Origin of the sequence: Streptosporangium sp. NBC_01755 (assembly GCF_035917995.1) — a bacterium.
Taxonomy (GTDB): Bacteria; Actinomycetota; Actinomycetes; order Streptosporangiales; family Streptosporangiaceae; genus Streptosporangium.
Genome location: NZ_CP109131.1, coordinates 2,509,989 through 2,971,361, shown reverse-complemented (window position 1 = coordinate 2,971,361; position 461,373 = coordinate 2,509,989). Strand labels below are relative to the sequence as shown.

General features: G+C 68.4%; 421 protein-coding genes, 3 tRNA genes, 3 rRNA genes, 6 pseudogenes and 2 riboswitches (2 of these 435 running past the window's edge). Of the genes and pseudogenes, 227 read left to right on the top strand and 206 right to left on the bottom strand.

Annotation, left to right across the window (positions count from 1 at the left end; translation table 11 throughout):
• The 4 genes from OG884_RS13600 to OG884_RS13585 all read left to right on the top strand — a co-directional run.
• Positions 1–1,345, top strand: the 3' portion of a protein-coding gene (locus OG884_RS13600; protein ID WP_326645593.1) for a dihydrolipoamide acetyltransferase family protein. The gene continues 74 nt to the left of window position 1, outside the view; only the last 1,345 of its 1,419 coding nucleotides appear in the window; its start codon lies beyond the left edge, outside the window; the stop codon is at positions 1,343–1,345.
• A gap of 700 nt (positions 1,346–2,045) precedes the next feature.
• The gene (locus tag OG884_RS13595; protein ID WP_326645591.1) at positions 2,046–3,788 is read left to right on the top strand and encodes an ABC transporter ATP-binding protein; all 1,743 of its coding nucleotides are present in this window, start codon (positions 2,046–2,048) and stop codon (positions 3,786–3,788) included.
• 155 nt (positions 3,789–3,943) lie between these two features.
• Complete coding sequence (locus OG884_RS13590) at positions 3,944–4,237, top strand: Dabb family protein (RefSeq protein ID WP_326645589.1); 294 nt, start codon at positions 3,944–3,946, stop codon at positions 4,235–4,237.
• A 62-nt stretch (positions 4,238–4,299) separates the two neighbouring features.
• Positions 4,300–5,871 carry an IS1182 family transposase gene (locus OG884_RS13585; RefSeq protein ID WP_326639485.1) on the top strand — a complete coding sequence of 524 codons (1,572 nt, stop codon included), beginning with the start codon at positions 4,300–4,302 and terminating at the stop codon, positions 5,869–5,871.
• 195 nt (positions 5,872–6,066) lie between these two features.
• Here OG884_RS13585 and OG884_RS13580 read toward each other — a convergent pair whose 3' ends face one another.
• The 6 genes from OG884_RS13580 to OG884_RS13555 form a co-directional block, all read right to left on the bottom strand.
• Positions 6,067–6,291 carry a DUF6458 family protein gene (locus OG884_RS13580; protein WP_326645588.1) on the bottom strand — a complete coding sequence of 75 codons (225 nt, stop codon included), beginning with the start codon at positions 6,289–6,291 and terminating at the stop codon, positions 6,067–6,069.
• A 52-nt stretch (positions 6,292–6,343) separates the two neighbouring features.
• Positions 6,344–7,558 (bottom strand): adenylosuccinate synthetase, encoded by a 1,215-nt coding sequence (locus OG884_RS13575; protein ID WP_326645586.1) that lies wholly within the window; start codon positions 7,556–7,558, stop codon positions 6,344–6,346.
• Positions 7,559–7,680: 122 nt separating this feature from the next.
• The gene (locus OG884_RS13570) at positions 7,681–8,637 is read right to left on the bottom strand and encodes a hypothetical protein (RefSeq protein WP_326645584.1); all 957 of its coding nucleotides are present in this window, start codon (positions 8,635–8,637) and stop codon (positions 7,681–7,683) included.
• A gap of 33 nt (positions 8,638–8,670) precedes the next feature.
• The gene (locus OG884_RS13565) at positions 8,671–9,651 is read right to left on the bottom strand and encodes a lipopolysaccharide kinase InaA family protein (protein WP_326645583.1); all 981 of its coding nucleotides are present in this window, start codon (positions 9,649–9,651) and stop codon (positions 8,671–8,673) included.
• Complete coding sequence (locus OG884_RS13560; protein ID WP_326645582.1) at positions 9,648–10,391, bottom strand: NUDIX hydrolase; 744 nt, start codon at positions 10,389–10,391, stop codon at positions 9,648–9,650. The genes OG884_RS13565 and OG884_RS13560 overlap by 4 nt, the downstream gene beginning before the upstream one ends.
• Positions 10,392–10,577: 186 nt before the next feature.
• Positions 10,578–12,410 (bottom strand): acyl-CoA dehydrogenase, encoded by a 1,833-nt coding sequence (locus tag OG884_RS13555; RefSeq protein WP_326645581.1) that lies wholly within the window; start codon positions 12,408–12,410, stop codon positions 10,578–10,580.
• A 183-nt stretch (positions 12,411–12,593) separates the two neighbouring features.
• Between OG884_RS13555 and OG884_RS13550 the strand changes: the two genes are divergently transcribed.
• The 3 genes from OG884_RS13550 to OG884_RS13540 all read left to right on the top strand — a co-directional run bounded on the left by OG884_RS13550 (position 12,594) and on the right by OG884_RS13540 (position 14,315).
• Entirely contained in the window at positions 12,594–13,379 is a 786-nt protein-coding gene (locus OG884_RS13550) for a class I SAM-dependent methyltransferase (protein ID WP_326645579.1), read from the top strand.
• 21 nt (positions 13,380–13,400) lie between these two features.
• Positions 13,401–13,466: riboswitch (guanidine-III (ykkC-III) riboswitch) on the top strand.
• A 20-nt stretch (positions 13,467–13,486) separates the two neighbouring features.
• Entirely contained in the window at positions 13,487–13,810 is a 324-nt protein-coding gene (locus tag OG884_RS13545) for a DMT family transporter (protein WP_326645578.1), read from the top strand.
• 124 nt (positions 13,811–13,934) lie between these two features.
• Complete coding sequence (locus tag OG884_RS13540; protein ID WP_326645576.1) at positions 13,935–14,315, top strand: VOC family protein; 381 nt, start codon at positions 13,935–13,937, stop codon at positions 14,313–14,315.
• Between the two features lie 161 nt (positions 14,316–14,476).
• Here OG884_RS13540 and OG884_RS13535 read toward each other — a convergent pair whose 3' ends face one another.
• The 3 genes from OG884_RS13535 to OG884_RS13525 form a co-directional block, all read right to left on the bottom strand.
• Positions 14,477–14,941: a hypothetical protein gene (locus OG884_RS13535; protein WP_326645575.1), complete on the bottom strand. Its 465-nt coding sequence runs from the start codon at positions 14,939–14,941 to the stop codon at positions 14,477–14,479.
• A 189-nt stretch (positions 14,942–15,130) separates the two neighbouring features.
• A complete protein-coding gene (locus tag OG884_RS13530; RefSeq protein ID WP_326645574.1) occupies positions 15,131–17,146 on the bottom strand; it encodes a molybdopterin-containing oxidoreductase family protein in 2,016 nt (671 codons plus the stop codon).
• Between the two features lie 36 nt (positions 17,147–17,182).
• Positions 17,183–18,868, bottom strand: a complete 1,686-nt coding sequence (locus tag OG884_RS13525; protein ID WP_326645572.1) for a M28 family metallopeptidase — start codon at positions 18,866–18,868, stop codon at positions 17,183–17,185.
• Between the two features lie 642 nt (positions 18,869–19,510).
• On the opposite strand from OG884_RS13525, the gene OG884_RS13520 reads away from it, so the two are divergent.
• The gene (locus OG884_RS13520; RefSeq protein WP_326645570.1) at positions 19,511–21,937 is read left to right on the top strand and encodes a lysylphosphatidylglycerol synthase transmembrane domain-containing protein; all 2,427 of its coding nucleotides are present in this window, start codon (positions 19,511–19,513) and stop codon (positions 21,935–21,937) included.
• Positions 21,938–22,003: 66 nt separating this feature from the next.
• On the opposite strand, the gene mgrA is transcribed toward OG884_RS13520, so the two are convergent.
• Together mgrA and OG884_RS13510 are read right to left on the bottom strand one after the other, a co-directional pair.
• On the bottom strand, positions 22,004–23,032 hold the full coding sequence (gene mgrA, locus OG884_RS13515; RefSeq protein WP_326645567.1) for an L-glyceraldehyde 3-phosphate reductase: 1,029 nt from the start codon (positions 23,030–23,032) through the stop codon (positions 22,004–22,006).
• On the bottom strand, positions 23,029–25,089 hold the full coding sequence (locus tag OG884_RS13510; RefSeq protein WP_326645565.1) for a S9 family peptidase: 2,061 nt from the start codon (positions 25,087–25,089) through the stop codon (positions 23,029–23,031). Before OG884_RS13510 ends, mgrA begins: the two co-directional genes overlap by 4 nt.
• Before the next feature lie 682 nt (positions 25,090–25,771).
• Here OG884_RS13510 and OG884_RS13505 point away from each other — a divergent pair.
• The 3 genes from OG884_RS13505 (at position 25,772) to rrf (ending at position 31,002) form a co-directional block, all read left to right on the top strand.
• Positions 25,772–27,295, top strand: a 16S ribosomal RNA gene (locus tag OG884_RS13505).
• A 393-nt stretch (positions 27,296–27,688) separates the two neighbouring features.
• Positions 27,689–30,814, top strand: a 23S ribosomal RNA gene (locus OG884_RS13500).
• Positions 30,815–30,885: 71 nt separating this feature from the next.
• Positions 30,886–31,002 (top strand): 5S ribosomal RNA (rrf, locus tag OG884_RS13495).
• Together the 16S, 23S and 5S rRNA genes form the textbook arrangement of a ribosomal RNA operon.
• Before the next feature lie 180 nt (positions 31,003–31,182).
• Here rrf and OG884_RS13490 read toward each other — a convergent pair.
• Entirely contained in the window at positions 31,183–32,004 is an 822-nt protein-coding gene (locus OG884_RS13490) for a PhzF family phenazine biosynthesis protein (protein WP_326645563.1), read from the bottom strand.
• A gap of 224 nt (positions 32,005–32,228) precedes the next feature.
• Here OG884_RS13490 and OG884_RS13485 point away from each other — a divergent pair, with 224 nt between their 5' ends.
• A complete protein-coding gene (locus OG884_RS13485; RefSeq protein WP_326645561.1) occupies positions 32,229–32,597 on the top strand; it encodes a cell division protein SepF in 369 nt (122 codons plus the stop codon).
• Between the two features lie 130 nt (positions 32,598–32,727).
• Here OG884_RS13485 and OG884_RS13480 read toward each other — a convergent pair whose 3' ends face one another.
• From OG884_RS13480 to OG884_RS13445, 8 genes are all read right to left on the bottom strand, one after another.
• Positions 32,728–34,104, bottom strand: a complete 1,377-nt coding sequence (locus OG884_RS13480; protein ID WP_326645559.1) for a hypothetical protein — start codon at positions 34,102–34,104, stop codon at positions 32,728–32,730.
• Positions 34,105–34,247: 143 nt separating this feature from the next.
• On the bottom strand, positions 34,248–35,990 hold the full coding sequence (gene argS, locus OG884_RS13475) for an arginine--tRNA ligase (RefSeq protein WP_326645558.1): 1,743 nt from the start codon (positions 35,988–35,990) through the stop codon (positions 34,248–34,250).
• 214 nt (positions 35,991–36,204) lie between these two features.
• Positions 36,205–37,212 carry a phosphate acyltransferase PlsX gene (gene plsX, locus OG884_RS13470; RefSeq protein ID WP_326646917.1) on the bottom strand — a complete coding sequence of 336 codons (1,008 nt, stop codon included), beginning with the start codon at positions 37,210–37,212 and terminating at the stop codon, positions 36,205–36,207.
• A 99-nt stretch (positions 37,213–37,311) separates the two neighbouring features.
• Positions 37,312–37,536: a DUF1707 SHOCT-like domain-containing protein gene (locus OG884_RS13465; protein ID WP_326645556.1), complete on the bottom strand. Its 225-nt coding sequence runs from the start codon at positions 37,534–37,536 to the stop codon at positions 37,312–37,314.
• 87 nt (positions 37,537–37,623) lie between these two features.
• A complete protein-coding gene (locus OG884_RS13460) occupies positions 37,624–37,827 on the bottom strand; it encodes a hypothetical protein (RefSeq protein ID WP_326645554.1) in 204 nt (67 codons plus the stop codon).
• A gap of 67 nt (positions 37,828–37,894) precedes the next feature.
• A complete protein-coding gene (locus tag OG884_RS13455; RefSeq protein ID WP_326645553.1) occupies positions 37,895–38,416 on the bottom strand; it encodes a YbhB/YbcL family Raf kinase inhibitor-like protein in 522 nt (173 codons plus the stop codon).
• Between the two features lie 53 nt (positions 38,417–38,469).
• Positions 38,470–39,324 (bottom strand): ABC transporter ATP-binding protein, encoded by an 855-nt coding sequence (locus OG884_RS13450; protein WP_326645551.1) that lies wholly within the window; start codon positions 39,322–39,324, stop codon positions 38,470–38,472.
• The gene (locus OG884_RS13445; protein WP_326645549.1) at positions 39,317–40,246 is read right to left on the bottom strand and encodes an ABC transporter permease; all 930 of its coding nucleotides are present in this window, start codon (positions 40,244–40,246) and stop codon (positions 39,317–39,319) included. Before OG884_RS13445 ends, OG884_RS13450 begins: the two co-directional genes overlap by 8 nt.
• A gap of 502 nt (positions 40,247–40,748) precedes the next feature.
• On the opposite strand from OG884_RS13445, the gene OG884_RS13440 reads away from it, so the two are divergent.
• The 5 genes from OG884_RS13440 to OG884_RS13420 all read left to right on the top strand — a co-directional run bounded on the left by OG884_RS13440 (position 40,749) and on the right by OG884_RS13420 (position 45,320).
• Positions 40,749–42,380: a peptide ABC transporter substrate-binding protein gene (locus OG884_RS13440; protein ID WP_326645548.1), complete on the top strand. Its 1,632-nt coding sequence runs from the start codon at positions 40,749–40,751 to the stop codon at positions 42,378–42,380.
• A gap of 115 nt (positions 42,381–42,495) precedes the next feature.
• Positions 42,496–43,434, top strand: a complete 939-nt coding sequence (locus OG884_RS13435) for an ABC transporter permease (RefSeq protein WP_326645546.1) — start codon at positions 42,496–42,498, stop codon at positions 43,432–43,434.
• The gene (locus OG884_RS13430; RefSeq protein ID WP_326645544.1) at positions 43,427–44,359 is read left to right on the top strand and encodes an ABC transporter permease; all 933 of its coding nucleotides are present in this window, start codon (positions 43,427–43,429) and stop codon (positions 44,357–44,359) included. The genes OG884_RS13435 and OG884_RS13430 overlap by 8 nt, the downstream gene beginning before the upstream one ends.
• 8 nt (positions 44,360–44,367) lie before the next feature.
• Entirely contained in the window at positions 44,368–44,964 is a 597-nt protein-coding gene (locus tag OG884_RS13425) for an ABC transporter ATP-binding protein (RefSeq protein ID WP_326645542.1), read from the top strand.
• Positions 44,931–45,320 carry an ABC transporter ATP-binding protein gene (locus OG884_RS13420; protein ID WP_326645540.1) on the top strand — a complete coding sequence of 130 codons (390 nt, stop codon included), beginning with the start codon at positions 44,931–44,933 and terminating at the stop codon, positions 45,318–45,320. Before OG884_RS13425 ends, OG884_RS13420 begins: the two co-directional genes overlap by 34 nt.
• Before the next feature lie 159 nt (positions 45,321–45,479).
• Here the strand turns inward: OG884_RS13420 and OG884_RS13415 are convergent, their stop codons facing one another.
• Both OG884_RS13415 and OG884_RS13410 read right to left on the bottom strand, forming a co-directional pair.
• On the bottom strand, positions 45,480–46,019 hold the full coding sequence (locus OG884_RS13415; protein ID WP_326645538.1) for a hypothetical protein: 540 nt from the start codon (positions 46,017–46,019) through the stop codon (positions 45,480–45,482).
• Between the two features lie 361 nt (positions 46,020–46,380).
• Positions 46,381–47,181 carry an SAM hydrolase/SAM-dependent halogenase family protein gene (locus tag OG884_RS13410; protein ID WP_326645537.1) on the bottom strand — a complete coding sequence of 267 codons (801 nt, stop codon included), beginning with the start codon at positions 47,179–47,181 and terminating at the stop codon, positions 46,381–46,383.
• A 117-nt stretch (positions 47,182–47,298) separates the two neighbouring features.
• Here OG884_RS13410 and OG884_RS13405 point away from each other — a divergent pair, with 117 nt between their 5' ends.
• Both OG884_RS13405 and otsB read left to right on the top strand, forming a co-directional pair.
• Complete coding sequence (locus OG884_RS13405) at positions 47,299–47,613, top strand: DUF3263 domain-containing protein (protein WP_326645535.1); 315 nt, start codon at positions 47,299–47,301, stop codon at positions 47,611–47,613.
• A 101-nt stretch (positions 47,614–47,714) separates the two neighbouring features.
• A complete protein-coding gene (gene otsB, locus OG884_RS13400; protein WP_442811676.1) occupies positions 47,715–48,533 on the top strand; it encodes a trehalose-phosphatase in 819 nt (272 codons plus the stop codon).
• A gap of 169 nt (positions 48,534–48,702) precedes the next feature.
• On the opposite strand, the gene OG884_RS13395 is transcribed toward otsB, so the two are convergent.
• Positions 48,703–50,127 (bottom strand): alpha,alpha-trehalose-phosphate synthase (UDP-forming), encoded by a 1,425-nt coding sequence (locus tag OG884_RS13395; protein WP_326645533.1) that lies wholly within the window; start codon positions 50,125–50,127, stop codon positions 48,703–48,705.
• Positions 50,128–50,584: 457 nt separating this feature from the next.
• Between OG884_RS13395 and OG884_RS13390 the strand changes: the two genes are divergently transcribed.
• From OG884_RS13390 to groL, 8 genes are all read left to right on the top strand, one after another.
• Positions 50,585–52,081 carry a S1 family peptidase gene (locus OG884_RS13390; RefSeq protein WP_326645532.1) on the top strand — a complete coding sequence of 499 codons (1,497 nt, stop codon included), beginning with the start codon at positions 50,585–50,587 and terminating at the stop codon, positions 52,079–52,081.
• A 169-nt stretch (positions 52,082–52,250) separates the two neighbouring features.
• Complete coding sequence (locus OG884_RS13385) at positions 52,251–52,808, top strand: RNA polymerase sigma factor (RefSeq protein ID WP_326645530.1); 558 nt, start codon at positions 52,251–52,253, stop codon at positions 52,806–52,808.
• Positions 52,809–53,051: 243 nt separating this feature from the next.
• A complete protein-coding gene (locus OG884_RS13380) occupies positions 53,052–54,578 on the top strand; it encodes a S1 family peptidase (RefSeq protein ID WP_326645529.1) in 1,527 nt (508 codons plus the stop codon).
• A gap of 268 nt (positions 54,579–54,846) precedes the next feature.
• Positions 54,847–56,358: a S1 family peptidase gene (locus tag OG884_RS13375; protein ID WP_326645527.1), complete on the top strand. Its 1,512-nt coding sequence runs from the start codon at positions 54,847–54,849 to the stop codon at positions 56,356–56,358.
• A gap of 269 nt (positions 56,359–56,627) precedes the next feature.
• Positions 56,628–56,769: riboswitch (SAM riboswitch) on the top strand.
• A 14-nt stretch (positions 56,770–56,783) separates the two neighbouring features.
• A complete protein-coding gene (gene thrC, locus OG884_RS13370) occupies positions 56,784–58,076 on the top strand; it encodes a threonine synthase (RefSeq protein ID WP_326645525.1) in 1,293 nt (430 codons plus the stop codon).
• Positions 58,077–58,098: 22 nt separating this feature from the next.
• Positions 58,099–58,374 (top strand): MoaD/ThiS family protein, encoded by a 276-nt coding sequence (locus tag OG884_RS13365; protein WP_326645524.1) that lies wholly within the window; start codon positions 58,099–58,101, stop codon positions 58,372–58,374.
• 354 nt (positions 58,375–58,728) lie between these two features.
• The gene (locus tag OG884_RS13360) at positions 58,729–58,929 is read left to right on the top strand and encodes a cold-shock protein (RefSeq protein ID WP_012895270.1); all 201 of its coding nucleotides are present in this window, start codon (positions 58,729–58,731) and stop codon (positions 58,927–58,929) included.
• Positions 58,930–59,315: 386 nt separating this feature from the next.
• On the top strand, positions 59,316–60,941 hold the full coding sequence (gene groL / locus OG884_RS13355; protein WP_326645517.1) for a chaperonin GroEL: 1,626 nt from the start codon (positions 59,316–59,318) through the stop codon (positions 60,939–60,941).
• A 203-nt stretch (positions 60,942–61,144) separates the two neighbouring features.
• Here groL and OG884_RS13350 read toward each other — a convergent pair whose 3' ends face one another.
• On the bottom strand, positions 61,145–63,169 hold the full coding sequence (locus OG884_RS13350) for a HelD family protein (protein ID WP_326645515.1): 2,025 nt from the start codon (positions 63,167–63,169) through the stop codon (positions 61,145–61,147).
• Positions 63,170–63,306: 137 nt separating this feature from the next.
• On the opposite strand from OG884_RS13350, the gene OG884_RS13345 reads away from it, so the two are divergent.
• A complete protein-coding gene (locus OG884_RS13345) occupies positions 63,307–63,615 on the top strand; it encodes a hypothetical protein (protein ID WP_326645513.1) in 309 nt (102 codons plus the stop codon).
• Between the two features lie 188 nt (positions 63,616–63,803).
• On the opposite strand, the gene OG884_RS13340 is transcribed toward OG884_RS13345, so the two are convergent.
• The 3 genes from OG884_RS13340 to OG884_RS13330 form a co-directional block, all read right to left on the bottom strand.
• Positions 63,804–65,450 (bottom strand): DNA repair helicase XPB, encoded by a 1,647-nt coding sequence (locus OG884_RS13340; RefSeq protein WP_326645512.1) that lies wholly within the window; start codon positions 65,448–65,450, stop codon positions 63,804–63,806.
• Positions 65,451–65,748: 298 nt separating this feature from the next.
• Positions 65,749–66,345 carry an MgtC/SapB family protein gene (locus OG884_RS13335; RefSeq protein WP_326645509.1) on the bottom strand — a complete coding sequence of 199 codons (597 nt, stop codon included), beginning with the start codon at positions 66,343–66,345 and terminating at the stop codon, positions 65,749–65,751.
• Between the two features lie 273 nt (positions 66,346–66,618).
• Positions 66,619–69,030 (bottom strand): helicase C-terminal domain-containing protein, encoded by a 2,412-nt coding sequence (locus OG884_RS13330; RefSeq protein WP_326645508.1) that lies wholly within the window; start codon positions 69,028–69,030, stop codon positions 66,619–66,621.
• 145 nt (positions 69,031–69,175) lie between these two features.
• Here OG884_RS13330 and OG884_RS13325 point away from each other — a divergent pair, with 145 nt between their 5' ends.
• On the top strand, positions 69,176–70,507 hold the full coding sequence (locus OG884_RS13325; protein WP_326645507.1) for a hypothetical protein: 1,332 nt from the start codon (positions 69,176–69,178) through the stop codon (positions 70,505–70,507).
• An 84-nt stretch (positions 70,508–70,591) separates the two neighbouring features.
• On the opposite strand, the gene OG884_RS13320 is transcribed toward OG884_RS13325, so the two are convergent.
• Positions 70,592–71,215: a TetR/AcrR family transcriptional regulator gene (locus OG884_RS13320; RefSeq protein WP_326645505.1), complete on the bottom strand. Its 624-nt coding sequence runs from the start codon at positions 71,213–71,215 to the stop codon at positions 70,592–70,594.
• A gap of 304 nt (positions 71,216–71,519) precedes the next feature.
• On the opposite strand from OG884_RS13320, the gene OG884_RS13315 reads away from it, so the two are divergent.
• Positions 71,520–72,149 carry an HAD family hydrolase gene (locus tag OG884_RS13315; RefSeq protein WP_326645503.1) on the top strand — a complete coding sequence of 210 codons (630 nt, stop codon included), beginning with the start codon at positions 71,520–71,522 and terminating at the stop codon, positions 72,147–72,149.
• Between the two features lie 90 nt (positions 72,150–72,239).
• On the top strand, positions 72,240–72,638 hold the full coding sequence (locus tag OG884_RS13310; RefSeq protein ID WP_326645501.1) for a cold-shock protein: 399 nt from the start codon (positions 72,240–72,242) through the stop codon (positions 72,636–72,638).
• 31 nt (positions 72,639–72,669) lie between these two features.
• Here OG884_RS13310 and OG884_RS13305 read toward each other — a convergent pair whose 3' ends face one another.
• The gene (locus OG884_RS13305; protein WP_326645499.1) at positions 72,670–74,301 is read right to left on the bottom strand and encodes an MFS transporter; all 1,632 of its coding nucleotides are present in this window, start codon (positions 74,299–74,301) and stop codon (positions 72,670–72,672) included.
• 180 nt (positions 74,302–74,481) lie between these two features.
• Between OG884_RS13305 and OG884_RS13300 the strand changes: the two genes are divergently transcribed.
• Positions 74,482–75,297 carry a DUF3027 domain-containing protein gene (locus OG884_RS13300; protein ID WP_326645498.1) on the top strand — a complete coding sequence of 272 codons (816 nt, stop codon included), beginning with the start codon at positions 74,482–74,484 and terminating at the stop codon, positions 75,295–75,297.
• A 147-nt stretch (positions 75,298–75,444) separates the two neighbouring features.
• Complete coding sequence (locus OG884_RS13295) at positions 75,445–78,636, top strand: sacsin N-terminal ATP-binding-like domain-containing protein (RefSeq protein WP_326645496.1); 3,192 nt, start codon at positions 75,445–75,447, stop codon at positions 78,634–78,636.
• A 191-nt stretch (positions 78,637–78,827) separates the two neighbouring features.
• Here the strand turns inward: OG884_RS13295 and OG884_RS13290 are convergent, their stop codons facing one another.
• Complete coding sequence (locus tag OG884_RS13290) at positions 78,828–79,088, bottom strand: DUF2530 domain-containing protein (RefSeq protein ID WP_326645495.1); 261 nt, start codon at positions 79,086–79,088, stop codon at positions 78,828–78,830.
• Between the two features lie 48 nt (positions 79,089–79,136).
• Here OG884_RS13290 and OG884_RS13285 point away from each other — a divergent pair, with 48 nt between their 5' ends.
• From OG884_RS13285 to thpR, 4 genes are all read left to right on the top strand, one after another.
• On the top strand, positions 79,137–79,958 hold the full coding sequence (locus OG884_RS13285; RefSeq protein WP_326645494.1) for a solute carrier family 23 protein: 822 nt from the start codon (positions 79,137–79,139) through the stop codon (positions 79,956–79,958).
• A 218-nt stretch (positions 79,959–80,176) separates the two neighbouring features.
• Positions 80,177–80,638 (top strand): MarR family winged helix-turn-helix transcriptional regulator, encoded by a 462-nt coding sequence (locus OG884_RS13280; protein WP_326645493.1) that lies wholly within the window; start codon positions 80,177–80,179, stop codon positions 80,636–80,638.
• A 101-nt stretch (positions 80,639–80,739) separates the two neighbouring features.
• The gene (locus OG884_RS13275) at positions 80,740–82,077 is read left to right on the top strand and encodes an MFS transporter (RefSeq protein WP_326645491.1); all 1,338 of its coding nucleotides are present in this window, start codon (positions 80,740–80,742) and stop codon (positions 82,075–82,077) included.
• Entirely contained in the window at positions 82,031–82,603 is a 573-nt protein-coding gene (gene thpR / locus OG884_RS13270) for an RNA 2',3'-cyclic phosphodiesterase (RefSeq protein WP_326645490.1), read from the top strand. The genes OG884_RS13275 and thpR overlap by 47 nt, the downstream gene beginning before the upstream one ends.
• Positions 82,604–82,824: 221 nt before the next feature.
• Here the strand turns inward: thpR and OG884_RS13265 are convergent, their stop codons facing one another.
• Entirely contained in the window at positions 82,825–83,793 is a 969-nt protein-coding gene (locus OG884_RS13265; protein ID WP_326645489.1) for an aldo/keto reductase, read from the bottom strand.
• A 119-nt stretch (positions 83,794–83,912) separates the two neighbouring features.
• Between OG884_RS13265 and OG884_RS13260 the strand changes: the two genes are divergently transcribed.
• The gene (locus tag OG884_RS13260) at positions 83,913–85,064 is read left to right on the top strand and encodes a hypothetical protein (protein WP_326645487.1); all 1,152 of its coding nucleotides are present in this window, start codon (positions 83,913–83,915) and stop codon (positions 85,062–85,064) included.
• A gap of 70 nt (positions 85,065–85,134) precedes the next feature.
• Here OG884_RS13260 and OG884_RS13255 read toward each other — a convergent pair whose 3' ends face one another.
• Complete coding sequence (locus OG884_RS13255) at positions 85,135–85,512, bottom strand: STAS domain-containing protein (protein ID WP_326645485.1); 378 nt, start codon at positions 85,510–85,512, stop codon at positions 85,135–85,137.
• Between the two features lie 328 nt (positions 85,513–85,840).
• Here OG884_RS13255 and OG884_RS13250 point away from each other — a divergent pair, with 328 nt between their 5' ends.
• From OG884_RS13250 to OG884_RS13235, 4 genes are all read left to right on the top strand, one after another.
• The gene (locus OG884_RS13250; protein WP_326645483.1) at positions 85,841–86,866 is read left to right on the top strand and encodes an NAD-dependent epimerase/dehydratase family protein; all 1,026 of its coding nucleotides are present in this window, start codon (positions 85,841–85,843) and stop codon (positions 86,864–86,866) included.
• A gap of 61 nt (positions 86,867–86,927) precedes the next feature.
• Positions 86,928–88,118: an L-2-hydroxyglutarate oxidase gene (gene lhgO / locus OG884_RS13245; protein WP_326645481.1), complete on the top strand. Its 1,191-nt coding sequence runs from the start codon at positions 86,928–86,930 to the stop codon at positions 88,116–88,118.
• Positions 88,119–88,152: 34 nt separating this feature from the next.
• A complete protein-coding gene (locus OG884_RS13240; protein WP_326645479.1) occupies positions 88,153–88,860 on the top strand; it encodes a response regulator transcription factor in 708 nt (235 codons plus the stop codon).
• A 23-nt stretch (positions 88,861–88,883) separates the two neighbouring features.
• Positions 88,884–90,242 carry a HAMP domain-containing sensor histidine kinase gene (locus OG884_RS13235; RefSeq protein WP_326645477.1) on the top strand — a complete coding sequence of 453 codons (1,359 nt, stop codon included), beginning with the start codon at positions 88,884–88,886 and terminating at the stop codon, positions 90,240–90,242.
• 217 nt (positions 90,243–90,459) lie between these two features.
• Here the strand turns inward: OG884_RS13235 and OG884_RS13230 are convergent, their stop codons facing one another.
• Positions 90,460–92,430, bottom strand: a complete 1,971-nt coding sequence (locus OG884_RS13230) for an efflux RND transporter periplasmic adaptor subunit (RefSeq protein WP_326645475.1) — start codon at positions 92,428–92,430, stop codon at positions 90,460–90,462.
• A gap of 148 nt (positions 92,431–92,578) precedes the next feature.
• Here OG884_RS13230 and OG884_RS13225 point away from each other — a divergent pair, with 148 nt between their 5' ends.
• The 7 genes from OG884_RS13225 (at position 92,579) to OG884_RS13195 (ending at position 101,400) form a co-directional block, all read left to right on the top strand.
• On the top strand, positions 92,579–93,748 hold the full coding sequence (locus OG884_RS13225; RefSeq protein ID WP_326645473.1) for an efflux RND transporter periplasmic adaptor subunit: 1,170 nt from the start codon (positions 92,579–92,581) through the stop codon (positions 93,746–93,748).
• Positions 93,745–94,476 (top strand): ABC transporter ATP-binding protein, encoded by a 732-nt coding sequence (locus tag OG884_RS13220; RefSeq protein WP_326645472.1) that lies wholly within the window; start codon positions 93,745–93,747, stop codon positions 94,474–94,476. Before OG884_RS13225 ends, OG884_RS13220 begins: the two co-directional genes overlap by 4 nt.
• Positions 94,473–95,738, top strand: a complete 1,266-nt coding sequence (locus OG884_RS13215; RefSeq protein ID WP_326645470.1) for an ABC transporter permease — start codon at positions 94,473–94,475, stop codon at positions 95,736–95,738. The genes OG884_RS13220 and OG884_RS13215 overlap by 4 nt, the downstream gene beginning before the upstream one ends.
• 28 nt (positions 95,739–95,766) lie before the next feature.
• Entirely contained in the window at positions 95,767–96,420 is a 654-nt protein-coding gene (locus tag OG884_RS13210) for a hypothetical protein (protein ID WP_326645468.1), read from the top strand.
• Positions 96,421–96,469: 49 nt separating this feature from the next.
• The gene (locus OG884_RS13205) at positions 96,470–97,186 is read left to right on the top strand and encodes a response regulator transcription factor (protein WP_326645466.1); all 717 of its coding nucleotides are present in this window, start codon (positions 96,470–96,472) and stop codon (positions 97,184–97,186) included.
• A 360-nt stretch (positions 97,187–97,546) separates the two neighbouring features.
• The gene (locus OG884_RS13200; protein WP_326645464.1) at positions 97,547–99,550 is read left to right on the top strand and encodes an ABC transporter; all 2,004 of its coding nucleotides are present in this window, start codon (positions 97,547–97,549) and stop codon (positions 99,548–99,550) included.
• The gene (locus OG884_RS13195) at positions 99,547–101,400 is read left to right on the top strand and encodes a GTPase (protein WP_326645461.1); all 1,854 of its coding nucleotides are present in this window, start codon (positions 99,547–99,549) and stop codon (positions 101,398–101,400) included. Before OG884_RS13200 ends, OG884_RS13195 begins: the two co-directional genes overlap by 4 nt.
• A gap of 89 nt (positions 101,401–101,489) precedes the next feature.
• Here the strand turns inward: OG884_RS13195 and OG884_RS13190 are convergent, their stop codons facing one another.
• The 12 genes from OG884_RS13190 to OG884_RS13135 all read right to left on the bottom strand — a co-directional run bounded on the left by OG884_RS13190 (position 101,490) and on the right by OG884_RS13135 (position 110,641).
• A complete protein-coding gene (locus OG884_RS13190; RefSeq protein ID WP_326645459.1) occupies positions 101,490–101,969 on the bottom strand; it encodes a nucleoside deaminase in 480 nt (159 codons plus the stop codon).
• Positions 101,959–103,002 (bottom strand): acetamidase/formamidase family protein, encoded by a 1,044-nt coding sequence (locus OG884_RS13185; RefSeq protein WP_326645456.1) that lies wholly within the window; start codon positions 103,000–103,002, stop codon positions 101,959–101,961. Before OG884_RS13185 ends, OG884_RS13190 begins: the two co-directional genes overlap by 11 nt.
• Positions 102,999–103,394: an allophanate hydrolase-related protein gene (locus OG884_RS13180; protein ID WP_326645454.1), complete on the bottom strand. Its 396-nt coding sequence runs from the start codon at positions 103,392–103,394 to the stop codon at positions 102,999–103,001. The genes OG884_RS13185 and OG884_RS13180 overlap by 4 nt, the downstream gene beginning before the upstream one ends.
• A gap of 11 nt (positions 103,395–103,405) precedes the next feature.
• Positions 103,406–104,020, bottom strand: a complete 615-nt coding sequence (locus tag OG884_RS13175; protein WP_326645452.1) for a GntR family transcriptional regulator — start codon at positions 104,018–104,020, stop codon at positions 103,406–103,408.
• Positions 104,017–104,856 carry a hypothetical protein gene (locus tag OG884_RS13170; protein ID WP_326645450.1) on the bottom strand — a complete coding sequence of 280 codons (840 nt, stop codon included), beginning with the start codon at positions 104,854–104,856 and terminating at the stop codon, positions 104,017–104,019. The genes OG884_RS13175 and OG884_RS13170 overlap by 4 nt, the downstream gene beginning before the upstream one ends.
• Positions 104,849–106,183 carry an allantoinase AllB gene (gene allB / locus OG884_RS13165; RefSeq protein WP_326645448.1) on the bottom strand — a complete coding sequence of 445 codons (1,335 nt, stop codon included), beginning with the start codon at positions 106,181–106,183 and terminating at the stop codon, positions 104,849–104,851. The genes OG884_RS13170 and allB overlap by 8 nt, the downstream gene beginning before the upstream one ends.
• Positions 106,184–106,197: 14 nt before the next feature.
• The gene (locus OG884_RS13160) at positions 106,198–107,235 is read right to left on the bottom strand and encodes an ABC transporter substrate-binding protein (RefSeq protein WP_326645446.1); all 1,038 of its coding nucleotides are present in this window, start codon (positions 107,233–107,235) and stop codon (positions 106,198–106,200) included.
• A complete protein-coding gene (locus OG884_RS13155) occupies positions 107,232–108,008 on the bottom strand; it encodes an ABC transporter permease (RefSeq protein WP_326645444.1) in 777 nt (258 codons plus the stop codon). Before OG884_RS13155 ends, OG884_RS13160 begins: the two co-directional genes overlap by 4 nt.
• Positions 108,005–108,739 carry an ABC transporter permease gene (locus OG884_RS13150; RefSeq protein WP_326645442.1) on the bottom strand — a complete coding sequence of 245 codons (735 nt, stop codon included), beginning with the start codon at positions 108,737–108,739 and terminating at the stop codon, positions 108,005–108,007. The genes OG884_RS13155 and OG884_RS13150 overlap by 4 nt, the downstream gene beginning before the upstream one ends.
• Positions 108,736–109,530 carry an ABC transporter ATP-binding protein gene (locus OG884_RS13145; RefSeq protein ID WP_326645440.1) on the bottom strand — a complete coding sequence of 265 codons (795 nt, stop codon included), beginning with the start codon at positions 109,528–109,530 and terminating at the stop codon, positions 108,736–108,738. The genes OG884_RS13150 and OG884_RS13145 overlap by 4 nt, the downstream gene beginning before the upstream one ends.
• Positions 109,531–110,084: 554 nt before the next feature.
• Positions 110,085–110,429 (bottom strand): DUF1036 domain-containing protein, encoded by a 345-nt coding sequence (locus tag OG884_RS13140; RefSeq protein ID WP_326645438.1) that lies wholly within the window; start codon positions 110,427–110,429, stop codon positions 110,085–110,087.
• 2 nt (positions 110,430–110,431) lie between these two features.
• A complete protein-coding gene (locus OG884_RS13135) occupies positions 110,432–110,641 on the bottom strand; it encodes a hypothetical protein (protein WP_326645437.1) in 210 nt (69 codons plus the stop codon).
• A gap of 100 nt (positions 110,642–110,741) precedes the next feature.
• Here OG884_RS13135 and OG884_RS13130 point away from each other — a divergent pair, with 100 nt between their 5' ends.
• A complete protein-coding gene (locus OG884_RS13130) occupies positions 110,742–110,924 on the top strand; it encodes a hypothetical protein (RefSeq protein WP_326645435.1) in 183 nt (60 codons plus the stop codon).
• An 8-nt stretch (positions 110,925–110,932) separates the two neighbouring features.
• On the opposite strand, the gene OG884_RS13125 is transcribed toward OG884_RS13130, so the two are convergent.
• The 5 genes from OG884_RS13125 to OG884_RS13105 all read right to left on the bottom strand — a co-directional run bounded on the left by OG884_RS13125 (position 110,933) and on the right by OG884_RS13105 (position 115,481).
• Complete coding sequence (locus OG884_RS13125; protein WP_326645434.1) at positions 110,933–111,217, bottom strand: hypothetical protein; 285 nt, start codon at positions 111,215–111,217, stop codon at positions 110,933–110,935.
• Between the two features lie 31 nt (positions 111,218–111,248).
• Complete coding sequence (locus tag OG884_RS13120) at positions 111,249–111,794, bottom strand: hypothetical protein (protein ID WP_326645432.1); 546 nt, start codon at positions 111,792–111,794, stop codon at positions 111,249–111,251.
• Positions 111,791–112,858, bottom strand: coding sequence for a helix-turn-helix domain-containing protein (locus tag OG884_RS13115; protein WP_326645430.1), 1,068 nt, complete (start codon positions 112,856–112,858; stop codon positions 111,791–111,793). The genes OG884_RS13120 and OG884_RS13115 overlap by 4 nt, the downstream gene beginning before the upstream one ends.
• 323 nt (positions 112,859–113,181) lie before the next feature.
• Positions 113,182–114,651, bottom strand: a complete 1,470-nt coding sequence (locus OG884_RS13110) for an AAA family ATPase (RefSeq protein WP_326645428.1) — start codon at positions 114,649–114,651, stop codon at positions 113,182–113,184.
• Positions 114,652–114,830: 179 nt separating this feature from the next.
• Entirely contained in the window at positions 114,831–115,481 is a 651-nt protein-coding gene (locus OG884_RS13105) for a maleylpyruvate isomerase N-terminal domain-containing protein (RefSeq protein WP_326645426.1), read from the bottom strand.
• A gap of 223 nt (positions 115,482–115,704) precedes the next feature.
• Here OG884_RS13105 and OG884_RS13100 point away from each other — a divergent pair, with 223 nt between their 5' ends.
• The 3 genes from OG884_RS13100 (at position 115,705) to OG884_RS13090 (ending at position 118,543) form a co-directional block, all read left to right on the top strand.
• A complete protein-coding gene (locus tag OG884_RS13100; RefSeq protein ID WP_326645425.1) occupies positions 115,705–116,235 on the top strand; it encodes a pyridoxamine 5'-phosphate oxidase family protein in 531 nt (176 codons plus the stop codon).
• A gap of 213 nt (positions 116,236–116,448) precedes the next feature.
• Positions 116,449–117,813, top strand: a complete 1,365-nt coding sequence (locus OG884_RS13095) for an AAA family ATPase (RefSeq protein WP_326645422.1) — start codon at positions 116,449–116,451, stop codon at positions 117,811–117,813.
• A gap of 4 nt (positions 117,814–117,817) precedes the next feature.
• Positions 117,818–118,543 carry an HNH endonuclease gene (locus OG884_RS13090; protein WP_326645420.1) on the top strand — a complete coding sequence of 242 codons (726 nt, stop codon included), beginning with the start codon at positions 117,818–117,820 and terminating at the stop codon, positions 118,541–118,543.
• Between the two features lie 86 nt (positions 118,544–118,629).
• Here the strand turns inward: OG884_RS13090 and OG884_RS13085 are convergent, their stop codons facing one another.
• The 3 genes from OG884_RS13085 to OG884_RS13075 all read right to left on the bottom strand — a co-directional run bounded on the left by OG884_RS13085 (position 118,630) and on the right by OG884_RS13075 (position 120,690).
• On the bottom strand, positions 118,630–119,388 hold the full coding sequence (locus OG884_RS13085) for a hypothetical protein (RefSeq protein WP_326645418.1): 759 nt from the start codon (positions 119,386–119,388) through the stop codon (positions 118,630–118,632).
• Positions 119,389–119,530: 142 nt separating this feature from the next.
• The gene (locus OG884_RS13080; protein ID WP_326641797.1) at positions 119,531–120,355 is read right to left on the bottom strand and encodes an IS3 family transposase; all 825 of its coding nucleotides are present in this window, start codon (positions 120,353–120,355) and stop codon (positions 119,531–119,533) included.
• A 47-nt stretch (positions 120,356–120,402) separates the two neighbouring features.
• Entirely contained in the window at positions 120,403–120,690 is a 288-nt protein-coding gene (locus tag OG884_RS13075) for a transposase (RefSeq protein WP_326637890.1), read from the bottom strand.
• Between the two features lie 422 nt (positions 120,691–121,112).
• On the opposite strand from OG884_RS13075, the gene OG884_RS13070 reads away from it, so the two are divergent.
• The 3 genes from OG884_RS13070 (at position 121,113) to OG884_RS13060 (ending at position 122,906) form a co-directional block, all read left to right on the top strand.
• A complete protein-coding gene (locus OG884_RS13070) occupies positions 121,113–121,520 on the top strand; it encodes an RNHCP domain-containing protein (protein ID WP_326645416.1) in 408 nt (135 codons plus the stop codon).
• Positions 121,521–122,169: 649 nt separating this feature from the next.
• Positions 122,170–122,424: a hypothetical protein gene (locus OG884_RS13065; RefSeq protein WP_326645414.1), complete on the top strand. Its 255-nt coding sequence runs from the start codon at positions 122,170–122,172 to the stop codon at positions 122,422–122,424.
• Positions 122,421–122,906: a hypothetical protein gene (locus tag OG884_RS13060; RefSeq protein WP_326645412.1), complete on the top strand. Its 486-nt coding sequence runs from the start codon at positions 122,421–122,423 to the stop codon at positions 122,904–122,906. The genes OG884_RS13065 and OG884_RS13060 overlap by 4 nt, the downstream gene beginning before the upstream one ends.
• A gap of 112 nt (positions 122,907–123,018) precedes the next feature.
• Here the strand turns inward: OG884_RS13060 and OG884_RS13055 are convergent, their stop codons facing one another.
• Complete coding sequence (locus tag OG884_RS13055) at positions 123,019–123,231, bottom strand: DUF397 domain-containing protein (RefSeq protein ID WP_326645410.1); 213 nt, start codon at positions 123,229–123,231, stop codon at positions 123,019–123,021.
• Positions 123,219–124,139, bottom strand: coding sequence for a helix-turn-helix domain-containing protein (locus tag OG884_RS13050; RefSeq protein WP_326645408.1), 921 nt, complete (start codon positions 124,137–124,139; stop codon positions 123,219–123,221). Before OG884_RS13050 ends, OG884_RS13055 begins: the two co-directional genes overlap by 13 nt.
• Before the next feature lie 254 nt (positions 124,140–124,393).
• On the opposite strand from OG884_RS13050, the gene OG884_RS13045 reads away from it, so the two are divergent.
• Positions 124,394–124,975: an ATP-binding protein gene (locus tag OG884_RS13045; protein WP_326645405.1), complete on the top strand. Its 582-nt coding sequence runs from the start codon at positions 124,394–124,396 to the stop codon at positions 124,973–124,975.
• Positions 124,976–125,220: 245 nt separating this feature from the next.
• On the opposite strand, the gene OG884_RS13040 is transcribed toward OG884_RS13045, so the two are convergent.
• From OG884_RS13040 to OG884_RS12965, 16 genes are all read right to left on the bottom strand, one after another.
• Positions 125,221–126,039, bottom strand: a complete 819-nt coding sequence (locus OG884_RS13040; protein ID WP_326645403.1) for a carbon-nitrogen hydrolase family protein — start codon at positions 126,037–126,039, stop codon at positions 125,221–125,223.
• 104 nt (positions 126,040–126,143) lie between these two features.
• The gene (locus OG884_RS13035) at positions 126,144–127,151 is read right to left on the bottom strand and encodes an LLM class flavin-dependent oxidoreductase (protein WP_326645401.1); all 1,008 of its coding nucleotides are present in this window, start codon (positions 127,149–127,151) and stop codon (positions 126,144–126,146) included.
• Positions 127,152–127,178: 27 nt separating this feature from the next.
• Positions 127,179–128,594, bottom strand: coding sequence for a dihydropyrimidinase (hydA, locus tag OG884_RS13030; protein WP_326645399.1), 1,416 nt, complete (start codon positions 128,592–128,594; stop codon positions 127,179–127,181).
• 49 nt (positions 128,595–128,643) lie between these two features.
• Positions 128,644–129,999, bottom strand: coding sequence for an aminotransferase class III-fold pyridoxal phosphate-dependent enzyme (locus OG884_RS13025; RefSeq protein WP_326645397.1), 1,356 nt, complete (start codon positions 129,997–129,999; stop codon positions 128,644–128,646).
• 28 nt (positions 130,000–130,027) lie between these two features.
• The gene (locus OG884_RS13020) at positions 130,028–130,591 is read right to left on the bottom strand and encodes an amino acid synthesis family protein (protein WP_326645395.1); all 564 of its coding nucleotides are present in this window, start codon (positions 130,589–130,591) and stop codon (positions 130,028–130,030) included.
• A gap of 110 nt (positions 130,592–130,701) precedes the next feature.
• The gene (locus tag OG884_RS13015) at positions 130,702–131,565 is read right to left on the bottom strand and encodes a nitrilase family protein (RefSeq protein ID WP_326645393.1); all 864 of its coding nucleotides are present in this window, start codon (positions 131,563–131,565) and stop codon (positions 130,702–130,704) included.
• Positions 131,562–133,046, bottom strand: coding sequence for an NAD-dependent succinate-semialdehyde dehydrogenase (locus OG884_RS13010; protein WP_326645392.1), 1,485 nt, complete (start codon positions 133,044–133,046; stop codon positions 131,562–131,564). Before OG884_RS13010 ends, OG884_RS13015 begins: the two co-directional genes overlap by 4 nt.
• A gap of 46 nt (positions 133,047–133,092) precedes the next feature.
• Complete coding sequence (locus tag OG884_RS13005) at positions 133,093–133,884, bottom strand: IclR family transcriptional regulator (RefSeq protein WP_326645390.1); 792 nt, start codon at positions 133,882–133,884, stop codon at positions 133,093–133,095.
• A 116-nt stretch (positions 133,885–134,000) separates the two neighbouring features.
• Positions 134,001–135,170 carry an ABC transporter substrate-binding protein gene (locus OG884_RS13000; RefSeq protein ID WP_326645388.1) on the bottom strand — a complete coding sequence of 390 codons (1,170 nt, stop codon included), beginning with the start codon at positions 135,168–135,170 and terminating at the stop codon, positions 134,001–134,003.
• Positions 135,171–135,215: 45 nt separating this feature from the next.
• Positions 135,216–136,043 (bottom strand): ABC transporter permease, encoded by an 828-nt coding sequence (locus tag OG884_RS12995; protein ID WP_326645386.1) that lies wholly within the window; start codon positions 136,041–136,043, stop codon positions 135,216–135,218.
• On the bottom strand, positions 136,040–136,834 hold the full coding sequence (locus tag OG884_RS12990; RefSeq protein ID WP_326645385.1) for an ABC transporter ATP-binding protein: 795 nt from the start codon (positions 136,832–136,834) through the stop codon (positions 136,040–136,042). Before OG884_RS12990 ends, OG884_RS12995 begins: the two co-directional genes overlap by 4 nt.
• A gap of 35 nt (positions 136,835–136,869) precedes the next feature.
• Positions 136,870–137,715 carry an ABC transporter permease gene (locus OG884_RS12985; RefSeq protein ID WP_326645382.1) on the bottom strand — a complete coding sequence of 282 codons (846 nt, stop codon included), beginning with the start codon at positions 137,713–137,715 and terminating at the stop codon, positions 136,870–136,872.
• A 673-nt stretch (positions 137,716–138,388) separates the two neighbouring features.
• Positions 138,389–138,763, bottom strand: a complete 375-nt coding sequence (locus tag OG884_RS12980; RefSeq protein WP_326645380.1) for a nuclear transport factor 2 family protein — start codon at positions 138,761–138,763, stop codon at positions 138,389–138,391.
• A 112-nt stretch (positions 138,764–138,875) separates the two neighbouring features.
• Entirely contained in the window at positions 138,876–139,331 is a 456-nt protein-coding gene (locus tag OG884_RS12975) for a hypothetical protein (RefSeq protein ID WP_326645378.1), read from the bottom strand.
• A gap of 17 nt (positions 139,332–139,348) precedes the next feature.
• Positions 139,349–139,936 carry a hypothetical protein gene (locus tag OG884_RS12970; RefSeq protein WP_326645376.1) on the bottom strand — a complete coding sequence of 196 codons (588 nt, stop codon included), beginning with the start codon at positions 139,934–139,936 and terminating at the stop codon, positions 139,349–139,351.
• A gap of 593 nt (positions 139,937–140,529) precedes the next feature.
• Positions 140,530–141,444: a LysR family transcriptional regulator gene (locus tag OG884_RS12965; protein WP_326645374.1), complete on the bottom strand. Its 915-nt coding sequence runs from the start codon at positions 141,442–141,444 to the stop codon at positions 140,530–140,532.
• Positions 141,445–141,758: 314 nt separating this feature from the next.
• Between OG884_RS12965 and OG884_RS12960 the strand changes: the two genes are divergently transcribed.
• A complete protein-coding gene (locus tag OG884_RS12960) occupies positions 141,759–142,154 on the top strand; it encodes a VOC family protein (RefSeq protein WP_326645372.1) in 396 nt (131 codons plus the stop codon).
• A gap of 48 nt (positions 142,155–142,202) precedes the next feature.
• On the opposite strand, the gene OG884_RS12955 is transcribed toward OG884_RS12960, so the two are convergent.
• The 9 genes from OG884_RS12955 to OG884_RS12915 form a co-directional block, all read right to left on the bottom strand.
• Positions 142,203–143,375 carry a glycine C-acetyltransferase gene (locus OG884_RS12955; RefSeq protein WP_326645370.1) on the bottom strand — a complete coding sequence of 391 codons (1,173 nt, stop codon included), beginning with the start codon at positions 143,373–143,375 and terminating at the stop codon, positions 142,203–142,205.
• Between the two features lie 153 nt (positions 143,376–143,528).
• A complete protein-coding gene (tdh, locus tag OG884_RS12950; protein ID WP_326645368.1) occupies positions 143,529–144,557 on the bottom strand; it encodes an L-threonine 3-dehydrogenase in 1,029 nt (342 codons plus the stop codon).
• A 306-nt stretch (positions 144,558–144,863) separates the two neighbouring features.
• Complete coding sequence (locus OG884_RS12945; RefSeq protein ID WP_326645366.1) at positions 144,864–145,940, bottom strand: SPFH domain-containing protein; 1,077 nt, start codon at positions 145,938–145,940, stop codon at positions 144,864–144,866.
• 68 nt (positions 145,941–146,008) lie between these two features.
• On the bottom strand, positions 146,009–146,446 hold the full coding sequence (locus OG884_RS12940; RefSeq protein WP_326645364.1) for an NfeD family protein: 438 nt from the start codon (positions 146,444–146,446) through the stop codon (positions 146,009–146,011).
• A 102-nt stretch (positions 146,447–146,548) separates the two neighbouring features.
• The gene (fahA, locus tag OG884_RS12935; protein ID WP_326645362.1) at positions 146,549–147,685 is read right to left on the bottom strand and encodes a fumarylacetoacetase; all 1,137 of its coding nucleotides are present in this window, start codon (positions 147,683–147,685) and stop codon (positions 146,549–146,551) included.
• Positions 147,685–148,524 (bottom strand): hypothetical protein, encoded by an 840-nt coding sequence (locus OG884_RS12930; protein ID WP_326645360.1) that lies wholly within the window; start codon positions 148,522–148,524, stop codon positions 147,685–147,687. The genes fahA and OG884_RS12930 overlap by 1 nt, the downstream gene beginning before the upstream one ends.
• A 142-nt stretch (positions 148,525–148,666) precedes the next feature.
• Entirely contained in the window at positions 148,667–149,836 is a 1,170-nt protein-coding gene (locus tag OG884_RS12925; protein ID WP_326645359.1) for a homogentisate 1,2-dioxygenase, read from the bottom strand.
• Positions 149,837–150,298: 462 nt separating this feature from the next.
• Complete coding sequence (locus OG884_RS12920) at positions 150,299–151,126, bottom strand: SAM-dependent methyltransferase (RefSeq protein ID WP_326645356.1); 828 nt, start codon at positions 151,124–151,126, stop codon at positions 150,299–150,301.
• 178 nt (positions 151,127–151,304) lie between these two features.
• Entirely contained in the window at positions 151,305–151,937 is a 633-nt protein-coding gene (locus OG884_RS12915) for an IclR family transcriptional regulator (RefSeq protein WP_326645355.1), read from the bottom strand.
• A gap of 160 nt (positions 151,938–152,097) precedes the next feature.
• Between OG884_RS12915 and OG884_RS12910 the strand changes: the two genes are divergently transcribed.
• Complete coding sequence (locus OG884_RS12910; RefSeq protein ID WP_326645353.1) at positions 152,098–152,490, top strand: response regulator transcription factor; 393 nt, start codon at positions 152,098–152,100, stop codon at positions 152,488–152,490.
• 59 nt (positions 152,491–152,549) lie between these two features.
• Here OG884_RS12910 and OG884_RS12905 read toward each other — a convergent pair whose 3' ends face one another.
• Positions 152,550–153,215: a response regulator transcription factor gene (locus tag OG884_RS12905; protein WP_326645352.1), complete on the bottom strand. Its 666-nt coding sequence runs from the start codon at positions 153,213–153,215 to the stop codon at positions 152,550–152,552.
• Between the two features lie 121 nt (positions 153,216–153,336).
• Here OG884_RS12905 and OG884_RS12900 point away from each other — a divergent pair, with 121 nt between their 5' ends.
• A complete protein-coding gene (locus OG884_RS12900; protein WP_326646914.1) occupies positions 153,337–155,229 on the top strand; it encodes a sensor histidine kinase in 1,893 nt (630 codons plus the stop codon).
• A 171-nt stretch (positions 155,230–155,400) separates the two neighbouring features.
• Here the strand turns inward: OG884_RS12900 and OG884_RS12895 are convergent, their stop codons facing one another.
• A complete protein-coding gene (locus tag OG884_RS12895; protein WP_326645350.1) occupies positions 155,401–156,243 on the bottom strand; it encodes a sensor histidine kinase in 843 nt (280 codons plus the stop codon).
• A 360-nt stretch (positions 156,244–156,603) separates the two neighbouring features.
• Between OG884_RS12895 and OG884_RS12890 the strand changes: the two genes are divergently transcribed.
• Positions 156,604–157,920 (top strand): hypothetical protein, encoded by a 1,317-nt coding sequence (locus OG884_RS12890; protein ID WP_326645348.1) that lies wholly within the window; start codon positions 156,604–156,606, stop codon positions 157,918–157,920.
• A gap of 189 nt (positions 157,921–158,109) precedes the next feature.
• On the opposite strand, the gene OG884_RS12885 is transcribed toward OG884_RS12890, so the two are convergent.
• The 6 genes from OG884_RS12885 to OG884_RS12860 all read right to left on the bottom strand — a co-directional run bounded on the left by OG884_RS12885 (position 158,110) and on the right by OG884_RS12860 (position 164,980).
• Positions 158,110–159,759, bottom strand: a complete 1,650-nt coding sequence (locus OG884_RS12885; protein ID WP_326645346.1) for a tRNA ligase subunit PheS family protein — start codon at positions 159,757–159,759, stop codon at positions 158,110–158,112.
• A 576-nt stretch (positions 159,760–160,335) separates the two neighbouring features.
• On the bottom strand, positions 160,336–160,548 hold the full coding sequence (locus OG884_RS12880; protein WP_326645344.1) for an EF-hand domain-containing protein: 213 nt from the start codon (positions 160,546–160,548) through the stop codon (positions 160,336–160,338).
• Between the two features lie 329 nt (positions 160,549–160,877).
• A complete protein-coding gene (locus tag OG884_RS12875) occupies positions 160,878–161,234 on the bottom strand; it encodes a four-helix bundle copper-binding protein (protein WP_326645342.1) in 357 nt (118 codons plus the stop codon).
• Between the two features lie 359 nt (positions 161,235–161,593).
• On the bottom strand, positions 161,594–163,870 hold the full coding sequence (gene secD / locus OG884_RS12870) for a protein translocase subunit SecD (protein ID WP_326645340.1): 2,277 nt from the start codon (positions 163,868–163,870) through the stop codon (positions 161,594–161,596).
• 231 nt (positions 163,871–164,101) lie between these two features.
• The gene (locus OG884_RS12865; protein ID WP_326645339.1) at positions 164,102–164,485 is read right to left on the bottom strand and encodes a hypothetical protein; all 384 of its coding nucleotides are present in this window, start codon (positions 164,483–164,485) and stop codon (positions 164,102–164,104) included.
• A 138-nt stretch (positions 164,486–164,623) separates the two neighbouring features.
• Positions 164,624–164,980, bottom strand: coding sequence for a hypothetical protein (locus OG884_RS12860; RefSeq protein ID WP_326645337.1), 357 nt, complete (start codon positions 164,978–164,980; stop codon positions 164,624–164,626).
• A 200-nt stretch (positions 164,981–165,180) separates the two neighbouring features.
• Between OG884_RS12860 and OG884_RS12855 the strand changes: the two genes are divergently transcribed.
• Both OG884_RS12855 and OG884_RS12850 read left to right on the top strand, forming a co-directional pair.
• Positions 165,181–165,987: a GntR family transcriptional regulator gene (locus OG884_RS12855; RefSeq protein ID WP_326645335.1), complete on the top strand. Its 807-nt coding sequence runs from the start codon at positions 165,181–165,183 to the stop codon at positions 165,985–165,987.
• Between the two features lie 427 nt (positions 165,988–166,414).
• Entirely contained in the window at positions 166,415–166,546 is a 132-nt protein-coding gene (locus OG884_RS12850; protein ID WP_326645333.1) for a hypothetical protein, read from the top strand.
• Here the strand turns inward: OG884_RS12850 and OG884_RS12845 are convergent.
• A complete protein-coding gene (locus OG884_RS12845) occupies positions 166,536–167,282 on the bottom strand; it encodes a cytochrome d ubiquinol oxidase subunit II (protein WP_326645331.1) in 747 nt (248 codons plus the stop codon). The genes OG884_RS12850 and OG884_RS12845 overlap by 11 nt on opposite strands.
• A gap of 167 nt (positions 167,283–167,449) precedes the next feature.
• On the opposite strand from OG884_RS12845, the gene OG884_RS12840 reads away from it, so the two are divergent.
• Complete coding sequence (locus tag OG884_RS12840) at positions 167,450–168,646, top strand: RNA-guided endonuclease InsQ/TnpB family protein (protein ID WP_326645328.1); 1,197 nt, start codon at positions 167,450–167,452, stop codon at positions 168,644–168,646.
• A 106-nt stretch (positions 168,647–168,752) separates the two neighbouring features.
• Here OG884_RS12840 and OG884_RS12835 read toward each other — a convergent pair whose 3' ends face one another.
• Together OG884_RS12835 and OG884_RS12830 are read right to left on the bottom strand one after the other, a co-directional pair.
• On the bottom strand, positions 168,753–170,000 hold the full coding sequence (locus tag OG884_RS12835) for a cytochrome ubiquinol oxidase subunit I (protein ID WP_326645326.1): 1,248 nt from the start codon (positions 169,998–170,000) through the stop codon (positions 168,753–168,755).
• A gap of 357 nt (positions 170,001–170,357) precedes the next feature.
• On the bottom strand, positions 170,358–170,897 hold the full coding sequence (locus OG884_RS12830; RefSeq protein WP_326645324.1) for a DUF4262 domain-containing protein: 540 nt from the start codon (positions 170,895–170,897) through the stop codon (positions 170,358–170,360).
• 19 nt (positions 170,898–170,916) lie between these two features.
• Here OG884_RS12830 and OG884_RS12825 point away from each other — a divergent pair, with 19 nt between their 5' ends.
• The 3 genes from OG884_RS12825 to OG884_RS12815 all read left to right on the top strand — a co-directional run bounded on the left by OG884_RS12825 (position 170,917) and on the right by OG884_RS12815 (position 172,471).
• On the top strand, positions 170,917–171,120 hold the full coding sequence (locus OG884_RS12825; RefSeq protein ID WP_326645322.1) for a hypothetical protein: 204 nt from the start codon (positions 170,917–170,919) through the stop codon (positions 171,118–171,120).
• 217 nt (positions 171,121–171,337) lie between these two features.
• Positions 171,338–171,856 (top strand): FBP domain-containing protein, encoded by a 519-nt coding sequence (locus OG884_RS12820; RefSeq protein WP_326645320.1) that lies wholly within the window; start codon positions 171,338–171,340, stop codon positions 171,854–171,856.
• Between the two features lie 63 nt (positions 171,857–171,919).
• Positions 171,920–172,471, top strand: coding sequence for a hypothetical protein (locus OG884_RS12815; protein WP_326645318.1), 552 nt, complete (start codon positions 171,920–171,922; stop codon positions 172,469–172,471).
• 177 nt (positions 172,472–172,648) lie between these two features.
• Here OG884_RS12815 and OG884_RS12810 read toward each other — a convergent pair whose 3' ends face one another.
• The 3 genes from OG884_RS12810 to OG884_RS12800 all read right to left on the bottom strand — a co-directional run bounded on the left by OG884_RS12810 (position 172,649) and on the right by OG884_RS12800 (position 175,449).
• Entirely contained in the window at positions 172,649–173,506 is an 858-nt protein-coding gene (locus tag OG884_RS12810; RefSeq protein ID WP_326645316.1) for an ABC transporter permease, read from the bottom strand.
• A gap of 10 nt (positions 173,507–173,516) precedes the next feature.
• Positions 173,517–174,350: an ABC transporter ATP-binding protein gene (locus OG884_RS12805; protein ID WP_326645314.1), complete on the bottom strand. Its 834-nt coding sequence runs from the start codon at positions 174,348–174,350 to the stop codon at positions 173,517–173,519.
• Between the two features lie 67 nt (positions 174,351–174,417).
• A complete protein-coding gene (locus tag OG884_RS12800) occupies positions 174,418–175,449 on the bottom strand; it encodes an ABC transporter substrate-binding protein (RefSeq protein WP_326645313.1) in 1,032 nt (343 codons plus the stop codon).
• A gap of 487 nt (positions 175,450–175,936) precedes the next feature.
• Here OG884_RS12800 and OG884_RS12795 point away from each other — a divergent pair, with 487 nt between their 5' ends.
• The 3 genes from OG884_RS12795 to OG884_RS12785 all read left to right on the top strand — a co-directional run bounded on the left by OG884_RS12795 (position 175,937) and on the right by OG884_RS12785 (position 178,553).
• Entirely contained in the window at positions 175,937–177,265 is a 1,329-nt protein-coding gene (locus OG884_RS12795; RefSeq protein WP_326645312.1) for a UDP-glucose dehydrogenase family protein, read from the top strand.
• A 261-nt stretch (positions 177,266–177,526) separates the two neighbouring features.
• Positions 177,527–178,195, top strand: coding sequence for a restriction endonuclease (locus tag OG884_RS12790; RefSeq protein ID WP_326645310.1), 669 nt, complete (start codon positions 177,527–177,529; stop codon positions 178,193–178,195).
• A 97-nt stretch (positions 178,196–178,292) separates the two neighbouring features.
• Positions 178,293–178,553 carry a hypothetical protein gene (locus tag OG884_RS12785; RefSeq protein WP_326645308.1) on the top strand — a complete coding sequence of 87 codons (261 nt, stop codon included), beginning with the start codon at positions 178,293–178,295 and terminating at the stop codon, positions 178,551–178,553.
• On the opposite strand, the gene OG884_RS12780 is transcribed toward OG884_RS12785, so the two are convergent.
• Positions 178,540–179,196 carry a TetR/AcrR family transcriptional regulator gene (locus OG884_RS12780; RefSeq protein ID WP_326645306.1) on the bottom strand — a complete coding sequence of 219 codons (657 nt, stop codon included), beginning with the start codon at positions 179,194–179,196 and terminating at the stop codon, positions 178,540–178,542. The two genes, OG884_RS12785 and OG884_RS12780, sit on opposite strands and share 14 nt — an antisense overlap.
• Positions 179,197–179,306: 110 nt before the next feature.
• Between OG884_RS12780 and OG884_RS12775 the strand changes: the two genes are divergently transcribed.
• The 3 genes from OG884_RS12775 (at position 179,307) to OG884_RS12765 (ending at position 181,614) form a co-directional block, all read left to right on the top strand.
• Positions 179,307–180,350, top strand: a complete 1,044-nt coding sequence (locus OG884_RS12775) for a medium chain dehydrogenase/reductase family protein (RefSeq protein ID WP_326645304.1) — start codon at positions 179,307–179,309, stop codon at positions 180,348–180,350.
• Between the two features lie 79 nt (positions 180,351–180,429).
• Positions 180,430–180,975 carry a TetR/AcrR family transcriptional regulator gene (locus OG884_RS12770; protein ID WP_326646913.1) on the top strand — a complete coding sequence of 182 codons (546 nt, stop codon included), beginning with the start codon at positions 180,430–180,432 and terminating at the stop codon, positions 180,973–180,975.
• A gap of 27 nt (positions 180,976–181,002) precedes the next feature.
• Entirely contained in the window at positions 181,003–181,614 is a 612-nt protein-coding gene (locus tag OG884_RS12765) for an ABC transporter permease (protein WP_326645302.1), read from the top strand.
• A 276-nt stretch (positions 181,615–181,890) separates the two neighbouring features.
• On the opposite strand, the gene OG884_RS12760 is transcribed toward OG884_RS12765, so the two are convergent.
• Positions 181,891–182,190 carry a hypothetical protein gene (locus tag OG884_RS12760; protein ID WP_326647134.1) on the bottom strand — a complete coding sequence of 100 codons (300 nt, stop codon included), beginning with the start codon at positions 182,188–182,190 and terminating at the stop codon, positions 181,891–181,893.
• On the opposite strand from OG884_RS12760, the gene OG884_RS12755 reads away from it, so the two are divergent.
• Entirely contained in the window at positions 182,084–182,542 is a 459-nt protein-coding gene (locus OG884_RS12755; RefSeq protein WP_326646912.1) for a polymorphic toxin-type HINT domain-containing protein, read from the top strand. The two genes, OG884_RS12760 and OG884_RS12755, sit on opposite strands and share 107 nt — an antisense overlap.
• Here the strand turns inward: OG884_RS12755 and OG884_RS12750 are convergent.
• Positions 182,517–182,909, bottom strand: a complete 393-nt coding sequence (locus tag OG884_RS12750) for a VOC family protein (RefSeq protein ID WP_326645300.1) — start codon at positions 182,907–182,909, stop codon at positions 182,517–182,519. The genes OG884_RS12755 and OG884_RS12750 overlap by 26 nt on opposite strands.
• Positions 182,910–183,207: 298 nt before the next feature.
• Here OG884_RS12750 and OG884_RS12745 point away from each other — a divergent pair, with 298 nt between their 5' ends.
• Positions 183,208–183,963, top strand: a complete 756-nt coding sequence (locus tag OG884_RS12745) for an SDR family oxidoreductase (protein ID WP_326645299.1) — start codon at positions 183,208–183,210, stop codon at positions 183,961–183,963.
• An 83-nt stretch (positions 183,964–184,046) separates the two neighbouring features.
• On the top strand, positions 184,047–184,349 hold the full coding sequence (locus tag OG884_RS37490) for a hypothetical protein (protein ID WP_442811674.1): 303 nt from the start codon (positions 184,047–184,049) through the stop codon (positions 184,347–184,349).
• Between the two features lie 24 nt (positions 184,350–184,373).
• Here the strand turns inward: OG884_RS37490 and OG884_RS12735 are convergent, their stop codons facing one another.
• Together OG884_RS12735 and OG884_RS12730 are read right to left on the bottom strand one after the other, a co-directional pair.
• On the bottom strand, positions 184,374–184,838 hold the full coding sequence (locus tag OG884_RS12735) for a helix-turn-helix transcriptional regulator (RefSeq protein WP_326645297.1): 465 nt from the start codon (positions 184,836–184,838) through the stop codon (positions 184,374–184,376).
• Between the two features lie 83 nt (positions 184,839–184,921).
• Positions 184,922–185,332 carry a VOC family protein gene (locus OG884_RS12730; RefSeq protein WP_326645295.1) on the bottom strand — a complete coding sequence of 137 codons (411 nt, stop codon included), beginning with the start codon at positions 185,330–185,332 and terminating at the stop codon, positions 184,922–184,924.
• Between the two features lie 198 nt (positions 185,333–185,530).
• On the opposite strand from OG884_RS12730, the gene OG884_RS12725 reads away from it, so the two are divergent.
• The 5 genes from OG884_RS12725 (at position 185,531) to OG884_RS12705 (ending at position 190,226) form a co-directional block, all read left to right on the top strand.
• A complete protein-coding gene (locus OG884_RS12725; RefSeq protein ID WP_326645293.1) occupies positions 185,531–186,718 on the top strand; it encodes a sensor histidine kinase in 1,188 nt (395 codons plus the stop codon).
• A gap of 51 nt (positions 186,719–186,769) precedes the next feature.
• Positions 186,770–187,432 (top strand): response regulator transcription factor, encoded by a 663-nt coding sequence (locus tag OG884_RS12720; protein WP_326645291.1) that lies wholly within the window; start codon positions 186,770–186,772, stop codon positions 187,430–187,432.
• Between the two features lie 78 nt (positions 187,433–187,510).
• A complete protein-coding gene (locus tag OG884_RS12715; RefSeq protein ID WP_326645290.1) occupies positions 187,511–189,043 on the top strand; it encodes a serine hydrolase domain-containing protein in 1,533 nt (510 codons plus the stop codon).
• A 57-nt stretch (positions 189,044–189,100) separates the two neighbouring features.
• Positions 189,101–189,346, top strand: a complete 246-nt coding sequence (locus OG884_RS12710) for a hypothetical protein (RefSeq protein ID WP_326645289.1) — start codon at positions 189,101–189,103, stop codon at positions 189,344–189,346.
• A 124-nt stretch (positions 189,347–189,470) separates the two neighbouring features.
• On the top strand, positions 189,471–190,226 hold the full coding sequence (locus OG884_RS12705) for an FkbM family methyltransferase (RefSeq protein ID WP_326645288.1): 756 nt from the start codon (positions 189,471–189,473) through the stop codon (positions 190,224–190,226).
• Here OG884_RS12705 and OG884_RS12700 read toward each other — a convergent pair whose 3' ends face one another.
• The 3 genes from OG884_RS12700 to OG884_RS12690 all read right to left on the bottom strand — a co-directional run bounded on the left by OG884_RS12700 (position 190,227) and on the right by OG884_RS12690 (position 191,827).
• Positions 190,227–191,117: a phosphotransferase enzyme family protein gene (locus tag OG884_RS12700; RefSeq protein WP_326645286.1), complete on the bottom strand. Its 891-nt coding sequence runs from the start codon at positions 191,115–191,117 to the stop codon at positions 190,227–190,229.
• A complete protein-coding gene (locus OG884_RS12695; protein WP_326645284.1) occupies positions 191,114–191,578 on the bottom strand; it encodes a hypothetical protein in 465 nt (154 codons plus the stop codon). Before OG884_RS12695 ends, OG884_RS12700 begins: the two co-directional genes overlap by 4 nt.
• A 75-nt stretch (positions 191,579–191,653) precedes the next feature.
• Entirely contained in the window at positions 191,654–191,827 is a 174-nt protein-coding gene (locus OG884_RS12690; protein WP_326645282.1) for a hypothetical protein, read from the bottom strand.
• Between the two features lie 858 nt (positions 191,828–192,685).
• On the opposite strand from OG884_RS12690, the gene OG884_RS12685 reads away from it, so the two are divergent.
• Entirely contained in the window at positions 192,686–193,135 is a 450-nt protein-coding gene (locus OG884_RS12685; RefSeq protein WP_326645279.1) for a hypothetical protein, read from the top strand.
• On the opposite strand, the gene OG884_RS12680 is transcribed toward OG884_RS12685, so the two are convergent.
• Positions 193,120–194,297, bottom strand: a protein-coding gene (locus OG884_RS12680; protein WP_442811673.1) for an IS3 family transposase whose coding sequence is annotated in 2 segments (ribosomal slippage) — positions 193,120–194,039 and positions 194,039–194,297 — 1,179 coding nt in all. Because the reading frame shifts where the segments join, the coding sequence is not laid out codon by codon here. The genes OG884_RS12685 and OG884_RS12680 overlap by 16 nt on opposite strands.
• A gap of 54 nt (positions 194,298–194,351) precedes the next feature.
• On the opposite strand from OG884_RS12680, the gene OG884_RS12675 reads away from it, so the two are divergent.
• The 6 genes and pseudogenes from OG884_RS12675 (at position 194,352) to OG884_RS12655 (ending at position 197,709) form a co-directional block, all read left to right on the top strand.
• On the top strand, positions 194,352–194,621 hold the full coding sequence (locus OG884_RS12675) for a Scr1 family TA system antitoxin-like transcriptional regulator (RefSeq protein WP_326646911.1): 270 nt from the start codon (positions 194,352–194,354) through the stop codon (positions 194,619–194,621).
• Positions 194,622–194,745: 124 nt separating this feature from the next.
• Positions 194,746–195,084 carry a hypothetical protein gene (locus OG884_RS12670; protein WP_326645276.1) on the top strand — a complete coding sequence of 113 codons (339 nt, stop codon included), beginning with the start codon at positions 194,746–194,748 and terminating at the stop codon, positions 195,082–195,084.
• Positions 195,085–195,321: 237 nt separating this feature from the next.
• Positions 195,322–196,176 (top strand): hypothetical protein, encoded by an 855-nt coding sequence (locus OG884_RS12665; protein ID WP_326645274.1) that lies wholly within the window; start codon positions 195,322–195,324, stop codon positions 196,174–196,176.
• Positions 196,173–197,306 carry an ATP-grasp peptide maturase system methyltransferase gene (tgmC, locus tag OG884_RS12660; RefSeq protein ID WP_326645273.1) on the top strand — a complete coding sequence of 378 codons (1,134 nt, stop codon included), beginning with the start codon at positions 196,173–196,175 and terminating at the stop codon, positions 197,304–197,306. The genes OG884_RS12665 and tgmC overlap by 4 nt, the downstream gene beginning before the upstream one ends.
• Positions 197,307–197,444: 138 nt before the next feature.
• Positions 197,445–197,594 (top strand): annotated as a pseudogene (locus OG884_RS37485) (transposase); the annotation flags it as partial.
• On the top strand, positions 197,587–197,709 hold the full coding sequence (locus OG884_RS12655; protein ID WP_326645271.1) for a hypothetical protein: 123 nt from the start codon (positions 197,587–197,589) through the stop codon (positions 197,707–197,709). The pseudogene OG884_RS37485 and the gene OG884_RS12655, both read left to right, overlap by 8 nt.
• Positions 197,710–197,813: 104 nt before the next feature.
• On the opposite strand, the gene OG884_RS12650 is transcribed toward OG884_RS12655, so the two are convergent.
• Both OG884_RS12650 and OG884_RS12645 read right to left on the bottom strand, forming a co-directional pair.
• Positions 197,814–198,428: an ATP-binding protein gene (locus OG884_RS12650; protein ID WP_326645270.1), complete on the bottom strand. Its 615-nt coding sequence runs from the start codon at positions 198,426–198,428 to the stop codon at positions 197,814–197,816.
• Positions 198,385–198,789: a hypothetical protein gene (locus OG884_RS12645; protein WP_326645268.1), complete on the bottom strand. Its 405-nt coding sequence runs from the start codon at positions 198,787–198,789 to the stop codon at positions 198,385–198,387. The genes OG884_RS12650 and OG884_RS12645 overlap by 44 nt, the downstream gene beginning before the upstream one ends.
• 724 nt (positions 198,790–199,513) lie before the next feature.
• Between OG884_RS12645 and OG884_RS12640 the strand changes: the two genes are divergently transcribed.
• Together OG884_RS12640 and OG884_RS37480 are read left to right on the top strand one after the other, a co-directional pair.
• Positions 199,514–200,371: a helix-turn-helix domain-containing protein gene (locus OG884_RS12640; protein WP_326645266.1), complete on the top strand. Its 858-nt coding sequence runs from the start codon at positions 199,514–199,516 to the stop codon at positions 200,369–200,371.
• Between the two features lie 77 nt (positions 200,372–200,448).
• Entirely contained in the window at positions 200,449–200,580 is a 132-nt protein-coding gene (locus tag OG884_RS37480) for a DUF397 domain-containing protein (protein WP_442811723.1), read from the top strand.
• 201 nt (positions 200,581–200,781) lie between these two features.
• On the opposite strand, the gene OG884_RS12630 is transcribed toward OG884_RS37480, so the two are convergent.
• From OG884_RS12630 to OG884_RS12615, 4 genes are all read right to left on the bottom strand, one after another.
• Positions 200,782–203,868, bottom strand: a complete 3,087-nt coding sequence (locus OG884_RS12630; RefSeq protein WP_326645261.1) for a DUF3427 domain-containing protein — start codon at positions 203,866–203,868, stop codon at positions 200,782–200,784.
• 274 nt (positions 203,869–204,142) lie between these two features.
• The gene (locus OG884_RS12625; RefSeq protein WP_326645260.1) at positions 204,143–204,988 is read right to left on the bottom strand and encodes a hypothetical protein; all 846 of its coding nucleotides are present in this window, start codon (positions 204,986–204,988) and stop codon (positions 204,143–204,145) included.
• 185 nt (positions 204,989–205,173) lie between these two features.
• A complete protein-coding gene (locus tag OG884_RS12620) occupies positions 205,174–206,580 on the bottom strand; it encodes an IS1380 family transposase (RefSeq protein WP_326645258.1) in 1,407 nt (468 codons plus the stop codon).
• Positions 206,581–207,099: 519 nt separating this feature from the next.
• Positions 207,100–207,969: a DUF1932 domain-containing protein gene (locus OG884_RS12615; protein ID WP_326645256.1), complete on the bottom strand. Its 870-nt coding sequence runs from the start codon at positions 207,967–207,969 to the stop codon at positions 207,100–207,102.
• A gap of 439 nt (positions 207,970–208,408) precedes the next feature.
• On the opposite strand from OG884_RS12615, the gene OG884_RS12610 reads away from it, so the two are divergent.
• Positions 208,409–210,013: a 3'-5' exonuclease gene (locus tag OG884_RS12610; RefSeq protein ID WP_326645254.1), complete on the top strand. Its 1,605-nt coding sequence runs from the start codon at positions 208,409–208,411 to the stop codon at positions 210,011–210,013.
• A gap of 168 nt (positions 210,014–210,181) precedes the next feature.
• Here OG884_RS12610 and OG884_RS12605 read toward each other — a convergent pair whose 3' ends face one another.
• From OG884_RS12605 to OG884_RS12585, 5 genes are all read right to left on the bottom strand, one after another.
• A complete protein-coding gene (locus tag OG884_RS12605) occupies positions 210,182–211,279 on the bottom strand; it encodes a hypothetical protein (RefSeq protein WP_326645252.1) in 1,098 nt (365 codons plus the stop codon).
• 4 nt (positions 211,280–211,283) lie between these two features.
• Complete coding sequence (gene fxlM, locus OG884_RS12600; protein WP_326645250.1) at positions 211,284–213,329, bottom strand: methyltransferase, FxLD system; 2,046 nt, start codon at positions 213,327–213,329, stop codon at positions 211,284–211,286.
• A gap of 17 nt (positions 213,330–213,346) precedes the next feature.
• Positions 213,347–214,417, bottom strand: coding sequence for a lanthionine synthetase C family protein (locus OG884_RS12595; protein ID WP_326645248.1), 1,071 nt, complete (start codon positions 214,415–214,417; stop codon positions 213,347–213,349).
• Complete coding sequence (locus OG884_RS12590) at positions 214,414–216,444, bottom strand: lantibiotic dehydratase family protein (RefSeq protein ID WP_326645246.1); 2,031 nt, start codon at positions 216,442–216,444, stop codon at positions 214,414–214,416. The genes OG884_RS12595 and OG884_RS12590 overlap by 4 nt, the downstream gene beginning before the upstream one ends.
• An 84-nt stretch (positions 216,445–216,528) precedes the next feature.
• A complete protein-coding gene (locus tag OG884_RS12585) occupies positions 216,529–216,711 on the bottom strand; it encodes an FxLD family lanthipeptide (RefSeq protein ID WP_326645245.1) in 183 nt (60 codons plus the stop codon).
• Between the two features lie 271 nt (positions 216,712–216,982).
• On the opposite strand from OG884_RS12585, the gene OG884_RS12580 reads away from it, so the two are divergent.
• The 6 genes from OG884_RS12580 to OG884_RS12555 all read left to right on the top strand — a co-directional run bounded on the left by OG884_RS12580 (position 216,983) and on the right by OG884_RS12555 (position 221,729).
• On the top strand, positions 216,983–218,443 hold the full coding sequence (locus OG884_RS12580; RefSeq protein WP_326645244.1) for a helix-turn-helix transcriptional regulator: 1,461 nt from the start codon (positions 216,983–216,985) through the stop codon (positions 218,441–218,443).
• 10 nt (positions 218,444–218,453) lie between these two features.
• Positions 218,454–219,020: a GNAT family N-acetyltransferase gene (locus OG884_RS12575; RefSeq protein ID WP_326645243.1), complete on the top strand. Its 567-nt coding sequence runs from the start codon at positions 218,454–218,456 to the stop codon at positions 219,018–219,020.
• A gap of 254 nt (positions 219,021–219,274) precedes the next feature.
• Positions 219,275–219,775, top strand: a complete 501-nt coding sequence (locus OG884_RS12570) for a DUF6879 family protein (RefSeq protein ID WP_326646910.1) — start codon at positions 219,275–219,277, stop codon at positions 219,773–219,775.
• A gap of 15 nt (positions 219,776–219,790) precedes the next feature.
• On the top strand, positions 219,791–220,519 hold the full coding sequence (locus tag OG884_RS12565; protein WP_326645242.1) for a Scr1 family TA system antitoxin-like transcriptional regulator: 729 nt from the start codon (positions 219,791–219,793) through the stop codon (positions 220,517–220,519).
• A gap of 95 nt (positions 220,520–220,614) precedes the next feature.
• On the top strand, positions 220,615–221,085 hold the full coding sequence (locus OG884_RS12560) for a glycine-rich domain-containing protein (protein ID WP_326645241.1): 471 nt from the start codon (positions 220,615–220,617) through the stop codon (positions 221,083–221,085).
• A gap of 2 nt (positions 221,086–221,087) precedes the next feature.
• Positions 221,088–221,729: a hypothetical protein gene (locus OG884_RS12555; protein ID WP_326645239.1), complete on the top strand. Its 642-nt coding sequence runs from the start codon at positions 221,088–221,090 to the stop codon at positions 221,727–221,729.
• A 194-nt stretch (positions 221,730–221,923) separates the two neighbouring features.
• Here OG884_RS12555 and OG884_RS12550 read toward each other — a convergent pair whose 3' ends face one another.
• Positions 221,924–223,048 (bottom strand): thioester reductase domain-containing protein, encoded by a 1,125-nt coding sequence (locus tag OG884_RS12550; RefSeq protein ID WP_326645237.1) that lies wholly within the window; start codon positions 223,046–223,048, stop codon positions 221,924–221,926.
• Positions 223,045–230,559: an SDR family NAD(P)-dependent oxidoreductase gene (locus OG884_RS12545; protein WP_326645235.1), complete on the bottom strand. Its 7,515-nt coding sequence runs from the start codon at positions 230,557–230,559 to the stop codon at positions 223,045–223,047. The genes OG884_RS12550 and OG884_RS12545 overlap by 4 nt, the downstream gene beginning before the upstream one ends.
• Before the next feature lie 102 nt (positions 230,560–230,661).
• Here OG884_RS12545 and OG884_RS12540 point away from each other — a divergent pair, with 102 nt between their 5' ends.
• The 3 genes from OG884_RS12540 to OG884_RS12530 all read left to right on the top strand — a co-directional run bounded on the left by OG884_RS12540 (position 230,662) and on the right by OG884_RS12530 (position 233,258).
• The gene (locus OG884_RS12540) at positions 230,662–231,219 is read left to right on the top strand and encodes a transposase (protein WP_326645234.1); all 558 of its coding nucleotides are present in this window, start codon (positions 230,662–230,664) and stop codon (positions 231,217–231,219) included.
• Between the two features lie 415 nt (positions 231,220–231,634).
• Entirely contained in the window at positions 231,635–232,033 is a 399-nt protein-coding gene (locus OG884_RS12535; protein WP_326645232.1) for a YciI family protein, read from the top strand.
• A complete protein-coding gene (locus OG884_RS12530) occupies positions 232,020–233,258 on the top strand; it encodes an RNA polymerase sigma factor (protein WP_326645230.1) in 1,239 nt (412 codons plus the stop codon). Before OG884_RS12535 ends, OG884_RS12530 begins: the two co-directional genes overlap by 14 nt.
• Before the next feature lie 104 nt (positions 233,259–233,362).
• Here OG884_RS12530 and OG884_RS12525 read toward each other — a convergent pair whose 3' ends face one another.
• The 4 genes and pseudogenes from OG884_RS12525 to OG884_RS12505 form a co-directional block, all read right to left on the bottom strand.
• A complete protein-coding gene (locus tag OG884_RS12525) occupies positions 233,363–233,929 on the bottom strand; it encodes a dihydrofolate reductase family protein (protein ID WP_326645229.1) in 567 nt (188 codons plus the stop codon).
• A 278-nt stretch (positions 233,930–234,207) separates the two neighbouring features.
• A pseudogene (locus OG884_RS12515) lies at positions 234,208–234,426 on the bottom strand (cytochrome P450); the annotation flags it as partial.
• A gap of 58 nt (positions 234,427–234,484) precedes the next feature.
• Positions 234,485–235,906, bottom strand: a pseudogene (locus OG884_RS12510) (oligopeptide/dipeptide ABC transporter ATP-binding protein); the annotation flags it as partial.
• Positions 235,907–236,105: 199 nt separating this feature from the next.
• Complete coding sequence (locus OG884_RS12505; RefSeq protein WP_326645227.1) at positions 236,106–236,483, bottom strand: hypothetical protein; 378 nt, start codon at positions 236,481–236,483, stop codon at positions 236,106–236,108.
• A 763-nt stretch (positions 236,484–237,246) separates the two neighbouring features.
• On the opposite strand from OG884_RS12505, the gene ltrA reads away from it, so the two are divergent.
• Positions 237,247–238,626, top strand: coding sequence for a group II intron reverse transcriptase/maturase (gene ltrA, locus OG884_RS12500; RefSeq protein ID WP_326636118.1), 1,380 nt, complete (start codon positions 237,247–237,249; stop codon positions 238,624–238,626).
• 269 nt (positions 238,627–238,895) lie between these two features.
• Here ltrA and OG884_RS12495 read toward each other — a convergent pair whose 3' ends face one another.
• Both OG884_RS12495 and OG884_RS12490 read right to left on the bottom strand, forming a co-directional pair.
• Positions 238,896–239,138 carry a hypothetical protein gene (locus tag OG884_RS12495; protein ID WP_326645226.1) on the bottom strand — a complete coding sequence of 81 codons (243 nt, stop codon included), beginning with the start codon at positions 239,136–239,138 and terminating at the stop codon, positions 238,896–238,898.
• 1,316 nt (positions 239,139–240,454) lie between these two features.
• On the bottom strand, positions 240,455–240,646 hold the full coding sequence (locus OG884_RS12490) for a hypothetical protein (RefSeq protein WP_326645224.1): 192 nt from the start codon (positions 240,644–240,646) through the stop codon (positions 240,455–240,457).
• A 30-nt stretch (positions 240,647–240,676) separates the two neighbouring features.
• On the opposite strand from OG884_RS12490, the gene OG884_RS12485 reads away from it, so the two are divergent.
• Positions 240,677–241,273 (top strand): hypothetical protein, encoded by a 597-nt coding sequence (locus OG884_RS12485; protein ID WP_326645222.1) that lies wholly within the window; start codon positions 240,677–240,679, stop codon positions 241,271–241,273.
• Positions 241,274–241,346: 73 nt separating this feature from the next.
• Here the strand turns inward: OG884_RS12485 and OG884_RS12480 are convergent, their stop codons facing one another.
• Positions 241,347–242,126 carry a CAP domain-containing protein gene (locus tag OG884_RS12480; RefSeq protein ID WP_326645220.1) on the bottom strand — a complete coding sequence of 260 codons (780 nt, stop codon included), beginning with the start codon at positions 242,124–242,126 and terminating at the stop codon, positions 241,347–241,349.
• A 257-nt stretch (positions 242,127–242,383) separates the two neighbouring features.
• On the opposite strand from OG884_RS12480, the gene OG884_RS12475 reads away from it, so the two are divergent.
• The 5 genes from OG884_RS12475 to OG884_RS12455 all read left to right on the top strand — a co-directional run bounded on the left by OG884_RS12475 (position 242,384) and on the right by OG884_RS12455 (position 246,241).
• The gene (locus OG884_RS12475) at positions 242,384–243,010 is read left to right on the top strand and encodes a transcriptional regulator (RefSeq protein WP_326645218.1); all 627 of its coding nucleotides are present in this window, start codon (positions 242,384–242,386) and stop codon (positions 243,008–243,010) included.
• 341 nt (positions 243,011–243,351) lie between these two features.
• Positions 243,352–243,840 (top strand): GNAT family N-acetyltransferase, encoded by a 489-nt coding sequence (locus OG884_RS12470; protein ID WP_326645216.1) that lies wholly within the window; start codon positions 243,352–243,354, stop codon positions 243,838–243,840.
• 442 nt (positions 243,841–244,282) lie between these two features.
• Positions 244,283–244,870 carry an ArsR/SmtB family transcription factor gene (locus tag OG884_RS12465; RefSeq protein ID WP_326645213.1) on the top strand — a complete coding sequence of 196 codons (588 nt, stop codon included), beginning with the start codon at positions 244,283–244,285 and terminating at the stop codon, positions 244,868–244,870.
• Positions 244,867–245,619: an SRPBCC family protein gene (locus OG884_RS12460; RefSeq protein ID WP_326645211.1), complete on the top strand. Its 753-nt coding sequence runs from the start codon at positions 244,867–244,869 to the stop codon at positions 245,617–245,619. The genes OG884_RS12465 and OG884_RS12460 overlap by 4 nt, the downstream gene beginning before the upstream one ends.
• Before the next feature lie 25 nt (positions 245,620–245,644).
• Positions 245,645–246,241 (top strand): dihydrofolate reductase family protein, encoded by a 597-nt coding sequence (locus OG884_RS12455; RefSeq protein WP_326645210.1) that lies wholly within the window; start codon positions 245,645–245,647, stop codon positions 246,239–246,241.
• A 141-nt stretch (positions 246,242–246,382) separates the two neighbouring features.
• Here OG884_RS12455 and OG884_RS12450 read toward each other — a convergent pair whose 3' ends face one another.
• Positions 246,383–246,886, bottom strand: a complete 504-nt coding sequence (locus OG884_RS12450; protein ID WP_326645208.1) for an Lrp/AsnC family transcriptional regulator — start codon at positions 246,884–246,886, stop codon at positions 246,383–246,385.
• Positions 246,887–247,021: 135 nt separating this feature from the next.
• Here OG884_RS12450 and OG884_RS12445 point away from each other — a divergent pair, with 135 nt between their 5' ends.
• The gene (locus OG884_RS12445) at positions 247,022–250,510 is read left to right on the top strand and encodes an indolepyruvate ferredoxin oxidoreductase family protein (RefSeq protein ID WP_326645206.1); all 3,489 of its coding nucleotides are present in this window, start codon (positions 247,022–247,024) and stop codon (positions 250,508–250,510) included.
• A 201-nt stretch (positions 250,511–250,711) separates the two neighbouring features.
• Here the strand turns inward: OG884_RS12445 and OG884_RS12440 are convergent, their stop codons facing one another.
• Positions 250,712–251,731, bottom strand: a complete 1,020-nt coding sequence (locus OG884_RS12440) for a peptidase (protein ID WP_326645204.1) — start codon at positions 251,729–251,731, stop codon at positions 250,712–250,714.
• 18 nt (positions 251,732–251,749) lie between these two features.
• Positions 251,750–252,277: a hypothetical protein gene (locus OG884_RS12435; RefSeq protein WP_326645201.1), complete on the bottom strand. Its 528-nt coding sequence runs from the start codon at positions 252,275–252,277 to the stop codon at positions 251,750–251,752.
• A gap of 377 nt (positions 252,278–252,654) precedes the next feature.
• Between OG884_RS12435 and OG884_RS12430 the strand changes: the two genes are divergently transcribed.
• Positions 252,655–253,338, top strand: a complete 684-nt coding sequence (locus OG884_RS12430; protein WP_326645199.1) for an HAD family hydrolase — start codon at positions 252,655–252,657, stop codon at positions 253,336–253,338.
• A 46-nt stretch (positions 253,339–253,384) separates the two neighbouring features.
• Here OG884_RS12430 and OG884_RS12425 read toward each other — a convergent pair whose 3' ends face one another.
• The 4 genes from OG884_RS12425 to OG884_RS12410 all read right to left on the bottom strand — a co-directional run bounded on the left by OG884_RS12425 (position 253,385) and on the right by OG884_RS12410 (position 258,655).
• Positions 253,385–254,236, bottom strand: a complete 852-nt coding sequence (locus OG884_RS12425; protein ID WP_326645197.1) for an NAD-dependent protein deacetylase — start codon at positions 254,234–254,236, stop codon at positions 253,385–253,387.
• Complete coding sequence (locus tag OG884_RS12420) at positions 254,233–254,568, bottom strand: SDR family oxidoreductase (RefSeq protein ID WP_326645195.1); 336 nt, start codon at positions 254,566–254,568, stop codon at positions 254,233–254,235. The genes OG884_RS12425 and OG884_RS12420 overlap by 4 nt, the downstream gene beginning before the upstream one ends.
• Before the next feature lie 344 nt (positions 254,569–254,912).
• Positions 254,913–256,925, bottom strand: a complete 2,013-nt coding sequence (locus OG884_RS12415) for an ABC transporter ATP-binding protein (RefSeq protein WP_326645193.1) — start codon at positions 256,923–256,925, stop codon at positions 254,913–254,915.
• Positions 256,922–258,655 carry an ABC transporter ATP-binding protein gene (locus tag OG884_RS12410; RefSeq protein WP_326645192.1) on the bottom strand — a complete coding sequence of 578 codons (1,734 nt, stop codon included), beginning with the start codon at positions 258,653–258,655 and terminating at the stop codon, positions 256,922–256,924. The genes OG884_RS12415 and OG884_RS12410 overlap by 4 nt, the downstream gene beginning before the upstream one ends.
• A 670-nt stretch (positions 258,656–259,325) precedes the next feature.
• Here OG884_RS12410 and glyA point away from each other — a divergent pair.
• Positions 259,326–260,663 carry a serine hydroxymethyltransferase gene (gene glyA, locus OG884_RS12405; protein ID WP_326645190.1) on the top strand — a complete coding sequence of 446 codons (1,338 nt, stop codon included), beginning with the start codon at positions 259,326–259,328 and terminating at the stop codon, positions 260,661–260,663.
• A 286-nt stretch (positions 260,664–260,949) separates the two neighbouring features.
• Positions 260,950–261,303, top strand: coding sequence for a DUF3140 domain-containing protein (locus OG884_RS12400; RefSeq protein ID WP_326645188.1), 354 nt, complete (start codon positions 260,950–260,952; stop codon positions 261,301–261,303).
• A 16-nt stretch (positions 261,304–261,319) separates the two neighbouring features.
• Here the strand turns inward: OG884_RS12400 and OG884_RS12395 are convergent, their stop codons facing one another.
• Both OG884_RS12395 and OG884_RS12390 read right to left on the bottom strand, forming a co-directional pair.
• Entirely contained in the window at positions 261,320–261,790 is a 471-nt protein-coding gene (locus OG884_RS12395) for a MarR family winged helix-turn-helix transcriptional regulator (RefSeq protein ID WP_326645187.1), read from the bottom strand.
• Between the two features lie 111 nt (positions 261,791–261,901).
• Positions 261,902–262,357 carry a hypothetical protein gene (locus OG884_RS12390; RefSeq protein WP_326645185.1) on the bottom strand — a complete coding sequence of 152 codons (456 nt, stop codon included), beginning with the start codon at positions 262,355–262,357 and terminating at the stop codon, positions 261,902–261,904.
• A 283-nt stretch (positions 262,358–262,640) separates the two neighbouring features.
• Between OG884_RS12390 and OG884_RS12385 the strand changes: the two genes are divergently transcribed.
• Entirely contained in the window at positions 262,641–263,867 is a 1,227-nt protein-coding gene (locus tag OG884_RS12385) for an iron-containing redox enzyme family protein (protein ID WP_326645183.1), read from the top strand.
• Between the two features lie 176 nt (positions 263,868–264,043).
• On the opposite strand, the gene OG884_RS12380 is transcribed toward OG884_RS12385, so the two are convergent.
• From OG884_RS12380 to OG884_RS12370, 3 genes are all read right to left on the bottom strand, one after another.
• Positions 264,044–264,478, bottom strand: a complete 435-nt coding sequence (locus OG884_RS12380) for a hypothetical protein (protein ID WP_326645181.1) — start codon at positions 264,476–264,478, stop codon at positions 264,044–264,046.
• Positions 264,475–265,050 carry an RNA polymerase sigma factor gene (locus OG884_RS12375; RefSeq protein ID WP_326645179.1) on the bottom strand — a complete coding sequence of 192 codons (576 nt, stop codon included), beginning with the start codon at positions 265,048–265,050 and terminating at the stop codon, positions 264,475–264,477. Before OG884_RS12375 ends, OG884_RS12380 begins: the two co-directional genes overlap by 4 nt.
• Positions 265,051–265,116: 66 nt before the next feature.
• Positions 265,117–266,577 (bottom strand): S8/S53 family peptidase, encoded by a 1,461-nt coding sequence (locus OG884_RS12370; RefSeq protein ID WP_326645177.1) that lies wholly within the window; start codon positions 266,575–266,577, stop codon positions 265,117–265,119.
• Positions 266,578–266,816: 239 nt separating this feature from the next.
• Here OG884_RS12370 and OG884_RS12365 point away from each other — a divergent pair, with 239 nt between their 5' ends.
• Positions 266,817–269,411, top strand: a complete 2,595-nt coding sequence (locus OG884_RS12365; RefSeq protein ID WP_326645175.1) for a CHAT domain-containing protein — start codon at positions 266,817–266,819, stop codon at positions 269,409–269,411.
• 178 nt (positions 269,412–269,589) lie between these two features.
• Here the strand turns inward: OG884_RS12365 and OG884_RS12360 are convergent, their stop codons facing one another.
• The 4 genes from OG884_RS12360 to OG884_RS12345 form a co-directional block, all read right to left on the bottom strand.
• Entirely contained in the window at positions 269,590–271,488 is a 1,899-nt protein-coding gene (locus OG884_RS12360; protein ID WP_326645173.1) for a helix-turn-helix transcriptional regulator, read from the bottom strand.
• 192 nt (positions 271,489–271,680) lie between these two features.
• A complete protein-coding gene (locus OG884_RS12355; RefSeq protein WP_326645171.1) occupies positions 271,681–272,562 on the bottom strand; it encodes an SRPBCC family protein in 882 nt (293 codons plus the stop codon).
• Entirely contained in the window at positions 272,555–273,112 is a 558-nt protein-coding gene (locus OG884_RS12350) for a helix-turn-helix domain-containing protein (RefSeq protein ID WP_326645170.1), read from the bottom strand. Before OG884_RS12350 ends, OG884_RS12355 begins: the two co-directional genes overlap by 8 nt.
• 295 nt (positions 273,113–273,407) lie before the next feature.
• Positions 273,408–273,659: a hypothetical protein gene (locus OG884_RS12345; protein WP_326645169.1), complete on the bottom strand. Its 252-nt coding sequence runs from the start codon at positions 273,657–273,659 to the stop codon at positions 273,408–273,410.
• A 328-nt stretch (positions 273,660–273,987) separates the two neighbouring features.
• On the opposite strand from OG884_RS12345, the gene OG884_RS12340 reads away from it, so the two are divergent.
• The 8 genes from OG884_RS12340 to OG884_RS12305 all read left to right on the top strand — a co-directional run bounded on the left by OG884_RS12340 (position 273,988) and on the right by OG884_RS12305 (position 281,823).
• Entirely contained in the window at positions 273,988–275,181 is a 1,194-nt protein-coding gene (locus OG884_RS12340; RefSeq protein WP_326645168.1) for an esterase-like activity of phytase family protein, read from the top strand.
• Between the two features lie 258 nt (positions 275,182–275,439).
• The gene (locus OG884_RS12335; protein ID WP_326645166.1) at positions 275,440–276,213 is read left to right on the top strand and encodes a MerR family transcriptional regulator; all 774 of its coding nucleotides are present in this window, start codon (positions 275,440–275,442) and stop codon (positions 276,211–276,213) included.
• Positions 276,210–276,773 carry a GyrI-like domain-containing protein gene (locus tag OG884_RS12330; RefSeq protein ID WP_326645164.1) on the top strand — a complete coding sequence of 188 codons (564 nt, stop codon included), beginning with the start codon at positions 276,210–276,212 and terminating at the stop codon, positions 276,771–276,773. Before OG884_RS12335 ends, OG884_RS12330 begins: the two co-directional genes overlap by 4 nt.
• Before the next feature lie 453 nt (positions 276,774–277,226).
• Complete coding sequence (locus tag OG884_RS12325) at positions 277,227–277,832, top strand: GOLPH3/VPS74 family protein (RefSeq protein ID WP_326645162.1); 606 nt, start codon at positions 277,227–277,229, stop codon at positions 277,830–277,832.
• Positions 277,833–277,860: 28 nt separating this feature from the next.
• Positions 277,861–279,333, top strand: a complete 1,473-nt coding sequence (locus OG884_RS12320; protein ID WP_326645160.1) for an APC family permease — start codon at positions 277,861–277,863, stop codon at positions 279,331–279,333.
• Entirely contained in the window at positions 279,330–279,923 is a 594-nt protein-coding gene (locus tag OG884_RS12315; protein ID WP_326645158.1) for a GNAT family N-acetyltransferase, read from the top strand. Before OG884_RS12320 ends, OG884_RS12315 begins: the two co-directional genes overlap by 4 nt.
• 595 nt (positions 279,924–280,518) lie before the next feature.
• Positions 280,519–281,574 (top strand): TRM11 family SAM-dependent methyltransferase, encoded by a 1,056-nt coding sequence (locus OG884_RS12310; RefSeq protein ID WP_326645157.1) that lies wholly within the window; start codon positions 280,519–280,521, stop codon positions 281,572–281,574.
• A gap of 51 nt (positions 281,575–281,625) precedes the next feature.
• Positions 281,626–281,823 carry a multicopper oxidase domain-containing protein gene (locus OG884_RS12305; RefSeq protein WP_326646909.1) on the top strand — a complete coding sequence of 66 codons (198 nt, stop codon included), beginning with the start codon at positions 281,626–281,628 and terminating at the stop codon, positions 281,821–281,823.
• A 91-nt stretch (positions 281,824–281,914) separates the two neighbouring features.
• On the opposite strand, the gene OG884_RS12300 is transcribed toward OG884_RS12305, so the two are convergent.
• On the bottom strand, positions 281,915–282,157 hold the full coding sequence (locus tag OG884_RS12300) for an FCD domain-containing protein (protein ID WP_326645156.1): 243 nt from the start codon (positions 282,155–282,157) through the stop codon (positions 281,915–281,917).
• A 5-nt stretch (positions 282,158–282,162) separates the two neighbouring features.
• On the opposite strand from OG884_RS12300, the pseudogene OG884_RS12295 reads away from it, so the two are divergent.
• From OG884_RS12295 to OG884_RS12275, 5 genes and pseudogenes are all read left to right on the top strand, one after another.
• Positions 282,163–283,176, top strand: a pseudogene (locus OG884_RS12295) (FAD-dependent oxidoreductase); the annotation flags it as partial.
• A gap of 92 nt (positions 283,177–283,268) precedes the next feature.
• Positions 283,269–283,550, top strand: a complete 282-nt coding sequence (locus tag OG884_RS12290) for a sarcosine oxidase subunit delta (protein ID WP_326645154.1) — start codon at positions 283,269–283,271, stop codon at positions 283,548–283,550.
• Positions 283,547–284,005 (top strand): 2Fe-2S iron-sulfur cluster-binding protein, encoded by a 459-nt coding sequence (locus OG884_RS12285; RefSeq protein ID WP_326645152.1) that lies wholly within the window; start codon positions 283,547–283,549, stop codon positions 284,003–284,005. Before OG884_RS12290 ends, OG884_RS12285 begins: the two co-directional genes overlap by 4 nt.
• Positions 284,006–284,047: 42 nt before the next feature.
• Positions 284,048–286,429 carry a glycine cleavage T C-terminal barrel domain-containing protein gene (locus OG884_RS12280; protein WP_326645150.1) on the top strand — a complete coding sequence of 794 codons (2,382 nt, stop codon included), beginning with the start codon at positions 284,048–284,050 and terminating at the stop codon, positions 286,427–286,429.
• On the top strand, positions 286,422–287,060 hold the full coding sequence (locus OG884_RS12275) for a sarcosine oxidase subunit gamma (RefSeq protein WP_326645148.1): 639 nt from the start codon (positions 286,422–286,424) through the stop codon (positions 287,058–287,060). The genes OG884_RS12280 and OG884_RS12275 overlap by 8 nt, the downstream gene beginning before the upstream one ends.
• A 156-nt stretch (positions 287,061–287,216) precedes the next feature.
• Here the strand turns inward: OG884_RS12275 and OG884_RS12270 are convergent, their stop codons facing one another.
• The gene (locus tag OG884_RS12270) at positions 287,217–287,723 is read right to left on the bottom strand and encodes a hypothetical protein (RefSeq protein ID WP_326645146.1); all 507 of its coding nucleotides are present in this window, start codon (positions 287,721–287,723) and stop codon (positions 287,217–287,219) included.
• A gap of 177 nt (positions 287,724–287,900) precedes the next feature.
• On the opposite strand from OG884_RS12270, the gene OG884_RS12265 reads away from it, so the two are divergent.
• Positions 287,901–289,094: a hypothetical protein gene (locus OG884_RS12265; protein WP_326645145.1), complete on the top strand. Its 1,194-nt coding sequence runs from the start codon at positions 287,901–287,903 to the stop codon at positions 289,092–289,094.
• Positions 289,095–289,117: 23 nt separating this feature from the next.
• Here OG884_RS12265 and OG884_RS12260 read toward each other — a convergent pair whose 3' ends face one another.
• Genes OG884_RS12260 through OG884_RS12250 form a run of 3 tightly spaced genes read right to left on the bottom strand, consistent with a single transcriptional unit; the run spans position 289,118 to position 298,628 of the window.
• Positions 289,118–291,589: an ATP-binding protein gene (locus OG884_RS12260; protein WP_326645143.1), complete on the bottom strand. Its 2,472-nt coding sequence runs from the start codon at positions 291,587–291,589 to the stop codon at positions 289,118–289,120.
• The gene (locus tag OG884_RS12255; RefSeq protein ID WP_326645142.1) at positions 291,586–294,942 is read right to left on the bottom strand and encodes a phospholipase D-like domain-containing protein; all 3,357 of its coding nucleotides are present in this window, start codon (positions 294,940–294,942) and stop codon (positions 291,586–291,588) included. The genes OG884_RS12260 and OG884_RS12255 overlap by 4 nt, the downstream gene beginning before the upstream one ends.
• Complete coding sequence (locus tag OG884_RS12250; protein WP_326645140.1) at positions 294,939–298,628, bottom strand: AAA domain-containing protein; 3,690 nt, start codon at positions 298,626–298,628, stop codon at positions 294,939–294,941. Before OG884_RS12250 ends, OG884_RS12255 begins: the two co-directional genes overlap by 4 nt.
• 233 nt (positions 298,629–298,861) lie before the next feature.
• Between OG884_RS12250 and OG884_RS12245 the strand changes: the two genes are divergently transcribed.
• The 3 genes from OG884_RS12245 (at position 298,862) to OG884_RS12235 (ending at position 302,689) form a co-directional block, all read left to right on the top strand.
• Positions 298,862–299,656 carry a hypothetical protein gene (locus OG884_RS12245; protein ID WP_326645138.1) on the top strand — a complete coding sequence of 265 codons (795 nt, stop codon included), beginning with the start codon at positions 298,862–298,864 and terminating at the stop codon, positions 299,654–299,656.
• A gap of 16 nt (positions 299,657–299,672) precedes the next feature.
• Complete coding sequence (locus tag OG884_RS12240) at positions 299,673–301,703, top strand: tetratricopeptide repeat protein (protein ID WP_326645137.1); 2,031 nt, start codon at positions 299,673–299,675, stop codon at positions 301,701–301,703.
• A 503-nt stretch (positions 301,704–302,206) separates the two neighbouring features.
• Positions 302,207–302,689, top strand: coding sequence for a hypothetical protein (locus tag OG884_RS12235; protein ID WP_442811671.1), 483 nt, complete (start codon positions 302,207–302,209; stop codon positions 302,687–302,689).
• Here the strand turns inward: OG884_RS12235 and OG884_RS37475 are convergent.
• The 3 genes from OG884_RS37475 to OG884_RS12225 all read right to left on the bottom strand — a co-directional run bounded on the left by OG884_RS37475 (position 302,611) and on the right by OG884_RS12225 (position 305,544).
• Complete coding sequence (locus OG884_RS37475; protein ID WP_442811722.1) at positions 302,611–303,150, bottom strand: RloB family protein; 540 nt, start codon at positions 303,148–303,150, stop codon at positions 302,611–302,613. The genes OG884_RS12235 and OG884_RS37475 overlap by 79 nt on opposite strands.
• Positions 303,151–303,227: 77 nt before the next feature.
• Positions 303,228–304,517 carry an AAA family ATPase gene (locus OG884_RS12230; RefSeq protein WP_326645133.1) on the bottom strand — a complete coding sequence of 430 codons (1,290 nt, stop codon included), beginning with the start codon at positions 304,515–304,517 and terminating at the stop codon, positions 303,228–303,230.
• Between the two features lie 754 nt (positions 304,518–305,271).
• Positions 305,272–305,544 carry a winged helix-turn-helix domain-containing protein gene (locus OG884_RS12225; RefSeq protein WP_326645131.1) on the bottom strand — a complete coding sequence of 91 codons (273 nt, stop codon included), beginning with the start codon at positions 305,542–305,544 and terminating at the stop codon, positions 305,272–305,274.
• 107 nt (positions 305,545–305,651) lie between these two features.
• Between OG884_RS12225 and OG884_RS12220 the strand changes: the two genes are divergently transcribed.
• The 7 genes from OG884_RS12220 (at position 305,652) to OG884_RS12190 (ending at position 311,204) form a co-directional block, all read left to right on the top strand.
• A complete protein-coding gene (locus OG884_RS12220) occupies positions 305,652–306,029 on the top strand; it encodes a hypothetical protein (RefSeq protein ID WP_326645129.1) in 378 nt (125 codons plus the stop codon).
• 62 nt (positions 306,030–306,091) lie between these two features.
• Positions 306,092–306,382, top strand: a complete 291-nt coding sequence (locus OG884_RS12215) for a hypothetical protein (protein ID WP_326645127.1) — start codon at positions 306,092–306,094, stop codon at positions 306,380–306,382.
• 86 nt (positions 306,383–306,468) lie between these two features.
• The gene (locus tag OG884_RS12210; protein WP_326645125.1) at positions 306,469–306,981 is read left to right on the top strand and encodes a hypothetical protein; all 513 of its coding nucleotides are present in this window, start codon (positions 306,469–306,471) and stop codon (positions 306,979–306,981) included.
• A 474-nt stretch (positions 306,982–307,455) separates the two neighbouring features.
• On the top strand, positions 307,456–308,265 hold the full coding sequence (locus OG884_RS12205; protein ID WP_326645123.1) for a hypothetical protein: 810 nt from the start codon (positions 307,456–307,458) through the stop codon (positions 308,263–308,265).
• A gap of 544 nt (positions 308,266–308,809) precedes the next feature.
• Entirely contained in the window at positions 308,810–309,076 is a 267-nt protein-coding gene (locus OG884_RS12200) for a hypothetical protein (RefSeq protein WP_326645121.1), read from the top strand.
• Entirely contained in the window at positions 309,073–309,774 is a 702-nt protein-coding gene (locus OG884_RS12195; RefSeq protein WP_326645119.1) for a hypothetical protein, read from the top strand. The genes OG884_RS12200 and OG884_RS12195 overlap by 4 nt, the downstream gene beginning before the upstream one ends.
• Positions 309,775–309,776: 2 nt before the next feature.
• Complete coding sequence (locus OG884_RS12190) at positions 309,777–311,204, top strand: AMP-binding protein (RefSeq protein WP_326645117.1); 1,428 nt, start codon at positions 309,777–309,779, stop codon at positions 311,202–311,204.
• 43 nt (positions 311,205–311,247) lie between these two features.
• Here the strand turns inward: OG884_RS12190 and OG884_RS12185 are convergent, their stop codons facing one another.
• On the bottom strand, positions 311,248–312,024 hold the full coding sequence (locus OG884_RS12185; protein ID WP_326645114.1) for a lytic transglycosylase domain-containing protein: 777 nt from the start codon (positions 312,022–312,024) through the stop codon (positions 311,248–311,250).
• Positions 312,025–312,366: 342 nt separating this feature from the next.
• Positions 312,367–312,537 (bottom strand): hypothetical protein, encoded by a 171-nt coding sequence (locus OG884_RS12180; RefSeq protein ID WP_326645113.1) that lies wholly within the window; start codon positions 312,535–312,537, stop codon positions 312,367–312,369.
• A 232-nt stretch (positions 312,538–312,769) separates the two neighbouring features.
• On the opposite strand from OG884_RS12180, the gene OG884_RS12175 reads away from it, so the two are divergent.
• On the top strand, positions 312,770–313,117 hold the full coding sequence (locus OG884_RS12175; RefSeq protein ID WP_326645111.1) for a hypothetical protein: 348 nt from the start codon (positions 312,770–312,772) through the stop codon (positions 313,115–313,117).
• A gap of 113 nt (positions 313,118–313,230) precedes the next feature.
• Here the strand turns inward: OG884_RS12175 and OG884_RS12170 are convergent, their stop codons facing one another.
• On the bottom strand, positions 313,231–313,518 hold the full coding sequence (locus OG884_RS12170; protein ID WP_326645109.1) for a hypothetical protein: 288 nt from the start codon (positions 313,516–313,518) through the stop codon (positions 313,231–313,233).
• 56 nt (positions 313,519–313,574) lie between these two features.
• Here OG884_RS12170 and OG884_RS12165 point away from each other — a divergent pair, with 56 nt between their 5' ends.
• The 5 genes from OG884_RS12165 to OG884_RS12145 all read left to right on the top strand — a co-directional run bounded on the left by OG884_RS12165 (position 313,575) and on the right by OG884_RS12145 (position 317,611).
• Complete coding sequence (locus OG884_RS12165) at positions 313,575–314,309, top strand: MerR family transcriptional regulator (protein WP_326645107.1); 735 nt, start codon at positions 313,575–313,577, stop codon at positions 314,307–314,309.
• A 257-nt stretch (positions 314,310–314,566) separates the two neighbouring features.
• On the top strand, positions 314,567–315,040 hold the full coding sequence (locus OG884_RS12160; protein WP_326645105.1) for a hypothetical protein: 474 nt from the start codon (positions 314,567–314,569) through the stop codon (positions 315,038–315,040).
• Positions 315,041–315,426: 386 nt separating this feature from the next.
• A complete protein-coding gene (locus OG884_RS12155; protein ID WP_326645103.1) occupies positions 315,427–316,212 on the top strand; it encodes a neutral zinc metallopeptidase in 786 nt (261 codons plus the stop codon).
• A 69-nt stretch (positions 316,213–316,281) separates the two neighbouring features.
• Positions 316,282–316,518, top strand: a complete 237-nt coding sequence (locus OG884_RS12150; protein WP_326645102.1) for a winged helix-turn-helix domain-containing protein — start codon at positions 316,282–316,284, stop codon at positions 316,516–316,518.
• Positions 316,519–316,585: 67 nt separating this feature from the next.
• Entirely contained in the window at positions 316,586–317,611 is a 1,026-nt protein-coding gene (locus OG884_RS12145) for an HD domain-containing protein (RefSeq protein WP_326645100.1), read from the top strand.
• Positions 317,612–317,693: 82 nt separating this feature from the next.
• Here the strand turns inward: OG884_RS12145 and OG884_RS12140 are convergent, their stop codons facing one another.
• Positions 317,694–318,170, bottom strand: a complete 477-nt coding sequence (locus OG884_RS12140; protein ID WP_326645098.1) for an NUDIX hydrolase — start codon at positions 318,168–318,170, stop codon at positions 317,694–317,696.
• Between the two features lie 3 nt (positions 318,171–318,173).
• Positions 318,174–318,914, bottom strand: a complete 741-nt coding sequence (locus tag OG884_RS12135; RefSeq protein ID WP_326645097.1) for an XRE family transcriptional regulator — start codon at positions 318,912–318,914, stop codon at positions 318,174–318,176.
• 1,406 nt (positions 318,915–320,320) lie between these two features.
• Here OG884_RS12135 and OG884_RS12130 point away from each other — a divergent pair.
• The 3 genes from OG884_RS12130 (at position 320,321) to OG884_RS12120 (ending at position 324,162) form a co-directional block, all read left to right on the top strand.
• On the top strand, positions 320,321–323,227 hold the full coding sequence (locus OG884_RS12130) for an N-6 DNA methylase (protein WP_326645096.1): 2,907 nt from the start codon (positions 320,321–320,323) through the stop codon (positions 323,225–323,227).
• Between the two features lie 119 nt (positions 323,228–323,346).
• Positions 323,347–323,616: a transposase gene (locus tag OG884_RS12125; protein WP_326645094.1), complete on the top strand. Its 270-nt coding sequence runs from the start codon at positions 323,347–323,349 to the stop codon at positions 323,614–323,616.
• A 39-nt stretch (positions 323,617–323,655) separates the two neighbouring features.
• Entirely contained in the window at positions 323,656–324,162 is a 507-nt protein-coding gene (locus OG884_RS12120) for an IS5 family transposase (RefSeq protein ID WP_326645093.1), read from the top strand.
• 828 nt (positions 324,163–324,990) lie between these two features.
• Here OG884_RS12120 and OG884_RS12115 read toward each other — a convergent pair.
• A complete protein-coding gene (locus OG884_RS12115) occupies positions 324,991–326,790 on the bottom strand; it encodes a serine/threonine-protein kinase (RefSeq protein WP_326645091.1) in 1,800 nt (599 codons plus the stop codon).
• A gap of 483 nt (positions 326,791–327,273) precedes the next feature.
• Positions 327,274–327,408 (bottom strand): hypothetical protein, encoded by a 135-nt coding sequence (locus OG884_RS12110; protein WP_326645089.1) that lies wholly within the window; start codon positions 327,406–327,408, stop codon positions 327,274–327,276.
• Between the two features lie 380 nt (positions 327,409–327,788).
• Here OG884_RS12110 and OG884_RS12105 point away from each other — a divergent pair, with 380 nt between their 5' ends.
• Positions 327,789–328,082 carry a hypothetical protein gene (locus tag OG884_RS12105; RefSeq protein WP_326645087.1) on the top strand — a complete coding sequence of 98 codons (294 nt, stop codon included), beginning with the start codon at positions 327,789–327,791 and terminating at the stop codon, positions 328,080–328,082.
• Positions 328,083–328,168: 86 nt separating this feature from the next.
• Here the strand turns inward: OG884_RS12105 and OG884_RS12100 are convergent, their stop codons facing one another.
• Positions 328,169–328,369 (bottom strand): hypothetical protein, encoded by a 201-nt coding sequence (locus OG884_RS12100; protein WP_326645085.1) that lies wholly within the window; start codon positions 328,367–328,369, stop codon positions 328,169–328,171.
• Between the two features lie 1,066 nt (positions 328,370–329,435).
• Here OG884_RS12100 and OG884_RS12095 point away from each other — a divergent pair.
• The 3 genes from OG884_RS12095 to OG884_RS12085 are packed head-to-tail and all read left to right on the top strand — an operon-like array spanning position 329,436 to position 335,565.
• A complete protein-coding gene (locus OG884_RS12095; RefSeq protein ID WP_326645083.1) occupies positions 329,436–331,181 on the top strand; it encodes a type I restriction-modification system subunit M in 1,746 nt (581 codons plus the stop codon).
• Positions 331,178–332,425, top strand: a complete 1,248-nt coding sequence (locus OG884_RS12090; RefSeq protein WP_326645080.1) for a restriction endonuclease subunit S — start codon at positions 331,178–331,180, stop codon at positions 332,423–332,425. The genes OG884_RS12095 and OG884_RS12090 overlap by 4 nt, the downstream gene beginning before the upstream one ends.
• The gene (locus OG884_RS12085) at positions 332,425–335,565 is read left to right on the top strand and encodes a type I restriction endonuclease subunit R (RefSeq protein WP_326645078.1); all 3,141 of its coding nucleotides are present in this window, start codon (positions 332,425–332,427) and stop codon (positions 335,563–335,565) included. Before OG884_RS12090 ends, OG884_RS12085 begins: the two co-directional genes overlap by 1 nt.
• 293 nt (positions 335,566–335,858) lie before the next feature.
• On the opposite strand, the gene OG884_RS12080 is transcribed toward OG884_RS12085, so the two are convergent.
• The 3 genes from OG884_RS12080 to OG884_RS12070 all read right to left on the bottom strand — a co-directional run bounded on the left by OG884_RS12080 (position 335,859) and on the right by OG884_RS12070 (position 337,752).
• Positions 335,859–336,509, bottom strand: a complete 651-nt coding sequence (locus OG884_RS12080; RefSeq protein ID WP_326645076.1) for an HAD family hydrolase — start codon at positions 336,507–336,509, stop codon at positions 335,859–335,861.
• 82 nt (positions 336,510–336,591) lie between these two features.
• The gene (locus OG884_RS12075; RefSeq protein ID WP_326645074.1) at positions 336,592–337,383 is read right to left on the bottom strand and encodes a phage antirepressor N-terminal domain-containing protein; all 792 of its coding nucleotides are present in this window, start codon (positions 337,381–337,383) and stop codon (positions 336,592–336,594) included.
• Between the two features lie 9 nt (positions 337,384–337,392).
• Complete coding sequence (locus tag OG884_RS12070) at positions 337,393–337,752, bottom strand: helix-turn-helix domain-containing protein (RefSeq protein ID WP_326645071.1); 360 nt, start codon at positions 337,750–337,752, stop codon at positions 337,393–337,395.
• A gap of 610 nt (positions 337,753–338,362) precedes the next feature.
• On the opposite strand from OG884_RS12070, the gene OG884_RS12065 reads away from it, so the two are divergent.
• A complete protein-coding gene (locus OG884_RS12065; protein WP_326645069.1) occupies positions 338,363–339,181 on the top strand; it encodes a helix-turn-helix domain-containing protein in 819 nt (272 codons plus the stop codon).
• A 462-nt stretch (positions 339,182–339,643) separates the two neighbouring features.
• Here OG884_RS12065 and OG884_RS12060 read toward each other — a convergent pair whose 3' ends face one another.
• Together OG884_RS12060 and OG884_RS12055 are read right to left on the bottom strand one after the other, a co-directional pair.
• Positions 339,644–339,919 (bottom strand): hypothetical protein, encoded by a 276-nt coding sequence (locus OG884_RS12060; RefSeq protein ID WP_326645067.1) that lies wholly within the window; start codon positions 339,917–339,919, stop codon positions 339,644–339,646.
• 648 nt (positions 339,920–340,567) lie between these two features.
• Positions 340,568–340,834: a winged helix-turn-helix domain-containing protein gene (locus OG884_RS12055; protein WP_326645065.1), complete on the bottom strand. Its 267-nt coding sequence runs from the start codon at positions 340,832–340,834 to the stop codon at positions 340,568–340,570.
• Positions 340,835–341,095: 261 nt separating this feature from the next.
• Here OG884_RS12055 and OG884_RS12050 point away from each other — a divergent pair, with 261 nt between their 5' ends.
• The 3 genes from OG884_RS12050 (at position 341,096) to OG884_RS12040 (ending at position 342,430) form a co-directional block, all read left to right on the top strand.
• A complete protein-coding gene (locus OG884_RS12050) occupies positions 341,096–341,422 on the top strand; it encodes a hypothetical protein (RefSeq protein ID WP_326645064.1) in 327 nt (108 codons plus the stop codon).
• Positions 341,419–341,796, top strand: a complete 378-nt coding sequence (locus tag OG884_RS12045; RefSeq protein WP_326645062.1) for a hypothetical protein — start codon at positions 341,419–341,421, stop codon at positions 341,794–341,796. Before OG884_RS12050 ends, OG884_RS12045 begins: the two co-directional genes overlap by 4 nt.
• Before the next feature lie 79 nt (positions 341,797–341,875).
• Positions 341,876–342,430, top strand: a complete 555-nt coding sequence (locus OG884_RS12040; protein ID WP_326645060.1) for a hypothetical protein — start codon at positions 341,876–341,878, stop codon at positions 342,428–342,430.
• On the opposite strand, the gene OG884_RS12035 is transcribed toward OG884_RS12040, so the two are convergent.
• From OG884_RS12035 to OG884_RS12025, 3 genes are all read right to left on the bottom strand, one after another.
• Positions 342,366–342,959 (bottom strand): guanylate kinase, encoded by a 594-nt coding sequence (locus tag OG884_RS12035; RefSeq protein WP_326645058.1) that lies wholly within the window; start codon positions 342,957–342,959, stop codon positions 342,366–342,368. The two genes, OG884_RS12040 and OG884_RS12035, sit on opposite strands and share 65 nt — an antisense overlap.
• Positions 342,956–343,708: an AAA family ATPase gene (locus tag OG884_RS12030; protein ID WP_326645056.1), complete on the bottom strand. Its 753-nt coding sequence runs from the start codon at positions 343,706–343,708 to the stop codon at positions 342,956–342,958. Before OG884_RS12030 ends, OG884_RS12035 begins: the two co-directional genes overlap by 4 nt.
• A gap of 565 nt (positions 343,709–344,273) precedes the next feature.
• Positions 344,274–344,657: a winged helix-turn-helix domain-containing protein gene (locus OG884_RS12025; RefSeq protein ID WP_326645055.1), complete on the bottom strand. Its 384-nt coding sequence runs from the start codon at positions 344,655–344,657 to the stop codon at positions 344,274–344,276.
• Between the two features lie 137 nt (positions 344,658–344,794).
• Here OG884_RS12025 and OG884_RS12020 point away from each other — a divergent pair, with 137 nt between their 5' ends.
• The 9 genes from OG884_RS12020 (at position 344,795) to OG884_RS11980 (ending at position 350,973) form a co-directional block, all read left to right on the top strand.
• Positions 344,795–345,142: an SCO3933 family regulatory protein gene (locus OG884_RS12020; RefSeq protein ID WP_326645053.1), complete on the top strand. Its 348-nt coding sequence runs from the start codon at positions 344,795–344,797 to the stop codon at positions 345,140–345,142.
• Entirely contained in the window at positions 345,139–346,515 is a 1,377-nt protein-coding gene (locus OG884_RS12015; protein WP_326645051.1) for an FtsK/SpoIIIE domain-containing protein, read from the top strand. Before OG884_RS12020 ends, OG884_RS12015 begins: the two co-directional genes overlap by 4 nt.
• Before the next feature lie 34 nt (positions 346,516–346,549).
• Positions 346,550–347,251 carry a DUF2637 domain-containing protein gene (locus tag OG884_RS12010; protein ID WP_326645049.1) on the top strand — a complete coding sequence of 234 codons (702 nt, stop codon included), beginning with the start codon at positions 346,550–346,552 and terminating at the stop codon, positions 347,249–347,251.
• 17 nt (positions 347,252–347,268) lie between these two features.
• Positions 347,269–347,619: a hypothetical protein gene (locus tag OG884_RS12005; RefSeq protein ID WP_326645047.1), complete on the top strand. Its 351-nt coding sequence runs from the start codon at positions 347,269–347,271 to the stop codon at positions 347,617–347,619.
• 17 nt (positions 347,620–347,636) lie between these two features.
• Positions 347,637–347,813: a hypothetical protein gene (locus OG884_RS12000; protein ID WP_326645045.1), complete on the top strand. Its 177-nt coding sequence runs from the start codon at positions 347,637–347,639 to the stop codon at positions 347,811–347,813.
• The gene (locus tag OG884_RS11995) at positions 347,810–347,938 is read left to right on the top strand and encodes a hypothetical protein (protein WP_326645043.1); all 129 of its coding nucleotides are present in this window, start codon (positions 347,810–347,812) and stop codon (positions 347,936–347,938) included. The genes OG884_RS12000 and OG884_RS11995 overlap by 4 nt, the downstream gene beginning before the upstream one ends.
• A gap of 101 nt (positions 347,939–348,039) precedes the next feature.
• Entirely contained in the window at positions 348,040–349,428 is a 1,389-nt protein-coding gene (locus OG884_RS11990) for a replication initiator (protein WP_326645041.1), read from the top strand.
• Positions 349,415–349,609: a helix-turn-helix transcriptional regulator gene (locus OG884_RS11985; protein ID WP_326645039.1), complete on the top strand. Its 195-nt coding sequence runs from the start codon at positions 349,415–349,417 to the stop codon at positions 349,607–349,609. The genes OG884_RS11990 and OG884_RS11985 overlap by 14 nt, the downstream gene beginning before the upstream one ends.
• On the top strand, positions 349,606–350,973 hold the full coding sequence (locus OG884_RS11980; protein WP_326645037.1) for a tyrosine-type recombinase/integrase: 1,368 nt from the start codon (positions 349,606–349,608) through the stop codon (positions 350,971–350,973). The genes OG884_RS11985 and OG884_RS11980 overlap by 4 nt, the downstream gene beginning before the upstream one ends.
• A gap of 44 nt (positions 350,974–351,017) precedes the next feature.
• Here OG884_RS11980 and OG884_RS11975 read toward each other — a convergent pair whose 3' ends face one another.
• From OG884_RS11975 to OG884_RS11950, 6 genes are all read right to left on the bottom strand, one after another.
• A complete protein-coding gene (locus OG884_RS11975; RefSeq protein WP_326645035.1) occupies positions 351,018–351,494 on the bottom strand; it encodes an NUDIX hydrolase in 477 nt (158 codons plus the stop codon).
• A 71-nt stretch (positions 351,495–351,565) separates the two neighbouring features.
• Positions 351,566–351,997 (bottom strand): hypothetical protein, encoded by a 432-nt coding sequence (locus OG884_RS11970; RefSeq protein ID WP_326645033.1) that lies wholly within the window; start codon positions 351,995–351,997, stop codon positions 351,566–351,568.
• A 289-nt stretch (positions 351,998–352,286) separates the two neighbouring features.
• Positions 352,287–353,693: an IS1380 family transposase gene (locus tag OG884_RS11965; protein ID WP_326635019.1), complete on the bottom strand. Its 1,407-nt coding sequence runs from the start codon at positions 353,691–353,693 to the stop codon at positions 352,287–352,289.
• 95 nt (positions 353,694–353,788) lie between these two features.
• A complete protein-coding gene (locus tag OG884_RS11960; protein ID WP_326645031.1) occupies positions 353,789–354,610 on the bottom strand; it encodes a hypothetical protein in 822 nt (273 codons plus the stop codon).
• A gap of 209 nt (positions 354,611–354,819) precedes the next feature.
• Positions 354,820–355,473 (bottom strand): HAD family hydrolase, encoded by a 654-nt coding sequence (locus OG884_RS11955; protein WP_326645029.1) that lies wholly within the window; start codon positions 355,471–355,473, stop codon positions 354,820–354,822.
• Between the two features lie 247 nt (positions 355,474–355,720).
• Positions 355,721–355,796: transfer RNA gene (locus OG884_RS11950), tRNA-Arg, on the bottom strand.
• Positions 355,797–356,801: 1,005 nt separating this feature from the next.
• On the opposite strand from OG884_RS11950, the gene OG884_RS11945 reads away from it, so the two are divergent.
• From OG884_RS11945 to OG884_RS11935, 3 genes are all read left to right on the top strand, one after another.
• On the top strand, positions 356,802–356,942 hold the full coding sequence (locus OG884_RS11945; RefSeq protein ID WP_326645027.1) for a hypothetical protein: 141 nt from the start codon (positions 356,802–356,804) through the stop codon (positions 356,940–356,942).
• Between the two features lie 127 nt (positions 356,943–357,069).
• Positions 357,070–358,149 (top strand): D-alanyl-D-alanine carboxypeptidase family protein, encoded by a 1,080-nt coding sequence (locus OG884_RS11940; protein ID WP_326645026.1) that lies wholly within the window; start codon positions 357,070–357,072, stop codon positions 358,147–358,149.
• 133 nt (positions 358,150–358,282) lie between these two features.
• Complete coding sequence (locus OG884_RS11935) at positions 358,283–358,441, top strand: hypothetical protein (RefSeq protein ID WP_326645024.1); 159 nt, start codon at positions 358,283–358,285, stop codon at positions 358,439–358,441.
• Between the two features lie 253 nt (positions 358,442–358,694).
• Here the strand turns inward: OG884_RS11935 and OG884_RS11930 are convergent, their stop codons facing one another.
• Together OG884_RS11930 and OG884_RS11925 are read right to left on the bottom strand one after the other, a co-directional pair.
• The gene (locus tag OG884_RS11930) at positions 358,695–359,303 is read right to left on the bottom strand and encodes an RcpC/CpaB family pilus assembly protein (RefSeq protein WP_326645022.1); all 609 of its coding nucleotides are present in this window, start codon (positions 359,301–359,303) and stop codon (positions 358,695–358,697) included.
• 271 nt (positions 359,304–359,574) lie between these two features.
• Complete coding sequence (locus tag OG884_RS11925) at positions 359,575–360,384, bottom strand: S-methyl-5'-thioadenosine phosphorylase (protein WP_326645020.1); 810 nt, start codon at positions 360,382–360,384, stop codon at positions 359,575–359,577.
• A gap of 210 nt (positions 360,385–360,594) precedes the next feature.
• On the opposite strand from OG884_RS11925, the gene OG884_RS37470 reads away from it, so the two are divergent.
• Positions 360,595–360,822 carry a hypothetical protein gene (locus tag OG884_RS37470; RefSeq protein ID WP_442811756.1) on the top strand — a complete coding sequence of 76 codons (228 nt, stop codon included), beginning with the start codon at positions 360,595–360,597 and terminating at the stop codon, positions 360,820–360,822.
• Between the two features lie 62 nt (positions 360,823–360,884).
• On the opposite strand, the pseudogene OG884_RS37465 reads toward OG884_RS37470, so the two are convergent.
• The 3 genes and pseudogenes from OG884_RS37465 to OG884_RS11910 all read right to left on the bottom strand — a co-directional run.
• Positions 360,885–360,977 (bottom strand): annotated as a pseudogene (locus OG884_RS37465) (FmdB family zinc ribbon protein); the annotation flags it as partial.
• A gap of 158 nt (positions 360,978–361,135) precedes the next feature.
• On the bottom strand, positions 361,136–362,641 hold the full coding sequence (locus OG884_RS11915; protein ID WP_326645016.1) for a potassium/proton antiporter: 1,506 nt from the start codon (positions 362,639–362,641) through the stop codon (positions 361,136–361,138).
• A gap of 340 nt (positions 362,642–362,981) precedes the next feature.
• Positions 362,982–363,563: a 5-formyltetrahydrofolate cyclo-ligase gene (locus tag OG884_RS11910; RefSeq protein WP_326645015.1), complete on the bottom strand. Its 582-nt coding sequence runs from the start codon at positions 363,561–363,563 to the stop codon at positions 362,982–362,984.
• A 25-nt stretch (positions 363,564–363,588) separates the two neighbouring features.
• Here OG884_RS11910 and galU point away from each other — a divergent pair, with 25 nt between their 5' ends.
• The 7 genes from galU (at position 363,589) to OG884_RS11875 (ending at position 368,515) form a co-directional block, all read left to right on the top strand.
• Positions 363,589–364,488, top strand: a complete 900-nt coding sequence (galU, locus tag OG884_RS11905; protein WP_326645013.1) for a UTP--glucose-1-phosphate uridylyltransferase GalU — start codon at positions 363,589–363,591, stop codon at positions 364,486–364,488.
• Between the two features lie 5 nt (positions 364,489–364,493).
• Positions 364,494–365,681: a molybdotransferase-like divisome protein Glp gene (gene glp / locus OG884_RS11900; RefSeq protein ID WP_326646907.1), complete on the top strand. Its 1,188-nt coding sequence runs from the start codon at positions 364,494–364,496 to the stop codon at positions 365,679–365,681.
• Positions 365,678–366,154, top strand: coding sequence for a cyclic pyranopterin monophosphate synthase MoaC (gene moaC / locus OG884_RS11895; RefSeq protein WP_326645011.1), 477 nt, complete (start codon positions 365,678–365,680; stop codon positions 366,152–366,154). The genes glp and moaC overlap by 4 nt, the downstream gene beginning before the upstream one ends.
• The gene (locus tag OG884_RS11890) at positions 366,151–366,624 is read left to right on the top strand and encodes a MogA/MoaB family molybdenum cofactor biosynthesis protein (RefSeq protein ID WP_326645008.1); all 474 of its coding nucleotides are present in this window, start codon (positions 366,151–366,153) and stop codon (positions 366,622–366,624) included. The genes moaC and OG884_RS11890 overlap by 4 nt, the downstream gene beginning before the upstream one ends.
• A gap of 247 nt (positions 366,625–366,871) precedes the next feature.
• Positions 366,872–367,525: a GNAT family N-acetyltransferase gene (locus OG884_RS11885; protein WP_326646906.1), complete on the top strand. Its 654-nt coding sequence runs from the start codon at positions 366,872–366,874 to the stop codon at positions 367,523–367,525.
• 124 nt (positions 367,526–367,649) lie between these two features.
• Positions 367,650–368,384: a divisome protein SepX/GlpR gene (gene sepX / locus OG884_RS11880; protein WP_326645007.1), complete on the top strand. Its 735-nt coding sequence runs from the start codon at positions 367,650–367,652 to the stop codon at positions 368,382–368,384.
• Positions 368,385–368,441: 57 nt separating this feature from the next.
• Positions 368,442–368,515, top strand: a tRNA-Ala gene (locus OG884_RS11875).
• 202 nt (positions 368,516–368,717) lie between these two features.
• On the opposite strand, the gene OG884_RS11870 is transcribed toward OG884_RS11875, so the two are convergent.
• Both OG884_RS11870 and OG884_RS11865 read right to left on the bottom strand, forming a co-directional pair.
• A complete protein-coding gene (locus tag OG884_RS11870; protein ID WP_326645005.1) occupies positions 368,718–368,939 on the bottom strand; it encodes a helix-turn-helix domain-containing protein in 222 nt (73 codons plus the stop codon).
• Entirely contained in the window at positions 368,939–369,430 is a 492-nt protein-coding gene (locus OG884_RS11865; RefSeq protein WP_326645003.1) for a DUF2975 domain-containing protein, read from the bottom strand. The genes OG884_RS11870 and OG884_RS11865 overlap by 1 nt, the downstream gene beginning before the upstream one ends.
• A 49-nt stretch (positions 369,431–369,479) precedes the next feature.
• On the opposite strand from OG884_RS11865, the gene OG884_RS11860 reads away from it, so the two are divergent.
• The 4 genes from OG884_RS11860 (at position 369,480) to OG884_RS11845 (ending at position 373,824) form a co-directional block, all read left to right on the top strand.
• Positions 369,480–369,812, top strand: coding sequence for an NAD(P)-binding domain-containing protein (locus tag OG884_RS11860; RefSeq protein ID WP_326645001.1), 333 nt, complete (start codon positions 369,480–369,482; stop codon positions 369,810–369,812).
• Between the two features lie 265 nt (positions 369,813–370,077).
• Entirely contained in the window at positions 370,078–370,926 is an 849-nt protein-coding gene (locus tag OG884_RS11855; RefSeq protein WP_326644999.1) for a hypothetical protein, read from the top strand.
• The gene (locus OG884_RS11850; RefSeq protein ID WP_326644997.1) at positions 370,920–373,562 is read left to right on the top strand and encodes an outer membrane protein assembly factor BamB family protein; all 2,643 of its coding nucleotides are present in this window, start codon (positions 370,920–370,922) and stop codon (positions 373,560–373,562) included. Before OG884_RS11855 ends, OG884_RS11850 begins: the two co-directional genes overlap by 7 nt.
• A gap of 49 nt (positions 373,563–373,611) precedes the next feature.
• Complete coding sequence (locus OG884_RS11845; protein WP_326644995.1) at positions 373,612–373,824, top strand: hypothetical protein; 213 nt, start codon at positions 373,612–373,614, stop codon at positions 373,822–373,824.
• Between the two features lie 28 nt (positions 373,825–373,852).
• Here the strand turns inward: OG884_RS11845 and OG884_RS11840 are convergent, their stop codons facing one another.
• Positions 373,853–374,020, bottom strand: a complete 168-nt coding sequence (locus tag OG884_RS11840; protein WP_326644993.1) for a hypothetical protein — start codon at positions 374,018–374,020, stop codon at positions 373,853–373,855.
• The gene (locus OG884_RS11835; protein ID WP_326644991.1) at positions 373,981–374,328 is read right to left on the bottom strand and encodes an alpha/beta hydrolase; all 348 of its coding nucleotides are present in this window, start codon (positions 374,326–374,328) and stop codon (positions 373,981–373,983) included. The genes OG884_RS11840 and OG884_RS11835 overlap by 40 nt, the downstream gene beginning before the upstream one ends.
• 129 nt (positions 374,329–374,457) lie before the next feature.
• On the opposite strand from OG884_RS11835, the gene OG884_RS11830 reads away from it, so the two are divergent.
• The 10 genes from OG884_RS11830 (at position 374,458) to OG884_RS11785 (ending at position 384,534) form a co-directional block, all read left to right on the top strand.
• Positions 374,458–375,537, top strand: a complete 1,080-nt coding sequence (locus tag OG884_RS11830) for a hypothetical protein (protein WP_326644989.1) — start codon at positions 374,458–374,460, stop codon at positions 375,535–375,537.
• The gene (locus tag OG884_RS11825; RefSeq protein WP_326644988.1) at positions 375,534–376,652 is read left to right on the top strand and encodes a DUF5624 domain-containing protein; all 1,119 of its coding nucleotides are present in this window, start codon (positions 375,534–375,536) and stop codon (positions 376,650–376,652) included. The genes OG884_RS11830 and OG884_RS11825 overlap by 4 nt, the downstream gene beginning before the upstream one ends.
• A gap of 9 nt (positions 376,653–376,661) precedes the next feature.
• Positions 376,662–377,876 carry an amino acid ABC transporter substrate-binding protein gene (locus OG884_RS11820; RefSeq protein ID WP_326644986.1) on the top strand — a complete coding sequence of 405 codons (1,215 nt, stop codon included), beginning with the start codon at positions 376,662–376,664 and terminating at the stop codon, positions 377,874–377,876.
• Entirely contained in the window at positions 377,876–378,748 is an 873-nt protein-coding gene (locus tag OG884_RS11815) for a branched-chain amino acid ABC transporter permease (protein ID WP_326644984.1), read from the top strand. Before OG884_RS11820 ends, OG884_RS11815 begins: the two co-directional genes overlap by 1 nt.
• Positions 378,745–380,469, top strand: coding sequence for a branched-chain amino acid ABC transporter ATP-binding protein/permease (locus OG884_RS11810; protein WP_326644982.1), 1,725 nt, complete (start codon positions 378,745–378,747; stop codon positions 380,467–380,469). The genes OG884_RS11815 and OG884_RS11810 overlap by 4 nt, the downstream gene beginning before the upstream one ends.
• Positions 380,466–381,179, top strand: coding sequence for an ABC transporter ATP-binding protein (locus OG884_RS11805; RefSeq protein ID WP_326644980.1), 714 nt, complete (start codon positions 380,466–380,468; stop codon positions 381,177–381,179). The genes OG884_RS11810 and OG884_RS11805 overlap by 4 nt, the downstream gene beginning before the upstream one ends.
• A 22-nt stretch (positions 381,180–381,201) precedes the next feature.
• The gene (locus OG884_RS11800) at positions 381,202–381,948 is read left to right on the top strand and encodes an HpcH/HpaI aldolase family protein (RefSeq protein ID WP_326644978.1); all 747 of its coding nucleotides are present in this window, start codon (positions 381,202–381,204) and stop codon (positions 381,946–381,948) included.
• Positions 381,945–382,787 carry an amidohydrolase family protein gene (locus tag OG884_RS11795; RefSeq protein WP_326644976.1) on the top strand — a complete coding sequence of 281 codons (843 nt, stop codon included), beginning with the start codon at positions 381,945–381,947 and terminating at the stop codon, positions 382,785–382,787. The genes OG884_RS11800 and OG884_RS11795 overlap by 4 nt, the downstream gene beginning before the upstream one ends.
• A 23-nt stretch (positions 382,788–382,810) precedes the next feature.
• Complete coding sequence (locus OG884_RS11790; RefSeq protein ID WP_326644974.1) at positions 382,811–383,389, top strand: TetR/AcrR family transcriptional regulator; 579 nt, start codon at positions 382,811–382,813, stop codon at positions 383,387–383,389.
• 686 nt (positions 383,390–384,075) lie between these two features.
• Positions 384,076–384,534: a hypothetical protein gene (locus OG884_RS11785; protein ID WP_326644972.1), complete on the top strand. Its 459-nt coding sequence runs from the start codon at positions 384,076–384,078 to the stop codon at positions 384,532–384,534.
• A gap of 708 nt (positions 384,535–385,242) precedes the next feature.
• On the opposite strand, the gene OG884_RS11780 is transcribed toward OG884_RS11785, so the two are convergent.
• From OG884_RS11780 to OG884_RS11770, 3 genes are all read right to left on the bottom strand, one after another.
• Positions 385,243–385,761: a GNAT family N-acetyltransferase gene (locus tag OG884_RS11780; RefSeq protein WP_326644970.1), complete on the bottom strand. Its 519-nt coding sequence runs from the start codon at positions 385,759–385,761 to the stop codon at positions 385,243–385,245.
• A 548-nt stretch (positions 385,762–386,309) separates the two neighbouring features.
• Positions 386,310–387,884: an ABC transporter permease gene (locus OG884_RS11775; RefSeq protein ID WP_326644968.1), complete on the bottom strand. Its 1,575-nt coding sequence runs from the start codon at positions 387,882–387,884 to the stop codon at positions 386,310–386,312.
• A complete protein-coding gene (locus OG884_RS11770; RefSeq protein WP_442811721.1) occupies positions 387,884–388,747 on the bottom strand; it encodes an ABC transporter ATP-binding protein in 864 nt (287 codons plus the stop codon). Before OG884_RS11770 ends, OG884_RS11775 begins: the two co-directional genes overlap by 1 nt.
• A 106-nt stretch (positions 388,748–388,853) precedes the next feature.
• On the opposite strand from OG884_RS11770, the gene OG884_RS11765 reads away from it, so the two are divergent.
• Entirely contained in the window at positions 388,854–389,312 is a 459-nt protein-coding gene (locus OG884_RS11765) for a GbsR/MarR family transcriptional regulator (RefSeq protein WP_326644964.1), read from the top strand.
• A gap of 104 nt (positions 389,313–389,416) precedes the next feature.
• Here the strand turns inward: OG884_RS11765 and OG884_RS11760 are convergent, their stop codons facing one another.
• Positions 389,417–389,647 (bottom strand): winged helix-turn-helix transcriptional regulator, encoded by a 231-nt coding sequence (locus OG884_RS11760; RefSeq protein WP_326644962.1) that lies wholly within the window; start codon positions 389,645–389,647, stop codon positions 389,417–389,419.
• Positions 389,648–389,667: 20 nt separating this feature from the next.
• On the opposite strand from OG884_RS11760, the gene OG884_RS11755 reads away from it, so the two are divergent.
• From OG884_RS11755 to OG884_RS11745, 3 genes are all read left to right on the top strand, one after another.
• Positions 389,668–390,045 (top strand): RidA family protein, encoded by a 378-nt coding sequence (locus tag OG884_RS11755; RefSeq protein ID WP_326644960.1) that lies wholly within the window; start codon positions 389,668–389,670, stop codon positions 390,043–390,045.
• A gap of 158 nt (positions 390,046–390,203) precedes the next feature.
• Complete coding sequence (locus OG884_RS11750) at positions 390,204–391,280, top strand: NAD(P)/FAD-dependent oxidoreductase (RefSeq protein ID WP_326644958.1); 1,077 nt, start codon at positions 390,204–390,206, stop codon at positions 391,278–391,280.
• A 177-nt stretch (positions 391,281–391,457) separates the two neighbouring features.
• Complete coding sequence (locus OG884_RS11745) at positions 391,458–392,132, top strand: ankyrin repeat domain-containing protein (protein ID WP_326644956.1); 675 nt, start codon at positions 391,458–391,460, stop codon at positions 392,130–392,132.
• Positions 392,133–392,161: 29 nt separating this feature from the next.
• On the opposite strand, the gene pgsA is transcribed toward OG884_RS11745, so the two are convergent.
• Together pgsA and OG884_RS11735 are read right to left on the bottom strand one after the other, a co-directional pair.
• Entirely contained in the window at positions 392,162–392,770 is a 609-nt protein-coding gene (pgsA, locus tag OG884_RS11740; RefSeq protein ID WP_326644954.1) for a phosphatidylinositol phosphate synthase, read from the bottom strand.
• A complete protein-coding gene (locus tag OG884_RS11735; protein WP_326644952.1) occupies positions 392,767–394,590 on the bottom strand; it encodes a PEP-utilizing enzyme in 1,824 nt (607 codons plus the stop codon). Before OG884_RS11735 ends, pgsA begins: the two co-directional genes overlap by 4 nt.
• Positions 394,591–394,676: 86 nt before the next feature.
• Between OG884_RS11735 and OG884_RS11730 the strand changes: the two are divergent.
• A pseudogene (locus OG884_RS11730) lies at positions 394,677–394,937 on the top strand (3-oxoacyl-[acyl-carrier-protein] synthase III C-terminal domain-containing protein); the annotation flags it as partial.
• A gap of 171 nt (positions 394,938–395,108) precedes the next feature.
• Entirely contained in the window at positions 395,109–395,588 is a 480-nt protein-coding gene (locus OG884_RS11725) for a CDP-archaeol synthase (RefSeq protein ID WP_326644950.1), read from the top strand.
• 152 nt (positions 395,589–395,740) lie between these two features.
• On the opposite strand, the gene OG884_RS11720 is transcribed toward OG884_RS11725, so the two are convergent.
• The 3 genes from OG884_RS11720 to OG884_RS11710 all read right to left on the bottom strand — a co-directional run bounded on the left by OG884_RS11720 (position 395,741) and on the right by OG884_RS11710 (position 399,798).
• On the bottom strand, positions 395,741–396,310 hold the full coding sequence (locus OG884_RS11720; protein WP_326644948.1) for a TetR/AcrR family transcriptional regulator: 570 nt from the start codon (positions 396,308–396,310) through the stop codon (positions 395,741–395,743).
• 546 nt (positions 396,311–396,856) lie between these two features.
• On the bottom strand, positions 396,857–398,071 hold the full coding sequence (locus OG884_RS11715) for a hypothetical protein (protein WP_326644946.1): 1,215 nt from the start codon (positions 398,069–398,071) through the stop codon (positions 396,857–396,859).
• 110 nt (positions 398,072–398,181) lie between these two features.
• Positions 398,182–399,798 (bottom strand): dolichyl-phosphate-mannose--protein mannosyltransferase, encoded by a 1,617-nt coding sequence (locus tag OG884_RS11710; RefSeq protein WP_442811670.1) that lies wholly within the window; start codon positions 399,796–399,798, stop codon positions 398,182–398,184.
• A gap of 97 nt (positions 399,799–399,895) precedes the next feature.
• Here OG884_RS11710 and rsmI point away from each other — a divergent pair, with 97 nt between their 5' ends.
• A complete protein-coding gene (gene rsmI / locus OG884_RS11705; RefSeq protein ID WP_326644944.1) occupies positions 399,896–400,750 on the top strand; it encodes a 16S rRNA (cytidine(1402)-2'-O)-methyltransferase in 855 nt (284 codons plus the stop codon).
• A 54-nt stretch (positions 400,751–400,804) separates the two neighbouring features.
• Entirely contained in the window at positions 400,805–402,334 is a 1,530-nt protein-coding gene (locus OG884_RS11700; RefSeq protein WP_326644943.1) for a dolichyl-phosphate-mannose--protein mannosyltransferase, read from the top strand.
• Here the strand turns inward: OG884_RS11700 and OG884_RS11695 are convergent.
• Entirely contained in the window at positions 402,282–403,946 is a 1,665-nt protein-coding gene (locus OG884_RS11695; protein ID WP_326644941.1) for a hypothetical protein, read from the bottom strand. The two genes, OG884_RS11700 and OG884_RS11695, sit on opposite strands and share 53 nt — an antisense overlap.
• 101 nt (positions 403,947–404,047) lie before the next feature.
• On the opposite strand from OG884_RS11695, the gene OG884_RS11690 reads away from it, so the two are divergent.
• The 3 genes from OG884_RS11690 (at position 404,048) to OG884_RS11680 (ending at position 408,066) form a co-directional block, all read left to right on the top strand.
• A complete protein-coding gene (locus OG884_RS11690; RefSeq protein ID WP_326644938.1) occupies positions 404,048–405,328 on the top strand; it encodes a glycosyltransferase in 1,281 nt (426 codons plus the stop codon).
• 10 nt (positions 405,329–405,338) lie between these two features.
• The gene (gene metG / locus OG884_RS11685; RefSeq protein WP_326644936.1) at positions 405,339–407,120 is read left to right on the top strand and encodes a methionine--tRNA ligase; all 1,782 of its coding nucleotides are present in this window, start codon (positions 405,339–405,341) and stop codon (positions 407,118–407,120) included.
• Between the two features lie 85 nt (positions 407,121–407,205).
• Entirely contained in the window at positions 407,206–408,066 is an 861-nt protein-coding gene (locus OG884_RS11680; RefSeq protein ID WP_326644934.1) for a TatD family hydrolase, read from the top strand.
• Between the two features lie 78 nt (positions 408,067–408,144).
• On the opposite strand, the gene OG884_RS11675 is transcribed toward OG884_RS11680, so the two are convergent.
• On the bottom strand, positions 408,145–409,530 hold the full coding sequence (locus tag OG884_RS11675; protein WP_326644932.1) for an FG-GAP-like repeat-containing protein: 1,386 nt from the start codon (positions 409,528–409,530) through the stop codon (positions 408,145–408,147).
• Complete coding sequence (locus OG884_RS11670; RefSeq protein WP_326644930.1) at positions 409,527–411,419, bottom strand: serine/threonine-protein kinase; 1,893 nt, start codon at positions 411,417–411,419, stop codon at positions 409,527–409,529. Before OG884_RS11670 ends, OG884_RS11675 begins: the two co-directional genes overlap by 4 nt.
• 225 nt (positions 411,420–411,644) lie before the next feature.
• Between OG884_RS11670 and rsmA the strand changes: the two genes are divergently transcribed.
• From rsmA to OG884_RS11655, 3 genes are all read left to right on the top strand, one after another.
• On the top strand, positions 411,645–412,505 hold the full coding sequence (gene rsmA / locus OG884_RS11665; RefSeq protein ID WP_326644928.1) for a 16S rRNA (adenine(1518)-N(6)/adenine(1519)-N(6))-dimethyltransferase RsmA: 861 nt from the start codon (positions 411,645–411,647) through the stop codon (positions 412,503–412,505).
• Positions 412,506–412,595: 90 nt separating this feature from the next.
• Positions 412,596–413,498 carry a 4-(cytidine 5'-diphospho)-2-C-methyl-D-erythritol kinase gene (locus OG884_RS11660; RefSeq protein WP_326644926.1) on the top strand — a complete coding sequence of 301 codons (903 nt, stop codon included), beginning with the start codon at positions 412,596–412,598 and terminating at the stop codon, positions 413,496–413,498.
• A 153-nt stretch (positions 413,499–413,651) separates the two neighbouring features.
• Positions 413,652–415,463, top strand: coding sequence for an ABC-F family ATP-binding cassette domain-containing protein (locus OG884_RS11655; protein ID WP_326644924.1), 1,812 nt, complete (start codon positions 413,652–413,654; stop codon positions 415,461–415,463).
• Positions 415,464–415,569: 106 nt separating this feature from the next.
• Here the strand turns inward: OG884_RS11655 and OG884_RS11650 are convergent, their stop codons facing one another.
• Positions 415,570–416,121, bottom strand: coding sequence for a MarR family winged helix-turn-helix transcriptional regulator (locus OG884_RS11650; protein ID WP_326644921.1), 552 nt, complete (start codon positions 416,119–416,121; stop codon positions 415,570–415,572).
• 56 nt (positions 416,122–416,177) lie between these two features.
• On the opposite strand from OG884_RS11650, the gene OG884_RS11645 reads away from it, so the two are divergent.
• The gene (locus OG884_RS11645) at positions 416,178–416,942 is read left to right on the top strand and encodes a trans-aconitate 2-methyltransferase (RefSeq protein WP_326644919.1); all 765 of its coding nucleotides are present in this window, start codon (positions 416,178–416,180) and stop codon (positions 416,940–416,942) included.
• Between the two features lie 48 nt (positions 416,943–416,990).
• Here the strand turns inward: OG884_RS11645 and OG884_RS11640 are convergent, their stop codons facing one another.
• The gene (locus OG884_RS11640) at positions 416,991–417,560 is read right to left on the bottom strand and encodes a GNAT family N-acetyltransferase (RefSeq protein WP_326644917.1); all 570 of its coding nucleotides are present in this window, start codon (positions 417,558–417,560) and stop codon (positions 416,991–416,993) included.
• A gap of 21 nt (positions 417,561–417,581) precedes the next feature.
• On the bottom strand, positions 417,582–418,742 hold the full coding sequence (locus OG884_RS11635; protein WP_326644915.1) for a hypothetical protein: 1,161 nt from the start codon (positions 418,740–418,742) through the stop codon (positions 417,582–417,584).
• A 659-nt stretch (positions 418,743–419,401) separates the two neighbouring features.
• Here OG884_RS11635 and OG884_RS11630 point away from each other — a divergent pair.
• The 10 genes from OG884_RS11630 (at position 419,402) to OG884_RS11585 (ending at position 430,952) form a co-directional block, all read left to right on the top strand.
• A complete protein-coding gene (locus OG884_RS11630) occupies positions 419,402–419,818 on the top strand; it encodes an ATP-binding protein (RefSeq protein WP_326644913.1) in 417 nt (138 codons plus the stop codon).
• 50 nt (positions 419,819–419,868) lie between these two features.
• Positions 419,869–420,954: a hypothetical protein gene (locus OG884_RS11625; protein ID WP_326644911.1), complete on the top strand. Its 1,086-nt coding sequence runs from the start codon at positions 419,869–419,871 to the stop codon at positions 420,952–420,954.
• Positions 420,951–421,727: a hypothetical protein gene (locus OG884_RS11620; RefSeq protein ID WP_326644910.1), complete on the top strand. Its 777-nt coding sequence runs from the start codon at positions 420,951–420,953 to the stop codon at positions 421,725–421,727. The genes OG884_RS11625 and OG884_RS11620 overlap by 4 nt, the downstream gene beginning before the upstream one ends.
• A 344-nt stretch (positions 421,728–422,071) precedes the next feature.
• Positions 422,072–422,536, top strand: a complete 465-nt coding sequence (locus OG884_RS11615) for an HAD family hydrolase (RefSeq protein ID WP_326644907.1) — start codon at positions 422,072–422,074, stop codon at positions 422,534–422,536.
• On the top strand, positions 422,526–423,431 hold the full coding sequence (locus OG884_RS11610; protein ID WP_326644905.1) for a hypothetical protein: 906 nt from the start codon (positions 422,526–422,528) through the stop codon (positions 423,429–423,431). Before OG884_RS11615 ends, OG884_RS11610 begins: the two co-directional genes overlap by 11 nt.
• Positions 423,432–423,436: 5 nt before the next feature.
• Complete coding sequence (locus OG884_RS11605) at positions 423,437–424,234, top strand: sugar phosphate isomerase/epimerase family protein (RefSeq protein ID WP_326644903.1); 798 nt, start codon at positions 423,437–423,439, stop codon at positions 424,232–424,234.
• Positions 424,231–425,427, top strand: a complete 1,197-nt coding sequence (locus OG884_RS11600; protein ID WP_326644901.1) for a glycosyltransferase — start codon at positions 424,231–424,233, stop codon at positions 425,425–425,427. Before OG884_RS11605 ends, OG884_RS11600 begins: the two co-directional genes overlap by 4 nt.
• Positions 425,420–426,481 carry a phosphotransferase enzyme family protein gene (locus OG884_RS11595; RefSeq protein WP_326644899.1) on the top strand — a complete coding sequence of 354 codons (1,062 nt, stop codon included), beginning with the start codon at positions 425,420–425,422 and terminating at the stop codon, positions 426,479–426,481. The genes OG884_RS11600 and OG884_RS11595 overlap by 8 nt, the downstream gene beginning before the upstream one ends.
• Before the next feature lie 70 nt (positions 426,482–426,551).
• Complete coding sequence (locus OG884_RS11590) at positions 426,552–429,269, top strand: hypothetical protein (RefSeq protein ID WP_326646904.1); 2,718 nt, start codon at positions 426,552–426,554, stop codon at positions 429,267–429,269.
• A gap of 186 nt (positions 429,270–429,455) precedes the next feature.
• Positions 429,456–430,952 (top strand): CYTH and CHAD domain-containing protein, encoded by a 1,497-nt coding sequence (locus OG884_RS11585; RefSeq protein WP_326644897.1) that lies wholly within the window; start codon positions 429,456–429,458, stop codon positions 430,950–430,952.
• Positions 430,953–431,003: 51 nt separating this feature from the next.
• On the opposite strand, the gene OG884_RS11580 is transcribed toward OG884_RS11585, so the two are convergent.
• The 4 genes from OG884_RS11580 to OG884_RS11565 all read right to left on the bottom strand — a co-directional run bounded on the left by OG884_RS11580 (position 431,004) and on the right by OG884_RS11565 (position 436,068).
• The gene (locus OG884_RS11580; RefSeq protein WP_326644895.1) at positions 431,004–431,882 is read right to left on the bottom strand and encodes an NUDIX hydrolase; all 879 of its coding nucleotides are present in this window, start codon (positions 431,880–431,882) and stop codon (positions 431,004–431,006) included.
• A complete protein-coding gene (locus OG884_RS11575; RefSeq protein ID WP_326644893.1) occupies positions 431,875–433,938 on the bottom strand; it encodes an RNA degradosome polyphosphate kinase in 2,064 nt (687 codons plus the stop codon). The genes OG884_RS11580 and OG884_RS11575 overlap by 8 nt, the downstream gene beginning before the upstream one ends.
• Before the next feature lie 62 nt (positions 433,939–434,000).
• The gene (locus OG884_RS37460) at positions 434,001–435,011 is read right to left on the bottom strand and encodes a TetR family transcriptional regulator (protein ID WP_442811668.1); all 1,011 of its coding nucleotides are present in this window, start codon (positions 435,009–435,011) and stop codon (positions 434,001–434,003) included.
• 115 nt (positions 435,012–435,126) lie between these two features.
• Entirely contained in the window at positions 435,127–436,068 is a 942-nt protein-coding gene (locus tag OG884_RS11565; RefSeq protein WP_326644891.1) for an acyl-CoA desaturase, read from the bottom strand.
• Between the two features lie 313 nt (positions 436,069–436,381).
• Between OG884_RS11565 and OG884_RS11560 the strand changes: the two genes are divergently transcribed.
• The 5 genes from OG884_RS11560 to pth all read left to right on the top strand — a co-directional run bounded on the left by OG884_RS11560 (position 436,382) and on the right by pth (position 440,546).
• Positions 436,382–436,453, top strand: a tRNA-Gln gene (locus OG884_RS11560).
• A gap of 166 nt (positions 436,454–436,619) precedes the next feature.
• Positions 436,620–438,071, top strand: a complete 1,452-nt coding sequence (gene glmU / locus OG884_RS11555; protein ID WP_326644888.1) for a bifunctional UDP-N-acetylglucosamine diphosphorylase/glucosamine-1-phosphate N-acetyltransferase GlmU — start codon at positions 436,620–436,622, stop codon at positions 438,069–438,071.
• 76 nt (positions 438,072–438,147) lie between these two features.
• Positions 438,148–439,125, top strand: coding sequence for a ribose-phosphate diphosphokinase (locus OG884_RS11550; RefSeq protein ID WP_326644887.1), 978 nt, complete (start codon positions 438,148–438,150; stop codon positions 439,123–439,125).
• Positions 439,126–439,276: 151 nt separating this feature from the next.
• Positions 439,277–439,876 carry a 50S ribosomal protein L25/general stress protein Ctc gene (locus tag OG884_RS11545; RefSeq protein ID WP_326644885.1) on the top strand — a complete coding sequence of 200 codons (600 nt, stop codon included), beginning with the start codon at positions 439,277–439,279 and terminating at the stop codon, positions 439,874–439,876.
• Positions 439,877–439,940: 64 nt separating this feature from the next.
• Complete coding sequence (gene pth, locus OG884_RS11540) at positions 439,941–440,546, top strand: aminoacyl-tRNA hydrolase (RefSeq protein ID WP_326644883.1); 606 nt, start codon at positions 439,941–439,943, stop codon at positions 440,544–440,546.
• Between the two features lie 124 nt (positions 440,547–440,670).
• Here the strand turns inward: pth and OG884_RS11535 are convergent, their stop codons facing one another.
• Positions 440,671–441,306: a 3'-5' exonuclease gene (locus tag OG884_RS11535; RefSeq protein ID WP_326644882.1), complete on the bottom strand. Its 636-nt coding sequence runs from the start codon at positions 441,304–441,306 to the stop codon at positions 440,671–440,673.
• A 102-nt stretch (positions 441,307–441,408) separates the two neighbouring features.
• Between OG884_RS11535 and OG884_RS11530 the strand changes: the two genes are divergently transcribed.
• From OG884_RS11530 to OG884_RS11500, 7 genes are all read left to right on the top strand, one after another.
• Positions 441,409–442,794: a sugar transferase gene (locus tag OG884_RS11530; RefSeq protein ID WP_326646903.1), complete on the top strand. Its 1,386-nt coding sequence runs from the start codon at positions 441,409–441,411 to the stop codon at positions 442,792–442,794.
• Complete coding sequence (locus tag OG884_RS11525; protein WP_326644880.1) at positions 442,794–443,561, top strand: 3'(2'),5'-bisphosphate nucleotidase CysQ; 768 nt, start codon at positions 442,794–442,796, stop codon at positions 443,559–443,561. The genes OG884_RS11530 and OG884_RS11525 overlap by 1 nt, the downstream gene beginning before the upstream one ends.
• A gap of 19 nt (positions 443,562–443,580) precedes the next feature.
• Complete coding sequence (gene cysD, locus OG884_RS11520; protein ID WP_326644878.1) at positions 443,581–444,495, top strand: sulfate adenylyltransferase subunit CysD; 915 nt, start codon at positions 443,581–443,583, stop codon at positions 444,493–444,495.
• 79 nt (positions 444,496–444,574) lie between these two features.
• On the top strand, positions 444,575–445,837 hold the full coding sequence (cysN, locus tag OG884_RS11515; protein WP_326644877.1) for a sulfate adenylyltransferase subunit CysN: 1,263 nt from the start codon (positions 444,575–444,577) through the stop codon (positions 445,835–445,837).
• Between the two features lie 396 nt (positions 445,838–446,233).
• Positions 446,234–447,193, top strand: a complete 960-nt coding sequence (locus OG884_RS11510) for a sulfotransferase (RefSeq protein WP_326644875.1) — start codon at positions 446,234–446,236, stop codon at positions 447,191–447,193.
• Positions 447,190–448,131 carry a glycosyltransferase family 2 protein gene (locus OG884_RS11505; protein WP_326644873.1) on the top strand — a complete coding sequence of 314 codons (942 nt, stop codon included), beginning with the start codon at positions 447,190–447,192 and terminating at the stop codon, positions 448,129–448,131. Before OG884_RS11510 ends, OG884_RS11505 begins: the two co-directional genes overlap by 4 nt.
• Positions 448,132–448,157: 26 nt before the next feature.
• A complete protein-coding gene (locus OG884_RS11500; protein WP_326644871.1) occupies positions 448,158–449,444 on the top strand; it encodes a WecB/TagA/CpsF family glycosyltransferase in 1,287 nt (428 codons plus the stop codon).
• Between the two features lie 14 nt (positions 449,445–449,458).
• Here the strand turns inward: OG884_RS11500 and OG884_RS11495 are convergent, their stop codons facing one another.
• The 6 genes from OG884_RS11495 to OG884_RS11470 form a co-directional block, all read right to left on the bottom strand.
• A complete protein-coding gene (locus tag OG884_RS11495; protein ID WP_326644870.1) occupies positions 449,459–450,391 on the bottom strand; it encodes a sulfotransferase in 933 nt (310 codons plus the stop codon).
• Positions 450,391–451,689 carry a lipopolysaccharide biosynthesis protein gene (locus OG884_RS11490; RefSeq protein ID WP_326644869.1) on the bottom strand — a complete coding sequence of 433 codons (1,299 nt, stop codon included), beginning with the start codon at positions 451,687–451,689 and terminating at the stop codon, positions 450,391–450,393. Before OG884_RS11490 ends, OG884_RS11495 begins: the two co-directional genes overlap by 1 nt.
• On the bottom strand, positions 451,677–452,534 hold the full coding sequence (locus OG884_RS11485) for a sulfotransferase family protein (RefSeq protein ID WP_326644867.1): 858 nt from the start codon (positions 452,532–452,534) through the stop codon (positions 451,677–451,679). Before OG884_RS11485 ends, OG884_RS11490 begins: the two co-directional genes overlap by 13 nt.
• Positions 452,535–452,616: 82 nt before the next feature.
• Positions 452,617–453,657 carry a hypothetical protein gene (locus OG884_RS11480; RefSeq protein WP_326644865.1) on the bottom strand — a complete coding sequence of 347 codons (1,041 nt, stop codon included), beginning with the start codon at positions 453,655–453,657 and terminating at the stop codon, positions 452,617–452,619.
• Positions 453,654–454,946: an O-antigen ligase family protein gene (locus tag OG884_RS11475; RefSeq protein ID WP_326644863.1), complete on the bottom strand. Its 1,293-nt coding sequence runs from the start codon at positions 454,944–454,946 to the stop codon at positions 453,654–453,656. The genes OG884_RS11480 and OG884_RS11475 overlap by 4 nt, the downstream gene beginning before the upstream one ends.
• Positions 454,943–456,172 (bottom strand): YveK family protein, encoded by a 1,230-nt coding sequence (locus OG884_RS11470; RefSeq protein ID WP_326644861.1) that lies wholly within the window; start codon positions 456,170–456,172, stop codon positions 454,943–454,945. The genes OG884_RS11475 and OG884_RS11470 overlap by 4 nt, the downstream gene beginning before the upstream one ends.
• Before the next feature lie 311 nt (positions 456,173–456,483).
• Here OG884_RS11470 and OG884_RS11465 point away from each other — a divergent pair, with 311 nt between their 5' ends.
• Complete coding sequence (locus tag OG884_RS11465; protein WP_326644859.1) at positions 456,484–457,647, top strand: glycoside hydrolase family 26 protein; 1,164 nt, start codon at positions 456,484–456,486, stop codon at positions 457,645–457,647.
• A 162-nt stretch (positions 457,648–457,809) separates the two neighbouring features.
• On the opposite strand, the gene cysC is transcribed toward OG884_RS11465, so the two are convergent.
• Positions 457,810–459,039, bottom strand: coding sequence for an adenylyl-sulfate kinase (gene cysC, locus OG884_RS11460; protein WP_326644858.1), 1,230 nt, complete (start codon positions 459,037–459,039; stop codon positions 457,810–457,812).
• A 101-nt stretch (positions 459,040–459,140) separates the two neighbouring features.
• Positions 459,141–459,869, bottom strand: a complete 729-nt coding sequence (locus OG884_RS11455) for a class I SAM-dependent methyltransferase (protein WP_326644857.1) — start codon at positions 459,867–459,869, stop codon at positions 459,141–459,143.
• Positions 459,870–460,022: 153 nt separating this feature from the next.
• Between OG884_RS11455 and mfd the strand changes: the two genes are divergently transcribed.
• A protein-coding gene (mfd, locus tag OG884_RS11450) for a transcription-repair coupling factor (RefSeq protein ID WP_326644856.1) crosses the window boundary here: on the top strand, positions 460,023–461,373 show its start. It continues 2,207 nt past the right edge of the window; the window shows 1,351 of its 3,558 coding nt (coding positions 1–1,351); the start codon lies at positions 460,023–460,025; its stop codon lies off the right edge, out of view.

Genomic DNA, 461,373 nt, shown 5'->3' with positions numbered 1-461,373 from the left:
CGGAGACCCGGTCAAGGTCAATCAGACCATCGTGGAGATCGAGACCGCCAAGGCGGTCGTCGAGTTGCCCTGCCCGTTCGAGGGCGTCGTGGCGGCCCTGATGGCGGACGAGGGCGAGACCGTGGACGTCGGCAGGCCGATCATCTCGGTGGACGACGGCACCGGTCCCGGGGCTCCCGAGGCCCCCGTTCCCGTCGTGGAACGGGCCGAGGTACCGGCCGACGACATGGTGCCCGCACCACCGGCCGAGACGCGACAGCCGGTGCTGGTGGGCTACGGCGTCAAGCCGGGCGCGGCCAAGCGCCGCCCCCGCAAGCCGTCGTCGTCCGGCGCCTCTCCCGTCGGCGGCTCCTCCGGTACGCTTCCCGCGGGCGCTTCCTTCACCGGTACGCCTGCCGGGGCGCGGTCGCCCGAGGTGGTGCCGTCCGGCCTGAAGGGGGCCGGCACCGGCCCGGTCTCACCACCGGAGAGTGTCGCGGTCCTGGCGAAGCCTCCGGTGCGGAAGCTCGCCAGGGACCTGGGCGTCGACCTGACCGCCCTCACCGGGACCGGCCCGCACGGCTCGATCACCAGGGACGACGTCCAGACCGCACTCGGTGCCGCGCCGGCCGGGGCGCAGGCGCCGGCCGTGACGCGGGAGGGGGAGGACGAGGAGCGGATCCCGGTCAGGGGGGTGCGCAAGGCGACCGCGCAGGCCATGGTGGCCTCCGCGTTCACGGCGCCGCACGTGACGGAGTTCCTCCAGGTGGACATGACGGCGACCATGGACGCGGTCCGGCGCCTCCGGGACCTGCCCGACTTCGCCGAGGTCAAGGTCTCGCCGCTGCTCCTGGTCGCCAAGGCCGTGCTCGTCGCCGCCCGCCGTCATCCGATGATCAATTCTGCCTGGGACGAGGCCCGTCAGGAGATCGTGGTCAAGCACCGCGTCAATCTGGGCATCGCCGCGGCCACCCCGCGCGGCCTGCTCGTGCCCAACGTCAAGGACGCACACCTCCTGCCGCTACCCGGCCTGGCCGGCGCCCTCGGTGCCCTCGCCGAGACCGCCAGAGCGGGCCGCACCCAGCCCGCGGACATGGCCGGGGGCACGATCACGATCACCAACGTGGGTGTCTTCGGGGTGGACGCGGGCACCCCGATCCTCAACCCCGGCGAGTCGGCGATCCTGGCCTTCGGCCAGGTCAGGGATATGCCGTGGGTGGTGGACGGGCAGGTCGTGCCGCGTAAGGTCTGCACGCTCGCGATCTCGTTCGACCACCGGGTCGTGGACGGGGAGGTCGGCTCGCTGTTCCTGCGTGACGTCGGCGCCATGCTTGAGGACCCTCTCCGCATGCTCGCCTGGGGGTGACCCGGTGATTCCTCCGCCTCCCGAGGGGACTTTCCCCGGGAGGCGGAGACAGGCGACGGCCAAGCCCGGACCGTTCGAATACAGGCCCCCAACGGGGAGGCGATTCACCTGCCGGGCAAACCCGGCAGTCCCCTCACCAAACATGACGGCCGAGCCGGTCAATTGGTGTGGACGGGAAAAGGGCGAGGGGTCCGGGGGCTTCCTCCCGGCCGCCGGGACGCCGTGCCGGGCCGCCATCCCGGCGATAATCGGAAACCTCTTTTTGTCCCTTGTGGACCAGGGTTTATGGTGCGTATCCCCAGCTCGGGCGGGAGGGCGGGGCGCCGCGTGGAACTTTTGTCAGGCTTTACTCTCGATACGTTTTATGGCTTTTCTGAATGGCTTGTTAAAACATCTTTAATGTGCATCGATATGGGCGGTTTGTCTGGGTATAAGTGCTAGTGTCGCGGTTGGTAAGTGCGACAAGCTCAGCACGAAGGGGGAAGCCATGACTTTCAAGCAGCTCTTCCCGTCTAGCCGGTACGTGACCTGGGGTGGATGCTGCTGTCGGCGCCGCCGCCGCTGCGGATGCGGGTGTGGTGGCGGCGGCGGGTGGTGGTGGTAGCCAGATCCGGTGCTAGCGAAAACAAATGAGAGCCGGCGGGTGACCCGCCGGCTCTCATTCTCAGAGTCGCTCTCGCCCAACGGGGCGAGAGCCGCGGTGCGTCGCCCTCCCCCGGCGCCGACGGTCTCCATCCGCAGGACCTTCCGGGAGTTCTGGCCGTACACCCGCGGTATTCGCAGGCTGCTCGTGGCCGGTGGCGTGCTCGCCATCGTCGCGGCCGTCTGCGAGGTCGCCGCGATCGGCCTGTTCGGCTTCATCACGGACGAGGTGCTCAGCAAGCAGAACCTGGGGGCCTTCTGGCTTCCCGCGGCCGCCTGGCTTGGTCTCGCGGCCGTCGCGGGGCTGGTCTCCTTCGCGGGGTCCTACCTCACGGCCCTGGGCGGTGAGCGCTTCCTGCTGCGGTTGCGAGACAGGGTGTTCGACCACATCCAGACGCTCACGCCCGACTTCTTCGACAACCGCCGGCTGGGTGACCTGATGGCCAGGCTCACCGACGACATCGAGGCCATCGAGGAACTCGTCGGTTCGGGCCTGGTCAAGCTCTTCACCACACTCGCCAGCGTCGTCTTCTTCGCCGGTGCCGCCCTCTACATCCGGTGGGACCTGGCGTTGCTGACGTTCCTGCTGGCCCCGGCGTTCCTGCTGGTCTCCAAGGTCTTCGCGGGCAGGTTCAGGACCGTGTCGGCGCGTGAGCGGCTCAGCAACGGGATCATGAACAGCGTCATCGAGGAGAGCCTGTCCAACCAGTCGCTCGTCCAGTCCTACAACCGCCAGGGCACCGAGGCGGAGCGACTGCACACGGAGGGGAGCACCTGGCTGCGGGCCAATGTGGCTCAGGCGTGGCTCTCCTCCCTGTACGGGCCCGTCGTGCAGGTGATCGAGACCATCTGCCTGATCGCCATCCTCGGATTCGGCGCCTGGGAGATCTCCTCAGGACGTCTCACCATCGGCGGACTGCTCGCCTTCGCCGCCTACCTCGCCTACCTCTACCCGGCGGTGCAGAGTCTGGGGCAGATCGCCCTCACCGTCTCCGAGGCGGCGGCGGGCTCCGATCGGGTCATCGAGATCCTGCGGGCCCGGCCGACCGTCACCGACCGCGACGCCCCCGTCCACCTGGGACGCGGCCATGGCCGCATCGAGTTCCAGGAGGTCGGCTTCACCTATCCGAACAGGAGGAGGCCGACGTTGCGGGACCTGTCCTTCGTCGTCGAGCCGGGGGAGCTGGTCGTGTGCACCGGACCGAGCGGCGTGGGCAAGTCCACGCTCGCGAAGCTCCTGCTCCGCTTCTACGACCCCACCACCGGGCGCATCCTGCTCGACGGAACCGACATCCGGGACCTGTCGCGCGAGTCGCTCCGTGACAACATCACCATCCTGCAGCAGGAGAACCTGCTCTTCTCCGGGACCGTGCGCGACAACATCGCCTACGGTCGCCCCGGTGCGGACCTGGACGACATCATCCGAGCCGCCGTCATGGCGGACGTCCACGACTTCGTCAACACGCTTCCCCACCGGTACGACACGCCGATCGGGCAGCGTGGGCGGCTGATGTCGGGCGGGCAACGCCAGCGGATCGCCATCGCCAGGGCCATCCTGCGCGACGCCCCGGTGCTCGTCCTCGACGAGCCGATGACGGGGCTTGACACGCTCACCGCGGAACGGATCATGGAACCGCTCAAGCGGCTCATGGCCGGCCGCACGACCATCCTGATCACCCACGACCTCCGTTTCATCCCCGAGGCGGCCCAGAAGATCGTGATCGAAGCCGTGCCGCGGCGCTCCGGCCAGATAAGGATCAAATTCGCCGGGTGCCGCCGCTCCGTACCGCGCCCGGTGTGAGAGCGGATCACTCCTTGACGGCGATCACGCCCCGGACGGGCCGCGACACCCGCCCGGGCTCGCCGTCACCCGTCTCCGCCCCGTCCGCGGGGTCGTTGCCGGTTCCTGTGGCGCCTGGCCGTACGCTGGCCGGGAACCCAAACGAAGGGAAGATCATGTTCCGGCATGTCGTGCTGTTCACCTGGGCACAAGAGGCCACCGACGAGCAGAGGGCCAGGGTCGCGACGGAGCTCGGCAAGCTGCCCGGAGCCATCACGGAGATCCGCTCCTACACTCTTGGCGCGGACGCGGGCGTGAACGCCGGCAACCACCACTTCGCGGTCGTCGCGGACTTCGACAGCGTCGACGACTACCTGGTCTATCGTGACCACCCGCTGCACCAGGCCGTGATCACCGAGCACATCAAGCCGATCGTGGCCTCGCGGGCGGCGATCCAGTTCGAGGTCTAGAAGTGCACTGAAAATCTTGCGTTCTGGTCCCGCCTCGGATGATTCGGGGCCAGACTCGTTGCGTGCAGGGTGAATGGGCTGGAGAACCGGTAGGGCCGGATGTGTGGCAGACCTGCCGGGAGCTGATCCCAGCCGGGAGCGTTTTCGCGTTCCTGGCCGAACATCGGCAGACGCTGTTCCCAGCAGACATGTTCACGGACATGTATCCCTCGGCGAACGGGCGGCCGAGCATGCCGCCGCAGGTGCTCGCCACAGTGATCGTCCTGCAGAGCCTGCACGGGCTGTCGGACTTCGAGACGGTTCAGGAACTGCGTTGTGACCTGAGGTGGAAGGCCGCCTGCGGCCTGGGTCTGTACGACACCGCGTTCGACCCGTCGCTGTTGACCTACTTCCGACGGCGCCTGCAGCGCTCGGCCGATCCGAACCGGCTGTTCACCAAGGTCAGGGAAGTCGTCGCGGCCACCGGCGTCCTCAAAGGCAGGCAGCGCCGGGCGTTGGACTCCACCGTGCTGGACGACGCGGTCGCCACCCAGGACACCGTCACCCAGCTCATCGCCGCGATCCGCCGGGTCATCCGCGACGTCCCCGGCGCCGAGCCGGTCGCCGCCCAGTGGTGCACCGCCCACGACTACACCGACCCCGGCAAGCCGAAGATCGCCTGGAACGACCAGCAGGCGCGGGACACACTGGTCGACGCCCTGGTCACCGACGCCCTTAATCTCATCGCTCACGTGCCCGGCCAACCGCTCGGCGAGACGGCGGCAGGCGCCCTCGGACTGCTGGCACTGGTCGCAGGACAAGACGTCGAGCCCGCCGACGGCTCCGACGGCCGATGGCGGATCGCCCGGCGCACCGCCCACGACCGCATCGTGTCCACGGTCGACCCCGAGGCCCGCCACATCCACAAGAACCGCACCCGCCACCAGGACGGCTTTCGCGCACATGCCGCGTTCGAGCCCGAGGCGGGGCTGTTCACCGAGGTCGCCCTCACCGCGGGCAGCGGCGCGGACAACCACGAGGCCGCCGTCGCCCGAAGCCTCCTCGCCGGCGACGACGATGCCCTGACGGTACTGGGCGACACCGCCTACGGCACCGGCGACCTGCGACAGACCCTCCAAGCCGACGGCCACACCCTGGTGATCAAGCCGCCGCCGCTACGCCAAGCCGTCCCCGGCGGCTTCACCACCGACGATTTCCAGGTCGACACCCAAACCGGCCGCGTCACCTGCCCGGCAGGCCACACCAAAACCCTCGGCCGCCCGCTGGCAGGTGGTAACCGCCAGGCCCAGTTCAAGATCCTGTGCCGCACCTGCCCACTGCGCGAACGCTGCACCACGTCCAAGACCGGACGCACCTTCAACGTCCACCCCCACTATGACCTCCTCAAAACCGCCCGGCAGCAGGCCGCCACCAGTCAGCGATGGCAGCAGGAGTACCGCCGCTGGCGACCACCCGTCGAACGCGCCATCGCCTGGCTGGTCGCCAAAGGCAACCGTCGCGTTCCCTACCGCGGCGTCCTCAAGAACAACATCTGGCTCCACAACCGCGCTGCCGCACTCAACCTCCGCCGCCTCATCAACCTCGGACTCACCCACACAGGCGGCGCCTGGGCACTGAACCCCGCCACTGCATAAGCCGCCGGGGCGCCTGCTCCGCGCCGATATCCACTCAAACCAAGATCTTCAGTGCACTTCTAGGCCCTGTGCCCGCTGAATCCTCCGCCCACCGCGGCCAGGGGGTGCCTCGCCGCGCTGTCGCCGGTCACAGTGGCGTGCCGCGGCGGCACCGGCTGACCGATCCTCGCCACGGCAAGATCCGCAAGGTGGCGCCTAGCTCTCCGGCGGGTGGTTCTCGCGGTGCATCAGGCGGTCCTCGGACGTGTTCCCGCGCCTGGGGGCCAGCACAATGCTCAGCACGACTCCGACGGCACCGACGATCATGAAGATCAGGCCGATCACGTCGATGTGCACGGCCTCGCCGAGGACGGTGGGGTCGATGGCGAAGCGGAGGATGGCGCCAAGCGTGAGAAAGAAGATGCTGACCCCGACACCCATGAGTTCCTCCGGGTAAGGCTGTCCACCAGGTAAAGGGAGAGTACGAGAAGGGTCATACCCTTTCGGGTGCGGTCACACCACGGAGAAGGACCTTGTCGGTGGCGGTGGGCCCGTGGGACCCCAGCCACACCGGGACCCCCAGGGCCTCGGCCACCGCCGCGGGCCAGTCGTCGATCCCGTCGGCGTAACGCGGCCGGGCAGCCGACAGCCGCCCGGTAAGCCTGGCCTGCCCTTCGAGGTCGCCTGCCGCGCCCACCGGCAGCTCGCCGATGTCGTACGACACGCACATCCGCGAGACCGGCGCGTCCAGGTGGGTGAGCGCGAGGGCGTCGGCCCCGCCCGTGACCGCCAGCGCGTAGCGGTGGGCCACCGCGTCGAAGTGACCGGCGCGGAAGGGCCCCTGCCAGGGACCGTTCCCGTTGTGAGCCTCGGGCAGCGTCAGCGCCGCGTCCTCGGTGACCAGCGGTCCCGGGCCGTGCCTGGGGGTATAGGTCCGCAGCACGCCCAGCCGTACGGCCGGCACCCCGTCGAGCAACTCCAGCGCGTTGGCGAAGGTCGTCGTGCTCCAGGTGGTGTACGGGTGAAAGCCGTGCCACTCGTCGAGCAGTACGCCCTGCGCCCCCTCGAAGATCACGGGCCGCCTGCGCAGCAGCGCGGTCGTGAAGGAGGAGCCGACCAGGATCACCCGTTCGGCGAACGCCCGGTAGGCGGCGACGCAGTCCTCCACGGGCGGCCCGGTCACCCCCAGTGCCTCTCGGAGCGCGTACAGCTTGCGGGTGAGCCGGGCCGGTTCCTCGCAGTCGCCCACGGTCGGCGCGAGCTCCGGGTGCTCCAGGGCGTAGGCCATGGTCTCGCCGACGCCCATCCCGCACGACCCGTGCCGGTCATCGCCGCGTGCCAGTTCCCTGGCCTGCCCCGCCGCCACGTGGTACGGCGTGGCGAGCAGGGCGTCCCGATCCACGGTGAGCAGGCGGAACGGGTCGGGAACGCCCAGCTCGCTCAGGTGGGCGGCCTCCCGGGCCAGCGAGAGCGGATCTGTGACCATGAACCTGGACAGGTGGGTGGGCACGCCTCTCAGCGTGCCCGACCCGAACTGCGCGAACGTGTGGTGCCGTCCATCGGGCAGCACGACGTTGTGGGCCGCCTGTCCGCCTCCGTTGAATCTGACCACCGCCCCGATGGGCTCGCGGGCGCAGAGCCAGTCGATGATCGTGCCTTTGCCCGCGTCGCCGTAGCCGAGGTCTGTCACGATCATGTGTTCGCGCATGTGGTTTCCTGTTCGTCGTGGCCGCCTGCCCGGCGTGTTCCTATCGCCGGGCAGGGGCCGTCTCCCTTCGTGGTGGCACTCCCCGCCGCTTTCGCGGTGGCCGCCGCACGGCGGGGAGGTCTTCAGAGCCGTGTCACGCCGCTGTCGCCGCCCAGGTCGAGACCGTCGGCGACCACGAGCGTGCCGCGGTCGAGTTTGGCGAGGGCCCTGCCCACGGCGGTCCCGGCGGTCGAACCGAGCTCGTCGAGGTCGTCCAGCCCTTCCCGCAGGTCGATGGCGTCCTCGCCGAGGCCGACGGTGAGCGCGATGGTCTCGCAGACGGCGTCGAGGTCGTCCAGCTCCAGCACGTTCTGACCGAGCAGCTCGCGCCAGGCGGCCAGCACCCGGCCGTCCCCGGCGTAGCTCGCTCCGGCCGGAAGGATGTAGTAGACGTCGTAGACCCTGGTCAGCTCGGCGACGATCTCCCTGGTCGGGATGTCCCGCCGGAGCCGATCGCCGACGACCTTCTCGACCTCGCGCCGTTTGACCTGCGGGTAGGGCAGCTCGTCGCCGATGATGAACAGGTAGCCCCTGCGGCCCCGCTTCTCGAAGCAGTCGATCGAGGTGTGCCTGGCCATGAAGTACATCGCCAGCTCGTACGACTCGCTCATCTGGCCGCCGCCCCCGCCTTCCAGCAGGACCTTGCCCAGGTGCTCGTCCATCCGGTTGTCGGATTCGAACTGGCCGACCTGCAGCGGGGCCCGGTCGCAGGTGGCGTCGCCGATCGCGCCGAAGAGGATCTGCGGGTCGGCGGCGTACCCCTTGCGGAGCATCAGCCCGAGCAGATCGGGCAGCTTGGCCTGGAGGGTGCGGGGCACCCCGCCCATCGAGCCGGTCACGTCGAACAGGACGGCCACGGCGAGGGAGTCGGGGTGTTCGGCGGAGTCGCGGCTCTCGCGGAGCGTCACCCCGCGCGGGTCGAGATCGGGGTGCGCGGAGCGGGCGCCGCCGTCGCTGTAGGCGAAGGCGCTTGAGCCCTTGGCCGCACGGTAGCTCGCGGCGGCGGAGTAGACGTCGGTGGACCAGATTCCGCTTCCCACGGGGGATCTCCTCAGATAAGGGGTGGAACGTTCTCAAAGGTGCAGCGGCCGGTACTTCCTCGGCCCGTACAGGTCGTCGAGCAGGTCGTCGAGTTCCCCCAGGAGCCGCCACGCGTCGCCCGGCGGGCTCATCAGGCTTCCCCGGACGAAGCGTCTGATCGGAGTGGGGGCGTGGCCGCCCATGAGGGCGGCCACGGAGCGGGTGGCGAGGTGGATGTCGGTGGCGGGGGTGGCGGGTTTCCTGGCCGGTACCTCCGGCGGATAGTCGTCGCGGTGCCTGGTCACCAGGGCGGTGATCGGGGTGCCGAGCGGTACCGACTGGCTCCAGTCGACGAGCACCAGGCCGTGGTCGACCGGGTGGACGAGAACGTGGTGCCCGAACACCGCGCCGTGCACGACCCCTGCCCTGTGGGCCGCGCCGACGGCCACCAGCAGCCGCCGCCAGATCCACGCCACGTCTCTCGCGTCGAGCACCGGCCGCCGCCGCCTGACCTCGTCCAGGCTGACGAACCCGCCGGGCGCCCGGCTGATCACGTTGGCCCGCCGCTCGACCCCGGCGCAGCGGTGGCGGAACGAATCCACCAGACGCGGCACGTACGGCAGGAGCAGCGGGTCGCCGTCTCGCGCGATCGTCTCCAGGGCGTCCGCCTCGCGGCGCATGAGGTCGTTGTCCGCGTGGCTGCGCGGGAGCTTGAGCAGCGTGTCCGGGCCACTCTCGTAGAGCACGGCCGAGGCGCCTCGCCGGAAGACGCTCCCGATCCGGTAGGTCCCCCGCCCGGTGGTGATCACCGTCTCCGTGGCCCGCCCCGTGGCCCGCCCCGAGGCCGCGCCGCGGGCCGCCCAGAGCTCGGCCAGCCTGGCGAACGCCTCGGCGGCCTCGGCTCCCGGCGAGAGGTCGGGGTGGAGCAGCCTCGCCAGCCTCCGGTACGCCCGGTGCGGAAGGTCCCCGCCGAACAGGTCGTCGGGAGTGCGGGCGGCGGTCACCAGCGCGATCGCCTCGGCCGTGGTGGTCATCTGATCTGCTCCTCCCCGGCGGGCCGTAGCAGGGCGGGGTGCAGGAGCCGGGCGTCGCCGGCCCGGTAGAGCTTGGCCCGGGGACCGCCCCTGGCCCCGCCGCTCTCGGTGGTCTCGCCGGTGCTCTCCACGAAACCGGGCACCGACAGGATCTTGCGGTGGAAGTTGCCCGCGTGCAGCGGCACGCCCCAGACCGTCTCGTAGACACCGCGCAGCTCGGAGATCGTGAACTTCTCGCCGGCGAACGCGGTGGCCAGCGGGGTGTACTCCAACTTGCCGCGTGCCCGCTCCAGCCCGTGCGCCAGGATGCGATCGTGGTCGAACGCGAGCTCCGGCAGCTTGTCGACCGGCTGCCAGGCGGCGTCCGCCGCGTCCGTGCCCGCCCGAGGGTCGGGCAGGTCGGGGGCGAACGCCAGGTAGGAGATCGACACGACCCTCATCCGCGGATCACGGTCGGGCGTCCCGTAGCTGGCGAGCTGCTCGATGTGGACTCGGTCCCCGAGGCCCGAGAGCCCCGTCTCCTCCGCCAGCTCCCGCGCCGCGGCCTGTGGAAGATCCTCGTCTGGCCGGATGAACCCCCCCGGCAGCGCCCACCGCCCCGCATGGGGTTGCTCGCCCCGCCTGATGAGCAGAACGCGCAACCCGCCCCCGCGAATGGTGAGCGCCACCACGTCGACGGTCACCGCCACCGCCGGGTACACCCGTGGGTCGTAACCCGCCAGAAACTCGGATTCATCCATCACATGTCCTTCTCATGTTGAGACAGTCTCAGTATGAGAATAACAAAGGCCGGTGTCAACCCGCTCGCAGACGTCACGTCCCCGGCGGCGCGGCGTGCCGCCGGGGACGGGTCCCGGGAAACGCGAAGGGCGGTCCCGTTTCGGCGGGACCGCCCTTCATGCCTGCCGCGGGAGCAGGGGGCTTGCTCAGAAGGCCTCTTCGGGCAGCTCCATCAGGTCCTGGCCGGTGGCCTCCAGCGTGCGGCGCTCGGCGGCGAGGCGGGGCAGGACGGTCTGGGCGAAGAACGAGGCCGCGGCGACCTTGCCGGTGTAGAAGGCCTGGTCGCCCTGCCCGGTCTCGGCGGAGCCCAGCGCGGCCAGAGCCACCTCGGCCTGGCGCAGCAGCAGCCAGCCGATCACCACGTCGCCCAGGGCGAGCAGGAACCGGGTGGTGTTGAGGCCGACCTTGTAGACCTCCTTCGGCGTCTCCATCGAGTTGATGGCCCAGCCGGCCATGGTGTCGGCCATGGACTTGACATCGTCGGCGGCCTCGGCGAGAAGCTTGCGCTCCTCCTTCAGGCGCCCGTTGCCGGCTTCGGAGGCGGCGAAGGCCTTCAGGTCGCCGTAGAGCGAGCCGAGGGCCGCGCCCTGGTTGCGCAGGACCTTGCGGAAGAACAGGTCCTGCCCCTGGATCGCGGTGGTGCCCTCGTAGAGGGAATCGATCTTGGCATCCCTGATGTACTGCTCGATCGGGTATTCCTGCAGGTAGCCCGAGCCGCCCAGGGTCTGCAGGGAGCGGGCGAGCAGCTCGTAGGAACGCTCCGAGCCGACGCCCTTGACCAGCGGGAGCAGCAGGTCGTTCATCGCCTCGGCGTGGCTGTCCCTGCGGCCCTCGTGCTCGGCGATCAGCACGTCGTCCTGGTAGGTGGCGGTGAGCAGGACCAGCGCCCGCATGCCCTCGGCGTACGACTTCTGGAGCATCAGCTCCCGGCGCACGTCCGGGTGGTGGGTGATGGTCACCCGCGGGGCCGACTTGTCGGCCATCCGGGTCAGGTCGGCGCCCTGTACCCGGGCCTTGGCGTACTCCAGGGCGTTCAGGTAGCCGGTGGAGAGCGTGGCGATCGCCTTGGTGCCGACCATCATCCGGGCGTGCTCGATGATCATGAACATCTGCTTGATGCCCTCGTGGACCTCGCCGATCAGCGTGCCCACGGCCGGGTGCTTGGCGCCGAAGGTGAGCTCGCAGGTCGTGGAGACCTTCAGGCCCATCTTCTTCTCGACGTTGGTGACGTAGACGCCGTTGCGCTCGCCGAGCTCGCCGGTCTCCAGATCCACGTGGTACTTCGAGACCAGGAACATCGACAGGCCCTTGGTGCCGGGGCCGTGCCCCTCGGGGCGGGCCAGCACCAGGTGGAAGATGTTGTCGCTCAGGTCGTGCTCGGCGCTGGTGATGAAGCGCTTGACGCCCTCGATGTGCCAGGTGCCGTCGTCCTGCCGTACGGCCTTTGTGCGGCCCGCGCCCACGTCGGAGCCGGCGTCCGGCTCGGTGAGCACCATGGTGGCGCCCCACTGGTTCTCGATGGCCAGCTCGGCGTAGCGCTTCTGGGCCTCGGTGCCGATCACGTGGAGCACGTGGGCGAAGGCCGGGCCGCTGGAGTACATCCAGATGGCCGGGTTCGAGCCGAGGACCATCTCGGCCAGCGCCCAGCTCACGCTGCTGGGCAGGCCGGGGCCACCCAGCTCGGCGGGGAGGCTGAGGTTGGTCCAGCCGGCGTCGCGGTAGGCGGCGAAGGACTTCTTGAAACCCTCCGGCATCGTCACCGAGCCGGTGGCGGGGTCGAAGAGCGGCGGCTTGCGGTCGCCCTCCTCGAAGGAGTCGGCGAGCACGCCGGTGGCCAGGCGGTTGACCTCGTCGAGGAGGCTCCGCACCACGTCCTCGTCCAGTTCGGCGTAGCGGCCGGTGCCCAGGATGTCCCGGCGCCCGAACACCTCGAAGAGGTTGAACTCCAGGTCACGGACATTGCTCTTGTAGTGGCCCATGGGGTCTGCTCCTTGAAACCGGGGGAACCGGAACTTTCCATACTCGCCAGTAACCTTACCGGCAATGCTACCCACCAGTAACCCCCAGAAAACCGCATCGACTGGGACGTTCGTCACGACACTCGGAGATGCCCCGCACGCGGGCCGATCGACCGGCCCCCGAAGCTCTTCTAGGCTCGCCACATGGACGAACAGTGGCGGGCCGACCTCGGGCTGTGGGCCATCCCCGAGGAGATCACGGCCAGGGCGCCGGCCGACCCCTGGGGGCACTCGCCGGCGCGGTTCGCCGAGCGCACCGACCTCGCACTCGCGACCCCCGGGGGCCCGACGTCGGCGCGGACGGCCGAGGCGCTCCCGCCGGGCGGGAGCCTGCTGGACGTCGGTGCGGGAACGGGGGCGGCCTCACTGCCGCTCGCTGCCGGCCTGAGAGAGCTGATCGCGGTCGACGTCTCCGACGCCATGCTCGCCGAGCTGGCCTCCCGGGCTCACGCCCTGGGCGTCCCCGCCCGGATTCTGCGGGGCCGCTGGCCCGACATCGCGGCCGAAACGCCGATCGCGGACGTCGCGGTCGCCGCCCACGTCGTCTACAACGTGCCGCGACTGGCCGCTTTCCTCACCGAGCTCACCGGCCATGCCCGAGGCCGGGTCGTCCTGGAGCTCACCGGGCAACACCCGATGAGCTGGCTCAATCCCCTCTGGCAGCACTTCCACGGCATCACCCGCCCGCGCAGGCCCACGGCCCACGACGTGATCGCCATCGCCGAAGGGCTCGGCTACGAGGTGCACCACGAGTGGCGCGTGGCCCCGCTGCCCCGCTTCACCCGGCTCGAAGACCTCGCCGAGAGCGCCTGCCGGAGGCTCTGCCTCGGTCGGGAGCGGGCCGACGAGGTCATCGCGGCCGTGGTCGAGCTGGACATGTGGCCGGTCCCCCGGGACCGGTGGTTCACGCTCTGGTGGGAATCAAAGTGAGATCCTGCCGCGTTCCATCAACCGAACCCTCAAAAGGAGCGTTCCCGGACGAGACGCGCCGTACCCGGTAGGCAAAGACGACGCTCCTGCATTGAAGGGGAGCCGTCATGGTCTGGGTTGTCATTCTCATCGCCGGTCTGTTCGAGGTCGCGATGGCGTACTCGCTCAAGCTGAGCAACGGATTCTCCGTGCTGCTGCCGAGCATCGGTTTCCTCGTCTTCGGCGCGATCAGCTTCGGCCTGCTCGCGTTGGGTCTGAAGACCCTGGAGGTCGGTACGGCCTACGCCGTCTGGACGGGCGTCGGAGCCGTCGGCACCGCCGTGCTGGGCATCGTCGCCCTCGGTGAGAACGCGTCGGCCCTCAAGATCGCCTCGATCCTGCTCATCGTCGCGGGCGTCGTCGGACTCAACATCGCCGGCGGCGGCCACTGACCGTACGCGTTCTTGAGCATGCCGTACGACGTGCTCGGGAGGGGCGGATACGGGTGGCCCGGCTCCGAAGGGAGTCGCCTGAAACCGGCTTGACGGTTTTGCTGGTGTCGGGTTGGCTGGGCGCATGATTGTTGTTCACTGCGTGACCTTCGACTGCGCCCAGCCGTACGAACTGGCGACCTTCTGGCGTGACGCCACCGGCGGGGAGCTCCACCCGGAGACGGAGAAGGAGGACGACGAGATCCTCCTCCAGGGTGGCGGGGTGGATCTGCTGTTCATCAAGGTTCCCGAGGGCAAGACCGTCAAGAACCGCCTTCACCTGGACCTCACCGGCTCGGCGGGGACCACCCGCGACGAGGAGGTCGAGCGCCTGCTCGGGCTCGGTGCCACGGTCTTCGAGGACAGGCGCAACCCCGACGGCACCGGCTGGGTGACGATGCTCGACCCCGAGGGCAACGAGTTCTGCGTCTGCCGCGCCGAATACGAGCGCGTCCAGCGGCCCTGAGCGGCCTGGGGCCCGGTCACTCCAGAAAGGCCCGGCCGGGTCGCGAGCCTCGGCGACCGAAGGCGACCGGCGGCTGCCGACACGAGAACCGGCCGCCCGCGGGACTCGGCGATCCCCACGAGGACGGGTGATCACCGGAAGATCGGCGATCACCCGAGGGTTCAGCGACCGCCGGGAAGCGAGGCCTGGCCGCGACCCTTGAGGGTCAGCGCCAGGACAGCCGTGATCAGATAGACCACCACCCCACCCTGCAGGGCGTCCAGCGCCGCGCTGAACACGCCCTCGCCATCGACGATGAGCTGCACCGGATACATGAGCATCGCGGCGCCGAGCGAGGGGTAGAGGGCGAACCTCCAGGGGTGGCGCAGCGCCCAGAGCCGGGCCTGCCGGGTCACCCGGTCCCCGCTGTTGGGCTTGCTGATCGAGCCGATGGCCGCGATAAGCGAGAACAGGCTGATGCCGAGCACCATCGCCCAGGTCAGATCCCCGCCACCGGTGAGTGCGCCCAGCCCGAAGCCGGTGGCGGCCACCGCGCCGCCGGTCACCGCGGCGGCCTTCCAGGGAGCGCCGTGCAGCGCCGCTCCGGCGAGGGACATCTCGTCACGTCGAGTCAGTTCGTCGTTCATGCCGTCAGCCTGCCTCCCCAGCCCCCTTGCTCACATCGGGGAGCAACCCTGATTCCTCCCCTACCCGTCAGCTCCCTCCGGTGACAGGCGGAGGCTCCCTTGGGAGGTCTCCGCGAGGGGCACGCGGGGTGCCGGGGATACGGGCGGGGCCGCTCCGGGCACCTCATGGGCTCCCGCCCCGCCGGTTGGTCACCCGGCGGCGCACGGGCCGATCTCGACCAGGTTGTCGTGATAGACGGCGCCGCGGCCCATGTCGGCGTCGCGGGCCTCCACCACGGCGTTCACGGTCGCACCCCCCGAGCTCAGCTTGCGCCAGTGCCCCTTGGTGGACGCGATCACGCCCGGCCGGACCCTCTCGCTGATCTCGACCACGGCCTCGAACTCGCCGCCGGCGTTGAACACCCGGGCCCGCTGCCCGTCGCTCAGCTCCCTCGGTACGGCGTCGGCGGGGTTGACCAGGACCCGCGGGCCCTTCGAGCGCCGCAGCAACTCGGGGTTGTTGCCGAAGATGGTGTTGAGGAAGGTGTGGGAGGCGGGGGTGATGAGCGCCAGCGGGTACGGTCCCGGCGCGGCCGAGGCGGTGCGCGGCGGGACGTAGGCAGGTCCCGCGCCGAACTCCATCCGGCCCGAGGGCGTCGGGAAGCCCTCGGTGAACGGCACGAACGGCCGCGGTACGTTGAGGCGGACCCAGCCCTCCTCGCGCAGCCGGTCGAGCGTGACGCCCTCCAGCGACGGATGGCCCGAGGAGAGCAGTTGCTCGGCCAGCTCCAGGTCGGAGTCGTACAGGGACGGCTCGGTGAGCCCCATGTGCCGAGCCAGGCGGCGGAACGTCTCGGTGGTGGACAGGCACTCGCCCGGCGGCTCGACCGCGGGTGAGTTCCACATCAGGTACATGTGCCCGTAGCCCGCGTGCAGGTCGGCGTGCTCGATCTGCATGGTGGCGGGGAGCACGATGTCGGCGTAGTCGACGGTGTCGGTCGGGAACTGCTCCATCACGACGGTGAACAGGTCATCGCGCGTCAGTTTCTCGCGGATTCGGTTCTGGTCGGAGGTGGAGCTCATCGGGTTGGCCGCGTACACCCACAGGCATTTCACCGACTCGTCCAGCTGGTCGGCCAGCCGGGTCATGGTGAGCGTGCGGACCGGCCGGGCGAGCAGGTCGTCACGGGTGTCGATGTTCAGGTGGATGTGCCCGCTGGTGGAGTACGCGATCCCGCCGCCGGGGTGGCGCCAGTCGCCGGTCACGCCGGGGATGGCGGCGATCGTGCGCATCGCGGTGCCGCCGCCTGCGTGCCGCTGCACGCCCATGGTGGCCCGGATACCGGTGGGCCGGGTGTGCGCCAGCCGCGCCCCCAGGGCCCGGATGTCGCTCTCGGGCAGCCCGGTGATCTCCGCCACGCGTGCCGGGGGGTGGCGCAGGATCTCCTCGCGGAGGTTCTCCCAGCCGCTCGTGTGGTTCTCCAGGTAGTCGCGGTCCTCGGCGCCCTCGGCGAGCACGACGTTCATCAGCCCCAGGGCGAGGGCCGCGTCGGTGCCCGGCCTGATCGGCAGGTGCTCGTCGGCCTGCTCGGCGGTGCGGGTCCGGATCGGGTCGATCGCCACCACGTGCGCCCCCGCCGCGCGGGCGTCCTGGATGAACTTCCACAGGTGGTGCCCGCTGGTCAGCGTGTTCGTGCCCCACAGCAGGATGAGCCGGGACAGGGCGAACGTCTCCGGATCCATCCCGCCCGGCGTGCCGTAGACCTGCCGCAGCCCGGAGTTGCCGGCCGACGAGCAGATGTTCGGAAAGTGCCTCGACGCGCCGAGGACGTTCCAGAACCGCCGCCCCGCCACCCCCTCGGCCCCCTGGACGTACCCCAGCGTGCCGGTGCCCATATAGGGCCAGATCGCCTCGCCGCCGTGCTCGTCGACGATGCCGCGCAGCCGTACGGAGATCTCCTCCAGGGCCTCTTCCCAGCTGATCCGCTCGAATCTGCCGGACCCCTTGGGGGCGGTCCGCCGCATCGGGTGCAGGATGCGGTCGGCCGCCCGGGTGTGCTCCAGGTAGCGGTTGACCTTCACGCAGAGTGCGCCACGGGTGTAGGGATGGTCAGGGTTGCCGCGCATCTTGACGGCCTCGCCGTCCTGGACGGTCACCACCCAGGAGCACGTGTCGGGGCAGTCAAGCGGGCACGCCCCCAGCACTCGAAGTTCGCCTGACGACATGCCCTCGACTGTAGCCGCGCCCGGAGAGCGCGGGGGTCACCGGAGAAGCCCGGGGGGCTCGTGGTGGTGGTCGTGTCCCAGCCCGCCCCCACCGGTTCCGGGTCCTCCGACCTCCGGTCCTCCTGTGGAGCCGGGGGCGACGGGATCACCGGGGAGATCGCGAGCGTACGCGTAGACGTACGCCGCCGCGGCGATCGCGGAGGCGTTCACCTCCAGCGCCCCGTCGTCGATGTTGGCGAGGGTGTCGCACGCCTGGTGGTAGCACCTGTCGTAGGGGGCCCAGGCTTTGCCGCCGAACTTCTCGGCCTCCTCGGCGCTCTTGAGGCCCTCGGCGCCGGTGAACAGCCCGCCCGCGGCGATGCCCACCTTGATGAAGGGGCCGTAGTCGGAGCGGCCGGTGAAGTCGGCCTCCTGGTGCGGCTTGCCCACGGCGTCGAAGTACGACTGGAAGAGCTTCTCGATCCGGTCGGAACCGGCAGGTGGACGTGTGTCCAGGCCCGTGTCGGAGTTGTCGCCGTCGTAGATCCCCAGGACGTAGTTCGGCGAGGCGATCATGTCGAAGTTCAGGTACAGCTTGATCTTCGCCCTCTCCGCCGCCGAGAGATGGGCCACGTAGTGGGTGGAACCGAGCAGGCCCAGCTCCTCCGCACCCCAGAAGGCGAAGCGCAGCCTGTTCCTCGTCCGCAGGTCCTTCGCCGCCAGCGCCGTCTCCAGGACGCCCGCGGTCCCGGAGCCGTTGTCGTTGATGCCGGGTCCCGCCATGACACTGTCCAGGTGGGCGCCGAGCATGACCACCCGGTCCGGGTCGCCCTGGCGGCTCTCGGCGATGACGTTGCGAGTCCTGCGGCCGGGGTCGCTCTCGGCGTCCACCGTGAGCGTCGCGGTCGTTCCCGGCGCCGACAGCTCCTTGCCTGCCGCGAAGGTGGCTCCGACGATCGGAATCTTGATGCCGGAGGTGTTGACCGAGCCTCTCAGTAGAATCCTGCGGTCGGCGAGAGCCTCACCCGGCTGCCCCTCATTGAAGACGACCACCCCGGACGCGCCGGCCGCCTGGGCCCGCTCCGCCTTGACCTGGAAGCTGCAGGAGCCACGCTGGATCAGGGCGATGTTCCCCCGGACGAACCCGTTGAAGTCACTCGCCTCGCATCCGGAGGAGGAGGTCGCGTTCGGGGCCGGCGGCAGCACCAGGTCCACTCCCTGCACCGGAGCCGTGACCTTCCCCGAGCCGGAGTACGTCATCGTCTGGAAGTCGGTGCCGGGCGCGTACGCCCTGGCCGCGGGTGACACTCGCGCCAGCACGGGAACCGCACGCTCGTGGAAGAAGGGGATCCCGAACTCCTGCAGGGTGACCTGGTACCCGGCGGCGCGAAGTCTGTCCGCGACGTAGGAGACCGAGGCCTCGTGGCCAGGGGTGGCCGCGGCCCGGTTGCCGCCGTTGGCCGTGGCGATCTCCTGGAACCTTTCCAGGTGCCGCTTGACGGACGCGAGCTTGATCGACCGCCCGAACGCCTCCGCGCCCGGCGGCAGGGGGCTCTCCGGAGGCGGTTCCGAGGGCAGGCCGGACGGGCCGTGGATACCGGCGTCCACCGGTTCCGGTGCGGAGGTGGCGGGCCGCACCGTTCCGGGCGGGGTCGTGGCCCAGGCCGTGTTGACGACGGGCGGGATCGTGACCGAGGCGATGGTGACGGCGGCCAGCACTCTCCCGAAGGCACGTGCACTCAAGTCAGGCTCCTCTGACATCGGGGACGGCGTTACTTGAAAACAGTGGAATGGCCGCCCTCCCATGAAGGCGGTGAGAGGTGACCGCGACGGGGCGTTCTCGCTCCCCGCCCGCGGTCCTGCGGGCTGCGGGCGGGGAGCGAGAACATGACGGCCAGCCTTCCAGTCCGGCACCCGCTGAATCCAGTATTCCCGCAGGTAGGAGGGTCAATTCTCCATCTCGGACAGGTACGCTGTGTTCGCTCTGTCCCTCTTGTTGAGACCGGGATAGGTGTGCACCAGGAGTCTGTGATCTCTTCGAGCGGCAGGGCGGAGGCCGATCGTCGGTATGTTGCCCCGCCCCGCCCGCCCCGCCCGCCCCGCCCGCCCCGCCCGCCCCGCCCGCCCCGCCCGCCCGGACACCGGGAACCTTGTTCGCGGCGATCGACGCGGTCCAGCGGTCCGCGATCGCCTGATCCGCCCGTTCGCCGATCAGGGCGCATGCGATGTCACCATGTGGCCCGGTTTTCTGATTTCAGGCGCCAAGATGTAAGTCAGAGTGTCAAGACTGTTGGAGGCTGCCGAGACGCGCATGGCTCTGATCGCGGATACCGGGGAGAAGGTTGGTGACGCAGCTGTAATGCGGAACATGCAGAATCACTGGCGGTGACGGAAATCAAGGAGCTGGACGGAACGGCGTCCGACGACGGCACACGACCGGCGACGGACGGCGATCTAGCCGTGCGCGTCATCGAGCCGCTGCTTCCCCAGCGGATCCGCCGCCCCTCGGACCTGCTGCGGTTCCTGGCGACCCTGCTCGGGCTCGTGGCCGTGATCCTGCTCGCCCTCGTCGCCAAGAAGACCCTGAACGGCCTGGAGGGCGATGTCGCCGACGGCACCAGCCGGGCGCCGTTCCTGCTCAGCGGCGTGGCCGGGGTGTTGAGCGCCTCGGCCATGCTCGGCGTGCCCATCGCCTTCGCCATCGAACGGGTGCTGCACCGCGACGGCCTCCGGGTAGCCGAGGGGCTCTTCGCGGCCATCGCCGCGATGGTGCTCTCCTTCGTACTCGGCGAGTGGATCGTCAACGCGGGACCCGAGGACCTGAGGCTCCTGCTGACCGGTGGCAGAGCCGGGGTCGAGCCGGTCAACACGTTGCTCACCCCGATCATCGCCTACGTCACCGCGGTGCGCATATCCCGCCGCCCCACCTGGCGGGCGGCACTGTGGAGCGCGGTCGCGCTCAACGCCGTCGCCCTGTTCGCCGGGCTCGCCGCCACCATCCTCGGCATCGTCGTCTCCATCCTGGTCGGGCTGGCCGTCGGCTACGCCACCCTGTACGGCGTGGGCAGCCCCAACACCCGCCCCCCGGGCAGTGCGGTCGTCAGCGTGCTCCGCAAGCTGGGCTTCGTCCCCGTCAGGGCCCGCAGGCTTGACGACGACCACCAGAGCAGTCGCCGCTACGCCGTGGAACTCAAGAACGGCAACCGCCTCGACGTCACGGTCCTCGACCGGGACCGACAGGTCGCCGGGGTGCTCTACCGCCTCTGGCGGCGCATCCTCCTCAACTCCGAGACCCGACGCAAGGCCATCCGCTCGCTCCGCGCCGAACTGGAACGCGAAGCCCTCATGGCGTACGCCGCGCAGGCGGCGGGAGTGAGCACCCCCCGGCTCGTCGGCACCGGCGAGATCGGCACGGAGGCCGCGCTGCTCGCCTACGAGCACATCCCCACCCGCGCGCTCGACGACATCCCCGACGAGGAGATCGACGACAACCTGCTCGCCCAGATCTGGGAGCAGGTCCTGCTCCTGCAGGTCCAGCGGCTCGCCCACCGGCGGCTGACCGGCGACAGCATCCATGTCGACCGCGATGGCCGGGTCGTCCTCACAGACGCCCGGAGCGGTGAGATCGCCGCCGGTGACCTGCTGCTCCGCCTGGACATCGCCCAGCTGCTCACCTACCTCAGCCTGCGCGTCGGCGCCCAGCGGGCGGTCAACGCCGCCGCTGCCGGGGCCGGTCCGGGCCTGCTCGCCGACGCGCTCCCACTGCTTCAGCGGATCGCGCTGATCCGCGAGACCAGGGCCGCACTCAACAAGAACAAGGGACTGCTCACCGAGATCCGCGAGCGGATCGTCGAGCTCACGCCCAGGGCCGAGGCCGAGGAGGTGCGCCTGGAGCGCTTCCGCCCCAGGACCCTGATCACCATCATCGGCACCGCGTTCGCCGCGTACTTCCTGGTCTACTACCTGACCCAGATCAACCTCAACATGATCACATCGGCCAAGTGGAGCTGGACCGGCGTGGCACTGGTCGCCGCGATGATGAGCTACGTCGCCGCAGCCCTCATGCTGATGGGCTTCGTGCCGGAGAAACTGCCTCTCCGCCGTACCGTGCTCGTCCAGTTCGCCGGGTCGTTCGTCAAGCTCGTCGCGCCCGCCGCGGTGAGCGGGGTCGCGATCAACACCCGCTACCTGCAGAAACGCGGCATCCCTCTGGGGCAGGCGGTGGCCAGCGTTGGTGCCTCCCAGCTCATCGGGCTGGCATTCCACATCGCGCTGCTCCTGCTGTTCGCCTACATCACCGGTTCCGGCACCGCCTCGTCGTTCACCCCGTCGCGCACGCTCGTGCTGACGCTGCTGGCCGTGGCCGTGGTGGTGCTGGTCATCGTGGGCGTGCCGCGCCTGCGTCGCATGATCACCACGAGGCTCCGCTCGCTGTTCTCCGGCGTCATCCCGCGCCTGCTCGACGTCCTCCAGTCGCCCCGGAAGATCATTGAGGGCTTCAGCGGCACCCTGATGCTCACCCTGTTCTTCGTGCTCTGCCTGGACGCCTGCGTCCGCGCCTTCGGCGGCTCCCTCAACTTCGCCACCGTCGCCATCGTCTTTCTCGCGGGCAACGCCATCGGCTCGGCAGCCCCCACCCCCGGCGGCCTCGGCGCCGTCGAACTGTCCCTGTCGGTCGGCCTGACCCTCTCCGGCCTGCCCGGTGAGGTGGCGACCTCAGCCGTGCTGCTGTTCCGGCTGCTGACCTTCTGGCTGCCGGTCCTGCCCGGCTGGGCCTCGTTCGCGTACCTTCAGCGGCACCAAGCGCTCTAGGCCCTGTCCCGTGAGGTGCTCTCGTCCGGGGACCGCCGACACCGGCGGTCCCCGGAGGGACGGGGGTCAGGCCTCGCTCGACCTGGCCCAGAGGTTGATGCCCGCGTCGACCGCGTCCCTGTCGATCGCCTCAAGCTCCGCGGCGTCGAACGACGTGTTCTCCACGGCCGCGAGACTGTCCTCCAACTGCTCCACACTGCTCGCGCCGATCAGCACCGACGTGACGCGCCTGTCGCGCAGCGCCCATGCCAGTGCCATCTGCGCCAGCGACTGGCCACGCCTGCCCGCGATCTCGTTCAGGGTGCGGATGTGCCGCATCGTCTCCTCGGTGAGCATCCCCGGGGTGAGGAAGCGTCCCAGCGAGGCCCGCGACCCCTCGGGGATCCCGTTCAGGTAGCGGTTGGTCAGCATGCCCTGCGCCAGCGGGGAGAACGCGATACAGCCCACGCCCTCCTCCTCCAGGACGTCGAGCAGCCCACCCTCGATCCACCGGTTCAGCATCGAGTACGAGGGCTGATGGATCAGCAGCGGCGTGCCCATCTCCCGCAGGAGCCGCGCGGCCTCCGCGGTGCGCTCGGGCGAGTAGGACGAGATGCCCGCGTACAGCGCCCTGCCCGACCGGACCGCGTGGTCCAGCGCGCCCATCGTCTCCTCCAGCGGAGTGTCCGGGTCGAAGCGGTGGCTGTAGAAGATGTCGACGTAGTCGAGCCCCATCCGCTCCAGCGACCTGTCCAGGCTGGACAGCAGGTATTTGCGCGACCCCCACTCGCCGTAGGGGCCGGGCCACATGTCGTAGCCCGCCTTGGTGGAGATGACCAGCTCGTCCCGGTACGGTGTGAAGTCCTCGCGGAAGTGCCGGCCGAAGTTGGTCTCCGCGGACCCGGGCGGCGGACCGTAGTTGTTGGCCAGGTCGAAGTGGGTCATCCCCAGGTCGAAGGCCCTGCGCAGGATGGCCCGCTGGGTCTCGAAGGGCTTGTCGTCACCGAAGTTGTGCCAGAGCCCCAGCGAGACGGCGGGCAGCTTGAGCCCGCTCTTACCGACCCTGTTGTACGGCCGGCGTCCGTGGTATCTGTCATCTGCCGCGATGTATGTCACTGTGTCACCTTGGCTGTGTCGAGAATCCAGGAGAGGGTGAAGGCCTCCTCACGCCAGGAGTCGTACCGGCCGCTGCGGCCGCCGTGTCCGGCACCCATCTCCGTCTTGAGCAGGAACGGCCCGCCGTCCGCGACGTCGCGGAGCTTCGCGACCCACTTGGCGGGCTCGTGGTAGAAGACCCGGGTGTCGTTGAGGCTGGTGATCGCCAGAATCGGCGGGTAGACCCGGCCGTCCACGTTCTCGTACGGCGTGTACGACTTCATGTACGCGTACACCTCGGGGTTGTGCAGCGGGTCGCCCCACTCGTCCCACTCGATCACGGTCAGCGGCAGCGAGGGATCGAGGATCGTGTTCAGCGCGTCCACGAACGGCACCTCCGCCACCACGCCCGCGAAGGTCCCGGGCGCGAGGTTGGCGACCGCGCCCATCAGCAGCCCGCCCGCCGATCCGCCCCTGGCGACGATCGCGCTCGACCAGCCGGCGGCCGAGAGGTGCTCTGCGGCGGCGACGAAGTCGGTGAAGGTGTTCTTCTTCTTCTGGAACTTGCCGTCCTCGTACCAGTGGCGGCCCATCTCACCGCCGCCTCTGACGTGCGCCATGGCGAAGACGAAGCCCCGGTCGAGCAGGCTGAGCCTCGCGATGGAGAACGAGGGGTCGATCGAGATCTCGTAGCTGCCGTAGCCGTACAGCACCGCGGGGGCCGGCCGCTCCGTGCCCTTTCTCATCACGATCGAGATCGGGACGCGGGTGCCGTCGGAGGCGGTCGCCCACTCGCGGAACTGCTCGTAGTCGGCGGGGTCGTAGCCGCCGAGCACGACCTTCTGCTTCAGCAGGACCAGCTCGCGCGCCGCCAGGTCGTAGTCGTAGACCGAAGGCGGGGTGACCATGCTGGTGTAGCCGAGCCGCAGCCGCCCCGTGACGAACTCCGGGTTGCCCGACGGGGCCACGTCGTAGATCGGCTCGGGGAAGGAGATCTCGTACGCCTCCCCGGCACGGGGCAGGATGCGGATGCCGGTGAGCCCGTCTCGGCGGAAGTGCACGACGGTGTGGCCCTCGAAGGCGTCGACGTCGAGCAGCCGGGTGTCGGCGCGGTGCTCGATCAGCGGCGTCCAGTCGCCGGGGGCGTCGAGTGGCGCGATGGCCAGCTCGAAGTTCTCCGCGTTCCGGTTGTGCAGAACCAGGAAGTGGTCGCCCGCGTGGTCGACCCCGTACTCGACGCCGGTCTCCCGGGGCCGGACGACGCGGAACTCGCCGGTGGGGTCGTCGGCCTCAAGGACGCGCACCTCGCTGGTGATCTTGCTTCCGGCGGAGAGGACCAGGTAGCGCTCACTGCGGCTGAGCCCGATGCCGACCCAGAACCGCTCGTCGGCCTCCTCATGGACGAGCGTGTCGTCCTTGGCGGGGCTGCCGATCGTGTGCCGGTGCACCTGGTTGGGCCGCCAGGCCTCGTCGACGGTCGTGTAGAAGAACGTCGTGCCGTCGGCCGACCAGGCGCCGCCGTAGAAGATGCCGGGGATCTCGTCGGGGAGGGTCTCGCCGGTGGCGAGGTTCTTCACCTTCAGGGTGAAGCGCTCGTCGCCGGTGAAGTTGGTGGAGTAGGCCAGCAGGGTGCCGTCGGAACTGACCGAGCTGGTACCGATCGAGAAGAAGCCGGAGTCTCCGGCGAGCTCGTTGCCGTCGAGCAGGACCTCCTCACCGGGAAGCGACTCGCCGGCTTTCAACTCGGGCGGGGTCTCGCCGTCCGCCGCCACCCGGCACTGGATGCCGTACTGCTTGCCCTCCTCGGTCCGCGAGTAGTACCACCAGCCGCCCTTGCGGGTGGGGACCGAGAGGTCGGTCTCAAGGGTGCGCCCCTTGATCTCCTGGAAGAGCGTCTCCTGCAGGGGCTTGAGGTGGGCGGTCGCCTCCTGCGTGTAGGCGTTCTCCGCCTCCAGGTAGGCGACTACCTCCGGGTCGTCCTTGACCGTCAGCCACGCGTAGTCATCGACCACGGTGTCCCCGTGGTGCACGCGCTCGCTGGGAACCTTCTTCGCCGTCGGCGGCGTCTGGCTGCTCACCCAGTCGAGTCTATGTTTCCGCCGGTCCCCGTTCGGATCGCTCGCCCGGTCGGGCGAGTGGTCTCGATCCACCTCTGCCTGCTGCGGCTTGCCTCGGGCTGCTCGCGAGCCGGACTCGTCTCCTCCGGCCGGCCCGAGGGTTCCCTGTACGGGGTTCACCGTTACGTTCCGAGCGGTCTTGGAAGACTGCTAATCTTTTGAAGTCGGCAGGGTCCGGCGCAAACCACTCTAATCACTCCGGTGACTTCCGTATGGCTTGTGTCGTGTCCGCCGACAATCCCTTTGAAACCCAACGGTTCCAGAGTCCGGTTCGCAGAGCCGCTCAGGTGCTGGTAAGTTTGAGGGGTTGCCCCGGAAACGGGGTCGTCGAATTCCAGCAAGACCTGCAAGATCAAGTCAATCGCTTCAAAACGAGCCGGTTTGACACGGAAAAGCGGGCCTGAAAGAATAACGGCACAACGAAAGAACAGAATAAAACGAACCGCCCCTGGTTCTCCGATCGAGTCCGGTCGGGACGACGGTGTACGCGTCCGTTTCTTGAGAACTCAACAGTGTGTTAAAAGCCAGTGCATGAAGCACAACCCTGTCCGACCTGCCCTTTGGGGTGGGAGGACGGATTCCTTTGGTTGAACATCCATCATGTGAGATGGGTGCTTTCAGCCGGGAGCAACTGTTCAGACATTGTTTGGAGAGTTTGATCCTGGCTCAGGACGAACGCTGGCGGCGTGCTTAACACATGCAAGTCGAGCGGAAAGGCCCTTCGGGGTACTCGAGCGGCGAACGGGTGAGTAACACGTGAGTAACCTGCCCCTGACTCTGGGATAAGCCCGGGAAACTGGGTCTAATACCGGATACGACACCTCCCGGCATCGGGTGGGTGTGGAAAGTTTTTCGGTTGGGGATGGACTCGCGGCCTATCAGCTTGTTGGTGGGGTAACGGCCTACCAAGGCGACGACGGGTAGCCGGCCTGAGAGGGCGACCGGCCACACTGGGACTGAGACACGGCCCAGACTCCTACGGGAGGCAGCAGTGGGGAATATTGCGCAATGGGCGAAAGCCTGACGCAGCGACGCCGCGTGGGGGATGACGGCCTTCGGGTTGTAAACCTCTTTCAGCAGGGACGAAGTTGACGTGTACCTGCAGAAGAAGCGCCGGCTAACTACGTGCCAGCAGCCGCGGTAATACGTAGGGCGCAAGCGTTGTCCGGAATTATTGGGCGTAAAGAGCTCGTAGGTGGCTTGTCACGTCGGGTGTGAAAGCTTGGGGCTTAACTCCAGGTCTGCATTCGATACGGGCTGGCTAGAGGTAGGTAGGGGAGAACGGAATTCCTGGTGTAGCGGTGAAATGCGCAGATATCAGGAGGAACACCGGTGGCGAAGGCGGTTCTCTGGGCCTTACCTGACGCTGAGGAGCGAAAGCGTGGGGAGCGAACAGGATTAGATACCCTGGTAGTCCACGCTGTAAACGTTGGGCGCTAGGTGTGGGGACCTTCCACGGTTTCCGCGCCGTAGCTAACGCATTAAGCGCCCCGCCTGGGGAGTACGGCCGCAAGGCTAAAACTCAAAGGAATTGACGGGGGCCCGCACAAGCGGCGGAGCATGTTGCTTAATTCGACGCAACGCGAAGAACCTTACCAAGGCTTGACATCGCCCGGAAACACTCAGAGATGGGTGCCTCTTCGGACTGGGTGACAGGTGGTGCATGGCTGTCGTCAGCTCGTGTCGTGAGATGTTGGGTTAAGTCCCGCAACGAGCGCAACCCTTGTTCAATGTTGCCAGCACGCTCCTTCGGGGGTGGTGGGGACTCATTGGAGACTGCCGGGGTCAACTCGGAGGAAGGTGGGGATGACGTCAAGTCATCATGCCCCTTATGTCTTGGGCTGCAAACATGCTACAATGGCCGGTACAGAGGGTTGCGATACCGTGAGGTGGAGCGAATCCCTAAAAGCCGGTCTCAGTTCGGATTGGGGTCTGCAACTCGACCCCATGAAGTCGGAGTCGCTAGTAATCGCAGATCAGCAACGCTGCGGTGAATACGTTCCCGGGCCTTGTACACACCGCCCGTCACGTCACGAAAGTCGGCAACACCCGAAGCCCGTGGCCCAACCAGCTTGTCTGGGGGGAGCGGTCGAAGGTGGGGCTGGCGATTGGGACGAAGTCGTAACAAGGTAGCCGTACCGGAAGGTGCGGCTGGATCACCTCCTTTCTAAGGAGCATCGGCTGCGGTCGTCTTCGGGTGGTCGTGGTTCAGGTCGTGTCTGCAGGCGTACGTTCTGCACACGGCGCGCTCATTAGTGGAGCACTGGCTATTCGGTTCGGCGGGATCGCTGATCGGTTAGTACCGCCTTGGTTCTTCGGAGCCGGGGAGTGGGAACGGCGGTTGCGGGGTTTCGCTGGGGTGAACACACTGTTGGGTCCTGAGGAAACGGACTTTGAGGTGGGCCCGCTTGCGGCGGGCTTGCTGTCTGTTTGGGCCTCATGCGGGACCGATCATCTGTCATACCGGCTCGGCCTGTAGAGGGTTTGGGTGTTGGTGGCGGGTCTGGTCTGGTCGCTGTTTGTTGTTTGAGATTTGCATAGTGGACGCGAGCATCTTTGTGGCCAAGTTTTTTAGGGCACACGGTGGATGCCTTGGCATCAGGAGCCGATGAAGGACGTGGGAGGCTGCGTTAAGCCCCGGGGAGTCGCCAACCAGACTTTGATCCGGGGATGTCCGAATGGGGAAACCTAGCACCAGTCATGTGGTGTTGCCTCCGCCTGAATGTATAGGGCGGTTGGTGGTAACGCGGGAAGTGAAACATCTCAGTACCCGTAGGAAGAGAAAACAAATAGTGATTCCGTGAGTAGTGGTGAGCGAAAGCGGATCAGGCTAAACCGTAGGCGTGTGATAGCCGGCAGGCGTTGCGTTTACGGGGTTGTGGGACCCTCTGGGAGGGGCTGCCGTTCCTCCGGACAGTAAGAAATCCTTTCGATAGCCGAAGCTTCTGGGAAGTGGCGCCGTAGACCGTGAGAGTCGGGTAGGCGAAATCGGTTGGACTGTTGGAGGGGATCCCAAGTAGCACGGGGCCCGAGAAATCCTGTGTGAATCTGCCAGGACCACCTGGTAAGCCTAAATACTCCCTGATGACCGATAGTGAACAAGTACCGTGAGGGAAAGGTGAAAAGCGCCCCGGTGAGGGGTCGTGAAATAGTACCTGAAACCGTGTGCCTACAAGCCGTAGGAGCGTAAACATTCTTCGGAGTGTTTGTGATGTGACTGCGTGCCTTTTGAAGAATGAGCCTGCGAGTTATGGTGTGTGGCGAGGTTAACCCGTGTGGGGGAGCCGTAGCGAAAGCGAGTCTGAATAGGGCGTTTGAGTCGCATGCTGTAGACCCGAAGCGGAGTGATCTAGGCATGGGCAGGTTGAAGCGCGGGTAAGACCGCGTGGAGGACCGAACCCACCAGGGTTGAAAACCTGGGGGATGACCTGTGTTTAGGGGTGAAAGGCCAATCAAACTCCGTGATAGCTGGTTCTCCCCGAAATGCATTTAGGTGCAGCGTTGCGTGTTTCTTGCCGGAGGTAGAGCACTGGATGGCTAATGGGCCCGACAAGGTTACTGACGTCAGCCAAACTCCGAATGCCGGTAAGTGAGAGCGCAGCAGTGAGACTGCGGGGGATAAGCTCCGTAGTCGAGAGGGAAACAGCCCAGACCACCGACTAAGGCCCCTAAGCGTGTGCTAAGTGGGAAAGGATGTGGAGTCGCAGTGACAACCAGGAGGTTGGCTTAGAAGCAGCCATCCTTGAAAGAGTGCGTAATAGCTCACTGGTCAAGTGATTCTGCGCCGACAATGTAGCGGGGCTCAAGTACACCGCCGAAGTCGTGGCATTCACACATGTATCCGAGCCTTTGTGGTTTAGGTGTGTGGATGGGTAGGGGAGCGTCGTGCGGCCGGTGAAGCAGCGGAGTGATCCAGCTGTGGAGGCTGTGCGAGTGAGAATGCAGGCATGAGTAGCGAATCAGAAGTGAGAAACTTCTGCGCCGGATGACCAAGGGTTCCTGGGGCAGGCTAATCCGCCCAGGGTAAGTCGGGACCTAAGGCGAGGCCGACAGGCGTAGTCGATGGACAACGGGTTGATATTCCCGTACCCGCTACGATGCGCCAATACTGAATCCAGTGATACTAAGGGTCCTTAACCCCTCCGAGCCTTCGGGCTTGGGGTGAGGGTGAACGCCTGGCCTGAATTGGTAGTAGGTAAGCGATGGGGTGACGCAGGAAGGTAGCCCAGCCCAGGCGATGGTAGTCCTGGGGTAAGCATGTAGGACGTGTTGTAGGCAAATCCGCAGCACATTAAGTCTGAGATGTGATGCCGAGCCGATTGTGGCGAAGTGGGTGATCCTATGCTGCCGAGAAAAGCCTCTAGTGAGTGTCGTGGCGGCCCGTACCCTAAACCGACTCAGGTGGTCAGGTAGAGAATACTAAGGCGATCGGGTGAACTGTGGTTAAGGAACTCGGCAAATTGCCCCCGTAACTTCGGGAGAAGGGGGGCCTTCGCTGGTGATGAGTTTTGCACTCTGAGCTGGTGGGGGTCGCAGAGGCCAGGGGGAAGCGACTGTTTACTAAAAACACAGGTCCGTGCGAAGTCGTAAGACGATGTATACGGACTGACGCCTGCCCGGTGCTGGAACGTTAAGGGGACCGGTTAGTCGCACGTGTGTGGCGAAGCTGAGAACTTAAGCGCCAGTAAACGGCGGTGGTAACTATAACCATCCTAAGGTAGCGAAATTCCTTGTCGGGTAAGTTCCGACCTGCACGAATGGCGTAACGACTTCCCCGCTGTCTCAACCGCAGACCCGGCGAAATTGCACTACGAGTAAAGATGCTCGTTACGCGCAGCAGGACGGAAAGACCCCGGGACCTTCACTATAGCTTGACATTGGCGTTTGGAACGTCTTGTGTAGGATAGGTGGGAGACGGTGAAGCTATCACGCTAGTGGTGGTGGAGTCATTGGTGAAATACCACTCTGGTCGTTTTGAACGTCTAACTTCGGTCCGTGATCCGGATCAGGGACAGTGTCTGGTGGGTAGTTTAACTGGGGCGGTTGCCTCCTAAAGAGTAACGGAGGCGCCCAAAGGTTCCCTCAGCCTGGTTGGCAATCAGGTGTCGAGTGTAAGTGCACAAGGGAGCTTGACTGTGAGACCGACGGGTCGAGCAGGAGCGAAAGCTGGGACTAGTGATCCGGCGGTGGCATGTGGAAGCGCCGTCGCTCAACGGCTAAAAGGTACCCCGGGGATAACAGGCTGATCTTCCCCAAGAGTCCATATCGACGGGATGGTTTGGCACCTCGATGTCGGCTCGTCGCATCCTGGGGCTGGAGTAGGTCCCAAGGGTTGGGCTGTTCGCCCATTAAAGCGGCACGCGAGCTGGGTTTAGAACGTCGCGAGACAGTTCGGTCCCTATCCGCTGCGCGCGCAGGAGACTTGAAAGGAGCTGTCCCTAGTACGAGAGGACCGGGACGGACGAACCTCTGGTGTGCCAGTTGTTCCGCCAGGAGCACGGCTGGTTGGCTACGTTCGGAAGGGATAACCGCTGAAAGCATCTAAGCGGGAAGCTCGCCTTGAGATGAGGTCTCCCACCCTGTGAGGGGGTAAGGCTCCCGGTAGACGACCGGGTTGATAGGCTGGAAGTGGAAGCGCAGTAATGTGTGGAGCTGACCAGTACTAATAGGCCGAGGACTTGACCTCAAAGCATTTTTTGCTCGCGTCCACTAGGCAATTCTGAGACAGCAAACGGTGGTTTGTGTGTTTCATAGTGTTACGGCGGTTATGGCGAAGGGGAAACACCCGGTTACATTCCGAACCCGGAAGTTAAGCTCTTCAGCGCCGATGGTACTGCACCGGGGACGGTGTGGGAGAGTAGGTCGCCGCCGGACAATTTTTCATGTGAGGGCCCTCACCATTCGTGGTGGGGGCCTTCGTGTTTTCTGCCTGGAATCTGCACCGCGGGTTGGTGGGATTCTCATGTTTTCCAGGGGAGTCCCGAAACGGGGCTTACCGGGGCTCCCGCCAGTCGGTGGGAGCCTTTCTGTTTTGAGGACTTCGCGGACCGGGAGTCACGGGCCGGCCGGAGGCCACGGAACCCCGGGCTCTGTATGGAGCTCGCCGGATAGCACGGTCACCGCGTGCCCCGCCAGTTCGACCCGGTCGCCCCGCACGGTCGTGCGGACCACGCCCCCGCGCTGCGACAGCTGGGCGCCCACCAGGCTGTCGGAGCCGAGCCTGGCGGACCAGTAGGGAGCGAGCGCGCAGTGGGCGGAGCCCGTCACCGGGTCTTCGGGGACTCCGACTCGGGGGGCGAAGAAGCGGGAGACGTAGTCGGCGCCCTGTCTGGATGCCCGAGCCGTCACGATGACTCCCCGCGCCTCGACGGCCTCCAGGGCGCGGAAGTCAGGGGCCGCGGCGAGCACGGCCTCCTCGGACTCGACCTCCACGAGATAATCCCAAACATTTTTTCCTCCCCAAACAGGTTTAACTCCGAGCGCATCGATCAGCCCGCTGGGAAGGATCGTCTCTTGGAGTACTTTTGCCGGGAAATCCATGCTGATTAAACCTGATTTATCCCTGGTCACGGACAGGATTCCACTCTTCGTTGAGAATTCGAGGGTTTCTGGGGCCGTGCCCGTGGAATACAGCACATGCGCCGTGGCCAGGGTCGCATGCCCGCAGAGGGCCACTTCGGTCACCGGCGTGAACCAACGGAGCGAGTACGGACCGCCGTCCTCCGCTCCGAGCAGGAAGGCTGTCTCGGAGTGCCTCATCTCCGCCGCTACGGACTGCATCCAGGTGTCAGGGACGGGATTGCCGAGTACGCAGACCCCGGCAGGGTTACCCTTGAAAAATTCACTGGTAAACGAATCGACCGTGTAGACGAGCATGATGCGATGCTAGCGGTGCCGGAGATATCGGTTGAAGTCGAGTCAGGGGATCGGGCAAAGTCAGGGATCGGGCAAACCAGTGCGGTAGCCGTACAAAGTGGAAATAAGCGCTGGGCGTGTCGCATGGCGAACTTCAGGTCGTCGGTTACCGTCCAAGATGTAGGGACAGGCCGGGTACGGCGTGGTCCTGGCGAAAGGACGAGCCGATGGGGGCAGTGCGCAAGGTGGCAAGCTACCTTGGTCTGAGCGGGGCCGAGCATTATGACGAGTCCTACGACTACGAGGATGAGGTCGAGGGCGAGGACTGGCAGTCTGCCTCGGAGCGCGCGGCCAAGCGCTGGCACGCGATGAACGAGCCCTCACGAATCGTGATGCTGACGCCGATGAAGTACAACGACGCACCGGTCATCGGACAGCACTTCCGCGACGGTCAGACGGTCATCATGGACGTCAGCGGGATGAGCACCGCCGAGGCCACGAGGATGGTCGACTTCGTCGCCGGGTTGGCGTACGGCTGCGAGGGGCGTATCGAGCGGATCGCGGAGAAGGTCTTCCTGCTGGCTCCTGCCGAGGTGGAGATCACCAACGGGTGATTCCGCAGTGGCCTGGCCATGCGGGGCCGGAGAGATCGGCTCCGTCACAGGCTTGAGGAGGCGCGGTGCGCATGCCAGGAGCGTTCAGTCGGCCCTGGGTTCGGTGAAAACGCCTGGGGAACGGACCCGGTCAGCCCGCCCGGGGACCCCGGCGGAGCAGACGGGTGAGTTCGGCCAGGTCGGAGGCCGCTGTCTTGATCCGGCCTTCCGACTCGCGAGCGTGGTCATGCAGGGCCCACACCGCGCCCTGGGCGAGCTCTCTGAGCTCGGAGAGCTGCGTGACGACGTATTCGGCGTCCGCCCGCTCACGCCTGCGCCTGCGCCACAGCAGGTAGCCTCCCCCCGCGGCCGGTAGCAGGGCGAGCAGCGCGAGCGGGAGAACGGGAAGGACGAGCGCGACCCCCAGGATCACCGGTGCGAGGGCGAGCAGCAGGTAGGCGGCCCAGGGGCGGCCGCGGACCGGCGTTCCCTCGGCGATGATGCGCTCCTCGGCGGCGCCGAGCGATTCGGGATCCGGGCCCTCGGGGCGGAGTGTCACGCGGTGGCCGAGGATCGGCATGGTGACCGACTCAGGGGCCTCGGCCCTGGTGGCCTCGGCGAGGTTCTCGGCCGCGGCCCGCACGATGGGGGCGGCGACATGCAGCGCGATCGCGGCCAGGTGGGGATGGGAGCCCGGGCGCAGATCGCTGAGAAGGTGGTCGGTGAGCGGTCTCACCGGTCGCTCCGGGGTGCCGGAGCCCATCAGCTGGCGGAGCACGGTCAGGGGCTCGTCCTCGCTCCACACGACCGTCGTCTCGCCGGAACGGTCCGCCCGCGCGGCGTCGAGGAACGAGAGGTCACCCAGGTCGGTCCCAGCCTCGCCGCTCGCGCCGGGCGTGCTCTCGCGGACCGAGGTGATCTCGGCGCAGCGGTCGCGCAGGTGGGCCAGCCTGGCGGCGGCCTGTACGGGGACGGCGAGTTCCGGGATCTCGGCGAGCTCCGCGAAACCGGCCAGAGCCGGCGACACGACGGTCGACGGCTCGTCGGGGATCAGAGCACGCAACCACAGGTTGGGCTCGGATGCCGGGGACGCGGCCACCGCGTCGAGCCTGCGGAGAACAAAGATCTTTCCTGCCGGGCCGTACGCACCGCGGGCGGCGGCGAGCCAGAGAGCCCGCTGGCCGTGGCTCACCGGGCGGTCCAGGGACAGGTCCCCAAAGGCGCTGCCGAGCCAGGAGGCGTGGATGCGGTCGCCCTGGCCGGCGACGGCCAGGGCGAGGCAGAGGAAGAGCGCGGTCCGTCGCTCGTCGCGCTGGGCGGCGCGGGCCAGGGGTTCGAGTGCCTCTTCACCGCGCATGAGCAGCACGAGGGCCTCGATGGCCGGAGCCAGCCAGTGGTCGGACGTGTCCGCGAAACCGGCCGGCATCCCGGCGGGGACGGTGCCGATGGCCAGGTCGGTGAGGAGCGCATCGGCACAGCGGTGCAACTCTGTCCCGGCCTGCGGATTCGCGGTCAGGTCCGTGCTCAAGGCAGAGAACTCCCCGAAGTTGTGACCGATGACCGCGCCAGCGTATTGCGCTTCGGACATCCCCACGGGGAGGCGCGCCGAACATGACTTTGCCAGACGATCGCCTTGATTTTCCCAATAAAGACGATCATCTGGTGGACAGGTTACATGCGCTCGGGCACGGGGACGCCGAGAAGGCCCAGGCCGGTCTCCATGATCTTCAGGGTGAGCGCGCACAGGGCGAGCCGCGAGGCGCGGGTGGCGGCGTCGACGTCGTCCTTCAGCACCGGGCAGTTCTCGAAGAACGTGGTGAAGGCGCTCGCGGTGTCGAAGAGGTAGGAGGCCAGCTTGTGCGGTGTCGAGTTCTCCGCCGTCTCCTCGACCACCGAGCCGAACCCGAGGAGCTGGAGCGCCAGTGCGCGCTCGGCCGGGTGACCCAGCACGATGGGGCCGCCTGTCTCGGCCGGGGTCACCCCGCCCCTGCGGAAGATGGAGCGGATGCGGGCCTGGGCGTACTGCAGGTAGGGGCCGGTGTTGCCGGTCAGGGCGAGCATCCGGTCGAAGTCGAAGACGTACTCGCTGTCGTGGCTGACCGACAGGTCGGCGTACTTGACCGCGCCCATGCCGACGGCGTGTGCGATCTCCCTGCGCTCCGCCTCGTCGTACTCGCGGTCCTGGATCACCCCGGCGGCCCTGGTCTCGGCCTCGTCGAGCAGTTCCAGGAGCTTGACCGACTTCCCGCTCCTGGTCTTGAACATCTTGCCGTCGGAGCCCAGCACGCTGCCGATCTGGACGTGTTCGGCCCTGACGTGGTCGGGCAGCCAGCCCGCCAGCCTGGCCGAGTCGAACAGCATCGACATGTGCAGCGACTGGGTCGCGCCGATCACGTAGATGATCCGGTCGGCCTTGAGGTCGTCGACCCGGTAGCGGATCGTGGCCATGTCTGTGGTGGCGTAGCCGTATCCGCCGTCGCTCTTACGGATCATGAAGGGGAGCGGCTGTCCCTCGCGGCCGGTGTAGCCCGGAGGGAAGACGCAGAGCGCGCCGTCGCTGAGAACGGCGATGCCGCGCTCCTGCAGCTCGTCGCAGACCTGGGCGAGGACATGGTTGTACATGCTCTCACCGGCGATGTCATCGTTGGTCAGCGTCACGCCGAGCGTGACGTAGACCTTGTTGAAGTAGCGGAGCGTGGCGTCCATGAAGATGTGCCACAGGCGCATCGTCTCGGGCTCCTCGGCCTGCAGGGTGACGACCCGGGCGCGGGCGCGGGCGTTGAACTCGGGGTCGGTGTCGAACTTCACCCGGGCCGCCTGGTAGTAGGCGTTGCCCTCGCCGGCCTCCAGCTGGGCGACGGCGGCCTCTTCGCCGATATCCAGCAGGTGCTCGATGAGCATGCCGAACGGCGTGCCCCAGTCGCCCAGGTGGTTCTGGCGGATGACCCTGTTGCCCAGGTGTTCGTGGACCCGGGCGAGCGCGTCACCCACGATCGTCGTGCGCAGATGGCCGACGTGCATCTCCTTGGCCGCGTTGGGCGCGGAGTAGTCGATCACGATGGTCTGCGGGGAGGCGGACACACCGGCTCCGGCGCGCGGGTCGGCGAGGATCTCCGAGACCTGTGCCGAGATCCAGGCGTCGGAGAGGGTCAGGTTGAGGAAACCGGGGCCGCTGACCTCGACGGTGCCGGGGAACGGGGCGTCGGCCCGCCCGGTGAGGTGCTCGGCGATCTCCTGGGCGACCTCCCGCGGGGCCCGTCGCAGTCGCTTGCTCAGACTCATCGCCACGTTCGCCTGGTAGTCGGCGAACTGCGAGGGGCGGATCAGCGGGTCTGCGTCGGAGTATTCGGCACCAAAGGCGTCGGCCAGCGCCTGCTGGACGCGCTCGGTGAGTGCGAATTGCGGGTCGGTCATGTTCCAAGGGTAGCGGTTGACCAATCCTGAACCGATTGGACATCACCCTGGCCGATCCCGTACGGCGGGATCGCATAACCGCGAAGACGCCGGTCAGCACGGCCCCCGCGGCGCCGCCGAGCCCGGTCGCGACTCCACCGGCGGCACGTTCGCGGCATGTCGCCGGAGGTGGTGTGGGCGGGGGTGGTGAGGCGCTCGCCGGTTTCGCGACACGTCACCAGAGGCGGTGTGGGCGGGGGATGGTGGCGAGGCGCTCGCCGATACGGTGCACCACGCCCTCATGGGCCAGCTTGGCCGCGAGCACGCAGGCGGCGCTCACCCCTTTGGCGTGTGAGGCGCCGTGCGCGATGACCACGGTGCCGTTCAGCCCGAGCAGCACGGCCCCGCCGTGGACCTCGGGGTCGAGCCGCCGGTAGAGCTCCCTGATGCGCCTCTTCTGCAGCAGGCCGCCCACCCTGGCCGTCCGGCTCTCCTTGATCGTCTCACGGAGTTCGGCGAAGGCGTAGCGGACGCTGCCCTCCATGGTCTTGAGTGCCACGTTGCCGGTGAATCCGTCGGTGACGATGACATCCACGGTACGGGTGAGCAGGTCGTGGCCCTCGACGTTGCCCGAGAAGTCGAGGCCGGGGGCGGCCGACAGTAGTTCGTGGGCACGTTTGACGAGCTTGTTGCCCTTCTCCGGCTCGCTGCCGATGGTCAGCAGGCCGATCCGGGGATTCTCGATGCCCATGGCCGTCTCGGCGTAGGCGGCGCCGAGGTGTGCGAACTGCACCAGCATCTCGGCTTTGACCTCGGCGTTCGCCCCGGCGTCCAGCAGGACGGTCGGGGTGGGTCTGGTCGGCAGGGCGACGGCGATGGCGGGCCTGAGCACGCCGGGCTGGCCGCGGAGCCGGAGTTTTCCGGTGGCCACGATCCCGGCGGTGGAACCGGCGGAGACCACGGCGCAGGCGTCACCCCGCCGGACGAGGTGGCAGGCGACGGCGATGCTGGAGCGCGGGCGGCGCAGGCTGGCGAGGGCACCCTCGTCCATGGCCAGAGCCTCCTCGGCCCTGACGATCGGGATCTCGGTGGTCGCGTCATGCCGGGAGAGCGCCTCATACAGGGGGCGGGGGGCGCCGACGAGCACGATGGAGATCCCGTGCTCTCGCACCGCCCGTACGGCTCCCGCCACGATCTCGTCGGGGGCGTGGTCGCCGCCCATCGCGTCAAGGGCGATAGGCATGGCGCCGGGAGCGTCGGTCTCAGGCAAGCGGTCACCTCGTGCGGGATGGTTTGTCCGCATCGTAGGCGGGCCTGGGACCGGCATGTTCCGTTGGGGTGTTCAGGGAGTTCCGGGGAGATTCCAGTCGGTGCTCTCCCGGGAAACGATGATCTTTCCGAAGGTGGCCCGGCCGACGACCCGGATGACGGGAGAGCCCTCGCCGCCCCGACGGTCGGCGTGCTCGACGCTGGTCAGGCGGCCGGTGGCGAGCGCCTCACCCAGCACCGCGGCCACGTGGTCGCGGTCGGCGTCGGAGGCGCGCAGGACGGGGTCATGAGACGTCATGACGCGAGTGTACGACTACTCAAGATATATCGCGAGACTCGTCCATTGCCTGTGGCGGCGGGGAAACCGGCTGGTCTCCCCGCCGTCTCAGCGGCCCGGGCGTCGCACGGAGGTGCGGCGGGCGATCTCAGCTTGGAGTCTGGCCATCTGCCAGTGCAGCTCGATGAGCTGCTCGGTGAGCTGGAGACGCGGAATCTCTGATGGGTCCTCGACGGACAGGTGGTCGATCGCGGTGGACAGCTCTCGCATCGCGCGCCCCCACTCCATGACGGCTTCCTTGGATCGAAACAACGTTCGAATCATACCGGAACACCGAACACGCTGTCAGTCCATTGCCTCCTGTGTCACGCCTCCTTGGCTAGTTCTCGTACTCGGGGATGATGTATCCGCGGGCCAAGGTGTGGACGGTGATGTTGAAACCCAGCACGGCAGCCGAGGTGCCGGCGTCGAGGCCGAGTTTCTCCACGTCGAGGGCGTGCACCGCGAAGATGTAGCGGTGCGGGTACCCGGGGGGCGGTGCGGCGCCGCCGTAGGCGTTGATGCCGTAGTCGTTTCGGCCGTGCACGCCCACGCCGCCGTCACCGGCCCCCGCGCCGGCGGGCAGCTCGGTCACGTCCGCGGGGATGTCGAACAGCAGCCAGTGCCAGAACCCGCTGCCGGTGGGCGCATCGGGGTCGAAGCACGTCACGGCGTAGCCGAGGGTGCCCTCAGGCGCGCCGGACCAGCGCAGGTGAGGCGAGACGTTCTGGCCGTTGAATCCCCAGTCGTTGAACACCTGGGCCTTGGCCAGGCGCTCGCCGTCGCGCACGTCGTCGCTTTCGACGGTCAGAGTGGGAACCTGGGGCAGGAAGTCGTACGGAATCGGTGGCCGGGTGGACACGATTCACCTCCGATGGGAGCGTCTTGTCGGTCGCTCCTCATCTTGCCCGGCGATCAGCCCTTGTTGTATGCGGCGAGGACCGTCTGCGGGTCGCCGTCCATCTTGATTTTGCCCTTGTGCAGCCAGATGACCCGGTTGCAGGTCTCCTCGATCACGTCGAGGTTGTGGGCGACCAGGAAGACGGTGCCGGCCTCGTCGCGCATCTTCTTGATCCGGTCCTGACTCTTGCGCCGGAACTCGCGGTCGCCGGTGGCCAGTGCCTCGTCGATGAGCAGCACGTCGTGGGACCTGGCCGAGGCGATGGCGAAGCGGAGCCTGGCGCCCATGCCCGAGGAGTAGGTGGACATGGGGAACTGCACGAACTCCCCGATGCCGGAGAAGTCGACGATGTCGTCGTACTTCTCCTTGACCTGCGCGGGGTTCATGCCCATCGCGTAGCAGCCGAGCACGATGTTGCGCTCGCCGGTGAGCTCGCGCATCAGCGCGGCGTTGACACCGAGCAGGGAGGGCTGGCCGTTGGTGTAGACGGCGCCGGAATGCGGGGGCAGGAGCCCGGCGATGGCGCGCAGCATGGTGGACTTGCCGGAGCCGTTGCGGCCGACGATGCCGATGGCGTCGCCGTGACGGGCCACGAAGGACACGCCGCGCACGGCGTGGACCTCTTTCATCTGCGGCCGTCCCTGGCGCTTGACGAGGCGCATCAGGGCGTTGACGGCGTTGCCCTTCTCCACGTCGCTGGCCGCGCCGTAGACCCGGTAGATGATGTGCAGGTCGTCCACGATGACCGTGGGGGTGCCCTCCCGGGCGTCCTTGACGGGTTCGGGGTTGGGATGCACCCTGACGTCCGTGCCGGGCACGGCGGGCTCCTCGGCCTTCACTCCGGACAGCTCCTCGGTCAACTCAGCCACGGCCGTACTTCTCCTCGGCTCGCCAGAAGTACCAGAAGCCGCCGAGCAGAGCGAACACTGCCCAGAATACGCAGACCGCCCAGATGTAGGGCCGGGCCGGGTGGGTCTGCATGAGCAGGTCCCGCATGAGCTCGATGTACGCGGCGGCCGGGTTGAAGTACATGATGTCGGCGACCCACTGGGGGAGACCGGCGCCGTCGGGGCCCACCACCCTGTCCTCGATGGAGAAGAAGACGCCGGAGGCGTAGAGCCAGGTGCGCATGATGAAGGGCAGCAGCTGGTTCAGGTCGCGGGCGGTGGAGCCGAACCGGGCCAGCACCAGGCTGGCGCCGATGTTGAACATGGTCTGCAGCGCCAGGGCGACCGGGATCAGCAGCCACAGGAGGGTGACGGGCTCCTGGGTGAGCAGCACCAGACCGAGCAGCACGCCCATGGAGATCAGGAGCTGCTGGAACTCCTGGATCGTGTAGGCCAGCGGGAGCGCGGCGCGCGGGAAGTGCAGGGCCCGGATCAGTGACAGGTTGCCGGAGATCGCTTTGGCGCCGCCGCTCACCGAGCGCTGCGTGTAGGTGAAGACGAACATCCCGGTGATGAGGAAGGCCGGGTAGTTCTCGATGTCCTTGCTCGCGCCCAGGATCACGCCGAACATCAGGAAGTAGATCGCGGCGTTCAGCAGTGGGGTGAGGACCTGCCAGAGCTGGCCCAGGGCTGAGTTGCTGTACTTCGAGACGTTGCGCGAGGTCGCGTACGTCATGACGAAATGCCGTCGTTCCCACAGCTGGCGTAGGTAGACGGGCAGACTCGGGCGTGCGATGGCACGCCGAAGTCCGTAACGCGCGGCGAGCTTGGCCAGCGGCTCTGGGGTGCCGTTACTCGGGCCGCCCGCCTGGGCGTCCGCGATCGCGGATTCCGGCTGGCTCATGGCAAGGACTCTATTGGATGTGGGTGGATGAAGCGCCTGCGGCGGTGTCCCGCCGCACACATTGGACGGGATCTCCGGGAAAGAGGTTCCAGGGCAATTGTGTGTTTTGCCGGTGAGCGACCTGCTCTTTCGCGCCCCGGCCAGAGTGGGCCCAGCTCAGGGGCGTGAAAAGGCAATGGATGCGAGCACTCCCGGCGTGGGGGTAGTTTGACGTGACCGTTCATGTCCCACATATCCCTACATGTCACCTTTAGGAGCATTCGGGATCTTGGCCTCGTCGAGTTGGTAGACGTATAACGCCGAACCGGTTCATGCGTGACCGAACTGCAACATCACCGATGTGAATCGATGTGGAGCGGTAAGGAGCAGCCGCGACCGATCGGTGTGGCGTCAGCACCCGGACCGGAGTGGCGGGAGGCGGGAACCACAAGATCCTCCTTCGTGCTGCTCGGGTTACGGATCTCAGTGTCGACGCGGGCCTGAAGAAGGAGGATCCACCTCAATGCGCGTTACCAAGGGTGCGCGGCTCGCCGCCGGCACCGCGCTACTCGCCCTCGCGCCGGCCGCGTGCGGCGGTTCGACGTCCTCGGGCAGCGGGACGGCCTCGGCCGACCTGCCGGTGCGGATGGAACTCGGCGAGCCGCAGAAGCTCTTCTACCCCGGTGACACCGTCGAGTCCGAGGGCGCTGAGGTCATGGCCGCGGTCTTCGCGCCGCTGGTCGGCTACGACGAGAACAAGCAGGTCGTGGACGAGGTCGCCGAGTCGATCGAGTCGAAGGACAACAGGGTATGGACGATCAAGCTCAAGCCCGGCTACACCTGGCACAACGGTGAGAAGCTGATCGCGCAGAACTACGTCGACGCGTGGAACTACGCCGCCGACCAGGACAACGCGCAGGGCGCCAACGGCTTCTTCAGCCGGATCGACGGCTGGGCCGACCTGAACCCGGGTGAGGGCCGGACCGTCTCCACGAAGGAGATGAAGGGCCTGAAGGTCGTCGACGAGAGCACCTTCACCGTCACCCTCGCCAAGCCGTTCTCGCAGTTCAAGACGATGCTGGGCTACACGGCGTTCTACCCGCTGCCCACGGTGGCCTTCGGCGGCGACGGAAAGATCACCGAGGCGTACGCCAAGAAGCCGATCGGCCAGGGCTACTTCCAGTTCGACAAGCCGTTCAACAAGGGCACCGACCAGTCGATCGACCTCACCCGATACGACAAGTTCCCCGGGACGAAGCCGAAGTTCACCAAGCTCCGGTTCAAGCTCTACACGAGCTCGGAGACCGCGTTCAACGACCTGGCCGCGGGCAACCTCGACATCCACGACTCGCTGCCCCCGTCCGCGATCGCCAGGGCCAAGTCGGAGTTCGGCGAGCGCTACCTGGACGAGGCGGACGCCGGTGTCGCCTACATCGGCTTCCCCATGCAGTACAACAAGACGTACGCGAACGTGAAGGTCCGCGAGGCCATCTCCATGGCCATCGACCGCGAGACCATCGCCGACAAGGTCTTCTCCGGCACGCGTGCCCCGGCGGACGACTTCATCAACCCGCTGCTCGACGGATACCGCCCCGGCGCCTGCGCGGTCTGCGTCTACGACCCGGCCAAGGCCCAGGAGCAGTACACCGCGGGCAACGGCCCCAAGACCCTGGAGCTGGGTTACAACTCCGACGGTCCGCACAAGGAGTGGATCGAGGCCGTCGCCAACAGCCTCCGCGCCAACCTGGACGTCGAGGTGACGGTCAAGCCGTTCGAGAAGTTCGCCGCGATTCTCGACGAGCTCGACCAGAAGACCTACGGTGGCATGTTCCGCATGGGCTGGGCGATCGACTACCCCTCGGCGGAGAACTACCTGACCCCGCTCTTCTCCACCGTCGAGATCAAGACCGGTTCCAACTACGCCGGCTGGTCGAACAAGGAGTTCGACGAGCTCCTCGCCAAGGGCGACTCCGCCGCGACGCGGGAGGAGGGCCTGAAGTTCTACCAGCAGGCCGACGACATCCTGATCAGGGAAATGCCCTACATCCCGGTGTACTTCTACCGGACCAACGCCGCGTTCTCCCAGAACGTCAAGGGCGTCAAGATCGACCTGCTCAACCAGATCAAGTGGACCGAGGTCGAGAAGGCCGGCTGACGACCGGCTGAGGGTCGGGCGGGAGCCCGGCCCCACCGGCGACCCGGGAACGATCTCACCGCAAAGGAAGCGATTCCCCTGCCGGGTGAACCCGGCAGTCCTCTCGCCAGAGCTTATGAACCGTTACATTCTCAGACGCCTGATCCAGGCGATACCAGTCCTGCTGGGCGCCACCCTGCTCATCTACGCCATCGTCTTCGCGCTGCCCGGTGACCCCATCGCGGCGTCGGCGGGCGAGAAGCGGATGGACCCCAACATCGTCGACGTCCTGCGCGAGCAGTACCACCTGAACGATCCGTTCCTGGTGCAGTACTGGTACTACATCGTCGGCCTGCTGGGCGGCGACTTCGGCACCACCTTCGCCGGTGTCGGGGTCGGCGACATCATGGCGGGAAAGTTCCAGGTGACCATCAACCTGGCGGTGACCGCCCTGGTGATGGAGGCGGTCATCGGCGTGGGCCTCGGCCTGTACGCGGCGCTGCGCCACGGCAGGGCCGGTGACTCGCTGATCCTCGCTGCCACGCTGGTGCTGATCTCGGTGCCCGTCCTGGTCACCGGCTTCGTGCTCCAGTTGCTGCTGGGCGTGAAGCTCAAGCAGGCCGGGATCGATCTCTTCCCCGTCGCGGGCGTGTCCGAGGGCTGGCGCGGCTACCTGCTGCCCGGCTTCGTGCTCGCCGGGACGTCGATCGCCTATCTCACCCGGCTCACCAGGAACAGCCTGGTGGAGATCCTGCGCGCCGACTACATTCGCACCGCGGTGGCCAAGGGCCTGCCCAGAAGCCGGGTCGTCGGCCGGCACGCGCTGCGCAACGCGCTGATCCCGCTGATCACCTACCTCGGCGCCGACCTCGGCGCGTTGATGGGCGGTGCGGTGATCACTGAGACGATCTTCAACCTGCCGGGAATCGGCCAGCAGCTGTTCAGCTCGGTCTACCTGCGCGAGCAGCCGGTGGTCGTCGGCATCGTGACGGTGCTGGTGCTGATCTACATCCTGGCCAACCTGGTCGTCGACCTGCTCTACGCCGTGCTCGACCCGAGGATCCGCTATGAGTGACACCCTTGCCCCGGCGGACAGGCCCAGGGACGGTGGAGCGGAACGGGGCGCGAGAGCGTCCAGGCCGCCCAAGGGCGCGAGCCTGTGGACCGATGCCTGGTACGACCTGCGACGCCGGCCGCTCTTCATCGGTTCGGCGATCCTCATCGGCGTCCTGGTCGCCATGGCCGTCTTCCCCTCGCTGTTCACCTCGGTGAACCCGTTCGACGCCGCGACCTGCGATCTGGCCCAGGCCAGGCAGGGCATGAGCGCCGTTCACTGGTTCGGCACCGACAACCTCGGCTGCGACGTCTACTCCCGAGCCGTCTACGGTGCCCGCAACTCGATGGTGGTCGGCCTGAGCACCACGGTCGTCACCGCGCTGGTGGGCGGTCTGCTCGGCCTCCTCGCCGGGTTCAGGGGCGGTGCGCTGGACACGCTGCTCTCCCGGATCACGGAGATCTTCTTCGCGATCCCGTCGATCCTCGGCGCCCTGCTCATCCTGGCGATCTTCCGTACCGGCAACGTGTGGACGGTCATGCTCGCGCTGGCGGTGCTGGCCTGGCCGATGACGTACCGGATCATGCGGGCGGCGGTGATCACCGCCAAGGGGCAGGACTACGTGCTCGCGGCGCGGGCGCTCGGCGCCTCCGAACCGAGGATCATGTTCCGGCACATCCTGCCGAACGCGGTCGCCTCGGTGATCGTGGTCGCCACGATCAACCTGGGCACTTTCATCGCCGCCGAGGCAGGCCTGTCGTTCCTCGGGGTGGGCCTGCGCTCACCCGACATCTCGTGGGGGCTCATGATCTCCGACGCCAGGGAGCGTTTCCTGGAGGCCCCGTGGCCGCTGCTGTTCCCGGCGCTGTTCCTGAGCCTGACGGTGCTGGCCTTCATCATGCTGGGCGACGCCGTCCGCGACGCCCTCGACCCGAAGCTGCGGTAGGGGGACCTGTGAAGAAGACCTCGACGCCGGTGGTGCCGTCCGGGGAGGCTCCCGGCGGTGAGCCGCTGCTCGCCGTCGACGACCTGCACGTGGAGTTCGTGACCAGGCAGGGTGTGGTCAGGGCGGTCAACGGGGTCAGCTACTCGCTGAATCCCGGGGAGACGCTCGCCGTGCTCGGCGAGTCGGGCTCGGGCAAGTCGGTGACCGCGCAGGCCGTCATGGGCATCCTCGACACGCCGCCGGCCCGTGTTTCCAGGGGCGCGATCCGCTTCCGGGGCACTGACCTGCTCGGGCTGCCCGAGCGGGCCCGCTCCCAGATCCGTGGCCGGCGGATCGCGATGATCTTCCAGGACGCGCTCTCCGCGCTGAACCCGGTGTTCACCGTCGGTTTCCAGATCGGCGAGATGTTCCGGGTGCACCGGGGCGTCTCCAGGCGCGACGCCGAGAAGAGGGCGATCGAGCTGATGGACCGGGTCCGCATCCCCGGGGCCAGGCAGCGGGTGCACGACTACCCGCACCAGTTCTCCGGGGGGATGCGCCAGCGCATCATGATCGCGATCACGACCTGTCGGTGGTCCGGCACATCTCCGACCGGGTCGGAGTGATGTACCTGGGCAGGATGGTCGAGCTCGGCAAGGACACCGAGATCTACGACCGGCCCGTCCACCCCTACACCCAGGCGCTGCTGTCGGCCGTTCCGGTGCCCGACCCGGAGGGACGGGAGCGGCGAGAGCGGATCGTCCTCCAGGGTGACCCGCCGTCCCCGGCCAACCCGCCGTCGGGCTGCCGGTTCCGTACGCGGTGCTGGAAGGCGGCGGAGATCTGCGCCGTCGAGGAGCCGCCGCTGCGGATCCGGCCGGGCACCGGGCACGCGAGCGCCTGCCACTTCGCCGAGATCCACGACGTGACATACGCGCGGGGAGGCGCGGAGCACAGGCCACCGGAGGTCTGGAGGCGGTGATCCGGAAGGCGGGCAGGGAAAAGGGAGGCGCGGAGCACAGGCCACCGGAGGTCTGGAGGCGGTGATCCGGAAGGCGGGCAGGGAAAGCGGAGGGCGCGACCCCCACATGGAGATGTGGAGGTCGCGCCCTTTCTGTCTTACCGCGGGTTGTCAGCCCTACTAGAGGATGTCGACGCCGACGCCGCCGATGCCGACGAGGCCGCCGATGCCGACGCCGTGGCCGACTCCGCTACCGCTGCTGATCACGTTGCCGCCGCCGACGATGTTGTTGCCCCGGCCGATGCCGCCGCCGAGGATGCCGCCGCCGATGCCGCCCCCGTAGACGCCGCCGCCGTAGACACCGCCACCGTAGACGCCCCCGCCGTAGACACCGCCACCGTAGACGCCGCCGCCGTAGATCCCGCCGCCGTAGACGCCGCCGCAGCCGGCCCCGTAGACGCCGCCGCCGTAGATGCCGCCCCCGTACACGGGAGCCGCGACCACGGTGGGAGCCGCGACCACGGTCGGGCAGGCGACGGCGAGCGGCGCGCTGACGACGCCGACGCCGCAGCAGTCGGCCTTGGCGGACTTGACGGCCTTGGCCTTGGCCACGGCCTTGGTGGTGGAGGTGGTGGAGGACGTGGACGCGGAAGCGGCCACGGCCGGTGCGAGGACGGCGATGCCGACGCACGCGGAAGTGATGAGAAGACGACGAATCATGTGTGGTTCCCCCTGGAAGGAAATCGCGGCAGTGTCTGGGGCCTCTGGAACGGACCGTCTGCGCGCGGCTACTCAAAGTAACGGGAGTGAGACTATCCAGCGACATGCTTTGGGGAGGGTCAAGAATGGTCAGCTTGTGGCAATGATCGAAGAGCCGCGGCCGAACAGGCCTTGGTTGATCGCCGGCCCGATCCGGGCGCCTTCCACCTGCCGCACTCCCGCCATGCCTCTCAACTGTCAGGTCGGCTCGCAGACCTGGGCGATGGCCTGGGCCGATATGACACAAGCGCTTGCTAGGTGACATCCCTCCTGCGGGGAGCGGGCCCGGCGGAAATCCGCGGGCCGGCCGCCGACCCACATGTCATGGCGCGGGTGAGAGGCGCACGCGGGCTCCCGGCGGCAGGCCCAGTCGTTGGGAGGCGTCGCTGGAGTTGATCGCCAGCGTGACCAGTCCGACCGAGTCGATGAAGGCCACGACCTCCCCGGGAGGGACCGCGGTGAAGGACTCCCTGAACGGCACCGCGAGCCGCCACCCGCCCAGCCAGACCACCAGTGTGTCTCCCGGTGAGACACCCATCGTCATCAGGTCGGCGGCGCCGATCGACAGTTGGACGTTGCCGTGCCGGTTGACCGACAGCACCTCCCCCTCGGCATAGTCGTCCCGGATCGTCGAGGTGGGCGCGGGCAGCGAGATCAATCGGTTTATCGGGATCTCCGGCCCCAGTTCGGCCGGATGCCGCCCGATCGCCAGATGCGCCGCGACGGGTGCGAAGAGGTCGCGCCCGTGGAAGGTCGGCGAGAGAGGAGGCAGGAAGAACTCCTCGTTGGACAGTTCGTAGGCGGCCCGCGCGCCTCCGCTGGCGTGGATCGCCCACGACAGCAGTCCGTTGTCCGGGCCCAGGAACACGTGGTCGCCGGCCTCGACCGCCACGGCCCTGCGCGAGCCGCTGGGATCCACCGCGGCGATGTGCACGCCGGGAGGCAGGTAGGTGATCGTCTGGGCCAGGATCGCCGCACCGCGCCGCACGTCTCCCAGGGGCACCAGATGGCAAACGTCAATGATCCGCGACTCCGGAGAGATCCTGACGATCACGCCGTGACAGGCGGCGATATAGCCGTCTTCCAGTCCGTAGTCGGTGAGAAGGCTGATGACAGAGGTCACACTTGGTGACTGTACGGCTCCGCATCCGTCATGAACAGCGCGAAATTCCGGACTATTCTGACTTCGGGCCGCGTGTGCGCGGTGTCATCGCCATGTGCCCCGACCGAGGAGGAAGCCATGGACACCGAGCCGATCTCCGGTGACAGTGCCGGCGGCGGGGCTGCCCGAGAGCCCGCGTCGCCTGCTCTCACCGACAGGGAGCGGGAGTTGCTCGCCTTCGAGCGCCGGTGGTGGCGCCACGCGGGCGCCAAGGAACAGGCGGTCCGCGAGGCCTTCGACATCTCCGCGACGCGTTACTACCAGTTGCTCAGCGAGCTCATCGATCTACCGGCGGCACTTGCCCACGATCCGATGCTGGTCAAGCGCCTGCGCCGGCTCCGTGAGACGCGCCGGAGCGATCGCGCCACCCGGAAGATGGGCTTACGCCCCTGATGTTGGGGTACGACCGGTCGGGCAGCCGATCGCGAGGGCGAGACGGCGGAGACGGAGAGGGGCCGGGCGGGTATGACGGAGACGCGGAGAGGCCAGGCACGATGGCGGGGCCAGGCACGATGGCGGGGCTGGGCATGACGGCGAACCCGCCCGACGGGCTGAAGGCGATCGTCGCCGACCCCGGGGGAGCGGTGATCGGGCTCGACTTCGACGGCACGCTGTCCCCGATCGTCTCCGACCCCGCGCAGGCCAGGATCCACCCCGGCGGACCCGAGGTACTGACCAGACTCGGCGGCCTGGTCGGCGCCGTGGTGATCGTGACCGGCCGCCCGGCCGCCACGGCCGTCGAGTACGGCTCACTGGCCGGGGTGCCAGGCCTGGTGGTGCTCGGACACTACGGCCTCGAACGCTGGGAGGCGGGCACGCTGGCCGCGCCCCCCATCCACCCGGGCCTCGACCTGGTCAGGGCAGGACTCCCCCCGCTGGTCGCGGGGCGGGGCGGGGTCAGGGTGGAGGACAAGGAGCGGGCGATGGCCGTGCACACCCGGCAGGCCGCCGACCCGTGGGCGATGCTTGAGGCATTGCGCGAGCCGGTGGCCACGCTGGCCGCCGAGGCCGGGCTGGTGGTGGAGCCGGGCAAGTTCGTGCTGGAGTTACGCCCGCCCGGGATGGACAAGGGGATGGCGCTGAGCGCCTTCCTGCGCGAGCGGTCCGCCAGATCCGTGCTGTTCGCCGGGGACGACCTGGGAGATCTCGCGGCGTTCGCGGCGGTGCGAGCCTCCGGGCTGCCGGGGGTGACGGTGTTCAGCGGGTCGCCCGAGATCGAGGTGGAGGCCGACATCGTGGTGGACGGGCCCCCGGGGGTCCTGGGGCTCCTCAGTTCGATCGCCGACGCCATCGAGGGAGAGTCGTCCCGGTGAGCGGATGATCGCGCCCCGGGACCGAGGCCCGGATCAGCGCGAGGTGCCTCGCCGAGCGGGCGATTCTTTCAGTCTGACGGGGGCGATCGCGGTCAATTCAGACTCCCCGTCCGTAAGAAAGTGAAATAGCCGCGAAAACCATCTCATGAGGGGCTAAAACTTCCTGTCCTCACCCGAGGGCGTCCAGCTGCTCGGCGAACCACCGGTGCGGCGGGAGCCTGGTCGCCGCCGCGGCCAGCAGGGCGCCCCTCCTGGTCCGCTCGGCCTCGGGCATCGTCAGACCCTCGTGCAGCGCGGCGGCCGTGGCTGAGACGTCGTAGGGGTTGACCGTCACCGCGTGCTCGCCCAGTTCGGCGGCGGCGCCCGCCTCTCGCGACAGCACCAGCGCGCTGCCCGGCGACAGGATCGGCCCCTCCTTGGCCACCAGGTTCATGCCGTCGCGGATCGGGTTGACCAGCAGCACGTCGGCCAGCCGGTAGGCGGCGAGCGAGCGTGGGTAGTCGTCGTCGACGTTGAGGATCAGCGGATCCCAGTCCTCGGTGGCGTACTCGTCCTCGATCTCCTTGGCACAGCGTTGCACCGCCGCGGTGTACTCGCGGTATTCGGGCAGGTCGTGCCGGGACGGGTAGGCGAAGGCGAGGTGGGTGACCCGGCCGTGCCACTCCGGGTGGGCCGAGAGGAACTCCCGGTAGGCGACCAGGCCTCTGACGATGTTCTTCGACAGCTCCGTCCTGTCGATCCGCACGATCAGTCTGCGATCGCCCACCTGGGCGCGGAGCGCGGCCAGGTGCGACTCCACGTCGGGCTCGGACGCCCGCGCCCAGAGTGCCTTGCCGTCCACGCCCAGGCTGTGCGTGCCGACCCGGGTGGTCCTGCCCTCGTGCGTGACCGTGCGGCTGGCGCGTTCGACCCGGGTGCCGAGCACCGTCTCGCAGCAGTCCATGAACGCCCCACCCCAGCGGGCGGTCAGGAAACCCGCGTGGTCGGCGCCCAGAATGCCCTCCAGGACCTCGGCCGCGACGTCGTCGGGGAGCAGGCTGAAGTATTCGGGCGGGGCCCACGGCGTGTGCGAGAAGTGGGCCACCCGCAGGTCGGGCCGCTCCCCCCTGAGCATGGCCGGGACCAGGCTCAGGTGGTAGTCCTGCACCATCACCCGAGCCCCGTGCGGGGCCTCCTCGGCCAGTGCCATCGCGAACGCCTCGTTGTATGCCTGGTACGACTCCCACTCCCTGCGGAACCTGGCGTCGAAGTGCGGTCTGTTGGGGGTGTCGTACAGCAGATGGTGGATGAACCAGAGCGTGGAGTTGGCGATCGCGTTGTACGCGCGGTGGAAGGTCGCGGGGGGAATGTCGAGCATGCGCAGTGCCCCGGTGTCGTAGCCCGCCTGATCGAGACGGCCGCCGGGCGCCAGCCGCACGGCTCCGCGATCGCCGTCGGACAGTGCCGCGCAGACCCAGAGGACACCAAGGTCCTTCGCGACCTCCGACAGGCCGGACACCAGGCCGCCGCCTCCCCTGCGCATGGACAGCGAGCCGTCCTCGGAGAGAGTGAAGGAGACGGGGCCGCGGTTGGAGGCCACCAGGATCGCGTTCATTCAGATCCCTTCACGCGGGGCTCAAAGCGCGTTACCGCGCCTCAAGTCCCCTCCTTCAGGAGGGGGTCGTTGACCGGCTAGGGACACGCTTGTCCAGAAGATTAACCGGCGTCCGGCCGGGACGCCCTGCTCTTCGGGCCAAGGAAGAATGGCGTTCCTTTAAGTGTGTCAGCTCTTGTCAGCAGCTCGGTTGGTGCGTCCCGGTTTCATGACTTTCCAGCGACGGAGCGGAAGATCGGCGACCGTGACCTCCGTCTCCGGAGAGTTCCGGTGGCGCTGAACGGGCTGACGGGGAACCCGGTCTGGGCGTTCCGGGGGGTGTCCGCGTGGCGTGTCGCGTTTTGGGGTTTGGGGGCAACGGCTGGATTAGGGTGGCGTTGCCCGTATCGCATGATCGGTCTGTGCTGCGGGGTGCTCTCCCCCTCCTGCTGTGAAAGCCGAGGTCGAGGAGGGATCGATGTCCCGCAGACATTTCGTCGCCATGGGCTGCGTCCTGGCGGTCACCGGGCTCACCCTGACGGGCGTGCCGGCTGCCGCCGGACCGCGAGCAAAGGGTGTTCCGGTCACCGCGCCAGCCTGGAAGCCGCCGTCGGGCATGCTGGAGGCGCTCCAGCGCGACCTGGGACTGACCAGGGAACAGGCCCAGGCACGCCTGCTCAACGAGGCCCGCATGATTCCGATCGAGGCGCAGCTCCGTAGGAGGCTTGGTGACCGTTTTGGTGGCTCGTGGCTGACGGGAGCCATTTCGCAGACCCTCGTGGTGGCCACCACCGACGAGGCCGACATCCCCCGTATCCTCACGGCGGGTGCCCGGGCCGATGTCGTCGGCCGGTCGATGGCGGAGCTTCTCCTGATCAAGGAGAAGGTGGACGAGGTACTGCCCGCCAAGCCGCGCGTGGCGGGCGTGCGCTACATCGATGCGGAGAACAACAGAGTGGTCATCCTGTCCGCACAACCCCCGGTGACCGAGGACCTCATCAAGAACATCGGCGTGGACGCGGGTGCGGTGAGCGTGGCGCCGTCCACCGAGCAACCCCAGCCCCTCCATGACGTGCAGGGCGGTGACGCCTACTACATCGGCAGTTCGAATCGCTGCTCCGTCGGTTTCTCGGTGACCCACGAAACCCAGGCGGGTTTCGTCAGTGCCGGCCACTGCGGCAAGGCGGGTGATGCCACCACCGGTTTCAACCGGATACCCCAGGGTGTCTTCAAGGCGTCGAACTTTCCCGGCGATGACTACGCCTGGGTCGCGGTGAACCGCAACTGGACGGCCAGGCCGGCGGTCAACAACGGTGCCGGCGGCGCCGTTCCCGTCGTCGGCTCCAAGGTGGCCGTCGAGGGTGCCTCGGTCTGCCGGTCCGGCTCCACCACCGACTGGCAGTGCGGGATCATCCTGCAGCGCGACACCAGCATCACCTACCCCCAGGGCGTGGTCTCCGGGCTGACCCGCACGAACGCCTGCGCCGAGCCGGGCGACTCGGGTGGTTCGTTCATCTCGGTGGACCAGGCCCAGGGGGTCGCCTCCGGTGGCTCCGGCGACTGCACCTCGGGTGGGGTCACCTACTTCCAGCCGGTCAACGAGATCCTCGCCGCCTACGACCTGGCCCTGGTGACCAACGCGATCACCTCGCCGAGCACGGGCACCTGCACCGGCTATCCGAAGATCTACGTCGGTAATCTGGAAAACGGTAAGGTCGTCTACCGGCCGGGCAGCAGCTACTACCGGACGACCGTCGCCGGCCAGCACCATGGCTGCCTGGACGCGGACGACGGCGTCGACCTCGACCTCTACCTCGAGAAGTGGAGGGGGACCAGTTGGGGCACCGTCGCCGCCTCCGACAGCCCGGGACCCGACGAGCAGATCAGCTACATCGGCACACCCGGCTTCTACCGCTACCGCGTGGTCTCCGTGAGCGGCTCCAGCCCCTACACGCTGGGGTTCACGACACCTTGACGACCGGTCCCCATCGTCCGCGCTCCTAGCAGACCGCTCAGGGGAGCGCGGATAGGCCAAAAATCAGCATATTTCGGGTTCATGCCTTTTGTGGCGAGGCCGGAGGTCGGAAATAGGGATCTCCGACCGTAGGATGTCCAGCGACCGTGACCGCTGATAGGGGCTCGTGATGGCGTTGGACGAGACGACCGAGGAGCTGGCCCAGGCAGCAGCCCAAGGTGACCACCGCGCGCTCGGTGAGCTGCTGAAACGTATCGAGCCCGCGGTGCTCCGGCACTGCGGCCGCATCCTTCCCTTCCGGCAGGACGCGGAAGAGGCCTGCCAGGACACCCTGCTGGCGGTGGCCCGCAACATCGGTCGCTTCGAGGGGCGCGCCAAGTTCAGCACCTGGCTGCACATCGTGACCGCCAACTGCGCCAGGACCACCTACCGTTCGCTGAAGCGCCGCGCCGCGGAGCAGAGCTCGGACGAGTTGCCGCTACAGAAGCCTGACGTCGCCAGGGTGAGCGTGATCGCCGGGTCCCGGCTGGACCTGCTCGACGTGATGGAGGCCCTGGAGGCGGAGAAGCCCGACCTTGCCCAGGCACTGGTGCTGCGCGACATCTGCCAGCTCGACTACAGCGAGGTGGCCGAGCAACTTCGCATCCCGCTGGGCACCGCCAAGTCCCGCATTCACCAGGCGCGCAAGTACGTCCAGGGCGCTCTGGGCGATGCCTACGGCTTCTGACCTCGACGGATCCGTAGGGAACTTCGGAGCGGCCGAGCCGGTCCGGGGTTTCGCCCCTCACAAGAATGGCGGCGCGCCGGCGAGGCGAGACCCGATCGAAATCGTCTGCCGCGTGGCGTGTGGCGTTTTGGGGGTTGGGGGCAACGGCTGGATTAGGGTGGCGTTGCCCGTATCGCATGATCGGTCTGTGCTGCGGGGTGCTCTCCCCCTCTTGCTGTGAAAGCCGAGGTCGAGGAGGGATCGATGTCCCGCAGACATGTCGTCGCCATGGGCTGCGTCCTGGCGGTCACCGGGCTCACCCTGACGGGCGTGCCGGCTGCCGCCGGACCGCGGGCAAAGGGTGTTCCGGTCACCGTGCCCGCCTGGAAGCCGCCGTCGGGCATGCTGGAGGCGCTCCAGCGCGACCTGGAACTGACCAGGGAACAGGCCCAGGCACGCCTGCTCAACGAGGCCCGTCTGACAGGAGTGGCGGCGGAGCTCCGTACCAGACTCGGCAACCGTTTCGGCGGCTCGTGGCTGATGGGAACCATCGCGCAGACCCTCGTGGTGGCCACCACCGACGAGGTCGACATCCCTCATATCATCGCGGCGGGTGCCAGGGCCGAGGTCGTCAAACGGTCGCTGGCGGAACTCGACAAACACATAGACAGTCTCGACCAGACAGTCCCCGGCCCCAAGAACGAGGGGAGTGTCCGCTACGTCGACGCCAGGAACAACAGGGTCGTCGTCCTGTCCTCGGAGCCGCTGGCCGCGGAGGACCTCATCGAGTCCGCCGGTGTCGACACGAGTGTGGTGAAGGTGGTGCCGTCCACCGAGCGGCCCCGGCTTCTCAGTGACGTGCAGGGCGGTGACGCCTACTACGTCGGTGTCGCGAGTCGCTGCTCCGTCGGTTTCTCGGTGACCCACGAAGCCCAGGTGGGTTTCGTCAGTGCCGGCCACTGCGGTAAGGCGGGTGATGCCACCACCGGTTTCAACCGGATACCCCAGGGTGTCTTCAAGGCGTCGGCCTTTCCCGGCCGTGACTACGCCTGGGTCGAGGTGAACGCCGGTTGGACGCCCAAGCCGGTGGTGAGCAACGGCAGTGGCGGCGCCGTGCCCGTCACCGGTTCCAGGGCGGCTCTGGAGGGTGCCTCGGTCTGCCGGTCCGGCTCCACCACCGACTGGCACTGCGGGATCATCCGGCAACTCAATGCCAGCGTCACCTATCCCCAGGGCACCATCCACGGGCTGGGCCGTACCAGTGTCTGCGCCGAGCCGGGCGACTCGGGTGGCTCGTTCATCTCGGTGGACCAGGCCCAGGGGGTCACCTCCGGTGGCTCCGGCGACTGCACCACCAGCGGTGTCACCTACTTCCAGCCGGTCAACGAGATCCTTGCCGCCTACGGCCTGACCCTGCTGACCGCCAGCACCGCCCCCTCGTCGGGTGACGTTTCCCCGGGCACCATCCCATCGGGCAAGCAGGACTGCGCCGGCTATCCGAAGACCTACACCGGCACGCTGAACGACGGTCAGTCCGTCTCGCAGCCGAGCCGCTACTACCGGGCCGCCGTCACCGGCACGCACTCCGCCTGCCTGGACGGTGGTGAAGGCGTCGACTTCGACCTCTACCTCCAAAGGTGGCAACGGTCGGTCTGGGTCACCGTCGCCACCTCCGAGGGCGCGGGTCCCGACGAGCAGATCAGCTACATCGGCCTGCCCGGCTTCTACCGCTACCGCCTGGTCTCCGCGAGCGGCTCCGGCCCCTACACACTGAAAACGAAGTCCCCCTGACCCGCCTCGCGCGGCCCTTTCGCGGTCCTCGCGCGCTCCTTTCGCGCTCCTTTCGCGCTCCTTTCGCGCTCCTCTCGCGGTCCTTCGCGGTCCAGGCCGACATGCCGCCGAGCGGCCCGGTTCAAATCGTCTGCCGCGTGGCGTGTGGCGTTTTGGAGGTTGGGGGCAACGGCTGGATTAGGGTGGCGTTGCCCGTATCGCATGATCGGTCTGTGCTGCGGGGTGCTCTCCCCCTCTTGCTGTGAAAGCCGAGGTCGAGGAGGGATCGATGTCCCGCAGACATGTCGTCGCCATGGGCTGCGTGCTGGCGGTCACCGCGCTCACCCTGACGGGCGTGCCGGCCGTCGCCAGACCTCGGACGAAGGGTGTTCCGGTCGCCGCGTCCGCCTGGAAACCGCCGTCGGGCATGTTGGAGGCGCTCCAACGCGACCTGGGACTGACCAAGGAACAGGTGCAGGAACGTCTGGCCAACGAGATCCGTATGTCGAGGATCGAGGTAGACCTCCGCGAGGCGCTCGGTGACCGTTTCGGCGGCTCGTGGCTGATGGGAACCATCGCGCAGACCCTCGTGGTGGCCACCACCGACCCCGCCGACCTTTCCACGATCGTCGCGGCGGGTGCCAGAGCCGAACTCGTCAAACGGTCGCTGGCGGAACTCGCCGGGCTGATCAGCGACCTTAACGTGGACCTGCCGGGACGTGGCGAAGGGGGAGACGTGCGCTTCGTCGACGCCAGGAACAACAGGATCGTCATCCTGTCGAAGAGCCCCCTGGCAACCGAGGATCTCGTGGAGGCCGCAGGGGCCGACTCGAGTGTGGTGAAGGTGGTGCCGTCCACCGAGCGGCCCCGGCTCCTCAGTGACGTGCAGGGCGGTGACGCCTACTACATCGGCAGTTCGAATCGCTGCTCCGTCGGTTTCTCGGTGATGCGTGGGACCCAGGCGGGTTTCGTCAGTGCCGGCCACTGCGGTAAGGCGGGTGATGCCACCACCGGTTTCAACCGGATACCCCAGGGTGTCTTCAAGGCGTCGGCCTTTCCCGGCCGTGACTACGCCTGGGTCGAGGTGAACGCCGGTTGGACGCCCAAGCCGGTGGTGAGCAACGGCAGTGGCGGCGCCGTGCCCGTCGCCGGTTCCAGGGCGGCTCTGGAGGGTGCCTCGGTCTGCCGGTCCGGCTCCACCACCGACTGGCACTGCGGCCTCATCCGGCAACTCAGTGCCAGCGTCACCTACCCCCAGGGCACCATCCACGGGCTGACCCGTACCAGTGTCTGCGCCGAGCCGGGCGACTCGGGTGGCTCGTTCATCTCGGTGGACCAGGCCCAGGGGGTCACCTCCGGTGGCTCCGGCAACTGCACCACCAGCGGTATCACCTACTTCCAGCCGGTCAACGAGATCCTCGCCGCCTACGACCTGACCCTGCTGACCAACGACATGGCCCACCCACCAGGTGTCGTCGCGCCTGATCCGAAGACCTGCGCCGGCTATCCGAAGACCTACACCGGCACGCTGAACGACGGTCAGTCCGTCTCGCAGCCGAGCCGCTACTACCGGGCCGCCGTCACCGGCACGCACTCCGCCTGCCTGGACGGTGGTGAAGGCGTCGACTTCGACCTCTACCTCCAAAGGTGGCAACGGTCGGTCTGGGTCACCGTCGCCACCTCCGAGGGCGCGGGTCCCGACGAGCAGATCAGCTACATCGGCCTGCCCGGCTTCTACCGCTACCGCCTGGTCTCCGCGAGCGGCTCCGGCCCCTACACGCTGAAAGCGAAGTCCCCCTGACCCGCCTCTCGCGGTCCTTCACGGTCCGCGCGCGCTCCTTTCGCGGTCCTTTCCTGGTCCTTTCGCGGTCCGGGCAGGGCGCGGGAGGTTCCACGGGACGTCCGCCGTGAGCGGTGTCTTCCGGCAACGAGGGGACGCGTCCTGTGGTCCAGGGCGGTATGTCCGGCAGGTAACACGCCATGTCTCGTACAGTGAGACAAGTGGTCGGGGTCGCGCCACGTCGGGGTAGAGTGCTTAAGGCCTGCATGTCAGGTTTCCAACTGAATATTTGCTCATCCAGAGGGGTGGAGGGATCGGCCCTGCGAAGCCCCGGCAACCATCCCGGTCAAGACTCGTGATCTGAACGAGGTCAACCGGGACAGGTGCCAATTCCGGTCTGTGACCAGGGTGGTCCGCAGACGAAGATGAGGGAAAGGCCTCGCTTCATGGCGCTCGCAAGCACTGAGAATCCCACCGTCTCGCCCGGTCATGCCGAAGACGCGCAAAACCAGCGCTTCGGTCCCGCCGTGGCACTGTCCTGTCGCGAGTGCGGTGCCCGCTACGACCTCGGCCCGAGCTTCGCCTGTGCCGAGTGTTTCGGACCCCTTGAGATCGCCTACGACTTCGGGCGGGTGACCCGGGAGCAGATCGCCGAGGGGCCGGCCAACATCTGGCGTTACCGCTCGCTGCTGCCCGTCCCCGCCGACGTGGCCTCCAAGCCCAACATGGAGCCCGGCTGGACCAGGCTCGTCAACGCGGGCAACCTCGCTCGCGAGCTGGGCATGCGCTCGCTGCACGTGAAGGACGACTCCGGCAACCCCACGCACTCTTTCAAGGACCGTGTGGTGGCCATCGCCGTCGAGGCGGCCCGCAACTTCGGCTTCCACACGCTCTCCTGCTCCTCCACCGGCAACCTGGCCGGCGCCGCCGCCGCCGCCGCCGCGCGGGCCGGGCTGGACGCCTGCGTGTTCATCCCCGCCGACCTGGAGCACGCCAAGGTCGTCATGGCCTCCGTGTACGGGGGCAGGCTCATCGGTATCGAGGGCACCTACGATGATGTGAACCGCTTCTGCTCGGAGCTCATCGGCGATGAGCTGGGCGAGAAGTGGGGCTTCGTCAACGTCAACCTCCGGCCGTACTACGCGGAGGGCTCCAAGACCTTGGCGTACGAGATCGCCGAGCAGCTCGGCTGGCGCGTTCCCGACCAGATCGTCGTGCCGGTCGCATCGGGCTCACAGCTCACGAAGATCGATAAGGGTTTCAAGGAGCTGATCGAGCTCGGCCTCGTCGAGGACAGGCCGTACAAGATCTTCGCGGCCCAGGCCGAGGGGTGCTCCCCGGTCTCCGCCGCCTACAAGGCGGGCCACGACGTGATCCGCCCGGTGAAGCCGGACACGATCGCCAAGTCGTTGGCGATCGGCAACCCTGCCGACGGCCCGTACGTGCTGGATATCGCCCGCCGCACCGGCGGCGCGGTCGAGGACGTCACCGACCCCGAGATCGTCGACGCGATCCGGCTGCTGGCCAGGACCGAGGGCATCTTCGCCGAGACCGCCGGAGGCGTCACCGTCGGGGTGCTCCGCAAGCTGGTCGCGGAGGGAAGGCTCGACCCGGAAGCGGAGACCGTGGTTCTCAACACCGGAGACGGTCTCAAGACCCTCGACGCGGTGGCCGCCGAGGCGCGCCCCACCGCTGTGATTCGCCCCTCTCTTGACGCATTTCGTGCGGCAATCGCCTAGAAATCGTGAAAGGTACTGAATTATGAGCGTTTCTGTGCGGATTCCGACGATTCTCCGGACTTACACTGGCGGTGCTGCCGAGGTGAGCGGAGAAGGTGAGACCCTGCGCGACGTCCTTCAGAAGCTTGACGCGGACTTCCCGGGGATCGGCGCCCGAATTTTTGATGAAACGGGTAAGATCCGCCGTTTTGTCAACGTCTATGTGGGAGATGAGGACGTCCGTTTCGTCGACAACCTCGACACGGCAACGCCCTCCGGTGTCCAGGTCTCCATCATCCCGGCGGTCGCCGGGGGCTGAGCCCGCTGCCCGACTCGCCCCGGTCGCACCCGGCTTCCCTCCCGGGGCGCCCGCGACGCCTCTCCACGACACCCGCCCGGCTCCGGCCGCGTGCGGGTGTCGTGCTTTGTGGCGCGGGCCGGTATTCGCCAGGGGGAAAGATAATGTAATCTTTAACTAACTAATAGTGATAGTCAAACTATGTTCTCGCGCTAAATGCTCTTGTAAAGAACTAGTTTGGTGCTTGACTCTGTTGCCCTACCGGTTCCCACAGGTATGGTCGAGGGCGATCGATGTGGCGAAGTCCGCCCCGGAGATTGAGGACTTCGCGAGAGGAATGGGCGTCGTCCTTAAGTCCAGTAAGAGGAGTCGCAAGTGGCGCAGGGCACCGTCAAATGGTTCAACGCGGACAAGGGCTACGGCTTCATCGCGGTAGACGGTGGTAAGGATGTGTTCGTCCATTACTCCGCGATCATGATGGATGGCTACCGTGCACTCGAGCAGGGCCAGCGGGTCGAGTTCGAGATCACCCAAGGGCAGAAGGGCCCCCAGGCGGAGTCCGTCCGGGCGGTCTGACGCGGCCGTCCCGTGAACTCGCCGGGAGGAGCCGGTGGATCCCGCGACAGTGCGGTCCGCTGGATCCTCACCCCCTAGGTCCGGCTCGCCTCCCCGATCGGCGGGCCGGGCCTTCGCTTTGCGCGGAACGCACACCGACATGACGCGGAGCATGCGCTGACGTGGCCCGGAGCGGATGTCCGCTTCGGGCGCGGCGCAGGTCAAGGGATCGTGGCTTGCACTCGACAGGGTAGAGTGCTAAACACATTGTTGGCACTCGCACATAGAGAGTGCCAACCCTGGATCGAGGCGATGGGGCCCACCGAACGGAGTCGTGGGCCCACATGCCGTCGCGGGCGTCGGCTCGGTCCGGTGCAAGCCACCCTGTCTCTGGGAGGTCTAGCCGTATGGCAGCCAAGATGATCGCGTTTAACGAGGACGCCAGGCGCGGTCTCGAGCGTGGCATGAACCAGCTCGCGGACGCCGTCAAGGTGACCCTCGGCCCCAAGGGCCGAAATGTCGTTCTGGAGAAGAAGTGGGGCGCCCCCACCATCACCAACGATGGTGTCTCCATTGCGAAGGAGATCGAGCTCGAAGACCCGTGGGAGAAGATCGGGGCCGAGCTCGTCAAGGAGGTCGCCAAGAAGACCGATGACGTCGCGGGTGACGGCACCACCACCGCCACCGTGCTCGCTCAGGCTCTCGTACGCGAGGGTCTCCGCAACGTCGCCGCCGGCGCCAACCCGATGTCCCTGAAGAAGGGCATCGAGGCCGCCGTCGAGCGCGTGTCGGAGGAGCTGTCCAAGCTGGCCAAGGACGTGGAGACGAAGGCGCAGATCGCCTCCACCGCATCCATCTCCGCGGGCGACCCGCAGATCGGCGAGATGATCGCCGAGGCGATGGACAAGGTCGGCAAGGAAGGCGTCATCACCGTCGAGGAGAGCAACACCTTCGGCCTTGAGCTTGAGCTCACCGAGGGTATGCGCTTCGACAAGGGCCTCACCTCGATGTACTTCGTGACCGACCCGGAGCGTATGGAGGCCGTCCTTGACGACCCGTACATCCTGGTCGTCAACTCCAAGGTGTCCGCCAACAAGGACCTGCTCCCGGTTCTCGACAAGGTCGTGCAGGCCGGCAAGCCGCTGCTGATCATCGCCGAGGATGTCGAGGGCGAGGCCCTGGCCACCCTGGTCGTCAACAAGATCCGCGGTCTGTTCCGCTCGGTCGCCGTCAAGGCGCCCGGCTTCGGTGACCGTCGCAAGGCCATGCTGGGCGACATCGGCATCCTCACCGGTGCCCAGGTCATCAGCGAGGACCTCGGCCTCAAGCTGGAGTCCACCACCCTGGACCAGCTCGGCCGTGCCCGTCAGGTCATCGTCACCAAGGACGAGACCACCATCGTCGACGGTGCCGGCGACGCCGAGCAGATCGCCGGCCGGGTCAACCAGATCCGCGCCGAGATCGACAACACCGACTCCGACTACGACCGCGAGAAGCTCCAGGAGCGTCTCGCCAAGCTGGCCGGCGGCGTGGCCGTCATCAAGGCCGGCGCGGCGACCGAGGTCGAGCTCAAGGAGCGCAAGCACCGCATCGAGGACGCCGTTCGCAACGCGAAGGCGGCCGTCGAGGAGGGCATCGTTCCCGGCGGTGGCGTGGCTCTGCTGCAGGCCGGCGCCAAGGCGTTCGACAAGCTGGAGCTCTTCGGTGACGAGGCCACCGGCGCCGCGATCGTCAGGAAGGCCCTTGAGGAGCCGCTGAAGCAGATCGCCGTCAACGCCGGCCTTGAGGGCGGCGTCGTCGTGGAGAAGGTGCGTAACCTTCCCCCGGGTGAGGGCCTCAACGCCGCCACCGGCGAGTACGTCAACCTGTTCGAGACGGGCATCATCGACCCGGCCAAGGTGACGCGTTCCGCCCTGCAGAACGCGGCGTCCATCGCGGCGCTGTTCCTCACCACCGAGGCCGTCATCGCCGAGAAGCCCGAGAAGGCCGGAGCCGCCCCCGCCATGCCCGGCGGCGGCGACATGGACTTCTAAGTCCAACCGCTTTCACATAAAAGAGGCGACCCCGAGCTCTCGGGGTCGCCTCTTTTATGTGTTTTCCCGAGACGTCGTCCGTCGCTTGTCGTCGCATGTCCCCGCAGGGGGTGTTCTGACGGCCGTCGCCGGAGAGACCGTGAGCTGCGGCATTCGATCAGGCAGCCGCCGCGCGGAGTCGCGGGCTTTCGCCGATCAGACGGTCATCCAGCGAGCTGGGCGGGAAGCTCCCGGGCGTGCAGGACGGTCAGTGAGGTGACGGCCCGGGTCAGGACCACATACAGGCGGGCCAGGCCGCGGGGTTCGGCGTCGACGATGTCGGCGGGCTCGGCCACGATCACGTGGTCGTACTCCAGGCCCTTGGCCAAAGTCGCCGGGATGACCAGGAGACGGTGGTCCTCGACCGTGTCGGGGCTCAGCACCCGATGATCCAGGTGGGACAGGGCCTCGGACGCGGCACCCACCGAGGCGTCCGGGACGATGACGCCGATCGACCCCTCGCGGGCGAGCGCCTCCCGCGCGGCATGGGCCAGCGACGCGGCCAGGTCGGGCGTCGGCCGCACCGACAGGGAGCCCGCGCCGGGGCGCAGTGAACGGGGGGCGGCCAGATCCGGGGCGATGGAGGGCAGCAGCCTGGCCGCGTAGTCGAGGACCTCGCGGGGCACCCGGAAGCCGAGGGTCAGCTCGGTGACGGCGCCGTCCTCGAAGCCCAGATGTCGCAGGACGTCCGTCCAGGACCGGGCGGACCAGGGAGTGGTGCCCTGGGCGAGGTCGCCCAAGACCGTGGCGGAGCCGGTGCGGCAGCGCCGCCCGAGGGCCCGCAGCTGCATCGCCGACAGGTCCTGGGCCTCGTCCACGACCAGGTGGCCAAGCGGGACGGTCCGCTCGATCATGTCGCCCAGCTCGTCCATCAGCGCGCCGTCGGCCGCCGACCACTTCGCCGAGCGGAAGGATTTGGCAGGCTTGGGCCAGAGCAGCAGAGACCGCTCGGCGGCCGTGAGGTCGTCCTTGGCGGCGGCGGCGAGGAAGTCGGGGTCGCTGAACAGCCGGTGGAGCACCTGCTGCGGGGTCAGCTTGGGCCAGACCGCGTCCACGAGCTGCCGGACCGGCTTGGACCTGGCGACCGCGTCCTGCACCCGGTCGTCGGGAGACTCGCCGCGCTGCTCCATTCGGACGAGCACCAGGTGGGCGAGACGCTGGGCGAGCGTCGCGCGCCCCGGACCGTAGCGGGTGGTGCCGCGGAGCGAGGCGACGATCTCGCGAACCTCGTGGTCCGCCACCCGGTAGCGGTTGATCCCCTTGGTGAACAGCACGCCCTCGGTGGGCTTGACGACATGCGCCCACAGGGCACGCCGCAGTACGCCGACGATCCGCGCGTCGCCCTTGAGCGCGCCGACCGCGGGGTCCTCGGGCGCGGAGTGGTCGCCGAGGAGCCCGGCGACCGTGGTCTGGTCGACCTTGACCTCGCCCAGTGCGGGGAGGACCGAGGAGATGTAGGAGAGGAACGCCCGGTTCGGGCCGACGATCATCACGCCCGACCTGGCGAGCCGCTCGCGGTGCGTGAAGAGCAGGTAGGCGGCCCGGTGCAGGCCGACGGCGGTCTTCCCGGTGCCGGGGGCGCCTTGGACGCACACCGTCCGGCCCAGTTCGGAGCGGACGATCTCGTCCTGGTCGGGCTGGATCGTCGCGACGATGTCGCGCATCGGTCCCGAGCGGGGGCGCTCGATCTCCTCGGTGAGGATCCTGCTCTGGGCCAGGGCGGTGCCGCCCTGGTCGAGGCGCTCGTCCTCGTAGGCGGTCAGATCGCCGCGCTGGTAGCCGAACCGGCGGCGCAGCACGACACGCATCGGATCGGACGGGCTGGCCTGGTAGAAGGCCCGTGAGACAGGGGCGCGCCAGTCGATCACCAGGGGGCGGCTGCGGTCGTCGTGGACGTGCCTGCGCCCGACGTAGACCGTGCCGGGAAGATCGTCGCCCGCCTGGCGGTCGAGACGGCCGAAGAACAGGGGCGTGCCCGAGTGGTCGGCGAGCGCCGCGACCCGCTGATCCAGCAGCGCCTGCAGGATCTGCTGGGAGACCCAGTCTCCGGCGGCGTCGGAGGAGAGGGACCGGGCGTGCTCGCGCATCGCGCGCAGCGCCGTTCTGGAGGTGGCCAGGTGCTCACGCTCGGCGGCGAGGATCCGGGGGGGATCGTCGGCTATGTCAGGGGCCAATTGATGTGTGGGCACGCTGAAGCGCCTCCCATTCGATAAACGGAGGTGGTGGTCGTCGGGCAGCGAATGGACCAGCTTAGCGGCGCCCCTCGTGTGTCTCAAAAGGATTAACACCGGACTGACGCGCGGCGGTCGCGGGTATCCCGACGGTCGTGCGGATCTCCCCGGTCATACCGACGGTCGCCAATCTTCTACTGGCCGTGCTCTGGGGGTTTTCGGTGTTCGCGGGCTGGGGGCCGGAGGCATTCTGCTCGGACCCGGGATGCGCGGCCCGGCTGGATGGGGTGGCCAGGGCATCGGCCCTGTTCGCGGTGATCGCGGCCTGCTGTACGGCGGGTGCCTGGCTGGTACTCCGGATTCGCGGCGACGAAAATCGTTTTACCGCTCTGATGACCACCGCGGTGATCACATGGGTGATCGCGGAAAGCGTTTTCTTTGCCGGCGGGCCGATCGTTCGGTAATCACCCTAACACCCTCCGTCATTCTCCTGTGAAATGGCGAAAAAGCCAGGCGAACATGGTGACTCCCGAAGATCATGGGGGTATGTCGCCAGTGGCCGCAAGGCCTAGCGAGGGGGTGGTTTGTTTGTCGAAGGCCCGCGGGATTTCGTGGACCTGACACCAATTGACGACGTGTTCGCCATGTGAGGCTATTCTCCGGCGAGCACGTCGTCTGCGTCGATGATCTGATATGCGTACCCCTGCTCGGCCAGGAACCGCTGCCGGTGGGCGGCGAAATCCTGATCGACCGTGTCCCGGCTGACCACCGAGTAGAACCGGGCCCCGCCTCCGTCGGCCTTCGGCCGGAGCACCCGGCCGAGCCGCTGCGCCTCCTCCTGCCGCGACCCGAAGGTGCCCGAGACCTGGATGGCCACCGCCGCCTCCGGCAGGTCGATCGAGAAATTGGCGACCTTGGAGACGACCAGGACCTGGATCTCCCTGTCGCGGAACGCCTGGAAGAGCCGCTCCCGCTCCTTGATCCTCGTCTCCCCCTTGATCACCGGCGCGTTCAGGTGCTCGCCCAGCTCGTCGAGCTGGTCGATGTACTGCCCGATGACCAGCACCTGCTCGCCCGGGTGCTGCCGGACCAGCGCCTCGGTCACCCGCGTCTTGGACGGTGTGGTCGCGCAGAACCGGTAGCGCTCCTCGGACTCGGCCATCGCGTAGGCCAGCCGCTCGCCGTCGGTCAGGGTCACCCGCACCTCGACGCAGTCGGCCGGGGCGATCCAGCCCTGGTTCTCCATCTCCCTCCACGGCGCGTCGTACCGTTTGGGGCCGATCAGGGAGAACACGTCGCCTTCGCGGCCGTCCTCGCGCACGAGCGTCGCGGTCAGGCCCACCCGCCGCCTGGCCTGCAGGTCGGCGGTCATCCGGAAGATCGGCGCGGGCAGCAGGTGCACCTCGTCGTAGACGACCAGGCCCCAGTCGCGGGCGTCGAACAGCTCCAGGTGCCGGTAGACACCCTGCCTGCGGGTCGTCATCACCTGGTACGTGGCGATGGTGACGGGCCGGATCTCCTTCTTCGTGCCGGTGTACTCGCCGATCTCGTCCTCGGTCAGCGAGGTCCGCTTGAGCAGCTCCTGCTTCCACTGGTGCGCCGAGACCGTGTTGGTCACCAGGATCAGCGTCGTCGCCTTGGCCTGTGCCATCGCCGCCGCACCCACGATCGTCTTGCCCGCGCCGCAGGGGAGCACGACCACGCCGGAGCCGCCGTGCCAGAACGCCTCGGCGGCCTCCCGCTGGTAGGTGCGCAGCTCCCAGCCGTCCTCGGTGAGCGCGATCGGGTGGTGCTCACCGTCGACGTACCCGGCCATGTCCTCGGCGGGCCAGCCCAGCTTGAGCAGGTGCTGCTTGATGTTGCCGCGCTCGCTCGGGTGCACCGCCACGCCGTCGCCGGTCAGCCGCTCGCCCAGCAGTGGCTGGATCTTCTTGGAGCGCAGTACCTCCTCCAGCACCGCCCTGTCGGTGCTGGTCAGGATCAGCCCGTGGACGGGGTGCTTCTCCAGGCGGAGCCTGCCGTACCGCGACATCGTCTCGGCGACGTCGACCAGCAGCGCGTGCGGCACGGGGTAGCGGCTGTAGGCGATCAGCGCGTCGATCACCTGCTCGGCGTCGTGCCCGGCGGCCCGCGCGTTCCACAGTGCCAGGGGGGTGACGCGGTAGGTGTGCACGTGCTCGGGCGCGCGCTCCAGTTCCGCGAACGGGGCGATCGCCTTGCGGCACTCCCCGGCCTTCTCGTGATCGACCTCAAGGAGCAGGGTCTTGTCCGATTGGACGATCAGTGGTCCGTCAGTCACAGACTTCTCCCTATGGTCACTGTGGGTTACGGCGGATCAGGTCATGGTCGCACTCGCGGGTGCGCCCCGCTCCACGTCTCCTGTGTCAACGGGCGGAAACGCCCAGGCAGTCCCGCGCCCCGTCCGGCGTGATCGATCTCACCGCCCGGCCGTCGCGCGTACGGCCGCCCGAGGTCACCCTTCTTCGCCCGCCCGGTCGGCCACGATACCCGTGCGCGATCGCAAGCCGTGATCACAAGCCGTGATCACAAGCCGTGACCCGGTCCCGCCGGCACGGTGGCGGCGATCCCGGGAGCGTTCAGTCGAAGGCGCCGTTGATGCCGGCGATGATGAAGGCGGCCACGCCCAGGATGATCAGCCCGACGTTGATGCCGATGCTGATCCAGGTCCACTTGAGCAGGTTCCTGGCGCCTCGGGGGTCGGTGTCGACCTTACCCAGGGCGATGCCCGACAGGATGGCGCCGGCCAGGCCGCCGAGGCTCACGTAGCAGCTCAGCGCGAGCACGATGCTGATGACCAGGGCGACGATCGCGTGGGTCCTGACACCCTCGGTGTTGCGATACGGGGGTGCGCCGTAGCCCTGACCGTAGCCGGGCTGTCCGTAGCCCTGACCGTAGCCGGGCTCGCCGTAACCCTGCCCGTAGGGCTGCTCGACGTAGCCTGGTTGCCCGTAGCCGGGTTCGCCGTAGCCTGGTTGCCCGTAGCCGGGAGCCTGGTAGCCGGGCACCTGGCCGTAGCCGGACGGCTGGGAGTGGTCGGGCCGGTGCCCCTGCTGCGGCTGCTCGTGGCCGTGAGGTTGCTGTCCATAGCCGGGGGCCTGACCGGGGCCCGTGCTGTAAGGGCTCTTCCAGTCGTCCGGGTTGGTGCTGGGGCCTTCGGAGTGACCGCTGCTCACTGTGGATCTCTCGCTTCTGTGGAGCTCGGAACATCAACAGATATCACGATATGGGTCGTGAGCCGTGCGCCATTGGCGACTGGACTCGGTCGCATTCCGGCAGCTAGGGCCAGGATGAGACTGCAGGGGCCCTCGCGCCCCGGCGAGCGACGCGGCCCCGCCGGACAGATGACCGATCTCGCGGCGGTCCCATCCCGAGATCGAGAATACCCCGTGGCCTTCCCCGGCACACCGGGGCCGTTCCCGATCCCGGCCGGACCCGCCAAGGACATCTCAGGCGATGTCGGCGATGCCGGTGATGCGGTGCAGGGCGAAGCGGTGCACCGCCGCCCGCGTCTCGTCGTAGGCGGTGAGATAGCCGCCCTCCATCCGGGCCGGTTCGAGGATCCGGCTGGTGGCGTTGCCCTGGGAGTCGAGGTAACCGATCCAGACCTGCGACCCCTGCCGGATGGCCTCGCGCAGGGCGACGATCGTGGAGGTGGCGGGGGAGCGCGGCACCTGGCCGCCGGGGGCGGCCACCGGGGCCCTGCGGGCCTGGTGGGCGGCGTCACCCGCGCGTACGGCGCGGACGGCGGCCGCCACCATGTCGGCCTCGGGGCCGCCGAACGTGACCGGGGCGCGGACCGCCAGGGTGCTCTCGGTCCTGCGGACGTCGAGCTGGGTGATGATCACGTCGCCGTCGAGGGACTCCGCGGCCGGGGCGTAACCCATCGCGCGCAGCGAGTCGACCAGCGTCGGCCGGGAAGACTTGGAAGCGATCACCGTGGGGGCGAGCCGCCGCAGCCGTAGCGGGATCGCCCGCCTGTCGGCCATCACCTCGTCCAGCAGCGAGGAGTCGTCGCATCGCACGTACGCGCTCGCCGTGCCGACGCGCATCCGGCCGTGGCGCCGGGCCACATCGGTGACCAGGTAGCTGAGCGGTTGCGGCACCGGCGTGGTCGAGTGGCGCTCCAGCATGGCCAGCATCTCCTCGGCGCCCTGCCCGGAGTCCAGCGCCCGCCGGATCGACCGCTCGTCGAAGCGGTAGACCGTCGCACCGCCGGTCGACTCCACCTCGGCCGCCAGCGCCAGCCACCGTCTCAGGTCACCGGTGAGCGGACCGGGGGCGACGGCGGTCAGGTCGGCCTGCAGGAGCACGTGATCAAGCGGCTCGGGCAGCAGCGGGAGCAGCAGGCGGGCGGCCGAGGCGGCACGGCCCCCGCCGGGGATGCCGGGGTCACCGGAGACGTCGGGGCCGTCGAGGGCCTCGGGAAGCAGGGCTCGACCGTGGCCGGAGAGCAGTCCGAGGCCGGTGACGCCGATCTGCTCGGCCTCGCGCAGCGTGAACTCCACCAACTGGTCGCGCTGGCCGCCGCGACGGCGGGGCTGTTCCCAGGCCAGACGCATCCGTACCGCGTCGAGAGTGGGGGCCACCCCCGGCGTCGAGGCGAGCATGGCCAGGGTGGTGGCGCGCACCTCGGCGGCGGCGGCGCGGCGTAGGTCGGGATGGAGGGCGTTGAGCAGCCGGTCACGCTCGTCACGCTCGCCGATGACCCCCGGCACCCGGTCCATGGTGAGCCAGGCGGTGGCCAGTACGGCCCAGCGGTCCTCGGTGGCCTTCACCCGCCAGCCGTCGTAGCCGGGGGTGGGCATCCACTCCCCGTCGACCGCGCCGCTCGCCGCGACCAGCCCCGCCGCGTAGCACACCTCGATGATCAGCCCCGCCACCCATTCGGGCTGGTCGAGCAGGGTCGCGACCCGTTTGAGATCGCGCACGGCCAGGCCGCCGCTACGGAGCACGCCGGGCGGGTCGATGCTCCAGCGTTCGCACAGCTCCTCCACCGTGCGGGTGAAGGTGAAGGCCTGCCCGGCCGCCGTGCGGTCGGCGAGCCTCTGGTCGGGCTCGGTGCCCCCGGTCGCGGGCGGGAGGGGGGACAGGTCCCGGTGGATCCGGCCGTCGCGCAGGAACAGCGCGACCTCGCGGGGCAGCACCACGGTCTCCTCGCCGGTGGCGGCCAGCAGCGCGCGGGAGAGGAGCTGCTCGATCGGCGACTTCGCGGTGGCGGCCCGAACCTCGCGGCGGGCGTTGGGCACCCGGCCACTGGCCGGACCCCAGGCCAGCTCGTTGAGCGCCGACCGGGCCTGCGGCGAGACCTCCTCGACCAGCCGTCCGACGATCTCCGGATCGCCGAGCAGTGCGGCGAGGGCCTCCCTGGTGTCGCCGTCCTCGCCCCCGGCGTCCTGGACCAGCTCGGCCAGCCGCTCGGCGGAATGGTGCCGGAACGCCTCCTCGGCGGGCGGGCCGAGCCCGGCGGGACCGTCCAGCACCTCCCGCACACCGGGGGCCGGGGTCAGAGCCCGGTCGGGTCCGTAGACCAGCGCCATGGTGCGCAGCCGCTCGACGGCCTCCTTGAGCGCGCTCTGAAACGCCTGCCCGGCCGTCCCCGGCAGGGCGCGGGCCATCTGGGTGCGTAGCGACCTGTAGGGGACAGGGCCGGGAAGCACGACCAGCGTCTCCATGACCGCGAGCGTGAACCGATCGAGCCGGTCGAGCGCCCTGCCCACCGCCGACGGGCTGCCGGCCCGCCCGGCCAGCCCCTCCAGATGCGCGGGCACGGGGGTGATGAGCTCGGGGCGTACGGAGACGAGAGCCCGCAACCGATCGTCGCTCTGGCTGCGCAGCCACTCGGTGAACTCCGTGCTCATTCCGTCAATGGTAAGAGGCTTGACCGACATCGTGCCGCCTGAGTGAATTCCGTGATCACACGAAGGGCCTGAATCGATCATGTGATGGGGGGTGAATGGGGGAAGAAGCTCACGAGCGAGGCGATGTCGAGAGAGGATGGCCAGCGTGATCGAGCGTGCCGACCAGCTCGTCCTGGACTACGTCAGCAAGGCGGCCGACGCCGCCCACGGCGTGCTGCAGCCGAGACAGCGGATCAACTTCGTCGCGGTGCTGCGCAGGCGGATCGACGCCGAGCGGGCGGGGACGGACGACCCGGTCGTCGTGGAGAGGGTGCTGGCCCGGTTCGGTGACCCCGCCGTGCTGGTCCGCCGCGAGCTGCGCCGCCTGGGCGTCCAGCCGCCCTTCCGGGCCGGGGGCGTCGTCACTCCCGTCGTGCCCCTCGCCGCGCCCACACCGGACGATTCCGCCCCCGATTCCGATCCGGCGGGTCCCGCCGGGCGCGCGCCTGGCGATCTCGGCGTCCCCGCTCCTCGCAGAGCCGTGCGGGGGCATCCGTACGCCTCGACGGGGGGTTCCCCGGATGCCGCCCCGCCCCCTCGCGAGGCGGGGCAGGAGGATCACGGCCTCTCACCGTCGTCCTCGGCCACCACCGGAGACGACGAGGACGGGCCGGCAGTGCCCGGCGACGGTTCAGACGAGTGGGAGGACGAGGTGGAGAGCGATCCGCCGACCGAGGAGATACCGCTCATACGGGATCCCTCGCCGCCGGAAGCAGAGGGGCGGGGGCGTCAGGAGGCCGCACCGGCGGCACCCGAGGCATCGGGAGCGGCTCGACCGGAGTCGGCGGAAGAGACGTCGTCGTCGGAAGCACCGGGTGAAGGGCCGGAGGGCGCGGTGGCACGGCCCGGGTTGCCGCCCGGCGTGGCCAGGGGCATACGGAAGGCAGAGGAGCGGCTGGCCAGGCGGCGGTTACGTGGTCAGCGGGGTTGGCCGGGTCGGCGGAGCCTGGGGCGGTCGGGAGAGGGGCGGTGGAGCCCGGGTCGGTCGGGAGAGGGGCGGTGGAGCCTGGGGCGGTCGGGAGAGGAGGTCACCCTCGCCGCGCGGGACCCCCGGACGATCCTGCTGAGCCACCGGCGCGAGACGGTCGGCCTGGGCCTGCTCGCCCTGGCCGGGCTGCTGATCCTCCTCCCGCTCGCCCCGATCGCGATCTTCCGGATCCCGGTGCTGGTCTGGGCCGTCGCGGTGCTCGTGGTGACCACCTGTCAGAGCTGGCACACCTCTGACAAGGCTCTCGCGATGGCCGCTCCGATCGTGAGCTACACCCTCGGTGGTGGCCTGGTCGCCCTCGTCCGGGCCAGGAACGACCTCGGCACCGTGGTGGAGGAGTTCTTCGCCATCAGCGGGTTCATGTTCCTGCTGGGCGCGGCATGGGGTGTCTTCTGGCTGGCCTACCGCCTGCTCGATCCCGAGGTCACCACGGGGAGGGGAGGCAGGTGACCCCTCTCGGCCGGGCTACGAGGGAAGACCGCGTTCCGCGGCCCGCGCCGGGTCTCTCAGCCGATGGCCTGGATGCCGGGTCTCTCAGCCGATGGCCTGGATCGCCGAGCGGGGCAGCAGGCCGAGCGCGAGGCGCACCCAGGAGGCGACGAAACGGTCGCGCTCCGCGCGGCCGGGGGGTTCGCCCACGGTCTCCTCGAACAGCCGGTAATGGATCACCGCCCCGCCGAGCACGGCACCGATGGCGGGCCAGTCGACATCGGCCCCGGCGTATTCGGGCTGGGCGCGGAACCAGGTGGTGATCGCGTCGAACATGGGCTGTAGGAGGCCTTCGCGTACGGTCGCGACCAGCTCGGGGAACTGGCTCAGGTCGCGGAAGAAGACGCGGGTGAGGTCTCTCTCCTCGCGGACCTTGGCCAGCCCGGCCCTGCACAGGTGGGCCAGCCGCTCCTCGACCTCGGCCGAGGTGTCGACGACGCTGAGTTCGGCCAGGGTCTCGGCGATCTGCGCCCGTGTTCTGGCCGCGTGCTCGTTCACCGCCGCGGCCAGCACCTCGTACTTGGACTTGAAGTGCCGGTAGAGACCCCCGGCGCCCGGTGACAGCCCGGAGGCGGCCTCGATCTCGGCCACCGAGGTTGCCGAGTAGCCTCGTTCGGCGAACAGCCGCAGGGATTCGTCGATGATCCGTTCGCGCGTTGATCTGGTCATTTCTCTGCCGATACCTCCATCATGACCCTATCCAGTGCCGACCACGCCGGGTCGCACCGCACCGGTCCAGGCTCGTTGCGAGGGCACGCCGACCGGCTCGCCGAGGGGGGTGTGCAGGCCGTCGGGCGCTCAGCGGAACCGTCCGGGGAGGGACCGTTTGTCGGCGGATAAGTAAATCCTTCCGGTGAAGGGTTCTACAGTGGGCGGCGTCATGTACAACACCTGGGATTGGCCATATTTAGGGGGATTTGGCATTCTTTGAGGGCTTCTCGGAGAATCCTCTTCGAGTAGCCGACAAGGAGCGGTGAGTGACCCGATGAACTCGGTGGGATTTGACCTCGATCTGACGCTTGCCGACACGCGCGCGGGCATCGCCGCCGTTTACGACGAGGTGGCGCTGCGTACCGGCTTCTTCATCGACAGCGTCGCCGTGCTGGCCAGGCTGGGGCCACCGCTGGAATGGGAACTGGCCAATTGGATGCCCGCCGCCGAGGTCCCCGCGGCAGCCGACGTCTACCGGCGGCTGTACCCGTCGATTGCGGTTCCCGTCACCACTCTCATGCCCGGCGCGCGCGAGGCGGTCGACGCCGTACGGCGGGCCGGGGGCAGGGTCACCGTGGTGACGGGGAAGAACGCCCGTGACGCGGCGCACACCGTCGAGTTCCTCGGCCTGGAGGTGGACGAGCTCGTCGGATCGGTCTTCGGGGCGGCGAAGGGGCCCGCGCTCGCGACTTTCGGCGCCGCCGCCTATGTTGGAGATCACGTCGCGGACATCGAGGCGGCGCGAGCGGGAGGAGCCGTCAGCGTGGCGGTGGCAACGGGCGTCTACCCGGCGGGGGAACTGCGTGATCACGGAGCGGATGTGATCCTGGGTGATCTGACCGAGTTCACCGAATGGTTCGACAGCTGGCGAACTCCCACGGCTCTTGTGTAATTCGGGCCCCAATACACGGTCGCTCTCGGCGTCCGCTGGGCATAACCTACATCCATTCCTTTTCACGACAGTCTGAACGAGGTCACCCCTGTGCCGAGTGGCAAGGTCAAGTGGTACGACGCCGACAAGGGTTTCGGTTTCCTCACCCGCGACGACGGCGGTGAGGTCTTCGTGCATTCTTCCGCGCTGCCCTCCGGCGTGGAATCCCTCAAGCCGGGCCAGAAGGTCGAGTTCGGTGTGGCCGAGGGGCGCCGCGGCCAGCAGGCGCTCTCGGTTCGAGTGATCGACCAGCCCCCCACGCTCGCCAAGACCGCCAAGCCCAAGGGCAAGCGTAAGAAGCCCGACGAGATGGTCGTCATCGTGGAAGACCTGATCAAGCTGCTGGACACGGTCTCCACGTCGTACCAGAAGGGCAAGCACCCCGAGGCCACGCACGCGAAGAAGATCGCCGCCGTGCTCCGGGCGGTGGCCGACGACCTGGACGACTGACAGCCCGCCGACCGCCTGCCCGCTTCGCGGCTCAGCCGTGGGGGGAGGTCAGCGGTCTGGTCCGCTTCTCCGTGGGGGCGTCCTCATGCCGCACGACCGTTGTGGCCGTCCCCGCGGACCGCGGCCTGACCCACTCCGCGGAGACCCCGTCCCGGGAGAACCGCTCCCCGCCTCCGGCGGGGCGGGGCCCCGAGGGGGAGGAGGCCGGGCCTCTTGCGGCCTCGACCCTGGCGTCCACCTCCCTGACCCGCCTGCGGCGACGGACCAGCAGCCAGCCGAGCGAGCCCGCCAGCACCACGGTCATCAGGGCCAGCCCGGCCGATCCGCCGGCGAACAGCGACAGCAGCAGTCCGACCAGGCCGCCCAGCACCCACGAGATCTGCAGGAAGGCCTCCACCACCCCGAACGTGGACGAGCGCACCTCCTCGCCGATCTCGCGCTGCACGATCGCGTCCAGCGCGAGCTTGCCCAGGCCCTGGGCGAACGCGGCCACCAGCGCGACCGCCACCGCGCTCCACAGCTGGAAGACGACGGCGGCCAGCACCGTGACCGTGCTCGTCACCGCGAGCGTGGCCAGCACGATGACCTGTGGGGAGTGGTTACGCACCCAGGAGGCCACGGCCGTGCCCGCCAGCCCGCCGACACCGGCGGCCACGGCCAGCACGCCGATGGCGACCGCCGGCGGAAGGCCCGGCAGGTTCCTGTCCTGCACGAGGAAGAGCAGGTAGAACAGGAGGAACCCGGAGTAGAGGCGGATGGCCACGTTGGCCCACATCGCCTCGGCCACCACCGGGCCCACGTTCAGCATCGTGCGCCAGCGGTGCGGCCGCTCCTCGTCGCCCTCGGCCAGTTCCTCCAGATCGGGGGAGTCGACGTGGCGCGGAAGCCGTATGGCCAGCACGCCCTGGAGCAGGAAGAGCACGGTCGCCCCGCGCAGCACCCATTCGGCGCCGAGCCAGGCGCTGACGCCCGCGCCGACCGGCACCGCGATGCCTGCCGTGACCAGCGCGAACAGGGCGACCCTCGCGTTGGCCGTGACCAGCGCGATGTCCGCGGGCAGCACGCTCGGCATGATCGCCGCACGGGAGACGCTGTAGGCCTTCGACAGCACCAGCACGGCCAGCGCCGCCGGGAAGATGGTGAACACGTCGGAGGGGACGATCGCCGCCGCCATCGCGAAGCAGAGCAGCCCGCGGCCGAAGAAGGTGCCGGCCATCACGAAGCGCCGTCCCGAGCGGAACCGGTCGAGGACCGGGCCGACGAACGGCGCGACCACCACGAACGGGATCATCGTGATCAGCAGGTAGAGGGCGACCTGGCCGCGGGCCTCGTTCACCGGGAGCTTGAAGAGCGTCCCGGCCAGGGCCGCGGTGACCAGGGCATCACCCGCGCTGTGCGCGGCGGTCAGTTCGATCAGCTGGCCCAGCCCGGTGCGGCCCGCGCCCTGGGCATGGGTCAGCCGTCGCGCGGCCCTGCCCACCCGCTGGGTGCCGCTGACCGCGCCCAGGGCCGCCCGCGTCGTCGCCCGGCCCGTGCCCCGGCCCGCGCGCGCGCCTGCCCGGCCGGCGCGCGCGCCGACCCGGCCCGCGGCGGCGGCCGACCTGCCGACCTGCCGCGAGGCGTCACGCACCGTCTGTCGAACCCGCTCCCACCTAGCTGCCACGTATCAGTCATACCCGAAGGGCGGGTGAGTTGTCCGGTGCGCCAGGTCACTCCCCGGGTGAACGGGAGTCCACGGTGCCGTTCGCTCCGGTCATGGGTGAGAATGAACTGTGAGCGCAGTGAGCGAGCTAGCCAGTAGGGACAGCGGCCGACGTGCTGCGAGGCTGACGGGAGACGACTCATGAGTCGGACTCGATCCCGCGCCGTGGTCCTTGACCAGGCGTGCGTCGCGGCCGTCAACCTGGCCCGCGCCGCTGTCGAGGAGAACGTCAGGCCGGGCGACGTGGGCGATCACCTCGGGGTCGAGGGCGAGGGCGACCGTGTCGTCACCCACTACTTCGCCTGCCTCGACCGCGCCTACCGCGGCTGGCGCTGGGCCGTCACCGTCGCCCGCGCCTCGCGGGCGCGCAACGTGACGGTCAGCGAGGTCGTGCTCCTGCCTGGGACGGGTGCGCTGATGCCGCCGCAGTGGGTGCCCTGGAGCGATCGGCTCCGCCCGGGTGACCTCGGAGTGGGCGACCTGCTGCCCACCTCGGAGGACGATGACCGGCTCGCGCCGGGCTTCACCGAGACCGATGACGACTCCGACCATCAGATGATCTTCGAGTACGGCCTCGGCCGGGCCCGGGTGCTCTCCCCGATCGGCCGCGACCGAGCCGTGCGGCGCTGGCACTCCGGCGAGTCGGGGCCGCACACCCCGCTCGCGCATGCCGCTCCCGCCCAGTGCTCCACCTGCGGTTTCTACTGGCCGCTCGCGGGCGCGCTGCGCACCGGCTTCGGCGTCTGCGCGAACGAGTACGCCCCCGACGACGGGCGGGTGGTCGCCGCCGACCACGGCTGTGGCGCGCACTCCGAGGCCGCGGTGCTGCCGCACCAGGTCGAGCCGACCTCGCCGATCCTTGACGACCTCTCGTACGACACCGCCGAGCACATCTCGGAACCCGACCTGACCGGATCGGTGGACGATACGGCCTCCGAGCCGCTCGGTCACTCCTGACCCGGCGCCGCCGGGCCCGTTCCGCCCCGCAGCCGTCCCCGCCGCCCTCCCAGCGGCTCGCCCGGCCGTCGCCGGCCGGGCGCCGCTCCCGTGGTGTCTCGGCCAGGACGGCCGGCCGCGCGGGGCCCCGACCTTTGGAAGATCGCCTTGACTGACATCTTCGGCACCGAACGACTGCGCTCCGCCGTCCTGGCCGCCTGGACGGCATCGCCCGCGCGTTTCCGCGAGGACGCCAACGCGGAGGAGGACTTCGCGCTCGGCGGCTACCGCGACCGGCTGATCGTCGAGCTCGCGCAGAACGCCGCGGACGCCGCGCTCCGCGCCGGGGTGCCAGGAAGGCTCCGCCTCTCGCTGCGTGAGGGCGTGCTGTCGGCGGCCAACATCGGCGCTCCCATCGACGCCGGCGGGGTCGAGGGCCTGTCCACGCTGCGCGTCTCCGCCAAGCGCGCCGACGCCCACGCGGCCGGCCGGTTCGGCGTCGGGTTCGCGGCCGTGGTGTCGGTCTGCGATGAACCGGTGATCGGCTCACTCGGCTCAGGGGTCGTCCGCTGGTCCCGCGACCAGACCGCCGCCCTGGTGGCCGCCGAGCCCGAGCTGGCCAAGGAGCTCGCCGAGCGCGGAGGACACGTCCCGCTGCTGCGCCTGCCCTTCCCCGCGGGCCCGGTCGAGATCCCCGCCGGGTTCGACACGCTCGTGCGGCTGCCGCTCCGTGACGGGGCGGTCGAGGACGCCGTCAGAGCGATGTTGAGGGAGACCAGCCCGGCCCTGCTGCTGGGCCTGCCCGCTCTGGAGTCGATCGAGGTCGACCTGGACGGAGAGACGAGGATCGTCACCTCGGAGGGCTGGAAGGTCGTCTCGGCCTCGGGGAGGTTCACCCCCGAGCAGGTGGCCGAGCTCTTCGCCGACCGCCCGACCGAGGAGCGTTCCCGGCCGCACTGGCGGGTCCGCTGGGCCGTACCCGTGAGCGAGGCCACCGGGGAGCCCCGGCCGCTGCCCGCGCTGGTGCCGCCCGTGGTGCACGCGCCCACGCCGAGCGACGAGCCGCTTGACCTGCCCGTGCTGCTGATCGCCTCGTTCCCGCTGGCCACCGACCGGCGGCACGTCGCGCCGGGTCCGCTGGCCGACTTCCTGGTCGAGCGTGCCGCGGACACCTACCTGGAACTGCTCACCGGCCTGCCGCGAACGCCCCGGCTCCTCGACCTCGTCCCCGGCATGATGGGCAAGGGTGAGCTCGACGCGAGCATCCGCCGGGCGATCCTGCGCAGGCTCCCCGACGCCCCGCTGCTCCCCGCGCTCTCCCTGCCCGCCGATCTGCCCGCCGATCTGCCCGCAGATCTGTCCGCCGATCTGTCCGCCGATCTGTCCGTCGGTCCGGACTCCAAGGCCGGGCCGGGCGAGGCCGGAGCATCGCTCCTGCTATCCGACGATCTTCCGGAAGGTTCCGGCACGGCCTGGACCCCGCCCGCGGTCGGTGCGGAACTGGTCGTCTCGGGGCGGCAGGCGTCCGTGGTCGCGGCCACGGCCGCGCTGCTGGAGATGGTCGCTCCCATGATCGGTGGGCTGCTGCCCGCGGGATGGCCGTCACGGCACCCGGCGATCACCGCGCTCGGCGTCAGGCGGGTGCAGCTCTCCGACATCGTGGACATGCTCTCCGGCGACGCCGTCAAGGACAGGGACCCGGCCTGGTGGCGGTCGCTGTACGAGGTGCTGCCCGCCGACGACCCGGAGGCCCTCGGCGCGCTGCCGGTGCCGCTCGCGGACGGCCGCCTGGTCAGGGGGCCGCGCGGCACGTTGCTGCTGACCGACGGCTCCGCACTGGATCCGGCGGTCCTCGCCCCGCTCGGGCTGCGCGTGGTGCACCCGGACGCGGCCCACCCGCTCCTGCTCAGGCTCGGCGCGGGCGAGGCGACGCCCCGCACGGTCCTGGAGGATCCGCTGACCCGCTCGGCCGTCTCGGAGTCGCTGGACAGCCCCGACTCCGAACCGGTGGCCCAGGCGGTGCTCGCGCTGGTCGACGCCGCGGGGCTGACCGCGGGCGACGCACCCTGGCTGGCCGAGCTGGCGTTGCGCGGCGCAGACGGTGAGCTGTACTCGGCGGGCGAGCTGCTCCTCGCCGACGGGGCGCTGGCCGGGCTGCTCGACACGGAGACGCACTTCGGCACCGCCGCACCCGAACTGGTCGAGCGGTACGGCCCCCGGGTACTCGCCGCGGTCGGGGTGCTCGACGGCTTCGCCGTGGTCAACGACCACGATGTCATGATCGACCCGGACGAGTGCGACCACGACCTCGACCGCGAGGACGAGTGGCTGGAGACGGTCCTCGACCTGCTGCCCGAGATGAACGTGCCGCCGGTCGCCCGGGAGTTCTCCGCGGTCCGGGACCTGGAGTACGTCGCCGACTGGCCCGCCGCCCTCGCCCTGCTGTCACGCCCGCCGCTCCGCTCGGTACTGCATCCGCTGCGGGTCCTGGTGGCGGGAGAGGTCGTCGAGGTGCTGTCCTACACCGCGTGGTGGCTCTCCACGCATCCGGTGCTCGGCGGCAGGCGCCCCACGCAGCTGCGGCTCCCGGCGGGTGACCCGCTGCTGTTCGGCCTGTACGGGGACGCCCCGGCCGGTGTCGACGAGGCCGCGCTGGCGATGATCGGCGTCCGGAGCACGCTGGCCGACCTGCTCGCCTCGCACGGAGGCCCGGACGAGCTGCTCGATCTGCTGGGCGACCCCTCCATGGAGGTCGACCGGGCGCAGCTCCGCTCCCTGTGGGTGGCCCTCGCCGCCGTCGACCCCGCCCGCGTCGCGCCCCCGCGCGCCGTCCGCGCGGTTCTGGGTGACGAGATCGTCGTCGTCGACGCCGCTGACGGCCGACCGGTGTCCGCCGACGCCGGTTCTGGGAACGAGGGCGCGGGCGAGCCGGTCGTGGTCGAGGCCCCCGACCTGCTGCCGCTCGTCGCGGGACGGCCGTTGGTCCTGGCCCCGTTCGACCTGGCGGAGGCGCTGTCGGAGCTGCTCGACCTGCCGCTGGCCGGGGAGGAGGCGGCCGGGGAGGTGACGTCCTCGGGCGAGGTCCGCGACGTTCCGCCGGCCGTACGATCGCTGCTGCCGACCGCGCCCGCGAGCTACCTGGCGCATGAGCGGCTGCTGGTGGACGGTGTCCCCGCGGCCTGGCGGTTCTCCGAGGGCACGGTGCACGCCTCGGACATGGAGGGGCTGGCGCGTGGGCTCGCCTGGGCGTCCGGCCAGTGGGGCGACCGGCTCGCGGTGGCGGCGCTGCTGCGCGATCCCGCGGCGGTGCCGTTGCTGCTCGCCGAGGCCGACCTGGACAGCTGGACCGCTTCGACCTAGTGGCCCCACACCGAACGTTGACCGGGAAACCCGCAGCGGGGAACAGACGTTCCGGCCCGGAAAAGCCCGGTCAAGGTTCGGAGACGCCCCACTAGAAGATCGGCTCGGGTGAGCGTCTCCTCGTACGCCGAGTGGGAGTCAGCCGGGTGATACGCCTGCCTCTCACTCCTGCCGACCTGCGCGCCGGCCGGTCAGAAGATCGCCGTGGTCGGCTCGACCTGCTCCTCGGACGGGGGCGGGGGGCGGCGGTCACGGCGGCGTACATACCAGAGGCCGAAAAGGCCGCCGCAGATGCCCGACACGCACATCCAGATCCACCAGCGGTGCTCGGAGTCCGGCTGCACGACCAGGAGGACGACCAGGGCGACGGCCCACAGACCCGTACCCGTGAGGATCGTGAGCGTGTCGTTGGTCTGCAACGGCTTCAGATCCGGACGGCGTGGCTGGTTCACGTGCTCCAGACTAGGCGACGGTGTCTCACTATTCGCAAAACGGATTACGTGAAGGCGCGAATCCATCTCGAAATCCTGATGGGGGTCATCGGCAAGGTCCCCTTCGCGATGGCCGCGGGCCTCGGCCTGAACGCCTTCGTCACCTTCGGCATCGCCTCGCAGATGTCCTGGGAGTCGGCGATGGGCCTGGTGTTCCTGGAGGGCGTGATCATCGCGCTCCTGGTGCTGACCGGGTTCCGCACCGCCGTGTTCAACGCCATTCCAGCCCAGCTCAAGACCGCGATCAGCGTCGGCATCGGCCTGTTCATCGCCCTGATCGGCTTCGTGGACGCAGGCTTCGTCCGCCGGGTGGCCGCGGGACCGCCCCTGGAGCTCGGCATCGCGGGCTCGCTGGCCAGCTGGCCGATCTTCGTCTTCGTGGTCGGCCTGCTGCTGATGGTGGTGCTGGTGGCGCGTAAGACGAAGGGCGCCATCCTGATCGGCATCGTCGCCACGACGATCATCGCGATCATCGTCCAGGCCGTCACCAAGGTCGGCGCCGCGACGGTGCCGGGCCAGGACCCCAACCCGACGGGCTGGCAGCTCGTCGTTCCGGAAATGCCCAAGGAGATCTTCGGGTTCCACAACCCGCTGGTGCTGTTCGCGGAGTTCGACCCGATCGGCGCCTTCGGCTCGGTCTCGGTCATCGTGGCCCTGCTGCTCATCTTCACCCTGCTGATCACCGACTTCTTCGACACCATGGGCACGATCGTGGGCGTCGGCGGACAGGCCGGCTTGGTCAAGGAGGACGGCACCCTGCCCAGGACCAAGGAGATCCTCCCCGTCTACTTCGCCCTCGGCCCGATCAAGACCCTGCTCAACCTGGGCTGAGAAGTGGTGCGGAAGCCGTCACGGTGCTTGATTCTCGTCGGGCATCATGGCGGCTTTCGCGTGTCAAGGGCGACTGCTTCACGCCAAGATTGGCGAGCCCTGGTTGTCTGGCGCACCGTCTGGCGCACCGTCTGGCGCACCGTACGGCCCGCGTCGAGGAGTAAACCCCCTGGAGGGAATCGCGTGCAGTCGTATATAGTTAGCAAAGGTAATGACTTATGCTAACGAATCACCCCAGGAAGGACCACGTCGCGATCCTGCGAGGCGACGCCGGTCTGGCTTCGGCTCTACGCGTGTCACTGGCACGACTGAACAGGCGCCTGCGCAGGCAGGCCGCGGTGCACTCGCTGACGCCCACCCAGCTCGCGACGCTTGTCGCGGTGGAACGGCATTCCGGGATAACCCCCGGAGAATTGGCCGATCTAGAGAAGGTGCAACCGCCCTCGATGACTCGCGTGATCGCCGTGCTGGTCGAGCGGGGGCTGGTGTCGCGTACACCGCACCCGACCGACCGGCGCCAGGTGACCGTGAGCGTGACCGATCAGGGGTCGGCGCTGCTGAAGGAGGAGCGCCGTCTCAAGGAGGCGTGGCTGACGCGGCAACTGAAGGAGCTGACACCCGAGGAGAAGGCGACGCTCAGGCAGGCGGCCCCGATACTGGAGAAGCTCAGCCGGATCTAGCCGACCCCGAGGAACCCGGGGCCCCGGCGATCTCGTATGACGCCGGGGCGTCCGCCACATCAGGCGGAAAGTCCAGGAGAAGGCTCGGGCTGAGGGCGCGGGTGCGGCGGCGGGCCGCGAGGGCCGCCACTGTCAACGAGCTCCAGGCCGTCGAGAGTGGATCGGCCCAGGCCGTCCCCGAGACGCGGGGCGGGATGTTCCGGTCGCTGCGTATCTACAACTACCGGCTGTTCGCGGCCGGCGGCGTGGTCTCCAACGTCGGCACGTGGATGCAGCGCACCGCGCAGGACCTGCTGGTGCTCGACCTGACGAAGGGTAGCGCCACCGCGCTGGGCCTGACCGTCGCGCTGCAGTTCCTGCCGTTGCTGCTGTTCGGCCTCTGGGGCGGCATGCTCGCCGACCGCTATCCCAAGCGGTTGCTGCTGATCGGCGCCCAGTCGCTCATGGGCCTGCTCGCGCTCACCATGGGCGTGCTCACCGTGACCGGCTCGGTTCAGGTCTGGCACGTGTACGTGATGGCCTTCACGCTCGGCCTCATCGCCTGCGTCGAGGTGCCGACTCGGCAGTCGTTCGTCGTCGAGATGGTCGGCCACCAGGACCTGTCCAACGCGATCGCGCTGAACGCGTCGATCTTCAACCTGGCCCGCGTGGTCGGCCCGGCCCTCGCCGGTGTCCTGATCTACGCGCTCGGCGGCACCGGCCCGATCTTTCTGATCAACGCGGTGTCGTTCGCCGCGGTGCTCAGCGGGCTGCTGCTGATGCGCACCTCCCAGCTGACCACCCCCGAACCGCTACCGAAGGCAAAGGGGCAGCTCCGCGAGGGCCTGCACTACGTGATGGCGCGGCCAGAACTGCTCATGCCGATACTGCTGGTCGCCTTCGTCTCGATGTTCACCCAGTCGTTCTCGATGTCGATAGCGCTGATGGCGCGCCAGGTCTTCGGGGCCGGAGCCTCCTCGTTCGGGCTCGCCTCCAGCATGTTCGCGGTCGGCGCGCTGGCGGGCGCCCTCATGGCGGCGCGGCGGGTGAAGCCGAGCAGGCGACTACTGCTCGGCGGTGCTGTCGCGTTCGGCCTGTTCCAGATCGCCAGCGGCCTGGCGCCCTGGTACCCCCTCTATCTGACCCTGCTCGTGCCCACCGGCCTCGCCCTGATCTCGATAAACACCGCGGCCAACGCGAGCGTGCAGCTGGCCACCTCGCCGGAGATGCGCGGCCGGGTAATGGGGATCTACGTGCTCGTGTTCACCGGGGGAGCCCCCCTCGGCGCGCTGCTGCTCGGCTGGATCTCCGATCTGGGCGGTCCCCGTACGGGGGTCGTGGTGGGCGGGGTGCTCACCCTGATCGGCGTCGGTGCGGCGAGAATGCTGACAAAGGTAATCAGCAGGAGGTCGCATGCGGCTGTTCGTGGGACTGCTGCCGCCGCCGTCGGCGCGCGATGAGCTGGACCGCGCCCTAGAACCCCACCGGGCACGATGGCCGGGGCTCCGCTGGCTGGACGCGGAGAACTGGCACGTGACGCTGTCGTTCCTGGGGGAGGTGCCCGACCGGGTGTTGCCCGAGCTGCGGACGCGACTCGCCAGGGCGGCCGCGCGGCACGCCCCGATGACACTGTCCTTCACCGGTGCCGGCGCGTTTCCCTCGGCGGGCAGGGCGCGGGTCTTCTGGACCGGGCTGCGCGGTGACCACCTCCGGCTGGGCCGCCTGGCCGATTCCGCGGCGGCCGGGGCGCGCCGAGCCGGAGCCGGGCAGGCGGAACACCGGAGGTTCAGGCCGCATCTGAGCCTGGCCAGGTGCCGCCCCGAGACGGACATAGGTCCTCTGGTCGAGGCGTTCGGGCCGTTCTCCGGCGCCGAGTGGGAGCTGGGGACGGTGCACCTGATACGGAGCGACCTCGGGGCCAAGGTCCGCTATGAAACGGTTGAGAAATGGGGCCTGACGGCGCGGGCATCCCGTGAGCAGAGCTAGGCTCCAGGGCGTGGATCGTCCCCGTCGCTGGCTGCTGCCCACGGTGCTCGTGCTTCTCGTGCTCCTCGTGGTGATCGGCGCACTGGTGTCCTAGGTTCCGTTCCCCGACTCTTTCCCCCACCGCGGCCGCCCGGACGGCATGGCAGGATCCTTGGGACGGGACCTGGACGCCCATCGGCGGCTTTCCCGACGACCTCGCGGGGGCGCCACCTGAGCACCGGCTACCAGGCGTACTCCTCCGGTGCCGTCCTGAACCCGGGGAAGATCTCGTCCAGGCGGGTCAGGGCCTTCTCGTCCAGAGTGATCTCCAGCGCCTTGGTGGTGCCGTCGAGCTGGTCGAGCGTGCGCGGCCCGATGATCGGTGCGGTGACGACCTTCTGGTGGAGCAGCCAGGCCAGCGCGAGGTTGGCCGGGGCCACACCGAGCTCGTCCGCGAACGCCTCGTAGCGCTCGATCTTGTCGCGGTGCTTCTCCAGCTCGGCGGTGATCTGCTCCGAGGCCGACCGCCCCTTGTCGATCTTCTTGAGGATGCCGCCGAGCAGGCCGCCCGCGAGCGGGCTCCACGGGATCAGACCCAGGCCGTAGTCCTCGGCCGCCGGGATGACCTCAAGCTCGGGGGCGCGGACGATCAGGTTGTAGTGGGACTGCTCGGAGACCAGGCCGAGGGTGTTGCGGCGCCGCGCGCTCTCCTGGGCCTTGGCGATGTGCCAGCCCGCGAAGTTGGACGACCCCACGTACAGGATCTTGCCCTGCTGCTTGAGGATGTCCATGGCCTCCCAGAACTCCTCGAACGGGGTGCTCCGGTCGATGTGGTGTGCCTGGTAGAGATCGATGTAGTCGGTCTGCATCCGCTTCAGCGACGCGTCGGCGGCGCGCCGGATGTTGAGCGCGGACAGACGGCCCTCGTTGGGCCAGTCGCCCATGTCACCGTAGAGCTTCGTGGCGATCACCGTCTTCTCGCGGCGCTCGCCTCCCTTGGCGAACCATCGACCGATGATCTTCTCGGTGATGCCCTCGCCTTTCTTCCAGCCGTACACGTTGGCCGTGTCGAAGAAGTTGATTCCCAGCTCGTGGGCGTGGTCCATGATCTCAAAGGAGTCTTCCTCCGAGGTCACGGGGCCGAAGTTCATCGTGCCCAGGCAGAGGCGGCTGACCTTCAGGCCGGTACGGCCAAGCTGCGTGTAATCCATACGCCCACCCTAAATACCTGGAGTGCACTCCAGGCGAGAGGCTTCGCGGGGGAAATCCATGTCGGCCGGACCCGTCGCGTCTGTGACGCCCGCCGGTGTCGCCGGGGCATGATGACTGGATGCTGAGTAAGCCGGGGGAAGTCTTGGTTCGCGCGTTCGCGGTGGCCGGCCTGACCGCGGCCGCGGTCTTCGCGGGGCAGAGCGCATCGGTGAGCGGCGGGCGGGCGGCATGGGCCGACGCGGGGCAGGAGGCTGGGCAGGGGCCGAGGGCCGACGCGGGGCAGGAGGCGAGGGCGGACGACGAGGAGCGGATCCTCTTTCGTTTCAAGGACAGCCGGATCGCCGAGTCGAGCGGGCTGGCGGTCTCGCCGACCCGCGAGGGCGTCTACTACACGCACAACGACAGCAGCGCCGGACCGGTCTTCTACGCGGTCGGCCCCAACGGTCAGACCCGCGCGAGCTTCACCCTGCGAGAAGCGGAGGCCCGCGACTGGGAGGGCATGGCCGCCTCCGTCGATCAGAAGACAGGCCAGGGGGTGCTCTGGTTCGCGGACATCGGCGATAACTTCGACGGGGCCTGGCCTGATATTTCGGTATACAGGGTTGCGGAGCCCACGGTGCTGAGTGACGCCGTCGTCCCCGCGGTGCGTTACCGCTTCCGCTACGAGGACGGCGGACACAACGCCGAAGGCATCATGGTGAACCCTCGCACCGGGCGCCTCTACATCGTGACCAAGCAGTTCGCCGGCGCCGTCTACCAGGCACCGAAACGGCTGCGCACCGACAGGGTCAACGTGCTCCGCAAGGTCGGCTCCGCGCCCATCATGGCCACCGACGCCGCCTACGCCCCCGACGGGTCGAGCTTCGTGATCCGAACCTACTTCTCCGCCACGGTCTACCGTGCTCCCGGCGAGCAGATCGCCCGGGTGACGATGCCGCAGCTGGAGCAGGCCGAGTCGATCGCCTACACGCGGGACGGCAGGCACCTGCTGACCGGTAGCGAGGGGAAGCGCAGCCCGGTCTACCAGGTGCCACTGCCCGAGGAGGTTCTCCGTGAGGCGGCTCCGGAACCCACGTCCGCCCTGCGGCGGGCGGCTCCCACACCTCCCACGCCTCCTGCCCCAGCCCGCACGCCGGTCGCCGGGGCGAAGACCGAACAGGACGACACCGGCGCGGACGCGGGGGTGCCGACCTCGGCCGTGCTTCTCTGGCTGGCGGTCGCCGCCGGCGCCACGGGCACCATCACCCTGATCGCCCGCCACACCCGCTGAGGGACGATCGACGCCCGCTGAGGGACGATCGGGGCGGCCCGGCCGGTTCAGTCCGGCAGCCCCGGCCGGTTCAGTCGGGAAGTCGCGGGTCGCGGTGGGTGGTGTGGGCCAGGGAGGCCGCCACGTCGGCATCGATGAGGAACCAGGCGTACAGGCCGGTCATCTGCAGGAGGCGTTTGAGGACGTCCGACACCTCGGCCAGGCGTAACCACCCGCCCGCCTCCGAGGTCATGCGCGCGCCGCTGAGAAGCGCCCGCAGCCCGGTGGAGTCGCAGAAGGTGATGTCCCGGGCATCGATGACGATCCGCGAACGGTAGTCGGAGACCAGCCGCTCGATGGTCCCCCTGAGCAGTTCGCTGGAGTTACGGTCGATGTCACCCGCGACGATGATCACGGTGCAGCCGGCACGCTCGTGGTGATCGACGCCGATGGAGAGTTCTCTGCTCATCGCCTCGCATTTCCACCCGGTGAAGCCGCCGGTTCCGGCTGTCGTCCGGCCTGATCAAGGTATACCCCGCCGTGCCATCGGGGTGGGCGGCAGGCGGGAGACAGGTGCGTAACGGCTACGAGGGGCAACGGCCGTCTCCCGTGCCGCCGGCCGGCCGGGAACGTGATCTCATGCCGAAAAATGAATGACCGCATACAGATTTATTGCCCCGACATATTCGGGTATTCCTCAACCGTCCCGGACGGATTTCCGGCAATAGGCAGTGATGATTAAGAACCAGAGGGGTTATCCCTTCTCTTCCGGTGAGGATTGCCGCTAACTTTCGAAGATGCGCGTTCTGGTAACCGGGGCATCAGGTTTCGTCGGCTCGCATGCGGTCGCCGCGCTCCTCGCCGACGGGCACGAGCCGCTTCTTCTCATACGCAATCCAGAGAAAACGCGCGAAGTGCTGGCCGGGGTCGGGGTGACGGAGCCGATTCCCCTGCACCGGACCGATATCCGCGACGCGGCGGCCGTGCGGGACGGGCTCGAACAGTGTGACGCGGTCATTCACGCCGCCGCGGAAATCGGGGTCATCGGCCGTGTCAGCGACCCGGCCGGCACGAATGTGAGTGGGGCGAAGAACGTCCTCGGGCAGGCCGTCGAGCTTGGTCTCGACCCGATCGTGCACATCTCCAGCATCGGCGTCTTCGTGCCCCCGGCCGGCCCGGTGATCACGACCGAGAGTCCGCTCTCCGCCCCGAGGAACGAGTACGGCAGGAGCAAGATCTCCGCCGAGTACTACGCCAGGCGGCTCCAGGAGCAGGGGATGCCGGTCACGATCGTCTACCCGGCGGCGGTCGCCGGACCCTGCCAGCCCTCGCTGGACGCGCTGATGGACGGGCTGCGCGCAGGACTGGAACAGGGGTGGCCGATCACCGCCGGCGGCGTCGGCGTCGTCGACGTAAGGGATCTGGCCCTCGTGCTCGCCCGCTGCCTCGAACCGGGCAGAGGGCCTCGCCGGTTCATGCTGGGCGGGCACTATCTCACCTGGGCGCAGCTCGCCGACGTCTGCGACGAGGTGACCGGGAACCGCTGCCGGAGGTTCAGGGTCCACCGCTCGGTGCTGCGTGGCGCGGCGGCCGTGGTCGACGCGATGAAACTGATCAAGGAGATCGACTACCCGCTGACCAGGGACGCCGTCGAGATGATGGTCACGATGGTCCGCGCGTACGACACCCCGACCCTGGAGGCGCTCGGCGTGGGGTTGCGACCGGTCCAGGAGACCGTCGCCGACTCGCTGCGCTGGCTGGCACAGGAAGGGCACCTCGCCGCCGACAAGGTCGGCAGGCTGGCGGGTAGTGTCACGCGGTAACGCGATCCCTACCGCATGGCAGGGGCGGCGGCGGTGCCCACCTCACAGTCAGGAGTCGGCGATGAAGGTCGGGGTGGTCGGTGCGGGGATCGTCGGGTTGGCCGTCGCGAGGGAGGCGGCACTGACCCGCGGCGCCAGGGTGACGGTCCTGGAGAAGGAGGATCACGTCGGAGCCCACCAGACCGGGCACAACAGCGGCGTCGTTCACGCCGGAATCTACTACCGGCCTGGCTCGCTCAAGGCCACACTCTGCAGGGAGGGCGCGGCACTGCTGCGGCAGTACTGCGCCGAGCACCGCATCCCCTACGACGAGGTCGGCAAGCTCGTCGTCGCCTCCACCCCGGCCGAACGGCCCGAACTGCGGCGGATCGCCGAACGGGCCCGCGCGAACGGGGTTCCCGGCATCGCCGAACTGGACGCGCGGGCCCTGCGGGAGATCGAGCCGCACACCGTCGGCACGGGTGCCGTGCACTCCCCGCGTACCGCGATCGCCGATTTCCCCGCCGTCGCCAGGCGTCTGGCCGCGGACGTGGAGGAGAGCGGCGGATCGGTGCTGCTCTCACATCCGGTACGCGCGGTACGGGAGACCGCGAGCGGGGTGAAGGTCCTGGCAGGGGAGCGGACGCTGAGCTTCGACCGGCTGATCGTCTGTGCCGGGCTCGGTACCGACACCGTCGCGAGGATGGTCAAGGCCACCGGAGACGTGCGGATCGTCCCTTTCCGCGGTGAGTACTACGCGCTGACCGGCACGGCGAAGGACCTGGTCCGAGGGCTCGTCTACCCGGTTCCCGACCCCCGCTACCCGTTCCTCGGCGTGCATCTGACCCGCAGGATCGACGGTGAGGTACTGGTCGGCCCCAACGCGGTCATGGCGCTGGCGCTGGAGGGCTACTCATGGCGGGACGTCGACCTGGCGGAGCTGGGCCGGATCCTGGCCTGGCGTGGCACCCGGCGGCTGGCCGCCAGGCACTGGCGGACCGGGATCAGGGAGGTGACCGGTTCGATGGGCAGGAGGTCGTTTCTGAGCGCCGCGCGCCGCTACGTCCCCGCCCTGACCGCCGCAGACCTCGTCAGGACCACCGGAGGCGTGCGCGCACAGGCGGTGGACGCCTCCGGCGGCATGCTGGACGACTTCGCGATCGACGTGCACGGCCGCGTCGCCCTCGTGCGCAACGCCCCCTCCCCGGCGGCGACCTCCAGCCTGGCCATTGCCAGGCATATTGTGGGGTTAGCCTCTGTGTTGACCAGTTAACTGCTTTCTCATGTGGGCCGGTGAAAATAGACCAGTGACCGACTCACCTGAGGCACGCCTGCTGATCGTCGAGGACGAGCCGAACATCCTTGAGCTCCTGGCCGCGAGCCTGAGGTTCGCCGGCTTCGGCGTCAACACGGCGAAAAACGGCACGGACGCCGTCGCCGCCGTCCAGCGGCACCGGCCCGATCTCATCGTGCTCGACGTGATGCTCCCGGACATGGACGGCTTCGACGTCGTACGGCGCCTGCGCGGCGGCGGCAGCGACACCCCCGTGGTCTTCCTCACCGCGCGCGACGCCACCGAGGACAAGATCCGGGGGCTGACCATAGGCGGGGACGACTACGTGACCAAGCCGTTCAGCCTGGAGGAGGTCGTGGCCCGGATCCGGGCGGTGCTGCGCCGAACCGGCTCCGGTGACCTCGTCCCCCGCCTGCCGCGGCTCAGCTTCGCCGACATCGAGCTCGACGAGGAGAGCCACGAGGTGTGGCGCAAGGGCAAGGCGGTGGCACTGTCACCAACGGAGTTCAAACTGCTCCGCTACTTCATGGCGAACGCGGGGCGGGTGCTGTCCAAGGCCCAGATTCTCGACCACGTGTGGGACTACGACTTCCGGGGTGATGTCGGGATCGTCGAGTCCTACGTCTCCGTGCTCCGTCGCAAGATCGACAACATGGACCCACGACTGATCCACACGCTGCGCGGCGTCGGATACGTGTTGCGCCTGCCGCCGGCGCCGTGATGTTCAAAGGGACCCCGCTACGGGTGAAGCTGATCGCCGTCATCCTGGCCCTCCTGACGATCGCGCTCACCCTCATCGGGATCGGCAGTGTCTCGATCATGCGCGGCTACCTGATCGACCGCGTCGACACCCAGATCAACATAACGGTCGACACCGCGCTGCGCCGGATGAACCGGGGGGTCATACCCATCGGCAGGCCGCTGTCGCCCGACGCGAGGTTGGAGCTCCGCGACTCCAGCGGCAGGACCTTCGACGTCTACAGCGGTACCGATGTGGAGGGCAAGCCGGGGCCGCAGGTGCCCCCGGGCCAGGACATCCGGCCGTTCGACAGCGGCGGCTGGAGGGTCCGCACGACACCCCTGAACGGCGGTGGAAATCTCGTCGTGGCCGTTGACATGGCCGAGGTCCGGCAGATCGTCGGCCAGCTCGCGCTGGTGGAACTGCTCGGCGGTGGCGGCCTGATGCTGATGCTCGCCGGGGCAGGGGTATTGATCATCCGTAGGAGCCTGCGACCGCTGGAGGAGATCGAGCGTACCGCCCAGGCCATCGCCGCCGGAGACCTGAGCCGCCGCATCCCCGATGCCGACCCGCGCACCGAGGTGGGCCGCCTCGGCCGTTCGCTCAACGGCATGCTCGCCCAGATCGAGACCGCCTTTCAGGCCCGTTCGGAGTCGGAGTCCTCGGCCCGCAGGTCGGAGGAGCGCATGCGAAGGTTCGTGGCGGACGCCTCGCACGAGCTCCGCACGCCGCTGACCTCGATCCGGGGGTTCGCCGAGTTCTATCGGCAGGGGCCGGGAATCGACGCCGCACCGCTGATGCGCCGGGTCGAGTCCGAGGCGGTCAGGATGGGCCTGCTCGTCGACGACCTGCTGATGCTCGCCCGGATGGACCAGCAACGGCCGCTGGTCATGCGCCCGGTCGACCTGCTCGCCATCGCCGCCGACGCCGTCCACGACGCCCGCATCCTCGCTCCCGAGCGTGAGGTCACGCTCTCGGTGGACGGCTCCGCGCTCATCGTCTCCGGCGACGAGGTACGGCTCCGCCAGGTCGTGGGAAACCTCATGACCAACGCGCTCACCCACACTCCCGAGCGCACCCCGGTGCGGGTGGTGCTCTCCGGCGATGACGGCATGGCCGTCATCGAGGTCGTGGACGAGGGTCCTGGCCTCACCTCCGAGCAGCGCGAACGCGTCTTCGAGCGGTTCTACCGCGTCGACTCCGCCCGGGGCCGTCGCGCCCCCGAGGACGGCGGGAGCGGACTCGGCCTGGCCATCGTGGCCGTGATGGTCGAGGCTCACGGCGGCGGCGTCGCCGTGGACTCGGAGTCCGGCAAGGGGGCGACGTTCCGGGTGCTCCTCCCCCTCGCCTCCGAATCCGGCTGATCTCCGTCCGACTCGACGGAGCCGTCTGTTCGGGGTCGTGTCCCGGGCTGGTCGTGCGAGGTGTGGTGGTCGGTGTTCCGGCTCCGGTTCTCGTGTGGCGAGTGATCGTCTGTTCGAGGTCGTCTTCCTGGCCGGTCGTGCGGGGTGGGGGCGGGGTGTGGCGGCCCACAACCCCGGCCCGGTTCCGGCTCTGGCGTCAGGGACGGTCGTCCGGGGCTCAGGGGGCGCCGGCGCCGGTCTCCGGCCAACTGCTGTCGGGGAACTCCCCGTCGGCCGCGCCGCCGGGCATCACCACCCGGTCGTTCTCGGCCAGTCCTGAGGTGATCTCGACGTACTGGTCGCCACGGACGCCCGTCTCCACGACCCGCTCGGTGCCGCCCTGCACGGTGACCCGGGAGATCCCCTCGCTGGTTTTCACCGCCTGAGCCGGGACATAGAGCGTCTCCGCGGACTTGGCGACGGTCACGGTGACCGAGGCGGTCTGACCCACCATGAGGTCCGCCGGGGGCTTGTCGAACGCGATCGTGACGCCGTACCTCACCAGGCGGTCCGTGGTGGTCGCGGTGGGGGCGATGCCGGTCACGGTGCCCGTGTACCGCTCCCCCTGCCGTGTGGCCAGGGTGATCGTCGCCTGTTGGCCCAGCTCCAGGCTGCCGATGTCCGACTCGGTGAACAGCGCCTCCACCTGGAGCTCGTCCAGGTCTCCCAGGGTGAGGAACGTCCCGGTACCCGTGCTGTCGCCGACCGCGCCGGCCACGGACATGACGGTGCCGTCGGCGGGAGCGACGATCCGCACGCCCGCCAGTTCCTCCGTGGCGTCGGTCAGCTCCGCCTGAGCCTGCTTCACGCGGGCCTCGGCCTGCTCCACGCTGAGCGTTCCCTGCCCGGCCCCGCCGGTGGAGGCGTCAGCGCCGCCACCCTGCCCGGTTTTCGGGGCGGTGTCCTGCTTTGCGGCCTGCCCGGAGTTCTGGCCCGCGTTCGCACCCGCACCGGCGCCCGCGCCCGCGTTCGCACCGGCGCCCGCACCGGCGCCCGCGTTCGCACCCGTGCCCGTGCCGGTGTTCGCGCCCGGTTTCGGGGTGGAGCATCCGGTGGACCCGGGAGCCGGCGTCCTGCCGGTGGTGGGCCTGGCGGTTGCCGTCGGCTTGGCGGTCGTGGGGGCGGCAGTCGGCCCGGGGTGGGTCGCCGGTCCTGAGGGACCACCCGGGTTGGTCGCCGGTCCTGAGGGCCGGGTCGTAGGCGCCGGTTCCGAGGTCGCGGGTGGCCCGCCACCGTCCGGTCTCGCGGTCACGGTGACCGTCGCGGTGGCCGTCACCGTCACCGTCGGAGCGGCCGTTACGGTGACGGTGACCGTCGGCGCCGGCTGGGGAGAGTCGTCCCCCGGCCCTCCCGCCGCTGTCGGTGTCGGTGTCGGGGTGGCCGCGGGCGTCGCGGGCGAGGTCCGCGCGAGCGCGGCGGCCGGAGCGAAGGAGCGCGCCGTCGCGGACGCGGGGGCCGAGTCGCGTACGGGGGTGGGCGTGACCGGTGGCGTCGTGAGGCGGTATCCGGCGGGTACGATCCCGCCGGCCGGGACGACCCGTATCTCTCGCTCGGCTCCGGCCGGCTCGGGCACCGGGGCAGGAGCGTCCGTCCCGGTCGGGGCAGGGGGGGCGCCCGCCCCCGGTGGCCGCGTCGCGGTGGGCTCACATCCGGTCTGCCCGGCGGGATCGGACCGGTCGGCTCCCGTCTGGCCCTGTGTCCCCTGCTGCTGTGTCCCCTGCCGGGTCTGCTGGGGAACTCCGCCTGTCGTATTCCCCGATGTGCTTTCCGCCGTGCTTCCGGCCTCCTCCAGCGCCTCCTCGGCCGCCGCGAGTTGCGCTTTCGCGGCGGTGTAGCGCTCGCGTGCGGGCGCGGAGCCGATCCTGGCGAGCACATCTCCCCTGCCGACCTTGTCCCCGGCCTTGACGTAGACCTTCGTGACCGTTCCCGATCCACCGAAGGCCAGGTCGCGGGTGCCGTCGTCCACGGTGTTGCCCGCGGCCGACACCGCGGCGGTCACCGTCCCGCGTCTGGCGAAGGCCGGCTCCCCCCGGGGGGCCTGGTCGGAGCCGCCGTCGAGTGCGACGATCGCGCCCGCGCCCACCAGGACGAGGGCGGCCAGGGCGAGTCCTCCCGTGCGCAGGTTCTTCGGGAGATGGGTCGGTCTCATGGCGGACAATCCTGGACTGTCTGATTCACAGCATGCTCACAGGCCCCTGAAGGTTTGCTGTGCATCCTGAACGGTACGACGCGGTCTACAGGAAATCTTCAGCCTTCGCCGGGGTAGGCCCAAGCCTGGTACGCCAGGGTCGAGCGCTGTGAAGCTGTCGACCAAGCGCGGAGCGCTGATCGTGAACGGGGCCCTCGGGGTCCTGTTGCTGGGCGGAGCGGTGATCGCCTACTCCTCCCTCGGCGGCGAGGCATCATCCGCCGACGCCGCGGTGCGGACCGTGCAGGTGACCCGGGCCACGGTCACCGCCTCCGTCTCCGCCTCGGGGGCCGTGGCCAGCGCCCGCGCACGGGCGCTCGATTTCGCATCGAGCGGCACCGTCGAGAAGATCTACGTCAAGGCGGGGGACAAGGTCACCAAGGGCCAGATCCTCGCCAGGCTGGACGACGACTCGGCGCAGGAAAGCCTGGACGCGGCCGCCGCCGCCCTCGACACCGCGGACGACGACACCTCGACCGCCGCGGCCTACGCCCAGTACGTCACGGCCAGGAACACCTACCGGGCCGCGCGGCGCGCGGTGGAGGGCACGGTCATCAAGGCGCCGTTCTCCGCTACCGTCACCGCGGTCAACGGCACGGTCGGGGGCTCCTCGGGTGCGTCCGCCAAGGCCACCGGTAACGAGGGCAGCACGGGCAGTGCGGGCAACTCGGGCGGCTCCGGTGCCTCCGGCGGTACGTCGAGCGGCTCGGATGGCACGGGCGGTTTCATAGACATCGCCGACACCGGCGAACTCCAGCTCGTCGGCACCTTCACCGAGTCCGACGTCACCCGGCTCAAGGTCGGCCAGGCGGCGTCCATCGGGTTCGACGCGCTCAGCGGCGTCACCGCGGCCGGGAAGGTCATCCAGATCCAGCCGACTGCCACCACCAGCAACAACGTGGTCCAATACCCGGTGACGATCTCCTTCACCGAGGTGCCGGACGAGGTCAGGCTTGGCCAGACGGCCACGGTCGGGGTCGTCGTCGAGAGTGTGGAGGACGTTCTCGCGGTCTCCTCCACGGTGATCTCCACGACGGGCTCCCGCAGTACCGTGACAGTCCTGCGGGACGGGCGGCAGGTGCCCGTCCAGGTGGAGCTCGGGGTCAAGGGCGACATGCTCACCGAGATCAAATCCGGGCTGAACGAGGGCGACCAGGTGGTCCGCCCGGCTGCCACGGGGACCACCACCCAGCAGGGCGGAGGTTTCCCCGGCCTCGGCGGCGGGGGTGGTCGCGGCGGCGGCGGCGGTCTCGGCGGCGGGGGAGGAGCGGGCAGATGACCGTCCCCGTCCTCTCCCTGAAGGACATCACCAAGGTGTACGGCCGAGGAGACGCCGAGGTCCGGGCGCTGCGGGGCGTCTCGCTCAGCGTCGAGCGGGGCGACTACGTCGCCATCATGGGCGCCTCCGGATCAGGCAAGTCCACGCTCATGAACATCCTGGGCTGCCTGGACGTGCCCACCTCCGGCGACTACCACATCGACGGCACCGACGTCGGCTCACTGGACGAGCGCCGGCTCGCCGTGCTCCGCAACCGGAAGATCGGGTTCGTCTTCCAGTCGTTCAACCTCATCCCCCGGATGAGCGCGCTCGCCAACGTCGAGCTGCCCATGGCGTACGGCGGGGTCGGCGCCGCGGATCGGCGGGCCCGCGCCCTGGCGGCACTGGAGCAGGTCGGCCTGTCCGACCGGGTCCGCCACGAGCCGAACGAGCTCTCCGGTGGCCAGCAGCAGCGGGTGGCCGTGGCCAGGGCGCTGGTCACCGCGCCCGCACTCCTCCTCGCCGACGAGCCGACCGGCAACCTCGACACCGCCTCCACCGAGGACGTGCTGGGCATCCTCGACAGGCTCAGCGTCTCGGGCAGGACGATCATGATCATCACCCATGAGGACGATGTGGCCGCCCACGCCAAGCGGGTCATCCGCCTGGTGGACGGCCGGATCATCGAGGATCGCCGCCAGGCCTCCGCCGACGGTCTCCCGCCCCGAATGTCGGAGGTCACCAGGTGAGCCGGCTGGAGATCCTGCGGTTCGCGCTGCGCGGGCTGGCCGCGAACAAGCTGCGCAGCTTCCTGACCACGCTCGGCATCCTGATCGGGGTGGCGGCCGTGATCCTGCTGGTCGCCTTCGGCGAGGGAGCCTCGCAGAGCATCCAGCAGTCCATCCAGCGGCTCGGTGCCAACACCCTCACCATCTCGGCGTCCTTCGCCGGGGGTGGTGGTGGCGGTTTCGGCGGGGCCGGAGCGGGCCTGGCGGGAGGGGGCCAGAACAGCGGCCCGCGTACCCAGGCCAGGCCGCTCACCCTGGAGGACGCCAGGGCACTGACCGACCGCGAGCAGGTGCCCTCGGTACGGAGCGTGTCGCCGGTGGTGACCATGAACTCGGCCGCCGCGGTCCACGAGGGCGCCGGTCATACGATCGCGCAGCTCGTGGGCACCTACCCCAGCTACTTCGAGGCGACGAACAAGCCCGTCGAGAGCGGCACCTATTTCGTCAACGACGACGTGCTGGCCGCCAGGAAGGTCATGGTGATCGGGCGGACCGTGGCCGAGGGGTTGTTCGGCACCGCCGATCCGGTCGGCAGGCCGGTCAGCGTCTCCGGGGTGCCGTTCACCGTGATCGGGGTGCTCAAGGAGTCGGGCTCCACGGGCATGCAGGACGCGGACGACGTGGCAGTCGTGCCGCTGCCCGCCGTGCAGCAGAGCCTGACCGGGTTCGGCGCGCTCGGCTCCATCGTCGTGCAGGCGACCGGCGCGGACACCACCGACTCGGCGCAGGCCGAGGTGACCGCCGTACTCAACCAGCGGCACGGCATCACCCCGACGGGCACCGCGGACTACCGGATCCTGAACCAGGCCACCCTGCAGGAGACGGTCAGCTCGACCATCGGGATCTTCACCGCCCTGCTCGGCGCGGTCGCCGCCATCTCCCTGCTGGTCGGCGGCATCGGCATCACCAACATCATGCTGGTCACCGTCACCGAGCGGACCAGGGAGATCGGCATCAGGAAGGCCATCGGCGCGCCCAGGAGCGCCATCCTCGGTCAGTTTCTGCTGGAGGCGACGGTGCTGAGCCTGGTCGGCGGCCTGTCGGGTGTCGCGATCGCGTTCGCCGGTACCCGCTTCACGATCGCCGGGATCTCGCCGGTGCTCGTACCGTCCTCGATCGCGCTGGCCCTCGGCGTCTCCGTGGGCATCGGGCTGTTCTTCGGCGGCTACCCGGCCAACCGGGCGGCCAGGCTCCGGCCCATCGAGGCCCTGCGCCACGAGTGACCCGTACGGCTTAGGCAAGGAGAGAGACATGGGCGGCAACGCCGACGAGACGGTCCCGGCGGGGAGACCTCTGGAGAGCTCCCCGTTCCCGGGAGACCTGGACAGCGAGCTGGCGGCCCGGCCGCCACGCCGCCTGGCCACGCTCACCCTCGTGCTGGGCGCCGGGGTGATGCTCGTGGCAGGGGTGATCGTGGGTATCCAGGTGCAGAAGGCGGTGGGCGGTACATCCGGTCCGTCCGGTCCGGCCGGCGCCCCGGGAGCCGCGATGCGGCAGGGCACGGGGCCCGGCGGCTTCGGCGGCGGTCAGCAGGGCGGGCAGGGGGCGGGCCAGGGCGGGCAGGTTGCAGGGCCCGGTGGCTTCGGCGGCGGTCAGCAGAGCGGTCAGGGCGCGGGTCAGGGTGGTCAGGGCGCGGGTCAGGGTGGGAACGGTCCGGGCGGCGGTGGCCGGGGCGGCATGACCGTGGGCACCGTGCAGCGGGTGGACGGCGGGAAGGTCTACCTCCAGACAGCCGACGGATCCGTGGTGACCGTGAACACCACAGGCGAGACGTCCGTACGCCTCACGAAGGAGGGCAGGGTCGCAGACCTCAAGCCCGGCGGCACCGTGGTCGTACAGGGAGCCAGGGCCGAGGACGGCTCGGTCGCCGCGACCGCGATCAACGAGGGGGGCGGCCGACGGTGAGCAGGTTCCCAGGAAACGTTCAGCCTCGGCTGAGCTTCGTTCCAGAGAGGTGAGCGAGCCTCGGGGGGTGCTGGACAGTGTGGAAGCCCGATTGCTGGTCGTGGACGACGAACCGAATATCAGGGAGTTACTCTCGGCCAGCCTGCGACTCTCCGGATTCGAGGTGGTGACCGCGGCGGACGGACGGGAGGCCATGCAGTTCGCCGAGCGCATCCGTCCCGACCTTGTCGTGCTGGACGTGATGCTGCCCGACATGGATGGCTTCGCCGTGGCCGGGCGGCTGCGGGAGATGAGCGAGCAGATGCCCGTGCTCTTCCTCACCGCGCGGGACGGCACCGACGACAAGGTCGCCGGGCTGCGCGTGGCCGACGACTACGTGACCAAGCCGTTCAGCCTGGAGGAGGTCCTCGCCCGAATCCGGGCCGTGCTCCGGCGTACCAGGGGAGACCTCGACCTGCCCGTCCGCCTGCAGGTCGGCGACCTGGAGTTGGACGAGGAGGCGCACCAGGTCTGGCGGTCCGGCGTCCCGGTGCGGTTGTCGCCCACCGAGTTCAAGCTTCTGCACTACTTCATGGTCAACAGCGGCAGGGTGCTGTCCAAGGCGCAGATCCTCGACCACGTCTGGAACTATGACTTCGGCGGCGACGCCGGGGTGGTCGAGTCCTACGTCTCCTACCTGCGCCGGAAGGTCGACACGGCCGAGCCACGGCTCATCCACACCCTCCGCGGGGTGGGATACGTTCTGCGCCCCCCGCGCAATGATTGAATTTTCAGCCGATATTCAGCTCTACCTGACCTGATTCTGAGTTTTGTGTGTTCCAATAGACCCTGCATGACCCCCGATCGCCTCGGAACCATCCGATGGACTCGGGCTCGCCTCCAGCTGCGGGGGAGACGAGTCCGGCACGGTCCACGGCTGAGATCCGAGGGCTGCGCCCCACCGCTTTACCGAGTTCGCCCCCGTAACCCGGTCAGGCGGTGGGGCCAATTTCGTTTTGAGGGGTCCCGTAGGGCAGGGGCCGCGGTCCTGCGGCAGACGCCTTGGTCGTGACCTCACCTCCGGAACCGCGCAGAGCGGCGGGGCGATACGCGTCTAGAGGACATCCCATCGGGCAGGATCGACCGTATGGGCGACAACGACGGTCTGCTGGAGACGCTGCGAGAGTTGCGGCGACATCTCGACCGTGACCTGTTCCCCCTCACGATCGGTGACGTGGCGGCCGATCGCCGGGCACTGCGCGAGCTGACCGGCCAGCTCGACGACTATCTCATCCCCCGGCTGAGCGCCATCGACGCCCCGCTGCTCGCCGTCGTCGGCGGCTCCACCGGGGCAGGCAAGTCCACGCTGGTGAACTCCCTGGTCGGTGCGGACGTCTCCGAGCCAGGCGTGCTGCGGCCCACGACGATGGCCCCCACCTTGGTCACCAGTCCCGCCGACCGTGACTGGTTCACCGCCCAGAACATCCTGCCCGGCCTGCCCCGCGTCACCGGTAACGGCAGAGGAGAGCCCGGCACGCTCCGGGTCGTCACCGCCGGGGCACTCCCGCCGGGACTGGCCCTGCTGGACGCCCCCGACATCGACTCGGTCGTCACCGCCAACCGCGAGCTGGCCGCCCAGCTGCTCGCCGCCGCCGACCTGTGGCTGTTCACCACCACCGCCGCCCGGTACGCCGACGAGGTCCCCTGGAGCTTCCTGCGCTCGGCCAGGGAGCGGAGCACGGCCCTGGCCGTCATCCTCTCCCGGGTGCCGCCGGAGGCACTGAGTGTGGTGCGCAAGGACCTGGCCCGGCTGCTGGAGGCCAATGGCCTGGGCGGGACTCGGCTTTTCGAGGTGCCCGAGCTGGTGTTGCCCGAGGAGAACGCCCGGCTGCCGCGCCAGGCGGTCCAGCCGATCGCCGACTGGCTCACCACCATCGCCGCCGACTCCCGTTCTCGCGCCGACGTGGTGCGCCACACCCTGTCCGGCGCGCTGGAGAGCCTCTCCACCCGCGTTCCCGCGCTCGCCGGAGCGGTCGAGCGCCAGCACGCCGGGGCCGCCGAACTGCGCTCGATGGCTGATGCCGCCTACGCCGTGGGCCTCGCCTCCTTCGACGAGGGCATGCGGGACGGGTCGCTGCTACGGGGGGAGGTCCTGGCCCGATGGCAGGACTTCATCGGGACCGGCGACCTGATGCGCTCCCTGGAAAGCCGGGTCGGCCGGGTCAGGGACCGCCTCGTGGCGTTCGTCACCGGGCGGCCCGCGCCGGAGAGCGAGCTGCGGGTCGCGCTGGAGAGCGGGGTGGAGGCACTGATCAGGGCCTCGGCCGACGGTGCCGCCGAGCGCCTGATGGAGTCGTGGTCATCGCACCCGGCGGGACGCGCCCTGCTGGAGCGTGAAGGGGTCGCCACCGCGGGGCGTCTCGGCCGGGCCTCCGCCGACCTGCCCGCCAGGGCGCAGGAGGCGGTCAGGGGCTGGCAGTCGTACGTGCTCGACCTGGTCAGAAAGGAGGGGGCGGACAAGCGGACCACCGCCCGCATCACCTCGTTCGGACTCAACGGCGCCGGGCTGCTGCTGATGCTCGCGGTGTTCGCCTCGACCGGCGGCCTGACCGGCATCGAGGTCGGCATCGCCGGAGGCACCAGCGTGCTCAGCCAGAAGGTCCTGGAGGCAGTCTTCGGCGACCAGGCCGTCCGTACCCTCACCGTCAAGGCCCGTTCCGACCTGCGCGCCCGGGTGGCGATCCTCCTCGGTGAGGACGCCGACCGCTTCATCACCCTCCTGGACGCCGTCCAGCCCCCCGAGGGCACCGCCCCCGCCCTCCGTACCACCGCGGACGCGGTACGCGAGCACCTGCGCGAACTGCCCGTCGTGGACCGCCGGGCCGCTCTTTCGCCGGGCTCCGCCCCCGAAGGCGCGGGTTCCGCCGCGGTCGTACCTGATTCCCGGCAGCGGTCCGGTGTCCAGCGCCCGCCCGGCGGTGTCCAGCGCCCGCCCGGTGGCGTCCAGCGCCCGCCCGGTGGCGTCCAGCGCCCGCCCGGTGGGCACGGTCCGCATCCGCCCGACGGGTCCGACGACGTTCCACGTGTGAGTGGCGGGACCGATGACGGGGGGCCGCGCGCCACCGGCGCCGGAGAGGTGGGCGAGGCGTGAAGCTGCTGCGAAGGGAGAAGGCGGTCTCGCTGGACGACCGGCTGGCGGCGCTGGCACGGGCCGCCGACCTGGCCGACGGGCGGCTGGACGCCGAGGCGGTCGCCGTGGCGCGTTCGGTGGTCTCCCGCGCCGGGGTACGGGCAAGCCTGTCGGTCGACCACACCGCGGTCGCGCTGGCCGGAGCCACCGGCAGTGGTAAGTCCTCGTTGTTCAACCTGCTGTCCGGCACCTCGCTCGCCACGGTCGGGGTCACCCGGCCGACCACCTCGACCGCCCAGGCCGCCCTTTGGGAGGGCGGCGGGGCAGGACCGCTACTCGACTGGCTGGGTGTCCCCCGCCGTCACGAGCTCCTGGACACCTCAGGCTCGGCCGGTGTCACCCCCGAGAGGGATCGCGAGATCCGCTCCGCTGACGTCGCCCAGGAGGAGTTCGCCTCCGGGGAGCACGAGCTTCTCGACGTTCCCGGCTCCGGCGTCTCCGAGGGTGGTCGCGAGATCCGTTCCGCCGGTCCCGTCCCCGATGCTCCGGTGCCCGTCGGTCAGCCGTCCGGGATGGACGGGGAGGCCGCGGGGCTGATCCTGCTCGACCTGCCCGACCACGACTCGATCGAGCCCTCGCACCGGCTGGAGGTCGACCGGCTCGTCGAGCTGGTCGACCTGCTGGTCTGGGTGCTCGATCCGCAGAAGTACGCCGACGCGGCGGTCCACGACCGCTACCTCAGGCCGCTGGCCCGGCACCGGGAGGTCACGGTCGTCGTCCTCAACCAGATCGACCGGCTCTCCCCGGCCGCCGCCGAGCGGTGCCTGAAGGACCTCCGGCGGCTCCTCGACACCGACGGGCCGGCCGGGGTGCCGGTGATCGGGGTCTCCGCCCGCACCGGCGCGGGCATCCCCGAGTTGCGCTCCCTGCTCGCCTCCCGGGTCGCCAACCGGCGGTCCTGGGCCGCACGCCTCGCCGCCGACACCGGTATGGCCGCCGACGCGCTTGGAGAGGCGTCCAGCGCCACCACTCCAGGAGAGAACCTCTCGATGGACAATCTGGTGAAGCCGCTGAGGGACGCGCTGTCGGAGGCCGCCGGGGTGCCGGCCGTCGTCGAGGCCGTGGCCAGGTCCTACCGGCACCGCTCGATCGCCGCCACCGGATGGCCGCCCACCCGGTGGATCCGCCGCCTGCGGCCCGACCCGCTCCGCCGCCTCCGCCTGGACGCCACCAGCCGTGCCTCGGGGGAGTCGGGGGAGCAGGGAAACATTGAGGGGAACATCGTCGGGAGGACCTCGATCCCCGTCGCGACGGTCGTCCAGCGCTCCCGGATGGACAACGCGATCAGAGAGGCCGCGAGAAGCGCCTCGGCCGGGCTGCCCGCGCCGTGGACGGCGGCCGTGCGGCAGGCGGCGAGGTCACACGGGGACGAACTGGAGGACGGCCTGGACCGAGCGGTCGCCACCACCTCTCTCGGCGCCGCCCGGCGGCCCCTGTGGTGGCGGCTGGCCGGGCTGGCGCAGTGGCCGGCGCTGGCGACGGTGCTCGCCGGAGGGGCCTGGCTGCTCGCCCTGGTCGCCATCGACTACCTACGACTTCCGCAGCTCTACCTGCCGACGGCGGGAGAGCTGCCCTGGCCCACCACGCTGCTGATCGGGGGTGTCCTGCTCGGCCTGCTGATCGCGCTGCTCTCCCGGGTGGCCTCCTGGGCCGGCGGCCGGCGCCGCGCCCGCAGGGCGGCGAGGGCACTGCGGGAAAGCGTCGACCGGGTCGCCCGCGAGCTGGTGCTCGACCCGGTGGAGGAGGAGCTGTCCCGATACCACCGCTTCACCGAGGCGGTCACGCTGGCCAGGAACGGCACTCGCAGGTGAGGTGACTCCCAGAGGGCGTTGCGCGAGTTGATGTCCTTTTCGTCTTGTGGATTGGGGAAGGCGGGCCGGTCGGGGCGTTACCGGCGGGGTCAGCCGTGGGTCATCAGGCGTCGGTGGAGGGCACGTACCTCGTCGACGTACTGCTCCACCGGTCCCTCCGCCCGAACGTCGGGCGCCACCGCCTGGATGGGAAGCGGACTGACCGGGCTGGGTGGGGCGCCGCATTCCGTTCGCCACTGGCTGAGCTGCTTTCTGGAGGTGGCGTAGACGATGCGGCCGAGGCCGACCAGCGCATGCGCGGCCGCGCACATCGGGCAGTGCTCGCCCGAGGTGTACACCGTCACCGCGGCGCGCTCCTCGGGGGACAGGTTCGCCGCCGCCCACCGGACGATCGCGAGCTCCGGGTGGCGGGTGCGGTCGACGGCGTTCACCCGGTTGCGCTCCTCGAGCAGCACCTCACCCGTGGGGTCGGCGAGCACCGAACCGAACGGCTCGTCTCCGGCATCGAGCGCCTCGGCCGCAAGGTCCACGCAACGGCGCAGATGCCGCAGGTCAGTCTCAGTGATCATAAACAGGAGCCCTTTCTGGAAACCTGCCGACGCAGGGATCAGCGATCAGCGCCTTGGAGATGCGGCAGTGGACGCCCTGGGTGATGTCGACGACCTGTGTGAGGGCGAAGTCGCCTGCCCCGCTGAGATAGAGGTAAGCCTCGTCCGCGCTCATCCCGGTCACCTCGCGCAGCAGATGAACGGCCTGGCGTACGCACTGGCGCATGGCCTCGCCGAGATCCTCGTCCAGGCCGACCGTGATCCACGCGTCCGGCGTCTCCGCGAGCGGCCACGTCGTGGCCCCTGGGCCTGCGTCCGCGACCGACAGGCGTACGGTGGCGCGCAGCGAGCCTTCCAGAGCGGTGAGCGCGACCTCGCCGTTGCCTTGGGCGAAGTGCGGATCGCCCACGTAGAACCCGGCTCCCTCGGTCTGCACGGGCAGGTGGAGCGTGCTGCCCGCAGTCAGCTCGCGCAGGTCGAGGTTCCCGCCGTACGGCCCGGGCGGGATGGTGCCGAGCGCCTCCGGGCCGGCCGGGGTGACGCCGCACAGGCCGAGAAACGGCCGGACCTCGATCAGCGCCTCCCCGCCCCTGTGCGGGAAGACCGCGTAGCGTCCGTCGGGTGTCAGCGCGCAGAACCGGCTGACCAGCGGCTTGCTCGGCAGCTCACCGGGTAGGGCGCCGCGGCCGTGCCGGCTGGAGATCACCCCGTACGGCACGCGGGGATCGAAGTCCAGGAACTCCCCCCGTAGCCAGTCCCCTGGCCGCGCCTGCCGTACGCGCACCGGGCCCAGCACGAGATGCGGGCCCAGTGTCGGGCCGAGCCCGGAGGCGGCGATCTCGGCCGCTTCGGCCAGCACTCCGTCGGCGGGCACGCCGAACGCGCCGAAATAGGAGACCGGGTCGCGCCCCTGGTCGGGCATCAGCCCCTCCTGCGACACCGTGTCGAAGACGACCACGTCGCCGCTGTCGACTTCCAGGACCGGCGGGGTCCGCTCGGTGGGAAGCGCGCCCCAGGAGACTGTGCCGGGTGCGCAGCCCAGGTGGTGCCTCATCGCTCGGCCCGCTTGGCCAGGTACTCCCGCCAGCCGCCCGGCTCGGTGATCTCGGTGACGCCTGGTAGGCCCGCCGGGTCCGACCGGCAGACCATGCTGAGCGAGCTCCGGCCGTCCTCCAGTTCGATGACGGTGAGCTCCAGCTCGGCGGGTTCCCTCGGCAGGAGCCGTTCGCGCAGGTCGGCGTAGGAGATCTCGTAGATCTCCCCGGGCACCCCCCAGCCGCCGGGGCCGGCCGGCAGCAGGCCGGGGAAGGTGTCGTGGAAGGAGAAGAACCGGTAGCGAGGTGCAGTGCGCACCTTCCCGCTGAAGCGGGCCATGGCCAGGGCGTCGTTCAGCTCTCCGCCGCTCATCGCCTGGCCGTTGACGAACATGGTGACGTGATGGTCCATGAAGGACGCTCCTATAGCGTGGAGTTGCCGTGCCCGCGCAGCGCGTGTACGCGTACGGCGGTGACGGCGCGTTCGGCGTTGCCGCTGGACAGGTCGTCGAGCAGGGCCCGGTGCTGGGACACCGGCTCGTGCCCCGACTGCTGGACGTAGTCGTCGGAGGGGTACAGGAACGCCTGACGTTCCAGGAAGCCCGAGGTGATCGTGGAGAAGGCCGCCCGGTTGATCGCCATGTGCAGGTCGAGATGGGCCATGGAGAATTGCGGGCCGGCGATGCCGTGCTCCTCCAGCGCCTGCCCCAGCGGATCGAGCAGGGCGTACAGCGGCGCCCAGTCCACCAGGTCCGCCTTCTCCGCCAGGAGGCCGGCGGCCACCTGGTCGAACGCCACGCGCAGCAGGTGCATCTCTCCTCTGGCCGCGGCGTCCAACTCGACCACGGTGAGGTGGCCGCGGCGCACCCGCTGGACGAGACCGTCGCTGGCGAGCCGCTGCAACGCCTCGCGGATGGGGGTGCGGCTGACACCCAGTTCCTCGGCGATCTGTTCCTCGACCAGGCGGGTGCCGCCGGTGTACTCACCGGTGGTGATGCGCTGGCGCAGGTAGCGGTAGACCCGTTCGCGTGCGGTCACCGTGCCTGTGCCTCCGCCCGTGCTTTGACCAGGGCCGCGCGGCAGGCGTTGGTCACCCGCTGCATGTACGTGCCGGACATGACACTCATCCCGGCGCGCAGGGCCATGCCCTGAAGTGCGGAGGTGCGGTTGTTCAGGTCGAACAGGCGCCCGCCCGGCGCGGCGATCGCCTCGAACGGGAAGGCGAACGGGGTCCGCTCGGAGTCCTCGGTCTCTCCCCAGGTCGTGGTGTTGACGATCAGGTCGGCCGGCCGGTCCAGGTCCGCGGGGGCGACGGCCTCGGCCCCGTACCTCTCCGCCCAGGCCGCCAGGGCGGCGGCGTCGCGCGCGCTGCCCACCAGTCGCGCCCGCGGCCAAGCCCGCCGTACGGCGTGCGCGACGGATCCCGCCGAGCCGCCCGAGCCGAGCACCAGCACGCCGGCCGGGTCGTGACCGGCGAGCAGGGTGTCCATCGCGGCCCAGGCGGCCCAGCCGTTGGTGTTGACGCCGGTCAGGTAGCCGCCGTTCCTGACGATCGTGTCGATGACACCGGTGGCCGATGCGGTGGGGGTGATCTCGGTGACCAGCTCGGACACCGCCTTCTTCCAGGGGCTCAGCACGAGGGCGAGGTCCCAGTCGCCGGCGGCGACCAGGTCGTCCGGCGAGGGGTACGCCAGGGCGGAGGTGACCTTGATCTCCAGCCGCTCCATGGCGTCGTGCAGCAGGCCGCCGGACACGGCGTGTGGGGCGGTCGTGCCGATGCCGGCGAGCGAGGCGGCCAGCGGGCCGGGGGCGCCGTGGGTCAGGCCGGACTCCGTGAGACAGCGGTCGACGGCGCGGCTCAGGTTGTCACGCACGGGGCCGCACCTGCCGTCCCACCGGGCCGCCGACGATCTCGCCGCGGTCGAAGACACGGTGGCCGCGCACATACGTGCCGACGACGGCACCGGTGACCTTCCTGCCTTCGTACGGCGTGACTCCGTGCGCGGACTTCAGCTCAGCACCCGTGATCACGGTTTCCGCGTGGGGGTCGACCAGCACCAGGTCGGCGTCGTATCCGGGGGCCACCTTGCCCTTCCCCGGCATCGACCAGCGCCGGGCCGGTGCGTAGGAGGTGACCCGGACGACGTCCTCGACGCTCATCCTGCCCTCGGCGGCGGCGGTCAGCAGCAGCGGCAGCATGGTCTCCACTCCGACGAATCCTCCGTGCGCCTTCCACACGTCCGGCTCCGCCTGCTCGGCGGCGGTGTGAGGGGCGTGGTCGGTGGCGATGACGTCCACGTCTCCCTTGGCCACCCCGTCCCACAGCGCGGCCATGTCCGCGGCCGGCCGGATCGGCGGGTTGAGCTTGATGAGGTTGCGATGCGTGTCATAGGCCGAATCGTCGAAATGCAGGTGGGCGACCAGCACTTCGACGCTGACCCGGTGCCCCTGGGCGCGCAGGTCGCGGACCCGCTGCAGGCCCGCCCCGGTCGACAGGTGGTGGATGTGCGCCTTGGCGCCGGCCGCGCTCGCCAGCGTGACGAACCGGGTGACCGCCTCGACCTCGACGAACTCCGGCCGGCTCTCCAGATGGGCGCGTGGGTCGGTACGGCCGGCGGCCTTCAGCCGCTCGATGAACAGGCGCAGCAGGTGGTCGTTCTCGGCGTGCGCGCCCACCACCAGGCCCGCCGCCGCGGCGGCCTCGAGCCCTTTGAAGATGGAGGCGTCGTCGGGGCAGCGGTTGTCGCCGGTGGTCTGGCCCATGAACAGCTTGAAGCCCATGGCGCCGAGCTCGGCCATCTTGGTCATCTCCGCCGCGTTGTCCTGGCCGAGCATGCCGTACAGGCCGAAGTCCACGTATGCCTTGCCGGAGACCAGGTCCAGCTTCTCCTGGAAGCCGGCCGCGGTCGCCACGGGCGGCACGGTGTTGGGCATGTCCACGACAGTGGTGACGCCGCCCGCGGCGGCGGCCCTGGTGCCGCTGGCGAAGTCCTCCTTCTCGGTCATGCCCGGCTCGCGGAAGTGGACGTGCACGTCCACCAGGCCAGGCAGGACCAGCAGGCCGGTGGCGTCGACGGCGGGCACGCCGGAAGCCGCCAGCCGCTCGCCGACCGCGACGATCTGTCCACCTGCGACCGCGACGTCGTGGTGGTGGCGGCCGTCGTGGGAGACGACGGTCCCGCCGGTGATGACGAAATCCATGTTCTGCTTGCCTCTCAGTTCTTGACGGTCGCGGCCAGGGCGGGGTCGGCTTGGTAGATCTCGCGGATAGGGCCGAGGTCGAACAGCCGGTCCACGGTGAGCTTCAAGCCACCGGCGTTGATCGCTTCGACGTTGCTCTCCGCCTGCTCGTCGGTGAGCGAGATGAGCTGCTGGGCGGGCTCCCCGCTGCGGATGAGGTCGTTGCCCGCCTTGCAGCAGTCCAGGGTGGCCGCGGGGTTGAGTTTGAGGTCCTTGCCGTACTCGTTGACGGTCAGGTCGGTCGCGTACTGCGGATCGGCGAGCACCTCACGCCAGCCCTTGATCTCGGCGCGCAGGAACGCCTTGACCTTGTCCCTGTTGCTGTCGAGGTTCTCCTGCGTGGTGACGTACGTCTGGCCCACCAGTGGGAAGCCCACGTCGGCCAGGAGCATCGTGGTGATGTCGTGCCCCAGGTGTCTCAGGTCGATGACCTGGCTGTTGATGAACCCGAGGTACCCATCGATCTCCCCCTTCGTTATGCCGATGGGGTTGCCCTGGACCGGCACGGTCTTGATGCGGGACTGGTCGAGCCCCCGCGCCGCCAGGAACGTCCGCCACACCGGCTCGCTGGAGGAGGCGCAGCCGATGGTCTTGCCGTACAGGTCCTCTGGGGTCTTGATCGGGTTGTCGGTCATCGACATCACGCAACCGGCGTAGCGGGTGTAGACCGCACCGATGATCTTCAAGGGCGCGCCCTTGGCGACCGCCGCGCCGACGATCGGCACCTGAGAGACCCCGGCGAAGGTACGGCTGAGCACGTCGGACTCGATCGGCGGCGCCGTGGGCCCGCCCGCGACCAGTTCGCTGCCGCCGAACCCCTCCGCCCGGTAGTAACCCTTCTTGTCGGCCACGTAGCTGCCGGCGAACTGGGTGTTCTTGATCCAGGCGAGCCGCTGGGTCGCGATCCCGTACCTGGCCGCGCCGGCGGCGGGCTCCCGCCCGCTTCCGCAGCCCGCCAGCAGTAGTGGGGACGCGGCGGTGGCCATGAGGAACCGGCGCCGGGCAAGGGTCATGACGAACTCCTAAGACGGGATTGGACCAGGGTCTCGACAAGGGCGAGCAGTTGGTAGACGGCGATGCAGACCACGGTGAGCACGACGACGGACGCCCACAGGCGGTCGAACTGGAACTCGTTGGCGTCGCGCATCATCTGCCCGCCCAGCCCGGCGCCTGAGGCCAGCCACTGGGCGAGCAGCGCGCCGACGATCGCGGTGGTGACGGAGATGCGCGCGGCGGTGAACCAGGTTGGCACGGCGTGCGGCAGTGCGACCTTGGTGAACGCGGTCCAGGCCGTGCCGCCGTACGCGCGGCACAGGTCGAGTCCGGCCACCGGTGCGGAACGGATACCGTGCAGCATGGTCAGCAGCGCGGGGACGAGGACGATCGCGGCGCCGATGACCGCGGTGCCTGCTTCCTCCCGCCCGAAGACCAGCACAATGATCGGGGCGACCGTCACCATCGGAATGGCCCGCATTGAGGCCAGGGCCGGCAGGAACATCCTCTCTGCGACGCCGGAGAAGTAGAACAGCAACGCGATCGCCGTGGACAGGCCGAGCCCGGCGGCGAACCCCAAGGCGGCGTCTGCCAGCGTGCGCCCGAGCAGCGGCCACATCGCAGCCCGGTTGGCCGGGCTCGTCAGATACGTCCACACGTCCAGCGGCGTCTTGGCCACGAACGGGCTGACGTCCACCACGGCGAGGAACGCGGTCCACACCACGACGACTGCGATGACGGTGCCTGCCAGGACGAGCAGCCCACCCGCCGCTCTCTTCACCACAGGGCTCATCGGGACGCCTCCGTCCACGGGGTGGCCAGGCGCTCGACGGCGGCGAGGGCGAGGAAGGCCATGATGGTCAGCAGGCTCGAGACCAGCGTGATCCCCCAGGTGCGGACGACGTCCGCGGCCTGCTGGGCGACCATCAGGGCGGCGCCCAGACCGCGTTCCTGGCCCATGAACTCGCCGATGATCGTGCCGAGCACGGCGGCCGGCACCGCGATCTTCAACGCGGTGAGCACACTCGGCAGCGCCGACAGCAACTGCACCTTGCGCAGTACGGCGAACCGCCCGCCGCCGTAGGCGCGCACCAGGTCTTCGCTGGTTCGGTCGGACAGGCGCAGCCCGTTCACCGTACTGACCAAGGTGGTGAAGAAGACCGACACCCCCGCCATGACCACGCACGCCGTCGGGCCGTTGAAGACCGCGGCCAGGATCGGCGCGATCGCCACCAGCGGGATGCAGGCGGAGGCGATCCCGATCTGCAGGATGAGCTTCTCCAGCCAGGGCAGCACGATCACCAGGGCGGCGCATCCGATGGCGGCCAGGTTGCCCCACAGGTAGCCGAGCAGGGCCGAGCCGAGCGTGGCCGGCACGTGCAAGGTGTAGAAGGCGACGCCGTCGGCGATCACCCCGGCGACGATCTCGGTGGGCGGCGCGATTCCCGGGCCGAGCAGCCCTAGCCCGCCCAGCACCTGCCAGGCGACCACGATGATCGCGGCCCCGGTGAAACGCACGATCATCCCGGGTCTCCCGCGTAGACCGCCTGGCCGAACAGGATCGCCGACAGGTGGTCCACGTAGGCGTGGAACTCCGGCGTGCGCGACAGCTCCGGCGGGCGTGGCCTGGGCAGATCGATGGGCACGACCTCCCTGACCCGGCCCGGCCTGGCGCTCATCACCACGACCCTGTCCGAGAGGAACACCGCCTCGGCGATGCTGTGCGTCACCATGAGCGTCGTCGCCGGCCGCTCCGTCCAGATGCGCAGCAGCTCGCCGTTCAGGTTCTGCCTGGTCATGTCGTCCAGCGCGCCGAACGGTTCGTCCAGCAGCAGCACCCGCGGCTTGACGACCAGGGCGCGGGCGATCGCCACCCGCTGGCGCATGCCGCCGGAGAGCTGGTGGGGCCGGGCGTTCTCGAATCCCGACAGACCGACCAGGTCGATGAGCTCCTGAACGAAACCCTCCTCCGCCGTGCCTCTGCCGATCTCCAGCGGCAGGCGGATGTTCGTCCGCACCGACCGCCATGGCAGCAGCGCGCTGTCCTGGAAGGCGATGCCCAGGTGGTGGCGACCGCGCATCTCGGCCGGGGTCTCACCGTGCACCAGCACCCCACCGGAGGTCGGCTCCTCCAGCCCCGCCAGAATCCGCAGGATCGTGCTCTTCCCGCACCCGGACGGCCCCAGCAGGGAGACGAACTCCCCCTCTCCGGAGCGGATGTCGACCCCGTCGAGCGCCACCACCTCCCGGGGGCGCGTTGTGAAGGATTTGGTGAGTTTCTCGATGTGGATGCCGGGCGCTGTCGATGCGTCCATGCGTGCTCCTCGATCTCCTGGATCCGAACTTGGATCCAAAGGCGTGAGACCGAACGTAGGAGCGAGGTGTTACGCCTGTGGAACGGTCAGGGCGCCCCGTGCGTTACTGCTTCCGCACTCCGCCGATCGCCGGTCGTCAGGCATCGCACCCGGCCACTGCGCCGCCTGTGCGGCTCTGGAACAGGCCCGTCATGCGTGACTCGATCGCGGGGGGATGATCCAGCCGGTGCTGGATCGGGCAGCCGATGAGCACACCCGGCACCGTCGCAGCGTGGAGGCCCCGTCGTTCACGGTGGGGAGGAAACGGCTCTCGTCCGAGGCCGGAGGGGGCGACACCCTTCGCCTGCCCGGCATGGGTCTCGATGCGTGGGGGCAGGGAGCGGTCCGGCGGCGTGCGTTTCCCGGTGGATGTTCTGGGGGCGAGCGCCTCCCGGTAGAAGGGGACGGACCCGGAGAAGGGGATCGGTGTCCGTCACGCAGGAGGCGCTCAGTTGGGTCCTCACCGCGAGGCCGGACCGGTCGGTGCCGGTCGGGACGTCAGGTGAGGGGACGGATCAGGCGACGAGGTTGACGTAGTACGTGGAGTAGCCGTTCATGTCGATCAGACGGGTGCCGACGCGCCTGGCAGCGGTGCTGCCGATGTTGATGCAGGAGTCGAAGGCGTTCTGATAGACGTACATCGGGCCGTAGGGGCCGGTCCAGACGGCCCCGTTGGCGGCCTCGGCGTAGTAGGCGGCGTAGCGGTTGTTGGTGTTGAGGACGAACGCCTCACCGCCCGGATCGATGGCCCACCAGCCCCGGGTGCCCCACTGGCCGTAGTCGCGGCAGCCGTCGGGGCTGTAGAACATGATCGCGACCCACACCTTGGAGGTGTAGCGGTTACGGAAACGCAGCTGCATGTCTACTCCTCCGCTTCCGTGAATCGCAGGGCGAGGGGCCTGTCGTCAAGCGCCTCGCCGGCCACCGGGGGAAGGTGGTCGTCGCTCTTCGCGACGACCGCGACGCGGTCGGCCGCTCCCGGCCGCTCGTTCGACTCTCCCGTGCTGGCCGCCGTGGCGTCCGCGAACGCCACCCGGGGGTCCGGGGGATGTTCGGTGCCGTTGTCCGGCATGGTTGCTCACCTACATTCGTTTGAGTGCGTAGGGTGATCTAGCGACAACATACAGTCACAGTCAAGGTCGTGTAAAGAATAGTTTTCAATTCCACGGTGGGTGCGCCGCTGGACCGGGCTCGACAAGACGGCGGATCTCGGAGCGGGCCGGAGCGGGCATGCCTACGACATCCCGGTCCTGGAACTGGACGATGAGTCCTCGGACGCACGGAAGGTGGTGGCGGCCCGCTGCGCCGAGGCTCTGGACCGGGACGGATGCGACCTCCGCGGCTTCTCCGTCTGATGTGCCCGCTATGACCGGGGCGCGCCGTACCAGCGCCAGGTGGTGAGGCGCGGGCGCCCGGGAAGTTCGGCGCGGCTGGTGGCCCACAGCAGAGTCGGCCAGGGGTCCGTGCTCTGCGGGGCGTCCGGGAAGAGCCGGACGAGCACCCGCGAGCACAGGTCGGCGGGCGGGGTCCAGGTGAGCCCCAGCCCCTCGGTCAGATCGTGGGTGTGCACCAGGGTCTCCACGATCCCCATCGCGGCGAAGCCCTCCGGGTCCGACGTCCCGTGCACGTGGTGGGCATCGGTCGTCAAGGCGTGAAAGTGCTGCTTTGCTCGCCAAAGATCAATAGAGCCCATGACGGCGGGCGTAAGGGCCGAACGTCGCACCTGAGCATGGTAGCCGCATGCCCGTTGCCTTGAGCGTATCGACGATGTTGCCCGCTCCCACCTCGCTGAGCTTGCCGTCCCGGCAGGCGATTGCGAGCAGCCACACGGTTCCGTGAACCTTCAGGCCGAAGTTCCTGCCCACCGCCACAGCCTCTCGATCGTCGGTGATCGCGATTCCACCGCAGAGTTCGGCCGCCGAGAACACGCTGGCTTCGCCGAGGTTCCGTTCTGAGGAGCCAATCCGCTGCGACCATTTCGCGAAACATCTGATCTCCTGCAGTGAGTCCAGGCGTGCGACACCAAGCCAGTCCGAATCCAGCACGTTCAGCAGGGCAGGATGTTCGGTAACCCCCGCACGCAACTCCTCCCGTACGACATGGGTTGTCAGGCAGTTTCTACCGATGAGGAGATCACGTAGAACGTCCAGGCGTTCGGCGCGTGCGAAGTGGTTGAGGCACATCGCGTCGAACACCAGGGCGAGATCCGGTTCGGGAGGGATCAAGGTTCGAGGTCCGGTTCCTCGCGGGTGGGGAGGTCTGACTCCACGATCTGGCCACGCATGAGTTCCACGGCACGGGATGTGGTTATCCGGCTCTTCTTCCATGCCTGCAGCACGGCGTGAGCGTACCCCGGCGGCACGCGCACCGCTTGGAGATCAGGCTGTGGCGTCCAGCCCACGGCCTCCATGAGTTCGGCGCGCGTTGGATTCTTCCGTCGCAGATCCCTGGCGTCCCTGCCCAGGACTCCGGCTGCGACCGCTTGGCGGATGGCCAATGACCAGGATATTCGGTATTTGGCGGCGAGGACTACGAGGGGATCTCGTAAGGAACCCTCGTTTCCCGAATAGCCGTTCAGCACAGATTCGATGGGAAGAAGAAGTTCTGCGGCGAAAGCGTCGATCACCAGTTCTCTTTCGGCGCGAGAGGTGTGGACGCCCAGATCCGCCGAGTACTCATCGCCGATGATCATGTGACCCAGTTCGTGAGCGGCGGTCGCTCGACGTCTTCCGGGATCCCCCTGGCTGCTGACGACCGCCACGGCGATTCCGTCCTCGATCAGAGAGGCTCCGTCTCCCGGCGTGTCGACCACCGCCACCAGTTGGCCGAGCCCTTCGCAGACGCTCATCAGCGAACTGATCGGATCAATTCCAAGGCCAAGTTTCTGCCTGGCCCACCTGGCCGCTTGGCGGGCGATCTCGACGTTCTCCACGGCACCGTGGAATTTCTCGGGCGTAGGAGGAGCAAACTCTTGTAGCTCGACAAGTTGCCGGACATCGTCAAGCCACGTCGCCAGAGCTGCTTCAAGCTGGTAAGACTGGCGGGCGGCGTCCGTTGCCGGGTCGTCGATGAGTTCGGTACGACGCGATACGACTGCCGGAGGCCGGCGCAGGAAATGCGTCAGAGGAACGCCGAGAACCGACGACAGCCTTGCCAGTTCAAGGGCGTCCACCCGTCGGGTACCCGCTTCGATCTTGGCGACCATCGTACGGTCCAGGTTCATGGCCGATGCGAGCTGCTCCTGGGACATGTCAGCCGCAACGCGGCATTCGCGGACGCGATCGCCCACGTCTGCCCACTCTCCGACCTCTCTCATAGTGCGATAATCGCACGTGGGCTGGTCAGGGACGAGGTGGCCCGGCATTGCCGCAGCCAATCGTTACCTGCGGTGATCTTTTTTGGTGGTTTTGCGAGTCTGTACGGGGCAAAGACAGACGGAGTCATTCCGCGAGGCGCGCTCACGCTCCGGACGACGAACCTGAGGTTGTTCCGCCTGGGCCAGATCGGGTGATTGAAACCGGGGGAGGCGTGGAGCCACCGCGTTGAACCCAGAAGCGCCTCTCGGTGAACCTGTCCTTCAATACGGAAGTGAAGGACAGAGCATCGAGAAACTCAGGCACCCTCGTAGAGACGAGTCAGATCAATGAGTTGTACGTCCGTGCGGCTCTGCGCGGTTTCCCGCAGTTGGGGCATGAAGCCGGCGGCGCTGAACAGCAGAAGCCGGGTGCCGGGGGTGGCGCGGTCGTCGCGACGGATGAGCAGTTCACGGAGGCGCTCAAGGCGTTCAAGGTGAGCGCGGCCGATGACGTCGCCGTACTTCGCCTCACCGATCGCGAGGATGACCTCTTTACCCTCGCTGTCACGTCCGAAGACCACCACGTCGATTTCGTGGCTGCTCCTGGCCGCAGGGTCGGGCAGGATCCCGGAGGCGACACGGGTGCGCAGACCGCCGAGAGTTTCGGAGTGGGCATACCAGAGTGTCCAGGTGCGGGCGAGGTGTTCGAAGTGCGGACCGAGGACCTTGCTGCGGAACGCCGTCTGCGAACGGTCCCAGACCTGCTCGGCATAACCGGGACGCTCCAGGTCGGTCCACTCCGGCCGCATGATCGCGTGGTAGAAGCTGAGGATGGGTTCGGTGATGCGGTAGGTGGAACGCTTGCCATGGAAGGCATCCGGATCCCGGGCGATCATCCCGACGTCTTCCAGGAGCGTCAGGGAATGGCTCAGATCAGTGGATTTGCGACCGAGGTATCCGGCAATGCCGCCGCGGGTGTGGTTGCCGTTCGCGATCGCCGACAGAACACCGTGGTACAGGGCGACGTCCCGTAGCTCCGGCTCTTCGGCGAGGAGGAACCTGGCTTCACGGAACAGGGGCCGGCCCGGGTTGAGCACGTTGCGAACAACCCACGGTCCGAAGTCCTCGATTCCGCTGGGGACGTCGCCAAGGGTGAACTCGCGCCGGTAGGCGGGAGTGCCGCCGACGACCGCGTTGACGAGCAACGCGAGGGCGGGGTCGACGATGTCCCAGAAATCCCGGGCCAGCCGGTAGTCAAGGGTGGAGACCACCAGCTCCAGACTCGCCCGGCCGCGGAGCGGCGCGGTTCCCGCGAGCAGTGATCCCATGAAGGAGAGCACCGACCCGCAGAGCAGGAGCCGTACCGCACTGCCCTGACGCTGTCCCTGAGGGCCGAGAGCCCGTTGGATCAGGGAGGGAAGCCGCGGAGAGGCTCTGACCAGATAGGGAAACTCGTCAATGACCACCGGGGTCGGCCCGGTGGCGGCGATGGTCATGAGGAACTCGACGGCTTCATCCCAGTGCGTGAACCTGCGAGGGACCGGTTCACCGAGATGGCGGGCGAGTGCCGTGCCGAACTGCTGGAGAGACTCGGCCTCGGTCGCTTCGGTCGCGGCGAAGTAGAACCCTCCCGTCGCCCGGCAGACCGCGTCTAACAGGAAGGTCTTACCTTGACGACGCCGCCCGGACACCACGCCCAGCGTCGCCTCCGGCCCCGGGTAGCGGACGAATCGCGACAGCTCCGACCACTCGTAGTCACGGTCGAACATCTCTACGGGCTTGTCCATGATCATCTCTATCAATGAGGAGGATGTTTATTATAAGTCAACTCATCATCGGCTCTCAGGGATGGGACAGGGATGAGAGAGCGAGTGGGGCGCCGGGCAGGGGAGGCCTCGCCGCCGCGCACGCCATCGGTGTCGAAGGCCCTGCCGAGAGCCGTCACCTTCGGCGGGCCCTCGGAGATCTACACTCGGGGTGCCCCGTACCAGCGCCAGGTGGTCAGACGCGGGCGCCCGGGTAGTTCGGCGCGGCCGGTGGCCCACAGCAGGGTGGGCCAGGGGGCCGTGCTCGTCGGGGCGTCCGGGAAGAGCCGGGCGAGCACCCGCGAGCACAGGTCGGCGGGTGGGGTCCAGGCGAGCCCCAGCCCCTCGGCCAGATCGTGGGTGTGCACCAGGGTCTCCACGATTCCCATCGCGGCGAAGCCCTCCGGGTCCGACGTCCCGTGCACGTGGTAGGCGCGGACCTCCGGCGATGCCGTACGCACCATGGCGACCAGCAGCGCGCCGCTCGCCTCCAGCACCTGCAACAGCCCGGCCGGTCCCGCCGCGCGGTCCGCGTGGATGGTGTTCGAAGGGCCTTGGGGCCTTCTGCGCTCCCGCACGAAGGGCACTCTGCTCTCCACAGGTGGTGTCCTGAGGCCCAGTCGGGAGGCGTACGAGAAGAGGTCGTCGCTGAGGTGCTCGACGGTCTCCCAGCAGTCCCACTCCAGTGAGCCGGCCTTGCCGTCCCAGGCCACCGGAGGCGCCTCCCGAAGGACGCCGACGGCACGTTGAACGGCCAGGTCAAGGTCGTCCGCTGTCACGGGGGAGGATCCGGCTTCGGTTGATCGGTGCATGACGGGAACGATATCGCCGGCTCGGAGCGTGCTCGGTCCGCTCGCCGTCCTCCCGGCGCGCTTGTCGTCGCAGGGTGTGGCGTCCGGCCAGGCGGCCCGCCGTGGTCCGCGAGGCGGGTGAAAAAATACGACACAAGGTGTCGGGTTTTGGGTCGAGCATGGTTTCGCCGGTCGGCGTCGATGGTGGGCGTGGACCGGGCCCTACGGATAGATAAGGATTCCAATGCGCGAAACGCCGGAAGAGCTCAACGAGCTCCAGGCCCTCCTCGATGCCTCCCTCTCCCGCTCCACCTCGCACCTCCGCTCGATCATCAACAGCGAGCGCACTCTGACCGCAGAGCAGCTCACCCAGGTTCTCACCGGCATGTGCACCCTCGCCCTGTCCACCGTGACGGCGAAGGGCGAGCCGCGGATCAGCGGTGTGGACGGGCACTTCCTGCACGGAAAGTGGCACTTCGGCACGGCACGCAACGCCGCCAAGGCCCGCCACCTCGCCGCACGCCCCACCGCCAGCGCCGCGCACATGCGCGGTGAGGAGCTGGGCGTGTTCACGCACGGCACGGTGGAGATCCTCAACCCCCAGGACGGCGAGTCGGCCGCGGACTGGCCGGACCTGCTCGCGTACTTCAAGGACTTCTACGGCGACGACTCCTTCGACTGGGACAACGACGTGGTCTACTACCGACTGCATCCGCACTGGATGACCGTCTACGCCTCCGATGTCGCGAGGCTCACCGCGGCGCCCCGGTCCTGATCCGCGGCACATGTACGCACCATGGCGACCAGCAGCGTGCCGCTCGCCTCCAGCACCTGCAACAGCCCGGCCGGCCCCGCTGCCCGTCCGTGTGGATGGCGTTCGCCGGGCACTGTCGGAAACTCCCTGTTGATCCGCGACTCCATCGCGAATGAGTGCAGCCATCGTTCAGAGAAGATGACGGTACGATCACGGTCGGGGAGGTGCGACGGCATGTATATCGCCGATCTCAAAGTCTCTGGTGTCCGCGGCTTCTCCGGCTCCCGGAGCGCGGATCTTCGGCTGACCCGTCCAGATGGCAGTCACGCCGGGTGGACGGTTCTGGCGGGACGGAACGGCTCGGGCAAGACGACCTTGTTGCGCGCGCTCGCGCTGGCCATGGCGGGGCCTTCCGCGGCGCGCAGTCTCGTTCCCACCTTCGACGGCTGGATCTCCAACGACCTCCTCGACGCGACGGTCGAGGCGAAGATCGTGTTCGATGACCTCCTGGACGGGTTCGGCCGTAGGCGGCGCCCTCGGCACCCGTTTCCCGCCCGTTTGACCTGGTCCCGTGCGCTCATCGGTGACTCCGGCCGGTACGGCCCGCAGCCGAACATGCAGGGCCATGGAACGACTGCTCCACGCGGGCCGTGGGCGGACAACCCACAGGGCTGGTTCTTCGCCGGCTACGGTCCCTTCCGGCGGCTGACGGGTGGCTCAGCTGACACACGGCAGCTCATGCAGAGCACAGGGCCTGTGGCGCGCCTGGCAAGTTTGTTCCATGAGGATGCCTCACTGGCCGAAAGCGTCAGCTGGCTGATCGACCTGCACCTTCGGAGCCTGGAAGGACGATATGGAGCCGCAGACCTGCTGGCGTTCGTCACCGAACTGCTCAACGACGGTCTTCTGCCTGACGGGTTTCGTATCGAACGGGTCAACAGCGACGGCCTGTGGGCAAGGCGGGACGGCGAACTCATCTCGCTTCGGGAGATGAGCGACGGATATCGGACCGTCACCGCGCTGGTCCTCGATCTCGTCCGTCAGATGAACCAGGCGCTTCCTGGTTACATGGAGGGGTACCTCACCGGTCGGCTGGCAGATCTTCCCGGCCTACCACCGCTCCCGCCCGGGCCGCCTGTTCTCCGCTTTCCGGGTGTCGTGCTGATCGACGAGATCGACGTTCATCTCCATGTGAGCTGGCAGAAGAAGATCGGTGAGTGGCTAAAGCGCCACTTCCCCGCCACCCAGTTCATCGTGACCTCACACAGCCCGTACATCTGTCAGAGCGCCGATCCGGGAGGGTTGATCCGGCTCCCCGGCGTCGACGAGGACGTTCCACCACGTGTTGTCGACGAGGAGCTGTACGAGCGCATCGTCTACGGTAGCGGCGACGACGCCCTCCTTACCGACCTCTTCGGGATGGACTCCCCTTACTCCAGCCACGCCGAAGACCTGCGGCGCAGGCTCACCGTGCTGGAGCGTGCGGTTCTTCGTGGGAAGGCGACTCCCGAGGAAACGCGCGAGTACGAGCAGCTTCGGGAGACGCTCACCAGCTCCCTGACAGCCCGTGTGGACGAGGTCTCCGCGAGGATCGCCTGACTCCATGATCCGTATTCACCGTGTGGTGCTCCCCTCCCACCTGGCCGACCAACTCCGCGATCGAGCCGGCAAGCTGCGTGAGAGCCAGGCCGATTGCCCGGCGGCCCGTGCCGCGTGGAAGTCCGCAGCCACCACCCGAACGCGGCTGACCGAGCAACTGACCACGATGGCCACCGGAATCCGCCGTTGCATGTACTGCGGAGACGGCCTCGGCACCGATATCGACCACTTCGAACCTCTGGCGGAGGCGCCGCTGCGCGCCTTCGACTGGCCGAATCACCTCCTGGCTTGCTCGTACTGCAACAGCCACCAGAAACGGGAGCTCTTTCCACGGGACGGGGACGGCAGGCCCCTGCTTGTCGATCCGTCGGCGGAGGATCCTTACGAGCATCTCGAACTCGTTCTGAGTACGGGAACCTATGAGGCGCTGACCGCCCGAGGGGACGCCACGATCAAGGTCTTCGGTCTGAACCGGGGCGATCTGGAGCGTGGCAGGGCCGCCGCTTTCATCCGGACGGTATCAATGCTCCGAGACCACGCCTGTCTGCGGCGATTCGACGACGCCGAGGCAGAGGCCACCGAAGTCGCCCTGTCACTCCTCGACCAGCCCTTCGCCGACGTCCTCTACGCCATGCTCCGCTATCGCGACCTTCCCGGCGCCGAGCACGTTTTGAGAGGCCCGGATGTCGTAACCGCGCTCGCCGACCCAGCACTGCACTTCTGGCCTTGATCTACTTCACGACCTGGCAGGCATGTCCGCTGCTTTCCCCCTGGTGAACTCGGAGCGTGCGGGGATGAATGCCGGCGCGGTGCCTCCTACTGTCTCTGGTCGGCAGGAGGCGGGTTGAGGGAGTCGCCGTCCCAGGCGAGCCGGTGGTCGGCGCCGACCTTCATGGCCTCCAGTTCCTCGTCGGCGACCAGTGTTGCGACGCACTCGTCGGTGCCGCCGACATAGGTGGTCATCAGATCGACGTCGGTGGCGACACACCACGTGCGGTCCTGCGGCCACCACAGGCCGGCCCGCTGGTCGAGCCACGATGTCGCGCTGAACGAGGTGGTCGCGGCGGACAGCGGTCCCGACAGCAGCAGCATCGGCCGGGCGGGCATCTCCACCCTCGGGATCTCCTCATCCTCCACGGGAAGGCCGAGGCCACCGAAGCCCTCCCAGACGGCGAACCAGCACTGCTCGGGGGTAGCGGTGTACGCGGTGAGGATCCGGGCCAGTCGTGCCGCCTGCCGTACCGGGAGAGATCCCTCCTGTGGAGGATTGTCCCAGAGTCCCGGCTGGTCATCGGAGGAGACGAACCGCCATGAGCCGGTGATGGAGGGCCACTGCATCGCCGGATGTGCCAGGCGCCCGTTGGCCTCGGCCACCTCCGCCCACGACACCTCCTTGGCCTGCTCGCCGTTCTCCCGGCGCGCCGGATGGAACACCCGCGCGTAGGCCGCGAAGACCGGTGGGACCAGGCATCCCACGACGTTGTCGTTGAAGTTTCGCGCCGCTTCCACCGCCCAGTCGGCGGGGCGCGCATCGGTCCGCAGGGTCAGGCCGCCGATGGTGAAGGATTCGTCCACCTCGCGATTATGTCGGCCTCGCCGTGGCCTGACCATGCCACCGCTGTGAGGGGTTCGGCTGATGCCTGCGTTGAGGCGGCCCCGCCCCATTCCCCGTCCGCGCTGAGGTTCCCCCCGTACGACAGCCACCGATGGTGTGGGATCACGAGGTTGCGTCTGAGGGCTTGTAGAGCTCTTCGAACGCGATTGGACTGTTCATGTCGATGCTGGAATGACGCCTATACGGGTTATACCAGCACTCGATCCATTCAAACATCGCGCTGGCCAACTCGGCTCTTGTTGACCATTTATTAACGTCGAGCAGTTCGAGCTGCATCGTTCCCCAGAACGATTCCATCATGGCATTGTCGTAGCAATCTCCGACGGTTCCCATCGAGCCGAGGAGTTCAGCATCGCGGAGCCGTTTCCCATACGAGAACGATGTGTACTGTGTTCCGTGGTCAGAATGCAGGACCGTCTTCTTGCTGGGCGGGTTACGGCGGGCGACGGCCATGACCATCGCGTCGACGACCAGAGCGCTAGTCTGGCTTATGTCGATAGAATGGCCGATGATGCGACGAGAATAGGCGTCCATGACAGCGGCGCAATACAGTTTCCCTTCGTCAGTGGGGTGCTCGGTGATGTCGCTGACCCACAGCCGGTCCGGCGCTTCCACGGTGAAGGCCCGGCGGACCAGATCCTCCTCGGTGGCGGCGTTGACGAGGTTGCGGCGGCCCTTGCGCCGGTAGATGCCCTGGATGCCGGCCTCGCGCATGAGCCGTTCGACGTGCTTGCGGTTGATCTCCAGGTCCAGGCCGAGCGTCAGCTCCGCGTGGACCCGCGGTGAGCCGTAGCTGTAACGTGACGTCTTATGGATGTCACGGATCAGCTTCAATAGTTCGGTGTTTCTTTGGTCGCGTGGAGACTGCGGCCGGCCAACCCAGTCTTTGTAACCCGATCTGGAAATGTTCAACACCCGGCAGGCCACCGCGACAGGAAAGTCATCATCGGCGAGTTCACGGACCAGCGCGTACCCTATTTTGGGAGCACGTTCTCCCGGGCGAAATACGCAGCAGCCCGCTTGAGGATCTCATTCTCCAGCTCAAGCTGCCGGGTTCGACGCCGCAGATCGGAGAGTTCCTTCTTCTCCGCGCTGGTCAGCTTCGCGCCGCCGTTGTCATCGGTGTCGGCCTGGCGCATCCAACTCCGCAGACAGGAATCGCTGATACCCAGGTCTTTAGCAAGGACAGAGACCGGTTTATCACCCTTACGGGCAAGCTCGACGGCACGCTGACGGAACTCGATCGGGTGAGGTGCAGGCACGAAGCACTTCCTTCCCAGCCGACACAGGGTCAACTCAGGTGAGGTGGCCGTGCTACGGGGGGAAGCTCACGCTAGGTTCGGGACATCCGAGGCGGCCGAACTGTCCGTCCGAGGAGTGCCCGCCCTGGAGGCGGCCCCGCCTGTTCCGAGTCAACGGGGCCAGGACGGCCGCGGCCGGAACGGGAGGGAGGCACTCCTAGCGAGCGTGGTTTCGGGGCAGAACGCGGCTTCGGGGCGATTCGAGGTAGGTGGAAAACCTGTTGATATCTCCCCCATCTTCCGATTCACTCGCATCATCGAGACAAGTTGTTGAAGGGGGATTTTGATGCCTGCGGGCACCGAAGCAGCCGTCGCACGCCCACGATGTGGCGTGACGAGGGCGCCGGTGACCTGTGCCCATCATCATCCCTGAGGAAGTCTCCTTGTCCCGCAACTCATCCCGCGACCGTGACCGCTGCCGTGACCGCTGCCGTGACCGCGATCGTGACCGCGCTCGCATCCGTTCCTTCCGCTGCGTCCACTGCGGCCTCGATGTCCCCGCTGACGCACCTGGTACGGCGCACCGTAACCACTGCCCGACCTGCCTGTGGAGCAGGCACCTGGACAACACTCCAGGTGACAGGGCGGCGGACTGCGGGTCGTCGATGGCCCCGATAGCCGTCCACGTCCGCCACCAGGGCGAGTGGGCCCTCGTCCACCACTGCGCGGGCTGCGGAGTACTCGACACCAACCGCATCGCGGGTGACGACAACCCGCTCGCTCTCATGCGGATCGCGGTGGCGCCCCTGGCCCGGCCGCCGTTCCCGCTTGACTGGTTTGCCCGGCTCTGAACTCAGCCGGCGCGGCATCGCGGCCGGGAACGTGCCGGTGGAGTGACATCACCGCGCCGGACCGGCCGCCGGCCCTGCGCGATGATGAGCTCGGTATACCGGCTCGCTGACAACCTCGCCCTACAGCGGGCCGGTGAAGTGGATCGTGTTCGACAACTGGACCGAGGCCACTGACACCCTCGTCAGCGGTCGAGAACTACCCGCGAGACCGGGAGCGGGGTGGTACGCGAGCCCTCGCTGGAAAAAAGCTTGCCCCGGGTCGCATGCAGAGCAGTGGCGATACCCGGGGCGTACGTGAGCCAGCGTAACTCACTCCCGGTCACAGCGGGAGGTACACGATTAATCGTGATGAGACCAAGCGGATCGCGGACCTGGTTTCCCCGGCGCGCCTGGCGCCTTATCTCGCCGCTTCAGGCGGGGATCTGGAGGTCGTGCTCCGGCTCTACGCGTGGAGCCTGGAGGCGAGCTGTGCCTTCGCGGGGGCGCTGCAGTTCCTTGGAGTTCCCGGGTCAGGTCGTCCATCGCTGGATCGCCTTCTTGATCGTGTCGATCGGCTTCTCCGAATACGAAGGGTGTTGCCGATGTTCTGTACTGTGAAGCTCTCAATTGATTCCCTGCCTGTGCAAGGCGCCTGCACTACGCTCGGGACATGAGCAACGAACTTCCCGCTGATCTGCTCGCCGAGGCCAGGCAGTGGATTGCCGAGACCGGTCAGGACATCACGCCTGCCGAGTACATCGCTCAGGCTGTTCACCGGCAGATGCAGCGGGATTACCGGGCTGCCAAGGAGCGAGAGGCGCGTCGCATCGAGGCGATCCGTACCTCCAACCCCGAGGGGTTCGCCGCCGGTGAGCGTCGAGCCGAGGAACTGATCGCCAAGTACGCCGGCCGGGCCACGGCGTGAGTGCCAAGTTCATCCTCGACACCTCGCTCATCACCGCTTACGCCCAAGGGCACGACCAGGCAGTCGGCGTGGTCCATGGGATCAAACGTCGTGTCCCTGACGGCCTTCTCCTGCCTGCCATATCGGTGATCACCGCACGAGCACACCTCACCGTGGACCAGCGAGAATATCTGGACGCGGAACTCCTGGCGCGTAATCCCCGACCGGCCCTCGATGAGGTTGTCGTGAAACTCGGCGTTGGATACGACCCTGTTAAAATCGATCTTGACGGGGATGCCCAGCGAGGGATCTCCGGCACCTGGGCGGACCTTGGGGTCGATACGGTGCCGATCGACGTGGCAGAGGCCGCCTACTGGGGCAACCGGACTGACCGCACTGTGCTGACGCTCGCAGGAAAGCAGGTATGGGGGCGGTTGCTCAACGACCTGCCGGGAGTGAGCGTCGAAGACCTACAGGACGGTCCGCCCGAGAACTGGAGCTGACTGTGACGGGCGCCGACGATCCAATCGGTCATAGTGACTGAGTTCTTCCGCTACACAGAGAAACCCCCCGAGGATGTGACCGGGGGGTTTCTTGGTGAAGGTGCATGTGAAATCAGTCGCAGTCGCCGTTCTTGATGGTAGTGATGAAGGTGGTCCACTGGTAGGGGGTGAGGATGAGGGCGGGGGCGGTGGGGTTTTTGCTGTCGCGGATGGCTCGGTGGTTGGTGGAGAGGTTGGCGATTTCGACGCAGTTGCTTCCGTCTCCACCTGAGAGAGTGGATTTACGCCAGTGGGCGCTGTGGAGTTCCTGGATCAGGTCGTCCATCTCGGGATCGCCTCCTTGATCATTTTGAGTGATTCGCGCCGGGACAGGGCGTCGGCTCGGATCTCGTTGTGCCTGAATGCTAGCTCTTTCACCTCTGCGGCCCGCTCGGTTACTCGATCTCCCATGCTCTGGGAATCGATGTAGGCAACGGAAGGCTGCCCTTCGGGCATGTCCGCGATGACGAAGCTTCCAAGTAGGCCCACGGTGCTGTAAGCCGTGTAAGGAAGCAGGTGAAGTGAGGTATGAGAACTTTCCCCGAGTTCCAGGAGATGCTGAAGCTGGCACTTCATCACTTCCGGACTGCCTACGGGTCTGTGCAGGATACTTTCGTCCAAGACCGCCCAGATCTTAGGAGGCTTGGGCCGCCTAAGGATTTCCTGTCGCTCCAGACGAGCCGCTACACGTTTGTCCGTCTGTTCTGGCGTGATGTCTGGTTCGTTGCCGATCAGGGCTCGCGCGTATCCCTCCACCTGCATGAGCCCGGGAATCATCGATAGTTCCCACATGTGAAGCGCCTCTGCTCCGGGCTCGAACTCCAGCCAGGAGCGGAACCAGCGGGGGACCTGTGTGGCCATGCGGTCCAGGCGGTCCAGCAGGTCGACGAGCGTTGTGCCCAGGTCGAGTGCCTCGTCCAACTGGTGGGCCAGTTTCCTGGTGGGCGCCCGGTGACCGTTCTCCAGCATGCTCAGATGGCTCACGGCGAGGGGGACCGCGATGCAGAGCCGTCTCTGGGTAAATCCGGACAAAATCCGGTATTTCCGTAGCTCTCTGCCGAATTGAACGCGCGTGGATTCATGTGAATCCGTATCGAACTCCGGCTCTGACTCTGTCTCCGGCTCTGTCTCCGGCCCTGTCTCCGGCCCTGGATCTGCCTCCGGCTCTGGATCCGGCTCCGGGATGATGCGCATTTTGGTCTCCTCTCGCTGTCTCTTTGGGATTCTCCTTCATTTTCATTGCCGAGGGAATGGATACGAAATTTTCATGGGTTCACAGTGTTGTGAACTTACTTCGCGAACTGTGAACCCCTGGTAATCGCGGTTCGGCTTCCGCTGTGCCTCGGTGTTTGGGACCGTGTGCCTGTCGAGCTATAGCTGTCACGGGATGTCAGTCAATGGCTCCGGTGAAAGCAGGTCGGCTTAATTCGGTCGGAAGGGGCAATTCCATGGAACCGGAGACGTTTAGCGAAATACTTCTGTCCAGTAATGTCGAAGCCGCTTCGCGGGCGCGGGAGGAGGTCCGTAAATGGCTGGGGGAGAGTCATCCGGCCTATGAGAACGCGCGACTGGCCGTGTCCGAGTTGGTGACCAACGCGGTCCAGCATGCCCGGCACGGGATCGCCGGGCAGGCCGAGATCTCCGGTGCCGGGGCTTCCAATGTCAGAGCTTCCAATGTCAGAGCCGCCAACAGCGGGGCCGCCGACAACGATCCGCTGGTCCTGCGGCTGCTGGCGTACGGCGGGCTGCTGCGCGTCGAGGTCGCGGACACGGGCCTGAGCACCGAGGAACCGCACGCTCGGGCGGACCCGGCATGCCTCCTGATAGAGAACGGCCGAGGACTGGCCATCGTCGGCATGCTCTCCGGCGGAAACTGGGGTTACCGCTCCCACGGCCGAAACCCCGGCCGGACCGTCTGGTGCGAGCTTCCCGCAGAGCCGTCCGCTGACGAGGGTCTCACCGAGACGTCAGCCCCGCCGCCTCCGGATGATCTCCTCCCCGGAACGCCGGCCTTCGTTCAGCCGAGGTGACGCGCCGCTCCCGGCACCCGTTGGGAGCTCCGAACCACCCCCGGCGGGTAGCGGCACGCGGGTCGTCCCCCATGAAGAACCTGCGTCATGTGCCGTTCCAGCTCCGCTTCCCCCGTTGGAGCACCCCGCCGGGGGCCTCATCCCAATGCCGGAACCTGGCTCACGGGCGCCGCCACGTGGGAGCGATGGGCACCACTGCGCTCGGGTCTGTACTTGCCTGAGTCGGATCGAGCCCGTCGTCGCTGTCACATCGCCGTCAACCGGTCGTACAGTTCCGGGCGCCGGTCACGGAGGAACGGGCGGCGCCGGCGCGAGGTCGCGATCAGGTTGAGGTCGACTTCGGCAACCGCGACGTCGTCGGTGTTGTCATTCGCCTGAGCGAGGACGTCGCCGTTGGGGCCGTAGACGGCGCTCATCCCGAAGTAGTCCTTGACGCCTTCCCTGCCCACCCGGTTAGCACAGATCACGAAGAGCCCGTTGAACACGGCGTGTGCCTTCAGTTCGAGCTGGAAGACCTCACGCATGGGCGCGCTCGCGGACGCGACCGGCACGCATAGCACCGAACCGCCCCGAAGAGCGACGATCCTGCTCAACTCCGGGAAGTGCCTCTCGTAACAGATGATCGTGCCAACCCCGGTCTCACCCGTGTGCACGACTTCAGGCTCGGTGCCCCCCGGCCGGAAATAGAACTTCTCCGGGAATCCATTGGAGAACGGCAGGTGGGACTTTCGATAGACCGACTTCAGCTCGCCCGCGACGTACGTGCAGGCGGTGTTGAAATACACGCCGGGCACGTCACCGGCTTCGAATACCGAAGAGACCACCGTGATCCCGTGCCGACGGGATCGGTCAGCCGCCATCGTGTTCGACGGGCCGTCGAGACGCTCCGCCAGCTCGAAGTAATCCGGATCCGGGTCGGGCTGCACGAACGGGACAGCGAACAGCTCAGGAAGAAGAACGATGCCGGCGCCCTGGCCGGCGGCGGCATCCACGAGATCGCCGGCCCTGCCGATGGTTTCGGTCCGGTCGTCCGTGGCACGGAGCTGAACTGCGGCGAGCTTCATGCGATCACCTTTTCGGGAGTAGGCTGCGGCATTCCGGTCAGCGCGACGCCAGACCGCGGACGCACGATGGCGATGGTCGTTCGGGGAAAGTGGTGATCCATCGTTCAGTCCTTCCCGGCCAGGGCAAGGCGGGTGAGCGTCTGCTCCTTGTCACCGAGCGTGGAGATGATCGGGCATCTGACACCGGCCTCGTGGTAGGCCATGAGCTTGTCGAAGGCCTGTGATGTGGACCCACACGCGGTGACGTTCTGCACCAGCGAGTTCGGAACGAGAGGCATCGCACGCTTGATGTCCTCGGGAGTCGCGGGCCATCCCGCCACCTCCTGCAGCCGGTCGACCAGTTCGCGATCCACGCCACAGTGCTCGGCGATGTGCGGCTGCTGCATGAGGTAGAGGGTCAGGAACGCCTTGCACGCGTCGATGGCCTCCTGCGGGTCGTCGTCGTTGACGCTGCATGCCACGATCTGGGTCAGGTCGATCCCAGTGCGACCGTCGGTGCGCTTGGCAACGCCCCGGCCGATCGCCTCTTTGGCGCCGGTCAGATAGGACGGCGGCAGGAGGAAGTCCATGTGGACGCCATCGCTGATCTCTCCGGCGAGCTCAAGCATCTTCGGCCCGACCGCCCCTATGTAGATCGGGATGTCGACCGGCTTGTTCTCGCGGTACATGCTGTCGAATCGCACGTCGCGCATCTGCACGAACTCCCCTTCGAAGGAGACGAGTTCATTGCGGAAGAACGCTTGGCAGACGGTGATGTACTCGCGCATCGAGGCGATCGGCTTCACGAGCGGCTGACCGACCTTCGTGGCGAGCGGCTCCCACCAGGCGCCGATGCCGAGGATCGCGCGACCCGGAGCCACCTCGTCCAGGGTCTTGAAGGTCACCGCCATCAGTGCCGCGTTGCGGCTCTTGTTGTTGACGACGCCCGTGCCGATCTTCAGGTTGGAGGTCTTGCTCGCGATGATGGCCGCGGGCACGATTCCGTCCCTGGCCAAGCGACCCTCGGCCACCCAGACCGACTCGAATCCGTTCCGATCCGCGAACTCTGCCTGCCAGTAGGTCTGCTCAAGGCTCAGCCTCTCGCCAACGTGGATGCCGAGGGGAAGTTTCATAGCCGGAGAACTCCGATCAGTCGGGGGTCAGAAGAGGTGGGGCTTGCCCCGGGTAAGGAAGGATCCGCGACCGGGCTTCCCGTCGAAGGCTCCGTCGTTGACGAGGTGATGGCCGCGGGAGAACACGTGGACCGGTCGTCCGGTCACCCGCATGCCGTCATAGAGGTTGTAGTCCGTGCGCATGTGCGAACCCGCCGTGGTGATGACGTGGTCCGCCGCGGGATCCCACACGAGGAGGTCGGCGTCCGCACCCACGGCTACCAGACCCTTGTGTGGGAAGAGTCCGAACAACTTGGCCGGACGCGTCGCCACAAGGTCGACGAACCTGCACATGTCAATCCGGCCCGTCTTGACTCCTGTCTCCCAGAGAACCATGAGCCGGTCCTCGACTCCCGGAACCCCGTTGGGAACCTTCGGGAAGTACCCGGGGCTTCGCAGTTTCTGCGGGGGGAGATCGTCGGGTTGCTCCAGGCAGAAACCCGCGTGGTCGGTGGCCACCGTCGACAGCGCCCCCACGGTGAGCGCCTGCCACAGGCCCTCCTGGTTGCCGCGCTCCCGGATCGGCGGCGAGCAGAGGTAAGCGGCGGCTTTCTCGCCAAGCTCGGCGTAGTCCTCGTACGCGACCGCGAGATACTGCGGGCACGTCTCCCCCCACACCAGTGAGCCCCGCCCCCTCGCCTGGCCGATCTCCGCCGCGGCCGTCGCGCTGGAGACATGCACCACGTAGAGGGGACTGCCGACGGAGTCCGCCAGGACGATCGCCCGATGCACCGCTTCGGCTTCGGAGTCGTGGCCGTGCGCCGTGGCGTGGTAATTCTCCGCGGTACGTCCGCTCTCGATCAGCAGGCGGGTCTCTCGGGCCACCATGTGGCCGTTCTCGGCATGCACCATCGGCAGCACGCCGTACTCGACCGCGAGTTCGAAGCCTTCGAGCAGTTGGCCGTCGTCGACCATCTGCGTGCCGGGGTAGGCCATGAAGAACTTCCAGCTCGACGCGCCCTCTCCTGCCAGGCGGCGCAAGTCGTCCAGCACGTTCTCCTGCTGGTCACGTGGCGGCACTATGGCGTGCAACCCGAAGTCGACGACGGCCTTCTCAGCGGCCACGTCCCGGCGACGCATATATGAGTCGAGGAGGGACTTGTCGGGCTCCTTCTTCACGAAATCGATGACCGTCGTCGTCCCGCCGTGTGCGGCCGCGATCGTGCCGCTGTGGAAGTCGTCCGCCGTTCGGGTCGTGAAGCCGTCGATCGGGTATTCCAGATGCGTGTGCACATCGATCCCGCCGGGGAGGATGAGTTTCCCGGTCGCGTCGATGACCTCGTCGGCCGACCAGCCGTCGCCGAACCCGAGCGCGACAACGAGACCGTCGCGCACCAGAACATCGGCCCGGACGGCGGCGTCGGCGTTGACGACGGTACCGCCTTTGATGAGCGTCGATCCCATCGTTCTCCTTCTTGAACGGCCGGTCACACCAGCTAGGTGGTCAGTCTGATCAGCCGGTGTAGTGCTCGTCGGCCAGCGTGAGCACCTCGTCCAGCACGTCGAGAGCCAGGTCGATCTCCGACTCGCGGATGATCAGGGGCGGGGTCAGGCGCAGCACGTTGAAGTTCGCCGTGAGGTACAGGCCACGCTCCATCGCCGCCTTGAGCATGCGACTCACCGGTGCGGCCGCGGGGCCCTTGGCGTTGAACGGCACGAGCGGTTCGCGCGTCGCCCGGTCCTTGACGAGCTCGACTCCGTAGAAGAGGCCACGGCCACGAATGTCACCGATGCTCGGATGCCTGTCCGCCAGGGACGCCAGCCCTTCGCCAAGCCGCCGGCCCATGAGCCGGGCGTTCTCGACGACACCCTCGTCCTGCATGATGCGCAGAGAGGCGACACCGGAGGCACAGGCGAGCGGGTGTCCCGCGTAGGTGAGACCGCCCCAGAACATGTTGTCACGCAACCAGTCGGAGATCTTCTCTGACACGGTCATCGCACCCAGCGGGATGTAACCGGAGTTGAGCCCCTTCGCGGTGGTGAGGATGTCCGGGGCGACGGCCCAGTGGTCGCAGGCGAACCATTCGCCCGTCCGGCCGAATCCCGACATGACCTCGTCGAAGATGAGCAGGATGCCGTACCGGTCGCAGACCTCCCGAAGGGAGCGGAGGTATCCGTCAGGCGGGTACAGAAGTCCGTTCGTTCCGGTCACCGGCTCGACGATCACGGCGGCCACGGTGTTGGGGTTCTCGTACTGGAGGATCTCCTCCAGGTGCGGTCCCCCCGAGCAGACAGGGCACGGGTCGGGGTGGCCCGCGGGACAGCGGTACGTGTACGGATCGAGCATCCGCACCACGCCGGTCATGCCCGGCTCCGCCGCCCAGCGACGCGGGTCCCCGGTCAGCGCGATGGCCCCCGCGGTCGCCCCGTGATAGGAGCGGTAGCGAGCCACGATCTTCTGGCGGCCGGTCACGTGCCGGGCGAGGCGCACGGCGTTCTCGTTGGCTGCCGCACCACCGGTGGTGAAGAAGCTCATCTTCAGGTCACCGGGCGTCAGCCCGGCCAGCATCTCGGCCAGCTCCGCCCGGGACCGCTCGGCGAAACCGGGGCCGATGTAGCACAGCTGTTCAGCCTGGCTGCGAATGGCCTCGACCAGCCTCGGGTGCTGGTGTCCGAGGTTGAGATTGACCAGTTGCGATTGGAAGTCGAGGTACTTGCGGCCTTCGTAGTCCCAGAACCAGGAGCCCGAGCCTCCGGCAACCGGAATGGGGTCGAGCGCGCCCTGGACCGACCAGGAGTGAATGACGTACTCCTTGTCGGCCTCCTTCACACGCCGGCCGGTCCACGTCTGCGCGTCGATGACGGTCATCGGATCGCCTTCTCTCATCCCGTAGGTGTCACTGGGTCTTCGTCTCGGCGCCGAACACGGCCAGGCGGGCCAGGGGACGACCGGCGTTGGCGGCCGCGCAGATCACGAGGATCTCGCGGGGGCGAGGGACGTCGGACACCTGGAAGGTCACCGTCTGATGGTGCGATCGGGTCTTCGAGTCGAGCTTGTGCTTGAGCGGGATGTCGATGGGGCTGCCTGGGAGACCGACCTTCTCGGCGGCGGGCAGAAGTTCGGTGCCGCCGGCCGCCTTGCGGAAGACGTTGCCGAACCGGAGGTTGTGGATCAGGGCCGAGCCGTGCTCGACCTCACCGTCGATGCCGACGAGCGCCGCCTTGCCGAACGCCTCCACCTCGTCACCGAGCAGGTCCACGCAGGCCGGGCCGACAAGTTGCCCGATCTCCTCGCCCAGCTCGTCAGCGAGCGTCACCAGGTCCTCGACGTACTCGCTCGGGTATGGGTTGGCGATCACCGCACCGACGAATGCGACCCGATGCGGGCGTTCGACCGGGCGCCCGTTCTCAAGCATGGTCTCTTCGAGATGCTTGATGATCTTGCGGACCTGGATGCTCACTTTGCCTCCTCGGATGGTTCATCTGGTGAACCATTGGTTCAAATTTTGCTGACGGGCGGGGATTGTGTCAAGGGACTTCGAGGATGGAAAGCAATCCCGCGGTGGCGGGATCAGTCCCGTCGACCGTCCTGGGCACACCGCGCGTCGCGGGTCACGTAGAGATCAGGGCGGCGGTCCGCCAGCGGCTGGTTGAACGGGTTGCCGTGCCGGGCTTCTCGCGACCCGATGAGGTCGATCTCGGCGAGCAACATCTCTTCGCCGTCGTTGCTCGCGGGACCCGCGAGGATCCAGCCGTCAGGGCCGACGATCACCGATCTCCCGACGAACTCCTGGCCACGCTCGACACCCACCCGGCTCACGCCCGCGACATAGGACTGGTTGCTGTGCGCACCGGTCATGCACATGAGGGTGGCCATGGCCGGCACATCGGCCGGCTGGCCCGGCACGGGGACCCAGTTCGAGGGAAGAACGATCAGGTCGGCGCCTTGGAGAGCCGCGCTGCGGAAGGTCTCGGGGAACCACGCGTCGTAGCAGATCCCCACCCCGATCCGTCCCAGCGGCGTGTCGAAAACCGGAAACCCCGCCTCGTTGCGGCCGTAGACGACCTTCTCGTCGTTCCAGAGATGGGCCTTGCGGAACGTCCCGACGTGCCCGTCCGGGCCTATCAGCACGGCCGAGTTGTACGGCCGGCCGCCTTCCCGTTCGGTGACACCGGCGACGATCCAGAGATGGTGCCTCCGGGCGAGTGCGGCCCAGGCTGAGCAGGCCGGTCCGCCGGGTACGTCCTCGGCGTACCGAAGGGCCTCGGCACGGTCCGCGAAGACGTACCCGGCGGAGGACGCCTCGGGAAGGACGACGAGCCGCGCACCGGCCTCGGCTGCTTTGGTGATCCACTCCGACGATCGCTCGATGTTGCCGGCGACGTCACCGAAGCGCGGGCGCAACTGCACGCCCGCGAGGATGAACTCGGTCACCACGGCGCCCTGATGGACATGTACTTGACCTCGAGGTACTCGTCTATCCCGACCCGGCCGCCCTCACGCCCCAGACCGGATTGCTTGACCCCGCCGAAGGGAGCCGCCGGGTTGGAGATCACGCCCTGGTTGAGGCCGACCATGCCGCTCTCAAGGCGCTCGCAGACGCGCAGCCCCCGGTCGAGGCGTTCCGTGAAGACGTACGCCGCGAGGCCGTACTCCGTGTCGTTGGCCATGGCGACCGCGTCGTCCTCCTCGTCGAAGGTGATGATCGGCGCGACCGGGCCGAAGATCTCCTCGCGAACGGTCCGGACGCCGTGGGGCACCCCGGCGAGGACGGTCGGCCGGTAGAAGTTGCCGTCGCCGGCCAGCGCCTCACCGCCGGTCAGCACTTCGGCTCCGGCGGCTCGTGCCTCGTCGACCAGCCCGGCCACGCCGGCGAGGGCGCCCCGGTCGATCAGGGGGCCCACCTGCGTCGACGGGTCGAGACCATGGCCCACGGTCAACGAGCCCAGCCGTTTGGCGAGCGCCTCGCTGAAGTCCCGGGCGACTCCCCTCTGGACGTAGAACCTGTTCGCGGCCGTGCATGCCTCACCGATGTTGCGCATCTTGGCCTGAACCGCGCCCTCGACCGCCAGATCGAGGTCGGCGTCGTCGAAGACGATGAACGGCGCGTTCCCACCGAGCTCCATTGACGTGCGCAGCACCTTGTCCGAGCACTGCGCGAGCAGAGTGCGGCCGACCTCCGTTGAACCGGTGAACGAAAGCTTGCGCAGTCGCGAATCGCGCAGCAGCGCCGACGTCACCTCTCCCGACCTCGATGTGGTGAAGACGTTGACCACCCCGGACGGCAGGCCGGCATCCTGGAGGATCCCCACCAGCGCGAGCATCGACAGCGGTGTCTGTCGTGCCGGCTTGACCACCACCGTGCAACCGGCCGCGAGCGCGGGCCCGATCTTGCGAGTGCCCATCGCCATGGGAAAGTTCCACGGGGTCACCAGCAGGCTGGGGCCGACCGGCTGCCGGGTCACGACCACGCGCGACCCGCCGCCGGGGGCGACCAGGTAGCCGCCGTCGATGCGGACGGCCTCCTCCGAGAACCACCGGAAGAACTCGGCCGCGTACGCGACCTCGGCTTGCGATTCGGCCAGCGGCTTACCCATCTCCAGCGTCATGAGCCGCGCGAGATCGTCCCCGCGGACGAGGATCTGCTCGAACGCCCGTCGCAGGATCTCCCCTCGTTCACGAGGTGGCGTGGCGGCCCAGGACGCCTGCGCGTCGGCAGCGGCCGAGAGAGCCGCCAGACCGTCCTCGACCCCGGCGTCGGCGACCTCGGCGATCGTCCGGCCGGTGCCGGGGTCGTCGACGGCAAGCACGGCGCCGGAGTCGGACCCACGCCACTCGCCGCCGACGAACACGCCTTTCGGCACACTGTCGGCAATGCTTTCGGCCGCGGCGATCGTGTCGGTAAGAGATGTCATGGGCGAACTCCTTTGTCGCGCCCCTTGGCGCCGATCAGCTGGTGGCCTAGCGCCCGGTCAGGGCACTCGGCAGGATGATGTCTGTGACGCTCAGCAGTTCACTCAGCCCTCGAGCGGCCTTGATCACTGACTCCGCCACCGAATCGATACGGTCACGCGTGATGCGATAGGTGGGGCCGCCGATCCACACCGCGTAGGGCGTCGAGTCCCGGACCCGTACTGGCGCGGCCACGGATGCCGCGCCGACTTCGAGCTCGTCGTAGGCGAGGGCGTAGCCGTTGCGGCGCACCGAGCCCAGCGACTCGATGAACGCGTCCAGACCTCCCAGCTCCTCGGGCGCCTTCTCCGAGAACTCGGCTGCGAAATCCGTCCGCACCGCCTCCGGATCGAGGGCGGCGAGCAGAACCTTGCCGGTCGAGGTCGCCCACACAGGCTGGGTCCGCGGGACGGGCTTGAGCGTCTGCCCGATCAGCGAGGGCCCCGAAACCTGTGCGACGACCATGACGTTGGGCGCCAGGAGCACGTCGAACCCGGAGGTCTCCTTGGTCTCCTCGGCGAGCTGCCGCAGGACGCCGCGCATGTGACCGTAGGCGCCGTCGCTGTCCAGCAGTCCCCCGACGATCGAGAGAAGGCCGAGTGAGACCCGATAACGCCGAGTGTCCGGATCAAGTGTCAGCCAGCTCTCCCGTTCGAGGACGGTGAGCACGCGGTAGCACGTCGCCTTGGGGATGCCGGCCTCCCTGGCGACCTCGCTGAGCCCGACGCCCTCCGGGTGGGCGGCCACGGCACGAAGCAGCCAGATAGTCCGGCGGACAAGTCCCGCTTCACTTGGTGCCATTGTCTCCTCCGTTGAGGTGATGTGATCGACGGTTGCGGCCATCATCGTGGCAGGCTCGCTGGCTGTTGTCCGTGCCTTACGCGGACTTATGCCGCGTAACGCACGGATATCGTCTGCTACTTGCCTCCGGCGGTTAGCTCTACGGTCTCCGGCTTGTAGCCATCGCCGGTGACGTCGAATCCCTCCGCCTTCAGTTCCTGGTCCGCCTTCTCGGTGAGGTCCCCGCGGAAGGCGCCCTCACCGGGGTCGGCCTTGAGCACCTTGGCGTCGACTGCGATCTTGATGGTCTGGTCCCATGCCTTCTGGTCGATGGTCCCGATACCGGCAGGTGAAGGCCACACGAGCTTGTTGACCTCGTTCAGCATCCACGTCTGGTGGCCCTTGCCGAGCGCGCTGCCGTTGTTGAGGACGACCTCGACACAGCCGGCCAGGTCGTCCCGGCAGAAGCCCCAGCCCTTGTACGTCGCCTTGAGGAACTTCACGGCGATGTCCTTGTTGGCATCCTGGGCCAGCCAGTCGCCACGCGCGTAGATACCGTCCTCAAGGCTCGTGTATCCCGCGTCCTGAAGGCTGATGGCCGAGAAGTCCTCCGGCTTGTACAGCGCACCGGTCTTGGGGTTGATGGTCTCCAGAAGCTGGGCGTACTCGTTGTAGATCTTGGCCTGGGCCGCGTCGACCTCCCGCTTCAGCAGCAGCGACATGTCGAACGGCTGCTGCACGACGGTGACGTCCTTGTCCGGGTCGACGCCGGAGCCCCTCATCGCCGCGAACAACACCAGCTCGTTGCCGAACCCCCAGCTGCCCACCTTCTTGCCCTTGAGGTCCGCGAGCTGCTTGATGCCCGAGTCCGCCCAGGCGACCTGCAGGTAAGCACCGCGCTGGAACACCTGGCCGATGTTGACGAGGTCGGCTCCCTGCTCCCGGGTGACCATCGTCTTGGTGACGTGGCTGACCGCGAACTCCGCGTTGCCCGCCGACAACACCTGCTGCGGCACGATGTTGACGCCACCCTCCTGGATGGTCACATCGAGACACTCGTCGGCGTAGTAGCCCTTGTCCTTGGCGGCGTAGTAGCCGGCGAACTGCGACTGCGCCACCCACTGGAGGACGAGCCTGACCGGGGTTCGCGTCTGGCACGACGCGGTGTTCTCCGCGCCGGATCCGGACACCGGGGCCTCCTCCGACATGCCACAGGCGGACAGGGAGAGCGTGGCGGCGACCACCAAGGCGCCGACGACGCGGCGATTGACTCGTGGGCGCGCGAGGCGCCGAAGGGAGCGGGGCATTGTGACTCCTTCAAGAAGGTAAATCGTGGGGGGAACGACGGGAGATCACGCCTCGTCGCTGTGAATCGACTCGTGCCAGGGCATCAAAAGACGTTCGAGCAGCGACATCAGTCCGAACATCGCGAGCCCGAGCAGGCTGGCTACGAAGATCCCTGCCCATGCTTCGGCGAAGCGCGGCAAGGCCGCCTGATAGGCGATGTACACCCCGAGCGCATTGCTTGGCCCCCCGAAGTACTCGGTCACGATGACGCCGATGACGGCCAGGGTGGACCCGAGCTTGAGCGCGTTGAAGAGATAGGGCAACGCGTTGGGGAGTCGCAACATCAGGGAGATCTGCCGCGGTTGTGCCGCCAGCGACTCCATGAGCTCCAGGTGCAGCGGTGAGACCTGGAGCAGACCCCTGGCCGTGTTGACCAGGACGGGAAAGAACACCATGACCGATGCGACGCCGGCCTTGGAGGCGATATTGGTCACGCCGAACCAGTTGTTGAAGATCGGCGCCAGCGCGACGATGGGAGCGCAGTTGACGATCACGGCCATCGCCAGAACCGGGCCCGACACCTTGTGAAAGCGGCTGACCACCAGCGCGACGAGGACGCCGGCGACGGACCCGAGAACGAGGCCGAGTAGGACCGCCTTAACGGTGATATTCGAGGCCGAGAGGATCGTCGGGAGCTGCGATGACAGCGCTGAGGCGATTTCACTCGGCGCGGGCAGGATGAACGACGGGACCTGGAACAGCCGCACCACAAGCTGCCAGGCGCCCAGGATGACGACCGCGGTGACCAGGACCGGCAGTCCTCGCCTGATGGTCGCCCCGGCCCGCCCAGCGGTGATCGGCATCGAACGCCTGCTTCCCGTACGGACGCTCATGGCGCGTCCTGGGCGACTGACATGCCATGCAGAGCGGACCTGACCTCAGTGATCTTTTTGAAGTACTCGGGTGTCGTGCGTGTGGCGGCGGAACGCGGGTACGGCAGATCGACGTCGATGCTGGCGGCGATCCGCCCAGGACGAGGGGACATCACCATGATCCGCGACGACAGGAACACGGCCTCTGAGATGCTGTGCGTCACGAAGACGACGGTCGTCCTCGTGTCGGACCAGATCCGGAGGAGCTCCCCCTGAAGGCGTTCCCGGTTCATCTCGTCAAGTGCGCCAAGTGGTTCGTCCATGAAAAGGATCTTCGGATCCGCGGACAGTGCCCGGGCGATCGCCACTCGCTGCTGCATGCCGCCGGAAAGCTGCCACGGGAAGTGGTGAGCGAACTCGGACAGGCGGACGAGTTCGAGCATGGACGTGGCCTTGGCCCGCCGAGTCCGCTTGGCCACGCCGGCGACCTGAAGCGGCAACTCCACGTTGCGCTGGACGTTTCGCCAGTCGAACAGGCCGGCCTGCTGGAAGACCATCCCGTAGTCACGGTCTCGCCGTGCGGTGTCGGGTGTTTTGCCGTTCAAACTCACGGAACCGCTGGTGGGTTGGGTGAGGTCCGCCAAGATCCGCAGGAGCGTGCTCTTCCCGCAGCCGCTCGGACCCAGCAGTGACACGAACTCGCCTTCGGCGATGGACAGGTCAATGTCCGTCAGCGCCGTTACAGAACGGTCTGTCCCGCTGTTGAACTGCTTCGTGACGCCGCTGACACTGATGATTGCGGATTCAGGCATCGTGGGCTCTCCAGGGATCGGAAGAGAGATGGCGGTCATCGGGTGTGCCGGTTGCGGAGGGCGAATCGCTCGATCCAGCTGAGGAACTGGACGAACACGATCCCCGCGACGGCCGCGACAAGGACGGCGGCGTACAGCTTCTCGGGGCCGTTCGAGTAGTAGTAGGCGAAGGTGAGGATGGCTCGGCCGATTCCTCGTCCCGTGCCGGCCGACAACTCGCCCACGATGGCGCCGACGACACTGGCCGTGGCGGCGAGTCGTAGCCCCGCGAAGACGTACGGCAGCGCCGCGGGCAGGCGGAGCCAGAACAGGAACTGGAGCCTCCCGGCGCCCACGCTGCGCATGAACTCCGTCTGCACCTTCGGCGGTGACTTGAGTCCTCGCAACGCGTTGATCGTCACGGGAAAGAACGCCAGGTACGCCGCGATGCCGGTGACCGCGACCCACGGTGGCAGTCCCGCCTTGCCGCCCCAGATGACGATCATCGGGGCGATGGCGACCAGCGGAATGGTCTGCGAGGCGATCAGCCACGGCATGAGGCCACGCGAGACCGGCGGGATGTGGAGGAAGACGATGGCGAGCGCCAGCCCGAGGAGCGATCCGGCCACCAGGCCGTAGGCGGCTTCACGCAGCGTCACGGAGGCTTCCCCGAGCAGGTACACGCCCAGGCTGGTCGGGTTCCCGCGCCGGGCGGGTTCCACCAGCGCGCCTAGGATCGTGCCGACGTGTGGCATGGACAGATCGTCGGTCGCGACTGGGAATGGTATTCCGAGCAGTCGATCGCCTGTCGCCTGGCCCAGCGCCTTGTAGCCCTCCCAGAGCGCGGCCAGGAAGGCCACAACGGCAAGGCCGACCACCCCGCTTGTGAGTCGGGATCTCAAGGCCGCTGTGGCTGTGTCCGTGATCGCGGCCTCCCGCTTTGGAGGGGGGTCCGGGGTGATGGATGCTATGGGGGGGCTCTTCATGGCCGTCATGCCGGTTCACTCTCCGGGTCGTGGGGAGAGACATGTCACGGTGCAGGCGTTCATCGCTTGCGGTGAACCATCGGATCACTCAGCGATCCGATGGTTCAATGTAGGTGCGGCGTTCATCCGCCGTCAATGGTTCGCATGAAACTTCATGTGTCACCGGTCGCGCCTCGGCAACCCGTCCGAAACCCGTAGGCTGGCGGAAAGTGGTGATCTCTGGTGACCTGCGCATACTCCTGGATCGGCAGACCCGCTCAGCCGAGGTGACGCGCCGCTCCCGGCACCCGCTGGGAGCCCCGAACCACCCCAGGCGGGTAGAGCGGCATGCGGGTCGTCCCCCACGAAGGACCTGCGGCATGTGCCGTTCCAGCTCCGCTTCCCCCGTTGGAGCACCCCGCCGGGGGGCTCATCCCAGTGCCGGAACCTGGCTCACGGGCGCCGCCACGTGGGAGCGATGGGCGCCACGACGCTTCGCGTAGGCCGAATACATCTTCGGTCATACCGAATATCAACCCTGCGGAGACGGGGCCGGCGCGGCGTCATCGCGGTGTGCCGGAGCGCGTCCAGCACTCGGGTGAATCGGAAATCACTCCTGAGAGTCGGCGAAGATGACTATCTCGTCGATGTCGCCCTCGACGGTGACGTGCACCACGTCCATCCCGGTCAGCAGGCTCCGGCCTGAGGCGTCCTCGTAGCGCCACCCGAAACGGGCCCACTCTCCCGGTGCGTCCACCCGGGTCGTACGGACCATCCGGCAGGGACCCGACGGGTGCCCCCGCACCACCTCGGTGATGAAGTCCTCGACCGCCTTGCGCCCGATCCCTCGGCCCAGCGGACCCCAGAAGACGACGTCGCCGGTAAGGGCGCGGCTCAGCAGCGTGGCCCGCCGCGCCGGATCATCGGCATTGGTCGCCGCGATGAAGGCGTCAATGGCGTGATCATGAAGGGCGTCATCCGTCACGTCGCGATACTAGCCAGCGGATCCGCGTCACGAAGATGTGAAGTCACCCAGATCATGGAAGTCACCGTTGCCGACTTCATTTGACTGCTGATGCCTTCGGGTCTTGGCGCTTTCAGAACAGGCCAAGGTGGTCGAGGAGCTTGCCGGTGGCGTCGAGCAGTGCGCGTGCGGCCGCTATCGCGCGATCTGCTTCCGTTGTTTCCACTACCTCGTCGGGGAACTCCGGATATTCGAGCTCGTTGCGCCTGCGGCGCATGGTGCCGTACGGCTCGAACGTGGGGCCGAACTGCCGGATCACGGTTTGCTGGACGGCATAGTGGCCGCCGGAGGTTGTGGCTCGTAACCCTTGTTGCGCCAGTAGACCGGCACAGGCGAAGCGCGCCGCGTCGTAGGCGAGTGTGTAGGCGGAGTTAGGATCGGTTGTTCTGAGCCCTTCGGCGCTGGCGAGGGTGGTGGTTGCCTTCTCCAGCCATCCACTGCCGTCGGCGGCCTCGCCTCGGACGCGCTGGAGTTCGCCGGAGGTCAACATCCGCTCGACGTCGGCCTCGCCACGTGTCCACCGTGTCATGGGGCGGGTTTCTCCGATCAGGCGTGGATTTCGGCGGTCAGGTCGATCACGGGGGCTGACTTGATCTGTCTGATGAGGGCGTCGGCCTCCGCGTTCCAGCGGTGGGTGGAGGCGAGGACGGGATTGACCGGCATGCCGATGCGTTCCTGAGCACGGTCGGCGGCGGCATAGAGGGCGGTCCGATCGACCTCACCGACGACGAGTATGTCAATGTCGTGGGGAACAGGTCCTGGATTTCCGGCATGACGGGCGGCCCACGAGCCGAAGATGAGCAGGCGCTCGGTGCCGGGGACGCCGGCGAACTCCTCGCTGATGATCGTGTGAGGGCCGTACATGTAGTTCAGGATCTCGGTCACGGGTCGGAACAGCGGATGGTCGGGATTGGCATGCAGGACCTGGGAGCGTCCGATCTCGACCGTAGTGATCAGCTGTGCGTCGATGAGGCGATGTACCTCGGCATGCAGGGTGGAAGGTGCCATGCCCAACTCTCGGGCGAGAGAGGCAAGGGTCCAGTTCTGCCGAGGCCGCAGATAGACGGCGGCCAGGATCTCCGCCTGCGTTCGGGTTTTGAAGATGGGAACGATGGGCGCCGCAACGCTTCGCATAGACCGAATGTATCTTCGGTTATACCGAATGCCAATCCAGCGAGGACGGGGCCGGGGTCGTGTCGTTCTCCGGGTGGGCTGGGCAGGCCTCCCCGTGGAGAGCGGGCTCGGACGGAACCCGATGTGGCCGACCGGTGTGGGTCTCTCGGAGCTCTACGCCTCCAAACGGATGTCTCGCCGTAGGGGAGATCGTCGAGGCTTCCCGCTTCAGTGGCCGGAGCCGGTTGGGTAAAGCTTTCTCGGCAAAACGCCCGCTCACGCGTCCGGCGGCCCTTCGCTTGTCGAAGAAGTCGCCAAATGGGACTTTTCGGGCAGGTGGCAGGTATGGATCTTGTGCTTCACGCGGTGATCATAGGGATAGCCGCCGCGGTCGCCCTGGTGGCGACGGTCGGTGGCCGTTACTGGCATTGTCGGCGACGCCGTCGGTCTCGGCTGGGAAGGGCCCGGCTCCGATGCCGTCGAAGGCGCTCGGTCCGATCTCCTTGAGCCCGAGGACCCGGGGTTTCAATGCCGGAAGGCGGCCCCGGGATGCCGCCGGGTGCGCGTCGGCCGCCCCCACGGGCTGAATCCCCGGACTCAGGCCGGGGAGCGCGTCAAGGTGACGGGGTCCGGTCCAGGGCCGTCGCGGTGTGCCGTAGGGCGCCCAGCAGGGGGATGAGCAGGGGGTGCCGTTCCGCACCCCGGCGTACGGCGGTGAAGACCCGGCGTTCCGGGCCCGCGACCCGGCGGATCACCACCCCGGACAGGTCGGTGCCGCGCAGGGCCAGGCGTGGCACCATCGCCACCCCGGCCCCGGCGGCGGCCAGCGCGACCACCGCGCTGAAGTCGTCCGAGGAGTGCGCGAACTCGGGGGTGAAGCCCGCGTGCTCGCAGGCCAGCGCGATCACGTCGTGGCAGGGGTTGCCCGGGTAGGGGCCGATCCAGGTCTCCCCGGCCAGGTCCGCGACCGTCACCTCGCGCTCTGAGAGGGCATGGTCCCGGGGGAGCACCACGTCGAACGGTTCGGAGTAGAGCGGGATGCGCGACAGGCGCCGGTCGTCCTCGGCGGGGGCTCCGCGATACTCCACGGCCACGGCCGCGTCCACCGCGCCGTCCAGGACCATGGTGAGGCTCTGGTCGCCCTCGGCGTCCAGGACCCGCACCCGGATGCCGGGTTCCTTGTCGTGGAGGACGCCGATCGCCGGGGCCAGCAGGAGCCCGATCGCGGTGGCGAAGGAGGCCACCTTCACCTCGCCCGCCGTACCGGCGGTGTAGGCGGCGATGTCGGCCTCGGCACGCTCCAGCTGGGCGAGGATCTCGTTGGTGTGGCCGAGGAGGATGCGGCCGACGGCGGTCAGCCGTACGCCCCGGCCGTCGCGGTCGAGCAGCCGGTGGCCCACCTCGTGCTCCAGGGCGGCGAGCTGCTGGGAGACCGCCGAGGGGGTCAGGTGCAGCGCGGCGGCGGCCGCGGTGACCGTGCGGTGGTCGGCCACCGCGCGCAGGGTCCTGAGCCGCCGTGTCTCTATCACCTCCGTATTGTCGCCGAGGTCGCTCGTACGCTCAGCGGCGGGCCGGTGAATGCCTTTGGGGACACCGCTCCCATTGGCATGACCCCGGCCGAACCGTCTGATGCGAGCTTCCCGCGGACCCGCCGTCCCATGGACTCGCCGTCCTGCTGACCGCGTCCGTTTCCTACAAGACCGCAGCGGGGAGGCGGGGTTAGGTTGAGCCGTACCAGGGGGATCCACGGTCCGGTGTTCCGGCCGGTTACGCGGGTCTCGGCGGGCCGAGGGCGGCCCGCGATCTACATCCCACCGCGAACCCACGATCGGAGACATTCGATATGAAAGCCCAACTGGACGTCATCGGCATGGTCGTCGAGGACATGGGCCGCTCGCTGGCCTTCTACCGGCTGCTCGGCCTGGAGGTGCCGCCGGAGGCCAACGGGCAGCCGCACGTCGAGGCGGTCCTGCCCGGCGGTCTGCGCCTCGCCTGGGACACGGTCGAGACGATCCGCTCGTTCCACCCCGACTGGCGGCCCGGGAACGGGCAGGGGATCTCGCTGGCGTTCCGGTTCGACACCCCGGCCGAGGTGGACGAGGCGTACCGGCAACTGGTCCTTCTCGGATACGAAGGGGACAAGGAGCCGTGGGACGCGTTCTGGGGGCAGCGGTACGCGGTGATCCACGACCCGGACGGCAACGGCGTCGACCTGTTCGCTCCGAGCACGGAGAGCTGACCGGGGGTGAACGGCGCGCGGGTCAGTCCCGCGCGTCGTGGCGGACGATCAGCCGCGGGCCGTGGCGAACGCCTCCAGGGCTCGGTCGACGTCCTCGGTGGAGTGGGCCGCGGAGAGCTGGACCCGGATCCGGGCCTGGCCGTGCGGGACGACGGGATAGGAGAAGCCGATCACGTAGACGCCCAGCTCCAGCAGGCGTTCGGCCATCGCGGCGGCCTTGGCGGCGTCGCCGATCATCACCGGGACGATGGGGTGGTCGCCGGGCAGGATGTCGAACCCGGCTGCGATCATCCCGGCGCGGAACCGCTCGGTGTTGGCGCGCAGCCGCCGGCGGGCCTCGTCCGAGCCGCTGATCAGGTCGAGGACGCGCAGCGACGCGGCGGCGATCACCGGGGCCAGGGAGTTGGAGAACAGGTAGGGGCGCGAGCGCTGGCGGAGCAGTTCGCAGATCTCCTCGCGGGCCGCGACGTAGCCGCCGCTGGCCCCGCCGAGCGCCTTGCCGAGCGTGCCGGTGAGGATGTCGACCCGGTCCCGCACACCGTGCAGCTCGGGGGTGCCCCCGCCGTGCTCGCCGACGAAGCCGACGGCGTGCGAGTCGTCGACCATCACCATGGCCCCGTACCGCTCCGCCAGGTCGCAGATCTCCGCCAGCGGCGCGAGGTAGCCGTCCATGGAGAAGACGCCGTCGGTGACGATCAGCCTGCGCCGGGCGTCGGCGGACTCCTTGAGCCGTGCCTCCAGCTCGGCCAGGTCGCGGTTGGCGTAGCGCAGGCGCCGGGCCTTGGACAGGCGGATGCCGTCGATGACGCTCGCGTGGTTGAGCGCGTCGGAGATCACCGCGTCCCGGTCGTCGAGCAGGGTCTCGAAGATGCCGCCGTTGGCGTCGAAGCACGAGCTGTAGAGGACGGTGTCCTCCTGGCCGAGGAAGGCGGACAGCCGCGTCTCCAGCTCCTTGTGCACCTCCTGGGTGCCGCAGATGAAACGGACCGAGGCCATGCCGAAACCCCAGCGGTCGAGGGCCTCCTTGGCGGCGGCGATCACCTCGGGGTGGTCGGCCAGGCCCAGGTAGTTGTTGGCGCAGAAGTTCAGCACCTCACCGCCGCCGGTCACGGCGATGTCGGCGCGCTGAGGGGTGGTGATGACCCGCTCCGGCTTGAGCAGCCCGGCGGATGCGATCTCGTTCAGGGTGGTACGGAAGTCGTCGCGGACGTTGTCGAACATCAGGCGGTCCAATCCAAGGTGATCTTGCCGGTTTTGCCGCCGGCGGCGGTGTCGAAGTCGCGCCGGACGCCGGACATCAGGCGGTCCAGTCCAGGATGATCCTGCCGGTTTTGCCGCCGGCGGCGGTGTCGAAGTCGCGCCGGACGCCGGACATCAGGCGGTCCAGTCCAGGATGATCTTGCCGGTCCTGCCGCCGGCGGCGGTGTCGAAGGCCGCGTCGAAGTCGCGGTAGGAGAAGCGGTCGGTGATCACGGGGGACAGGTCGAGGCCCTTCTCCAGGAGCACGGACATGGCGTACCACGTCTCGTACATCTCCCGGCCGTAGATGCCCTTGATGGTGATCATCGAGGTCACCACGGTCGCGAAGTCGACGGCGAACTCCTCGGCGGGCAGCCCGAGCATGGCGATCTTCCCGCCGTGCGACATGTTGGCGATCATGTCGCGGAGCGCCTGCGGGTTCCCGGACATCTCCAGTCCCACGTCGAAGCCCTCCCGCATGCCGAGTTCGCGCAGGCCGTCGGTGACGGACTTCTCGGCGACGTTCAGCGCCAGGGTGACGCCCAGCTTGTTCGCGATGGCCAGCCGTTCGTGGCTGACGTCGGTGATGACCACGTTGCGGGCGCCCACGTGGGTGGCCACCGCGGCGGCCATCAGCCCGATCGGCCCGGCCCCGGTGATCAGCACGTCCTCGCCGACCATCGGGAACGTCAGCGCGGTGTGCACCGCGTTGCCGAACGGGTCGAAGATCGCCGCCACGTCCAGGTCCACCGGCACCCGGTGCACCCAGACGTTGGAGGCCGGGAGCGTCAGGTACTCGGCGAAGGCGCCGTCCCGGTTGACCCCCAGCCCGATCGTGCTGCGGCACAGGTGCCGTCGTCCGGCCATGCAGTTGCGGCACTTGCCGCAGACCAGGTGCCCCTCGCCGCTGACCAGGTCGCCGATCGCGATGTCCTCCACGCCCGGCGCCACCTCGACGACCTCGCCGCAGAACTCGTGCCCGATGACGAGCGGGATCCGCAGGGTCTGCCGGGCCCACGCGTCGAAACTCCGGATGTGCAGGTCCGTCCCGCAGATCCCGGTCCGCAGAACCTTGATCAGCACCTCCCCGGCGCCGACCGACGGTTCCGGTACGTCGGTCAGCCACAGGCCGGGTTCGGCCCTCTCCTTGACCAGCGCTTTCATCACGGATCCCCCCTCAACTCCGAACCCTATGCACTGTGCCCGGCCGCCTTCGGGGGTGTCCATCGCGGTTTTCTTAACCCTGCCCACAGCGTTGCTTCACGCCCGGTCCTCGCTTCTAGCGGCATACCCGGACATTTGATCGCAAATCGGCCAGATGGGCGGTTCCCGTAACGGGACCAGTCTTCTCACCGAGATCGATCCCCTCGACGGAACCGGCTGTCCCAGCGGAACCGGCCCCAACGGGGACGGCCCCTGTCGCGACGATGATCGTCGTGACAGGGGCCTCGGAGCAGGGAGCGTGCGGGGTCAGGGGGTGGTGCGGTGGTGCTCCTCCTGCGGGACCGAGAGGCCGTCGGCGGGCAGGGGGGCCGGGGCCGCGTTGAGCTGGCGGGGGCCCAGATCGGCCTCGGCGGCCTCGGCGACCGCCTCGGCGGCGGCCTGCTCGGCCTGCTTGCGCTCCTGTTCGGCGGCCTCGTTGACCCTGGGGGCCTCGCGGGTGGCCGCCGACTGCGGCAGCGCCTCGGTGAACGCCCTGGAGACACCCTGGATGGCCGAGGTGACCTCGCTGGGGATCACCCAGAACGTGTTGTTCGGGCCCTTGGCCAGCTCGGGCAGCACCTGGAGATACTGGTACGCCAGCAGCTTGGGGTCGGGGTCGTTGCGGTGCACGGCCTGGAAGACCTCGTCGATGGCCTGCGACTGGCCCTCGGCCTTGAGGATCGCGGCGCTCCGGTCACCCTCGGCCCGCAGGATCGCGCTCTGCTTGTCACCCTCGGCGGTGAGGATCTGCGACTGCCGCTGACCCTCGGCGTTGAGGATCGCCGCGCGCTTGTCCCGCTCGGCGCGCATCTGCTTCTCCATCGCCTCCTTGATGCTCTTCGGCGGGTCGATGGCCTTGATCTCCACCCGGTTGACCCGGATGCCCCACTTGCCGGTCGCTTCGTCGAGCACGCCACGGAGCTGGCTGTTGATCGTGTCGCGCGAGGTCAGCGTCATCTCCAGGTCCAGCGAGCCGACGACGTTGCGCAGCGTGGTGACCGTGAGCTGCTCGACGGCCTGGATGTAGTTGGCGATCTCGTACGCCGCCGCCCGGGGGTCGGTGACCTGGAAGTACAAAACCGTGTCGATTTCGACAACGAGGTTGTCTTCGGTGATCACCGGCTGGGGCTGGAAGGAGACGACCTGCTCGCGCAGGTCGATCATCGGATAGACCCGGTCGATGTACGGGATCACGAAGTTGAGGCCGGGCTTGAGCGTGCTGTGGTAGCGGCCGAGCCGCTCCACGTTGCGGGCCCGCGCCTGCGGGACGATGCGCACCGAGCGAACCACGGTGAACACCGCCAGCAGGACGATGAGAAGCCCGGCTATGAGCACAGCGTCCATGAAGTCACCAACCTGATATCTAGAGCGGATGCCCTGTCCTTCAGGGCGGGGAGGAAGTCCTTCATCGTTCAATCCCGGGGATACACGAGAGCGGTCGCGCCCTCGATCTCGATGACGTCGACGGTCGCCCCGGCGGGTATCACCAGGGTCTCGTCGTAGGCTCTGGCGGACCACTCCTCGCCGCCGATCCGCACCCGGCCGTCCTGGCCGGTCACCTCGCGCAGCACGTACGCGGATTTGCCGACGATCGCCTGGATCCCGAACCGCTGGCTCCGGGGTTGCAGCGCGCTGAGGTGGCGCTTGGCGATGGGCCGGACCACGACCACCCCCGCGCCCAGGGAGGCGACGAAGGCCAGAAGCTGGAGCGGAATCGGCAGCCCGAGGCCGGCGACGACGGAGGCGACGAGGGCGGCACCCCCGAGCAGGCCGAGAGCAGTGGTCAGGGTGAAGATCTCGGCGATTCCCAGCACGAGCGCCAGAATCAGCCAAATGACCCAGTAATCCATGCTCCGGCCCTCCTCCTTAGTCAACGGATCAGGCGTCCTGGAGGTTCCTTTCCCTACCGTATGTCTTCCGCCGGACGCCTGTCAGGAGCGCTCGTGCCCCGCCTACCTCGCGGGCTCGATCTTTCCCGACACCTCGCCCAGGGTGATCACGGTTCCGCCGGGTCCCGGGGCCGTCGCGGTGATCGTGACGGTGTCCCCGTCCTCCAGAAAGGCCCTGACCGAGCCGTCGGGCAGCTTGAGCGGCTCGGTCCCGTTCCAGGTCAGCTCGATCAGCGAGCCGCGCTCGCCCGGCCCGGTGCCGGAGATCGTGCCGCTGGCGTAGAGATCGCCGGTGCGCAGTGCGGCGCCGTTGACGGTCATGTGGGCGAGCATCTGGTCGGGTGTCCAGTACATGTCCCGGTACGGGGGGCGGGAGACGACCTCGCCGTTCACCGCGACCTCCAGCCGCAGGTCGAGCCCCCACGGTTCCGAACGGCGCAGGTAGCCGAGCGGCTCGGGATCCTGTGCCCTGCCCTCGACGCGCGCCTCGGACAGGGCGGCGAGCGGGGTGACCCACGGCGAGATCGAGGTGGCGAAGGACTTGCCGAGGAACGGGCCAAGCGGGACGTACTCCCAGGCCTGGATGTCGCGGGCGCTCCAGTCGTTCACCAGGGTCACGCCGAACACGTGGTCTGCGAACCGTCCGGCCCGGTCACCGAGGGCCGTCGGCGCGCCGACGACGAACCCCAGCTCCGCCTCGATGTCCAGCTTGACGGACGGGCCGAAGACCCCCGCGCCGCGCTGCCCGGACGGCCGGGTGATCGGGGTGCCGGAGGCGACGACGGTCCCGGCCCTGCCGTGGTAGCCGACCGGCAGGTGCCGCCAGTTCGGCTTGAGCGGCTCCTCGTCGGGGCGGAACATCCGGCCCAGGTTGGAGGCGTGCTCCAGCGAGCAGTAGAAGTCGACGTAGTCGGCCACCTCGATCGGCAGGTGCAGCGTCACCCGCTCCAGCGGGACGAGGTGCGGCTCGACCACCGACAGGTCGGTGCTCAGCTTGTTCTGGATCAGGGTGCGGGTGTCCCGCCACGCGACCGGACCCCTGGCCAAGAAGGCGTTGAGCGAGCCGGTGGCGAACACCTCGTCGTGCAGGGCTCCGGCGAGGTCGACGACATGATCGCCGTACCGGACGCCGACGCGGGGGATCTCCCCCTCGCGGCGTGAGAAGACCCCGTAGGGCAGGTTCTCCAGGCCCCAAGCCATCACTTGCTCTCCTTCGTTGTGTGTACGGCCGCGGCCGGGCGCCGGGCGATGAGACCCAGGGCCGTGAGGTCCTCGATCGGGGTGCTCGTGCTGCATGATCCGTACGACACCAGCAGCTCCCTGGCCCGCGTCGCGATTTCCTGGGGTACGGCCCGCGCGAGCCGTACCAGCTCGCCGACGTCCGTCAGCTTCAGTGCCGGTACCGGATCGCGGCCCTCCGTGGCCGCGCAGACCGCGAGGACCAGGTTGAGGAAGCCATGCCGGTCCACCCCCAGCGCGGAGTCGAAGTGGCGGACCGCGTTGTGCAGGCCCGCGGTCGCCTTGAACGGCACACCGTGCTCCGCGCAGTGCGCGATGACGGCGCCCAGGTCGACGGCGCTGGGAAAGGCATCGGCGGTCAGCCCGCCGCAGCGGAACTTCAGTCCGGGTCCCGAGCCGCCGTGCGGCAGGGACCCACGGTCGTCGAGAGGCACCTCGACGAACAGCCCGGCCCCGGCGGGCAGCCGGTCGGCCAGCCGCTCCGACACGGCCTGAGGTGTCTCGTCCGGTGCCTGCCGCACCTCGACCAACTCGACGGTGAGGTCATCGAGTGGCGGGAGGTCGGGGGTGTCCAGGATCAGGCCGAGCCGGATCGGGAAGGTCAGGTGGTCGCGGAGCTCCGCCAGGCGGCCGGCCGTGCAGAGGAACCGGTGGGTGAGCACCGGGTCGTTGCCTGCCAGGTCGTTCCTGTGCCGTTCCAGGGCTTCGGCCATCGGCAGCCCGGTCGGCGGGAAGAGCCCGGCGTCGTCGACGAGCCCCCGGAAGAGCGTCGCCGTTCCCATTCCCAGGTTCGTGTTCATGTCTGTACCCATGGCCCTGCCCATACCCAGTGGCGATCCCGTGACCGGGTCCGCCCCGCACCTGTACTCGGGGTGGCCGAGGAAGCGGGGTCTGTGCTTGGGCCGGCCGTGGGAGCCGAACCCGCCGCCGGGCACCCGCCCGTCAACGGGCCCACGTCCACGCGTAGCCGGGGTCCTCCACCGACAGGCCGGCGGGGCCGAGGTCGAGGGGGCGGAAGGTGTCGACCATCACGGCCAGCTCGCTCGTCTGGGTGTGGCCCTGCCGGACCGCCTCGATGACCGCCTCGACGGCGCCGGGCTGCGGGCCGTGCGTGAACCCGGCCGGGTGCAGCGAGACCGAGCCGACGTCGATGCCCGAGCCCCTGCGGGCCGTGTAGTCGCCGCCCGCGTAGAACATCAGCTCGTCGGAGTCGACGTTGTGGTGGTTGTACGGGATCGGGACCGCGTCGGGGTGGAAGTCGAGCGGTCGGGGGCAGAACGAGCAGATCACGAAGTTCGGGCCCTCGAAGGTCTGGTGCACCGGCGGCGGGGCGTGGGTGCGCTTCACGACGGGCTCGAAGTCGTTGATGTTGAACGCGTACGGGTAGAGGCAGCCGTCCCAGCCGACCACGTCGAACGGGTGGTTGCGGTAGACCAGCCGGGTCAGCCCGCCGCGCGTGCGGACCAGCACCGGCACCTCCTCGCCCTCGACGATGAGCGGCTCGTCAGGAGAGCGCAGGTCGCGCTCGCAGTAGGGGGCGTGCTCCAGGAACTGGCCGTGGGTGGACAGGTAGCGCTTGGGGGGCCGGATGTGTCCCGCGGCCTCGATGGTGAACGCCGTGACGCGGCCCTGCGGCACCCAGCGGTGGATTGTTCCGGTGGGGATGACGACGTAGTCGCCCTCACCTGCCTCGATCACCCCGTACGTCGACTCGAACCTGACCCGCCCGCTCGCGATGTAGACGCACTCGTCGCCCATGGAGTTGCGGTAGAGCTCGCTGGGCGCCTCGCTCGCGGTGTACGACATGCGGACGTCGGCATTGCCGGCGAGCAGCCCGCGCCCGGTGACCAGGTCGCCCCCGACCGGTAGGTCCTGGGTGCGCAGGTGGCGGGGGGAGAGGGGCAGGTTGGGGGCGAGCCGGCCGGCCTCGGTGGGTTCGACGGCCTCGGCCTTGATGATCGCCGTGGGGAGATGGCGGTGGTAGAGCAGCGACGAGTCGCTGGAGAACCCCTCCTCACCCATCAGCTCCTCGGCGTACAGCCCGCCGTCGGGCCGCCGGAACTGCACATGCCGCTTGCGAGGTATCTCCCCCACGACCCGGTAGTACGGCATCCACTTCCCCCACCTTGTCCGCTTATCGGACGCATATGTCCTTTATATGAACAACCATCCGCCAGGGTGGGAGGGATGTCAAGCGGCACCCGCCCGGCTGTCGGCCGGCCCGTTCTCGCGGATCCCTCCGGGGACTCGGTCGGGTCGGTCGCGGCCGCCGGTGTCGTGTGGGTTGGTCGCTGCGCCGGTGTCGTGCGGGTCGGTCGCTGCGCCGGTGTCGGCGAACGTCCCCGCGCTGCAGGCGGCACTGGACGCCTCGCTGGCCGACTGGCTCCACAACCTCAAGAAGAAGGCGGAGAGACAACCTCAAGAAGAAGGCGGAGAGCCGCCCCTGAATGAAAGAAGGGCCCGCTGGGGAGGCGGGCCCGGTTGCTCGTTTCACCCGGGTGAGGTTGATCCGGGTGCCAAGGGCCCGCTGGGGAGGCGGGCCCGGCTGCTCCGTGACAGAAAGTGCTTAGTGCATCAGGGCTTGCGGCCGACGGCGCAGAACTCGTCCACCTCGCGGAGGCCGCCGACGATCGAAGGGCCGGGACGCCAGAGCGGGCACGAGACCACGCCGGGCTCCACCAGTTCCAGGCCCTCGAAGTAGCTCGCGATCTGCTCGGGGCTGCGCAGGGTGTACGGAACCGAGCCTGCCTCGTTCCAGATGGCGATGGCCTTCTCGAACTTCCCGCCCTTGATGACGTTGGTGCCGTCGGCGACCGCCAGGTAGCTGCCGGAGGGCAGGGCCTCCAGCAGGCGACGTGCGATCGACCGCCCCTCATCGATGTCGGTGATGTGACCCAGGATGTTCATCAGCATGAGCCCGATGGGCCTGTCGAAGTCCAGGGTGGCCTGGGCGGCCTCCAGGATCCTGTCGGGGTCGCGCACGTTGGAGTCGATGTACTCGGTCGTGCCCTCGGCGGTGCCGGTCAGCAGGGCGCGGGCGTGCGTCAGCACCATGGGGTCGTTGTCGACGTAGACGATGCGCGCGTCCGGGGCCACCCGCTGGGCGACCTGGTGGGTGTTGTCGACGGTGGGCAGCCCGGTGCCGATGTCGAGGAACTGGCGGATCCCGCCCTCGTCGGCCATGTACTCGACGGCGCGGGAGAGGAAGGCCCTGGAGGAACGGGCAATATCCACAATCTCGGGAAATATCCCGACGAACTGGTCGCCGATCTCGCGGTCGATGGCGTAGTTGTCCTTGCCGCCGAGCCAGTAGTTCCAGATCCGGGCGGAGTGGGCCACGCTGGAGTCGATCGGGTTCACCGACTGCCGGCCGGAGGTGTGAGGGAGGGTCTCGTCAGGCACGGGGGCTCTTTCTCTGGTGCGTGAGAGGGAAGATCTCTACTTTGCCATCTTGCCAGTCCTGTGCCGTTCTCGTCGCTGCTTGTCGTTTATCACCGTATTTAATATGCGGAACCGTCCGGCGGATGGGGCCGGCCACCCGGGGAGCGATGGAGCTCGGGGTGCGGGGGAGGGGCCATGCTCAAGTGAGCGAGCCGGACAGTTCGGCGGCGGCGGCGGCCACCCGGGGGCCGACGGAGTCCTGGTCGAGGGGGGTGAAGGCGACCACGCCCACCGACGCCTCCAGCCAGGGCAGGCCGGGTACGGGGGCGGCGATGCCCCTGGCACCCTCCTGGAGCTGGCCCTCGGAGACCTGGTAGCCGGTGCGGCCCTCGCGCAGGGCGAGGATGGCCAGCCCGGCGGCACCCCGGGTCAGCGGGTGGCGGGACCCCTCGCGGTAGGCGACGTGCATGTTCGTCCAGGAGGGTTCGACCACAGCCACCGCCAGGCCCTCATCGCCCTCGGCCACCGTCAGGTGCGCGGTCGCGCCCACCTCCTCGGCCAGCCCGCGCAGGGTGGGCAGGGCGCCCTCCCGGAGCAGCGGCTGCACGGCACGGGCCAGGACGAGAACCCCGAAGCCCAGATGGACCCGCCCGCCGCCGTCCCGGCGGACGAAACCCTCGCTCTGCAGGGTGGTGAGCAGGCGGTACACCGCCGGGCGGCTCAGCTCCAGCTCGGCCGCCAGCTCCGTGGGCGTGCGGCCCCGGCGCCCGTCGGCGAGCAGGCGGAGCAGCCGCAGGCCGCGCTCCAGGGTCTGCGAGGATTCGGCCGGCATCTAGGACACCCACTGGGCTGGAACCATGTCCCCGATTATCGCGCCGCCCGGGCAGTGGAACCGCTCGCCGAGGTGGACGCGCGTGTGAGGCGCTCGGACTCCGACCGATTTTCCCGCTAGCTGCAATGTGCCGACGCCGCTTCCCTGAGATCCTCGATATGTGGCCGTACGATGTCTCATCGTCGATGACAGCGATCACTTCCGTCGTGCCGCCCGTGCGCTGCTCGAGCGGGAGGGGATCGTCGTGGTCGGCATGGCCTCCGCGGGCGACGAGGCCCTTCGGCAGATCGGCGATTCCCGGCCGGACGTCGCGCTCGTCGACATCGATCTCGGTGAGGAGAACGGTTTCGACGTCGCGCAGCGGCTCGCGCGGGTGCCACCCGAGGGCCGTCCGCACGTCATCATGATCTCGACCCACGCCGAGAAGGACTTCGTGGACATGATCAGGGCCAGTCCCGCCATCGCGTTCCTGGCGAAGTCAGCCCTTTCCGGGGCGGCGATCCGCGACATTCTCCGGGAAACCTGCGACGAAGGGGATCTGGGCTCCAGCTGATCCGGGGCGTGTTCCGTGGATTTCCCGATCGGTCCTTCAGGCCACGCCGGCGATCCGGGTCAGCGGGCTTCGAGGAAGGCCAGTACGGCGAGGACACGGCGGTGGTCGTCTCCCGATCCCGGTATCCGCATCCTGGACAGGATGCTGTGCACGTGCTTCTCGACCGTGCCCTCGGTGATCCAGAGTTTGCTCGCTATGCCGGCATTTGAGCGTCCCTCGGCCATCAGGGCGAGGACCTCCTGCTCGCGCGTGGTGAGAAGCCCCAGCGGATCGTCCCTGTGGCGGGTCTTGATGAGCTCCCGCACCAGGCTCGGATCGACGACCGAGCCGCCCTGGGCGACGCGCTCAAGCGTCTCCATGAAGTCGCTGACCCCGGTCACCCGGCTCTTGAGCAGGTAGCCGACCCGGTGCCCGGTGGCGAGCAGCTCCATCGCCTCCTCCACCTCGATGTGCGCCGACAGCAGGAGGATCCCCATCTCCGGAAACTCCTCGCGGATCACCTGTGCCGCGTCAAGGCCCTCGTTCGTGTGGGTCGGGGGCATCCGGATGTCGAGGATGACGAGATCCGGCCGGTACTCACGGACCAGGGAGAGGATCTCCACCGCGTCTCCGGCCTGGCCGACGACTTCGAAGCCCGATCGTGCCAGCAGGCTCGACACCCCCTCGCGGAAAAGCACGTCGTCGTCCGCCACTGCTACCCGTATCCGGTTCTCGTGCACGATCATCGCCCTTTCGCGGTGTTTTTCCCGCCGGACCCATCATTAAAAGAATGGCCACTTCAGGGTTAAGGAATTCTCAATACTCTGGACAGTGGGCCGTAAGTCCACGAGCGGGGTACGGTCCGGAATGAAGTGTGAAATATCTCGTTTACATGCGAGTATCTTAGTATCCATGCGCGAGCGGCTGCTGTCGTCATTGACGCACACAAAGCGTCAATCCTTCGTGCTGGGGATCATAGGCGGCGCCGTGTGCATCGCGGTGGAAGTTTTGCTGTCCCTTTTTCTGGGCCGCTTGACACCGGGCGGTTCCTCGGGGGAGATCTACCTGCTCGGCGTTCTGCTGGTCTCGGTCGTCTGGGGCCTGTGGCCGGGGCTGGTGACCCTGCTGGCCAGTGCCGCCGCCTTCAACTACTTCACCCTTCCCCCAGTGGGGAGCTTCATCCCCAAGGAGGACTGGCTCTGGACCCCGATTTCGATCTTCTTTCTCGTCGGGCTGGCGACCTGTTTGATCGCGGCACGGGTGCGCTCACTGGGCGTCCAGACGAGCCAACGTCGCTGCGAGGCGGACCTCACCGTGCAACTGGCCCACATCCTGCTGCGTACGGAGAACCTGAGCGCGGCGCTGCCGCCGGCCTCGCACCTTCTGGCGTGGGCTCTGGAGGTGCCGGGCCTGGAGATCCGGCTTGAGGAGGTCCCCGCCGGCGAGCACGGCGAGGTTCTGCCGCTCATGGAGAACGGCGGCCGGATCGGCACGCTCGTCCTTCCCGCCGGTGTGCCGGAAGACGTGCGGATACGCCTGCGCGACCGGATGCTGCCCTCTTTGGAAGCACTGTTGCGGGCGGCCCGCGATCGCGAGAGCGTCGGGGCCGTGCTGGCGTCCAGTCGTGACGAGCTCCGCAGGATCGCGCAGGAGCAGGCGACGTTGCGGCGTGTCGCGACCCTCGTGGCGCGGGGCATCTCCTCGACGGAGCTGTTCAACGCGGTCGCCTGCGAAATGGGCTCCCTCATGCAGGCGGACCACGTGTCGGTCAGCCGCTACGATCCCGGCCACACGACGGTGGTGGGCTCGTGGAGCCTCCGGGAGGACATAAACGAGGTGATGCCTCTCGGCTCGCAGTGGCCGATCAACGAGACGGTCATCTCCGGCATGGTGCTGAGGACGGGAAGGCCGGCCCGGATAACGAACTATGCGGAGACCTCGGGAATGATCATGAAGTTGGCCCGTGACATGGGCGTCACCTCCGCGCTCGGCTCTCCCGTGATCGTCGACGGCTCATTGTGGGGTGTGGTGCTCGCCTTCTACAGCCGCTGGGAGCCGAGGCTTGAAGGCGCCGAGGAGCGGATGACGGACTTCACCGAGCTGATCGCGACCGCCATCTCGAACGCGCAGGCCCGTGCCGATCTCGCCGCCTCCCGGACGCGCCTCGTCGCGGCGTCCGACGAGATCCGCCGGCGCATCGAGCGTGACCTGCACGACGGTGCCCAGCAGCGACTGGTCTCGCTCGGGCTCGAACTGCGCGCGGTGGAGGCCGGAGTGCCGCCGGGGATGACCGAGCTCAGGGAGCAGCTGTCTCACACGGTCCAGGGCCTGACCGGGGTCGTGGAGGATCTGCAGGAGCTCTCCAGGGGCATCCACCCGGCGATTCTCTCGAAGGGCGGTCTCGCACCCGCGCTGAAGACGCTCGCACGCCGCTCCGCCGTTCCGGTCGAACTCCAGCTGGGCTCCGTCCCGCGCCTGCCGGAACGCGTCGAGGTGGCTCTCTACTACACGGCGGCGGAGGCGTTGACCAACGTGGTGAAACACGCGCACGCCTCCGTGGTGTGCGTCACCTTCGGCGTGACCGGGGCGACGGCCCGGCTCTCGGTCAGCGACGACGGGACCGGGGGAGCCGAGTACGGCGGGGGGTCGGGGCTCATCGGGCTCAGGGACCGCGTCGAGACGCTCGGCGGAAGGCTGACGATCACGAGTTCCGCGGAGGAGGGCACGTCGCTTCTGGTGATGGTGCCGATCGAGAACTGACGGCCGCGGCCGGCTCGCCGGGGTGAGCGGGGGACCTGCCCCACCGGTCGGCGGCCGATGGGGCAGGCTCGCCCGGGAGGCCCCGGGCGAGCGGGCCGGAGAGGGAACTCGGTCGCCGGTCCGGGGGAGCTTGGACGGGCGGCCGTCCGGTCAGGGGTCAGGGGGTGGGGGTCAGGGGGTGGGGGGCCCGCAGGAAGCGGTCTCTCCATGGTCGTCCAACCGTGCGGCGGTGGCGAGCGGAAGGCGGAGGACGAACCGTGCGCCGCCCAGGGGGGAGCCGTCCACCTCGATGGTCCCCAGGTGGGCTTCGGCGATGTCGCGGGCGATCGTGAGGCCGAGCCCGATGCCTCCCCGGTTGCGGCAGCGGGCCGTGTCCAGCCGGGTGAACCGCTCGAAGACCCGTTCCCTGTCGGCGTCGGCGATGCCGTCCCCGTCGTCGGTGACGACCAGCTCGCCGTACTCACCGTCCCTGCGCACCTCGACCAGCACCGTGCGCCTGGCATGGCGCTGCGCGTTGTCCAGGAGGTTGGAGAGGAGCCGGTCGATCTCCGCGTCGACGACGTTCGCCCTGACAGCGGGGGCGAGCCGAAGTCGTACGGGGATGTCGTCCCCGCGCCGCGAGACCGTGGCGCGGGCCAGCTCACCCAGGTCCGTGCTGACGAACGCGTCCGGTGGGTTCGTACCGACCTTCGCCAGCATCAGCAGGTCGCTAACGATCTTCTGAAGCCGGTCGACGTCTCTCAGCGCGTTTCCCAGCAGCTCGCTCAGGTCCGTCTCCTCGGGGTGCAGCCGGGCCTCTTCCAGGAGAGCCCTGAGCCCGGCGAGCGGGGTGAACAGCTCGTGCGAGGCGTCCGACACGAATCGCCGCTGCTGGACCAGCGACCGGTCGATCCGGTTCCTGGCGCTCTCCATCCGCTTCAGCAGGTCGCCGGTCGCCAGGACGAGACAAATGATCTGATCCGACCCTGGAAGCCCGTGGAACCGGCTGCTCAGATCGTTGGCGTACGATGACATGAAGGTCCTGTTTCGGTCTGCACCAATCGGCGTGCTTTCAAGGAGGGGAGCGGAGTCTCATCATCGGCTTGACGCCGCGGCCGAGGTTCTCCGCTGCCCCGGGCGGTTGCCCGCACCACCATGATGTTGTCTTTGTCGCCCGCCGTCTGCGCTGGCAGCATCCGTTTGCCGCTTCACACCAGTAGGAGCTCGGCATTCCGGCTACCTGCAATGCCCCGGGCTCCTGCCCGCGTGGGACGCCGGATCAGCCGGAAGGCATCGAAGTCCTGTGGGTCCTTGACCGGGTCTGTTGAGCCCATTGCGATCTGGGTAAAGTGTGGGTCGATCGTTTTGGCTGGCTTTATCCGGGGAGTTCAGGACATGCGACTTACTCTGCGCCGGGCCCTCGCCGTCGGCGCCGCGCTCGCGCTCGTCGGGATCATGACGCCCGGGGCCGCGTACTCGCAGGACGATCCCCGCAGCTGCAACGATCTGCTGGGGGCCGACGCCCCGGCCTACATCGTGTGTCACTGGCTGGCCAAGCCGGAGGAGGCCCTCGGCGTCGCGCTCTTCTGGGGCAGCGACGACGCCGCCAACCTCAGAGAGGCCACCCCGTCCAACGGCAAGTTCATCGACTGCTCGGCCGCCGGATCCTTCTGCCCGGAGCCGCTCGACGGCGGCGCCGAGGGCGGCGAGAACTCCCCCCTCCCCGAGGGCGCGGGAGAGGACGGCACGCCCGAGTGTGAGGCGGGCCGGCAGTGCTCGATCAACGGGCACGGCGAGGGTGGCGACGGCACCGTCCCCGGACCCGAACTGACCGGTGCCGCCAAGCCGACCGCCACGAGTACCCAGGATGCCGCCGTCGCGGCGGCCGCGCAGACTCCGGCAGGTCAGGCGATCACCGCGGCGAAGGCCCTGCAGCTGAGGGTCTGGGTCGACACCGAGCTGGCCGACGACTGGAAGGCGGGCAGCGAGACCTTCACCGCCGCGGTCAAGCGCATCGGCGCGCTGGCCGCGCGCCCGGAGGTCGCGGGCATCCGCTTCACCTCCCAGCTGGGCTACAACACCACGTTCAAGACGGATGCGGAGATCACCGCGTTCGTCACCGCGGCCTCCGACGCCCTCCGCCAGGTCGCGCCCGGCAAGCGGCTGGGTGTCCACACGGTGGTTCCCGAGCTCGCCTGCGGCGCGGACGACACCTGCAAGGCGGAGATGCGCAAGCGGTACCCGCTGCTCGCCCCCGAGAAGATCGAGTCTCCGCTGATCGCGGGCCGCGTCGACCAGCTCTCCCTGGACACCGGCCTGCTGTACGGCGGCTACGACACCTGGAAGATCGACGCCGAGCAGGCCCACCGCAACCAGTGGATCCAGGTCCGCGCCCGATCGTGGGACGTCCTGACCCAGATCGCCGCGGAGGAGACCGGTCTCGTCGGCCAGGTGACCGACGAGCAGATCGCCTCCCGGCTGTCGGTGCCCGTCAAGGACGGAGCCGCCCAGCAGGTGAACGTCTGGACCCGCGTCCAGAACGCCCAGGGTGCCGAGAATCGGCTGACCGCCTGGGACCAGCTGAAGAAGCTCACCCCGATCCAGCGCCGCCTGGCCGCCGTCTACGACCCGGCCAACCCCGAGGTGGACGTGGCCGCCGACCTCAAGAAGCTCTCCGAGGCCTTCGGCCAGATCTATCTCACGACAGCCTGACGCACTCCCGAGATGTCCCGGTGAAACGGCTCCGGCCGGCTTCGCCGGGACCCTGTCATGAGATGAGGGGGTGTCGTCCCCAGGCTCCAGGCCCGTGAACCGGCAGACCTGGCCGGCGGGGTGAGCGGTGGAATCCCCGCCTCCTGATCCTTCTCGGGCCGATCGCCGCCCGACCCGGCGGGGAGGACGTCACCTGCCTTCGTGATCGGTGAGGTGTTCCATCGCGGTGAGGTCGATCTCCATGACGCTCGTCCCCGGTGGCAGTCCCAGGGCCTGAACCGTAGCGGTGCGCAGCTCACCCGCGTGGCCGAGCACCGACTCGCCGACGAGCAGCTCCAGGCAGCGTCCCGGCAGCCAGGGCGCGTACTCGGTGGGGCGCGTGACCAGACCGGCCCCCATGACGTGCGCGGCCGTTCGCGCGGCGTCGACGGCACGGGCCCACGACGACTCGCCGGTCAGGGCGGCGGCGAGATGGTTGGGCTGGGCGGGGACAGCGGCGTTCAGCGCGTCGAGCCGGCCTTCGGCGGGGCGGCGATCCGACGGGGGGAAGGGCGCGGGGCCGGCGCCCGTGAGGGGTGCGAAGACCACTCCCTGCTCGAAGAGCGCCGGGTGGTGATTTCCCAGGGCGAGGTTGAGGCCCAGCGCGGCCAGCAGCCCGGGGAGGAGCGTGGTGCGCAGCGACGGCTCGCGCGGGCTGATCGGGTTCGTGAGCGTCAGCGTGGTGCGGCGCGGGTCGCCGGGCGCCAGGCCGAAGGCGTCCCACGCGGCGGCGCAGACGAAGGGGAAACGCGGTGTCTCGACGTATCCCGCCCCTGCCAGCGCGTGCCCGATCCGCCGTCGCAGGCTCTGCGACCGGCTGAGCCCCCCGCCGGCCTCCCGTCCCGGTGATCCTCTCCTGCCGTGACCGCCTCGCGTCAGCGGGATGGTCTCCAGATCGGGTACGGCCCGCGCGGCCGGTACGGCCCGCGTGGGGGGCGTGCTCCGGGGGCGTGGACTGGGCCGGGGCCTGCCGCCGGGGGCGAACTCGTCCATCCCGAGGGGGAAGCGGATGTCGCCGTCGATGATGTCGCGGATGTCCTTCAGACCGTGCCGGAGCATCAGGGTGCGCTCGACGCCCATGCCGAAGGCGAACGCGCCGTACCTGTGCGGGTCGACGCCGCAGGTGGTCAACACCCGTGGGCGGACCGTGCCGCACCAGCCCCACTTGACCCATCCTTCGCCGCCGCACGTCCCGCACGTCCCGCACGGGCTCGCGGAGGCATCTCCGGAGACGTCTGGGCGGACGCCTCGGCAGACCGCGCACTCCACGTACACCTTCGCCGACGGGTCGGTGTAGGCGGACCGGTGGGTGCGGAGCCGGGTCACCGTGCCCCTGCCGAACACGGAGGCGGCGAAGTGGTCGAGGGTCTTCTTCAGGTCGACCATGGTGAGCCCCAGGTCGACGGCGAGGCCCTCGACCTGGTTGAACACCGGGCTGTGGATGGCGTCGGCCGGGCCGGGACGGAAGGCGCGGCCCGCGCAGACCAGGCGGAACGGAGGTGCCGTGCCGAGCGTCGCCCGTACCTGCGCCGGTGAGGTGCGCGTGCGCAGCACGAGGCCCGACCTTTCGCCGGGCTCCGCGGGGTCTTCGATGTGAAAGGCGCGGTCGGGGTGGCCGTCGTCCATGTTGAGCGCGTCAAGGGTGAGCCACTCGGCCTCGACCTCGGGCCCCTCGACGACGCGGTAGCCAAGGTCGAGAAAGACGTCGGCCATCTGCTCGGCCATGACGGTCGCCGGATGCCGGGCCCCGCGCGAGTCGTGCGGTGCGCTCCCCGCATGTCCGCTGGATGCGCTACTCAATGCGCTGCCTCTTCCTGTGTGAGCGCGCTTCCCGCGCTTCCCCCGAGACGGTCAGCCGAGAGCCGCGGGTCACCCTTCGCGGGGATGCGACGGCACGCCGGACGACTTCGCGCGTGAGATCGGAGGTCGCACTCGGGAGGGGGATCCGCGTCCGACGTCCGTTCCGAAATGTCGGGGTTCACGCGCGACCTCGAATATCCGTCACGCTAGATATTGGAATAACTACTCAAAGTTATTGTCTGGTCAACGGCGAGTCAACACGCCGCGGGGCCGACGATGGGCGTCGAGAAGGCGGCCGCCCCGTCAGGGGTAGATCATCGGCGCGCGTCCGCTACTCCGGAGGGCGGATTCCCCGGGAGCCCGCTGAACTCCGCCCGCTGAACTCCGCCGGGTGAAGTCGTCGGTGACGGATGGTCCGGCCAGGGCCGGCGACCGGGATCGGCCGTCGGGGTCGGCCGTTGGTGAGATCTGGCGCCGGTCGGGCGTCTGCGGGTGGGCGTCGGCGGTGGTGGGGCCGGATCTGATCGGGGTGCCTCGTTCAGGCCCTGGACGGGCACCCCGATCGGGTCAGGTCGGTCAGCCCCGGGTCTGGGCGAGATAGCCGGCGAACTCGTCCAGGGAGATGAGGCCGTCGCCATCCTCGTCGATGCCGGCGACGGCCGCCGCGGCCCCCTCGGGGGTGATCGGCTGACCGAGCACCTCCATGAGCCTTGTCAGCTCGGAGACCGAGATGAGGCCGTCACCGTCAACATCGACGATCTTGAAAGTTGTCGCGTAGTCGTCCGCCACGATCGCATCCGCCTTTGGCAGCAGGGAAATCAGACGGCAAGCACACTAGCGGCATTCGGGGCGCCCTTCCCGGCTGAGTCCGGGGGATTGCGCCTGTTCCAGGTGTCGGCTGAGCCGGGAGGGTCGTGCCTGCCCAGGGCGTTGTACGGGCAGCCTGCTTGGGACTGCATGGACAGCCTGCCCAGGACGTTGTACGGGCAGCCTGCTCGGGGGTGCTACACGGGCAGGGGCGCCGCCGATGCGATCGGCGACGCCCCTTTCGTTTGTTTTGTCGCTACCCTCGGAGGACCCTGTGGTTCTGCGAGGGGTGTTCGGGACCGGCCGACGGCTCAGGCTCGCGCGTTCGCCATCGTCTGGCACGCCTTGGCCCATGCCCGGCACGCGTCGGCGCACTCCTTCATCATCGGGTCACTCTCCATGGACATGCACGCGTCGGCGCATTTGTTCGCCGCCTTCGCGCACATCGTGGCCATGTCCTTCGCCATCGGTGACTGGCGCATCATCATGTCCGCGCAGAGGCGGGTCATGTCGGCACAGTCCATGAGCGGGCCTATCAGTGCCATGTCGGCGTACCGACCCCCCTGTGTGAGGCAGTAGGTCATGGTCTGCTCGCAACGGCTGTGGCTCTCCAGGCACATGTCGATGCTCTTCTGTACCTGAGGGTTCATCTTCACCGCATGGCTCATACTTGCTCCCCGTGTTCGTGACCGTTCCGCTTCAACGTTCGAAGCTCTCGCATCAGTGGTTGTGCCCTGCCGGGTGCTTCGGCCTTCCGGGAATTTACGGTTTTAATCGCCCATCGAAATAGTTTTATGCATAAATGCGCCTATCTTCTGTAGGGTTAGTGGGGAAGCTACGGAAATGGGCGGCTCCTCGCGGGATCCCGCGAGGAGCCGCCCATCGGACCCGGGCCGGAACGCGATACGCGCCCCTGCCCCTGCCCCTGCCCCTGCCCCTGCCCCTGCCCCTGCCCCTGCCCCTGCCCCTGCCCCTGCCGCTCAGACCAGAGCAGACCGGCCGTGCCCGCCTGGCCAGAGCGTGAGGGTCAGAGTACGGCGCCCGAACCCTGGCGGGCGGGAGCCGGGCCCTTCCGCTTGGGCCGCGGCGGCGCGCCGGGCTTGCGCTTCTCCAGCTCGATCGCCGCCGGCCCCGCGACCAGCGCGGAGGAGAGCGTGCCGACGATGATCCCGATCAGCAGCGCCACCGCGAAGTCGGTCAGCGAGTCGCCGCCGAGCACCGCCAGCGCGGCCAGGATGAACAGCGCACCCAGGCCGGTGTTGACGGTACGGGGCACGGTCTGCAGGATCGAGGTGTTGACCACCTCGGCGAACGAGCTCTTCGGCCGCGCACCCCATATCTCGCGGACCCGGTCGAAGACCACGACCTTGTCGTTGACCGAGTAGCCGATCACGGTGAGCATCGAGGCCAGGAACACCCCGTCCACCGGCTTGCCCAGCCACGCGAACGCGCCGATCACGATCGTCGCGTCGGCGACCAGGGCCACCACCGTCGCCAGGCCGAACGTCCAGCGGAACCGGAAGGCGAGGTAGGCGAGCTGCGCGGCGAGCGCGACGCCCAGCGCGATCAGCGCGTTGCGGCGCAACTCGTCCCCGAGGCTCGGCCCGATGAGCTCGTCGCGCTCCTTGGTGACCTGGCCGCCCTCACTCTCCAGCGCCTTCTCGATCTTCACCACCTCGGCGGGAGTGATCTGACCCGTCCGTACGGAGATGTCGTCATCGGAGGCCTGCACCACCGCGTTGGGGTACCCGGCCTTGCTGACGAGCTCGCGGGCGGTGTCGGCGCTCATCGGGGTGGTCGTGGAGTACTCCACGAGCCTGCCCCCGGTGAACTCCACGCCGAAGTCGAGCCCCCGCACCGCCACCCCGGCCATGGACACGGCCACCAGCAGGCCGGTGATCGCGAAGTACAGCCCGCGGCGGCTCATCAGGTCCGGCTTGCGGGTGTTCAGCCAGCTGCGGACGCGCCCGATGTCGGCCAGGCCGGTCATCTTCGGCCGTGCGGACACCACCTTGAACCTCACCGCCCACTGGGCCAGGACGCGCGTGATGACCATCGCGGTGATCAGCGAGGCGATCACGCCGATGCTCAGCGTGACGCCGAAGCCGCGCACGGGACCGGACGCCAGGAAGAACAGCAGCCCGGCGGCGAGCAGGGTGGTGACGTTGGAGTCGGCCACCGCGCTCCACGCGTTACGGAAGCCCTTCTCCAGCGAGCCGCCGAGGTTGGGCGTCTCGGCGTACTCCTCACGTGCCCGTTCGAAGACCAGCACGTTGGCGTCGACGGCCATGCCGATGGCCAGCACGAAGCCCGCCAGACCCGGCAGGGTGAGCGTGGCACCGAGCCCCACCAGCGCCGCGTACGCGATGAGGGCGTAGCAGGCCAGCGCGATGGCGGCGAGAAGGCCCACCAGCCGGTAGATCACGATGATGAAAAGCGCGGTGAGCGCGATGCCGATGACCGCGGCCCAGGCGCTGGCCTTGATCGCGGCGGCGCCGAGCGTCGGGCCGACGGTCCGCTGCTCGACGATCTCGACGGGCACCGGCAGCGAGCCGCCCTTGATCAGCAGGGCCAGGTCCGAGGCCTCCTCGGAGGTGAAGGCACCGGTGATCTGGGTGGTGTTACCCGGCAGGCCGACCTTGCAGCCCACGTCCTCGTTCACCTGGGGCGAGACGATCACCTTGGAGTCGAGCACGATGGCGATCCTGCGCTTGGGGTCGCCCGGCTGGTTACAGGCCGCCTCGCCGGTCAGCTTGGCCCACGCCGCACGTCCCTGATCGCGGAAGTCGACGGTGACGAACCAGCCACCGCCCTGCTGGGCGTCGATCCCGGCCTCGGCACCGCCGACGCCGTCGCCGGTGAGGGCGGCCGGTCCGATGTGCAGCGGGGCGCCGCGATCGTCGGGCAGGATCTGCTCTCCCTTGCCAGGCTTGGTCTTCGCTCCCGGGTCGGGGGCGCCTAGAACGGGGTGGAAGGTGAGCTGCGCGGTCTTGCCGATGACCTCGGCGGCCTTGGTCGGGTCCTGCACACCCGGCAGTTCCACGATGATGCGCCGCTCGCCGGAGCGGGCCAGCGGCGCGTCCGCCACGCCCAGGCTGTCGGCCCGGCGGCGGAGCACCTCAAGGGTGCGGTCGGTGGCCGCGGCGTCGGCCTTGACCGTCGGTGAGTCCTGGGTCTCCAGGACGAGTTGGGTGCCGCCGCGCAGGTCGAGACCGAGGCGCGGCGACATTGTCAGGGCTATGTACAGCGAGGTGGCGATGACGGCGAACGCCGCTATCGCGCGTACCAGCGAGGCACGCGACATGGAAGCCTCCACAGGCTGGGGGAGTTGTCCTCGGTCAGGCCGAAGGAGCGTTCAGGTACGGCGGCACGCTTCGCGTACGGCGAAAACGCCTTTCGGCTGTGGCGAAGGCGTTTTCCGCTCATGGGAAAGATGTCTTCCTGGGAAAGATGTCTTCCTGGGAAAGACGTCTTCCGCTCGTGGCGGAGACGTTTTCGCGTACGGCGAAGAGACCCGGAGCGGTTCCGGGGTGTTTCAGTCGGCTGTGGAGGCGGGTGGTGCGCGCCCCGGCCTGACGAGCAGGGCCGCGAGCGGGTGGGTGTCCTCGTCACCCGCCGGGCGGGTGAGCGGGCCGGTGGCGAGGAACAGGTGCCGGAGGTCGGCGGGCGGGGTCGCGAGCGGGTGGCCGCCCCCGCCGCCCAGACCGGTCCCGGTGCCGGCGAAGCCGGAGGCGAGGGAATGCCGCTGCACGCTGTCGAGGAGCGGGCGCGACAGCGGCTGATGCTCGCCGACGGCCTGGACGACCGCGGTGTCCCGTACGAGGGCGGAGGTGCTCCCGCCCAGTCCCCCGGAGACCAGCAGCGGCAGCAGCAGGGTCAGCAGCCAGCCGAAGGGCGCGCCGCGCCTCAGCTGTCGCATGATCTCCTCCTGGCCGTCATCGCTGTCCACCGTAGCCCTTCGGAGCCTTTGCGATCCCCGGAAGCCGACTCCGGGTCAGCATTACCCCATAAATGCTTCAAGAGAGGGTAATGCGGGCGCATGCGACTCACCCACGGCTCAGGGCCGGTGCGGATGATCGCGGCGCGGGTCCCGTCTGGTCTTGAGCCTGCCCAACTGGCGGATCAGCTCGTCGCGGACCTCCGCGAGCGCGGTGGACAGATCCTGCTCGTCGGAGCCGGCCACCAGCGGCTCCGTCCCCGGGAGCACGCATTCGAGCGTCACCCGCTGCTGGGGCGTGTCGCGGTCCTTGACGCTCAGCCGCAGTTCCACCGCGTCACCGGGATAGGAGAGCAGTCGCTTCCCCAGCCCGGCCAATCGCTCGATGATCTCCTGACGCTCGCTCTCGGCGAGGCCCGTCCCGAACCTGAGCCGCTCGGCGACGACATCTTGCTCCTCGCCACTCGCATCTGTCATCGTCAACAGCCTCCTTTGGATGTAGTCGCAATATTACATTCGGTTATCATCGCCATTTTGGGGGAGGTCGACCCGAATTCCCGCCCGTGCTGCCGGGCGCTGGAATCCGGCCCGCCCCGGCGAGAGGTTCGACTGCGGATCCTCTTGCTGTAGGGGGGCTAAAATTCCACTCGGTGTCGAGCGAGAGGAGGCGGTCCCCGATGGATCTGAAGACGCTGCGTGATGTTTCCGGGCTGAGTGACCCCATTGAGCGTGCACGGCTTCTGGGTCGTCTCATGACCGAGGAGCAGGAGCTTGTCGAGGAAGCGGCAAAGATGCGTCGCCAGGCGATCGCCGAGGCTCGTGATTCCGGCATGGGCCTGGAGGAGATCGGGGCACGCCTGGGCGTCTCTCCCGGTCGTATATCCCAGATGAGGAAGGGGCCGACGGCCCGCACCCCCGAGGGGGCGGCGGCCCGCGCGCCAAAGGTTCTGGTGCGGCGGGCGCTGCCGACCGACCCCGCCGTGCGCGCCTCCGCGTCCCTCTTTCTCGTCGAGGCGGAGCGGCAGGGGATCAGGCCGGACCGCAGAATGCTCTATGTCGGCCCGGAGCCGGCGAGTGATCACGTGGCGGCCTGCCTGCGCGTCGAACCCGGCGCCGAGGTGATCGCCCGCCGGAAGATGATGACGGCCAACGAGGTTCCGGTGCGGATCGCCACCAGCTACTTCCGGGTGGACCTGTTCGGGAGGACGCGCATCGCCGAACCCGAGTTCGTCAAGCCGTCGCTCCAGTCGGCACTGGTCGCCCTCGGTCACGCCTTCGGTCATGCGGAGGAGGATCTGACGGCTCGCCCGCCGACATCCTTCGAGTACGAGACCCTGGAACTCGAACCGGGGGAGTGGGTCGTGCAGGTCCTTCGAGCCGGTTACTCCAGCGAGGACACGCCCGTCCACGTCCTGGAGACGATCTGCGCCGCGAACAGGCACGTCTTCTCGATCGGCCAGGTCTCCGGGTACGACGAGTTCTAAGCGACCCGCCCTCGGGCTCGGGCCGGTCACAACCGTCACGCTCACGTCGAGATCGGAGAGAACGCAGTGACAATCGCAGCCGCAGTGACAGCCACAGCCACGGCCGCAGTGACAGCCGCAGCCGCAGCCGCAGCCGCAGCCGCAGCCGCAGTGACAGCCACGGCCACAGCCGCGACGCGGCCCTCGGTGCCGGTCCTCGCCGGGCGGCTGCCCGCCTATGTCTACGACCTGGCCGAGCTCGACGCCCACGCCCGGTCGCACTGAGGCCCGGTGACCGGGTGGAGTTCACCATGGCGGGCGCCTACGCCTGGAACATCTCTCACCATGACTTCCTGATGCATCCGAAACCGAGCTTCCACTACCTGGCCTCCTCGCCCGCCTGAGGCAGGCCGCCAACCCGGGTGTGTGGATGCCTCCAGGTGCGCATATGCTGCGCATCACCGCTTTCATGCATCAAAGGGAGAAGCTCGCCGTGTACAAGGAGTTCGCAATCGAGGCCGTGGTCTGGGTCATCCCCGTAGTAGTGCTGCTCGGGCTGGCTTTCATGATCACTGCCTGACCTGGACGCGGCCGAAGAGCCACCACAGCCACACCTGTGACGCCACCAGCAGGGGAGTGAGCAGCAGCATCGAGGGAGTGAGCAGGGCGAGCGTCGCCGGATCCGCCAGGTTCTCCGCCAGTGGCAGGCGGGCTCCGGCCAGCAGACAGGCCAGAGCCATCCCGACCGACGTCAGAGCGTAGACCGTACGCCCACCAGAGGGTCCGGCGAACCGCCGTGCCCTCTGCCGAGGGGCGCCTTCGAGCCGGAGCCCGGCCAGCGCCAGCCCGTGGGCGGCGAACAGGACGGCACCCAGCGGAGCGGCGACCAGCGCACCGAGACCGACGGTGAACCCGTCGCCCATCCCGACGAGGATGAACCCCCAGCTCAGCACCGCCACCCAGCTGCCCACGACCACTGCGCCCTCACACCAGGCCCGCCAGGCGACCCGATCCACCTGCCCGCGCAGCCAGATCCCCGCGTCACGGGCGACCCAGCCGAGCAGCAGCGCGGCGAACGGCAGGTACAGCCCGCTGAGCATCTCCCCCTCCAGCACGGGGAACGCGCCGACCATTACGCCCACCGCCGTGACCAGCCAGACCTCGTTCGTCAGGAAGAACGGGGTGATGGAGGCGAGCACCCGGCCGCGCTCCTCGGGGGTGCGGCCGAGATACGGCAGGAGCATGCCGACCCCGAGATCCGCGCCCGCGAGGACGAAGTAGCCGACCGCGAAGAACGCGAGCAGGGCGATTTCCATCAGACTCTCCCGAGGGGATCGTTGCTTTCAGGCGACGGGGGAATCGGGAGCGGGAGGGCCGCCCAGGCCCGAGCGTGTGGTGACCTGTCAGGTCTGCGCATTCCGCGTCGCCTCTTTTCGACATTCGATACGGTGGGAACAGGAGTTCCAGTGAGGGTGGTGGTGTGATGCGCAGGTCCTACAAGTTCCTGTTGCGCCCCACCGCAGGGCATGTGATCGCGTTGACCGCCTGTTTGGACGACCACCGCGCCCTGTACAACGCCGCGCTGGAGCACCGCCGCACCGCCTACGCCAAGGCGGGGGTGAGTGTGAGGTACGGCGACCAGTCGGCGGAGTTGAAGGACATCCGCGCAGAGGACACCGGTGGGCAGGGCCGGTGGTCGTTCTCCTCTCAGCAGGCCACCCTGCGCCGCCTGGACAAGGCGTTTCAAGCTTTCTTCCGGCGTCTCAAGACGGGCGGGAAGGCGGGCTTCCCCCGCTTCAAGGGCAAGGGATGGTTCGACACCGTCGAGTGGCCCAGGGACGGCGACGGCTGCGGCTGGGACTCCCAGCCCGAACACCCCAGCGCCACCTACGTCCGCCTGCAAGGTGTCGGCCACGTCCGGGTGCACCGGCACCGGCCAGTACGCGGCACAGTGAAGACGATCAGTGTCAAGCGGGAGGGCTCGCGCTGGTATGTGATCCTGTCGTGTGACGACGTGCCCGCCGAGCCGTTGCCCGCGACCGGGAAGGCGGTGGGCATCGACCTGGGGGTGGCGTCGCTGGTCACCACCAGCGACGGCGACCCTTTGGACAACCCGCGGCACCTGGCCGTCTCCGCCGACCGGCTCGCCAGGGCACAGCGGGACCTGGCACGTAAGAAGCGCGGCTCGACGCGACGCCGCAAGCAGGTGGCCCGCGTCGCCGCACTGCACGCCCAGGTGCGCCGCAGGCGTCTGGACGGGGCGCACAAAGCCGCACTGACCTTGGTCGGCGGCTATGACGTGATCGCCCACGAGGACCTGCGTGTCACGAACATGACCAGGCGCGCCGCCCCGAGGCCCGATGGCGAGGGTGGGTATCTGCCCAACGGCGGTGCGGCGAAGTCGGGTCTGAACCGCAGCATCCTGGACGCGGGGTGGGGGGTGTTCCTGACGATCCTGTCGTACAAGGCTGAAAGCGCCGGTCGAGAGCTGATCGCGGTGAATCCCGCCCACACCTCCCGCACCTGCTCGCGGTGCGGGCATTGCACGAAGGAGAACCGCCGTACCCAGGCCGAGTTCGCCTGTACGGCATGCGGGCACAGCGCGCACGCCGATGTGAACGCGGCGATCAATATTCTCAGGGCAGGGCTTGCCCTTCGTGAAGCTGCGCGAGCGGCTTAGCGAGAAGCCGCTCCCTTCAGGGAGCGGAGGAGTCACATCGATGTCCCTTTGCGAAGGCCGGGAGGGGCCAGAGAACGGGCTGTTAGAAGGCCAGGACCGAGATCTGTCAGAAGGCCAGGACCGGGAGCGGTTCAGCCGGGGCGGTGCCGGTGGCGGGCGCCTCGGGGCCCTGGCGGGCGCTGCGCGCCAGGATCCAGGTGTTGACGGCCATCAGCAGGACGGAGAGCGCGATGAAGGCGACCAGCGAGAACCAGATCGTGCCCGGGGACAGGTCGCTCAGCGCGTCCTCGGTTTTCAGCAGGCCGTTCACCATCCAGGGCTGGCGGCCCACCTCCCTGAACACCCAGCCGGCGATCATGGAGACGAACGGCAGCGGGATCATCGCGATCAGCAGCACGTGCCAGGCCCGCGACCCCAGGATCATCCGGCGGAACGAGGCGAGCAGGACGCTCAGCATCGACACGAGCAGCAGCACCGTGAAGACAGCCAGCATGACGATGGCGCCGACCCGTGTCGCCGCGACGGGCGGGATGTAGTCCCCCGGACCGTAGGCGGTGACCATCTCGGCCTGCAACCGATCGATCTCCGCCTCCCGCCCGCCGAAGACGGCTCTCTTCATCGGCTGGAGGGCAGGGAACTGCACGCCGCCGAACGCGGCGTTGGCCAGCAGCGCGGGCAGCGTGGTGAACACGCCGATCCGCAGGGACCTGCGGAAGAACTCCTGCTCGGCCGTCCCGCGGCGCAGGTGGTAGGCGCTCACCCCGGCGAGGAAGAACCCGGCGGTCACCAGGGCACCGGAGAGGATGTGGGCGAACGCGAGGAGCGCCTCGGGGTTGGTGAGCACCGCCGCCGCGTCGGTGAGCCGCAGCGCCCCGTCCACGACCTCGGCGCCGACCGGGTTCTGTAGAAAGCCGTTGGCGACGAGGACCCAGTACGCCGAGGCGTAGGCGGTGAGCGTGACCACCCAGATCACGGCCAGGTGCGCCCAGCGGTTCAGCCGGTCCCAGCCGAAGATCCACAGGCCCAGGAACGTCGACTCGATGAAGAAGGCGACGAGGGTCTCCATCGCCAGGGAGGCGCCGAACACGTTCCCCGCGAAGTGCGTCAGCCCGCTCCAGGCCATCCCGAGCTGGAACTCCATCACCAGCCCGGTGAGGATGCCCATCGCGTAGTTGATCACATACAGCCGTCCCCAGAACCGGGTCATCCGCAGGTGCACCTCGGAGCGCGTCAGCGTCGCCCGGGTCTGCGTGATCGCCAGCAGCGTGGCCAGGCCGAGGGTGAGGGCCACGAACAGGAAGTGTGCCCCCGAGGTCACGGCGAACTGCAGGCGGGCGAGATCGAGCGTCTCCATGTCGCTCATGCTTCCGGCGCGATCACCGCCCGCGCGTCCCTCACCGGGAGGTACCCGTTGTACTCCAGGAGTCGCGATCTCCGTCCTCGGCCGTACGACTTCCAGCGCATTCACCCGCGTTTCCCGCGCGGGTGAGGCCAGGTGCCCGGCCTGGTCCGCGGCCGTACGGCTTCTGGCGCGTCCATCCGGGTTCCACGCGGGCGACTCGGCCTGGTTCGCGGTCGTACGATTTCCGGCGCGTCCACCCGGGTTCCCATGCGGGTGAGGGCCCGGCCTGGTCCGTGGTCGTACGATTTCCGGCGCGTCCCCTGGAGGGCGACGGTGGGCCAGGGGCCTCGGGGCGTCTCCGCGGTTCCGTCAGGGAAGTTTGGTCCAGGGGCCCGGGGCGTGGTCGTCCTTGGGGATCCAGAGCGCGGGCTGGAGCTCCCGGAGTCGCGGGGCGCAGCCGTCGTTCCAGGGGAAGCGGCCCGCGGCGTCGGGCCAGACGATCTCCATGAAGGGCAGCGGGGGCCGCTGGTAGAAGTGCAGCGCGGTGCCGAACAGCGACCGGTACCAGCTGGTGTCCACGGTCTTCGCGACGACCGGATAGTTCCTGATCACGTCGTCCCGCTCCCGGCCCTCGACCAGGTGGTGTCCGGCGGCGATCTGGTCGGCCAGGGTGTTGAGGCAGTTGCCCATCACGTCCACCCGGAGGCCGAGCATGACCACCTCGGGGGAGCGGAGCGTGTGCCACAGCCCGACGGTGAACGCCCAGCCGGGACCGTCCTCGTCCTCCGGGATCATGACAACCGCCCACCCCCGGTTCCGGACGCTTCGCAGCATCGCGAGATCGGCCTCGTCGAGCTCCACCTCCTGCTCGACGCAGAGCAGGCAGTGGCATACCGGCTGGTCAGACATATGCCGAGCGTAGTGCTCTGTGCGGATAAAAGCTGACAAGTCCCCGCCCGTCGCCCCGCAGTGCCCGTACGGCGAACAGGGGCCTTCGGAGAGGATCGGACCGGAGGCCCGGGGTGGGCCCCACCCGGAACGGCAGGTCGACGCCCAGGGGCAGCAGGGCGTGCCCGCCGACCAGGAGCATGGTGGTGGCGGCGCGGGCAGGTCCGCGTCCTCGCCGTCCTGAAACTCCTGGTAGATCTACCGGCATCTAGGGAAAAAGCATTCGACGTCACTGATGTCGCACTGAGATAGTGGTCGGCGCTGGATGCCCGGAAAGACGGTGATCCGGCAGGGGCCGGACGCTTGCTCGCCGGCGTCGCCCGAGCCCTGTCCCTCCCCGACGGAGGCACAGGTCGCGCAGGCAGGGCCCAGTAGACGCGTCGATCAACAGTAGGTGAGTCATGATTCCGGTCGGTGAGAAGGAGATACGCGGATCCTTCGTCAACTGCTCCAAGGGGGAGGCGCGCAGGATCAACCTGCCCAGGGGCCTGTCGGAGATCCCCTGGGCCGACCTTGACTTCCTGGGCTGGCTCGACCCCGGCGCGCCCGACCGCGGCTACCTGGTCACCGAGCGACGCGGCGAGCTCGTCGGCGTCACCCTGCGCCTCACCCGGGATGTGCGCAGGAGCTACGCCAAGAGCACGGTCTGCTCGATCTGCGTGACACCCCACGCCGGCACCGGGATCTCCCTGTTCGTCGCACCCAGGGTCGGCGCCGCGGGCCGCCAGGGCAACACGGTCGGCACCTACATGTGCGCCGACCTGGCCTGCTCCCTCTACGTGCGGGACAAGAAGAAGACCGAGCTCGGCGTGCGGTTCGAGACGCTCGGCAACGAGGAACGGATCATGCGAGCCGTCGTCAACCTGGAGGGCTTCCTGGACAAGGTCTTCGACGGCGATCTGAGCTCGGACGTGGCCTGAGCCGCACCCGCTCCCGGGGCGGCGGCCTGGGACCCCGCCGCCCCGGGAGCGTCTCGGACGCCGGTGGGCTACCAGGCGACCCGCAGGGACGTCGCCCGAGGCCTGGCGCCCCTGGGTCGGCGACTGCCTGGCCCCCAACCCGAGGTCTCGGCCCAGCGCGGCCCGGGTCAGCGCGTCCCGGGTCAGTCCCGCGCCGCCGGGAACGTCGCGCAGCCGCTCCAGGATCTCCGGCACCGTCGGGACGACCGGGGACGAGCCGTCACGGTCGGGCTGATCACCGACATGCCGGTCACCCCGCAGGTGCGCGGTGCCGCCTTCCGGATGCTCGCCGATCTGGAGACCATCGAGGTCGTCCGTGACGTCGTCGACGCGGAGGGCCGTACCGGCAGTGCCGTCGCCATCGAGGAACGGGTCAGGGCGAAGGCGGACGCCAAGGGCGGCGAGGGGATCCTGCGGAACCGCCTGATCTTCGACGAGGCGACCGGGCGGGCACTGGCCAGGGACAGCGTCGTCGTACGGCCGGGCGGCCTGCAGGCCGGATTCGCGCCGGGCACCGTGTGGCACTCCCAGACCATCCTCGAAGCCGGCTGGACCGACGAGAAACCCGCCTCCTGACCCCCGGAGGACTCGCCGTACTCCCGGGGTGTACGGCGAGTCCTCCGCGCGGCGCGGCTCTACGGCCTGAGCGAGCTGCTCAACCACCGGCGCGCCCGGCCTTCGGTGCGAGCGGCTCCGCGGGCACGGGGCACGGGGCACGGGGCCCGCGGCGCGGCGGCGCGTTCCAGGTTCGGATCAGCCGACGCGCTGGTCGAGCCCCCAGCGACGCCGGAGGGCGTTGTCGGCCGCGCCGAAACACATGTCCACGACGATGCCGATGACCAAAATCACGATCATCGTCGCGAGGAGGCCGGGCGCGTCGGAGAGTTCCCGGGCGTTGTCGAGCTGTTCGCCGATCGACGTCTGGTGAGCGATGATCACGAGGAGCTCGCCCGCCATCAGGGACCGCCACGCGAACGCCCAGCCCTGCTTGAGCCCCGACAGGAACGACGGCAGCGACGCGGGCAGGATGACGTGCCGATAGAGCGCCAGGCGCCGCAGGCCGAGGATGTGCCCGGCACGGAGCAGGAGCGGAGGGGTGTAGTCCACGCCGGCGATCAGCCCGTTGGCGATCGACGGCGCGGCCCCCAGGACGACCACGAACAGGATCGCGCTCTCGCTGAGTTTGAAGAACAGGATCGCCAGCGGGAACCACGCGATGGAGGGCATGGTCTGCAGGCCCGTGATCAGGGAGCCGAGCGCCGCCCGCAGGGGCCGGACCCGCGACACGGCCGCGCCGACCACGAGCCCGACCAGCACCGCGATCGCGAACCCGGTGATCGCGCGGCGCATCGTCACGCCCAGGGCCTGGTAGAACTCGGCCTCACCGAGGCGGTTCCACAGATCCGCCAGGACGGTCACCGGGCCGGGGAGGACGTACTCCGGGCGCCACCCGCTGAGCACGACCAGCTCCCAGACGGCGAGGACGAGGACGATCGCCGAGATCATCGGCCAGCTCCTGGCCCAGAGCCTCGAAGCCAGACTCTGCCGCTCCCGGTTGGACAGCTCCAGCGCGTCCAGACCGGCGATGTGCTGGGAAAGATCAGCAGTCATTGGGCACCCGCTACTTCTCGATCCCGGCGCCGACGGGCGGCCGCGCCGCCGGCTTGGCGTGGCGCAGCACCTCCTGGCGCAGCCTGTCGGTGATGGTGGAGGCCGGTTCGGCCACTTCGGCGGAGTCGGTACGGCGTGGCCGCGGCAGCGTCACCGGGAAGTCCTCGATCACCTTGCCGGGCCTGCTGCTCAGCAGGACGACCCGGTCGCCGAGCCGTACGGCCTCGCGCACATTGTGGGTGACGAACAGGACGGACAGCTCCCGCTCCCGCCAGATCCGCTCCAGCTCGTCGTGGAGCAGGTCACGGGTCATCGCGTCGAGGGCGCCGAAGGGCTCGTCCATGAGGAGCACGTCGGCGTCCTGGGCGAGGGCCCTGGCGAGCGCGACCCGTTGGCGCATGCCGCCGGACAGCTCGTGCGGGCGCTTGCCGCCGAAGTCGGCGAGGTGAACGATCTCCAGGAGCTCCGCCGCCCGCGCGCGGCGCTCCTTCTTCGTGGTGTTCCTGCCCGAGCTCGTCACCCGGAGCGCCAGCTCGATGTTCCCCGAGACCGTGAGCCAGGGGAACAGAGCGGGCTCCTGGAACATCATCGCGATGCGGGCGTCCCTGGTGTCGATCTCTCCGGCCGTGGGGCGGTCCAGGCCGGCGACGAGGTTGAGCAGCGTGCTCTTGCCGCAGCCGGACGCTCCCAGCAGGCAGACGAACTCGCCTCTGTCCACCGAAAGCGTGACCTGGTCAAGGGCCAGGAGCTCCCTGCCGTACACCTTGGAAACCGCGCCCAGCCGGACCGCGGGCTCGTGCCCGTCGGTCCGGCCGGGGCGCAGCTCCTGTATCGGAGCCGTCACTTCGCCTCCCTGACCAGCGGCTCGCCGGCTCGTGACCGAGAGGGCCGCCTTGGCTCGCTGGGGTCGATCACTTGTCGCTCACCGCCGGCTGGCTCTTGGCCGCCAGGACCTCGTTGAGGATCGTGAGGTCGTAGATGCCGTTCAGGTCCACCGGGTCGAGCAGGCCGACCTTCTGGGCGTGGTCGGCGCTGCCGACGAGGGAGGACGCGATCGGGTCGTTGGTGAAGGTGATGTTGCCGAAGGCGCTGTCCAGGACCGCCTGCGCGATCGGTTTGCCGCTCAGTTCCTTCAGCTCCGCGTTGACCGACTCCTTGGCGCCCGCCGGGTCCGACTGGATGTAGGCGTTGGACTCGACGTGCGCCTCGATCAGCTTCTTCACCAGGTCGGGGTGCTCCTTGAGGAACTGCTGCCGCACGATCAGGTGCGTGATCACGAACTGCTTGTTCGGCCAGAGGTCGGCCTCGGTGAGCAGGATCTTGCCCTTGCTCTCCTGGACCAGGCGGCTCGCGAAGGGCTCGGGAACCCAGGCGCCGTCGATGTCGCCGGTGGCGAAGGTCTGCAGGGTCTGGGCGTTCTCCTGGGGGAGGATCGAGACCTCGCCGCCGCCCTTGGTGTCGGTCTCGATCCCCTTCTCCTTGAGCCAGTAGCGCAGCGCGACGTCCTGGGTGTTGCCGAGCTGAGGCGTGGCGATCTTCTTGCCCTTGAGGTCCTCGATGCCGTTGATCCCGGGCTTGACCACGAGGAACACGCCACCGGACGCCGCGCCTGCGACGATCTTGATGGCCTCGCCCTTGGACTTCGACCAGGCGTTGATGGCCGGGTTCGGTCCGATGTAGGTCGCGTCGATGGCGTCGGAGAAGATCGCCTCGGTCGCGGCCGGTCCGGCGTTGAAGGTCGAGGTCTTCAGCGTCACGTCGCTGCCGAGCGCCTTGGCGAAGAAGCCCTTCTGTACCCCGACCAGAGCCGTGGAGTGCGTGATGTTGGGGAAGAAACCGAGGCGGACCTCGGTCTTCGCCGTGTCGCCGCCGGAGGACCCCCCACCTCCTCCGCAGGCCGCCGCGAGGGCTGTCACCGCGACCGCGGCCAGTGCCGCTGCCATCCCCCGGAGCCTGCGAACCATCATTGATTACTCCCTAATTCCTACTTAACAAGTCGGTTTAGTGCATAAAACGGCAAGTGGGACCTCCTGTCAAGCGGCGGTGACCGCATGGGCACGAGTCGTTACCGGTTCGTGTTTCGCGGTACGTCGCCGTCGCCCTGCATGGGTAGATATATGGCGTTATGCCTGCTTGGTCGCGTGAAAGTGTCTTCGTGCCGAGGTGGGCGGGCGTTACCGGCTGGAGTCACCCTTGCCGCGGGTGCGCGGAGCCGCTGAGCGTGGCGGTGCGGCGCGCATGTGGCCGCAGCCCCGGGTCAGCACGCCGCTGAGCGTCCGCAGATCCCGCTGGGTGACTGGGTGAGGGAGTCGTATGAACCTTTAGACATGACTTGATCTCACAAGCCTGCTGAATCAGCACCCCGATACGCGATAACTTCTTGGGGCGCACCCCATGCGCACCCCGGGAAGTCCAACGAACAGGAGCGTGATGCGAGTTTCCGTGATCGGGTGCGGCCATCTTGGCGCTCCACACGCCACCGCGATGGCCGAGATCGGCCATGAGGTGATCGGTGTCGAGTTGGACCCGGACAAGTGCGAGGCCCTGGGCAACGGCATCGCCCCCTTTTTCGAGGAGGGCTTCGAGGACCTTCTGATCCGGCACACCTCCTCCGGCCGACTCCGCTTCACCGCCGACCTGCGGGAGGCCGTGGACTTCGCCGACCTGCACTTCATCACGGTCGGCACCCCGCTGCGCGAAGACGGCCACGGCTACGACATGGCCCAGGTGATCGACGCGATGCGGTCGCTGGTCCCGCTGCTGAGCAGGCCGGCCACGATCGTCGGCAAGAGCACGGTGACGGTCGGCACCGTCGAACGGCTCCAGAAGATCATCGACACTGATGCGCGGATCTCGAGCGTGGAGTTGGTCTGGAACCCGGAGTTCCTGCGCGAGGGCCATGCCGTGCAGGACTCACTGTTCCCCGACCGGATCGTGGTCGGCCTGACCTCCCCGCAGGCCCGCAAGGCGGTCGAGGAGGTGTACGCGCCGATCCTCGACCATGGAGTGGCGGTGATCCTCACGGACCCGCCCACGGCAGAGGTGATCAAGTCGGCCGCGAACGCGTTCCTGACCACCAAGATCTCGTTCATCAACGCGATAGCCGAGGTGTGCGAGTTCGTCGGGGCGGATGTGAACACGGTCGCCCATGCGATCGGCGCCGACAGGCGGATCGGGCACGAAGGGATGCGGCCGGGCATCGGTTACGGCGGCGGTTGCCTGCCCAAGGACGTGGCGGCCTTCACGCACCGGGTCGGCGAGCTGGGCGCGCGGAACGCGTACGGGCTCCTGATGGCCGTCGAATCGATCAACGCCGACCGGATCCCGGCGGCGATCAGGCTGATCGAGAAGGCGCACGGCGGCCCGATCGACGGCTGTACCATCGCGTTCCTCGGAGCGGCGTTCAAAGCCGGCACCAGCGACGTACGCGACTCGCCCGCCCTGCGCCTGGCCGGGAAACTGGCCGAACGCGGCGCGACACCGGTCGTCTACGACCCCGAGGCCATCGCCGCCGCCCGCGAGCTGCACCCCGAACTCGGCTACGCCGACACCGCCGAGCAGGCCATCGCGGACGCCGATCTCGTCGTGCTCGCCACCGAGTGGCCGGAGTTCACCGCCGACCCCAAGCTCCCCGCGGACACCGCCGACCTGGTACGCCGCCGGGTGCTGGTGGACGTGCGCAACGCCGTCGAGTCGGGTCCGTGGCTCGCCGCCGGATGGGAGGTCTGGCAGCTCGGCAGCCGGCCTCAGCGTCCGTAGAGCGGCCTCGCTCCCGCACGGAAGGCGGCACGCACGGTTGCCGGCGGGCACGACGCTCATCGCCAACCAGAGCGCCGCCAACCGGGACGGACGGGTGTTCGCCGACCCCGACCGGATGGGCCGCTATCCGGGCCCGTGGTCGCTTCCACCGGCTTTCGCCGCTTCCGCCAAAAGGGCCGAACCTCGGGGTGTTCTCGAAAACTGTCGGTCCTGGTCGTCACCATCGACGGATACTCCCAACCTCACCCCCGGAGGCCGCCGATGACCCGACGACGTACACCGGCCAGACGAAGACCCCGCCGCCGCAAGGACAACGCGGACTGGCTGCTCTGGCTGGTCGCCGTCGTCTTCCTCCTGGCGGTCGCAGGCTGGCTCATCGACCTGGTCGTCGCCAACTGGCCACTGATCATCGGCCTTACGGTCGTGCTGGTGGCGGGGCTGGTCGGCCTGCTCGTGCTCCGGCAGCGAACGATCGACGCCCGGCAGCGGGAATGGCTGAGAGACAACGCCCACCTCGAACGCGTCGACCAGATGACCGGCGTTCAGTTCGAGTCACTCGTCGAGGCACTGCTTCGGCGGGACGGGTTCCACAAGGTCCGCAGGGTCGGCGGCAGCGGTGACGGCGGTGTCGACGTCATCGGGACCGCTCCCACCGGCGACCTCTTCGTCGTTCAGTGCAAGCGCTGGGCCAAATCCGTCGGCTCGCCCGAGGTCCGAAACCTCCTCGGTGCCCTCCATGCCTATCCCGGGCACCGAGGTGTTCTCGTCGCCACGACGCGCTTCACCGCTCCGGCCAAACAGTGTGCGGTGGGAACGGACCTGCTGCTGATCGACCGAGAGCAACTCGCCGCCTGGCTGAACGGAGCCGCTGCCCTTGCTCCGCCGGCGAGCGCGACCGGCGGCTTATGGCCTCCGCGACACCAACGCTGATCACACACCTTCCCTCCAGGCGCCCCAGCGCGGCGCGTACTCGCAGCAGCACCGTACGGAGCACGGTCACGATGTCCGAGACGAAGATCTTGCGATTGTGCGGATCGTGGACGTGCACCTGCCGATCGACGGTGAGACCACCGTCGAATGGCGGCATCGGCATCGGCATCGGCATCGGCCACGGAGGCGAGAGCATCCGGCTGTTCGGTCGCGGTCGGCGGTGTTCATCGCGGCCGGCAGCACGGTGGGCAGCACGGCCGTGACGCCGACGGCGGCGAGCACCCGGTCGGCGGCCCGGGTCGCCGCCGGGGTGCTGTCCCTGCGCCTGCACGCCGCGAGGTGGTTCAGGTGTCCTTGAGGTGTGCCAGCGCGCCGATGATGCGTTCGGCGATGTTCTCCGGCCATGGGAAGGAGCGCAGCACGGCGCGTTGGTGGGCCAGGCCGTGCAGGCCCAGCCACAGCGCGACCGCGTCGCTGAAGAGATCGGTGCTGGTGGCCTGACCCGCGCTGACGCAGTCGTCGAGGGCGTCGATGAAGACCTGCAGGGCCTCCATACCCAGCCCGATCATGTCCTCTTCGGTGACCGAGCCTTCGCTCAGGTTCGGCAACCACAGGCCGCCGAACATGATGCGGTAGCGCCCGGGATGGGTCTGGGCCAGGTCGAGGTAGGCGCGGCAGGCGGCGAGCAGCCGTTGCCGGGGGTCTGGGCCACCGCCCGTCGCGGCCGCGCGCAGGGCTGTGGCGAGCTGGTCGTACTCCTGGCGCACGACGGCCAGCATGATGGCCGGCTGGTCGGGGAAGTGCGGGTAGATCGAGGGGGCGGCGATCCCGATCCGGCGGGCGACCGAGCGCAGTGTGATGGCGCGTTCGTCGCCTTCCTCGTCGAGCAGTTCCACCGTGGCGGCGATGATCTCGTCGCGGAGCTTGCTCCCCTCGCCGCGGCGGTTGCGCCTTCGGGTGGGTCCCGGGGTGGCCGACTGCGCCGGTTCGATGTTCTTCACCCTGTAACCATACATCGCGAAGTTTATGGGTGGCGTCTCTTGCACCGCTAGACTTACGGCTGTTACGTTACGACCGTAAGCAAACAAGCGAAGCCTCAAAGGGAAACGCCATGAACAGCACCGTCGCCACCCACACCACGGAAATCGTCCTGCCCGGCATAGTCGACCCAGACGGCCTGCAAACCCGGACCCGCGACCTTCCGCCCCCCACCAAAGGACAGGTCCTCCTGCGCATGGACGCCACCGGCGTCTCCTTCGCCGAGCAGCAGATGCGCCTGGGCAAGTACTACGACCAGCCGCCCTTCCCGTTCGTACCGGGCTACGACGTGGTGGGCACGGTCACCGCCACCGGCCCCGGCGTGGACCCCACGCTGACAGGCCACCGCTTCGCCGCCGTCATCAAGACCGGCGGATGGGCCAGCCACCTGCTCGTCGAAGCCGCAGACCTGGTACCGGTACCAGACGAGGTGGACGCGGCAGCCGCGGAGACCGTGGCCGTCAACGGCGTCACCGCCTGGCAGATGCTGCACCGCACGGCCAAGGTCCGCTCCGGCGGGACCATCGTGGTACTGGGGGCCAACGGCGGTGTCGGCTCCATCCTCGTCCAACTGGCCCGCCACGCCGGGATCACGGTGATCGGCACGGCCGCGGCACGCCACCACCAGAGCGTGCGCGAACTGGGCGCCACCCCCGTCGACTACCGCCACCCGAACATGTACGAACAGATCCGCAACCTCGCCCCCGAAGGCGTGGACGCGGTCTTCGACCACGTCGGCGGACCCGGGCTGGTGCAGTCATGGCAGCTGCTGTGCAAAGGCGGCACACTGGTCAACTACGGCACGGCCTCCAGCAAGAACGACAAGGGCAACGCCGCCCTGCCGGTACTCAAACTGTTCGCACGACTGCTGGTATGGAACTACCTGCCCAACGGCAAAAGCGCACACTTCTACAACTTCTGGGCCGGCCGGCGCCGCCTGGCCGCCTTCCGCCGCCGGCTGAGCAGCGACCTCACCCAGGTACTGCACCTGGTGGCCACCGGCGCCGTGACCCCGCAGATCGCCGCACGCCTCCCGCTCGCCGACGCAGCCGCCGCCCTGGCGCTCGCCGAGTCCCGGACCGTCCTGGGCAAGGTCGTCATCGTCCCCGGACCGTGAGACCGCGCGCCGCGCCGTCGCCGCCCCACCGGCCCGCAGGGCAGAGCGCGCACGCAACCGCCGGGGCCAAGGCGCCCGCCTGCGGGCCGACATCCTGACCGCGGCCACCGGCCTGCTCGACCGGGGTGGCGAGCGCGCCGTGACCCTGCGGGCCGTGGCCCGCGAGGCCGGGATCGCCACCTCCTCGATCTACCCGCACTTCCCCGACCAGCCGGCCCTCCTGCTCGCCGTGGTCGCTGCGGCCTTCGCTGACCTGGCCCGCCGCCTTGAGGCGGCCATCACAGACGATGACGCCCCACAGCGCCTGTACGCCGCCGGCCACGCCTACCTCGACTTCGCCGCCGCCCACCCCCGCCGCTACCGCGCCATGTTCGGCTCGACCCGCCCTCCGATCGACCTCGACGCGCTCATCCTGCGGCTTTTGGCCGACCTCCTCACCGACTGCGCCGCCGCCGGGCACTCGACCAGCACCGACCCCGGTGCCGACACGATCGCGCTGTGGCTGGGCCTGCACGGCCTGGCCCACCAGCACACCGTGACCCGCACCTTCTCCTGGACAGCCCAGCTCGTGCCGCATGTCGTGGCCTCGCTGGCACACCTCACCCCGAACCGCCCACCCCAGTAGATCCTAGATCCCTCGGAGGTCTCCACCATGAACGCCACCACCCGCATCACGCCGGCTCCCGCCACCACGACCCCCGCCACCGCGACCCCCACCACGGGCGAGGTCGACAACCGCTCCGCCTACCTCAGCTTCACGCTGGCCTACCTGCTCGGACACGGTGGGGCCGCGCTCTCCAAGGGCGCCGACCCGCTGCTCTCCCTGCCCGGCTGGCTGCCCATCACACTGCTCGGCGCCGGCATCGTGACCGGCGTGATCCAGAGCATGAGCGCGAGCATCCGCGCCCAGCGCGGCGCCGGCAAGTCCGAAGCGCTCGCCGGCCAGCTGGCCGGCTTCTCCTGGGTCACCGGCTTCGTCGCCCTGTTCCTGGCCATCACCGGCCTGACCACCGCCTACGACACACCCGAACTGCAAAGCGTGCTCTGGGCCGCCGGCTCCGTCCTCGTGGTCGGCCTGATCTACCTCGCCGAGGGCGCCGTGCACCGCAACATGCTGCACTACGGCCTGGGCACCTGGCTCGCCCTGATCGCGGCCGCCTCCCTCTTCCTCGACGCGCCCGGCCTTTATGCGGTGCTGGCCATCGCGGGCGGCGGCGGCTACGCCGTGGCCGCGGTCCTGGAACGCCGTCGCCTGGCCCTCTAGAGCCCGCAAGCCCAGTGGTGACCGACAACGGGCATCATCAACGATGATCTTGCCCCGCTGGAGCGGTGCCCACAACCGGCCGGCATCGACCGGCATCGACCGGCCCCCCGGGCACCGCAAGCGTCCTCGGCAACGACAGCGCGGCGTAGTGACCCGCCGCCCTCCCCACACACAGACCGTGACCCTGCACACAAGGCCACACCGTTGAGTCCCGCCGGACCTCAACGGTGTGGCCTTGCGCGTACTGCACGCGAACACGTGTCGATCACGCCGAGGTCAGCGCGGAGGCATCGCGTGCTCGTCGAGCCGGCCGCCGTACGAAGTCGACGCGAGGTGTCCGCCCTCCTTCGGCCTCGGTGTATCCAGCACCGAGGCCGCGACGAGAGCCCCGCCGGCCGGCTGGCCCAGCTTTCGGCCGCCGCGCACATCCTCGACCGGGCGGCCCAGGGCGACTACGCCACCCTCGCCGATCCCACGGGCTGCGCCCACCGAAAAACCCATCGAACAGATCAAGGTCGGCGACAAGGTCATCGCCACCGACCCCGAGACCGGCGCCACAACGGCGAAACCCGTCATCGCACTCATCACCAGCCAGGGCGCCAAGAACCTCGTGCAGATCACCGTCGACACCGACGGCGACAAGGGCACCGCCACCGGCATGGTCATCACGACCGACCAGCACCCCTTCTGGGTCAGCGAGCAACGAGACTGGGTACAGGCTACTCAGCTCAAGCCTGAGGCCTGGGTTCGGACCAGTGCTGGAACCCAACTCCAGGCCGTGGAGGTCGCGAAGTGGACCACTGGCCACCAGCGTGTCCACAATCTTACGGTCAGCGACTTCCACACCTACTATGTGGCAACAGGGGAGAGGACGGTCGCCACCGGGGCCGGGGCGGTCGTGCTCAGGACGGCCGCTGGTCGCGCCTGAGCGGGTGGTCATCGGGGACCTCGACGAGGACGACGGATGTCCCGTCGGGGTCCTCGACCCACATCTCGACGAGCCCCCACGGCTCCTGCCGCGGCTCCCGGGTCACCTGGACTCCCAGGGCGGCCAGCCGTTCGTGCTCGGCCCGGACATCGCGGACCTGGAGCCATATTCCGACCGCCTGGCCGGACGCGCCCTCGGAGCGCCCGGAGACCTCCAGGAATCCCTGGCCGAGGAAGAACACCACCCCCGGATCGTCGGGCGGCCCGAACTCGCGGTAGACCGCGAGGCCCAGCACGTCGCGGTAGAACCGGCGGCTGCGGTCGGGGTCGGCGGGGCGGAGGAGAATCCGGCTGCTGAGGACTTCCATGCCCCGGATCGTGCCCGCGCCCGAGGAATCCATGGGTGCCGCGGGTTTTCCACGCCGGAGCGCTTCACAGGGGTACGGCGGTTTCGCCCGGTTGAGGGGGTGGTGGTGCTGCCCCTCCCGGCTCGCGTCATGGATCCGCCTTACCGAAAGGCGGGACAGCGTCGCGGTTTGTGACACCTCGGCGCCGGGGATCCGCAATCCGAGGAATCTCGCCGGAGCTGTCACAGGCCAGAGGGCCGCCCCGTCCCAGCCGGCGACCGGGTGGCAACGGATGCCCCAGAGGACAGGAAGGCTTGTCATGAAGATCGTGGTAATCGGCGGCACCGGCCTGATCGGGTCGAAGCTCGTGACGAAACTCGGCGAGCACGGCCACGAGGCGGTGGCGGCATCACCGCGCACCGGCGTCAACACCCTCACCGGCGAAGGACTCGCCGAGGCGCTGGCCGGGGCGCAGGTGGTGATCGACGTGTCGAACTCCCCGTCCTTCGAGGACGCCGCGGTACTGGAGTTCTTCGAGACCTCCACCCGCAACCTGCTCGCCGCGGAGGCGTCGGCAGGCGTCGGCCACCACGTCGCGCTGTCGGTGGTGGGGACTGAGCGGCTGCCCGAGAGCGGCTACTTCCGGGCGAAGATCGCGCAGGAGAAGCTGATCGAGGACTCCTCGATCCCGTACTCGATCGTGCACGCGACGCAGTTCTTCGAGTTCGCCCGGAGCATCGCCGACGCGGCCACCGACGGCGGCACGGTTCGGATGGCACCCGTGCTCTTCCAGCCCATCGCGGGTGACGAGGTCGCCCAGGTGGTCGGCAGGGTCTCGGTGGGGTCGCCGTTGAACGGGAGGGTCGAGGTCGCCGGGCCCGAGCGGTTCCGGATGGACGAGTTCTTCACCGAGGCCCTGGCCGCCTGGGAGGATCCGCGTGAGGTGGTCACCGACCCGCACGCGCGCTACTTCGGAGCCGAGCTGGGCGAGGGGACCCTGGTGCCGGACGGCGACGCGATTCTCGGCGGGACCCGGTACGGTGACTGGCCGGGCCGGACCACGACCGGGAGGTAGCGCGTCCCTCTGTGCCGGACCACGACCGGGAGGTAGCGCGTCCCTCTGTGCCGGATCGCGACCGGGAGGTAGCGCGTCCCTCTGTGCCGGATCGCGTCCGGGAGGTCCCGCTCCGTCTCACCGTCACGGTGCCGTGCGAACCCGGCAAGCCGATGCTCACCGTCACGGTGCCGTGCGAACCTGGCAAGCCGATGCTCACCGTCACGGTGCCGTGCGAACCCGGCAAGCCGATGCTCACCGTGGTGGACGGCGAACCCGTCCGGGTCGGTGAAAGGCCCGGCATCGCCACCGATCATGAGCCGGTGCGATCCGGTGCCGTCGGGAGAGACGCCGACGTCCTTGGCAAGGGCACGGCGCCTGCACGGGGTCGGCCACGTCGAGGGTGACGGATTCGATGGATGCCATGGCCGTCACGCTGGTTGCGGCTCGATGACCGGCGCTTCCTGATTCCTGACCGGTCTTGTCACCTGTTTCGCCACACACGGCGGCATCCCCGCCGCAACGCCCGCCGCGCGGCGCCGGTAGACGCTGGGCGGCATGCCGACCAGCTCGGTGAAGCGGGTGCTGAAGGTGCCCAGCGATGAGCAGCCGACCGCGAAGCAGACCTCGGTGACGCTGAGGTCGCCATGACGCAGCAGCGCCGCCGCGCGCTCGATGCGACGCGTCATCAGGTACGCGTACGGCGACTCGCCGTAGGCCAGCCGGAACTGGCGGCTGAGGTGCCCGGCGGACATGTTCACGCCGCGGGCGAGCGCCTCGACGTTCAGCGGCTGCGCGTACTCCCGGTCGATCCGGTCGCGGACACGGCGCAGTCGCGCGAGGTCGCCCAGGCGCTGCGCCTCGGCGCGTGCGCGCCCCCACGAGGGGTGACACATGAGAGAACTCCTTTTCGTCGATGTCCGCGAGCACCCAGGTCGCATGCCGAGGTAGGCGGCGAGGTGTCCGATGACCGGACGGCTCAGCGAAGCTCCTGGATGCGGACCATGTTGCCCGCGGGATCGCGGAAGGCGCAGTCGCGGATGCCGTACGGCTGCTCGGTCGGCTCCTGGACGACCTCGGCGCCGCCGGTCTGCACCTTCCCGAAAGTGCCGTCGAGGTCCCGGGTGGCCAGCAGGATCCAGCCGTAGGTGCCCTTGGCCATCATCTCGGCGATGGTGCGGCGCTCGTCCTCGGTGAGCCCGGGGTCGGCGGTCGGCGGCGCCAGGAGAATGGACGTGCTGGGCTGGCCGACGGGGCCGACCGTGATCCAGCGCATCTTGCCCTGTCCGACATCGTTGCGGACCTCGAAGCCGAGGACGTCGCGGTAGAAGGCAAGGGACGCGTCCGGGTCGTCATGCGGGAGGAAGCTCGTGTGAATGGTGATGTCCATGACGACCAGGCTAGGTGCGGCTCCGTGACCTGCGCTTCTCGATTCCTGATCGATTCCTGACCGATCCGGTCATCTGTTTCGCCACGTACGGTCGCATTCTCGCCGCCGCGCGTACCGCCTGGCACCGCTGCTGGCTATCCTGTGGCACGTCGAGCCAGGCACGGCTCCCCACCACGAGCCCACCGGAAGGCGACGACCGTGACAGCCTCCCAGCGCCGGAGCACATGGCCGGCGACGACGGTGGTGGCGCACGTGGTCCTGGCTCTCCTGACGGCGATCATCCTGGTGGGCGTCCGGCACCTCGGCGCGGACCTGTGGCAGATCTTCGCCGCGGCGGGTGCTGCCGTCCTGCTCCATGTGGGAGCGGTGGTGGCCCATCGACGGCCGTGGGTGGGGTACGCGATCGGCGCGCTGGCAATGCTCGTCCTGGTGACGACGCCCTCCCTGGGTTGGTCACCGACCATGCTGCCCTCGGCTGCGTGCTTCCCCCTGACGTTGTGGCGGCTGACCAGCCGGGTCTCGGTCAGGTCCTCGGTGGTTGCGTTGGCCGTCGCCGCACTCGGGATCGTCCTCACCGAGCTGGTGGCGTGGGCCCGGCTGCTCCCTGACATCCCTGGGTGGACCCGCCTGGTCGAGGGCGGGCTGCTGATGCTCGTGGTCGGCGGTGTGTGGCTTGCGGCCCTGCTGGTACGCCGCAGGCACGAGGCCGGCCGACGAGCCGAGAGCGAACGACTGGCCGCGGCGGTCGCGGACGCACGGGCCGGCATCCGCCGCGACCTGCACGACGTGATCGCCCACACGGTCACCGTCATGGTCGCGCGGATCGATGCCACGGCGGTGACGACGGCGGATCCGGCGACCCGCCGCGAACTCGGCGACATCGCCGAGGCCGGCCGGGACGCCCACCAAGGTCTGCGAGCGATGCTGGCCACCTTGGGCCCGGCCACCGTGGCGCCGCGCGCCGATTCCCGGCCCAGACAGGTCCCGATCTCGCTCGATGCCCTCCCTGACCTCGTGGCCTCGGCGGCGAGCCCGCTCCATGCGGTGACGTTCGCGGAGGTGGGTGAGCGACGGCCACTGAGCCTGAGTGCCGAGGTCGCGGCGGTTCGTACCGTGCAGGAGGGCATCACCAACGCGCTGCGCCACCTCGAACCACCGGTCGAGGTGACCGTTCGCCTGCGCTGGACCCCGGCCGAGGTGGTGGTGGAGGTGCGCGACGACGGCGGCAAGGCGCTTCGCGACGTCGGCAGCCCGGGGACCGGCTTGATGGGGATCGAGGAACGTGTGCGTACCGCCGGCGGCACCCTGTCGATCGACGACGGGGACGACGGGTGGGTGCTGCAGACGCGGCTCCCCACGAAGGAGGGGAATGACCGAACGAAGTGAGGGAATCAGCAAGCACAGCACCTTGGTCATGAGGCCGACGAAGGAGGTCTCGTGACCGGGATCCGTGTCATGCTCGTCGACGATCAGGAGCTGTTGCGGGCCTCGCTCCGTACGGTGCTGTCGGCCGACGAGCGCATCGAGGTCACCCACGACGTCGCGAACGGCAGCGACGCGATCGAGGTCGTCCGGCGGCACCGCCTGGACGTGGTACTGATGGACATCCGCATGCCGCGCATGGACGGGGTCGCCGCCACGGCGGAGATCGTCAGGATCGCACCGGCGGCCCGGGTGCTCATGCTGACGACCTTCGATGATGACGAACTGGTCGTGGCCGCCATCCGGGCCGGCGCGAGCGGCTACCTGACCAAGGACGTCCGGCCCGCCGCCCTGGCCCAGGCCGTGTGTGACGTCGCCTCCGGGACGTCGGCGCTGGCCCCGGGGGTGGCCGCGACGATCCTCGATCTCGTACGGCAGGTGCCGATGCGGAGGACGGCAGCCCTGGACGGCCTCACCCCACGCGAGGTCGAGATCTTCGGCCTGCTCGCCCGCGGCAGGTCCAACAGCGAGATCTGCGCGGAACTGGTGCTGAGCGAGAACACGGTGAAGTCGCACGTCCGGGCCGTCCTGCAGAAACTGAACCTGCGCGACCGCGTGCACGCGGTGATCCACGCGTACGAGAACGGGCTTGTGGGTCGCAACGATCTGCCTGACTGAGATTCCATCCTGCCGGGTGGTGCCGTCTCACCCCTTGGGGTGATGTCGGCCGGTGACGCCCGGCCTAGGTTCGACGTCGTGCATTTCCTACGTCTGCGCTTTCCTCGGGTGACCTCCCTCCTCGTCCTCGGCGGTGTGCTCGTCGCCGTGCTGCTCGGCTGGACGGCACCGGCCCATGCCACCGGCGAACGGCTGGTCGACGACTACCGCTCCGTCTACGGCACGCCGGGTGTCGCGGCGGCCGTGATCGACGGGTCGTCGGTCGAGACGATCGTCCGCGGCCGGGACGGGGACGGCAACGCGGTGACGGCTCGGACACGGTTCCGGATCGCGTCGATGAGCAAGTCGATGACGGCGGCGGCGATCATGCTGCTGGTCGATCGTGACCGCGTCTCCCTGGACGACCCGGTCGTCAAGATCCTGCCCGACTTCAGGATGGCCGATCCGCGCTTCACCGGGATCACCGTGCGCCAGATCCTCAGCCACACCTCGGGGCTGTCGAACAGCACGAACAACGAGTACGTGTTCCCGCCTTCGCGCAGCGCGCAGGAAATCGTGGCCGGGCTGGCCGACAAGACCCTGGCCGCCGATCCGGGCACCCGCTCGGAGTACCACAACACCAACTACTCGATCGCGGCGAGGATCGTCGAGGTGGTGTCGGGGAAGTCCTTCGACGCCTTCCTCCACACCGAGCTGTTCACGCCGCTGGGCATGACCGGCACCGGCTCGACGCTGGGGTGTTCCGATCGTGCCGAGGGCCTGCCGTCCGGGTACGAGGTCGTTCTCGGGGTCGCCGTCGCGGCACCGGAGATGCCGGGGTTCTGCGTCGGCAACGGCGGGGTGATCTCGACTCTGGACGACATGGTGCGGTGGCTGAGGTTCAACCAGGGAAGCCTCGGTGCGGACCTGCTGAGTGCCGGCTCCCTGGCCGAGTCGCACACCGTCCAGCCGAAGGCCGGCGACTACGCCCTCGGCTGGCAGTCCCGCCCCGTCGCAGCAGACGCCCCGCCGTCGGTGATCGGCCACGGCGGAACACTGGCGACGTGGACCGGGGACATGGTCTTCTCGCCCAAGACCGGTGTGGCCGCCCTCGTCCTCACCAACAGCGGCGGCGACCCCAGCCTGCTCTCGACCAACCTTCTCGCCGAACGGATCGGGGCACCGGCAACGCCGATGAGCAACCCGCTCACCGTCGTGAACGCGGTCCTGCTCGGGCTCACGGTGGGGATGGTCGCACTGCTGGTCACCGCGGTTGTCCGAGCGCGCCGCTGGGCCTCGCGACGCCGCGCGGCGCGCCGGCCGAGGCTGGTTCTGCGGCTCGTGCCCCTTGCCCTGGTGACGGTGCTGGGCGCGGTGCTGCCGACGCTGATCTGGGGGGCGTTCAGCTTCCAGTACTGGATCGTCACCGCCTGGCTGCTGCCGCTGCTGGCGCTCTTCTGCCTCTCCTGCTGCGTGCTCGGGGCGGTCGCGCTCGGCCGTCGCCTCTGGTGCTTCCGCCGCTTCGTGGGCCAGGGCGAGGATGTCGGGCAGCTCGGCGACAAGCCGGGCCAGATCGCCGGTGTCGAAGCCGGCGCGGGCCCGTGCCAGGCGAGAGGTGATCTGCGCGGGTAGCGGAGGGCTGGAGGTTGCCGGCAGCACGGCCAGCGCGTCATCGAGTCTGGACAGCAGATGAGCGGGGACAGCGAGTCCGGCGGCGGACAGCAGGGTGCGGCGGCGCATCGGGTCTTTCTTTGCGAGCTGGCCCATCGTTGCAGCCACCGTAGCCGCCGGAGCGATCAGCGCGCTGAGGACGTGGCCAGGCACTCCGGCCGCGTCAGTGACGCCACGCAGCACGTGAAGGTCGACCACTGGCGCCGCTACCTGGCTAAGCCTGACTTCTACCTGCGCTACGCGCTGGACCGCGGCGCCGACTGATCCTGTTTGCGGTCGGCGTCCTGGAGGACGGGGTTCCTGCCTGTCACGACCGATAAAGGCTGGTCAGATCTGTGGTCGTCGATGGTGGCTGTACGGCAGGCCGACCGGGGGTTTACATCGGGGGATGGGCCATGGCGACGAGCGGTTCCGGCTGGTGGCGTACGGGCAGAATGCCGAGGACGTGGTGTTGGTGCGGGCGTTCGCCGATCGTCGGGCGGGGTTCTTTGTGGATGTCGGAGCGGGGGATCCGGTTCGCGGGTCACTGACGAAGAACCTGGTCGATCGGCTGGGCTGGCGGGGCGTGAACGTCGAGCCGCTGCCCGAGCGGTTCGAGCGGCTGCGGCGGCAGCGGCCGGAGGATGTGAACCTGCGGGTCGCTGTGGACACCGAGCCGGGTACGGCGACCTTCTACCGGATCCTGCCCGAGGGCAGCCCCGAGGACATGCTCGGGTTGAGCACCTTGGAGTCGGCGATCGCCGCAGAACATGTTCGAGGCGGCGCCGACGTGGCGGAGCTGGAGGTCACCGTGGTGACCCTGGAGTCGATCCTGGTCGCGTACGCGTCACCGGGGTTCGATCTGCTGAAGGTGGATGTGGAAGGGCGGGAGGCGGCGGTGCTGGCCTCGGCCGACCTGGGCTTCTGGCGTCCCCGGGTGGTGGTGGCCGAGGCGACCGTGCCGGGCTCACCCGAGCCGAGCCACCAGGACTGGGAGCCGGAACTGCTGGCGGCCGGATACGCGCTCGCGCTGTTCGACGGGCTGAACCGCTTCTACGCGCGAGACGACGAACCCGAGCTGCTCACCCGCCTGTCGGTACCGGCGAATGTGTGGGATCGGTGGATCCCGTGGGCATGTGCCCAGCGCGCGGGGCTGAACCTCTGATCACGGCGCCGAGGCCAGAGGCAGCAGGCCGGGGGCGTTCGCGGACAGCCAGGCCGCGAGCCACTGGGAGTCCTCGACGCTGCCCTCCACCTGGGTGTCGATCAACCTGCGCAGGATCATCAGCGGCAGTACGGCATCGAGGGCCTCCTGGTCGACCGCGTCGGTGCCGTACCCCTCCAGCAGCCGGCGCGGCTGAGCGCCGCGCGGCAGGTCGACGGCCAGGCACCAGGCGAGATCGAGCATGGGCGGCCCCACCTCCACCGCGCCGGGATTCAGGACGGCCAGCAGATCGTCCCCCTCGAAGAGGGCGTTGTGTCCCACCGCGACATCCCCGTGAATGGCCACCATCGGCTGTCCCGCGCATGCCTGGTCGAACAGCCGGGAGATGGCCGGATAGTCGCGGGCCGCGAGGTTGCGCGCGGAGCCGAGCAGCACCCCGAGAGCACCAGGCTCGTCCAGGCGCAGCCCACCCTGGTCCGCGGCACCGTGCCAGCGGCGAAGCTGCTCGCCCAGGCCGCGTTGCTGAGCGGGGGTCGGACGTTCGCCGGGTGAGCCGCCGACCCTTTCCAGGACGAGCCACCATCGAGGTCCGGACGGGGTCCGCACGGTGCCCGCGTCCAGCAGGGCCGGAAACTTGAGCCCCGCGGCCTTACGCATCGACTCCATCCGCAGCGCGGTGCCAAGGCGTTCGTGCAGGCGGTGCTGGACCTTGACGGCCGTCCGGCGACCGTAGACCACCGTGGCCCCCGGATCGTACGGACCGGCCACACCGTCGAACGCCGCACTCTTGAGCGCCACGTTGCGCGCCTTGGCGATCTCGGCCTCCGGTACGCGGCAGGTCGGGATGAGCCCCCGTTTGTCACCGACATCAAGCGGGCCGCAGACCTTCATGACCCGCCTCCCGCTCGCAGCCGATGGAGCGGTTGTATCCACCGCTCCCGTGTCGTTTCAGGAAGATCCAACCACCTTATCCGGGTGAAGTCGTGCAGTTCCGGCTGCCCGGTCCAGAGCGCGGTGACCGCCGCCCACACGGGCAGGAAAGCCTCCTCGGCTCCGGTCGTCTCCGCGAGGCGGACCGTGACTGCCAGGGCCTGCCCGTCCTGGCCTCGCGCGATGAGCTGCAGGACCTCGACCACGTCGATGGGCAGCAGCTCGGCGGAGGCGCCGACGGCCTCGAAGGTCCGGCGAGCCTCGCCGAGCAGGCGGGTGGCGACGGCCCACTCTCCCCGCATGGCGCGGGCCATCGACTCCGCCATGTCGCACTGGGCCAGCCCCACGACCTCCCCGACCGACTGGTTGAGCTCACGAGCCTCCGGAACCGTCCGAAGGGTCAGCTTCGCATCGAACCACATGGAGGCAAGAGCCCGGTGGCGCGCGGCCCGCGCCGCCCAGAGCGGCGCGTCCGCCCGCCGCGCCTCGGCCAGGACCTAGGTGAACAGCTCCGCCGCCTCCTGGAACCGGGCGTTGTGCAGGTACACGTGGCCCATCAGGTCACCGGCGCCGATCCGTTCCAGCCTCGTCCCGGCCGACCTTCTCTCGATCTGCCGTACGACCTCTGGGTAACGACTGCGCCGGATGTACTCCTCCCGATCGGTGAACACCCGATTCGCGGTGAAAGGCACCTCGGGTCCGAATGCAAAGAATTGGTCAAGGTCCACTCGGGCAGAGGATCACCCGATGGCCGGGAAAGTAAAGCTGACCTGGGGTTTCGGCACTCCCCAAAACCGGGACAGGAGTTGTCGCGATTGCTTCCTGCAGGGTGGGGCGGCGCTACCTCTCCAGGATCGCGCGGTCACACCGGTCTTTTAACGGCTTCCGGTTCAAGAGAGGCGAGTTCTTCGTTGGTTGGCCAGCATGCGGCGGACCATGCCGTACAGCCAGAGCAGCGCCCGCTCACCCTCGGGCACGTCGCTGATACGACGCCGGTTTCGGAGATGACGTTGGCCGTGTCGTCGGGGGGAGTAGGTACAGCGGGTGGCGTACTGATGTATCGCAGACCTTGATCCGCTAGAGGTCGTGCCGCCGAGCAACTCGGCCACGCCTAAGCCCTCGTTCGCCTGGCTGGCCCGTATGCGCTGGAGCGTCTGGCCCAGGCCCATCCTGACTACCGCCCGATGATCGTCGATGTGATCCGGGCCGCCAAATAGCGGGGTTTCGGTATTTCATGTGAGGTAAGTCACATTCAGGGATTTGCGGGTTCTCGCCCGGTCGGTTCGCGTTCACGAATGTGATCTTTACCAGGCTTAACAAGGTCTCGGAGTTGTGGCATTGCGGCGGATCATTGCCCCGAGTAACTGGTAAGACACTTTCCTGTGTATTGACCATTCTTGTCATCTCGATCAACCTCCACGGTGATCGTCCTTTTATTCGCTCTTTATCTGCTCTCTGACGAATGAGGCCCCTCTCCCGGGGTCTGCGTCAGCGTGCCTGCGGAAGGGTTCGGGATGCGGGTTCGGCGCGTGCGAGTTCGGCTGATTGCCCTGGTGATCGGGGTTGTGATGGCGGTCCTGATCTCCGGGGTGGGAGTTCCCGAACGCCTGGTTCAACCAGCGGCCGCAGCCGTTCCCGCATCGAATCCCGAGCCGTCGGTGGATGGACGTGCCGTACCGAAACCCAAGCTCGGCAAGGGTGCGGAGGAAAGCGCGCCCGTAGTGAAGCGAAAGGATCCGGTGTGGCCCAAGCCGGGCAGCGCCGAGGTGGAGGTGAAATCCACTCTGGTGCGGGCCGGTGAGTTGCCGGTCCGGGTGGGCGCGGTGAACTCCGGCGCCGAGGTCGGCACGGTGAAGGTGGAGACGCTGCCGGTCGAGGCGGTGCGCAAGCTGGGCGGAGTGGGGGTGGCAGCCCGGATTGAGGGGCTGAGATCATTCCGGACAGCGGAATCTGCGGCTGCGAACTACGCAACCGACTGAAGCGCTGTGTACTCGTCGAGGACTTCGAACGGTGTCCGGTAACCAACGGATGAATGAAGTCGGCGCCGATTGTAGAAGCCCTCGATATAACGGATCACGGCCCGGCGAGCCTTCGCCCGGCTGGTGAAAACGTACCGTTTCAGCCATTCATTCTTCAATGCCGAAAAGAACGATTCGGCCATGGCATTATCGTAACATATGTCGGTACGGCCAACGGACCTCCGGATATCCAGCCTCTTCAGCACGGTGCCGAATTCATCGGACGTGTAGTTCGACCCTCTATCGGAGTGGAAGATCGCGTCCTTTTCGATGGTGAAGGTCTGTACCGCGTTCTCGATCGCCTCGGTGATCAACTCGGTGCGGTAGTGATCGGCCATCGCCCACCCCACCACGGCCTTGCTGTAGCAGTCGATCACCGTGGCCAGGTAGCAAAACCCCTCCCAGGTCGGAATGTACGTGATGTCGCCCACCAGCTTGACGCCGGGCCGGACGGCGGTGAAATCGCGTCTGACCAGGTCGGGAATGCCCCGGAAAGCACCCTGCTCGGTGAGCTTCGGCGTGAAGGGCCGCACCTGCGCCGGCAGCAGGCCCAGCTCGCGCATCAACACCCGCACCAACTCAGCCGAACAGCGCTCACCGCGGCGCAGCAACTCGGCGTGGACGCGCCGGTAGCCGTACACCTCCTCGTGCTCGTAGAAGATGCCCGCGATCAGGTCCTGGAGCAGGTCGCGACGCTGCGCGGTCGCCGAGGCGGGCCGGTCGCGCCACTCGTAATACCCCGAGCGGGACACCTCCAGCCAGTCGCACATTTTCACAATCCTATGGTTGGCCTTCTCCGCGTCGATCAACTCGAACTTCGCGGTCACCGATTGTTCTCGGCCGCGAAGAAGGCCGCGGCTTTTTTTAGGAAGGAAAGCTTCTCGCGGAGTTCGGAGTTTTCTCGCTCGAGTTCGCGCAGCCGGGCGCGCTCGGGGCCGCTGAGGGAGTGCGGTTCTTCTTCCGCGCGCGTTCGCTTGTAGGTGTTCACCCAATTGCCGAGCGTGGTGTCGTGGACGCCGAACTCTCTGGCGACCTCGGCGATCGTACGGGGGCCGTCGAGGACCATGCGCACAGCTTCGTCCTTGAACTCCTGGCTGAACCTACGCCTGGAACCTTTCGGCATGTTTCTATCTCCTTCGGACTGTTACCACCCTAGCGAGCGGCCTGTCCGGAATCTCTGGAGCACCTCACCGTCATGACACTGCCCTCGATGTCCTTCGGCGTGATCCCCTCCACGATTACCCGAGCCATGCACGTAGCCCATAACTTCTCGATCTTCGACAACGTTCAAGTCAGCGTGGAGCTTGTCAGCGCGGCCGTCACGGTCACAGCGCCAGGGGAGATTGCCCGTTACGAGCGAGAGTTCGGGCGGCTGGCCGACATGGCTGTCCACGGAGGGGAGGCTCGTGAATTGATCAGAAAAGCGCTTGCCGCGCACCAGCGATAGGAAGTTGCGTGCCACACTTGGCCACACTCGTTGAGCCCTGGAAACAGCCACTCCTACCCTCTGGGTTATGGCATCCGGACGGACAGTGACAGAGGCCCATACCGGGGGGCGTGGGAACGACGAGGTGACCGACGCAACAGCGGAGAAGCACGACGCGGCGTTGGCCGTCGTGCAGCGGTTGTTGAAGGTTCAGGGCGTTCATTCCTACGCCGTTCACACGATCGCCCTGAAGCCGGCCGAGAACGGCAAGCCGTGGCCACTGAGTCAGCGTACGCGCTACGCCCCCGAGCTGGTCGTCCATGGTGAGGCGGGATGGCTCACGGCCTCGGTGAGCATAGGCACGCGCTCCGGCTGTTACCTGGTGTCCCTGCGCAACGGTCCCGGCCTTCAGACCGTCAGGCGTGAGCAGCCTGAGAAGGTGGTGAACCTGGTCCTCGGGGCCCAGCCCGGAGGGCGGGCATGAGGGGTGCCGAGGCGACACAACTCCGCTTGGCCGGGCGCCGGCCACCCAGCTCATCGTCCAGGTCCATGGCCTCCGGCCAGCACCCCACCTGGCGAACCAGGGCTGAGAGCGGATCGCAGGATAGTGATTGTCTTCTTACGAAGAACCATGTTCATCGAAGCAGTGTGGACACATCTCTCATTGAAGGAGGAAAGATGACGGCAGGCGTTCCTTCCCGCTGATATCGGCCCCGATCTGGTGTTCAGCGCCCACATCGGCGATCCCCAACCGCAGTGGATCGGCCGGCTCCGCTCACCGGGTCGTGAGATCGCGCTGGAAGAGGTCGGGGCGGTGTACTACCGCCGCCCCACCCCGTTCCCCGGCGGATTCGCTCACCTGCCCGACGAGGAGGGGGAATTCGCCGCTGCCGAGGCTCGGCATGGACTCGGCGGCATCCTCAACAACCTGCGCGCGACATACGTCAATCACCCGGCGGCGAACACCCGCGCCGACTTCAAGCCCGCCCAACTCCGCATGGCCGCCCAGCTCGGACTGGCCATCCCGACAACCTTGATCACCAATGACGTGGTGCAGGCGCGTAAGTTCGCCGCCGAGCACGGCCCGATCATCTACAAGTCGTTCCGGGGCGCTCCGCGCGGCCCGGACGGTTACGTCGCCGCGATATGGACGCAGCGCGTCATCGAGCAAGAGCTTGATGACTCGGTGTCGGTGACCGCCCACCTGTTTCAAAAGGAGGTGCCCAAGACCGCTGACGCCAGGGTCACCGTGATCGGTCGAGCCGTGTTCGCGAGCAGGATCACCACACCCGACGGCGCGCTCGACTGGCGCAACGGCGACTGGGACGAACTGGTCCACGACCCCATCGACGTACCCGAGCCGATCAGGAACGCCCTGTATGCCTATCTGGGCCATTTCGGACTGGTATTCGGCTGTTTCGACTTCGCCCTCGGAGCGGGCGACGGGAGCGGACAGAGCCCGGACACCTGGACGTTCATCGAGTGCAACCCCAACGGGCAGTGGGGCTGGCTGCCTGACTCATCCGCGATGGCGGACGCCTTCGCCGATGTACTCCTGAAAGGATGGTGGCCATGAGCGACAGCGTTGTGGCCGCGAAGCTCCGTCTCGCACTGGCGGATCAGGTCGGTTCCCCCGGCTGGCGGCAGGCGCTGGAGGCGGTGCCCCGCGAGTTGTTCCTGGGAGAGGCCGTCTACCGGTACGAACCCGGTCGCGGCTGGGTTCCGGTACATCGGTCGGAGATGAGTGCCGAAGACTGGCTTGCCCTCGCCTACACCGACGAGACATGGGTGACCCAGCTCAACGGGGTTCTCGCCGAGGACGCGACCGAGCCGGTGCTGATCTCGCGACCCACCTCGTCGTCCACCTTTCCGGGGCTGATCGTGCTGATGCTCGAAGCGGCCGGGATCAGCGAAGGTGACACGGTTCTGGAGATCGGCACCGGGACCGGCTACTCCTCGGCCCTGATGTGTCATCGGCTTGGGGACAAGGCCGTGACCTCCATCGAATACGACCCTGTGCTCGCCGACCGCGCGGAAACCGCCATCACTCGGGCCGGGTACGCACCTCACCTCGCGGTGGGGGACGGACTTCAGGGGTACGACGCCAACGCCCCCTACGATCGGCTCATCGCCACCTGCGCGGTGCGCACGATCCCGCTCATGTGGCTGTGGCAGGTCCGCGCAGGAGGGACGATCACCACCCCCATGCGGGGATGGACGGATGGCGTCGCGTTCGCGCATCTCCGGGTCGCCGAAGACGGCTCCGCGAGCGGTTTTTTCCTTAAAGACGATGTGTACTTCATGACCGCTCGGCCTCACCTGCCGCCTCCACAGCCGTCCCTGGTGATGGGCCGCGGAGCCGTAAGCGAGGGCAGGGTCGATCCGTTGATCCTGAAGGACGACACGGCCCTGTGGGTCGCCCAGCTCGCCGTCCCCCAGGCGCAGCACGCATGGGCCGAGGACATCCTGACGCTGTTCGACTCCGGTACCGGGTCGCAGGCCGATGTCCGGCCGAACTCCGATGGTGGGTGGACGGTGCGTCAGCACGGGCCGATCAAGCTGTGGGACGAAGCCGAAGAGGCCGTCCTGACCTGGATGGGCGCCGACTCTCCGCACCAGTCCGGGTTCGGGCTCACCGTCACCAAGGACCGCCAGTATGTCTGGCTGGGCGAACCCGATGGGCCGAGCTGGGACCTGCCCGCCTAGTAAGACCTGGTTGCCTCGGGTAGGAGACGGTATGTCACCTTCTTTGGGGGTGAGGGAAGACAACCCCTCAAGAACTCGAGGCCGTACGGGCGCGACTGGAGACGTTCGCCGCTGGGGTGTTCTCCTGTTTCGCCCATACTGGTCACCGACACGGCGTCCTGTCCGGTGAACCGGCGGCTGTTCGTGCCCGGGCAGTGGGACCCGGCCTCGCCGCGGGCAGAGGATCCGGCCGCGGTGGCGGCGCGCAGGTGCCGCTGCCGGATCCCCGAGGACGTCGGTCATGTGCCCATCCGGCTCCCAGCACGTCGTGGCCGAGCTGACCCCGCTGCGTGACCGGCTCGGCCGTCACTGGCCCACTCAGCCGAAAGTCCGTGAATTCCACGAGGCGCTCATCACCGGGTAGGCCGCCGCAGCCGGTGTTCATCCGCCGAACGGAAACCATGTAGCTCCGTTGGTTGAGGGCGTGGCGGCGCTGCTCCTCCAGGCTCGCGCCGCCACGCCGGTCTGTCAGGTGAGTTCGAACCAGATGACGGTTCCGGTGGGGTCGCGGTGGAAGCCCCAGCGGGTGGCGAGTTCGTTGACGAGCAGGAGTCCTCGGCCGCCGGTGGCGTTGGGTTGGGGGTTTCTGGCGCAGGGGATCTGTGTGGAGCCGGGGTCTTGGACGGTGACGATGACGCCGTGGGGGGTGAAGGCCACCGTGACGACGAACTCCCGTGGCCGGTCGCCCGGTGTGGTGTCCGCGGTTCCGGCGCCTGAGGTTCCGGTGTCGGTCGCTCTGGTGTCGGTGGGTTCGGTGTCTGCCGGTTTGGTGTCGGTCGGCCTGGTGGAGTGTTCGACGGCGTTGGTGGCCAGCTCGCTGGCCAGGAGCATGGCGTCGTCGCGGAGTGGGTGGTCGTCGCCGAGGATCTCGGCGACGAAGTTCCGTGCGGGCCTGACCTGGTCGGGGGTGGCTGGGAACCGCTGGGAGATGACGGGGGTGTGGTTCGGCGTCGTCGACCAGCCGAGTATCCGGCCCAGGTACGGCGACCACATCGCGGCGGCCGGTCCGTTGGTGTCGCCGGTTGTCATCCGGAATCGGCTAGCGAGCACGCCGACGAGTACGGACAGGAGTCGCGCGGCCATCCCGGTCACCTCCCTTGCTCGTGATCTTGGTGCTCTGGCCGCCTCCGGCGACCCTGATGTCCCTGACGGCCGTTCGGTGGTCGGTGCCGGCCAGGGGGTGTGGTGGCTGGTCGTGCTGTTCGGGGTGGGGGTGGAAGTCCTCGATGTGTTGCATCTGTGCGGCCAGTTCGGCGGGGGTGTCGGCCTCGATCAGGCCGATGTGCTGCCGACACCGGGCGGGGGAGAGGGCCCACCACTGTTCGGTGGCCTTGCCGTACCAGAGGCACCAGGCGGGAAAGCGGAGCGTCAGCGTGCGCAGCGCCTGGGGGTCTTCGCCGGGTTCGTGCCGGAGGCTGTCGGTCTTGATGGAGGAGGTGCTCACGCCGTCGCCCCCTTCCGGTACGACTCGCGCCTGCCGGGCCGTACCCCTGGCGGCGATTCGCGCCCGTACGGTGGTGGGGCCGGTCGCGAGTGGCGTCCCCGGCTGATGGGAGAACCCGCGAGGGGATGGCTCGGCGGGCGCGGGGCCACGGTGGTCGGCGCGGGAGGGGCGGGCAGCCGGCCGCAGAGCCCGAGGCGGCGCCGGGCCATCATGCGGGTACGGACCTGGGCCGGGGTGGGCTGCTCCCACAGGTGATCGGGCCGATGCGGCAGGCTGGCGGCGTCGTGCGCGTACGGGGGGTGGCCGCACCAGCGGCACCCGAGAGGCGAGGGCGGTTGTTCGGCATGCCAGCGAACCCGGATGATCTTTGGGGTTCTACTAGGGTTGAGCACAGTTCGCACCTCCGATGTGCGGGCGAGGTTCTGCCAGGCGACGCCATTCGCCTGGCAGAACCGTTTTCTTCAGCGTCCTTGGCCTGCTGGTAGCGCCACCGGACTAGCTGAGCTCATAACGGCCCATTCGGGCACTAGCTCCGAGAGCTCTCTAAGAGTTCAAAAGGTGCACTGGGCAATAGTCACACCTTCATCACTCTCGGTGATGGATACTCTTCACATGGTGACGGTTGGCCGCAGAATTTTCAAGGCCAAGATTTCATCGACGATATTGTCTGGTTTCGGTAGTTAAATTGCGTGATTCGCTCATTTAAGGCGTGAAGAGAGGCCCAATGATCGGCAGCCCAACTGTCAAACGACGGCGTCTGAGCGCCGAGCTCATCCGGCTACGCGAGCAAGCCGGTCTCACGCATGATGAGGTCGCCAAGCGCTTGGAATGGTCGCGCGGCCGCCTCACTCACATGGAACAAAACAAGTGGGTTCTGCCTGATATCGGTAATGTTCGCATGCTGCTGGACCTCTACGGCGTTGTTGATGCTGCCGTGCGTGAGGCGATACTCGATCTCGCCAGGCAGTCCCGCGAAAGAGGCTGGTGGGCCAAGTACAAGGACGTGTTCGGCGGCAGCCTTCCCGGCTTCGAGGCGGAAGCGACCCAGATCCGCACGGTCGAGCTCGTGACCATCCCTGGTTTGCTGCAGACAGCCGCCTATGCCACGGCAGTCTTCCAAGCAGGACAGGTCCTCGATCAGGCTGCTGTTCGGCGGCGGGTCGAGGCACGCCTGGCCCGGCAAGCGATCCTTACCCGCGACAACCCACCCCAGCTCTGGGCCGTCATCGACGAGGCGGCGCTGAGGAAGATGGTTGGCGGCCCCGAGGTCATGGCCGAACAACTCGCCCACCTTGTCAACATGGCGATACAACCCAATATCACTGTGCAAGTGCTGCCTGACTCGATCGGTGCGCATGCAGCGATGGGTAGCGGGTTCGTCGTCCTGGACTTCATGGGCGATCTGGATCCATCGATCGTCTATCTGGAGACGCCAACAGACAATCTCTTTCTGGAGCGGCCAGAGGAGGTTCAGGCGTATACGCTCATGTTTAATCGCGTGGTAGCGGCTGCTCTGACCGTCGAGCAGTCCGTAGGCCACGTGACTGCCCTGGTTGATCAACTAAAGCAGGAGGAGAGGTAACAACCGTGGACCGAATCACCCCTGTACTCACCTGGCGTAAGAGCAGCCAGAGCGCTCAGCAGGACAACTGCGTGGAGATGGCAGAGCTCCCCGACGGCGGCTGTGCCGTACGGGATAGTAAGGACCCGAACGGGCCAGTGCTGCGCTTCGCTAGCGGCGAATGGCGGATATTTATCAGCGGTATTAAAAGCGGATCCTTAGAGGTCTGATTAGCTAATCAATGGCTCAGCTGGATCCTCCATGGCAAGCGACCGACGTTGCCGGAGGTGTGTTCGAGGTTGTAGCGGTAGATCTCAATTCCGCCAATGAGACGACCATCTCATTGGCGGAAGAAAAATGCCGATAAATTAATTGCCCTGCTGCTCATGGAAGACGTCAGCGCCGGTCTTTACATGGTCAGAGATCCTGCGCTACCCCGCGATAGCAGCGCGACGGAACAAGTCGGCGGGCATCTCCTCATCGAGCTGCCAGGTCACGGCCATGGGTCTCTCCCCCTGGTGTTCCACGTACCGGGCGGTGCCGTGGAAGACGAACGGTTCGGGGTGGCGGTTCTCGTCCTCCTTGCGCTCCCGGGTGAACAGCAGCACGTGGCTGCCGTCTCGTTCGTGGTTCTGGTAGCGGAGTCCAGTGGCTGACTGCGTGCTCGTGCGGTGCTGGGACTCCCAGTGGAACAGGGTCGGGGTGAGTGCGAAGTCCCGGTACATGGTTTGTGGTGAGAACTCCTTCTCGTTCTTGTGCAAGGTGACGAAGAGCGCGTCGCACTGCGTGGCCGGGATCCATGCGACACCTTCGCGCATGGTTGACGTCATGGAGCCACCCAGATTCGCCCAGCCGAGAGCCGCGAGGATCTCGTCAGCCGAATACCGGGCGTTGACCGCAAGAGGCACCTGCCCCAGTGGTTCGGGCAGAGGTTTGGCAACGTACCTGGGACGCTCTGCGCCGTAGGCGATTACCTGCCGGATCTCCTCGCATAGCGCGGGCTCAGCGCGCAGCTGTGAGAGAGCCGCGTCGTAGGAGGTGAAGCCGCCGCCGTCGCGCCAGAAGGAGAAGAACAGCATGCGGGTGAAGGTCTGGTCGGTGGGGGAGCACTGACTATAGAACGGACCGTCGGGTCGCAACAGACGTGCATACGCCTCGGCTCGTCGCTGGTCGTCTACGTGAAGCAAAGCACGCACGCGACGGCCAAGCGCATCCTCCATGGGAGAGGCATCTTCCTTGATGAGCCCAGTACGGCGCAGCCGTGAAGTCCAGTAGCGTCGGTTGCGGTAGATGTCGTGGATATCGCGGCCGGTGGCTTCGAGGTAGTTAATAAGGGACATCTCTGCGAGGGAGCGGATCTCCTGGGTGAGTGTAGAGATGGTGGCGTTGAGTTGGACTTTGAGCTCGGCAATCAATCGGTCTTTGGTGACCCGGTCCAAGACGATCTGGCACCCCGACGGCAGCAGCGGGAAGTCCTTGTCCACCTGCTGCTTCAGACGTCCTCTGGCGAACCCGGTCAAGGCATGGAATCGGTTCCCGAACCTGTACTCCTTGCGGTGCTGCCCGACGAAGTCGAGGACGGTCAGCACGTCCTTATCGGGCGTACGGCGTAGTCCACGACCGAGTTGTTGGAGGAAGACCGTTGCGCTCTCGGTTGGCCGCAGTAGGAGCAGCGTGTTCACATCGGGGATGTCCAGACCCTCGTTGAACAGGTCTACGGCGAAAAGGAACGTGACTTTCCCATCGCGCAAGGCAGCCAGCGCCGCCCTGCGCTCGGCGGGGTCAGTCGATCCGTCGACGGCCAGCGACTTCAGGCCCGCCTTGGTGAAGAACTCGGCCATGAAGTGTGCATGCCGTACCGAGACGCAGAAACCCAAGCCGCGGACCGCTTGCAGGTCGCTGACCTTATCCAGCAGTGCGTTGAACACGAGTCGAGCCCGATCGCTGTCACCGGTAAGAACCTCGTCGAGTTCGCGACCGAGGTAGGCGCCGCGTGACCAGGTCACGCTGCTGAGGTCGGTCTCGTCGTTGATCCCAAAGTAGTGAAAAGGACAGAGCAGGCCGGCGTCTAGAGCGTCCCACAGGCGCAGTTCGGAAGTGATGTGCCGATCGAAGAACTCGTCTTGGACCCAGGTGCCATCGGCCCGCTCAGGGGTGGCGGTGAGGCCGAGTAGTTCCTTCGGCTTGAGGTGATCGATGATCCGCCGGTAAGTCACGGCAGAGGCGTGGTGGAACTCGTCGATAACCACGACGTCAAAATGGTCGGCGGCGAAGGTATCGATGCCACGTGAATTGAGGGACTGGACTGAGGCGAACACGTGCTGCCAGTGCCGGGACTGATCGTCGCCGACGTGCAGTTCGCCGAAGTCGGGAGCGGCTAGAACCTGCCGGTAGGTGCGCATAGCCTGCTGCAAGATCTCTTTGCGATGCGCGACGAATAGCAGAGAGGGACGCCGCCCCAATCGCTGTTGCAGATTGCGATAGTCGAAGGCAGCCACGACCGTCTTTCCGGTTCCGGTAGCCGCCACCAGCAGATTGCGGTGCCGGTCGTGCACAGTCCGCTCGACGTCGAGGTCCTCCAGCATCTCTTTCTGATGTGGGAAAGGATGAGGTACCAGCGCGGGGATGTCAAAGATCCGCTCGCCTGCCTTTGAGCGAGACAAAGCCTCGTCGAGCCGTTCGCTGTCAGTCTTTGGGTCGTACGGTTCGAACTGCTGTCTGTTCCAGTAAGAATCGAAGGTGCCCTCGAACTTGTCCAGCAGTCGCGGGGTAGTCACCGCAGATAGGCGGACATTCCATTCCAGGCCGTCCAGCAAGGCAGCGCGTGACAGGTTAGAACTGCCGATATAGGCCGTGTCGAAACCGGTACGGCGGCGCAACAGCCAAGCCTTGGCATGCAGGCGGGTTACATTCTGTTCGTAGCTGATCCGGACCTCGGCATCGAAATCACCTACGAGCCGATCCAGCGCCCGCCGCTCGGTCGCGCCCATGTAGGTGGTGGTGATGACACGTAGCGGGACGCCTCGGCGGCGCAACTCGGCAAGTGGCTTCTCTAGGATGCGCAGCCCGGACCATTTGACGAATGCGCACAGCAGGTCTACCCGATCGGCACTAGCCAGCTCAGCTGCTAGTTCATGTGCCAGGTTCGGGTCCTCCCTGGCATTGGTCAGTAGCGCCGCCTCCGACAATGAGGTCAACGGCCGATCAGGAAGGACCGCGCCGGGCACGTCCTTGACGACCGACAACAGCCTGTTCGGTCCGTTCTCGATGGACTCGGGCCCGGCCAGGCGCAGCAAAAGTCGATTCGCCAACTCCACCTGCTCGTCGGCGCTCTTGAGCGCGGTCATCGCTCGGGTTACCGCCTCCCCGACGAACCGGCCAAGCAGGTGAGCAACCTCTTCTTTGTCCACCTGGGATACTTCGACAAGGTGGCCCGATTCACGCCAAGAAACAATCTTTTGGGCGATTTGGTTGGTGATCAGGGAGTCGCGCAGGCCCAAAACGGGTGCCTCATCCATGACTGGCTCCTCCTATTCACCGCGTCCGGGAGGGAACCCTCCTTGGTCGACGATTAGCGTAGCTTCTCCCTAGCGGTGGTCGAAAGGCTCGGGCATCATGGATTTTAGGGATGTGCTTGTGAGGTAGACGCGGAGAGTATGCCGCTGATTTCTTATGCGATCAGCTAGCGAAAAGGTGAAGTTGAAGATTCCGGAGTGATAGATTCTCGCCTTTTGGTGTATGGGCTCGTCGGCATGATTTACCGTATGGGTTCGGGTCTGTGTATTGTTCTTGCTAATCTTCCCTGGTGGCGCCTATGCGAGAGAACCCTGTCTCTGGTTCTTCGTACACGCAAGATATTCCTACATCATGGAGGAAGTTGATTAGGTCATCGCTCGGGCGATGGGGTAGCAGGAGTGTTAACTTTGGCTTAGGTGTGATATGGCGCTGGTAGTCAAGAAGTTGGCCAACGCTACGCCGTACTGCATCGCGTGTTGCAGTTCCTTTGGCTTCGTATAGCTCGTTCTCTTCCTGGTCGTACAGGTCTGTATAGAGAGGTCGAGTCTCGCCGGCCGGGATAATCTTCCATCGCTGAAAAACGCGACCAAGGTGGGAAACGTACCTAGCGCAGAGCTCGCTTTCCCGACGGACGGCGGTTGTTGCTTTTGCTCCGGGATTTTCAAAGGTTTGTGATACGTGTGCCTCCAAGGGGACGAGCACAGCCTCGGTTGTGAGTCGGATATCTCCGCTGCTGCTCCGATCGGCGTCGCGATATAGTACTTCACTCAATGGGCGGAGTCGGAATACGAAGACTGTACGTAATTCTTTGTTTTGGTCAGGCGCTTCTTCCAGAAAGAATGGTCGCTCTACATCTACTTCGAACTTGCCGATATAGCGATGATTTTTCTGCTTCGTTCCAGGGATTAATCCATCGGCTACGAATAAACGGAGAGCGCGATCCTTTGCGTGATGTTCGAGGATGGCCCGGTTTCCATCCCGCATTTGCTGATCGCCTACACGTCCATCACCCGTGTACAGGAATATTGTGTGATCCTCGTTCCAGCCGTCGAAGTTGTAGCCAAAGGATTTTCCGCGAGCTGGGTCTGAGCCTGGATCCACGGCGTGAATTCTGGTGATCATTCTTCGGTTCGATTCCTTCACCAGGACCGTTTTGCCTGACGGGGGTCTGATTTGGGGTGTGGAGAACCCGCCGTGCGCGGGTCACGGATTGTCCAGGCGTTCACGGGCTCGGGGGCGGGGTTCGTGCGCGAGGGCGCGGGTGACCGTGGAGGTCGAGGGAAGAGTGGTGGCAGGGCGGGGACGGGTCAAGCCGCGCGGATCGGTGGCAGCCGGTGGACGGCTTGGAAGAGGTTCATCCATGCGTGCCGCCAGTGCCAATACCGGGGAAGATGCAGGGTGAGGTGGCCCCGGCCGTGCCGGGCGATGCGGGCGGGCACGCCGATGAGATGGCGGCGCAGGGTGGCGCCGCGCGCCTTGGCGTGAAAGGTTCCGGCCAGGCAGCCGGCCGCGCGCAGCAGGTTGTGGCAGATCGCCGCCAAGGTCAGCCAGGCGGCGTTGGCGGTGAACACGCCCGAGGGCAGGTGCGCTAATGGCCCGTCGATCAAGTCCGCGTTGACCTGCTCGATGACCGCGTGATCACGGTGTTGTTCCTCGGCCTGCCCGAGGGCGTACGGACTGTCGGTGAAGATCGCGTGATAGCGGTAGAGCGGGAACGGTTCCTCTGGCCGGAGCCCGGTCTGCGAGTTGAGCCGTTTGACCCGGCGCACGATCAGCCGGGCGGTGATGGCCTGGCCCTTCTTCGCGGCGAACGCCGTGTAGGCGACCTCCGCGATCTCGGCGTCGGAGATCCAGCCCCCTGCTTGTTCGTCGAAGATGGCGTTGGGGTATTTGATCGCTGTCCAGGCGGTTTCGTCGATCGCCGCGATCGCGGCTTTGATCTTGGGGTCCATTTTGGCGGTGACGGAGAAGCGCACGTCGTTCGTGTGGCAGGCGTTGATCACGCCTGCGGTGTAGAACGCCGAGTCCCCGCGCATCATCAGGGTGGCGCTCGCGCCCGCTGATCGTGCCGCGCCGATCGACTCACGCACGAACCAGGCCGCGCCGCGGGCGGAGTTCGCGCTTCCGCCGCGCAGCCGGGTGCCGGTCACCACCGGGGCGGCCAGCGGTGTGGACAGTGTGGAGGCCAGCACGTTCAGTCCGCGCACCAGCACGCCCTTGCCGCCGATCTTGGTGTGGCCGAACCCCGATCCTTGCTTCTTGTAGCCGTAGGTACGTCGCTGCATCGAGTCCACATCGAGGAAGGCGAGCACGTCCGCGCCGGGCGGCAACGGCGTATGGGCGGCCGGCCGGGCCAGCAGCAGGCGGGCCACTTTCTCGATCTGCCGGACGTTGCCCCAGGCCAGGCACCGCAGGAACGATCCCAGCGTGGACGGTGCGCGGATACCGGTAAACAACGTGTCCATGCCGCCGTGGCGCAGTGCGTCCAGATCATCGATGCTGTCGGCCCCGCAGGCCATCCCGGCTACGATCGAGCCGATCTTCGCCGCCGGGTTCACGCCGTCCCGGCCGGTGGGAGTGACGTGCTCGCCCGCCAGGTCGCTCAGGCCGCACCGCTCGGCCAACCGCATCACCGGCCCCAGCCCGCCGTACGCGACTACACGCTCCTCATCGAAGATCGCATGGGTCTTGGCAGAGTCGTGGAACAATTGCACTTGAGAGGTGTCCTCTCGATCAAGGTGGCGGAAGCCTGAAGAACTCCCATCATCCCAGGTCGGAGGGCACCTCCTCTCATTTCAGGATCTTCAGTTCAGAATCGGCTCGGTGGATCCAGGCTGAGTAAATGAAAACATTCGGAGTCATGCGAGATGGTTCGATGCCGCCGTACTTGGCGCCTCCGTACTTCGTCATGCGCTCTTCGCGACCCATAAGTGAGTCAACAGGGGTATCCCACCCATCGCCGGTCATGTTGGACAAGATAGGGCACCGCGACGACAAAAGAGAGTTTGTCTACATATGTCCGATTCGAGGTGTGAAGCGGACCTTCAAGATCAGCTCGGAGGCTGCTCTACATCTCCGAGCTGAGCTCGACTGAAGGGAAGCACTCGGTTTCCGAACGTGGCCTGGGGCTCTGCACCAAGGCCGACGGGATCGTTCATTGCGTGCCCGTATGGGGTTCAGACGAGTGTGGTGACGCGGGCGGCATCGCCGGTGAGGGTCACAGAAGCCTTAAGTTAACCGACAGAGTCCATGTCGGGGCCGTGGCGATTCAGCGCGTTAAAGATTTCTTCTGAGGTGGGGGAGGCGCCTTTAAAGTCGGCCAGCAGGTCGAACAACGCGGCGGCATGAACCACCAGTTCGGACGGAAGCCCGCTGTCGTGGAGTTCTTCGGCGGCCTCGCGTAGTTCGTCACCCCATCGCCAGCTTCGGCTGGCCACGCTGGGGAATTGCTCGGGATTGGAGGCCGGATGAGACCACCGGCTCATCTCCTCGGCCAGTTCGGAGGACAGCCCATGTTCCTGGGCCAGCGCGTGCCCAAGCAGGGCGAGTGCCCGGCCGGCCTTGTGGACTGTGCTGTGGGCTAGTTTCAGTGCTGATGCCTGTCCGAGGTCTTCGCCCAGCACGGTGGTGCGGAGCTCTTGCGCTGTGAACAGCGTGGTGGCGACGTCAACGCCGGAGGTGGGGCCAGAGAGGTAGAGACGGGTGGGCTGAGGCAGGTTTCGCGCTGGAGGCGGACCCATGATGCTGGCATCGACGACCTGTCCGCCACCGGCATGGACGCGGTCGGCGATCGCGCGGAGCGCCTGGGGTCGGATCGCGTTGGCCTCGATCAGCAGCCCATGAAATCCAGCCGTTACCAGATCCATGGCCACGGGGTAGGCGACGGCGGGCTCGACGATGGACAGGGCAATGTCGGCTTCGTTGGCCAGCTGGCGCATCGGTACTGAGATGAGCCCGCCGTCGTGGGCTCGCTGCCGTGTCGCCTCCGAGCGCCCCTCCAGACAGCACAGCAGCCGACGTTCCGGTGCGGTGAGCACTGTGGCGAGTGCCGCGCCCATCCGGCCGGGATGGAGGATTGCGATGGTCAGGGGAGGCTCGGTCACTAGGGCACCATCTTTCTCGCAGGCACCACTACGGTGCTTGGTGAAGGGACTCGGCGGGAGCCGGGGTGACGGTCTAGTTCGGTCGCCGGTGTCGGTGACGAGTTCGCGGGCACGCTCCGCCCGGGCCGGCATCGTGTTGGTCTCCCGAGCAGGCCCAGTATCGCTGTCGGTGTACGGCCTCATATGTGGTTGCGCGTGCGGGATAGCCGCCGGCCACGAACATCCTGGTTGTCGAACACCAAGTGATCTGCAATCAAATGGAGTTTGATAAATGATGTAGTTGGTGACCTTGAGGGCGATATCTGTAGGTTTGACTGAATTCAGTATCTCTTGCCTGAAAATCTGACAGATATAAACGCGTCATTGTGTATGAATAATCTCAGGTGATCTGCTATGTTTGCGAGCTTGGCTATCGCCTGTTTTTCATTGCATGGTCTTCATGGGAGGTAACGACATCTTTGCCTTCGGCCAGCTCACCCGGGCAAACGGAATCGACCCCCGTGGTTTCACCTACGCCGTGATCGATCTGGAGACAACAGGGCTTAACCCCGCGCGAGGCTCGCGGATCTGTGAGGTGGGAATCGTTCGGATGCGCGGGGACGGTGTGGTCCTTGATGAATACTCCACACTCGTCGATCCTGGGATGCGAATCACCAACGACGAGTATCACGGCATCACGAACGCCGACGTCAAAGGTGCCCCGACTTTCGCGCAGGTCGTCGGCGACGTACTTGCTTATATCAGTGGAACGATCGTCGTCGGCCACAACCTGGAATTCGAGGACAAGTTCCTCACAGCCGAGTTCGGTCGCCTCGGGGTCAACCTTCCCACGATCCCCGGCCTGTGCACGCTGGTGATGTCTCGAATGCATCTTGATCGATACGGTTACCGCCTCGACGAGATTGCCAACCTGGTCACCGGTGAGTGGCCCCGTGCCGCACACTCCGCGCTTGGTGACGCTCGAACGTTGGCATTGACTCTGTCGAAGTTCATCTCTGAGGCGCCGCAGCGTCTCGCCTGGGCTGGTGGGTCGCCGGTTCTTCTGCCGCCGTATCCCCGAACCGGATTCATCGCCCCTCGCGCCGCAGGACTGCGAAAGGGCGCGGAGGGTTGGCTGGCCACGCTGACAGCTCGTTTACCCCTCATGGCGCAGTCCCCCATGCCTCGCCCGCAGGGGGTGGCGGAATATCAGGCCATGCTTGGTCACGCGCTCGCCGACGGCCGCATCGTGGGAGAGGAGGCCGGACAGCTCGCGGTGCTCGCGGCGCGGGCGGGCCTGACCCAGACAACCGCGCGTCAAGTACATGAACACTTCCTCGCCACCGTACGCGCCCGAGCCGAGGCAGACGGGATAGTGACCCCAGTTGAACTCAAGGAGCTCCAGCGCGCGGCGAAGGAACTCGCAGCCTCTCACTTGATCAGCGACCTGGAGGAGATCGCCAGGGCCGACCGGGCGAAGAAGAACGGACCCCTCAAGGGGTGGCGCCTTCTGCCGGTAGGGGACGCCTCCGGCGAGGTTATGGACTTCGCGGTCACGAACGGAGCCACGGCCGCGGTCAACGTGACCAAGACCGTTCGTTTGGTGATCGCTGCCGATGCGGCTGACGATCCGCGTGTGATGAAGGCGCTGGCCGAGGGAATCCGGGTGGTCACTCCAGAACAGGCGCTGGAGATTCTGCAGGCTGAGATCAGTGCCAAGCGTGGGGGGCTGTTCGCCAACTCCGAGGGACAGGTGCTGTCGGAGCAGTTGGCAGCCGAACGTGAGCAGCAGGCCCGAGCAGGACGTCCAGAATGGCATGAGGCTTGGCGTCGACGGGAGCTGAGCCCCGCCGATTACAGGAAGGAGTTCGTCGACCGCCATACCGAGTGGGACAGGCCGAGGGGTGAGCGTGTCGTTCACGTATCCGTGCAGCCGCAGTCCTCTCCTCGTGCCCAACGAGTAAACAAGACGGCGGCTAAGCAGAGTGGCTGCGCAAGCGTCCTGCTTGTCATCGGAGGAGTCGGTGCGGTACTTGCCGAAGTCCTGCGTCAGATCATCATCTAAATGGTGCGGCTTCCGGCCAGAGGCGTGATTGAGACTCACGGGGCCACATGAAAGCCGTCACGGTCATTCACCACCGTTCACAGGGTCGATCGGTTGGTCAGTGGTCGCGGCCCACGCGGTACCGGGTCCAGATGAGTGCGGTGATGCGGGCGCCATAGTCGGTGAGGGTCACAGAAGCCTGCGGAGTGCCACGTCGGCCTCATCCACGGCTGTGGTGAGAACGTGCATGTGGGTAGGTGAGAGCTTTCCGGCACCGAGCCCTGACGCGGTGAGCACGTCGTTGAGTTTCTGTCGTTGCTCACTGGTCAGGCGGGAACGCGCCAGGTGGTGGTTTAGGACGTCGCGGGCGGCGTAGGCATCGAGTATGGCCACGTCGACGATGGCGTCCTGCAAGAGGGCGGGGCAGGGGCCGGTTCGGTCGCGGGTCAGGTCAAGGGTGACCAGTCCGAGTCGGACCTGGAACGCCGCGGTCGCGGGGTCGGGCGGAGTGATCAGCGTGAGTGCCTCCCGCAGAACAAGCTCCAGCTCGGGCTGTGGCGTTGGTGACGTCGCGGGACGGCAGTAGATGCGCAGGAGGGCCGCGATGGCGTTCTCCCATGGTTCTGTGGGGGCGGTGGACTCGATTGCGGCGCGAGCCTGCTGGCTGAGGCCGCGTTCCATCAGTGACATGATCATGATTTGGCGGCCATCGAGGAGGCGATTGCCGATACCGCGGTGCGCGGCCATGGTTTCAGCGGCCTCGGTCCAGCGGCCGATTCGTGCCAGGGCTCTGGCGCCGTCGATAAGCATGGTGACCCACAGCTCCTCGCACACCTTCCGGTGGTCCGCCTCCGTGCCAAGCAAGGCCGATAGGTCGACATTGTGGCTGCGGATCTCGGCTGTACCGCGCTGCTGGGCAGCGCGGTACAGCCGCCTGAGTACGTCGTAGGCACCTTCGCCATCGCCTTCGCGGATCAGTAACCGGGCGATGTTCACCAGTGGCATGAGTGCCATCACGGCGATGTCTCCTGTGAGGCTTCCCGCTTTGGCGAAGGCCCGATGCTGCCTCCAGCACAGCTGCGCAGCCAGGTCGGGCATTCCGACGTCGGAGGCGATCAGCGCGGCGTAGTTGAGGACCCCGCTGGCGCGGGCCACCAGATCGTGCTGGCTCGCACCGGTGGGCTCGACGGTCAACTCGGTGAGGTGGGCGATGCGGTCGGCTAGGGGTAACCCGGCCGCCTTGGGACGGCGGACCAGCGGGATACGGCTGGCTATCGGGGGGATCATCGGCTCAGCTCCTGCGCGGCCAGTCGATGACGAGACGGCTGTTGGGCTTGTCGATGATGAACTGCGGGTCGTCGAAGGCCGTCAGGTGGTCGCGGGCGTCGCCGACGGCCATGCGGAAGCTCGGCTGGGGTCCGTTGTGGCCCCAGCCCTGATGCCAGTCGATGATCCCGGTGGCGACCTGGTCGGCGAGGGAGGCGCCGCGTGGGCCATGGCCGATGACGCCGAGTTCCCAGAACCTGCTCTGCTCGTCCTTACCTTCGCGGATGGTCAAGTACGCCAGGCTGTCGCCGTCGAGCGCGGCCATCGATCCCCATGCGAAGTGGGGGGTGAAGCCGGGGCGGGAGCCGGGCATGCGGGACAGGCCGCCTGGCAGGACCGCGGCGAGGTATAGGTACACCCACTCGAAGGGGTTGCCCTGTCGGAAGTTCACCCCAGTGAAGATCTTGGTGGAGGGTTGGTCGAGGACGGTGCGGATCGCGTCGCGGTCGACGTCCTGTTCGCTGAAGGTCTCCAGGTGGACGTTCCCTTCGCCGGCCATGGGGACGCGGGTGTAGATGTCGTCGCAGACGCCCTTGCGGAGGGGGACGAACGTCGCCATCTCACACGAGACGGTTCTCCAAGTGTCGCCGTCGCGTTCGAAGGCGAAGCTGCGGGAGATGCTGCCGCGGATCCTCATCGGGAGGACCAGCCGTCCGCCGGGGGCGAGCTGGTCGAGGATCGGCAGGGGAATGTCACCGGTGCCGACGGTGAACTGGATGCGGTCGAACGGGGCGTGCGCCGGAAGGCCGGCCGCGCCGTCGCCAAGGATGCAGGTGACGTTCGAGGCGCCGACGTTCGCGAGGTTCTTCTGGGCGCGGTCCACGAGGTCGGAGTCAACGTCGACAGTCCATACGTGGCCCTGGGGGGCGACGAGCCGGGAGAGGAGAGCGGCGTTGTAGCCGGTGGCGGCTCCGGCTTCCAGGACCTTGTGGCCGGGCCTGGCGTCCAGCTGCTCCAGCTGGAGGGCCACGATGGAGGGCGCGGAAATGCAGGAGATCATTTCGCCGGTTGCGTCGTGCTTAATGGGCACGGCGTCTTCGGCGTACGCCCCCTGCGGGGCGACGTCTGGGAGGAAACGGTGCCGTTCAACGGCCCGGAACGCGGTGATGACGTCAGGGGTGTGCAGGTGGCCGCCTTCGATGAGGCGGGTCACGTACGCCTCTCGCAGATCGGCGGGGTCGGTGGTGGTCATGGCGGTCTCCATTCGGGTGAGGTTAGGGTTCGGTGGGGTGGAGCGACGGGTGGACACGTCGACGGATGCCCATTCGGTGAAGGCGGCTTGACTGCCAAGCCATGCGGTCGCGGCTTGTTGGTCGACAGGGATCCCGGCCCGATTGAACGCAAAGATCGCGTGGTGGGTGAGTACGGCGCGCAGGCCCCGCGTCAGCCGTCCTTCGGTGGTCAGCCGCCGGAGCCGTAGTCCGGCTTCCTCGAACGCGGTCACGCGTTCCGTCCAGTCTGGCTCGGCGTCCGGCTTTTGGGCGGCGTCGGCGTTCATCAGACGCCGCATCGCGCTGATCGCCCGGTCGAGGGACGGGCCGGTGGGCGGGGTGACGGGTGGCCGCAGGTCGCCGAGTTTCGCCCAGACGTCGCCGATCTCGAACGGGTCCATGCCTGCCGTGCGGTTCATCGTCGACAGCAGTAGGACGCAGCGTTCCCGGGCGTTCGGGCTGCCGGTTTCGGCCAGAGCGGCGGGGCTGTCGGCGCAGAACACGTCATGGGCGACCGCCATCCCCTCGGGGCCGCCGAAGGCGTGAACCTCGGGCTCGTAGATTCCGCCGACCCAGTCGGCCACGATGTGGTCGGCGGCGAGCTGGTCGAGCAGGTCCGCCATGGGCTGCTCGGTGCGGAGGCGGAGGCCGCTGTCCTTGCGGAGGAAGTGGAAGCGGTGTCCGGACAGCGCTTCCGACAACGCCCGGGCTGCGTCCGGCGTTATGCCGGCGTCGGGGAATGAGACGTTGGCGTGCCACCAGCTCGTGTGGGTGGTGATCGGGAGGTGCTCGTCGTCCACGTAGGGCTCCTTATCGTTTAGGCGATCAGGAGGGCTCTGGCCCAGCCGGTCGTGTTCGTGCCGGCCAACGCCAGATGCGCGCCGGCGCGGCCTTCCATGAATCCGGGCTTCGGCAGCCGGTCCAGGTCGGCGGCCAGGTGTCCGGCGAGTTCTTCGATGAGCGGTGCGAACCGGTCCGGTGCGGGGCTGTCGCCGGCTACGGCGCGGACGACGGACAGCAGACCGGCCAAGCCGTGGCACAACGTGGCGTCGGTGATTCGGCCGAGACATGCCGGGTTGGTCAGCGTGCCCATGACGGTGTTCTCCGCGTCGTGTTGGCGGGCGGGGTCGTGGAGGGCGAGCGCGGCCAGTTGCTGGACGCGAGCGATGCCGAGTCGGCCGTAGCACCAGGACGGTCGTGCGGGCAGCGGCTCAGGAGGGTCGGCCGTGGTCAGCTCGCCGAGGGTGATCCAGTAGCGGCAGCCGTACCTGTCCAGCCAGCATGCGAACATCTCGATCGCGTCGCGCTGCCCCGGCACCTGGACACCGCGGCAGGTGGCGAGGGACAGGACCGCCAGAGGGCCGGCGATGCCGTGCGCGACACCGTTGTTCCCGTGGCCCCCGGGCATCTCCCCATGCCCGGGGCCGTCCATCGACCACCACCCGGGCAGAGCCCTGCCAGCAACGTCGACCGGCCGGGACAGGGAGACGAGGTAGTCCAGCACCTCCTCCAGCAGCGGCGAGGCATCGCCGCGGGTCAGCAGCAGCGCGGCCAGTCCGGTCAAGCCCCGGACAAGGTCGAACTCCGCCAGATGCGGCAGCGCCCCGGAAGCCTGCCGCCGCCGCGCCGCGGCCAGCCGGGCGGCCACTACCCGGTCGACGGTGTCCCGGACATCGCGGCCGACGCGGCCAGCACGGCTGAGCACGAACTCCAGCGCCGGGGCACCGTGGAACAGCGACGCGTTGTCTCCGGCGCTGACGCCACCCGCGACCGCCTGCGCCAGGCTGGTCCGGGCGGAGGCGAGATCGCCGCGCTCAATGTGCAGCAGCGCCACCCCAAGGGCGCCCTCGGACAGGTCTTGGGTCCGAGGAGTTTCCGTCGCCGTCATGAGCGTGCTCTCAGCGGGATGACGAGGCTATGGGCCCGCCCGCCGATCCAGCCGTCGGCGTCCGGCGGAGGCGCGTCGTGCAGGACCGCGACACCGGTACGGCTGGCGGCAAGGTGGGCGCGCAGCAGATCCAGGTGCATGTCCTCGCATAGATCGAGCGGCAGGTGCTGGTCGTCCTCGGCCAGGAGCACACGGTCCGGCATCCTGAACCGGCTCATCCAGGCGTGCAGCCGGTCGGCCCACTCGTCCAATGTGGCGGTGCGGCCGGGCAGGTCCCGGGCTCTGACCTTCCAGCGTGCGGCGGTCAGGATCGACCGCCGGTAGGTCAGCGTGGGGAGGAACGGAAGGATCCAGGCGGCGCCCCAGTCGAACCATGTCACCTGGGCGGTGTGGGCGCGGCTGATCTCGGCCAGGAACCGGGCCAGGGGCGGCGTGTAGTTGTTCCACACGAAGTTGAGCGCGGTCGGCGCGAGCAGCTCCAGATGCGCGCCGGTGGCTGCCTCGGCCAGATAGAAACGGCCGTCGCGGACTCCGACAGCCAGGTCAGACGGGACCAGCACGCCCTTGTCTGAGTGCCGGAACTCGCCGACGCTGACCAGCCGGGGCAGCACTTGCGGGGCGCGGGTGAGCAGGTCGGCGTGGACGCGGCCGGCGTGGAAGGACAACTGCGCCGGCTCGGCGCCAGGCTCGACCGTGGGCAGACCGGCGTACGCGGTGCCGGTGCGGGGGAATAGGTGCCAGAACCGGCCCGTCATCGCACCGGCAGCCCGGGAGACGGTGACCACCCGGAGACGGAAGTCTCCGCGGTCCAGAGCCCGAGTTGAGGCCGCTTGGAGTTGCACGCACAGTTCGAGGTGGGGCGGGGTGACGGCAGGCTGCCCCGTAGCTTCCAGGCGTTCGATCATCTCCTCGGACAGAGCCACGGACCGGCTGCGCTCGACAGCCGCGGTGCCGGCTATCTCCAGCAGGAGCCGGTCTCGCAGGACCATCAGGCGGGGAGGCTCGGCTAGTCGGCCGAATCCTTCAGGGAGGCCCAGACCCTCGTCGGGGTCGATGACGAGGTGCAGCGGCACCTCGGCGCCGTCGCTGTAGCGGTCGGTGAACCGGTCGGCGTAGCGGCGCCATGCCGGCGTTCCCGCCGGATGCATGGCGAGCCGGGTCAAGACTGTGGCGGCTGTCTCCGCCTCCGTGAGCACCGCTTCCGACAGCCGCACTGTGGCGTCCAGCCGCAGATCCGCCGCCGAGTTGGTGCGGGTAGCCGTCCGCAGTGCGGCCGGCAGCGGGTCGGCTGGATCGACGACGGTGGCGGGAGCGCGCAGCGACGACCGCAGCAGCCGCACCCGCAGCAACTCGGCTAGCAGACCGGCCCGGTGGTGTTCGTCGGTGCCTGGGAACTCGGCGGCGAGCTTGTCGGCCAGCTCCGAGCACCGGATCGGCGATCGAGCCGCGTCGAGCACCAGCATGATCGCGGGCGTCAGCGCGAGGGAGAACTCCGAAGCTCCCTCAGACGGGACGTGGAGTCGGCCACCCTGCCGACGTGCCAGGTTGTTGACGCAGACCTCGACGTCGGCCATCAGTTGTCCGTCCGCTTCCCAGTCCGTGATCGCCGCGTCCAGCTCCACGGGGTTGGGGCGGGTGATGGCCTGGTGCTGGTCTCCGAAGCGCACCTCGGTCCCGCAGCCCAGCTCGACCAGCGTTACACCAGCGAACAGACCGAACGGGGTGGACCGGCGGGTGTACCTGATCGCGTACCGGGCGGTTGCCAGGGCTGCCCGGCGTACCCGACGCGCCTTCACCGAGCGCCCGTCAAGGACCGCCTGGATCTGACGGGCAAGGTCTGGGCTGGCGATGGATACCGCCTCCTGGAAGACATTGTCGGTCCACACCGACTCCAGCCATGAACGCCAGCGTTCGACCGGCGCCGCAGGCCCCGGCCAGGGCGGCATGCCCGGCCCGGCGAGGTTCACTGCGGCGCGCAGCATCGTGCCGCCGGCATCTCGGTACAGGCTGCGCCGCAAGCGCGTCATCGTCACACCTCCGTTCTCGGCAGAAAAAAAGGGGGGTGCGGGCCGGAGGAGAGCCAGCCCTCCGGCCTGCGGGTCAGGCTGCCTCTATGAGGTGGGACAGGCGCTCGGGCACGAGGTTCCGCAGTTGTCGCCGGTGCTGCACATCAGCACCGTGTCGGTCGCCGGCGTGTTCTCGATGAAGGCGATGTCGAGCTGGAACGGGTCGTCGGCGTCGTCGGTGTCGGGCTGGCGCGGTTCGGCACTCCGCGCGATGGTCTGCGTGTTCATCTGTGCTCCTGATCCTTGACGCTAAGAACTGGAGTCAGTAAACGCTCTCGGTAGTCAGTCGGTCACCCATCGTGTCGACATGCTTTCTATGCGTGCGAACGCTCGCCTGACCTGCGGCTTCAAGACTCGATGGCCCATATTCATGCCACCAGCAAGATCCATGTCTGATTTGTGCAGTTGCCCAATCTGGGCCCCTGCTGCAACCTGCCCTCAGAGCCTCATTCCAGGGAGCCCCGTGGTGAGTGCATGGAGCAAGAAGGACATCAACCGATTGCGCACCGAGATGAGCCACCAAGGCCGCGGGGTGGAAGAGATCGCCGAGGAGATCCGCCTCGTATGCGGAGGCTCGCGCTTGGCGGCATTTCGCATGGCGCTCGGCCTGAGCCAACCCGAGGTGGTGGACCGGTACCGGCAGCAAACCCCAACGTCGATCATCGACCAGCCGCTGCTGTCGAGACTGGAGATGTTCCCCGCCGCCGGATCCCGGGCGCCGCAAGCCACGCAGATCATCGCGTTGGCCAGCCTTTACGGGACCACCCCGTTGCGGCTGCTGGACCCGGTGGCTCTCAACCGGCTGGACCCATTGGAGCGGGACGTCCTGATCCGATGCAACAGCGGTTTCACCTCTTCGACCACCTCGGCCGGAGAAGTCTCGTCATCGACGCCCGCACGAGTGCGGTCGCTGGTTCAAGCACCGGCATCCGACAGTCTGCAAGGAGAGGTGGAAATGGCCGCACGTAAAGCTCTGCGGTTCACTGTCGCTGCGGAGGGCAGCAACATCGGACCCGAGACGCTGGACCAGCTACGCGCGGAGGTCACCCGCCTCACGCTGGCCTACCAACAACAGCCCCTGACGACCCTGATGGGTGACCTAATCGGCCTGCAGGACGTCACATTCCGGCTGCTCGAAGGCCGGCAGCGGCCCGCCGAAGCCACCGAAATGTACCTCTTCGCCGGCGTCATCTCCGGCATGCTCGCCAAAGCCTCCCATGACCTTGGCGATCCTCACTCGGCCATGACCCAGGCCCGCACCGCCTCCGTGTGCGCCGACAACGCCGGCCACGATGGACTGCGCGTGTGGACATACGGCCTGAAGTCGCTGATCGCTTACTGGGCCGGTTGGCCGCACGAAGCTGCCCGCTACGTCCAGGTCGGCGCCGAGGTCGCCGCCCGGACCCGGGGTACGGGCTCGGTGTGGCTGCTCGCCCAGGAAGCCCGGGTGTGGGCCGTGCTGGGCGACGGCCAGCGGGCGGTGGCCGCCATCGAATGCGCCAACGACGCCCGCGAACAGGTCGAGCCGGACGACCTGGACTCCCTCGGCGGCATCATGACGTTCCCGCTCGCCCGCCAGCTCTACTACGCCGCCGACGCCCGTGTGTGGATACCGGGACAGGAGTCGGCAGCCGACCGCGTCGCCGGTGAGGCGGTCACCGCCTACAGCAACGCCGCTCCCGAGGAACGCTCCTACGGCGACGAGGCGGGCGCCGGCGCTGACCAGGCGTTGGCCAGGGTCAACATGGGGGACCTGGAAGGGGCCGCCGAGGTACTGAGACCAGTGCTGGAGCTGCCCGTTGATCAGCGCATCGGCGGCGTTGTCGCCAGCACGATGCGTGTGCACGCCGCGCTGCGCGCCCCCAGCTACCAAGGTGCGGCTGTGGCGCGGAACCTGCAGCAGCAGATCGAGGTCTACGGGCAGACATCGGCTGGCGCCGCGCTTCTCCGGGGTCGTTAGTCTCGGCAGCATGCACCCCGTCACGCTCACCTCTGCGCGCGTTGGCCTGCGCGAATTCACCCCCGACGACACGGATGGACTTGCCGCCATCTACGGCGATCCGGCGGTCGTTGAGCATATGAGTTTCGAGCCGCGCACCCACACGCAGGTGCGGGCCACGATCTCCACCGTGACGGAAGCCGCCCTGGCCGTACCGCGAACCGAGTACTCCCTCGCCGCAGTACGGCCAGGCGGAGACCTGATCGCCTTCGCTCGGCTGGCCATCGACACCCAGCACCCAGGTCAGAGCAGCGGGCAGATCGGGTTCGCTCTACGCGCTGACCAGTGGGGCCAGGGCCTCGGTGGGGACGTTGTACGACTTTTGCTCCGTCTCGGCTTCGGCGAGCTTGGCCTCTACCGTGTGTGGGGAGCACGTAGTCCCGCCAACGATGCCTCGGCCCGGCTGATGACCAAGGTCGGCATGATCGAGGAAGGCCGCATCCGCGGGCACATCAGGGTCGGTGATCAGTGGCGGGACTCAATCGTGCATTCCATCCTGGCGCCCGAATGGCGTGAGCTGGAGACCGACAAACGGTAGGGAACCGACCGAGATTTTCGCGCCCTGCCTGCGCTGGAGCGGCGAAGTGGACGGGGGGATCGTGCTACTGCACGAGTACGTCGACGCCGGGACGCGGATCTGTCGCCCGGGACGGGAGAACGTACGTCATCCAGGGGTTCACGGTGACCGACCCCGACGCGCTGACCGTGATCGGGCCATCCCCGACGACGAGCTCGTCTTGCGGGTTCCCCGCAGGCTGATGGATCATCTGCCCAAGGAGGCTCGTGGACCTGATGACGTATGAGGAGTTCCAGACCTGCTTCCGCGATGCGAAGCGGGCGTGGCACCTGGAGCTGAAGGACACCTACCAGGTCGCCCAGGAGGACGAGCCGCTGCGGAAGTGGCTGGCCGGAGCGTACGACGACCTGGCCTGGCGGCTGCCTTGGCAGCGGTTCATCCGAGAGGTGACGTCGGCCGGCTGCGAGGTTCAGCGGCTCCGCGTCGTCACCGTGCCGCACACGGACTACACCCGGTGGCTGCTGGCCATCGCCGGTGACAACGTGAAGGCGGGCGAGGACATCCGGTATCTGCCGCGCCACCTCGCGACCGACGTGGACTTCCCCGCCGAGGACTGCTGGCTGTTCGACGACGACCGGCTCGTCCTCAGCGTCTTCCCCGGCGACGGCCGTACCGGCGCCTTTGTCGTCGAGACCGACCCACAGCTGATCGAGCGCTACCGCGCGGCCCGGGATCTCACCTGGTCACGTGGTGTTCCCCACGCCGACTACGTCTGATTTCTGTCACGTCTCGTGCTCCCTCCCACCGACCAGGCCCGCGAAGCCCTGGGCGCACGCCTGCGGGAACTCCGCCGTGACGCGGAGCTGTCCGGCCGTGATCTGGCGGAGCGGGCCGGTTGGCGACCCCCGAAGGTCTCCAAACTGGAGCTGGGCCGGCAGAACGCCACCGAGGCGGACATCCGTACCTGGTGTCGTGTCTGCGGCGCCGAGGACCAGATCCCCGAACTGATCGCCACCGTCCGTACGATCGACGCCCAGTACGTCGAGTGGAAACGTCAGATGCGCGGTGGCCGGCGGCGCGTCCAGAACGCGATCAGGAACGAGGACCTGGAAGCCGCGGTCGGTGCCCGGCTCGGTCGGCAGGCGGTTCTGCGGATGGGGGATCGGCGTTTCCACATCATCATGGCGCAGCAGGCCCTCGACACCTGGGTGGGCAGTCCGGAGGTGATGCGCGGCCAGCTCGCGCACGTCCGCGCCGAGATGGAGGCGCTTCCGCTGCGCCTGCACGTTGGCGTCATCCCCCGGCACGCCGACATCGAGCTCGGCCCGCACGCCGGATACTGGATCTTCGACTCGCGGATCGTCATGACGGAGACCGTCACGGCCGGGCTGAACGTGACCCAGCCTCGGGAGATCGCGCTGTACGAACGGCACTTCGCCGGTTTGGACCGTCTCGCCGTGTATGGGGAGCGCGCGCACGAGCTGATCGGCCGTGCCCTGCACGAGATTGAAGAAATCTGAAGACATTCCGTTGAGCCGTATGGCATGCCGTCCCTAGCGTCGAAGCAGGTTCACTCCGGATCGACAGCATTCGGATACCCCGCATGGAGGCTGCAATGGCTTCTGCCACAACGGTTCGGCTCACCGACGATGAGCTGACACATCCTCGTACCCTCATCCCCGAGAGGCTGTTCGGGTTTCTGACCGACCGCATCGCCCGTGAGGAGGACATCCCTCCGGAGGACGCCGCGTGCGTCATGGAGCAGGCCCTGGCGTTCCTGGTCGCCTGCGCGCTTAACCCGGACGCGCGTCTGTCCCCTTCCAAGCAGGTGGACATCGGCTGGCACGCCTTCCTGGCGTACACCCGCGAGTACCAGGAGTTCTGCGCCAAGGTCGCCGACAGGTTCATTCATCACGCGCCCGTCGATACTCCCGAGGACACGATCTCCGACCCTCTAGCCGCGATCGGGACTACCGTCGAGGCCATGCGAGCCGCGGGCTTGTCGGTTGTCCCCGAGTTGTGGATCCCCGCCAGTGAATGCAGCCAGTGCTACGCGGGCTGCGCCGACGACCCGAGAGAGAGCTGACCGTGAGACCACAGTGGGACGACCTCCCCAACAACGTGCGTCACACCGTCGAGCAACAGATCGGCCAGGTGCTCAAGGCCGAACCGGTGACCAAGGGACTCATGCCCGGCCTCGCCGCCCGGCTGCACACCGAAGACGGCGGGGCTGTCTTCCTCAAGGCCGTCTCTACCGCCAGTCCGGCCGCGACCCTGTACGAGCGGGAACGACAAGCCGGCGCCGTACTGCCGCCCGGCCTGCCCACGCCCCGCCTGCGATGGAGCGGCGAGGTGGAGGAATGGATCGTGCTGCTGCACGAGTACGTCGACGGCCGGGACGCCGACCTGTCACCTGGCTCGCCGGATGTGCCGCTCGTGCTGGACACCCTGGTCGTCCTGAACGAGGCGCTCACCCCACACCCCGGAACAGACCGAGGCGCTGCCGGCCCGCGTACCGGCCTGGCGGTCCGCACCCGCGGACACGGTCACCGGCCTGGCCGCGCTGTGGACGCTGTTCCGCCTGTACAAGGCATGGTTCGGCCCTGCGGAAGGACGCGATTTCCGAGCGCGGGCCGCCGAGGCCGGGCGAGCATGGGTGCGCCATCGCTCCCGCTGAATCAGCGGATTCGAGTCTCGGCGAGTCTGAGCGTCGGAAATATCTCCCGGTAGGCTGCCGCGATGAACCGTACTCAGCGTGCCGTCGGTGCTGTTGTGGGCTCGGCGGTAGGTGATGCGCTGGGCGCTCCCTTCGAGTTCGGCCTCGCCGGGGTGTTGATCGCTGTCGATCTCAACAGAACCGCAGGTCAGCGCCATTGGGGTTCATGTCCTGGTGATGCGCTCCGAGCATGAGACAGCGCCTCACGCTAACACCGTTCGTGATCATGTGACGGGAATGTGTTGGTTATTCCATCGAGCATCCGGGTGAAGAACTCGGTGTCCAGGATCATCTCCGGGCCCGTGTCGGTGGATCCGTTGAGTGCCGATCTTGTGAGTGCGGAATTGATCGTGGGCGGCAGGTACCGCGGCTCTGGGACGATCATGTAGGAGATGCCTTCCCAGCAGGCGAGGACGAGTTGGGCCGCGGGCCGTTCGGCGTGTCCGAGGAGGTCTTCCTTCCATTGTGCGGGGGCGCGTTTCGGCAGGTCGTAGCCGTAGGCGCGGGCCTGGTCGAAGACCTGGGCGACGGGTATCGGAGCTGCCTGGTTCGGGTGGTAGACCCGGCCGGGGGCGTCGGGCCGCCGAGAGAGCCGCACGATGTCGGCGGCGATCCGGTCGACCGGTGCGCCGGGTATGGTGCCTGGGCTCTCTGGTGCGGTTCCGACTTCGATGGCGGCTCTGACCAGCCGTGTCCAGAGGTCGGTTTCGGCGAACTGCCAGTGGCGGCTGCTTCCGAAGATCACACCGGCGCGGTAGATCGTGGTGGGCAGTCCGGTGGCAGCGGCTCGGCGTATTTCTTCCTCGGCTCGGTACTTCGATTGGCCATAGCCGAGTGTGCCTGCCATCGCGAGGCTCACTTCGGTGTTCTCGTCGACGGTGGGGTAGGACAGCTCGCGGGCGGCCGCGAAGACGACGACTGATGAGATGTGATGCAGGGCTTTTGTTCGGCGATGGCCGGCGAACCGGATGGCTTCCTGGGTCGCGGTGACGTTGCCGGGTATCAGATCTGTGAAGGGGGCGGCGAGATCCACGGTGGCCGCGCAGTGGTATATGCCGTCTACGGTGTCGGCCAGGCGGGTGTACTGCGCTACCGGCAGGCCCATGCGCGGTTCGGTCATGTTGCCGCGTGTGGCCTTGACCCGGTCTAGGTCGAGGCCGGTTTCGGGTCCGTTCAGCCTGGTCAGATGCGCGTGGAGCCGCCGGGTCGCACTGTGGTCGGTGCGGCTTCGGACAATGCAGTGGATCGTGGCCGACGTGGAGCGGAGCAGCTCGAGGCACAGATGTCCGCCCAGGAAGCCCGTTGCGCCGGTCACCAGCACCGTCTCGGTCACATGACGCTCCCCGTGGCGGTAGGCAGCCTCTTGCTCAGCCGGGTCAGTACCTGTTTGGCCAGGTCGGTGGCGCTGGCGGCGGGACCGATGGCCATGACGGGGATGTCGCAGCCGAGGCTCCGCCAGATCGCTCCTTGCAGCTCCGCCCTCATCAGCGAGTCGATTCCAAGTTCGTTGAGCGGGCGGCTCGCGGCGACGTCCTGAGGCGCGGCTTGCAGCACCTCGGCGAGCAGCCGGGTCACGGTATCGGTGACCAGCGTCTCGGCTTCGGCCGAAGCGGCGTTCATGATCTGCTCGCGCAGGTCTTCCGGTCTGCCGGCAAGGACGGCGGACCGCACAGGGGAGAATCGCGGCGCGTCCAGGGTGGGCAGCAGCGCCCTGGCGTCTTCCCAGTCGACGGCACCGACCAGGGCGACGTCGGTGTCCAGCTCCATAAGCGAGCCCATCACGTCAAGCCCTCTCCCAGGCTCTACCGGGCGAGTCCAGCGCGCCATGACAGCCTCTGCTTCGGCGTTGCGGGCCAGGTAGCCGACGTCTCCGACCGATCCCCAGGCCACCGCGAGACCGGCCTGGCCTCGTGCCCGCCTGGCTCTGACGAGGGCCTCGCCGAAGAGGTTGCCCGCTGCGTATCCGGCTTGCCCGATGTTCCCGACGGCAGCCGTCACCGAGGAGTAGACGACGAACAGATCCAGCGACCTCTCCCGGGTCAGCCGATCGAGCACCAACGCCCCGCTCAACTTCGGTGCGAGCACGGCACGAAGACGCTGCCTGGTGAGTTCGGTCAGCGGTGCGTCATCGAGCACCATCGCGCAGTGCACCACCCCGCCCAGCCGGTGCCCGGTGGCATCGATTTCCGCGACAAGAGTCCGCATCGCCTGCATGTCGGAGACGTCCACCGCGTGGGCCGTCACCGTGACTCCGCGCTGCTCGAGCGACCTCACTGTCTTTCGGGCCTCTGGGCCGTCCAAACCTCGGCGGCCGATCAGCGCGAGGCGGCCGGCGCCCTGCTCGGCGAGCCACTGGGCGGTCCGGGCACCGAAGCCTCCTAGCCCGCCGCTGACCAGATAGACCGCCTCAGGGTCGAGTCCTGCCCGACGCGCCCCGACTGCGGGTGCGGCAGGCTCGAACGTCAAAACGATCTTGCCGATGTGGCGGGATTGCTTCATCAGGTCAAAGGACTCCGCGACCCGGTCGGCGGGGAAGGCACGGTAGGGCAGCGGTTGGTAGGCCCCGGCTTCCACGAGCTCCGCAACCTCGTTGAGACTGCTCTGGGTCACCTCCGGGAGCTGTTGGAGGACCTGCATGAGGTCCACGCTGAGGAAATTGATGTTGCCACTCAACGCGCTCATCGCCAGCCTGGTACCGGCGTGGAAGTCCTGTTTGCCCAGCTCGACGAAACGACCGCGCGGGCGCAGCAGCTCGAGCCCGCGGACCAGCCCTTCGCCTGCGAGCGAGTTCAGCACGACGTCGACGCCCCGCCCGCCGGTGATGGCCATGACCTCGCCCGCGAACCCCAACCCACGTGAATCGAGGACGTGCTCCACCCCGAGCGCCCGCAGCAGGTCGCGCTTGTCCGCCGTACCTGCGGTCGCGATCACTTTGGCCCCCACCAGCCGGGCGTGCTGGAGGGCGGCCAGCCCCACACCTCCGGTGGCACCGTGGAGCAATACCACCTCCCCCTGGCTGAGCATGGTCCTGTCCGCCAGCGCGAGCCGGACGGTGAGGAAGGCCACCGGAAGTGTCGCGGCCGCTGTGTAATCCATCCCGTCCGGGATCCGCGAGACGCAGCGCCGATCGACGACGACCAGGGAGGCCAGAGCGTTCGGGACTCCCGCGAACACCCGGTCACCCGGCCGCAGATCCCGTACGTCCGCACCGACCTCGGTCACGACGCCCGCGCAGTCGAATCCGTAGAGCGACTCGTGGTTCGGACCGCCGGCGGCTTCGTCCGGCAGCCGGCCGAGAGCTCGAAGGACGTTCCGGTAGTTCACGCCCGCGGCCCTCACCTCGACGGTCACCTCGTTCGGCCCCGGCACCCGCGTTGGCGCCGGCTCCCAGTCGAGCCGGTAGGCCGGACCGTGGTTGCGGATCCTGAGCCGACGTGGCTCTCCCGGACGGACGGGCGGGTCGGAAGCGGGTTTGAGCCGAGGGACGAATCGCCCACCCCGGGTCAGGACGACTTCGTCCTCCGGCGAGTCGCCCAGCAACTCTGACACCAGAACCTTCGCGTCCCGTTCCTGGTCGGCGCCTCGGTCGAAGGACACCTTCCGTACGGCGACGTCCGGCTCCTCATTGGCCAGGCATCTCGCCGCGCCCCATAGGGCGGCGTCGCCGGGGAACAGCGGCCGTTCCGGGGCGGGAAACACGCCGGACGGGCGGGTGACGAGCCACACCATCGGCATGCGGCCTGCCGAGGAGCGCTGTGCGATCGCGGCGCACGACCGCAGGGCCTCGGTGGCCGCGGCGACCCGCTGCGCCGATGCGTCAGGATCATCATCGGCCGTTCCATGGCCGCCGCCCAGCAGGAAGACGACATCGGTGCCACCATGTGGCGGGTCTCCGGCACAAGCCGACGCGGTCTGGCCCGCACGTTCAAGCTCTCGCGCCACCACCTCGGCGAATTCCTGGTCGTTCGGCGACTCGGCGAGGACCCACCAGTCCGCGGTACTCGGAGGCGCCGGATTCTCGTGCGCGCGCAGGGGCCGTCTTTGCCTTGCTGCCAGGAACAGCGTGGTGTCGATGCCCACCGGCTCCTCCTCGGCGCGCAACTCCACGGACTCGGTGAAACCGCGCTCGGCGAGCAGGCCGAGCCACGCGTCCGCACCCAGGAGAGGGCCGCCGGGACGTCGTGCGGTGTCGGTGGCCGACCACCAGCCGTCCAGGAGACCGAAGACCAACGCGAGGGGCCCGATGTGGAGGGTCTCGCCCATCAGGAGGAGCCCTCCGTCGTCCAGGAGCGCGGAGACCGCGTCGAGTGTCCTGCCCAGGTCCGCCGTGGCGTGCAGGACGTTCGCGGCGAGCACGAGGTCGAAGCCCGCCTCCGCGAATCCCTGATCTGCGGGATTCCGCTCGAGGTCCAGGAGCTTGTAGTCGACGAAGTCGTAGGGCTTGAAGCGGGCCGCAGCCGCTTTGAGGAACGCCGACGAAAGATCGGTGAACACATAGCTGGTGCGTTCGGGCGGTAGTAAGGGCAGCACAGCGGCCGTCAGGCCTCCCGTACCCGCACCGACCTCCAGGACGCGCAGGGGCCGGTCGGCGGGCCAGAGCCCCACAAGATCGCTGATGATCGTGCGGGCCAGCAGGTTGCACGGGCTGAGCACCGGTCCGCTGTCATAGAAGTGCTCGGCGGTCTGGAGCCCGCCCTGCGGGAACAGCACCTCCGTTGCCTCCCGGCGACCGGTCAGCACGTCGGTCAGGTACCTGCCGCACCGGCCTGCGAGCTGGAGTTCGGCCGAGTACTCGGGGAACTCGCCCAACGCCGCCGTGAACAGCCGGTACGGCTCGGCCCGCCCGGTCGTCCGCCACCGCCCGCTCCCGGCATCCCCGCAGAGCCCTTCGCCCGCCGCCAGAACACACAGCTGCCGGACCAGGCGCGTGTACTTCGGTAGTACCCCGATGGCGGTCAGATCCTCGATGCTCCACTGGCCTGCAGGCACCAGTTCGTGGACCATCGCCATGGTGAAGTGCGCCGCGACCGCCGTGTACGCCTTCATGAACCGCGAGTGCCGCTCGCTGCGGGCGCTCAGACGGTCGCGAAGCTCACGCCGATGCGGCTCGACGACTGCCAGGAGGTCCGCTATCGCCGGTGTGGTGTCTTGGGCGGTTGGGCCTCCGCCGGAAGCCCGCAGTACGGTCACATGGCGGGCCGGCCCCTCCTCACCTGGCATTCGCCGGAATCGGCATCCGCTCAGTTGCATGACGATGTTGCCCGCAGGGTCGGTCAGGGTGAAGTCCGCGATCACATCGCGTGAGCTGTCCTGCGGCCGCAGCCGGGTCTGGATGGATCCCGTAGCGGTCGGCGGGCGCCACAAGCGGACGCGGTCGAAGGAGACCGGGAGGTGAGCGGTGATCTCGACGCCGCTTCCACGCTGGGCAAGAACGGTCAACACGGTCTGCAGAGCCGCGTCGACGATGGCGGGATGCGCCTCATAGCCACCGGTCGGCTCGGTGAATCTGTATTCGGCGTGCGCCGTTTCCCCTGTGATCAGGACGGACTTCAGACTTCGGAACACCGGTCCGTAGTCGAGACCGGCCCGCGCCGCAACGGCGAAGTGCTCATCCGCGCCGACTTCGACCACGTCGTCCAGCGGAGGCCTGGAGCCGAGGGGGACGGGCGGCGCGTCCACCGCCGCACGTACCCGGCACCGGGCATGGACCTGCCACTCGTCGTCGCTTCGGGTGCTGACGCGAACCTGGCCGTCCTGAGTCACGCAGACCTGGATGTCCAGGTCGGGTTCGGCTGCGGACGGCACCGGCAGCGGACGCAGGATCTCCAGCCCGAGCAGTTCCAGCGGGCCGTCGAGGATCCTGCGTCCGGCGGCCAGGGCGAGCTCCACGAATCCCGTCGCCGGCAACAGGTCGGCACCGGCGACTCGGTGCTCGGTCAGCCACGGCACCCGACCGGGGTCAATTGGTGCGTTCCAGGACGGATCGGGTGCCGGGATCCGGGCACCCAGCAGCGGATGTTCAAGGCGGGGAGCCCACCAGTCCGCTTGACCGTTCCAGTGCCGTTCGCGCTGCCATGGATAGGTCGGCAGCTCGGCCACGGATCCGCGTTGCGGGAGGAACGCCTCCCAATCGGCGTCGGCCCCGGCCGCCAGCAGCGCGGCCACGGCTGTGCGGAGCGCGGGTTCTCCCGGCTGTTCCCTTCGGAGCGTGGGCAGGACGGTCAGCCGGGCGCCCTCCTCTCCGGCGCGGCCCTCTCCGGCGCGGCGCAGATAGGTCTGCAGCACCGGGTGCGGGCCGACCTCCAGGAAGATCTGGTAGCCATCCCGCACCAGCAGGTCGACAGCCGGGCCGAACCGGACGGCCTGCCGGACGTTCTGCCACCAATAAGCCGAATCGAGCTCGGCGCCTTCGACTGGCAGACCGGTCACCGTAGACACCAGGGAAATGCCCGGTATCGCGGGCCGTAGGTCCTCAAGAGCCTTGAGGAGCGGGGTTTCCAGCCTGTCCATGGCCCGGCTGTGGAACGCGAACTCGACGTCCAGCCTTCTGAAGAAGACGCCCTTGCGCACCAGTACGGATTCCAGGTGCCTCAGCGCGTCCCGCGACCCGGCGACGGTGACATCCCTGCCACTGTTGATCGCCGCCAGTTCGACCTCGGCGCCGAACGGCTCAAGTTCCTCGGCCGCCTGGGCCGGGGACAGACCGACTGCGGCCATGGCACCCTCACCCATGGTGAGCTGCTGCGTGCGTCCCCGTGCGGCGCACAGCAGCACCGCGTCCTCAAGATCCAGGGCACCGGAGACGCAGGCGGCGGCGATCTCTCCCACGCTGTGCCCGATGACCGCCGCCGGCCGGATGCCTCGCGCTTGCAGCGCCGCGACAAGCCCCATCTGCACCGCGAAGAGCGCCGGCTGCCCGATCTCGGCGGTGTTCAGCCTCGAATGCGATGCGGGCGCGGTCATCTCGGTGACGACCGACCAGCCGACGTGCCGGGACAGGAGCCGGTCTATCCGTTCCACCGTGGACCGGAACGCTTCGTCACCGGCCAGGAGATCGCGCGCCATGCCGGGCCACGGGGTTCCCGCGCCGCCGAACGCGAAGACGACCCGGCCGTCGGTCCTCGCCGAGTCACTCGCGGTCCCGACCGGGTTCTCGTCGTCAACGACCTCTCTGAGCAGCGACGCCGCTTCCGCCGCACCCGCCGCCAACACCGAGATCCGGTGCTCGCGGACACCTCGGCGCCGGGCCAGCGTGTGGCACACATCGTAGAAGCCGCCACTGTCCGTCGAGTCCAGCCGGTCAGCGACCCGCGCCGCCATGTCCTTCGCCGCGGCAGCTGTGCGACCGGAGACCACGACGGGGAGCAGCGGTGCCGGGGTACGGGCGGACACGTCCACGGGCGGTGGCACCGCAAGGACCGCATGAGCGTTCACACCGCCGAACCCGAACGAGCTCACCCCGGCCAGCGGCCGGGAAACCGAGCGGATGGCACGTTCCCGAGTCACCGGTGAGAGCCCGAGGCGGTTCCAATCGATCCCGGGGTTGAGCGGGTCCGCATGGAGGTTCGGGGGGATCACCCCGTGGCGGAGCACCAGGATGGCTTTCAGGAGTCCGGCCATACCGGCAGCGGACTCCAAATGCCCCATATTCGACTTGATCGAGCCGATTGGCAGTGGATTCCCAGGAGACCGCCTGATCCCGATCGCCTGGCCGATCGCCTCGCACTCGACCGGGTCGCCTACCGGAGTGCCGGTACCGTGCGCCTCCCAGTAGACGAGGTCGTCGAGGTCAACCGCGGCACGCGCATAGACGTCCCGTAGCAATGCCGCCTGGCTGCCGACGCCGGGGTGGGTCAGGCCCTCGGTCCGGCCGTCGGTGTTGGTGCCCGTCCTGAGGAGCAGTGCGTGAACACGGTCGCCGTCCGCCCGCGCGTCCGCCAGAGTCTTCAAGACCACCATTCCGGCGCCCTCGCCGCGGACATACCCGTCGGCGTTGGCGGAGAAGGTCTGGCATCTGCCGCGCTTGGACAGCATGGAGGCCTGGGAGAGCCCGACGAACACAGCGGGATCGAGCAGCACGTTGACGCCGCCCGCCAAGGCCACCCTGCATTCCCCGGAACGGATGGCCTGAGCGGCCTCGTGCAGGGCCACGAGCGCCGAGGAGCACGCCGTGTCGATCGCCATGCTCGGACCGTGGAGGTCAAGGAAATACGACACACGATTGGCCGTATTACCGAAAGTCCAACCAGCGACAGAATAGGCGTTGAGACTCGCAGGGTTCCTCCCCTGAAGAACCCCGTAATCACCGTTGAACACCCCAATGAACACTGCGGTATCCGAACCTGCCAGCCGTGCCGGATCGATGCCCGCATCATCGAGGCTCTCCACCGCCAGCTCCAGCATCAGCCGCTGCTGCGGATCGAGCCGATCCGCCTCCCGGGGTGAGATCCCGAAATAGCCAGGATCGAATCCGGCGAGGTCATCGAGGAAAGCCCCGTGGGCGGTGTAGCTCCGGCCGGAGCGCCGGTCCCCCCGATGCACGAACCACGACGGGTCGAACCGGTCGTTGGGCACCTCGGTCACCAGATCGCTGCAAGCCGTCAGCGCACCCCACAGTCCGTCAAGGTCTTCGACCCCACCAGGTAGACGGCACCCCGCACCTACGATGGCCAACGGCTCTTCGGCGGAGGAAACAGTTGCCACGGATTCTCCGATGCTCAACGTGCCTTTTTTTAGGCTAGTACGGCAGTCACTATTCAGGGTTTGACCAGGTCTGATGCGCGGCAGGTCGATGCAATCTTGTGATCGGACGGAGGCGCAACGAGAGCAGCCGCTCGTGATCATGCCTGTGTGACGAGAACAAGATCAGAAGCGGTTACCGCGCTCATCCTAGAGGCCCGGCGCACGCAGCGGAACACCGACGAACTGCTTAGCGCGCCGGCGCCGATGTTCACCCGGGTTGAGCCGCGCCTGCAGGCCGCCAAGTACATCCGGGCCGTCATGTCCGACCTGCCCAAACGCAATGGCTGGACGATCGCCGAGTGGGCCGGGGACCGTTCTCCGGCCGCCACTCGGCGACTGCTGAACCGGGCCCGCTGGGACACCGCCGACGCGATGAGCGTGGTGCGCCGCTTCGCCGTCGCCCATCTGGACACCGCAGCCCGGCCGGGTAGCCTGACCGTCGGTGCCCTGGACGAGTCCGGGCAGGAGAAAAAGGGCACCGCCACCTCGGGCGTCAAGCGTCAGCACATGGGCTGCGCGGGCGGCGTGGACAACGGCGTCAACACCGTCTATCTGGCCTACATCCGGGGTGGGAGCGGGCACGCGCTGATCGGCGCGCGGCAGTGGATCCCGGCCGAGCAGATCGCCGACCCGGTCAAGACGATCACCACCGGATTACCGCTGGACCTGGCCTTCGCCACCAAGGGCGAACTGGCCATCGGCCTGCTGGGTCGCCATTTGCGAACTGACACTCCAATTGCTGTGGACGAGCCGTTGGCCTGACAGAGGTTTCATTGGCTTGTAGGGTGCGGAAACTCAGCCGCCGAGGTTGACCGGGGGGTTCGTGGCTCGAGCATGATGAGGTCTCGGGCATCCTGCTGACGGTGTCGTGGTCCTCCCACTACCTCATCCTCGGGCGTGCCTTTCAACTCCTGGTTCTACTGGGTCGCGAAGTGATCGGGCCAAGATGGCCGAGATCGTGGGGCTTCGCCGTCAGGTCGCCGTGCTGCGCCGTCAGGTCGCCGTGCTGCGCCGTCAGGTGAACCCGTCCCCTCCAGCCAGGGAGAGGCGAGGGCTCTGCCTCACCCGGTGTTGGCAGTCAGTCGTGTTTCGGAGATCCTGCCTGACTGCGGCGATGTTCAGGCACGGACCATGCTGAGCAACAGCCTCCTCCGTACCCCGGGCAGAATGCAGGGGGATGCGGCCCGATATCGAGGAGAAGGACGGCACGGTGAAGTACCTGATGCTGATCTACGGCAACGAGGACATCTGGAACGCTCTGGCGCCGGAGGATATGGCGAGCCTGATCGCCGAGGTCGATGGGTTCAACGAGGCGTTGCGCGAGTCGGGAGAGCTTCTTGAGTCAGAGGGGCTGATGCCCCGGCCGCGATCGGTTCAATGGACCGCCGGTGACGCGGTCGTCACCGACGGCCCGTATATCGAGGCGAAGGAGTTCGTCGGCTCCTACTTCGTGGTCGAGGTCGACGACGAGCAGCGGGCGCTGGAGATCGCACGGGCCTATCCGGGGCTGCCGCGCGGCGGTGGCCTGGAGGCGTGGCCGCTGATGGGGCGTGGCTGGGCGAGTGCCGAGGTCTGACGAGCCGGTCGAGGAACTGCTGAGGTCGCTGGCGTCCCGGGTGCTTGGTTCGCTCGTGCGCCGGTACGGGGACTTCGCCCGTTGCGAGGACGCGGTGCAGGAGGCGCTGATCGCCGCGGCGGACGCCTGGCCGCGTGACGGTGTCCCGGACCACCCGCTGGGCTGGCTCAACAAGGTCGCGGTGAATCGGTACATCGATCGGGTTCGGGCCGACAGTGCCCGGGAGCGTCGGGAGCGGGCCGCTCTCGACGCCATGCCGCGCGACGCGCTGGTCGCACCACCGCCGGATGCCGAGGTGGTCCGTGACGACCTGCTGGAACTGCTGTTCCTGTGCTGTCACCCGGCGTTGACCGCCTCGTCGCAGCTGGCGCTCACGCTGCGGGCGGTCGCCGGACTGACCACCGGCGAGATAGCGGCATCCTTCCTGGTGCCCGAGAAGACGATGGGACAGCGCATCTCACGGGCCAAGCAGCGCCTGCGGGAAGCCGGGGCGCGGTTCGAGCTGCCCCCGGACCCTGAGCACGGACCTCGGCTACAGGTCGTGCTGCACGTGCTGTACCTGATGTTCAACGAGGGCTACAGCGCCAGCACCGGCTCGGATCTGCGCCGGCCCCTGCTCACCGGACAGGCCCTGCATCTGGTGCGCCGGCTGTATGCGCGGCTCCCCGAATCCGGGGAGACCGCGGGCCTGCTGGCGTTGATGCTGCTGACCGAGGCCCGAGGCGCGGCGCGTACCGGCCCCGACGGCGTGCTCGTGCCGCTGGCGGAGCAGGACCGGTCCCGCTGGGACACCGCGGCCATCGCGGAGGGAACCGACATCATCACCCGTACGTTGGCGACCCGCACGCTCGGCCCGTACCAGGTTCAGGCCGCCATCGCGGCGGTACACGACGAGGCGCCATCGGCCGAGGCCACCGACTGGCGGCAGATCCTGGCGCTGTACGAGATCCTGGAGCGACTGCACCCCAACCCCGTCGCCACCCTCAACCGGGCGGTCGCGCTGGCGATGGTGCGCGGGCCGCGCGCCGGATTGGCGCTGTTGGACGAGCTGGAATCCGGGGTGCTCGCCGGCCATCATCGACTGCTGGCCGTCCGCGCCCACCTGCTCGACCAGGCCGGGGAGGCTGCTGCCGCAGCCTTGGCGTACCGGGAGGCCGCACGTCTGGCCGGCAGCCGGCCTGAGCAGCGCTTCCTCCTCCAGCGCGCCGCCCGCTGCGCGAGCTGAACCGGGAGGAGTCCGGAGGCTGCCTGGTCATGGTCGACGCCGTGGCGCCGCACCACGCGGTGTTCGTCGCGGCGATGTGCCGGGTCTACTTGGAACACCGGGGTTCAGCCCTGCGCGGTGGTGCGCCGGTGGCGGAGCAGGACGATCTCGGAGTCGAACGTCCGCGTTTCGGTGAGTTCGAGGTCGGCCCGGTGGTCCTGTTGGAAGACCGGCTTGCCGCCGCCCAGGATCACGGGGTGGACGAAGATCTGGTACTCGTCGATCACGCTGTGCCGGGTGAGGTGCGAGGCCAGCACCGACCCGCCGAACAGCAGCAGGGTCGCGCCGGACTCCTTGAGCGCGGTCAGTTCCCCGGCGACGTTCTCGCTGATCACGCGGGTGTTCCAGTCGGCCTTCTCCAGCGTCCGGGAGACCACGACCTTCGGTGCCGCGCGCCAGATCGGGGCGAAGGCCAGGTCGTGCTCATGCTCGGAGTGCTGCTCGGCCTTGGGCCAGTAGCCCGACATCATGTCCCAGACCACGCGCCCGTAGAGGAACACCTTGTCGCCGGAGCTCAGCTCCTGCGCGTAGGCGGACAGTTCCGGACCCATCCGCGGCCAGTCGAACTCGCCGTTCGGGCCCTCGATGAAGCCGTCGAGGGACTGGTGCACGAAGTGGATGAGCTTGCCCATGATGGTGTCCTGTCGTACAGATCTCTCGCGCCTCGGGCGCGCTGTCACCTGGGAGACGGAGCCGACGCCTGGTCTCCTACATCCGGCGCCGGGATTCTTTGAAAATTTTTCTGGACATTCTCGGGCCGTTGACCGACCCGCGGGCACACGGGGGAACTCGGCGGACGCCTTCCACGTCGTCGTCCCGTCGCTGCCGGGCTTCGCGTTCTCCGGGCCGACGCGGGAGACCGGCTGGGGGATCACCCGCGCCGCTCTGCTCAGCCGGTACTACGAGCGGTTCACCGACCACGCGGTGTCCGTGCCTGGTCCCAGGTGACCTCGAGCCGGTGCACGCCATAGATGTTCATGTTGTGGCGCAACGGAACGTCCTCGGCCGGGACGGCCAGGCGGAGGGTCGGGAACCGGCAGAACAGCGCGGGCAGCGCGACCCGCATCTCGACTCGGGCCAGCTGCTGGCCGAGGCACTGGTGGATGCCATGGCCGAAGGCCAGGTGCCCGTGCCCCCCCGGAGAGCTCGTGGGGGTAGCGCTCCATGACGTCGGCGGGCAAGCCCACGTCCTGTAGCAACTCGCGAGCACGAGCGGTCCGCTGGGCGCGCCTGCCGACGCCCTGGATCGCCAGGGGTTCACGCAGGATCGTGCCGATGCGCATCCGGGGGTCGAGGGAGGCGTTAGAGTCCTGGAACATCATCTGCAGCTGAGTACGGCGCGGCCCGGGTGCGCGTGCGCTCATCCGGGTGACCGGCTCGCCATCGAAGATCACCTCACCGGAGGTGGGCCGGTCCAGGGCCACGAGCATCCTGCCCAGGGAGGACTTGCCGCAGCCCGACTCTCCGACGAGCCCGAACGTCTCGCCGGCCGCCACCTCGAAACTCACGCCGGAAACCGCCTTCACGGTACGGCGCCCGCCGAAGAGACCCGCACCACCCGCCGGGTACTCGCGCCTCAGGTCGACGACGCGCAACCGTGGCGCCGCTCCTCGCTCGGGGAGGATCGCCGGCGGGGTGGCGCACCGCGCGCGGACCCCGGCCGTTGGACCGGAGGCCGGATGCCGGCACGCATGGGCATGGCCGTCCTCCTCCTCCACCACCACCGACGGTGCCGACTGCTTCTCGCGGCACCGATCCGTCGCGGCGTCACAGCGCGGTGCGAAGGGGCAGCCGACGTGAGCCACGGTCAGGTCCGGCGGCGCGCCCGGGATGCTGAAGAGCTCCTCGCGCCGGTCATGGGTGAGCGAAGGGATCGAGGACAGCAGCGCGTGCGTATAGCGATGCCGCGTCCGGCTGAAAAGCACGGGTGTCGGCCCGGTCTCGGCGACGCGCTCGCCGTACATCACCCCCACGCGGTCGGCATGCCGGGCGATCACCCCCATGTCGTGCGTGATGAGGATCATCGACATGCCCAGCCGGGACTTGAGGTCATCGAGGAGGTCGAGGATCTCCGCCTGGATCGTGACGTCGAGCGCCGTGGTCGGCTCGTCGGCGACGACGACCCGTGGCTCGCGTACCAGCGCCATCGCGATCATCACGCGTTGCCGCATGCCACCCGAGAGCTGGTGCGGATAGTCGTCCAGCCGCTCGGCCGGCCGCGGCAGCCCGACCAGGGCGAGCATCTCCTCGGCGCGCCCGCGCGCGGCTCGCTTCGACGCGCCATGGTGCAGACGCACCGGTTCGGCGACCTGCTCACCGATCCGTCGAGTCGGGTTCAACGCCGTCATCGAGTCCTGGAACACCATCGCGATGTCGTTGCCGCGAATGGCCCGGTACCGCGCTGCGGGAAGCCCGACGAGTTCCTCGCCGCCCAGGTCGATCGATCCGCTGGTCACCCGGCCTCCGGCCGGCAGCATGCCCATGATCGCGAGACCGGTCATGGACTTGCCGGACCCGGTCTCACTGGAACTACTGAATCTGAAAGCTCGGCGTGACGCGCGATCATGCCGATGACCTGCAGCGATAGATAGCCTTCGTGTAACGTCCACCTTTGATCGTCAGTACTTGGTGACTGCGATACCCATGCGGGGGACTGTAGCGGCGACAGCCCGGTCACCGCGAGGCTTTTTCAGCGGCAGGGCCAGGGCGGTCGGGTCCAGGAAGGTGCCCCGAGGCACTTCGCCGTAGTGCGGGTGGCGAATGAGTGACCGGGCTTCACCGCGCCTTGCTTGAACTCCTCGCCATGCCTCACCGGAACTTTGTGTCAACCGCCTTGTCCAAGCGATCCAATATTTGAGAAAGAAACAAATTCAATGCCTCACCGGATGCCTCGTCGGTGACGGCGGTCAGGCCCCAGCCGTTTGAGATCGTGTATACCACCCGTCCCTCACCGTTGACGAATCCTGAGTCGGGTTTGAAGTTGTACGTGTATGAGAGTGAAGCGTTACCCAAGGGTGCGTGAGAATACCGGGTGAACGTCCAGCTCCCCTCGGTTTCGGAATCTCCGAGGAATGTACCCCGTTCGGTGCAGGACTCTTTCGGCTCATGGAGCGAGTCCTGAGCCTGCTGGACGTCGGACGGCGTGATACGGCCAAATGTGACAACCACCACGGTGTTATTCTCCATGGTGAACTTCGCCTCGATATACTGATGATCAAAGGTCGACGTTACGCAGAATGCGCCTATCGCTGCAGGTCAGAGGCATGATCGCATGTCACGTCGAGCTTTCAGGTTCAGTGCGGTGGGGCGATGTCGACGGCGTTCGTATCCAGACTCGGCAGGCAGTCGTACTGAGGCGATCATGTGCGCCCAGTAGAACTGGAGGTGAAGCCGTGACATAGCGGCTGATCTGCATGTTCGTAAGCTCGTCGTCGCTTGCCGGTGAAAGTCCGGTCCGGGTAGCTGCCAGGAGGCCCGGTAGCAGGCTGGCGGCTTCGTCTGGAAACGGGCGGGGTCGAAGCCCAGCGTCAAAAGCCCTTAAGGGGGAGCGACGATGCGGTCCGTAGCATGACGCGAAGCCTGCGGCGTCGTTACTCAGCCGTCTTCGGACGGGACAAGGGAGAGCCGAGCCCCTCGTGATCGGGGTGAAGGCCATGGAAGCGGCGAAGAGCCTGGAAATTGCAGCCGCGAAGAACTCCCCGGCGTATGGGGCGCGGAACGTATCGATAGTGACGGCGGGAACTGGGGAGGCCCTCCCCGGCCCGGTGACCTGCGGAAGGTGTTACCGGAGCGTGGCGTCCTATAACCGGTCAACGCCGGGAAGTGGATTGCTGGCCGGGTGGGCGTCGGAGGCGGCCGTAGTACTGCTTGAGCCGACCGGACAACATAACCGGCGGTGAGGGAAGGGCCGCTACTTCGTCGATGCATATTGAGGTGGAGGAGGGGCTCGGTGAGTGCCGTTTTGGCTATTCCCGCCGCCGTGGGGCCGCGTGTTCCGCGTGATCCGGTCCGCGCCTTGCAGCATGTGCTCTACCGGGCGGCCAAGGCCGATCCCGGACGTCGGTTCCACGCGCTCATGGACAAGGTCTATCGCAGAGACGTTCTGGAGCGCGGGTGGGTCATGGTGCGCAGCAACAACGGCGCACCGGGCATCGACGCGACCACGCTGGCCGACATCGAGGAGTACGGGATCGTCCGGCTTCTTGAGGAGTTGGCCGCGGAACTTCGGCAGGGCCGGTATCGGCCATTGCCCGCGCGCCGGGTGATGATCCCCAAGCCTGGGCTGAAGGACGAGTACCGGCCGTTGTCGATTCCCGCTGTTCGGGATCGGATCGTGCAGGCCGCTGTGAAGATCGTGTTCGAACCGGTCTTCGAGGCGGACATGGCTGATTGCTCATTCGGGTTTCGCCCGAAGCGCTCAGCACACGATGCTCTGCAAGTGCTCATTGAGGAGCAGGCGCGGGGCCGCCGGTGGGTGGTCGAGACGGACATCGCCAACTGCTTTTCGGCGATTCCGCACGATGAGTTGATGCGTGCGATCGAGGAACGCGTCTGCGATCAGTCGCTCCTGAAGCTCCTGCGGGTGATTCTGCGCGCCGGGGTGATGGAGGACGGACAGATCCGGCGAGAGGTCACCGGCACGCCACAAGGCGGCGTGGTTTCACCCGTCCTCTGTAACGTCTACCTGCACCGATTGGATCGGGCGTGGGACGAGGCGGACGGCGTGCTGGCCCGCTATGCCGACGACGCGATCGTGATGTGCTGGTCCCGCGGTCAAGCCGAGCGGGCCCTGGCCCGCCTGACGGAGCTGCTGGCGGCACTCGGTTTGGAGCCGAAGGCCGCCAAGACCCGCATCGTGCACCTGGAGGTCGGTGGGGAAGGCCTGGACTTCCTGGGCTTTCACCACCGGCTGGTGCGCTCACGCGGGTTCAACGGGAAACGGCCGTTCGTTTTCCTCGCTCGCTGGCCCTCAGACAGGGCGATGCAACACGCCCGCGACCGGATCCGTGACCTCACGGACGGCCGCAGGCTGCTGCTTCGCACCGAAGCGATCACCAAGGAGGTCAACCTGTTCCTGCGGGGATGGGCTGGCTATTTCCGGTACGGGCATTCTGCCCGGCGCTTTAGCAAGATCAGAGAGTTCGCCTGGATGCGCCTGGCGCTGTTCCTCAGCCGAAAACACCGGCGCAGCCGGAGCTACGGCCGGGGCGTGCTGAAACGCTCGCTCAGCGATCTCGGCTTGATCAGCCTGTATGGAATCGTCGTCGCGCCCAGGGCGGGCAAGCCCTGGCGGGAAAGGCCGAATGCCGGCGGTGAACGACGTCGGTGAGCCGTGTGCGGGAGAACCGCATGCACGGATCGAGGTGGCGGGGGTTGGAAACGGAGCGAAGAACCTGGTCACGGCCACTGGGGTGGCACACCCGTCCGGGAAACCGACGGAAGGAAGGCCCCAGGCCCTCCCGCCAGGAGAAGCCACCGCGCCAGCCCCCGACCCTACAAATATTGAGATTTTCCGGAGGTCCAGGTGGTCCGCCTGCCACTCCAGCAGGGCCGACGCGCCTTCCGATCTTCTCAAAAGTCCCAGAACTTATGATCGGCTCAGTAGAAGTTCACGCGGCCGAAACCGTCAATCCAATTTTCGGTCGACGTTCCCGACAGTCCGGTGACGTCCCCCGGTCCGGGGAGCAGCCGGAACAGTTCGGCTTCCGAGTGTATGTTGACGCGCGGGCCGCTCTCCACGATTTTCGGCGTCGTCTCGCGCAACAGGTACTGCGACAGGGTAAAGGCGATCAGTCCCGAAAGCGCAAGTATGGCCACGCGGAGGCCGGTGCTCACCTTCACGTTGCAACAGTCAGCGTGGTGGCCAGGATGAAACGAGGGCCGGAAAGTAATTTCTCAACCAGGCTTTTCGGCAGAGGGTCGTCGGGCGAAGTGTTCTGGCCATCCACGGTTTGAGCGTCCCGGCGGGTTTGTTGCATATTTGGGCGAGCAGCACTCTTCTTCTTTGATCTCGGCATGGGCTGCGGTCGCGTCCGCGCAGGTGGTGTACGAGTGTTTGAGATCGGTACCCGCATCGCGCCTGGCTGATCGCCGCTGAAAAGCGCGGCGTCGTCCGTGGGGAAAAGCGCGGCGAGGGTGGTGGAGTGGTTCAGAGCCGCTTGTTGGTGTCGCGTCGTGCGGGGCCGAAGATCAAAAGCGCAGCGAGGGCGGTGGAGTGGTGTGGGGCCGCTCACCGGTGTCGCGTCGTGCGGGGTGGGGGCGGGCATCGGCCGGGTGTGGGTGACAGAGGGCGGGCCGGTGGAGCTCCGGAAGGGGGCAAAGCGGGTCATGGCGGGCGTGGAGGCGGGGCCGTGGTGGTGACGATCGGGGATTTTCCATGATCTGGGTGAGTTGGCACGCTGGGGGCGTGCGGATTCACCCAGATCAAGGAAGTCGCCACTCCCACCCCCTCGGGTGGGCCGCCTTTCGTGGTGGAAGGCCCGATTCGTCCCCGCACCCGGCCGGGGGCGACCTCTGACCGGACGCCCCGCGGACCTTCGTACCTCGCACGGCGAGAGCCCCGCACGGCGAGAGCCCCGCACGGCGAGAGCCCCGCACGGCGAGAGCCCCGCACGGCGAGAGCCCCGCGCGAGGCGGCGGCGAGGAGCGGCCCCGAATCCTGCCGCACCGCGGCGGACCCGTACCGATGAGCGGTCTGGGGCCACTCCACGGTCCTCGGCGCGCTTTTGACCTTCGACCCCGCACGACGCGACACCGACGAGCGGCCCTGAACCACTCCACCACCCTCGCCGCGCTTTTCCCCACGGACGACACCGCGCTTTTCCACTGTGACCGGCTTACCGGACTCGGATGCTCGTACACCACATCCGTGGACGCGACCTGGGCTGCTCTCGCTAGAGGGGCCTGTGAATGGAGTCTCTAGTGTGTCCCTGCCACGACATCGCTGAAAGTATCGCCTGCATTACAGCCGGGGAGCTGTGGCCCTGTCCAGACGTTGGCCGCTGACCATGAAAGGCTGGGGTCACCACGGCTCGAACGTCAGGCCGGTCTCGGGGATGAACAGGCCACTCCGCGCGGTGTGCAGCGGTTATTCGTCACCGCGGGCCAAGGGCCGGTGCCTTCTCACGGGGATCAGCGTGAGGAGGCAGCTATACAGGTCAGGTCACCCTTACGGCCGGAGCTGTGAAGGTGTTGCAGGCGCAGGGAGACCGGGTTTCGAAACCACGCCTCTGCCAGTAGAGCCGGTTCTTGGTCGTGCCGTTGCCCGCGATGCTGCTTTCGATGCGGTGCCGGTCGATGAGGAACGTCTCAATCGTCGCCGCCCGTTCAATCCCGTCGTTCTGAATCACACATGGGACGGTACCGCGACACTTGTGGACATGGTCATCGTCGAAGTCGTCCTGGAGACCCACGAGGCGGTCGGCTTCACCGCCTGGCCGATCGCCGAGCCGACCGGCGATTGGTTTCTCGTACTCTCCGACCGGATGTCCCCGGCCGAAGTCGGGACTGCGATGGCCGTCATCCTCAGCTACAACGGGCTCTCGGTCGAACCGGTCACCAAGCTGACCGGTACTTGGCTGGAACAGCACCTCGCCGACGCGGAGGCCCTGATCGCTCCAGGTGGACTGCGCTTCCGTGACACCACCACGAACGCCCAGGTCGAGCCCGGTTGCTGCTTCGGCCTGGAGAACTGGCGTGACTGGCTGGACGTGATCGACGGTCAGGAACTCCGGCTCGGACACGACCCGGCAGCACGCCTTGAACACGGTGGCCGGTTCATCCGACTCACCCAAGAAGGTCGGCAGACCGTCGAGATCAGTATCAACGAGCTCCTCGGTCTGCTCGCCTCGGCGCAACAGCAGCTCAGCGGATTCCTTGAGCTTGCCCGGCGGTGGACCACCGGTGCCGCTCCCCAGCTGACCGTCCCGCTCATCGCGGCCCTGGACGAGCACCTGAAGATCAACACGAGCATCTGAAGATCAACGAAACACCCGATCGTGGTCGGCGTACAGGCAGTCGGGTCGCTTGCGAGGTCTAAGGACAACGGCGTCAGCCGCAGCGCCCGAACATCTGCACGTAGGTCGCGGCCGGGGTGATGGACCCGGCAGCCGGATCCGCGCTTCCCCAGGCTGCCGTGGTGTACAGCTCGGTGAAAGCCGGGTTGAGGATGGTGTCGCGGTGTGGCTTGCTGTTCATCCACCAGGTGACGGCCGCCCGCGGCGTGACAGCAGAGGACCCCCACCCTGCGTAGGTGTTCTCACCGATGGAGAACGAGGTGCAGCGGCGACCGTAGCCCACCGCCTGGGCACGGCTCAGCGGGGTCGAGCCGGTCTGCGGGTTGACGTGTGGGTCGCACTGGCCGGGGTTGCCCTGCACGGGGCGGCAGTTCTTACCCGGTTCCGCCTTTCCCCACCAGCGCAGTCTGACGGCGTCCGCGGCGTGCCTGGCCGCGGCTGTGCCGAGTGTGGGCGCCCCCTTCTTGCCCAGCGAGAGGTATTTCTTCAGCGGTTTCAGGCCGGTTCGTTCGGCGTTGACGAGACACCGAACCGCTGTCTCGATGGTGGTCGCCTGCGCCCTGAAGTCGAAACGTCCCCGGCTGGTGTCGGGGAACGCGGACTGGGGCCGGTAGACGAGGTCGATGTTCGCGCAGGTTCCGGCGCCTTTCAACGGCGCGGACGCGGCGGCTGCCGGCTGTGCCAGCGAGACGGCGCCGGTCAGGCTCAGCAGGAGGGCGCCGGTCACGGCGACAGCCGCCTGCCGGCGACGTGACACAGGGCTGTCGGGCACGAGTCGCTGTTGTTTGCGGGAGGGGTGCAGGAGGCTGCTCACGGGGGACTCCTCGGCGTCGGTGTCCTTCAGTGATAAGCCGGGAACCTTACAAATGCCTTGCGATGTCCTTGAAGACCCTTAGGTCCATTTTCGTCACCTCGGCTGGGTGTTCAGCACCGTGTGCGCCGCGATAAGGCGGTCTGCCTCGTGGCCCGAGTCGCGATCCGAGTCGCCGCCCGAGACCTCGTCGGCCCATTCGAGTTCCTCGATCTCCGCCGAAAGCGGATGAATCCAGGCCGTCGCTGTAGCATATCGACGTGCCGAGCCTGTCCTATTCGACCAGCGTTGACCTGTTGGTGCTCCACACGCTTCGCTGCATCGGGTCCGCCGGCCTCGCCCGCGTGTCCGAGGCGGCGGGGCTTCCCGAGCCCGATGTCGAATCCGAACTGATCGATCTCGCGGTGGCCGGCCTGGTCACCTATGTTCCGGGTGACTTCGGTGGGTGGGGTCTTACCAAGGCCGGCCGCGTCGAGGATGCCGAGCGGATCTCCGCCGAGCTGGACGCGGCGGGCACCCGAGCCACGGTGGCCGAGGCGTACGACGGCTTTCTCGTGCTCAATCCGGAGCTGCTTGATCTCTGCACGGCCTGGCAGTTGCGATCCGTCGACGGCGTCGTGATACCGAACGACCACACTGACCCCGCCTACGACTCCCGGGTCCTGGACCGGCTCGCGCACCTCGACCGGCGCGCCGATGTCGTCTGCGCGCAGCTGTACGCGGCGATGCTCCGGTTCCAGCGATATCGGGTCCGGCTCACCGACGCACTCACCCGTGCCAGGTCCGGTGAGCTGGACTACGTGACGGACAGCCTCGCGTCCTACCACAGCGTGTGGTTCCAGCTTCACGAAGACCTGCTCGTCACCCTGGGCATCCCGCGACACTGAACCGCCTTTACCGAATATCCCAGCTCACGAAGCCTGTCGACATCGCGCCGTACCGTTGGGGTTCCAGATGCGGCGCGCCCTCGCACCTCCGCGCCGATCGACACCACCCACATCGACGACTCCTGGGCGACGGCGCCCTGTCATGTGCGCGCCCGCGCCGTACTGCTGTCGAGGAGGGCGAAGCGCTGGGCGAAGGCGGACCGCTCATCGCGTTGCCGGTCCGGTTCGGTGGCGGTGGGGTTCACAACGTCAAGGCAAGGTGAGGACGCGCCGAGCAATCGCGGCGTCGTACGTGGCGAAAAGCGCTGGTGGGCCTGCGGCCCCGCTGGCACCATGTGCGGGTGCTGATCAGAGAAGCGACCACGGAGGACTGGCCCGCCATCTGGCCGTTCTTCCATGAGATCGTCGCCGCCGGCGAGACCTTTACCTACCCGACCGACCTCGGCAGGGACGTCGGGCGCGACTGGTGGCTGCTGCCGCCGCCGAACCGTACGGTCGTCGCCGTCGACGACGTGGGAAAGATCCTGGGTACGGCGAAGATGAACAACAACCAGGCAGGCAACGGCTCGCATGTCGCGAGCGCCAGCTACATGGTCGATCCGCTGCGTTCCGGGCGAGGCGTGGGGCGGGCGCTGTGTGAGTACACGGTGGAGTGGGCGCGAGCGGCGGGCTTTCGCGCGATGCAGTTCAACGCGGTCGTGGAGACCAACGTGCACGCGGTGAACCTGTACAGGTCGCTCGGCTTCGAGGTGCTGGGCACGGTGCCGGAGGGTTTTCTGCACCCGGCGAAGGGCTATGTCGGGTTGCACATCATGCACCGCGCGCTCTGAGGTGTTCGGGTCGCCGAGAGGAATCGCGCCGCTGGACGACCCGATCCGCGCCCGCACCCACCCCGACGGTCAGCGGTCGGCGCCGACTCCTGCGGGCTCGCCCGGCCCCGAGCCAGGGGAGACCGGCATACCGGCACATCCGGGAACACCGGCGCACCGGCACACCCGGGAACACCGGCGTACCGGCACATCCGGGAACACCGGCGTACCGGCACATCCGGCGCACCGGCACACCCGGGAACACCGGCGTACCGGCACATCCGGCGCACCGGCACACCCGGGAACACCGGCGTACCGGCACATCCGGCGCACCGGCACACCCGGGAACACCGGCGTACCGGCACACCCGGGCACACCGGCGCACCCGGGAAGGCCGGCACACCGGCGCACCGGCAAACAAGACTGTCTTGACAAGAAAATTTGTCGGTCATAGCCTGTGGTCATGCAGGAAATCGCCGTGATCGAGGATCCGGCCGCCGCCGAGGTCTCGCTGGACCCCATCCGGGCCCGGCTGCTGGCCGAGCTGAGCGAGCCCGGCTCCGCGACCATGCTGGCCGCCAAGGTCGGCCTGCCCCGACAGAAGGTCAACTACCACCTGAAGACGCTTGAGGCGCACGGGCTCGTCGAGATGATCGAGGAACGCCGCAAGGGCAACGTCAACGAGCGCATCATGCGCGCGACCGCGGCCTCCTACGTGATCTCCCCGACCGCGCTGGCGTTGGTCGAGCCCGACCCGGCCCGTTCCCCCGACCAGCTGTCGGCGAGTTGGCTGCTGGCCGTCGCGGCCCGGCTGGTCCGCGACGTCGGAGCGCTCATCACCGGCGCCGCCAAGGTGCGCAAACGCGTCGCGACCTTCGCGATCGACGGCGAGGTGCGCTTCGCCTCGGCCGCCGACCGGGCCGCGTTCACCCAGGAGCTCACCGGGGCCGTCACGGCCCTGGTGTCCAAGTACCACGACGAGTCCGCCGAGCACGGCCGCGACCACCGGATCGTCGTCGCCGTCCACCCGAGCATGAAGGAAACCCGATGACGCACCCGTTCGAGCTGAACCAGGAGATCGAGCTCAGCGCCACGCCCGAGCAGGTCTGGGACGCGATCGCGACCGGTCCGGGCGTCGACTCCTGGTTCATGGGACGCACCGAGCTGGGCACCGCCGAGGGCGGCCCGGCGAACCTGACCATGCTGGGCCACACCGAGCAGGCCACGATCACCGCTTACGAGCCGGGCACTCGCCTCGCGACCCGCAGCGCGGAGGCCCCCGACGGCCAGTTCATGGCGTTCGAGTACCTCATCGAGGGGCGCGGCGGCGGCACGACCGTGCTGCGGGTCGTGCAGAGCGGCATGCTCGGCGATGACTGGGAGACCGAGTTCGAGGCGATGAAGGCCGGCTGGCCCATCTACCAGGAGACCCTCAGGGCGTACCTCACGTACTTCACCGGCCGCACCCCGGCGGTCACCACGGTCTTCCGGCCCGGAGCGGGCAGCCCGGACGCCGTCTGGAAGACCGTCACCCAGGCGCTGGGCGTCACCCCGGAGGTCGGCGAGGGCGACGACGTCCGACTCCCGGACGGCTCCGCCGGGGTCGTCTACTACGCGAACCTGCCCGTCAACCTGGGCGTCCGGACGGACGAGGGCCTGTACCGGTTCATCCACTCCGGTACGGACCGAGGCGACATCCTCGTGCTCGGCCACCAGAACTTCGCGGGCCGCGACGAGCAGGCCTCGTGGGAGGCATGGATGGCCGAGAGCTTCGGCATCAGTGGCACCAAAACTCAATAACACACCCACCAAAGGAGCGAGTCCCATGCGTATCGTGATCACTGAGTTCATGAGCTTGGACGGCGTCGTGCAGGCGCCGGGCGGATCCGACGAGGACACCGACGGCGGCTTCGCCCACGGCGGCTGGTCGCACCCGTTCTTCGATGATGAAGTGGTGGGTGGCGCCTTCGACGACGCGATGGCCAAGGCCGAGGCGCTGCTGTTCGGGCGCCGCACCTGGCAGACGATGGCCGCGGCGTGGCCCGAGCGGGCCGGCGACCCGTTCGCCGACCAGATGAACTCCATCCCGAAGTACGTCGTGTCCGAGACGCTGGGCGACGACGAGCTGACGTGGAACAACACCACGCGCATCTCCGGCGGCGAGGCCGTCGCCCACATCCGGAAGCTGCACGAGACCGACGGCGGCGACCTGGTGGCCATGGGGAGCCCCACGCTCGTGCGCACCCTGCTGCGCGAGGGCCTGGTCGACGAGCTCCGGCTCATGATCATGCCGGTGATCCTCGGCGGCGGCAAGACGATCTTCCCCGACGACGGTGGGCTGCGCACGCTCGAACTGGCCTCCACGGTCATCAGCGACGCGGGCGTGCACGTGTGCACCTACCGGCCGGTCGCCGAGGGGTAGGTCGCACCGTAGGCAGGTCCGGCGCGACGCTTCTACCAGGAGATGTTCGGCTGGTCGGTGAACGTCCTGGACGAGACCTACGCGCTGGTGGGCGGGGAGGCCGGGCAGAGCTGAATCCAGGGTGAACGGGTCGGGGTCGATTCAGCGGCGCTGCTCGCCGCTGCGGCCGCGGCCCCGGTCGCTGGTCAGGGTCGCGAGCAGCGGGCCGAGGCGGTACTCCACCGGGGTCGTCAGGGCGATCTCGGTGGTCGACCGTACGACGCCGCGGAGTGTCAGGACCTCCTGGATCAGCGACTGCAGCTCGGCGTGGCTGCGGCAGGCCACCCGGACCATGAGGTCGCTGGTGCCGGTGGTGATGCAGACCTCAAGGACCTGGCTCAGCCGCCCGAGCGCGTCGGTGACCTCGCCCAGGGTGCCCTGGGCGAGCTGCAGGTGCAGGAACGCGGTCACCGGCAGGCCGAGGCGTTCCAGATCGACGCGGGCGCTGAAGCCCGTCAGCACCCCCGACTCGACGAGCCGCTGGTACCGGGCCTGGACCGTGTTCCGTGCGACCCCCAGCCGGGCCGCGAGCTCGCTGGTCCCGGCCCGGGGGTCTTCGGACAGGGCGGTCAGAAGCTCCGCGTCGAGCCGGTCAATGCTGGTCACTGTGCTCACCTGTCATCGCTTGTCGTGGGTACTAGCTGAGCATCGCGCTCAACATTCCTGCAGAACCTTGACGTGCTAGCCAATCTAACCCCAAATTTACCGACATATACGTCAGTTCTGGTGAAGGGGGCACACATGACCCAGACCGCCGATCCTGTGGCCGGGGCGGGTGCCCGCATCGACCTCGCCGATCGCTACCGGCCGGGTTCCGGCCCGGTGCTGCTGACGGGTGTCCAGGCCGTCGGCCGGTTGATCGTCGAGCAGCGTGAGCGCGACGAGCGGGCCGGTCTGCGCACCGCCACGTTCGTGTCGGGATACCAGGGCAGCCCGCTGGCCGGGCTGGACAAGACGCTCGCCGGTCTGAGGTCCGATGACCTGCGCCTGCTTCCCGGTCTCAACGAGGAGCTCGGAGCCACGGCCGTCTGGGGCAGCCAGAGCGCACTGCCCGGCGGGCAGCGGACCCACGACGGTGTCGTGGGTCTCTGGTACGGCAAGGGGCCCGGCGTCGACAGGTCGGGCGACGCGATCCGGCACGCGTCCACGTACGGCGTCGACCCGCGCGGCGGGGTGCTGGCCCTCGCGGGTGACGATCCCGGCTCCTCCTCGTCCACGCTGCCGTGTGTCAGCGAGCGCGCCCTGGCCGCGATGGGGCTGCCCGTGCTCTACCCGCGCGACGCCGAGGAAATGATCGCCCTCGGGCTGTACGGCATCGCCCTGTCCAGGGCGTCGGGCTGCTGGGTCGGCGTCAAGGTCGTCACCACGGTGGCCGACGGGCTTTTCACGGTCGACCGCGACTTCGCCGACATGCACATAGAGGTTCCCCGGATCGAGTGGGAGGGGCGGCCGTGGACCTACCGGCAGCGCACCATGCTCTCCCCGACCGACAGCCTGCTCGCCGAGGCCGACCTGTTCGGTCCCCGATGGGCGACGGTCGAGGCGTTCGGAGCCGCCAACCCGCTGGACGTCGTCGAGGTCGACCCCGCCGACGCCTGGCTCGGGATCGCGGCGCCCGGCACGACGTACGACGCGGTACGGCAGGCCCTGCTCGACCTGGGCCTCGACCAGCGGGATCTTGAGCGGGCCGGGATCCGGCTGATGCGGATCGGGATGCCCTACCCGCTCGGGGCCGGCACCCTGCGGCGGTTCGCGCGCGGGCTCCGCCAGATCCTGGTCGTGGAGGAGAAGACCTCCTTCGTCGAGAGCCAGGTGCGCGACCTGCTGTACGGCTCGGCCGACGCTCCGGCGGTGCTGGGAAAGCGGGACGCGGACGGCAGGACGCTGGTACCCGCCGGGGGACTGCTGAACGCCGACCGGCTGACCGGGCCGCTGCGCGGGCTGCTCGCCGGCCGGGTCGAGCTCGCCCCGCCGCCGAGGGCACCCCGGATGACACTCAGCCTGACACCGGTGGCGAGCCGCACTCCGTACTTCTGCAGCGGCTGCCCGCACAACCGGTCGACGGTGCTTCCCGAAGGGTCGCTGGGAGCGGGCGGCATCGGGTGCCACACCATGGTGACGATCGCCGACCGGGAGAGCGCGCGGGTCACCTCGTTGACGCAGATGGGCGGCGAGGGGACGCAGTGGCTGGGACAGTCGCAGTTCACCGACGTGCCGCACATCTTCCAGAACGTCGGCGACGGCACGTTCTTCCACTCCGGCCAGCTGGCGCTGCAGGCGTGCGTGGCGGCCGGGGTGAACATCACCTACAAGATCCTCTACAACCAGGTCGTCGCGATGACCGGTGCTCAGGACCCCCAGGGTGCCCTGAGCGTTCCGGCACTGACGCGCAAGCTACACGCCGAGGGCGTGGCCAGGATCATCGTCTGCTCCGAGACACCCCGCGGCTACGGCAGGCGAGCCCGGTTCGCGCCGGGAACTCTCGTCTGGCACCGTGACCGGCTCGACGAGGCGCAGCGACTGCTCCGCGACGTGCCGGGCGTCACCGTGCTCGTCTACGACCAGCAGTGCGCGGCCGAGGCCAGGCGGCTGAGGAAGCGCGGCCGGCTCGCCGAGCGGACGGAGCGGGTCGTCATCAACGAGAGCGTCTGCGAGGGATGCGGCGACTGCGGGGTGAAGAGCAACTGCCTGTCGGTGCAGCCCGTCGAGACCGAGCTCGGCCGCAAGACCCGGATCGACCAGACCTCCTGCAACACCGACTACACCTGCCTGCAGGGAGACTGCCCGTCGTTCGTCACCGTACGGGTCGACCCCTCCCGCAAGCCCGTGTCCGGGTCGCGACCCGAGCCCCCTTCGGTGGCGGATCCGGTCATTCCCGTGGCGAGCCCGACGTATGACGTGTTCCTGGCCGGGATCGGCGGCACGGGCATCGTGACGGTCAACGCGGTCCTGGCCACCGCCGCCCTGCACGACGGCCTGCGCAGCGTCGGCCTCGACCAGACCGGCCTGTCGCAGAAGGCGGGACCGGTGACGTCACATCTGCGGATCTCGGTCGACGGCGGTGAACCGGCCAACCGGATCAGCACCGCCGGTGCCGACACGGTGCTGGCGTTCGACCTGCTCGTGGGCACCGACGCCAAGAACCTGGTCCTGGCCGCCCCGGACCGCACCGTCGCGATCGCCTCGACGAGCCGGACGCCGACGGGGGAGATGGTGTACGACGCCGGACTCACCTATCCGGATGCCGAGCCGATGCTCGCGCGCCTGCGGAACACGACCTCCAGCCTGCACGAGCTGGACGCGCTCGGTGCCGCCGAAGCGCTGTTCGGCTCCACGGACGTGGCGAACCTGCTGGTCGTGGGGGCCGCGTTCCAGGCCGGTGCGCTGCCGCTGACCGCGCGGGCCATCGAGCGGGCGATAGCGCTCAACGGGGTGAAGGCCGACCTCAACACCGACGCCTTCCGCTGGGGCCGGGTCGGCGTCGCCGACCCGGCCGCGTTCGCCAGGGCCATCTCGGGTGACGGGGTACGGCCGGCCGCTGCCGGTGGTGGCCCAGACGGCTCGGAGTTCCTGGCCGGCCGGTCGATGGAGGGCGAGACCGCCCGGCTGGCGGGCCTGCGGGCCGTGGAGCTGCGGGCGCACTCCGGCGCGGACCTGGCCCGGCGCTACGTCGACCTTGTCGAGACCGCCTGGACCGCGGAGCGGGCCGTGGGTGAGGCGACGGCCTTCAGCGAGGCGGTGGCCCGTGGCGTGCACCGGCTCTGGGCGTACAAGGACGAGTACGAGGTGGCCCGCCTGCTCACCGCCCCTGCCGCCGACCCCGTCGCCGGGCAGGTTCCGGGGGCCACGAAGGTCACCTACAACCTGCACCCGCCGATGCTGCGATCGATGGGGGTCAGTGGGAAACTCAAGCTGGGTCCCTGGTTCCGGCCGGTACTGCGCGGGCTCGCCAAGGGGCGCGTGCTGAGGGGGACGCCGCTGGACCCGTTCGGGTTCGCGCACGTCCGCCGGCTTGAGCGCGCACTGGCGGCCGACTACCGGGACATGGTCGCCGAGCTGGCCCGGACGCTCGACGCGGCCGGCTACGACCGCGCGGTGCAGGCCGCCGGGGCCGCGGAACTGGTACGCGGCTACGAGGGGGTCAAGCTGGCGAACGTCGAGCGCTACCGCGAGCGCCGCGGCGAGCTCGGCGTCCCGCTCGGCAATGAGGTGCTGAGGCTCCTTCGCTGACCACGATGTCGCGGAGGAGCAGGTGACCGGAGTCCGCGTCGCTGCCGTCGCTGCCGTCGCTGCCGTCGCGGTGGTCACGGTCGCGACGGCAGCGGAGGGCGGTCCATGCAGGCGTGGCATCGGTTGAGATGTGGCCGACGTTCCCGGCTGATCCAGGGATATCTCGGGTGTTGCTCGGTTCCCGGCTGATCCGCGGATATCTCAGGCGTTGCTCGGTTCCCGGCGCGAACGGCGTTTCCGCTGGATCAGCAGGAACGTGATCGCCGCGAGTGCGGCGAGGACGACGCCGACCAGCGCCACCATGGGGTAGTGGCTCGGGTCCGTTTCCGCCTTGACCGCTTGTGCTGTCCCTGCGGCGGGGAACCGGATGGTCGCTTCGGAGGTACGTTTCGTCAGCCCGCTTTCCAATCGGATACGGGCGCGCCACGGCCCGTCGGGCACCTGCTCGTTGAGGGCGCAGGCGACGGATCCGGCGTCGCCGGGAGCGAGCGTCGTGCCCGTTTGGACCTTGAACGGGCCCGCGCTCAGGCTTCCGGAGCCGTTGGTCAGTTTCAGGTCGCCGCTCAGGTCGAGTGCGCGGCCTCCGGTGTTGTGCACCTGCGCCAAGACGATCTGCTGACCGGTGGGTGACCGTTGGGCCGTCAGAGAGTCGATGGTGAAGTCCGATGCCGGTGGGTTGCCGCGACCGACGGACAGGTAGATCCGGATACCGACGCGGTTGACCTCGGCGATGCCTCCACCGGGCGGCGCGGCCTTGGCCGCCTGGGCCCAGATCACGGCGTAGCGCTCTCCGGGGGCGGCCTCGTCCGGCACGGTGATGGTCGCGGTGACCGCCGAGCGGGCGTGCGGGGCCAGGGTCACCTCATGCCGGTCCGTGCTGGTCCAAGTGGACAGCTCATTGGCGGTGCGATCGGTGGCGAACTGGAATTTCCGGTCACGTACCTGTGCCGCGGCCGTGTAGAGCGAAAGCTGTTTGGGCGAGCCGGTCGTGTTGAACACCTCGACCCGCCGGTGAATGACGGAACCCGGGGTGAGGTGATCGATGATGTAGGTCCAGGCCCGCGCGTCGGCTCGCGCAGCGACCGGTGCTTCGAGCAGGCGGATCCCGATGCCGCCCGCGGGCGAGGAGGCCGCCGCCGGCGCGGGCCTGTCGAGCGCGCCGGTGGCCGGGGCGAGAGCCCCGGCCACCAGCAGCCCTGCGACGACGGTACGAAGACGCACGATTGTCGCCGGCTGCGGTCAGGCGACCGAATGGGTGACGGTGCCGGTGTATGTTCCCGCGACGGTCGCGGCCGGAATCGTCACGGTGAGCGTCGGATTCCAGGTGGCGGTGTTGTTACCGGTGAGCTCGGTACCGGTGAACGCGGTGCGCGGCACGTTGATGATGCCGCCGGGGCCGGGTGTGAAGGTCCCCTCGCCCGTCGTGGCGGTGGCGGCCCCGGGGGAATAGCTGAGGTTGATGTTCGAGATGGTCTCGGGCCCCGTGGCCCCGCCGGTGGTGAAGTCGGTGCCGGTGACGGTCGCGGTCCAGGAACCGTTCAGGGTGGCGCGCTCGTCGGTCACCGTGACGGGACCGATCTGCCCCGAGATGCTGGCGGCGCCGGATGCCACCGAGCCCAGGTTCGCCGACCCCGGCGCGTTGATCGTGAGACCGGTGGCCGTGATCGAGAACGTGACGGTGGTGTCCACGGCCAGGGCGGGCAGGGCGGTCGCTGCGACAAGGGTGAGGCCGACAGCTGCGGCGATCGCCAAAAACGGTTTACGCATCTTCTGATCCAATGTTCAAGCGGATGTGAGAGGCGATGCGCAGCTCGGACGCTTGACCTAAGAGATCAAGCATGCAGGCATGCCATCACGCCTCGTAGTGGACGATAACTCTTCGCGGTTGAGGCAAGATCAAAGGCGCGACGCGTGCAATCGCTGCAATACCGTTCCATGGCAATGAAATGCCGAAAGGCGCGGACTTCGACGATAGGTCCACGACCGTGCACCCTTTTCCGGGGCCGGTTCGACGCGGAGCTCCGGTGGGAGAGGTCGTCGGGCGATAGGTCCACGACCAGGCACCCTTTTCCGGTGGGAGAGGCCGTCAGCGGGGGGGATACCCGCTTCGCTAGGCTCGGATGATGGGCTCTTCTAGAACGCTTGTGCTGTGGGACATCGATCACACGCTGGTCAGCATCGACGGGGTCGGCCGGGACATCTACGCCGAGGCGTTCCAGGCGGTGACCGGGCAGCCGATGCGGCGGGTCGCGGCCATGGCGGGGCGGACCGACTGGGCGATCACGGCGGAGACGCTCCGGATGCACGACGTCGAGGTGTCGGAGAAGTTGCTGAACTCCTTCGTCGCGGCCCTCGCCGAGGCGTTCGTCGTCTACCAGGCGGAGATCTCGCAGCGGGGCAGGGTGCTGGCGGGGGTGCGCGAGGTGCTCGACGTGCTGGCGGGCCGGGCCGACGTGATCCAGTCGCTGCTCACCGGGAACATGGAACCGCTGGCGATCGGCAAGCTCAAGGCGTTCGAGCTGGAGCGTTTTGTGGACTTCGAGGTGGGGGCCTACGGGATGGACCACGAGGACCGCGCCGTGCTGGTGGGCCTGGCGCAGAAGCGCGCGGCGCAGAAGTACGGGGAGTCCTTCACCGCGCACAACACGGTGTTGGTCGGGGACACACCGAACGACGTTCTTGCCGGTCATCAGGGCGGGGCGAGGGTGGTGGCCGTCGCCACGGGTTCCAGCGACGTCCGGGCACTGAAGGAGGCCGGCGCGGAGCTGGTGCTGGAAGACCTCGCCGACACCGAAGCCGTCGTACGGGCCCTCATTCGGAGCTTGTGATCCCGGCGGTGGCCTCGTAGCGGTGGACCAGCCGTCGTACGGGCACTCATCTGGAGCTTGTGATCCCGGCGGTGGCCTCGTAGCGGTGGACCAGTTCCGGAAGGACCGTGCCCAGCGGAGCGTCGACGGTGAGCGTCGCGTAGCCGTCACCGCGGGTCGGGCCCTGGTTGACGATCGCCACGGGGATACCGAGCTTCGCGGCGTGCAGCACGAACCGGCGGCCGGACATCACCGTCAGTGACGACCCGAGCACCAGGAGAAGGCGTGCTCCCTCCACGAGGGAGTAGCACTCGCGTACTCGCTCCGGTGGGACGGTCTCCCCGAAGAAGACGACGTCGGGCTTGAGCACCCCCCGGTCGCAGGCTCGGCATCCGACTAGCTGGAACCCGTCGATCTCCTCGTCCCGCAGCTCGACGTCGCCGTCCGGGTTGATCGCGGCGCTCCGGACGGCGAACCGGGGATTCGCCCGTGTCAGGCGGCGGTCCAGCTCCTCGCGCGGGCTCGAATCACCGCAGTCGAGGCAGACCACGTGATGCAGGCTGCCGTGCAGCTCGACCACCGCCTGGGCGCCGCCCGCCTGGTGCAGGCCGTCGACGTTCTGCGTCACGATTCCGGCCACCAGGCCCCGTCGCTGGAGTTGCGCGATCGCGTGGTGGCCGCTGTTCGGCGCCGCCCGGGTCATCGCCCGCCATCCGATGTGGCTCCGGGCCCAGTAGCGCCGTCTGGCCGCCGGGTCGCCGGTGAACGTCTGGTAGGTCATCGGGGTGTGCCGGGTCAGGGCCCCACTCGGCCCCCGGTAGTCGGGAATCCCCGACTCCGTCGATATCCCGGCCCCGCTCAGCACCACGACACCGCCCGCGGCCAGCAACCTCGCCAGCGTGCTCGTATCCTCGCTCACCTCTCCATACTGACCCACCACGCGTACCGGCTGTCCTCGGGTCTGCCCTTGGGTCTTCCGTTGATCCGGGCCGTCCCGTTTTCCGGGGCGTGCTCTTCCCTTGCGTGGTCGGCCGAGAGGGTGGGCCAGACGAGGAACACCGAGTCGACCCCGTCCAGTGCGGTGTCCAGGCTGCCGGGGTCGGCCAGGTCGCCGGGTACGATCTCGGCGCCTTCCGGGAGCCTGGCGGAGGAGGGGTTTCGGGTCAGCGCGCGCACGGCGGCACCCGCTTCGAGGAGCTGGGCCACGGCCTGTCCGCCGACCTTGCCGGTCGCCCCGGTAACCAGAATCATGAGGATCTCCTTTGCCGATGGGAACGTCGTGATCAGCATGAGACCTCAACTTTGATTGAGGTCAATAGGGCCGACTCGCCGGAACGGGCTTCTCAGGATTCCCTACGACCTGGGCACGAGGTCGGTACTGTTCTCGGATGTCCGAAAGATCACGGTTATGGGGTGGGGAGGCGGGGCGGACACCGTTCGCGTCAGATTCTGACTCCCGCGAGAACGGGACGCCGATCCTGCCGGTGCCCGGTGCCCGGTGCCCGGTGCCCGGTGCCCGGTGCCCGGGCATCGGGCACGGTGAGACCGCGTGGGCACCCCCTCGGGCACTGAGGCCGTTGTGGGCACTCCCTCGGTCACGGTGAGACCGTCGTGGGCACTCCCTCGGTGACCGTCTCCTCGTCTGTGAGAGCACCGCTGAACTGCGCGGAGTACAGGCGGTGGTAGGCGCCCCCGGCGGCGAGTAGTTCGTCGTGGGTGCCGTGTTCGACGATGCTTCCCTCCTCCATGACCAGGATGAGGTCCGCGTCGCGGATGGTCGACAGCCGGTGGGCGATGACGAAGCTGGTGCGGTCCGAGCGCAGCGCGGCCATGGCGTGCTGCACCAGGACCTCGGTGCGGGTGTCGACCGAGCTGGTGGCCTCGTCGAGGATGAGCAGCGACGGATCGGCGAGGAAGGCGCGGGCGATGGTCAGCAGCTGCTTCTCCCCGGCGCTGACGTTGCTCCCCTCCTCGTCGATCACGGTGTCGTAGCCGTCCGGCAGGGTGCGGACGAAACGGTCGACGAAGGTGGCACGCGCGGCGGCGAGGAGCTGCTCCTCGGTGGCCCGAGGGTTGCCGTAGGCGATGTTCTCTCGGATGGTGCCACCGAACAGCCAGGTGTCCTGCAGCACCATGCCGATGTGCGAGCGCAGGTCGTCGCGGCGCATCGCGGTGATGTCGACGCCGTCGAGGGTGATCCGGCCCGAGTTCAGCTCGTAGAAGCGCATGACGAGGTTGACCAGGGTGGTCTTGCCCGCGCCGGTCGGGCCGACGATCGCGACGGTGTTCCCGGGGTCGGCCACCAGGGACAGGTCCTCGATGAGGGGCTGCTCCGGGTCGTAGCTGAAGGACACGTGCTCGAACTCGACGCGGCCCCGCCTGCCGGTGGGCACCACCGGGTCCGCGGGGTCGGGGTCCTGCTCCGCGGCGTCGAGCAGCTCGAAGACCCGCTCGGCCGAGGCCACCCCCGACTGCAACAGGTTGGCCATCGAGGCGACCTGGGTCAGCGGCTGGGTGAACTGCCGTGAGTACTGGATGAACGCCTGCACGTCGCCCAGGCTCATCGCCCCGGTGGCGACCCGCAGGCCCCCGACGACGGCGATGGCGACGTAGTTGAGGTTCCCGATGAACATCATCATCGGCATGATGATCCCGGAGACGAACTGGGCGCCGAAGCCGGCCTTGAACAGCTCCTCGTTCCGCTGGCGGAACACCTCCTCGACCTCGGGACGGCGTCCGAACACCTTCACCAGCTCGTGGCCGGTGAACGCCTCCTCGATGTGGGCGTTCAGGCTGCCGGTGTGCTTCCACTGCGCGACGAAGTGCCCCTGCGAGCGTTTCGCGATCATCCCGGTGACGATCACCGTCAGCGGGATGGTCACCAGGGCGATCAGCGCGAGCAGCGGCGAGATCACGAACATCATCGCGAGCACGCCGATCACCAGCAGCAGCGAGTTCAGCAGCTGGCTCATCGTCTGCTGCAGGGTCTGCGAGACGTTGTCGATGTCGTTGGTGACCCGGCTGAGCAGCTCGCCGCGCGGCTGGCCGTCGAAGAACCGCAGCGGAAGCCGGTTCAGCTTCTCCTCGACCTCCTCCCGCAGCCGGTAGACGGTGCGCTGCACCACGTCGTTGAGCAGGTAACCCTGATACCAGGCGAAGAGCGACGACGCGACGTAGACCCCCAGGACCCACATCAGGACCGTGCCCAGCGCGCCGAAGTCGATGCCCTGCCCCGGTACGACGTCCATCACCGAGAGCAGGTTGGCGAAGTTGTCGTTGCCCGACGCGCGGGCCGCCTCGATGGCCTGCTCCGGGCTCCTCCCGGCGGGCAGCTGCTTGCCGATCACCCCGGTGAAGATCAGGTCCGTCGCGTGACCGATGATCTTCGGCCCGATGACGGAGAGCACCACGCTGGTCACGGCGAGGCCGGCCACGGCCAGCAGCTTCGGGCGGTCGGGGTTCGTCCGCCGCATCAGCCGTCGCGCGGAGGACCCGAAGTTCATTGACTTCTCCGCGGGCATCCCGGCTCCTCCCCCGATGGGGCCCCTGCCGAAGCCGCCGCCACCTCCGGCGGGTGGTCGCGTGGTCGTCGTGGGACGGTCGCTCATGCTGCGGTCTCCGCGGCTAGTTGGGACTCGACGATCTCGATGTACGTCGGGCAGGAATCCAGCAGTTCGTCATGGGTCCCCAGACCGACGACCACACCGTCGTCCAGGACGATGATCTGGTCGGAGTCGGCGACGGTGGAGACCCGCTGGCCGACGATGATGACGGCGGCCTCGGCGGTGTGCGGGCGCAGGGCGGCGCGCAGCCGCGCGTCGGTGGCCAGGTCCAGGGCCGAGAACGAGTCGTCGAACAGGTAGATCTTGGGCTTGCTGACCAGCGCCCTGGCGATGGACAGCCGCTGTCGCTGCCCACCGGACACGTTCGTGCCACCCTGGGTGATGGGTGCGGCGAGGCCCTCGGGCATCGCCTCGACGAAGTCGCGGGCCTGGGCGATCTCCAGCGCCTCCCACAGCTCCTCGTCGCTCGCGTCCGGGTTGCCGTAGCGCAGGTTGCTGGCGACGGTGCCGCTGAACAGGTACGGCTTCTGCGGCACCAGGCCGATGTGCGACCAGAGCAGCTGGGGATCGAGGTCGCGGACGTCGACGCCGTTGACGGAGACCGTGCCCGAGGTGGCGTCGAACAGCCTGGGCACCAGCGAGACCAGCGTCGTCTTGCCGGAGCCGGTGCTGCCGATCACGGCGGTGGTCTGTCCCGCCGCCACGCGGAAGGAGATGCCGGACAGCACGGGTGCCTCCGCACCCGGGTAGCGGAACTCGACGTCGCGCATCTCCAGCTCGGCGCGGCCGCTCACCTGCCGTACCGGGTCGCGGGGTGGCGTCACCGACGACTCGGTGTCGAGCACCTCGGTGATGCGCTCGGCGCAGACCGCGGCGCGCGGGATCATCATCGAGATGAAGCCGGCCATCATCACCGACATGAGGATCTGCATCAGATACATCAGGAACGCGGTCAGGGCGCCGATCTGCATCTCGCCGCTGTCCACCCGCCCGGCACCGAACCAGAGCACGGCGCCGCTGGAGACGTTGAGGATCAGCATCACGGTGGGGAAGGTGAGCGCGCTCAGCCGTCCCACGCGCAGCGCGGTGCCGGTCAGCGCGTCGTTGGCGTCGGCGAACCGGCGGGTCTCCTCGCGCTCGCGGACGAAGGCGCGCACCACGCGGATGCCGGTGAGCTGCTCGCGCAGCACCTGGTTGACCTGGTCGATGCGTTCCTGCATCGCGCGGAACTGGGGGACCATGCGGACGGTGATCAGGCCGATCGACACCAGCAGCGCGGGGACGCAGACGAGCATGAGCCAGGACAGGCCGAGGTCCTGGCGCAGCGCCATGATGATGCCGCCGACGCCCATGATGGGGGCCGTGACCAGCATCGTGCAGGTCATCACGACGAGTATCTGGACCTGCTGCACGTCATTGGTCCCGCGGGTGATCAGGGAGGGGGCTCCGAAGCGGGAGACCTCCCTGGCGGAGAAGTCGCCGACCTGGTGGAAGATCGCCGAGCGGAGGTCGCGCCCGAACCCCATGGCCGCGTGGGAGCCGTAGTAGACCGCCGCGATCGAGCAGGCGATCTGCACGAGGGAGATGGCCAGCATCCAGCCCCCCGCGGACAGGATGTAGCCGGTGTCGCCGGTGGCGACGCCCTGGTCGATGATGTCGGCGTTCAGGCTGGGCAGATAGAGCGAGGCGATGGTGCCGACCAGTTGCAGCACCACCACGGCGGTCAGCGCCGCCAAGTAGGGGCGCAGGTACGTGCGGAGCAGACGGGTCAGCATGGGGTCTCTTTAGGTGGGTTGGCCGGGAGAGGGGCGTCGCGCCGGGGGACCGGTCGTCGGTCGGCCTCGCCCGTCGCCCCGGTAGCCGGGATCATGAGGATTTCCTCCAGCGGGGAGTATCGGACTCAGCCTGCGACCTGAACCTCGGTTGAGGTCAAGTGAGCGGGCCGAGGCCGGGATACATGCGGGCCCCGACCGGCGGCATGAAAACGATCTCCGAGAGCGGCAGCGGGTCGCCCTCGACGAATCCCCGGCGGTCGCATGCGACAGTCGGCGGCCATGGCGCAGCCGGTCGTGGGGGCTCGATCAGGCCGGTGAGCACCTGCCGGATGGGGGAGCCCTGGCACGCCGGTCATCCTACAAAGCAAGCGGATGAGCCGCTTACCCATTTATTGCGGTTCGACCGTATGCGGTCTTCGGGCATGTGGTCTTCGGGCATGTGGTCTTCGGGCGGTGCCCCGAGGGGCAGGAGGTACGTGTGGGGATCCTGTGAAAGAAGTGATCGTTTCCGGTGTGGCCTGGAATCTTTTTCCGGCAAATGTAGGAAAATAGCATGAAAAACCCCATCTTTCACCTGATGCGGTGGGCATCATCCCCGATCTAACGTCGTGTGGCAGACAACCTGACATCACCACGACAGTCGTCTGCCTGTCGACCAGGAGAACACCTGATGCCCCGTGCCCTCGCCCACCGTCCGTGGGTGCCCGCCGTCACCGAGGACCGCGTCCGGTCCGTACTGAAGGCCGTGACGGACCAGACCACCTTCTCGGTCCAGAGCGAGATCGAACGGCTGGTGGCCGACAACCACCGCATCCACGACATCGAGTCGGTCAACCTGAACCCGGCCACGAACATCATGAACCCCCGGGCCGAGGCGCTGCTCTCGGCCGGCCTCGGATCGCGGCCGTCACTGGGGTACCCGGGCGAGAAGTACGAGATGGGTCTGGAGGCGATCGAGCAGATCGAGATCATCGCCGCCGAGCTGGCCGCGGAGGTCTTCGGTGCCGGCTACGCCGAGGTACGCGTCGGTTCGGGAGCGCTGGCGAACCTCTACACGTTCATGGCCACCTGCGAACCCGGTGACACGATCATCGCCCCGCCGGCGAGCATCGGCGGCCACGTCACACACCACGAGCCCGGCGCGGCCGGCCTGTACGGGCTGAACATCGTTCCCGCCCCCGTCACGCCGGACGGCTACACGGTGGACGTCGACGCCCTGCGCGAGCTCGCCGAGCGGGTACGGCCGAAGCTGATCACCATCGGTGGCAGCCTCAACCTGTTCCACCACCCCGTGGCGAGCATCCGCGAGATCGCCGACTCGGTCGGCGCCCGTGTGCTCTTTGACGCCGCCCACCTCTGCGGCATGATCGCCGGGAAGGCGTGGCCGCAACCGCTGGAGGAGGGCGCCCACCTGATCACCATGAGCACGTACAAGAGCCTGGGCGGACCGGCGGGCGGGCTCATCGTGACCAACGACGCCGAGCTGGCCGAACGGCTCGACGCGATCGCCTATCCGGGACTGACCGCCAACTTCGACGCGGGCAAGACCGCCGCGCTCGCCATGACCATGCTCGACTGGAAGGTGGCAGGGCCCGCCTACGCGCGAGAGATGATCGCGACCGCGCGGCGGCTGGCGGACGAACTGCTCGCCCTCGGCGTCCCGATCTTCGCCGCCGACCGGGGGTGCACCCGCTCTCACCAGTTCTCCGTGCCGGCCCACCGCTACGGCGGCGGGCAGCGGGCCGCCCGGCGACTGCGCGAGGCGAACCTGCTCAGCAGCGGCATCGGCCTGCCGGTGGAGGCGGTCGAGGGGGACGTGAACGGCCTGCGCATCGGTACGCCGGAGATCGTCAGGCTCGGGATGACCGAGGCGGACATGCCGGAGCTGGCCTCGTTCATCGCCCGCGGCCTGGATGAGAACGTCGACCCGGGCACCGTGGCGCCGGAGGTCACCGAATGGCGGAGCCGCTTCTCCGGCGTGCGCTTCACGGTGGACAACCCCGCCTGAAGGGTGGACGTCGGTCCGGATGATCCCGGTTGAGGGGTGGACGTCGGTCCGGATGATCCCGGTTGAGGGGTGGACGTCGGTCCGGATGATCCCGGTTGAGGGGGCATACGTCGCGCCGTGCTGAATTCCGCCCGTACCCCGGTTCCCGTGTTAGCGGCGTGGAAGCCGGGGCAGGGCGGGCCGTGCGCCCGCCGCCGCGCGTCCCCGCCGGGGGAGATCCGATCCGCCGGCGGCCGCTCCTGGTCCGGGGCGTGGCCGCAGAGGCCCGGCGTGAGAGGAGAGCACAATGGCCGACCAATCGGATCTGATCCTCGACCTGGTGTGGCAGGAGTTCCACGAGGTCGTGAACATGACGTCGGAGGAGCTGCGGGACTTCCTGCTGGCATCGGCCTCGGTGGACGGGGGCGCCGCCAGGAGCCCCGAGGCGGTCATGCCACCGCTCGGGCGCCAGGTGCTCGGGGTCCTCGGCAAGCGGAAGGCCGATCTGACCTCGGACGACATCGAGACGATGCGCCAGGCCGTCGACCGCGTCGAGGACACGCCGGCCGAGGGGAAGGTCGGCGATGACGACGACGACCGGCGGCGGGCGCTGCTGGAGGTCGGGCACAACCCGCTCCGGCCGTCCCGGCTCTGGGGCTGACCGCGACCCCTAGCGGTCAGTAGCCGCCGAACCAGCCGGGGACGTCGAGCCGGAAGGCGTCCGCCGGGGTCACGGCGCGCAGGTCGGCCTCCAGGGCGCGCAGGCGGTCCTCGCCGAGGGTCCTTGCCCAGCCCGCGCGCAGGTCCTCGAAGATGCGTGCCGACCGGGCGAGGCTGTCGAAGCCCCGCTCGGTGAGCCGCACGATCTTGCGGCGGGCGTCGCCGGGGTCGGAGCACCGCTCGACGTAGCCCAGGTGCTCCAGGGTGTCCACGGTCTTGCCCGCCGCCTGCTTGGAGACGCCCAATCGCCGGCCGAGCTCCACGGCCGTGGTGCCCTCGGAGCCGATCGCCTGCAGGACGAACCCATGCATCGGGCGCATGTCGGGGTGTCCCTGGCGGGCGAGCTCCGCGTGGAGCTCGTCAATGAGCATCCGAAAGCCGAGGAAGAGCCGGAGCGGGAGCTCGAAGCCCGGAGGGTCGGCCGGCACGATCGCCTCCCGCCTCGCTGTTTCGACAATGGTGTTGTCGAGCTTAGGGACTCTCGCCGTACCTGTCATCCACGGGGTGGCGGACCTCGGAGGTCCGCGCCGGTGGGGCCTTCACCGCAGGCGCCCGTCGGGGCGGCGCGGGTCCTGGAGCCACTTGTCGGTCTGGCGGGTCGCGTTGGGCGCGCCGGCGGTACCGGGCGAGCGGCGGGTGGCGCGGGTCTCGGTCACGGTGAAGTCGGCCACCACGTGCCGGTTGTGCAGCAGGAAGCCGACGACGCCCGCGATCGCCTGCACGCTGTCACCCGCGCGGGCGCGGCCGGTCAGGAGATAGACCAGCGGCGTGGACGGCTGGTCGAGGGCGAAATGGCGGCCGTGGTGGTGTGCGTCCTGGAGCGTTCTTATCGGGATCGGCCGCGAGGTGGTGAACCATGCGGCGACCTCCCAGAAGGGGTAGGTCTGGTCGCCGTCGGTCGACTCCTCGTAGCAGGTCGTGCAACCCCGGCGAGCGTCCTGCCCGTGGGGGCACGCCCAGGCGGCGAGGTCGTGCGGCATGCTGCGCTCGGACATGAGCTGACCGTACCTTCCCGTACGGGGAGACCGGCGTTTCCCCGTTCCCCCGCGCCGGGGCACCGCGTTTTCCCCCGGATCACCCCCGGCGTCGTGCTGTCTCGGTACCGCCGCCTGCCCGTTTCCGGCCCCGGTACTCGTCCGCTCAGCAGGCGGCCCAGGCTGAATATCCGCATATTTCGTGGTTTCTGCTGGCCGTCGGGAAGAAGGAGTGATCTTGGGGGAGTTTTCGAGGGCTCCGGGGTGGGCATCGGACCGATCGGGGGCATCGAACGGGGGACGCATGGCGCGTGGGTTCGACGCGTCCGCTCACTACGGGCGGCGCATCGCCGACGTTCACGACGGCGGCATCACGGTGAACGATTCACCCGGGGGTGCGGGCAGGCCTCTGAGGCCTCCGAAGTCCCCGGCGCGCTCGAAACTCGTCGAGCGCCCGGACACGCTGGATCTGCCGGTGCCGGTGCCGGTGCCGGTTTCGGGCAGGGCTCCGGCGCTGCCCGCCGCGCGGGGCCCGATCAGCACCCTGCTCTTCGAACGGCTGGTGCACCCGCCGCACCGCTTCGGCCTGCTGTCGCTTCCGCTCCTGTCGTTCCCCGCCCGTTTCGCGGGGCCGGTCCTCGCGGACGAGGACGTGCAGCTGGCGCTCTTCGTCTGCTACGAGCTGCACCACCGTGGCTTCGAGGGGGTGGACGAGCGGTGGGAGTGGAACCCCTCGCTGCTGGAGGTGCGGGAGATCCTGGAGGCACGGTTCGAGGAAGGGTTGGCGCGGGCCGTGCCGTGCCCGCCCACCCAGCGGCCCGAGCACATGCGCCAGGCCCTGACCGAGCTGGTGGCCGCCGCCGTCGACGGCCCCGACCTGCCGGGGTTCCTCCAGCGGCAGGCCGACCTCGCGCAGTTCCGCGAGTTCGTCGCGCACCGGTCGATCCGCCACCTGAAGGAGGCCGATCCGTACACCTGGGCGATCCCCCGGCTGAGCGGCCGTCCCAAGGCGGCACTGGTGGAGATCCAGGCGGGCGAGTACGGCGGCGGGCACGCCGAGCGGATGCACTCGGAGCTGTTCCGGACCACCATGCGCCGACTGGGCATGGACGACTCCTACGGCGCCCATCTCGACCGAGTCCCGGCGATCACGCTGGCCGTCTCCAACGCGATGTCGCTGTTCGGGCTCCACCGGCGCCACCTCGGAGCGCTGCTCGGCCATCTGGCGGCCTCCGCGATGACCTCCTCGGTCCCCAACCGTCGCTACTCCAGAGGGCTGCGGAGGCTGGGGGGAGACGAGGCGGCGAGCCGTTTCTACGACGAGCACGTGCGGGCCGACGCCGTACCCGAGCAGATCGCCGCGCACGACATGTGCGGCGGGTTCGCGCGGCAGCACCCCTCGCGGGCCGGTGACGTCCTGTACGGGGCGGCCTGCGCGCTGACCCTGGATCGGCTCTTCGCCGAGCACGTCATGAGCCACTGGCGGCGGGGCGTCTCGTCACTGCGGGAGGCGGGCACGGCGGCTCGTTGACCCGCCCGGACGAACACCGGGAATCAGACGAACACCGGGAATCAGACGAACACCGGGAATCAGACGAACACCGGGAATCAGCGGGCGGGCAGCCCTCATCCGGGCATCGGGACCCGAAGGGACCCGAGGGGACCCGAGGGGACCCGGCCGGGTGCGCGAAAGCGAGTGGGCCGCGGTCAGAGGGTGATCCACTCGGTGACGACGGTCGCGCCCGCGAGGTGGCAGCGGAGACTGAAAGGCCCGGCGGGGACGTCGTCGTGGACGAACCTGCCCAGCTCGTCGACGGCCAGCGCGACCGGATGGTGCCCGAGGAGCTCGACCTCCGCGGGACGCGGCGGCATCAGCTGGCCCACCACGCGCCCCCCGCCGGCGGTCACGGTGACCTCCAGGTCGACGGTCAGCCCCGCGCCCTGGAAGGTGAGCAGCCGAGGCTGTCCCTCTCCCCGCACCCGTGAGGGCTCGCTCAGGGAGTCGAAGGCGAGCTCGGCCAGCTCGGCGTCGAGCATACGCAGCGCGTAGGCCTCGACGGCGAGCTGCAGGAGGTCGGAGGGAACGGGATCGAACAGCTCGACGGCGCGGCGCAACTCCGCCTCAAGCACGTCGTCGCTCATCGGAAGCCCCGTTCCGCGAGGAGGACGCGCAGCCGCCGCAGGCAGCGCTGCCTGATCGGCCCGATGCTCCCGACGGCGATGCCGAGCGTCGCCGACACCTCCTGGTAGCTGACCGGGGGCGAGGCCATGAGCAGCCGCAGCAGCCGCCGGCAGTTCTCGCCGAGCTCCTGGAACGACTGCCAGGTGGCTCGCATCCGCTCCCGCTCCATCGATGCCTCCTCGGCGTCGATCACCGCCTGCTCAGGCGTGTGGCTCTCGACGGTGCGATCGAACACCTCGGGGTCGTCGCTCGGCGAGATCCGCCGGGCGGTCCTGATCACCTTGACGCACTCGTGCCGCGCCGTGCTGGCCAGCCACGCCCCGACCCTGTCCGGCTCGCGGATCCGCGCGAGGTTCTGCGCGAGCCGGAACCAGGTCGTCTGGTAGACCTCCTGCGCGTCCGCGTCTCTCAGCCCGTGGGCGCGCACGATGGACCACACGAGTGGGCTGAGGCCCTCCACCAGGGATTTCCACGCCGCGGTATCCCCGTCCACCGCGGCACGGAAGAGGATGCCGGTCGAGTCTCGATCCACGGTGACGTCCCCTTGCCCTCGGGACTGTCATCGTACGACGGAGGGCCGATCCGGCCGTATCGGTTTTCACACGACCGGGACATTTTGCACGCTCGACGGCGTCCAGGTGGAGGGGATGAGGGAGGGGGCGACCGGGTCCGGCGCCCCGCCGCGGGACAGGGGGCCTGCCAGCAGCTCGGCGGCGGCCCGCCGGGAACCGGTCACGTTGTTCCGCGCCATGTGGTTGACGATCATGCCGACGACCAGGGGCGTGGCGAAGGAGGTGCCGCTCCACTGGGCCAGCCCGTCGAACACGACGCGCTCGCGGATCGCGGCGGGCGACGCCGCCATCCTCTCGGTGAGCTCACCCCGGTGCGGGGGGAACTGGCAGGTGCAGTCGTAGCTGAAACCGAACCGGCAGTGGTCGTAGGTCGAGTGCTGGTAGTCGTACGGCACCGGGGTGTCGTCCACCGCGGTGAAGGCGCTCACCAGGCGCTCCCCGGGCGCGTACACCTTCACCCACGGCCCGTGGTTGCTGAAGCACGCGCGGGACCGGCCGTCCTTTCTCAGCGCGCCCACCGACACGACGGCGTCGGCGTAGTCGGGGTCGTCGGCGTAGGCCGCGGGATAGAACCTCTCGTCACTGCCGTTGTTCCCCGCCGCCGCCACGAGCAGCGTCTCCGGGTGGTCGATCACCAGCTTGCGCATGAAGCGCTCGAGTCCGAGGAGGGGCTCCGCGTCCGTGGTCGGGGTTCCCGCGGACAGGTTGATGATGTCCGGCCACCTCCCCTCCGGCAGCATCCCGCCGAGCAGCAGGTCCCCCAGTTCCTTCTCGGGGATGGCGCCCGCGTCGACCAGCGTCCCGTGCACCGTGACGTCGGCGCCGGGCGCGACGGCGCTGACCAGCCCGGCGATGAAGGTGCCGTGGCCGACGTACTGCTTGAGGATCCCCTCCCCGTCCAGCTCGATCTCCTTGCCCTTGCCCTTGACGCGGCTCAGCCACGGGTGCGACCTGTGGTTCTCCACCAGCCCGGTGTCGACCACCAGAACGGACACCGGCGTGGCCCTCGTCTCGCCTCCCGAGCCGGCCACCTGCTCGGCCACCGCGGGGTTGGGCGGCTGGCACCGGGCCACCGGAACCGGCTCGTCACCGGGGCAGCAGTTCACCGCCGCGATGGACACGATGTGGTTCCTGGACACCATCCGGCGGCGGTTGGCACGCTCCAGTTGCTTGACCGCCCGCAGCGCGTCCGACACGTCCCGGTCGCTCCAGCGCGCCCTCTTGTCCGGTTTCCCGACCCGGATCTTGAGCAGGCCGCCCGGACCGTCCAGCTCCTCCGGCTCCACGTCCTGGTCGCTGCCGCGATCCCGGCGGAACGCCTCCCGGATCGCCCGGGTGACCTCGTGGGTCTCGTCCCGCCTGGCGAGGACGTAGCCCTTCTCGTAGAGGAAGCTGGGCGAGCCCTCGGGGCCCGCCGCGAGCACGGTCTTCTCCCCCACGGCGGCCTGGATCTGGTCGAACTGTTCCTGGAACCTGTCTGGTGCCATGTTCACCGTTCCTGTCTCGGAGATTCCGCACGTCGCCATGGGCAAGAGTCACCGGGCGCCCGGTTGATACACCTCCGTCGTACGAGCCTCACGGCATGGACGGCGGGTCCGGAGCCGAGCGGGACCGCCGGCACGGGGACGCGCCCTCCTCGCTTGGGGGTTCCGCGGCATGGACGCCCTGAACACACCACGTCTAACATCGATCCGTGACCGGGGGAAGCCCGCGGACCCCGCCTTCCGTGGGAAATCCGCTCGATCTGCTGCCCCTGGTGTTCGCCCGGCCCGCCGACGCGCTGGCCGGAGCACGGGCCGTGCTGGCGGGCACCCCGTCCTTTCGTGACGCCTCCGTCGCCCACCAGGTGATCGGCATCTGGCAGCGCGACTTCGGCGACCTCGCGGTGGCGATCGGCCATCTGCGGCGGGCCCGCACCCTGGCGGTCAGGTCCGGCTCCCCGGACCGTGAGGCGGACGTGCTGGCGACCCTGGGGGCCGCCCTCATTCACGCGGGCCGTACCAGGCAGGGGATGGCGGCGCTGGAGGCGGCGGTCGAGAGGGGCGGCGGACTCACCGGCGCCCGCGTGCTGTTCCGGCGCGGCTACGCCTGGTGGGTCCTCGGCGGGCACCGTGAGGCGCTCGACGACCTGCGCCGGGCCATTCCCGCCCTGCGCCGGGCACAGGACACGATCTGGACCGCCCGCGCGCTCACGCTCAGGGCGACGGTCCACCTGGCCATGGGGTCCGTGGAGCGGGCCGAGACCGACTTCGTCGCCGCCGAGCGGCTGTGGGACACCACGGACCAGGAGCACGACAAGGCCGACGCGGTGGAGAGCCGAGGGCTGGCGGCGTTCAGGTCCGGCGACCTCCCCGCGGCGCTGCGCCACTTCGACGAGGCCGCGAGCCGGTACGAGGCCCTCGGCACGCCCATGTTCGTACTGCACATCCGGCGGTGCGAGGTGCTCCTGGCGGCCGGGCTGGCACGCGAGGCGCTGGAGGAGGCCGACGCCGCCACGGAGCTGCTGAACCGTACGGGAGGGCAGACGACCCGCGGCGCCGAACTCCTCCTGATCGCCGCGCGGGCCGCGATCGCGGCGGGTGAGCCGCACGCGGCGACCGTCCGCGCGAGCGCGGCCGTCCGGCTGTTCTCCAGCCAGCGCCGCGACTGGTGGCAGGCCCACGCCCGGCTGGTACTGGTCCAGGCCAGGTTCGCGGCGGGCGAGATCTCCGCCCGTTCGGTACGCGACGCCGCCGCGGTCGCCCTGCGGCTGGCGAAGCTGCACTCCCCCGAGGCGGTCCAGGCGTCGCTGCTGGCAGGCCGTACCGCCCTCGCCCTCGGCGCCGGCGCGGACGCCGAACGGTACCTGGCCGCCGCGGCCAGGGGCAGGGCGCGCGGGCCCGCCCTCGCCCGGGTGGACGGTTGGGTGGCGCAGGCGCTGCGGGCGGCGGCGGCGGGGCGGACCCGCGGCGCGCTGGACGCCTGCCGCCGGGGGCTCGACCTGCTGGACGAGTACAGGATGACGCTGGGCGCCTCGGAGCTGCGGGCGCGGGCCACCGCGCAGGGGGCGGAGCTGGCCGTGCTCGCGCAGCGGGCGGCCCTCGCCGGAGGGAGCCCCCGCCGCTTCCTCGGCTGGAGCGAGCGCTGGCGCGCCACGGTGCTGGCGGTCCCGCCCACCCGGCCACCGGACGATCCCGAGCTGCTCCGCGACGTGACGGCCTTCCGCGAGATCAGCAGCCGGATCGAGGCGGCGCGGCAGAAAGGCAGCCCGGCCCCCGTGCTGGAGCGCGAGCAGCGGCGGCTGGAGAAGGGGATCCGCGACCGGACGCTCCGGATGCGCGGTGAGGGCGGCTCCGACGGGCACCACTTCGACGCGGGCGCCCTGCTCGGCGAACTCGGCGACGGGTGGCTGATCGAGATCGTCGCCGTCGACGGAGACCTGCACGTCCTGCTCTGCGGCCGGGGGCGGGTGCGCAGGTTCGCCGCGGGACGACTGGCCGACGCGGCGATCGACGCCGACCACGCCCGCGCGGGTCTCAGCAGGATCGCGTACGGGGGCTCCGCGGCCAGGCTGCCCATCCTCGAAGCCGGCGGGCGCCGCCTCCAGGAGTCGCTGCTCGGCCCCGCGGTGCGACACCTCGGGGAAGGACCGGTGGTCGTCGTACCGCCGGGCAGGCTGCACGGCGTGCCCTGGGCGCTGCTGCCCGCGCTGGGGACGCGGGTGCTGAGCGTGTCGCCGTCGGCGAGCGCCTGGCTCCGCGCCAGGCGGATCGAGCCGTCGCCGTCGCGGGAGCGGGTCGTGCTGGTCAGAGGCCCGGGACTGGCGACGGGCGGCGCCGAGATCCCGCCCCTGGCCGCGTGGTACGGCGAGGCGACGGTGCTGGAGAACGGCACCGCGGTCGCCTCGGCCGTGCTCGCGGCGCTCGACGGCAGCAGGCTCGCCCACATCGCCGCGCACGGCACCTTCCGCTCCGACAGCCCGATGTTCTCCTCCCTGGGCATGGACGACGGCCCGCTCACGGTGCACGATCTCGAACGGCTCCGCAGCGCCCCGTACCGGATCGTCCTGTCCAGCTGTGACTCCGGCAGGTTGCAACCGGTCGGCGCGAACGAGCTGCTCGGCCTCGCCACCGCGCTGCTGCCGCTGGGCACGGCCGGGATCGTGGCGAGTCCGGTGCCGGTCGACGACGAGGCGGTGGTGCCGCTGATGCTCGCCCTGCACGAGGGGCTGCGGCGCGGTCTGAGCATGGCCGAGGCCCTGCGCGATGCCAGGCTGTCGATGCCCGGCGACGCGCTTCACCGCGCGACGGGCTGGTCCTTCTCCGCCATCGGGGCGGCCTGACAGGCCCTGCCGGGTCCGTTCCGCTGAGTCGCCGCACTTGCCGTACCCAACTTGTGCGGGCAGTACGGCTAGCCCTGCATTCTGCACATGATCCCGATCGACCTGGGGTGGTTACCTGCTGCACTGGAGCAGGTGTAGCTGCTGACCTGCAACGATGCGGCACGTGCGGAAAACGGGGCTAGCCAACGGTGAAGAGCCTTTCCAGGCCGGCGCGGTCGCTGCTGCCGAGCCGCGCGTAGGCGTCGCACAGGTGGTTGGCGACCGTGCGGATCGACACCGTGAGCTGCTCGGCGATCTGCCGGTTGGTCAGGCCCGTCGCGGCGAGGCTGACGATCTGCCGCTGGCGGGCGGTCAGCCTCGGCAGCGCGAGGTTGACCAGCACGGAGCTGCGCGCTCCCTGGCAGGCGCCCGCCAGCGCCGAGGCCCGGTTCCTGGATGTCTGCGAGGCGTGCCGGTCGGAATGGACGAGGGAGGCGTGCGCGTACGCCTCCGCGGCGTGCAGCATCAGGCCGAGGTCAAAGAGCCCCCGCGCCACTTTGTCCAGGGCGTCCCCGTCCCGCCGGGTCAGCGCGCGGGCGTGCCGCGCCAGCAGGGGAGCGAGATCCCCCTCCGCGTGGTCGGCCAGCTCCCCGAGCCGATCGGCGACCAGCTCGGGGGCGCCGAGCCGTACCACGTCGTGCAGGGCGAACAGGTCGTGCAGGGCGAACAGGTCGTCTCCGGCGATGCCGGGTGCGGACCGCAGGGCGCCGCCGAGGTCTCCCTCGGCGGCCAGCGCCCAGGTCAGCGCCCCCTCGGCGGCGAACGCCCACGACCGGGCGTCTTGGGCGGGTGTCCGTTGGGCGCCTGTGGCGGATGCCCGCGACCGCGCGTTTCGCGCGGGTACCGGAAGCCGCCTGTGGACCGTCTGCCATGAACGCGTCCGCGCCTCCCCGGGGAGGGACGGGCCGTGCGAGAGGGCCTGCCAGGCCGTGGTCAGGTCGCCGACGTAGGCGGCGGCGTGGGCGAGTTCGGCCAGGCAGGCGCGGTGGTGGGGAGAACGGCGCAGTCCCTCGCGGCTCCAGGCCATGGCCTCGCGGGTCTCCCCGCGGAGCCGGGCGACGCGGGCGCGCTGCGCGCAGAACTCCGGCATCGCGGGCTCGTCCCAGCCGGTGTCGTCCTCGGCCATCCGCTCGCCGACGCCCCGAGGTATCTCCGCGAGCCTTCCCGCGTACGCGCGTGCGGCCAGTTCCTCGCACTCGGCCGCCAGCACCGAGGACCTCGGGGGCCGTCGCCCGCCGGAAGGCCCGCCCGCGAGGGGACGCTCCGCGGCGGCCCGCAGCACCGGGCCGTGCAGCGGGTGGGCGAGCCGGACAGCGAGCCGGTCGTCCACGGTGACGAGCCCCTTCACCCGCAGGTGTTCGAGGACGGCGGGGGCTACGAGGGCGCCCGGCACGCCCGCGCCCGGCGGCTCGCCGGACGCGACGAGCTCCAGCGCGTACCGTTCCTCCTCGTCGACGTCGCGGATCGTCTCCTCCACCAGCTCCCGGACGCGCGCGGTCATCGGTGGCGTGCCCCGCCAGGTCCACGTGCCCGACACATGGCTCAGGTCTCCACCGGCGTGGACGGCGACGACCAGCTCGCGCAGGAGCCGCAGGTCGCCGCAGCTCGCCCGGTACAGGCGCCGGACGGTGAGGGCGTCCACGTAGCCGCCCACCGCCCGCTTCAGGAGCTCGGCGCAGGCGCTCTCCGTCAGGGGGGCCAGCACCAGGCGCGGCAGAAGGTTCTCCTCCCAGAGCCTGGAGACGCCCTCCGGCACGGGCTCGCCCTCCCTGACCGTGACGAGCAGGCGGGTACGTCCGCTGAGTGCCAGGTCGTGGACCAGGTTGGCCGAGGCGTCGTCGAGCAGGTGGGCGTCGTCCACGACGCACACCTGCTCGCACATCGCCTCGGGCACCGCCTCGGCGGCCAGGCGGCTCCTGCCGCTTCCCGCCGCGCCGGTCACGACGATTCCCCGGTGACCGGCCGACAGGCTCCGCCGTACGAGATCGAGCTCCTCAGTCCTGGCCGTGAACGGCCAGGCAGACCGTGGGTTTCTCACAGCGGTATGAGCCACGGAGCCCGCCCTTGATACAGGTGGAACCGGGGATTCCAGCCCTCGCGCCGCACCGGTGCCCCGAAGCACTGGTCCGCGTGAGGTGTCGGGCCGCAGCCAAAAAGATTCCGGCCCTCGTGCCTCACCGGTGTCCCGAACGGCCGCCGCCGGGCGGCCCCGAGGGCAGGCGGCGCGTGGTCATCTGCTCGCGGTGGTCTCCTTGGGCAGGCCGGGGGCCTGGAAGTCGAACCAGACCGGCTGCCAGTCGCTCAGCTCGTGGAAGCGGCGCAGCTCGGCGATGCCGCTGAGCCAGCCCATCCACCCGGCGTAAGGAGGGTTGCCCTCATCGAAGCCGCTCTCCATGAAGGTGAGCCGGGTCGCGCCGTCCGAGCCCTCCAGTTCCCAGGTGGAGACGCCGAAGCCCGGCCACTCCAGGGAGAACCTGCGGCCCGGCTCCACTTCGACGACCTTTCCCGGTGCCTCGTCCGCCTCGAAGCCGCCCATGGCGAAGCGGCCGCCGACGTACGGCTCGATGTCGATCCGGTAGCCGAACCACCGGCTGAACTTCCCAGAGTCGACGAGCGAGTCGTACACCTCCTCGGGCGAGGCGCCGATGAGGAATCGCTCCCGCATTCGCGGGGAGGTGAAGTCGCACTTCGGGGTGAGCTCGCGGCCCTCCAAGTGGTCGACCAGGTTCGCGATCGACAGGCACCAGAACGTCTGCAGCGTCCCCCGGACGCCGCCGTTGCCGGAGAGCGCCTCCCGGAAGTCGAAATGGGTCTGGGAGAGCGACAGGGTGGTCGACTCCGCGCTCTCCTCCTCCAGACGGATCTCGACCGTCGTCTCCTCGCCGTCGAGCAGCCACGACAGGCGCAGCGTGTGGTCGTCGACGTGCAGCGGGCGCTGGTGGGGCGCATGCCCCTCGGGGGTGTGGCGCCCCCAGAACTCATACCGGTGCGGCAGTTCGACCTCGGCGTGCTCGGCCAGCCAGATCCTCAGCTCGCCCGGGTCGGTCAGGGCGTGATGGACCGCCTTGAGCGGTGCGGCCACGCGTGCGTTCAGGCTCATCGGCTCACTCACGGGGTTCTCCCTTGGGGTAGCAGGCCACGGCGAGCTTGAAGGCGTCACCTTCGGTGCCGCCGTAGCGGGTGAAAAGGTCCTGCAGAGTGGACTGGAGGTCGTTCAGGAACTCCTGACGCCGTTCCGGCGGCACGCGGATCTCGCCGGACACGCCGACGGACGGCAGCTCGGGCGCGGTTCTGTCCAGCGCGCCGATGTCGGCCTGGACCTCCTCCATGAGGTCCAGCAGGTAGCCCAGGCCCAGCTCGTCCCGGGTTCTGCGCAGGCCGATCCGGCCGACGAGACGGGGCGAGAGCCAGTACGAGCGGGCGCTCGCCTGGTAGACGCCCTCGTGGATGCCGCGCACCCTGCGCTCGGACACCTGGGTGACCAGGCCCGCCTCCACCAGGCGTTTGACGTGGTAGTAGACCCGCTGCGGGGTCTGGTCGAGCAGGGCCGCCACCTCGGTGCACGAGCGCGGCTCGGCGAGCTTCCTCAGCACCTCGATGCGCTGCGGCTTGAGCAGCGCCTCGGCCTGATCGATCTGTTCCAGATACAGGACATCTCTCATCGCAAAATTGATCCTGTACGTAAAATTCTATTTTGTCAATGATGCGCGAGGAGGTTCGCCCGCCTCCCGGGCGCGTCGCCCCCGGGAAGGGCGAGCGGGGGCACGCGGGCGCGTCGGCGAGGTGGTGGCCAGGGTGGAGTCGAAGGTCACGAGCCCGCGCCGGGTGGAACGGGTGGGTGCTGAGAAATGACAGGTGGGTGCTGAGAAATCCATTATGTCACGATAAATATGCAAATAATCGGCCATTGTTGGGTCTATCCTGAACCCGCGTTCGGCCTGGGGCGGCAACCCGATTTCACAGATTTACCCCTCGAGTGGTCCGGTAAGGACAGATCCAGGCAAAAACCACGCTGCCGAAATTCACCAGCATGGTGTGCGGGGTCCGGCCGGCCGTCTCCGTGACCTGGAGCCTGATCACGGAACCGGCCCGCATCCAGCTCGCCACGTCGTCCTCGGTGGGTTCGTGGCCGTGCAGGCGCAGCATCAGGTCATGGGGCTGCCCGGCGATCCGTAGATGCAGCTCGCACGTGGGTTCGATGTCCGCCATGATTCGCCGTCCAGTGTGGGTGAGACCCGGCGGGGTTGTCGGCGTCCCTTCGAGCGTACTCCCGCCGTACACGCGCCCCCGGACCCGCATCCGACGGGCGGTCGGTCATCTGGTCGACGGTGGTGGGATGCCCTGCTCACATGCTTTCGAGCGCATTGTCGTAATCCTTGACTTCAAAACTGAAAATGCATGAAAAATGGCTGGTTCTTCCTTGTCATTGAGCGGCCAATGAGCAATCAGATGCTGATTCTCGTGGATATTCTCAGCAATCCGCGATCTCATATTCCCGCCAGTCCTTCGGGATCTTTTCTGGGATGAGGAGAGTCATATGGCCAATTCGCGAAGAATCACGGCGATCGCGGCCGTGTTCGCGACGGCGGTCAGCCTCGGGGCCGTCGGCGCGCAGGCGTCGACGGCGGACGCCCGACGGTCGACGGCGGACGCCCGGTCGGAGGCCGCGGCGCCCACGAGGGGGGTCCGGATCACCCGCTTCCTCGGCGAGCAGCGCCTGCCGAACAAGATGCGGTTCCGGGGAACCACGGTCGGTGGCTTCTCCGGCATCGACCGTGACCCACGCACCGGCACCTGGTACTTCGTCTCCGACGACCGGGCGCGTTACAACCCGGCCCGCTTCTACACCGGCCGCCTCGACATCAACCCGGTCACCGGAGCGTTCACCGGGGTGAACCTCACCGGGGTCACCACCCTGCGGCGCTCCGACGGCACCCCCTACCCCGCCTATGGCCAGGCCGGGGCCGCCGATCCCGAGACGATCCGCTTCGACCGGTGGAGCAACCAGCTGCTCTGGGGTGACGAGGGCGACCGGCCGGACGCGACACATCCCGAGATTCCGGTCTCCGACCTGTTCGTCCGCTGGACCAGCCCCCGAGGCCGCCACCTCGGAGAGCTGACGACCCCCCGCAACATGAAGATGACCGCCACCAACAGCGGCCCCCGGCGCAACTTCGGCTTCGAGGGCCTGACCTCCACGGCGCGCACCATCACGGCGGTCACGGAAGGCCCCAGGTACGAGGACGGCGAGCCGCCGACCGCCACCCGGGGCGCCCCGGCCCGCATCACCGTGTGGAGCCGCGACGGCAGGCCGCGCGGGCAGTACGCCTACCCGATCGACCCGCTGCCGGCGGCGCCGATCCCGCCGACCGGCCAGTCCGACAGCGGCGTCTCGGAGATCCTGGCGATCGACGACTACCGCTACCTCGCCCTCGAACGCTCCTGGATCGAGGGCGTCAACTACAAGGTCAAGCTGTACGAGATCGACCTGCGCGGTGCCACGAACGTGCTGAACAGGGACAGCCTGTCGACCGGTCGCCCGTACCGCCCGGTTTCCAAGCGCCTGGTCTCCGACCTCGGCACGGTGCGGACACCGGTGCAGAACCTGGAGAGCCTCGCCTGGGGACCGCGCCTGCGCAACGGTGAGTGCACGCTGGTGGTCGGCTCCGACGACAACTTCAGCGAGCAGGAGGTCACCCAGTTTCTGGCCTTCGCGGCCAGGGGCTGCTGACCGCCGCGAGGTGAGGCCGCCCGGACAGGGCGGTCGGCACCTACCCGGACGCTGAAAGACTCCGGCGCGGCCGGGACCCACGACACGGGTCCCGGCCGCGCCGGTCCATGTGCGGCGAGGATCCCCGGATGCGATCTCCGGCCTTCCGGCTCGGTCGGTTCCCGAGCTGCCGAACCTCGCTGAGCCGACCGCCCTTCCGGCTCGATCGATTCTCGCCCGGTTGGACCCTCCTACTGTGGGAGCCTCCATGCTGATGGCGTGAACGAGGGATACCTGCCGATCGGGCGGTTCGCGAGGCTCTGCCGGCTCAGCGTCAAGCAGCTGCGGCACTACGACGAGCTGGGCCTGCTGACCCCGGACCACGTCGATCCGGACACCGGCTACCGCTACTACCGGCCGGACCAGGCACGCGCCGCGATGCTGATCAGCCTGCTCCGCTCCATCGACGTACCGCTGCCCTCGATCGGGCGGGTGCTGTCCGGCGACACGGGTGCGCTCGGTGACGTACGCGACCGGATGGAGGCCGATCTGGCGCGCCGCGAGCGCAACTTCACCGCGCTCGAACGCATCCTCTCCGAGGGCCTGCACCGGCCGGAGGTGACGGTGGTCCGCGAGCCCGCCCGGCGGGTGGCCGTCGTCAGGGACATCGCGACACTGGACCAGATCGGCGCCGTCACCTCGGCGTGTGTGGCCCGGCTGCTCGCCGCCGTGGGTGATCCGAGGGGACTGATGATCGGGCTGTTCCCGCTCGACCTCGCGCCGGAGCTCGCCGTGGCCGTCGCCGTGGAGACGTCCGAGGACGTGCCGGGGACGTCCCCGGACGTCCTGCCCGGCGGTCTGTACGCCTCGGTGACGCACGTCGGTTCTTACCACCAGATCCCGCTCACCGCGCACGCGTTGCTCGCCTGGGTGGGCGAGCGCGGGCACACGCCCGAAGGCCCGCTGCGCGAGGTGTACGTCTCCAATCCCATCACCACGCCGCAGGACCGGCTGGTGACCCATCTGATGATCAAACTGGAGGATTCAGAATGAACTGGTATTCGGCCGAGGACGATCCCGAAGTGGTGGAGTTCGGCCCCGCGCGCGGGCTCTCGGTCACCGGGCAGGGAGCGCCGGGCGGGCCCGCCTACACGACGAGCGTGGGAGCGCTGTACGCCGTCGCCGGGGCGCTGCTCGGCATCGCGGCCCGCTCCGTGCGGCCGTTCGGGATGCCGCCCCTGGAAGGCCGCTGGTGGGCCGAGGACGAGCGGCCGCCGCTCGACGTGCCGCGCGAGGAGTGGTGGTGGCACCTGTTCCTGCGGCTGCCGGAGCCGGTGGACGAGGCGTGGGCCGACGAGGCGCGCCAGTCCGCGGGGCACCCGGCCGCCGCCAGGGTGCAGTTCGTCACCTTCACCGAGGGACTGTGCGTGCAGGTCCTGCACCGCGGGCCGTACGCGGAGGAGCCGAAGACCCTCGCCAGGATGGACGCGCTGATGCGGAGCGAGGGGCTGGTCCCGAACGGCCTGCACCACGAGATCTACCTGTCCGATACCGGGGAGACCGACCCGGAGAAGATGATGACCGTACTCCGCCAGCCCGTTCGCGCCGCCTGAACCCGTGGCCGTGATTCGACACCGAGTGTACGGAAGTCGTTACCATGCTATTCCGGTCCTCAGTCGGCGTAACTTTCCGCATTAAAGACCGACACTAATTCCCCGGGCCCCGCTGATTCCCGCTCCGTGCGGCTCGCTCGGCTGGATTTTCCCGGCCAGGAAAACCTTCGAAGGCCCGCTTCACACCGGCGTGAAGCGGGCCTTCACCTTTGCGTACCAGGTCATCCAGGTGATCGCCGATCTCCGGGAGGGGGTGTCCGCGCCCTCCCGGGAGCTTTCGGACCGGAGGTTCCGGCCATTTCCGCCTCGGTCGCCGACGGGCGACTTCTTTTTCTCCGATTCCCGCTCCAAGCTATCCGCTACGCACCAGAATTTTATTCGTGTAATGACAGATTTAACAATTTGGCTATACGATCGCCGTTCGTGGTTGGAGTTGATCTTTCAGGAACCCGATTGGCCAACGACCTGTTCTTTGTCATGCATGACAACGCGACCGGCCGGATGAGGCTTCATGCCCGCCTGACCGGTCTGGGGCTGGCCGCTGCCATCCTGGGAGAACTGATGCTCGCCGGGCGGATAACCGTGGGATTGGCGGCGGGGCAGATGCGGCTCGTCGTTCTCAACGCGGCGCCGCCCGAAGACGCGCTCACCAGGACCGCCCTGGACCACATCGTCGCCGAACCCGCACACCGCTTCCGTACCTGGTTGCAGTTCCTCGCCCGTGCGGCACTCGCCGACGTGGCGGCCCGGATGACCGCCGACGGGCTGCTGCGCCCGCCCGGCAGACGCCCGTCGCGGAGGCAGATGCCGGTCGACGTGAACATCGCGGCGTGGCCCGGCGGACGCGTCAACCTGGCGATCCAACGCCGTGAGCCACTCAGCGTCCAGGACAGTGTCCTGCTGGGGCTGCTCGTCGCGACCGGCGGCAACCAGCTCGTCCTGTGGGAGCAGAACCCGAGATACCTCTCCGATTCGATCACCGCCCTCCCGGCGCCGCTCCAGGAACTGATCGCCCAGACCGAGGCTGCCGTAGGTGACTCCGTCATCAGCCGCCGGTGAACCCACCCCCCTCATTTCAAGGATCCCAATGTCCGTGACAGAACGAAGGGCCAGCGCCGTTTCCGCCGCGCTTGCCCAGGACCGCCTCGGTGTGCCGTCGGTGGTGTTCTTCGTCATCTCGGCGGCGGCGCCGTTGACCGTCATCGGTGGCTCGGTGACCGCCGCCTACGCCGCGACCGGCGTGACCGGCGTGCCGCTCGCCTTCGTCCTGCTGGGAGCCATCCTGGGCCTGTTCGCCGTCGGCTACGTGACGATGGCCCGTTACGTCGTCAACGCCGGGGCGTTCTACGCGTACACCGCGAAAGGGCTCGGCAGGCCGGTGGGTGTGGCGACCGCGTGGGTCGCGTTGCTGGCCTACAACGCGCTCCAGGTGGGTCTCTACGGCATGATCGGTGCGGCCGCCCAGCCGCTGATCGCCGACTGGTTCGGAAGCTCTCCGCCCTGGTGGGTCATCGGGCTGGTCGCCTGGGTGCTGACCGGGGTGCTCGGCCTCCTGCGGGTCGACGTGAACGGGAAGGTCCTGTCGGTCCTGCTGCTGACGGAGATAGCCGTCGTCGTCGTGTTCGACATCGCGGACCTGATCAACCCGGCGGCCTCGGGCTACAGCCTCGACGTCTTCGACCCGTCGAACCTCTTCGTCCCCGGGATCGGTGCGGTGGTCGCGATCTGCATCGCGTCCTTCGCGGGCTTCGAGTCGTCGGTGGTGTTCTCCGAGGAGACCAAGGACCCGAGGCGCACGGTGCCGATCGCGACCTACGTCGCACTCGCCGTCATCTCCGGGCTCTACGCCGTGTCGTCCTGGGCGATGACCGTGCCGATCGGCTCGGACAAGATCGTCGAGACCTCGCGCGAGCAGAGTTCGGTCCTCCTGTTCAACCTGGCCGGGCAGCACCTGGGGGCGACCGTCGCCACCATCGGCTCTCTCCTCTTCGTGACGAGCCTCTTCGCCGCGCTGATCGCCTTTCACAACACGATCTCCCGCTACGTCTTCGCCCTTGGCAGGGAGAGGGTGCTGCCCGAGACCTTCGGTCGTACTTCCCCCCGGACCGGTGCCCCGGTCAACGGCTCGGTGGCGCAGAGTGTCATCGGGCTGGTCACGATCGTCATATACGCGGTCTTCGGCCTGGATCCGGTCGTCCAGCTGTTCTTCACCGTCGGATCGTTCGGTGGCCTGGGACTGCTCATGATGCTGGCGGCCACCTCGATCTCCGTGCTGGTCTTCTTCGCCAAGAACCCCAACGAGGAGAACGCCTGGCGGACCAGGATCGCCCCGGGTATCTCCTCGGTCCTGCTGATCGTGGTCATCGTGCTCGTCATGGCCAACTTCGACACCGTGCTCGGCGTGGCCCCCGACTCCCCGCTGCGCTGGATCATGCCCGCCGTCTACTTCGTCGCCGTGGGGCTCGGCGTCATGTGGGGACTCGCCCTGCGGGCCAAACGGCCGAAGGTATACGCGAACATCGGGCGGGGCGCCCAGGCGGCTGTGGGAGGGACCGAATGACAGAGATCATTCGCGTTCAGAACGCTCCCGGAGCCGCCGAGACCATCGGCGCGATCATCGCCACCTCCTTCCACGAGCAGGAGATCTCGGCCTGGATGATCCCGCCGGACGACGACCGCCGCCGGGTGATGCCCCCCTTCTTCTCCATGATCACCGAGAGCGCCCTCATCCACGGCGAGGTCCACGCGACGGCCGACATGTCCGCCGTGGCCGTATGGTTCCACAAAGGCGCCGAGCCGCTTCCCGAGATCCCCGACCGGGACGCCCGGGTGGAGGCGTTCGCCGGTCCCCACGCGGAGCGCATCGGGCAGATGGGGGAGGAGATGGACAAGCGCCACCCCCACGACCCGCACCACTACCTGGCGTTCCTTGCCGTGCTCCCCGGGCACCAGGGACGGAGGACGGGGACCCGGCTGCTCGAGGAGTACCACCGCGGGCTCGACGAGGCGGGCATACCCGCGTACCTGGAGGCCAGCAGCACCCGCAGTCGCAGGCTCTACCTGCGCCACGGCTATCAGGACCTCGGCGACCCGATGTTCATGCCCGACGGCCCGCCGATGTTCCCCATGTGGCGCCCGCCGAGCCCCTGACCGGATCTTCCGCCGGTCACGGTGTCATGACCGGACCCGAGTCCCCGAACGCCCGGTCCGGGACGCCGGAGACGGCGGCCCGGACCGGGGATCGGTGAGGGGTCCGGCAGGCGGGCCGGGGCGCCTGGGTATGGCTCCCGGCGCCCCGGCCGGGAAAGCGCCTACTCGGCCGCGGGGGCCACCGGAGCGGCCGGGATGGCCGGGATGCACAGCGGCCCGTCCTCTCGATATGAGGGCGGGCCGAACAGCGCGAGCCGCCGCCATCGGGGTCGGTTCGCGGACCGGTGTCGTGGAGGCGTGATCCGCGTAGGCTCCTGAGCCGATACAGCGCTGGCTGATCACGGACTGGGACTGTTACCATCCGTTCCATGATCTTCTTCTTCCACCTGCGTTAAGGGGCCGTCGGCGAGGCGAGGAACCCCCGTCGTCGACGAGGCGGGGCGGCGTGGCGCCGTCCCGAACCTTGACGTGGGAGAAGAACGATCATCATGCGCATTCGCGCGCGTTTTCTCACCGCCCCGCGTCCCAGCGCTCTCGCCGTCTCGTGACGGCGGCGCGCCTGGTGGCGCGGTGCGTCCGAGGACTGGAGCCCATCGTGGCCTCCGAGATCCTCCAGCTCGGACTCGGTCCGATCACCCATCTGGGCCACCGTGAGGTGCACTTCCGTGCGCCTCGACCGGAGCCCGGGGTGGTCCGGCTGCGCACCGCGGACGACGTGTTCCTGCTCGCCGCCCAACTGCCGGACATCGGAGCGGCCAGAACGGGGGTCGACGCGCTCGCCGAGCTCGTGGCCGTCACCGATGTGGACACGCTGCTCCGGCACCGGCTGGGCTGCGGAGGCTCCGGCGAGCTCACCGGTGTCGAGGTGTCGGCGTCCTTCCTGGGCAGGCGGAACTTCAACCGGTACGACGCCGAGGACGCCGTCGGCCGGGCCCTGGCGCGGAGGCTGGGAGCCGGATACCACTCGCGGCGCGGGGGCGTCGCGCCGCCGCCGGCCCACAGCGCGTGGCGGCTGATCCTGGACGGCACCCGGGCGACGCTCATGCTGAGGATCACCGACCGGCCGCTGCACCGCCGTACCTACAAGCGGTGCACGATCCCGGGCACCCTGCATCCTCCGCTGGCCGCGGCGATGGCCCGGATGGCCGACATCCGGGCCGATCACCGGGTGCTCGACCCCTGCTGCGGTGCCGGAACCCTGCTCATCGAGGCCGGACAGCTGCGGCCGGACGCCCGCTTCTGCGGCTTCGACCTGGACCCGGACGCGCTGCGGGCGGCGCGTACGAACGCGGCGGACTCCCCGGCCATCACCATCCGCCCGGCCGACGCCGGCGACCTGCCGTTGACCGACGGCAGCATCGACCGCGTCGTGTGCAACCCACCCTGGGGTACGCAGGTCGCCGCGCACGGCCTGCTCGACGGGGCTCCCTCCCGCTGGTGGACGGAGCTGCGGCGGGTCCTCGCTCCCGACGGAATGGCGGTGGTGCTGATCCCCGACACCGACGACCTCGGCACCGCCATCCGGCAGCGGCTGGTCCCCGTCCACGTCCAGCAGGTCCGCCTCTCCGGTGCCCAGTCGTACATCGTCCGGCTCATGGCAGGGGAGAGGGGCCGACGACCGGCGTCCCGGCGCCGGGCACAGGGAGGATAAGCGCGGCGGACAAGGAGGGCACGGCGGGGGCGCCCCCGCCGTGCCCGGCCCCTGACCGCTTCAGCCGGGGGCGTCCACGGGCGGCCTCACCACGGTCATGGCCGGCAGGACACCGTGAACATTCCCCCCAGGGGGCAGGTCGTCATCCGGACCCACTTCACCGACTACACCGGTAAGACCGTCCTGCACTGCCACATCCTCAACCACGAGGACGCGGGCATGATGGCGGTCCTGGAGATCGTCAAATGATCGACGGGTCCCGGCGGCAACCACGAGGACGCGGGCATGATGGCGGTCCTGGAGATCGTCAAATGATCGACGGGTCCCGGCGGCCGGGAGCTCAGAGAAGGGCGCGGACCGCGCGTTCGAAGCCCGCGACGTGTTCGGCGGCGAGCCGGGCGGCCCGCTCCTGCTCGCCGTCGACGACGGCGCGCAGCAGCGGGCCGTGTTCCTCGACGTGGCTCGCCATGCCGGGAAGCCGGTCGACGAACAGGCACCAGATCCGGGTGGCCAGGTTGCCGTAGCGGACCAGGGTGTCCTCAAGGTAGGGGTTTCGGGTGGCGGCATACAGGGCGCGGTGCACGCTCAGTCCGCTCCAACTACCTGTGGGACGAGAGCGCCGGGATCTACGAGTTCGCGCTGAAGCAGTGGGAGCGGCTGCCCGAGGAACTGGACTACGACTTCCTGTTCAGTCAGCGGGGTGTGCTCAACCTCGCCCACACCCTCCAGGACGTTCGCGAGGCCCGTCGCCGGGTCAACGCCAACCGGCTCAACGGCGTCGACGCGGAGTGGCTCGACGCCGAGGAGGTGGCCGAGGTGTGCCCGATCATCGACATCTCCCCGGACGTCCGCTACCCGGTGCTGGGCGCGACGTTCCAGCCCCGGGCAGGCATCGCCAAACACGACCACGTGGCCTGGGCCTTCGCCCGCGCCGCGGACGCGCTGGGCGTGGACCTCATCCAGAACTGCGAGGTCACCGGCTTCGTCAAGGACGGTGACCGGGTCGTCGGCGTACGGACCACGCGGGGCGTCGTCAACGCCGGAGTGGTCGGCCTGGTCGGTGCCGGCCACAGCGGCGTCCTGGCGGAGAAGGCCGGATTCCGGCTGCCGGTGCGGTCGCAACCGCTGCAGGCACTGGTCTCCGAGCTGTACGAGCCGGTCCACCCCACCGTGGTCATGTCGAACCACGTGCACGTCTACGTCTCGCAGGCGCACAAGGGCGAGCTGGTCATGGGGGCCGGTGTGGACTCCTACAACGGCTACGGCCGGCGCGGTTCCTTCCACGTCATCGAGAAGCAGATGGCGGCGGCGATCGAACTGTTCCCGATCTTCGCCCGAGCACACGTGCTCCGTACCTGGGGCGGCATCGTCGACGTCTCGCCCGACGCCTCGCCCATCATCGGCAGGACGCCCGTGGAGAACCTCTACGTCAACTGCGGCTGGGGGACCGGCGGTTTCAAGGCCACCCCGTCGGCCGGGTGGACCATGGCCCACACCATGGCGACCGGGGAGCCGCACCCGCTGAACGCGCCGTTCTCCCTGGAGCGGTTCACCACCGGCGCCCTCATCGACGAGCACGGCGCCGCGGCCGTGGCCCACTGATCCGGCGACCCCGCGCCCCCGTGGCCCCGCGCCCTCGTGCCCCTGTGACCTCGTGACCTCGTGACCCTGTGACCTCGTGAAGGAGCCACCGAATGCTCTTGCTGAACTGCCCCTGGTGCGGGCCACGGGACGAGACCGAGTACCACTACGGCGGTCAGGCCCACGTCCCCTACCCGCAGGCCCCGGCCGACCTGACCGACGAGGAGTGGGCCGAGTACCTCTTCTTCCGTGACAACCCCCAGGGCCCCTTCGCCGAACGCTGGGTGCACAGCACCGGCTGCCGCCGCTGGTTCAACGTCGTACGGGACACCACCACCTACCAGGTGCTCGCCGTCTACCGGCTCACCGACCCCCGCCCGGAAGGAGCGCGATGAGCGCCCAGCCCCACCGGCTCCCGTCAGGCGGCCGGATCGACCGTGACACGGTGCTCCGCCTGACCGTCGACGGCCAGGAGTTGACCGGCCACCCGGGTGACACCGTCGCCTCGGCGATGCTGGCCGCCGGCAGGCTCGACGTCGCCCCCTCTATCTACCGGGGGCGCCCGCGCGGCATCGTGGCGGCCGGTGTCGAGGAGCCGAACGCGCTGCTTGAGGTCTTCGGGCAGTGCTCGGAGTCGATGCTCCCGGCCACGACGGTCTCCCTCGTCGACGGGCTGGCCGTGCGGACGCTGTCCGGCCTGGGCCGGCTCGATCCCACCGTTGACGAGGCCGTCTACGACAAGAGGTTCACGCACACCGATGTCCTCGTCATCGGCGCCGGCCCGGCGGGCCTCGCCGCGGCCTCCGCCGCCGCCCGGTCGGGCGCCCGGGTGATCCTCCTCGACGAGTAGTCCGAGCCGGGAGGGTCGCTGCTCTGCGGCCGGGAGGAGACGGTGAACGGCTCACCCGCCCTGGACTGGGCGCGCGAGGTGGTGGCCGAACTCGAATCCGCTCCCGAGGCGGTGGTGCTCAGCCGTACCACCGCTTTCGGTAATTACGACGACAACTACGTCATCGCCGTCCAGCACCGCACCGACCACCTCGGTCACCCGGCTCCCGAGGGCGTGTCCCGCCAGCGGGTCTGGCACATCCGGGCGGCACGGGTCGTGATCGCCACCGGTGCGCACGAGCGCCCGCTGGTCTTCGCGGGCAACGACCGCCCCGGGGTGGTCCTGGCCTCCGCCGTACGCGGTTACCTCAACCGGTACGCCGTGACGGCCGGGTCCCGCGTCGTGGTGGGCACCACCAACGACAGCGCGTACGACACCGTGACCGACCTGGTCGCGGCCGGCGTCGAGGTGGCGGCCGTCATCGACGCCCGTCCCGCCCTCTCGCCGCGCGCGGCCGAGGTCGCCGGGACCGGAGTGCGTGTCGTGCCGGGCAGCGCGGTCGTCGAGACGACCGGCGCCCCGCGGGTCGGCGGCGTCCTGGTCAGCGCCCTGGACGACGACGGACTGCTCAGCGGAGAGATCGAGACCATCGCGTGCGACCTGCTCGCCGTCTCCGGCGGCTGGAGCCCCGTCGTTCATCTGCACAGCCAGCGGCAGGGCAGGCTGCGCTGGGACGACGCTCTCGCCGCCTTCGTCCCCGCAGGGACCGTCCGCGACCAGCAGGTGGCCGGTTCGGCCCGGGGCACCTTCGACCTCGGCGGCTGCCTCGCTGAAGGCACCGAGGCCGGGGTCACGGCCGCCGTGGCCACCGGGTTTCCGACCGAGGCCGCGGCTCCGGTGGGGCGGGCGGCCACCGGCGAGTACGGGCCGGTCCGGCAGCTCTGGCTGGTACCCGGGCGGACCGGTGAGCCGGCCGACTGGGACGAGCACTTCGTCGACCTCCAGCGCGACCAGACCGTCGCCGACATCTGGCGGGCGACCGGTACCGGCATGCGCGGTGTCGAGCATGTGAAGCGCTACACCTCGATCGGCACCGCGCACGACCAGGGCAAGACCTCCGCCGTCAACGCGATCGGCGTGATCGCCGCCGCGCTCGGCGGCACCCCGGAAGAGATCGGCACGACGTCCTACCGGGCGCCGTACACCCCGGTCTCCTTCGCGGCCCTCGCCGGGCGCGAGCGAGGCGACCTCTTCGACCCCGAACGGACCACCCCGATCCACCCCTGGCATGTCGCGCACGGCGCCAGGTTCGAGATCGTCGGGCAGTGGCTGCGCCCCTGGTACTTCCCGAGGGACGGCGAGGACATCGACGCGGCGGTCGCCCGCGAGAGCCGGGCCGCCCGGCGAGGCGTCGCCATGATGGACGCCTCCACGCTGGGCAAGATCGAGGTCTGCGGCGCCGACGCGGGCGAGTTCCTGGACCGCGTCTACACCAACGCCCACCGGAGACTGCCGATCGGCTCCGCCAGGTACGGGGTCATGTGCAAGCCCGACGGCATGATCCTGGACGACGGCGTGAACCTGCGCCTCGACGAGAACCGCTTCCTCCTCACCACCACCACCGGCGGTGCGGCCGGTGTCCTCGACTGGCTTGAGGAGTGGCTGCAGACCGAGTGGCCCGAGCTGGATGTTTACTGCACCTCGGTGACCGAGCAGTGGACGACGATCGCGGTGGTGGGCCCGAAGTCGCGGGAGGTGGTCGCACGGGTGGCCCCGGACCTGGACGTCTCAGCTGAGGCGTTCCCGTTCATGACCCTGCGCGAGACGACGCTGGCCTCCGGCGTACCCGCCCGGATCTGCCGGATCTCCTTCTCCGGCGAGCTCGCCTACGAGATCAACGTGTCGGGCTGGTACGGCCTCGCCGTCTGGGAGCAGGTGTACGCCGCCGGAGCGGACCTCGGCATCACGCCCTACGGCACCGAGACGATGCATGTGCTCCGCGCGGAGAAGGGTTACCCCATCGTCGGGCAGGACACCGACGGGACCGTTACGCCGCAGGACGCCGGCATGGAGTGGGTGGTCTCGAAACGCAAGGACTTCGTCGGCAACCGCTCCTACACCCGGGCGGACACCGCGCGGACCGACCGCAAGCACATGATCGGCCTGCTGCCGGTCGACAGGGTGACCCGGCTGCCCGAGGGCACGCAGATCATCGCGCCGGACACGCCGGTCACCCCCGAGGAAGGGCCCGTCCCGATGCTCGGGCACGTCACCTCCAGCTACCACAGCGAGGCCCTCGGCCGGCCGTTCGCCCTCGCGCTCGTCGCCGGCGGCCGGGACCGCATCGGGGAGATCCTCATCGCCCATGTGGGTGACTCCCCGGTCGAGGTTCAGGTCACCGAACCCGTGCTGTACGACCCCGAAGGGAGCAGGCGTGATGGCTGAACCGGCTGGGAGGGGTCCCGTCGAACTGCGGCGCAGCCCGCTGGCGCATCTGGAGGACCGGATGCGCGGTGACCGGGGCGTGTCACTCCGGGAACTGCCGTTCCTGACGATGGTCTCCGTCCGGGTGGCACCCGGATCCGCGGCCTTCGACCGGATCGGGGCGGCCCTGGGGACCGGCCTGCCGGAGCGGGTCGCGGATACCGCTCGGGCGGGAGCGCACACCGCCCTGTGGCTGGGCCCGGACGAATGGCTCGTGGTCTCATCGGGCTCATCGGGTTCATCAGGCTCATTGGTCTCATCGGCCGAACCCGGTCGGCTGGTGGCGGACCTCGTCGAGGCCTTGGCGGGTGATTTCGGCTCGGTGGTCGACGTGTCGGCGAACCGGACGACCCTTGAACTCAGCGGGGCCGCGGCGCGTCAGGTGCTGGAGAAGGGCTGCCCAGCCGACCTGCATCCCCGGTCGTTCGGCCCCGGCGACGCGGTGACGACCACGCTCGGGCCGGTGCCCGTGCTGCTCTGGCAGTCGGGTCCTTTGACGTACCGGATCCTGCCCCGCGCCTCCTTCGCCGACTACGTCGCCCGGTGGCTGCTCGACGCGATGACCGAGTTCGCCGCCGCCGAGGTGCGCTGAGATGGCACACCGGACCGGTATCGGCCCCTCCTGACCGGAGGGGCCGATACCGGTGGCATTCCCGATGAGGTGTGCCGACAAGAAGCGCGGCCGTGGCGTTCAGGTCCTTTCAGCGGTACGGCTCGCGCTTCCGCCTCGTCGTGCGCGGTCCCCGAATCAGGCGGCCGCGGGCTGCTCCTCGGCCTCGCGGACGATTATGCGGTCGCGGGCCGGGTCGACGCTGACCACCTCGGTATACAGCAGCTCCCCGATCTCGATCTCGCCCCGGTTGAGATCCGCCCTGAGCTCGCCGGACATCCGGGTGCAGTGCAGGATCATCGGGCGTTCACGGCCGGGAACCCTCAGCAGGACGTAGCCGCCCGAACGGCCCTCCTCGGGCACGACTCTGATGACCTCGCCGTCCAGGCGTTCGCCCACCCGCGGTCCGCTTACCGTGTCCTGATGCCGTACGGGACGCGGTGCCGTGTTGACGTGAGGGTGCCGTCCCGCCCCGCCGACCGGCGTGAGCCCGAGCTCGGTGATCATTTCGGCGTAGACATCGCGGTAGAAGTCGTCGAAGTTGAAAAGCGGGTTGCCGTTGGACGCCTTTACCCCGTACGGCATGGCCACGAAGACATTGCCGTCGACGATGTTCCTGTCGCGCGTCAATCCGTTGTCGTTCATCTGACTGCCCCTCTGCTGTTGCGGCCACCTGATCGGCCGATGAACAGAGCCTGCTCCCGGCACGCTGAAATCGCCCGCCCGGTGGACTGAAACGGCGCTGAATCTCCGGCCGTTTCGGGTGGGGAATTCATCGGCTTTTCAGCAGAGGTTTCCGGCCTGTTGTTCTAGCCTGTAGGTGTGAATGAGCATGCGCCGATCGAAATCGCTGTGCTCGGGGAGATCAACATCCGGATGGGCGAGAAGACCACACCGCTCACCCGGCAGCCCGCCGCCGTCCTGCTCCTCCTCGCCCTCGCCGGAGGACCTGTCTCGCGGCGAGAGCTGTGGCAGAGCGTCAAGGGCGACAGAGGGATCCAGGAGAAGACGATCGAGAAGCACGTCAGCGATCTCAAGACCAAACATCACGTGCCGATCGCGTCGGCCAGGCCGCACGGCATGGCCGGCTACCGGCTGGACCTTGAACGCTGCGTCGTCGACGCGGTCCGGTTCATCAAGGGCGCGGAACGGCTCGACGGTGCCGGGCCAGGTCATCTCGACGAACTCATGGGCCTGTGGCGGGCCGACCCGCACGAGCTATACCCCGGTCTGGAGGAGCGCTGGTGGCGGCCCCTCATCGAGGCCCGTGATCGGATTGTCTGGCACGTCCACCGGATGGATCCGGATGAACGCGCGGCTCTTGCCCGGCTGGGCGCCTTCACCGCCTGCTTCCCCCATGAACGAGCGATCGACCGTATCCGGCCGGGAGACCGCAAACGCCTGCTGATCGTGGACGACGATGTGGTGGTCAGTCAGGACATCCACCGGCTGCTCAAGCCTTACTACGTCTGCAAGGTGCTCACCGGCGAGGACGTGCTGGAGCAGTGGGAACGGCTGATCGACGACCCGGAGCTGGACACTTTTCACGGTGCGTTGATCGACCTGCACCTGACGGGCTCGCTGAACGACCAGCGGGGCTACGGCATCGTCGAGCACCTGCGCGACTTCACCGACATCCCCGCCGCCCTGGTGACCGCCAACGCGATGGACGTCAGCCACCGGCACCAGCAGACCACCATGGAGGAGTACCGCCTGGTCGACATCGTGCCCAAGACGAACCCGGCCTGGCACAACGGCGTGCGGGAAGCCGCCAGGTTGCTGGTGGACGAGGGCGAGGAATTCAAGCTCAAGCGGCTGGAGATCTTCCTGGCGTCGGCGTGGCGGGAGGTGCGTAGGCGGCGGGAGAGCCTGCCATCCGGCAGTGTCGAGGCCAGGCGGCTCGCCGGATCCGTGCGGGAGTACGAGACGGCTGACCGCGCGGTCCGGTACGGCTCCTTCGAGGAGGCGGAGCGCCTCGTGAAGTCCTTCCGCCGCACCTGGCGCATGCGCGGCTGACATCCGGCGCCATACGGCACGGATCACATCTGGGCGGGCGGGTCGGTCAGAGGGAGGGTGACCCGCAGATGCGCTCCGCCCAGAACGGCGGATCGGCCCACGATCTCCAGATGCCCGCCGAAGGCCCTGAACCAGGACCTGGCCGTCCGGAAACCGACCCCGCTGCCGCCATGACTGCTGAACCGGTCTTCGCGCGCCAGCCGTTCCCGCGCCTCCGCCGACAGGCCGATGCCGGAGTCCTCTATGTCGATCAGGCACCGGGTCGGATCGTCCACCTCGACGGTGACCGTCACCCTGATGTCGCCGAACTCCCTGCCGGTCTCCCGCACCGCCAGCCGCGAGTTGTCGAAAAGGTTGAAGAAGCACTCGCTGAGTACCCACGGGTTCGCGTGGACGAACAGGTCCTCGCCGTGCTGAAGTTCGTACCTGAGCATTCCCCCACTGTCGCCCTGCGCCACGCTAAGTGGATTCTTCAGGATCTCCGTCAGCCTGCACGGCCGCTCCGGCGCGGTCGCGCTGGTGTACATACCATGGATAGACGGAAGTGACTTCACCACGTCCAGTGCGTATTCGGCGCGCTCTTCCTCCAACGCGCTCCTGATCACCGCTCGCCTGCCGTTCATCTTGTGACCGATCACGCGGACGATCCGGTCACCGACCTCGGCGATCCGGCGTGCGGCGGTGTCGCGGTACTCCTCGTAAACGGCCCTGGCGGCGAGCACCGCCTGATCACGTGGAACGTGGCCGGGGCGCTTCTCCGTCAGCAGCGCGCGAATCCCGCTCGCGGGCAGCCGGAAGGGGCCCTCCTGAGGGCCTTCGAACAATCCCTCCCGTACGAGGTAGGCGGCACCGGCGGGCAGGCCGGAGTGGCTCACCACCACCTCGGCCACCTCCGCCTCGGCGATCGAGGTGAGGTCCTCGCGCAGGTCGTCGAGAGTGAACTCGTCACTGTCGAAGTCGATGGCGGCCCACAGCAGGGCCAAGGCGGCCCGCTCGCCCGCGTGCGGCGCGAGCAGGTCCCTGACCGCTTCGGTGCGCCACTCGTCGCGGCCGCGTACCTCGTTCAGCAGGGCCAGGTCAAGCAGCACTGAACGAGCCCTGTCGTGCCTGGGGGGGCCGGGCACCACCTCCGCCAGAAACCTGCGTAGGACGGCGGGGTTGTCGCCGACGTCGTAGCGGACCGCGTCGGTCGTCGCCATGTCGGCGGAGATGCCCAGCAGGTGCAGCAGCCAGGTCAGGTGGTGCCGCTGAGGGTGCTCGGCGGCTTCTCGCCAGTTCATGACCTCGTCGGGTGCCAGGCGTGGGCAGATCGCCCTCAGCAGGTTGATCAGGCGCACCGCCGGTTCCAGGCGTCGGCCGTGAACCGGGGCGACGAGCCTGAGGAGGAACGTGGCGTCAAGCTTGGCCACGCCGCGTACCGACCGCCTGTCCTGGAGCACCTCCTGGGCACGGACGGACGGCGCGATCCAAAGCAGCGGGCCGTCGCAGGCCGGCGGATCATGCGGGCGGCGCGGATTGGACACCCAAGTCGCCAGCTCGCGTCTGCCGAGAAAAGCCAGGCACGGCAGGCGGGCGTTGTCAGGGAGGCTGATCCTGGTCAGTACCCTGTGGCCGACGTCGTCCAACTCCAGCCAGGGACGGTCGGTACCGAGCAACCTGTGCAGGGAGCGGAGCAGCGCGGAGACCGTGTCGTGAGTGACCTCCCGTGCCGTGTCGCGCAGTGCGCGCAGCAACGCCCAGGCTTCGGCGTCATCTCGCGCGGGAAGCCATGTGGCGAATCCCGGTGGGTAGGGCGCGCCTGGCTCGAAGTACCAGGACATGATCGTCTCAAGGTCGTTCTCCTCGTACGGCCAGTCCTCCCTGAGCCGGGGCACCAGCCGCGGTTCGGTGTCGGCATGGCGGTGCTGGGGGCCGTCGCCGATCAGTGCTTTGGCCGTGTCGAACTCCCCGGCCTGGATACAGACCTCGGCCGACTCCAGCCAGGCCGCCACCGCTCTGTCCTGACCGTCCAGCTCGGCGGCCCGCGCCGCAAGGGATCGGCGCAGTTCGACTGAGGCCTGCTCCTCCAGCGAGCGCACCGTTTCGTCCAGCTCGCCGAGCTTGGCGTCCGCGTCGGCCAGCCGCAGCCACGCGTCGTCGGTCAGATCGCGCACATCCACGTCAAGCGAGACACCCGCGCGGGCGGACCTGCGCTCCAGGCCGACCGCGTCGTGGTGAACCCGTACGGCCGCCGCTGCGCGGGCCCGCTCCAGCCGGTCGGCGATGTCCTTGGCCGCCCGCACCGGTAGGTGGGCCTTCTGGTGCAGTTCCTCGACGGCGCGGAACTCACCGTCGGCGATCAGACGGTGGGCGCTCTGCTCGACGGTGAGAGGCTCAGCCAGGCCGCGAAGGAGCAGCATGGCCAGGTCGGTTGAGGCGTCGCCGCGTGCGAGCGCCGCGGCCAGGTCGGGATAACGCCACACGTCCGGCCACTCCCGCACCACGTCATCGATCACGCCCGCAACGCCTCCTCCTTGGTACCCGCGAACAGATGGTCCAGGTCCGCCAGGACAGCCGCCGCGACCGGGCCGCCTGTCCGGCCCAGCCGCCCGTTCTCACCGGCCAGTTCGGGGCGCATCGCGTGGAAGCCGTCAGCGAGCGCGCGGGTGGCGTCGAGCAGCTCGGGACGGTGGCGCAGCCGATGGTCCTCGGTGGCGAGCCTGGTCAGGCTCCGCACCGAGAGCACCACCTTTGCCAGCCGGCCCAGGTACTTGCCCCGATACATGCCGGTGAGTAGTTCGTGTCGCGGCGCGACCTGCCGCCAGGTGTCGTCGACCAGCACACCCGCGCGCTCCTCGGGGTCGTTCGCGTCTGGGAACGTGCCGCCAACGAGATTGCGCAGCCCGGCCACATCCCGCCGGGTGGCCGCGTCGCCCAGCATGCCGAAGATCCCGCTCTCCTTGAACAGCGCGGCATGGGTGCGCTTGGCGCCCTCGATGTCGACGGGCAACGGGCGGGACTGCTCCAGCGCCAGGTCCACGGACTCCCAGGCCGCCCGCAGTGCGTGCCGCCGCTGCCGCTCGTCCGCGATGGCGTGCATCAGGTCGGCGGTGTCGGCGCCGATCGTCCTGGCGTGATAGTCCACCGCCAGCTCACCGAGCTTGGCCCACGGGCCGGAGATCGACGACGACAGCACCTCGACGGCACCGTGCGCGTCGGACGAGCCTCGGGCCAGCGTCTCGGCCACGGCGACGGCGAGCAGGGCGGAGCGCTCGTCATCGACCAGGTCGGCATCGAAAACGGCGGCGACCAGTGCGTCCCCGCCGCGCGGAGTGGTCCGCGCGGCGGCCGCCACCGCGAAAGAAGGGCTGGGCTGCCAGGTCCCGTCGTTGTCGGCGCAGCGCAGCACCGCCGCCTCGACGAACGCGCCGGAGCGCCACAGGTCCACGACGAGGTGGCGGCGCCAGCGCAGTACGACGTCGGGATCCGCATCCCCCGCGTAACGGCTGAGGCAGAAGGCGGCCGCCGCCCGCACCACCATCGACCCCGATTCCACCTCGTGCAGGCTCTCCAGGACGGGCCATGGATCGTCAGTTGAGGTCAGCTCCGCGGCGATGGCAGAGGTGGCCGTGGCGCCGTCCCCGGCCGCGTCGAGGATCCGGCGCGTCGCCGCCAGCACGCCGGGGTCGTGGGCCGGGGGAGCGGGCGCCACCGTGCCCGAGGACCTACCCGCCACCCTGGCGGTCACCTCGGCGGGCTCGCCCGCCGCCGAGGCCACCTCGTTCGCGATCGCCGGCCCGGCAAGCCTGACGCTGAGCTCCGAGCGCTGCAGGTGCCGCCCGCCGAGTGTGCCGTGCCCGGCGTAGGAGAGGTAGTTGAAGCTACCGACCACCACGTCGTCATCCCAGACAAGCACCTTGGCGTGGGTCCCGCCGACATTCAACCGCATCAGGTCGGGATACCTGTCGGCCAGATCACGCAGCAGTGCCGCCGCCGTGCTCCCCTGCGCGGTCGGCCTGCCGTACGAGACGGTCACCTCGACGCCGCGCCGTAGGCACCGCTCCAGCGCGTCGGCCATGCGCCGGTCCAGCACCTCGTCACCGATCTCATGCGAGGAGATCACCAGGCGGCGTGCGGCCATGCGCAGCGCACGCCAGAGCAGCTCGCGGTGCTCGCCGTCCTCCACGATCCTCGCCGAGCTCCTGACACGCTCGGCGAGCCGCTGCTGGAACCGGGCGGCGTACTCCGCCCAGGCCAGTCCCCAGGCCCGCACAGCTCCCGCCGACTGCTCATCCGTGCTCTCGTCGGGCGGCGGCGTCGGCACCGGCGTGGTCGGCCGGGGCGCGGTGGGGTCGGTGCTGGGCGGGGGAAACTGGTGTTCCTGCTGGAGTACCATCCGGCTGAGCGGCCCCTCTGGCACGGTGGTCCTGACCCAGCCGAGCAGATCGCGCACCGCCTCACCGCCCCGGTCGTCGGGGGAGGACAGCAGCAGCCCGATCTCGTGGTCGCCGCCGCGGGCGCTGAGCGCGTTCCAGCTCGTGACCAGGGCACGGCGGTCGTCGCAGACGACGACCTTGGCGTGCGTGCGGGCCGACACCTTGGGCACCAGCGCGGATGCCCTGCCCCGCTCGCGGGTGAGACTATCGATGGCCGAATCGACCTGGACGTCAAGCGTGGAGCGGTGTGCGATGCCCCAGACGACGACGACCTGTACGCCGCGTTTGACGGCCTGGCGCAGCCGAGGTTCCACCGTCCGCAGCGCGGCGTACCTCACCCACGGTACGGCGATGACGATCTGCGTCCGCGCGCTGTCGACGAGCTCGGCCAGGATGGCGGCATGCTCGGTGGGACCGATCACGACTCGATGCTCGACCTCCCTGGCGAAGCGGTGGTCGAGCATCGCCTCGATGCGGCGGGCGTCGTCGGCCAGCTCCAGGTGCCTGGCCCGGCGCTGGGTCGGCGGAACCCGTTCGAGCCTCGCCGCGTCCTCGGTGAGCCTGGCGATGTCCTCCTCGATCGGCGGAGGCTCGGCCAACCCCGCGCTCGCCACCTCGCGCAGCTGCTTGGTGAGCGGATCATTGGGGAACGCCTGCGCCAGCTGGGTCAGCCTGGTCGAGGCGAGCTCGCGACGCGTGGGTGGGAAATGCCGGTCGACCACGGTGACGACCAGAGTGTCGGTGTCCTCGTCGATCTCGGCCTGCACGTCCATCGCGTACCAGCGCCGCCCAGAGACCACCCGCAGGTCCGCCGGCACGGTTCGTACGGACGAGATCTGCCGAGGACGGCCCGCTCCGCCGCGCGCGCTCTGGATCTCGGTCAGGAGCTCGCCGTCGTCGGTGTCGCCGTCCTGCTGCCGCAGCCACCTGCTGACGGCGGCCAGCAGCTCCGAACGGGGCGCGGTGTCCAGCGTGACGTCCGACGAGACCTGGTTGACCGCGAACCTCGGGTGCTTCGGCGACCGAGGGCCCGCGCTGGGCATCACGTGCCCGGTCAGCCGCTCGATCATCAGCTCGACCGTGTGCTCGTCGGACTCCGCGCTGGCCAGGGTGCGCAGGCTGCCGTCGGCAAGCCGCCGCCTGACCTCGGGGCTGAGACTGATCGAGCCGTCCGCGAAGTCGACCGTGAGGTAGCCATGCCGCCACAGGTCGTGGACGAGGTCGAGAGTCACCTTGCGGCCGAGGCCGAGTAGTGCGGCCAGATCGTCGATGCCGGCGGGGTCGCTGTCGCGCCCGTCGGTCAGCGCCGAGATGACGCGCAGGACCGTGTCCTCCATCGGCGACAGTGTGGAGCCGAAATTGGTGCGTACCCTCACGTGGCCCACATCGCAGGGCAGGTAGACGGTGACCGTTGGGGCGGGACGGTTGCTCATGACCCTGTCACCTCGCCGGCCGGGAGCACGGTTCCGTAGATCCGGACCGCGGTGCAGAGCCGCGCCCAGAACTCGACCTCCGCGCCCGCCTGGGCGAAGTGCTGGAAGTTGCCCACGATGACCAGCAGTTTCCTGGCTCTGGACAGCATCACGTTGATCAGATTGGGCTCGGTCAGGTGTCCGAGGCTGCTCAGCGCGCCCCTGGCCTTGCCGCGCGGTGTGGACCTGACGAGCGAGACCAGCACGATGTCTGCTTCGCGTCCCTGGAAGGCGTGCACGGTGGACAGGTGATCGCGCACGCTGGCGTATTGGCGCAGCTCCTCGAGCTGCTGCCGGTAGGGGGTAAGCACCGCCAGAGGCTCGCCGCTGTAACCGTTCCGGTACGGCACGGGGTCCGGTTTCAGCCGTTTCACCAGCGCGTCCACAACCTTCGCCTCACCGGGGTTGCTCCAGCGCGGTACGTCGGCACAGTCAGGGATGTCGCTGGTGTCCAGCCAGATCAGCGACTCGCCGATGAACTCGACGGGCCGTCGCAGCGACAGCGGGCCGATGCCTTCGGCGGTGGCCAGGCCGCCCCGCGGCAGGCCATCCTGCTCCACAGGGCCCGGCTTCGGATAGAAGACCCGGCTCACCACCTCGGCAATGGGCGCCCGCATGCGGAACTGGGTGGACAACTGGCGCAGCGGTAGCCGTTCCCTGGCCGAGGGCGACAGCTCCACGTCGTCGAGGTTGCCGAACAGGTTGCGGAAGGTGTCAAAGGCCCGGAGTAGGCTCTCCCGCTCCCGGTAGAGCTGGGCGATCTCCTCGTTGCGGTCGCTGGCGCAGTCGTTGAGGAAGCTCTCGAAGTCCTGGCGGCGGTGAGCGCCGAGTTGGCGGTGGTCTCCGATGAGCGTCCACCGGGTCCCCCTGGCCAGCGGCATCGCCAGCTCCGTCGGCCATGCCTTGGCCGCCTCCTCCACGATCACCCAGTCGAACCTGCTGCGGGTACCGCCGCTGGTGACCGCTTCGGCGGTCGAGGTGGCGCAGGTGGCGAAGACCAGGTTCGCCGCTCGCTTGAGCCGGTCACCCAACTCAAGCTGGACGTTCTCCTCCCCTGACGGATCCAGCAACCGGTTCCACCGTTCCAATGCGCGGTGCAGCGGCTCGTTGCCGACCCCGCCGTCCAGCCTGAGCCGTACCCTGACCCTGATGTGCATCGCCTCCCGATCGGTGAGCCTCTCCAGGGTCCACGGCTCGATCTGCGGGCTGTGCCTGGCGCCGCTCCGCGAGGTGATGCGCATGGCGACGCCCGCCCAGTCATCGCTCGGCATGCCCTCGCCGTTCATGGCGCCGACCTTCTGCAGGATGCGCTGCGCCAGGTTGTCCAAGGCGTAGTTGGACTGCGCCGAGACCAGCACGCGGGCCGTGGAGTCGTCGGCGAGGTAGGCGGCCACCGCCTCGGCCACCACCGTGGTCTTGCCTGTTCCCGGTGGGCCCTGCACGGCGAAGAACGGCTGGTAGGTCAACATGGCACGGACGATCTCCGGGCCGTCCTCGCCGAGCAGGCCGCTGCCCGCCCGCTGCCATCGGGATGCGATGTGCTTGATGGAGTTGGGTGAGCGGAGCTGGCGCAGCAGCCCTCGGGCATCCATGAGGTCCACCCTGGCGGCGGTCTGGCGACGCAGCGCCGTGTTCGTCCCCTTGTCGCTGAGCGGCCTGATCCAGCCACGCTGCGGTATCTTCCCGCTGCCCCGGGCGGGGCGGCGGAGTGTGACCCGGTCCTCGCCGGTCCGGCGCTGGACGATCCATTCTGAACCGCGGCTTGACCTGCTCGGCGTACCCCTGTCGTCCTCGACCACTTCGACCAGGGCGTCACCCTCCTCGTCGTCGAGGTTGCCGAAGAAGTCGCCGAAGGCGGGCCGCAGCCGTGGGGAGTCGGCGAACTTGCGCAGCAGGGTGTTCTTGTCGATCAGCGCCTTGTCGCGTTCCCTGTCCCACTCGACCGTGACGTCACCCGCGCCCTGGTCGATGCGGACGAAGGCGTAGGTCCGGGCACGCAGCTGGGCGCCCTGGTACTGCAGCATCCAGTCCAGCGCCCTGCCGTACTCCAAGTCCTGCTGGGACTCCTGCGAAGGCAGGTCGAGCAGGTCGAGCAGTGGTGTCCACGAGGGGCGGTCCAGCAGCTCGGCCTCCATGACCTCCTCGGCCACGTCGAAGGCGACTGTGTCGATCGCGGCGACCTCGGGGGCGAACGATGACTGGGCAAGCAGATCCTCCAGCCGCCGCCGGGCGGAGGGATGATGGCGGCGCGCGACGTACTTGACGATCAGCGCCTCGGGGAGGGGTGGGCCGAGCCGTCCCCAGGTCTTGCGCTGGAAGCTCCGGCAGAACCAGGCGATGTTCTTGCCGAGCAGCACGTGGTGGCTGGCGAGCCGGTCGTTCAGGTCGCCGCGCTCGGCGAACGGCTCGGCGCCCTTGGGGGAGTGCAGGAGCCTGGCGTTGCGGAGGTCGTCGACGATGAACTTGGCCAGCTCATCGCGACCCATGGGGGTGTCGGCGGGCTGGGAGATGCAGCCCCAGCGATAGAGGGTGGCGTTCGACAGCTCGGGCATGTGCGCCACGAGGTAGGGGCGGGTGCGCTCGGTGCCGGTCAACGCCAGGCGGATGCCCTCCGCGTCCTGCCCCAGCCGGGTGACGACCTCGGCCGCCGTGGGCCGGTTTCGTGGCTCCTCTGCGAGCATCTCCGCCAGCAGGCTCGCCAGCCGGTGCGGTACCTTGGGTGAGGCGGTCAGCAGACGCGTCATCTCCCTGCGCGTCCGCGTGTGCCGCTCGCGGACCTCGCCGGGCGAGGCCCCTGAGACGGAGCCGTCCGGAAGGCGCGCGGGGTCGTAGAACCACTCGCAGACCGTCGCGGCCAGGCCGTACACGTCGGAGGTGGGGCTTTCGAGAAACCGTTCGTCCTCACCGGTGGGAAACAGGAAACGCACGCGCTCGGGCGGGTGATAGGCGAGGGTGCGCAGCGTCGGGGCCCTGCCGAGCAGGAGCGTGCCCAGCTCGGAGCGGTCGGCGCCGGAGTCGAGGTTGCGCCGGAAGAGGTTGCCGATCAGCGCGCTCATCTCGAAGCGGGCGATCCACAGCCGGGGGGAGCGCTCGTCCGCCAAGTCGGCCTGGATCGTGGCGGGGGTGAGGTTACGGTGGAGCACACCGAGGTCGTGCAGCTCCGCGAGCGCGTTGGCGAGCCGTCCGAACTGGCTCAGCGCCAGCGTCGGGTGTTCACGCATGAAGTCCGCCGCTCCGGGGTCGGCGAGAGTACTGCCCGACCCCCGGGTGGCGATGAAGGCCACGCCGCCGACCACCGCCCCCGCACGGGCCGTGGACTCCGCAGACTCGTAGCCGCCGCTCAGGATCTCCGGCAGACCGTGTAGTCCCGATGCGCCCAGCCGCAGCAGGACCCTGACCTCCTGCTCCCACAGCAGACCGCCGATGTCGGCCAACCCGGCGTAGACGTGCAGGTCCACCCTGCGGCCGTCGCGGTCGACCAGGCGATAGAGCCGTAGCCGCCCGGGGATCAGCTCCGCGCCACCCAACGGGCGGCCGGGCGGCCCCGCCTGGACGTAGGGGCCGTAGGCGTAGGTCCGCTCGTCCGAGCAGAAGTGCCGCACCAGGCGGTCGATCTCATCGTCGGCTTCTTTCAGCCCGTTTGCCACGGGTCAATCTTTGTCTTCTATGGCCTGGTTTGCCAGAGCTTTAGGAAATTCCAACTGAGTACGGTGTGTCCTACGAGTCTCCTGCCGTGCGTTGGACGTTTGGCCGGACCGTGTCACGCGCCCGTGGCCGGAATGGCTGTCCCGGGCGGCGTGTCCATTGAGAATCTTTTTCGTGATTGAAACGCGACGTAAGAATACTTGCCGCAATGCATGGAGCTTCTTCTAATGAAAGCGTGGCTGAGCCATTTGAAGAGGAGCGAGCAGGGGAGACGCCGGCCGGGGAAGATCTCGACGCGGCTTCGCACATCACCGAGCCGTCGGGTGGTAATGGGGACGTACGCCGGTCGCGTATTTCTCGGATTTTGGCGAGATACCGCGCGAAAGGTAAGGAGACGAGCACCCGCGCGCCGTGGGAGTTGTGGATCGCCGTCGCGATCGGAGTCGCGACGATCACCGGTGCCGCGCTCACCTACGTCTCCATCAGGGTGGACTCCGCGGCCGTGGACGCCGACCGTCAGGCGGTCGTGGAAACCGTTCAGGTGCAGTCGAGCCGGGTGGTCGCGATCGCGCGCAGCCGCTCCGAGGGCAGCCAGATCGCGCAGTACCGGGTCTTGAACGCGCAGGCGGACGCGGTCGAGTCCACCGACCCGGCACAGGCACGGCTGCTGCGCAGGCAGGCCGACGGGCTCCTGGCCGCTGAGTGGATCGACATCCGCTACCGCACCGGAATCGGAGCCACCGCCACCTGGAATCACGAGCTGCGCCAGGACGCCATCATCCGGGTAAACGAGTACATGTCGGTCCCGCAGGGCCAGCCCGAACTGACCGTACGCAAGGCCGACGACCTGCACGACCGGTCCGGCGAGCTGGCGCTGTGCGTGGTGGCGTCGATTCTGGTCATCGTGGGGCTGACGGTAGCCCGGCTCGTCCCACCAGAGCGGTGGCGCCCCGCCGTGTTCGCGGCGGCGCTGGTGGGCTACCTCGCCCTGCTGGTCGTCGCGGTCCCGCTGGCCCTGACTTCGGTGTGAGGTGTGAGGAGGGCCGATGGACGTCAATCTGGAACCCCCCGCGGTCGAGGACCTCGACTCGCCGTACAAGCGCCACCTCTCGCTCGCCGTCGTGCTGATCGCGCTGCTGGGCGGTGTCCTCGGCTACCTCGCCAGTGACGCGGGCGCGCGCGAGGACCGTACGATGCGCGACGCACAGCGCGCCGCCATCGTCGCGATGAGCGAGCAGACGACGACCGAGGCGGAGATCGCGGAGAATCGGGTCAACTTCGGCGTCGCGAACACGCTGAAACACCGGCACGACCTGGACGCGGTCCGGGCCGAACTGCTGGAAAGACGCGCCGAGTCCGAGGCCGTCGCCCGCTGGAGCCGGGCGTACTCCCAGGTCCAGAAGACGTCGGTGCTGGCCACCGGGAAGTACGTCAACCGGCTGGACATGCTCTACGCCGACCTGTATGTCGACGCGAACCGGGCCACCCTGCGCCAGCAGGCCGCGCAGGAGACCGCGTCGGAGTGGGGCGACAAGAAGAACGTCTACGTGGCGGGGGTCACCCTGCTCGCCGTGGCGCTCACCCTGCTCGGCCTGTCACTTACCGTCAGCCCGCCCACCCGCCGCTACCTCGTATGGCCGGCGGCGCTCCTCACCGTGACCTGCCTGCTCAGCTCCATGGTCGCCCTCGTCGCCCCGCCGGAGGCGGCCTCGGAAGAGGCGGTCAGAGCCGTCGCCGAAGGGGACCGGCTGGCCTCCCTCCGCGATTTCAAAGGGGCGGTCACGGCGTACGACCGGGCCGTTGCCGCGGACGACGACTACGCGACGGCCTACGAGCACCGTTCGTCCGCGCGGATCCTGGCCGCCAGCCCGGAGAGATCGACCTCGAACTACGTCTACAGCTCCGCCCCGCGAAGCGCCTGGCGGGCATCCGCCGCGGACCTCACCCGGGCGCTCGAACTCGGCGGCGAGCGCTACGTCGTGCTGCTCCGGCTCGGCGCCGCCAACATCCACCTACCCGATCACCAGAGGTCCGAGGAGTACAGCAGGCGTGCCATCGCGCTGAACCCGGGGCCGCCGCTGCCCTGGCTGAACCTCCTGACGGCGGTGGCCGGTCAGGGCCGGACCGAGGACGCGAGACGGCTGGCGGCCGACGTCATCACGAGGATCAAAGCCCGGCCGGATCCCGCCGAGCGGCTGGAGCTCTACGCGGCCACCCGTACCACCCTGGACCTCGTCGGGGGCCAGCGCGACGACATCCGTGACCTGGTCGCCGAGCTCCAGGGCGCGCTGGTCGGTGCCCAGGGTGAGGAACTGGCCCCGAACACCGCCCCAGCCCCGGGCACGGCCGTTTCCAGGCTCAGGGTGACCGTCCAGGGAGCGCAGATCACTGCGGACTACACCTACCGAGATCTGCCCAAGGGATCACAATTCGGCATAATCGCCTACTATCGGCCGAGCCCCATCGACGAGTGGTCCCAACGCCACGACCCGGTCCAGATCGCCCCCTCAACGCTGACGCTCTCGGGCGAGGGCAAGTGGATCCTGGCGGACCGAAACTGCCCGCCCTCGGGCGAGTACCGGGTGGATCTCTACACGGGAAAACGGCGGCTCGCCTCCGCCACCGCCGCCATGTCGACGGTGAACACCGAGGTGCTGCTCCCGCACAACGACTGGATCGGCGGGGTCTCGCTCTGCCATCCGGACAGGTGGAAGTTCTCCGGAGACCTCGCGGGCAGCGCCGACCTGACCTCTCCCGACAATCGGCAACAGTTGAGCGTACGGGTCACCACGGTGGATCCCCCGTCGGGGGATCAGGCACGTACGAAACTGGCCGAGAAGGTCCGGGACGGCCTGCTCCGGCGGCTACCGACCGGGACCACGGTGATTCAGCAGAACACGGCGCAGTTCGGCGGGGCCCAGGGGACCGGCTGGCAACTGACGATCAGTGACCGGGAGCAGGGCTATGTCTGGGTCACCCTGGATGAGGCCGGCCTGCTCCGTACGCTGCTCGCCCGTTTCCCGGCGAACGAGTCAAACGAGGTCGCCACGCTCGCCACCTACCTCCAGTTCAGCTGAACCAGGCGCAGCGATCAACACTCACGTCCGAGGCAGGCGATCCTCCGTGTCAGTCACCCGTTCAACCTGCCACATCCACCAAGACAGGGGGCACGACGAGCCTCGGTTCGGGAAGGCGCAGGGACGTGTCGGGATGCCCGCCACCATACTTAATCTGAAAGCTCGGCGTGACGCGCGATCATGCCGCTGACCTGCAGCGATAGATAGCCTTCGGGTAACGTCCACCTTTGATCGTCAGTACTACCCGCGCGCCGACGCCGGGCTCGGCGTCGACAGCATCGACTCGGCCCGGTTCGACTCCACCGCCTGCTACCAGTACGCCCGGGTCGGCCGCAAGCACGCCCAGCGTTCCGGCTTCCCGTTCGTCTTTGTGCCCGACGTGTACGACTGGGACTACATGAAGCAGGAGGCGGTCGGAACCGTCACCAAGTCGGCGCTGGCCGGCGAGATCCTCTACGACAACAACCACGGCAAGAAGTCACTGCAGAAGACCTACATCGCCCATGCCAAGGCCACCGGCAGGGGCACCGTCTCGGCGCTGCACCAGGTCACCTCGGTCACCCCGGCGGCCGGTGGCGGCTACACGGTCGTCATCGACCAGCTCAACACCACCGGTGGTTGTCACGACCACCAAGACCGTGACCGCGGACCGGGTGTTCTTCGCAGCCGGCAGCGTCGGCACCCGCAAGCTGCTGGTCAAGCTGAAGGCCACCGGCGCGCTGCCCAACCTGAACAACGAGATCGGCAAGGGCTGGGGCGACAACGGCAACGTCATGTGCGGCCGGGTCAACCACCTGTGGGACCCGACCGGCGGTCTCCAGTCGACCATCCCCTGTTCCGGTCTAGCTCCGGTCGACCAGCCCGTGAACCGCAGGAACAGCCCGGCAGTCCCAAAGGCCACTCGCCGCTATTCGCCCTCAAGGTCCCACAGGAACTTATACATCCCAGAGGATGGATTATCGTGTGGAAAAGATGTCCCATTTTGATCGTGCCGTGCATTAAGGAGCTTGGCGTATTGGGCCGCCTTCTTTCGTAGCGGTATGTAGATTGCGGGATCAATGCTTTTCCCTGATCGGCCGTCTAGTGAACGGGATCGACGTTCCGCCGAATCTGTGTCCATAAATGCGCCATAGTTCTGGTGGTGCAGGATTAGCCATAGCTCGAAGCATGGGTTTGATATTGCAAGGTTTATCTCTTTTGATCTTGCGAGATTGATTGCTTGTGTTAAGTTTGGATGGTTTTTTGGCCATTCGACATCAAAAAGACACCAGCACTCGTCGATTTCGGGGTCGTTCTTATAGTCTATGGCATTCCTGACCAGGGTGAGCGGTACACCTTGTTCGGGATGAATCCTTACGGTCAGTGCCGTGTTTTCGGCTATGTGGGGAAGTTTTTTCAGGCCGTTTACGTAGTCGGGTTCCGAGTTCTTACCCTCGCAAAAGACCATTATTGTACGGAGTTCGGGCCGCTTTTCGGTGGTCCTTCTAAGTGGTCTTCCGCCCCTTGGGTGCCTACTCGAAGCCATCAGCCGATTAGTCCAAGGGCGCGCAATAAGGCAGTCTGATCCACTTGGGGGAGGGCGCCAAACCTGCCGTGAAGGTAGGCATTCTCAAGGTTCTGGGATTTACGCACGCGCTCTCCGGCAAAATCGGCCAATGCGCCGAGGCGGGTAGAGCCATCGGCCTGCTTTTCTGTTAACCAGACTTCGTCCCTATTAAGGTAATTTAGAAGACTGGTGTCATGAGACGTGAAGATAAGCTGAGCATCGCGGGGGTTAGTTACTGGATTATGGAAGATACGCAGCAATTCTGCTGACAAGGTTGGATGTAGACTCGCATCTAGTTCATCGAAGAGGACGACTGAACCCCCCCGCAGAGCAGTTAGAACTGGACCGATTAGAGAAAACCATGTTCTCGTCCCCTCTGACTCGGAATTTAGGTCAAAGGGAACACTCTCTTGGGAGGTTTTGTGGAGCAATCGAACTCTGCGCTGGGTGCGCACTTCTGAATCAGAGTAGTTAATCACTTGATTATCGATTATTACATCTTCGATGCCAAGGTCGGCCAGACGCAGCAGCGCCAATGCTTGTTGGCGAATTCCAATGAATCTGTCACCAAAATCGCTATCGCCGAAGAGGGGTAGTTGGTCGCTTGTATCTTCAAACCAGCGAATTGTTGAGCGAGAAGACGAGCTTCGGAATGCTCTCTTCGGGAAGCCTGGGATGTTGTTTCTAGGCATGTGGCCAAGATTCTGTATGCTTAGGAGCTTTCGTGTAAAGTTCGACACCAATGGCTCATCGAACCGTCGGGCGACTGAGAGTGCTAGCGTCCTGGGCGTCATAAGTTCACGGGTGCCAGATAGGCCGCCTAGTCCTCTTTGAAGCTTTAGTTCTGAGTCTTCTCGCTCAAATATTCGCCTGCGCTTCTTCTCGGGATAATGAAAGAGGCCTTCGTAGATCACATGTTCGTGATCCACTTCAAGTGCATACTCGAAACGAACGCCATTGATTGCAATTTCGATGCTAAATTCACTGGCGGACATAGGGCCATCGCCAAAGGCGAATGAATCGATCGGTATTTCATCCTCCCAAAATTGAAGGGAAAAGTGAACTGCATCACGCAGCCAAGAAAGTGCGGATATAACGTTTGACTTTCCGGAGGCGTTTGGCCCATACACCGCCGCAAGTGGCAGAAGGCTCTCTCCGAGCAGTGGTGCAGGGCGTGCTTCTTCTCGATCTCGATCGATCGCAACCATCGAGAGCTCGACCGGCTCCCGGATGGAGCGATAGTTCGTAGCTCCAAATCTGATCAACACGATCTCACCGTACCTTGCGCCATCGCTGCTGACACAGAGGTTAGATCGTAAAACTAAGACGAAATTCGGGATCTGTGCGCAGTATGCCTGCATACACGTGCCTATGCGTTCACGTCCAGGGAGATGGTGTGCGGGTGATCAAGCCCTGGCGTTGGCACGGGTGAGATCCATGTGACAAGAGACGGCCACTCCGTAATCCTTCGATTCGCTCATATCAACACGAAGGGGACGAAGTAGTCGTCAATGACATCGTGTCCGCTGTCGGGGAGTACTTCGACGACACCCTCGCCGCGGCGAGCCCGGACCTGCTGCGCACGATGATCCGGGAGTTCGCGCAGCGGATGATGGACGCCGAGGTCGAGTAGGCCGCCGTCGCGTTCAGTTGAGGCGCATTCCCAGGGCCGGGAGATGGGGTTGCGGCTCAGCGCGGCGAGCCAGCGCGTACCCGGTTACGCCGCTCTGCTGGAAGGTCCGCACCACCCGCCAGCCTTGCGTCTCGTAGCTCGCGTTCCCGCATCCAGTCCGCGCGCGCCCGAATCAGATCAGCGATAGGGCCGATGTCATCACCGGTCGCAGGGCACATCTCGAACACGGAAATCACCCTAGCTGAGGTGCCCCAGAGACTCCGGACGGCCGTTGTGCTGAGGGCAAGCCTTCCTGGCCGGGGTTTTGCGCCGACCGACTCCGACCGACGCGGTGAGGTATCAGATAGCGCAACCCTAACCCGCTGTAACTTATGTCTTCGCGCGGGGCATTAACTGCCCGGGCTGTTTTCCGGCCTGGCTTCTTCCGGGTCATCGGGGCCGGGGCCGACGAAATTGCCGAGGTTGGGGACGGTGTAGACGAGCTTCTCTATGCGGAGCTGGCGGAGTGCCTTGCGGATCGTGTCCCTGGCTACGCCGAACTCGTGGACGAGCCGAACCTCTGACAGAAGGTGCTTGGGGCCGTACTCGCCGGTGGTGATGCGCTGGCGGAGGACATCGGCGACCTGCTCCCAGCGGGACCGGTCCGGTTCAAACTCGATCATGCTATCTACGATAGAAAGCCCCTCTCAGGGGCCTGCATGCGCCTCGTGGGACCCTACGGGATAGTACGGGGTAGACAGGGATCTACGATTCTGTTTACTCTGAGTGTATGGCGACGGCAGACAGCAACCTGGGTGAGACCTGTCCACCCTCTCCTGAACAGGGCGTTCCCTGCATCGATACGAGCGCGGTGGAGGCGGCTGAGGAGCTCCGTGAGGCCCTGACTCAGTACGGGATCACGGCTGATGTGCATGACGGGTACGGGCTGGCGATTGTGTCGGTGTGGGTGGATCTGATCGTGTGGTGTCGCGGAGGTCAGTTCTGGTGGCGTACCGGCTGGAATCCTCGTCAGTACCGTCCCGTCTACGATCGTCACCCGCTGGTGGAGCCTGAGCGGGCCACGCATCGGGTTGCTCTGCGGTACGCGGAGTTGCGGCGGATCCATCCGCTGCCGGAGCCGGAGCAGAGAGCGGCGTACCCGGCATGATCGCGCATCATCGATGTGCGAGATCGCTGGTTCGGGCGTCCCGGAGGGCTGCCGGGGGAGTCGTGTGGCCTGCGGAAAATCTCCGTCAGGGGTGTTTCCTGGCCTTCGAGCGTGACCGCGAGCAGCCGTTTCGGCTCGTGCCGGTCCGAGGCGAGGAGTACGGGCAGCGGGCCGTCGACCTGGTGTGGGGGCAGGTCACCCGGCTCTGCCGACTGGGCAGTGGCGAACGAGGAGAGAGGCCGCCGACGTTTCTGCTGGTGGTCTGCTGCTCGTTCGACGCGGACGCCTCCCTCGTCACCACCCTGTTCAACCATTCCCCCGTACTGCTCCGTCCTCCTGCGACGGGGTGGTGAACCCATAAGCGGGCGTGACGGCGTTGGTCTTGGAGGGGTGGCGCCGTCACGCCTCACCACAGCGGCAACGACTAGAAGGGGACGCGATGCCCGAGCGATTCGACCTATCGGCTTCCACCGCCGGGGAGTTGCCCCCGCTGGGAGCTGGGCCGGTGATTGAGGGGTGGCAGACCAGGCAGAGCCGCGGAAAGGTGTTCTTCGCGCGCCGTGACCCCGGCCGCACGCTGACCGAGCGGGACATGCGCGTCGGGCTCACCCGCTACCTGGTCGCGGAGACCGCCGGGGAACTCCTCCGGCTGGCCGCCGAGCAGAAAAGCATCGAGGACTGGTTGAACCGGACACCCCCGAAGCCCTGCCCGCACTGCGGGCGCGTCCAGGGGGACGCGCCGCTGATCGTGACGGCCACCGAGTCGGTCACCGCCGAACGATGCGCCCGCCATCACGGGCGTGTGGCTGGGTGCGAGCATGTCCGGGCCGAGTGGACCTACCGGCTACCGCTCCCCGGCGGGGCTCGCTGCCGCGACTGCGGCGCCTGCTGGCAACTCGACCTGATCCCGGCCCAGGTGTCGGCCCGCCTCAACGGCCGCACCCCTTCCTGAGAACACCCCGGCCTCCGAAGAAGCCTGCGGAGCGGGGGCGCCCCTGATGGTAACCGCGTGACCGCGGACACCTGCGAACTTGTACGCCCAGAAAGCGCACCCCAGGTCAAGGGCTGGTGAGGCGGCGGTCGCCGTTGGTGGTTATCGCGTATTAGTTCCTGATGTTCCGCTTGATCTGGCGAGCATGTAGCTACACCGTGTTGAAATTGCTTTCTTACCGAAGGTCCGGTGTGCGGAGATGCCGTACCTGAGCCTTCAACCCATCGCTGCGGCCCGGTAGGGATCCGCCGAGACATGGCTCGATCGAGTTCGACGGAGCCGCGTCGGTCCTGCTCGGAGGGTTAGGTGAGATATGGCGAGAAAGTCCAGCCAATCAGATTTTCACGCGGAATCACATATTTCGAGACGCGCTCGTGATCAAGATCCGGCAGGCTTTCCTTTTTCTCCTCCCTGTCGGACCACCAAGGAATCCAGATGAAGCGAGTGATCGCGAGTGTCACGGCGGCCACGGCGGCCCTGCTCGTTGCCGCAACCCCCGCCCAGGCCGCTCCCGCTCCCGCGGACCCGGTCAAGGCGTTGAAGAGCCGGCTCGTCGTGGGCAAGGGCGTGAAGTTCACCGAGCTCAGCACCATGAAGGAGGAGGGCAAGACCGAGCCCTACGTTCGGCGCACGGGCTCGTTCCAGTTCGGCAGGGCCGGGATCGTCGCCTCGGACATCAGCTCGAAAGGCGCGGCGCCTGTCGACCCGAGGGACGGGCAGGGCGACGGTATGTTCGCCCCCGCGCGGACGATCCGGATCGGCACCACGAGCTACTCCCAGGGCGGCACCTACCGCGACAAAATGCCGAGTGGCAAGAGCTGGTACAAGACCCCGAACGGCATGACCGGCGGCGTGGCCGGCTGGTTCAGCCAGCTCGTGAACGTCGCCGAGCCGACGACCCTCGCCGCTCTGCTCAAGGATGCCAAGCAGACCCGCAACACCTACACCGGCACCACCACGTTCGGCCGGCTCGCCAAGGTCTCACCCTGGTTCCGCGCCACCCTGCCGCTCAGGTCGAGCGACAAGACCGTGGTGACGTTCAAGCTCACCGTGGACCGTAACCGGCTCCCGCAGCACCTGACCACGTCCTTCCCGGTCACCGGCATCTTCGACAGCACCGGCTGGGAAGGAAAGACGATCAGCGCCGAGACCCGCTTCACCGGCTGGGGGAGCAGGGTCTCCATCAAGCCCCCGCCCGCGAACAAGGTGACCACCAAGCTTGAGGACAGGGACGGCCTGCCGTAGCGGTCATCGGGCCCGGTGGCGGCGCCATGAGATGAGGACCTCCCGGTGCGGCGACTCCCGCATCGGGGGGTGCTCGACCCCCTCGCAGAACAATCGACCTGGCGGCCGCGTTGGGGCTGGCCGTGCCCGAACCTCCCATCGGTCTGAAGGGGCCGTGACCACCTGCCCCAGGCCCCGGCCCGCACTCGCAGGCCGGGGCCTTTCGCGTGTTTCGGGTCCGCGGGGCTCCTCGCGGCGGCCCGCGCCAAGCGCGACGGCGGCCAGAAGCTGTTCGCTGGGAGACGGCAACGGGTCAGGGCCGTGATCGTCACGGTCGTGGTGGAACTCGAAGATCTGGTGGTCGGCCTCCCGCGTGAAGTCCGGCCTGTTTCTGTTGACGACGCGCCAACGGTCGGGGGTGAGCATGCCTGGGCCATGCACCCCTTACAGGATCATGTGATCGACGCGCCAGGATTTCGGGAAAGTCGGCCACAAGCAGACTCTGTCTAGTTACATAGACGGGGATGTGTCTAGTAGATTAGACTACAGAGTCATGGTGCGGGGAATGAGGACTGTCGCCGAGGCGGAGAGATGTCTGCGGGCTGCTGCTCGTCTTGCTGAACAAGGCTTCACTGTCAAGGAAATTCCTGGTAAGAACGGTCGGCGGCGAGGTAAGGGATCTCACAAGCTGATCGGCCTGTATGACGAGGACGGGAGTGTGCTTGCTTGGACAACGATCCCGCAGCATCCTGGCGATCTGTCCCCGGTTGTGACCCGGGAGATAGAGGCGACCTTCGAGCCGTACTTTGGGAAGAGGTGGATGGACAAATGAAGCCGGTCTATGAGGTGAGGGCATGGCAGGAGGACGGCTGGTGGCTGGCCCGTGTCATGGCGGCCGGCGACGGTGCTGATTCCACTCCGCTCAACGCTCTCACTCAAGCACGAACTCTGACCAAGATCGAATACATGGCCCGCGACTTGATCGCAACGATTCTCGATGTCGAACAGGACGCGTTCGAGATTGAGTTGATGTACGACCTGCCCAACGATGTTGGAGAGTTGCTGTGTGAGGCGAAGGGCGCTCGTGCATGGTTGGACGCCGCCCAGGAGTTGTGGCAGGAGCGATCCACGATCGCTGCCCGGGCGCTTACCGAAAAGGGCTACTCCCTCCGGGAGACCGCGACGCTGCTGGGGCTCTCCCATCAGCGTGTGGACCAGCTTCTGCGAGTGAACGAAGGCCACGGGCGGAGCAATGTCCTGGCCCTCCAGGTAAAGATCTACAGGAACATGGGTTCCTTCGCGCACTGCACGAAGGTTTCGTCTCTTGAAGACGCGGATGTAGTTCTGGTGCTCCGAAGTGCGGCCGAGGATGGCGAATCCGGAGCTCCTGGCGATGATGAGATGAGGGAAAAGCTCCGGGAGCAGTTGCGAGCAGCCATCGCAGCGTGCCTCTCGCGGACGCGTCAGTCGGTTATAGCCACCGAAGACCCTCAAGAATGCCCGCAAGGAGTGCGGCATCTGAACTTCTAGCGATGACCCGGTGGGCCGCCCAGGCCGGGATAGGCGAGGGCGGTTGTGTCGCGCTGCTGATGCACAACGGTCTTGACCAGGTTCTCGTCTGGTTCGCCCTGGCCCGTCTGGGTGCCGTCCACGCCCCGCTCAACACCGCGCTGTTCGGGGAACGCCTCGGCTACGCCCTGCGGGTGACGCGGGCCTCGGTGCTGGTCGCCGACGCCGAGCTGCTGACGGTCCTCACGCCCGTGCTCGACCGGCTTCCCGAGCTGGACCGGGTCATCGTGCGCGGCGGTTCGAGTGACGGGCGGTTCGAGGACCTGGCCGACCACCGAGGTGAAGGAACCCCGGCTCCCGTCGCCGAGGTCGACGAGCTGGCCGCGGCGACCATGCTGTTCACCTCCGGCACCACCGGTGCTTCCAAGGCGTGCGTTCTCTCCCACCGGTACCTGGCCAGGCAGGGGCAGTTGCACGCCAAGTACCTGGGACTGCGCTCCGACGACGTGCTGTACTGCCCTTTTCCGCTGTTCCACATCGACGCGGCCACGCTGACCGTCGTGGCGGCTCTGGCCTGCCGAGGCACGGCCGCGCTGAGCCGGCGCTTCAGCGCCTCCCGGTTCTGGGCGGAGGTACGCGCGTTTGACGCGTCCGTCTTCAACTTCATGGGCGCGACGCTGACGATCCTGTGGAAACAGCCGCCGTACGCCGGAGACCGCGATCACCGGGTCCGGCTGGCATGGGGGGTGCCCATGCCCGAGTGGCACCGTGGCTGGGAGGAGCGTTTCGGCATCCCGCTCAGGCAGGTCTACGGCCTGACCGACGGTGGGGTGTCCGTCTACGACCCCGTCGACGGGCCGCGGAAGCCGGGGGCGTGCGGCCGGGTGATCCCGGAGTTCGACGTCCGGATCGAGGACGGCCACGGATCGCCGCTGCCCAGCGGAGAGATCGGTGAGATCATGGTGCGCGGTCGCGAGCCGGGGTTGGTGATGAACGGCTACCACGCGATGCCCGAGGCCACGGCACAGGTCTTCCGGAACGGCCGGCTGCGCACCGGTGACCTCGGCAGGTTCGACGACGACGGATACCTGACCTTCGAGGGCAGGCTCAGCGACTCCATCCGGCGGCGGGGCGAGAACATCTCCGCCCACGAGGTGGAACAGGTGCTGATCAGACATCCGGCGGTGCTGGAGGCGGCAGCCATCGGGGTGCCCAGTGAGCTCACCGAGGAGGACGTCAAAGCCGTCGTCGTGCCCAGACCCGGTGCGACGCTGACCCCCGGGGAACTGCACGCGTTCTGCCGGGCCACGGCACCGGGCTACATGGTGCCCCGCTACATCGAGCTGGTGCCGACGCTGCCGAAGACGCCGACGCAGAAGATCGAGAAGTTTCGGCTGCGGCAGGACGGGATCACCCAGGCCACCTGGGACGGCGAGGCCCGGCACGGCTGATTCTCGGTTGTCCCTGGCCTTCAGGTCGGCGTAGGGATCCGGGTCAGGGGCCGGTGAGGCGGCGGTCGCCGTTGGTGGTGACCACGTAGACCTGCCAGTTGTAGTACGCGTAGTAGTTCCTGATGTCCCGCTTGATCTGGCGGGCGTGCAGCTGCACCGCGTCGACGTACGCCCAGGAGTGGTTGTAGGCGTAGAGCGCACGCCGGTAGTCGCGCGGCGCTCCCGAGGCACGCAGGTAGTTGGCCGCGGCGAGCAGGGCGTCGCGGGTGTCCTGGATGTCGCCGCCCATCCCGTAGGCGGCCCAGGTGCCCGGCATGAACTGCATGGGCCCTTTGGCGCCGGTGTGGCTCGGTGACCGTACCCGGCCGAACTTGGTCTCGACGAACATCACCGCCGCCAGGATCTCCCAGTCGACGCCGAACCGGCGCTCGGCGTGCTTGAAGTGGCCGAGCAGGACGTCGGCGGGTTTGGCCGGCTGGACGCGGAACTTCGCCGACCCGCTGATGGGGCGGACCAGGGAGAGCAGGTTCCGGATGGCCGTCACGTTGTCCTTCGCCTGCGCGGCCAGGGACTTCGACAGCTTGGCGTAGGTGCGGGACGCGACCTCCGGGTTGCGGGCCAGGTGGCGGTATATGCGCTGCTGTTGCAGGGCCAGCAGCACCACCGGCTCGGGGGGCTGCCCCTTGCCGGGGTCGCCGTCGCGGATCCAGGCGTCGGTGGCGCGTCGGAGCTCCGCGACGGTACTGGTCAGGGAACGGGCCAGCTTCGCGGGGTCCTTGGGGATCGTCGCCTTCGGATCGGGCAGGGCGGGTTGCGACACCGCCGACTGCTCCGGAGCCGACTGCTCCGGAGCCGACTGTGCCGCTGTCTGACCTGGAGCTGTCTGACCTGGAGCTGTCGCGCTCGGAGCTGCCCGGCTCGGCGCGTTCGATGAGGCGGCACCCGACGAGGCTGCGCAGCCGGAGGTTGCCACGGCCAGGCTGACGAGCGCCGCGGCCATCGGTCTCCACCGGCCTGTACGCACGGTCGGCGGTACGGGCATCGCCCGCCCGCTCGGTCGGTGGCTGTGAATCCCCGCGCGCTGATCACTCATCGGTCTCAACGTACCCGAGCGACGACCTTTCAGGGGCGACAGCCAGAACCAGAGCTACCAGAACCAGAGCTACCAGAACACCCAGGGGCTTTCGCTGCCCCCGCCGAAGGCGGAGGTGCCGCTCCTGCGCCAGCGTTGCCGGACGTCGAGTTTCGCACCCACGCGCTGAGCGGTGATGGTGAACGGGCCGCAGGTGGCGACCGCGCCGTCGCCGGCCGGTGACAGACCGGTGCAGATCATGGGGGGACACGTTGCTATCGGCGTCGGTGTTGTACAGCTGGACATGTACGTCCGAGCGCACATCGGCGGCGCCCCGGATACGGCCGAGGAGATGGAAGACATCGCCGACCAGGGCGATGCAGGGTGACATCTGCGTGCCGGTGCCATCTCTGGCGGAGAGCCACGACCTGCACCCCACTGGGGTTCCGGTTGTTCGGAAGCGGGGGTGTCTGCCGGTCCTTCGGTTTCCGGTGTGACCTCCGTCTTCGGCCGTGTGGGTTTCGGCAACGGCCTGGCGGTGACCTCGTCCTTCTTGGCGGGCTCAGTGGCGGTGATCGGCGGGGTGCTGGGCGCCGTCTTGGGCGCCGTCTTGGGCTTGGGCTTGGGTGGAGGGGACTCTTCCGAGGAGGGGGCGTCGGTTTGCGGGATCGGTGGTGTGTTCCGGGCCGTCATGGGAGCCAGGGCGGCCGCGGTCGTGGAACGCTCTGCCGGCGTGGTGAGACCGGCCTCGCCGGAGGAGTTCACGACCAGGGCTACGGCGGCTGAGGCGGCCAGCGCGGTCGTGACCGCCGCCGCGCCCCTCTCTGTCAGACTCTCGTGAGACATGGGACATGCAAGTCCTTTTGATGTGAAGCAGGGCGAGACGGGACGATCCACTGCCAGCCGGGCTGATCGGCGAGCTGACCAACCGTCGGTCGCGCGGCATCGAAGCCGTCAGCCCTCACCGACGCCGGTTGGCGCGGCGAGCAGCCGTTCCACCTCGTGGCCGGCCTCGTCGCACCCGGCGTCCCACAGCCGCTGCAGCTCGCGCAGGTCACCCACCGTGACCGCGCGTCGCGTGAGCAGGTGCCCGGCCCGCATGCAGCCCTCGTCCAGCAGGTCGCTCAGCTCTTCGAGGTCACCACGAGCGTCGGCAAGGTCGGCCAGGCGGTCCAGGGCCGTCTCGTTGCCCTCGTCGGCCAACGCACGGAGGGTGTCCCGGTCAGGGTTCATGTTCGCCATGGCAACATGCTGCAACCCTGCCTTTGGGGCAAGGTCAAGTGGGAGAACATGGAGAGGTGATTACCATCGGCCGGCTCGCCCGGTACGCCGGCGTTTCGATCAAGACGATTCGGGTCTACCACGACAAGGGGCTGCTGCCTGAGCCCGACCGTGACTCCTCCGGTTACCGGCGTTACACCGCCCAACACGCCATCGACCTGATCAAGATCCGCACCTTGGCCGAAGCCGGAGTCCCCCTGGCCCGCATCCGGGAACTTCGCGCAGCCTCCGATGAGGACTTCCGAGAAGTTCTCCACCAAGTGGACACCGACCTCACCGCCCGAATCCGAGGCTTGCGAGAAACCCAACGGCGGCTGCGACGGCTCGCGGCCGGCCGCCTCCAGACACTTCTCCCCGAAGTCAGCGGCCACCTCGAGCAGTTGCCCGAACTTGGGTTCAGCCCGCGATGGGTCGCCCTTGAGACCGACCTGTGGATTCTGGTCTTCGCCACCCACCCCGATACCGCTATCGAGTTGTTTCACGACCAGGCCCAGGCCCTCACCGATCCCGCGCTACGTCAGATCTACCTCGACTACGACCGCGCCCACGACCTCGACCCGCACGACTCCCGCGTTGACGACCTCGCCCGACGCATCGTCCGCGCGACCCGAGGACGATACGGATCCGGCGATCTTCCTGGGCAGAACACCGGCTCTGAGATCCCGACACTGATCCAAGGAGCGGTCAACGCCTCATCACCGGCATGGCAACGACTCGACGCCTTGGTCCGAGACCAGCTCCTCCGCACCTGACGTCAACATTCCCAGACGCACCACCACGCCGCTACAGGCCGGGGCCGGGATTCATAGAGAAACGCTGTCAGAGAACCCGGCCATCTCCAGCCTGGTGGAGGTCGACCGGACCGTCAGCCGAGCCGACACGGACAGCCTGGCCGGACGCATCGCGCCGGCCACCGAGATCCTCAACGGGCACTGCGTCAGTGTCCGGAATCTCTGGAGCGCCTCACTCTGGCTTGGGTTCGGGCGCCGGTTATGGTCAACTCTTGCGGGTGAGCGCTGTCCTTGGGAGCCTGATCGCCGTCCTCGGGACCCTGCTGGGGTCCTTCAGCACCTACCTGTTCCAGCAGCGGACCGCGATGCGGGCTGAGGCGGTCGCGCGCGAGGAGCGGCTGCGCCAGGAACGTCTGGCCGCCTACAGCGAGTTCGCCGCCGCGGTGACCGAGCTCAAGCGCGCTGTCGTCGCCGTGTGGCTCCGGCGGTCGGATCCTGCCGAACTCAACCATGCGCTCGCCGAGGCCGACCGCCTGGGCGCCCTGGCCGAGACTGCACGCTTTCGGCTGCGGCTGGTGTCAGGCCGGCCCGAGCCGCTCGCCGACGCCGCGTTCGCACACATGGACGCGCTGCGCGGCGCGGCAGACCAGGCCGAGCTCAAGATCCGTGAGGTGGAGTTCGAAGCCACGGTGTCGGCGTTCATCACGGCCGCCGCAGAGCGCCTCGTCGCACCTCGACGCGCCGCACTGTAGTCCAACCATCGCGGCGGCGAAGGCCCAGGAGTTGCTCGTCCTCGCCGGTATTCCGCACGCTGGAAGATCACGGACTGGCATTCCGCGCGCGGGAAGATCACGGAGTGCTGTCGAAACTCGGCGACACGTGCTGACAAGCGCTGCCGGAACTCGCCGACGACCAAGAAGGGGGACCGGCGGGCCCGTGGAACCCCGCCCATCCGGCGCGACAGCCGGGCCACCACGCTGACCAGAAAGCGAAAACAACCCTCAGCCGAACCGCTCAGCCGACCGCACGAAGATCATGAAAGATCGAGGCTGAGTTGCTTATTTCCGCAAATAAGGGAAGGAGGGGACGTACGTCAAACACCTGCCACTCTCGGACATATGCCCTAATGTTCATCGCCATGAAGACTCGTGCGATCATGGTGGCTGCCGGGGCGTCCGTCCTGCTCTTCTCTGGTACGACCAGTGCCTACGCGTATCCGGTCAACGATGCCTCGGACCTGACCAACAATTCTCTTTACGCCGCCGGTAAGCTCCCCGCCGCGGCATGTGCGAAGAAACCCGCCAAGGGAAAGACCCTGGCCTCGGTCACGAAACACGTCAACGCGGTCATCTCCTGCCTGAACAACACCTGGGGTTCCTACCTCAAGGAAGCCAACCTGCAGTTCGTCCCGACCCTGGTGGAGATGAAGGGCAGCAAGTACAAGACCGACTGCCGAGGGCGGACGCTGAGCCCGAAGAAATCAGCGGTCTTCTACTGCGGAAGACGCGCCAACTTCATCGTGCAGATCCGTTCTGACTGGATCAAGGCGTCCGACGACGTTCAGATTTTTGCGCAGCTGAACTCGGCGTACGGCGAGCACGTGCTGAACATGGTCGACATCACCGAGGCCTACAACGCCCTGCGCGCCGACGACGGCACTGAGATGTCCGAACAGCTTCGCCGCTACAACCTGCAGGCGCAGTGCATCAGCGGAGTAACCGCCAAGAGTCTGTGGCCCGCTCTCGGCTACCCCGCCAAGGATGCCAAACGCCTGGCGGGCCTGGCGAAGGCCGGGGCAGACAAGGGCAAGGTCGGCATCTTCGGCCAGGGTGTCAACCTGGCCTACTGGTTCAACCGGGGCCATTCCACCGGCAACCCCAAGTCGTGCAACACCTGGACCGCCCCGGCCGGCAAGGTCGCGTAGCCCGTCGCGGCGGAGTCCTGTTGCCGCCGTTTTTCCGTTCGACGGCACGGCTCTCGCTTTGCGGGCGCCGTGCCGGACCTGGATTGGGGTGCTACGAGGGTTCCGGATGGTTTCATCCCTAATGGGCTGTCTGTCCGGAACCCTCGTAGCCCCCAGACGCTCGCGGCAGGCTCCAAGCTGGCACTGTGCGAACAGCACGGGGCATCGCGCAACACGGTCCGTCAGGCTCTCGACGAGCTGAAATGCGAGGGATTGATCGTGATCCGGCACGGCAAGGGCCATTTCGTCCAATCCGTGCGGGATTGAGACGTCTTGGGACGTCTCGTTTCGAGCTCTGGATTCATTCCGGGGACCGGCGTCTATCGTGGGCCGCATGGGACAAGCCGAGTGGGCGCGTGACCTGGCCAGGCAACTGCTGGAGAAGCCATTGCCGCGCCGGCGGGCACACACCCAGGGAGTGGCCGCGCGTGCCGAGACGCTGGCACCGATCCTCGGGGAGGAAGCCGACCTGCTGACCGCCTCGGCCTGGCTGCACGACATCGGATATGCACCCGAGCTGGTCGACACCGGCTTCCATCCGCTGGACGGTGCCCGCTACCTACGCGACGTGCACCAGGCCGATGGCCAGCTGGCCCGGCTGGTCGCGCACCACTCGTGTGCGGTCTGCGAGGCGACCGAGCGTGGCCTGCTCGACGCACTGAACGAGGAGTTCGATCGGGAACGTCCGGAGCTGGTGGAGGCGCTGACCTACTGCGACATGACCACCAGCCCGGACGGCCTCGTCCTGGACGTTGATGCCCGTCTCACGGAGGTCCACTCTCGGTACGGTCCCGAGTACCTGGTCAGTCGCTCGATCAGCACGCGACCCCGTGCATCATCTCGGCCGTGCGCGCCGTACAGGCCGCGTCGGCGCGAAGCTAGTCCTGACGAGAGGACATCAGACGACATGACACCCCCCACGGGCTGCTACTCGTGTGAGCAGGAAGCGCAGTTCGACGTGCTGCCGCCACGGGAGAGGGTTGCCTTCGACGAGCACTGGCGCGTGGTCCATGCCATCAACACGGCGCTGCCGGGGTGGCTGGTGCTGGTTCCTCGTCGCCACGTCACCGCGATCGCTGCCCTGACCGATGCCGAGACGGCCACTCTCGGTGCCTGGCAGGTCCGCCTGTCACGGGCGCTGCACGAGGTAACCGGCTGCATGAAGACATACGTGGTGCAGTTCGCCGAGCTGGAGGGCTTTCAGCACGTGCACTTCCACGTCGTGCCGCGCATGAGCGACCTGCCACGAGAACTGCGCGGGCGCGGGGTGTTCGACCTACTGGGGCATACCGGCGAGGATGCCGTTTCCGCCGATCAGATGGATGAGATCGCGGTGAGGCTCGGTCGGTCTCTCCAGTGACCACGGTTCGCAGCCGGGTGCCGGATCTTCACCCGTAGGTGCCTGATCCGACGCGCCCGTACGACGCATCAGGCAGGGCGCCTTACCCGATGTGCGGCAGCGCCCTGCCGGTCAGGAAGTGGCCGATGCGCAGCCGCATCGACCGATCCATGGTCAGTGAGTCGACCTGGTCGCGGGGTACCCACCGCACTTCGCGGGACTCATCGCTCGTGGTCGGCTCGCCGCTGATCGGTCGGCCACACAGCACGATGGAGAACTCCTGGCGGGCCTCGCCGTTGGAGGTGTAGAGGATGACGTGCCTGGGGTCGGTGTAGGTGCCGACCAGGCCGGTGATCTCGCAGGTGATCCCGGTCTCCTCCAGCGTCTCCCGGATGGCCGCGTCCGGCAGGGACTCGCCGAGGTCGATGGCGCCGCCGGGGACGGCCCAGTTGTCGTTGTCGGTACGGTGGATCATCAGGATGTCCCCGGCGTCGTTGACGACCACGACGTTCACCGAGGGGACCAGGCTGTTGGGCGCGGGCGCTGAGGGGTCGTCGTAGAAGTCCAGCCGGCGGGCCATGGCTTAGGACTCTACCGGGGTGGCCCGGTTCCAGACGGCTTCGAAACTGTCGAGGTAGGTCGAGACCATGTCTCCGCCGGTGACCTTGCGCAGGTGCATGACCGGTGCGTCCGCGGCGAACCTGCCGTAGACGTGGGTGTTGACGAGAAGCTGGTCGTCGCCGCGGTAGATGGAGTTGTACAGGACGGTGTCGTGCAGCTGGATCTCCACCCCGTCGCACTGCCCCAGCGACTGGTAGAGGAGCAGCGCCATCCTGCTCTGGGAGGCCATGCCCTCCTCAAGACCACCGTCCGCGCCGTGCCGCGCGACCTCTGTACAGGAGGGATCTCCGAGCAGGATCCGTACCCGTACACCTGCCTGCGCCTTCTCGGCGAACAGGCGCATGAGGCCGGTGTCCTGGGCGATGAAGATGCCGCTGTAGACCAGCACACCGATCTCCCGCTCGGCCGCAGAGAACAGACGTCCCCAGGTGTCCTTGGGTACGGCCCAGCGGTGCGGGTAGACGGTGGCGATCTCGCTCTCGGACACCGCCGCGGTCTGCTGGGAGGTCAGCGCGCCCGGCCACAGGTACGCCTCCTGCACGCCGAGGAGTTTGGCGACCGCGAATCGATGCTTTCGGTACGGTATGCGGCCCTGGGTGATCCAGCGCTCCACGGTCTTGGCGTCGACTCCGACGGCCTCGGCCAGCGCGTCGACCGTGGTGCCGTGTTCGAGCAGGGCCACCCGCAACCGCTCGTTCGCCATCTCACCTGCCCGTAGAAGGGGACGTTCAGGGACCTGGCAATCGTAGACCGGATGTCTGGAACATGTCCCAACCTGTAGTGATCTCGTCCTGACTCTCTGTCGCACTCTCGGTATCGCACGGCACCACCGACAGCGACCGAGAGGAGAGACAACAGTGATCAACTAAGGGCCATCCGTTCTCCTCCTCGGCCTACTCCGCCGTCTGGCAGGAGGCTCGACGGCTCGCCCTCGCTCCCGAACAGGTCGTCTCCGCCGTTGGCGGCCCGGCCGTACGACCTGAGGCACGCGGTGGTCTCTCTGTGGCTGTCCCGCCGACTGAGGTAGCCCAGCGTGCTGGCCACGGGTGGACGCGCTCCTCCGTGTCTACGCGAAATGCCTCGAAGGGCAGCGAGATCGTGCCAACGGTCAGATCACCAAAGCTCTCGAAGATTGACAGACAGCGCTACACGAGAGGCCCCGGCGAACCCGAGGCCTCTCGTGTTTTCTGGCTGCGGGCTACTTGGATTACCGGTGGCCAACTCTTCCCTGGTGATTGCGGATGCTCTCTGAAGTTCCGGCGTAGTTACAGCCTCCGTATCCGCACCTGATCCAGGCGCCGCTCTGGACAGCTTCATTGGTCACGGGTCGGCCTGGTCCGTAGCCATGCTTGTGCAGTAGTCGCGGTACAGAGCCGCCGTACTCCGCGGCCAACAGTGCAGCCTCGGCGATCTTGTCGTGTCCGCGGGCAAAGAAAGAGCCGATGCCGGTCTCCTCGCCGCAGCCACACCAGCACGTGCCGGTAGGGATAAGTCTGGGTAGCTTGGGACTAGTCATGCCTTCAAGATAAGTAACCTAGAAGATTAATCAAGGAGGGGGAACAAGGTTGAGGCCTTTAGGTGACGTCCGGTAGGTCTTGCGGGCGGCCGTTGCTCGGAAGGCCGTTCTGACGGAGAAGCTCGACGCGTGCTGAGTTTCTGCGTCACGAGGTGAGGGCGAAGGGGGTGTGAATTGAGCTCTGGTCTGGCGAAACGCTTCCAAGATCATCACGTGTATATTCCGTGAACGGCGGCTCAAGGCCGCTCACGGTGGCCTACGGCTGCATAGGGGAACATGCCGCTTCGGGGGAGAACTCCCAAGTCAGACGGCAAGCCACAAGGTCAACTAGGTGCCCCCGGCATGATTCGAACATGCGACACCCGCTTTAGGAGAGCGGTGGCCGTACTACTTGCTCATATGGCCTGAGCTGGGCATACGCCTCCCGCAGCCCGCATCGATTGCAAGATCATCCCGCCCATGTCCCGTACCTAGCTAGGGCTACCATGCAACAGCTGGGCCTTCCTCTTGATGTTGGCGAGAGCTGACCCGATACCACGCAAACTGGATCGAAAGTAGCGACGGAGATCGTCGCAGCCGGTAGCTTCTGCTCTGTGGTTCTAGATGAGCTCAAGAGCAAGATCGACAGGTTGTGGGACGCGTTCTGGTCCAACGGAATCTCCAACCCTGTCGAGGTAGTCGACCAGGTCACATATCTGTTGTTCATACGAAAGCTGGATGTTATCCAGGCTTCCAAAGACGACCGGCATGAACGCACCGGCACGCCGGTTGAGAATCCCATTTACACCACGGAGACGGACTACCTGCGATGGTCCCGGTTCAAGGCGTTGCCGCCGGACAGGATGCTCAGCGTCGTTCGAGACGAGGTCTTCCCGTGGCTCCGGTCTGCTGTGAGGGCTGATACAACCTACGCCCATCACCTGAGAGACGCACTGCTCGCCATCCCAACGGCTGATCTGCTGGCAAAAGTTGTCGACCTGCTCGACGAACTTCCCCTAGGTGAGGGCGACGCGGGGGGAAAATTATACGAGTACATGCTCAGCAAGATCGCCACAGCCGGGCAGAGCGGGCAGTTCCGTACGCCCCAGCACATCATCCAGCTCATGGTCGAGATGATGGCTCCCGGCCCTGAAGATGAAGTGTGCGACCCTGTCTGCGGCACGGCTGGCTTCCTAGTTGCGGCGGCCGATTACATAGCTCGTGTCCACAACGACGCACTGATTGGTCCGGCTGACGTACGAGACTTCAACCACAGCATGTTCCACGGGTTCGACTTCGACTCGACCATGCTGCGGATCGCCAGTATGAACATGCTGCTGCACGGAGTCGAACAGCCCGATATCCGCTACCGTGACTCCCTGGCCCAGAACGTGGCCGACGAGTTCGAGCGATATTCGCTGATCTTGACCAACCCACCGTTCGCGGGCAGCCTCGACTACGAGACCACCGCCAAGGATCTGCTCCAGGTCGTCAAGACCAAGAAGACCGAACTGCTGTTCCTGGCCCTGTTCCTGCATCTGCTCAAGCCCGGTGGCCGCGCCGCCGTCATCGTTCCGGATGGCGTGCTGTTTGGTTCCTCTGCAGCACACAAGGAGCTGCGCCGAGTCCTAGTAGAGGAACACAAGCTAGATGGGGTGATCAAACTACCGAGCGGCGTCTTCAAACCGTACAGTGGAATTTCCACATCGATCCTCCTCTTTACTAAAACCAACAGCGGCGGAACAGACAATGTCTGGTTCTATGAAGTGACCGCCGACGGCTTCAGCCTTGACGGCAGACACATTCCGTTGCTCGACGAGAATAAGACTGGCCCACGCCCTGCTGCAGCGCTGGAAGACGGCGAAATGGCGAGGAACAACCTGCCCGATGTGGTCGCCCGTTGGGCACACAGGAACGATAGCGAGCGGAAGCGAAGACGCTCAGAGCAGAGCTTCTGTGTAGCCAAAAAGGAGATAGTTGCCCAGGGCTACAATCTCAGCATCAACTGCTACCGAGAGATCGGTGAGGGAACGAGAACTGGGCGCGTCGAAGACTGGCGACTTGGCGACTTCGCCGAGATCCACACTGGATGGGTACCAGGGCAGGAAATCGAATGGGATGCGCGCCCTGCCGATATTCGTAATGAGCAGAGAGTCCTGCACGCCTCGCTTCTGACGTCTCCATTGCCAAGCGTTGACGACCTTCCAATTCACACCACCGATCGACGACCAAACCGTCTCCGTGAGGGAGACATAGTGGGTCGAGCCATGGGGGGTGGTCGCTACTGGACGGTACTTCCCAGTGAATACGAAGGTGTTCAAGCTGGCCAGTGGGTCTTAATAATTAGGATCACTCGCAATATAGTTCCTGCGGAATACGTAGCTTCCTATCTATTAAGCCCTCAAGCAGAGCAAGCCATTCCACGTCATGGAGCAGCGATTCCACGTGTCAGTATACGTGACCTGGTCAATCTGCGGATCCCAGCATGCGAAGGAGATTTCGAGTCAATTCGCTCCGCCGTTTCAGTTCTCAGCGAGGGTGTCGGCGAAATAAAGCGGATCCAAGACGCACTCGATGAGTCCCGGGTGAGCATCTTCGAAGACGGAGCCAAAAGGGACAGACGAATACGACTGGAACAGGCAGCAGACCTAAGCTCTTTGATCATCCAGACTCTCCGCAAGCAGACTGAGCCATATCATGTCTTTCAGCAAACGTACCCCTATGCAATCGCGCGTGCTGTCCGCAAGTTTCAGCATAGCCGGGCCCTCGCTGAAAAGCACGAAGCAGCACTCCAATGTGCCGAGACCTTGATTATCTCCCTGGGGATTATCTCACTATCCCTCGCAGCGTATAGAGAGCGAACGGAGGTAAACGAAATAGCCAAGTGGACGGAAGCCGCACGTTCCTCGGGCGTCTCAGTGGGCCACTGGGTTGGAGTAACAAGGGCAGTTGGAAACGAGCTGAGGAAAAACGGTGATGAGGTAACTGGCCTTGGCCAAGCTACCGCTGCAAAGAGGGGAGGAAAGGGCCTTATTGCAGACCTTTCGGCTCTCGCCAACATCCGAAACGAGATCAGGCATGGTGGCGGGCCTCGCACTAGGGCAGAGATAGAAACGAGCCTGGCAAAGCTAGAGCCACTCCTATTCAGTGCCCTCACCTATAGCGCCTTTCTCGAAAAAACGAAGTGGATATACACAGAGAGGCTTAGCTGGCAGCTAAAGCGCGGGAATTATCGGGTATCTGGACTGCTCTTAATGGGAGACCATCCCGACTTTGAGCCAGTCAGCTTCGAGACCGGCAAACCCGTTGCCGACAACAATCTCTACATGCTAACGCTACAGGGCGAAGTGATACCACTTTTCCCCTTCTGTATCCTGGCCGACTGCCCTATTTGCCTTGCACCAGAACTCTACTATCCGGACCAGGTAGTCAAGACTGTGGCTAGGCTTAAGAGTATCGACAGGGGTCACGAATTGGATAGCGAAGCTATCTTTGAAGGGCTCACAGAGGTTATGGAGTAAGCGCGAATCATGGAGCATCACGCTCTTTGCGTCTCGCTACTCATGGCCTGATCGCCTTAGAACTCCTAACAGAATGAGGTCGGCCGCATCCGGGAACATGATCGGTCGTTGAACCCATTGTGAGGAAGGGCGAGCAGCCACCGTGGCTCGTGCCCGATGGGCTCTGGCAACGGATCGATCCGTTGCTTCCGACGATCGAATGCCGCTACCGCAATCCCGGACGCAAGCGGATTGACGACCGCAAAGCACTGTGCGGGATCTTGTTCGTGCTCTACACCGCGATCCCGTGGGAGTTCCTGCCCCAGGAGCTGGGGGTTCGGCTCGGGGATGACCTGCTGGAGACGATTGCGCGACTGGAACCAAGCCGGCGTCTGGAAGCGGCTCCATGAACTCCTGCTGGCCGAGCTGCACGCCGCTGACCGGCTGGATTGGTCCAAGGCGGTGATCGACAGCTCCCATGTACGGGCGCTCAAGGGCGGCCCAAAACCGGCCCGAGCCCGGTCGATCGAGGCAGGACCGGCTCGAAGCACCATGTGATCACAGACGGGAACGGTATCCCGCTGGCGGTCAGCCTCGGCGGCGGCAACCGCAACGACATCCTGCAGCTCATGCCTCTCGTGGAGGCGATTCCGCCGGTCCGCGGCAAGGTCGGCAAGCCTCGCCGACGTCCCAGAACGCTGTACGCCGACCGCGCCTACGATCACGACCGCTATCGCCGTCAGCTACGGGAGAAGAGAATCGAGCCGATCATTGCTCGCCGAGGCATTCCGCACGGCTCCGGCCTGGGCGTGCATCGGTGGGTGGTGGAGCAGACGATCGCCCTGCTGCACTGGTTTCGCCGATTACGCATCCGCTGGGAAATCCGCGACGACATCCATGAAGCCTTCATGACCCTCGCCTCCGCCATCATCTGCTGGCGACGCCTCAACCACTGATCGCATTCTGTTAGGAGTTCTTAGGAGAGCGGTGGTTCTTCTGCCTGCACGGTGGCCTCGACCTGCGATAATTCCTTGGTTGGCGGTCACACCGTGCTTGATCATCCCGCGTATATCCCGGAGAGCTAGAGCCGGTCACCGAGAGGCACAACCTACCCCCTTTGTCACCAACCCCAGCCTTCTTGGCGTTGCAGGTTTGGGCCGGGCTGTCGATGGACCCGTAGGGCGCCGTTGCTGCGGTAACAGCCGTGGATGATGCCGTTCCCGTCGGGTATGGCTGCCAGCGCTACGCCGCCGATGCCCATCGAGAGAGCGGCGATTGCTGCAACGATCAGTAGCTTTCGAACTACGTGAGGTCGTCGCGCGTGACTGCCCGGCGATCGTCGCACTCCAAGGGGACGACGTTCGTCCTCGGCGACTACGACTATCTGCGCGACAAAGAGACGGCGCAACGCTTCGATGCCAGGGCTGCAGCGAAGTTCCACGAGGTCGACGCCAACCGGTGGGTACTCGCCGTGCCCCAGGTCTGGGGTTGTCACGCCCGAGAACGTCCTCCTATGGGCCGTCGCCAACCTGCTACTGCGCGAGAACGAGGCGGAAGCGATCACCTGGATGAGCTACGGCCGCTCGGATGGCGTCGATTACGGCCGGGCCCCCTACGGTCGCCGCCCCAACGGGGAGCCTGTTTTCGAAGAACCCGAAATCGTGGTCGCCCAGGTCGAGCCGTCCGAAATCATGCCGGGATATGCGCTCCTTCAAGCTTGTCTCGGTAACGATTGATTCGGTGTGATCCCAGAATACGCCTTGACGAATTTCCCCCATCTAGCGTCATGGGATCTTCGGCTCCGATGGCATTCCCCAGTCACTATATGTCGTTGTTACTGGTATGACAACGGAATCGAAAACCGGGATGGACTGAATTACGCGACTAGGGGCAAGATTCTGATCAACAATGATGGTGAACTTGATACTTCGTTCCTTCGAGAAAGCAGCGAGGAACTTGTAGAACGGGCCCACGGTGGCCGACTTTGCCATCTTCGACATCGGGGCGCTTCCCTTAAGGAAGATCTGCCCGCCAATTGTAGTTTTCTTCATATTAGAAGACGCTGCGGCAAGGGCCTGAATAACGTACGGCGAACTCGCCCAGCGAACGCGACGGGCTGTCATGAAGGGCTCGGGAAGATTACGGTCGGCGATTCCACCATTGATATCGGCGTCTGTCGGATTCTCGGAGGCAGTATCGAAACCGCGGTTGCCGACAAGTGTTACGTTTGCTACCGACTGCGCACCCTCGTTGTCACCGAAGTAGGTTAGATCCATCCGATAGCGAGTGGCTGCAGGCGGGTGGAATGCAAGCTCTCCCTGAGCCTCGAACCACATCTCGTCCCAGCCGGATGACTTCAAGCTGAACTGCGCCGTTCCCATAGCTTCGGCTACAGCGAGAGCAGCGTCCGCGATTTCTAGAGGAGTTCCCGGCTTCGCGTTGGATGCGGACGATTTACTTGGTGAAGCAGACATCGCGACTAGGGCCGAATGTGTTGGGGCGGCACTCGGAGCGCCCCGAGTGCCGGCGTTCGCTTCATCATCGCCTGTCCTGGGAGTTTCATAAAGGAGTATCGAAACTCCAACACTGGCTACAACAGCAGCAGTAATCCCGCCCACCAGCCAGGTTCGGTTACCTCGCCTTCCTTGCTCGCTCTCCGGTTCAGGAATCGATACGGTCCAGGATTCCGCCAGGAGACTCAAAGTCAACTCGGTGGTTCGGGCCGCGGACGTCTCCGACTCGGGAATGAGTAGCGTCATCAACTGATCGGCCGTTGGACGCTCAGCGGGGTCCTTCTTCAGGGCAGCACCGACAACCAATTGAAGGCCCTCGGGCAGGCCGTCAAGCGCCGGAGCTTCGTTGCGGAGCCGAAAGACCACGGCCTCTAATGGACCGGAACCGAACGGCGGATTACCTGTCGCTGCGAACATCACAGTGCAGGCCCACGCGAAGATGTCCGCGGGCGGACCTCCCTGCCCCTCGAACTGTTCGGGCGCCATGTATCCGGCGGATCCGACAACGACCCCAGTTCGCGTGATCGACGTTGCGTCGAGTGTCTGAGCGATTCCGAAGTCGATGACCTTGGGGCCAGCAGTCGAAAGCAGGATGTTGCTGGGCTTAAGGTCGCGATGAACGACCCCTGTTGCATGGATCGACCGGAGTGCATCAGCGAGTCCAACCGCGAGGGCACGAGTGGACTCGGAGTTCAACGGCCCTTCTTGAGCTACATGATCAGAAAGAGACGGACCGTCGACATACTCGGTTACGAGGTAGGGAGGGCTGGCCTCCAGATTCATCTCGATGACGCGGCTCGTGAAGCTGCCTCCAATGAGGAGGAGCGTCTTGGCCTCGCGGCGAAACCGGGCCAGAAAGCTGGCGTCATTGGCGAGATCTGAGCGTACGACCTTGATAGCCGCGGCCCGCCCGTTCTTGGTCCGTCCCAGATAGACCGTCCCCATTCCTCCGGCACCTAGCCTGGCGAGCAGTCGGTAACTTCCAATGCGTTTGGGATCGCTTGACGTCAACTCGCTACGGGCCACAGGCACACTCTCACGATTGGAACGATCTACTGGGTAAGAGATCATATATGTGGATTAAGAGGTTCGGAAGATCGGATTTATAAACGCCGACGCACCTCAACCCCCATGACGGGAGAGAATGCGATGTCCGGACGAGGTGCCCCACAGCTTCCGGCCTGGCCCCTACCCGCGGTAGGTGGTGGGCCGGTGATCGAGGGGTGGCGGACTGAACAGAGTGGGTGGAGGGACGCGCTGCTGATCGTGACGGCGGATGAGTCATCGGTCACGGCTGAGCGGTGCGCCCGAAGCTACGCGACTGGGGCGGACTGTCTTCACCACGAGGTGGAGTGGACCCGCCCGAATCCCCTGCCTGAGGGTGCCCGTTGTCGACTCTGAACGTACGATGCCGCGACGGCGGAAAACGAAATGTCCGAGAGACTGGTTGGCAGGTACCCTGCGCGAGGACCTAGGAAGGGAATCGCGGTGGCGCATGTAGAGGTTGGTCAGCCTACGAGCAACCTGTGACCCCCATGAACCTCGACGCTTCGGTCACCGGTCTTCGGAGTTGGAGGTCTCCGGGGCATGGACGCTTTCCCAGATAGCATCGTCGGTCTTGGACTCCTGGCGCTGGCGCTGACGGTTGGTGTGCTCGGCGGTGACCGGGGTGTTGGCGCGGACTCGCATGAACTTGCCCTGCCTCCTGCGTAGCTGCTGCTGCTCCTCCTGGCTGACCTTTAGCTCGGGCCCCTGCTTCGCGGCGGCGGCACGCTGAGAGGGGAACGCTCCCAGCTTCCGACGAACCTCAAGCTCCTCGGCGCTGGGCTGGGCCGGCTGACGCTGCTTCTTCGACTTCCCCAGAGATCCCGGGTTCCGTAGTTGTTCTGAGCATTGGCGGATCCACAGAACACGGCACGAAGGTATATAACCCTGCGTAGTCTAATGAGCTACAACCAGTAGGGCGTAGTGATGGCGCCCCGCCCACCTCATGGATAGGGGAGATTGCCGTGGCCGACCGCACGCCAAGCTGGCTGAGGGCAGAGAGCTCTTCGGCTCGGGCCTTACGCATGGATCTGGCCATCACTCTCGCCGCTCAGGTCGACTCAGCTCGACATCTGTCGTTACTCCAGCAGCCTCTATTGAACTGGCACGAAGGCGACGCAGTAGCGCGTCTGCTGGACGAACTGGCCGCGGTTTTGGGCGATGAGCCGCTCGCCGAGCTCGCCGGTGAACTTGCCGATCGGCTTCGCGGCCGGCTCGGCCCGATGCCCGGATACGACCCGGAGGCAATGGTTGCTGCCGTCCTGGAGAGCGTAGAGCGGCGACTCAATCTGGAGATGCCTCCGGCGCCTCCTGACTGACGTGCGACGTGGCATCCTTGCAACAGCATCCAAGGGATGCCGTTAAGGCTAACCGGCTACGAAGGCCAACGTTGGTGTAGCTCAGATCAGAAGTTTCTGATCATTACGTCGAGATCGGCTGCAGCGTCACGGATCGCCTGGCATGACCGGCGCATGCCTGCGTATGCCTCGACGGCGGCCAGCCCTGAACGGTTGCGCTGCTGTTCGATGTGTTGCTCCAGCTCGGCGAGCTGGTGGCGGAGTCGGGCGTAGACATCGTCGATCACGCGCTGCTGGGTTCCCTGCATGGAAGTTGCTCCTCCCTCGATCATCAAGAGACCTCGACGGCTACTCTATGCATTCAATGATTTACGGGAGGTGATTTATGTTGTTCATGTTCCTGCCTAACCCGCTGTTCTTCGGAGGCTGAGAGCCTGGCGGCGCCTCCGGGTGAAAGGGCCCGGGGGCGTCGTCAGCGGGCCTGATCGTTGCCGACATCAGCACGCGAGGCATGCCGAGTCGACGGCCGAGGGCGTCCACCATGGCAGCGGTCATGCGCTCAGGTTCGTGGCCCGACATCAAGCCGATTCGTGTGCGCAGTCCGGTGGCCAGTTCGCCCAGCTCACCGAGAGCGGAATGCCAGCATGACCGTCCGTTTTTCAGGCGGAACGATCGCCTTGCCCGGGTGCCGGATGCCGTGGTCAGAAGGTTGTAGGCGGTCGCCGGTGTGAGCGCATGGTGCCTGATGTTGTCGTCACCGTTGTCGTCAAGCTCCCGCACTCCGCTGCTGCCTCTGGCCTTCTGATCCGTAGATTCCCAAACGCTGGCCAGGAGCGTTCAGACCAGTTCGCCGCACAGGTCGTGAAGGATCCGCTCGTTCATATCGGTTCAGGCGGGTCCGGGACCGTACAGACCCTTGGCTCCCAGTATGGCTCCCAAAACCGGCTCGACACTGTTCATTCTCCTTGCCCATACTCATGGCGGTGGTCCGCCGGGAAGCCCGCCCCCGTACCTGCAAGGCGAGCCTTTCGGCAACGCGTCGGGGCGCCGGCGCGGCGACGGTGTCTTGGAACTCGGCGGACCGCTCAGAGGAGCGAGCGAGACAGCAGCCAGGTTCCCGGTTGTGTTGGGCCGTTCACGTCCAGCAGGCGCGAAGTTCACCGAGGCTGCCTGACCTCTCGTTGCTCGCGCTTTATGTCGGCCCCCTCCGCTACGGTGCGGGCGGGCCTGACTTCCCGGTTACGCAGGAGGCCGAGGTGCGCGAAGATGGCCTCATGACCCCCGCCAGCGGACGTGCGTTGCCTTGCCCGGGCTACAACTACCCCAGTGGGCCAGCGTAATTATGCACGTTGAGTGATTCTCGTGAGGAGCCTTGTGAGCACGCTCGGTAGTTTCATCTGGTCGATCGCCGACCAGCTTCGAGGTCCCTACCGCCCCAACCAGTACGGGAACGTGATCCTCCCGTTCACGATCCTTCGGCGCCTCGACTGCATCCTGGAGCCGGACCGCGACACCGTCCGAGACCTGGCTGCGGCATACGAGAACCCGAACCGGCTCCGGATCGAGATCAAGAAGGCCACCGGCCGGCCGTTCTACAACACCTCGAAGTACAGCTTCGCCAACCTGCTGAAGGACGCGGACGGGCTCGAAGACAACCTCGTCGACTACATCGACCGGTTCTCCGCCGATGTTGATGTGTTCGAGTACTTCGACTTCAAGAAAGAGATCATCGCCCTGGAGAAGGCCGGTCTCCTGCGCGAGATTGTGAAGTCCTTCGGTGCCGTCGACCTGCACCCCGATGTCGTGTCCAACGCCGACATGGGGGACGCGTTCGAGTACATCATCCGCAAGTTCAACGAGGCCGCGAACGAGACCTCCGGTGACCACTACACGCCGCGTGACGCGATCCGGCTGCTGGTCGACCTGCTCTTCGCCGAGAAGGATGCCGACCTGACCGAGGCCGGGATCGTCCGCACGCTCTACGACCCCACCGCCGGCACCGGCGGCATGCTCACCCTGGCCGAGGAGCACCTGCTCGCGCAGAACCCAGACGCCCGGCTGAGCCTGTACGGCCAGGAGTACAACCCACAGTCTTACGCGATCTGCAAGTCCGACCTGCTCGCCAAGGGCCACGACGCGTCCAACATCGCCTTCGGCAACACGCTCACTGACGACGCCTTCAAAGGCCGCCAGTTCGACTTCTGCATGTCCAACCCGCCGTACGGCGTCGACTGGAAGCAGTACGTCAAGGCCGTCACCAAGGAGCGTGACGAGGCAGGCCCGTACGGCCGCTTCGCGCCGGGCCTGCCGGCCACCTCGGACGGCCAGATGCTGTTCCTGCTGCATCTGGCGCACAAGATGCGCGCCCCTGAGGACGGCGGCGGCCGGGTCGGGATCGTCATGAACGGCTCGCCGCTCTTCAACGGGGCCGCGGAGTCCGGCCCGTCCAACATCCGCAAGTGGCTGCTGGAGAACGACCTGGTCGAGGCGATCGTCGCGCTGCCGACCAACATGTTCTTCAACACCGGCATCGCCACCTATATCTGGATCCTCGACAACACCAAGCACCCCGACCGCAAGGGCCTAGTCCAGCTCATCGACGGCAGCTCGTTCTGGACCAAGATGCGCAAGAACCTTGGGGCTAAGAACCGCGAACTCAGTGACCCCGACCGCGCTAAGATCCTCCGGCTGTACGCCGACTTCACCGACGCCGACCTCGACTTCTCCAAGGTGCTGCGCAACGACGAGTTCGGCTACTGGACCATCACCGTCGAGCAGCCACTGCTAGGTGAGGGCGGCAAGCCCGTCGTCGACCGCAAGGGCAAGCCGAAGCCCGACTCCAAGAAGCGCGACACCGAGAACGTGCCCTTCACCTACGGCGGCTCGACGGCCGGACCTGCGGGCAAGGCCGAGGTCATTCAGACCTACTTCGACACAGAGGTGAAGCCGCACGTTCCCGACGCCTGGATCGACTGGGTCAAGATCAAGGTCGGCTACGAGATCCCCTTCACCCGCCAGTTCTATAAGTACGTCCCGCCCCGCCCTCTTGCCGAGATCGACGCCGACCTGGAGAAACAGGTCGCCAAGATCCTTGACCTGCTGCGGGAGGTCGAGCAGTGACCGGGCCGCTGTGGACGAGATTGCCGGACGGTTGGCTGACTGGCCGGGTCAAAAATGTCGCGACGGTCACGCTCGGCAAGATGCTCCAGAGCAAGGACGGCGGCAGTGACGTGAGCGCGCCATACATGCGCGCAGCCAACGTGCAACCCGAGGGCTTGCTTGCCCTCGATGACGTGAACGAGATGTGGTTCGGCGAAGCCGAACTGGAGCAGTTGAGCATTCGGGCGGGCGATGTCGTCGTTGTCGAAGGCGGGCAAGGCGGATTCGGCCGTGCTGCCTACGTCGAAAACGACCTTCCGGGCTGGGGTTTCCAGAATTCAATCAACCGACTCCGACCCATCGGCGACTTCGATGGACGCTTCATCGCGTTCTACCTCATCGCACTGCGGGCAAGCGGCTACATTCGCGCCTACAGCAACGTCGTGTCGATGCCACACCTTACGGCCGAAAAGCTCGCATGCGTACCGATCCCGCTGCCGCCGGTGGAGCAGCAGCGCGCCATCGCCGACTACCTCGACTGCGAGACCGCCCGCATCGACACGCTCATCGAGGAGCAGCAGCGCCTGATCGAGATGCTCCGCGAGCGGCGGCAGGCGGTTGTGGACGCAGCCTTCGCTGCTCTCGGCGAGCCCAGTGTGCAACTGCGCCGGTACATCAAGTTTCTAACAAGCGGGTCCCGCGGTTGGGGCGACTACTACGCCGACGACGGCGAGCGGTTCCTGCGAATCGGAAACCTGCCTCGTACGAACCTGAGCATCCGGGGCGAGGTCCAGTTCGTTAGCCTCCCGGCTGACGTGACCGAAGGCTCGCGGACGATACTAGAGGCAGGAGACCTGCTCTTCTCCATCACCGCCTACCTGGGATCCGTAGCCGTGGTCGACAACGACTGGGTCGGTTCGTATGTAAGCCAGCATGTAGCCCTCTGCCGCCTCGATCCAGACCGCCTGGACTCAAGGTTCGCGGGGTGGTTCATGCTGACCACCGTAGGCCAAGACCAACTCAACCAGGGAGCAGCAGGCGGGGCGAAGATGCAACTCGCTCTCGATGACATCAAGGGTCTTCGGGTGCCGACGGCGTCCATAGCTGAGCAGCACCACATCGCGGTCCATCTTGACGAGCAGACGGAGAAGATTGACGCGCTCATCGCAGAGACGCAGCGCCTGATCGAGCTCGCTCGCGAGCGCCGGTCGGCACTCATCACCGCTGCCGTGACGGGTCAGGTCGACGTACGAGAGGCTGCGTGATGGCTGATTACAACGAGGTCGTCTTCGAGACGGAGATCTGCGAGTACCTCGCGGTCCACGGGTGGCTGTACTCGGCGGACGACACCGGCTACGACCGTGAGCGGGCGCTGTTCCCCGAGGATCTGTTCGCCTGGCTGGAGGCGACCCAGAAGCCGGCGTACGAGAAGGCGCTGAAGGCGGCCGGGTCGCAGGCGAAGTTTCTCGACGTGCTGACGACGGCGTTGGACAAGCCGCTGGAGCATGGCGGTGGGATGCTGAACATCCTACGGAACGGGGTGCAGTTCATCGGCGGTGGCCGGTTGAAGATGGCGCAGTTCCGGCCCGAGACGACGCTGAACGAGACGACGAACGCGCACTATGCGGCGATGCGGGTCCGGGTGATGCGGCAGGTGCACTTCTCGACCGCCGACCAGCGCAGCATCGACCTGGTGTTCTTCGTCAACGGGCTCCCGGTCGCGACGGTGGAGCTGAAGACCGACTTCACCCAGTCGCTGAACGAGGCGATCCAGCAGTACCAGAAGAAGCGCAATCCGCTGACCAACGGTCGGCGCGAGCCGCTGCTGTCGTTCGGGCACCGGGCGCTGGTCCACTTCGCGGTCTCCAACGACTTCGCCGCGATGACGACCCGGCTGGAAGGCGAGGATACGCACTTCCTGCCGTTCGACACCGGCTTCGACGACGGCGCCGGGAACCCACCTGGTGCGGACGGGAGGTCGGCGACGGCGTACCTGTGGGAGCGAGTCTGGGAGAAGCACGCCTGGCTCAACATCATCGGCCGGCTAATGATCGTGGAGACCAAGGAGGAGTGGGACGTCACGACCGGCACGTCGGTGCGCCGTACGAACATGCTGTTCCCCCGGTTCCACCAGTGGGAGGCGGTCACGGACATCGTGGCCGCCGTGGCTGAGGAAGGTGTCGGCCAGCGTTATCTGATCGAGCACTCCGCGGGGTCGGGGAAGACGAACACGATCGCCTGGACGGCACACCGTCTCGCCCGGCTCCACGTCGATGATGAGAAGGTCTTCGACTCGGTCATCGTGGTCGTCGACCGCACAGTGCTCGACGGACAGCTTCAGGACGCGATCCGGCAGATCGACGGCAGCGGGAAGATCGTCGCGACGATCAGCCCCGAGGACGTGCGCAAGGCCGGCGCGAAGTCGAAGTCCGGCCTCCTGGCACAGGCGCTGAAGAACGGCGAGTTAATCATCGCGGTGACGGTACAGACCTTCCCGCACGCCCTCGACGAGATCCGGGCCGACTCCGGCCTGAAGGGCAAGCGGTTCGCCGTCATCGCCGACGAAGCGCACTCCTCACAGTCGGGACAGATCTCCTCGAAGCTGAGACAGGTTCTGACCGCCGAGGAGATCAAGGAGATCGAGGACGGAGGCTCGGTCGACATCGAGGCGATCCTGGCCTCGGAGATGACCGAGCGGGCCGAGTCGGAGAACATCTCCTACTTCGCCTTCACCGCAACCCCGAAGAACAAGACCCTGGAACTGTTCGGCCGCACGGGGCCGGACGGCGAGCCGCACGAGTTCCACCTGTACTCCATGAAGCAGGCGATCGAGGAGGGCTACATCCTCGACGTGCTCAAGGGCTACCAGTCCTACGACACCGCGTTGAAGATCGCCGGCAAGGCTGAGAGCGGCGACGGCGGCGAGGTCGAGGAGTCGGCCGCGCGCAAGGGACTGATGCGGTGGGTACAGCTGCACCCGACCAACATCAGCCAGAAGGTGCAGATCATCATCGAGCACTTCCACGCCAACGTCGCCCACCTGCTAGAGGGCAAGGCGAAGGCGATGGTCGTCACCGACTCGCGCAAGGCCGCGGTGAAGTACAAGAAGGCGATCGACGCCTACATCGCCAAGCGGGCCGCCGAGGACGCGTCGTACAACTACCGGACCCTGGTCGCGTTCTCCGGGTCGGTGTCGATGACCGAGAACGAGACGTGGAGCCAGGACTGGGGGCCGACGCCGTCGAAGGACGACGACTTCACCGAGGCCAAAATGAACCCCGGATCGGGCGCCGACCTGGCCGCGGCGTTCAAGGGCAACACGTACAAGATCATGCTGGTCGCCAACAAATTCCAGACCGGCTTCGACCAGCCGCTGCTCTCGGCGATGTACGTCGACAAGAAGCTCTCCGGGGTCACCGCCGTGCAAACGCTCTCCCGGCTCAACCGAACCCACCGCACCGCCGGCGGGGAGCAGAAGACCAAGACGTTCGTCATCGACTTCATCAACAAGCCCGACGACATCAAGACCGCCTTCGATCCGTACTTCACCAACGCCACCCTGGAAACCGAGACCAACCCGTACGTCGTCATACACCTCGCGACCAAGCTCGCCCACGCGGGGATCTACACCGAGGAGCAGGTCCGCCAGGTCGCCGAGCTGTGGGTCACCCGCAAGGGCAACAACGCGCTCTCGGCGGCAATCAGCCCGGCCCAGCACGACTTCCGGCGTCGCTACGCGGCAGCGATCGAGACCGAGGACAAGGTCACGCTCAACACGCTCGACCTCTTCCGCAAGGACGTCTCCACCTACGTGCGGCTCTATGACTTCATGAGCCAGATCGTCGACTACGGCGACCCGTACATGGAGATGCTCTCGATCTTCCTCCGGCTTTTGGAGAAGGTCATCGCCGAGTCCTCATGGAGCGCCGACGTCGACCTTTCGGACGTAGTCCTGGTCGGTGTGAAGCACAGCAAGGCAATCGCGATTGACATCTCGCTGACCGGAGACAGTGCGCTGAAGGGGATCGGCGCAGCAGGCACCGGCACCAAGAAGGAGCCGAAGTACGTCGCGCTCCAGGTCGTCATCGACAAGATGAACGACCTCTTCGGTGCCGAGTCGTTCGCCGAGTCCCAGATCCGGGAGTTCGTGCAGGGGCTCGTGCAGCGACTGCTCGCCGACCCGGACCTGGTCCAGCAGACCCGGGTGAACTCGAAGAAGCAGTTCATGGAGTCGCAGGACTTCCAGTCCGCCGTCACCGAGGTCGTCGCCGACAACCAGGAGGCGCATAACGCCATGGCTGACTACTTCTTCACTGACGGGCCTGCGATCAAAGGGATCATCGTGGCCCTCGCCGACGCGTTCTACGAGGCCGCGATCGACAAGGGGACAGGTCGGCCTGGCTAGGATCTTGAGGTATCCCTCTCAGTTCCTCCCTCTTGTTCGTGGGGCCTTGCAGATCAGACCATTCGGGGAACCATCGTTCTAGGTAACCACTCATGGTCCCCACACCGCGGCAGCGACTGTGAGGCTGGGTGTCCGAACACTTCATTACGAGTGAAGTGCGGTGCCCAGGTCGGCAGGCTCGTGTCCTGATCGGGCGGTAGATACGGGTCGGTGGCGTGTGATCGTGTAAGACGGTGTTGCTGTACGGGGCTGCTGTACGGCACTCCTCGCCGGGCTGCGGCATGGCCGCTCGATCATCGCTCGCTGTGCAGGATCTCCATGGCTTGAAGCACGTCGGTGGCGACATGATCCGCGCTGTGGTCATGGCTGACCCAAGTGCTTCGGTCGATCCAGATCGTACGTAGCCCCGCTGCCTGTCCCCCGCCGATGTCGGCGACGAGGTTGTCACCGACCATCCATCCCCCGCCTTCGAGGGTCATACCGCAACGCTGGGCCGCGACCTCGAACAGCCCGATGTCGGGCTTACGGATGCCGTCGACCCCTGAGAGCGCGTAGGCGTCGACGGCCTCGGCTAGTCCCGTCCGCTGAATCTTGCCGAGCTGGTTGTCTGCGGTGCCGTTGGTGACGATCGCCACCCTCCAGCCCGACGCACGGAGTCGAGACAGCCCGTCCATTACCTCGGGCCGACAGTGGACGAGGTACGGCATGCGCTGACGGTAGCGGCTCCACAGCTCGTCAACCGACTCGGGCAAGGCGAAACGATCACGAACCTTGGTGAAGAAGGCCTCACGATGCGGGTAGCCGACCCGGTCGAGAGAGAGCAACCAGCCAGCCGCCTCGCTCTCCAGATTGTGCTCCTCGGCGAAGTCCTCGGCCCATACCTGGAACGCCTCGTCCAGGTTGACGAGCGTGTTGTCCAAGTCGAAGAGCGCAAGTCGCTGCACGGCAACCCACCTTATGAGGAACGCCTGATCCTGAGACCCGCCCGGCATCAGATCGAGGACGCCGGGCGGGTGACGAGCCGGATCAGGGGACGACGAGCATGTTGTAGACCTGGTCGAAAAGCGGGCGGTGCCGCTCCTGGTACTGTGCCACGAGCGTGACGTGACGGCCGACGAGGTCCTCGATCTGGGGCGGCGCCTCGCCGAACGAGTTAACGTAAAGCTTCTTGAGCGCCTTGCCGAAGGACGAGGCAAGGCGCTTGATCTCAGTGCCGGACAGGCCCTTGCTCTCCAGGTACATGGACACAGTGAGCGGCTTGGTCAGCGGATCCAGCTGGGGCGTCTCCCCCATGAGGCGCCCAGCGAGCCGTCTACCACAGGCGTCCCAGTAGCCGCGGTCGCCGACGCCGACACCAGCGAGGGTGGCGATGACTTCAGCCGCCGCCTTGGCCCGCTGGATGTCCTCGCCGAGCTGATCGAGCTGGTCAGCCGTGGCACGCGGGTTGATCGCACCGCCGTTTAATACATAGTCGTAGAGCGCGTCGGCCAGTTCGACCTGCCACCGCTCGATACGCTTCCGCGTGGCGTCGTCCTTGAGCCGGGAGGGCTCGATGTTGGCGATCCACATCGGAATGATCCGGTAGCTGATCACGAAGTGGAGGCGGGCCTGGGAGTCGTTCGGGACCTGGACGACCATCTTGGTCGTACGGCCCTTCGACCAGGCGGAACGCTCGATGAGACGGCGCTGAGCATCGAGGCTGATGTCGATGGGGGCGACGAGGGAACTCAGCGGAATCCCGAAGTCGCCGTTAGGCATCAGGACGCCAAAGAAACACTCCCCGTCGAACTCGAACGGGGTGGGGACGATCTCGGTCATCGTCGCCCCCTACGCCTGGGCCTGGTCACGCAGGTGCATGATGTAATCGGCGATGGCCTCGCGGGGAACGCGTCGGCGGCGCTCATCAACCTTGATGGATTCAATCTCGCCGGACTTGACCAGTACGAACGCCCTGGTCCTGCCGATACGAAGCTGGTCGGCGGTCTTTTCGACCATGAGAAGCATCGGCAACTCGGGAGCAATGTCGACCGAGCCGCCCGTCATCAGCGGGATCAGAGTTCCGTCGGAGAAGAGGTTGAAGAACTTGCCCCAAGGACGGACGACGCCGGCGAAGTCCGGGGCATTTTGGGACGACTCGCCTTCAGCGACCAGATGCGGAGGAGTGGAACTCGGGGTTTCATGGTGCATGCGCGTACGCATACAATCACCCATGACTGTGTCTCCCTCGGTTTGAAGCGCCAGTAGGTAGCAGTGCAGTCATCGGCCCTCAGTGGAAGCACGTGCGGCGGCTGGAGCACCACCTCCAACCGCGTGCGCACCCACTGGGGGCTTAACGCTTTTTCGGCCTGAATCGAACCACAGCATGGAACTTGACCTTGGCCATACACCGTTATACCGGCACCTCCACCCTTCTCGCAACCAGGGGGTGACGTCCGACGCAAGATACAAGTTGATCATGATGCGTGGTACGACAGTTCCGTAAAGCCCATTGTGCGACTCGTTGCGGAACGTCGCGGAACATCGCGGAAATACTCGGCACCACCCGGAGCTATCCAGAGCCGAAACCACCCACCACAAGGGGAAGTACAGGAACATACAGGAACACAAGAGGCCGCCGGCGGGAGTGTAGCGGCGAGAGCCGCTAACGTCTTGGCTCGGCGACCGAGCATGCCTGTTCGAGCCTCTACGTGCCCCGCCATGACAGCGCACTGCATACACGAACAGTCATTCCTTGCGTGGACGCATGATGTTCACTACACTCCAATGCGTATCACTTGAGTACCTTGGAGACGCATCGATGGAGGACACCACCAGCGTTTTTGCCGACTGGGTGACCGCTACCGCCCGGGCACTCGGCTACAGATCAGACGCTCAACTGGCTGACGCTCTCAGCGTGCAGCAGTCCACCGTCACCAGGTGGCGCAAGGGCAGCCAACCGCAGATCAAGCACCTGGTAGAGCTCAGCAAACTCTTCAAGATGAAGATCGAGCCCCTGCTGGTCCTGTCTGGGCACGTTCCCCCCGAGCTACTCAGCAACGCGACCGTCTCGCCCTCGCCGGAACCCCAGTCCGTCGCCCAGCGGATGATCGAGGAAGCCAAGCTGCCCTCGGAGGTCAAGGAGGTGTTCCGGCACTACTGGCAGCTTCGACTCAAGGAGGAGTGGAAGCGCCTTAGCGAGCTCATGAACCTCATGTCTGAGATGGCGAAGGGAGACATGCCCCCAAAGGAGTTCGAGAAGCGTGCTGTCAGCGCCTTGGATACCAAGGTGTCCACACACCTCCTCCAAGCTGTGAACCAGGCCCGCGCCAGGCAAGAAGCGCTCGCACAGAGTCGGAAGCGCGCAAGGAACTCCCGGGCTCACGAGAAGCAGCCGCCTCTCCAGCCTGGTGATGTCGTCGACATCACCATCAGAGGCGTCGGCCAGACAAGAATCTGCGAGGACGAGGACAACCAGCACCGGTTTGAGTTGTTGAGCGCCGAAGGCAAAGTGGTCCTCAGAAGCGGGTCGTTCAAGACGCAGGAAGAGGCAGAGGCCGGGCTCGAAGCTTTCTTCGAGTCGTTCGCAACACAGACGGGCTACCTAAGCCCACTCGGACCAGACACCACCGAGGAGTGATGGGAATGCCCAGACCAAGAGCCCACGCGCATGGCGGGGAAGCCTCTACCAGCGCGGAGACGGCATGTGGACTGGCGTGGTCACGCTCCCCAAAAGGTCAGCCCTTCACTGCAGCGTCTTCGTTGCCAGGTAAACGAGGAAACCGGCCGTCAGCATGGGACGCTCGCCGTGGTGAAGTCGAAGACCGAGGGGTCGAACACGACTCTGGTGATTTCCAGTGGATCAGCGAGCCACGGGGCGCAGTGTGACACGCCGAACGGTTCCTGGGCGTGGAGCCGGCTCTCCTCGCACCGACGTACAGTCCGGAGGGCCCATTCGCGCGGACGGCGAGTCGGTGTGACCGCCCTATTCGCGCGAATGAGCCCTCCGGTACGCGGGGGTCTGGGGGCGGTGGAGCCCCCAGAGTTGCCCACGCTCAACCAATTCCGGCACTATAGGGGCGAGTTCATCGAAGCTCCGCGCTTAGAGGTTCTCTTTCAGCCACTTGCTCCCCGTCTGGTTGAAGCCCACCCATGCGGCATTCCCAGTCAGCTCGGCAACGAGCAGTTCATCACCTGAGTCGATGTGCTGCTTGAGTACATCCCGCACCTCATTCGTGGTCTTGCTCGTCCGGACGATCCAGGTCGAGTCGAGATGGTGCCACCACGTCTCGAACGCCTTGATCTCCTTGATCAGCGAGCTGTAGTCCTGACCTGGTCGGTTCAGGTCATACCCGATGAGCAGCGACTTTACGGCCACGCATCATTCCATTCCCGAGGTCGACTCATCGACTGCTCGGGCTTGGACAACCGCGCCCGTCGCTGTAAGGTCCAAAGGCGCTACCAACGCATAGGCCCCACACGGGATGACTCGACCTCACGTCGAGGCCCCGGTGGGGCCTGCTTGTTTTCGGCCGATATTAGTAGATCACCTTTAGTGACCACAGGCAAGCCAGTCACCCAACATGTTGTGGTGAAATCATGCACTGCCACCACATCTAGTGTTCATCAGTCTAGATGAGATCAAACTTTCGATTGTAATAGGACGCACCGACAAGGAGCGGTGGAGCCGTTATCGCAAGGGGTCAAGGGAAGATCTTCGCTACACTTCCCTCTCCCTGATCACCTCGGGGCCGGAGGTCCCCGCCAGAGACATGCTCTAACAGTCACCGAATGCAATTGGTGCAGCTGGTGTCTGGCCGCGGCGCGTGATGCACTTCGTCCGTCTGGGGTTCGCCGTGATGACTATTCGCGCGTGGGCGGCGCGGGCCGCGACCGGCCGAAGAGCCGCAGCGCGGCCAGCGACCGCCGACGCGCGGCGAGACGCCGTAGGCGGATCGCCTTTAAAGACGTATGGAAAGTTCTCATTCGGAGTGAGCGGGCTCCGGTGATCTTGAGGCTGTAGTGGCTACTCGGGTGCCTCGTCGGGCTCTGTGGTGCGTTCCTCGGTGGTGGTGACGAAGCTTCCCATGCCGCGTTCGGTGCGGATCCATCGGTCCTTGCGTAGGGCGTTCATGACCTTTTGTGCGGTCTGGGTGGCGATGCCGAATTCTTGGGTGAGGTCGACGACCGAGGGGATGCGTTGGCCTGGCTTGTACTGGCCGGCCTCGATGCGCTTGACGATGATGTCTCGTACCTGTCGCCACCTGGGCAGATCATCGCGCAACTCGGTCATGAGCACACGGTAGAAGCCCGTAGAGGAGGGCACTCCAGCGGAACATACTGCTGTGTTCTATGGTGTTCTATAGAATTGCATGTCTATGATGCGGCCATGGCATCGGTGAGCGGTGGCCTACGTGCCAGCTCGGGACCGCTTCCCCACACCGGTCCCGTCCCCTGGTGCTGGAGGGCGCCAAGGGACACGGTTCCGGGTTCCGCTCACTGATGCCCACCCACCAAGAGCTGTCGCCGAACGACGTGGAGAAGGGAGTGAGCCGTGACCGCGACCTTCCCCGACGACACAGCGGTAAGGGCTGCCGAAGAACTCCGTGAGGCCCTGGCCCGGTACGGGATCGCCGCTGATGTACATGACGGGTACGGGCTGGCGCTCGTGTCGGTCTGGGTGGATCTGATCGTGTGGTGCCGCGGGGATCAGTTCTGGTGGCGTACCGGCTGGAACCCTCGCCAGTACCGTCCCGTCTACGCCCGGCACCCGGCCGCAGAGCCCGGCCGGGCCGCGCATCGTGTCGCCCTGCGGTACGCGGAGCTGCGGCAGATCCATCCACTGCCGGAACCGGACCAGAAAGCGGCGTACCCGGTATGACCGCGCCTGAGGGGAAGCCGCTGGTTCGTCCGCGCTGGGTGGCTGTCGGGGCCGTGGTACGGCCTGCGGAAGATCTCCGCCCGGGATACTTCCTGGCCTTCGAGCGCGACCGTGACCAGCCGTTTCGGATCGCCCCGGTCCAGGGTGAGGAGTACGAGCGCGGACAGCGATCCGCTGATCTCGTGTGGGGACACGTCACCGGGCTCGACCGGCTGGGAAGTGGCGGCTCCTGGTGGAAGCCGTCGACGTTCCTGCTGTCGGTGTTCTGCTCGTTCCCTGCGGATGCCTCCCTGATCACCACCTTGTTCAACCATTCCCCCGTGCTGCTGTGGCCTCGGCCGTCTTTCGCGCTCGGCGGGATGGTGACCCTCTGAACGGTCGTGACGGCGCCGGCCTCGGGAGGGGAGCGCCCGTCACGCCTCACCACACCCGCCACGACGAAAGAAGGCAGGCATGTCTGAACGGTTCGCTCAACAGCTTCCGACTGGGTGGCCTTTGCCCGCGGTGGGTGCTGGGCCGACGATCGAGGGATGGCGAACCGAACAAAGCGGGTGGGGTGTCTTCTCCGCGCACCGCGACCCCGACCGCACGCTGACCGAGCACGAGATGCTCGCCGGGCTCACCGGGCACCTGCTCGCCGAGACCGCCGAGGAACTCCTCCGGCTGGCCGACGAACAGCACGACATCGAGGACCGGCTGAACGGGATACCGCTGGTATGTCCGCACTGCGGGCGCGGTCAGAGTGACGCGCCGCTGATCGTGACGGCCGATGAGTCATCGGTCACGGCCGAGCGGTGCGCACGCAGCTACGCGACTTCGGCTGACTGCCCTCACGATGACGTGGAGTGGACCCGTCCCAATCCCCTGCCCGACGGTGCCCGGTGTCGAGAGTGCGGTACCTGGTGGCGGCTCGACCTGATCCCGGCAGAGGTAGAGGCCCGTCTCAAGGGCGGCACCCCTCCGCCTGGGGACAACCGGCCTGCCGGAGCCGATCGTAAGCACCCGTGATCTCCCGTGCTGCCGCCTCGGCGCCGAGACGATCGGTGTGGATGCGCAGGTGAAAGAACCCGGTGTCGCTGTTCGTCTCCAGGTCGGTGAGCGTCTCATCCCACGCGGTAAGGCGCTTGGCGGTGTCGACGTCGCCGCGGCTTCGGGATCGCTGTTCGGTGACCTCGCGGGAAACCCACAGCAGTACGCGCAACCAGGAATCCGGGGTTCGGCCAATCAGGCGGCGCAGGTCGCCGAGGTTGCCCATGTGCACGACGGGCACGTAGCCGGCGGCGTGGCGGTCTTCGATGCTCTGGCGGTCGATGGCGTAGACGTTGCCGTAGCGGCGGGTCTCGGCAACCAGTCGGCCCGCCTGGCGGAGCTTGTCCAGGTGTTCGGCGCTGACGAACTCGTACCCGTCGGCTCGGCCGGTGCCGACCTTGAGCTTGGGCAGCAACGTGAACCGCGAATCCAGCCGAGTCAGAGCGGCGGTGATGGTGTCCTTGCCGCTGGCGGGCGGGCCGTACAAGACGATCCCCTGCGGGCTCACGTCAGGATCCGCTTGAGCGTTTCGCGGGTCTGGTCGGCAAGGCTGATCGCCGCGCCAAGCCGGTTGTCGATGGTGACGTGTGCGGTGGGCGGACTGGCCTCGACGTTCAGACTGGCGGCGTACTCCTCCCAGTTGCTCAGCTTCCACGCATCACGGGCGGCGCCGCGGAACTCGATGTACTCGCGCATCGACTCGGGATCACAGCGGACCCAGATCGCCGCGACGTCGATTCCCTTGGCTGCGCATCGGTTCTCCAGGCGGGCGAACCACGCCTCGTCTTTGAGTTCGGCGATGAACGGGGCCGCCAGGATGGCCGAGGTGCCGACGTTGAGGTTGTCCCACGCGGTCTCCATCAGGCACCGGTACTCCAGGGGGCGGACCTCTTTGAGATACAGGTCGGTGTGGCGGTCGTTGGGGTCGCCTCCCAGAGAGACGAGCAGCCGCTCCACGATGGAGCGGGTCAGGGAGTCCTTGTCCAGGAACGCCCAGCCGGTGATGTCGGACAGGAAGCGAGAGAACTCGGTCTTGCCTGATCCGGCGTACCCGCCGACCAGGGCGAGGATGGGGCGGGGGCTGCCTCCGCCGTGGCGTCGGCGCCAGGCGTCGACCACTCGGCTGCGAAGAAGTCCCGGCGGGGAATCGCTGGACTCGATGCCGCCGATGGAGACCTTGGTGAATGTCTCCTCGATGACCTGGGCGGCGGCGTTGTCGGCGGCGGGATCGGCGGGTGCGGGCAAATCGGAAATCACAATTTCCGCTTTCTGTGATTCACCGGGCAGAGGGGGGCGAAACCCTAGTTCGGGTTCGGTGGCCTGGTAAAGCAGGCAGTAAGCACGCCGGTAATGCGGTCCGGGGAACACGGTTCCTTGCTCGTGTCCCCAGAGTGTTTGGAAGTTGGCCGCGGGGACGCTCAGGCCGTGGCCGCTGGCCGCCTGGCGCAGCCGTTCGCCTGCGGCTTCCAGGGTGAGGCCGTGGGCTTCGCGGTGTTCCCGCAGGCGGGAGGGGGTCCAGCCTGGTCGCTGGGTCGTCTTCAGTTGCATACTTTCGCCTTCACGCTTCGGGGAGGTGGCGCGGTGTGCGGTCGTGCATATGAAAACGCTTGTGTAAACGGTCGTTGAAGGGAACTGAAGAAGCTTAACTAGATCGGTGTGATACCGGAAACCCCCAGCTCACGGTGAACTTAAGCCATCTCGAAAGGCGAAACGCACCGCAGAGCAAGGGAGGAACCCGTGAACGTCGACCCACAGCGGATTAGCTGGGAATTGGCCGCGATTCGGGCAGAGCTGGACGAGTTGGCTTGCCGGATCGGTGAGATTACTTCGGCTCTGCGAACACTGCCGCCTCTAGAGCGGCGAGTCGATCACCCAGCTCCTTGACGCTCTGGCGCGTCTGGGCAAGCTGGTCCAGGATCTCGGCGTTCACGTCCGGCGTCTCGGGCCTGGGAGCCTCGGCGGGGGGTTGGCGGACGAACACGCCCTTGCCCTGCTGGCCGATCACCAGTCCCTCGGTGCGCAGCACGCTAATCGCGGCCTTGACCACGCTGGCGGAGACGTCGAAGCGCTCGCCCAGCTGGGCGATTGAGGGCAGCGCGGTGCCGGGCGTGAGTGAGCCGGTACGGATCTGGCCGCGCAGCTCGTCGACGATCTGCAAGTAGGCCGGCTGGCCGGTCTTCTCCACCATCTGCTTCGTCCGTCTCATCTGCGCTCGTCTGCTCTCGCTTCCAGTTCAGCACACCCTCGTAAAGAAACCAACCAAGCCGCCGAAGAACTCATTGACAACATAGAACTCCAAGTGTTCCATGTGTTCTAAGCATTCCATCTAGCAAAGGAACGACCATGCGCACCATCCCCATCCCCGTCGACGTCACCAAGCTCCAGATCACCTGCGTCAAGCCCGCCAAGCCCCGCCTCGTCAGCAAGGACACCGGCGAGATCAAGCGCGACAAGAACGGCAACGTCATGTACGAGCTCACCCTCCTGGTCGAGGACGAGTTCAACCGGATGGAGCTGGTCAAGGTCAGCACCACCCCTGAGCCGCAGATCACCGCCGGTGAGGAGGTCGTCCCGGTCGGCCTGGTCGGCTACGTCTGGGAGCAGGGCGGACGCTGGGGCATCTCCTACCGGGCTACCTCCTTCCTCCCCGCGGGCTCCGCCGACCACGCCAGAGCGGGGGCGGACCTGTGATCACCCTCGACCATCCCCTGTTCAAAGTCCTCGCCATCCTGCTCGCGCTGCTGGCCTGGCGGCGCTGGGCTCCGCTGTCCTACTGGTACGTCCTGGTCTTCCCGCGTAAAGCCCTGTGGCTGCGCTGGTCCTGGCGACACGTCGCCTCCGGCTGCGGGCTCACCAAGAAGCGGCACCGGTGGTGGTTCACCACCGTCCCCGGCCTGGTCGCCTCGACCGGCGTCGTTCAGGTCAAGCGGCGCTTCCAGCGGGTCGCCGTCGACACCAAGCCGTGGATGGGCCTGCCCCGGCCCCTGCGGCACGGCTTCCGCATCACCTTCCACCTCCTCGACGGCCAGGTGCCCGATGACTACGCCAAGGTCTGTGAACGGCTCGCGCACGCCTGGCGCATCGAGGCGGTTCGCATCGTCGGCTCCCGGCCTGGCCGCGTCACCCTCCAGGGCATCACCCGTGACCCGCTTACTCACGTTGCTCCCGCCATGCCTCCAACCGAACCTCGGGACGGTTGGCGGGCCGATGACCTGCTCCGGCCTATCGTCGGGGTGCTGGAGACCGGCGCGGCCTGGCGGATGGACTTCCGGCTCATCCCGCACTGGATGAACGCCGGCGCCACCCAGTCGGGCAAGTCCAACCTGATCAATGCGCTCATCGTCGGGCTGGCCCCGCAACCGGTCGCGCTGGTCGGCTTCGACCTCAAGGGCGGGGTCGAGCTGTCGGCCTACGCCTCCCGGTTGACCGCGCTGGCCACCAGTCGCGCCGAGTGCCTCGACCTGCTGAGCGACCTGATCGCGGTGATGGGCGCTCGGATGCTGGCCTGTCGCCGCTACGGGGTGCGCGACGTCTGGCAACTGCCCGACGCCTCCCGTCCGATCCCCGTCGTGGTCCTGGTCGATGAGCTGGCAGAGCTGTTCCTGACCGCTGACAAGGCGGAAAAGGATCAGGTCACCCGTACGGCTACCGCGCTGCTGCGCATCGCCCAGCTCGGCCGCGCGTTCGGCATTCACCTCGTGCTTTCCGGTCAGCGGATCGGCTCCGACCTCGGCCCCGGAGTTACCGCGCTGCGTGCCCAGATCGGCGGCCGGGTCTGCCACCGAGTCAACGACCCGGAAACCGCCGTGATGACGCTGGGCGACCTCGACCCCGACGCGCTGGTCGCCGCCCGCTCCATCGCGCCGGAACTGCCCGGCGTGGCCGTGATCACCGGCTCTGACGGCCGGTGGCATCGCGCCCGGTCCGGCTACGTCTCCACCACCGCCGCAGAACACGCCGCACACGCCTACGCCGAGATGGCGCCTTCGTGGAACCAGGTGGCCGCCTCCGGCCTCGGCCATGAGCTGCCCGGCGTCAACGACACTGCCGAACTCGTCGCCTGACCCCTTCGCCACCCTTCGGAAGGAGGAATTTCTCGTGACCACGACCGCTCCTGGTCTGGCCGTACGGCTGGCCGACTCCGCGCCGGTGCTGATCCTCGCGCTCATCGCCGGGGCGGGCAGCTTCACCCACATCCGCGACACCGCCACCGAACACGGCCAAGCCGGCTGGATGGCCTGGGCCATAGCGGTCTGCGTCGACCTCACCTGTGTCATGGCCGCGCGGGAACGTCAGCGCGACAAGAAGAACGGACGCCAACGCAACGGGTGGATCTCCTGGCCGACCCTCGTCCTCGTCGGCGGGATCGCCCTGTCCCTGGCCGCGAACCTCGCCCAAGCCGAACCATCGGCCTGGGGCTGGATCACCGCCGCGACCCCGGCCGGAGCATTCCTGATCGCGGTCTCCATGCTGGAGCGCCGCTCCTCCGCCCCTCGTCCCGAACCGTCCCCGACTCCCGTTCTCGTTCCGGACGCCGTACCGCAGACCCCGGCCGAACCTGCCGCGCTCGCACCGTCGCCCGCTCCGGCCGAACCGAACCAGAACGGCGCCGAGAACGGTCAGAACGCTCCCGGGCCGACAGGCGAGCTTCTCGACTACGCGCGCCGCGTCGCCGACGAACACCACACCCGGCACGGCAGACCCATCACCCGCGACGCCCTGCGCACTCGACTCGGGGTGTCCAGTCAGCTCGCCTCCGACCTGCTGCGCACCCTGCGCGACAGCCCCGAACCCGCCTGAATACCAAGGAGAACCCCATGCCCGGCACCACTGCCCGCGCCGCTCTCATCAAGGGCTTGGTCGACCTGGCCACCTTCCTGGAGGCCAACCCCACCGTTCCCGTCCCCTCGTTCGCCGGGCTCACCTACTTCGCCCAAGGGGCCGACGACGACATCCGCGCCGAGGTAGAGGCCGTCGCCGCTCTCCTCGGCAGCGAGGTGGACTCCGGCGACTCCGAGCACGACCACTACCGGGCCTGTCGCACCTTCGGGCCGGTCGAGTACACGGCCGTGGGCATCCTCGCCGCCGCTCGTGCTCGCCACCGGGCCAACACCTCCTACGACGGGTGCATCACCCCCGACCCCGTCACCTCGCCCCTTACCGCCTGACCAGGAAAGAGACCCCCATGCGCATCCGCATCGACGGCACCTACGCCGAAATCGTCCACGCCGCCAACAAGATCCGCACGATCCTCCCGGTCGGCTCGGTCTCGCCGGTTCTGCCGCTCCATGAGCGGCCACACACCTGGCGTGTGTTCCTCGATACCGCGCCCAAGCGCACCGGGAGGAGGTGGATCACGTGACCGACAACCAGGACGCCCCGCTCGTCGACCTCGCGCCCAAGCGCTGGCTGTGCTGCTGCGGCGGGACCGGCGTCGACAGTCACGGCCAGACCTGCGAGCACTGCGAGGGACTCGGCTTCACCTGAGCCCTTGGCGCCCCCGGCGTGACCACACATCCGCCAAGACGTCCGCCACGTCGGGGGCCATCCCGCACCGAACCTCGAAAGCCCGGAAGGGACACCCCATCATGCCAAGCACCCACGCGGTAGCCGGGATGATCGACCGGCTTCATGATCCCCAATATGCCCGCTGGGCCTCCCAGATCCGCCGGACCGGCGGCTGTCGACAGCCCATCCACCTGCGCGGCCACGTCCACCACCTCGACCCCGCGACCGGGAACCGACTGCACACCTACACCACCGCGACCGAACCGGACGGCATCCTTCGCGTCCCGTGCAAGACCCGGCGCGCCTCGCGCTGCCCGGCCTGCGCCGAGACCTACCGGGCCGACACCTACCAACTCATCCGCGCGGGCCTGGTCGGTGGCAAGGGCGTCCCGGCCTCGGTCACCGCCCATCCCTGCCTGTTCGTCACGCTGACCGCCCCCTCCTTCGGAACCGTCCACACCCGGCGGGAAAAGAACGGCACCGTCCTGCCCTGCCACGCTCGACGCGACGCCAAGACCTGCCCACACGGACGGGTCATGTCCTGCACGGCTCGGCACGGGGCCGACGAACAACGCCTCGGCGAACCGCTCTGCCCGGACTGCTACGACTACGCGGGCTCGGTGCTGTTCAACGCCATGTCCCCGGAACTCTGGCGGCGCTTCACGCTGGCACTCCGCCGACGCGTTGCCAAACTCGCCGGACTGACCCAGCGGGAGCTACGGCAACAGGCCATGCTCTCCTTCGCCAAGGTCGCCGAGTACCAACGGCGCGGGGTCGTCCACTTTCACGCGGTCATTCGCGTCGACGGACCCGAGGGGCCGGCTACGCCTCCACCGACCTGGGCAACGGCCGACCTGGTGACCGACGCCGTACAGCATGCCGCCTCCGCCATCGCGGTCACCGTTCCCACGGTGCCCGGTGAACCCGCGCGGGCCTTTGGCTGGGGCACCCAACTCGACGTCCGCCAGATCACCATGGACGGTGACCTCACCGACCAGGCCGTAGCCGCCTACATTGCCAAGTACGCCACGAAAGCCGCCGAATGCGTCGGCACCCTGGACCGGCGTATCAACCCCCTCGATGACCTCACCGCGCTACCGATTCGGGACCACGCTCGGCGGCTCATCGCCGAATGCCTGCGCCTGGGCGCCCTCGACGAGCTGACCGAACTCCGGCTCATCAAATGGGCGAACATGCTGGGTTTCCGCGGCCACTTCTCCACCAAGAGCCGCCGCTACTCCACCACCCTCGGCGACATCCGCCAGGAACGCACCGACTACATGCGCGGCGAGGCGATCAGCACCGGACGGCTTCCGCTCTTCGACGAGGACACCGTCCTCGTGATCGCCGAGTGGGAGTACGCCGGACAAGGTCTGTCGATCGGAGACGCTCTCCTCGCTGCCGCAGTGACGGGGAGGCCTTTGCCCCTGCCTCCGGTGCTCGGGGAGGTGCGCGATGCCTCGGCCTGATGACCGCCTCCTCACCGTGCCCGAAGTGCTCACCGTGCTGAACGGAATCTCCCGCCGCACCTTCTACCGGTGGCGGGAACTCGGCAAGGCACCGGTCTGTATCCAGTACCCCAATGACGAGCTGCGTGTCCGGCGCAGCGACCTCGAAGCGTGGCTCGACTCGCTGCGGGAGGCGTCGTGACCGTCACCTACGAAGTGCGTATCTGGGAAGTCCGCCGGAACCAGTCCAGCAAGGCGCCGTCCTTCGAAGCACGTTGGAAGGTTGGCACCAAGTCACGATCCAAGACCTTCCGGACCAAGGCGCTGGCCGAGAACTTCCTGTCCGACCTCCGTCAGGCGGCGAGGAGGGGGGAGGCGTTCGATATCGCCACCGGATTGCCGCTCTCGATGCTGGCGGCCTCTGAGCCTTCGGGACCGTCTTTCATGCAGTTCGCGCAGTCGTACGTGGTCAGCCGGTGGCGCAGGACGGCTCCTCGAACTCGGGAAACTGAGGCGTACGCGCTGCTGTCGCTGATCCCGGCGCTGGTGGCCGATGTTCCGGATCGACCGGAGGACGACGAGTTGCGGCGGGTGCTACGTAACCACGTGCTGCTTCCGGAAGACCGGCGGGAGACGCTGACCCGTGTGCAGACCGTGGCGCTGCGCTGGCTGGAGAAGGCATCCTTTCCGCTGGCGGATCTCCAGGATGCGCGTGTTGTCCGGATCGCGCTCGACGTCATCTCGGTCACCTTCGATGGCAAGGAGGCGGCGGCCAACACGGTACGGCGGAAGCGGGCGATCCTTCATCACCTCTTGGAGTTGGCGGTGGAACAGAAGGTGTTCACGACCAACCCACTGCATGAGATCAAGTGGAAACCGCCCAAGGCCGTCAACATCGTCGACCCCCGCACGGTGATCAATCCGGCTCAGGCGAAGCAGCTCCTGGCCGCTGTGCCCAAGGTCGGCCGCACTCGGGGAGTTCGACTCAGAGCCCTGTTCGCTTGCATCTACTACGCAGGTCTGCGGCCGGAGGAGGCGGCAGACCTGCGTCTGAAGAACTGCACCCTGCCCGAAGCGGGATGGGGTCAGATCATCCTGGAGAGGGCGAGACCGCAGGCGAACAAGCGATGGACCAACTCAGGGGAGACCCACGAGTCGCGCAGCCTCAAGCACCGGGCGAAGAAGGAAACCAGGGAGATCCCCATCCCGCCTGTCCTGGTCGCTATCCTCCGTGAGCACATCGATGCCTACGGCACCGAGGACGACGGCCGGCTCTTCCGGACGACCAAGGGAGGTTCCTACTCCAGCTCGGCATGCTCCTACGTCTGGCAGGAAGCGCGAGCGCTCGTCTTCACCGATGAGCAGGTGAGGTCACCGCTCGCCGCCCGACCTTACGACTTACGACACGCTGCCCTGTCTCTCTGGCTCAATGCGGGTGTCCCGGCTACTGAGGTAGCCAAACGAGCCGGGCACAGCGTGGAGGTTCTCCACCGGGTGTACGCCAAGTGCATGGAGGGCCAGCAGGAACGGATAAACGGGAAGATCGGCAACGCTCTCGGCGAATGATTCCCATAGATGCTCGCCTCCAGGCCCTGGCACAAGCCGGGGCCTCAACCTATGTGTGGCTTGCCCGATCCTTCGAGGAAGTGGCCGATCCGCAGCCGCATTGAGCGGTCCATCGACAGTGAGCAAACCTCGCTCCGAGGCACCCAACGCACTTCCCGGGACTCGTCGCTCGGCGTCGGCTCCCCGTCGACGGCTCGGCCGGTGAGCACGATAGAGAACTCCTGCCGGGCCTCGCCGTCGCTGGTGTAGAGAATCACGTGCTTGGGATCGGTGTACGTCCCGACAAGGCCGGTGATCTCACACCCGATCCCCGTCTCCTCCAACGTCTCGCGGATCGCGGCCTCGGGCAGGGACTCGCCCAGATCGATCGCACCGCCAGGCACGGCCCAGTTGCCGTTGTCGCTGCGACGGATCATCAGGATCTCGCCCGCCTCGTTGGTGACCACGACGTTCACCGACGGCACCAGGCTGTTGGGCTTGGGCGCGGCGGGGTCGTCGTAGAAGTCGATCCGGCGGCCCATGCTCAGGACTCTACCGGCATGACGCTGCGGACCATTGTGACGCCTGCCTGTAGTTATTCCACCAAATTCGGTCAAAATAGAGAGTCCTGGTTGTACACCCTATGAATGTAGCGCTTGGCCTTGGATCCGCGGCTGCGAGTGCGTTTTTGGCGAGCGCGGACCGATTCGCGACTGCGCTCCGCAGCTAGAACGACGCTCTGACCTCTCTCGATGCGGTCTTGCACCAGAGAGTGCAATTCCTCGGCGGTGGTGCCGACCGTGCCGGCTAGCCCGTGCTTGACCAGCTCGATGAACTGCGTGTTGATCAGGTAGCGCTCTACCTGTTCGTAACCGAGGAGCCGTGCTTGGCTTCCAGCTTGGACGCCGCGCGTGCAGTCGTCCTTCAAGAGTAGTCGAACGTAAGAGACTGGTAGGTACATGCCGGGGACGAGCCCCTCGACCGGCTGCTTGTCGGTGTCCTCGGGCCAGTAGGCGAGCTTGAGGAAACAGGGGTCGTTTCCCATTCGCCACTCACTAGGCAGTGCAGGGGAACGACTAAGTTGTGCCACCTTCTCAAGCCGATCGATCTGGCTCAGCCTGGATCCACGGCGTGAATTCTGGTGATCATTCTTCGGTTCGATTCCTTCACCAGGACCGTTTTGCCTGACGGGGGTCTGATTTGGGGTGTGGAGAACCCGCCGTGCGCGGGTCACGGATTGTCCAGGCGTTCACGGGCTCGGGGGCGGGGTTCGTGCGCGAGGGCGCGGGTGACCGTGGAGGTCGAGGGAAGAGTGGTGGCAGGGCGGGGACGGGTCAAGCCGCGCGGATCGGTGGCAGCCGGTGGACGGCTTGGAAGAGGTTCATCCATGCGTGCCGCCAGTGCCAATACCGGGGAAGATGCAGGGTGAGGTGGCCCCGGCCGTGCCGGGCGATGCGGGCGGGCACGCCGATGAGATGGCGGCGCAGGGTGGCGCCGCGCGCCTTGGCGTGAAAGGTTCCGGCCAGGCAGCCGGCCGCGCGCAGCAGGTTGTGGCAGATCGCCGCCAAGGTCAGCCAGGCGGCGTTGGCGGTGAACACGCCCGAGGGCAGGTGCGCTAATGGCCCGTCGATCAAGTCCGCGTTGACCTGCTCGATGACCGCGTGATCACGGTGTTGTTCCTCGGCCTGCCCGAGGGCGTACGGACTGTCGGTGAAGATCGCGTGATAGCGGTAGAGCGGGAACGGTTCCTCTGGCCGGAGCCCGGTCTGCGAGTTGAGCCGTTTGACCCGGCGCACGATCAGCCGGGCGGTGATGGCCTGGCCCTTCTTCGCGGCGAACGCCGTGTAGGCGACCTCCGCGATCTCGGCGTCGGAGATCCAGCCCCCTGCTTGTTCGTCGAAGATGGCGTTGGGGTATTTGATCGCTGTCCAGGCGGTTTCGTCGATCGCCGCGATCGCGGCTTTGATCTTGGGGTCCATTTTGGCGGTGACGGAGAAGCGCACGTCGTTCGTGTGGCAGGCGTTGATCACGCCTGCGGTGTAGAACGCCGAGTCCCCGCGCATCATCAGGGTGGCGCTCGCGCCCGCTGATCGTGCCGCGCCGATCGACTCACGCACGAACCAGGCCGCGCCGCGGGCGGAGTTCGCGCTTCCGCCGCGCAGCCGGGTGCCGGTCACCACCGGGGCGGCCAGCGGTGTGGACAGTGTGGAGGCCAGCACGTTCAGTCCGCGCACCAGCACGCCCTTGCCGCCGATCTTGGTGTGGCCGAACCCCGATCCTTGCTTCTTGTAGCCGTAGGTACGTCGCTGCATCGAGTCCACATCGAGGAAGGCGAGCACGTCCGCGCCGGGCAGCAACGGCGTATGGGCGGCCAGCCGGGCCAGCAGCAGGCGGGCCACTTTCTCGATCTGCCGGACGTTGCCCCAGGCCAGGCACCGCAGGAACGATCCCAGCGTGGACGGTGCGCGGATACCGGTAAACAACGTGTCCATGCCGCCGTGGCGCAGTGCGTCCAGATCATCGATGCTGTCGGCCCCGCAGGCCATCCCGGCTACGATCGAGCCGATCTTCGCCGCCGGGTTCACGCCGTCCCGGCCGGTGGGAGTGACGTGCTCGCCCGCCAGGTCGCTCAGGCCGCACCGCTCGGCCAACCGCATCACCGGCCCCAGCCCGCCGTACGCGACTACACGCTCCTCATCGAAGATCGCATGGGTCTTGGCAGAGTCGTGGAACAATTGCACTTGAGAGGTGTCCTCTCGATCAAGGTGGCGGAAGCCTGAAGAACTCCCATCATCCCAGGTCGGAGGGCACCTCCTCTCATTTCAGGATCTTCAGTTCAGAATCGGCTCGGTGGATCCAGGCTCAGCAGTCGATCGTCCACGTAGATCGATCGTTTGCGTGAATCGAGACGCTTGTACTGAACGAGTACGAAACTCTGGGTGGACTCATGGAAGTAGATCATGTCGGTTCCGAGACGGGATTCGACGGGGGTGGCATTAACGTTGGCTACTTCCAGCCGTCGGCCCTCGGCATCCTGCAGTATGTGGATATCGCATCTGACCTCATTACCGCTCGGCCACTCGCTGAACAGGCCGAAGGCATTCCCAGCGGCGCGAACATCGTGATCAATTAGGCTGTGCTCGACGGGTTGCGGTATGAGTCCGGCCAGGTAGGGCGCATCCCGCGATGAAGGGCGCTGCCACGCCGCTAAGCTGGAGTGCGGGAACTCCGCGATCCGCAGGAGGCTCCGCGTCGCGTCCTGTTGCTCCTGCCAGGCACGGTCCGCGGGGTCATTGCTGTCTAGCGCCGGGGGGTCGGCTTGGGCGATCAACCAGTCGAGCAGACCTATCAGTTCCGGATGTGCTGCCCGGAGTGCAGTATTCACCGCCTCCCATAAGACATAGCTGCATTCGCCGACCCCGCCGAGGATGGCCGCTTGTTCGAACTCCTCGCGCATAGGCTTGGGGAGTCGGCTGAGCAGCCCGTCATGCCCGTCGATCATGATTGTTTTCATGCACTCCCGGAGGGGGTCGACGGTGATGCTTTTGTCAACGGCGCCCACAGTGTTGTGCCGTGCCACCACGCCAATCCAGACGAGATGCCGGGATGGGGAACTGTTCCACTCATCTCTATCGCCCTGCCCCAGCACCAGGACCATCGGTGGTCCGGTGACAGGGCCAGTCCGTCTGACTCCCTTTGGAAGAGCCTTGGTCAGGCGCTGTTCCACCCTTAACTTGGCACGTATAGAGGCAAGTTCTTCAGACGCGAGAGTCACTATGTAGGCCACACGCGGAGCGTAGTGAAGCTGTCCTGGTTTTTGCTTCGTGAGTCAGGAAATCGGGTAACATCTGGTACCTCTTCGAAAAGTCACTCGCCGATGTCATGCAGGATGTCCGTGGCGCACATCACGTCGGTGACCACGTGGTCCGGGGAGTGCTCATGGTCGGGCCGGGTGCCGCGGTCGATCCAAATCGTGTTCAGACCGGCTGCGTGTCCTCCGTTGATGTCTGCGACGGGGTGGTCACCGACCATCCACCCCCCGTCGGCGAGGCTCGCACCGCATCGGTTGGCGGCGATCTCGAACAGGCCGACGTCAGGCTTGCGGATGCCCTCGATGCCCGAGAGCGCGTAGCCGTCGACGACATCAACTAGGCCTGTCCGCTGGAGTTTGCCGAGCTGGTTGTCAGCGGTGCCATTGGTGACGATCCCAACGCGCCATCCGGACGTGCGTAGACCTGCCAGCGCGGCCATGACCTCGGGACGACACTCGACGAGATGGGGCATCCGCCGGCGGTACGCGGCCCACATATCCGCTGCCGAAGCGGACAGCTTAAACCGCTCGCGCACCTTGGTGAAGAACGGCTCGCGGTGGGGCAGGCCGTTACGGTCCAGCTTAACCAGGTAGTCGACGGCTTTCCGGCTGAGTCGATGCTCCTCGGCGAACTCCTCCGCCCACAGCAGGAAGGCGGCGTCCAGGTCGATGAGTGTGTTGTCCAGGTCGAAGAGCGCCAATCGCTGCACGATGCCCGATCCTAGGCGGGGCCGACTTCGCCCTGCAGGCCCGTGCTCCGGCCGCCGGCCGGTGCTGTGGGATCGGTGACTGCGGCCCACTCAGAGGAGAGGTGACCTGCGGAAACACTCCAAGATCCATCCCACGCATATCCCACAGCCGCTGACATACGGCTGCCCACGGTGGCACACGGCTGCGTAGGGTCGGATGGAGGGAAGGCGCGAACGCCCAGGTCAAGGGTGTGATCGCTGGTCAAGATGGTGCCCCCGGCATGATTCGAACATGCGACACCCGCTTTAGGAGAGCGGTGCTCTATCCCCTGAGCTACGGAGGCAGGGGCTCTTAGTAAGAGTAGCGAAAGTAGCGAGTGGTTGCGCGCTCGGAGGGGGAGTCGGGGCGGACTGTGGGTTATCGGTTCGCTCGGCTGGAGTAAAAGGGCGGCAAGTGGGCGGGTGTGCGAGGTCGGGCGGGGTTAGCGTCACGCTCCGTGATTGACAGGCGACGGAAGCGCATTCGTGGGCGTAGGGCGCTGCGGCCGGTGGTGCTGTGTGGCGCGATGCTGGCGCCCGCGCTTCTGGCCGGAGGGTTGCTGGTGGCCGAGCTCACGGGCTACGAGGCGACCATCCGGATGGCTGATGCCGGTACGGGGCCTGACGGGCTCGGAGACGGCGAAAAATCCCATAAGGGCCTAGGTCTCCGGGAGAGGGGCCGCCAGGGATATGAGGGCGGAGGCCAGGGACCTGAAGAGAGGGAAGGGGCCTGGGACGGCGCGACATCCCGGGTTGAGGCCGGTGATGGCGCAGGGCCATGGGCGGGGACGGGCTATGGCGCTGAGTCCCGGACGGAGGCTGGGAGCGGTGCTGGGCCCCAATCCGGGTTTCAAGTCGCGCCCCAAGCTGGGCACCGAGGTGGGCCCCAAGCCGGGTCTCAAGCTGCGTCCCAGATGGGAGCAGGGAGCGTGGGGCTCCGGACGGGAAGTGGCACAGGGGCGCTGGATGAAAGGGGCGACGCGGTAGCCGTGGTCCCGGTCGCGGTCGGGGCCGTGCAAAGCGGGATCTTCGGGCCGAGGCTGCTGCCTCCGCCCCTGCGACCGGAGCGGGTGTACGGAGGGTGGGTGCCCGTCGCCGCGAAATCGGAAGCGGGCCGTTCGGTCGGCGGGCAGAAAGAGCCGGGCGGGACGGGCCAACTGGGGCATCCGGGCGGGATGAACGGGGCGGGTGAACTGGGGCGACCGGGCGGGATGAACGGAGCGGGCGAACCGGGCGGGTTGAGCCAGCCGAGTCAGCCGGATGTGGTCGTACCTGTAAGAGTCCCCAGAGGCCCCAGGGGGCCGCGGAGGGTGGCGTTGCGCCCGCAGGTGGAGCCCGAGCCCAAGAAGGAGCAGGCGCCGTCGCCGGAGCCGTGGGACGGCTGTCCGGGGGAGTGGCGGGGGACGTGGCTCTGGGAGGTCTGCAAGAAGCACGCGCGGCAAGAAGTCTGACTTGTCCGGTCACAAAAAGGGGTGTTCGGCGCATAGCGGCTGTGGAGGTCTGGCCCGTGCAGTTGGTCAGCTGTAGTAGCGTGCGTGCCTGACCCAGGTCACGAGTTCGCAAACGGAGGGGTCGAACGTGCCACCTCGTCGATCAGCGGGTCTGATCGCCGTCGTCGCGACGATGCTTTCCCTCCTGCCGGGAGCCGCTGCCGCGCAGCGGGCGCCGGGGGAGGTTCAGGCCGTCGTCGCCGCCGAGCCGGTGAATCTCACAGAGCTGCGTCGCGAGGCGGAGAAGGCGACGAAGGATCTTGAGGCCGCGACCAAGGCGCTGGAGCAGCGGCGGACCCAGATCCGTGACTCGGAAAAGCAGCTCACGGCCAAGCTGAGGGAGCTGCAGGTGGCCGAGAGGGCTTTCGAGCAGGTACGGCAGCCGCTCTCGGACCTGGTCGGACTCCTCTACCAGCAGCCCATCAGCGGCGAGGTGGCCGGTTTCCTGTCCGGCGAGTCCAATACGGACACTCTGCGGGCCATGGCCGGTGTCACCCAGCTCGTTGCCGAGCAAGACCTGATCCTCAAGGACAGCAGCCGACTGCAGCTGGAGCGGGAACGGCTGGCGGGTGAGGCGCAGGAGCTCCGGGCGACCAACCTCCTCGCGGAGGCGCAGATGGGTGCCGAGATCGAGACGCTCAGGGCGCGCTCGCAGAAGATCGTGCAATCTCTGACCAAGGCACTGGTGAAGCTGGGCGTCAAGATCAACAAGAATGGGCAACCGGCGGCCGGGTGTGACCCGACCAGGGCGACCTCGATGGGCGATTTTCCCAACGGGCTCATCCCGCAGGCGTACCTCTGCCCGCTCCAGCAGCCGGGCAACCAGCTACGAGGCGACGCCGCGCTCGCGTTCATCAGCCTCAACGAGGCGTACAAGCGGCGGTTCGGCAGGCCCATATGCGTGACCGACAGCTACCGGAACCTGGCCGAGCAGCAGTCGGTCTACTACCGCCGCCCCGGCTTCGCCGCGGTTCCCGGGCGGAGCAACCACGGCCTGGGGCTCGCGGTCGACCTGTGCGGGGGCGTTGAGCGCTTCCGCTCGGCCGAGTTCAACTGGGTGGAGGCCAACGGCAAGCAGTTCGGCTGGATCCACCCTCAGTGGGCCTACGTCAGCCCCTTCGAGCCCTGGCACTGGGAGTACGACCCCAAGCTCGGCTCCCTGCTGTGAGGAGGCGGTCAGTCACCGTTCCGCGGATGCTTGTGACCGGGGGTCGGGCAACTGACCAAAGAGCTGCTCCCGGTATGTCGGGATCTTCCTTGGCGCGAGGGCGTCGAAGGAGTTAGGGAGTCTTCGTGGTCGCGTGGCTAGCGATCATGACGAGGGCTGGTGTTGCCGCACGACTGGACGGTTTTCCAGCTGTGCGGTGCTCGTCGTCGGGTCAGATTTCGAGGCCGAGATGAACGCACTCCTGCACCGCTGGGCGCTCACCTCCACCTCGGCCGGCATCGGCCACTTCTGAGCGGGCACGGCAGCCACGCCCCTTCCCCGGTCCAGGCCGCCGTGCCGTCATCAACGCACCACGCGGGCGCGACAAGGCGTCCGTGCGGTGCGTGACGCGGGCGGGTGTGCTCATCATGCATGCATGCCTGCGGATGAGCACACCCGCCCGCGCCCGCCCGCCAGGCAGGAGCACCCAGGTGACCAAGCCCGGGACAGACGCCACCACAGCACGACCCGTTCGAGCCCTGGCGCTGGGAGCACGCTCCTGAGAATCACCTCGCGCGAGCGCCGATCGTGATGGAGAGCCGTCCGCCTGCCTGGGCGGAGGCCAGTTCGGTTGCCTGGGCCGAGGTGGTGGCCAGTACGACGAGGGCGCCTCGCTCCGACTTCTCGTCCGGAGTGGCCAGGACCGTGACGTCCTCGGCCACGGTCATCGCGGGGGCGGTGCCGTCCCACGTCGAGGTGGCGGCGGCGAGCACGTCCACCACGTCACCCGGCGAGAGTAGGCGCGCGGTCTCGGGGTCGGCGACGCGGACCGGAGTGGCGACCGTTCCCGGAGCGTGGGCGGCCAGCAGGCCGGGGCCGAGCAGGCGGACATCGGTCAGCGGCTCCCCGCGCCGCGCGGGACCGGCCAGGATCTTTCCGGCGAACGGTGTGCCAGGTCTCAGGGCGCCGTCGGGGACCGTGCCGGGCCTCAGGGCCGCGGGTGTCAGATCGGTCCCCTTCAGCACGCCGCCGGGAAGATCCCTGGCGGCGGTCAGGACGATCACCGAGGCGGTGTCCGGGCGCAGGGCCAGCACGGCGCATCCCATCGCCAGGGCGGCGACGAGGGCGGAGAGCAGGCGATGACGGCGGCCGAGGAGGCGGCGTAGGGCGCGCATGGCTGACTCCAGAAGCGGGAGCCGGGCGGCGCGGTGCCCGTGATGGAACGCCCCGCCGGGCGGCGGGACGCGATGATTCCTGATGAATGACGTGGGCGGGACGATTTCCGCCGGCTGACGGGAGCGAAATCATGCCCAGTGGGTGATTCCCCGGTGGTGAGCCCCTCAGGAGAGCGTGGGCTTGGCCGAGGAGGCCGAAGGGGAGTTCGGCCATCCGGGGCGTGCGGGCAGCGGATGACAGGAGTGGTGGTCTCCTCGGAAAGGCGTGGGCTCAGTTGGGGAGGTCGAAGGGGAGTTTCAGGCCGTCCAGGGCGGTGGGGCAGGGGCAGGTGCGGTCTTCGGGGAGGGCGGCGACGACGTCGGTGATCAGGGAACGCATCCGGGTGACGTTGGTGGCGAAGAAGGCGAGGACCTCCTCGTGGGTGACCCCCTCACCCGCCTCGACCCCGGCGTCGTGGTCGGTGACCAGGGAGATCGAGGTGTAGCAGAGGGCCAGCTCGCGGGCGAGGATGGCCTCGGGGAAGCCGGTCATGCCGATGATCGACCAGCCGTTGCCGCTGAACCAGCGGGACTCCGCGCGGGTCGAGAAGCGAGGGCCCTGGATGACCACGAGGGTGCCGCCGTCGGACACCCCCCAGTCGGAGGAACGCGCACTGGAGACCGCCGCCTCGCGGCCCGAGGGGCAGTAGGGGTCGGCGAAGGCGACATGGACGACGCCGCCCTCGTCGTAGTAGGTCTGCGTGCGGCCGGAGGTGCGGTCGACGAGCTGGTCGGGGACGACCAGGGCGCCGGGGCCGAGTTCGGGGCGCAGCGAGCCGACCGCGCTGGGGGCGAGGACCTGGCGTACGCCGAGAGAGCGCAGCGCCCACAGGTTCGCCCGGTAGGGGATGAGGTGCGGCGGGAAGCGGTGGTCGCGGCCGTGGCGGGGCAGGAACGCGACCGAGCGTGACCCGATGTGGCCGACGGTGACGACGTCGCTCGGCGGCCCGTACGGTGTGGTGATCTCGACCTCTGTGGCGTCGTCGAGCAATGAGTAGAAGCCCGAGCCGCCGATGACCCCGATGTCCGCGCGAGTGACCATGGCGCCGAGATTAGCGCTACCGGCCGCCTCCCGTGGAGCCCCGGTGGCGGCCTGTGGATAACCGCTTCACCGAGTGTTCGGCCGGTTACTTTCGGCGGTCCGTCAGCCGCCGCCTCGGCGAGTGGAGGGCTGGAAAGCCGGGGCGCGAGGTCGGCCTGCGGACCGCCCGCCGCGGACCGCCTGCCGGAGAGCGGCGTTCGGGGGATCGGGGTGGAGAACCCGGGGCGCGCTCAGGAGGCTGCGGGGTGCGCTCAGGAGGCCGCGGGGGCCGGGCTGCTCGCCACCTTCGCCGGCTTGGAGTCGGACTTCGAGTCCGATGAGGCCGAGGAGCTCGACGAGTCGGACGACTTCGACGAGCCGGACGAGTCCGAGGAGCTCGACGAGCCGTTCGAGGAACTCACCGTGCTGGACGAGGACGACCGGCTGTCGGTTCGGTAGAAGCCCGAACCCTTGAAGACGATGCCGACCGCGGAGAACACCTTGCGCAGGTCACCCGCGCAGCTCGGGCACTCGGTGAGAGCGTCGTCGGAGAACTTCTGGACGATTTCGAACTGGTGGGTACAGGCACTGCAGGCGTACTGGTAGGTGGGCACGCGCTCCTCCTCGTGTGGTCCGCGCCGATTGGCACTCTAGTGGCGCGACTGCTAATGGTACGCAGCCGACAAGCTTAAACGCGAGTTGGAGTCTTCGCATTCCATCGGGAGATCTCAACGGGAGATCTCAACGGGAGATCTCGACAGGGAGATCTCGATCAGACGCCGCGCTCGCCGAACCAGCCCGCGAGCTTGCCCTTGCGGCTGATCGCGCGCATCCGGCGCTCGACCATGTCCCGGCAGGCGGCCGTCGTCACGACCAGGAGCTGGTCCTCGACCCTGATCCTGGTGGAGTCGGTGGGGACGAACGTCCGGCCGTCCCTGACGATCAGCGTCACCTGGGCGTCGCGGGGCAGTCGCAGCTCGAAGATCTCCACGCCCTGCAGCTTGGACGTCGGCGGCACCTTGACCTGGAGCAGGTCGGCGTTGAGCTCCTCCAGCGGCGCCGACTCGACCTCCAGGTCGCGGGCCTCGTCGGGGGTGGACAGCCCGAGGAGTTTCGCCACGAACGGCAGGGTCGGCCCCTGCAACAACGTGTAGACGACGACGATCACGAAGACCTCGTTGAACACGAGCTTGGCCGTGCTGTTCTCGATGGAGGTGGCGGCCCAGGGGATGGTCGCGAGCACGATGGGCACCGCGCCGCGCAACCCGGCCCACGACAGGAAGGCCTGTTCTCGCCAGTTGAGGCTGGCGATGCCCATCAGCCGGGTCAGGAAGGCGGAAACCATGATCGACAGAGGGCGGGCCACCGCGACCAGGATCAGCCCGGCCACCAGGCCGGGTACGACCGCGGCCGGCATCTCCGAGGGGCTGACCAGTATCCCGAGCATGACGAACAGGCCGATCTGGGCCAGCCAGGCCACGCCCTCGGCGAAGCCCCGCGAGGCCGCGCGGTGCGGCATCCGGGAGTTGCCCATGACCAGCGTCGCGAGATAGATCGCCAGGAAACCGCTGCCGTGCAGCAGCACGGCTCCCGCGTAGGCGACGAACGCGAGAGCCAGCACCGCGATGGGATACAGGCCGGAGACGGGGAGCGCCATGCGGCGCAGCGCGTAGATGCCGAGCGGACCGACCGCCAGGCCGACGGCCGTGCCCACCACCAGCTCGAAGAGCACATTGAACAGGGCGACCCCGAGGCTGGGCGAGGTGGCGGCGCTCAGCAGCATCACCGCGATCACTGTGGGCGCGTCGTTGAAACCCGACTCGGCCTCCAGGATGCCCGCGAGGCGCGGCGGCAGGGGCAGGCGGCGCAGCACGGAGAAGACCGCGGCGGCGTCGGTGGAGGCGAGGATCGCACCGAGCAGCAGCGCGGTCCGCCAGTCCAGGTCGAGGATCAGGTGAACCGAGATCGCGACGGCCGCGATGCTCACCCCCACGCCGACGGTGGCGAGCACCAGGGCGGTGGGAATGGCTCCCTTGACGTGGCTCCAGGTGGTGGTCAGGCCACCCTCGGCCAGGATGATCGCCAGTGCGATCAGGCCTATCTGCTGGGCGAGTTCCGGGTTCTCGAACTGCAGCCCGAGCCCGGACTCGCCGAGGAGCACCCCGAAGCCCAGGAAGATCAGAAGGCTGGGGAGTCCGCTCCAGTGGGCGACACGTACGGCGACGACGGCCGCGATGACGACTCCGGCACTGAGAAGCAGCCAGACGTCCAGCCCCATCTGGTCCCCTCTCTGTCTGTGGGGATCATTGTGTCGCATTCGAAAAGGGCGTCACACACGTCCCACGCGCACAGCGGGTCACAGCCCGGGTGCGCACCGACCCGGGACGGGTGGTGATTCGACCTGCCGGTCATGCGTTCACGATGCCGGTTCCGGTGACTCACCGTGGTCGGGCACGTGCCTCCGGCACCGGTTTTGACGACTCGGTCGTCCGCGTGCCGGTTGTGGAGATCACCGGGTCGGCCGGGTGCCTGGGGCGTTGGCATCGGGGGTTTTCCCGGGCGGGGTGTCCACGTGCCGACTCAGGCGTTCGTCCTAATACGCATGCCCGCGCGCCGGCTCAGGCGTCCGTGGCGCCCGTCCTGAAGACCCCCCCGGGCGTCGCCGCGTAGCGGACCGCCACGTCGTGCGGCTCGGCGGGTACGCCGTCGAGCAACTCGCCCTCGTGCAGCAGCGCCACGGTCGGCACGTTCGGGCCGACCCTCGCCAGTGCCCGGTCGTAGGAGCCGCCGCCTCGCCCGAGCCGTACCCCGGTGGACCTGTCCACCGCCAGCGCGGGCACGATCACCAGGGCCGCGGTCCTGATCGCGTCGACACCGCGCCGGGTGTCGACCGGTTCCATGATCCCGAAGCGGCCGGGGGCGAGGGTGTCGGGGCCGTCGTACACGGCCCAGTCGAGATCGTCGTCGTCGCGGAGCACGGGTAGGATCACGGTCGCGCCGTGCTTCCACAGGGCGAAGACCAGTCCGTGGGTCGCGGGCTCCGTCCCGACCGACCAGTAGCACGCGACGAGCCCGGCCATCTGGACCCAGGGCAGGTCAAGCAGGGATTCCCTGATCTGGACGGAGGCCGCGTGTCGCCGCTCATCGGGGATCGCGGCCCGCGTCGCCTCGATAGTGGTACGCAGCATCTGCTTGTCCACAGGTCCCTCCACTATGGTTTCGGTTATGGCCGACTTAGAAGCTGTGACGAAAGCCGTCGTTCCCGCGGCGGGTCTGGGCACCCGCTTCCTACCTGCGACCAAGGCGACCCCCAAGGAGATGTTGCCGATCGTCGACAAGCCCGCGATCCAGTATGTCGTCGAGGAGGCGGTCTCCGCCGGACTGCTCGACGTCCTCATGGTCACCGGGAAGAACAAGCGTTCCATCGAGGACCACTTCGACCGGGCGATCGAGCTTGAGGAGGCCCTGGAGGCCAAGGGCGACGACGAGCGCCTCTCCCAGGTACGCGAGCCCGCCGACCTGGCGACCCTCCACTACGTACGGCAGGGCAAGCCGCGCGGTCTCGGCCATGCGGTTCTCTGCGCCAAGCAGCACGTGGGCGACAACCCCTTCGCGTGCCTGCTCGGTGACGACCTCATCGACTACCGCGACGAGCTCCTCAAGCGCATGATCGAGGTACGCGGCGTGCACGGCGGCAGCGTCGTCGCGCTGATGGAGGTCCCCAAGGAGCAGGTCTCCCTGTACGGCTGCGCCGCCATCGTGCCCACCGACGAGGACGACGTGGTCAGGGTGACCGACCTGGTGGAGAAGCCCCCCGCGGACGAGGCCCCGTCCAACTGGGCGGTCATCGGCCGGTACGTGATCGACCCGGCCGTCTTCGAGGTGCTGGAGAACACACCGCCTGGGCGCGGCAACGAGATCCAGCTCACCGACGCCCTGCGTACCCTCGCCGGGCGCGGCCGCGACCAGGGCGGCCCGGTGCACGGAGTGCTGTTCCGAGGCCGCCGCTACGACACCGGCAACAAGCTCGACTACCTGCGGACGGTGGTGCAGTTCGCCGCCGACCGCCCTGACCTGGCGCCGGAGTTCCTGCCCTGGCTCAAGGAGTTCCTGGCCGCGCGATGAACTCCATGAGATCGGTCGACGATCACCTTTCCGACATCCTGCGCACGGTCCGGGTTCTCGCTCCGCTGGAGGTGGAACTGGAGCAGGCGCTGGGCACCACGCTGGCCGAGGAGATCACGGCCCCGGTTCCGCTGCCGCCCTTCGACAACTCCGCGATGGACGGCTACGTCGTGCGGGCCGAGGACGTCGCCGACGCGCCGGTGACGCTTCCGGTGATCGACGACATCGCGGCCGGCGACGGCCGGATGCAGGCCATCGGTCCCGGTATGGTCATGCGGATCATGACGGGGGCCCCGCTGCCCGCCGGGGCCGACGCGGTGGTTCCCGTCGAGTGGACCGACGGCGGCACGGCGCAGGTGGTGATCAACCGCTCCGTGCCGAAGGGGAACGCCATCCGCAGGTCGGGGGAGGACGTGCGCGCCGGTGACGTCGTGCTGCCGGTGGGCACCCCGATCGGGCCCGCGCAGCTCGGAGTGCTGGCGGGGGTGGGCCGCCGCCGGGTGCTGGTGCGGCCTCGTCCGAGGGTGGTGGTGATATCCACCGGGGCCGAGCTGGTCGAGCCCGGCCTGCCCCTGGGGGACGGCCAGATCTGGGAGTCCAACAGCTTCGCCCTGATCGCCGCGGTCCGTGAGGCGGGTGGCGAGGGCTACCGGGCGGGGATCGTCGTCGACGACGCCGCGCGGCTCCTCGACCAGCTCGATGCACAGCTCCTGCGGGCCGACCTGGTGATCACCAGCGGCGGTGTCTCGATGGGGGCGTACGAGCCGGTGAAGGAGGCCCTCGGGCCGCTCGGCACGGTCCGCTTCGACCGGGTCGCCATGCAGCCGGGCATGCCCCAGGGGTTCGGCGTGGTCGGTGAGGACCACATCCCGATCTTCGCGTTGCCGGGCAACCCGGTGTCGTCGTTCGTGTCGTTCATGGTGTTCGTCCGGCCCGCGTTGCGGAAGATGGGTGGCCGGGCCGCCGAACCCACGGCGACCGTGCGGGCGGTCACCACCGGGCCGCTCCGCTCGCCCGAGGGCAAGCGCTCCTACCTGCGCGGAGTGCTCGGCCCCGACGGCACCGTCGACCCGGTGCGCAGGCAGGGTTCCCACCAGCTCGCCGCCCTGGCCTCGGCCAACGCCCTGATCGTGATCCCCGAGGACGTCGTCGAGCTTCCCGAGGGCGCGAGCGTGGAGGTCATCCCACTATGACTGGATTCACACACATCGACGAGACCGGCGCGGCGCGCATGGTGGACGTCTCGGCCAAGGACGTCTCCGTCCGTACCGCGACGGCCACCGGCAGGGTGCTGCTCTCGGCGGAGGCCGTGGCGCTGCTGCGGTCGGGGGAGGTCCCCAAGGGCGACGCGATCGGCACCGCGCGGATCGCCGGGATCATGGGCGCCAAGCGCACCCCCGACCTGATCCCGCTCTGTCACCCCATCGCGCTGCACGGGGTCAAGGTCGAGTTGGCCGTGGTCGACGACGGAGTGGAGATCACGGTACGGGTCAAGACCGCCGACCGTACCGGGGTGGAGATGGAGGCGCTGACCGCGGTCTCGGTCGCCGCGCTCGCCCTGATCGACATGGTCAAGGCGGTCGACCCGGCCGCCGTGATCACCGATGTCCGCGTCGAGGAGAAGACCGGCGGCAAGACGGGCGTCTGGACCCGGGGGGTCTCGTGAGGGCTCTGGTGATCACCGCGTCCAACCGGGCCGCCGCCGGGACGTACGAGGACACGTCGGGGAAACTGCTGGCCGGGCTGCTCGCCGAGGCCGGGTGCGACGTGGAGGGCCCGAGGGTGGTTCCCGACGGCGAGCCGGTCGAGGCTGCGCTGCGTTCCGGGGTGGCCGAGGGATACGACGTGATCGTCACCACCGGCGGCACCGGGCTGACCCCGGCCGACCTCACCCCGGAGATGACCCGGCGGGTGATCGACAGGGAGGTCCCCGGCATCGCCGAGGCGATCCGTCAGGTCAACCGGGAGAAGGTGCCCACCTCGATCCTGTCGCGCGGGCTCGCCGGGCAGGCTGGTGGCACGTTGATCGTCAACCTGCCCGGTTCCTCCGGAGGGGTGCGCGACGGCATGGGCGTGCTGGCGCCCGTGCTCCGGCATGCCGTGGATCAGATCCGCGGCGGAGACCACCCGCGCTGACTCGTGCCTCCTCGGTTTCCGCTCGCGTGGGTTCACACGGGCTCGCGTGGGTTCACACGGGTTCGTGCGGGCTCGCGTGGGTTCACACGGGCTCGCATGGGTTCACACGGGCTTGCCGGGTAGACGGGCTCCCGGGTAGACGGGCTCGCCGGGTAGGTGAGAACGCGACGGCATGGGTGTGCTCCGGCACGCTGTGGGTCGGAGCCGCCCCGGCTCCCATGGCACGGTGGGCCGTGTTGGGGGGATGATGGAGGGCGTGGATCGACTTCGTGGCTGGCCGGTGACCCTGACGGAAGGTCCGGTGGGACTTCGACCGCTGCGGCTGCGGGACGTACGCGTCTGGCGGGAGTCGCGGCTGCGCAACGCGAACTGGCTCCGCCCCTGGGAGCCGAGCAATCCCGAGACCCCCCTTTTCAAGACCGGCCTCGGGCCCTACATCTCGATGGCCGGAACCCTCCGCAGGGAGGCCAGGCAGGGGCTGGCGCTACCGTGGGTAATCACCTACGAGGGTGCCTTCGCCGGGCAGCTCACCGTGGGCGCCATCGTCTGGGGCTCCGCGAGGTCGGCCCAGATCGGCTACTGGGTGGACGGCGCGCTGGCCGGTCGAGGGATCACCCCCACCGCGGTCGCCATGGCGGTCGACCACTGCTTCTTCACCACGGGGCTGCACCGGATCGAGGCCAATATCCGGCCGGAAAATCACGCAAGCCGCAGAGTGGTTGAAAAGCTTGGTTTTAGGGAAGAGGGCATCAGACGTAGGCATTTGCACATCGATGGTGCCTGGCGTGACCACATCTGTTACGCGCTCACGGTCGAAGACGCGCCGAGAGGGTTGCTTGTGCGGTGGCGGCGGGCCCGTGAGGCGGCCGCCCACGGCGGCACTCCGCACGAAGAGGTTTGAAGATCTCACGACACACCGCATCGAATGCTCGTCAAATAGTGACACGCGGTCTTACTGTGCGTGACATGAGCACATCGAAGGCGCCGGGGGACCACCCGCGTCTTCATGCTGCCCGGAGGTGGCCGTGAGCAGCGTTGTCCTGTATTTGGCCATTGTCATCATGTGGCTGTGCGTGCTCGTGCCCATGTGGCTGCGCCGCGACCGCAACACCCTCGTCGAGACGACCAAGGACCCCGAGTCGTACGCCTACGACGAGGATTCCGCCGAGACCCTGATCGAGCCACCGCACGCATCCTCCCCGGAGTCCCCGGCCGAGTCCTCCCCGGGAGTCCTTTCCGCCACCGAGACCATGCCGGAGTTCCCGCCGGGCGACGACGCGCCGCCGCCCGTTGCCCGGGAGACCTCGACGGGTGCCCAGACCGAGTCCGAGACCTCGCCCGCACAGCCCCCGGCCGGCCGGCCCAACCCACGTAGGGTCGCGGCCGAGCGCCGTCGCGCCGAGCTCCGCCGCAGAGGGAGGCAGGTGGCCAAGCGCAGGCGGCTGACCTTCTGGTGCGTGCTGCTCCTGCTCGCCTCCGTGGTGACGGCCACCGTCCAGGTAATCCCCTGGTGGGGCGTGGCGCCCTCAGTGGTGCTTCTGGGGACCTATCTGGCCATTCTCCGGGTCACCGTCCAGATCGACGCCGAGCAGCGGAGAGCCGCCGCCAAGGCCCGCGCGGAACGTGTCAGACGCGCCCGCCGCCGCGCCGCCCTGCTGGAGGCCCAGCGCCCGGTGGCCGAGGTCATCGACCTGACCGCGCTCCGCGACGAACTCTTCGACCAGTACGCCGAGACACCCCGCCGCGCGGTCGGCGACTGACCGAGGCTCTGGATGGCGCGAGTGCCCCCGGAAGTTTGCTAATCTAGTCCACGTCTTGGGGATGTAGCGCAGTCCGGTAGCGCACTTCGTTCGCATCGAAGGGGTCAGGGGTTCGAATCCCCTCATCTCCACCGCAGGGCCGTTCTTGAAACGGCTGGACTGAAGTTGACGGGATCCCGTCTGATCATCACGATCAGGCGGGATCTTGTCGTTTCAGAGGTTTCCGAACGGGGTCGGGACGGTGCTGCGGGCGAGCGGCGATCCACGTCCATGCGGTCGACGTGCCGTGTCAGGCCGGTGGTGTCAGGCGTTTTCACGCCCGCTGTGGGCATGTCATCCGCTCGCGGCGTCTTTGGCCTCCCAGCGCAGCAGGTCGCCCGGTTGGCAGTTGAGTGCCTCGCAGAGCGCGGCGAGTGTCGTGAAGCGCACCGCCTTGGCGCGGCCGTTCTTGAGTACCGCCAGGTTGGCGGGTGTGATCCCGACGCGGTCCGCGAGGTCGCCCACGGACATCTTCCGCCTGGCCAGCATCACGTCGATGTCGACGACGATCGGCATCAGATCGTCTCGTCCAGCTCGGCCTGCATCTGCGCCGCTTCGACGTCGCGCGCGACGGCCTGGGCGAGCAGCATCCGCAGCACGAGCACGATGAGCGCGACCCCCAAGATGGCCAGGCCGACGCCGCCCATGATGACGGTGACGCCCGGGTCGGCCCGCTGGTCCGGCGCGTTGAGGGCCGTGACCGCGAACCACAGGAGGGCAGCCGCCACGATCGCGCCGATCACGGCGTCCACGTACCGGAAGGCGGCGGAAGAGAACACGGTTTTGCGTCGGACCATCGTCACCAGCCGCCATACGCTGACCAGGGCGACTTGGGCCGACACCATGCCCAGGATCGTGATCACGCGCAGCGGGGCCAGCGGGAGCGACCCGTCCTCCGGGTCGCTCCCGCTGGCCAACGCCCACACCATAAATGCCTGTACGAACACGGTGCCGGCGAGCACCACCACGAGCACGGCGCGAAGCGCACGCACTATCAGCTTTCCCATGACCCATCCTTCTATCGAGTTGCGATGAGAATCTATCGAACATCGATAGATGAGGCAAGGGCTGGGGCGGAGGGCCGGGCATCCCACAACCGTGTGGAACCGCACGACCTCCAAGGCCGACCAACTGGTGGCCGAGGGTGCACGGCTGGCGCCCACGGTTGGCGACGCGCTCAAGGCGGGTTCCCTGACGATCATCTGCGTCACCGATTACCAGGCCATGCACGAGCTGCTCGGCGCGAGCGATATCAAGCTGAATGGCACGATGTTGATCAACCTGACCTCGGGCGACCTGCCCTGGGCGGGGCGGGGTCGTGCTCGTCAGGTGTTGCCGTGTCCTGAGGTGTGGGCTCCTCGGGGCGGTCGTGGGCTTGCCGCCGGCTGAGCAGGATGTGCTGGTTGGCCAGGCAGACCATGAGCGCGGTCAGCAGTGTTTGGGCCACGCGGCCATGCGCGAGTCGTTTCTTGAGGTCGCCCACGAGCCGCGAGGTCATGTCCAGCGTGGCAACCGGCGCCTCCGAGTGGCCCAGGGATCTGCAGGACACATCGGACACGCTCGCCAACGGTGTGAATAGCCGGAAACCGCTCCGGCGCGCTCAGGCTCAAGCCTACGCTGGCCTTGACGATCGGTCATGGAGGAACGTGTCCCAATGGGCAGAGCGCGCCGGAACAAGAGCACGTCCCCCAGCCGCGACGTCGCGGCCCGGCAGCAGGGGGAAGTCGAAGCGTCCGATCCCGCCCCGCCGAAAGGATCGCCGGCGTGGCTGGCGGGGATCGCCAGCGCTGTAATCCTGGCCGTGTTCGGCGTCGTGTTCACCGAGTGGTACAACGCGCACGGCTCCGACACGGTCGAGCAGGTACGCGGCGCGGCCCCGATCACCGTCGGCCACGTGGCCGTCGACTACTCCGAGCGCGATACCGTCCTGCGCGAACCGGTGACCGACCCCGAGGGCCGGGCGGTCATGCTGGCCGCTCACGCGGGCAAGCAGCGTGACGGGGTGCTGGCGCGCCACCAGATGGCCCTGATCGACAGCATGGACGTCACCGTCGTGCTGACCGGGAACCGCACCAGCCTGCGCATCGTGAACATCGTGCCGCAGGTCCTCGCCCGCATGCCGGTGTCGGAGGGCGCCCGCCTGATCGCCATCACCGGCAGCGGCGAGACGGGCACCGTCGAGATGGCCGCCGACCTCGACCGCCCCGCGCCCCGGTTCACGACCGACGGCGGTACCGAGTACTTCCGGAAGAAGCAGATCGACCTGAAACGGGACGAGCGGGTCACGCTCAGCCTGAGCTTCACCGGCAAGAAGGCGTACTACGAGTTCGACCTGCTGGTCACGGTGCTCGCGGACGACCGTGCCGAAAAGGTTGTGATCAAAGGGCCGGATGGGGGGCCGTTCCGGTTGAGCGGGGAGGCCGACCGCTACCGGGCCTACTACCGGGAGGCGCCGCAGGGAGGCTGGCGGCCGGTCTCCTGCGCGGGACGCCGGACGTGCTGATCACCCGTTGCCTCCGGGCCCTGACGGCGCTCTCGCTGGCCGCGGCGGTCGCGGTCGCCGACGACTCGCGGCCTCCGCTGGAGCTCATGAGATGGGAGGCGGCGTGGTCGGCCCCCGCCGATGAGACGGCCTCGTTCTCCTTCCTGTCCGGCGAGAATCTGATCATGGCGACGCCGGAGGGGACAGTGACCGTGCGCGATCCCGGCACCGGCGCGATCCGGCTCACCATTCGCACCCCGGTCACTTCCCTCAGCGACGCGTGGGCCACGGTCGGCACCCTCGTCGTGACCGGGAGCCCGAAAGGATCGTCGGACCGGACCCTGTACGGCTACGACCTGGCCTCCGGCGGCCCGTTGTGGCGGCACGAGCTGCCCCCGTCGGGGCCACGGGCGGACGACCTCCCGCGGATCCTGGTGTCCGAGTACGGCGTCGTCGTCTTCCACCAGGAGTCCGGGCTGCTCTCGCTGGACGTGCGAACCGGCGGCGTCCGGGCGCGGGCCGCCGAGGCGGTGGGCTGCGAGGGAGAGACCGGCTCCACATCCCGGGCCCTGCTGCTGCTGAGCCGCTGCGGGCAAGGCCGCGTGCGACTCGACTCCTTCGATCCGCGCACGCTACGGCGAAACTGGACACGTCCGGTGACCACCTGGAACGTCCCGCCGGGCGTCGGTATCCGGCTCTGGTTCAAGAGGGCGTCGGAGGGCTTCGTCATCGCGGCGGTGGACGGCGACGATTTCCTCTTCACGCAGGACGGCACACCGCTGCCCCGCTCCCGCCTGGACAGGGCCGCCGCCGGGAGCCCGTCGCCGGAGGTCGGTCAGCATCCCGACGCCGAGGACCGCCCCGGGTTCGACTGGAACAACGCGTGGCCGCTGCCCGGTTACCTCATCTCGCGAGAGCAGGACACCGGCCCTCCCGTCGCGCTTCCCCTCGACAGGCCGCTCACCCACACCACCGTCCTCGTGGGGGCGACCTCCCATATGGCCTTCATCCACGGTGACGCCCGGATCACCGCCCTGCGTCCCGTCTACGGACGTCCCACCGGCCCCGTCGCGCTCGGCGGCGTCCCGCCGGGCGAGTGGCCGGATGCCTGCTCCCTGCTCACCTCGCGCGACCTCGGCCAGGACGTCCGCCGCGTCCCGGGAAACAAGTCCCTGGGCCACCTCACGCTGCCCAGGCCCGTGACCTGCGACTGGGTGCCGCCCGAGGACGACGGCGAGGTCATCTCGCTCTCCGTGAGCTGGGTGTCCCCGAACGCCGGCGCCCTCTTCACCGACGCCGCCGAGCAGACCAGGCGTCACGAGAGCTTCGACTACGACCCCACGATCGAGGGCGACGGCATCTTCTCCTACACCGCCCACGGCCCCGGGGGGACCTTCGGCGCGATGCTCGTCAATGTGGGTCCGGTCATCGTCCGGCTGACGTCGCCGTCGCGGCTGGTGCAGCGCCTGGCCGCAGTCCGGGTGCGTGACAACCTGATGGCCCGCTACCGGCCGGGGGAGCGCGTCCTGCCTCCGGCGCGGACGGGCGGGTGGACCCATCTCGCCGACGGGAGCGTCAACACCGACCCGGTGGTGGGCGGCGGTGTCGTGTACGCCGGCGCCGACGACGGGCTGTACGCCCTGGACGCCGTCACCGGCCGGGCACGGTGGAAATCCTGGCCGGCCGCGCCCATGCTCGTGGACGGCGTGCTCTTCGGCGCGAGGAGCGACGGGGTGGCGGCCATCGACACCGCCACCGGCCGGATGCGGTGGAATCGCCGCTTTGGCACCCGGTACGTCGGCATCAAGGACCTCGTCATCCAGGACGGCGGCGTGTACGCGGGCGTCGGCCTCACCCACGTCGTCGCGCTGGAGGCCGCCACCGGCGAGCAGCGGTGGCGCTTCCGCGTCCCCGGCACCCTGGGCCGCGTGGCCGTGGCCGCCGGCACCGTCCACGTGAGCAGCCGGGAAGGCATGCTGTACGCCCTCGACGCCAGGACGGGTGCGCTTCGCCGGCGTTCCCGCGTGGGCACCGGCAATATCAACCCGGCCGGTTACCTGGCCGCGACCGGGGAGGCCGTCTTCGTGATCACCGGCGCGAAGGCGTCCGCGCTCGACCCCGCCACCGGGAAGGCGCGGTGGCGCGCCCGCGTCAGCGCCGCCGTCCGGTACGACCCCGTCGTGATCGGCGGTACCGTCTACCTCGGCGATCTCGCCGGGCGCACGTACGCGCTGAACGCCGCCTCCGGCCAGGAACGATGGAGGCTCGCCGCCGAGGGCGACAGCGGCATCTGGAACGTCACCGCGTCACGAGGAAAGGTCTACGTCGCCGGCCGGAGCCTGCACGCCCTCGACCCCGAAACCGGGCGGGAACGGTGGAGCAAGCCGTTCACCGCCACGGTGTCGGTCCAGGGGGACACCGTCTTCGTCCAGGACGAGGACGGTACGCTGTACGCGCTGGACCCGGCCACCGGCGCGCCCCGCTGGCGCTTCCAGACCGGCGGCCGCTTCCAGACCCGGCCGGTCGTGGCCGGCGGCCTCGTCTACGTCGGCAGCTCCAACGGCAACCTGTACGCGCTGCGCGCCACGGACGGACTGGCCGACCATCGCGATTCTGGAGCGGTCGATCAGGTCGGAACCGCCCCGCTTCGCTGGTAACCGGTCGAGCACGAAGGAGACGTCGGCCGTCTGGCCCTGAACCACCCTCGTGCCGAAGCCCGGATCGGTGTCGCTGTCGCACGCGATGCAGTCGGCGACCCGCCCGTCGGACAAGGTCGTGGCGTGGCTCTCGGCGGAGCTGAAGTGCTCACACGCCGAGGCGCAACTGCGGTCGGTGAGCACCACCAGCGGCAGGTTGAGCAGTTCGACGGTGTCGTCGGTCCGCAGGGCTTCGCACTTGGCGTCCACTGTGCACAGGTAGGCGGTGACCTTGCCATGGACGAAGGCGCTCACCAGCCGGATCGCTTGGCCAGGCCCAGGGTGAGGGCGAACTGGGCGCGTTGACCGCCCGACAGCTTGCCCGCCCGGAAGTCGAGGATGAGACCGAGCCGCGCGATGCGCTCCCGCGCCGTGGCCGCTACCGCCTGAACACAGCTGGAGGGGCCGCGTCCACCCACCTTGCCTTCCAGCGCGGGAACCCCGCAACTCGTGCCCGCCAGGGCGCAAGCTGCCCACCCGCAGATCCGCCCCACAGGCCGATCCGGCCGTTGAGGCCGTAGCGGAAGCCGTTGGCGCGCAGATACCGGATCGAGGCCTTCACCTCGTGGATCTGCTGCGGGAACTTGGCGCTCGTGCTCAGGGTGTAGTTGACGGAGGCAACGGCAAATCCCTGCGAGAGCAGTGATGTCCACTCAGGGATCCGCTGCAGCTCGCTCTTGTCTCCGGCGGACCAGCCACCGCCGTGACGGCCCAGACGCGCTTTCAAGCCTAGGTGCACACTGATCTCCCCTCAAGATGAAGATGAATTCAAATTCACCCCTTGGGCAAGGGTTGTCAACTCCAGCCGATGCCTGCATGATGAATCAGAATTCACATTCACTGTGAGGGGGATCACATGTATCTCGTGGAGTCGTGCCGCATTCGCACCTCAGGTGCCCGGGCGGTGGAGCTCTTCCAGGTTGACGGCCTCTCACTGCTGGCCATCCCGCAGCTGGCCGTCGACGTGCCCGGGCAACCACCCGGTATGAACGTCGGCGACAGTGACACCGAACTGCGGGTACTCCGCCTTACAGCCGAAGGTTTCGAGCCCTTCCAGAGCCTTCAGGTGCCGGGCGGTGAGGACGCGGAGTTCTTCCGGATCGGCCGGCGGGCGTTCCTGGCGACCGCGAGCATCCGCCGCGGCCAAGACCCCTATGCGTTCGGCGTGGACTCCCAGCTGTACGAATGGGACGGCGCGCGCTTCGTCCCCTTCCAGAGCGTGCCCGGTTTCGCGGCCAAGCAGTGGCGGCACTTCACGCTGGCCGATCAACATTTCCTGGCCCTGGCACAGGGGCTTCCGCTGGCTGGGAGCCAGCCGTCGCGGATCTACCGATGGGACGGCCGGGCCTTCGAACCGTTCCAGGAGATCGCCTCCGAGCAGGGCTACAACTGGCACGCCTTCCGGGTGGCGGGGCACGACTTCCTCGCCCACGCCGACCACCTCGCTCCGTCCGTCCTGTACCGCTGGGACGGAGCGCGCTTCGCCGTACACCAGAAGCTGGCCGAGCAGCACGGCCGGGCTTTCGCCTCCTTCCGCGCCGACGGCGAGGAGTATCTACTCGTCGGCTGCATCCTCAGCCCGTCGCGGCTACTGCGCTGGGATGGTGAGTCGTTCGTGGAGCACGCCGTGCTGGACGGGCTCGGCACCCGCGAGTTCGCGGTCCTGCAGGGCAAGGGCGGCCTGTACGTGCTGCGGGTCAACTTCATTCACGGCACCCCCGCCGCGCCGACGACCGCGCTGAGTTCCCAGCTCTACCACTGGCAGGACGGTGGGCTGCGCGTCGTCGAGGAGTTCCCCACCAGCGGCGGCACGGACGTTGCCGTCTTCACCGACGACCGGGGGCCACTCGTGGCGGTCTCCAACGGGCTCAGCGCCGACGTGCGGTTCGCCACCGAGAGCGTCATCTACCGCTTCATCGAGCAGGAGCACCAGTGACCGAGGAGTTCATCCGGCTGTTCGCCACCTACACAGCCGATCCGGACAGCATCGGCAGGAGACTGGGGCGCGCGGTCACCGATCGCGCGCGCAACAACCCGCTGATCGCCGCGACGGCCACCGACATCGCGCTCTACCCGGGAGACGGCAGGCCGCCCACGGTCGAAGGGTTCCGGCTCTCGACCAGGGGCTTCAAGGAGCTGACGGCGATCTCCCACCTGGGTCCCGCCGTGGCTTCGCTGGTCAGGCTCCGCGACCTGGGCGAGGAGTCCTGGCGGAAGGCCGCCGAGCGCCTGCTGGCCGAGGTCAAGGCCACCCGCGCCGCCAACAGCATCGAACTGTGGCGGGACCGGATCGCGGTCGAGGCCTACCGGGGCAGGGAACGTGAGATCGCCGACATGGTCGACCACGCGTGCGCGATGACCGCCCGCTACCTCACGGCCGCGCTGGACGACGAGGACTATCTCACTTCCGAGACGCTCCGCCGCGACTACCTCGACAACGGCATCAACTCAATGATGGTGGCCACGTTCTTCCTGGTCAGCCTCGACACCAGCTTCCGCATCACGCGCTGGTTCACCGAGCAGGACCTGGCCTGGGAGCGGGCCATGGTGGTGATCGCGGGCAGGCAGGGCCGTCCGACCGCGGGCGTCACCTGGAACACCAGCAGCGTGGCCACGATGATCCTCGCCGCCTCGCGCGGCCGCCTTCCGTTGGATCGCGTGTACGTGGCCCCGCACGCGCCCACCTTCCCCTCCCCTGCCGGCGGCGACCTCACCCAGGTGATCGCGCTGGAGGAGGACCTGCGCACCCTCTGGTGCAGCACCAGGGCCACCGTCGAACTCGGCGACGTGATGTTCGACGGCTATCCGCGCTACGTCCCTGGCGGCCTCACGCTCCCCGACGTCACCGACCTCGGCGTCGCCGAGGTGAGCGAGATGCCCGCCATCCACTCGGCCGACGACATGCGTGCGCTTGTGACCAGGCTCCGCATCGTGCTGGAGGACCCGAGGCAGCTGCTGTCCAGCTGCGTCACCGACTTCGCCGCCGCCTCCCTGGCGGCGGTGGGTAACGATCCCACCCAGGTAGTGGTGCCTGGGCTGACCGACCTCTGAGAGTGAACCATGACCATCGACCGGCGCTCGTTCCTCCTCGGCGCATCACTGCTGTCGCTGACCACCGCATGCGGTTCGTCAGGCTCCTCCTCCTCTTCTTCCTCCTCCTCGAACTCACTCAAGATCGGCGCATCGCTGCCGCTCACCGGCCCGGCCGCGGACGTCGCCGATCCCGGCTACAAGGGCTACCAGGTCTGGCAGAGCCAGATCAACACGCGCGGCGGGCTCCTGGGCCGCAAGGTGGAGTTCGTCATCCTGGACGATGGCTTCGACCAGAACACCGTGGTCTCCAACTACAACCGGCTGATCACCCAGGATCGGGTGGACCTGCTGATCGGCACGTTCTCCTCGTTCCTGAACCTGCCGGCTTCGACCGTCGCCGACCGCAACCGCATGCTCTACATCGAGCCGTCGGGTGGTGCGGCGGATATCTTCTCGCGCGGCCACACCAGGCTGTTCTTCAGCCAGCCGGGCACGACCGACACCGCGCATCGGCCGTTCGCCGCTTATGTGGAGGGCCTGAAGGAGCGGCCCGCCACCGCGGCCTACCTGTACCAGGACGACCCCAGCACCGACGTGCCCGTCCAGAACCTCCAGAAGACCTTTGAAGGGCTCGGCATCGAGACCGTCTACGGGCAGAAGTACCCGCCGGACACCAAGAACTTCGACGCGATCGCCAACGCGATCCGGCAGACCAACCCCGCCCTGCTGGTGCACGGGGCGCTGGAGGTCGACGGCGTGGCCGTGGTCCAGGCCCTGCAGCGGGTCGGCTTCACCCCGTCGATCCTCTACCAGACCAGGGCGCCCTCCAGTGTCAACACCTACCCGCAGGCCATCGGCGCCACGAACACCGAGGCCGTCTTCACCGCCGGCAGCTGGCATCCGGCCTCGAAGTATCCGGGCAACGCCGAGTTCGTCGCGGATTACCGCAAGCAGTTCAAGCAGGAACCGAGCGAGGACGCCGCCAACTCCTACACCGCGGCGCAAGTGCTTCAAGTCGGCGTCCAAGCCGTCGGCAAGCTCGACCAGGATGCGATCGCCGCCTGGCTGCACGCCAACACGGTCGACACCATCGTCGGCCCGCTGAAGTGGGACAAGCGCGGCGTTCCCGACGGCAGCCTGCTGCTGATGCAGTGGCAGCGTGGCAAGCTGGAGGTCGTCGCCCCGGCCTCGGCCGCGACCGTCACCTCCGTGATCGCCGCCAAGCCAAGCTGGGCGACCTGATGCAGGCGTTGCTCTTCGGCCTACTCGTCGGCGGCGTATACGCCCTGGCCAGCAGCGGCCTGACGCTGATCTTCGGCGTCATGCACATCGTCAACCTGACCCACGGCGCGATCCTCATCGCCGGGGCATTCCTCACCTACAGCATCTGCACGGCGACGGGCCTCGACCCCTTCGCGACGATCCCCGTCACCGGCACCGTGCTGTTCGGCCTGGGCTGGCTCATCCACAAGCTCGTCATCCAGCGGGCCGAGCGCGGCGGTGAGGGCACGATCATCCTCTCCACGCTCGCGCTCGCCATGATCCTGGAGGGAATCACCATCCTCATCTGGGGCCATGAACCGCACACCGTCGTCACCTCCTACGCCCGCACGTCCATCCGGCTGGGCGACCTGGTCTTCCCCACGGCCCAGGTGTACGGCTCCGCGTGCGCGCTGGCCCTGCTGGCCGCGCTGTACATGGTGCTCAACCACACGTGGCTGGGCAGAGCCGTACGCGCGGCCACGGCCAACCCGCAGGGCGCCGAACTCGTCGGCATCCGGGTGGAGCGGGTCAACGTCGCCGCCTTCGCCCTCGGCGTCGCGCTGACCGGCGCGGCGGGCTCGATCCTCGCGGTCCTGTCTCCCTTCACCCCGGACTCCGGGGAGCAGTGGATCGGCCTGGGGCTCGCCATCGTGGTGCTCGGCGGCATGGGCAGCCTCGGCGGCGCGCTGATCGGCGCCCTGGTCCTCGGCGTGGCCGAGACACTGACGGCCACCTACGGGTCGCCCTCGTGGGCCACTGCCATGCCCTTCGCCGTCATCGTGCTGACCCTCCTGCTGCGCCCGCAGGGGATCTTCGGCGTTCGAGTTCGACAGGATGTGGTCACCGGATGAGGATCCTGATCATCGCGGCCGGCGGCGCCCTCCTCGCGCTGCCCGTGCTGTGGGGCGACGCCTACTACCTGAACATGCTCATCCTGATCTTCCTCCTGGCGATCATGGCCAGTTCCTGGAACATCATGGGCGGCTACACCGGCTACATCTCCCTCGGGCAGAGCGCCTTCCTCGGCGTCGGCGCCTACACGACCGCCATCGCGGCCAACACGTGGTCGATCTCCCCATTCCTGGCCGCTCCCCTGGGCGGCCTCGCGGCGGGGGCGCTCGCCGCCGTCCTCGGCCTGGTGACCTTCCGGGCGCGAGGCAACGCGTTCATCATGATCACGTTCGCGATGCTCTACCTGCTCGGCATCGTGGCGCTGAACTGGACGTCGGTCACGAACGGCAACGACGGCATGATCCTTCCCGCGCCGACCTGGAGTAGGGACTACGCCCTCTGGCCCTTCTACTACGCCCTGCTCGGTCTGCTGATCCTGACGCTGGTGATGTCGAAGGCGATCGCCTCCTCACGCTTCGGCCTCGGGCTGACGGCCATCCGCGAGGACGAGGAGAAGGCCGCGGGCATCGGCGTCAACACCTCGGCGGCCAAGCTCGCCGCCTTCGTGGCCAGCAGCGTGCCCATCGGCGTGGCGGGCGGCTTCTACGGCTACTACCTGAGCTTCCTCGACTCCAGAGCCATGTTCAGCATCGTCACCAGCATCATGATCGTGCTCGCCGCCCTGCTCGGTGGCTCGGGCACGCTGTGGGGCCCCGTGCTGGGCGCCTTCCTGCTGGAGCCGTTCTCCCAGCTGACCAACCAGCTGTTCACCGGTCCGACCGCGGGCGCCTGGCGGCTGGTCGTCTTCGGTGGGCTGCTCCTGGCCATCCTGCTCTTCCTGCCCAAGGGCATCATTCCCGGGGTACGGCAGGCGCTGGCCAGAAAGCGACCGGCCATCGTGGGCAAACGCCTGGCCCCCGCCGCCGTCCCGTCCTGGCTCGCGGTCGGCGACGGGGGGCGATTGGAGGTGCACGGCATTCGCAAACGCTTCGGCGGGCTCACCGTCCTCGACGGCCTGGACCTCACCGTCGAGCCCGGCTCGATCACCGGGTTGATCGGGCCGAACGGATCCGGCAAGACCACGCTGTTCAACCTTATCGACGGCGCGATGAAGCCGGACAGCGGCACGATCCTGCTCGACGGCCGGCGGATCGACGCCTCGAGCCGATGGGCACGCAGCCGGGCGGGGCTGGGCCGTACCCACCAGATCACCCGATTGTTCCCCCGGTTGTCGGTGCTGCGGAACGTCGTCGCCGGATCCAACGGGTCCTGGGCGGCTCCGGCGATCACCGGTGTCCAGGCCGCCAGGGGCGCTGAGCTCCTCGATCTCGTCGGGCTCGGCGACTATCGTGACCTGCCCGCCGGCGAGCTCTCCTACGGCCAGCAGAAGCTCATCGAACTGATCCAGATTCTCCTGCTCCAGCCCCGCCTGGTGCTGCTCGACGAACCGGCGGGCGGCATCAACCCGACGCAGATCGAGCAGATGGGCGCCCTGATCCGCGAACTCAACCGGACCGGGACCACCTTCCTGATCGTCGAGCACAACATGCCCTTCGTCCTCGGGCTCTGCGACACGGTCCACGTCCTGGCAGGTGGCCGCCGCATCGCCTCCGGCACGCCGCAGGAGGTGCGGAGCGACCCGCTGGTGCTGGACGCCTACTTGACAGGAGCGAGCCAATGATCTCGATGACCGGTGTCTTCGCCGGGTACGGCGGAGGCGACGTGCTGCAGGGGCTGGACCTGGAGGTCTTCCCCGGCTCGGTGACCTGCATCGTCGGCCCCAACGGCGCGGGCAAGTCCACCGTGCTGCGGACCATCAGCGGCCAGCTCGCACCGCGTCTCGGCGCGATCCGCTTCGACGGCCGCGACATCGCCGGACGGTACCCCGCCGAGCTGATCAAGGCGGGGATCGTGCAGGTGCCGCAGAAGAACGGCCTGTTCCCCGCGATGACCGTCGCGGAGAACGTACTTCTCGGCGGCTACCTGCGCCGCCACGAGAAGACGTATCTGCGGGGGCGCTTCGCCTGGCTCGCCGAGCGCTTCCCGATCATCGCTGAGCGGAGCGGCGAGCCGGCGGGGAACCTGTCCGGCGGGCAGCGGCGAACCGTCGAGTTCGCCAGGGCGCTCATGCTGGAACCGGCGATGGTGCTGCTCGACGAGCCGTCTCTGGGGCTCGACCCGCGCTCGCTCGGTCTGGTCGGAGATGCCGTGAACGCCATGCGCGACAGCGGCATCACCGTGCTCATCGTGGAACAGAACGTGCGCTTCGGGCTCGGGATCGCCGGCCACGGTGTCGTCATGGAGAGCGGCCGCGTGCTCATGGCGGACTCCGCCCAGACAATTCTCGACGACCCGGAGATGGGCGCGCTCTTCCTGGGCGGCACCCCGTGAGCGCCTTCCTGGGCGGCACCCCGTGAGCGCCTTCCTGGAGCGGCTGCGGCAAGGGCTGCCGACGCTCATGCTCGGCATCCGCGGCAGCCGTACCTCCGAGGTCGTGCGGATGGCACACGCGACCGGCCACCACGCCGTCCTGGTCGACCTGGAACACTCCGTCATGTCCACCGATGTGGCCGCGCAGCTCTGCTCGGCCGCCGACAGTCTGGGAATGACGCCGCTGGTGCGAGTGCCGGAGCGCGAATACGGCATGATCGGTCGGCTCCTGGACGGTGGCGCCCACGGCATCGTCGCCCCGCGGGTCGAGACGGCGGACGAGGCACGGCAGGTCGCCCGCGCCTGCCGGTTCCCGCCGCGCGGGCAACGCTCGCAGACCGCCCAGGTGCCTCAGTACGGCATGCGTCCGGTGCCCGCCAGGGAGCTGAACCCGGCGCTCGACGCCGCGGCCGTGGTGCAGATCCTCATCGAGACCCCGGCGGGGATCGCCAACGCCGACCACATCGCGCAGGTGGACGGCGTGGACATGCTCGCGATCGGTGTCAACGATCTCACCGCGGAGCTCGGCAGGCCCGGCGCCTACGACGATCCGCGAGTGCTCGACGCGATCGCCACTGCGGCCGCGGCCTGCCGTACGCACGGGAAGTTGCTGGCGGTCGGCGGCATGCCCGCGGCCGGTCTCGCCGGTGTCTGCCCACTCCGAATCACCGGTATGGACTCCGCCCTGCTCTTCCAAGCCATCGGCTCTGCCGCGAAGGATGCGTCATGACCCTTCAGACCACGCCCATGCGGGCCACGACGAGCAACACCCGGCCGGGTTTCACGATGCCACCGCTGAGCTGTGACGCCCATTTCCACGTGTTCGAGCCCGGCTACGCACATGTTCCCGACCCGCTCTACACCTTTCCCGACGGCGCACTCGACCAGTACCTTCGCCTGGCCGGCTGGCTCGGCATCGAGCGGATGGTGCTGGTGCAGCCGACCTTCTACGGCACCGACAACAGCCTGCTGCTCGACGTGCTGCGCAAGGTGGGGCCGCGCTGCCGCGGCGTGGTCCGGATCGAGGACTCCGTGAGCGACGCGGAGCTCGACCGCTTCCACGAGGCGGGGGTGCGGGCGATCAGGCTCGACCTGTTCGCCCGCGCGTCGTGGCGCACCGACGAGCTCATCGCCTACATCCGCGCGATGGCCCAGCGCGCCAGGCCGCGCGGCTGGCACCTGCAGTTCTACACGCCGGGCGCGGTCGTGCGGAATCTCCTGCCCTTCCTCGCCGAGCTCGAACACACCTTCGTCATCGACCACATGGGGTACGGGATGGACCTCGACGGGCTGCTGCCGCTGCTCGCGGGCGGGCACTGCTATCTCAAACTGTCGGGGCCGTACCGGCTGGCCAAAGACGGGCCGCTGTCGGCCGTCGAGCCGCTGGCCCGCGCGCTGGTCGAGACCCACCCCGACCGGCTGCTGTGGGGCTCGGACTGGCCACACCTGCCCGACGGCCAACGCGACACCGGCGAGTTGCTGAATCTGCTGGCCGATTGGGCGCCCACCCCGGAAGATCGCCACCAGATCCTCGTTGAGGCGCCCGGGAGGCTGTTCTACGGGCAGTAATCTCGGTGATGGGGAGGTATCTGGTGAAGTCCAAGCGTACCGAGGCAGAGCTCAAGGACGCCGCGCGGCGGCTGTTGACCCGCAAGAGCTATGCCGAAATCAAGATCATCGATATCACCGCGGAGGCGGGGAAGGCAGTGGGCTCGTTCTACCGCTATTTCGAGGACAAGGACACCCTGCTCGCCTCGCTGGCCGGGGACTTCCAAACGGCGCTGCGCTCCCACGTCGTCGATCACCTCGGTCACGAGCACACGCTCTCCACGACCGACGACATCCGCCGCCACGTCGGCGCGTACTGGGCCACCTACCGCGAACACCTGCCGGAGATCGTCGGTATCTTCCAGGCGTCCATGTCCAGCGGAACCTTCCGCCACATCCACGACGAACTACGCCAGCGCCACGTGGAGAACTGGACGCGGCACATCCGCGAGACCGACACCCCGGCGGCCAGGAGCGAGGAGAGCGCCCGGCTGGCGGCGCTCGCAATATCCTGCATGCTGGAGTCCTTCTGCTACCACCGCCTCGCGGAGAACCCGGGAGGCGACGACGACGAGGCCATCGAAACCCTGACCCAGCTGATCGCCAGGGGGTTGCTGGGGTGACCGGTGGGTGACCGGGGTCCTTGCTGAAAGACCACTGAAGATCTTGAAGACCACTGAAGATCTTGCGTTCCGGCTGCGTTCCGGCTGCGTTCCGGCTGCGTTCCGGCCGTGACGAAGTCAGACTTCTGGGTCATGCAGGGGGAGTGGGCCGGGGACCCGCTCGTGGTGGCCGTCTATTGACAGACCCGGACGGGCGGCTCATCCAAGCGTACGTTTCGACGAGATCGACGAACCCCGACCGGAAGCGTCGCAGGCGCTGATCAAGGTTGAGACAGCCTCGCTCAACTTCGGCGAGCCTGCCTTCGCTGCCCGGCAGAAGCGAGGTCGCGTCCGCGCAGGTGGTGTACGAGTGTTTGAGATCGGTACCTGCGTCGCGCCTGGCTGATCGCCGTTGAAAAGCGTGGCGTAGTACGTGGGGAAAAGCGTGGCGTAGTACGTGGGGAAAAGCGTGGCGTAGTACGTGGGGAAAAGCGTGGCGTAGTACGTGGGGAAAAGCGTGGCGTAGTACGTGGGGAAAAGCGCGGCGAGGGCGGTGGAGTGGTGTGCGACCGATCTGACCTGCGTATTCGTTGAAAATTTCGCCGATACCACCGGGACCCCATTGTCGGAAAGCAGAGGAGTAAGCAAAGATCGACGGGTTGATCCACTGTGGTAGGGGCCGCAGCCCCCCGTCGAAGGGTAGACAAGTGATCAGGTCTGTTACGAAGGTCATCGCCGTGACGGCCTTAGCCGCCGGCGTTCTCGCGGTCAACCCGGCATACACGGCGTACGCGGCCTCCGCCCCCTACACTCCCGAGGGAGTCTGCGGGGCGGGGTTCACCCGGGTGAAGGACGGCATCCGCCCCCTCAAGTCCGGACGTGACACCTTCGGCTACGTCTACCTCATGTACAACCGCAGCACCGGTTACAACTGCGTGGTCAGTATCAAGACCGCCTTCTACCGGACCGCCACCTACACCACCGCCACCCTGAAGGTGGAGGGCGGCAAGTCGAAGACCGACGCGGGCAAGTTCAAGTACTACGCCGGGCCGGTCAAGCTGAAGGCCCGTGGCGATTGCGTCTCGTACTGGGGCAGCACCCGAGACACCCGGCTGGACTACGCCGAGGCGACCGGCGGCCGCAAGACCTTCGGCAACTGCGGATAGCGAGACCTCAAGCGCCGGGGCCACACCCGGTCCCTCGCCCCCAACCTGACGGTTCCAAGTGGTGTGGTAGGTGCTGGAGGTCACCGTTCACCCGGCGCCGGCAGTGCCCGCGCAGCGAGTCGGACCACCTGGGGCCAGCCACGTTAGAGGGCTGGTCGGAGTCATGATCAGCGACCGGTTTTCAACTGGGTTTCCAAAACACTGACTGTTGACTCCGGCGGCTGCTCGACCAGTTTGTTTTCGTTCTGCCAGTTGACACTCTGGTGTACATGTACTTAGCGCGCGTCGTAGTCTGGACGGGCGGAGCTTGCCTTCCAGGCAAGGGCCCGCGCATGGGGAGAGGCCCCGACCAGGCCGCCAAACCAAGATCGAGGCCCCTCTGGGATGTGATGCGGGTTCAGCTAGGCCGGCTGCCTAGTTGGGCACGATCACGCGCAGCGCCCAATCCACCACGATGAGAACCGCTCGGACAACGAGCAGGTGCGCCTCCGTGGAGTCGGCCGCCTTGCGACGTGGCTTTCCCGCCATGGGGGGTTACCCCTCTCTGTGGGCCTCGGTGATCCTGAGATCGGCCGTGAGGCCCGTCCCGGTCGATCCGGGCGTACCGGCCGAAGCAGAGATGGCGCTTAAAACGACGCTGGAGTCAGCGTAATCGGCCTTTCCCGTCTGCGGATTCACCGTCTGGCCTGTCCGTCCGGTGAAGGCGCGTCAGATGCCGAACGGCGCGGCGTAGCGGACGATTCCGCCGGGCAGTGGGCGGCAGCGGCCGGTGTCGAGAGCGCGGGCCATCAGGGCCTCGTCCGGGACGTCGATGGTCAGGCCGATGCCATGGGCGGAGGCACGGGTGAAGCCGAACCGGGGGTAGTAGGCCGGGTGCCCCAGGACGACGACGTAGTGCTCGCCCATGTCCGCGGCCGCCTTCAGGGCGGCACGGACGGTCGCAGAACCGGCGCCGCTGTTTTGCCGCTCGGGCCGGACGGCGCACGGGGCCAGGCACAGGGCCGGGGTGTCGCCGATGTGACAGCGGGTCAGCAGTGCGTGGCCGACGAGATCGCCGCTCTCGTCCGCGGTGACGAGGGACAGTCCCTCGATCCACGCGGCCGGGTCGGCGCGCAGTGCGTCGACGAGGTCGGCCTCCTCCGCGGTGGGAAAGGCGGCAAGGTTGATCTCACGGACGGCGGGGATGTCGGCGCCGGTCTCGGCGCGCGTGATCCAGGTGTTGCGCATGATCGCTGAGGATCCGTTTCGGAGTGATGTTCGTGTGGACACCCCGCGGGCTCACGCTCCCGAAGGAGGGCAGGCCGGATGAGATCAGGCCGCGGCCCGGGACGCGAGGGAGACCCGGACGCTGCACATGGCGGGCCTGAGCGCGGTCATCGACCCCACCTCCCTGCTTCTCCGCTCCTGGTCGAACACGAACGGAAGCCAGTTTACAGAGGGGGATGGAACCGCTGGCGCATCGGATGTAGACGTGGTGCGGGCCAGGCCTTGGCGGAGAGTGCAGATCCCAGCCATGATCTCGAAATGTCACCGGAGTGCTGACGCGGGTGTCCTACGCTGCGGCGGGGCTTCCGTTCGGGCCTGTCCGGAAGATCCGGGGCGCCTCACTCCTTCGGACTGTTACCACCCTAGCGAGTGGTCTGTCCGGAATCTCTGGAGCACCTCGGTGTCGATCGCTGCCTGCGTCGCGGTCGGCGTCGGCCTGGTGATCGCCGGCCTGAGACCGCGCCTCAACGAGTACCGCCAGCTGTACCTGACCTCTCAGGTCAGAACACCTAGCCGACGTCGCGGCGGCGGAAGCCGTACAGGCCGGCGATGGCCAGCGCCGCGGCGATCGCGGTCATGGCCGCCAGCGGGGTCGCCGAGACCTCACCGCCCGGCAGTGTGGGCAGGTGGCTGAAGGGTGACAGGTCCAGCAGCACCTGGGGCAGCTCCAGTAGCGCGCCCACCTGGCCGAAGAGCAGGAACAGCGCCAGGACCGCCCATGCCGCGGCGACCAGGCGGGGCAGCAGGCCGAACAGGGCGAGGGCCAGACCGGAGAAGATCCATACCGCGGGGAGCTGAGCGAGAGCCGCGCCCAGCGTGGCAGGCAGGTGGGCGGCCATGTCTCCTGAGGCTGCGCCGTACGACAGACCGACGGCCAGGCCGGTCACGGCGAGGACCGCCGCCGGGCCGAGCACGGCGAACAGCATGTGGCCGGCCGCCCAGCCGACGCGGCTGACCGCGGTGGCCAGCAGCGGCTCGGCGCGGGCGAGGCTCTCCTCGGTGCGCAGCCGCAGCGCGGCCTGGATGGCGTAGCCGGACACGGCGATGCCGAAGATGCTGATCAGCGCGGCGATGAACAGGTCGGCCGGGTCGGTTCCGCCGCCGAGCCGGTTGAGCATCTCCATGATCTGGGCGTTTTGCCGCAACGCGGAGGAGGCGGCGTCGGCGGCGCTGCCGATCACCGCGCCGAAGACGGCGAAGCCCGCGCACCAGGCCAGCAGCAGCCCCCGGTGCAGGCGCCAGGCCAGTGCGAGCGGACCGGCCAGGCCGGGCGCGGCCTGCGCGGGACCCAGCCGGGGCGGCAGCAGACCGGCCGCGATGTCGCGCCGGGCGGCCAGCGCGTAGGCGGCGTAGCAGGTCACCGCGATGAAGGCGGCGAACAGGGCCAGCGGCCACCACTCCTCGCCGGCGAAGGGGCGCAGCTTCTGCCCCCAGGCGATCGGCGACAACCACGACAGCCAGGAGGCGTCGGTGGTGTCACCGGCCATCCGCAGCAGGAACGCCAGCCCGAGAGCGGAGATGCCGATCACCCGAGCCCCGGAGGCGCTCTCGGTGAGCTGGGCGGCCACCGCGCCGATCGCGGCGAAGGCGATGCCGACCAGGGCGTAGTCGAGCCCGGCCGCCAGTGCGCCGGCCACCGGATACGTCCCGGCGAGGGAGCCGGCCACGATCAGCCCGGCGATCACGTTGGCCGACGCGACGACGATGAGGGCGGCGGCCAGCGGGGCGTGGCGGCCGAGCACGGTGGAGCCCAGCAGCTCGCGGCGTCCGCTCTCCTCTTCTGCCCGGGTGTGCCGGATCACCGTGAGCAGGCCGGCCAGGCCGAGGATCACCGGAACGAATCCGGCACGCCACACGCCCAGTGCCGCCACGTGCCAGTCCAGCAGCGGGCCGTACAGGGCGAAGAAGGCCGGAGTGGCACGCATGGAAGCGGCGAACGACTGCAACTCGGCGTCGGTGGAATAGAGCCCGCCGATGGCGGAGATCTGGGTGACGGGCATGATCGCCAGAAGGAGCACCCAGATCGGCAGGATCACGCGGTCGCGGCGCAGAATCAGCCGGACCAGCGCTCGCGTGCCCGTCATCAGCCGTCCACCCGGGCGTAGTGGCGCATGAACAGCTCTTCCAGCGTCGGCGGCTGGCTGGTCAGCGTGCGCACGCCCACGCTGGTCAGCTGGCGCAACGCCGCGTCGAGCTCACCGGTCGTCACCTGGAAGGTCACCCGGTTGCCGTCGACACGAAGGTCGTGCACGCCGTGCAGGCCGTTGGGCGACCCGGCCAGCTCCGCGGTGATGGTGGTCCTGGTCAGGTGGCGCAGCTCGGCGAGGGTGCCGGTCTCGACTATGCGGCCGTCGCGGATGATGCTCACCCGGTCGCACAACTTCTCGACCTCGGCCAGGATGTGGCTGGACAGCAGGATCGTACGGCCCTGCGCGCGTAGTTCGCCGACGCACTCGGTGAAGACCGCCTCCATGAGCGGGTCGAGCCCGGAGGTCGGCTCGTCGAGCAGGAACAGCTCGACGTCGGAGGCCAGCGCGGCCACCAGGGCGACCTTCTGCCGGTTGCCCTTGGAGTAGGCGCGGCCTTTCTTGCGCGGGTCCAGCTCGAAGCGCTCGATCAGCTCGGCCCTGCGCCGGGGGTCCAGGCCGCCGCGCAGCCGGCCGAGCAGGTCGATGACCTCGCCGCCGGACAGTCCCGGCCAGAGGGTGACGTCGCCGGGCACATAGGCCAGGCGGCGGTGCAGCTCGACGGCGTCCTTCCACGGGTCGCCGCCGAGCATGGAAGAGCTGCCCGCGTCGGCGCGCAACAGCCCGAGAAGGACGCGGATGGTGGTGGACTTTCCCGCGCCGTTCGGGCCCAGGTAGCCATGCACCTCGCCGGCCCTGACCTCAAGGTTGAGGCCGTCCAGTGCGGTCGTCCGGCCGAACCGTTTGGTCACGCCGGACATGGAGATGACGTTACTCACGCTTTAGAATGTACATAGTCTTCACAGGTTCGTGAAAGATATGAAGACACTAAACTATGGATCCTTGACGCGGGGCGAGAGGGGCAGGATGAGGGACGAGGAAGCGGTGCGCCAGTTCGTCGAGCGGCTCAGCCGGATGCTGGCCGACTGGGGCTTCCCGCCGATGGCGGGCCGGGTCCTGGTGACGCTGTCGGTCGCGGAAGAGGACACGCTGAGCGCCCCCGACCTGGCCGAACGCCTCGACGTCAGCCCGGCCGCCATCTCCGGCGCGGTCCGCTACCTCATCCAGCTGGGGATGGTCGCCCGGGATCCGGTGCCCGGATCCCGCCGCGACGTCTACCGGCTGCTCCACGACAGCTGGTGGGAGGTCGCGCTGACCAAGGTCGGCCTCTACAAGACCCTCGCCGACATGGTCGACGAGGGCATCGAGGCGCTCGGCGGACCGCAGACCCACGCCGGGCAGACCATGACCGAGCTCCGCGACTTCTACCTGTTCATGCACCGGGAGATCCCTATGCTGCATGACAAGTGGCGCGAGACGCACTAGCGGCGGCTGTCACGGGGACGATCCGGCTCTGTTCCCCGAACTCGCCGCGGTTGCCCGCGGCCTCGATCTTTCCCAAGACGAGATCGGTATCCTCCGGGCACCCGTCAGGCGTCGAAGCGGCGGCGGGAGGCCTCGATGTGACCGAGGTACTGGTGGGTCCAGTCGCACATTCTGTGGACCGTCTCTCGTAGGGCTTGGCCCGGCTCGGTGAGGGTGTACTCGACCCGCGGCGGCACGGTGGGGTACACGTTCCGCTCGGCCAGGCCGTTGCGCTCCAGCATGCGCAGGTTCTGGGTGAGCATCTTGTGGCTGATGCCCTCGATCTCATTCCGCACCCCTGGTGAACCCCAGCGGATTGCCGGAAATCGATGTCTACCGGCAGGTGTCGATCGCGACCGGGTCGAAGCTGGTCTTCATCGCCGGGCAGGTCGCCTGGGATGCCGATGGGGTCACGGTCGGCGAAGGCGATCTCGCCGCTCAGGTCGAGCAGTGCCACCTCAACATCGGCACCGCCCTGGCCGAGGTCGGTGGTTCCTTCGACGACGTGGCGAAACTGACCGTCTACGTCGTCGACTGGACCCCCGACAAGATGCCCCTGTTCCTGGAGGGGGTCACTCGGGCGGCCGCGAAGCTGGGGGTCACCCCGGTGCCGCCGGGCACGCTGCTGGGCGTTGCGGCACTGGACGTCCCCGACCATCTGGTCGAGGTCGAAGCCACCGCGATCCTCGACTGAACAGGTGATCCTCGCCCTGAGCTTGTTCTTGACCTCGGGCCTCGAACGGTGTCTCGAACTGGTTCGCCGGTCTCGAGTGTGGCGACGGTGTGGAGGTATGGGGCAGGTAGCGTGCAAACCGTCGTACGGGTGAGGCATCGCCCCTACCGTCGCAAGGTATGCAGACAGTGGATGTACTGGTCGTGGGTGCGGGCCTGGCCGGCCTGCGCACAGCCCGTCTGCTCGCGCGACGGGAATTGAACGTGATGGTGGTCGACCGTCGTAGGTCGCTGTCGACGGGCATCCGCACGACAGGGATCTTCGTGCGCCGCACCCTCGATGACTTCGACCTGCCGGACCACCTGCTCGGGCCGGGTGTCCGGGATGTGCTGCTGTATCCGCCGTCGCGGCGGGCACCGATCCGGCTCACCAGCGACCGGGACGAGTACCGCGTGGCCGACATGGCGGCCGTCTACGAGCACGCGCACCGCGCGGCGGAGTCGGCCGGAGCACGGGTCCTCCTGGGCGTACGGTATGTCGACGCGTCGATGGGTTTTGTGCGGTTCGCGGGTGCGGAACCGGTGACGGCCCGGTTCATCGTCGGCGCGGACGGCGCCCGCTCCCGGGTGGCCCGTGATCTCGGTCTTGATGTCAACCGGCGCTTCCTCGTCGGTGCCGAGATCGTCCACCCGGTCGCGTCGGGCACGACCGACCCGGTGTTCCACTGTGTGCTGGACCCCCGGGTCGCTCCGGGGTATCTGGGATGGGTCATCGACGACGGCCGGCATGCGCATGTCGGCGTCGCGGGATATCCGGACGCGATGCGCACCGGCATTCGCCACCTGCTGGACGCCTTCGCCGCGGATGCGCCCGGCCGCGTGGCGCCGGCCGGGCCGATCGAGCGCCGAGGTGGTCCGATCCCGGTCGGCGGTCTGCTGCGACGGTTGGCGTGCCCCGCCGGACTGCTCGTCGGAGACGCGGCGGGCGCGGTGTCGCCGCTGACGGCCGGTGGGCTGGACCCCTGCTTACGCATGTCCGAACTGGCCGCGGCGGTCACCGCCGGGTACCTGCGTACCGGCGACCAGCGCATGCTGAGCCGGTACGACGGGGACGTGTTGCGGACCCGGTTCCGAGGCCGGCTGTTGCTGCGCCGCGTGTTCGCCGGCATCCGATCCCCCGCTGCGGCAGAGGCGGCGGTGACCGTGCTACGCGGTCGTGCCGGTCGTGCCCTGGCGGCGCGGATCCTGTTCGGCTGACCCTGGCGCCGGCCACCTGAGCCACCTGTCCACACGCGCCCGGGCCGTCGCCGGTGCCCTCGCCGGTTTCGCCGTCGTGGGCGGCGCGACATCGACGAGGCCGTCGCCGAAGCCGACCTCAAGGCCGTCGCCGGGCAGTTCGGCTGACACCCTTGGCAGCGCTGGAAGGATGTGACCGTGGACCGCCGTGGTTTCCTGCTCGCCGGGCTCGCCGTGGCCCTCACCGGGTGCGGTCCCTCCGGCATGAAGGGATTTGCTGTGCTCAACGAACAGTTGCTGACCGCCGCCGCCCAAGGCGACGTGGCCAAGGTCCGCGAGGCGATCGCGAACGGGGCCGACATCGAGGCCCGGGACCCGCAGCGCCGTACCGCCCTGCTGCTCGCCGCGGCGGCCGACCATGTGGAGGTCGCCAGGGTCCTGGTGGCTGCGGGCGCGGATCCGAACGCGCTGGATTTTCAGCACGACACGCCCTGGCTGGTGACAGGGGTGACCGGCGGCGTGGCCATGCTTCATGCGCTGCTCCCGGCCAAGCCGGACCTGACCATCAGGAACCGGTACGGCGGGGTCTCGCTGATCCCGGCATGTGAGCGCGGTCATGTGGACTACGTGCGCGAGGTGCTCAAGACGGGTATCAACGTCAACCACGTCAACGACCTGGGCTGGACCGGACTGCTGGAGGCGGTCATTCTCGGCGACGGCTCCGCGCCGTACCAGGAGATCGTGGGTCTGCTCATCGCGGGAGGGGCCGACGTGAACCTGGCCGACAAGGAGGGCACGACCCCGCTCCAGCACGCACTCGACAGCGGTCAGAGTGAGATCGCCGTCATCCTCCGCGCCGCCGGAGCACGATAACCCGTTTTTGCGGGTCGAGGTGCTATTGATCATCCTTCGTGCATCGAATGCGATGTGTGGAACTGCCGTTGGGCATGGACGAAACGCTGCGCCACAGTGATCGTGGAGAGCGCGGTGAGCACCCAGAGGGTGACCTCCAGGGCCCAGATCAGCCCCAGACCGCCGAGCAGGGCGCCTACTCCTGCGATCTTGAGTCTTAGGTACCGGTGTGCGATCCCGATTTCTCCCGACACGCCGAGACCCTCGGCTCGGGCCCGGACGTATGAGACGAGGTAGGCGGCGACCAGGCAGCACAGGGCGGCGGCGGCACGGGGCCTTCCGCTACCGGCCGGCCAGAAGGCCAGTGAGGCAAAGATGACACCGTCGCCGATCCGGTCCGACGCCGAGTCGAGTAGTGCCCCGAATCGGGTGCCGCCGCCGCTCAGGCGGGCCATCATCCCGTCCAGTGCGTCGCACAGCGAGCCGGCCGTCACGATGGCGGTGGCGATGAGCAACTGGCCGCGGGCGGCGAAGCCGACCGCCCCGGCTACCGTGCCGAGCAGGCCGAGCACCGTCATCGCGTTGGCCGACACACCCGCATTGAGCAGTAGCCGGGCGGCGGCGGAGCGGGCCCAGGTGATCACTTCGGCCGCCCTCAACGGCTTTCCTTCGAACCTGGAACGTCCGGAGCGTCGTAGCTCGCGGCCGGTACGTCTCCAAGAAGGTGTATCCGGCCGGTCAGTCCGTCGATGCTCACCTGCTGCCCGTCCTTGATCACCTTGGTCGCGCCGTACACGTTGACCACGGCGGGCAGGCCGTACTCGCGGGCCAGGATGGCCGCGTGCGAAAGCTGTCCGCCGATCTCGGTGATCAGGCCGCCCAGTAGCGGGAAGACGGCGGTCCAGCCGACGTCGGTGGATCGGGTCACCAGGATCTCACCGCGCCGTATCCGGGCCGCCGCCCGTGGATCCAAGACGACGCGGGCGGTGCCCCGTACGCTGCCGGCGATACCGGTGAGGGGGCGGCCTTGTGCCGGCATGGCACCCGGAGAAGCGCCTGGCGTGGCGGGAGAAGCGCCTGGCACGGCCCCCGGAGAAGCGTCTGGCGCGGCGGGAGAAGGGCTGAGCGGGGTCCCGTCGGCGCTGACGACATCAGGAGCCTCGACGTCGAACCAAGCGGTGAACGTCTGGCGCCGCAGGCGAACCAGGTCGATGAGGTTCAGGCCGGCCGCCGCGGGTGAACCATGCTGGATCACCCGGATGATGTCGTCCAGGGTGAGGAAGAACACGTCGTTCACGGCTGCCAGCCAGCCGTGTCCGGTCCAGCGTTGGCCGAAGCGGACGGCGATCTGGCGAGCAGGGTAGGACGCCTTGATCGCCGAGTCCTTCCCGTTGTCACGGAGCCGGATGGCATCGTGTGCCCGGAGTAGTACGGAGTGGAACATCCGCCGGCGGATCGGGCCGAGGTGAGCGTTTGCCCAGGCGACCGCCTCCGCCCGGTGCCGGCGCTGGATCGCCGTGCTCGTGGCGAGGTCGTCCTCGCCCGGGGTCAGATAGCCGGCGAGTAGCTCGATGACGAGTTCCGGCGCGTCACGCCAGCGCGGATAGAGCCATTCGGCCTCGTTGGCGCACCGGTAGCCGTGTTCGTCCAGGAACTCGTCGAGCAGCCGCAGGACCGGCTCGGCAGCGGGCAGCTCCCGCAGCCGGGACAGTGCGGTCACGGCGTCCGTGCCGAGTATCTCCTGGACGAGCCGGGCTTCGTGAACCGCATGCGCGATCCGGGACAGCGCGGCGCCGAGCTCGGCCGACCTGATTCCGGACAGCCCTCCGATCAGCCAGTACGTCATCTCGGGGCGGTCGAACCAGCGGGTCGTCAGCCGCTCCAGCATGGCGATCGCGGTGAGGGACACCCCGCTCATGTCGTTTTGCAGCTTCATCGCGTCGCTGGTCCGGGTCAGCCAGAGTTGGGCCGCCGACCAGAGTTCGGCGTCGGTCCGGCCGTCGTGGTCGCGCACATCGAACTCGGCGGCCCAGCGGTCGATGCGCGGAATCAGCGCGCGGAGCTCGCGAGCGGTGCCGCGCTGCCGGGTCGCCGGCCGGGCCAGCGTCGGCAGGTGGCGCAGCAGCCGCCATGGGCGTACCCGGCCGTCCCTTGACCCGGTGAACCCGCTGTTGCCGCGGCCCCGATCCATGAGCGCGGGCGGCAGGCCGAGTTCGTGCTCCAGAAGGTGCACGAGCGCGCCCTCGTTGTAGTAAATGCGCCCGTAGATGCGCCGGGCCCAGCTGATCTCGTCCAAGAACGGCGCGTGGAGCGACCTGAAGGAGTGGCGCACCGCGTTGGTGATGATCTCGGGAGCCACCGAGGCGACCAGCGGGCTTACCGGGTCGGGCCACAGCTCGCCGACGTTGGCACGGGTCCAGACGTCAAAGTCGTGCGACCGGTCGGTGCCTTGGACCGGCCAGTTGTCGTCACCTGGCACGAGTGGCGGGACGGACCCCGGCGCGGCCGTGGCGTGGTCCGTCCTTCGGGTGATCGGGCGGGCCTGAGGAAGTACTCGCCCGCGAGGGCATCGACTCGGGTCGGCTCGGCGTCGTGCTGGCGCCACAGCGCTCGCCCGAGTTCCTTCGGCGGCTGGGAGTCGCGCTGGGCGTGTCACCGGAACGGGTTGTGGACACCTGCGCCGGCGGCCTTGATCTCTGCACCTCCTCACTGCCGTACGGCTTCCACGAGGCACAGAAGCGGGGATTGGCCCGGCCCGGCGACGTGGGACTGGTGCTGGGGGCGGGCGCGGGCATTCAGGTGGGCGCCGCGCTGTACTGGTTCTGAACGCCGCGGTGGCGAGGTGCCGAGGTGCCGCGGTGGTGAGGTGCCGCGGTGGCGAGGAGAGCGGGACTCGGCGTGACGAGACCCTCCTGGTCGACAGGATGGCGACGAGCGATGTGGGCCGGAACACGATGAGCGCGGGAGCGAGGGCCGGACTTGACCAAGGTGGGCCACTTGGACAGCTTTGCGGTGAACAGCTGTGGCCTGCACTGTTTTTACCTGTACAGCGCCCAGGCGCTCTACCTGTTCGCTCCGCTCGCCGTCGGCATGGTGGTGCTCGGCGTCGCGCTTCGGTTCGATTCCGTGCGGTGGCTTCGGCGGCCGGTCGACGGGGGTCTGACCATACGGGGGCGGCGCCTCTTCGGCGCGAACAAGACCTGGCTCGGGGTGCTGTGCGGCTTGGTGGGCTGCGTCGTGGGAGTGGCGGCACAGGCCGCTGTCGGTGGCCGGGCCGGTGACATCGCGCTCATTGACTACCGCGCCGACATCGTCCTGCCACTGGGGGCGACGCTAAGTCTGGGGGCGACATCCGGTGAGTTGATCAACTCCTTTGTCAAGCGTCAACTGGATGTGCCGCCGGGGCGACCCGGCCCTCGACGGTGGAGAGCATTACTGCATGTCGTGGACCAGGTGGACGCCTTGGTAACGCTCTGACCCCTGCTGCTGCTCTGGCCGGCGCCCGAATGGCCACTGGTGGCGCTCTCCTTCGGCTGGGTGTTCGTGCTGCACCAGGCGATCACTTTGGTGGGTCGCCGGATCGGGTTGACCGGTTGAACCCGGCCTTTGCCGCAGGCGGGTGGAGGATGTCAAGAGAAGCGGCTGAGCAGCAGTGCCAGCCTCCGCTCGTGATCCTCACGCCGGAGCCTGCCGCTGCGCATGAGCATGAGGAGCCCGTGCAGCCCGCTCCAGATGGTCTCGGTGAGCGTCTCCAGGTCGTCGTCTCGTACCAGAGGCCGCACGGCCTCGCGCAGCCCGCCAAAGGCTGCCTGCAGGGCGGGCGGTGCTTCGGGGGTGGCGAACGGCAGGTCGACGGTGTGGGTGAACATCGCGTCGTACAGCGCGGGCCGCCGCTCGGCGAACGCGGCGTACGCTGCGCCGACGGCGGCGAGGGCCTGCCGGGGGTCGGTCGCCGACGTACGGGCCGCGCACAGTTCGGCGGCGAGGTCGGCGAAGCCCTCCACCGCGACCGCCGCCATGATGGCGTCCTTGCCCTTGAAGTGGCTGTAGAGGACCGGCTGGCTGTACTCGATCTCCTCGGCGAGCCGCCGCGTGGTCACCGCGTCCCAGCCTTCGGATTCGGCCAGTTTTCGCGCGGTCGTGACGATCAACCGCTCCCGCTCTGCCCGCTCGCGTGCCCGGCGCACCTGAATCGACATGGCCGTGATCCTAGTGTCGCTAGCACTGCTGTCGAAACTATTTTATCGTCACGCTAATATCTAGCGGCGCTAGAAATTGAAGTAGATCGTGCTCACCCCCATCGCCTGCGGATTCGCCATCCTGCTCGACCTGTTCGTCCTCTGGTGGCTTCGCGGCCGTGAGCAGATCAGGCAGGCGCTGCTGGATCCGGACGCGTCCTGTGCGGGCGCACGCCTCGTTCCGGCCGCGGCGAACGGCTTGCCGGCGTTCTGGCAGATGCGGCCTGGCCCCGACGGTGTCCACACGCCCTTCGGGCTGATCCTCCTCCAGGTGTTCGAGGGGCTGATCAGCGGCATCACCACATACCTCGACGCCGACCGGCTGATCCTGCTTTTCGGCTCTCCGACCGATTTCTCCCAGCCGCCGGATGAGACTTCATGGCGAAGAAGTGAGAAATTTTCGCGGCGGAATCGGGCTACGGAGCCGGATCACGGAATCGGGCCGCGGAGCCGGATCACGGAATCGGGCCGCGGAGCCGGGCCACGGAGCCGGGCCACGGAGGGGAGTCAGGCCATGTTGACGTACTGGCGGGGGCGGAGGGCATGGCTGCGCAGGGCGGCCAGGGCGGCCGCCCGGCCGGCAGGGGTGAGGCGGCCGTCGACGCGCAGGCCGAAGGCGTCCAGGCGCCTGCCCAGCTCGGTGAGCGAGGCGTCGACCTCCACGGTCTGCCACTCCGCGCAGTCGATCACCGCGGTGACCTGGTCGCGGTCGGCGGGGGCGCCGTCGGCGAGCAGCATCAGCGCCACCTCCCTGGCCGAGGCCCGGAAGCCGCTCTCCCCCGAGGCGGGGGCGAGCAGTGCGGCGGCGGCGGTCTCCCAGAGCAGGTCGGCGTCGCCGAGCAGGCGCTCACCCGCCGGAGTGGTCACCAGGCGCCTGCCACTCTGGCGCAGTGCGCCCATGTATTCCTGGGCCACCTCGCGGACCGCCGCCAGCTCCGCGCCGCTCCAGGTGCTCTCCGCGAGCACCGAACGGGCGAGGTTGTGCCGCTGGGTCAGCGGGATGCCCCCTGGGCGGCGTCCCACGGTCAGCAGCCAGCGAAGCGCTCCCAGGTGGGCCTCGTCCGGGGCCGGGATGGGGGCGTGCAGGCGCACCTCGAAGGGCTGGGCGAGCTCGCGCCAGGCGGTGCCCCGGCCGAGGACCCAGCGGTTGAGCCGCTCGCCCTGGACCCGGTGGAGCCAGTTGTCGCCGCCCAGCTCCGGGCGGGGCGCGGTGAGCCAGTGGCTGGTGAGCGTCTGCCGTTCGGCGGAGTCGGGGGCGAGCTTTCCCGAGACGATGGCCAGCTCCAGCGCGGCCGAGCAGGCGCCGTGCGCGCCCAGCTCCTCGGGGCCCATGATCGAGCTCCACCGCAGCTCGGGGACATCGGGCGGGAGCACGCCCGTGGCGTCCAGGGCGCTCTGGTAGGCGGCCATTCCCGCGTCCTCGCCCAGGCGGGCGTAGGTACGCAGGATGTGGGCGGTCGTGGGGGAGGAGCAGAGGGCGGCGTAACGCTCCAGACCGCCCAGCAGCAGCAGCCGGCCCAGCGCGTGGGCGATCACGGTGCGGTCTCCGGTGACCTTGGAGGGCAGCGTGTACCAGAGGAACTCGCACACGTTGAGCTCAGTGATCGTCTCCAGCGGTTCGCCGCCGGTCAGCCAGTCGATCGCGCTGCGCGCGTGCTCGGCGGAGGCGGGCTCGGAACGCTCCAGCTCCGACAGGAGTGCGGCCACGTCCGGTGCAGGCATGCCTCGAAGTCTGCCGTATGCGGGCCTCCTCTGACGATGGACGTGACGTAATGGATCCTGCACGGCGCCTACCCTAGGAAATGTCTTCTAAGTGGCTCATATGCGAGCTGTCAGATCCAGCCTTTCTTGAAAAGCATTCGTGAACTCCACTCGGCGTAGGGGATGATCTCGGCGGTGAGCACCGGGTACAGCCACCAGAAGTTGACCAGTGCCAGCAGGGCGAAGGCCCCCACGATCGCGGCGCCGGCCATCCGCCGCCCGGGCAGGGCGCCGGACGGACCGATGATCATTCCGGCCGCGAGCACGATCGCGAGGATCATGAACGGGACCATGGGGATCGCGTAGAACAGGAACATGGTCCGGTTGTCGGCGATCGCCCAGTAGAACCAGGGGAGCCAGCCCGCGGCGTAGGCGAGGAGCACGGCTCCGGCGCGCCAGTCGCGGGTGGCGACGTACCAGGCGACCATGGCGATGAGGGCGGCCAGGCCGCCGTACCAGATGACCGGGGTACCGACGCCCAGCACCGCCTGCGAGCAGCTGTCGGTGCCGCAGGCGCCCTTGGGGCTCTCGTAGAAGAACGCCACGGGGCGGAGCAGCAGCGGCCAGGACCAGGGATCTGACTGGTAGTTGTGCGGGGTCGCCAGTCCGGTGTGGAAGCTCAGCACCTGGAAGTGGTAGCTCAGCCAGGAGCGGAACGAGTCGAAGACGAAGAACACCGGGCCCTGCGAGGTCGCCTGCGCCCAGTTGCGGCCCCAGCCGTCGGCGGAGGCGAACCAGCCGGCCCAGGAGGCGATGTAGGTGATCGCGGGCAGCAGGACCAGCGCGGGCAGGGCGCTCGGCAGATCCTTGCCGAAGACCCCTCCGTACGGCCTGCGCAGGCCGATCGCCCTGCGGGCTCCGGCGTCCCAGACCAGGGACATGACCGCGAAGGCGATGAGGAAGAAGATCCCCGACCACTTGACCGCGCAGGCCGCGCCCAGGCACAGCCCGGCCGCGATCCGCCACGGCCGCAGCCCCAGCCAGGGGCCGTGATCACTGAGCGGTGAGGTCTCGTACCAGTCGACGAGTTTCCCGCGCGCCCGGTCACGGTCGGCGACCAGGCAGGCGAACCCGGCCAGCACCCAGAACATCAGGAAGATGTCCAGCAGCGCGGTCCGCGACAGCACGTAGTGCAGGCCCTCGACCGACAGCAGCAGCCCGGCCAGGCAGCCCAGCAGGGTCGAGCGGGTCATCCGGCGGGCCACCCTGGCCAGGATCAGGATCGACAGCACGCCGACCACCGCCCCGGCGAACCTCCAGCCGTACGGGGTCATGCCGAAGATCTGCTCGCCCAGGCCGATCATCCACTTGCCCAGCGGCGGGTGGACCACGTAGGAGGCGCACTTGTCGATCTCCGCGGGCGCGCACTGCTGCCAGATCTCGGTGCCGCCCCGCATCAGGATCTTGTCGGCGTCCTTGACGACGTTGTGCTCGGCGCCGAAGTTGATCAGCGCCCAGGCGTCCTTGGCGTAGTACGTCTCGTCGAACATGACCGCGTGGGGGTGACCGAGGTTCGTGAAGCGCAGGATCGCCCCGAACACCGTGACCAGCAGCGGGACCAGCCAGCCCCACAGGGGGTTGCCGGGCATCGGCGGCACCAGACGGTCACGAGCGGAACCCGAGGGCCCGTCGCCCGGCTGGGGCTCCGGCTGCTCTGGCGCCTGGTTGGTGAAGTCGGTCACGGCCACCCGGACATCGTACGGTCCCCTTACCGCGCCCAGCCCAGGAAACACCTCACTACGGGACTAAATGGCGAACTTCTCCCCACGCCGAGGGCCATCCGAGATGCGGGAGGATGGAACGGTGACGGACAACGGCAGGCTTGTGCTGGCAGGGGCTCCGATCGGGCAGGTGGGCGACGCCTCGCCCCGGCTGCGGCTGGCGCTGGAGAGCGCGGACGTGGTCGCGGCGGAGGACACCCGGCGGCTGCGCCGCCTGGCCGGTGAGCTGGGCGCGGAGATCGGCGGCCGGGTCGTCTCCTACTACGACGCCAACGAGGCCGGACGGGCCGCCGAGCTCCTGGCGGCGCTCCAGGACGGCAAGACGGTGCTGGTCATCACCGACGCCGGCATGCCGGGCGTCTCCGACCCCGGCTACCGGTTGACCCATCTGGCGGTCGAGGCCGGGATCGTGGTCACCTCGCTGCCGGGACCGTCGGCGGTGACCACGGCGCTGGCCGTCTCGGGGCTGCCCAGCGACCGGTTCTGCTTCGAGGGCTTCCCGCCGCGCAAGTCCGGGGAGCGCTCCCGCAGGCTCTCGGCCCTGGCCGAGGAGGAGCGCACGATGGTGTTCTTCGAGGCGCCGCACCGGCTCGGCGCCGCGCTGGCGGCGATGGCGGAGGCGTTCGGCGCCGACCGCCGGGCGGCGGTCTGCCGTGAGCTCACCAAGACCTACGAGGAGGTGCGGCGGGGTGGTCTCGGCGAGCTGGCCGAGTGGGCGGCCGAGGGCGTCAAGGGGGAGATCACCGTCGTGGTCGCCGGGTACGCCGGGCCGGCCCTGCCGCCGGTGATCGGAGACCTGGTGGACGAGGTCGCGCGCCGCGAGGAGACGGGGGTGCCGAGGAAGCAGGCGATCGTGGATGTGGCGAAGGCTGCGGGAATCCCCAAACGGGATCTTTATGACGCTGTCCATCGGGGTTGATTTATCACCATAATTCCCTGAATGGGATCAACACGGGATCGTCTCTTGCCGCCCATGCCGGGAAATATCGCCTGGGGTTGGCTGGGGCCGTTGCTGGTCGCGGCCTTCGGGGGGATCCTGCGCCTCGTCGACCTCGGACGGCCACGTGCCGTCGTGTTCGACGAGACGTACTACGCCAAGGACGCCTGGGCACTGATCAACCACGGGGTGGAGCGGGCCTCGCTCGGCAGCGTGGAGGATCCCGTCGCCGACAGAATGATCATGCAGGGGAACACCGACTTCCTGGTCAAGTGCACCCCGCCGGAGGCCGATCCCTGCCCGCTCTACGTGGCCCACCCGCCGCTGGGCAAGTGGATGATCGGCCTGGGCGAGCAGATCTTCGGCATGACCCCGTACGGCTGGAGGTTCGCCGGGGCGGTGGTCGGCGTGTTGTCGATCCTGATCCTGGCCAGGGTGGCCCGCCGGATGACCCGCTCGACCCTGCTGGGCTGCCTGGCCGGGCTGCTGCTGTCGGTCGAGGGCCTGCACTACGTGCTGTCGCGGACCGCGCTGCTGGACATCTTCCTGATGTTCTGGGTGCTGGCCGGGTTCGCCTGCCTGGTCGCCGACCGTGACCGGGCGCGCGGGAAACTCGTCGACTGGTACGAGACCTCACCGCTCAGTGATCACGGCCCCTGGCTGGGGCTGCGGCCGTGGCGGATCGCGGCCGGGCTGTGCCTGGGCGCGGCCTGCGCGGTCAAGTGGTCGGGGATCTTCTTCCTCATCGCCTTCGCGGTCATGTCCCTGGTCTGGGACGCCGGAGCCCGCAGGGCGATCGGCCTGCGCAGGCCGTACCTGGGGGCGGTCGGCCAGGACCTGACCGGCGTCGTGCTGGCGCTGGTCCTGCTGCCCGCGATCACCTACATCGCCTCCTGGGCCGGCTGGTTCGCCTCGCCGCTCGGCTGGGGCCGCAACTGGGCGCAGGCGACCTCGCAGGGCCCGGTGTTCTTCGTCTTCGACTCGTTCCGCTCCTGGCTGAGCTACCACTTCCAGGTGCTCGGCTACCACACCGGGCTGAGCGAGGGGCACACCTACCAGTCCGCCCCCTGGACCTGGCCCCTCCTTTCGCGCCCGGTGGCGTTCCACTACCCGCCCGACAAGACCGGATGCGGTGCCGACAGCTGCGCCGAGGCGGTGCTCGGGGTCGGTACCCCGGTCATCTGGTACGGCGGCCTGGCCGCCCTCATCGCCATGGTCGCCTGGTACGTCGCCACCCGCGACTGGCGCGCCGGAGCCGTGCTCCTTGGCTACGCCGCGGGCTGGCTCCCCTGGTTCTACTACGCCCTCGCCGACAACCGGACCATGTACCTCTTCTACGCGATCACGATGGTCCCGTTCATGATCCTCGCACTGACCATGGCCGCCGGGCTGATCATCGGGCGGGCGGACGCCGGGCCCAACCGCAGGGCGCTCGGGGCCGCGGTCGTCGGGGCCTTCACCCTGCTGGCGCTGGTCAACCTCTGGTGGCTCTACCCGGTGCTGGTGGCCGAGGTCATCCCGCACTCCCAGTGGTGGTCGCGGATGCTGTTCCGGAGCTGGGTGTGACGGATGTGACAGGCGTGACGGGTGCGACAGGCACGGCGGGTGCGCCAGATGTGACGGATGCGCCAGATGTGACAGGTGTGACGGGTGTGACGGGTGCGCCAGATGTGACGGGTGCGCCAGGCACGGCGGGCCGGGAGAGCCCGTGGCGCAGCGAGATCGCGGCCGCCAGGCACGCCAGCGGTACCGCGGGCAGCAGGTAGCGGTAGTCGAACTCGGCGGTCGCGGCCGGAGCCAGGATGAGGCCCAAGGCGGCCAGCCACGGCAGGAGCACGGGGCCGCCCAGTTTGCGCCAGCGCACCGCCACCCCGGCCAGGCCGATCAGCAGCAGCACGCCGATCACGAGGCCGGGCAGCCGGACGATCCGCTGGTAGCCCTGCATGAAACCGGCCCACGGGTCGTGCACGTCGGTACCGATCACGCGCAGCTTGCCCTGGATCGGCGCGGTCCGCAGGCCCGGATCGTACTTCTGCGCGTCGGTGTCGGTACTGCCCCGGTACGACGTCCAGGCCGGGAGGATCTTGTTCTCCGGCAGGAACTCGTACTGCCGGTAGGTGTTGAAATCCGGAAAGCGCGGCCGGTCCCAGTGGAAGGCACGGAAGAAGTCGCCGGCCACCAGGCTCAGATAGTCGAGCGGCTGGGACAGGATGGCCCGCTGGGCGAACGCGCCGGCCGTCTTGTTCGTCTCGGGGGTGAACGTGCTGCCCACCCCGAAGGCGTGGAAGCGCTGGCCGTTCTGCGCCCACCAGAGGTACTTCTGCCCGGAGAAGCCGCGCTGGCCGGGCGGCGCGCTGATGCACAGCAGCGCCAGCTCCAGCTCCTCACGAGGGTCGATCCGCATCTTCTTGCAGTCGGCGAAGAGCGCCGTCCGCATGTAGAGGATCGCGCCGTCGCTGTTGGTCATCGCGAAGTTGCCGTGCGCGGACGCGAACCAGGCCATGTAGCCGACCACCGGGAGCGCGCACGCGGTCACCATCGCCGCGATCGTCTTCCAGGCGGTGCGCTTGACCAGCAGGTAGACCACGACCAGCGCGAGGATCGGCAGGCCGATCGACCGGGTGAGCGCGGTGAGGGCCAGCAGCAGCCCGATCACCGCGCCGATCCGCCAGGACATCCGCCGGTGCCAGAGCACCAGCATGATCACGCCCACGACCAGCAGCATGAACATCGCGTCGGACATGACCAGGTGTTCGAGCTGGAGCTGGTAGGCGTCGAACAGCACCGGCACCGCGGCCAGCGTGGCCCCCCAGCCGGGCAGGCCGAACCTGCCGCGCAGCAGGGTGTAGATCAGCACCGCGATGCCCAGGCCCATCAGGTGCTGTACGAAGACCACCAGGCCGAAGCTGTGCAGCGGCCGCAGAGCCAGGAGCAGGAAGGAGTAGCCGTTCGGGCGCAGCGCGCTGGGCCGTTCGGGGTTCACCGCCCCGGAGACGTACTCGTAGGAGTCGTTGAACCACAGGGCCGGGCCGTAGCCGAGCGTGGTGACCACACGCAGCAGGAATGCCAGCGCGAGGGCGGCCACGAAGAGGCGATGCCGGTGCAGGAAGACCCGCATGCGAGTGACCCGGTCGGGCGGAGGCACGTCCAGGGGAGGGCGGTCGGCGACGGTCACCATGCATTACAGGATGCCAGTCGTTTCAGGGAGTTGACCCGGGCAAGGGGGTTCAGAGGGCATCATGGTGGGATTGGCTTGTGCCGTGAGTGAAGGGTTGAGACGTGGAACTGACCGTGGTCATGCCTTGTCTGAACGAGGCGGAGACCGTGGAGACCTGCGTACGCAAGGCACTCGCCTGCATGCGGGAGCACGGGATCGACGGGGAAGTGCTGATCGCCGACAACGGCAGCACCGACGGCTCACAGCAACTCGCGCGCGAGGCCGGGGCCCGGGTCGTGCACATCGACGCAAAGGGGTACGGCAACGCCCTGATCGGCGGCATCCGAGCCGCGCGCGGTAGCTACGTCATCATGGGCGACGCGGACGACTCCTACGACTTCACGGCGCTGCTGCCGTTCGTCGAGCAGCTCCGCGACGGTGCCGACCTGGTGATGGGCAACCGGTTCAAGGGCGGCATCGCGCCGGGCGCCATGCCCCCGCTCCACCGCTATCTGGGCAATCCGGTGCTCTCCTTCATCGGACGGCTCTTCTTCCCCAGCGCCATCGGTGACTTCCACTGCGGCCTGCGCGGTTTCCGGCGCGACTCCATCCTCAGGCTCGGCCTGCAGACCGGCGGCATGGAGTTCGCCAGTGAGATGGTGGTCCGCTCGACCCTGTCGGGCCTGGACGTGCGCGAGGTGCCCACCACGCTCTCGCCCGACGGCCGCTCCCGCCCGCCGCACCTGCGCTCCTGGCGCGACGGCTGGCGCCACCTGCGCTTCCTGATGCTCTACAGCCCGCGCTGGCTGTTCTTCATCCCCGGCCTGGTGCTGATGACCCTCGGGCTGGTCGCCGGCGCCGCCCTGACCTTCGGCCCGGTCTACATCGGAAAGCTCGCCTTCGACGTCGACACCCTGGTCGGTGCCTCCGCCATGGTGGTGATCGGCTTCCAGGCGGTGCTGTTCGCGCTGTTCACCAAGGTGTACGCGGCAGAGGAGGGCTTCCTGCCGGAGGACAGGCGGGTGCGCAAGCTCGTCGACATCGTCTCCCTGGAGAAGGGGCTGGTCGTCGGCGGGCTGCTGGCCCTGGGCGGCCTGGGCGGCCTGGTGGCCTCCCTGGTCCACTGGCAGACGCGCAGCTTCGGCCCGCTGATCCCCTCGGAGTCGCTGCGCCTCGTCGTGCCCTCGGCCACCGCGCTGATCGTGAGCTTCCAGACGATTTTCGCCGCGCTGTTCATCAGCATCCTCGGCATCCGCCGTACCAAGGAGACGCCCATCGACGTGGCCGCCTCCGCGGCGGAGGAGGCCGCCGAGGCCGTCAGCCGCGCCGCCGAGGTCGCGGAAGCGGCCGCGCGTGCCGCTGGCGACAGGGAGAGCACCAAGACCCAGGGCCGCGTCCCTTAGGCTGGGCACCATGTCCCAGCACATCCTGACCGCGGTCGCCTGGCCCTACGCCAACGGCCCTCGCCACATCGGGCACGTCTCCGGATTCGGCGTGCCGTCCGACGTCTTCAGCCGCTACCAGCGGATGGCGGGCAACATGGTTCTCATGGTGAGCGGGACCGACGAGCACGGCACCCCGATCCAGGTGCAGGCCGACAAGGAGGGCCTGAGCGCCCGCGAGCTCGCCGACCGCTACAACAGGGTGATCGTCGAGGACCTCCAGGCACTCGGCCTGTCCTACGACCTGTTCACCCGGACCACGACGGAGAACCACTACGCGGTGGCGCAGGAGATCTTCAAGGGACTCCACGCCAACGGCTATATCTTCCCCCAGACCACGATGGGCGCCATCTCGCCCTCCACCGGGCGCACCCTGCCCGACCGCTACATCGAGGGCACCTGTCCCATCTGCGGTTACCAGGGCGCCCGTGGCGACCAGTGTGACAACTGCGGCAACCAGCTCGATCCGGTCCAGCTGATCAACCCGGTGAGCAAGGTCAACGGCGAGACGCCGATCTTCGTGGAGACCGAGCACTTCATGCTCGACCTGCCCGCGTTCGCCGAGGTCCTGGCATCGTGGCTGCGCTCCAAGGAGGGAGACTGGCGGCCCAACGTGCTGAAGTTCGCCCTCAACATGCTCGGCGACATCCACCCCCGCGCGATCAGCCGCGACCTCGACTGGGGCGTGCCGATCCCGCTGGAGGGCTGGAGCGACCAGGCCAACAAGCGGCTCTACGTCTGGTTCGACGCGGTGGTGGGCTACCTCAGCGCCTCCATCGAGTGGGCGCGCCGTTCCGGCGACCCGGAGGCCTGGCGCCGCTGGTGGCAGGACCCCGAGGCGCTCGGCTACTACTTCATGGGCAAGGACAACATCGTCTTCCACGCGGAGATCTGGCCGGCGATGCTGCTCGGCTACAACGGCCAGGGCGCCCGCGACGGCAAGCCGGGCTCGCTCGGCGCGCTGAACCTGCCCGCCGAGGTCGTCTCCAGCGAGTTCCTGACCATGGAGGGGCGAAAGTTCTCCTCCTCCCGCCAGGTCGTCATCTACGTGCGTGACTTCCTGGAGCGCTACGACGCCGACGCGCTGCGCTACTACATCGCGGTGGCGGGTCCGGAGAACCAGGACACCGACTTCACCTGGTCGGAGTTCCTCAACCGCAACAACGGCGAGTTGGTGGCGGCCTGGGGCAACCTGGTGAACCGATCGATCTCGATGGCCGCCAAGAACTTCGGGGTCATCCCCGAGGCCGGTGACCTCACCGATGTCGACCGCGCCATGCTGGAGCGCAGCCGCTCGGCCTTCCCGAAGGTCGCGACCGAGCTCGAGAACTGCCGGTTCAAGAACGCGACGAACGAGGCGTTCGAGGTCATCCGCGAGACCAACAGGTACCTGGCCGACCAGGAGCCCTGGAAGATCAAGGACAACCCCGGGCGGGTGAAGACCATCCTGCACGTCGCCCTGCAGGTGGTGGACGACGCCAAGACCATGCTGACCCCGGTCCTGCCCAACTCCTCCAACAAGATCTACGCGATGCTCGGCGGCACCGGCGTCTGGACGGGCATGCCGGAGATCCAGGAGGTCACCGACGAGGACGGCCGGAGCTACCCGATCATCACCGGCTCCTACGACGGCGCCGCGCGCTGGGAGTCCGTCCCGATCCGGGTGGGCTCCCCTCTCTCCCCGCCGACCCCGCTCTTCGTCAAGCTCGACCCGAAGATCGTCAAGGAGGAGCTGGCCCGCCTGGGCCAGTAGCCGAGAAGGACCCCCGGCCCGGGAGCGGGCCGGTCCGCGCGGCACCGGGCGCGGGCCACGCCGGCTCCTCGGTAGGTTGGACGGCGTGAGCACGCAGAAGCTTCCCGCCGCCCCCGAGCCCCTGCCGGCAGAGGTGTTCGACAGCCACTGCCACCTGGACATCATGGTGGGCAACCGCCAGGCGTCCTCGGGCGATCCGGTCGCGCAGGCCGCGCAGGCGGCCCGGGCGAGCGTCGAGGGCATCCTCGACGAGGCCCGGGCCGTCGGTGTGACACGGCTCGTCACGATCGGCTACGACCTGCCGTCCTCGCGCTGGAACGCCGAGACGGCCGCGCTCCACGCCGACGTCTACGCCGGGGTGGCCGTCCACCCCAACGAGGCGCACGCCTCGACGCCGGAGACCCTCGCCGAGATCGAGCTGCTGGCCCGCCTGCCGCATGTCAGGGCGGTGGGGGAGACGGGGCTCGACTACTACCGCGACTGGGCGTCGAAGGACGACCAGCATGCCAGTTTCCGGGCGCACATCGAGATCGCCAAGCGGACGGGCAAGGCCCTGGTGATCCATGACCGCGAGGCCCACGACGACGTGCTACGCGTGCTGGCCGAGCAGGGCGCCCCGGAGGTCGTGGTCTTTCACAGCTTCTCCGGTGACGCCGAGATGGCCAAGCAGTGCGTCGATGCCGGATATTTCATGTCATTTTCTGGGCCTGTCACCTACAAGAACGCCGGGTACCTCCGAGAGGCCGCGAGGGTCGCGCCGAGGGAGCTGATCCTCGTCGAGACCGACGCGCCCTACCTCCCGCCCGCGCCGCACCGGGGCAAACCCAACGCGCCCTACCTCATCCCGCTCACGCTGCGCTGCCTCGCGGAGGTCAAGGAGGTCGGCCTCACCGACCTCGCCGCCGCCGTCAGCGCCAACGGAGAGACCGTCTTCGGCTCCTGGTGAGGTGCCTCCGGCACCGGGACGTCTTCTGCGGGGCGTCGTGAGGGGGCTCAGCCCACGGCGGGGGCGTCGTGAGGGGGCTCAGCCCACGGCGGAGCCGAAGTCGGCGGAGGCCGCGCCCTCAAGGGCGGGAATCCTCCCGGTGCCCGGCGAGAGCGGGACGCCCTGGGCGTCGTTCCTGCCCAGCAGGACGACCTCGCCCGCGCCTTCCCGGTCGGGCGCGCCGACGACCAGCCGGTTGCCGCTGAACCCGACCGACCAGCCGAAGTGGTCGCCTGCCTGGCTCTGGGCGATCAGCCGGCCCGCCCCCTCCTCGCCCATGGTCAACAGCCGCACGCCGCCCCGCTGGTCGGGGCCGTCGAAGGGCACGCCCACGGCGAGCCTGACGTCGTCGGCGCTGCTGAACGCCAGCGAGGTCCCGTACCCCTCGTCCGGGGCACCTTCGGAGCCCCGGTGGAAGGTGGCGGCCGCGGTGATCTCCAGGCTGCTGGAGGCCAGGAACAGCTGGACGAGGCCGGAGTCCTTCACCCCTCCGCCGTCGCCGAGCGGTGCGCTCACCGCGAGGTAGCCGGTGTCGCCCTGCTCGCCGTAGGCCACCGCGTAGCCGAACAGGTCGCCCGCACCGGCGTCGACGATGTCGCGGAGGTCCCACTTCCTGCTCTTGTACTCGTCCTTGGCGCGCCCCACGTCGAAGATCACTGTGAGCGCCCCCGCGTCCAGCTTGCCCCCGCCGGCCTGGGCCCCCGTTCCGTCGTCGTTCTCGTACGGCGATCCGACCGCGAGATCCAGTTCGCCCGGGGCGCCACCCAGCTTGCCGAGCACCGGTGACCAGCCGAACATGTCGCCGGCCTCGCTGTTGCCCGTGACGCCCTTGGTCTCCTGGGAGATCCGCCGGCCCTCGCCGGACGTCTCGGTGTCGAACAGGTAGACCGCGCCGGAGTCGGCGACACCGTCGGCGTTCTCGTGTGGAGCGCCGACCGCCACCAGCGTCCCGCCGAAGGCCAGGGACCAGCCGAAGTGAGCGTCGGCCTCGGGGTAGGGAGAGACCAGGCGGATCGTCCTGGGGTCGGGGCCGCCGTGCACCACGTAGACCGCGCCCGCGTCCCGGTGGCCCGCCACGTCCGCGTACGGGGCGCCGATGATCAGGTCGGCGCAGCCGTCGCCGTCGATCCTGACCAGCCGCACCGACCACCCGAAGCCGTCACCCGCCTCGGTCTCGGCGACGGTCACGGCCGTCCCACCCTCCCCCCGGCCGAACAGCACGTGCACGGCCCCCGTGCCGGCCGATCCGCCGGGGCCGGCGAACGGGTCGCCGACCGCGATGTCGTCCACCCCGTCGCCGTCGAAGTCGCTCGCGCCCGTTCCGGTGCAGTCGGCGGCCGGGGCAGAAGCGGCATCGGACCAGGCGGATCCGGTGGACGACCACGCGATCGCGACCGCGGCCACAAGAGAGAGCAGCAGCCTCATGACACCCTCACTTCTATCTCCCCGCCGCCCTCGATCACCGTTCCGGTCAGCTTCGCGGGCTTGCGGGACGTGGGCAGGTCGTAGACCAGGACGCCGTCCACCTTCGCCCCGGGGGGCAGGGTGGCAGGCAGTTCCGTCGACGCCCTCTCGGCGGTGTGCGCCGTGCCGACGTCGTCGAGCAGGGTGAGCGGGGTGCGGCTGAGCCGGGCCGCCTCCCCGCCGGTGTTGACCAGCGTCCACGGGATCGTGCAGAGCCTGCCGCGTACCGGGGTGGCGCCCTCGTAGGCGGTGAGGCCGCATGTCGGGGTGCGCGGGATGATCAGCTGCGGGTCCGTGAGGAACGAGCCTGTGGTGATCCTGCGGCCCACGTCGGTGGCGCCGTTGCCGGCGATACCGCCGGTGCCGCCGTTGCCACCGGTACCGGCGGCACCGCGGGTGACACCGGTGCTGCCCGCCCGCGTCTCCCCCTGGTCGCCCGGGTCCGGGCCGCGCAGGTTCAGCAGTACGACGACCGTGACGGCCAGTGCCGCGAGTACGGCCAGCCCGGCGAACAGCCAGCGCCGCCGGGGCGCCGTCCCCCCGGTGTCCGGCGCGTCCGATTCCGGGGGGAGCCGGATGCCGGGCGGAGGCAGGGCCGGTGTCCGGGCCGCTGTCTGGGCCGGTGTCCGGGCCGCTGTCTGGGCCGGTGTCCGGGCCGCTGTCCGGGCCGCTGTCTGGGCCGGGACGGGGCCCGTCAACGGCTGGGACGGCGATGTCGCGGACTCGGCCCTTGAGGGCGGGGGGAAGTCCAGTGGCGTCGGTGTCGTGGACGGGCCGGGCGGCGGGGGCGCGGGTGTGGACGGGCCGGGCGGCGGGGGGGTGGATGTGGAGGATGCCGTGGCCGGTGTCGCGGGGCCCTGGACCGAGGGCGGGGCGGGGAACCGCGTCCCCAGATTCAGCGCGCTGAGGGTCTGGGTGGAGTCGGGCTCCACGTTGGCGGGGGGCTGCCACGACTCGTGGAGCAGATCACTGGCTATCAACGTGGGCGGGTCGGTCCGGGCGGGAGCCGGTGAGGGCGGGGCGGCGATCCCGCCGCCGACCAGGGCGATCAGCAGGTCCTGGGCGGTGGGCCGCCGGTAGGGGTCCATCGCGGTCGCGCGGCGGACCAGGTCGTTCAGCGGGGCGGGGAGCGCGCCCAGGTCAGGCGGGCTGTTGAGCAGCCGGGTGGCCATCGTCATCAGGTCGCCCCGCCCGTAGGGGTGGCGGCCGTTGCCCGCGTACGCGACCATGCAGCCCCAGGCGAAGATGTCCGCGGCAGGAGTGATGTCCAGGCCCTGGATCTGCTCAGGAGCCCACCAGCCGGGGCTGCCGAGCACCTCGCCCGAGCGGGTGAAGCTGTGCGTGGAGTCGAGGGCTCTGGCGATGCCGAAGTCGATCACGCGGGGCCCGGACATGGACAGGATCACGTTGGCGGGTTTGAGATCGCGGTGCACCAGGCCGGCGACGTGGATCGCGGCCAGCGCCGCCGCCACTCCCAGGGCCACGCCGTGCAGCGTTCCGGGCTCCAGCGCGCCGTGCTCGGAGATCTGGCGAGACAGCGGCGTGCCGGCGATGTACTCGGTGACCATGTACAGCCGGTCGTCGTCATCGGTTCCGTCGTCCAGCACCTGCGCCGTGCAGAACGAGGCCACCCGCCGGGCGTTCTCGACCTCGGCGTGGAATCTCGCCGCGAAGCCGTCCTCGACCGTGAGCTCCGCCTTCACCACCTTGAGCGCGACCGGTCGCCCCGCCGGCGCCAGCGCCAGGTAGACGGTCCCCATCCCGCCCTCGCCAAGGCGCCCGAGCAGGCGGTAAGCCCCGATGCTCTCGGGGTCGGTGGATCGCAGCCCTTCGACACCGGGCCGGTTCACGTCCTCTTCACCGGGAAGGTTCCCTTCCTCGCAGTCGGTCCCCCGTATGGCAACGTTATCCACAACGGAACCTTTCGTGCTCCATCACGCGTCCTTGCATGGGCTTCGGTGCGGGAAACTTGTCGGATGACATGGGAGAGCAACCTTGGGTGATCGAGGCAGACGAGTCGGAGACCACAGCGGTCCGGCGGATGCAAGGTTCAAGCCGCTGTGTGAGGACCTATCATGAGCCTTCTTGGTCCAGCGGAAATACGTATTTTGGCGAACAAGCTCAATATTCGTCCCACGAAGAAGCTCGGCCAGAACTTCGTGATCGACGCGGGCACGGTCCGCAAGATCGTGAGGGTGGCCGGGCTTGAGCCCGACGACGTCGTCATCGAGGTCGGCCCGGGGCTGGGATCGCTCACGCTCGCGCTGCTTCCCGAGGTCCGCGGCGTGATCGCCGTGGAGATCGACCCCGTTCTCGCCGCCCAGCTGCCGCTGACGGTCGACAGGCACGCCCCGGAGCTCGCCGACCGGCTCACCGTGGTGCTCGCCGACGCCATGCGTGTCCTGCCCGCGGATCTGCCCGCGGAGCGGCCGAGCGCGCTGGTCGCCAACCTTCCCTACAACGTGTCGGTCCCGGTGGTGCTTCACCTGCTGGAGACGCAGCCGTCGCTGCGCAAGGTCCTGATCATGGTCCAGGCCGAGGTGGCCGACCGGCTGGCCGCCGCTCCCGGTTCCAAGGTCTACGGCATCCCCTCGGTCAAGGCCGCCTGGTACGCCGACGTCCGCCGGGCCGGTCCCATCGGCCGCACCGTCTTCTGGCCGGTTCCCAACGTCGACTCAGGCCTGGTCGCGATGGCCCGGCGGGAGCCGCCCAGCACGGCGGCCACCCGCGAGGAGGTCTTCGCGGTGGTGGACGCCGCCTTCGCCCAGCGCCGCAAGACGCTGCGCGCGGCCCTCGCCTCCTGGGCCGGTACGGCCCCCGCCGCCGAGCGGGCGCTGCGGGCCGCCGGGATCGACCCCGCCAGGCGCGGCGAGCAGCTTACGGTCGAGGATTTCGCGCGGATCGCCGAGCACCGTGCGCCTGAAAACAGTACATAGTCTGATTTGCCGGTTCGTTTGCGTGCGGAGGGGAGGGATCCCGTTACGATCTGACGTCGTGACCAGTGAGCGAGCCCCCATGGGGGACGCATGAACTCCGTGACCGTCCGCGTACCCGCGAAGGTCAACCTGCAACTTGCCGTCGGACCGCTGCGGGATGACGGCTACCACGACCTCGTCAACGTCTTCCACGCAGTCTCGATCTTCGACGAGGTCACGGCCACCGCGGAGACCGGGGTGAGCGTCCGGGTGGAGGGCGAGTCCGCGGACCAGGTGCCCGAGGACGGCGACAACCTCGCGATCCGGGCGGCCCTCGCGCTGGCCGGGCACGCGGGCCGCCCGTACGGGGTGAACCTGCTCATCCGCAAGTCGATCCCGGTGGCGGGCGGCATGGCGGGCGGCAGCGCCGACGCCGCCGCGGCCCTGGTCGCCTGCAACGAGCTGTGGGGGCTCGGCCTGCCGCTTGAGGACCTGATGGAGATCGCCGCCGACATCGGCAGCGACGTCCCCTTCGCCCTGCTCGGCGGTACGGCGGTCGGCACCGGCAGGGGAGAGCGGCTGACCCCGCTGGATGTCGCGGGTACCTTCCACTGGGTGTTCGCACTGGCCGACGGCGGCCTGTCCACGGCCGCGGTCTACGCCGAGTGCGACCGCCTCCGCCAGGTGAGCGGCGAGCAGGTGGCCTGGCCCCAGGTCACCGAGGCACTGCTGGCCGCGCTCCGCGAGGGAGACGCGGAGACCCTCGGTGCCCAGCTGAGCAACGACCTGCAGCCCGCCGCCGTGACGCTGCGCGGCTCACTGGCCCGCACCCTGGACGCGGGGCGGGAGCAGGGCGCCCTCGGCTCGCTGATCTCCGGCTCCGGGCCCACCTGCGCCTTCCTCGCCCGGTCGGCGGCCCACGCGGGCGAGCTGGCAGCCTGCCTGAAGGACGTCGGCGTGGCGCGCGACGTCATCACCGCCCACGGTCCCGTGCCCGGCCCGGTGGTCGTTTAGCCTGTCCCCGTAGCACCATCCCCACGGGTACACGACCGGCCGTTCTCGCCGGTCGAGGCACGCGGGGCTGCCGTTCCCGAAGGCGCCGTCAGGGCCGGGACGGTTCTCGCGGCGGGGGCCGCGTGGGCCGGGAGCGGATACGCTTGTCTGGCGATGAATCTGGTCAATCTTGAGTCGGTCTCCCACTCCTACGGTCCCAAGCCCCTGCTCAACGACGTCTCACTCGGCATCGAGGCGGGCGACCGCATCGGCGTGGTCGGCCGCAACGGCGGTGGCAAGACCACCCTCATCTCGGTGATAGCGGGTGATCTCAAGCCCAACGCCGGGCGGGTCACCCATAACCGGGGGCTCCAGGTGGGGGCGCTGTCGCAGGGCGACGACCTCGACCCGGCGCGGCCGGTGCGCGACATCGTCCTCGGCGACAGGTCCGAGCACGAGTGGGCGGGTGACGCGGGCATCCGCGAGATCCTCGCCAGCCTGCTCGGCGACATCGATCTGACCGCGCTCGCCGGGAGCCTGTCGGGAGGTGAGCGGCGCCGCACGGCCCTCGCCAAGCTGCTCATCGACGAGCACGACCTGATCATCCTGGACGAGCCCACCAACCACCTCGACATCGAGGCCATCGACTGGCTCGCCAGACACCTGGCCGGTCGCAGGACGGCGCTGCTGGTCGTCACCCACGATCGCTGGTTCCTCGACGCGGTCTCCACCAGGACGTGGGAGGTCGTGGACGGTGCGGTCGAGCGCTACGAGGGCGGGTACGCCGCGTACGTGCTGGCCAAGGCCGAGCGCGCCCGGGTGGCCGCCGCCTCAGAGGCCCGCCGCCAGAACCTGATGCGCAAGGAGATCGCCTGGCTCCGCCGGGGTCCGCCCGCGCGCACCTCCAAGCCCAAGTTCCGCATCGACGCCGCCCAGGCGTTGATCGCCGACGAGCCTCCCGCCAGGGAGAGCGTCGAGCTGGTCAAGTTCGCCGCCGCCCGGCTGGGACGCACGGTCTACGACCTTGAGGACGTCACGCTGCACGCCGGAGGACCCGGCCAGGGACCGCTGGTCCTCGACCACTCGACCTGGCAGTTCGGCCCGGGTGACCGGATCGGCCTGATCGGCGTGAACGGCTCGGGCAAGTCCTCGCTGCTCCGCCTGCTCGCCGGTACCGTGCACCCCGACTCGGGCAAGCTCGTGCGCGGCAAGACGGTCCGCCTGGCGCACCTGTCGCAGGAGCTGGCCGAGCTCGACCCGGCGCGCCGGGTGCTGGAGACCGTCGAGGAGGTCCGCAAGTTCATTCAGGTCGGCAAGAAGGAGTGGACCGCCTCCCAGCTGCTGGAGCGCCTCGGCTTCAAGGGCGACGCGCAGTGGAAGGTCGTCGGCGACCTGTCCGGTGGCGAGCGGCGCCGCCTGCAACTGCTCCGCCTCCTCATGGACGACCCCAACGTGCTGCTGCTCGACGAGCCGACCAACGACCTCGACATCGAGACGCTCAACGAGCTGGAGGACCTGCTCGACGGCTGGCCGGGCACGCTGATCCTGGTCAGCCACGACCGCTACTTCCTGGAGCGGGTCACCGACAAGACCGTCGCCCTGCTCGGTGACCACAGGCTGTCGATGCTCCCCGGCGGAGTGGACGAATACCTGTCCCGGCGTGCCGCGGGCGCGGCCCTGTCCGCGCGGGCGGCGTCCGGCGCGGTCTCCGGTACGGCCTCCGCGACCTCGGCCGCGGTCGCGAAGGAGACGGCCCCCGGTCTGTCGGCGCGCGAGGAGCGCGATCTCCGTAAGGAGCTCTCCCGCCTGGAACGCCAGCTCGACAAGCTGAGCGGCCGCGAGGTGAAGCTGCACACGTCCATGGCCGACGCCGCCGCCGACTACGAGCGGTTGGCCTCGCTCGACGCGCAGCTGAAGGAGATCCTCGCGGAGAAGGACTCGATCGAGGGTGAGTGGCTGGAGCTGGCCGACCGCCTGGGTGAGTGAGTCTCGGAGAGTCCCTGCCGGTCGCCGCCGGAGCCGTTCGCGGAGGGGGCTGAGAACGTGCTTTCGGGGTGGGCCGGGTCTGCCCCTCCGTCCTCGGGCATGGAGGTCAGGGCGCTCCGGTGTCGGTTGCGTCAAAAGGGACGAGTAGCGTGCGCAGCAGGTCCGCAAGGGCCTGCTGTTCGCGTTCCTGCAGGCTCGCGAGGAGCTCGCGCTCGCGGCGCAGCAGGTCGTCGAAGGCACTGTCCACCCGCGTCCGCCCGGTGCCGGTCAGGGAGACCAGGACGCCGCGCCGGTCCTCGGGGTCGGGGCGCCGCCTGACCAGTCCGGCCGCGGTCAGCCGGTCGATCCGGTTGGTCATCGTCCCCGACGTCACCAGCGTCGCGCGGAGCAGTGCTCCCGGGCTCATCTCGTACGGCTCCCCGGCCCGGCGCAGGGCGGTGAGCACGTCGAACTCCCAGATCTCCAGGTCGTGTTCGGCGAAGGCGGCCCGGCGGGCGCGGTCGAGATGGCGGGCCAGCCGGGAGACCCGGCTGAGCACCTGGAGCGGCTGCACGTCGAGGTCCGGGCGTTCCTGATTCCAGGCGGTGACCAGCAGGTCGACCTCGTCCTTCGCGCCGGCCGAACGCCTGGAGCCGTGGTCCGCGTGGTGCAGGGTCATGCCGGGAGTCTATCTGTCTTGACATCGAGATATCTCGCCGGATATCAATTATCTTGATGTCAAGAGATATGTGGGATCCCGCGGTTTACGGTCGCTACGCCGACGAGCGCGCACGACCCTTTTTCGATCTTGTTTCCAGGATACCCGCAGCGGACCCCGGCTACGTGGTCGACGCGGGCTGCGGCACCGGCGAGCTCACCGCGGAACTCGCCAGGCGCTGGCCGGACGCCCGCATCCATGGCTTCGACTCCTCGCCCGCCATGATCGAGAAGGCCCCCGCCGGTGGCTCGCTCTCCTTCTCCGTCGAGGACGTCAGGCGCTGGAGCCCCGCGTCACCGGTGGACGTGATCGTGTCCAACGCGGTACTGCAGTGGGTGCCCGAGCATCGCGAGCTGCTACCGCGCTGGGTGGAGGCGCTCGCCCCCGGCGGCCGGCTCGCCTTCCAGGTGCCGGGTAACTTCGACGCCCCCAGCCACGCCCTGGTCCGCGAGCTGTGCCGGACGAAGTGGCGCGACCGGCTGGGTGACCTGGCCTCGTACTCTCCCGTCGACGACCCGGCCGGCTACCTTGGCCTGCTCGCTCGACTGGGCTGCCGGGTGGACGCCTGGGAGACCACCTACCTGCACGTGCTCCCCGGCGACGACGCCGTGCTCTCCTGGATCACCGGCACCGCCCTGCGCCCCATGCTCGACCGCCTGGACCCCGCCGAGGCCGCCGCCTTTCTCGCCGACTGTGCCGCCCTGCTCCGCGAGGCCTACCCTCGGGGGCCGTACGGCACGATCTTCCCCTTCCGTAGGATCTTCGTGGTCGCCCAGAAGTGACCGTTGGGATACGATTCGCGAACGTATGCGCCTGATCCGTGCCGAAACTCAGGGGGTGTCGGGTGGGGGCGGCAGGATCATCGCGCTATACACCGGGGATTCCGGGGCGTGCCTGATCTGGCCGATCAGCTGGTAGCCCCAGCGCAGGTAGGCGCTGTGAGCGGGCTCGTTACCGATGACGCAGGTCAAAGCCGTCCACGGTTCGGCGCGACCCGCTATCACAGCGTTGTGCAAGAGGCGGCCGATGCCCCGGTTGGTGTAAGCGGGCCGAACCATCAACTCGCGCAGCCAGAAGACTTTCCTCGCTTCGGCGGCGACCCGTACCGCCTCGGGCCTGCTCCCTCCAAGAGAGACCCACCAGGACCTGTCGGCGGGTAGTACGGCGCCGTGGACATAGCCGACGAGCTGGTCGCCGATGCTGGCGGTAACGGTCTCGAAGCCGTCCATCTCCAGGGCGGCACGCAGGCGATCGGCGTACGTGTTGGGGGAGAAAAAGGGATCGCCAGCGTAGGGAGGGACGTTGTAGATCTCGGCGTAAGCGTCGATCAGATCGTCGATGATTTCCTTCGTGGCGTGCCGATCGTGGTGTCGCAGGCGAAGGTCTACCACGGTGTTCACGTCTTCTCTCCGCGATGCGTGTCAGACGGCGTACTGGTCGAGTCGTTCGGCCACGTCCCGTACCGGCGCACTGGACAGATGCGGGGTGAGGCCGTCACGGACGAGCGCCAACTGCTTCATGGTCCGGGGGGAGCTCATTCCGCTGTCGACCAGCTGTAGCGATTCCTCCAACGCCTTCACTGTGTGATCAAGGTCGTGACCTCTCAAGGTGGCATGGGCGAGTTGGGCCAGGGACATGCCACGGTTGCGGGAGTACTCGATGCCCTGAAGTCTGGCGGCATGGTCCAGTAACTTCGCGGAATAACCGTGCTGGCCGAGGTCAAGGCGGCACATGCCTTCCAGGCAGCTCAACTCCGCCTCGTTGAGGAACGATGTCCAGTCGGGGTCGCGTGCGCTGGGGCCGCGCTCGAAGTCATCCCAGGCGCGTTTGATTGCTTCCCCGCAGGAAGTCTCGTCCCCGAGTCTGGCGTGGCCGTGGGCCTCGCGGATGGCTAGCAGAGCGCCAACCCGGGGAGGAGCGGACCACTCGGCGGCGTGCGCTTGAGCGATGTGGGCGAAGCGGACAGCCTCACGGCCCTTGCCGAGGTCGACGGACTGGCGAGCCATGTTGGACAGGGTGCGAATGGCCAGAGGTTCATCTCCGCTGATCATGGCCGTGTTCAGCGCTTCGGAGAAGTAGACGCGAGCCTCGGTCTGCTGGCCCGCATCGTAGCAGAACCAGCCGAGCGACGTGGTCAGTTGACCAGCGATACCGTGCAACTCTTGGCCGGTGGGCTCGCCGTAGGTGCCCTCCTCGATCAGGCGGTGGACCAGGATCAGATGGGCGCGGGCCGATCGCCACAGCCGACCTCCGCCAAAGCGCTGGTCGATGACATCCAGGTCGAGGACAGCAGAGCGCAGGAGATCGACTTCCTCTGTGCCTACACGCAACTTGTGCCGACCGGACTGGGCGGAGGCAGCGGGAGGAAGCCAGGGCAGATTGTGTCCGGCGGCGGCCAAGGTGAGGGCGGCGGCCCCGGTGGTGAGGGCTTCTCGACGGTTCACAGCTACGAAGATCTCATTCCCGTTGTCCATATTTCCGCTGGGGAGGTCGGCGTGTGCTTCGGGGAGCATGAGGCCAGCCGTCTCAGGCGGGGTGAAGCCCAGTTCGACAATCGGCTTGCCGTAGAACCGCTCCAGCAACTTGCGGTGGTCTGGGTGGGGCCAGGGTGGCGCCGAACTCTCCCAGCGCCGGTACTGCCGGGGACTGACCGAGGTGCGGCGGGAGATCTCTCCCGCGATGTACATCTGGTCGGCGAGGTCAGTGAGTTCCTGCGCGTTCCGTTCCTGTGTGAAGTGGGCGTTCTGCCTTGCCTGCTTCAGGTGACGGTTACCGCTCTCGCATCCGGCCATGTGCGCCCCCGTTCTGACACCTGTCGATCCACGGTAACGGGTGGTCGCCTCAGCGTGGGAGATCTAACAATCTCGGAAGGTCAGGCGAGACGAAACGTCCGCCAAAAGGCCGTAGCGGGGCCGCTATGAGGCTCTCGCGATGGCCGACGGGGGGCCGTTCGAAGACCTGGGCACCCGGAGATCGCCGCGGTGTCCTTGAAGGGTGTCATCCGCAGCCGCCGCGCAAGATCTGTGGATCTCCCATCCCCTGCTTTCAAAGGAACTTCCATGCTCCTGTCCGTAGCGTTGTCGCACGCGGTGACGAGGTGAGCATCGTCATGGATGATCTGCCTTCCGCGCGAGAGGTACGCATGCCCGTGAAGCGGGCATCAGCCGTGTCCGGTTCTAATTCACAGCAACGATGGGAAGAGGCGGACGTCCGATACCTCGGACTGCCGAGGATTCCCGAGATGGTGGGACAGGCGCGAGAGTTCGCCCGCCGGGCGGCGGCGGACTGGGCCGTTGGCGAGGGCACGACCGCCACAGTCGAGTTGCTGGTATCCGAACTGGTCACCAACTCGGTGTGCCACACCGCGGGAGATCACGTCCAGGTGTGGGTCCGGTTGCGTGGCCGCCTGCTGTTCATCGAGGTGCACGACGGAGGTCCCGCCTGGCGTTTACGGGCAAGCCTGCCAGACCTGGACGCTGAGAACGGGGGTGCCGTGCGGCGGCTGCGGGCGAGGCCGCCCGACCTGGAGGCCGAGAACGGCAGGGGACTCCTGCTGGTGAACGCGCTGGCCCTGCGCTGGGGCCGCAGGCGGCACCGCGGCGGAACCCGCACCTGGGCCTGTGTGGCGGTGCCAATCTCCCAACCGAGGTTCAAATGACTCGACGCATCGCGACAGCTGCTGAAAACCCGGAACAAGCACCAGAAGCGGTGGCTGTCGCTTCGGAACGGGTGGTGGACCTGCTGCTGGGCCCGTGGCGGCTGCGAGTCGTCGGTAATCCGTCCCTGGTGGCGGGGGTGACCACGGTGATGGTGCCGCCGTGCACGGTGAGTGCCGCCGGCCCCAGCACGGACTGGACGATCCGCGTCGATCGTGACGAGCTCGCCCAGGTGCCGGGTGACGTCGATGCGCTGCTCGCCGACCGGCCCGTCCTGGTCTCCCCGCACGGCGGGCCCCGCCTGGCCGTGGCCGGCACGGGGAACGGGTTGCTGCGCCTGCTGGGGCTGTACCGGCCGGGAAGCGCCGCGGCGCTGCTGGAGGTCGACCGGGTCCAACGTGTCACCCGCGTCGCCGTCCCCTGCGACGATTCGTCCCGGCGCTGGCCCGACTGGCTGGCCAGGCTGTTCTTCTCCTCTCGGATGCTGGGTGGCGGGTGGCGGATGCTGCACGCCTCCGCGGTGACCGTGAACGGTACGGCGGTGTTGTTCGTGGCGGGCAGCCGGGGTGGGAAGTCCACGCTCGCGCACCGCGCCTGTGATGAGCTGGACGCTCGGTTCATGGCCGACGATCTGGTGATGATCGGCATGGACGGGATCGTCGCCGGGTGGCCAACCCGGGTCGGTGTCCCTGCGGAACTGGCCGCCCCCTGCGGCGGGGTGGAGCAGGAGCGCAGGGTGGGCGGCATGCTCCGGCGTCGGGTGCTGTTCACCCCGGGCGAGCATCGGGCCATCGTCGACTGGGCGCCCCCGACCCGGCTGGGCGCCGTGGTGCACGTGGTCCCCGACCCTGATGAGGAAACAGTCCGGCCCCTGCACGCCGTCGCGCTGGAGCCTGCGGAGGCGGAGGCGGTGCTGGCAGGCGCAGCCGGTGTCCCCGGGCAGCGCTTGTACTCCACCGACCTGCTCGGGGTGACCGGCGGCCCGCCCCCCGGCCAGATCACATGGCCCGCGCCGAGCTGGGCGGACGTGCTGGCCGGAGTGCCCGCCGTCCGGCTGATGGTGCCTCACCTGCGGGATCTGCCGCACGCCCCGTTGTGGGAGGCGCTGGCCGAGCTGCTGGAGGTGACAGCCCGGTGAGGACGGGAACCATGTCGCGGCGGATGGTGGTCGTGCCCAGCGCCGGACGCACCCTGGCCGTCGCCGCCTGTGACGACGTCATCGTGGCGTGGCCGCACATCGCGCCGCATGTGCCCGGCGCCTCCGCCGAGCTGCTGCAACCTGGCGAGCATCTGGCGGCCCGCGCAGTCGCTGTCCCAGACGCCCCGCCGGACGCCCGCCGGGTGATCAACGCGCACCTGCATGTGCTACACCTGGCCGATGGAACCCTGTGTGTGCACGCCGTCGCGATGCACCGGCCCGGCCATGGGGCGGTGTTGCTGCTCGGCGGTCACGGCGCGGGAAAGACCCTGGCCGGGCTCGCGCTCGCGGAGCGCGGCTGGCAGTGGCTGGCCGGCGACGTGACCCTGCTCGATGTCGCCGCTGACGGCGGCTCTTTCGTGCGGGGTGGTACCACCGCGATCCTCGGCCGACGCGGCGCGGTCCGTCGCTGGTTTCCCGACCTGGACCTTCCTGAAGCCGGGCCGGTTGTCGTCGATCTGCGCCGGAGTGACACGTCGGCCGCCGGGCCGGGCCGGGTGCCGGTGGTGGCGGCGGTGCTCGTCTGTCTCGACGCTGACCCTTCCGCGGCGGGCGGCGTTCTTGAGCGCGTGGACCGGCACACGGCGGCCACGGCATGGCTGCGCGGCAGCGGACACCTGCTCGACCGGCTCCTCGACGCCGGGGAGCAGCCGTTGCGGCTGCTGGAGGACGAGCACGCCCAGCGGCGGCGAATCCGGTACGTGCCGCCCTGACCGGCTCGACCGGCTTCTACGCGGTGCGTGGCACCCCGTACGACATCTCCCACCGCGTCGAACAGCTGGCCGAGGATCGGTGGACGGGATGAGGAAGAGGAAACCGGTCAGGGTGGCTGCGGTGGCGGTCGATTTCGGCGGCACCCTCGCCCGTCCGGGGCCCAGTCCTGATGCCGCGACCGTGGCGCGAATTCTGCGCGAGCTGGACGGCCCGCTGATCCCGGACGGGTTCGCCGCAGCCCTCGATGAGGTGATGCGCGGGACGCGCGCCGTCGACCGGCCGCTGCACGAGCAGACCCCGTTCGCCGACCTGCTGCGCCTGGCCACGCGGGAGAGCGGGGGGGGTGCTGGACGATCCGGTGGCCATGGTCGAGGCGGTGTTCAGCACCGTGCCGGACGCCGAGGTCGACCCGGTGGCCGCCCACGCGCTGCGCAACCTGCACGAGGCGGGCCTGGTGTGCGTGCTGGCGTGCGACACCCAGCGCCCCGAGAGCGTGCGCCGCGCCACCCTGCGACAGGCCCGCATCAGTGACTGCTTCGACGCGCTGGTGCTGTCGAGCACGATCGGTGTCCGCAAGCCGCATCCGCGGTTCTACGCCACCGTGATCGAGGAGGCGGGCTGCCCGGCGGAAGAGATCGTGTTCGTCGGCGACACCCCGGCCAAGGACGCGATCGGCCCTGCCGCCCACGGGATGCGCGCCGTCCTGATCAGTCAGGACGGCCGTCCGTCCGGCCTGGACCCTGGCATCGGTGTGATCGCCCATCTGCGTGAGCTGCCCGCCTACCTGGAGAGCCTTCATGCCCTCTGATCTCACCCATCTCGCGCGGTGCCGGTACGCGGGGCCGCGGATCCGCTTCGCCGAAGGGCGCGCTCACCTGCTGCCCGCCGTGGCCGTCCCGGACGGCATGGTGGCGTCCCGGTTCAGCGTGCTCAGCCCTGGCACCGAACGCCGCCACCTGCGCGCCACCTACGGGCCGGTCGGCTCGCGTGACGCCGGATACATGACGTTCAGCGGTGACCTGATGGCCGGGTGGAAGCTGGCGGCGGTGCCGCACGGCGCCGCGTTCGACGCCTGCGCCGACAACGTGCTCACCGTGCCTCCCGGCACCCGTCTTCAGGCCGCAGCCCTGGCGCGGTTCCAGCAGTTGGCGGTGTTGGGCTTGGACCGGCTCCCCGACCGGGTCAGCCTCGATGACGTCGTGCTGGTCGGCTCCGGGCCGGTCGCGCTCGGCTGCGCCCTGGAGTTGTACCGCCGCGGCGCCGCCCGGGTGCGGGTGCTGACCTCCCGGCCGGATCCCCCGATCGGCCGCGTGCCCGGGGTGGAGTGCGTCGCCTCCATTGTCCAGGGCAGTGCTGGCGTGGTCGTGGACGCGGCCGGGACACCGCGCCACGCCGCCGCCCTGCTGACCAAGGGCGGCACCCTGGGCCTGCTCGGCACTCCCGATCCGGTGTCGGAGCTGGCGGCGCTCGACCTGCACCGCTCCGGATGGACGATCGTCGGCATGCACGAGCTTCTCGCCGGCCCCGCCTGCTACCAGGACGCGTACACCACGGCGGCGACCTGGTTGACCTGGCACATGAACCCGCATCTGATCGACGGCTGGTGCCGGATCGTGCTCGGCGAGGGCGCGCCCGCCCTGTACGCCGCCTTTCACGGGCTGGGCCGCCCCGACGAACCCGTTGTGATCTTCTCGTGGGAGTGAAAGCCATGACCCTGCCCCGGATCGGCCTGTACAGCATCTCGGTGCGCGGCCTGACCGTCCCAGACATGCTGAACTGGGCTGCCTCCCATGACATTCCGTTCGTGCATCTGCGCGGCGGCCCCCGCGGCGTCGACCTGGCCTCCCAGTCGTCGGTGACGGTGTGGCGGTGGCGTAAGGCCGCCGCGCAGACGGTTCCGATCACCGGGGTCACCGCCGACGTCGACCTGGCCGACCTGCTCACCGGTGACGCCTCCGCCCGCCGCCGGGCGGCCTACGACCTGGAAGAGCTCGCCGAAGCGGCGACCATCCTCAACGCCCGATGGGTGCGGCTGCCGGCTCGCACCCCGCTGACCGCAGACCAGCTGGCCCAGGGGGAGAAACTGCGCGTGCTGGCCGACAGCGTGCTACCGCTGCTGATCGAGCCGCACCACCCCGGCTGGGTGTCCCCGGCCACGCTGCGGCCCCTCGTTGACCTGGTGAACGCCTGCCCGAAGATGAGGCTGTTGGCCGACACCGCGCAACTCGCCGCCGCACTCCCGAAGCGAAACCGGTTCCCCGCCTGGCTCGCGCCGATCTTCGACCACGCCCAGGTGCTGCACCTGTCGGACCCGGGAACCGGCCTGGACGCGCCTGGGCAGGCCGTCATCGCCGCCCTGGCCGCCTACCGCATCCAAGCCGGCCAGGACCTGGAGGTCGCCCTGGAATGGACCGGGCCAGACCGCAGCCCCGATGAGTGCCTGGCCCGGTATCACGCGACGGCCACTTGGTGGGAGCGGCTGACCACCGCCCTGGAATCCCGATGAGTACCTCACCGGGCGGGGGATGGGTGGCGGTCACCGACTACCCGGCCTGGCCGAGCCCGTACTTCGCCGAACTGCACCGGCACGCCCCACCTGGCCTCCCACTCGGCTTCGCCTCCAGCCTCACCGCCATCCCCGGCCGCCCCACCCGGCCAGGGGTGATCAACCTGCACCGGCTCAAGCGCCTGTACCGGGATCGGGGCGGGCAGCGCACCCTGTCGGCGGCCAGGACCATGCTGGATCAACTGCAGGCGCTGCGCGACGGCGGGTGGCGCATCGTGTGGACGGTGCACAATCTGCTGCCCATCGATGGCGGCCCGCCGCGCGACGCCGACTGGTATGCCGCCCTCGGCGTCCTCGGCATCGCGGACACGGTGCTCACCCACACCTATGCCGACGCCCTACACCTGGCCCGGCTCACCACCGCGCCGATCATCGTCGCCGGGTGGGGCGGACTGAGCGCCACGGCGGACGCCGGTCCGGTGCCGGAATCGGTGCGCGTCCTGCTGCGCAGACTGCGCGCCGCCCCCTGCTCGATGCTGGCCATGGGCAACATCACCCCGTACAAGGACCTGCCCGCGGCGGTGGAGGCATTCACCGCGCATACCCGGCGCGCACACCTGCTCATCGCCGGGCCGTGCCGCGATGAGGCTCTGGCCGCCGACCTCGTCGCGGCCGCGCGGAGGTGCGGCGGTCGCGTTTATGTCCACCCGCAGCGGGTGCCGCCCGAGCATGTGCACCACCTGTACCGGGTGGCTGATGCCGCGCTGTGTCCCTACCGGGTCGATGGGCCGTGGGAGTTCTTCACCGGCGTGCTGTATCCCGGCTCGATCGGTACCGCGCTGGCGTTCGGCACCCCGGTCATCGCCCCGCACCTCCCCGCCATCGCGGAGATGACCACGGGCTCCCCGGCGCGGCTCTACCCGCCAGACGAAGGCCCCGGCCCGGCCATGGCCGCCGCCGAAGCCGCCCACCAACGCCCCCGCCCTCGCCTCCGGCGCGTGGGGGACAGCAGCGCGAGATGGCGGGCCGTCACCGCCGTCTACCGGCAGACGTTCGAACGGCTCACCTGCGAAAACAACCCACCGGCCACAACGAGCCGAGATAACGTGACGGCTTCCCCGGGGCCCGGCACACGCCGTTTCACGTCAACCTGCTCCCCGCACCGAGAAGAAGGAGAAGGCTGCTGTGCCTGACCTCATGACCAGCTCCCCGACGTCCGGGCCAGGCGGCCGGATCGCCGCCGTCCTGGCCGGCTGCTACGGGCTGACGGTATGCACCATCACACAGCTGCCCATCGGGCAGGGCACCGTCAACTACCGCGCCAACTGCAACGGCCGACAGGTGTTCGTGAAGAGCTACCCCGACGGCACCGACCTGCCCGCCGAACGCGAAGCGATCGCCCTGGCCGGCCTCGCCCTGCAGGCTGGTATTCCCGGAGCGGTGGTGCTGCCCAACGAGGACGGAGACGTCATCGACACCAGTAGCCCGCTGGCGATGTCGGTGTGGGAGTGGGTGCCCGGCCAGGTCATCACCCATCTGTCACCCGCCCAGCTCGCCGCCGCCGGTACCGCCTTGGGGCGCATCCACGCCCTGTTCGCCGACCGCCCCGCCCCGGCCGCCGCCCCCGCGGTGAAGCAGTGGCGCGGCATCGACGTCGACGGCCTCGCTGTGACGATCGACCAGCTTCTCGACATCATCGCCGAGCGTGTCCGCACCGGGGTCGCTGACCCCTTCGACGGTGACGCCCAGCGCACGCTCCTGGAACGCCGCGCCATGCTCGCCCGCATTCCCGTCCTGCTCGCCGACCTTCCCACCGATCTGACCGTGCAGGTCCTGCACGGCGACTACTCACCGGTCAACCTCCTGTTCACCGGCGACGAGCTGTCGGCGGTGCTGGACTTCCGGCCGCCGGAGCCGTTCCTTCTCGCCTATGACCTGGGCCGCATGGCGTTCTACCCCAACACCGTCACCGAGGGCGGCAACTGGCTGGACGCCGCCGCGACCCTCATCGGCGCCTACCAGGAGGCGCACCCGGCCGTGCCTGATGTGGACGTGCGTGCCTGTGGCCGGGTCGCGCTGTTGCAGCTGCTGAAAAGTCTCTACGGCGTCAAACAGCACTACCTCAAGCCCGGCCTGTTCCAGGACGACCTGGATGATTTCTGGCTGATACGCCACCGGGCGGCGGCGACGTTGCTGTCCGAACTCGCCGGAACCGACACGCTCCTAGCGGAGCTGGCCGGCACCTGACCGGTCTTGAGCACTCGCATTGACGATATGCCTTCGAGTTTCCCCGAAACCAAGGGAGATCCCCGTGACCATGGACACCGTTCCCGCGTCCGCCGCCCGCGCGACCTGGGACGTCCTCCGTGGGCCAATCTCGCCCGACGCCCTGCTTCTCGGCGCGGCCGAGATCGCCGAACGCCACGGCTTGCATGTACACCAGTCCGACCCGGACAGCCTACTCATGGTCGATAACGGCGGCGCCTCCCGTGTCGTCGCCCGCTGGCATCCCTACACTCAGGACCGACCCGACACGCTCAGCCACGTTCTGCCCGACCAGCAGCCCGTCGAGATCCTCCTCGATGTCCACCCGGGCGGGCAGGATGTCGCCGAAGACCTGCGGGTGTGGCTGCAGGGGCGGCTGCGCTGCTACGACCCGGCCGAGTTGGCGCAGCTCACCGTGAGCATGCCGCTGCTGGCCCGTTACGCCGTCCCGGACACCCACCTCGACGGCTGGGCCGTGATCTTCCGTGATCACTATGTGGAGAACACGCTCGCCTTCCTGCTGGCCCTGCAGCGGGTCGGCGTACCCGCCGAGTGGATGTACGCACTGGCCAAGGGCGACCGCACCCGCAACCGTGACCGCATCCATGCCACGCTTCTGGCGCGCGGGTATTACAGCGGTCTGCTCGACAACACCTTGATCAACGCCCCGGACAGCCACGCCGACGACCTCGCCCAAGCCCTCGCCGGGGTGGACGCGTTCATCGATGCCGCCCACTCCGTTGGGCGCCGAGTGCTGGTCATCGACGACGGCGGCCTGCTCGCCCAGGGATACGGCCACGCCGACGCGCCCCGCCGGGTGGACGCCGTCCTGGAGCTGACCGTTTCCGGGCTCAAGCGCATCACCACTGCTGGGTCACTCGCCATCCCGGTGTTCAACCTGGCGCGCTCAGTGCTGAAGACGAACCTCGGCTACCCGGAGATCGCCGACTCGTGCCTGCGGCGGCTGCGGGAGCTGTTGCCCGCCATGAAGGTCATCGGTCGCACGATACTTGTTCTAGGCTACGGCACTCTCGGATCGCGCCTGGCATCCGCGCTGCGCGCCCAGGGCTGTCAGGTCCACGTCGTTGATCCAGAGCCGCTCGCCCTGATCGCCGCCGCCGAGGCCGGCCATCCCACCTACCGCACCGCCGTTGACGCGATGCGTGCGGTACGGCCCTTCCTGCTGGTCGGCACTACCGGGGAGGACGCGCTCACCGCCGAGGCGATCGGACTGCTGCCCGACGGCGTCGTCCTGGCCCCGTACGCCACCCGCGACTTCGCCCTGCTGGCCACTGATCCGCAGCTCACTGAGACGGTGGTGGAGATTCCCGGGATCGGCCGCCGCTACCATCTACGGGGCGGTGCCAAGGTGACGGTCCTCGGCGACGGCCGCTCCCTCAATCTGTTTGAGTCGGACGCCATTCCCAATCAGGGCTACGACGCCTACCGGGCCGGAACGCTCATCGCCGCGAAAGCCCTCTGCTCCCAGGCCGACGCGACTCCGCCCGGAGTGCACACCGATCTCGTCGACGACGTCATCACCACCTCCGGCCTATACGACGCCTACTACGACACCTACCTGGCCGCCGGGGTGCGCACGTGGACCGCTGAGGCCGGCCTCGCGGCTCTGCCCGGCACTGCGGCGTGTGTGGTCGGCTACGGCGCCGCCGGCCGACTGCACGCTCAGCTTCTCGCTGAAGTCGGCGCCCGGCTGACGGTTCTCGACCCCAAACACCAGGATCTGCCCCAGTCCTACCGAAGCTTTCGTCACGGTGTTGAGGAGCTATCAGCAGAGGTCGCCGCCGACATCGGCCTGTGGTCGGTGTGCTGTCCCACCTCCGATCACCTCCCCGTACTGCAGTCGATCTTTATCCATGATTCGGCTCCACGGGTCCTGCTGGAGAAACCCGCCTGTCAGGGGCACGAGATTGACGCGTTCGTCCGCCTGCTCGACGAACACCCCAACGCTCGCATCATGATCATCGATCAGTACCGACACGCCCGCGCTCTCGATCTCGCCGCCGACCTCCTCAAGGAGTACGCCCCCGGTATCCCGATCCACCACATCACGGTCACGTTCACCAAGGACCGCAGCGGTGACATTGCCGTCGGCAGGTTTATTGACCGCACCTACGGGGTCCTCGGCTACGAATGGCTGCACATGCTCGCCGTGCTGCGCCGCTTCCTGTCCCCCGATGACTTCGCCGTCTACCTGGCGACGCGCCCGCAACAGGCGATGCTCCGTGCGATCTACGACTCACGGCTGTTCGTGTCGGGCCTGACCGAGCATTCCACCCTCCACACCGGCGACGCCGTCATACATCTGGAGCTTAACTCCAGCATCACGACCCCAGCCATCGTCCTGGACAACGTTCCCGATCAGGTAGGCGGGTGGCGGCGCGGCATCCGCCCCGCCGACGACCGGCACCGGTATCTCACCGTCCACGCCGGCCGCACCCAGGTCACCGTGCACCTCGACCCGGTCACCACGGCCAGCGGGTGGCAGCTGGACCGTAACCACCACCGTGTCACCGTCGAACACGACGGCAACGTCCTGCATGACGAGGTCGTTGAGGACTCACCGCTGCGAGCGGCCATCCGCGCCGCCGCCGATGCGCTGGCCGGTTCTCAGCCGCTACCACCGCTGGACTTGGGGCCGCTGCGGCGGATCACCGCGCTCGCGGAACACCTGCGAGCACAGCAGCCTGAACGGCACACGGTGCCACCCGAGCCGACGGCGTACGACGACACTCGTGCCGTAGCGGGGTGAACGGGCCATTCAACGTTCCAGGTGCGAGTTATCGTCTGGCCGGTATCTCGGGCGGGGCGTCCGGCCGGTGGCGGTCTGGTCCCGGCGACCTCCGAGGCGATCGGCTGGGGTTCCTGGACGGATAACAGGGCATCAATAAATACTGCGAAGACATGGTGGATATCTTGGTAAATCTAGGGATGACCTGTGGCGATAGAGATCGAGGACAAGTTCGACGTACCAGTGGATTACCAGCTGCCGGATCTCGCCGGACTGCCAGGCGTAGGGGAGGTCGTGGGTCCCAAGACCCATCGGCTGGTCGCCCTCTATTTCGACACGCCCGACCTGAGGCTCGCCGCGCGGGGAATCACCCTGAGAAGGCGCAGGGGCGGTACGGATCCGGGCTGGCACCTCAAGCTCCCCAAGGCCCAAGGCGTACGGCAGGAGATCACCCACCCGCTGACCCGGAGCATCAAGATCGTCCCTGCCGAGCTGGCCGACCTGGTGCTCGCCCACACCCGAGGCGCCCCGCTGGCGCCCATCGCCGAGCTGGACACCCGCCGTGCCGTCACCACGCTGGTCAACGGAGCCGGGGTGAGGCTGATCGAGATCGCCGATGACCGGGTCAAGGGCACGGTGTTCGGCGACGAACCCCATGTCGAGCGCTGGCACGAGGTCGAGGCGGAGATCGTCCAGGGCGACGAGAGGCTGCTGAAGAAGGTCGGAAAGCGGCTACGCCAGGTCGGCGCCAGTCCCGCCGAATCGGCCAGCAAGCTCGCGCGCCTGCTCAACGCGGCCGGGGCGGTCTCAGCGCAGCCGCGTACCAGGCCGATCCCGGGTTCCGCGGGTGAGGTCGCCGTCGGCTATCTCACCGCCCAGGTCGGCGCGTTGCTCGCGCAGGATCCTCGGGTCCGTAAGGCCGAGGAGGACGCCGTACACCAGATGCGCGTCGCCGCCCGGCGGCTCCGCAGCGCGCTGAAGTCGTTCAAAACGGTCGTCAAGGGGACCGGGAGCGTCCAGGACGAGCTCAAGTGGCTCGGCACGGTCCTCGGCGAGGCGCGCGACCTGGAGGTCATCCGCGAGCGGTTCGAGAACAGGCTCGACAGCCTGGACAACGCGCTGATCGTGGGCCCGGTCAGGGCCCGCCTCAGCTCCGACCTGCTGGACGACGAGCACGAGGCCCTCGACCGGGTCAGGGACGCCCTCCGCGGGGAGCGCTACTTCGCCCTGCTCGACGCCCTCGACGACCTGATCGCCACCCCCGTGCTCACCAAGGCCGCCGACAGGCCCGCCGAGACCCTGAAGACCGTCGCGGCCTTCAGCTGGCGCCAGGTCGTCAGGGCCTACGACACCGCGCGGTCCATCGAGGACCCCGCCGAGCGCGAACTCGCCATGCACGACGTACGCAAGGCGGCCAAACGGGCCCGTTACACCGCGGAGGTGCCCGGCATGAAGAAGCTGGCCAAGCGGGCGGAGGCGATACAGGAGGCGCTGGGCACCCACATGGACGGCGTCGTCGCGCAGGAACGGCTGGTCGCCGAGGCCGCGAACGCACGCCTGGCAGGGGAGGACACCTACACCTACGGCGTGCTGACCGGCGTGGAGCGGGCCGGGGCCGAGCGCGCCGACGAGGAGTTCCCCCGGCTCTGGGCCGACACCGCGGCCGCCGTCGCGAAGCTTCTCCGACGCTCCCCCGGCCGCTGAGCGCTCGGGATCGTTTGGCGAGGCCCTGGACCGAACCGCCGGAAGCGGGCGTCAGACGACGTAGCGGTCCACGGCCACGACACGGCCGCCGTTGTGGTGCAGCACCGTGAACGCGCCCTTGGCCAGCCACGTGTCGCCGGACCGGCCGCCGACTTCGGAGATCAGTTCGGGCAGGGTCTTGCCGTGGCCGCAGAGCGTCGTGGGCCGGTTCGAGGCCAGTGCCTCCTCGACCAGGAGGAGGGAGCCCTGGAAGTCGTGGTGGGTCTCCGACAGGACGGGTTCGAGCCGGACCGGCAGGCCGGCCCGTTCGGCGTACGGCTCCAGGGTCTGCACGCACCGCCTGCTGGGGGAGCTGACCAGCTCCGCGGGGCGGAAGGCGCCCAGCACGCTCGCGAGCACCTCGGCCTGTCTCAGGCCGCTCTCATCGAGCGGGCGGTCGTCGTCGTCGCCCTCCCAGTCCTGCCGGTTCCCCGCCAGGGCGTGCCGTACCAGCACGAGCGGGGTGGTCGCGGGCGATGCCGCGCCGAGCGCGCGGAGCAGGTGGGCGTCCCAGTCGTAGGTCAGGCGCCGTACGGCCTCCTCCACAGGCAGCCAGACCACCTCGTCGACCTCGCGGCTGTCGGTACGGCGCTCCTCGGAGAGCATCCTGGCCACCCAGTAGTCGACGCGCTTGGGCCGGCCGTCCTTCGTGTAGTGGCTCGACGGCAGCGACCGGCCGAGTTCCACGGTGATCCCCGTCTCCTCGGTCACCTCGCGCAGCGCGCCGGCGATGGCGTGCTCGCCGTTCTTCAGCTTCCCCTTGGGGAACGACCAGTCGTCGTACTTGGGCCGGTGGACGAGGGCGACCTGCGGCGCGCCCGGTGAGCCGCGCCAGACGACCGCCCCGGCCGCGCGGATCACGCCGTCCGGGCGGGTGGTGTGCTCAGTCATCGATGGCCCTCCACCTACGGGTGCCGATCAGATGGGTCTGCAGGTCATCGCCGGGATGTCGGAGCCAGGTCCCGTCCGGGTCGAGCCACCAGCTCGTGGTGTCGTCGGACATGGCCCGGTCCAGCAGGCCGCTGAGGTAGTTCCGCTGTTGCTGGCTGGCGACCTTGACCAGTACCTCCACCCGGCGCTCGATGTTGCGGCGCATCATGTCACCGCTGCCGATCCAGATCTCCGGGCGTCGGCCGCGGCCGAACTCGTAGATCCGCGAGTGTTCGAGGAAACGGCCCAGCACACTCCTGACCCGGATGTTCTCCGACAGCTCCTGTACACCGGGACGGAGCGTGCAGACCCCCCGCACCCACAGATCCACCGGTACGCCGGCCCGCGACGCCCGGTAGAGGGCGTCGATGATGGGCTCGTCCACCAGGGAGTTCGTCTTCATCCTGATGCCGGCGGGACGGCCCGCCTCCTGATGGGCGATCTCCCGCTCGATCCTGGCCAGCAGCCCGCCGCGCAGCGAGTGCGGGGCGACCAGCAGCCGCCGGTAGGCCGAGTGGTTGGAGTAGCCGGTCAGGTGGATGAACAGGTCCGTGACGTCCTCGCCGACCAGCCGGTCGGCGGTGAGCAGGCCCAGGTCCTCGTACAACCTGGCGGTCTTGGGATTGTAGTTGCCCGTGCCGATGTGGCAGTAGCTGCGCAGTTCGCCCGAGGATTCCTGCCGCACCACCAGGGCCAGCTTGCAGTGGGTCTTCAGCCCCACGACACCGTAGACCACGTGGCATCCGGCCCGTTCCAGCTTGCGAGCCCAGGTGATGTTGGCGTGCTCGTCGAACCTGGCCTTGATCTCCACGACCACGACCACCTGCTTGCCCGCCTCGGCGGCGTCGATCAGCGCGTCCACGATCGGTGAGTCGCCGCTGGTGCGGTAGAGCGTCTGCTTGATGGCCAGCACGTTCGGGTCGGCGGCGGCCTGCTCGATGAACCGCTGCACGCTCGTGGAGAACGAGTCGTACGGGTGGTGCAGCAGCACGTCCCGCTCGCGCAGCACCGCGAAGATGTCGTCCTCGACGTGCACGACCTCCGCGGGTACGAACGGGCGGAAGGTCAGCTCGCCCCGGTCGAGGTCGGCGATCGCGTGCAGCCCGGTCAGGTCCAGTGGCCCCGGCAGCCGGCAGATCTCGTGCTCGGCCACTCCCAGCTCGTCCACCAGCAGGTCGAGCACCTCGGGTGTGATGGTGTCCTCGACCTCCAGCCGGACCGGAGGGCCGAAGCGGCGCTTGAGAAGCTCGCGCTCCAGTGCCTGCATGAGGTTCTCGGTGACGTCCTCGTCGACGTCCAGGTCCTCGTTGCGGGTCACCCGGAAGGCGTGGTGTTCGACGATCTCCATGCCTTTGAAAAGCTGCCCCAGGTGAGCGGCGATCACATCTTCCAGCGGGACGAAACGGTTCACGGACGCCGTGACGAAGCGGGGGAGCCGGCTGGGCACCTTGACCCGGGCGAAGACCGTGTTGCCGGTCGAGGGGTTGCGGACGGTGACGGCCAGGTTCAGTGAGAGTCCCGAGATGTACGGGAAGGGGTGGGCGGGGTCGACGGCCAGCGGCGTCAGCACCGGCCTGATCCGCTCCCTGAAGAACTTGCGCATCTCGGTGCGCTCGTCGCGGCCGAGGTCGTCCCAGCGCACGATCTCGATGCCCTCGGCGCTCAGCCGCGGGCGGATCCGCTCGTGGAAGCAGGCCGACTGCCGCAGCGCGAGATCGTTGGCGATCCCCGCGATCCTGGGCAGCTCCTCGCGGGGCTTCAGCCCGCTCTTCGTGCGGAGCAGGAGGCCGGTGGCCATCCGCCGTTTCAGCCCGGCCACCCGTACCCGGAAGAACTCGTCCAGGTTGCTGGCGAAGATGGCAAGGAACCGCACCCTCTCCAGCAGCGGCAGGGACGGATCCTCCGCCATCTCCAGCACACGCTGGTTGAACTGGAGCCAGCTCTCCTCGCGGTTGAGGAAGCGCTCCTGAGGGAGGGGGAGTCCGGCGGGGGTGGCTCCGGCGAGTTCAGCGGACATATGACCAGAATGCCCGCTTTTGTTGAACGGAACGTTAATTTCGGCTCAACGAGCGCTGTTGTTTACCCACTTGGCTCAAGTTTTTCTTGTTCTTCAGCCACGAGTTCCGCTCGCTTGACAGCCTCGCGCTCGGCGGCCTTGGCCTCGCGGAGCATCGCCTTCTCCAGCTCCCTCTGCTCCCGCTCACGCGCCTTCTCCAGCTCCCGCTGCTCGCGGAGCCGTGCCTTCTCCAGCTCCCTGGCCAGCTTCTCGGCCTCGCGCTGTTCGCGCTCGCGCAGCTTCTCCTGTTCCTTCTGCTCCCGCGCACGTGCCTTCTCCAGCTCCCGGAGCTCCTTTTCCGTCGGGGGCGGTGACGGTTCGGCGGGGCGGGGCTGCGGGCGCCGCCGCGATCCCGGGGGATGGGGGCCGGCATCGGCCGTGCGCTGCGGCGCCTGGGCCAGCCGCTGCCCCAGGCCACGAGAGGAGGCGGTCAGCCGGGGGCTCGGGTCCAGCCCGGTCAGACCGTTCCAGGCCAGGTTGACCAGGTGCGCGGCGACCTCCTCGCGCGACGGCTTGCGCACGTCCAGCCACCACTGGCCGGTCAGCGCCACCATGCCGACCAGCATCTGGGCGTACATGGGCGCCAGCTTGGGGTCGTAGCCACGTTCGACGAACTCGTCGACCATGACGTCCTCGACCTGGCTGGCGATGTCGTTGATCAGGCTGGCGAACGTGCCGGTTCCCGAGGCGGCGTGCGAGTCGCGAACGAGGATGCGGAAACCCTCGCTGTTCTCCTCCACGTAGGCCAGCAGGGCCAGGGCCGCCCGCTCCAGCTTGATCAGTGAGTGCGAGGCGGACAGCGCCTCGGTCACCATGATCAACAGCTTCTGCATCTCCCGGTCGATGACGACCGCGTACACGCCCTCCTTACCGCCGAAGTGCTCGTAGACCACCGGTTTGGAGACGTTGGCGGTTGCCGCGATCTCCTCGACCGATGTGCCGTCGAACCCTTTCTCCGCGAACAGGGTCCGGCTGATCTGGATCAGCTGTTCCCGGCGTTCCTTACCTGACATCCGCCGTCGGGGCTCGCTCACGGTTCTAATAATGGTGCTCCGGAGTATTGATCGCGACGCGGGTCGACTGCGTCGCTAACGCGACGCCAACGCGTCGCGGTTCGGCCGCCTAGACCCGGGGGGAGAGGTGAGGGTGTCAGGCGGCGATGCGTTTGGCGGCCAGGCGTTCGGGGGTCGGCCAGCGGACGTCGTGTGCCCAGCCGGCCTTCTCGAACCAGCGGATGACACCCGCACTGAGGTCGATCTGCCCCTTCAGCACGCCGTGCCGGGCGCAGGTGGGGTCGGAGTGGTGCAGGTTGTGCCAGGATTCGCCGAAGGAGGGGATGGCCAGCCACCACACGTTGCGGGACTTGTCACGCGACTCGAAGGCCTCCTCGCCGAAGACATGGCAGATGGAGTTGATCGACCAGGTCACGTGGTGCAGCAGGCCGATCCTGACCAGCGTGCCCCAGAAGAAGCCGGTCGCCATGCCCCACCACGACCAGGTCAGCAGGCCGCCGAGCAGGGCGGGCATGACTATCGTGGTGATCGCCAGGACCGGGAAGAACTTGTGCAGCTTGATGATGTCCGGGTCCTTGACCAGGTCGGGGGCGTACTTCTCGCGGTTGGCCCGATCGGCCTCGAACAGCCAGCCCATGTGCGCCCAGAGCAGACCCTTGGACACGGCCACGAAGCCGGTGCCGAAGCGCCACGGCGAGTGCGGGTCGCCCTCCTTGTCGGAGAACTTGTGGTGCTTGCGGTGGGTGGCCACCCAGTCGAGGACCGACATCTCCATCGAGAGGCTGCCCGCGATGCCCAGCGCGATCTTCAGCGGGCGCTTGGCCTTGAACGAGCCGTGCGTGAAGTGGCGGTGCAGGCCGACGGTGACACCCAGGCCGGTGACCACGTAGAAGACCGACGCGATCACGATGTCGGACCAGCCGAGTCCCCAGCCCCAGGCGAACGGGATGGCCGCCGCCAGGGCGATCAGCGGGGCGCCGACGACCACTCCGAAGGTGATGATCTCGGGCAGTGTCTTCGACTCGGGGTCGATGTCGGGTTTGGGGCCAGGGGCAGAGCGTTCTTCGATGACGGTCATGCGCTACCTCGCGGTGGCTCGGAAAAGGCAAGGATTCACGTGCGGCTACGCCACCGTAACCTACGCCATCGTAAGTTAGGAATCCCTAAGCACCAAGTGTGTGAAAGCTGACTCTCCGGGGCTGGCGCCGTAGCGGCTCCCTAATCTGTTCTACCCGCGTCTGACCTGCCAAACGACGGGTTCCTCGCGTTCATCGCCCGGACCGCTCGACTTCGCGAGCACGCCGGCTCTCAAACGGCGCGCGTTCGGCGCCGTGGGCTCTGTATCGTAGGGGTGCCAGGCGTACGGGGCGTCGTCCCTGCCGCTTGGCCGATCCGGCATTGGGTAATTGGCAGCCCGCAAGGTTTTGGTCCTTGTTGTCCAGGTTCGAGTCCTGGTGCCGGAGCTGTCTCTTGTGTCTGTTTTATTGGCTCGGCTAGTCGGCTGGGTGGGTTCCCGAACGGGAAGGTATCCTCACGTTGTCGAACAGGTGACGGTGCTATGCCCTGGGGGTGGATGTCCGTCATCGTGTTTCGTCATGTCTCAGCCGCGACGCCGAGGGAGCCTCGTCCGTGAGTGTGCCGCGCCCGGCCGCCGTCATCGTCCTTGCCGCAGGCGAGGGCACCCGGATGAAGTCGAGAACACCAAAGATCCTTCATGAGCTGTGCGGCCGTACCCTGGTCGACCATGTGCTCACCGCCGCAAGGGGTCTCGAACCCGAGCGGCTCATCGTCGTCATCGGCCACGAACGGGAGCGGGTCCAGGCGCATCTGGCCGGCACCAGCCCCGATACGCAGGCCGTCGTCCAGGCCGAGCAGAAGGGCACCGGTCACGCCGTCCGTACCGTCCTGGAAGCGGTGGGCACCATCGGTGGCACCGTTCTGGTGACCTACGGCGACACGCCGCTGCTGCGCACCGAGACCCTCGCGGCCCTGCTCGAACGGCACGGCGAGGACGGCAACGCCGTCACCGTGCTGACGGCAGAGGTTCCCGATCCGTATGGCTATGGCCGGATCATCCGCGACGCCTCGGGGGCGGTCCTGGAGATCGTCGAGGAGAAGGACGCCGACCCCGCGCAGCGGGCGATCAGGGAGATGAACTCCGGCGTCTACGCCTTCGACGGGCTCCTGCTGGCCGACGCGGTCAAGCGGGTGTCCACCTCCAACGCCCAGGGCGAGGAGTACCTCACGGACGTCCTCGCGATCCTGCGCCAGGACGGTCACCGGGTCGGCGCGCATGTCGCGGCCGACTACGTGGAGGTGGAGGGGGTCAACGACCGCGTACAGCTCGCCTTCGCCAGAAGGGTGCTCAACGCGCGCCTGCTGGAGGCGCACATGCGGGCCGGGGTGACCGTGGTCGACCCCGCCAGCACCTGGGTCGACGTGGACGTCACCCTCGAACCGGACGTGGTGATCCACCCCGGTACCCAGCTGTACGGCCGTACGGCGGTCGCCGAGGGCGCCGAGGTCGGTCCAGCCAGCACGCTGACCGACACCGTCGTCGGCGAGGGTGCGCTGGTACGCAACGCCGTCTGCACCGAGGCCGTGATCGGCCCCGAGGCCCTGGTCGGGCCGTACACCTATCTGCGTCCCGGCACCGTGCTGGCGCGCAAGGCCAAGGCCGGAACGTACGTCGAGATGAAGAACGCCCAGGTCGGAGAGGGTGCGAAGGTGCCGCACCTGAGCTACGTGGGCGATGCGACGATTGGCGCCGGCGCCAACATCGGCGCCTCGGCGATCTTCGTCAACTATGACGGGGTCAACAAGCATCACACGACGGTGGGCGAGCACGCCTTCGTCGGATGCGACACCATGCTCGTCGCGCCGGTCAACATCGGCGACGGCGCATATACGGCCGCGGGCTCGGTCATCGACGGCGATGTCCCGGCAGGGAGCATCGGGGTGGCCCGCGGACGGCAACGCAATATCGAAGGGTGGGTCGTGCGCAGGCGCACGGGCACCAGATCGGCTCGGGCGGCACTGAAGGCCGCCGAGTCGGGGAAACAGCAGGGGAGCCAGACGTGAGTGAGCGGAGCGAGCGGCCCGGTGGGCGCGGCGGCGTCGCGCGGGCATCGATGTGCTCTCCGGCGAGGGGGACGGCATGAGCAGCATCAAGAAGACCGGCGAGAAGAACCTGATGTTCTTCTCCGGGCGGGCGCATCCGGAGCTGGCGGACGAGGTGGCGAGCCACCTCGGGGTCGCGGCGGCACCGACCACGCTGCGCGACTTCGCCAACGGCGAGATCTACGCCCGCTACCAGGAGTCGGTCCGTGGCTGTGACGCGTTCGTCATGCAGAGCCACACCTGGCCGATCAATCAGTGGATCATGGAGCAGCTGATCATGGTGGACGCGCTCAAGCGCGCCTCCGCCAAGCGGATCACCGTGATCATGCCGTTCTACGGCTATGCCCGCCAGGACAAGAAGGGCCGGGGCCGCGAGCCCATCACCGCCCGTCTGATGGCCGACATGTTCAAGACGGCCGGCGCCGACCGGCTGATGTCGATCGACCTGCACACCTCCCAGATCCAGGGCTTCTTCGACGGCCCGGTGGACCACCTGTTCGCCATGCCCGTCCTGGTCAACTACCTCAAGGACAAGCTCGACCTGGGCACGACCACGATCGTCTCGCCCGACACCGGTCGGGTGCGGCTCTCGGAGCGCTGGGCCGACACGCTCGGCACCCCGCTGGCCTTCATCCACAAGCGCCGCGACCTCGACGTGGCCAACCAGGTGAAGGTGAGCGAGGTCGTCGGCCGGGTGAGGGGCCGGACCTGTGTGCTGATCGACGACATGATCGACACCGCGGGCACGATCTGCAAGGCGGCCGACGCGCTGTACGAGCAGGGTGCCACCAACGTGATCGTGGCGGCCACCCACGCGGTCTTCTCCGACCCCGCGGTCGACCGGCTGAAGAACTCCAGGATCTCCGAGGTCATCGTCACCAACACGGTGCCGCTCCCCGAGGAGAAGAGGTTCGACAAGCTCACGGTCCTGTCGATCGCCCCGTTGATCGCCCGCGCGATCAACGAGGTCTTCAGCGACGGCTCGGTAACCAGCCTCTTCGAAGGCGACAGCTAATCCCCAGGCTCCTTGCGGCCGAGCCGCGACGCGTTAGCGTCGGCAACAACACGGTAGACTTGTCAGGTTGCGTGCGTTCGTAACGCCTTCCGCTAGGGCGGGTGAGGGGGAACGCACCTTTCCGATTCTCGAGATCCCTAGGAGATCAGCCATGTCCGAAGTGGTAATCACCACCGAACTGCGTGACAAGTTCGGCAAGGGCGCCGCACGCAAGATCCGCCGCGAGGACAAGGTGCCCGTCGTCCTCTACGGGCACGGTTCCGAGCCGCAGCACCTGTCCCTGCCGGGTCACGAGCTGCTGCTCGCCCTGCGTACGCCGAACGTGCTGATCCGCCTCCAAGGCGCGGTCGACGAGCTCGCGCTGCCCAAGGGTGTCCAGCGCGACGCGATCAAGGGCTTCCTGGAGCACGTCGACCTCCTCCTCGTCAGGCGCGGCGAGAAGGTCACCGTCGACATCCCCGTCGTCGTGATCGGTGAGGTCGCCGACGGCATCCTCGACCAGCAGCTGGTCTCCGTCTCGGTCGAGACCGAGGCCACCCACATCCCCGAGGGCGTCGAGGTCGACGTCGAGGGCCTGGAGGTCGGCACCCAGATCACCGCCGCCGACCTGAAGCTCCCCAAGGGCACGACCCTCGCCGCCGACCCGGAGGCGCTGGTCCTGATCATCTCCGCGGCCCCGACCGCCGAGCCCGCGGCCGAGGCCGCCGTGGCCGCTCCGGCCGAGGGTGAGGGCGCTGAGAGCGCCGAGTAGTTTTCTCTGCTAGATCTGTCAGGGCGGCCCGGGACCGGGCCGCCCTGACGCGCGTATGAAGGGGATGCCGATCGTGGACCGCTGGTTGGTCGTGGGCCTGGGAAACCCCGGGCCGGAGTACGCAGGAAACCGGCACAACGCGGGGTTCATGGTTCTGGACGAGCTCGCCGCGCGAGCCGGCGGGCGGTTCAAGACGCACAGGTCGCGCGCAGAGGTGCTGGAGGGCCGCCTGGCGGGCGTCCCCGCGGTGCTGGCCAAGCCGTTGTCCTTCATGAACCTGTCCGGCGGGCCGGTCAAGGCCCTGGCCGACTTCTACAAGGTCGACCCGGCCCGCGTGATCGTGGTCCACGACGAGCTGGACATCCCGTACGGCGCGTTGAGGGCCAAGCTGGGGGGCGGCGACAACGGTCACAACGGGCTGAAGTCGATCACCAAGTCGCTGGCGACCAGGGACTACCTGCGGGTGCGGTTCGGCATCGGCCGCCCACCGGGCCGGATGGACGCCGCGGCCTATGTCCTGCGTGACTTCGCCACCGCCGAGCGCAAGGATCTCGGGTTCCTGTTCGACCGTGCCGCCGACGTGGTGGAGTCACTGATCAGGGTCGGCCTGGAGCCGACCCAGAACGCCTTCCACGCCGGTGACCTGAACATCTCAGGACCTCCTCGCTAGCGACGCTGGCGCGTCGCGGTTCGGCCGCTGGGATCCGGCTCCTTCCCTCGTCGATCGGGGCCGCTCGTTCCTCACGACCCCGCTCTCCTCAGTCCAGTCCCCGGCGCGGCCTCACGGGAGTCCCTTAAAGGGGGAGCACAGGCGTGTCCTCATGGGGGGATGGTGGGAAGGCCATCAGGTTCTGCAGGAGTTCGGCCTGCTCGATGGCGTCGTCCAGGGCGTTGTGCGTGTGCGGCCGCAGGGAGAGCAAGTGCCTGGGCATCTGCCGCTTGGTCGCCCAGCCGATCGGCACTCCAGCCTTGGCCGCGTACAGCGTCTTCATATCGATGCAGCGCGAGTGCCCGAACGGTGAGGCGCCGGCGAATCGCATGAAATACCAATAAATCCACATCCAGTCGTAGGAGAGCGGGTAGGCCGCCAGCACCGGCGTGCTGTTTCCGCACGCGTCGCGGATCCAAGCGGCGGCCTCCCGCATCGCCTCGGCCGGGTCGCGGCCCTCGCGGATCAGCGTCTCCCGGTCAAGCCCGCTCACGGCGAGAGCCTCGGGCACATGATCGTCGCTGATCGGCCGCAGCTCCGCGTAGAACGTACAGGTCTGCGGATCGACCGGTTCAAAGACCTTTCCGGTCATCCGCCCGGCCACGGTCATACCAAAGCTGACCATCGAATACGGCCCCGGAATGGGGCCGTCGGCCTCGACATCCACAGAGATGTACGTTTCGGTCTTCAACCTTCGGGCCTCTCTTGTCGCCGCTACCATTACGTGACTGTCTGTCCGCGAACGGTTACGCAGGGGGAGTGTGTGCGCGACGTGACCGCGGTCCAGGACGCATCCGGAGTCGTGTCGGCCTCGCGCCGGCGCATGCCTGACTGGGTGCGGGGGCACCGCGCGATGGCCGTCGTCGCCGACACCGCCTGCGCCGCCCTGGCCGGAGCCCTCGCACTGCTCGTTCGATTCGGCGAGGTTACCGCCTACGTCTTCCCGTACGTCGTGTCGAGCGCCGCACTGCCCGCCGTCTGGGTCTGCGTGGTCGCGCTGAACCGCGCCTACGAGCCTCGGCTCATCGGCCTGGGCTCGGAGGAGTTCCAGCGGATCCTCCAGTGCGGCTTCATGCTCACCGCCGCCCTCGCTGTCGGCGCCTACCTCACCAAGACCGATGTGGCCCGCGGCTACGTGGTCCTGGCCCTCCCGCTGACGACGTTGCTCACCCTCCTGGCGCGGTATGGGCTGCGCCGCTCCCTGCACCGCAGGCGGGCCCGGGGCAGATGCATGCGGCGGGTGGTGGCGGTGGGTCACCGGGTGGCGATCACCGAGTTGGTCCGCCGGTTCCGCCGGGAGCGCTACCACGGCATGGAGGTCGTCGGGGCCTGCGCCCCGCACGACGGGATAGGCGACGTGGAGGGCGTTCCGGTCCTCGGTGACTTCTCCGACGTCGCGCTTGCGGTCGGGCAGGTCCACGCCGACACCGTGGCCGTGCTCGCCTGTCCGGAAATGGACGGGGTGGCGCTGCGGAGGCTGGCCTGGCGGCTGGAGAAGACCGACACGGACCTGGTCGTGGCCCCCGCTCTGATGGAGGTGGCCGGGCCGCGGATCACCATCCGCCCGGCGGCTGGGCTGCCGCTGCTGCATGTGGACCATCCTGAGATCTCCGGCCTGCGCCAGGTGGTCAAGAATCTGTTCGACCGCGTCGGCGCCGGGATGCTGCTGGCGGCGCTGCTCCCGCTGCTGGTGGGGGTGGCGGCGGCCGTGCGGGCCTCCGGGTCCGGGCCCGCGCTCTTCCGGCAGACGAGGGTGGGCCGCGACGGAGCCGAGTTCACGATCTACAAGTTCCGGACGATGCGCGCCGATGCCGAGCGTCGGAAGATCACCCTGTCCAGTGACGGACAGGGTCCGCTCTTCAAGATCAAGAATGATCCGAGGGTGACCCCGCTGGGCGCCTGGCTGCGCCGACACTCGCTGGACGAGCTGCCCCAGCTGATCAACGTGCTGCTGGGACACATGTCCCTGGTGGGCCCCCGGCCGCCACTGCCGGAGGAGGTGGCCGGGTACGGTGACGATGTCCGCCGCCGGCTGCTGGTCAAGCCGGGCATGACCGGCCTGTGGCAGGTGAGTGGTCGGTCTGACCTGTCTTGGGAGGAATCGGTACGGTTGGACCTGCGTTACGTGGAGAGCTGGTCCCTCATGCTGGACCTGCAGATCCTGTGGAAGACCTGGTCGGCTGTCGCGCGAGGAGCTGGAGCATACTGATGACCGTTCGCGACGATCACACACTCGCCGCGGAGTTGGCGACGACGGCCGGCGAGAAGCTGGCGGCCCTGCGCGCGGAGCGGGGCTTCGGCAACCCCTCCGAGCTGCGCAAGGAGGGCGACGTCGCCTCCCACCTGTTCCTGACGGAGGCCCTGGCACGGCTGCGCCCGGACGACAGCGTGCTGTCGGAGGAGGCGACCAGCGAGGAGCGTCTCGACCCGCGCCGGCTCCGTGCCGAGCGCGTCTGGATCGTTGACCCGCTGGACGGCACCCGCGAGTTCGCCGAGGAGGGTCGCGAGGACTGGGCGGTCCACGTGGCGCTCTGGGAGCGCGGCACGCTGACGGCCGGAGCCGTCGCGCTGCCGGCCCAGGGCCGTACGCTCTCCACCCTCGAACCTCCGGTGCGGTCCGCCCCCGAGGCGGGCGCCAGGCCGCGGATCGCGGTCAGCAGGACCCGGCCGCCGGAGTTCGTCCAGAATCTGGCCGGTCTTGTCGGCGCGGACCTGGTGCCGATCGGATCGGCGGGAGCCAAGATCTCCGCGGTGCTCACCGGAACGGTCGAGGCCTACGTGCACGCCGGAGGCCAGTACGAGTGGGACTCCGCCGCGCCCGTCGCGGTGGCCCTCGCCGCGGGGGCCCACGCCAGCCGCATCGACGGCTCGCCGCTGGTCTACAACCAGCCCGACCCCTCATTGCCGGATATCCTTGTATCCCTACCGGGACTGGCGCCGACGTTGCTCGCTGGAATCCGGGATCTGCACCGCTAATCCCCGCTAGGAGAGTTTGATGCTTCAGCGCGACTACACCACGTCGCAGCTCGACGTCCTCGAGGCAGAGGCCATCCACATCATGCGTGAGGTCGCGGCCGAGTTCGAGCGTCCCTGTCTGCTCTTCTCCGGTGGTAAGGACTCCATCGTCATGCTCCGCATCGCGGAGAAGGCGTTCTGGCCCGCGCCGATTCCCTTCCCACTGATGCACGTCGACACCGGTCACAACTTCGCAGAGGTCATCGATTTCCGTGACCGCCGCGCCGTGGAGCTGGGCGCGCGCCTGGTCGTCGCCAGCGTCCAGGACTCCATCGACGCCGGGCGCGTCGTCGAGGAGACCGGCCGCAGGGCCTCGCGCAACCGGCTGCAGACCACGACGCTGCTGGACGCGATCGAGGAGAACGAGTACGACGCCGTGTTCGGCGGCGCCCGTCGCGACGAGGAGAAGGCACGCGCCAAGGAGCGGGTGTTCTCCTTCCGCGACGACTTCGGCCAGTGGGACCCCAAGAACCAGCGCCCCGAGCTGTGGAACCTCTACAACGCCAGGATCCGCAAGGGCGAGCACATCCGGGTGTTCCCGCTGTCCAACTGGACCGAGCTCGACATCTGGGACTACATCCGGCGCGAGGACATCGAGATTCCCTCGATCTACTACGCCCACACCCGCAAGGTGTTCGAGCGCGACGGCATGCTGCTGGCCGACAGCGAGTTCATCATCCGCGACGAGGACGAGCCGCTCCAGGAGATGACGGTCCGCTACCGCACGGTCGGCGACGTGACCTGCACCGGCGCGGTCCAGTCGGGTGCCGCGACGGTCGAGGCGATCATCGAGGAGATCGCGGTGACCCGGATCACCGAGCGTGGCGCCACCCGCGCCGACGACCGCGCCTCCGAGGCATCCATGGAGGACCGCAAGAGGGAGGGCTACTTCTAGTGCTCACCCGCCCTCCCTCCTCCCTACTTCCCGCGCGCTCCCGCGCCGCAAGCCGTACGACCTCTGGAGAACACCTCTGATGGACATCCTTCGCTTTGCCACGGCGGGAAGCGTCGACGACGGAAAGTCGACGCTCATCGGGCGGCTGCTCTTCGACTCCAAGGCGATCTTCGAGGACCAGCTTGAGGCCGTCGAGCGCACCTCCCGTGACCGCGGCACCGAATACACCGACCTGTCTCTTCTCACCGACGGCCTGCGGGCCGAGCGGGAGCAGGGCATCACCATCGACGTGGCCTACCGCTACTTCGCCACTCCCAGGCGTAAGTTCATCATCGCCGACACCCCCGGGCACATCCAGTACACCCGCAACATGGTCACCGGTGCCTCCACCGCCGACCTGGCGATCGTCCTGATCGACGCGCGCAAGGGCGTGCTGGAGCAGTCGCGGCGGCACGCGTTCCTCACCACGCTGCTGCGGGTGCCGCACCTGGTCCTGGCCGTCAACAAGATGGACCTGGTCGACTACTCGCAGGAGCGCTTCGAGGAGATCCGCGAGGAGTTCACCGCGTTCGCCTCCAAGCTGAACGCGCCGGACCTGACGTTCATCCCGATCTCGGCGCTGCACGGTGACAACGTGGTGTCACGCTCGGAGAACACCCCCTGGTACAACGGCTCCTCGCTCCTCCACCACCTGGAGCACGTGCACATCGCCTCCGACCGCAACCTGGTCGACGTGCGCTTCCCCGTGCAGTACGTCATCCGCCCGCAACGGGCCACCGACCCGGCCTTCCACGACTACCGAGGCTACGCCGGCCAGGTCGCCGGAGGTGTGCTGAAGCCGGGGGACGAGGTCATGCACCTGCCCTCGGGCCTGGCCACGCGCATCGCGTCGATCGACACCTTCGACGGCCCGGTCGACGAGGCGTTCCCGCCGATGTCGGTGACCCTCCGGCTGGAGGACGACATCGACATCTCGCGCGGTGACATGATCTGCCGTCCGAACAACCAGCCGCACGTCTCCCAGGAGCTGGAGGCGATGGTCTGCTGGATGGCGGACGTGGCCAGGCTGGCCCCGCGCGCCAAACTGACCATCAAGCACACCACTCGTACGGCCCGTGCCCTGGTCAAGGAGCTGCACTACCGGCTGGACGTCAACACCCTGCACCGGGACGAGACCGCATCCTCGCTTGGACTCAACGAGATCGGACGCGTCTCGCTCCGCATCACCCAGCCCCTGTTCGTGGACGACTACGCCCGCAACCGCCTCACCGGCGGCTTCATCCTCGTGGACGAGGCCACCAACAACACGGTCGGCGCCGGGATGATCGTCGACGCCAAGTAGTCCCACCCCGCCGCCCGCGCCCGGCCGCCGTAACCTCTTCTCCTCCGCACGACGGGGAGAGGGCAGGCTCACCGGTCGCGGGCGGTTCGCCGTTCCCTGAGCCGTCCACGGGACCGTCTCCAGGACCGTCTCCAGGACCGTCTCCGGCGTCGTCTCCGGGATCGTTCACGGCGCCGTTCCCTGAGCTGTCCACGGGACCGTTCACGGGATCGCCTCCGGCGCCGTTCCCCGAGCCGTCCAGGGGCCGTCTCCGGGGCAGGGGCTTCGGGAGCACTCCGTTCGAGGCGGGCGGCGCCAAACCCGCTGGGTAGATCCTTTATCCGTTCTCTGACCTCTCCGTTACGCTCCGCGCTAGCCTCGGCACGTTCCGTATCCATCGGGTAAGGATTCGTGCCTGTGTCTGATAGTCCGTCACCTGCTCGGGTGGTTTTCCTGGGCGGCCTCGGCCGCAGCGGGACCACACTGCTGGAGCGCCTGCTCGGGGAGGTCCCCGGCATCGTGCCGCTCGGTGAGGTCGTCCACCTCTGGGCCAGGAGCGTGCTCGCGGACGAGGCCTGCGGATGCGGCGAGCCCTTCGGGGCCTGCCCCTTCTGGGACAAGGTCGGGATGCGCGCGTTCGGAGGCTGGTCGGCGGACCTGGCCCACCGGGTGATCGCGCTCAGGTCTCGTGTCGACCGCACCCGGCGCATCCCGACCCTGGCCAGGCTGCTGGCCGAGGAGCGGGCGGGCAACGGCAGGCGGCCGACGCCCGGCACCGCCGAGCTGGACGAGTACGTCGCCGTCCACCGCGATCTGTACGCCGCGGCGGGGGAGGTCGCCGACTGCCCGGTCGTGATCGACTCCAGCAAGCACGCCTCGCTGGCCTTCTGCCTCGCGGCGGCCGGGGTCGACGTCCACGTCGTGCACGTGGTCCGCGACCCCCGTGCGGTCGCGCACTCCTGGCGCAGGCGGGTCGAGCGTCCAGAGGACGGGCGGCCGATGACCCACTGGTCGCCCTCCCGGACCTCGCTGCACTGGCTGAGCGAGAACCTCAGCCTCGGACTCCTCGCCCGCAGGGGCGTCCCGGTCACCCTGGTCCGCTATGAGGACCTGCTCGGCGCCCCCGCCGACACGCTCAGGCGCCTGGTCGCCAGGATCGGTCTCTCCTGCCGCCTCGACTTCCTCTCGGGCAGCTGGGCGGAGCTCTCGACCGCGCACACGGCCTCGGGCAACCCCATGCGCTTCGCGACCGGCCGCACCGAGCTGACCAGGGACGACAGCTGGCGCGCCGCCGCGGGGTCCCGGCAGCTGCGCCTGGTCACCGCGCTGACCTGGCCGCTCATGATCAAGTACGGCTATCACAGGAGACTCGTGTGAACACATCGGTGGGTGTCGTCATCCCCACCCGGGGACACCGGCCCGACCAGCTGCGCGCGGCCACGCTCGCGGTGCTCGGCCAGGACCACTCCGGCCCCGTCGAGGTGGTCGTCGTCGTGGACGGCGGAGATCCGGCCTGGGTCGCCGACCAGGTGGCCGACCTCCTGGCCAGCCGGGCGCTGGCACCCGGTCGGCACGGGGCACCCTCCCGCGGGGTGCGGGTGATGGCCAACCGGCTCACCCCGGGCCTGCCCGGTGCCCGCAACACCGGCATCGCGGCCCTTGGCACCGATCTTGTCGCCTTCTGTGACGACGACGACCAGTGGCTGCCCGGCAAGGTCGCCGCCCAGGTCGCCGCGCTGGAGGCGGAGCCGGACGCCCGCTTCTCCAGCTGCGCCATCGAGGTCGAGTACGGTTCGCGTCGCATCCCCCGCCTGGCGGGGACCAGCCGCGTCACCTACCGTCACCTGGTGCGCTCGCGCATGGTGATGGTGCACTCCTCGACGTTCGTGTTCCGGCGCGGCGGGCTATGGGTGGACGAGAGCGCCCCCAAGGGCCAGAACGAGGACTGGGACCTGGCGCTGCGCGCCGCGGCCCAGCACCCCATCGTGCATGTCGACCGGCCCCTGGTCCGGGTGCGCTGGGGTGGCTCCTCGTACGTGGCCCGCTGGGCCGACCGGATCGCCGGGCTGCAGTGGATGCTCGCCCGGCACCCTGATCTGGCCGTGGATCCGCGCGGCGCGGCGCGGGTCTACGGTCAGCTCGCCTTCCACCACGCGGCCCTCGGCCAGCGGCGGGAGGCGGGCCGCTGGGCCTGGCGGGCGTTCACCGCCCGCCACGGCGAGCCCCGGGCACCCATCGCGCTCGCGGTGGCGGCCGGTCTGGTCCCCGCGCGGACCCTGCTCAGCGTCCTGCACCACCGAGGGCACGGCATCTGATGGCGCCCATCGCCGAGCGTCCGCGCGTGACAGTCCGCTACGGCCCGCAGGTCGCCCCGCCTCTGGCGGGTCAGGCCGTCGAACGCCTGCCGGTGCTCGCGCGCCACCGCTCGCAGGTCGCTCCGCCCACGCTGGGGCCGGCCGTCGAGCGCCCGTCAATGATCGCTCGCCACGATCTGGCCGTCGTTCCGCCGGAGGTGGGGCGGGCCGTCGATCGTGCGCGCGTGACCGCTCGCTACGACCCGCGGTCCGCCTCGTCCGTGACGGGGAAGGCCGCGGTCGCGGCCGCTCGTTATGCGGTGATGCCGATCCCGCCCAGCACCGACCACCGGTCCGCGACCACCGGGTACGATCCGGTGCCCGGCCTGCCCGGCCTGCCCGGCCTGCCCGGCCTGCCCGGCCTGCCCGGCCTGCCCGGCCTGCCCGGCCTGCCCGGCCTGCCCGGCCTGCCCGCCGTCGCCGGGCGGGCCGGGACGCCGGCCGCCAGGCGGGGGGCGGCGCAGGTCGCTCCCCGCCGGCGGCCCCGGCCGGACAAGGCCACCCGCAGACGCCTGCGCAGGCGCGTGCACGTGGCGGGCGTCGCGATCGACCCGATGACCGAGGGCGAGGTGGTCGACCACGTGGTCGCCGCGCTGAAACGCGGTGAAGGCGGCCACCTCGTCACCCCGAACGTCGACATCAGCCGGATCGTCGCTCGCGATGAGCGGGTCCGCGGGCTCGTCGAGGGCGCCGACCTCGTGCTGGCGGACGGCATGCCGCTGGTGTGGGCGGCGAGACTGCTCGGTACCCCACTCCCCGGCCGGGTCGCCGGCGCCGACCTGATCTGGTCCCTGTCGGAGGCCGCCGCCTTCTACCACCACCCCGTATACCTGCTGGGTGGTCCCGAGGGCGCGGCCGTGCAGGCGGCCCGCGAGCTGGTGGGCCGCCACCCGAAACTGATGATCGCCGGAGTCGACGCCCCGCCGTACGGGTTCGAGGACGACCCCGAGAGCTACGCCCGGGTGCGCGACGCCGTGATCGCCGCAGGACCCCGGTTGGTCTTCGTCGGGCTGGGCTTCCCCAAGCAGGAGCGGCTCATCGCCTCGCTCCGCCGGGACCTGCCGGGCACCTGGTTCATCGGCTGCGGCGCGGCGATCGCCTTCGCCGCGGGCACCGTCCGGCGGGCTCCGGCGTGGATGCGCAGAGGTGGCCTGGAGTGGCTCTTCCGGCTGACGCGGGAGCCGGGCAGGCTCGCCCGCCGTTATCTGGTCGACGACCTGCCGTACGCCCTCAGGCTCCTCGCGCTCTCTCTCCTTCGGGGCCTCTTCTCCTGAAAGACCGCCGACCGTCAGGAGGCCAGTTCCCTGACCCGGAGGGCCTCCTGTGGGCTCAGCCTGGTGTCGGCCTCGGCGAGGGCGCGGCGCGAGTCCATCGGCCGGTAGGCCGTGCGGGACAGGCCGCTCCAGGCGAAGCCGCCGCTGCTCGCGCCGGACGTGGCGGTGCTCGCACTGGACGTGGCGGTGCACGCGCGGCGGACGCGCTCCTCGGCGCGAGCCGACCACGTCAGGTCCGCCCACCCGTACAGGCGGCGAAAACCCGTCAGAGGGTCGCGGGCCAGGTCCTCGTAGCGGGCCAGGGTGATCTCGGGGTGCCGCTCGGCCAGGCGGGCGGCGGTGATCCCCGCCGCCCGCCACAGGGCCACGGCCTTGGCGATGCGGTCCTGGGAGCCGACCAGCGGGCGCAGTGCCTCCAGGTGGGGCTGGTCGCGCACCAGCAGCGGCTGTTCGAGTAGTTCGTGGAAGTAGACGGTCCAGCCGAGCCGCTGCCAGCTACCGACGAAAGCCACCGGGTCGCGAAGCAGGATGACAACCCGGCAGCCGAGCCGGTCGGCGAACCACCCGGCGGAGAACAGTGCGAACGGGTCGTCGAGCAGCGCGCGGCGACCGCCCAGCCGCCCCAGGGTGAACGCGGTGCCGTACCGGACCATCCGCGCCAGGTCGTACGGCGAGCGGTTGCGGCGTAGCTCGGCCCGGAACCCGTAGCGCAGCGCGACGGTGCGGGTGAAGGCGGGCAGCCAGGCACGCTCGTTGTCCGGGCAGATGTATTGGAAGCGGTGGCCGACCACGGAGTCGAGGACACCCGGGGAGCCGCCCGGCGGGTGCTCGGGGTTGAGCGGTTCGTTGACATAGACCAGCTCCCCGCTCGCCGCGAGCATCCTGCCCGTCCAGCTGGTCCCGGTCCTGGGCAGCCCGGTGACCAGCACGGGGGGCGGGGGGCTCATCAGGCTGCTCGCCACGGGCTCAGGGCGGCCAGGCTGTGCGCGCCGAAGGGCCGCAGGTCGTACCGGCGGTGGATGTGCCAGAGCGGCAGCAGGTTCTTGACCACCGTGCCCCCCGCCCAGCCGAGGGCGGCGCCGAGCGAGCCCAGGGAGGGGATCAGCAGCAGGTCCAGTACCGCGGTCGTCGCGATGGCGGCGGTCAGGTTGGCCAGGCTGGAGCCGGTGTGCCCGGCGGCGGTCAGCACCACGTCGGCCATCCCGCACGCGGTGGCGAGCGTCATCGTCGCGGCCAGCACGATCGCCACCGGTGCGCCGGAGGCGTAGCCGTCCCCGAAGACGGCTCCGAGCAGCCACGGAGCGAGCGCCGCGTACCCGAGCCAGACCGGCCAGGTCAGCAGGACCAGCCAGACGGTGGCCGACTGGTACAGCTTCCGGGCACGTGGCAGGTCGCCTTCGGCCAGGGCCCGCACCAGCCTCGGTTGGGTGGCCTGCGACAGGCCCTGGCCGGCCAGCTGACCCACGATCTTGAAACGGGTGGCGGCGGTGTACACGGCGGCCTCGGCCGGCCCGGCCAGCAACGCCACGATCACAATGTCCAGCCGCTGGAACACCGCCTGGATCCCGGCCGCCAGCGATCGGGGCCAGGTGTGGCGCCACAGGTCGTGCGCGGTGCCCGGCAGGTAGGGCGTCCGCGGCAGCCGCCGGCGCAACCAGACCGAGGCCAGCAACAGCACCGGCAGGTACGGCAGTGCCCAGGCCGCGACGAGCAGCGACACGGAATCGCGGCCCGCGAGCACCACCGCCGCGACCAGGGCGAGCTGGGCCACCGGCTGGAGCACGCCGTCCAGTAGCACGGTCGGCCGCATCGAGCCGAACCCTCGGGTCGCGCTCACCACGACGCCTGAGCAGGTCACCACGGGCAGAGCCACCGCCAGCACCCGCAGCTCGGGGTCGGAGGTGCTGAGGACGACCGCGCAGGCGGCCGCCAGCGAGAGTGACGCGACCGGGACGAGCGCCGCGCGGACGTAGCCGGAGGTGCAGCGGTATTCGAACGGCCGGGACCTGGCGATGAAGTAGACGAGCCCGTTCCCCGCGTCCAGCCGCAGGACCGTGGCGACCGCCAGGCACAGGGCGGTCGCCGAGAAGAAGACACCCGCCGTCTCCTGACCCACCCCCCTGGTGACCAGCACGACGGTCAGGAACTGGGCGGCGGCCCCGGCGCACGCTCCCAGCAGCCCCGCCACCCCGCTTCGCGTGACCCCGGTCAGACCCGCCAGACGGGTGAGGGTCAGCGGCGCCACGACGGCTCCCCGCCCAGCCATGAGGTCAGCAGGGTGTCCTGCTCCTTGAAGCGGTCCGACAGCTCGCGGCGGAGCCTGCGAGGCATCGGGGCGGGTCTGCTCCGGGAGTTGTGCTGTTCGAACACCGGATCGCCGAGGTGCGGCAGCCCGAGGAACGCCAGCACGCGGTCGTAGACGAGCTCCGGTTCGGCGAAGAACCGGCCGCTGTCGAGGACGAGCAGACGCTCCCTGCCGACCAGCGGCTCCAGCCGGGCGAGCTGCTCGGCGTAGCGGCCCCTGGCCAGGTAGGCGTGGTGGCGGTGGGCCGGGTTCGTCGAGTGCGGCGAGTCGCGCAGGGCTTGCGCCGCTCCGGCCAGCCGCTCCTCCTCCAGCTCCACGGCCCTGGCGAAGGACGGCTCCGTCTCGAAGCCCCTGGCCAGTTCGTGGGCGTGTGCGGAGAAGGCCCGCTCGACGGGGTCGCGGACCAGCACGATCAGCCTGGCGCCCGGCAGGTCGCGGGCGATACGGGGGCCGGCCAGGGGATGGAACAGGTAGTAGGGCGACGACTCGAAGGCCTGGGGCCGGCAACCGTACCTGCGGGTCAGCGCGGAGGCCGACACCTGTAGCGGAAAGTGCGCCCGGTACCAGGACAGGCCCCGGTCGTACGCCGTGTCGAAGTAGTGCACGCCCTTGCGCAGTACGGGTTTAAGGGCGAGCGGGTGCTGGGACAGGGCGCGGTACAGGGAGGTGGTGCCGCAGCGCTGCGCTCCGACGATGAGGAAGGAGGGCAGCACCCGGCTCCCCGAGGTGAGGCGCCCCAAGGTCCACGCGGCCGCGTGGACCGAACGCTTCAGCGCTGGTTTCACGGCGGGGTCTCCCGGGGGTCGGCGGCGGGGTTGGTCCGGGTGGTCCACGCGGCCGCGTGGACCGAACGCTTCAGCGCTGGTTTCAAAGCAGGGTCTCCTGGGAGTCGACGACGGGGTTGAGCCAGAGCTCGGGCGGTCCGAGGGGTGTGTGGCCGTCGGCCGCGTGCCGGTCGGCGAGCGTGATCAGGTAGCGGAGGGCGGTCAGCCGGGATTCGGAAGCCGACAGTCCGAACGGGGCCAGGACCCGCAGGGCCCGCGCCACGCAGGCTCTGGCGGCGGTGGCCGGATCGTCGCGGCGCAGGGTCCGCTGGAAGAAGTGGTGGACCGCGTCGAAGCCGAGCGGTACCCCGGTGCCGAACCGCTCCCAGTCCCAGACCAGCAGCCGCCCGTCGGGGCCCCGCGAGACGTTCCAGGGCGTCAGGTCCCCGTGCCAGGCGAACCCCCGTCCGGAGAGCGGCTCTGGCCGTACGGGTTTCCCGGCGGCCTGAGCGGAGGCTTCGAAGGCACGCGCTGCCGGGTGCGGGGTCACCCGGGTGGGGTTCCCGTGGATCGGGTTTCCGGGGGGCGCGCGGTCCGGGGCCGGGTCCGAGGGGATGTGGGCGATCTCGGCGATCGCGTCGGTGAGGACGACGCCGGGGATCCGCCCCCGTCGTACGGGGAGCGGGGTCAGCGCCAGCACGGACAGACCGCGCCAGGATCCGTGGTGCAGCACGGCGGGCGGGACGACCGTCTTCAGCGGCACGTCGGCGAGCAGGTCGAGCGTCCGCGCCTCGTGCGCGACGAGCTCCCGGGTCAGGTCGGTGTCGCCGACCTTCACGAAGGCGATCGGCCCGTCGGGGCCGCGTGCCTCCAGGATCGGCTTGCGGTTGGCGCGCAGGGCGGGGCGCACGCGCAGCGTGACGCGGACGGGAGCACCGAACACCTCGCTCAGATGGTTCTCGATGCCGTTTCGGCCGGACGGCACGATGAGCCTCCCGCCGGGGTGCCACCACGCGCGGGGGACCAGCCTGCGGGGGAGCAGCCGGTGGGGGAGCAGGGTGTAGGGCCTCGGTGCGCCGGGACCGGGGAACAGCAGGTCGATGGTCTCGTCGAGATAGCGCAGACGGGCGCGCGCGTCGTTCATGCGGCGGTGCTCGCCATCGAGTTCCTCCAGAGCAGCGCGAAGGAGATCAGATACAGGCTGAGCGGCGTGAACAGCCCGTCGTAGACGAACATGTAGAGCAGGGTGAGGATCATCACGAGGACCCCCGCCATGCCGATCGGGCTCCGGTCGCGCCAGTGGCGGCGGACGGCCCCGGCGAAGAACGCCACGTAGAGCGCGGCCCCGGTGAAGCCCTGCGTGATCATCAGGTACCAGAGCTGGCCGTCGCTCCCCAGCGGCGGGTGGCCGCAGGTGGGACACCAGCCGCTCCTGCCGGTGGTGATCGTCCGGTGGTTGCCCATGGCGTTTCTGGTGTTGCCGTAGCCGATGAGCGGTGAGGTGCCCGCGGCGGCGATGGTCGCCGACACGGTGAAGGCACGGATGTCGTTGCTGTGCGGGCGGTCCAGCCGCTGGGTCACCATCGCCTGCAGCGGGCTGAGGGCGAACACCAGCGTCCCCGCGGCCAGAGCCGAGCAGGCCGCGACGCGGGCCCGGGTGCCCAGGCGCACCAGGAGGTACGCGGCGGCGACGCCGAGCCCGATCCACAGGCCGCGGTTGAGCGAGTAGACGACGGGGATCGCGGCCAGAGCGGCCAGCGGGACCATGGCCAGGCGCCTGCGCGGGCCTCCGTACACCCACCAGCCGACCACGAACCAGACGAGCAGCACCGAGATGTTGCCGCCCCAGGCGTTGGCCCACTCGAAAGGCGCCTCCGGGCGGGGGGAGGCGTGACCGAGGACCTTCTGCATCTGGGCGGCGGTGGGATGGATCAGGTTGTGGACGAAGGGGTTGTCGCTGATCCAGCCGGGGAGGATCAGCTCGACCGGTGAGGTGAACTCGGCGCGTGGGGCGAGCACGCCCAGCAGGCCGCCCGCGACGGTCGTGACGAACAGCGCGCCGAGCATGCGCACCAGGGTGAGCTGGGGCAGCTCCTCCTCCGTCAGGTTGCCGAGGTAGAGCACCATGATCATCATTGAGAGGTAGAGGCAGAGTCGCATCAGGTAGCCGACGAGCCGCCCGGCGCCGAACTCGCCGTAGGTGTCCGGTGGCATCTCGCCGAGCATCAGCGCGCTGATCAGGTAGCCCGCCAGGAGCAGCAGCCAGAGCCCGAACCCGCGCGGCGCCCTGATCGGCCGCCTCCGCCAGAGGACCAGGGCCATCGCCGGGGCCACCGCGACCACCGACAGGCCGCCGAAACCGAGCGCCCACCAGAGCGGGTATCCCACCAGGAGCGCGGCGATCGGCCAGGCGGCCGGACGCAGCCCCCTCACAGCCGGCGTCCCCTCCGCCCGGCCGCGGCCTGCCGCCCGGGCGGAACGTTCCCATACGTCCCGGGCGCGACCATGGCGTCCGGGGCGCCGTGCGTTTCCGGTGTGGGCCGGTCACCGCCGGCCAGGCCCGCGAGGGGCCGTTCGGCTCTCCTGGAGCGCGCCGCGCCGGGCTGTGCCGCGGAGGAGATGTGCGGGGCCCGCGCGGCGCCGGCCGGGGGATCGGGCGAGAGGTCGTCGCCGCCGGTGACGAAGGCGCCGACCACGCGGACTCCACGGTCGTTCAGGGTCCGTACCGCACCTCTCACGTCGCGCGAGGAGGTGCCGGGCACGGCGACCACGAGCACCGCGCCCGCCAGGTGGCGCATCTCCTCGTCGCCGAGGGCGTCGAGGCCGGTCAGGCGCCTGACGTCGGCGGTGGTCCGCAGAGCGGTGTCGAGGCGGTCACGGAGCCAGGCGAGCCCGACCCCGCAGAGCAGTCCTGCCATGAGGCCGCTGCCCAGGTAGAGGGGCGGGCGGGGAGCGCTGGGGGTGGTGGGGGCCACCGCCTGGCTGATCACCGACCCGGGAGTGACGGCGACGGTCCTGAGGGCGTCGTACCTGGCGGTGAGGCTGTGGGCCTGGCGGCCGAGGACATCCCTCCGCTGGAGGGCGAGGGCCCGCTCCGTGGTGCCGCTGCTCAGGCCGGGAAGCGTGGTGGCGACCTTGGCGAGGCCCGCGTTGACCTGCCTGAGCTTGACCATCACGGCCTTGAGCTGGGCCGTGAGCATCTGGGTGGACGACTCGCGGCGCTGGGCCAGGTAGGCGAGGGCGTAGGCGCTCGCGCCCGAGGCGGCCGCCCTTGGGTCGGTGGCGGTGCAGGAGATCTCCAGGACCGAGGTGTTGGGCGGCACGGAGACCTCGGCGGGACAGCCAAGCTCGCCGGGCATTTCGCGGGCCTTCGCCGAGACCACCGCGGACCGGGCGATCTGGGCCTCGGTGTCGAGGTTGAGCGGTTCGCGCTGGCGGTTGGTGACCTGGTTGGTCTGCTCCTGCGAGCCGGTGGCGGTCACCAGGACCTGAGCGGAGGCGGTGTAGGAGGGCGGGGTGAGCCGTAGCAGGGCGGCGCCGCCACCGGCTCCGGTGAGGAGCAGGGAGCAGATGATCAGCCACCGGCGGCGGAGGAGCGACGCGTAGTCCGCCAGGTCTCCGCCTTCGCGGCGGGCGGGGACGTCCGGTGACGGGCTCATGTTTCGCGTGTGCCTCTCCGGCGAACAGGCGCTGGGAACTCTAGGAACTATAGGTCGGCTTTCCATTTCCCCGAACCGATACACAAGATTTTCTTCGCGCCGATCCTGCTAATCACGGTGAGATAACGGTTATTTATCCGACATTTCCTGTCGACCGCACCGGGGGTCCGGCATGGACCGGTAAAGTCGGGGACGAGGCACGTCCAGGCGGTGGGAAGGTGTTTCCCGGTGATGGTCGACGAATGCGTACGCGCGACAGCTGTGAGGAACCGGTGCATCGGACAAATGCCACTATGGACATAATTCCGCGTATGGTGAGAATCGCCGGTTCGGGTGTCGTCCTGCTGCTGGGACTGGGCGCTCTCGGACTGGGCATCGCTGGACTGAGCGGGCGTGGCCAGACCTCGAAAACCTCCGACGTCGCGAGCGCCCAGCAGGCGCCGGGCACGCCGGGCACCCAGCCGGGAGCGGGGAGTCCCGGCGCGTCGCGAACACCCCGGACGCCCGCGCGCGCGGCGGGCCCGACCGGCGAGCGTCCACGGGCCTCCTGCGAGGTCACCGGCAAACTCGTCCCCTCCTGCGGTGCCTGGTGGGGTGTCGCACCGGAGATCTTCACCGGGAGGCGTCCCGAGCGGGCGCTGGCCGGAGCCGAGAGGCGGATGGGCCGCCCGGCCGACATCATGCACGTCTACCACCGGGGAGACGAGCTCTTCCCGACCCCCGCGGAGCGCGCCATCGCCCGCGACCCCGACGGCCGCAGGCTCCTGCTGATCAACTGGAAGCCCTCCCTCGACCACACCTGGGAGCAGATCGCGCACGGCGCGCTGGACGAGCGGATCGACCGGCTGGCCGCCCACATCGTGCGGACCTTCCCGGAGAGGTTCTTCCTCACGATCCACCACGAGCCGGAGAACGACGTGCGGGAGGCCCGCGGCGCGGGAATGTCCGCGGCCGACTACGCGGCGATGTTCCGGCACGTGGTGCGACGCCTGCGGCACGGGGGCGTGACCAACGCCGTCACCGTGATGACCTACATGGGTGCGCCCAACTGGGCGTCAGAGCCCTGGTTCGAGAGGCTCTACCCCGGTGACGACGTGGTCGACTGGGTGGGGATGGACCCCTACGCCGACCACAGGGTCCACAGCTTCGACGGCCTGGTCAACAAGACCAGGCCCGACTTCCCCCGCTGGCCGGGGTTCTACCGCTGGATGAGCGAGCGCTTCCCGGGAAAACCCGTCATGGTCGCCGAGTGGGGCGTCTTCGAACGCCACGACCGGCCCGGGTTCAAGGAATGGTTCTTCGCCTCGGTACGCGAGGAGATCCGCGACTACCCGCAGATCAAGGCCCTGGTCTACTTCGACTCGCCACGCGCCCCCCGGGGGGACACCCGCTTCGACACCACACCCGGCGGGCGGCGGACCTTCGCCGAACTCGCCCGCGACCCGCACCTCAGCACCACCGTCCCCACAGGCTGACCCCGCAGTCTCCGCCGGGCCGGCTCCGCACCTCCCGGGCCGGCCCCGCAGTCCCCGCAGGCTGACCTCTCCGTCCCCCGCTCGTCCCCTCCCGGGCCGGCCCCGCCTTCCCCGCGGGCGCCACCCGGCCGTGCCGCGACGCCCTCGCGGGGCCGGGATCCGTCAGCGGATCCAGCCGCCCTGGATCAGCGGGTCGAGCACCTGGTGCACCGCCCGGTCCACGCTGATGTCCGTGGTGTCGATCTCCATGTCGGCGTCGTCCGGCTCCTCGTACGGGTCGGAGATGCCGGTGAACTCGGGAATGAGCCCCGCGCGGGCCTTGGCGTAGAGCCCCTTGCGGTCGCGGCGCTCGCACTCCGCCAGCGGGGTGGAGACGTGGACCAGCAGGAAGTCGGCGCCGACGGCCTCGACCATCGCGCGTACCTCCTCGCGGGTGGCGGCGTAGGGCGCTATGGGCGCGCAGATCGCCAGGCCGCCGTGCCTGGCGACCTCGGCGGCGACGAAGCCGATGCGGCGGATGTTGAGGTCGCGGTCCTTCTTGGAGAAGGTCAGCCCCGCCGACAGCAGGTGGCGCACCACGTCGCCGTCGAGATAGGTCACCGTGCGGCTGCCACGCTCAAGCAGCGCGTCGCGCAGCCCCCGGGCGACGGTCGACTTGCCGGAGCCCGACAGGCCGGTGAAGAAGATCACCAGCCCCCGCCGGTGCGGGGGGCCGGGGAGCGTCACGGGGTTCGGGCCGGCCAGGTGCTCGGTCGCGCCATAGGCCTCGGCCACCCGCTCGCGCAGCTCCAGGTCGATGGCGGGCTCCCTGGGCGCCAGCGGCACCACCGCCACGAGCGTGCCCTCGGGCAGTCCGTCACGGGCCCTGAGCGCGGCGCGGACCACCGCGGGCCCACCCTCGCCGTACGCCAGCGGGAGAAGCAGGATCGACGCCTTCAGCTCCTGCGCGGTCGCCACGATCTCGCCGAGGTCGCCCAGCGGCCCGCGCATGGTGACGGCCAGAACCGCCTCCCGCTCGCCCACCTCCTCGCGGACCCGCGCCGGGGGGCGGCGGAGCCGGGCGAACGGCCCGTGCTCGGGGGAGTCCAGGGCCTCGACTCCTCCGGCGGTGAAGCCGTCCTCGCGCCCGGTGACGGTCAGCACGGCCAGTGCCGCACCCTCGGGGTCGCGCAGGGTGATCCGGTCGCCGGGGGCGGCGGGGTGGTCGCCGGGCAGCGTGAGGGTGACCGGCGCGGGCCATGGCGTGCCGTCGACGAGCGTGCCGGACTCGTCCACGGAGTGCGCGTCAGCCGAGCTCATGAAGCCCGTCAGCGGGCTGAAGGCGCCGGAGAGCAGCAGTTCGAGGTCGGCCAGCTCACGGGCGTCGGGGGTCCACTCGAAAGGCGCCGTCATCTGCTCCCGCTCCACAATCCCGATCGTCGGACTTTCCGGTCCCGGCTGCTCAGGATGGGCGCTCCGGCCGGTGAACCCCGACCCCACCGCCCCGGCGAATCTCAGATCAGCCGGGCGAAATGGCTCTGGGGCTTGCGGATCACCATGGTTATCTCGTCGTGAGACGCGGGCCGGCGTCCTCTGGAGAGGACCTCCACCACCGAGCAGGCGGCGCGGGCAAGCTTACCGAGAGGTCCGTTGAGCGCGGGCCCGCTGTTGGCGGAGATGTCCTCCGTCACCATCAGCCCGCGCACCAGGCAGAAGGAGTGCATCCCCTCGCGCGAGGCGATCTGCTCGTAGACGGCGGGCAGCGGGCCCACCGTCCCCGAGGGGGCGAACCTGCGCCACAGCATCCGCCGCAGTCTCGACGGCGCCAGCCGGTCGCAGGCCCCGTACGCCGAGGCTCGGTCACGCATCCTGACCAGCAGCAGCCCGCCGGGGCGCAGACCGGTGAGCAGCCGGTCGAGCACCAGTTCCGAGTGCTCGATCCGCTCAAGCAGGAACGGCACGTAGACGACGTCGAACGCCCGCGGCGGCACCGGTACGGAGCGCAGGTCGCCCAGCGCCCACGAGTCCAGATCCTTGCGGGCGGACGTGCTCTTGCGCAACGCGGGCAGGTCCTCGTCGATCCCGATGACCCTGGCCTCCGTCTGCGCCAGATCGAGCGGCTCCGGCCATCCGCACCCGGCGATCAGGACATCGAGCCGCCGACCGAGCTGGCTGGTCCACTGCTCCCTGACCCGCTGACTCAACAGGTCGTCTCGATCGACGACCGACCTCACCTCTGACATATAACCGAGAGTAGTCAACCCAGCACGATTCATCGCGCATTTACCACTCCTTGCGAGGTCGTGCGCCAGGGCAAGTAGCCTTGACCTGGTACCCCCCGTGTCTGCACGGCTCGGGGCTGTCGTGTTGCCGTCGTGGGGCTGTGGGCGAATCTGATGAGTCTTTCCGGACTTCTGGACCTTGTCGCCGGGGAGCCTGAGCTGGCTTCCCTTCTTCGGGATGTGCGCGAGGGCGACTCGTCCGACGTGTCGCTGGTCGCGCCGCCGGCGCTCCGTCCCTTCGCGGTGGCCGCGCTGGCCAGGGAGGGGGCCAAGGGGGCGGCCAGGACCGTCCTCGCGGTGACCGCGACCGGTCGCGAGGCCGAGGATCTCGCCTCGGCCCTCACCAGCCTCCTGAACGAGAGCACCGTCGCGGTCTTCCCCGCGTGGGAGACGCTTCCGCACGAGCGCCTGTCGCCGCGCAGCGACACCGTGGGCCAGCGCCTGGCGGTGCTGCGCAGGCTGGCCCACCCGGTCGAGGGCGATCTCTCGGCCGGCCCGCTGCACGTGGTCGTCGCGCCGATCAGGGCGCTGCTCCAGCCGATCGTGCGCGGCCTGGGCGACCTGCAACCGGTGCGGCTGCGCGCCGGGGACGACGCCGACCTCGACAGCGTCGTGCACAGCCTGGTGGAGAACGGCTACCACCGGGTCGACATGGTGGAGAAGCGCGGGGAGGTCGCGGTCAGGGGCGGGCTGCTCGACGTCTTCCCGCCGACCCAGGAGCACCCGCTCCGGCTGGAGTTCTGGGGCGACACCGTCGAGGAGATCCGCTGGTTCAAGGTCGCCGACCAGCGCTCGCTGGAGGTGGCCGAGGACGGGCTGTTCGCCGCCCCCTGCCGGGAGCTGCTGCTGACCGCCGAGGTCAGGGAGAGGGCGAGGCGGCTGGCCGAGGCGCACCCCTCGCTGGCCGAGGTCCTGGCGCAGCTGGCCGAGGGCGTGCCGATGGAGGGCATGGAGGCGTTCGCGCCGGTGCTCGCCGGAGAGATGGACCTGCTCGTCGACCACCTGGGGGAACAGGCGGCGATCTTCGTGTGCGACCCGGAGCGCATCCGCGGGCGCGCGGACGAGCTGGTGCGGACCAGTCAGGAGTTCCTGGAGGCGTCCTGGATCAACGCGGCGTCAGGCGGCGAGGCGCCGATCGACCTGGGCGAGGCGGCGTTCCGCACCCTGGAGGAGATCCGCGACCACGCGCGGCAGCTCGGCCAGCCATGGTGGTCGCTCGCGCCGTTCGGCGTGGAGAGCGAGACCGGCGGCGCTCGGGGCGGGGGGCCGGACGGCGGGCTGGTGCTCGGGGCGCGCGAGGCCGAGGCATACCGGGGCGACACCCAGCGGGCGCTGTCGGACATCAAGGGCTGGCTCGACTCCGAGCGGGTGGTCGTCCTGCTGAGCGAGGGCCACGGCCCCGCCGAGCGCATGGTCGAGCTGCTCAAGGGCGTCGACCTGCCCGCGCGCCTGGAGCCGGACCTTG

Coding starts and splice junctions, on each gene's coding strand:
- OG884_RS13590 (WP_326645589.1), top strand. CDS start 3,944: ATGTTCCGGCATGTCGTGCTGTTCACCTGGGCACAAGAGGCCACCGAC.
- OG884_RS13580 (WP_326645588.1), bottom strand. CDS start 6,291: ATGGGTGTCGGGGTCAGCATCTTCTTTCTCACGCTTGGCGCCATCCTC.
- OG884_RS13575 (WP_326645586.1), bottom strand. CDS start 7,558: ATGCGCGAACACATGATCGTGACAGACCTCGGCTACGGCGACGCGGGC.
- OG884_RS13565 (WP_326645583.1), bottom strand. CDS start 9,651: ATGACCACCACGGCCGAGGCGATCGCGCTGGTGACCGCCGCCCGCACT.
- OG884_RS13560 (WP_326645582.1), bottom strand. CDS start 10,391: ATGGATGAATCCGAGTTTCTGGCGGGTTACGACCCACGGGTGTACCCG.
- OG884_RS13555 (WP_326645581.1), bottom strand. CDS start 12,410: ATGGGCCACTACAAGAGCAATGTCCGTGACCTGGAGTTCAACCTCTTC.
- OG884_RS13550 (WP_326645579.1), top strand. CDS start 12,594: ATGGACGAACAGTGGCGGGCCGACCTCGGGCTGTGGGCCATCCCCGAG.
- OG884_RS13545 (WP_326645578.1), top strand. CDS start 13,487: ATGGTCTGGGTTGTCATTCTCATCGCCGGTCTGTTCGAGGTCGCGATG.
- OG884_RS13540 (WP_326645576.1), top strand. CDS start 13,935: ATGATTGTTGTTCACTGCGTGACCTTCGACTGCGCCCAGCCGTACGAA.
- OG884_RS13535 (WP_326645575.1), bottom strand. CDS start 14,941: ATGAACGACGAACTGACTCGACGTGACGAGATGTCCCTCGCCGGAGCG.
- OG884_RS13530 (WP_326645574.1), bottom strand. CDS start 17,146: ATGTCGTCAGGCGAACTTCGAGTGCTGGGGGCGTGCCCGCTTGACTGC.
- OG884_RS13490 (WP_326645563.1), bottom strand. CDS start 32,004: ATGCTCGTCTACACGGTCGATTCGTTTACCAGTGAATTTTTCAAGGGT.
- argS (WP_326645558.1), bottom strand. CDS start 35,990: ATGACCGACCCGCAATTCGCACTCACCGAGCGCGTCCAGCAGGCGCTG.
- plsX (WP_326646917.1), bottom strand. CDS start 37,212: ATGCCTATCGCCCTTGACGCGATGGGCGGCGACCACGCCCCCGACGAG.
- OG884_RS13465 (WP_326645556.1), bottom strand. CDS start 37,536: ATGACGTCTCATGACCCCGTCCTGCGCGCCTCCGACGCCGACCGCGAC.
- OG884_RS13445 (WP_326645549.1), bottom strand. CDS start 40,246: ATGAGCCAGCCGGAATCCGCGATCGCGGACGCCCAGGCGGGCGGCCCG.
- OG884_RS13440 (WP_326645548.1), top strand. CDS start 40,749: ATGCGCGTTACCAAGGGTGCGCGGCTCGCCGCCGGCACCGCGCTACTC.
- OG884_RS13435 (WP_326645546.1), top strand. CDS start 42,496: ATGAACCGTTACATTCTCAGACGCCTGATCCAGGCGATACCAGTCCTG.
- OG884_RS13430 (WP_326645544.1), top strand. CDS start 43,427: ATGAGTGACACCCTTGCCCCGGCGGACAGGCCCAGGGACGGTGGAGCG.
- OG884_RS13415 (WP_326645538.1), bottom strand. CDS start 46,019: ATGATTCGTCGTCTTCTCATCACTTCCGCGTGCGTCGGCATCGCCGTC.
- OG884_RS13405 (WP_326645535.1), top strand. CDS start 47,299: ATGGACACCGAGCCGATCTCCGGTGACAGTGCCGGCGGCGGGGCTGCC.
- otsB (WP_442811676.1), top strand. CDS start 47,715: ATGGCGGGGCCAGGCACGATGGCGGGGCTGGGCATGACGGCGAACCCG.
- OG884_RS13395 (WP_326645533.1), bottom strand. CDS start 50,127: ATGAACGCGATCCTGGTGGCCTCCAACCGCGGCCCCGTCTCCTTCACT.
- OG884_RS13390 (WP_326645532.1), top strand. CDS start 50,585: ATGTCCCGCAGACATTTCGTCGCCATGGGCTGCGTCCTGGCGGTCACC.
- OG884_RS13385 (WP_326645530.1), top strand. CDS start 52,251: ATGGCGTTGGACGAGACGACCGAGGAGCTGGCCCAGGCAGCAGCCCAA.
- OG884_RS13380 (WP_326645529.1), top strand. CDS start 53,052: ATGTCCCGCAGACATGTCGTCGCCATGGGCTGCGTCCTGGCGGTCACC.
- OG884_RS13375 (WP_326645527.1), top strand. CDS start 54,847: ATGTCCCGCAGACATGTCGTCGCCATGGGCTGCGTGCTGGCGGTCACC.
- thrC (WP_326645525.1), top strand. CDS start 56,784: ATGGCGCTCGCAAGCACTGAGAATCCCACCGTCTCGCCCGGTCATGCC.
- OG884_RS13365 (WP_326645524.1), top strand. CDS start 58,099: ATGAGCGTTTCTGTGCGGATTCCGACGATTCTCCGGACTTACACTGGC.
- groL (WP_326645517.1), top strand. CDS start 59,316: ATGGCAGCCAAGATGATCGCGTTTAACGAGGACGCCAGGCGCGGTCTC.
- OG884_RS13330 (WP_326645508.1), bottom strand. CDS start 69,030: ATGAGCACGGAGTTCACCGAGTGGCTGCGCAGCCAGAGCGACGATCGG.
- OG884_RS13320 (WP_326645505.1), bottom strand. CDS start 71,215: ATGACCAGATCAACGCGCGAACGGATCATCGACGAATCCCTGCGGCTG.
- OG884_RS13300 (WP_326645498.1), top strand. CDS start 74,482: ATGAGTCGGACTCGATCCCGCGCCGTGGTCCTTGACCAGGCGTGCGTC.
- OG884_RS13280 (WP_326645493.1), top strand. CDS start 80,177: ATGCTAACGAATCACCCCAGGAAGGACCACGTCGCGATCCTGCGAGGC.
- thpR (WP_326645490.1), top strand. CDS start 82,031: ATGCGGCTGTTCGTGGGACTGCTGCCGCCGCCGTCGGCGCGCGATGAG.
- OG884_RS13265 (WP_326645489.1), bottom strand. CDS start 83,793: ATGGATTACACGCAGCTTGGCCGTACCGGCCTGAAGGTCAGCCGCCTC.
- OG884_RS13260 (WP_326645487.1), top strand. CDS start 83,913: ATGCTGAGTAAGCCGGGGGAAGTCTTGGTTCGCGCGTTCGCGGTGGCC.
- OG884_RS13255 (WP_326645485.1), bottom strand. CDS start 85,512: ATGAGCAGAGAACTCTCCATCGGCGTCGATCACCACGAGCGTGCCGGC.
- OG884_RS13250 (WP_326645483.1), top strand. CDS start 85,841: ATGCGCGTTCTGGTAACCGGGGCATCAGGTTTCGTCGGCTCGCATGCG.
- lhgO (WP_326645481.1), top strand. CDS start 86,928: ATGAAGGTCGGGGTGGTCGGTGCGGGGATCGTCGGGTTGGCCGTCGCG.
- OG884_RS13230 (WP_326645475.1), bottom strand. CDS start 92,430: ATGAGACCGACCCATCTCCCGAAGAACCTGCGCACGGGAGGACTCGCC.
- OG884_RS13220 (WP_326645472.1), top strand. CDS start 93,745: ATGACCGTCCCCGTCCTCTCCCTGAAGGACATCACCAAGGTGTACGGC.
- OG884_RS13210 (WP_326645468.1), top strand. CDS start 95,767: ATGGGCGGCAACGCCGACGAGACGGTCCCGGCGGGGAGACCTCTGGAG.
- OG884_RS13200 (WP_326645464.1), top strand. CDS start 97,547: ATGGGCGACAACGACGGTCTGCTGGAGACGCTGCGAGAGTTGCGGCGA.
- OG884_RS13190 (WP_326645459.1), bottom strand. CDS start 101,969: ATGATCACTGAGACTGACCTGCGGCATCTGCGCCGTTGCGTGGACCTT.
- OG884_RS13185 (WP_326645456.1), bottom strand. CDS start 103,002: ATGAGGCACCACCTGGGCTGCGCACCCGGCACAGTCTCCTGGGGCGCG.
- OG884_RS13180 (WP_326645454.1), bottom strand. CDS start 103,394: ATGGACCATCACGTCACCATGTTCGTCAACGGCCAGGCGATGAGCGGC.
- allB (WP_326645448.1), bottom strand. CDS start 106,183: ATGGATTTCGTCATCACCGGCGGGACCGTCGTCTCCCACGACGGCCGC.
- OG884_RS13160 (WP_326645446.1), bottom strand. CDS start 107,235: ATGACCCTTGCCCGGCGCCGGTTCCTCATGGCCACCGCCGCGTCCCCA.
- OG884_RS13155 (WP_326645444.1), bottom strand. CDS start 108,008: ATGAGCCCTGTGGTGAAGAGAGCGGCGGGTGGGCTGCTCGTCCTGGCA.
- OG884_RS13150 (WP_326645442.1), bottom strand. CDS start 108,739: ATGATCGTGCGTTTCACCGGGGCCGCGATCATCGTGGTCGCCTGGCAG.
- OG884_RS13145 (WP_326645440.1), bottom strand. CDS start 109,530: ATGGACGCATCGACAGCGCCCGGCATCCACATCGAGAAACTCACCAAA.
- OG884_RS13140 (WP_326645438.1), bottom strand. CDS start 110,429: ATGCAGCTGCGTTTCCGTAACCGCTACACCTCCAAGGTGTGGGTCGCG.
- OG884_RS13135 (WP_326645437.1), bottom strand. CDS start 110,641: ATGCCGGACAACGGCACCGAACATCCCCCGGACCCCCGGGTGGCGTTC.
- OG884_RS13110 (WP_326645428.1), bottom strand. CDS start 114,651: ATGGACAAGCCCGTAGAGATGTTCGACCGTGACTACGAGTGGTCGGAG.
- OG884_RS13105 (WP_326645426.1), bottom strand. CDS start 115,481: ATGCACCGATCAACCGAAGCCGGATCCTCCCCCGTGACAGCGGACGAC.
- OG884_RS13100 (WP_326645425.1), top strand. CDS start 115,705: ATGCGCGAAACGCCGGAAGAGCTCAACGAGCTCCAGGCCCTCCTCGAT.
- OG884_RS13095 (WP_326645422.1), top strand. CDS start 116,449: ATGTATATCGCCGATCTCAAAGTCTCTGGTGTCCGCGGCTTCTCCGGC.
- OG884_RS13090 (WP_326645420.1), top strand. CDS start 117,818: ATGATCCGTATTCACCGTGTGGTGCTCCCCTCCCACCTGGCCGACCAA.
- OG884_RS13065 (WP_326645414.1), top strand. CDS start 122,170: ATGAGCAACGAACTTCCCGCTGATCTGCTCGCCGAGGCCAGGCAGTGG.
- OG884_RS13055 (WP_326645410.1), bottom strand. CDS start 123,231: ATGGACGACCTGATCCAGGAACTCCACAGCGCCCACTGGCGTAAATCC.
- OG884_RS13050 (WP_326645408.1), bottom strand. CDS start 124,139: ATGCGCATCATCCCGGAGCCGGATCCAGAGCCGGAGGCAGATCCAGGG.
- OG884_RS13045 (WP_326645405.1), top strand. CDS start 124,394: ATGGAACCGGAGACGTTTAGCGAAATACTTCTGTCCAGTAATGTCGAA.
- OG884_RS13040 (WP_326645403.1), bottom strand. CDS start 126,039: ATGAAGCTCGCCGCAGTTCAGCTCCGTGCCACGGACGACCGGACCGAA.
- OG884_RS13035 (WP_326645401.1), bottom strand. CDS start 127,151: ATGAAACTTCCCCTCGGCATCCACGTTGGCGAGAGGCTGAGCCTTGAG.
- hydA (WP_326645399.1), bottom strand. CDS start 128,594: ATGGGATCGACGCTCATCAAAGGCGGTACCGTCGTCAACGCCGACGCC.
- OG884_RS13025 (WP_326645397.1), bottom strand. CDS start 129,999: ATGACCGTCATCGACGCGCAGACGTGGACCGGCCGGCGTGTGAAGGAG.
- OG884_RS13010 (WP_326645392.1), bottom strand. CDS start 133,046: ATGACATCTCTTACCGACACGATCGCCGCGGCCGAAAGCATTGCCGAC.
- OG884_RS13005 (WP_326645390.1), bottom strand. CDS start 133,884: ATGGCACCAAGTGAAGCGGGACTTGTCCGCCGGACTATCTGGCTGCTT.
- OG884_RS13000 (WP_326645388.1), bottom strand. CDS start 135,170: ATGCCCCGCTCCCTTCGGCGCCTCGCGCGCCCACGAGTCAATCGCCGC.
- OG884_RS12995 (WP_326645386.1), bottom strand. CDS start 136,043: ATGAGCGTCCGTACGGGAAGCAGGCGTTCGATGCCGATCACCGCTGGG.
- OG884_RS12990 (WP_326645385.1), bottom strand. CDS start 136,834: ATGCCTGAATCCGCAATCATCAGTGTCAGCGGCGTCACGAAGCAGTTC.
- OG884_RS12975 (WP_326645378.1), bottom strand. CDS start 139,331: ATGACACGGTGGACACGTGGCGAGGCCGACGTCGAGCGGATGTTGACC.
- OG884_RS12970 (WP_326645376.1), bottom strand. CDS start 139,936: ATGCGAAGCGTTGCGGCGCCCATCGTTCCCATCTTCAAAACCCGAACG.
- OG884_RS12960 (WP_326645372.1), top strand. CDS start 141,759: ATGAAAGCCCAACTGGACGTCATCGGCATGGTCGTCGAGGACATGGGC.
- OG884_RS12955 (WP_326645370.1), bottom strand. CDS start 143,375: ATGTTCGACAACGTCCGCGACGACTTCCGTACCACCCTGAACGAGATC.
- tdh (WP_326645368.1), bottom strand. CDS start 144,557: ATGAAAGCGCTGGTCAAGGAGAGGGCCGAACCCGGCCTGTGGCTGACC.
- OG884_RS12945 (WP_326645366.1), bottom strand. CDS start 145,940: ATGGACGCTGTGCTCATAGCCGGGCTTCTCATCGTCCTGCTGGCGGTG.
- OG884_RS12940 (WP_326645364.1), bottom strand. CDS start 146,446: ATGGATTACTGGGTCATTTGGCTGATTCTGGCGCTCGTGCTGGGAATC.
- fahA (WP_326645362.1), bottom strand. CDS start 147,685: ATGGCTTGGGGCCTGGAGAACCTGCCCTACGGGGTCTTCTCACGCCGC.
- OG884_RS12930 (WP_326645360.1), bottom strand. CDS start 148,524: ATGAACACGAACCTGGGAATGGGAACGGCGACGCTCTTCCGGGGGCTC.
- OG884_RS12925 (WP_326645359.1), bottom strand. CDS start 149,836: ATGCCGTACTACCGGGTCGTGGGGGAGATACCTCGCAAGCGGCATGTG.
- OG884_RS12915 (WP_326645355.1), bottom strand. CDS start 151,937: ATGCCGGCCGAATCCTCGCAGACCCTGGAGCGCGGCCTGCGGCTGCTC.
- OG884_RS12905 (WP_326645352.1), bottom strand. CDS start 153,215: ATGATCGTGCACGAGAACCGGATACGGGTAGCAGTGGCGGACGACGAC.
- OG884_RS12900 (WP_326646914.1), top strand. CDS start 153,337: ATGAAGTGTGAAATATCTCGTTTACATGCGAGTATCTTAGTATCCATG.
- OG884_RS12895 (WP_326645350.1), bottom strand. CDS start 156,243: ATGTCATCGTACGCCAACGATCTGAGCAGCCGGTTCCACGGGCTTCCA.
- OG884_RS12890 (WP_326645348.1), top strand. CDS start 156,604: ATGCGACTTACTCTGCGCCGGGCCCTCGCCGTCGGCGCCGCGCTCGCG.
- OG884_RS12875 (WP_326645342.1), bottom strand. CDS start 161,234: ATGAGCCATGCGGTGAAGATGAACCCTCAGGTACAGAAGAGCATCGAC.
- secD (WP_326645340.1), bottom strand. CDS start 163,870: ATGTCGCGTGCCTCGCTGGTACGCGCGATAGCGGCGTTCGCCGTCATC.
- OG884_RS12865 (WP_326645339.1), bottom strand. CDS start 164,485: ATGCGACAGCTGAGGCGCGGCGCGCCCTTCGGCTGGCTGCTGACCCTG.
- OG884_RS12860 (WP_326645337.1), bottom strand. CDS start 164,980: ATGACAGATGCGAGTGGCGAGGAGCAAGATGTCGTCGCCGAGCGGCTC.
- OG884_RS12855 (WP_326645335.1), top strand. CDS start 165,181: ATGGATCTGAAGACGCTGCGTGATGTTTCCGGGCTGAGTGACCCCATT.
- OG884_RS12850 (WP_326645333.1), top strand. CDS start 166,415: ATGCTGCGCATCACCGCTTTCATGCATCAAAGGGAGAAGCTCGCCGTG.
- OG884_RS12845 (WP_326645331.1), bottom strand. CDS start 167,282: ATGGAAATCGCCCTGCTCGCGTTCTTCGCGGTCGGCTACTTCGTCCTC.
- OG884_RS12840 (WP_326645328.1), top strand. CDS start 167,450: ATGCGCAGGTCCTACAAGTTCCTGTTGCGCCCCACCGCAGGGCATGTG.
- OG884_RS12835 (WP_326645326.1), bottom strand. CDS start 170,000: ATGGAGACGCTCGATCTCGCCCGCCTGCAGTTCGCCGTGACCTCGGGG.
- OG884_RS12830 (WP_326645324.1), bottom strand. CDS start 170,897: ATGTCTGACCAGCCGGTATGCCACTGCCTGCTCTGCGTCGAGCAGGAG.
- OG884_RS12820 (WP_326645320.1), top strand. CDS start 171,338: ATGATTCCGGTCGGTGAGAAGGAGATACGCGGATCCTTCGTCAACTGC.
- OG884_RS12810 (WP_326645316.1), bottom strand. CDS start 173,506: ATGACTGCTGATCTTTCCCAGCACATCGCCGGTCTGGACGCGCTGGAG.
- OG884_RS12800 (WP_326645313.1), bottom strand. CDS start 175,449: ATGGCAGCGGCACTGGCCGCGGTCGCGGTGACAGCCCTCGCGGCGGCC.
- OG884_RS12795 (WP_326645312.1), top strand. CDS start 175,937: ATGCGAGTTTCCGTGATCGGGTGCGGCCATCTTGGCGCTCCACACGCC.
- OG884_RS12790 (WP_326645310.1), top strand. CDS start 177,527: ATGACCCGACGACGTACACCGGCCAGACGAAGACCCCGCCGCCGCAAG.
- OG884_RS12775 (WP_326645304.1), top strand. CDS start 179,307: ATGAACAGCACCGTCGCCACCCACACCACGGAAATCGTCCTGCCCGGC.
- OG884_RS12765 (WP_326645302.1), top strand. CDS start 181,003: ATGAACGCCACCACCCGCATCACGCCGGCTCCCGCCACCACGACCCCC.
- OG884_RS12760 (WP_326647134.1), bottom strand. CDS start 182,190: ATGACGGGTTTCGCCGTTGTGGCGCCGGTCTCGGGGTCGGTGGCGATG.
- OG884_RS12750 (WP_326645300.1), bottom strand. CDS start 182,909: ATGGAAGTCCTCAGCAGCCGGATTCTCCTCCGCCCCGCCGACCCCGAC.
- OG884_RS12745 (WP_326645299.1), top strand. CDS start 183,208: ATGAAGATCGTGGTAATCGGCGGCACCGGCCTGATCGGGTCGAAGCTC.
- OG884_RS12735 (WP_326645297.1), bottom strand. CDS start 184,838: ATGTGTCACCCCTCGTGGGGGCGCGCACGCGCCGAGGCGCAGCGCCTG.
- OG884_RS12730 (WP_326645295.1), bottom strand. CDS start 185,332: ATGGACATCACCATTCACACGAGCTTCCTCCCGCATGACGACCCGGAC.
- OG884_RS12710 (WP_326645289.1), top strand. CDS start 189,101: ATGAGCGGGGACAGCGAGTCCGGCGGCGGACAGCAGGGTGCGGCGGCG.
- OG884_RS12705 (WP_326645288.1), top strand. CDS start 189,471: ATGGGCCATGGCGACGAGCGGTTCCGGCTGGTGGCGTACGGGCAGAAT.
- OG884_RS12700 (WP_326645286.1), bottom strand. CDS start 191,117: ATGAAGGTCTGCGGCCCGCTTGATGTCGGTGACAAACGGGGGCTCATC.
- OG884_RS12695 (WP_326645284.1), bottom strand. CDS start 191,578: ATGTGGTTCGATGCGAAGCTGACCCTTCGGACGGTTCCGGAGGCTCGT.
- tgmC (WP_326645273.1), top strand. CDS start 196,173: ATGAGCGACAGCGTTGTGGCCGCGAAGCTCCGTCTCGCACTGGCGGAT.
- OG884_RS12655 (WP_326645271.1), top strand. CDS start 197,587: ATGTGCCCATCCGGCTCCCAGCACGTCGTGGCCGAGCTGACCCCGCTG.
- OG884_RS12650 (WP_326645270.1), bottom strand. CDS start 198,428: ATGGCCGCGCGACTCCTGTCCGTACTCGTCGGCGTGCTCGCTAGCCGA.
- OG884_RS12640 (WP_326645266.1), top strand. CDS start 199,514: ATGATCGGCAGCCCAACTGTCAAACGACGGCGTCTGAGCGCCGAGCTC.
- OG884_RS37480 (WP_442811723.1), top strand. CDS start 200,449: ATGGCAGAGCTCCCCGACGGCGGCTGTGCCGTACGGGATAGTAAGGAC.
- OG884_RS12630 (WP_326645261.1), bottom strand. CDS start 203,868: ATGGATGAGGCACCCGTTTTGGGCCTGCGCGACTCCCTGATCACCAAC.
- OG884_RS12625 (WP_326645260.1), bottom strand. CDS start 204,988: ATGATCACCAGAATTCACGCCGTGGATCCAGGCTCAGACCCAGCTCGC.
- OG884_RS12610 (WP_326645254.1), top strand. CDS start 208,409: ATGGGAGGTAACGACATCTTTGCCTTCGGCCAGCTCACCCGGGCAAAC.
- OG884_RS12605 (WP_326645252.1), bottom strand. CDS start 211,279: ATGATCCCCCCGATAGCCAGCCGTATCCCGCTGGTCCGCCGTCCCAAG.
- OG884_RS12595 (WP_326645248.1), bottom strand. CDS start 214,417: ATGACGGCGACGGAAACTCCTCGGACCCAAGACCTGTCCGAGGGCGCC.
- OG884_RS12590 (WP_326645246.1), bottom strand. CDS start 216,444: ATGACGCGCTTGCGGCGCAGCCTGTACCGAGATGCCGGCGGCACGATG.
- OG884_RS12585 (WP_326645245.1), bottom strand. CDS start 216,711: ATGAACACGCAGACCATCGCGCGGAGTGCCGAACCGCGCCAGCCCGAC.
- OG884_RS12575 (WP_326645243.1), top strand. CDS start 218,454: ATGCACCCCGTCACGCTCACCTCTGCGCGCGTTGGCCTGCGCGAATTC.
- OG884_RS12570 (WP_326646910.1), top strand. CDS start 219,275: ATGACGTATGAGGAGTTCCAGACCTGCTTCCGCGATGCGAAGCGGGCG.
- OG884_RS12560 (WP_326645241.1), top strand. CDS start 220,615: ATGGCTTCTGCCACAACGGTTCGGCTCACCGACGATGAGCTGACACAT.
- OG884_RS12545 (WP_326645235.1), bottom strand. CDS start 230,559: ATGATCACGAGCGGCTGCTCTCGTTGCGCCTCCGTCCGATCACAAGAT.
- OG884_RS12540 (WP_326645234.1), top strand. CDS start 230,662: ATGTTCACCCGGGTTGAGCCGCGCCTGCAGGCCGCCAAGTACATCCGG.
- OG884_RS12535 (WP_326645232.1), top strand. CDS start 231,635: ATGCGGCCCGATATCGAGGAGAAGGACGGCACGGTGAAGTACCTGATG.
- OG884_RS12525 (WP_326645229.1), bottom strand. CDS start 233,929: ATGGGCAAGCTCATCCACTTCGTGCACCAGTCCCTCGACGGCTTCATC.
- OG884_RS12505 (WP_326645227.1), bottom strand. CDS start 236,483: ATGGAGAATAACACCGTGGTGGTTGTCACATTTGGCCGTATCACGCCG.
- OG884_RS12485 (WP_326645222.1), top strand. CDS start 240,677: ATGGTCATCGTCGAAGTCGTCCTGGAGACCCACGAGGCGGTCGGCTTC.
- OG884_RS12465 (WP_326645213.1), top strand. CDS start 244,283: ATGCAGGAAATCGCCGTGATCGAGGATCCGGCCGCCGCCGAGGTCTCG.
- OG884_RS12460 (WP_326645211.1), top strand. CDS start 244,867: ATGACGCACCCGTTCGAGCTGAACCAGGAGATCGAGCTCAGCGCCACG.
- OG884_RS12455 (WP_326645210.1), top strand. CDS start 245,645: ATGCGTATCGTGATCACTGAGTTCATGAGCTTGGACGGCGTCGTGCAG.
- OG884_RS12445 (WP_326645206.1), top strand. CDS start 247,022: ATGACCCAGACCGCCGATCCTGTGGCCGGGGCGGGTGCCCGCATCGAC.
- OG884_RS12435 (WP_326645201.1), bottom strand. CDS start 252,277: ATGCGTAAACCGTTTTTGGCGATCGCCGCAGCTGTCGGCCTCACCCTT.
- OG884_RS12420 (WP_326645195.1), bottom strand. CDS start 254,568: ATGATTCTGGTTACCGGGGCGACCGGCAAGGTCGGCGGACAGGCCGTG.
- OG884_RS12415 (WP_326645193.1), bottom strand. CDS start 256,925: ATGAGCGACCGTCCCACGACGACCACGCGACCACCCGCCGGAGGTGGC.
- OG884_RS12410 (WP_326645192.1), bottom strand. CDS start 258,655: ATGCTGACCCGTCTGCTCCGCACGTACCTGCGCCCCTACTTGGCGGCG.
- glyA (WP_326645190.1), top strand. CDS start 259,326: ATGCCCCGTGCCCTCGCCCACCGTCCGTGGGTGCCCGCCGTCACCGAG.
- OG884_RS12400 (WP_326645188.1), top strand. CDS start 260,950: ATGGCCGACCAATCGGATCTGATCCTCGACCTGGTGTGGCAGGAGTTC.
- OG884_RS12390 (WP_326645185.1), bottom strand. CDS start 262,357: ATGTCCGAGCGCAGCATGCCGCACGACCTCGCCGCCTGGGCGTGCCCC.
- OG884_RS12385 (WP_326645183.1), top strand. CDS start 262,641: ATGGCGCGTGGGTTCGACGCGTCCGCTCACTACGGGCGGCGCATCGCC.
- OG884_RS12380 (WP_326645181.1), bottom strand. CDS start 264,478: ATGAGCGACGACGTGCTTGAGGCGGAGTTGCGCCGCGCCGTCGAGCTG.
- OG884_RS12370 (WP_326645177.1), bottom strand. CDS start 266,577: ATGGCACCAGACAGGTTCCAGGAACAGTTCGACCAGATCCAGGCCGCC.
- OG884_RS12350 (WP_326645170.1), bottom strand. CDS start 273,112: ATGAGAGATGTCCTGTATCTGGAACAGATCGATCAGGCCGAGGCGCTG.
- OG884_RS12345 (WP_326645169.1), bottom strand. CDS start 273,659: ATGGCGGACATCGAACCCACGTGCGAGCTGCATCTACGGATCGCCGGG.
- OG884_RS12340 (WP_326645168.1), top strand. CDS start 273,988: ATGGCCAATTCGCGAAGAATCACGGCGATCGCGGCCGTGTTCGCGACG.
- OG884_RS12330 (WP_326645164.1), top strand. CDS start 276,210: ATGAACTGGTATTCGGCCGAGGACGATCCCGAAGTGGTGGAGTTCGGC.
- OG884_RS12320 (WP_326645160.1), top strand. CDS start 277,861: ATGTCCGTGACAGAACGAAGGGCCAGCGCCGTTTCCGCCGCGCTTGCC.
- OG884_RS12315 (WP_326645158.1), top strand. CDS start 279,330: ATGACAGAGATCATTCGCGTTCAGAACGCTCCCGGAGCCGCCGAGACC.
- OG884_RS12290 (WP_326645154.1), top strand. CDS start 283,269: ATGCTCTTGCTGAACTGCCCCTGGTGCGGGCCACGGGACGAGACCGAG.
- OG884_RS12285 (WP_326645152.1), top strand. CDS start 283,547: ATGAGCGCCCAGCCCCACCGGCTCCCGTCAGGCGGCCGGATCGACCGT.
- OG884_RS12275 (WP_326645148.1), top strand. CDS start 286,422: ATGGCTGAACCGGCTGGGAGGGGTCCCGTCGAACTGCGGCGCAGCCCG.
- OG884_RS12270 (WP_326645146.1), bottom strand. CDS start 287,723: ATGAACGACAACGGATTGACGCGCGACAGGAACATCGTCGACGGCAAT.
- OG884_RS12255 (WP_326645142.1), bottom strand. CDS start 294,942: ATGAGCAACCGTCCCGCCCCAACGGTCACCGTCTACCTGCCCTGCGAT.
- OG884_RS12240 (WP_326645137.1), top strand. CDS start 299,673: ATGGACGTCAATCTGGAACCCCCCGCGGTCGAGGACCTCGACTCGCCG.
- OG884_RS12235 (WP_442811671.1), top strand. CDS start 302,207: ATGCCAAGGCCACCGGCAGGGGCACCGTCTCGGCGCTGCACCAGGTCA.
- OG884_RS37475 (WP_442811722.1), bottom strand. CDS start 303,150: ATGGTCTTTTGCGAGGGTAAGAACTCGGAACCCGACTACGTAAACGGC.
- OG884_RS12225 (WP_326645131.1), bottom strand. CDS start 305,544: ATGATCGAGTTTGAACCGGACCGGTCCCGCTGGGAGCAGGTCGCCGAT.
- OG884_RS12220 (WP_326645129.1), top strand. CDS start 305,652: ATGGCGACGGCAGACAGCAACCTGGGTGAGACCTGTCCACCCTCTCCT.
- OG884_RS12210 (WP_326645125.1), top strand. CDS start 306,469: ATGCCCGAGCGATTCGACCTATCGGCTTCCACCGCCGGGGAGTTGCCC.
- OG884_RS12205 (WP_326645123.1), top strand. CDS start 307,456: ATGAAGCGAGTGATCGCGAGTGTCACGGCGGCCACGGCGGCCCTGCTC.
- OG884_RS12200 (WP_326645121.1), top strand. CDS start 308,810: ATGAGGACTGTCGCCGAGGCGGAGAGATGTCTGCGGGCTGCTGCTCGT.
- OG884_RS12195 (WP_326645119.1), top strand. CDS start 309,073: ATGAAGCCGGTCTATGAGGTGAGGGCATGGCAGGAGGACGGCTGGTGG.
- OG884_RS12190 (WP_326645117.1), top strand. CDS start 309,777: ATGACCCGGTGGGCCGCCCAGGCCGGGATAGGCGAGGGCGGTTGTGTC.
- OG884_RS12180 (WP_326645113.1), bottom strand. CDS start 312,537: ATGATCTGCACCGGTCTGTCACCGGCCGGCGACGGCGCGGTCGCCACC.
- OG884_RS12170 (WP_326645109.1), bottom strand. CDS start 313,518: ATGGCGAACATGAACCCTGACCGGGACACCCTCCGTGCGTTGGCCGAC.
- OG884_RS12155 (WP_326645103.1), top strand. CDS start 315,427: ATGAAGACTCGTGCGATCATGGTGGCTGCCGGGGCGTCCGTCCTGCTC.
- OG884_RS12145 (WP_326645100.1), top strand. CDS start 316,586: ATGGGACAAGCCGAGTGGGCGCGTGACCTGGCCAGGCAACTGCTGGAG.
- OG884_RS12140 (WP_326645098.1), bottom strand. CDS start 318,170: ATGGCCCGCCGGCTGGACTTCTACGACGACCCCTCAGCGCCCGCGCCC.
- OG884_RS12135 (WP_326645097.1), bottom strand. CDS start 318,914: ATGGCGAACGAGCGGTTGCGGGTGGCCCTGCTCGAACACGGCACCACG.
- OG884_RS12115 (WP_326645091.1), bottom strand. CDS start 326,790: ATGATCTCTTACCCAGTAGATCGTTCCAATCGTGAGAGTGTGCCTGTG.
- OG884_RS12110 (WP_326645089.1), bottom strand. CDS start 327,408: ATGCGAGTCCGCGCCAACACCCCGGTCACCGCCGAGCACACCAACCGT.
- OG884_RS12105 (WP_326645087.1), top strand. CDS start 327,789: ATGGATCTGGCCATCACTCTCGCCGCTCAGGTCGACTCAGCTCGACAT.
- OG884_RS12100 (WP_326645085.1), bottom strand. CDS start 328,369: ATGCAGGGAACCCAGCAGCGCGTGATCGACGATGTCTACGCCCGACTC.
- OG884_RS12085 (WP_326645078.1), top strand. CDS start 332,425: ATGGCTGATTACAACGAGGTCGTCTTCGAGACGGAGATCTGCGAGTAC.
- OG884_RS12075 (WP_326645074.1), bottom strand. CDS start 337,383: ATGACCGAGATCGTCCCCACCCCGTTCGAGTTCGACGGGGAGTGTTTC.
- OG884_RS12070 (WP_326645071.1), bottom strand. CDS start 337,752: ATGCACCATGAAACCCCGAGTTCCACTCCTCCGCATCTGGTCGCTGAA.
- OG884_RS12065 (WP_326645069.1), top strand. CDS start 338,363: ATGGAGGACACCACCAGCGTTTTTGCCGACTGGGTGACCGCTACCGCC.
- OG884_RS12055 (WP_326645065.1), bottom strand. CDS start 340,834: ATGACCGAGTTGCGCGATGATCTGCCCAGGTGGCGACAGGTACGAGAC.
- OG884_RS12045 (WP_326645062.1), top strand. CDS start 341,419: ATGACCGCGCCTGAGGGGAAGCCGCTGGTTCGTCCGCGCTGGGTGGCT.
- OG884_RS12040 (WP_326645060.1), top strand. CDS start 341,876: ATGTCTGAACGGTTCGCTCAACAGCTTCCGACTGGGTGGCCTTTGCCC.
- OG884_RS12025 (WP_326645055.1), bottom strand. CDS start 344,657: ATGAGACGGACGAAGCAGATGGTGGAGAAGACCGGCCAGCCGGCCTAC.
- OG884_RS12020 (WP_326645053.1), top strand. CDS start 344,795: ATGCGCACCATCCCCATCCCCGTCGACGTCACCAAGCTCCAGATCACC.
- OG884_RS12005 (WP_326645047.1), top strand. CDS start 347,269: ATGCCCGGCACCACTGCCCGCGCCGCTCTCATCAAGGGCTTGGTCGAC.
- OG884_RS12000 (WP_326645045.1), top strand. CDS start 347,637: ATGCGCATCCGCATCGACGGCACCTACGCCGAAATCGTCCACGCCGCC.
- OG884_RS11990 (WP_326645041.1), top strand. CDS start 348,040: ATGCCAAGCACCCACGCGGTAGCCGGGATGATCGACCGGCTTCATGAT.
- OG884_RS11985 (WP_326645039.1), top strand. CDS start 349,415: ATGCCTCGGCCTGATGACCGCCTCCTCACCGTGCCCGAAGTGCTCACC.
- OG884_RS11975 (WP_326645035.1), bottom strand. CDS start 351,494: ATGGGCCGCCGGATCGACTTCTACGACGACCCCGCCGCGCCCAAGCCC.
- OG884_RS11970 (WP_326645033.1), bottom strand. CDS start 351,997: ATGGGAAACGACCCCTGTTTCCTCAAGCTCGCCTACTGGCCCGAGGAC.
- OG884_RS11960 (WP_326645031.1), bottom strand. CDS start 354,610: ATGGTCCTGGTGCTGGGGCAGGGCGATAGAGATGAGTGGAACAGTTCC.
- OG884_RS11930 (WP_326645022.1), bottom strand. CDS start 359,303: ATGCGCGCCCTACGCCGCCTCCTCGGCCGCCGTCATCGCCTGCTCTCC.
- OG884_RS11925 (WP_326645020.1), bottom strand. CDS start 360,384: ATGGTCACTCGCGCGGACATCGGGGTCATCGGCGGCTCGGGCTTCTAC.
- OG884_RS11915 (WP_326645016.1), bottom strand. CDS start 362,641: ATGGGGCTGGACGTCTGGCTGCTTCTCAGTGCCGGAGTCGTCATCGCG.
- galU (WP_326645013.1), top strand. CDS start 363,589: ATGGCCGACTTAGAAGCTGTGACGAAAGCCGTCGTTCCCGCGGCGGGT.
- glp (WP_326646907.1), top strand. CDS start 364,494: ATGAGATCGGTCGACGATCACCTTTCCGACATCCTGCGCACGGTCCGG.
- moaC (WP_326645011.1), top strand. CDS start 365,678: ATGACTGGATTCACACACATCGACGAGACCGGCGCGGCGCGCATGGTG.
- OG884_RS11885 (WP_326646906.1), top strand. CDS start 366,872: ATGGAGGGCGTGGATCGACTTCGTGGCTGGCCGGTGACCCTGACGGAA.
- OG884_RS11870 (WP_326645005.1), bottom strand. CDS start 368,939: ATGCCGATCGTCGTCGACATCGACGTGATGCTGGCCAGGCGGAAGATG.
- OG884_RS11865 (WP_326645003.1), bottom strand. CDS start 369,430: ATGGGAAAGCTGATAGTGCGTGCGCTTCGCGCCGTGCTCGTGGTGGTG.
- OG884_RS11860 (WP_326645001.1), top strand. CDS start 369,480: ATGAGGCAAGGGCTGGGGCGGAGGGCCGGGCATCCCACAACCGTGTGG.
- OG884_RS11855 (WP_326644999.1), top strand. CDS start 370,078: ATGGGCAGAGCGCGCCGGAACAAGAGCACGTCCCCCAGCCGCGACGTC.
- OG884_RS11830 (WP_326644989.1), top strand. CDS start 374,458: ATGTATCTCGTGGAGTCGTGCCGCATTCGCACCTCAGGTGCCCGGGCG.
- OG884_RS11820 (WP_326644986.1), top strand. CDS start 376,662: ATGACCATCGACCGGCGCTCGTTCCTCCTCGGCGCATCACTGCTGTCG.
- OG884_RS11815 (WP_326644984.1), top strand. CDS start 377,876: ATGCAGGCGTTGCTCTTCGGCCTACTCGTCGGCGGCGTATACGCCCTG.
- OG884_RS11810 (WP_326644982.1), top strand. CDS start 378,745: ATGAGGATCCTGATCATCGCGGCCGGCGGCGCCCTCCTCGCGCTGCCC.
- OG884_RS11805 (WP_326644980.1), top strand. CDS start 380,466: ATGATCTCGATGACCGGTGTCTTCGCCGGGTACGGCGGAGGCGACGTG.
- OG884_RS11795 (WP_326644976.1), top strand. CDS start 381,945: ATGACCCTTCAGACCACGCCCATGCGGGCCACGACGAGCAACACCCGG.
- OG884_RS11780 (WP_326644970.1), bottom strand. CDS start 385,761: ATGCGCAACACCTGGATCACGCGCGCCGAGACCGGCGCCGACATCCCC.
- OG884_RS11775 (WP_326644968.1), bottom strand. CDS start 387,884: ATGACGGGCACGCGAGCGCTGGTCCGGCTGATTCTGCGCCGCGACCGC.
- OG884_RS11770 (WP_442811721.1), bottom strand. CDS start 388,747: ATGTCCGGCGTGACCAAACGGTTCGGCCGGACGACCGCACTGGACGGC.
- OG884_RS11765 (WP_326644964.1), top strand. CDS start 388,854: ATGAGGGACGAGGAAGCGGTGCGCCAGTTCGTCGAGCGGCTCAGCCGG.
- OG884_RS11750 (WP_326644958.1), top strand. CDS start 390,204: ATGCAGACAGTGGATGTACTGGTCGTGGGTGCGGGCCTGGCCGGCCTG.
- OG884_RS11720 (WP_326644948.1), bottom strand. CDS start 396,310: ATGTCGATTCAGGTGCGCCGGGCACGCGAGCGGGCAGAGCGGGAGCGG.
- OG884_RS11715 (WP_326644946.1), bottom strand. CDS start 398,071: ATGCCTGCACCGGACGTGGCCGCACTCCTGTCGGAGCTGGAGCGTTCC.
- rsmI (WP_326644944.1), top strand. CDS start 399,896: ATGCGGGAGGATGGAACGGTGACGGACAACGGCAGGCTTGTGCTGGCA.
- OG884_RS11700 (WP_326644943.1), top strand. CDS start 400,805: ATGCCGGGAAATATCGCCTGGGGTTGGCTGGGGCCGTTGCTGGTCGCG.
- OG884_RS11695 (WP_326644941.1), bottom strand. CDS start 403,946: ATGGTGACCGTCGCCGACCGCCCTCCCCTGGACGTGCCTCCGCCCGAC.
- metG (WP_326644936.1), top strand. CDS start 405,339: ATGTCCCAGCACATCCTGACCGCGGTCGCCTGGCCCTACGCCAACGGC.
- OG884_RS11675 (WP_326644932.1), bottom strand. CDS start 409,530: ATGAGGCTGCTGCTCTCTCTTGTGGCCGCGGTCGCGATCGCGTGGTCG.
- rsmA (WP_326644928.1), top strand. CDS start 411,645: ATGAGCCTTCTTGGTCCAGCGGAAATACGTATTTTGGCGAACAAGCTC.
- OG884_RS11660 (WP_326644926.1), top strand. CDS start 412,596: ATGAACTCCGTGACCGTCCGCGTACCCGCGAAGGTCAACCTGCAACTT.
- OG884_RS11655 (WP_326644924.1), top strand. CDS start 413,652: ATGAATCTGGTCAATCTTGAGTCGGTCTCCCACTCCTACGGTCCCAAG.
- OG884_RS11650 (WP_326644921.1), bottom strand. CDS start 416,121: ATGACCCTGCACCACGCGGACCACGGCTCCAGGCGTTCGGCCGGCGCG.
- OG884_RS11645 (WP_326644919.1), top strand. CDS start 416,178: ATGTCAAGAGATATGTGGGATCCCGCGGTTTACGGTCGCTACGCCGAC.
- OG884_RS11630 (WP_326644913.1), top strand. CDS start 419,402: ATGGTGGGACAGGCGCGAGAGTTCGCCCGCCGGGCGGCGGCGGACTGG.
- OG884_RS11610 (WP_326644905.1), top strand. CDS start 422,526: ATGCCCTCTGATCTCACCCATCTCGCGCGGTGCCGGTACGCGGGGCCG.
- OG884_RS11605 (WP_326644903.1), top strand. CDS start 423,437: ATGACCCTGCCCCGGATCGGCCTGTACAGCATCTCGGTGCGCGGCCTG.
- OG884_RS11600 (WP_326644901.1), top strand. CDS start 424,231: ATGAGTACCTCACCGGGCGGGGGATGGGTGGCGGTCACCGACTACCCG.
- OG884_RS11590 (WP_326646904.1), top strand. CDS start 426,552: ATGGACACCGTTCCCGCGTCCGCCGCCCGCGCGACCTGGGACGTCCTC.
- OG884_RS11580 (WP_326644895.1), bottom strand. CDS start 431,882: ATGACTGAGCACACCACCCGCCCGGACGGCGTGATCCGCGCGGCCGGG.
- OG884_RS11575 (WP_326644893.1), bottom strand. CDS start 433,938: ATGTCCGCTGAACTCGCCGGAGCCACCCCCGCCGGACTCCCCCTCCCT.
- OG884_RS11565 (WP_326644891.1), bottom strand. CDS start 436,068: ATGACCGTCATCGAAGAACGCTCTGCCCCTGGCCCCAAACCCGACATC.
- OG884_RS11550 (WP_326644887.1), top strand. CDS start 438,148: ATGAGCAGCATCAAGAAGACCGGCGAGAAGAACCTGATGTTCTTCTCC.
- OG884_RS11545 (WP_326644885.1), top strand. CDS start 439,277: ATGTCCGAAGTGGTAATCACCACCGAACTGCGTGACAAGTTCGGCAAG.
- pth (WP_326644883.1), top strand. CDS start 439,941: ATGCCGATCGTGGACCGCTGGTTGGTCGTGGGCCTGGGAAACCCCGGG.
- OG884_RS11535 (WP_326644882.1), bottom strand. CDS start 441,306: ATGGTAGCGGCGACAAGAGAGGCCCGAAGGTTGAAGACCGAAACGTAC.
- OG884_RS11530 (WP_326646903.1), top strand. CDS start 441,409: ATGCCTGACTGGGTGCGGGGGCACCGCGCGATGGCCGTCGTCGCCGAC.
- OG884_RS11525 (WP_326644880.1), top strand. CDS start 442,794: ATGACCGTTCGCGACGATCACACACTCGCCGCGGAGTTGGCGACGACG.
- cysD (WP_326644878.1), top strand. CDS start 443,581: ATGCTTCAGCGCGACTACACCACGTCGCAGCTCGACGTCCTCGAGGCA.
- cysN (WP_326644877.1), top strand. CDS start 444,575: ATGGACATCCTTCGCTTTGCCACGGCGGGAAGCGTCGACGACGGAAAG.
- OG884_RS11495 (WP_326644870.1), bottom strand. CDS start 450,391: ATGAGCCCCCCGCCCCCCGTGCTGGTCACCGGGCTGCCCAGGACCGGG.
- OG884_RS11480 (WP_326644865.1), bottom strand. CDS start 453,657: ATGAACGACGCGCGCGCCCGTCTGCGCTATCTCGACGAGACCATCGAC.
- OG884_RS11470 (WP_326644861.1), bottom strand. CDS start 456,172: ATGAGCCCGTCACCGGACGTCCCCGCCCGCCGCGAAGGCGGAGACCTG.
- OG884_RS11465 (WP_326644859.1), top strand. CDS start 456,484: ATGGTGAGAATCGCCGGTTCGGGTGTCGTCCTGCTGCTGGGACTGGGC.
- cysC (WP_326644858.1), bottom strand. CDS start 459,039: ATGACGGCGCCTTTCGAGTGGACCCCCGACGCCCGTGAGCTGGCCGAC.
- OG884_RS11455 (WP_326644857.1), bottom strand. CDS start 459,869: ATGTCAGAGGTGAGGTCGGTCGTCGATCGAGACGACCTGTTGAGTCAG.